The 347,338-nt window shown below is 71.5% G+C and carries 256 protein-coding genes, 1 tRNA gene and 13 pseudogenes; 159 read left to right on the top strand and 111 right to left on the bottom strand.

Going from position 1 to position 347,338, the window contains the following annotated elements; all coding sequences use genetic code 11:
• The first annotated feature begins 393 nt into the window (after window positions 1–393).
• From IE242_RS11565 to IE242_RS11530, 8 genes and pseudogenes are all read left to right on the top strand, one after another.
• On the top strand, window positions 394–1,038 hold the full coding sequence (locus IE242_RS11565) for a Crp/Fnr family transcriptional regulator (RefSeq protein ID WP_189858069.1): 645 nt from the start codon (window positions 394–396) through the stop codon (window positions 1,036–1,038).
• 277 nt (window positions 1,039–1,315) lie between these two features.
• A complete protein-coding gene (locus IE242_RS11560; RefSeq protein WP_189858068.1) occupies window positions 1,316–2,221 on the top strand; it encodes a hypothetical protein in 906 nt (301 codons plus the stop codon).
• The gene (locus IE242_RS11555; protein WP_189858066.1) at window positions 2,218–4,308 is read left to right on the top strand and encodes a hypothetical protein; all 2,091 of its coding nucleotides are present in this window, start codon (window positions 2,218–2,220) and stop codon (window positions 4,306–4,308) included. The genes IE242_RS11560 and IE242_RS11555 overlap by 4 nt, the downstream gene beginning before the upstream one ends.
• Entirely contained in the window at window positions 4,305–5,213 is a 909-nt protein-coding gene (locus tag IE242_RS11550) for a hypothetical protein (protein WP_189858064.1), read from the top strand. Before IE242_RS11555 ends, IE242_RS11550 begins: the two co-directional genes overlap by 4 nt.
• 59 nt (window positions 5,214–5,272) lie before the next feature.
• Window positions 5,273–5,737 carry a Pycsar system effector family protein gene (locus IE242_RS11545; protein ID WP_189858062.1) on the top strand — a complete coding sequence of 155 codons (465 nt, stop codon included), beginning with the start codon at window positions 5,273–5,275 and terminating at the stop codon, window positions 5,735–5,737.
• 70 nt (window positions 5,738–5,807) lie between these two features.
• A pseudogene (locus IE242_RS11540) lies at window positions 5,808–6,485 on the top strand (putative T7SS-secreted protein); the annotation flags it as partial.
• The gene (locus tag IE242_RS11535) at window positions 6,462–7,100 is read left to right on the top strand and encodes a DUF6531 domain-containing protein (protein WP_373299514.1); all 639 of its coding nucleotides are present in this window, start codon (window positions 6,462–6,464) and stop codon (window positions 7,098–7,100) included. The pseudogene IE242_RS11540 and the gene IE242_RS11535, both read left to right, overlap by 24 nt.
• A gap of 44 nt (window positions 7,101–7,144) precedes the next feature.
• Window positions 7,145–8,019, top strand: a pseudogene (locus IE242_RS11530) (IS5 family transposase).
• 29 nt (window positions 8,020–8,048) lie between these two features.
• On the opposite strand, the gene IE242_RS11525 reads toward IE242_RS11530, so the two are convergent.
• From IE242_RS11525 to IE242_RS37670, 3 genes are read right to left on the bottom strand one after another with little or no spacing between them, the layout of a single operon-like run.
• On the bottom strand, window positions 8,049–8,390 hold the full coding sequence (locus IE242_RS11525; protein WP_189858056.1) for a DUF5713 family protein: 342 nt from the start codon (window positions 8,388–8,390) through the stop codon (window positions 8,049–8,051).
• A gap of 47 nt (window positions 8,391–8,437) precedes the next feature.
• Window positions 8,438–8,821 carry a transposase gene (locus IE242_RS37675; protein ID WP_229858883.1) on the bottom strand — a complete coding sequence of 128 codons (384 nt, stop codon included), beginning with the start codon at window positions 8,819–8,821 and terminating at the stop codon, window positions 8,438–8,440.
• Between the two features lie 8 nt (window positions 8,822–8,829).
• Complete coding sequence (locus tag IE242_RS37670; RefSeq protein WP_229858801.1) at window positions 8,830–9,255, bottom strand: IS5 family transposase; 426 nt, start codon at window positions 9,253–9,255, stop codon at window positions 8,830–8,832.
• Window positions 9,256–9,472: 217 nt separating this feature from the next.
• Here IE242_RS37670 and IE242_RS11515 point away from each other — a divergent pair, with 217 nt between their 5' ends.
• Window positions 9,473–9,703: a DUF4190 domain-containing protein gene (locus tag IE242_RS11515; RefSeq protein ID WP_189858054.1), complete on the top strand. Its 231-nt coding sequence runs from the start codon at window positions 9,473–9,475 to the stop codon at window positions 9,701–9,703.
• A 15-nt stretch (window positions 9,704–9,718) separates the two neighbouring features.
• Here the strand turns inward: IE242_RS11515 and IE242_RS11510 are convergent, their stop codons facing one another.
• Window positions 9,719–10,297, bottom strand: coding sequence for a TetR/AcrR family transcriptional regulator (locus IE242_RS11510; protein ID WP_189858052.1), 579 nt, complete (start codon window positions 10,295–10,297; stop codon window positions 9,719–9,721).
• Between the two features lie 102 nt (window positions 10,298–10,399).
• On the opposite strand from IE242_RS11510, the gene IE242_RS11505 reads away from it, so the two are divergent.
• The 4 genes and pseudogenes from IE242_RS11505 to IE242_RS11490 all read left to right on the top strand — a co-directional run bounded on the left by IE242_RS11505 (window position 10,400) and on the right by IE242_RS11490 (window position 13,635).
• Entirely contained in the window at window positions 10,400–11,425 is a 1,026-nt protein-coding gene (locus IE242_RS11505) for an NAD(P)-dependent alcohol dehydrogenase (protein ID WP_189858050.1), read from the top strand.
• Window positions 11,422–12,672 carry an NADH:flavin oxidoreductase/NADH oxidase family protein gene (locus tag IE242_RS11500; protein ID WP_189858048.1) on the top strand — a complete coding sequence of 417 codons (1,251 nt, stop codon included), beginning with the start codon at window positions 11,422–11,424 and terminating at the stop codon, window positions 12,670–12,672. Before IE242_RS11505 ends, IE242_RS11500 begins: the two co-directional genes overlap by 4 nt.
• A 310-nt stretch (window positions 12,673–12,982) precedes the next feature.
• Window positions 12,983–13,178 (top strand): annotated as a pseudogene (locus IE242_RS11495) (IS630 family transposase); the annotation flags it as partial.
• 73 nt (window positions 13,179–13,251) lie between these two features.
• A complete protein-coding gene (locus IE242_RS11490; protein WP_229858874.1) occupies window positions 13,252–13,635 on the top strand; it encodes a response regulator in 384 nt (127 codons plus the stop codon).
• Here the strand turns inward: IE242_RS11490 and IE242_RS11485 are convergent.
• A complete protein-coding gene (locus IE242_RS11485) occupies window positions 13,625–14,284 on the bottom strand; it encodes a response regulator transcription factor (RefSeq protein WP_189858046.1) in 660 nt (219 codons plus the stop codon). The two genes, IE242_RS11490 and IE242_RS11485, sit on opposite strands and share 11 nt — an antisense overlap.
• A 205-nt stretch (window positions 14,285–14,489) precedes the next feature.
• Between IE242_RS11485 and IE242_RS37665 the strand changes: the two are divergent.
• The 6 genes and pseudogenes from IE242_RS37665 to IE242_RS11455 all read left to right on the top strand — a co-directional run.
• Window positions 14,490–14,627: pseudogene (locus tag IE242_RS37665) on the top strand (alpha/beta fold hydrolase); the annotation flags it as partial.
• 128 nt (window positions 14,628–14,755) lie between these two features.
• Window positions 14,756–14,911: a hypothetical protein gene (locus tag IE242_RS11475; protein WP_189858044.1), complete on the top strand. Its 156-nt coding sequence runs from the start codon at window positions 14,756–14,758 to the stop codon at window positions 14,909–14,911.
• Between the two features lie 313 nt (window positions 14,912–15,224).
• A complete protein-coding gene (locus tag IE242_RS11470; protein ID WP_189858042.1) occupies window positions 15,225–15,962 on the top strand; it encodes an SDR family oxidoreductase in 738 nt (245 codons plus the stop codon).
• Between the two features lie 89 nt (window positions 15,963–16,051).
• Entirely contained in the window at window positions 16,052–16,951 is a 900-nt protein-coding gene (locus IE242_RS11465) for an SDR family oxidoreductase (protein ID WP_189858040.1), read from the top strand.
• A gap of 426 nt (window positions 16,952–17,377) precedes the next feature.
• Window positions 17,378–18,271, top strand: coding sequence for an SDR family NAD(P)-dependent oxidoreductase (locus IE242_RS11460; RefSeq protein ID WP_189858038.1), 894 nt, complete (start codon window positions 17,378–17,380; stop codon window positions 18,269–18,271).
• Between the two features lie 95 nt (window positions 18,272–18,366).
• Complete coding sequence (locus IE242_RS11455) at window positions 18,367–19,380, top strand: aldo/keto reductase (protein WP_189858036.1); 1,014 nt, start codon at window positions 18,367–18,369, stop codon at window positions 19,378–19,380.
• Between the two features lie 350 nt (window positions 19,381–19,730).
• On the opposite strand, the gene IE242_RS11450 is transcribed toward IE242_RS11455, so the two are convergent.
• From IE242_RS11450 to IE242_RS11440, 3 genes are all read right to left on the bottom strand, one after another.
• Window positions 19,731–21,221, bottom strand: coding sequence for a CHASE3 domain-containing protein (locus tag IE242_RS11450; RefSeq protein WP_229858800.1), 1,491 nt, complete (start codon window positions 21,219–21,221; stop codon window positions 19,731–19,733).
• Window positions 21,222–21,583: 362 nt separating this feature from the next.
• On the bottom strand, window positions 21,584–24,319 hold the full coding sequence (locus tag IE242_RS11445; protein ID WP_189858034.1) for a helix-turn-helix transcriptional regulator: 2,736 nt from the start codon (window positions 24,317–24,319) through the stop codon (window positions 21,584–21,586).
• Between the two features lie 816 nt (window positions 24,320–25,135).
• Complete coding sequence (locus tag IE242_RS11440) at window positions 25,136–25,435, bottom strand: integrase core domain-containing protein (protein ID WP_229858796.1); 300 nt, start codon at window positions 25,433–25,435, stop codon at window positions 25,136–25,138.
• A gap of 212 nt (window positions 25,436–25,647) precedes the next feature.
• Between IE242_RS11440 and IE242_RS11435 the strand changes: the two genes are divergently transcribed.
• From IE242_RS11435 to IE242_RS11425, 3 genes are read left to right on the top strand one after another with little or no spacing between them, the layout of a single operon-like run.
• Window positions 25,648–26,487 (top strand): CPBP family intramembrane glutamic endopeptidase, encoded by an 840-nt coding sequence (locus IE242_RS11435; protein WP_189858032.1) that lies wholly within the window; start codon window positions 25,648–25,650, stop codon window positions 26,485–26,487.
• Complete coding sequence (locus IE242_RS11430; RefSeq protein WP_189858030.1) at window positions 26,484–27,650, top strand: sensor histidine kinase; 1,167 nt, start codon at window positions 26,484–26,486, stop codon at window positions 27,648–27,650. The genes IE242_RS11435 and IE242_RS11430 overlap by 4 nt, the downstream gene beginning before the upstream one ends.
• Window positions 27,647–28,306 (top strand): response regulator, encoded by a 660-nt coding sequence (locus IE242_RS11425; RefSeq protein ID WP_189858028.1) that lies wholly within the window; start codon window positions 27,647–27,649, stop codon window positions 28,304–28,306. Before IE242_RS11430 ends, IE242_RS11425 begins: the two co-directional genes overlap by 4 nt.
• A 116-nt stretch (window positions 28,307–28,422) precedes the next feature.
• Here the strand turns inward: IE242_RS11425 and IE242_RS11420 are convergent, their stop codons facing one another.
• Both IE242_RS11420 and IE242_RS11415 read right to left on the bottom strand, forming a co-directional pair.
• A complete protein-coding gene (locus IE242_RS11420) occupies window positions 28,423–28,647 on the bottom strand; it encodes a hypothetical protein (protein ID WP_189858026.1) in 225 nt (74 codons plus the stop codon).
• Between the two features lie 339 nt (window positions 28,648–28,986).
• The gene (locus IE242_RS11415; protein WP_189858024.1) at window positions 28,987–30,522 is read right to left on the bottom strand and encodes a glycoside hydrolase family 43 protein; all 1,536 of its coding nucleotides are present in this window, start codon (window positions 30,520–30,522) and stop codon (window positions 28,987–28,989) included.
• A gap of 356 nt (window positions 30,523–30,878) precedes the next feature.
• Here IE242_RS11415 and IE242_RS11410 point away from each other — a divergent pair, with 356 nt between their 5' ends.
• Together IE242_RS11410 and IE242_RS11405 are read left to right on the top strand one after the other, a co-directional pair.
• Window positions 30,879–31,559 (top strand): response regulator transcription factor, encoded by a 681-nt coding sequence (locus IE242_RS11410; protein ID WP_196941602.1) that lies wholly within the window; start codon window positions 30,879–30,881, stop codon window positions 31,557–31,559.
• A gap of 26 nt (window positions 31,560–31,585) precedes the next feature.
• Entirely contained in the window at window positions 31,586–32,821 is a 1,236-nt protein-coding gene (locus tag IE242_RS11405) for a sensor histidine kinase (RefSeq protein ID WP_229858793.1), read from the top strand.
• Here IE242_RS11405 and IE242_RS11400 read toward each other — a convergent pair.
• Complete coding sequence (locus tag IE242_RS11400; RefSeq protein WP_189858022.1) at window positions 32,799–34,328, bottom strand: aromatic amino acid ammonia-lyase; 1,530 nt, start codon at window positions 34,326–34,328, stop codon at window positions 32,799–32,801. The genes IE242_RS11405 and IE242_RS11400 overlap by 23 nt on opposite strands.
• Window positions 34,329–34,390: 62 nt before the next feature.
• Between IE242_RS11400 and IE242_RS11395 the strand changes: the two genes are divergently transcribed.
• From IE242_RS11395 to IE242_RS11380, 4 genes are read left to right on the top strand one after another with little or no spacing between them, the layout of a single operon-like run.
• On the top strand, window positions 34,391–36,007 hold the full coding sequence (locus IE242_RS11395; protein ID WP_189858020.1) for an NAD(P)-binding domain-containing protein: 1,617 nt from the start codon (window positions 34,391–34,393) through the stop codon (window positions 36,005–36,007).
• On the top strand, window positions 36,004–37,074 hold the full coding sequence (locus IE242_RS11390; protein WP_189858018.1) for an alpha-hydroxy acid oxidase: 1,071 nt from the start codon (window positions 36,004–36,006) through the stop codon (window positions 37,072–37,074). The genes IE242_RS11395 and IE242_RS11390 overlap by 4 nt, the downstream gene beginning before the upstream one ends.
• A 13-nt stretch (window positions 37,075–37,087) precedes the next feature.
• Window positions 37,088–38,464, top strand: coding sequence for a cytochrome P450 (locus IE242_RS11385; RefSeq protein ID WP_229858791.1), 1,377 nt, complete (start codon window positions 37,088–37,090; stop codon window positions 38,462–38,464).
• Window positions 38,461–39,741 carry a cation:proton antiporter gene (locus IE242_RS11380; protein ID WP_189858014.1) on the top strand — a complete coding sequence of 427 codons (1,281 nt, stop codon included), beginning with the start codon at window positions 38,461–38,463 and terminating at the stop codon, window positions 39,739–39,741. Before IE242_RS11385 ends, IE242_RS11380 begins: the two co-directional genes overlap by 4 nt.
• A gap of 128 nt (window positions 39,742–39,869) precedes the next feature.
• On the opposite strand, the gene IE242_RS11375 is transcribed toward IE242_RS11380, so the two are convergent.
• Complete coding sequence (locus IE242_RS11375; RefSeq protein ID WP_189858012.1) at window positions 39,870–41,348, bottom strand: class I adenylate-forming enzyme family protein; 1,479 nt, start codon at window positions 41,346–41,348, stop codon at window positions 39,870–39,872.
• On the bottom strand, window positions 41,341–42,903 hold the full coding sequence (locus tag IE242_RS11370) for an NAD(P)-binding domain-containing protein (RefSeq protein ID WP_189858010.1): 1,563 nt from the start codon (window positions 42,901–42,903) through the stop codon (window positions 41,341–41,343). The genes IE242_RS11375 and IE242_RS11370 overlap by 8 nt, the downstream gene beginning before the upstream one ends.
• A 157-nt stretch (window positions 42,904–43,060) precedes the next feature.
• Between IE242_RS11370 and IE242_RS11365 the strand changes: the two genes are divergently transcribed.
• The 18 genes from IE242_RS11365 to hypE all read left to right on the top strand — a co-directional run bounded on the left by IE242_RS11365 (window position 43,061) and on the right by hypE (window position 61,406).
• Complete coding sequence (locus IE242_RS11365) at window positions 43,061–43,390, top strand: hypothetical protein (protein WP_189858008.1); 330 nt, start codon at window positions 43,061–43,063, stop codon at window positions 43,388–43,390.
• A gap of 870 nt (window positions 43,391–44,260) precedes the next feature.
• Complete coding sequence (locus IE242_RS11360) at window positions 44,261–45,172, top strand: terpene synthase family protein (RefSeq protein WP_189858006.1); 912 nt, start codon at window positions 44,261–44,263, stop codon at window positions 45,170–45,172.
• Window positions 45,169–46,503: a cytochrome P450 gene (locus IE242_RS11355; protein WP_189858004.1), complete on the top strand. Its 1,335-nt coding sequence runs from the start codon at window positions 45,169–45,171 to the stop codon at window positions 46,501–46,503. The genes IE242_RS11360 and IE242_RS11355 overlap by 4 nt, the downstream gene beginning before the upstream one ends.
• 20 nt (window positions 46,504–46,523) lie before the next feature.
• On the top strand, window positions 46,524–47,867 hold the full coding sequence (locus IE242_RS11350; RefSeq protein WP_189858001.1) for a cytochrome P450: 1,344 nt from the start codon (window positions 46,524–46,526) through the stop codon (window positions 47,865–47,867).
• A gap of 1,062 nt (window positions 47,868–48,929) precedes the next feature.
• On the top strand, window positions 48,930–51,140 hold the full coding sequence (locus tag IE242_RS11345; protein ID WP_189857999.1) for a PP2C family protein-serine/threonine phosphatase: 2,211 nt from the start codon (window positions 48,930–48,932) through the stop codon (window positions 51,138–51,140).
• 38 nt (window positions 51,141–51,178) lie between these two features.
• Window positions 51,179–51,781: a D-sedoheptulose-7-phosphate isomerase gene (locus IE242_RS11340; RefSeq protein WP_189857997.1), complete on the top strand. Its 603-nt coding sequence runs from the start codon at window positions 51,179–51,181 to the stop codon at window positions 51,779–51,781.
• Window positions 51,782–51,852: 71 nt separating this feature from the next.
• The gene (locus IE242_RS37660) at window positions 51,853–52,098 is read left to right on the top strand and encodes a HypC/HybG/HupF family hydrogenase formation chaperone (protein WP_229858783.1); all 246 of its coding nucleotides are present in this window, start codon (window positions 51,853–51,855) and stop codon (window positions 52,096–52,098) included.
• A gap of 1 nt (window position 52,099) precedes the next feature.
• A complete protein-coding gene (locus IE242_RS11330) occupies window positions 52,100–52,774 on the top strand; it encodes a D-sedoheptulose-7-phosphate isomerase (RefSeq protein ID WP_189857995.1) in 675 nt (224 codons plus the stop codon).
• Window positions 52,771–53,862 carry an NADH-quinone oxidoreductase subunit B family protein gene (locus IE242_RS11325; protein ID WP_189857993.1) on the top strand — a complete coding sequence of 364 codons (1,092 nt, stop codon included), beginning with the start codon at window positions 52,771–52,773 and terminating at the stop codon, window positions 53,860–53,862. Before IE242_RS11330 ends, IE242_RS11325 begins: the two co-directional genes overlap by 4 nt.
• Window positions 53,855–55,624, top strand: a complete 1,770-nt coding sequence (locus IE242_RS11320) for a nickel-dependent hydrogenase large subunit (protein WP_189857991.1) — start codon at window positions 53,855–53,857, stop codon at window positions 55,622–55,624. The genes IE242_RS11325 and IE242_RS11320 overlap by 8 nt, the downstream gene beginning before the upstream one ends.
• A 4-nt stretch (window positions 55,625–55,628) precedes the next feature.
• Complete coding sequence (locus IE242_RS11315; RefSeq protein WP_189857990.1) at window positions 55,629–56,177, top strand: NifU family protein; 549 nt, start codon at window positions 55,629–55,631, stop codon at window positions 56,175–56,177.
• Complete coding sequence (locus tag IE242_RS11310; protein WP_229858781.1) at window positions 56,174–56,851, top strand: DUF5947 family protein; 678 nt, start codon at window positions 56,174–56,176, stop codon at window positions 56,849–56,851. The genes IE242_RS11315 and IE242_RS11310 overlap by 4 nt, the downstream gene beginning before the upstream one ends.
• Window positions 56,848–58,113: a hypothetical protein gene (locus IE242_RS11305; protein ID WP_189857988.1), complete on the top strand. Its 1,266-nt coding sequence runs from the start codon at window positions 56,848–56,850 to the stop codon at window positions 58,111–58,113. Before IE242_RS11310 ends, IE242_RS11305 begins: the two co-directional genes overlap by 4 nt.
• Before the next feature lie 5 nt (window positions 58,114–58,118).
• Window positions 58,119–58,640 carry a hydrogenase maturation protease gene (locus IE242_RS11300; RefSeq protein ID WP_189858466.1) on the top strand — a complete coding sequence of 174 codons (522 nt, stop codon included), beginning with the start codon at window positions 58,119–58,121 and terminating at the stop codon, window positions 58,638–58,640.
• A 31-nt stretch (window positions 58,641–58,671) separates the two neighbouring features.
• On the top strand, window positions 58,672–58,929 hold the full coding sequence (locus tag IE242_RS11295) for a hydrogenase maturation nickel metallochaperone HypA (RefSeq protein WP_189857986.1): 258 nt from the start codon (window positions 58,672–58,674) through the stop codon (window positions 58,927–58,929).
• Entirely contained in the window at window positions 58,907–59,179 is a 273-nt protein-coding gene (locus IE242_RS11290) for a HypC/HybG/HupF family hydrogenase formation chaperone (protein ID WP_189219882.1), read from the top strand. The genes IE242_RS11295 and IE242_RS11290 overlap by 23 nt, the downstream gene beginning before the upstream one ends.
• Window positions 59,179–60,306 (top strand): hydrogenase formation protein HypD, encoded by a 1,128-nt coding sequence (hypD, locus tag IE242_RS11285; RefSeq protein WP_189857984.1) that lies wholly within the window; start codon window positions 59,179–59,181, stop codon window positions 60,304–60,306. The genes IE242_RS11290 and hypD overlap by 1 nt, the downstream gene beginning before the upstream one ends.
• A complete protein-coding gene (gene hypE / locus IE242_RS11280) occupies window positions 60,303–61,406 on the top strand; it encodes a hydrogenase expression/formation protein HypE (protein ID WP_189857982.1) in 1,104 nt (367 codons plus the stop codon). The genes hypD and hypE overlap by 4 nt, the downstream gene beginning before the upstream one ends.
• A 21-nt stretch (window positions 61,407–61,427) precedes the next feature.
• Here the strand turns inward: hypE and hypF are convergent, their stop codons facing one another.
• Window positions 61,428–63,806: a carbamoyltransferase HypF gene (gene hypF / locus IE242_RS11275; protein ID WP_229858779.1), complete on the bottom strand. Its 2,379-nt coding sequence runs from the start codon at window positions 63,804–63,806 to the stop codon at window positions 61,428–61,430.
• 436 nt (window positions 63,807–64,242) lie between these two features.
• Between hypF and IE242_RS11270 the strand changes: the two genes are divergently transcribed.
• Entirely contained in the window at window positions 64,243–64,677 is a 435-nt protein-coding gene (locus IE242_RS11270; RefSeq protein ID WP_189857978.1) for an ATP-binding protein, read from the top strand.
• Window positions 64,678–64,947: 270 nt separating this feature from the next.
• Here the strand turns inward: IE242_RS11270 and IE242_RS37655 are convergent, their stop codons facing one another.
• Together IE242_RS37655 and IE242_RS11265 are read right to left on the bottom strand one after the other, a co-directional pair.
• Window positions 64,948–65,100 carry a hypothetical protein gene (locus IE242_RS37655; RefSeq protein ID WP_229858777.1) on the bottom strand — a complete coding sequence of 51 codons (153 nt, stop codon included), beginning with the start codon at window positions 65,098–65,100 and terminating at the stop codon, window positions 64,948–64,950.
• Between the two features lie 179 nt (window positions 65,101–65,279).
• On the bottom strand, window positions 65,280–65,930 hold the full coding sequence (locus tag IE242_RS11265) for a response regulator (protein WP_189857976.1): 651 nt from the start codon (window positions 65,928–65,930) through the stop codon (window positions 65,280–65,282).
• A gap of 222 nt (window positions 65,931–66,152) precedes the next feature.
• Between IE242_RS11265 and IE242_RS11260 the strand changes: the two are divergent.
• Window positions 66,153–67,156, top strand: a pseudogene (locus IE242_RS11260) (AMP-binding protein).
• Window positions 67,157–67,324: 168 nt separating this feature from the next.
• Window positions 67,325–68,452 (top strand): hypothetical protein, encoded by a 1,128-nt coding sequence (locus IE242_RS11255; RefSeq protein ID WP_229858773.1) that lies wholly within the window; start codon window positions 67,325–67,327, stop codon window positions 68,450–68,452.
• Between the two features lie 859 nt (window positions 68,453–69,311).
• Here IE242_RS11255 and IE242_RS11250 read toward each other — a convergent pair.
• Together IE242_RS11250 and IE242_RS11245 are read right to left on the bottom strand one after the other, a co-directional pair.
• Window positions 69,312–69,953 (bottom strand): DrrA family ABC transporter ATP-binding protein, encoded by a 642-nt coding sequence (locus IE242_RS11250; RefSeq protein WP_229858772.1) that lies wholly within the window; start codon window positions 69,951–69,953, stop codon window positions 69,312–69,314.
• 450 nt (window positions 69,954–70,403) lie between these two features.
• Window positions 70,404–71,621, bottom strand: coding sequence for a sensor histidine kinase (locus tag IE242_RS11245; protein WP_189857974.1), 1,218 nt, complete (start codon window positions 71,619–71,621; stop codon window positions 70,404–70,406).
• A 981-nt stretch (window positions 71,622–72,602) separates the two neighbouring features.
• Here IE242_RS11245 and IE242_RS11240 point away from each other — a divergent pair.
• From IE242_RS11240 to IE242_RS11230, 3 genes are all read left to right on the top strand, one after another.
• On the top strand, window positions 72,603–73,052 hold the full coding sequence (locus IE242_RS11240; RefSeq protein ID WP_189858464.1) for a DUF5707 domain-containing protein: 450 nt from the start codon (window positions 72,603–72,605) through the stop codon (window positions 73,050–73,052).
• Window positions 73,053–73,327: 275 nt separating this feature from the next.
• The gene (locus IE242_RS11235; RefSeq protein ID WP_189857972.1) at window positions 73,328–74,479 is read left to right on the top strand and encodes a serine hydrolase domain-containing protein; all 1,152 of its coding nucleotides are present in this window, start codon (window positions 73,328–73,330) and stop codon (window positions 74,477–74,479) included.
• 163 nt (window positions 74,480–74,642) lie between these two features.
• Window positions 74,643–75,476 carry an alpha/beta fold hydrolase gene (locus tag IE242_RS11230; protein ID WP_189857970.1) on the top strand — a complete coding sequence of 278 codons (834 nt, stop codon included), beginning with the start codon at window positions 74,643–74,645 and terminating at the stop codon, window positions 75,474–75,476.
• Window positions 75,477–75,527: 51 nt separating this feature from the next.
• Here the strand turns inward: IE242_RS11230 and IE242_RS39175 are convergent, their stop codons facing one another.
• From IE242_RS39175 to IE242_RS11200, 6 genes are all read right to left on the bottom strand, one after another.
• Window positions 75,528–75,944, bottom strand: a complete 417-nt coding sequence (locus tag IE242_RS39175) for a cytochrome P450 (protein WP_189857968.1) — start codon at window positions 75,942–75,944, stop codon at window positions 75,528–75,530.
• A gap of 27 nt (window positions 75,945–75,971) precedes the next feature.
• Window positions 75,972–76,328 (bottom strand): cytochrome P450 family protein, encoded by a 357-nt coding sequence (locus tag IE242_RS11220; protein WP_189857966.1) that lies wholly within the window; start codon window positions 76,326–76,328, stop codon window positions 75,972–75,974.
• Window positions 76,329–76,480: 152 nt separating this feature from the next.
• Window positions 76,481–77,539, bottom strand: coding sequence for an MDR family NADP-dependent oxidoreductase (locus tag IE242_RS11215; protein WP_189857964.1), 1,059 nt, complete (start codon window positions 77,537–77,539; stop codon window positions 76,481–76,483).
• The gene (locus tag IE242_RS11210) at window positions 77,536–79,248 is read right to left on the bottom strand and encodes a phytoene desaturase family protein (protein WP_189858462.1); all 1,713 of its coding nucleotides are present in this window, start codon (window positions 79,246–79,248) and stop codon (window positions 77,536–77,538) included. Before IE242_RS11210 ends, IE242_RS11215 begins: the two co-directional genes overlap by 4 nt.
• Before the next feature lie 102 nt (window positions 79,249–79,350).
• Window positions 79,351–80,541, bottom strand: a complete 1,191-nt coding sequence (locus IE242_RS11205) for a cytochrome P450 (protein ID WP_189857962.1) — start codon at window positions 80,539–80,541, stop codon at window positions 79,351–79,353.
• Between the two features lie 157 nt (window positions 80,542–80,698).
• Complete coding sequence (locus tag IE242_RS11200; protein WP_189857960.1) at window positions 80,699–90,433, bottom strand: non-ribosomal peptide synthetase/type I polyketide synthase; 9,735 nt, start codon at window positions 90,431–90,433, stop codon at window positions 80,699–80,701.
• Window positions 90,434–91,269: 836 nt separating this feature from the next.
• Between IE242_RS11200 and IE242_RS11195 the strand changes: the two genes are divergently transcribed.
• The 3 genes from IE242_RS11195 (at window position 91,270) to IE242_RS11185 (ending at window position 93,407) form a co-directional block, all read left to right on the top strand.
• Window positions 91,270–91,446 (top strand): hypothetical protein, encoded by a 177-nt coding sequence (locus IE242_RS11195; RefSeq protein ID WP_189857958.1) that lies wholly within the window; start codon window positions 91,270–91,272, stop codon window positions 91,444–91,446.
• A 194-nt stretch (window positions 91,447–91,640) separates the two neighbouring features.
• Window positions 91,641–92,204, top strand: coding sequence for a TetR/AcrR family transcriptional regulator (locus tag IE242_RS11190; protein ID WP_189857956.1), 564 nt, complete (start codon window positions 91,641–91,643; stop codon window positions 92,202–92,204).
• A gap of 138 nt (window positions 92,205–92,342) precedes the next feature.
• Complete coding sequence (locus IE242_RS11185; RefSeq protein ID WP_189857954.1) at window positions 92,343–93,407, top strand: medium chain dehydrogenase/reductase family protein; 1,065 nt, start codon at window positions 92,343–92,345, stop codon at window positions 93,405–93,407.
• A gap of 47 nt (window positions 93,408–93,454) precedes the next feature.
• Here the strand turns inward: IE242_RS11185 and IE242_RS11180 are convergent, their stop codons facing one another.
• From IE242_RS11180 to IE242_RS11150, 7 genes and pseudogenes are all read right to left on the bottom strand, one after another.
• A complete protein-coding gene (locus tag IE242_RS11180) occupies window positions 93,455–93,661 on the bottom strand; it encodes a hypothetical protein (protein ID WP_189857953.1) in 207 nt (68 codons plus the stop codon).
• A 651-nt stretch (window positions 93,662–94,312) separates the two neighbouring features.
• Window positions 94,313–94,714: a GerW family sporulation protein gene (locus IE242_RS11175; RefSeq protein WP_189857951.1), complete on the bottom strand. Its 402-nt coding sequence runs from the start codon at window positions 94,712–94,714 to the stop codon at window positions 94,313–94,315.
• Window positions 94,711–95,646, bottom strand: coding sequence for an AfsR/SARP family transcriptional regulator (locus IE242_RS39170; RefSeq protein ID WP_189857949.1), 936 nt, complete (start codon window positions 95,644–95,646; stop codon window positions 94,711–94,713). The genes IE242_RS11175 and IE242_RS39170 overlap by 4 nt, the downstream gene beginning before the upstream one ends.
• Before the next feature lie 214 nt (window positions 95,647–95,860).
• Window positions 95,861–96,148: pseudogene (locus IE242_RS11165) on the bottom strand (HAD domain-containing protein); the annotation flags it as partial.
• Between the two features lie 145 nt (window positions 96,149–96,293).
• Window positions 96,294–97,115: a hypothetical protein gene (locus IE242_RS11160; protein WP_189857947.1), complete on the bottom strand. Its 822-nt coding sequence runs from the start codon at window positions 97,113–97,115 to the stop codon at window positions 96,294–96,296.
• 104 nt (window positions 97,116–97,219) lie between these two features.
• The gene (locus IE242_RS11155) at window positions 97,220–98,974 is read right to left on the bottom strand and encodes a sulfite reductase subunit alpha (RefSeq protein ID WP_189858460.1); all 1,755 of its coding nucleotides are present in this window, start codon (window positions 98,972–98,974) and stop codon (window positions 97,220–97,222) included.
• A 5-nt stretch (window positions 98,975–98,979) separates the two neighbouring features.
• Window positions 98,980–104,478: a glutamate synthase-related protein gene (locus IE242_RS11150; RefSeq protein ID WP_189857944.1), complete on the bottom strand. Its 5,499-nt coding sequence runs from the start codon at window positions 104,476–104,478 to the stop codon at window positions 98,980–98,982.
• 957 nt (window positions 104,479–105,435) lie between these two features.
• Here IE242_RS11150 and IE242_RS11145 point away from each other — a divergent pair.
• From IE242_RS11145 to IE242_RS11125, 5 genes are all read left to right on the top strand, one after another.
• Complete coding sequence (locus tag IE242_RS11145; RefSeq protein ID WP_189857942.1) at window positions 105,436–106,041, top strand: sigma-70 family RNA polymerase sigma factor; 606 nt, start codon at window positions 105,436–105,438, stop codon at window positions 106,039–106,041.
• On the top strand, window positions 106,038–106,709 hold the full coding sequence (locus tag IE242_RS11140) for a hypothetical protein (protein ID WP_189857940.1): 672 nt from the start codon (window positions 106,038–106,040) through the stop codon (window positions 106,707–106,709). Before IE242_RS11145 ends, IE242_RS11140 begins: the two co-directional genes overlap by 4 nt.
• 278 nt (window positions 106,710–106,987) lie before the next feature.
• Window positions 106,988–107,185 (top strand): hypothetical protein, encoded by a 198-nt coding sequence (locus IE242_RS11135; RefSeq protein ID WP_189857938.1) that lies wholly within the window; start codon window positions 106,988–106,990, stop codon window positions 107,183–107,185.
• Window positions 107,186–107,738: 553 nt separating this feature from the next.
• Window positions 107,739–107,812 (top strand) — tRNA-Ala (locus IE242_RS11130).
• A gap of 889 nt (window positions 107,813–108,701) precedes the next feature.
• On the top strand, window positions 108,702–108,920 hold the full coding sequence (locus IE242_RS11125) for an EF-hand domain-containing protein (RefSeq protein WP_189857936.1): 219 nt from the start codon (window positions 108,702–108,704) through the stop codon (window positions 108,918–108,920).
• A 175-nt stretch (window positions 108,921–109,095) separates the two neighbouring features.
• Here IE242_RS11125 and IE242_RS11120 read toward each other — a convergent pair whose 3' ends face one another.
• A complete protein-coding gene (locus IE242_RS11120) occupies window positions 109,096–109,764 on the bottom strand; it encodes a MerR family transcriptional regulator (RefSeq protein ID WP_189857934.1) in 669 nt (222 codons plus the stop codon).
• Between the two features lie 86 nt (window positions 109,765–109,850).
• On the opposite strand from IE242_RS11120, the gene IE242_RS11115 reads away from it, so the two are divergent.
• From IE242_RS11115 to IE242_RS37635, 3 genes and pseudogenes are all read left to right on the top strand, one after another.
• Window positions 109,851–110,276 (top strand): DUF3291 domain-containing protein, encoded by a 426-nt coding sequence (locus IE242_RS11115; RefSeq protein ID WP_189857932.1) that lies wholly within the window; start codon window positions 109,851–109,853, stop codon window positions 110,274–110,276.
• A gap of 147 nt (window positions 110,277–110,423) precedes the next feature.
• Window positions 110,424–110,978: an MFS transporter gene (locus tag IE242_RS11110; RefSeq protein ID WP_229858771.1), complete on the top strand. Its 555-nt coding sequence runs from the start codon at window positions 110,424–110,426 to the stop codon at window positions 110,976–110,978.
• Window positions 110,979–111,019: 41 nt separating this feature from the next.
• A pseudogene (locus tag IE242_RS37635) lies at window positions 111,020–111,635 on the top strand (NADH-quinone oxidoreductase subunit B family protein); the annotation flags it as partial.
• Here the strand turns inward: IE242_RS37635 and IE242_RS37630 are convergent.
• From IE242_RS37630 to IE242_RS11055, 11 genes and pseudogenes are all read right to left on the bottom strand, one after another.
• Window positions 111,624–112,649 carry a hypothetical protein gene (locus IE242_RS37630; RefSeq protein WP_229858769.1) on the bottom strand — a complete coding sequence of 342 codons (1,026 nt, stop codon included), beginning with the start codon at window positions 112,647–112,649 and terminating at the stop codon, window positions 111,624–111,626. The pseudogene IE242_RS37635 and the gene IE242_RS37630 overlap by 12 nt on opposite strands.
• Window positions 112,650–112,938: 289 nt before the next feature.
• Complete coding sequence (locus IE242_RS11100) at window positions 112,939–114,192, bottom strand: LCP family protein (protein WP_189857930.1); 1,254 nt, start codon at window positions 114,190–114,192, stop codon at window positions 112,939–112,941.
• 17 nt (window positions 114,193–114,209) lie between these two features.
• Window positions 114,210–116,309 (bottom strand): bifunctional polysaccharide deacetylase/glycosyltransferase family 2 protein, encoded by a 2,100-nt coding sequence (locus IE242_RS11095; protein WP_189857928.1) that lies wholly within the window; start codon window positions 116,307–116,309, stop codon window positions 114,210–114,212.
• A 696-nt stretch (window positions 116,310–117,005) separates the two neighbouring features.
• Window positions 117,006–117,215: pseudogene (locus IE242_RS37625) on the bottom strand (integrase core domain-containing protein); the annotation flags it as partial.
• A gap of 30 nt (window positions 117,216–117,245) precedes the next feature.
• Window positions 117,246–118,499, bottom strand: a complete 1,254-nt coding sequence (locus IE242_RS11085; RefSeq protein ID WP_189857926.1) for an MFS transporter — start codon at window positions 118,497–118,499, stop codon at window positions 117,246–117,248.
• A complete protein-coding gene (locus IE242_RS11080; RefSeq protein ID WP_189857924.1) occupies window positions 118,496–119,737 on the bottom strand; it encodes an ATP-grasp domain-containing protein in 1,242 nt (413 codons plus the stop codon). The genes IE242_RS11085 and IE242_RS11080 overlap by 4 nt, the downstream gene beginning before the upstream one ends.
• Window positions 119,734–121,002, bottom strand: a complete 1,269-nt coding sequence (locus IE242_RS11075) for an ATP-grasp domain-containing protein (RefSeq protein ID WP_189857922.1) — start codon at window positions 121,000–121,002, stop codon at window positions 119,734–119,736. The genes IE242_RS11080 and IE242_RS11075 overlap by 4 nt, the downstream gene beginning before the upstream one ends.
• Before the next feature lie 7 nt (window positions 121,003–121,009).
• The gene (locus tag IE242_RS11070; RefSeq protein ID WP_189857920.1) at window positions 121,010–122,230 is read right to left on the bottom strand and encodes an aminotransferase class V-fold PLP-dependent enzyme; all 1,221 of its coding nucleotides are present in this window, start codon (window positions 122,228–122,230) and stop codon (window positions 121,010–121,012) included.
• A gap of 1 nt (window position 122,231) precedes the next feature.
• Window positions 122,232–123,545, bottom strand: a complete 1,314-nt coding sequence (locus IE242_RS11065) for a pyridoxal-phosphate dependent enzyme (RefSeq protein ID WP_189857918.1) — start codon at window positions 123,543–123,545, stop codon at window positions 122,232–122,234.
• Window positions 123,542–125,002, bottom strand: a complete 1,461-nt coding sequence (locus IE242_RS11060; protein WP_189857916.1) for a Y4yA family PLP-dependent enzyme — start codon at window positions 125,000–125,002, stop codon at window positions 123,542–123,544. Before IE242_RS11060 ends, IE242_RS11065 begins: the two co-directional genes overlap by 4 nt.
• Before the next feature lie 270 nt (window positions 125,003–125,272).
• Window positions 125,273–125,986 (bottom strand): calcium-binding protein, encoded by a 714-nt coding sequence (locus IE242_RS11055; RefSeq protein WP_189857914.1) that lies wholly within the window; start codon window positions 125,984–125,986, stop codon window positions 125,273–125,275.
• A gap of 1,639 nt (window positions 125,987–127,625) precedes the next feature.
• Here IE242_RS11055 and IE242_RS11050 point away from each other — a divergent pair.
• From IE242_RS11050 to IE242_RS39165, 4 genes and pseudogenes are all read left to right on the top strand, one after another.
• Window positions 127,626–133,694, top strand: coding sequence for a DNRLRE domain-containing protein (locus tag IE242_RS11050; RefSeq protein ID WP_308436764.1), 6,069 nt, complete (start codon window positions 127,626–127,628; stop codon window positions 133,692–133,694).
• Window positions 133,695–133,722: 28 nt separating this feature from the next.
• Window positions 133,723–133,932 (top strand): hypothetical protein, encoded by a 210-nt coding sequence (locus IE242_RS11045; RefSeq protein WP_189857912.1) that lies wholly within the window; start codon window positions 133,723–133,725, stop codon window positions 133,930–133,932.
• Window positions 133,933–134,002: 70 nt separating this feature from the next.
• A pseudogene (locus tag IE242_RS11040) lies at window positions 134,003–134,758 on the top strand (nSTAND1 domain-containing NTPase); the annotation flags it as partial.
• 73 nt (window positions 134,759–134,831) lie between these two features.
• On the top strand, window positions 134,832–135,302 hold the full coding sequence (locus tag IE242_RS39165) for a hypothetical protein (protein WP_373299502.1): 471 nt from the start codon (window positions 134,832–134,834) through the stop codon (window positions 135,300–135,302).
• On the opposite strand, the gene pgm is transcribed toward IE242_RS39165, so the two are convergent.
• Window positions 135,215–136,855, bottom strand: a complete 1,641-nt coding sequence (pgm, locus tag IE242_RS11035; protein WP_189857909.1) for a phosphoglucomutase (alpha-D-glucose-1,6-bisphosphate-dependent) — start codon at window positions 136,853–136,855, stop codon at window positions 135,215–135,217. The genes IE242_RS39165 and pgm overlap by 88 nt on opposite strands.
• 659 nt (window positions 136,856–137,514) lie before the next feature.
• Here pgm and IE242_RS11030 point away from each other — a divergent pair.
• The 5 genes from IE242_RS11030 (at window position 137,515) to IE242_RS11010 (ending at window position 153,953) form a co-directional block, all read left to right on the top strand.
• Window positions 137,515–140,664: a tetratricopeptide repeat protein gene (locus IE242_RS11030; protein ID WP_189857907.1), complete on the top strand. Its 3,150-nt coding sequence runs from the start codon at window positions 137,515–137,517 to the stop codon at window positions 140,662–140,664.
• 343 nt (window positions 140,665–141,007) lie between these two features.
• Window positions 141,008–141,223, top strand: coding sequence for a hypothetical protein (locus IE242_RS11025; protein WP_189857905.1), 216 nt, complete (start codon window positions 141,008–141,010; stop codon window positions 141,221–141,223).
• Between the two features lie 539 nt (window positions 141,224–141,762).
• Window positions 141,763–144,291, top strand: a complete 2,529-nt coding sequence (locus IE242_RS11020; RefSeq protein WP_189857903.1) for a Pls/PosA family non-ribosomal peptide synthetase — start codon at window positions 141,763–141,765, stop codon at window positions 144,289–144,291.
• 680 nt (window positions 144,292–144,971) lie between these two features.
• Window positions 144,972–153,611 (top strand): type I polyketide synthase, encoded by an 8,640-nt coding sequence (locus IE242_RS11015; protein WP_229858758.1) that lies wholly within the window; start codon window positions 144,972–144,974, stop codon window positions 153,609–153,611.
• A gap of 3 nt (window positions 153,612–153,614) precedes the next feature.
• The gene (locus IE242_RS11010; protein WP_229858749.1) at window positions 153,615–153,953 is read left to right on the top strand and encodes a hypothetical protein; all 339 of its coding nucleotides are present in this window, start codon (window positions 153,615–153,617) and stop codon (window positions 153,951–153,953) included.
• 137 nt (window positions 153,954–154,090) lie between these two features.
• Here the strand turns inward: IE242_RS11010 and IE242_RS11005 are convergent, their stop codons facing one another.
• Window positions 154,091–154,996 (bottom strand): oxidoreductase, encoded by a 906-nt coding sequence (locus IE242_RS11005; RefSeq protein ID WP_189857902.1) that lies wholly within the window; start codon window positions 154,994–154,996, stop codon window positions 154,091–154,093.
• Between the two features lie 132 nt (window positions 154,997–155,128).
• Between IE242_RS11005 and IE242_RS11000 the strand changes: the two genes are divergently transcribed.
• On the top strand, window positions 155,129–156,004 hold the full coding sequence (locus IE242_RS11000; RefSeq protein WP_189857900.1) for a helix-turn-helix transcriptional regulator: 876 nt from the start codon (window positions 155,129–155,131) through the stop codon (window positions 156,002–156,004).
• 44 nt (window positions 156,005–156,048) lie between these two features.
• On the opposite strand, the pseudogene IE242_RS37615 reads toward IE242_RS11000, so the two are convergent.
• Both IE242_RS37615 and IE242_RS10995 read right to left on the bottom strand, forming a co-directional pair.
• Window positions 156,049–156,732, bottom strand: a pseudogene (locus IE242_RS37615) (helix-turn-helix transcriptional regulator); the annotation flags it as partial.
• 486 nt (window positions 156,733–157,218) lie between these two features.
• Window positions 157,219–158,211: a helix-turn-helix domain-containing protein gene (locus IE242_RS10995; RefSeq protein ID WP_189857898.1), complete on the bottom strand. Its 993-nt coding sequence runs from the start codon at window positions 158,209–158,211 to the stop codon at window positions 157,219–157,221.
• A 300-nt stretch (window positions 158,212–158,511) separates the two neighbouring features.
• Between IE242_RS10995 and IE242_RS10990 the strand changes: the two genes are divergently transcribed.
• Complete coding sequence (locus IE242_RS10990; RefSeq protein WP_229858748.1) at window positions 158,512–159,447, top strand: alpha/beta hydrolase fold domain-containing protein; 936 nt, start codon at window positions 158,512–158,514, stop codon at window positions 159,445–159,447.
• A gap of 57 nt (window positions 159,448–159,504) precedes the next feature.
• On the opposite strand, the gene IE242_RS10985 is transcribed toward IE242_RS10990, so the two are convergent.
• A complete protein-coding gene (locus IE242_RS10985) occupies window positions 159,505–162,303 on the bottom strand; it encodes an AAA family ATPase (RefSeq protein ID WP_189857896.1) in 2,799 nt (932 codons plus the stop codon).
• Between the two features lie 163 nt (window positions 162,304–162,466).
• On the opposite strand from IE242_RS10985, the gene IE242_RS10980 reads away from it, so the two are divergent.
• A complete protein-coding gene (locus tag IE242_RS10980) occupies window positions 162,467–165,412 on the top strand; it encodes an AAA family ATPase (RefSeq protein WP_229858747.1) in 2,946 nt (981 codons plus the stop codon).
• A 60-nt stretch (window positions 165,413–165,472) separates the two neighbouring features.
• On the opposite strand, the gene IE242_RS10975 is transcribed toward IE242_RS10980, so the two are convergent.
• Together IE242_RS10975 and IE242_RS10970 are read right to left on the bottom strand one after the other, a co-directional pair.
• Window positions 165,473–166,387, bottom strand: coding sequence for a LysR family transcriptional regulator (locus IE242_RS10975; protein WP_229858746.1), 915 nt, complete (start codon window positions 166,385–166,387; stop codon window positions 165,473–165,475).
• A 60-nt stretch (window positions 166,388–166,447) separates the two neighbouring features.
• Entirely contained in the window at window positions 166,448–167,026 is a 579-nt protein-coding gene (locus tag IE242_RS10970; protein WP_189857895.1) for a Dps family protein, read from the bottom strand.
• A gap of 399 nt (window positions 167,027–167,425) precedes the next feature.
• Here IE242_RS10970 and IE242_RS10965 point away from each other — a divergent pair, with 399 nt between their 5' ends.
• The 5 genes from IE242_RS10965 to IE242_RS10945 all read left to right on the top strand — a co-directional run bounded on the left by IE242_RS10965 (window position 167,426) and on the right by IE242_RS10945 (window position 172,855).
• Window positions 167,426–168,565, top strand: coding sequence for a low temperature requirement protein A (locus tag IE242_RS10965; RefSeq protein WP_189857893.1), 1,140 nt, complete (start codon window positions 167,426–167,428; stop codon window positions 168,563–168,565).
• Between the two features lie 296 nt (window positions 168,566–168,861).
• The gene (locus IE242_RS10960; protein WP_229858861.1) at window positions 168,862–170,742 is read left to right on the top strand and encodes an amidohydrolase; all 1,881 of its coding nucleotides are present in this window, start codon (window positions 168,862–168,864) and stop codon (window positions 170,740–170,742) included.
• 132 nt (window positions 170,743–170,874) lie between these two features.
• Window positions 170,875–171,537: a hydrolase gene (locus tag IE242_RS10955; RefSeq protein WP_189857889.1), complete on the top strand. Its 663-nt coding sequence runs from the start codon at window positions 170,875–170,877 to the stop codon at window positions 171,535–171,537.
• A gap of 57 nt (window positions 171,538–171,594) precedes the next feature.
• Window positions 171,595–172,137 (top strand): DoxX family protein, encoded by a 543-nt coding sequence (locus IE242_RS10950; protein WP_189857887.1) that lies wholly within the window; start codon window positions 171,595–171,597, stop codon window positions 172,135–172,137.
• Complete coding sequence (locus IE242_RS10945; protein WP_189857884.1) at window positions 172,118–172,855, top strand: YoaK family protein; 738 nt, start codon at window positions 172,118–172,120, stop codon at window positions 172,853–172,855. Before IE242_RS10950 ends, IE242_RS10945 begins: the two co-directional genes overlap by 20 nt.
• Before the next feature lie 91 nt (window positions 172,856–172,946).
• On the opposite strand, the gene IE242_RS10940 is transcribed toward IE242_RS10945, so the two are convergent.
• Complete coding sequence (locus tag IE242_RS10940; protein WP_373299513.1) at window positions 172,947–174,116, bottom strand: MFS transporter; 1,170 nt, start codon at window positions 174,114–174,116, stop codon at window positions 172,947–172,949.
• 510 nt (window positions 174,117–174,626) lie between these two features.
• Here IE242_RS10940 and IE242_RS10935 point away from each other — a divergent pair.
• The 6 genes from IE242_RS10935 to IE242_RS10915 all read left to right on the top strand — a co-directional run bounded on the left by IE242_RS10935 (window position 174,627) and on the right by IE242_RS10915 (window position 179,200).
• The gene (locus IE242_RS10935) at window positions 174,627–175,352 is read left to right on the top strand and encodes an alpha/beta fold hydrolase (RefSeq protein ID WP_189857881.1); all 726 of its coding nucleotides are present in this window, start codon (window positions 174,627–174,629) and stop codon (window positions 175,350–175,352) included.
• 91 nt (window positions 175,353–175,443) lie between these two features.
• Window positions 175,444–176,301, top strand: a complete 858-nt coding sequence (locus tag IE242_RS10930) for an alpha/beta fold hydrolase (RefSeq protein ID WP_189857879.1) — start codon at window positions 175,444–175,446, stop codon at window positions 176,299–176,301.
• Between the two features lie 87 nt (window positions 176,302–176,388).
• Window positions 176,389–176,640 carry a hypothetical protein gene (locus tag IE242_RS10925; RefSeq protein WP_308436763.1) on the top strand — a complete coding sequence of 84 codons (252 nt, stop codon included), beginning with the start codon at window positions 176,389–176,391 and terminating at the stop codon, window positions 176,638–176,640.
• Between the two features lie 672 nt (window positions 176,641–177,312).
• Window positions 177,313–178,131 (top strand): aminoglycoside phosphotransferase family protein, encoded by an 819-nt coding sequence (locus tag IE242_RS10920; protein ID WP_189857877.1) that lies wholly within the window; start codon window positions 177,313–177,315, stop codon window positions 178,129–178,131.
• 342 nt (window positions 178,132–178,473) lie between these two features.
• Window positions 178,474–178,605 (top strand): hypothetical protein, encoded by a 132-nt coding sequence (locus IE242_RS38570; RefSeq protein WP_268249445.1) that lies wholly within the window; start codon window positions 178,474–178,476, stop codon window positions 178,603–178,605.
• Window positions 178,606–178,654: 49 nt separating this feature from the next.
• Window positions 178,655–179,200, top strand: coding sequence for an AAA family ATPase (locus tag IE242_RS10915; protein ID WP_189857875.1), 546 nt, complete (start codon window positions 178,655–178,657; stop codon window positions 179,198–179,200).
• Between the two features lie 255 nt (window positions 179,201–179,455).
• On the opposite strand, the gene IE242_RS10910 is transcribed toward IE242_RS10915, so the two are convergent.
• Window positions 179,456–179,890 carry a VOC family protein gene (locus IE242_RS10910; protein ID WP_189857873.1) on the bottom strand — a complete coding sequence of 145 codons (435 nt, stop codon included), beginning with the start codon at window positions 179,888–179,890 and terminating at the stop codon, window positions 179,456–179,458.
• Window positions 179,891–180,560: 670 nt separating this feature from the next.
• Here IE242_RS10910 and IE242_RS10905 point away from each other — a divergent pair.
• Window positions 180,561–181,544, top strand: a complete 984-nt coding sequence (locus IE242_RS10905) for a GNAT family N-acetyltransferase (protein WP_189857871.1) — start codon at window positions 180,561–180,563, stop codon at window positions 181,542–181,544.
• A 111-nt stretch (window positions 181,545–181,655) separates the two neighbouring features.
• Here IE242_RS10905 and IE242_RS10900 read toward each other — a convergent pair whose 3' ends face one another.
• From IE242_RS10900 to IE242_RS10885, 4 genes are all read right to left on the bottom strand, one after another.
• On the bottom strand, window positions 181,656–182,042 hold the full coding sequence (locus IE242_RS10900; protein ID WP_189857870.1) for a hypothetical protein: 387 nt from the start codon (window positions 182,040–182,042) through the stop codon (window positions 181,656–181,658).
• A 217-nt stretch (window positions 182,043–182,259) separates the two neighbouring features.
• Entirely contained in the window at window positions 182,260–182,577 is a 318-nt protein-coding gene (locus IE242_RS10895; RefSeq protein WP_189857868.1) for an SCO4225 family membrane protein, read from the bottom strand.
• Between the two features lie 80 nt (window positions 182,578–182,657).
• Window positions 182,658–183,341 (bottom strand): response regulator, encoded by a 684-nt coding sequence (locus tag IE242_RS10890; protein WP_189857866.1) that lies wholly within the window; start codon window positions 183,339–183,341, stop codon window positions 182,658–182,660.
• A complete protein-coding gene (locus IE242_RS10885) occupies window positions 183,338–185,791 on the bottom strand; it encodes a sensor histidine kinase (RefSeq protein ID WP_189857863.1) in 2,454 nt (817 codons plus the stop codon). Before IE242_RS10885 ends, IE242_RS10890 begins: the two co-directional genes overlap by 4 nt.
• A 256-nt stretch (window positions 185,792–186,047) precedes the next feature.
• Here IE242_RS10885 and IE242_RS10880 point away from each other — a divergent pair, with 256 nt between their 5' ends.
• From IE242_RS10880 to IE242_RS10870, 3 genes are all read left to right on the top strand, one after another.
• Complete coding sequence (locus IE242_RS10880; protein WP_189857861.1) at window positions 186,048–186,509, top strand: DUF5707 domain-containing protein; 462 nt, start codon at window positions 186,048–186,050, stop codon at window positions 186,507–186,509.
• Between the two features lie 461 nt (window positions 186,510–186,970).
• Window positions 186,971–187,165 (top strand): hypothetical protein, encoded by a 195-nt coding sequence (locus tag IE242_RS37610; protein WP_229858745.1) that lies wholly within the window; start codon window positions 186,971–186,973, stop codon window positions 187,163–187,165.
• A 329-nt stretch (window positions 187,166–187,494) separates the two neighbouring features.
• Entirely contained in the window at window positions 187,495–189,246 is a 1,752-nt protein-coding gene (locus IE242_RS10870) for a SpoIIE family protein phosphatase (RefSeq protein ID WP_189857859.1), read from the top strand.
• Between the two features lie 75 nt (window positions 189,247–189,321).
• Here IE242_RS10870 and IE242_RS10865 read toward each other — a convergent pair whose 3' ends face one another.
• On the bottom strand, window positions 189,322–193,113 hold the full coding sequence (locus tag IE242_RS10865; protein WP_373299501.1) for an nSTAND1 domain-containing NTPase: 3,792 nt from the start codon (window positions 193,111–193,113) through the stop codon (window positions 189,322–189,324).
• 320 nt (window positions 193,114–193,433) lie between these two features.
• Between IE242_RS10865 and IE242_RS10860 the strand changes: the two genes are divergently transcribed.
• From IE242_RS10860 to IE242_RS10850, 3 genes are all read left to right on the top strand, one after another.
• On the top strand, window positions 193,434–194,492 hold the full coding sequence (locus IE242_RS10860) for a hypothetical protein (protein ID WP_189857857.1): 1,059 nt from the start codon (window positions 193,434–193,436) through the stop codon (window positions 194,490–194,492).
• Window positions 194,493–194,606: 114 nt separating this feature from the next.
• The gene (locus IE242_RS10855; protein WP_189857855.1) at window positions 194,607–195,389 is read left to right on the top strand and encodes a hypothetical protein; all 783 of its coding nucleotides are present in this window, start codon (window positions 194,607–194,609) and stop codon (window positions 195,387–195,389) included.
• Between the two features lie 362 nt (window positions 195,390–195,751).
• The gene (locus IE242_RS10850; protein ID WP_189857853.1) at window positions 195,752–196,252 is read left to right on the top strand and encodes a hypothetical protein; all 501 of its coding nucleotides are present in this window, start codon (window positions 195,752–195,754) and stop codon (window positions 196,250–196,252) included.
• A 171-nt stretch (window positions 196,253–196,423) separates the two neighbouring features.
• On the opposite strand, the gene IE242_RS10845 is transcribed toward IE242_RS10850, so the two are convergent.
• Window positions 196,424–197,437 carry a LacI family DNA-binding transcriptional regulator gene (locus IE242_RS10845; RefSeq protein ID WP_189857851.1) on the bottom strand — a complete coding sequence of 338 codons (1,014 nt, stop codon included), beginning with the start codon at window positions 197,435–197,437 and terminating at the stop codon, window positions 196,424–196,426.
• Between the two features lie 323 nt (window positions 197,438–197,760).
• Here IE242_RS10845 and IE242_RS10840 point away from each other — a divergent pair, with 323 nt between their 5' ends.
• The 4 genes from IE242_RS10840 (at window position 197,761) to IE242_RS10825 (ending at window position 202,635) form a co-directional block, all read left to right on the top strand.
• Window positions 197,761–199,071 (top strand): ABC transporter substrate-binding protein, encoded by a 1,311-nt coding sequence (locus tag IE242_RS10840; protein ID WP_189857849.1) that lies wholly within the window; start codon window positions 197,761–197,763, stop codon window positions 199,069–199,071.
• A gap of 101 nt (window positions 199,072–199,172) precedes the next feature.
• Window positions 199,173–200,171 carry a carbohydrate ABC transporter permease gene (locus IE242_RS10835; RefSeq protein WP_189857847.1) on the top strand — a complete coding sequence of 333 codons (999 nt, stop codon included), beginning with the start codon at window positions 199,173–199,175 and terminating at the stop codon, window positions 200,169–200,171.
• A gap of 22 nt (window positions 200,172–200,193) precedes the next feature.
• Window positions 200,194–201,132, top strand: coding sequence for a carbohydrate ABC transporter permease (locus IE242_RS10830; RefSeq protein WP_189857845.1), 939 nt, complete (start codon window positions 200,194–200,196; stop codon window positions 201,130–201,132).
• A gap of 57 nt (window positions 201,133–201,189) precedes the next feature.
• On the top strand, window positions 201,190–202,635 hold the full coding sequence (locus tag IE242_RS10825; RefSeq protein WP_189857843.1) for a GH1 family beta-glucosidase: 1,446 nt from the start codon (window positions 201,190–201,192) through the stop codon (window positions 202,633–202,635).
• A gap of 388 nt (window positions 202,636–203,023) precedes the next feature.
• Here the strand turns inward: IE242_RS10825 and IE242_RS10820 are convergent, their stop codons facing one another.
• The 8 genes from IE242_RS10820 to IE242_RS10790 all read right to left on the bottom strand — a co-directional run bounded on the left by IE242_RS10820 (window position 203,024) and on the right by IE242_RS10790 (window position 211,740).
• On the bottom strand, window positions 203,024–204,145 hold the full coding sequence (locus tag IE242_RS10820) for a PP2C family protein-serine/threonine phosphatase (RefSeq protein ID WP_229858742.1): 1,122 nt from the start codon (window positions 204,143–204,145) through the stop codon (window positions 203,024–203,026).
• A gap of 1,071 nt (window positions 204,146–205,216) precedes the next feature.
• Window positions 205,217–206,167 (bottom strand): ABC transporter permease, encoded by a 951-nt coding sequence (locus IE242_RS10815; protein ID WP_189857839.1) that lies wholly within the window; start codon window positions 206,165–206,167, stop codon window positions 205,217–205,219.
• A complete protein-coding gene (locus IE242_RS10810; RefSeq protein WP_189857837.1) occupies window positions 206,154–206,978 on the bottom strand; it encodes an ABC transporter ATP-binding protein in 825 nt (274 codons plus the stop codon). Before IE242_RS10810 ends, IE242_RS10815 begins: the two co-directional genes overlap by 14 nt.
• A 29-nt stretch (window positions 206,979–207,007) precedes the next feature.
• A complete protein-coding gene (locus tag IE242_RS10805) occupies window positions 207,008–208,114 on the bottom strand; it encodes an ABC transporter substrate-binding protein (protein WP_189857835.1) in 1,107 nt (368 codons plus the stop codon).
• 248 nt (window positions 208,115–208,362) lie between these two features.
• The gene (locus IE242_RS39155) at window positions 208,363–208,464 is read right to left on the bottom strand and encodes a putative leader peptide (protein ID WP_373299500.1); all 102 of its coding nucleotides are present in this window, start codon (window positions 208,462–208,464) and stop codon (window positions 208,363–208,365) included.
• Between the two features lie 133 nt (window positions 208,465–208,597).
• Window positions 208,598–209,833, bottom strand: a complete 1,236-nt coding sequence (locus IE242_RS10800) for an acyl-CoA dehydrogenase family protein (protein ID WP_189857833.1) — start codon at window positions 209,831–209,833, stop codon at window positions 208,598–208,600.
• A 13-nt stretch (window positions 209,834–209,846) separates the two neighbouring features.
• A complete protein-coding gene (locus tag IE242_RS10795) occupies window positions 209,847–210,416 on the bottom strand; it encodes a winged helix-turn-helix domain-containing protein (RefSeq protein WP_189857830.1) in 570 nt (189 codons plus the stop codon).
• 286 nt (window positions 210,417–210,702) lie between these two features.
• Window positions 210,703–211,740 (bottom strand): amino acid ABC transporter permease, encoded by a 1,038-nt coding sequence (locus IE242_RS10790; RefSeq protein ID WP_189857828.1) that lies wholly within the window; start codon window positions 211,738–211,740, stop codon window positions 210,703–210,705.
• Between the two features lie 640 nt (window positions 211,741–212,380).
• On the opposite strand from IE242_RS10790, the gene IE242_RS10785 reads away from it, so the two are divergent.
• The 6 genes from IE242_RS10785 (at window position 212,381) to IE242_RS10760 (ending at window position 217,897) form a co-directional block, all read left to right on the top strand.
• Window positions 212,381–213,508 (top strand): LLM class flavin-dependent oxidoreductase, encoded by a 1,128-nt coding sequence (locus IE242_RS10785; RefSeq protein ID WP_189857826.1) that lies wholly within the window; start codon window positions 212,381–212,383, stop codon window positions 213,506–213,508.
• Window positions 213,505–214,014, top strand: a complete 510-nt coding sequence (locus IE242_RS10780; protein WP_189857824.1) for a GNAT family N-acetyltransferase — start codon at window positions 213,505–213,507, stop codon at window positions 214,012–214,014. The genes IE242_RS10785 and IE242_RS10780 overlap by 4 nt, the downstream gene beginning before the upstream one ends.
• Window positions 214,011–214,961: an ABC transporter substrate-binding protein gene (locus tag IE242_RS10775; protein WP_189857822.1), complete on the top strand. Its 951-nt coding sequence runs from the start codon at window positions 214,011–214,013 to the stop codon at window positions 214,959–214,961. The genes IE242_RS10780 and IE242_RS10775 overlap by 4 nt, the downstream gene beginning before the upstream one ends.
• Window positions 214,962–214,982: 21 nt before the next feature.
• Entirely contained in the window at window positions 214,983–216,017 is a 1,035-nt protein-coding gene (locus IE242_RS10770) for an amino acid ABC transporter permease (protein WP_189857820.1), read from the top strand.
• Window positions 216,014–216,841 (top strand): amino acid ABC transporter ATP-binding protein, encoded by an 828-nt coding sequence (locus tag IE242_RS10765; protein ID WP_271208696.1) that lies wholly within the window; start codon window positions 216,014–216,016, stop codon window positions 216,839–216,841. Before IE242_RS10770 ends, IE242_RS10765 begins: the two co-directional genes overlap by 4 nt.
• Before the next feature lie 78 nt (window positions 216,842–216,919).
• The gene (locus tag IE242_RS10760; RefSeq protein ID WP_373299512.1) at window positions 216,920–217,897 is read left to right on the top strand and encodes an ABC transporter substrate-binding protein; all 978 of its coding nucleotides are present in this window, start codon (window positions 216,920–216,922) and stop codon (window positions 217,895–217,897) included.
• Window positions 217,898–218,074: 177 nt separating this feature from the next.
• Here IE242_RS10760 and IE242_RS10755 read toward each other — a convergent pair whose 3' ends face one another.
• Window positions 218,075–219,403 carry a lipase family protein gene (locus IE242_RS10755; protein ID WP_189857816.1) on the bottom strand — a complete coding sequence of 443 codons (1,329 nt, stop codon included), beginning with the start codon at window positions 219,401–219,403 and terminating at the stop codon, window positions 218,075–218,077.
• A gap of 446 nt (window positions 219,404–219,849) precedes the next feature.
• Here IE242_RS10755 and IE242_RS10750 point away from each other — a divergent pair, with 446 nt between their 5' ends.
• Window positions 219,850–219,996: a hypothetical protein gene (locus tag IE242_RS10750; protein WP_189857814.1), complete on the top strand. Its 147-nt coding sequence runs from the start codon at window positions 219,850–219,852 to the stop codon at window positions 219,994–219,996.
• 478 nt (window positions 219,997–220,474) lie between these two features.
• Here IE242_RS10750 and IE242_RS10745 read toward each other — a convergent pair whose 3' ends face one another.
• Window positions 220,475–221,230, bottom strand: a complete 756-nt coding sequence (locus tag IE242_RS10745; RefSeq protein WP_189857812.1) for a TioE family transcriptional regulator — start codon at window positions 221,228–221,230, stop codon at window positions 220,475–220,477.
• Window positions 221,231–221,288: 58 nt separating this feature from the next.
• Here IE242_RS10745 and IE242_RS10740 point away from each other — a divergent pair, with 58 nt between their 5' ends.
• Window positions 221,289–222,533: an erythromycin esterase family protein gene (locus tag IE242_RS10740; RefSeq protein WP_189857811.1), complete on the top strand. Its 1,245-nt coding sequence runs from the start codon at window positions 221,289–221,291 to the stop codon at window positions 222,531–222,533.
• Between the two features lie 78 nt (window positions 222,534–222,611).
• Here IE242_RS10740 and IE242_RS10735 read toward each other — a convergent pair whose 3' ends face one another.
• Complete coding sequence (locus IE242_RS10735; protein WP_189857809.1) at window positions 222,612–223,412, bottom strand: SAM-dependent methyltransferase; 801 nt, start codon at window positions 223,410–223,412, stop codon at window positions 222,612–222,614.
• Window positions 223,413–223,526: 114 nt separating this feature from the next.
• Window positions 223,527–223,979 carry an Lrp/AsnC family transcriptional regulator gene (locus tag IE242_RS10730; RefSeq protein ID WP_189857807.1) on the bottom strand — a complete coding sequence of 151 codons (453 nt, stop codon included), beginning with the start codon at window positions 223,977–223,979 and terminating at the stop codon, window positions 223,527–223,529.
• Between the two features lie 140 nt (window positions 223,980–224,119).
• Between IE242_RS10730 and IE242_RS10725 the strand changes: the two genes are divergently transcribed.
• Both IE242_RS10725 and IE242_RS10720 read left to right on the top strand, forming a co-directional pair.
• Entirely contained in the window at window positions 224,120–225,124 is a 1,005-nt protein-coding gene (locus IE242_RS10725; RefSeq protein WP_189857805.1) for a DMT family transporter, read from the top strand.
• A gap of 37 nt (window positions 225,125–225,161) precedes the next feature.
• Window positions 225,162–226,679 carry a carboxylesterase/lipase family protein gene (locus IE242_RS10720; protein WP_189857803.1) on the top strand — a complete coding sequence of 506 codons (1,518 nt, stop codon included), beginning with the start codon at window positions 225,162–225,164 and terminating at the stop codon, window positions 226,677–226,679.
• 30 nt (window positions 226,680–226,709) lie between these two features.
• On the opposite strand, the gene IE242_RS10715 is transcribed toward IE242_RS10720, so the two are convergent.
• Complete coding sequence (locus IE242_RS10715; RefSeq protein ID WP_189857802.1) at window positions 226,710–227,792, bottom strand: S-methyl thiohydantoin desulfurase family protein; 1,083 nt, start codon at window positions 227,790–227,792, stop codon at window positions 226,710–226,712.
• Window positions 227,785–229,368, bottom strand: coding sequence for a hydantoinase/oxoprolinase N-terminal domain-containing protein (locus IE242_RS10710; protein ID WP_189857800.1), 1,584 nt, complete (start codon window positions 229,366–229,368; stop codon window positions 227,785–227,787). The genes IE242_RS10715 and IE242_RS10710 overlap by 8 nt, the downstream gene beginning before the upstream one ends.
• A 555-nt stretch (window positions 229,369–229,923) precedes the next feature.
• On the opposite strand from IE242_RS10710, the gene IE242_RS10705 reads away from it, so the two are divergent.
• Complete coding sequence (locus IE242_RS10705; protein ID WP_189857798.1) at window positions 229,924–230,682, top strand: aspartate/glutamate racemase family protein; 759 nt, start codon at window positions 229,924–229,926, stop codon at window positions 230,680–230,682.
• Between the two features lie 81 nt (window positions 230,683–230,763).
• On the opposite strand, the gene IE242_RS10700 is transcribed toward IE242_RS10705, so the two are convergent.
• Window positions 230,764–231,357 carry an isochorismatase family protein gene (locus tag IE242_RS10700; protein WP_189857796.1) on the bottom strand — a complete coding sequence of 198 codons (594 nt, stop codon included), beginning with the start codon at window positions 231,355–231,357 and terminating at the stop codon, window positions 230,764–230,766.
• A 173-nt stretch (window positions 231,358–231,530) separates the two neighbouring features.
• Here IE242_RS10700 and IE242_RS10695 point away from each other — a divergent pair, with 173 nt between their 5' ends.
• Both IE242_RS10695 and IE242_RS10690 read left to right on the top strand, forming a co-directional pair.
• On the top strand, window positions 231,531–232,523 hold the full coding sequence (locus IE242_RS10695) for a GlxA family transcriptional regulator (protein WP_189857794.1): 993 nt from the start codon (window positions 231,531–231,533) through the stop codon (window positions 232,521–232,523).
• Window positions 232,524–232,692: 169 nt separating this feature from the next.
• Window positions 232,693–233,157: a GNAT family N-acetyltransferase gene (locus tag IE242_RS10690; RefSeq protein WP_189857792.1), complete on the top strand. Its 465-nt coding sequence runs from the start codon at window positions 232,693–232,695 to the stop codon at window positions 233,155–233,157.
• A gap of 42 nt (window positions 233,158–233,199) precedes the next feature.
• Here the strand turns inward: IE242_RS10690 and IE242_RS10685 are convergent, their stop codons facing one another.
• Window positions 233,200–234,240 carry an ROK family protein gene (locus IE242_RS10685; RefSeq protein WP_189857790.1) on the bottom strand — a complete coding sequence of 347 codons (1,041 nt, stop codon included), beginning with the start codon at window positions 234,238–234,240 and terminating at the stop codon, window positions 233,200–233,202.
• A 335-nt stretch (window positions 234,241–234,575) separates the two neighbouring features.
• On the opposite strand from IE242_RS10685, the gene IE242_RS10680 reads away from it, so the two are divergent.
• The 7 genes from IE242_RS10680 to IE242_RS10650 all read left to right on the top strand — a co-directional run bounded on the left by IE242_RS10680 (window position 234,576) and on the right by IE242_RS10650 (window position 243,664).
• On the top strand, window positions 234,576–235,889 hold the full coding sequence (locus tag IE242_RS10680; RefSeq protein WP_189857788.1) for an ABC transporter substrate-binding protein: 1,314 nt from the start codon (window positions 234,576–234,578) through the stop codon (window positions 235,887–235,889).
• Window positions 235,890–236,108: 219 nt separating this feature from the next.
• Entirely contained in the window at window positions 236,109–237,074 is a 966-nt protein-coding gene (locus tag IE242_RS10675) for a carbohydrate ABC transporter permease (RefSeq protein ID WP_189857786.1), read from the top strand.
• A complete protein-coding gene (locus tag IE242_RS10670; RefSeq protein WP_189857784.1) occupies window positions 237,071–237,964 on the top strand; it encodes a carbohydrate ABC transporter permease in 894 nt (297 codons plus the stop codon). Before IE242_RS10675 ends, IE242_RS10670 begins: the two co-directional genes overlap by 4 nt.
• Window positions 237,965–238,062: 98 nt before the next feature.
• A complete protein-coding gene (locus IE242_RS10665; protein ID WP_189857782.1) occupies window positions 238,063–240,582 on the top strand; it encodes a glycoside hydrolase family 2 protein in 2,520 nt (839 codons plus the stop codon).
• The gene (locus IE242_RS10660; protein WP_189857780.1) at window positions 240,575–241,633 is read left to right on the top strand and encodes a LacI family DNA-binding transcriptional regulator; all 1,059 of its coding nucleotides are present in this window, start codon (window positions 240,575–240,577) and stop codon (window positions 241,631–241,633) included. Before IE242_RS10665 ends, IE242_RS10660 begins: the two co-directional genes overlap by 8 nt.
• Before the next feature lie 130 nt (window positions 241,634–241,763).
• Entirely contained in the window at window positions 241,764–242,972 is a 1,209-nt protein-coding gene (manA, locus tag IE242_RS10655; RefSeq protein ID WP_229858740.1) for a mannose-6-phosphate isomerase, class I, read from the top strand.
• On the top strand, window positions 242,969–243,664 hold the full coding sequence (locus IE242_RS10650) for an alpha/beta fold hydrolase (RefSeq protein WP_189857778.1): 696 nt from the start codon (window positions 242,969–242,971) through the stop codon (window positions 243,662–243,664). Before manA ends, IE242_RS10650 begins: the two co-directional genes overlap by 4 nt.
• A 20-nt stretch (window positions 243,665–243,684) precedes the next feature.
• Here IE242_RS10650 and IE242_RS10645 read toward each other — a convergent pair whose 3' ends face one another.
• The 4 genes and pseudogenes from IE242_RS10645 to IE242_RS10630 all read right to left on the bottom strand — a co-directional run bounded on the left by IE242_RS10645 (window position 243,685) and on the right by IE242_RS10630 (window position 246,767).
• A complete protein-coding gene (locus IE242_RS10645) occupies window positions 243,685–245,109 on the bottom strand; it encodes a glycosyl hydrolase (protein ID WP_268249443.1) in 1,425 nt (474 codons plus the stop codon).
• Window positions 245,110–245,339: 230 nt separating this feature from the next.
• The gene (locus IE242_RS10640; RefSeq protein WP_189857774.1) at window positions 245,340–245,552 is read right to left on the bottom strand and encodes a hypothetical protein; all 213 of its coding nucleotides are present in this window, start codon (window positions 245,550–245,552) and stop codon (window positions 245,340–245,342) included.
• A 135-nt stretch (window positions 245,553–245,687) separates the two neighbouring features.
• Window positions 245,688–245,899 (bottom strand): annotated as a pseudogene (locus IE242_RS10635) (NDP-hexose 2,3-dehydratase family protein); the annotation flags it as partial.
• A 130-nt stretch (window positions 245,900–246,029) separates the two neighbouring features.
• The gene (locus tag IE242_RS10630) at window positions 246,030–246,767 is read right to left on the bottom strand and encodes a TetR/AcrR family transcriptional regulator (RefSeq protein ID WP_189857772.1); all 738 of its coding nucleotides are present in this window, start codon (window positions 246,765–246,767) and stop codon (window positions 246,030–246,032) included.
• Window positions 246,768–246,919: 152 nt separating this feature from the next.
• Here IE242_RS10630 and IE242_RS10625 point away from each other — a divergent pair, with 152 nt between their 5' ends.
• The 6 genes from IE242_RS10625 (at window position 246,920) to IE242_RS10600 (ending at window position 254,322) form a co-directional block, all read left to right on the top strand.
• Window positions 246,920–247,519 carry an NADPH-dependent FMN reductase gene (locus tag IE242_RS10625; protein ID WP_189857770.1) on the top strand — a complete coding sequence of 200 codons (600 nt, stop codon included), beginning with the start codon at window positions 246,920–246,922 and terminating at the stop codon, window positions 247,517–247,519.
• Window positions 247,520–247,549: 30 nt separating this feature from the next.
• Window positions 247,550–249,133 (top strand): MDR family MFS transporter, encoded by a 1,584-nt coding sequence (locus IE242_RS10620; RefSeq protein WP_229858734.1) that lies wholly within the window; start codon window positions 247,550–247,552, stop codon window positions 249,131–249,133.
• 196 nt (window positions 249,134–249,329) lie between these two features.
• On the top strand, window positions 249,330–250,448 hold the full coding sequence (locus IE242_RS10615) for an NADH:flavin oxidoreductase (RefSeq protein ID WP_189857768.1): 1,119 nt from the start codon (window positions 249,330–249,332) through the stop codon (window positions 250,446–250,448).
• Window positions 250,449–250,706: 258 nt separating this feature from the next.
• The gene (locus IE242_RS10610) at window positions 250,707–252,128 is read left to right on the top strand and encodes a family 2B encapsulin nanocompartment shell protein (protein ID WP_189857766.1); all 1,422 of its coding nucleotides are present in this window, start codon (window positions 250,707–250,709) and stop codon (window positions 252,126–252,128) included.
• 5 nt (window positions 252,129–252,133) lie between these two features.
• A complete protein-coding gene (locus tag IE242_RS10605) occupies window positions 252,134–253,381 on the top strand; it encodes a family 2 encapsulin nanocompartment cargo protein terpene cyclase (RefSeq protein WP_189857764.1) in 1,248 nt (415 codons plus the stop codon).
• Between the two features lie 68 nt (window positions 253,382–253,449).
• On the top strand, window positions 253,450–254,322 hold the full coding sequence (locus IE242_RS10600) for a geranyl diphosphate 2-C-methyltransferase (protein WP_189857762.1): 873 nt from the start codon (window positions 253,450–253,452) through the stop codon (window positions 254,320–254,322).
• Between the two features lie 44 nt (window positions 254,323–254,366).
• On the opposite strand, the gene IE242_RS10595 is transcribed toward IE242_RS10600, so the two are convergent.
• Window positions 254,367–255,650, bottom strand: coding sequence for an amidohydrolase (locus tag IE242_RS10595; RefSeq protein ID WP_189857760.1), 1,284 nt, complete (start codon window positions 255,648–255,650; stop codon window positions 254,367–254,369).
• Complete coding sequence (locus IE242_RS10590) at window positions 255,647–256,453, bottom strand: trimeric intracellular cation channel family protein (RefSeq protein ID WP_189857758.1); 807 nt, start codon at window positions 256,451–256,453, stop codon at window positions 255,647–255,649. Before IE242_RS10590 ends, IE242_RS10595 begins: the two co-directional genes overlap by 4 nt.
• A 135-nt stretch (window positions 256,454–256,588) precedes the next feature.
• On the opposite strand from IE242_RS10590, the gene IE242_RS10585 reads away from it, so the two are divergent.
• The 6 genes from IE242_RS10585 to IE242_RS10560 all read left to right on the top strand — a co-directional run bounded on the left by IE242_RS10585 (window position 256,589) and on the right by IE242_RS10560 (window position 265,153).
• Window positions 256,589–257,317 carry an ATP-binding cassette domain-containing protein gene (locus IE242_RS10585; protein WP_229858732.1) on the top strand — a complete coding sequence of 243 codons (729 nt, stop codon included), beginning with the start codon at window positions 256,589–256,591 and terminating at the stop codon, window positions 257,315–257,317.
• A gap of 261 nt (window positions 257,318–257,578) precedes the next feature.
• A complete protein-coding gene (locus IE242_RS10580) occupies window positions 257,579–259,459 on the top strand; it encodes a CocE/NonD family hydrolase (RefSeq protein WP_189857755.1) in 1,881 nt (626 codons plus the stop codon).
• Window positions 259,460–260,588: 1,129 nt separating this feature from the next.
• Window positions 260,589–261,455, top strand: coding sequence for a thioesterase II family protein (locus IE242_RS10575; RefSeq protein ID WP_189857753.1), 867 nt, complete (start codon window positions 260,589–260,591; stop codon window positions 261,453–261,455).
• A gap of 492 nt (window positions 261,456–261,947) precedes the next feature.
• The gene (locus tag IE242_RS10570; RefSeq protein ID WP_189857751.1) at window positions 261,948–263,507 is read left to right on the top strand and encodes a pectate lyase family protein; all 1,560 of its coding nucleotides are present in this window, start codon (window positions 261,948–261,950) and stop codon (window positions 263,505–263,507) included.
• A 127-nt stretch (window positions 263,508–263,634) separates the two neighbouring features.
• Window positions 263,635–263,982 (top strand): IclR family transcriptional regulator domain-containing protein, encoded by a 348-nt coding sequence (locus tag IE242_RS37605; protein ID WP_229858730.1) that lies wholly within the window; start codon window positions 263,635–263,637, stop codon window positions 263,980–263,982.
• 85 nt (window positions 263,983–264,067) lie between these two features.
• Complete coding sequence (locus tag IE242_RS10560; RefSeq protein ID WP_189857750.1) at window positions 264,068–265,153, top strand: maleylacetate reductase; 1,086 nt, start codon at window positions 264,068–264,070, stop codon at window positions 265,151–265,153.
• Here IE242_RS10560 and IE242_RS37600 read toward each other — a convergent pair.
• Window positions 265,125–266,045: a helix-turn-helix transcriptional regulator gene (locus IE242_RS37600; RefSeq protein ID WP_229858728.1), complete on the bottom strand. Its 921-nt coding sequence runs from the start codon at window positions 266,043–266,045 to the stop codon at window positions 265,125–265,127. The two genes, IE242_RS10560 and IE242_RS37600, sit on opposite strands and share 29 nt — an antisense overlap.
• A 360-nt stretch (window positions 266,046–266,405) precedes the next feature.
• Here IE242_RS37600 and IE242_RS10550 point away from each other — a divergent pair, with 360 nt between their 5' ends.
• A complete protein-coding gene (locus tag IE242_RS10550) occupies window positions 266,406–267,383 on the top strand; it encodes an alpha/beta hydrolase (protein WP_229858726.1) in 978 nt (325 codons plus the stop codon).
• 22 nt (window positions 267,384–267,405) lie between these two features.
• Here the strand turns inward: IE242_RS10550 and IE242_RS10545 are convergent, their stop codons facing one another.
• Entirely contained in the window at window positions 267,406–268,386 is a 981-nt protein-coding gene (locus IE242_RS10545) for a helix-turn-helix transcriptional regulator (RefSeq protein WP_189857746.1), read from the bottom strand.
• Between the two features lie 291 nt (window positions 268,387–268,677).
• Here IE242_RS10545 and IE242_RS10540 point away from each other — a divergent pair, with 291 nt between their 5' ends.
• The 4 genes from IE242_RS10540 to IE242_RS10525 all read left to right on the top strand — a co-directional run bounded on the left by IE242_RS10540 (window position 268,678) and on the right by IE242_RS10525 (window position 272,322).
• A complete protein-coding gene (locus IE242_RS10540) occupies window positions 268,678–269,067 on the top strand; it encodes a hypothetical protein (RefSeq protein ID WP_189857744.1) in 390 nt (129 codons plus the stop codon).
• A gap of 121 nt (window positions 269,068–269,188) precedes the next feature.
• Entirely contained in the window at window positions 269,189–270,901 is a 1,713-nt protein-coding gene (gene ctaD, locus IE242_RS10535) for an aa3-type cytochrome oxidase subunit I (protein ID WP_444545823.1), read from the top strand.
• Window positions 270,898–271,305, top strand: a complete 408-nt coding sequence (gene ctaF / locus IE242_RS10530; RefSeq protein WP_189857742.1) for an aa3-type cytochrome oxidase subunit IV — start codon at window positions 270,898–270,900, stop codon at window positions 271,303–271,305. The genes ctaD and ctaF overlap by 4 nt, the downstream gene beginning before the upstream one ends.
• A gap of 9 nt (window positions 271,306–271,314) precedes the next feature.
• Window positions 271,315–272,322 (top strand): SDR family oxidoreductase, encoded by a 1,008-nt coding sequence (locus IE242_RS10525; RefSeq protein ID WP_189857740.1) that lies wholly within the window; start codon window positions 271,315–271,317, stop codon window positions 272,320–272,322.
• Here the strand turns inward: IE242_RS10525 and qcrB are convergent.
• Window positions 272,295–273,935, bottom strand: coding sequence for a cytochrome bc1 complex cytochrome b subunit (gene qcrB, locus IE242_RS10520; RefSeq protein WP_189857738.1), 1,641 nt, complete (start codon window positions 273,933–273,935; stop codon window positions 272,295–272,297). The genes IE242_RS10525 and qcrB overlap by 28 nt on opposite strands.
• A gap of 186 nt (window positions 273,936–274,121) precedes the next feature.
• Between qcrB and IE242_RS10515 the strand changes: the two genes are divergently transcribed.
• On the top strand, window positions 274,122–277,196 hold the full coding sequence (locus IE242_RS10515; protein ID WP_189857736.1) for an FAD-binding and (Fe-S)-binding domain-containing protein: 3,075 nt from the start codon (window positions 274,122–274,124) through the stop codon (window positions 277,194–277,196).
• On the opposite strand, the gene IE242_RS10510 is transcribed toward IE242_RS10515, so the two are convergent.
• The 4 genes from IE242_RS10510 to IE242_RS10495 form a co-directional block, all read right to left on the bottom strand.
• Window positions 277,179–278,957, bottom strand: coding sequence for a glycoside hydrolase family 15 protein (locus IE242_RS10510; protein ID WP_189857734.1), 1,779 nt, complete (start codon window positions 278,955–278,957; stop codon window positions 277,179–277,181). The two genes, IE242_RS10515 and IE242_RS10510, sit on opposite strands and share 18 nt — an antisense overlap.
• A complete protein-coding gene (locus tag IE242_RS10505; protein WP_189857731.1) occupies window positions 278,954–280,084 on the bottom strand; it encodes an enolase C-terminal domain-like protein in 1,131 nt (376 codons plus the stop codon). Before IE242_RS10505 ends, IE242_RS10510 begins: the two co-directional genes overlap by 4 nt.
• Window positions 280,081–281,925, bottom strand: a complete 1,845-nt coding sequence (locus tag IE242_RS10500) for a thiamine pyrophosphate-requiring protein (RefSeq protein WP_189857729.1) — start codon at window positions 281,923–281,925, stop codon at window positions 280,081–280,083. Before IE242_RS10500 ends, IE242_RS10505 begins: the two co-directional genes overlap by 4 nt.
• A gap of 112 nt (window positions 281,926–282,037) precedes the next feature.
• Entirely contained in the window at window positions 282,038–282,619 is a 582-nt protein-coding gene (locus tag IE242_RS10495) for a TetR/AcrR family transcriptional regulator (protein WP_189857727.1), read from the bottom strand.
• A 166-nt stretch (window positions 282,620–282,785) separates the two neighbouring features.
• Here IE242_RS10495 and IE242_RS10490 point away from each other — a divergent pair, with 166 nt between their 5' ends.
• Both IE242_RS10490 and IE242_RS10485 read left to right on the top strand, forming a co-directional pair.
• The gene (locus IE242_RS10490) at window positions 282,786–283,799 is read left to right on the top strand and encodes a zinc-binding dehydrogenase (protein WP_189857725.1); all 1,014 of its coding nucleotides are present in this window, start codon (window positions 282,786–282,788) and stop codon (window positions 283,797–283,799) included.
• Between the two features lie 111 nt (window positions 283,800–283,910).
• Window positions 283,911–284,333 (top strand): DUF350 domain-containing protein, encoded by a 423-nt coding sequence (locus IE242_RS10485; protein ID WP_189857723.1) that lies wholly within the window; start codon window positions 283,911–283,913, stop codon window positions 284,331–284,333.
• 22 nt (window positions 284,334–284,355) lie between these two features.
• On the opposite strand, the gene IE242_RS10480 is transcribed toward IE242_RS10485, so the two are convergent.
• The gene (locus tag IE242_RS10480; RefSeq protein ID WP_189857721.1) at window positions 284,356–285,801 is read right to left on the bottom strand and encodes a WGR domain-containing protein; all 1,446 of its coding nucleotides are present in this window, start codon (window positions 285,799–285,801) and stop codon (window positions 284,356–284,358) included.
• 264 nt (window positions 285,802–286,065) lie between these two features.
• On the opposite strand from IE242_RS10480, the gene IE242_RS10475 reads away from it, so the two are divergent.
• The 3 genes from IE242_RS10475 (at window position 286,066) to IE242_RS10465 (ending at window position 288,798) form a co-directional block, all read left to right on the top strand.
• A complete protein-coding gene (locus IE242_RS10475; RefSeq protein ID WP_189857719.1) occupies window positions 286,066–286,560 on the top strand; it encodes an SH3 domain-containing protein in 495 nt (164 codons plus the stop codon).
• Window positions 286,561–286,737: 177 nt separating this feature from the next.
• Entirely contained in the window at window positions 286,738–287,535 is a 798-nt protein-coding gene (locus IE242_RS10470) for an N-formylglutamate amidohydrolase (RefSeq protein WP_189857717.1), read from the top strand.
• Window positions 287,536–287,874: 339 nt separating this feature from the next.
• On the top strand, window positions 287,875–288,798 hold the full coding sequence (locus IE242_RS10465; protein WP_189857715.1) for a hypothetical protein: 924 nt from the start codon (window positions 287,875–287,877) through the stop codon (window positions 288,796–288,798).
• 30 nt (window positions 288,799–288,828) lie between these two features.
• On the opposite strand, the gene ligD is transcribed toward IE242_RS10465, so the two are convergent.
• From ligD to IE242_RS10445, 4 genes are all read right to left on the bottom strand, one after another.
• On the bottom strand, window positions 288,829–289,863 hold the full coding sequence (ligD, locus tag IE242_RS10460; RefSeq protein ID WP_189857713.1) for a non-homologous end-joining DNA ligase: 1,035 nt from the start codon (window positions 289,861–289,863) through the stop codon (window positions 288,829–288,831).
• Between the two features lie 7 nt (window positions 289,864–289,870).
• Window positions 289,871–290,542, bottom strand: coding sequence for a DNA polymerase ligase N-terminal domain-containing protein (locus IE242_RS10455; protein ID WP_189857711.1), 672 nt, complete (start codon window positions 290,540–290,542; stop codon window positions 289,871–289,873).
• Window positions 290,543–290,789: 247 nt separating this feature from the next.
• A complete protein-coding gene (locus IE242_RS10450) occupies window positions 290,790–294,563 on the bottom strand; it encodes a multicopper oxidase domain-containing protein (protein ID WP_189857709.1) in 3,774 nt (1,257 codons plus the stop codon).
• A gap of 279 nt (window positions 294,564–294,842) precedes the next feature.
• The gene (locus IE242_RS10445; protein WP_189857707.1) at window positions 294,843–295,592 is read right to left on the bottom strand and encodes a hypothetical protein; all 750 of its coding nucleotides are present in this window, start codon (window positions 295,590–295,592) and stop codon (window positions 294,843–294,845) included.
• 106 nt (window positions 295,593–295,698) lie between these two features.
• On the opposite strand from IE242_RS10445, the gene IE242_RS10440 reads away from it, so the two are divergent.
• Window positions 295,699–296,838, top strand: coding sequence for an ADP-ribosylglycohydrolase family protein (locus IE242_RS10440; RefSeq protein ID WP_229858725.1), 1,140 nt, complete (start codon window positions 295,699–295,701; stop codon window positions 296,836–296,838).
• 40 nt (window positions 296,839–296,878) lie between these two features.
• On the opposite strand, the gene IE242_RS10435 is transcribed toward IE242_RS10440, so the two are convergent.
• Window positions 296,879–297,427, bottom strand: coding sequence for a hypothetical protein (locus tag IE242_RS10435; protein WP_373299499.1), 549 nt, complete (start codon window positions 297,425–297,427; stop codon window positions 296,879–296,881).
• A 220-nt stretch (window positions 297,428–297,647) separates the two neighbouring features.
• On the opposite strand from IE242_RS10435, the gene IE242_RS10430 reads away from it, so the two are divergent.
• Window positions 297,648–299,315, top strand: a complete 1,668-nt coding sequence (locus tag IE242_RS10430) for an N-6 DNA methylase (protein WP_189857704.1) — start codon at window positions 297,648–297,650, stop codon at window positions 299,313–299,315.
• Window positions 299,316–299,432: 117 nt separating this feature from the next.
• On the opposite strand, the gene IE242_RS10425 is transcribed toward IE242_RS10430, so the two are convergent.
• Both IE242_RS10425 and IE242_RS10420 read right to left on the bottom strand, forming a co-directional pair.
• A complete protein-coding gene (locus IE242_RS10425; RefSeq protein WP_189857702.1) occupies window positions 299,433–300,671 on the bottom strand; it encodes an McrC family protein in 1,239 nt (412 codons plus the stop codon).
• Window positions 300,668–302,500, bottom strand: a complete 1,833-nt coding sequence (locus IE242_RS10420) for a DUF4357 domain-containing protein (RefSeq protein ID WP_189857700.1) — start codon at window positions 302,498–302,500, stop codon at window positions 300,668–300,670. Before IE242_RS10420 ends, IE242_RS10425 begins: the two co-directional genes overlap by 4 nt.
• A 650-nt stretch (window positions 302,501–303,150) precedes the next feature.
• Between IE242_RS10420 and IE242_RS10415 the strand changes: the two genes are divergently transcribed.
• The gene (locus IE242_RS10415; protein WP_229858716.1) at window positions 303,151–303,603 is read left to right on the top strand and encodes an EVE domain-containing protein; all 453 of its coding nucleotides are present in this window, start codon (window positions 303,151–303,153) and stop codon (window positions 303,601–303,603) included.
• Window positions 303,604–303,780: 177 nt separating this feature from the next.
• On the opposite strand, the gene IE242_RS10410 is transcribed toward IE242_RS10415, so the two are convergent.
• The 5 genes from IE242_RS10410 to IE242_RS10390 form a co-directional block, all read right to left on the bottom strand.
• Window positions 303,781–307,809, bottom strand: a complete 4,029-nt coding sequence (locus tag IE242_RS10410; RefSeq protein ID WP_189857698.1) for an Eco57I restriction-modification methylase domain-containing protein — start codon at window positions 307,807–307,809, stop codon at window positions 303,781–303,783.
• Window positions 307,809–310,757, bottom strand: a complete 2,949-nt coding sequence (locus IE242_RS10405; RefSeq protein ID WP_189857696.1) for a DEAD/DEAH box helicase — start codon at window positions 310,755–310,757, stop codon at window positions 307,809–307,811. The genes IE242_RS10410 and IE242_RS10405 overlap by 1 nt, the downstream gene beginning before the upstream one ends.
• A gap of 38 nt (window positions 310,758–310,795) precedes the next feature.
• Entirely contained in the window at window positions 310,796–317,131 is a 6,336-nt protein-coding gene (locus IE242_RS10400) for a protein kinase domain-containing protein (RefSeq protein ID WP_189857695.1), read from the bottom strand.
• A gap of 347 nt (window positions 317,132–317,478) precedes the next feature.
• Window positions 317,479–318,324 (bottom strand): SDR family oxidoreductase, encoded by an 846-nt coding sequence (locus IE242_RS10395; protein ID WP_189857693.1) that lies wholly within the window; start codon window positions 318,322–318,324, stop codon window positions 317,479–317,481.
• A gap of 15 nt (window positions 318,325–318,339) precedes the next feature.
• Window positions 318,340–319,521 (bottom strand): phytanoyl-CoA dioxygenase family protein, encoded by a 1,182-nt coding sequence (locus IE242_RS10390; protein ID WP_189857691.1) that lies wholly within the window; start codon window positions 319,519–319,521, stop codon window positions 318,340–318,342.
• A 324-nt stretch (window positions 319,522–319,845) separates the two neighbouring features.
• Between IE242_RS10390 and IE242_RS10385 the strand changes: the two genes are divergently transcribed.
• From IE242_RS10385 to IE242_RS10360, 5 genes are all read left to right on the top strand, one after another.
• A complete protein-coding gene (locus IE242_RS10385) occupies window positions 319,846–320,184 on the top strand; it encodes a hypothetical protein (RefSeq protein ID WP_189857689.1) in 339 nt (112 codons plus the stop codon).
• Window positions 320,185–320,273: 89 nt separating this feature from the next.
• Window positions 320,274–321,602, top strand: coding sequence for a hypothetical protein (locus IE242_RS37595; RefSeq protein WP_229858713.1), 1,329 nt, complete (start codon window positions 320,274–320,276; stop codon window positions 321,600–321,602).
• A gap of 47 nt (window positions 321,603–321,649) precedes the next feature.
• On the top strand, window positions 321,650–322,147 hold the full coding sequence (locus IE242_RS10370; RefSeq protein ID WP_189857687.1) for a hypothetical protein: 498 nt from the start codon (window positions 321,650–321,652) through the stop codon (window positions 322,145–322,147).
• A 60-nt stretch (window positions 322,148–322,207) separates the two neighbouring features.
• Window positions 322,208–322,723, top strand: a complete 516-nt coding sequence (locus IE242_RS10365; RefSeq protein WP_189857685.1) for a hotdog family protein — start codon at window positions 322,208–322,210, stop codon at window positions 322,721–322,723.
• A gap of 95 nt (window positions 322,724–322,818) precedes the next feature.
• Window positions 322,819–323,172 carry a DUF4333 domain-containing protein gene (locus IE242_RS10360; protein WP_189857683.1) on the top strand — a complete coding sequence of 118 codons (354 nt, stop codon included), beginning with the start codon at window positions 322,819–322,821 and terminating at the stop codon, window positions 323,170–323,172.
• Between the two features lie 107 nt (window positions 323,173–323,279).
• On the opposite strand, the gene IE242_RS10355 is transcribed toward IE242_RS10360, so the two are convergent.
• Window positions 323,280–324,146 (bottom strand): CDP-alcohol phosphatidyltransferase family protein, encoded by an 867-nt coding sequence (locus tag IE242_RS10355; protein WP_229858710.1) that lies wholly within the window; start codon window positions 324,144–324,146, stop codon window positions 323,280–323,282.
• A gap of 118 nt (window positions 324,147–324,264) precedes the next feature.
• On the opposite strand from IE242_RS10355, the gene IE242_RS10350 reads away from it, so the two are divergent.
• From IE242_RS10350 to IE242_RS37590, 6 genes and pseudogenes are all read left to right on the top strand, one after another.
• Window positions 324,265–325,242, top strand: coding sequence for a zinc-dependent alcohol dehydrogenase (locus IE242_RS10350; RefSeq protein WP_189857681.1), 978 nt, complete (start codon window positions 324,265–324,267; stop codon window positions 325,240–325,242).
• Between the two features lie 154 nt (window positions 325,243–325,396).
• Window positions 325,397–325,795 (top strand): 6-pyruvoyl trahydropterin synthase family protein, encoded by a 399-nt coding sequence (locus IE242_RS10345; RefSeq protein ID WP_189857679.1) that lies wholly within the window; start codon window positions 325,397–325,399, stop codon window positions 325,793–325,795.
• Window positions 325,796–325,833: 38 nt separating this feature from the next.
• The gene (locus tag IE242_RS10340) at window positions 325,834–326,958 is read left to right on the top strand and encodes a glycosyltransferase family 4 protein (protein ID WP_189857677.1); all 1,125 of its coding nucleotides are present in this window, start codon (window positions 325,834–325,836) and stop codon (window positions 326,956–326,958) included.
• A 36-nt stretch (window positions 326,959–326,994) separates the two neighbouring features.
• The gene (locus IE242_RS10335) at window positions 326,995–327,150 is read left to right on the top strand and encodes a hypothetical protein (protein ID WP_189857675.1); all 156 of its coding nucleotides are present in this window, start codon (window positions 326,995–326,997) and stop codon (window positions 327,148–327,150) included.
• Window positions 327,119–328,075 (top strand): methyltransferase domain-containing protein, encoded by a 957-nt coding sequence (locus tag IE242_RS10330; RefSeq protein ID WP_189857673.1) that lies wholly within the window; start codon window positions 327,119–327,121, stop codon window positions 328,073–328,075. The genes IE242_RS10335 and IE242_RS10330 overlap by 32 nt, the downstream gene beginning before the upstream one ends.
• A pseudogene (locus IE242_RS37590) lies at window positions 327,994–328,938 on the top strand (lysylphosphatidylglycerol synthase transmembrane domain-containing protein); the annotation flags it as partial. The gene IE242_RS10330 and the pseudogene IE242_RS37590, both read left to right, overlap by 82 nt.
• A gap of 116 nt (window positions 328,939–329,054) precedes the next feature.
• On the opposite strand, the gene IE242_RS10325 reads toward IE242_RS37590, so the two are convergent.
• The gene (locus IE242_RS10325; RefSeq protein WP_189857671.1) at window positions 329,055–329,855 is read right to left on the bottom strand and encodes a creatininase family protein; all 801 of its coding nucleotides are present in this window, start codon (window positions 329,853–329,855) and stop codon (window positions 329,055–329,057) included.
• A gap of 50 nt (window positions 329,856–329,905) precedes the next feature.
• Here IE242_RS10325 and ribA point away from each other — a divergent pair, with 50 nt between their 5' ends.
• Window positions 329,906–330,571 (top strand): GTP cyclohydrolase II, encoded by a 666-nt coding sequence (ribA, locus tag IE242_RS10320; protein WP_189857669.1) that lies wholly within the window; start codon window positions 329,906–329,908, stop codon window positions 330,569–330,571.
• Here ribA and IE242_RS10315 read toward each other — a convergent pair.
• Genes IE242_RS10315 through IE242_RS10305 form a run of 3 tightly spaced genes read right to left on the bottom strand, consistent with a single transcriptional unit; the run spans window position 330,558 to window position 333,951 of the window.
• Window positions 330,558–331,820: a serine hydrolase domain-containing protein gene (locus IE242_RS10315; protein ID WP_189857667.1), complete on the bottom strand. Its 1,263-nt coding sequence runs from the start codon at window positions 331,818–331,820 to the stop codon at window positions 330,558–330,560. The genes ribA and IE242_RS10315 overlap by 14 nt on opposite strands.
• A 50-nt stretch (window positions 331,821–331,870) precedes the next feature.
• Window positions 331,871–333,379 carry an MFS transporter gene (locus IE242_RS10310; RefSeq protein WP_189857665.1) on the bottom strand — a complete coding sequence of 503 codons (1,509 nt, stop codon included), beginning with the start codon at window positions 333,377–333,379 and terminating at the stop codon, window positions 331,871–331,873.
• Complete coding sequence (locus IE242_RS10305; RefSeq protein ID WP_189857663.1) at window positions 333,376–333,951, bottom strand: TetR/AcrR family transcriptional regulator; 576 nt, start codon at window positions 333,949–333,951, stop codon at window positions 333,376–333,378. The genes IE242_RS10310 and IE242_RS10305 overlap by 4 nt, the downstream gene beginning before the upstream one ends.
• 103 nt (window positions 333,952–334,054) lie before the next feature.
• On the opposite strand from IE242_RS10305, the gene IE242_RS10300 reads away from it, so the two are divergent.
• Complete coding sequence (locus IE242_RS10300; protein ID WP_189857661.1) at window positions 334,055–334,489, top strand: PPOX class F420-dependent oxidoreductase; 435 nt, start codon at window positions 334,055–334,057, stop codon at window positions 334,487–334,489.
• A gap of 91 nt (window positions 334,490–334,580) precedes the next feature.
• Here the strand turns inward: IE242_RS10300 and IE242_RS10295 are convergent, their stop codons facing one another.
• The gene (locus IE242_RS10295) at window positions 334,581–335,954 is read right to left on the bottom strand and encodes an MFS transporter (protein ID WP_189857659.1); all 1,374 of its coding nucleotides are present in this window, start codon (window positions 335,952–335,954) and stop codon (window positions 334,581–334,583) included.
• 211 nt (window positions 335,955–336,165) lie between these two features.
• Window positions 336,166–336,831: a TetR/AcrR family transcriptional regulator gene (locus IE242_RS10290; protein WP_189857657.1), complete on the bottom strand. Its 666-nt coding sequence runs from the start codon at window positions 336,829–336,831 to the stop codon at window positions 336,166–336,168.
• A gap of 160 nt (window positions 336,832–336,991) precedes the next feature.
• Between IE242_RS10290 and IE242_RS10285 the strand changes: the two genes are divergently transcribed.
• Both IE242_RS10285 and IE242_RS10280 read left to right on the top strand, forming a co-directional pair.
• A complete protein-coding gene (locus IE242_RS10285; protein ID WP_229858706.1) occupies window positions 336,992–337,876 on the top strand; it encodes a shikimate dehydrogenase in 885 nt (294 codons plus the stop codon).
• A gap of 71 nt (window positions 337,877–337,947) precedes the next feature.
• On the top strand, window positions 337,948–339,753 hold the full coding sequence (locus IE242_RS10280; RefSeq protein ID WP_189857655.1) for a bifunctional sugar phosphate isomerase/epimerase/4-hydroxyphenylpyruvate dioxygenase family protein: 1,806 nt from the start codon (window positions 337,948–337,950) through the stop codon (window positions 339,751–339,753).
• A gap of 24 nt (window positions 339,754–339,777) precedes the next feature.
• Here IE242_RS10280 and IE242_RS10275 read toward each other — a convergent pair whose 3' ends face one another.
• The 3 genes from IE242_RS10275 to IE242_RS10265 are packed head-to-tail and all read right to left on the bottom strand — an operon-like array spanning window position 339,778 to window position 345,581.
• On the bottom strand, window positions 339,778–341,241 hold the full coding sequence (locus tag IE242_RS10275; RefSeq protein WP_189857653.1) for a membrane-associated oxidoreductase: 1,464 nt from the start codon (window positions 341,239–341,241) through the stop codon (window positions 339,778–339,780).
• Between the two features lie 46 nt (window positions 341,242–341,287).
• Window positions 341,288–342,718 carry a hypothetical protein gene (locus tag IE242_RS10270; protein ID WP_189857651.1) on the bottom strand — a complete coding sequence of 477 codons (1,431 nt, stop codon included), beginning with the start codon at window positions 342,716–342,718 and terminating at the stop codon, window positions 341,288–341,290.
• Window positions 342,705–345,581 carry a peroxidase family protein gene (locus tag IE242_RS10265; RefSeq protein ID WP_189857649.1) on the bottom strand — a complete coding sequence of 959 codons (2,877 nt, stop codon included), beginning with the start codon at window positions 345,579–345,581 and terminating at the stop codon, window positions 342,705–342,707. Before IE242_RS10265 ends, IE242_RS10270 begins: the two co-directional genes overlap by 14 nt.
• A 299-nt stretch (window positions 345,582–345,880) precedes the next feature.
• On the opposite strand from IE242_RS10265, the gene IE242_RS10260 reads away from it, so the two are divergent.
• Window positions 345,881–347,179 carry a lipase family protein gene (locus IE242_RS10260; protein WP_189857647.1) on the top strand — a complete coding sequence of 433 codons (1,299 nt, stop codon included), beginning with the start codon at window positions 345,881–345,883 and terminating at the stop codon, window positions 347,177–347,179.
• A 79-nt stretch (window positions 347,180–347,258) separates the two neighbouring features.
• Here IE242_RS10260 and IE242_RS37585 read toward each other — a convergent pair.
• A pseudogene (locus IE242_RS37585) lies at window positions 347,259–347,338 on the bottom strand (6-phosphogluconate dehydrogenase); the annotation flags it as partial.

Raw genomic sequence — 347,338 nt, 5'->3', positions numbered from 1 at the left:
GACGACTCAGCGGTTCGTGGGCCGCCGGGTCGGGGCAGGTCGGTGACCAGGTGTCAGGTGTTCTTCTCGCAGAGGCCGCTATAGCGGTAGCGGCCACCGTGTCGGTTCAGCGCGTTGGGCCTCGGACACCCAGACTCGAGGTGGCATCTGCCGCCCACCAGGTGGCTGACGCAGAACGTTCCGGCGCTGCTACGGCATGCATGCCTGTGCGCGCTCAATGAGCCCCCCGTTCAGGGCGACAGTCTCCTTTCGGCCTGTTTGCATGGCGAACATGAGTTGATACCGGCCAATATCGGCTCATCGTCGGCGGCAACGGTCGGGTCGGCATAGACGCCACGGTGCTGGTCAAGGCTGGGGGAGTCATGCAGTGAACGGACGGGGAAGGCGACGCAGGTGTTGTCGGACGAGGCATGGCGCGAGCTGAAGGATTTGGGAGTGCCTCGCGTCTTTCGTGAGCGCAGCGTGATGCTGCGGCAGGGATCTGCGGGAACGCACCTTCTCGCTCTCACCGACGGTCTGGCCAAAGTGGTGCATCGGGAACCGGACGGAGACGTGACCTGGTTGGCCTTCCGAGGGCCGGGCGACTTGCTGGGTGAGGTGTCCGTCTTCAACGGCACTCCTCGCACGGCGGAGGTAGTCGCTCTCACTCCCTGCACGGCCCTGGTGCTGGAGGCGGAACGGTTCCGCCGGTTCGTCGAGCAGCGTGGGCTCGTGATGGAGCTCATGCGTCAGGCCCTGTCCCGGTTGCGGGAGTCCGACAGGCACCGTACCGAACTGGTGACCCTGCCGCTGATCGTCCGGCTGGCGCGTACGCTCCTGCGGTTGGCCGAACTCCAAGCGCGTGAAGCCGACATGGACGTTATACGGTTGGCCGGCCTGAGCCAGGAAGAGATCGCCCAGGCGACCGGAGTGACGCGCAACGCGGTCATGACCGGCTTGCACCGGCTGCGTGAGTCCGGTGCGGTGGAGACGGCCCGCAAGGTGATCGTCATCACGGACGTGCAGGCGCTGCGGGACTGGGCTACGACGTCCCGATAGAACGCAGAACGCAGAACGCAGAACGCAGAACGCAGAACGCAGAGCGCAGAACGCAGAACGCAGAACGCGCTGACGCGGCGTCTGCTCCTGAGCCTCGGCTGCATGGCTCCCGTACCGGCCCGGGGACGAGACCGTCGCCCTCGACATCCTCGGCCTGTGACACGGGACACGCGCGAAGTGCCCAGCACTGTGCAGTCGGACGGCGGGAAGCAGCGGAACCTCGAATCAGCCGATCACCGGCGCTGGAACCCTCACACCGTCCAAGAGGAGATGCCGCATGCCCGCACCCGTCCCCGTTCCGTATGTCGCAAGTCGGCCGCTTCCTCCCTACCGCGCTCTGTTCGCCGTCGACGCGAAAGACTTCACAGGTCTTCCCGCTGTGCAGCACGGTCCGGTGAGTCAGTTGATCCCCGAGCTCGTGGACCAAGCGCTGGAGCGAGCCGGTCTGCACGAGCTGCGCGACTCCAAGCGTTTCCCGGCCAATGCCGGGGACGGTGTGGTGTTCGGTTTCGAGCCGACGCTGCTGCCCTCGGTCCTCTGGCCGTTCCTGGGCGTGCTGGACGACGTCCTCGGTGCGTACAACCAGCAGAGCGTCGGCCCTCGGATCAGGCTTCGGGTCAGCGTTCACGTCGGACCGCTGCCGGACGGGGACAGCCCGGGTGACGGCAACGGCACCGCCCGCAACGACACGCACCGGCTGCTGGACTCCCGCCCGGTCAAGGCCATCCTCGCCGCGGCGAGCGAGCAGATCACCCACCTGGCGGCGATCATCTCGCAGCGCGTCTATGAAGACGTCGTCCTCGGCGGGTACACCGGACTGCACCCCGACCGCTGTGTGGAGGTGCCGGCCACCGTGGAGGGCAAGGTCTTCGCGCAGAGGGCCTGGCTCTACGTTCCGTCGCCGTCCGGGAACCTCGTACAGGCTGGTGTACGACCGCGCGGGGAGTCCGCGGACCAAGTCGAGACCGCCGGACAGGGGCGGGATGCGAAGGCGCGACACGACACTCACTACAGCGGTAACTCCCAGAGCGTGGGCGAGGGTGCCGCCGTCATGGGGAACGTCGGAAGGGACATCACGTACACCGGCGGCTCTACCTCCTACCGAGGCACCAATCAGCACTGGGGCAGCGGTGACAACGTGGCCGGCGACAAGCAGGCCGGTGGAGCCGGAGACCACCGGTGACCGCCGACGCGGACGCGGCCTTCGGACCGTACGACCCGGACGCAGACAGCCGACCGGATGCAGGGAACTTGTACCGCGACAATCAGCAACGGCTGGGCAAGGGTCTGGCGGTCATGGGTGTCGTGCGTGACATCAACATGACGTTCAACGAGGTATCGCCCGACGAGGATGCCACGAACAAGGTCGTCAAGCCCCGCCTGCGGGAGGGGCCGTATCCCGCGGAAGACGTGCACGCCCGCTTGCACGGGTTCGTCGAACCACCGTCGTATGCGGAGTGCCGCAAGGTACTGGACAACAGCGGCATCCTGTTGTTGAGGGCCGGCAGTGGCACGGGTGCGAGCACCACCGCGTTCGCACTGTTGGAGGAGCGGTACGGAACCGACGGCATTACTGGCCTCGACGCGCCGGACGACCTCTCGCGGTGGAGCCCTACGGGCCGACGAGGCTATCTGCTGCAAGGGCTGTCCCCGGCGGCTGCCGTTTCGCTCGGCGAAGTCGCGCTGAACGATCTGGCCGGGAAGCTGCGCCGAGCCGGGGCCCGTCTGGTGATCACCGTACGGGCGGAGGCGGTGCTCTCCGGAGAGACGGCGCCCTGGCAGGTCGTGCACCATCCGCCCTCGTCAGCCACGGTGGCCAAGAAGCGCCTGGACCTGATGACCACGGCCGGTGCTCTTACCTCTGAGCAGAGGGCCACCGTGCTGCGGCAGCTCGCCTCGGCCGACTTCGTCGCTCACCTGAACGATCATGGAATGCCGCAGGACGGTGTCGACGTAGTTGAGGCGCTGTGTGATCTCGTCGTGTCGGGAAGGTCCGCTGCCTCCGTACTGGGAGATTTACGGACCGGCAGTCCTGCCGCGGCTCATGAAGCGCTGGCGGAGGCGTGCGACCGAGCCGATCGGCTCGCCCTGATGGCGACGATCGCGCTGTTGCCCGGACTGGACCGCACCGTCATCGAGAAGTTCAGCGCGATCCTGCGCCCCCTCATTGATGAACGCGGCGGCCCGCCGGCATCCGCCGCGACCGTGCCACCGCAGCGTACCGGTACAGGCGAGACGGTTACCGAGCGGTCGCGGACGCGCCGTGATGTCCTTGGACCGGCCTTCGAGCACCGGCTGGAAGCCGTTGGCGCCCGCCTGCTGCCGCTCCGGCACGATGCAGCGCAGCCTTACCCGGTCCAACCGGTCGTCTTCTCCGGCCGGCACCGCTCGGACGCGCTGCTGCGATGTCTGTGGCTGTCCTACGAGGGCATGGCGGACCTGCTGTGGAAGACCCTGGACCAAGCTCCCCACTACTCCGGTGTCGAACTGGCGGCGGGACAGGCGATCGGAAAGACACTCATCCATGCGACGGGTCCGGACACGTTCCGCCAGCTGTATCCCTTCGCCGCGTCGGTCAGGCGCTGGCACCGCCGTCTGGTGGCCTACGCGCTGGGGGAAATGGCCGAGCACCCCGCTTTCAGTGGTCCGGTACGGGAGCAGTTGCGGCGCTGGAGCCGGGCCGCCTCCGTCCCTCTGCGCTGCACCGTGGCCGAGACTTGTGCCGGCAGCTTCGGCCTGGCCCGCCCCGGCGTCGCCCTGCAATTACTGGACACCGTGCTCGATCGGTCGGCCGGGGAACTGGATCCCGTACTGAGTTCCGCAGTGTCCTTCGCGCTCAGCACCCTTCTGTCGGAAAGCACCAACCGCAAGCCCGTCCTCGATCAGCTGCGGGAGTGGCAGGAAGCCGGTGCGGGTACAGCGCGCCACATTCTGGCAGTCCATGTCATCGAGTCGATGAGCCTTGCGGCGTTTCCCCGGCCCCCTGTGCCGAGTGCGGGGCGCACGCGTCTGGCCGACCTGCTTCCGGACCATTTCGGCGAGGTCTTCGCCCTCGTGGTCACAGCCCTGGACGACCCCGCCACCCACGAGTCGATGGCAGCGGGTCTGTCCCTGATCGAGAGCGATCCCGAACTACGGCAGCGCGCCGCCTTCCCGCACTTCCTTGCCGCACTGGCCGCCAGGGCCCGCGCCCACCGTGGCGTCCTGCGGTTCGTCCTGCGCCGTCACCGCACCCGTACGGCCTCCACAGCAGAAGGGCTCACCGCATGACCGACCCGCTCATCACACCGTTGCAGTCCTCGCCGGTCTGGCAGCTGGTCCGCCTCCGCTTCGGTGCCCCGGACGACCGGGCCCTGGTCTTCCTGGCGGACGACGGAGACGACGCGATGGTGCCACCGCGCAGTGGTGACTACTGGGGTTACCCGCGGCCGACGGCGCGCGAGGTCCGTCAGGGAACCTTCTCCGGCGCCATGTGGGTGTCACTCACGGAGCGGCGGATGTCCGTCGACATCCTGCGCAGACCGCCGAAGTCCCCCGCCCGCTACGGGATCGCCTGGAAGGTCAGCAATCCGGTCAACGTTGCAAGGAACCGGATCACTGAGGAGCACGCCCGGGATCTGATCGTCAGTCACATCAGCCGCTACGCCACCCTGCCCGGCGACGCCGACCCGCTACGCAAGCCACCACCCCACCTCGGCACGGCCGAGATCGCACCCCCCGACAGCCCTCAGGTGATCGGCGATACCGGTCTCACCTACTGGTTCCTGGACCCACCTGCCGCACTCCGCCCCACACCCGGCGCCGGCGCGGGACCCGTCCTGCCGTCAGGCTTCGGCGAAGCCCACCGCGAGGCGTACCGCTTCTACCGGGAGGTCGTCGCGGGCGGTCCCGTCGGTCTGGCAGCCCTCTGGCTGTTGCACCAGCCGGAGCAGGCAAGAGACGTGCTCGACTGGACGGTGACCCACCGCGACCTCCTCTCCGACCCCAACAGCTGGGAACACACCCTGGCGGCGACACTCCAGTCATTGACACCCGAAGACCGGGGCTTCGTCGGAGTCAACCTGGCGCGCGTGCTCAGCGACGTGGGCGTCCCGCAGGGCGACGAGGTGCTGCGCCGGATCGGTGGCACCGGCACCGCGGGGAACGGGGACGAACCGTACGGGAACCGACTGTGATCCCCCGCCGCCTGCTTCCCGCCCGCCGGTCACCGGACGGGACCGAGCCGCAGGACGTAGTGGCACTGTCACGTGAGCTGATCGCCCACAACCACGCCGAGATAGGCCGCGCCGACGGTAAGGCCGCCGTGCTGCTCGCCACCGGGGGATCGCTGCTCGGACTCCTCTTGGTACGCCACCCGCCCGACGCTCTCTGGGCCCAGTGGCTGCGGTGGACGGCAACAGCCACCACAGCCATGGCCCTCCTGCTTCTCCTGGCGGCGCTTCTGCCGCGTCACGGAGCAGGAGCCAAGAACAGCTCCCGGATCCTCGCCTACTACGAGGACGTGGTCCAGGCGGACAAGTGTGCCCAACTGTCCGCCGAACTCCTCGCTAGCACCTCCGACCCGTACGCCCGCCTCTTCCGCGCGCTGACCGGGACCAGTCGTATCGCCCGGACGAAGAACAGATGCGTGCACAGCGCTGTCCTCATGCTGCTGCCGGCGGTCGCCGTCGTGAGTGCGGTACCGCTCACTGGCGCATGATGCACTCCTGGGCCATTGCTCAGCCAGCAGCTGCCTGGCGTGAAGAACGAGGATCGCCCGGGTCGGTGAAGTGCTTCGGGGGATCGAGTGGGCCGGGGGCAAGGCCGCCGACGGTCTCGATGCGGTAGGGCTGGAGGGTGCGGCCGAGGGCGTACGGGACGGATCCGAGTGGACGGCGGACAAGCTCGGCGCGGACGTCGCCGAGCGGCAGCTCGGCCAGACCGAGGACCCGAAGGAGATCATCCACGGTGACGCGGAGAAGCTGACGGACCGGGCGGAGCATCTGCGGGACTTCTTCAAGGCGTTCGACCGGCTGGGCACCGGGATGAAGGGCCTCGATGTCCACGGCTGGGAGGGCGAGGCCGGGGGTGCGTTCCGGGCCGAGTTCGAGCCGCAGCCGAAGTTCTGGCTCTCCGCCGCCGACGCGTGCGAGGAGGCGGCGAAGGCACTGGTGCAGTACGCCTCCACGGTGCAGTGGGCTCAGGGGCAGGCCAAGGAGGCCGTCGCACTCTTCAAGCAGGCCAAGGCCGCGTCGGAGAAGGCGGTGGCCGACTACAACGCGACGGCGGACGAGTAAAACCGGAAGAACGAGGCCGGGCAGGATCCCGGCCCCCGGCCCGCTCCGTTCCAGGACCCGGGCAAGGCCGATCTAGAGCGGGCGCAGCACATGGTGGACGAGGCCCGCCACCAGCGGGACGACGCTGCCCGCCGGGCCAAGGACACCATGATGGGCCTGGTGCGGCTGGCGCCGGGGCCGCCGGGCGGCTGGGGCCTGGTGAAGTCCATGGGCCGGGACATGGCCGAGGGACTGGCCCTCAACAGCATGCACATGTCCATGGGCGCGCTGAAAGCCCTCGGTGAGACGGTCGGCCTGGTACGGATGCTCAATCCCACCGACCCGTACAACCTGACTCACCCCGGCCAGTACCTCCAGAACGCCAACGGTGTCCTCACCGGTCTCGCCTCCACCGTCGCCCACCCCGAACGCCTGGTGGGCATCGTGAAGAACCAGAACTGGCGCGACCCCGCGGAAGCCCTCGGCAGCATCGCCATCGACCTCCTCGGCGGCAAAGGCGCGGGCGGCGCCGCCAAGGGCGGCCTCAAAGGGGCGGTCAAGACTGGTGTGAAGGAGGCCGTCGAGCAGGGTGCGAAGGAGACCGCCCGCAAGTCCGTCAGGGAACGCCTCGGCGATCTGGCGCGGGACCTGAACTGCAAGGTCCTGCGGAACGAGCCGGTCGACATGGCCACCGGCCGCATGGTGCTGCCGCAGACCGACGTCACCCTCCCCGGCAGCTTCCCGCTGGAGTTCACCCGCACCTTCGAGTCCGCCTACCGCAACGGCGGCTGGTTCGGTCCCGCCTAGGGTCTGTTGCGAAAGTGGATCTTGGTCATAGATGATCAGGCCTTGTGGGGCGTGGTGATCTGACGAACGAGCAGTGGGCCCGGCTGGAGCCGTTGCTGCCGTGAGGCATCAAGCCGGGCCGTCCGCCGGTGTGGACGCGGCGGCAGCTGATCGACGGCATACGGTGGCGGACTCGGACCGGTGCTCCCTGGCGCGATGTGCCGGAACGCTATGGCCCGTGGGACCGGGTGTATGACCTGTTCCGGCGTTGGCAGCGGGACGGCACCTGGGCCCGGATCGTCACTCAGTTGCAGGTCGAGGCCGACGCGAAGGGCCTGATCACCTGGGACGTGAACGTCGACTCCACCGTCTGCCGGGCCCACCAGCACGCCGCCGGGGCGTCGAAAAAGGGGCCCTGCAGAAGGAGCCGCCCGGCGGCCTCGCTGTGGAGCCGGCCGACCACGGCCTCGGACGTTCCCGGGGCGGGCTGACGACCAAGATCCATCTCGCTGTCGAGCAGGGGCAGAAGCCGCTGTCCGTGCTGATCACCGCCGGGCAACGGGGCGATTCCCCGCAGTTCGAGCCCGTTCTGGAAGCGATCCGGGTCCCCCGGCTGGGACGCGGCCGGCCTCGCCGACGACCCGACCGGGTGCGGGCCGACAAGGCCTACGACTCCCGCCGTAACCGTTCCTACCTGCGACGACGCGGTATCAAGGCGACCATCCCGGTCCCCGCGGACCGTGTCCGCAACCGTCGCAAGCTCGGTTCGCGAGGCGGCCGGCCACCGAAGTTCGACAGGGCCGACTACCACGTGCGGCATGCCGTCGAGTGCGGGATCAACCGCCTCAAGCGCCACCGGGCCGTGGCCACGAGGTACGACAAGCTCGCCGTCCGCTACGAAGCGACCGTGCTGATCGCGGCCCTCAACGAATGGCTCTGACCAGCGGCTGGATCGCTTCCGAACGTTGCTCACCAGTCCCGGGTAGCGATCAGCTCCTCTACGTCCGCGTCCGTGAACCCGTAGGCGGACGCGACGAACCAGAAGTCCTCAGCGATCACTTCCCGCGCAACCGTCTCGATCTCACTCCCGGCTGCCTCGAACTCCGCCTCCAAGAGGTTGAACTCCTCCGTCGCGGCCTGGGTGAGTGCATACAGAGCCGACAGATCCGACGGCCGCTCAGCCTCAATCCGCTCACACAGCCGCAGCAAGATCACCCGGCCCTTGTCGACAACGTGATCGGGGAAGTACGAGTCCGCGTACAGCTGCCGCAAAAACGCATGCTCCGCCACCTGCTGGTCCGTGATCGGCATAGTGCCCCGCCCCCTGAGAAGAACTGACGCGCCGATCATGCCCGACGTCACTGACAACGCTGCTGCACCTGAGGACCAGACCGCTGTGACCAGATCCCGCACTCGACCGCGTGCCGCTGCTTGTAGTCGTCCTTGTCGAACTTTGGCGGCCGCCCGCCACGCGATCCGCGCTTGAGACGGTGGCGGACCCGATCCGCCGGAACCGGGATGGTGGCCTTGATTCCGCGTCTGCGCAGGTAGGAGCGATTGCTGCGCGAGTCGTACGCCTTGTCGGCCCGGACCCGGTCCGGGCGCTTGCGCGGCCTGCCGAGCCCCAGCCGGGGAACCCGGATGGCTTCCAAGACCGGCTCGAACTGCGGGGAGTCGCCCCGCTGCCCAGCCGTGATCACGACGGACAAGGGCTTCTGCCCCTGCTCGACCGCGAGGTGGATTTTGCTGGTCAGTCCGCCGCGGGAGCGTCCGAGGCCGTGGTCGGCCGGCTCGATGAGGATCCCGCCGGGTGGCTCCTTCTGGAGGTCCCCTTTTTCACCGCTCCGGCGGCGTGCCGGTGGGCCCGGCAGACGGTGGAGTCGACGTTGACATCCCAGGTGATCAGGCCCTTCGCGTCCGCCTCGGCCTGGAGCTGGGTGAGGATCCTCGCCCAGGTGCCGTCCCGCTGCCAGCGCCGGAACAGGTCATAGACCCGGTCCCACGGCCCATAACGTTCGGGCACGTCCCGCCAGGGAGCACCGGTCCGGGTCCGCCACCGTATGCCGTCTATCAGCTGCCGCCGCGTCCACACCTGCGGCCGACCCGGCTTGATGCCCGTCGGCAGCAGAGGCTCAAGACGGGCCCACTGGTCGTTCGTCAGATCTCCACGTCCCACAGGACGTGATCATCAACGAACAAGATCCACTTTCGCAACGGACCCTAGCCGACGACACGGTCACGGTCACCCCGTCCCCCCGCCGCCCATCGCCCCCGACGGACCCGGTCAGGTCCCCTACGGCTACCCCGGCGCCTACGCCTACCCGGGCGGCGGTCCGCAGCCCGGCGGCTACCCCGGCTGGCCGGGCATGGGCCCGGTGCCGCCGAGGAACGGCATGGGTACGGCCGGTCTCGTCCTCGGCATCATCGCGGCCGTCGGCTTCTGCATGTGGCCGCTCGCCATCGTGGTCGGTGTCCTCGGCGTCATCTTCGGCGTGGCCGGCCGCGCGAGGGCCCGCCGGGGCGAGGCCACCAACGCCGGCCAGGCCCTGGCCGGCATCATCTGCGGCGCCTTCGGCACGGCCCTGGGGCTGGGGCTCGCCGTCCTGGTCATCGCCACCGCCTGAGAACCGACGGCAGGTTCAGTGACCGGCCGTCGGCTCCACGCGGGCGAGGGCGCGGTCGATGATGTCCGTGATGAATTCGGAGGTCACCGCTTCACCCTCGTAGGTCGCCCGGACGAGAACCGCGCCGACGAGCATGGTGAGGCAGGGCTCGACGTCGTCGGGCCGGAGGCCGGCGGTGAGGACGCCGCGGACCCCGGTCGTGGCGGTCTCGTACAGACGGTCGCGGAGGTCGCGCGCCCCTTCGTCCTGGGCGGCGCGCTCGATGACGCCTGCCATCAGCCGGTCGTACCGGCCTTCCGACAGGGTCTGCGCAAGCGCGCTCAGGGCGGCGTGCAGGTCCTCGTGGAGGTTGCCGCCCGCCGGTGGAAGGGTCGCGTCCTCGCAGATCCGGGCGATCGCGTCCCGCATGAGATCGACAGTGGTGGGCCAGTGCGCGTACACGGTCGCCTTCGAGTAACCCGCCCTCCGGGCGACCTCGGCGTGTGTCGTCGCCCCCCAGCCTTCTTCCAGCAGTGACGCGGCGCTCGCCGCGATCACGTCGCGCCGCGTCCGCGCCACGCGCGGATCGACGGGATCACTCGACGACTTCGCCATTCCTCAAGACTAACCCCACCCGGCCCGACGACCCACTACTGAACTACTAGTACAGTACTTCTCTATGAGTCCAGTACTTCATTCAGCAGTCGGAGCGGCCCGATGACTCCCCGAGCGGTTCCGCGTACACAGCGGGCGATCGTGCAGAGCCGCTACGGCGCGGCCCGTGATGTGCTCGCCCTGTCCCGGGCGTTTCCCGTCCACGCTCCTGGAGCCCGGGAGGTGCAGGTGCAGGTCCGGGCGGCGGCGGTCAATCCCATCGACTGGCAGATGATCGAGGGGAATCGACGCCTCATCACCCGCCGGCGCTTCCCGTTCACGCCCCTGTTCGACCTCGCCGGCGTCGTCACCGCGGTCGGCGACGAGGTCACCTCGTTCCGGGTGGGCGACCGGGTGCACGCCGACAACGAGATCGACGCAGGCGGTGCCTCGGAGTACGTCAATGTGCGCGAGGATCTGCTCGCCCCCGTACCGGCTGGTCTGGCCTTCGCCGAGGCCGCCGCGATCCCGCTGGCCGCGCAGACCGCGCTGACCTGTCTGGACCGTGGCCGGGTCGGGCCCGGAACCCGTGTCGCGGTGATCGGGGCGTCCGGAGGCGTCGGTCACTTCGCGGTCCAGATGGCACACGCGGCCGGAGCCTTCGTGGCCGGCGTCGCCGGCGCGCGGAACCGGGAGTTCGTCCACGAGATGGGGGCGGACGCGGTCATCGACCGGCACCGGACCGATCTGCCGTCGAGCTTCGGCGCGGACTCGTTCGACGTGGTGATCGACTGCGTCGGTGGTCGCGAGCAGTGGATCGGGGCACGGCAGATACTGCGTCCGGGAGGGCGGTTCGTGACCATCGCGCGGGACGAGGACGGTGTGGTCACCCCCGCCTCCGCCGCCCGGCTCCTGTCGACGATCACCGCTCGCAGGCTACGAGGCGCGGGTGCGCGGGGCAGGAAGTACCATCCCGTCTTCCTCAAGGCCTCCGGTGCCCTTCTGCGGCGGGTGAACGAGAGGGTCGAGGCCGGCCAGGTCCGCGTACACCTATCCGGTTCCTTCCCGCTGACGCTGGAAGGCGTGCGGGCGGCGATCGAGGAGAGCCGCGCGGGACGGACCACCGGGAAGCTGGTGCTCCAGCGATGACATCAGGGTCCCGTTCCGAACAGCGGGCCACGGCCCCGCCCTTCGCCTCCCCGCTGCGACTGCCCTGCGGTATCACTCTTCCCAACCGCCTGGTGAAAGCGGCGATGGAGGAGCAGCTCGCGGGCAGCGGCGGCCATCCCGACGACCGGCTCGTGACGCTGTACCGCACCTGGGACAGAGGCGGTGCGGGAACGATGCTGACGGGACACGTCATGGTCGACCGTTCGGCCGTCGCGCAGCCGGCCGACGTGATCCTGGACGCCACCAGCGACCTCGAACCCTTCCGGGCCTGGGCGGCGGCAGCGGAGGCGAGCTCGTTCTGGATGCAGATCAACCACCCCGGGCGAGTCGTCCAGCGAGACACCGGCTCGCGCGCGCTGGCGCCCTCCGCGGTTCCCGTGAACGTCGGCTCGCTCTCGAAGCTCTTTCCGGTGCCGACGCCGATGACGGCGGAGGAGATCCACGACACCGTGGAACGGTTCGCGGTCACGGCGGCGCTCGCGGAGCGGGCCGGGTTCGCCGGTGTCCAGATCCACGCCGCGCACGGGTATCTGCTCGCCCAGTTCCTCTCGCCCCTGGTCAACAAGCGGACCGACCGGTGGGGTGGTTCCCTCCGCAACCGCGCCAGGATGTTGCTCGATGTCGTCGCCGCTGTCCGCGCGCGCGTGTCACCGGGTTTCGGTATCGCCGTCAAGCTCAACTCCGCGGACTTCCAGCGGGGCGGCTTCGACCTCGAAGACGCCCACCATGTCATCGAGTGGCTCAGCGACGGCGTCGACTTCGTCGAACTGTCGGGAGGGAGCGTCGAGTCACTCGCCACGGCCGGTTCGCCGGCGGACAACCGCACCTTGGAGCGCGAGGCCTACTTCCTCGAACTCGCCGGTGAACTCGTCGAGTCCGCCTCGGTCCCGCTCATGCTCACCGGCGGCATCCGCCGGGCACGGGTCGCGGAAGAGGTGATGGCGCGCGGGTTCTCGCTCGTCGGCGTCGCCACCGCGCTCGCGCAGCGGCCGGACGCCCCGCTCAGCTGGCTCGCGGGGGAGGATGGCGAGGTCACGGCGGTTCGCTCGGCGCTCCGCTCCAGGTCCCTGCGCGCCGCGGCCGTACAGGCGAGCGTCACCTCACGACTGCGTGACATCAGCCGCGGCCGTTCGGGACGACCACTTCCCCCGGTCGCCGCCCTGGTCGTCGACCAGTACCGGCGCTCCCGCGCGAGGCGCCGCTACCGCCGCGAAAGACCGGCCTGACACATAACCCCGCCCCACCGGCCATGTCGCGCATGCAGGCGAAGCGGGTGCGGTTGGGTCGATGTCTTGATTCGTCGATGACCGAGGAGAAGCTCGACGGCGGCAACGCCGGTGGCGCGGTCCGAGTGGGGGACCGGTCCGCAGGCCCGTGGGCCCTTGGACGCCGGCGGTGCACGCGCTTCTCACCCATCTGGCAGGCAAGGGGTTGCTGGGGTTCGACGAGGCGGGGCGCGAGGTCCTCACGCTCCTGGAGGGCGAGACGGTCGGCAGCGCCGAACCGTGGCCGGCCTGGACACACGCCCTCGGTGGGGCAAGAGGCCGCCCCCGCCTGCTCAGCTCCCACGATGAGGTCTTCGTCGTGCGGACGGCCACCACTCGCCCGACCGAGCTCGGCCGCGCCCTTCACTCGCTGGTCCATCCGTAAACTCGCCGCCTGCCTGCGGAAAGTCCACGGCCGTGTCATCCGGATCGGCCGCGAGGCGTTACGGTTCCTGCTCGCGCGCCGCGACCTTCCGGCGGTGAAGCAGTTCTGAAGCACTACGCGCATCGTAGGGCTGCCCCTATGGTCTACCGGTGACCATGCCGGGCATGCTGAGAGTCATGTCCGTCAATGTTGTGGTCGTCGACGACGACCCGGGGTTCCGCCGCATCGCCACAACCCTGTTGACGGCACGTGGTCTGCGTGTCGTCGGGGAGTCGGGGGACGGCGCATCGGCCCTGACAGCGGTGCGTGAACTCCGCCCGGACGGCCTGCTGCTCGATCTGCACCTTCCCGACCGGGACGGGGTGGAGGTCGCGCGCATGCTGCGGGAGGAGGAGCGGCCGCCGCGGATCGTATTGACCTCGACGGCGAAGTTCTTCTGGGCGGCGGAGGAGCTCGAGCAGGCAGGCATCGCATCGTTCGTCGCCAAGGACAAGCTGTTCGACGCCGATCTCGGCGGCCTCTTCGGCGCTACTGCTTGAGATAGCGCAGCACGGCGAGTACCCGCCGATGCTGGCTCGACGTGGCCTGGGCGAGACCGAGCTTGGTGAAGATGCCGGTCACGTGCCGTTCCACCGCGGGAACGGTCACGAAGAGCTTTCCCGCGATTCCCGTGTTGGAGTGTCCCTCCGCCATCAGAGCCAGAACGTCCCGCTCCCTGGGCGTCAACGCCGCCAGGGGATCGTTCCTGCGCTTCCGCCCCAGGAGCGTGGAGATCACGTCGGGATCGAGGGCCGACCCGCCGGCCACCACCCGTTCCACAGCGTCGGTGAGGACCTGCGGACTGGCGACCTTCTCCTTGAGGAGATATCCCACACCGCTCGGATCCTCCCCGACCAGGTCGAGGGCGTAGGAGGCGTCGAGAAACTGGGAGAGCACGATGACGGCTGTCTCCGGTCGGGCGGCGCGGATCTCCTGTGCCGCCAGCAGGCCGTCCGCTTCAAGCTTCGGCGGCATCCGGATGTCGGTGATCACGACATCGGGCTGCTGCTCCTCGGTCACGCGGACCAACTCGACCGCGTTGTCGACGGCCGCGACCACCGTGATGCCGGCCCGGCCGAGTATGGTCATGATGCCCTCGCGAGCGATGGTCTGATCTTCCCCGAGCACTGCCCGCAGAGATGAACTCATGTCGGCATGCTAGCCCAGGCCTTGATCGTCTCACGGGGGTTCAGCGCTGACAGGCGTCGGCCGTCAGGTCCTGTGTCCGTGCGGTCCGGAGACGAGGTGATGGGTCACTTCACGCATCCATGTGACGCGGGGGTGACTGCGCCTGGTGCACTGTTGCCGGCGAAAGCCCGACAGGGAAGTGTGCGCCGTGTCGCTCCGGCGGCGAGGACGTCCGGTGGTGCTGATTCACGGGTACCCGCTGAACGGTCGCTCGTGGGAGAAGCAGGAGCGTGTGCTGCCGGAGGCGGGGGACCGGGTCATCATCCACGACCGCCGCGGTTCCGGCCGGTCGAGCCGGCCGACCGGTACAAGTGCGCGGCGCGCGTGTCCAGGGCGGTCCTGCTCGGTGCTGTTTCCCGTTCCTGCCGGAGACCGCGGACAACCCGGAGAAGGCGGACGCCTCAGTGCTCGAGGACATCAAGGCGGGCAGAGTTGAAGGACCGCACCGCCTGCTTCAAGGACCGCACCGCCTGCTTCAAGGACCGCACCGTCTGCTGCACGGACCTCCTCGACGCTTTCTTCGACGTCGACATGTACGCCGGGACGCGCATCAGTGTTCAGGCGTGGCAGAACACTGGGTCCGGCTGAACATCGCCGCCTGACCGGCATCGGCCCATCCTGCCCGCCCCATGCCGTGGGGTCAGCCCTACGGCGCCGGCTGGGAGGCCACAGGGTGACCGTGCGGTCTGCTCGATGGTGACCGGTGAGTGCCGGCGGAAGACTGGGCACTGCGCCGCGAGGTACCGACGGAGAGGACAGGAGCCGCGTCGTCGGGGACTCCTCAGGCCGGACATCGCGCCCAAGCGCACTGTTCTGACTCAGCAACGCCAATCCTCGTTGTCGGCTGCCTTGTCCGAAGGCCGGCACAACGCTGTTCACTCACTTGAAGGACTGGTTCATCATGACGGACACCAACGCACGGGTCGCACTGGTCACCGGTGGTACCGGGGGCATCGGCCGGGCGGTGATCGAGCGTCTCGCCGAGGACGGCTACGCCCTCGCCGTGCACTACGCCGGCAACAAGACCAAGGCCGATGGGACCGTAGCGGCCCTCAAGGCCAAGGGCACCTCAGCGATGGCCGTGTGCGGTGACGTCGCCGACGAGAACGTCATGGCCGCCGCGTTCGACGCCGTGGAGGCGGAGTTCGGTGGCATCGACGTGGTCGTCCACACGGCCGGCATCATGGCGCTGTCGCCGATCGCCACGCTGAACCTCGACGACCTCGACCGCATGCACCGCATCAACATCCGCGGCGCCTTCGTCGTCGCCCAGCAGGCGGCCCGACGGGTGCGGACCGGAGGCGCGATCATCAACTTCTCCACGTCCGTGACCCGGCTCCAGTTCCCGAACTACGGCGCCTACGCGGCGAGCAAGGGCGCGGTCGAGGGGATGACCCTGGTCCTCGCCCGTGAACTGCGCGGCAAGGACATCACTGTCAACAACGTCGCCCCCGGTCCCACGGCCACGCCGCTGTTCCTGGAGGGCAAGGACCAGGCGGCGCTCGACAACCTCGCGAAGGCGGCTCCGCTCGAGCGCATCGGCACCCCCGAGGACATCGCGGAAGCCGTCGCCTTCCTGGCCGGCCCCGCGCGGTGGATCAACGGCCAGACGCTCTTCGCCAACGGCGGCATCGCCTGATCCCGGCGGCACCCATCGGCGCGGCCCCTCCATCCCTCACTTCCCGGCAACTGCCCGGCAGAGTCCCTCCCGGGCCCAGGAGATATTTCATGAACAAGATAGTCCTCATCACTGGCGCCTCCAGCGGTTTCGGCGCCCTCACCGCACGCGCCCTCGCCGACTCCGGCAACACCGTGTACGCGGGCATGCGCGAGTCCACCGGGCGCAACGCGCCGCAGGCGCAGGCTGCCGTCGACTACAGCAAGGAGCACGGGGTCGACCTGCGCGCCATCGAGATGGACGTGAACTCGGAGGAGTCCGTCGACGCCGCGGTCAAGCAGCTGATCGACGAGCACGGCCGGATCGACGTGCTGATCCACAACGCGGGACACATGGTCACGGGCCCCGCCGAGGCGTTCACACCGCAGCAGCTCGCCCAGCTCTTCGACATCAACGTCCTGTCCACTCAGCGCGTCAACCGCGCCGCCCTCCCGCATCTGCGCACGGCCGGCCGGGGCCTGGTCGTCTGGGTCTCCAGCTCCAGCGTCAAGGGCGGTACCCCGCCCTACCTCGCCCCCTACTTCGCCGCGAAGGCCGCCATGGACTCCTTGGCCGTCGGCTACGCCGGTGAGCTGGCCCGTTGGGGTGTGGAGACGTCGATCGTGGTTCCCGGGTCCTTCACCAGCGGCACGAACCACTTCGCCCACTCCGGTCGCCCGGCCGACGGTGCCGTCGAGGCGGAGTACGAGACGAAGTACGCCGGTCTGATGGAGCAGGTCTCCCAGAAGCTCGCGGCGCTGGCCCCCGGGGGAGCGGAGGCCTCGCTGGTCTCGGGCGAGATCGCCCGCATTGTGGCGCTGCCCGAGGGGAAGCGTCCCTATCGCGTGCACATCGACCCCGCGAACGACGGATCCGAGGAGGTCTCGAAGGTCGCGGACCGGATCCGCCGTGAGTTCCTGACCAGGATCGACCTGGGCGACCTGCTGACCGTCCACCCGGCCGGAACGTGAGGTTCCCGCATCCCTCGGCTCCCGGCGTGGAGCCGACCCGCCGAAAGGCGGGAGAACGTTCAGCCGGGTGGCGAGCGGCCGCTCGCCATGTCCTAAGGCACGGTGCAGGACGGCGTACCACGAGAGCGGGCATGCCCTGTCCGGCGCGACACCGGGGAACTGGCCGTCGCCGGCACTCATCGGGGAGGCGGCGGGTTCCACCGTCGATGCCGTGATGGTGCGTACCGGTTCGGCGCCCTGCTGCGACCTCGCCGGCTCCTGGGCCCGGAGCGGTGAGGAAGACCGTGTGCTCCTGGGCTCCCGGCGCCGGGTGGGAGCGACTTCGCGCCCGCCTCCGGCCGGGAGCTCCGCACATCTCAAGTGTGACCGCCGATGGTCCCCGAGAGGAGGGAACCGAGCGGCATGCGATCAAGGAGGAAGAAGAACATGACTACTTCGGGCACCGTGCTGGTGACCGGCGCGGGCACGGGCATGGGAGCACTGTCGTCCGTCTCACTGGCTCAGGCGGGACACCGCGTCTTCGCGTCGATGCGCGAACCCGAGGGGCGCAACGCGAGCAAGGCCCGAACGCTGCTGGCCCGGACGGAGGACGCTCCCGGTGAACTCTCCGTCGTCGAGCTCGACGTACAGTCCGAGGATTCGGCCCTGGCCGCCGTGGAGCACATCGTCCAGTCGGCCGGCGGCATCGACGCCGTCGTGCACAATGCCGCCCACCTGCTGGTCGGGGTGACCGAGGCGTTCAGCCCGGAGGAGGTGCTGCGCGCCTTCGACGTCAACGCCGTGGGCGCCCTGCGGGTCAACCGCGCCGTGTTGCCGGTGATGCGCCGACAGGAGTCGGGCCTGTTGCTGTGGATCGGTTCGGGGACGACCCGTGCCATCCCGCCCTTCCTCGCCCCGTACAGCGCCGCCAAGGCCGCCTTCGACGCGCTCGCCGAGTCCACCGCCTGGGACGTGGCCGTCTACGGCATCGAGACCACGATCCTGATGCCCGGCGTCTTCACCCACGGCACCGCGCACTTCGCGAACGCGGCCTTCCCGGCCGACACCGAGCGCACCGCGGCCTACGACAGGATCGCTCCCTACCTCGCCTCCATGGGAGAGGACACCGAACGGCTGATGGTGGACGGAGTGACCGCCGACCCGCAGATAGTGGCCGACGAGGTGGTCCGCGTCATCGGGCTGCCGACCGGACGGAGGCCGCGCCGCACCGTCGCCGACGGCTCCGACTACGGTGCCGAGATCCTCAACGGCGCCGCCGAGGAACTGCGGCTGCGCCTGGCCCGCCGTATGGGCGTCACCGGCCTGCTCGGCCGTCTGTGACCGCCGCCCTCCCGGGCTTCCCGGACGAGGACGGGGGCTCGTCCCACCACCTATGTGCATGCATGAGCTCGACACCGTAGAACAGGGGAGAAGCAATGTCTGTGAGTCGGCGCAGGCTGGGCCGGTCGGGCCCGGAGGTGTCCACGATCGGCCTGGGAGCCATGGGAATGTCGGACCTCTACGGTCCGGCGGACGACACGGAGAGCATCGCGACGCTGCACGCCGCGATGGACGCCGGAATCAATCTCATCGACACCGGTGACTTCTACGGCTCGGGCGCCAACGAGATGCTCATCGCCCGCGCCATGCGCGAGCGCAACCGCGAGGACGTGGTGCTGAGCGTCAAGTTCGGCTCGCGCCGCAGCCCCGACGGTGCCTTCCAGCCGGTGCCGTACGACGTGTCGCCGGAAGCGGTCAAGGACCGCCTGGCCTACTCGCTGCGCCGCCTGGAGACCGACTACATCGACATCTACCGCCCGGCGCGGCTGAACCCGGGGATTCCGGTCGAGGAGACGGTCGGCGCACTGGAGGAAATGCGGCAGGCCGGCTACATCCGGCACATCGGCCTGTCGGAACTGGGCCCCGACACGATCCGCCGCGCCGCCGCCGTGGCACCCATCAGCGATCTGCAGATCGAGTACTCGCTGCTCTCGCGCGGCCCGGAAGAGTCGATCATCCCGGTCCTCCGGGAGCTGGGCATCGGCCTGACGGCTTACGGCGTCCTCTCGCGCGGCCTGCTCAGCGGCCACTGGTCGGCCGAGCGCGAGCTGAGCCGAAGCGACTTCCGCGCTCATTCACCGCGCTTCCGGGGCGAGAACCTGGAGGCGAATCTGCGCCTGGTGGAGGCGCTGGGCCGGGTGGCGGAGCGGTTCGGAGCCACCACCGGCCAGGTGGCGATCGCCTGGGCGGCGGCTCAGGGCGAGGACATCGTCCCGCTGGTGGGAGCCCGCCGCCGGGAGCGGCTGACGGAGTCTCTGGGAGCCGTGGACCTGGCGCCGGCGCTCGACGAGGAGGCGCTGGCGGAGATCGAGGCCGCCGTTCCGTCAGGTGCGGCGTCCGGCGAGCGATACGCACCCGCGATGATGGCGACTCTCGACAGTGAGCGCTGACCGACGCTGACGCCGCGGCTCGGCCGACATGGCCGGACCTGGGGACGGTGGCCGTTCCCGACCCGTGAGTCGGGAACGGCCACCGCGCCGGCGCTCACTCTTCCGCCGCGCTTCCTCCGTCTGACTCACCCCGACCGACAGCGATCCGACGGTACGTGTCCGAGTGATGTCGGGTGCCGGCAGTGTGCCGGTCGGGACTGAACCACGATCTCTGCCTGAGTGGACCCAGTGCGGCCGGGAGGTGTGTGATGTGGCCTTCCTGGCAACCTCGTGCGGACATTGCCGGACCTTTGCCGAGGAGGACACGGGACACGGGAAGGCGCGGGGCGGGGCCTCCGTAGCCGGGTGTTTCATGCCGGTATCGGTATCCGCACCAGTATTGAGGTGCCCCCGCCAGGAGGTGACTCGATGGTCAGCGTTCCGTCGAAGGCGGCCACGCGATCGGCCAGTCCGCTCAGACCACTGCCTGCTGTGTTCTCGTTTACGCCACCGATGCCGTCGTCGACCACGCGTATGCGGATGACGTCCTCTATGTCGACGCAGATGTCGATCTTGGATGCCTGTGCATGCTTGATCGTGTTCGTCACGGCCTCGGCCACGACGAAATACGCATTGGACTCCACGGCCGAGGAAAGCCTGCGGCTGGACCTGCTCTCGACGACGGCGGGTATCGGGCATCGTGAGGCCAGCTCTTCCACCGCCACCACCAGGCCTTTCACCGTCAGTACGAGCGGATAGATGCCCGATGCGAGTTCCCTCAGCTCGTCGATCGCCGTCTGCGCGTTGGCGATCGACTGGTCCAGCAACTCGGCCGCGGCCGTCTCCGTCTCGGGAATCAGTTCTCGTGCGAGCCGAAGCCCGATCATCAAGCTGACGAGTCGTTGCTGTGCCCCGTCGTGCAGGTCCCGGGCCGTTCGCCGGTGCACCGCCTCCACACTCTCCATGATGCGTCTGCGGCTGTTCTGCAAAGAGGCCGCCATGGTGTTGAAGGACATGCCCAGCGACTGGATCTCCGCGACCCTGTGGGGGGTGATCCGCACCCCGAGGTCACCACTCGCGAGCTGCTTCGACGCGACCGCCGCCCCGCGCACGGGCCGCACGACGGCGCGGTGCTGAAGCACGGTGAACGCAGCCACCAGCGCGGTCGAGGCGGCCAGTCCCACGCCTGCCGCGATCACCGCCTGCCGCGAGTTGGCCCGCGCGGTGTCTTCGCGCGCTGCGAGCTCGTCGCGTGCAGCCGCGGAGTACTGGTCGAACTGGGTCCGCAAGGCGTCGGAGCGCCGCTTCCCCTCCTCCGCCATCGCCAGTCCGGACGCGGCGGCATCACCTCGCCGGACCGCCTCGACCAGCGGAACCGAGTAGTCGTTGAGGTAGGACTCGACGCCCTGTGAGATCCGCTCCGCGGTGCGCCGCTGTTCGAAGGAGGTCGCGGTGCCGGTGAACCGCCGTGCCGCCGAGGGCAGGGCTCTCCGTGCCGCCTGCCACGGCCGCAGGAACTCCTGCCGTTCAGTGATCACGAAGCCGCGCTGCCCCGACTCGAGGTCGAGGAGCAGTTGCTCCATGGTGCCGACTTCGACGAGTGCCTCCCGGGAGGCACGTCTCGCCGAGGTCGAACCGTTGGCGTCCTCGATCGCCCACAGCAGAACGGCGAACGCGACACTTATCAACAAGGCGAGCAAGCCGCTCGCCGCGACTGTGAGGGGTGTCAGCCCGAGTCGCCGACCCCTGAACCACCTACGCACCCTCATGCTCCACTCGGCGATGGAAATGGTGAAAGCCTGTGACAGGCTGTCGTCGGTCTGGTTCCGAACGTGGGCGACATCGACGCACGTGCCTTTCACCGCGCCGGTCCGGGGGCTCCACCGAGGACGACGGGGCAAGCATGGCGCTCCGGATGACCGGCCGGTATCCGTCATGTGACGTCATGATCGAGGCGCAGGCGCAGGCGCAGGCGCGGCACGGTCCTGACCGGTATACCTCTCGTCCGCCCAGCACTCTCCGCACTGGCAGTCCGGAACCTCTACCGGGCGACGCATACGAGAAGGGGCGCGGTGAGCTTTCCGTACGCCAGCCGGCTGTTCCTTCCCTCTACCGGACCATGCAGTTCCGTCTTCCGGAGAAGCGGACGCTGTTCACTGCCTGACCCGAACCGACGACGATACTCACCGGCTGACCGTCGGCTCGGCCATGAGGACCGCGGCCGTCAATCCCCACCGAGATCGGAGAGGTGCAGCTGGCCGCGGGACGTGATGCCGAGCTTCGGGAAGACCCGGCTGAGGTGTTGACCGACGGTTCGGTGCGAGATGAACAGCCGCGTGCCGATCTCACGGTTGGTCATCCCGCTGGCGGCCATTTTGGCTATCTGCAATTCCTGCGGGGTGAGTTTGTCCAGAGTGTCGGGTGTCGGCTGGCCGATCGCTTCGCCTGCCGCGCGAAGTTCGGACCGCGCGTCCTCACCGAAAGCCTTGATACCCAGTGCGTCGAAGCTCTCCATGGCCGCGTGCAGCGGGCGGCGTGCTTCGACGAGGCGGCGTTGACGTCTCAGCCACCGGCCGTAGGCCAGCAGGAGCCGTGCCCGGTGAAACGGCCAGTTCGACAGCCGGGGGTCGAGGGCCCGCTGGTAGAGGGACTCCGCCTCGTCTTCGGGAGCGACCAGGGGGTGGGCGTAGGCGGCCATCGCTGTCAGAAACGGTGCGGTGGTCTTCTCGGCCAGGGCGTTGAGTTGCGAGAAATAACGCCTTGCTTCGTCGGCGCGGCCCGTGTGAACAGCGGCCTCGATCAGGTCCGCGATTGCCCAATAGCCCACGAACGGGTGGTAGGTGATGTCCGAGGGATCCAGGACCCGCGCCAGTTGTTCGAACGCGTCATTGTACTTGTGATGGACTATCGCGTACCGTCCGCGAGCGAACTGGGCATACGCCAAGATGGATTGAGCTCCCAACGTGAGCAGTTCGGCCTCGGTCGTCCGGATGAGCTCGTTCGCGGCGTCGAATTCGCCGCGCTCACAGGCCAGGGTGGCCATGGCCAGGTCTGCGACAAAGGCCCAGCGGGGGCGGCCGGTGTCACGGGACAGCCGCCTGGCCTCGTCTGCCGCGGTTCTTGCCAGACGGTGCTTGCCGAGGAGTATCGCCGCCCAGGCCTGGGATGCCAGGGCCTCACCGAGCAATCCGAGACGGCCCTGCTGACGGAGGCCCTCGACGGCCGCGCAGAGGTAGGGCCAGGAGAGGTCGTACGCCCATATGGCGGTCAACGACGCTCCCAGCGCATGCTGCTCGGCGGCGTCGTTCACGGACCCCGGCGCGAGCCGGGCCGTCTCGCCGATGACCCATGCCGCCTCCTCCACCGGGTCCGCGCAAGCGGCGATGCAGAGAGTCATGAGTTCGCCGTCGCCGGTCTGCAGACGTCGTGCGGTCCTGACAACGGTGCCACGCGTTTCCGGCGCCGGGTTGCCGTACCAGCACCCTATGGCAAGGGGCCACAGTGCTCTCAGCGCGAGTGCCGCACCGTTGCTCTCGGCGCTGGCCAGCTGGTCCGCCACGTCGGCGAAGGCCCGGACCTGCTCCGGGCTGAACCAGCTCTCCTCGTTGAGGGCCTCCATCCACAGAGTGTGGCGAAGCCGTTCCGCTCTTTCGAGCTTCGCGAACTTCGCCTCGGCCAGCTGCCGGCGCGCGACAGTCACGCTGCCGAGCTCAAAGTTGATCTCGGCCGACCGCAACAGGAGACGGCCCCGGTGTGTGTTCGGGTCGCTGAGGAGGGCCGCCTGCTGCAGGGCCTCGGCCGCGGCACGCGGGGCTCCCCTGAGAAGTGCTTTGGCAGCGGCGACTTCGAGGTCGAGCGCGACGTCGTCATCCGGACCGGGGGCGGCGGCCGCCCGGTGCCATGCCCGGCGCTCCTGGTGTCGAGCCAGCACTGCAGCAAGCGCCGCGTGCCCGGCCAGCCGCCTCGACGGGGCAGCCGCGTGATAGATGGCAGAGCGGATCAAGGGGTGCCGGAAGCGTACTTTGTGCCCGCTCACCTCAAGCAGCCCTGCCTCGACGGCGGGTTCCAGGGATGCGACCGGCAGGGCGGTGCCGTCAAGGAGTTGCGCGGCCTCGAGGATCTCGGCGAGGTCGCCTTCGTCGTCGGCCGCGGTGATCAGCAGGACGGTCTGCGTCTCGTCGGGCAGTGTGGAGGCACGGGAAAGAAACGAACGCTCCAGGCGGCGGGTGGTCGGCAGCCATGGCATCAGCGTCTGCGCGACGCCTCCTTGACTGCTGAGCGCAGCCGGAAGCTCGCTCAGCGCCAGCGGATTGCCGGCAGCCTCGACCAGCAGCCGGTCGCGAAGGGACCGGTCGAGTTGTGGCGCATGCGCCTCGAGGAGCGCCTTCGCCGAGTCGTCATCGAGTCTCGGCAGATGAAGTTCGGGCAGGCCTGCGTCGTCCAGCACGGTGTCGTGTCCCTCGCGAACCGCCAGCAGCATGACGGCCCGCTCCGCATCCAGCCGCCGGGCGATGAAGGCGAGCACCTCACTGCTCGGTCCGTCGATCCACTGAGCGTCGTCGATCACCAGGATGACGGGGGACTCATCGGCCAGACCGCTGATCAGCTCAAGCGACGCCAGTCCGACGGAGAACATCTCCGGTGCGGCGTCATCGATCACGCCGAAAGCCGCCAGCAGAGCGTTCCGCTGACGGGGCATCAAATGGTCGAGGTGGTCATGGAGGACCGGATTGAGCAGCTGGTGCAGTCCCGCGAACGGCACCGACGCCTCCGACTGGACACCAAGAGCCGACAGGGCGCGACCCTCCTTAGCCACGGCGGCTTCCCGAGCCGCCTTGAGCAGGGCGGTCTTCCCGATGCCCGCCTCGCCGCGCAGCAGCAGAGCACCACCTGTCCCCGCGAAGCCGCGCGAGGTGATGTCCGACAGCAACCGCAGTTCGGCGTCACGCCCGTAGAGCATGTCCCCTTCGGATCCCCATCCTTCCAAGCGGTACGAGCACCCCGAACGGGAACCGCCTCTGGACCGTGGTCCTGATCGGGTTCCGGCGTGCGCCCTCCCTCTCGCTGCTTCCGGCTGAGAACCGACCGCGACACGGCGATCGAAAGCTAGCACGTTCCTGTTGCAATGTGTGATGCGAGGCAGGTCGCCTCGCTCTTGGGTGGGATGCCTCCGCCTGGAGGGATGGACGGGGTGCGCCAGGTGCCCGGGGCAGGCAGGTGGCCCGCAACTCGTGGCCGTGTCCCACACCCAGCGGGACATGATCCTGGACCGAGCACCGTCCGCACACGGCCGCCAGGCGAACTGAGACAGAGCAGGGCCTTGAGACGTTGGCGGCCTGGTCACAGCGCCTGGCTGCAGGGTGATTCATGCGGTAGGCCGGCGGCGTGCGGCACGTACGCGGAGGCGGCTGGAGGGCACTGGAGCGGTGGGTTCAGTTGTGGCGTATCTCGCGACTCACATCCGGCGGCTATCTGGTGCTGTCGGTGCGGACGCCGACAAAGGGGTTGAGCCGTCCTTGCGCGACCACGTCCGTATCGTCACTGGCCGACTCCGACCTCGGACACTCGCTGTAGCGATACGCGGATAAGGGCCTTGACCTGACGGTCGAGGCCCTATCTGCATGTTCGTACCGAATCTCAATACCGAGGGCTTCGTACAGCGGGCCTTTCTTTTCGGCATCGATGGCTTGCACACGCTGTGCGATGTCCCCGAGTTTCTCAACCTGTAGTGCTCCAGAATGCTCGCACAGCCTCTGACCTTGAATGCCTCCTGCGGTCAGCTGGCCTGACGGTACTCGCTGATGAGGCAGGCGACGGCTTGTCGGCGTTCGACCCGGGGCGCGGGCAGGGGGACGACGCCGGGGTCGTCGTGGGGCGCGTGCTGGTTCCGGCCTTGATGAGGCCGGTGGGCGTTGAAGTGCTCGGCGTAGTCACGGAGGATCCGCTCGGTGTGGCCGCGGTTGTACAGCAGGATGCGGTCGGTGCATTCTTCGCGGACCGAGCGGATGAAGCGTTCCGCGTGTGGGTTGCAGTTGGGGCTGCGGGGCGGAGTTGCGGTCGACAGGCCCTGCACCACCTGAGCACGGGTAGGCGGCCAGAGGTGAGGGCCCGGCGAAGTCGACGTCCGGAGCAGGATGTCGGCCGGTCCGGCGGGTCGGCGCAGGGGTTTGTCCCCCGTGCGAGCTACAGCCAGGTGTCCACTGTGAGGTGACGATCTCCGGCCGCCGGGTCCGTAGCGTCCGGTGCAGCCCGCGGCTCACCGGTCGCGGCCCGACAGAGGGGGTTCCCGTGAGGTTTGTCTGGCAGTTCCTGGCCGTAATGGTGGTGTACGCCCTGGGCAGCAGCGCCGTCAACGCGGTGAAGGAGAACGACTGGCTCACGCTCGTCCTCGGCGTCGTGGTCGCCGCACTGGTCGTGCTCGTGTACGGGTGGGTGGTGCGGCGCACCGAGCACCGGCCCGCCCTGGACGTGGCCCGGGAGGGCGCCGTGGCCCGGACCGGCTGGGGCGTCCTGATCGGCGGCGGGATGTTCACGGCCGTCATCGTGATCCTCTTCACCTCCGGGTACTACGACGTCGACGGCCTGGGCTCGGTGACCGGCGCACTGGGGCTGCTCGGCTTCATGGCCGCCGCCGCGGCGACCGAGGAAGTGGTGTACCGCGGCGTGCTGTTCCGGATCGTCGAGGAGCGCATCGGCACGTACGCAGCCCTGGTGTCGACAGGCCTCGTGTTCGGCCTCTCGCACCTGCTCAACGAGGACGCGACCCTGTGGGGCGGCCTCGCCATCGCGATCGAGGCCGGCTTCATGCTCGCCGCCGCGTACGCCGCCACCCGCAGCCTCTGGCTGACGATCGGCGTGCACTTCGGCTGGAACTTCGCCGCGGCCGGCGTCTTCAGCACGGAGGTCTCCGGCAACGGCGCCAGCCAGGGGCTCCTGGACGCCTCGACGTCGGGCCCGGAACTGCTCACCGGTGGTGCCTTCGGGCCGGAGGCCAGCGTGTACTCGGTGGGCTTCGGGGCGCTGCTGACCCTGGTGTTCCTGTGGCTGGCCCACCGGCGCGGGCACATCGTGCCCTTCGGTTCCCGGCGAGCCGCGGGCGTCGGCTCCGCCGCTACACTGCCCCGGTGATCGGTCGTCGACGTGTCCCGGAACTGTGGCACCGGCTCGATGTCACGGTCCGGGACCTCCCGCTCGGGATACTGCTCCTCGTGGCGTCGGCCATGCCGGCGTTCCACGGCAACGGCACGGAGATCGGCGGTCTGCCGACCCGTCCCGCCGACGCGCTGGCCGGTGTGGCGGCCGTCCTGCAGTGCGCCCCGCTCGCCGTGCGCCGGCGGTGGCCGCTCGTCTGCCTCACCCTGGTGTCGTGCGGCTTCGCCCTCGACCAGCTGTGCGGCTACCACCTCATGGCCGGCACCGCGCTGCCCATCGCGCTGCTGAGCGCCGGGTCGTATCTGGAGCGGTACCGGCACGCCACCGCGGTCGCCTTCTCCGTGGCGTTCGCTGCGCTGGCGGTCGCGCTCGACCAGCGCGGGCCCGGCAAACCGGTGGCCGAGTTCGTGACGTTCTACCTGGTGATGGCCCTCGCGTGGGGCGTCGGCGTGTGGATGCGCTCCGCCCGGGTCGCGGAGGCCGAACGCCGCAGCCGCGTCGCCGAGGACGCCCGCGCCGCCGAGCGCACCCGGATCGCCCGCGAGCTCCACGACGTCGTGACCCATCATGTGACGGCGATGGTCGTGCAGGCCGAGGCGGCCCGGTACCTGACCGCCTCGCCCGACCGCCTCGACCAGAGCCTGAGCGCCGTCAGTGACACCGGCCGGCGGGCCATCACGGATCTGCGGCACCTGCTCGACCTGCTCAACCCCGACCATGGCAGCGGCCACGGCGGCGAGGACAGGACACCGCCCGTCGGCCGGGTGCTCACGCTCGTCGAGCAGACGCGGCTGGCCGGACAGCCGGTGGAGTTCACCGAGGAGGGCACACCGCCGGCCTCGACCGGCAGCGCCGACCTCGTGGCCTACCGGGTCGTGCAGGAGGCCCTGACCAACGCGCTCAAATACGACCACGGCAGCCGGACCTCGGTCCTGGTGCGCCATGGTGAAAGGGAGATCATCGTGGAGGTCGGCACGGACGGTTCCGGTTCGCGGGCCGGTTCCCCCGGTGGCAGCGGGCGGGGACTGGAGGGCCTGCGGAGACGGGTCGACGTCCTGGGCGGCGACTTCAGCGCGGGCCACCGGAGCGGCGGCGGCTTTCTCGTCCGGGCGCGGATACCCGCGGGAAGCCCGGCATGAGCGCGCCCGTCCGGGTCCTGGTCTGCGACGACCAGGCACTGATCCGCACCGGGCTGTCGACCATCATCGACGCGCAGCCCGACCTGGCGGTGGCGGGCGAGTGCGGAGACGGGCGGACCGCCGTGGAGCTGGCCCGCCGACTGCGCCCGGACGTCGTGGTGATGGACGTGCGCATGCCGGTCCTCGACGGCATCGAGGCCACCCGGCTGCTGGCCGGTGCCGGGGGCGAGCACCCCGTGAAGGTGCTCGTGGTGACCACGTTCAACCTGGACGAGTACGTCTACGAGGCGCTGCGGGCCGGAGCGAGCGGGTTCCTGCTCAAGGACGCGCCGCCGGACCGGCTGCTGCACGGGATCCGGACCGTGGCCATGGGCTCGGCGCTGCTGGATCCCGAGGTGACGCGTCGGCTCGTGGGCCGTTACGCCGCCCGTATCCGGCCCGCCGAGCGCGGCGCGCAGGACATCCCGCTGACACCCCGCGAACTGGAGGTGCTCCGCCTCATCGCGGACGGAATGTCCAACAGTGAGATCGCCGCGGTGCTCGTCATCAGCCACGAGACCGTCAAGACCTTCGTGTCACGCATCCTCACCAAGCTCGACCTGCGCGACCGCGTCCAGGCCGTCGTCTACGCCTACCGGCACGGCCTGGTGACCTGAGACACCGGGCCGGCAACTGCCTGGATGGGGTGTGTCGAAGCAACGGCTGAGAGTGATGCCGTGCCCAACCGGGCGAGACCGAAGTGGTCGCTCCTGACGCCGCCGGAGCAGCCGGCTCACTGTCCATTGTTCTCCTCCTCGTCAGGCCAGGAACCGGGCCTCTCGTCGGTCGTGTCGTCTGCGGAAGCCGACGGCTCGCCGGCGTCCGGCCTGGTACTCGCGGAAGGCATGAATCTGCGCGGTATGTCCTCGGCCGTCTCGTGCTGGTCCTGTGTCTTGATGACATCGGCGATCTGTGCGGCCGGCATCGCCCGCTGCGCGTCCCCGTCAGTGAAGTCCATCCCGTTGAGGAACGCCTCGAAGTGGTCCGCGGCTGTCGGCTGCCGGGCGAAGCGAGTGGACGGTTCCTGCGGAAGAACCGGACCGGGCTGTTCGGCTGTTCGCCGTACGGCCGAGGTATGAGATCACGCAGCCGTTCGGGTACGTCGGTGTCGTTGGCGGCGGACGTCGGCGTGGTCAACAGGCCGAGATCCGCCACGGTCCTCTCCTCCTAGTCGGCCCAGCGGCTGAGCACGGCCACGCCGCTGACGTGGTGTCGGGGAGGCACCTCGGCCGGGGGCGGGTCAGTCGGCTGCGGACGGGTGCCCAGCAGGGTGTGGCACCCGCCCGCACGCCGGGCGTCACGCGGACGGCGCGGGGGTCGGGGTGTACTCGAACCAGTCGAAGGCGACCGCGCCCTCGGTGGCGTACATGCCGATCACTCGGCCGGTGAAGCCGCAGGCGACCTCGGTGGACAGGTAGCGTCCGTCCAGTTCGGCGAGCGGCCGGGCGTCCGGAGCGTCGGGATCGCCGAGCCAGAAGGCGATGGTGTCGGGGCCCGTGGTGCCGCCGTCGGTGAGTGCGGGTGACGCGGGCACGAGGGCTGACGTGCGGATCGTCACGGTGAGGGGCAGCGGCCCGGCCGGGGCCGGCCGGCGGGCCACGGTCTGGCGCAGTGGTCCGATGCGGGCGGCGACGCGGATCTCCCCGTTTCCGGCCTCGACCTCGTAATGGTGGGCCTCGTCCAGGCGTACGCACAGACCACCGCGTCCCGTGCCCGGGTCGGTCATGGCGGTGACGCGGCAGTCGTGGTGCTGCTGGCGGCGGCCGACGAAGGTGTATCCGGGGCGGTCGAGGGTGGGGCCGGTGGCGTTGAGGACCAGCCGGCCAGGGCGTTCGGTGAGCGACCAGGAGCTCTCCGGGCGGGCGAACGGTGAGATCCAGTGCGGCGCGAGAGCGGGCCGGTCGAAGTCGTCGCGGGCGGGCGGGGCCGCAACGGGGTGCCAGGCACCGCCCGGGGCCGCGTGGGTCTCGGGAACGGGCGCGACGACGGGCCAGCCGTCCTCGTCCCACTCCACGGGGGTCAGGAACGTCTCGCGGCCGAGCACGTGCACGTCGGGCGTGAAGCCGCGGGGGCGGACGCCGAGCAGTACCATCCACCAGCTGCCGTCGGGAGCCTCGACCAGGTCGGCGTGGCCGGTGTTCTGGATGGAGCGGGCGGTACCGCTGTGGGACAGCAGGGGGTTGGCGGGTGCGCCCTCCCAGGGGCCGCGCGGCGAGCGGCTGCGGGCCATGGACACGCTGTGGCCGCGTTCCGTGCCGCCTTCCGCGATCAGCAGGTACCACCAGTCGCCGATGCGGTAGAGGTGCGGCGCTTCGGGGTACTTGAGGCCGCTGCCCGACCACGTGGGGAAGGGCCCCTCCAGTACCTCGCCCTTGACCGGGTCGATCCGGGCCATGTTGATGCCGCCTTCGGGGCCGGAGAAGGCGCACCAGCAGGTGCCGTCCTCCTCCCACGCCAGGTCGGGGTCGATCCCGGACAGGTCGATCCACACGGGGTCGCTCCACGGCCCCTCGGGCCGCTCGGCCGAGACGACGAAGTTGCCGCCGCCATTGATATTGGTGTTGATGACCCAGTAGCGGCCGTCGTGATGGCGGATCGTGGGGGCGTAGAGGCCTCCGGACGCCTTGGCGCCGGGGAGGGGCAGCGGCAGTTGCCCGGGGCGGTCGAGCACGTTGCCGATCTGCTCCCAGTGCACGAGGTCCTTGCTGTGGAAGAGCGGCAGCCCGGGGAAGTACTCGAAGCTGGAGCACACCAGGTAGTAGTCGTCACCGACCCGGCACACGCTCGGATCGGGGTGGAACCCGCTGATCACAGGGTTGTCGTACATGTGCATGGAGATGTCGTCCCTTCGAGCCGCCGGGCGCCGGCAAGCGAGTCTAGGCGAGCGTTCGGTTCTCGGTTGTCCGTTTGGTTTGCGGTCCGGGCGCCGCGCCGGTTCGGGGCGGCATCGCGGGCGGGGCGGTACCGCGGGCGGGACGGCACCGTGGGCGGGGCGGCGGCCCATGACTTCCGGGCTCCGAGTGGTGCTCGCCCCGACGATCGTCGAGGCGCTTTCCAGGTCGCTACGGCGGAGGCCCACGCTAACGTGATCAAGCCGATCGAAGCCTCGTTCGGCCGCGCCCTTCATGGCGGAACTCCTGTGCCGTGCGCGGGCGTTGACAGGCAGCGGGGGGCGAGGGGAGTGCAAAGGTGTCACGTGAAGGTGCGCGAAGTCCGTGGCGGCTGCTGTTGGTCGAGGACGACCAGGAACTGGTCACCATGCTCTCCGGGATGCTGCGGGACGAGGGGTACGCGGTCGACGTCGCGACCGACGGCCAACGCGGTCTGCACCTCGGCCTCACCCGGCAGTACGACGTGCTCGTCGTCGACCGGCGGCTGCCGGTGCTGGACGGACTGGACCTGCTGACCCGGCTGCGGTCCCGCGCGGTGCGCACGCCGGTGTTGCTGCTGACCGCGATGGGCACCGTGCACGACCGGGTCGACGGCCTGGACGCCGGTGCCGACGACTACCTGGTCAAGCCGTTCGAGATCGACGAGCTCAGCGCCCGATTAAGGGCGTTGTGCAGACGGGCGCTCGACGGCACCGACGTGCTGCGGATCGGCTCGGGGCACCTGTACGTCGGTCACCGGGAGGTCGAGCTCGCCGACGGCGAGCGGGTCCCCCTCACCGCGCGGGAGTTCGCCCTGCTGTGGGTGCTCGCCTCGCGCCCCGACACCGTGTATCCGCGGGCGGAGCTGCGCCGGATGGTCTTCCAGGAGGCGCCCGCGTCGTCCATCGTCGACACCTACGTCTACTACCTGCGCCGCAAGCTCGGCCGGCGGGTGGTGCGCACGGTCCGCGGACTCGGCTACCGGCTGGGCGCGCTGTGAGGGCGTCGGTCCACGGGGAGTGGGCGGTGGTGCACCGGGCGCGGCTGCGGATCGCCGTGCTCACCGGCGTGATCATCACGCTGCTGGTCGTGATCGTCGGAAGCACCGCGAGCATGGTGATGACGCGGGCGCAGAACGAGCAGGTGTGGCGGGAGCTGCGCTACGGCGCTGCACGCGGCGACCTGTCGAGTCCGCCGGGATGCACCTGGCTGTACGCGCCCGGTGTGACGGCGCCCCGGAACGGCCCGGCCGGGTTCCCGGTGCGCGCCGACCTGGACCAGGTGCGCCGCACCCACGACGCCGTGGAGCGCACCGTACGGCGTGACGACACGGTCTACCTGGTGCGCACGCAGGCCAGGGCGGACGGGCACGTGGTGCAAGCGGTGTTCGACATGCGCTACCAACTGGCCGACCGCACCCACCTGTGGTACGCGCTGGGCGTCGCGGAGGCGGTCGGTCTCCTCGCCGCGGCCGTCACCGGAGTGGTCCTCGGCCGCCTGTCCGTGGCCCCGCTGGCCGAGGCGCTCGGCCGGCAGCGCCGGTTCGTCACGGACGCCAGTCACGAACTGCGCACCCCGGTCACCCAGGTGTACACGCGGGTGCAGGTGCTGTCGCGGCAGGCGGCCGCCGCAGACTTGCCGGCCCCGCACCGCGACGGTCTGGCCCGGCTGGTCGGTTCGGTCGGCCGGCTCGGCGAGGTGCTCGACGACCTGCTGCTGTCCGCGAGCCTCACGGCGGGCCCGGCGCGGCGGGCGGAACACCGGCCGGTCGATCTGGTGGCGCTGGCCCGGTCGGTGGTCGCCGAGGAGTCGGACCGGACGCGGGACGGCCGCCTCACTGTCGCCGTGGACGGTCCGCCGCACCCGCTGTTCGTCGACGGCGTCGAGTCCGCGCTGCGCCGCGCCGTCGGCGAGCTGCTGTCCAACGCGATCGGCCACACCCCGCCGGGCGGGCGGATCGAGGTGGCGCTCGTGCGCGTCGGCGGTGGCAGGGTCGAGCTGACCGTGACGGACACCGGGCCCGGTTTCGAAACCGCCGAGGCGGAGCGGCTGTTCGACCGGTTCCACCGGGGCGGCGACGGCGGCCGGTACGGACTGGGCCTCGCGCTGCTGCGGGAGGTGGTCACGCACCACGGCGGCACGGTCGCCGCCACCGGCCGCCCGGGGCACGGCGCCCGGTTCACCATCCGGCTCCCGGAGCACGGCCCCCCTCCCACGGCGCACGCGGCTCGTCGTCCGGTCAGGACCGGGCACGGGTGCTGAGCAGACGCGCCGCGGCACGGACGTCCGCGTCCAGGGGGCGGTCCGGGTCGACCGGGGGGACCGTGTCGGCGAGGGCGTCGAGGAGTTCGCCGCACCGGGGCGCGGTGGGGTGGCGGGCTCCGACGTGGACGGCCTGGCGCAGGCCGAGCGCGAGCGACCCGCACAGCAGGCCGAGCAGCTCCGCCATGTCGTAGGAGCGCAGGGCCGCCTGGGTGCCGAACGGGACGACGTCCTGGTTGTGCAGGTTGGTCGGCAGGCTCTGCATCCCGGCCGGGGCCGCGGCGCGGCGGATCTCCGCGACGAAGGAGGTGGTGGCCAGCTGCACGCCCTGCAGGCCGTGCTGGAGGCCCGGTGCGGTGGCGAGCATCGGCGGCAGTCCGCTGTTGCGCGCCGGGTCCACCAGCAGGTCGAGCTGGCGCTCGGCGAGGTTGCCGAGCTGGGCGGTGACAGTGGCGAGCAGGTCGGCGGCGAACGCGGCGGGCTGCCCGAAGAAGTTGCCGCCGTGCACCACCTTCCCCGTGCCGTCGCCCTCGGCGTCCTCGGCGCCCTCGGGGAAGAACAGCGGGTTGTCGCTGACCCCGCCGAGGTCCGCGGCGACCACGCCGTCGACGTAGCGCAGGGCGTCCTCCGCCGCGCCGAGCAGCTGTGGGGCGCAGCGGATGCTGTACGGCTCCTGCAGCGGCCGGGTGCCGGAGGGCGTGCTGCCGGTGAGCGTGTGCCGCATGCGCGCGCCGACGTCGACGGCGCCGGGGTGGCCGTAGGCGCGCAGCAGGTCCTCGTCGAGGAAGCCGGGGTCGCAGCCGAGGAGGTCGGCCAGCAGGCAGGTGAGCGCCGCGAGCGAGCGGTGCGCGGCGCGGACGGCGTCGTGGGCCAGGGCCAGGGCGGCGGTGGTGACGGAGGTGCCGTTGACGAGGGCGAGCGCGTCCCGGCCGTCCAGGGCGAGCGGGCGCAGCCCGGCGGCGGCCAGCGCCTCGGCGGCCGGCCTGCGGGCACCGTCCAGGTAGGCGTGTCCCCGGCCGCGCAGCGCCTGGGTGGCATAGGCGAGCGGGATCAGGTCACCGCTCGCACCGACGGAGCCGTAGCGGGGGACGGCGGGCGAGAACGTCGTGGCGAACATCGCGGCGAGCCGCTCGACGACCTCGGCGGACACCCCTGAGTACCCCTGGGCGAGGGACCAGGTGCGCAGCAGCAGCGCGCCGCGCACGATCTCGTGCGGCAGGTCCGGGCCCTGGCCGGCGCCGAGGTGGGCCAGGGTGTTGTCGCACTGGTCGGCCTCGTCGCTGCGGCCGGCGTAGCCGACGAGCGCGCCGAAGCCGGTGTCGGCGCCGTAGATCCGGCGCTCCTCGCCGCCGTCGCCGTGCCGCAGGGCGTGGAAGAAGCTCCGGCCGCGGTCGATACGCGCGCGGGCCTCGTCGTCCACGGTGACGGTGAGCGGTGCCGCCGCGCGGCGGAGGGCGGCGGGGTCCGGTGGGGCGGTGAGCTGGACGGTGTCCGTGGTGGTCAGCACGACCGGAACCGTAGACAGGCAATCTCAGAGCGCTCTGAAAACGGGTGGATAGCTTCCGGGCCATGACGCACGACTACCTGATCATCGGAGCGGGACCGGCGGGACTACAGCTCGCCGCCTTCCTGGAGCGTGACGGTGCGGACTACGTCGTACTGGAGCGCGGCAGCGGACCGGGCACCTTCTTCACCCGGTTCCCCCGGCACCGCACACTCATCTCGATCAACAAGGTGCACACCGGGTACGACGATCCGGAGCTGCGGCTGCGGATGGACTGGAACTCCCTGCTGAGCGACGACCCCGAGCTGCTGTTCACCCGGTACAGCCCGCGCTACTTCCCGCCGGCCGACGACATGGTCCGCTACCTGTCGGACTTCGCCACCCGGACCGGGGCGCGGGTGGAGTACGACACCGCCGTGGAGAAGGTGTCCCGCGACGGTGACGGCGACGGTGACGGATTCACCGTCACCGACCACACCGGGAAGACCTGGCGGGCACGGCGTCTGGTGATCGCCACCGGGGTGTCCCTGCCCAACCTGCCGTCCGTCCCGGGCATCGAACTCGCCGAACGCTACGACACGTTCGACCCCGACCCGGAGTCCTTCACCGGTCAGCGGGTGCTGATCATCGGGCGGGGCAACTCAGCCTTCGAGACGGCCGACAGCCTGATGGAGACCGCGTCGGTCATCCACGTCGTCGGCTCGGGCTCGCTGCGGCTGGCGTGGCAGTCCCACTACGTCGGGCATCTGCGCGCGGTGAACAACAACTTCCTGGACAGCTACCAGCTGAAGTCGCAGAACGCGCTCCTCGACGGGCGGGTGCTGGAGATCCGCCGGGACGCGGACGGCGGCTTCTCCGTGCCGGTCGCCTTCGAGCGGGTCGACGAGGTGGTCAAGGACATCCGCTACGACCGGGTGATCGTCGCGACCGGTTTCCGGTTCGACACCTCGGTCTTCGACGACAGCTGCGTACCGGATCTGATCGTCGACGGCCGTTTCCCGGCCCTCACACCCGTCGGCGAGTCGGTCAACGTGCCCGGCCTGTACTTCGCCGGGACGATCACCCAGGGACCCGACTTCAAGAAGTCCACGACCGGCTTCATCCACGGCTTCCGCTACATGGTCCGCGCACTGCACCGGGCGCTGCGCAAGCGCCATCACGGCGAGGACTGGCCGGCCGCGGAGCTCGGGGACGCCGTGGAGCGGGCCGTCGACGCGGTCGTCACCCGGGTCAACCGGTCCTCCGCGCTGTGGCAGCAGTTCGCCGTCCTCGGCGACGTCCTGCTCGTCGCCCCGGACGGCACGATGCGCTACGCCGAGGAGGTGCCCGTCCGCCATGTGCCGGACGCCGTGCGCGCCGGTGACTTCGGGGAGGTGGCCGCCCACGCGGTGATCACCCTGGAGTACGGGGCGGACCACGACCGGGTGGACCCCTTCGACGTAACCGCGGGCCGCAAGTCCCAGCAGGACGTGCAGGGTCTCGACGGCCGCTATCTGCACCCGGTCGTCCGCTGGTACCGGGGCGGCGAGTTCGTCTCCGAGCACCACCTCACGGAGAACCTGGAGAACGAGTGGGACAGCGAGGAGGTCCACCGCGCCCCGCTGCGCGCCTTCCTCACCGACCACCTCAACCCGGCCGCCCCGGCCGCCCCGGTGGCCCCGGTGGCTCCGGTGGCCCCGTGATGCTGCGCGCCCTGTACGACGCGGCACGCAAGACGCTGGACCCCGTCCACTACGACTACGTGGCGGGCGGGGCGGGCGAGGAACGCGTCGTCGCCGGGAACGAGGGGGCCTTCGACCGGTACGCCCTCCTGCCGAGGGTGCTGTGCGGCAGCGAGGTCCGGGACACCGCCGTCGACCTGCCGGGTGCCCGGCGGGCGGCGCCGGTGGTCGTCGCGCCGACCGCGTTCCACCGGCTGCTGCATCCCGGCGGCGAGCGGGCCACGGCCCGGGCCGCCGCGGCCGAGGGCGCTGTCCTGGTGACGGGGACGGCCGCGACCACGGCGGTCGCCGACGTCGTCGCGGCGGCCCGCGAGGCGGCCGCCGACCCGGCCGTGTGGTTCCAGCTGTACCTGCACCCCCGGCGGGAGGTCACCGAGGCGCTCGTGCGGCGCGCCGAGCGGGCGGGCTGCACGGCGCTGGTGGTCACCGTCGACTCGCCGGTGTTCGGCCGGCACACCAGGGACCTGCGCAACGGGTTCACCGACCTGCCGCCCGGCTACGCCGCGGAGAACATGCGCGGCCTGCCCGGCGCCCCGCCGGACGGTCTCACCGACATCCCCATGTCCCCGTCGCTCTCCTGGCGGGACCTCGGCGAACTGCTGCACATGACCTCACTGCCCGTACTGGTCAAGGGGGTGCTGCACCCGGCGGACGCGACGGTGGCCGTCGAGCACGGCGCGGCCGGGGTGATCGTGTCCAACCACGGGGGCCGCCAGAGCGACGCCGTACCGGCCGCCGTGGACTGCCTGCCCGCGGTCGCCCGCGCCGTCGCGGGCCGGGTGCCGGTGCTGCTGGACGGCGGGATACGCCGGGGCAGCGACGTCGCCGTCGCGCTGGCGCTCGGCGCGGCGGCCGTCGGTGTCGGACGCCCGGCGGTGTGGGGCCTGGCCGCCGAGGGAGAGGCCGGGGTCCGGGCCGTCCTGAGGACCCTGTGCGACGAGTACGACCACACGCTCGCGCTGTGCGGAGGGCGCCGGAACACGGATCTGGCGAGGGACATGGTCGTCCGGAAGGGGGAGACGTGGTGAGGAGCGAGACGTGGTGAGGAGCGGAACGAAGCCGGCCACGGCGGACACGTGGTGGCTGCCGCGCGGTGTCGTCGCACTGCGCGGGCGCATCTTCGAGAAGGTCAACGGCGACCGGACGGTGACCCTGCCCGACGCCGCGCACGGGCCGGATGTCTTCGAGCGCGTGTACGCGCACCCGGCCGCGAACGGGCGGAGCGCGGGGGCGGGGCTGTCCGACCTGTTCTGGTACTGGCTGTCGCCGGGGCCGGAAGTCCATCAGGAGCACCTGGAGCCCGGCGAGCGCTACGAGGACGTGGCGGCGGCGACGCGGCGCATGCTCGCCGGGAGTTCGGCGGAGCTCGCGGCGGCGGCCGGCCGCGCTGTCGCCCGGGTGCTCGACACGGTGCCGGACACCCGGATCAGCCTCGTCCGGCTGCGGGACCTGGTGATGCCCGCCTGGGCCGAGTTCTGCTACGAGATGGTGTTCAGGGAGCCGTGCCCGCCGCGCGCCCGGGAACTGATCACCGCGCACGCCGACGACGTGATCAACGCCCTGAAGTGCACCGGACTGCGGCACCCCGGGCGCCGGGCCCGGCTGACGGCGTACCTGCGCGAGCGGGTCGCCGCCGGTGACGTGCCCCACGAGCTGCCGGCCTCGCTGTCACCGCAGGAGCAGGTGCACTACCTGCAAGGGACGATGTTCAACACGGCCGTCGTACAGCTCTCCGAGGCCACCGCGCACGTCCTGCTCGCCCTGGCCCGCCACCCCGAGGTGCAGCAGCGTGTGTGGGCGCACCCCGACGACGACCGGTACCTCACGCACGTGCTCGACGAGACGATGCGGCTGTACCCGCTGTTCGGCATCGCGCACCGCATCACCACGGACGCGATACCGCTCGACGAGCACACCACGCTGCCGGCGGGCTCCGTGGTGTGCTTCAGCTACCCCGGCTACCACGCCACGGGATACGACCGGCCCGACGCGTTCGACCCGGACCGCTGGGACACCCTGTCTGCGAAGGACGCCCACTTCATCCCGTTCGGCGTGGCCGCGAACCGCCCCTGCCCGGCGTGGCGGCTCTCCCCGCTCGTGCTGCGGGCCGCGGTCCGGGAGGTGCTGCGCCGCTTCCGGCTGGACTCCACGGCCTCGCACACCCGGTCCAACCCGCACCGCGCGCCCTGTCTGCTGATCCCGCGCGGCCTGTCACCCCAGCCGCGCCGGACGGAGGCGCTGCGGCGGTTCGTGCGGGTGCGGGACGGGGTGGAGGACGTCACGCGGAGCGTACGGCAGTTGGTGCTCGGCACGGTCATGGTGCTGCACGCCCGTCGGCAGCGGCTGGCGGAACGTTATTTCGAGGAGTCTCCGGCCGGCCGCTGCCCGGTCGCCCACCAGGGAGGGAACAGAGGATGACCCCCGCGGAACTCGCCCCCAAGTTCTTCCTCGCCGTCGTGGTCATCCTGGTCGTCTGCCGGGCCGTCAGCCGACTGCTGCAGACGGTCGGGCAGCCGCCCGTCGTCGGCGAGATGATCGCCGGTGTGGTGCTGGGCCCGTCGGTGCTCGGCGCCCTGCTGCCCGGCGTCGAGTCGGGCCTCTTCCCGCAGGAACTGCGGCCGGTCCTCTACGTGGTGGGGCAGATCGGTCTCGTCGCGTTCATGTTCCGCGTCGGCTGGGACTTCCGAGTGGACCGGCTGCGCGGGGTCGCCCGGCCCGCCGGGCTGGTCTCCGCCGCGGGCGTGGTCGTACCGGTGCTGCTCGGCGTGCTGCTGATCTACGCCGTCGGCGAGCGGACCGGCGCCCTGGCCGAGGACGTGCCCCTGCTGGTGTCGGCCCTGTTCGTCGGGGTCGCGCTGGCGGTGACGGCGTTCCCCATGCTGGCCCGCATCATCGCCGAACGGGGCCTGACGGGCACCCGGTACGGGTCGCTCGCGCTCGGCGCCGGCTCCGTCGACGACGCGGTCGCGTGGATCCTGCTCGCCGGGGTGTTCAGCATCGCCGGCGGCAGTGCCGGGCTGGTGTCCCTGGCCGTCGCGGGCGGGTTCGGACTCGTCCTGGTCATGGTGGGCGTGGTGCGCCTGCACGGCCGTACCACGCTGCTCGCCGACCGGGTCACGCCGGACAGCCTGCTGCTGACGCTGGTCGGCGCGCTCTTCCTGGTGGCCTGGTACACGGACGAGACCGGACTGTACGCGGTGTTCGGCGCGTTCTGCCTCGGACTGGTCTTCCCGCGTTCGCAGCAGCTCGACCGCACGGTGGAGACGCTCAAGCCGGTCGGTACGGTGTTCCTGCCGCTGTTCTTCACCTACTCCGGGCTGAACACCGACTTCACCCTGCTGGGTTCCGGACCGGTGCTGCTGTTCACCGCGGGGTGCGTGCTGTTCGCGGTCGCCGGGAAGTTCGGCGCCTGCTGGCTCGCCGCCCGCGCCGCCGGCGAGCCGAACCAGGTGGCGCTGCGGGTCGGTGCGCTGATGAACGCGCGGGGCCTGATGCAGCTGATCGCGCTCAATCTCGGTCTGGCGGCGGGCATCGTCACCCAGGCGATGTTCAGCGCCCTGGTCGTGGTCGCCGTCGTCACCACCGTCATGGCGACACCGCTGCTGTCGTGGATCGACCGGCGGGAGCGGACGCGGACGGGGACACGGGGCGACGGTGCGCGCCCGGCCCCGGCCGTCGCGGTCGAGAGCCACTGAGACGCCGAACGGCCCGGAGCGACCCGGCCCCACCGTCACGTTCGGCATGACGGTGGGGCCGGGCCGTTGCAGGCGGATCGCCGTTTCGGGTGGATCGCCGTTGTGGGTTGATCGCTGGCCCGGCCGGATCAGGCCCCGGCGGCGAGCCGCCGCTTGTCGGGCTTGCCCGCGGGCGTGAGCGGTACCTCCTCGATGAGGGTGAGACGGGTCGGCGCGCACGCCTCGCCCAGGTCCGCCGCCACCAGCCTGCGCAGCTCACCGAGGGAGGGGACCCGACCGGCGGCGGGCACGACGAACGCGTGCACGGCCTCCCCGGTGCTGTCGTCGGGGACGGCGACGACGTACGCCTCGGCCACCGACGGGTGGGTGGCGAGCAGGCGCTCGACGGGGCCTGCGTAGTACACGTTGGCGTTGACGATGATCACGTCGCGGGCGCGTCCCGTGAGCCACAGCCGGCCCTCGCCGTCGAGCCGGCCGATGTCGCGGGTGCGCACCCAGCCGTCGACGAACACCTCGGCGGTCAGGGCCGGTTCCTGCCAGTAGCCGGTGCTCTGCCCCGGGGTGCGGACGAAGAGCTCGCCGTCGGTGCCGGGCAGTACGGGGCGGCCGTCGGCGTCCCGTACCGCCAGCTCGACCGGCGGCACGCCCAGCGAACCGGGCACGTCCTCGGGGGTGGCCATGGAGATCATGCCGGTCTCGGTCTGGCCGTACCCGTGGAAGACGACCGGGCCGAGCACCTCGGCGGCCTCGCGCAGCCGCCCCGGCCGCAGCGGGGACCCGGACACCATCAGCGCGCGCAGCGTGCCGAGGTCCACGGGTGACTCCCGTTGGCCCGCCACGAGTTTCGTCAGCCGGGCCACGGTGATGACGGACGCCGTCGCCCGGTGCCGCACGATGCTGCCGGGGAGGTCCGGCGGGTCGGCGGTGACCAGGGTGTCGCCCGCCGCGAGCGCGAGCAGCCCGTACTCCATCATCACCTGACTCGCCAGGGTGCCGAACACCAGGAACCGGTCCAGGCGCGCGGCGAGTTCACGGATGGCGGGCGGCCAGGCATCCGGCCGGAGCGCCCAGCCCGCGGTCATCGCCGCGTACGTCTGGGCACACGCCTTGGGAACGCCGGTGCTGCCGCTGGTGTGGATGAGCCGGGCGACGTCCCCCGGCCGTGCCGTGACCCGCGGCCGTATTCCGTCGTCCGCCGCCGACAGCAGGTCGTCGAGCCGGAGGACGACGGTCCCCGGCCGCCCGGTGCTCCGCTCGCCGCTCCGGTCGGTGACCTCGAAGGCGACGTCCGCGAGGAGATGCGCCTGCTGGGCCCGGGTCAGGCCCGGCCGTACGCCGACGACACGGGCGCCCACGACATGGGCCGCGAGGACGGCGGCGAACGCCTCGGGGCTGACGCCCAGCAGCAGGGCGACCCCGTCGCCGGGCCCGACACCGTGCTCCCGCAGCGCGCCGGTCACCCGCCGTACCGCCCCGAGCAGCTGGGCTCCGGACACCACCCGGTCGCCGTGCTCGAACACCGTCCGGCCGCCCGCCGCTTGGAGGAGCTCGAGTACCAGGCCCGGGAACTGCTCACCCGGCTCACCCCGCTCACCTGCCTCAGCCAAGGCACTCCTTCACGAACGCGGCGAGCGGCTGCTGGTGGACCGCCGGGACGTCCCACTCGTTCTCCAGGTTCTCCGCCAGATGGTGGGTGCCGGCGAGGACGCCGTCGCGGTAGTACCGGACGACGGGGTGGAGGTAGCTGGAGTCGCTCGCGTGCTCCACGTCGTTCTCGGTCACGCGCGGGACGGTGACGTCGAACGGGTCGACGCCGTCGTGGTCGGGCCCGTACTCCAGGTCGACGACGAACCGGTGCTCGGCGGGACCGAGACCACCGTCGGTGGCGTACGCGAGCGGCACCTCCTCCTGGTACAGGGCCTGGTCGCCCGCCACCCCGACCACGTCACCGAGGACCCCGAACTGCTGCCAGAGCCCGGACGAGCGGTTGACGCGGGCGACGACGGCGTCGGCGATCGCCTCGGGCGCCGCGGGCAGTGGCCGGGCGGGCCAGGGCGCGTCGTGGTAGCGGGCGTCCAGGATGCGGTGCAGGGCGCGCACCCCGTAACGGAAGCCGTGGATGAAGCCGTTGGTGCCCTTCTTGAAGTCGCGCTGCTGGGTCAGCGTGCCGGCGAAGTACAGGCCCGGCACGTTCACCGACTCGTAGGCGGAAGTCTGCTCGGGGAAGCGGTCGTCGATGACGAGTGCGGGGCGGCAGGTCCCGTCGAAGACGTCCGCGTCGAAGCGGAAGCCGGCGCACAGGATGATCCGGTCGTAGCGCAGCTCGCGGAGGCGTTCCGAGGTCCGGGCGTAGCGGAAGACCACCCGGAACCCGCCGTCGGCGGTCCTCTCGATGTTCTCCACGGTGCCGTCCAGGACGGCGTTCTGGGACTTGAGCTGGTAGCTGTCCAGGAAGTTGTTGTTCACCGCGCGCAGGTGGCCCACGAAGTGGGTCTTCCAGGCCATCCTGAGCGAGTGCGGGCCGGCGACGTGGATGACCGCGGCCTTCGCCATGAGGGCGTCGGCCGTCTCGAACGCGGAGTTGCCCTTGCCGATGATCAGCACCCGCTGGTTGGTGAAGGACACCGGGTCGGTGTCGAACTCGTCGTAGCGCTCGGCGAGTTCGATGCCGGGGATGGGCGGCTCGTTGAGCCGGGAGACGCCGGTCGCCACGACGAGCCGCCGCGCCCGCCACGTCCGTCCGGCGGCGTCGAGGACGGTGAAGACGCCGTCCGCGCCGTCCGCGCCGTTCTCACGGGAGACCCGCACGACATCGGTGCCGTACTCGACGCGGACGCCGGTGCGGTCCGCGAAGTCGGCCAGATAGCGCACGAGGTCGTCGGCGCGGGGGAAGTACTCCTCGCTGTACTTGGTGAACAGCAGTTCCGGGTCGTCGCTGAGCAGCGAGTTCCAGTCCATCCGGAGGTCGAGTTCCGGGTCGGTGTACCCGGTGTTCACCTTGTTGATCGAGATGAGCTGCCGATGTCTGGGGTACCTGGTGAAGAACGTGCCGGGTCCGCTTCCCCGCTCCAGGACGACGTAGTCCCGTCCGTCACGTTCCAGCGAAGCGGCGAGCTGAAGTCCGGCCGGTCCGGCCCCGATGATCAGGTAGTCGCGCACCATGGACTGGACGTTAGCGGCGTGACATCAGAGGGCTCTGAGATTGGGAAGCTCGGTTCGGCTCTGTCCGGCTCCGTCCGGCACGCCGCCTTCCCACGGCATGAAGCTCCTTCGTCACCGCTCGGGGCGACGGGCGTGTCAGCGTTGTCCGGAGCCGGTGATGCGGACGATGCCGCCGGTGACGCTGATCGCGACGCTCGCCACGACGGAGGCCAGCGACGCCCGCCGGACGCTGGGCGGCTCGAGTGACGCCGTCGCCCTGCACCTACACCACGAGATCGCCGTACGCAGAAGGCATGAGACCGCCCCGGTGTCGGCCGGTGTCGGACTCGACCTCGGCGACGACACCCCGCCCGCCTACCCGACCACGTCCACGCCCTGCTGTGATGTCGGCCCCGGACAGGGACGTTCAACGCGGGGCATCCGCTGGATCGACAGCGGCCGACCGTCGAAGCGAGAGCGGGCCGCGATGGGTGGTCCGCGGGAGTGAGCCAAGCCCAAGGAGGAGGCTGCCACTCGACACATCAAACCCATGGGACACGTCCCTATCACATGGAAGCGTGTGTTCCTGTTCGGGTGTTGTCGAGCGCCCTGTACCGGCACAGGCTCGCTCCCTTCCCGGCATGCCGCGTTCGCATCACCCTGTTATCGCCCTGGGCGGAGCGCGACTCATCGACCGCCGTCTGGGTCCCGGGGACATGGGAGGCGTCATGAGGACATTCCGTAGGCCGGTCCGGATCCGCACCGTCCTGGTTGCCGGGGCCGCCGCCTGTCGCGGTCGCACGGGCCGTCGTCCGACCGGTCCGGTCAGCTGCCGGAGCATCAGGGCGGTGGTGGCCCAGGCGATGCGGGTCTCGCCGTGCTGGTGCGGTCTCCCGTAGGCCTTCGGCAGCTTCCCTCACTCCCTCCGGATCGTGGGCGTGAGCCGCGTGGTCGACGGACCCGCCGAATGCCGCGAAGCCGACCTCGGTGTGCCGTGTGGCAACGGAATGGGCCGGATGTTTCCGCACGCGAGGCAAGTGATCGAGATCGTCACGGAATCCGGTGTGTCCTCTGCTCGACGAAACTCTCGGCCTCATCCCCGATGCAGCCGTAGCCGCGAAGGGAGGTTCCCGTTCAGCAGGAAGGCGTGGGCGTCGGCCGCGGCGCGGTCAGTGCGGCCAGGGCCCGGGAAGGTATGCCGCTCCGCGGCCGCAACCCGACCAAAGAACGAGAAAGGTGGTGTGAGGTGCCTGACGAAGTGAAGTCGGCAGCGTGTGATGTGTCACGACTCCTGCAGAGGATGGGGTCGTTCTACCTGCCGCCGCTCCCCATGCGCATTCCTGTCCGTATTCACCAGGACAAACCGCGACTCGAAGCCATGACATGGGATTGGTCGCGTGATTTCCTGCACTTCGGTGACGAGAAGACGGCAGAGCGTTACCTCGATGCCACGATGGAGTGGAGCGAGTACATAGCGGCGGACTGGGATTTCACAACCGCGCTGCTTGCCGCGGAGTGGACGTGCACTCTGTTCCTGTACGACGACCTGTCCCGCCGATCGACTCTGGCGCAGGCCTTCGTGGTGCCCGCTCCGCCGGGGCGGTTCGTCTCCGCGGAGGGATGGCTCGCCCAGGCGATAGAGGACCTGTGGAAGCGCTCGGCGCATGAGGCCTCGCCCATGGCGGCGCGGCGCCTGGAGCTGGCGCTGAGGGAGTTCTTCCTCGGCTGCCTCAAGGAACTCCCGTACCGCAGGGGAGTGGGAGCGCTGCGCTGGCAGGGCTGGGACACCTACCTGTGCATGCGCAGGGAGACCATCGGCATGCCCGTCTTCATGGCGCTGGCCCAGGTGGAGCGTGGCATGAACGTCACGGAGAAGGCGTTCCACGCCACACGGACGGCCGCCAACCTGGTCAATGACCACGTCACTCTGACCAATGACGTCTTCTCCGTCCGCAAGGAACTGTGCAGCGGTGACTGCGTCAACGGGGTCGTGGCCTGGGCCCTGCACAAGGGGACCGGGCTCCAGGAAGCCGTGGACGAGGCATGCGCCCTGATCGACGAGAAGGAACAGCAGTTCCTGGCCGAGCGTGACCGTCTCCTCTCCGCATTACCGGAACTGGAACCTTACTTGGACAGGCTCGGCCACATCATCAGCGGAAACCAGCACTGGAACTACCTCACCCCGCGCTACCACGGTGAGGGCTACATCTGGAACGGCCTCAAATCCGGATACGTGGAACTACGGCCGGACCGCACGGTCATCCGTTCTCGGCGGACGGAGAACCGATGAGCGGCACCGCGATTCCCCGGCTGCCAGGGGGAGTACCCGGGCTGGGGCACGCACTGGCCCTGCGGCGTGATCCCTTCGGCCTCCTGCTGCGGGCACGCGCCTGGGGTGACGTGGTGGAGATCGGCGTCGGCCCACGCCCCGTCTATGTGATCAACTCCCCACGCGTCATCCGGCAGATCCTGGTGTCCGACGCCGCGCACTACGACAAGGGCTCGCTCTTCGAGAAGGCTTCCGCAGTGCTGGGCAATGGTGTCGTCACCTCCAGCGGGGAGTTCCATCGACAGCAGCGGCGCCTGATCCACCCGGCGTTCCAGAGCACCCGCATCCCCTTGTACGCCGAGGTGATGACGGCTCTGGCCGAAGAACTCTCCCAGGCATGGCAGCCGGGCCGGCACCTGCGGATGGACGCGGAGATGCACCGTCTGACCATCACCACCGCGGCCCGGACACTGTTCTCCTCGCGCCTAGCGGATCACGCGGTCACGGAGATCCAGCACTCGCTCCCCGTCTTCCTGTCGACCATCACCGCCCGGGCACTGTCTCCGGTGCCCCTTCTCGAGAAGCTCCCCACGCCGGGGAACCGCCGTTTCGCCCGGGCGCGGCAGCGGATGCTCAGGGCAGTCCTGAGCGTCATCGACGACTACCGCGCCGTAGGCGGCGACCAGGGGGATCTGCTGTCCATGCTGCTCGCCGCACGCGACGCGGACAGCGGACGGGCCATGCCACGTGAGCAGGTCTACGACGAGGCGGTCACCTTCATGGTCGCCGCGTCCGAGAGCACGGCCACCGCACTGTCGTGGGCCTTCCACTATCTGGGGAACCACCGGGCCGTCGAAGAGCGGGTACGCCGCGAGGTGCGGGACTGCCTCGGTGAGCGGGCTGCTGCTCGCCATGGGGACCTGCCCCGGCTCGCCCGCCTTCGCCAGGTCCTGCACGAAGTACTGCGGCTGCATCCCCTGGCACTGCTGCCTCGCAGGGCGCTCCAGGACGTGGAAGTGGACGGCCGGCACTATCCGCGTGGCACGCAGTTCTTCATCAGCCCTCACGCCCTGCACCGCGACCGGCGTCACTACGCCGCTCCGGCCGACTTCGACCCCGACCGCTGGGCTCCCGACCGGGCCCCGCACATCGACCCGGAGACCTACCTTCCGTTCGGCGTGGGCCGGCACGGCTGTCTCGGCGAGAGTTTCGCCTGGTCCAGCATGACCATCACCTTGGCCACGCTCCTCAACCGATTCAGCTTCACCCCGGTGCCGGGCCATCGGATCCGGGAGGTCATGGCCGGCACGAGCAGGCCGTGCCACCTACCGATGATCGTCCATCCCTGCTGACCGCTCCGTTGGAGGCACGCATGACGCCGCTCTCACAGATCCCCGAAGCTCCCGGCGCTCTTCCGCTCCTCGGTCACGGGATGATGATCGCTCGCCGCCCGCTCGCCTTCATCTCCTCGCTCCCCGCCCACGGCGACCTCGTCCGCATCAAACTCGGGCCACGGCCCGCGTACGTCACCACCACTCCCGAACTCACCCACCGGGTGCTGGTCACGAACGCGCGTGACTTCGAACGCGGTTGGCTCTTCGAGAAGGCGTCCCGCTTCCTGGGATCGGGCCTGGGCACGTCCTCGGGGAACGCGCACCGGCGTCAGCGCCGCATGGTGCAGCCGTCCTTCCACCGCGACCGGCTGCCGGCCTACTCCGCGGTGATGAGGGACCAGGCGCGGGCCACCGCACTGCGTTGGCGGCCGGGCCAGGTCGTGGACATGAACCACGCGATGGACGAACTGTCCATGTCCATCGCGACCCGGGCACTGTTCTCCCCCGCGCTGGGCACCCACGTCGGCGACGTGATGCGCCGTGTGCTTCCCGTCCTGACCAACGGCGTGATCCGGCGCACTTCGCTCCCCGACTGGTGGGCAGCCGTGCCCACGCCCGGCAACCGCCGCTTCGAGCGGGCGGTGGCGGAGCTGCGTACGGCGATCGGGACGTCCATCGCCGCCTACCGGCGCAGCGGCACGGATCACGGCGACCTCATGTCGATGCTGCTGGCGAGCCGGGACGACACCGGCGCGGGGTTGACCGACGACGAGGTGTACGACCAGGTGGTCACCCTCATCTCCGCCGCGGTGGAGACGGTGGGAGCCGCCCTTGCCTGGGCGTTCTACGAGATCGCCGCCCGTCCGCCCGTACAGCGACGCCTCCACGGCGAGCTCGATCAGGTCCTGTCCGGCCGACCGCCCGGCTACGATCAGCTGCCCCGGCTCGTCTACACCCGGCGCATCGTGAACGAGGCGCTGCGGTTCTCCGCGGCCTGGCTGTTCATGCGCAGAAGCATCCGGCAGGTCCGGTTGGGGGACGTCGACCTGCCGGCGGGGACGGAGATCATCTACAGTCCCCATCTCCTGCACCACGATCCCCGCTGGTTCCGTGACCCGCATCGCTTCGATCCCGACCGTTGGGCCCCCGACGGCACCGCGCTGAAGTTCCCCAGGGCCTTCGTCCCCTACGCCGCCGGCCCCCATCAGTGCATGGGGAACACCTTCGCCCAACTCGAAATGGTCACAGCTGTCGCCGTGATCTGCGGGCGTTGGGTCCTGCGCGTCCCCCCGGGCGTCCGGGCGCGAGCCGTGGCCCGCATCGACGTCCATCCAGATCGGGCACCGGTGATCGTCGAGCACCGGAGCACGGATCATCCATGACACCACGGGAGCCCGGGGGCGGCTGTTCCGGTGCGTTGGACGGGGTGGGACGGCCCAGCCTGAGCCGTCGAGCGCACCGAGCGGCCTGCTCGGCGAGCCGTGCAGCGCATGGAACACAGTCAGCGTCTCGGTGATGCCGAGTGCCTGCCGGGGACCGGGAGCCCTCAGGGCGGGCTTCCACGGCGGCGCGGTACGCCTCGACGGCGCGGGGGCGCAGTCCGCACCGGCCATGCGGTGGGCGTCGCCGAGGCCACGGAGCAGCTCCGCCCGCGTCGCCGGGGGATCCGTCGCGTCCAGGGCCGCCAGGCAGCGCTGGTAGGCGGTCGCGGCGCGGGCCGCGTTGGCCGCCGGGGTCCGGCCTGCCTGCGGAGGTGGGCGTCCGCATCAAGCCCGCTCGGGCCGCCCTGGCCTCGCCCGATCCGGTCGCCGACCACCTTCCGGGCGGGCGGGACAGGCCGCTGCGAGGCTGTACTGGGTCATGGCCCACAGTCCGGGCTGGGCGGCCAACGTAGGCGGCGACGGCACGTTCGAGGTTGTCGCGCCGTCCCCCCGGGTGCGCGCGGTAGGCCTCGCCGAGGTTCCGCCGGGTGACGCCCCACGCGGGGGACAGAGGTCCGGGCTCGGGCAAGTGAGCCGACGACGCCGAGGTCAAGCCCCGCTGCACCCCGACCGGGGCCAGGACCGCGGTCGTCGTGGACAGCCCGCCCCCTCAGCTCGCAGACGTGCAGTACCCGGGCTCATCGCCCCGGCCCGTTCTGCCGGACGTAACCACTGTTTCCAGGGCCGATCAGGAACCGCCATAAATGGCGTAACGGATGTCCCTGTGACGCCACTCTCCAGGCTGCTCCGGACAATAGCCGTCATCACAGGCCGTGGCCGCGCCGATGCCAGTAGACAACACAGGTTGAGCGCTCCCGGTAACACCGATGGCACGCGATCTCCGTGAGCGTGGAAGGCACACCCTAGACCCGGGCGATGGAACCTGTGAGCGAAATGGGGAAGCGGCATGGTTCGGCACCGCGGGAGGCAGTCGGTCCACAGCCATGGACCGCGTCGTCACGCATGGACCGTCTGAACCGGGTCGCGGAGCTGTTCACGGAATGCCTCGGGTGTGATGAGGAGGCGGCGCGCACGTACACGCGGCGACTGCTCGAAGAGCCCGTCGCACCGTCGCACCCGGGTTCCTCCGGCGGCGGCCCGCAGCCGGCGGCCGCGGGCCGCCCGGTGGCGCAGGACGGTGCCGGCGGAGGCCGGCGGACGGCCGCGGGCGACGGCCCGGACGGCCGCGAGAGCCTCGCGGCGGTGAGCCGTGCGCCGAGTCCCGTCGGACTGGCGCGACTGCTGCACGATCAGGTCGGGCCGCACGGCGCCTCGGCGGTGCTGCTGGCGGCCATCGACCGGCAGGGGGAACTGCGCATGAGCGGTGTCGCCGGCACATCGGCACGGGAGGCCGACACCCGGTCGCGGATCCCCCTGCGGTGTGTGCTCCCCCTCGCCCGGACGGCCCCGGAGGACCAGCTGCTGTGGATCGACGACGACAGTGGCGACCGGATCCTGGCGTGGGTCTCGTCCAGGAGCGGCCCGTCGAGCCCGTACGGTGGCCGGGCCGACGGCCGGCACGGTCGCTCTCCGGGGGAGCGTCTCCTGTGTGTGGTGATCGTTGTCTGGCCGGCCGGCCCGCCGCTGGAACAGGCGGTCCGGCAACGCACGGAGGAACTGACGGGCTCCGCCGGACGGAGGCTGTGCGGCCTGGCCGACCGGGGGCTGCCCGAGGAGAACCTGCGTGCGCCGTGGCTCGCCGCGGTCCTCGATGTCATCCCCATCCCCGCCGCACTGCTCTTCCCGGTCCGGGACGCCCGTGGCCGGGTCGTCGCATTCAACATCGACCGCTGCAACGGGCACGCCACGGACCTCCTGGGGCGAACGCCCGGCCAGATCACCGGCGGCCGGCTCCTGGAGGCACTTCCCGGCCTGGCCCACGCCGGAATCTTCGACGCCTACGTGAAGGTGCTGGAGACCGGCAGGCCCCTGCACCGCGACCCCTTCTCCTGCGAGGAGCCGTTCCGCGGAGTGCGATACCCCGCCGTGCTGAGCGTGCGGGCTCAACGGATCGGCGGCGGGCTGCTGGTCAGCTGGCAGTTCCACGACGAACAGGCACGGATGGCGGCCCGGATCGACGACGCCGAGCGGCTGGTGGACCTCGCGTGGGCCGAGTGGAACCTGATCACCGGCGAGATCACGTGGTCACGGCGCATGTACGACATCTTCGACCTGGATCCGGCGCTGGGCCCGCTCTCCCTGGACCGGCTCTCCCAGCACATTGGGGAGAACGACCTCCCGGTCCTCACCCGGGCCGTACAGACACTCTGCGAACAGCGTGAACCGGTGACGTTCGAGGTCCGCACGCGCCATGCCGACCCCCCACGCCATGTGCGCGTCACCGCCGAACTGGTCCGGGACAGTCTCGGAAACCTGATCGCGGTGCACGGAGTCGTCCAGGACGTCTCCGCCGCCCGACGGATGGAGGCGGCGCTCGAAGCCTCGCGGTGCGAGGCGGAACGTCACCGGCTGCGCATGGCCGAGGAGCTGCAACTGGCGCTGCTGCCACGGCAGCACAACACGCTCCCCGGCCTGTCGATGGCGCTGCGCTACCAGCCGGCGGAGGACAGTGCGCGCATCGGCGGCGACTGGTTCGAAGCGACTCCGCTTCCCGACGGCCGGGTACTGATCGCCATCGGGGACGTCAGCGGGCACGGCCTGCTCGCGGCGGCGGGCATGGCGCAGCTGCGCCATGCCCTGCTGGGCATCGCGCATACGGGCGCCGACGCGGCCCGCATCCTCGACTGCCTCAATCTCGTCGCCTGTCACAGCCACGAGGAGACCGTGATGGCCACCGCGATCGTCGGGCACTTCCACCCGCACGACCGCACCCTGGCCTGGGCCCGGGGAGGCCACCCCCCTCCCGTCCTTGTCCGGGCGGGACAGGCTCGTGAGCTGCACAACGCCGACGGGATCTCACTGGGTGCCACCTTGGATCCCGGATACCGTCTCGAGACCGTCCGGCTTCAGCCCGGCGACCGGGTCATCCTCTACACCGACGGCCTGGTCGAACGCCGCGACGACCGGCGCGACGAGCGCTCGGCCCTGCTCCTGGACGCCGCCCGGCAAGGCGCCCGCGGCGGACCCGAGGAGCATCTCCAGACCCTGCTGTCCACGCTGGACACCAATCCGGAGGACGACACGTGCGTCATCGTCCTCCATGTGAGGAAGTGAGCGATGACGCCCGGGACCCCGTGCAAGGGAGCACGCCCATGAGTTCCTCCCCGGCCGGCGAGGCGGCCGTGCACCGCGCCTTCGCCCGCCGCGAGGCGGCCGTGCGGCACCTGGCGGACACCGCCGGGCAGGTGGCCGCCGTCTGCCGCGACATGGCCGCCCGATTCCGGTGCGGCGGCAAGCTGATCGTGTTCGGCAACGGCGAGTCGGCGGCCGACGCGAGCCACCTGGCGGTCGAGTTCATGCACCCCGTCATGGTGGGGAAACGGGCCCTGCCGGCCGTGGCGCTCGGCAATGACTCGGCGACCATGAGCGGAGTCGGCGCGCGGGAGGGGTTCGCCGGGGTCTTCGAGCACCAGCTGCGGGCGTTCGCCGACAGCGAGGACATCGCGCTCGGGGTCTCGCCGGACGGCCGCTGCCGGAACGTACACCGCGGCCTGGCGGCGGCCCGGCAACTCGGCCTGCTCACCGTCGTCCTCAGCGGTGGCCTGACGGAGGAGGCTCCCGCAGCCGACCATCTGCTGGTGGTGCCGGCCACCGATCCCCTGGTGGTCAAGGAGATACACATGACCACCTACCACATGCTGTGGGAACTGGTACAGGTTTTCCTCGAACAGTACGGGCCGGAGCCGGTCGCATGAGGTCATGGGACGGCCGGGACCGACCGGAATGCCCCGAGGACGTCTGCGTCACCTGCTCGGACGAAGCGCGCTTGCTGCGGGTCGTGAGGTCGTTGCCCGGCGACATGGCGTTGGCCGCCGCCGAGGGGTCGGCCGAGGAACCGGAGGAGATCAGCGTGGCGCTTGTCGTGGCGCCGGTCGGGACGACCGTTCTCGTCCACGCCGGAGAGGCCATCGCGGCCGTGCCGGATGCCGCGCCGGGAGACACGGAGACGGCAGACACGGAGACGGCAGACACGGGGACGGGGCACACAAGGGCGCGAGACACGGATGAGTGACATGCACGACGGAATGCGGGAGTTGTATCCGTTCCTCTACGAGCGGCAGGCCGATGCCGACACCGTGGTCGCCGAGGCGGCCGGTGCCGTCCGGGACAAGGCCGCCGAGATCACCGCACTCCGGCGGGAGATCGCGCGCGGCTGTGCGCCGCGGATCGCCGCGTGCGCCGAAGCCATGGCGGAGCGGCTCGCGGCCGGGGGACGTCTGTTCGTCTTCGGCAACGGCGGAAGCAGTACCGACGCCCAGGGCCTCGCCACCGTGTTCCTGCATCCGCCGGCCGGCTTCCGGGTCCTGCCCGCGCTGTCACTGACCAGCGACGCGGCCGTCGTGACCGCGCTGTCCAACGACGTCGGTTTCGAGGCCGTCTTCGCGCGCCAGCTGGCGGCCCTGGGACGGCCGGGAGACATCGCCGTGGGGCTGTCGACCAGCGGGGGTTCCCCGAACGTGGCGGCGGCCCTGAAGGTGGCGGCCGGGCGCGGCCTGCTCACCGTCGGCATGGCGGGCCACCACGGCGGACTGCTGGCCGAACTCGACGCCCTCGACCATCTCTTCGTCGTCCCGTCCGCTTCGGTCCACCGCATCCAGGAGGCGCAGACGACCGTGTACCACACCCTGTGGGAGCTGACTCAGCTGAGGCTGCGCGCGGCACGGCCGGCGTGCGGTGACGCACGATGAGCCGTCCTGCCGCGACCGCCGGGGAATCCCCGGACACCGACGACCTCGTGGTCCACCTGCTGTGGATCAACGCCGGGCTCAGCTGCGACGGCGACTCGGTCGCGCTCACGGCGGCCACCCAGCCGAGCATCGAGGAGATCGCGCTGGGTGCCCTGCCGGGACTGCCGAAGGTCGCCCTGCACTGGCCGCTGCTGGACTACGAGTGCGGACCGGACGGCGGTGCCGACGCCTTCATCGACTGGTTCCACCGGGCCGGCCGCGGCGAGCTGGAGCCGTTCATCCTGGTCGTCGAGGGCTCCGTACCGAACGAGGCGATCAAGCGGGAGGGGTACTGGAGCGGGTTCGGCATCGACCCGGCGACAGGCCAGCCCATCACCGTGTGCGAGTGGCTGGACCGGCTGGCGCCCAAGGCCACCGTGGTGCTCGCGGCGGGTACCTGCGCCGCGTACGGCGGCGTCCACGCGATGGCCGGCAATCCGACCGGCGCCATGGGGGTGCCCGACTATCTGGGCTGGGAGTGGCGGTCGAAGGCGGACGTCCCGATCGTGTGCGTGCCGGGCTGCCCGGTCCAGCCCGACAACCTCTCCGAGACCATCGTCCATCTGCTCTACCAGATCGCCGGCCAGGCCCCCGTGATCCCGCTGGACGAGAACCTCCGTCCCACCTGGCTGTTCGACCGGACCGTGCACGAGGGCTGCAGTCTGGCCGGCTACTACGAGCAGGGTGACTTCAGTGCCGCGTTCGGTCAGGACAGATGCCTGGTCAAGATCGGCTGCTGGGGCCCCGCGGTGAAGTGCAACGTGCCCAGACGCGGCTGGATCAACGGAGTCGGCGGCTGCCCCAATGTCGGGGGCATCTGCATCGCGTGCACCATGCCCGGCTTCCCCGACCGGTTCATGCCCTTCATGGACCAGCCGTCCGGCCTGCACACCCCGGCAACGGACGAGGGGCTGTACGGGATCCTCATCCGCACCCTCCGCGGCCTGACCCTGCACGACGTCGAGAAGGAACCGGAGTGGCGCCGCAGGGGCCACGAGCTGACCACGGGCTACGAGCCCCCCTGGGAAGGAAGGGACGGACATGGGTGACGGTCTGGTCGAGATGGCGTGGGACCCCATCACCCGCATCGTGGGGAGCCTGGGCATCCATACGAAGATCGACTTCGGGCGCGGCCGGGTGGCCGAGTGCTACAGCACCTCGTCGGTCTTCCGCGGCTACAGCGTCTTCATGCAGGGGAAGGACCCCCGGGACGCGCACTTCATCACCAGCCGCATCTGCGGCATCTGCGGGGACAACCACTCCACGTGCTCGGTGTACGCGCAGAACATGGCCTACGGTGTCCGGCCGCCGGCCCTGGGGGAGTGGATCCTCAACCTCGGCGAGGCCGCCGAGTACATGTTCGACCACAACCTCTTCCAGGAGAACCTGGTCGGCGTGGACTACTGCGAACGCATGGTCCGCGAGACGAACCCGGGTGTGTACGAACTCGCCGAACGCACCGAGGCCCCCCACGCGGCCGAGCACGGCCACCGGACCATCGCGTCCATCATGCGCTCGCTCAATCCGCTCCAGGGCGAGTTCTACCGGGAGGCGCTCCAGGTCAGCCGCTCCACGAGGGAGATGTTCTGCCTGATGGAGGGGCGGCATGTGCACCCGTCGACCGTGTATCCGGGCGGTGTCAGCACCGTCGCCACGGTGCAGCTGTTCACCGACTACCTCACCCGCCTGATGCGCTACGTCGAGTTCATGAAGAAGGTCGTGCCCCTGCACGACGACCTGTTCGACTTCATCTACCAGGCCATGCCCGGGTACGAGGAGGTCGGCCGGCGCAGGGTGCTGCTCGGCTGCTGGGGCGCCCTCAACGACCCCGCGCACTGCGACTTCCGCTACCCCACCATGGCGGACTGGGGGCGCAGGATGTTCGTGACCCCGGGCGTGGTGGTCGACGGCCGCCTGGTGACCAGCAACCTGGTGGACATCAACCTCGGCATCCGCATCCTGCTCGGCAGCTCCTTCTACCAGGACTGGGACGACGGGGAGCCGTTCGTCACCGAGGACCCGCTGGGCAACCCGGTCGACCAGCGGCACCCGTGGAACCAGCGCACGGTCCCGCGGCCGCAGAAGCGCGACTTCGCGGACAAGTACAGCTGGGTGATGTCCCCCCGGTGGTTCGACGGGACCGAGCACCTGGCGCTGGACACCGGCGGCGGCCCGCTGGCCCGGCTGTGGTCGACGGCACTGTCCGGTCTGGTCGACACCGGCCATCTCAAGGCCACGGGACACAGCGTCCTCATCCACCTGCCACGCACCGCCACCAAGCCCGAGGTCACCTTCGAGTGGAAGATCCCGGAGCACAACGGACAGCCGCTGAGCAACACCATCGAGCGCAACCGCGCCCGCACCTACTTCCAGGCGTACGCGGCCGCGGCGGCACTGCACTTCGCCGAACAGGCCCTGCTGGAGGTACGGGCCGGGCGGACCGAGACCTGGACGCCCTTCGACGTGCCCGACGAAGCCGTCAGCTGCGGATTCAGCGAGGCGGTCAGAGGCGGTCTCTCCCACCACATGGTGATCAGAGACGGCCTGATCGCCAACTACCACCCCTATCCGCCCACGCCGTGGAACGCCAGCGCGCGCGACGTCCACGGCACTCCGGGGCCCTACGAGGACGCGGTGCAGAACACACCGATCTTCGAGGAGAACCCGCCGGAGACCTTCAAAGGCATCGACATCATGCGCACCGTACGCAGCTTCGACCCGTGCATGCCCTGCGGCGTCCATATGCACCTCGGCGCGGGCCGGGTGCTGCAGAAGTCGCACTCGCCCACCGTCTACGGCGGCGGGAGCTGAACCAATGGACGCACTGCGGGAGACCGAAGCCCGAGTGGCACAGCTCGTCGCACAGCTCTCCGCGACGCCGCGGGTGGGTGAACGCGCCGAGGAACTCGTACGGCTGCTGATGCGGCTGTACGGGGCCGGTCTCGACCGGATCACCGGAATGCTGCCCCCCGACACGGTGGCACGGCTGGCCGCCGACGACCTCGTGGGCAGTCTGCTGATCCTCCACGATCTGCACCCGTGCTCCACCGCGGAGCGGATCGGGAAGGCCCTCGACCAGGCACGGCACCGACTGGCGATGCACGCGGCGGACCTCGAGCTGCTCGCTGTGGAGGCAGGCGACGAAGGGGATGTCGTACGGGTCCTGCTGCGCGGAGAGCGAAGCGGCTGCCCCTCCTCCTCCGTCGCCGCCGAGGAGGTGATCGAGCGCGCTGTCCTGACGGCGGCGCCCGAGATCGCCGCGGTCCGGGTGCAGCGCCCGCCCCGGGAGCCGGACCTGCTGCAGATCCTGCCCGGACCGCCGCGGGAGGATCCCGCGACGCCCCGCCGGGAGGCGCGGCGGTGACCGCGCGAGGCGGTCTGCGCCGGTACCTCGCACCGCCCGCCGACGGCAGCGGGCGCAGCGGGCGGACGGCGCGCTGCGAACTGTGTGACGCCGCCGTCGACGCCGGGCACGGCCACGCGGTGGACCTGGACGACCGGGGCCTGCTGTGCGTCTGCCGGGCGTGCCGGCTGCTGCTCGCCCGGCGAGGCGACAGGAGCGAGAGCACAGGCACGGCTCGCGGGCGGTACCGCACCGTTCCCGACCGGTACCACTTCGCTCCCGGACTACCTCTCACCACCGCACAGTGGGAGGAACTGCAGATCCCGGTCGGTATCTGCTTCCTCCTGCGCAACTCCCGTCTGGACCGTCTGGTGGCGTTCTTCCCCAGTCCCGCCGGGGCCACCGAGATGCCGCTGGCGGACGTCACCTGGCGACGGATCCTGGGGGCCGGACCGGACGTCGTCGCACCGGCCGACGACGTCGAGGCGCTGCTCCTGCGACGCCGGGGGACCGGTGTGGACTGCGCGCTGGTCCCCGTCGACGCCTGCTACCGGCTCGTGGGGAAGCTGCGGCTGCACTGGGCGGGGTTCGGCGGTGGCGCCCGGGTCCACAGCGAGCTGGACGCGTTCTTCGCGAGCCTGCGCGAGCGGGGCAGGCCTCCCTCCACGGAACTCCACGGAGAAGGAGACCGATGACCGGTGACAGTGGTGGCGCCTCGCCCGTCCGGCCGCCGACGGGGTTCGAGCGGGCCCGCGCCGTGGCGGACGCCGTCCTCTTCGAGGGATACGTCCTGTACCCCTACCGGGCGTCCGCGCCCAAGAACCGGCTGCGCTGGCAGTTCGGGGTGCTGGCCCCGCCGGGCGCGGACCCGTCGGAGACCTCCCACGCGCAGACCGAGTGCCTGCTCGTGTCGCGGAGCGCCGCGCCGGACGTCGTCGTGCGGGTCAGGTTCCTGCAGATCCAGCGGCGGTACGCACGCGCACCGGAGGAACGGCCCTGGGACGAGGGCGTGGTGCGGGAGATCGACGCGGGTGCGTCCCTCGTGCCCGGCGTCACCGTGACCGTTCCCTTCGAGGTTCCCGGAGGGGATGAGGAGGGGCGCCGTCGGTGGCAGCTGTCCGGCGTCCTGCGGATGCGTGCCGACCGCCTGCCGGGCCCGTACGACCTGCTCAAGGTACGGATCCGCGTGGAGAACCGCACCGTCGGCCCCGTGACGCCACGGCCGGAGATGCTGTGCCGCTCCCTCGTCGGCACGCACGCGCTCCTCGCGGCCGTCCAGGGACGCGTCCTCTCCCTGACCGATCCGCCGGCGTGGGCCGCGGCCGCGGCCACCGGATGCGACAACCAGCACGCCTGGCCGGTGCTGATCGACGACAGCACACTGCTGTCCGCACCGATCATCCTGGGCGACCGTCCGCGGATCGCTCCGGAGAGCCCCGTCGATCTGCACGACGGGACGGAGATCGACGAACTGCTGACGCTGCGCACGATGACCCTCACCGACGCGGAGAAGGACGAGGCCAGGAGGACCGATGAGCGAGCCGCGGCGATCATCGAGCACGCCGAGGCGGTCACGCCCGCCGTGCTGGAGCGGTTGCACGGCGTGCTGCGCGGTCCGCGCCGCCCGGAAGCCGACGCGGAGACCGACACAGGGACCGACACAGAGAGTGGGAGTCCCGCCACCGGTCGCCCCGTACGCCCGCCGGGCGATGCCGTGCGGGTGCCCGGCGGCTGGGCCGGTCCGGGTGCCCGGGTACGGCTGCGCCCCGGCGGGCGACGCGCCGACGCGCAGGACATGTTCCTGTGCGACCGCACCGCACGGGTGGCAGCGGTCCTCGAGGACGTCGACGGCGGAACGCACCTGGCCGTGACCCTGGACGACGACCCGGCCGCGGACCTGCATGAATCCGTCGGCCGTCACTGGTACTTCGCGCCCGACGAGGTGGAGCTGCTGTGAGGGTGATGGTCGCGGGCGTGGGCAACGTCCTCCGCCGGGACGACGGCTTCGGCGTGGAGGTCGCCCGGCGGCTGGCCGGGGTGCCGCTGCCGCGGGGGACGCGGGTGGCGGACTACGGCATCCGCGGCGTGCACCTCGCGTACGAACTGATGGCCGGCTATGACGGCCTGATCCTCGTCGACGCGATGCGGTGCGGAGGACCTCCGGGCACGGTGTGCGTCCTGGATCCCGAACGGCCCGACGGCACACGGGAGACCGCGGCGGTGGCCGCGGCGCCCATGGACGCGCACGACATGGGGCCCGAGGCAGTGCTCGCGCTCCTGGACCGGCTGGGCGTGCGCCTGCCGTGGGTGCTCGTCGTGGGCTGCGAACCCGCGGAGCTGGGCGAGGGGATGGGGCTCAGCGCCGCCGCTTCCGGAGCGGTGGAGGAGGCCGTGCGGCTCGTACGGCAACTGCTGGACGAGCGGGTGACAGAGGTGACGAAGGTGACAGAGGCGACGGAGAAGGGAACGGGGCACCGTGCATGAGGTCGGGTTGTGCGAAGAGATCCTCCGGGCGGTGGAACGCCGGGCGCGGGGACGCCGGGTCACCGGGGTCACGGTACGGATCGGAAGCCTGCACGCGGTGGTCGAAGGGGCCCTGACCCAGTCCTTCGAGCTGGTGGCGCGGGGCAGCGTCGCCGACGGCGCCGGCATCGAGCTCGTCACGGTGCCCGGCGACGAGTTCACCCTCCAGTCCATCACGCTCACGCGGCAGGCAGCGGACCAGGGAGCGGCAGACCAGGGAGCGGCGGATGTGCCTCGGCATCCCGGGTGAGGTCGTCGAACTCCTCACCGACCAGCCGGACCTGGCCCAGGTCGAGGTGAGCGGCGTGCGCCGGGCCATCAATATCGCGCTGCTCGAAGAGGAGGGCGTCGCGCCCGGCGACTGGATCCTCATCCATGTCGGGTTCGCCCTGTCCAAGATCGACGAAGCGGAGGCGCGGGCCGCCATGGAGTTCCTCGAGCAGATGGGCGCCGCCTACGACGACGAGATCGACGCACTGAAGGAGTCGGGAGACGGCTGATGCGCTATGTCGACGAGTACCGGGACGCCGGCAAGGCCCGCGCCCTCGCCGCCAGAATCGCCGAACTGTGCGATCCGGGCCGCACGTACACCTTCATGGAGGTGTGCGGCGGGCACACGCACACCATCTACAAGCACGGCATCGAGGACCATCTCCCGGACAACGTCCGCCTCGTGCACGGGCCGGGCTGTCCCGTCTGCGTGATCCCGATGGGCCGGGTCGACGACGCCCTTCACATCGCCGGGCAGCCGGACGTCATCATGACCTCGTTCGGGGACATGATGCGGGTCCCCGGGGGCAGCGCCTCGTTCCTCGACGCCAAGGCCGCGGGCGCGGACATCCGCATGGTCTACTCGCCGCTCGACGCGCTGAAGATCGCCCGGCGGAATCCCGGACGGCGGGTGGTCTTCATGGCCATCGGCTTCGAGACCACCACGCCCTCGACCGCGATGACCGTGCTGCGTGCCGCGGACGAAGGACTCGACAACTTCTCGGTCTTCTGCAACCACGTCACGATCATCCCGGCGATCAAGGCGATCCTCGACTCGCCCGATCTGCGTCTGGACGGGTTCATCGGCCCCGGCCACGTGTCCACGGTCATCGGCTGCCGGCCGTACGAGTTCATCGCGGCCGAGTACGGCCGACCGCTGGTCGTCGCCGGGTTCGAGCCCCTGGACATCCTTCAGTCGATCCATCTGCTCCTGACCCAGCTCGCGGAGAACCGCGTGGCCGTGGAGAACCAGTACGGCAGGGTCGTGCCCTGGGACGGCAACGGCAAGGCGCTGCGGGTCCTGAGCCAGGTGATGGAGGTGCGCCCGCACTTCGAGTGGCGCGGCCTCGGCTTCATCTCCCATTCCGCGCTGCGGCTGAGGGAGGCGTACGCCGCGTACGACGCGGAGCGGCTCTTCGACCTCCCGGGGGTCCGGGTCGCCGACCCGAAGTCGTGTCAGTGCGGCGAGGTGCTCAAGGGCGTGCTCAAGCCGTGGCAGTGCAAGGTCTTCGGTACCGCGTGCACTCCCGAGACACCGATCGGCACCTGCATGGTCTCCTCCGAGGGAGCGTGCGCGGCGTACTACAACTTCGGCCGGTTCGACCGGGCCGGGGTGCGGGAGGCGATCCGGTCATGACCACGGGACGCAAGGCGCCGCGGCCCGCACCCGGCGAGGAAGAGGTGCTGCGGCGCATCGAACGGGCACACCGTCGCAAGCCCCGGATGCGCGACGAGCGCATCACGCTCGCGCACGGCGCGGGCGGCAAGGCCACGCAGACGCTGATCGAGGCCGTCTTCCTCACGGCCTTCCACAACCCGGTGCTGGCACGTCTGGAGGACCAGGCGGTGCTCACGGTGGGAACGGCTCAACTGGCCTTCACCACCGACTCCTACGTGGTCTCCCCGCTCTTCTTCCCCGGTGGCGACATCGGTGACCTCGCCGTGAACGGGACGGTGAACGACCTGGCCATGGCCGGGGCGCGCCCGCTCCACCTCTCGGCCGGCTTCATCCTCGAAGAGGGGTTCCCGGTCGCGGACCTGACCCGCATCGCCGCCTCCATGGCCGAGGCGGCCGCCGCGGCGGAGGTCGACATCGTCACGGGCGACACCAAGGTCGTGGAGCGCGGCAAGGCCGACGGCTGCTACATCACCACCGCCGGAGTGGGCGTGGTGGAACACGGGTTCGCGCTCGGTGTCGGGCTGGCACGGCCCGGTGACGCCGTCCTGGTCTCCGGGCCGATCGGCGAACACGGCACCACCGTCCTGCTGGCCCGGGGCGACCTGGACATCGCAAGCGAACTCACGTCGGACACAGCGCCGTTGGCGGGCCTGGTGGCGGCGCTGCTCGACGCCTGCGGCGGCGGTGTACGGTGCCTGCGCGACGCCACCCGCGGCGGCGTGGCCACGGTGCTCAACGAGATCGCGCGCGCCTCCGAGGTCGCGGTCGTTCTCGACGAGGCCGCCGTACCGGTCCGGCCCGAGGTACGGGGGGCCGCGGAGCTGCTCGGCATCGATCCGCTCTACATCGCCTGCGAGGGCAGGATGGTCGCCGTAGTGGACGCCGCCGACGCCGAGGCGGCACTGGGCGCGTTGCGCGCGCACCCGCTCGGCGAACAGGCCGCGGTCATCGGCCATGTGGGCGCAGAACCGGCCCCGCTGGTGCTGTGCAGGACCGGGTTCGGCGGTACCCGCATCGTCGATGTGCTCATCGGCGACCCGCTGCCGCGTATCTGCTGAGGACCGGCCCGGGGATGGTGGTCAGGAAGACGCCGGCCCGAGGGCGCCCGCGGCGTCGAGCGCGGCGGCGACCGCGACCTGGCCCAGGCTGATGCCGCCGTCGTTCGGCGGCACCCGGCGGTGTGTGAGCACCTCGAAGCCGTGCCGTCGGAGCGCCGGAACGGTGCGGTCGACGAGCAGCGCGTTCTGGAAGACCCCACCGGAGAGGGCGACGACGGTGATACCGGTGGTCTCGCCCAGCCGGCGACTGACCTCGACGATGACATGGGCGAGGCTGTTGTGGAATCGGGCGGCGATGGTTCCCGCAGCAGTTCCCGCGCGCAGGTCGTCGACCACCGAACGGACCAGATCGGCGCCGTCGATCCGATCGCCGTCGATCCGGCCGCCGTCGATCCGTACGGAGTAGGCGTCCCGCACCGACGGGTCGGCGCACTGCTCCAGCTCGGCCGCCGCCTGCCCCTCGTGGTCCACGGTGTCGCGGATCCCCAGGATCGCGGCGACCGCGTCGAACAGCCGGCCCACACTGGAGGTGAGGGGCGAGTTCACCCCGGACCGGGCCACCGCCCGCACCTTCTCCCAGCGGTCACCGTGCCGGCGGCGTACGGGCAGACCGTCCTCGCGTCCGCCGTACTCCTCCCCGCACGCGTCCAGGTACGCGACGGCCATCCGCCACGGCTCCCTGATCGCGGCCGTCCCCCCGGGCAGCGGAACGGGAACGAAGTGGGCCGCGCGGCGGAAGCCGCACAGATCGGCGACCAGGAACTCACCGCCCCACAGCGTGCCGTCGGTGCCGTACCCCAGCCCGTCGAAGGCCACGCCGACGACCGGTCCGCGCATCCCGTTGTCGACCAGGCAGGAGGCGATGTGCGCGTGATGGTGCTGTACGCCGACCAACTCCGCACCGGTCTCCTCGGCGAGGTCGTACGCGTACTTCGAGGACAGGTACTCCGGATGCGGATCGTGGGCGATCAGCGCGGGCTCGATGCCGAAGAGCCGCCGGAAGTGGGCGACACCCTCGACGAACGACCGCAACGTCTCATGGTTCTCCAGATCCCCCAGATGCGGGGACAGCACGGCGGTGCGGTCCCCGGCGAGGCAGAAGGTGTTCTTCAGCTCCGCTCCGCAGCCCAGGACCGGGCGCGGCGCGGGTTCGGTGAGGGACAGCGGCTCAGGCGCATAGCCGCGCGCACGGCGCACGGGGATGGTCCGGCCCCCGCGCACGCGGACGACGGAGTCGTCGGTACGCGCATGGATCGGCCGGTCATGGGTGAGGAACGCGTCGGCGACCCCGGTGAGGCGCGCGAAGGCATCGTCATCGCGGAAAGCGAGGGGCTCGTCGCTCACGTTCCCACTGGTCAGGACGTACGGTCCGGTCAGCTCGGCGGACAGCAGCCGGTGCAGTGGGGTGTACGGGAGCAACAGCCCGAGATCGCGGCGGCCCGGGGCCACCGCCGCCGCGAGAGGAGCTTCCCCGGCTTCCTCCCGGCGGGGCAGCAGCACGATGGGACGGCGTACGCCCGTGAGCAGCTCCCGGCCGGCCGGGTCGACCTCGCACAGGCGCTCCGCCGCGGGCAGGTCGGGCACCATGACCGCGAAGGGCTTGCCGGCGCGGTGCTTGCGGGAGCGCAGCGCGCGGACGGCCGTCTCGTTCCCGGCGTCCACCGCGAGGTGGTATCCGCCGAGTCCCTTGACGGCGAGGATCCGGCCGGCACGCAGCAGATCGGCGGCCCCCGCCAGCGGGTCCCCGTGGAGCGCGGCGCCGGAGGAGTCGACGAGCCGAAGAGCCGGGCCACAGGCCGGACAGCACAGCGGCTGCGCGTGGAAACGCCGGTCGGACGGATCGTGGTATTCGTCCGCGCAGGCGGGGCACATCGTGAACTCCGCCATCGTCGTCCGGATCCGGTCGTAGGGCGTGCCCCGGACGACCGTGAAGCGCGGTCCGCAGTTGGTGCAGTTGATGAAGGGGTACCGAAAGCGACGGTCGGCCGGTGCGAAGAGCTCACGCGTGCAGTCGGCACAGGTGGCGATGTCCGGGCAGACCAGGGCCCCGCGCCCGCCCGCCACCCCCTCACCACCGGTACCGCACGCAGGGTCGCCGTCGACGGTGCCGCGACTGGCGGCAATGGTGAATCCGGCGTAGGGAAGCCCCTCCACGGGCACGGGCTCCGCGCTGACGCGCTCGATCACGGCCAGCGGCGGAGCCTCCTCCTCCAGCGTCCGCCGGAACCGCCGCACGGCATCCGCGGCACCCTCCACCTCGATGAGGACTCCGGCGTCGTCGTTGGCGACCAGACCGGAGAGCGCGTACCGACCGGCGGCCGCATGGACGAAGGGCCGGAACCCGACCCCTTGCACGATGCCTTCGACACGGAATCTGACCCGTGAGCGCTCGCTGTCCATGCCGCCCATCGTGGTACGCGGTCAGCCGTCGCACGGGCCATGTGCGCATTTCTCGAGAAGTATCACCAGTACTGCAACACCACCGATCCTTGGCGGACGGTGCGTACCGTATGCCGACCGAAGCGGCCTCCAACGCCTGCGCTCAGGAACGGCCAGTACCTTCGTGGTGAAGCCGAAGCCCCGGGCAGAGGCCGGCCGGCGTCGCACAAGCACACGGGCACCGATGCACTGCCATGACAGAAGCGCGCAGCACATTGGCCCGGATCGGTCAGTTCCGGTCCGCACCGCCAGATTTCGCCTCCCACAGGGCACAGGCCAGCAACTTCGGTACATCGCATCCGCATTGACCGGCAGCGCTGACACACTGCACTCAGCTCATCGGGGCTCCGCTCGATGTCTCCGGTTTGCATCCCTCAGGGAATGGAACGCCGTTGTGATGGTAGATCACCGCCACGCCTCCCTCAGCCTCCCGAGCGACTCCGCGTCGGTCCGCGGAGCGCGTACGTATGTCGCGGACGTGCTGTCCGAGTGGGGCCTGCCGGACGACGCCGAGACCATCCACGGCGTGCAGCTGATCGTCTCCGAACTCGCCTCCAACGCCGTGCAGCACACCTGTGGCCGGTCGCCCACCTTCACCGTGCACCTGCGGCTCGACGAGGACAGAGAGCTGCACATCGGCGTGACCGACAGCCATCCGCGCTGGCCGCAGCGGCTCCCCGCCGCCGTACAGCAGGACAACGGCCGCGGCATGCTCATCGTCCGCACGCTGACCGCGGAGTTCGCCGGCTCCGTGTCCGTCGTCCCCACCGAGGAAGGCGGCAAGACCGTGCGGGTCACTTTCCCCTGGCCCGCCCTGCCGCCCGACGAGTAACCACTCCTCGCCTCCCCTTCTCGCTCAACCACCCCGCTCCGGCGAGGAACACCGCACAGCGCTGGGCAGGGATCGAAACGCCCGGTGACTGCTCGCCGCGGCCTGGCGACGAACGGCAGGTGGCTCCCGTACAGGTGTCACCTGACGGTCCGCTCGGAGGCGCCTCGATCTGCACAACAGGGCCAGCCACGCGAAGATCCGCGTCGTGAACAGGTAGATCATGCGTGTCAGCACGGTCCTGATCCCGCCGGGTCGGCGTGTTGCCTCAGGTCAGCAGGGGTGAAGTGATGATGTGGCACTGCGGGGACGTTCGACGGCGGCCTGGAAGTCCTCGGGTTCCACGGGATCCGGCGCCGCGACGGGGGCGGTGACCTGCTCGAGGACGTCGTCGTACGCCTTGCCGTCATACAGCGCCAGCAGCACTTCACCGGTGAGCTGGACTCGACCGGCGCGAGACTCATCCGGGAGGGCCGCATGGTGCTGCCCTCGGCGCGGGCGGTACTCGCACTGATCGACAGTATGAAAGACGTCTGCACGCCGGCATGACCCGGCCGGCTCCGGCTCCGGCAGCGGGGGCCGGAGCCGGCCGGGCCATGCCGGTGTCATTCGGCCAGGCCGTTGCCCCACACCCAGGCGGCGATACCCACCCGGTTACGGACGTCCAGCTTCCGCTGGACGTTGGCGATGTGCGTCTTGGCCGTACCGGCCGAGATGAACAGCTCCGCGCCGATCTCCGCGTTCGTCAGCCCCTTGGCGACCAGCCGGGCGATCTCCGTCTCCCGCTCCGTCAGCGCCTCCAGCGGCTGCGCGGCCCTGGGCCGTCGCGCGCCCTGCACATGCTGCAGCAGGCTCACCGTCAGCGAGGGGCTGATGAGGGTGTCACCGGCCATCGCGGCGCGCACGGCCTCCACCAGGAGCGTGGGCCCGGACCGCTTCAGCAGGAACCCGCAGGCGCCGTTGTGCAGCGCGGTGTGCACGTACTCGTCCAGGCCGAACGTCGTCACCACCACCACGCGTACCGGGTGAGCGGCCTCGGGCCCGGCCAGCAGCCGGGTCACCTCCAGACCGTCCATGCGCGGCATACGGATGTCGGCGAGCACCACATCCGGCTTCAGCTGCTCGGCCAGCTCCACGGCCTGCCGTCCGTCCTCGGCCTCCCCGACGACCTCCATGTCCGGCTGTGAGTCCAGGATCAGGCGGAATCCGATGCGCACCGACTCCTGGTCGTCGGCGAGAAGAATGCGAATGGTCACGGGCAGCACCGTAGTTGCACGGTGCACCGGCCAGCCACCGCACCGTATTCGAAGATCCTCTGCGGACTGGGTCCCGGATCCGGCCACTGACAGGATCGCAACGGCCGTGGCCGAGCGCCGTCGCGCGCTGCCTGCCCATTCCTGACGCGTTTCTCCCACCTTTGGAGCGGTGATTGAGCATGGCTCACACCAACCTCCGGTTCGACCGGGCAGCCCAAGGGCATCGGGATCACCCACGCCAACGTGGTCGCGCTGGCCGCCGACACCCGCTGGCGAGACGGCCACGAGCCGGTGCTGATGCACTCGCCGCACGCCTTCGACGCCTCGACGTACGAGATCTGGGGACCCTGCTGGGGGGCGGACAGCTGATCGTGGCGCTGCTTGGGCAGCCTGACGCGGCCGCGCTGCACAGGCTCGCCGGGCGGGAGCGGCCGACCGCGGCCTTCATGACCACGGCGCTGTTCAACCTGCTCGCCGAGGAGGACCCGGCCTGCTTCGCCCCGCTCCGCGAGATCTGGACCGGCGGTGAGCAGGTGTCCCCGGCCGCCTTCCAGCGCGTCCTGGACGCCTGCCCCGACACCGCGGTGGTGCATGTGTACGGCCCGACCGAGACCACGGTGTTCGCCACCTGCCTGCCGCTGCGGGCCCCGTACCGCATCGCGCGCGGCGTCCCGATCGGCCGGCCGATGGACAACGTGCGGGCCCATGTCCTGGACGACCGGCTGCGGCCCGTCCCGGTCGGTGTGGCGGGCGAGCTGTACCTGTCCGGCGCCGGTACGGCCCGCGGCTACGTGGACCGCCCGGCCATGACCGCCGAACGCTTCGTCGCCGACCCGTTCGGACCGTCCGGCCGGCGGATGTACCGCACCGGTGACGTGGTGCGCTGGGACGCCGAGGGACGGATCGAGTTCGTCGGGCGTGCCGACCACCAGGTGAGGATCCGCGGCCTGCGCATCGAGCTCGGTGAGATCGGGACCGTCCCGCAGGACCAGCCGCAGATCTCCCGCAGCCTGGTGACGGTCCGCGAGGACCGGCCCGGGAGCAAGCAGCTGGTGGCGTACGTCGTGCCGGTGCCCGGCACGGACACCGCGGGCCTGCGCGAGCAGATGGCGCGACGGCTGCCGGACTACACGGTCCCGGTCGACTGCGAGCACCGGCAGCTGCTTCAGGCCGGTCCCGTCGCCGAGATCGGCCGGGTCCTGAACGACCGGCTCGGCGGGCGCTGACACCACCCCGCACCACCGGGCCCGGCTCCTCGCGCACCACCGGAGCCGAACCCGCGCCCTGCCGGCGCCACCTGAGAGGCACCGCGGGGATCTGCCGATCGGCAGATGTGGCGGCGGACCGCCGCGGGCCATGCTGAACACGCAACGACCGAAGGAGAGGCAGGCGCCATGACACGGGTGGAGAACGCGCCCTTACTGCAAGCGGTCCGCGCCGAGGACCGGGCGCACCGGCGGCACGAGCGGACGGGCCTGATCGGCTGGGCGGCCGTGGCCGTGCTGACGGCGTACGGGCTGGCCCAGGTGTACTGGGCCCTGGGCGGTTCGGGCTTCCCGTTCGGTGCCGACGACGCCAACCCGGAGTATTCGGCCTTCGAGCACATCGGGCGGGCCCAGCTCGCGCCCTGGCTGGCGGCGGGATTCCTGCTGAGCGCCGTGGTGGCCGTGCTGCTGGCGCTGCCGGGCCGGCACCGCGTCCCGACTCCGGTCCTGCTCGGGGCGACGGGGCTGTCCGTCGCCGGAGTCCTCGGGGCGATCGCGGACTTCCGTATCCTCGGCAATCTGGCCTACGTCTTCATGCTGAAGTTCAGCGCCATCAACTGGACGGTGATCAACCAGGTGTTCGCGGTCGTCGCCGTCGGCCTCATGGCGATGTCCGCGGTCACCTACCAGCGGCGCACCACCGGAGCCTGTGTCGCCTGCGGGCGGAACGACTCGGGGGCCGGCTGGACGTCGCCGCGGTCCGCCGCCCGCTGGGGGAGGCGTGCCGCCTACACCGCGGTCGCCGTGCCCCTCGTGTACGCCAGCACGCGGTGGGCCTGGGCCGTGGGCTATCCGCTCGGGCTCTCCGACGAGATGTGGGAGGAGGGCAAGGAGGACAACCTGTGGCTGTTCGGCGCCGCCCTCGCCACGATGGGCGCCCTCGGCTCCCTGCTCACCCTGGGCCTGGTGCAGCGCTGGGGCGAGGTGTTCCCGCGCTGGATCCCCGGACTGCGGGGGAGGCGGGTGCCGCCGGCCCTGGCGATCGTGCCCGCCTCCCTGGTCGCCGTCATGGTCACCACCGCCGGGATCATGTACATCCGGCTGCACTTCCAGGGTGCCTTCGACAACCCGGCGGAGAACTGGGGGGCCACCGTCCCCGAGACCATCTGGCCGGTGTGGGGCGTGGCCCTCGCGGCGGCCACGCTCGCCTACTACTTCCGGCGGCGCGGCGCCTGTAAACGCTGTGGGCGGGGTGCGGGCGGTACCGCGGCGGAGCCGGAGCCGCGACGCGCATCGAATTCGTCGATGAGCGCTTGAGAGCCCGCAGCGCGCCGGATTCAATGAGATGAACCCGCAGTGAGGAACGACCGCACTCCCGATTCCGCCCTTCGTTCCTTTCCCTTCCGTACCCGCTGATTCCCGAGACCGGCGGCTCCGAGCCCGTGTTCCCCCGCCGCGCCCGGAGCCGCCCTTTCGTGTCTCCATGCCTGTGCGCCGGCGGAATTCCCCGATATCTGCTGAACGGCGGATGTGCCGACGGGGCCCCGGCGGCAGCCTTGTTCCCACGTCGAGAGGAACCGCCCCGGCAGGGAGCGGGGAGCGGTGAGAGAAGGACAACCGTCATGGCCGACACAGCCGTCGAAGAACCGGACAGCCTGGAGGCGTGGAGGACCTCCACGCCTTCCGCGCCCCGTCGCCGCTGGTGGCACCGGTGGCCGGACTGGTCGGGCCGCCTGGTCGTGGTGTGGTCCGTCCTGTACGGCCTCGCGGGCCTGTACTGGGCCCTGGGCGGGGAGGGGTACCCCTTCGCCAGGGCCGTGGAGGACCGCTCGGCCTCGTCGATCCTCGAGCCGAGCAGTGCCGCGGTCGTCGCCCCCGTGATGGCAGCGTTCGGCGCGGTGGGCGCGGTCGTCGGGACGCTGATGGTGCGCGAACGGGGCGCCGGCCGCACCCGCCGGGCGCTGCTGGTGTTCGGCTGGACGGCCGACGGCCTGCTCACCTTCCTGATCCCCGACTACTCGCTGCTCGGACTGCTGGTGTTCTCGCCGGTGCTGCCGGTGTTCGTCTTCGCCGGGGTCCCCGGCCCGCAGGACTTCGGCGACATCCTGTACTGGCACCGCATCAACCTGATCGTCGTCTTCGTCGGCGGGCTGCTGTGGATCGCCGCCACGCTGGCCTACCAGCGGCGTACCGGCGGCAGCTGTGTGCGCTGCGGGCGTGGCGAGCGGGCGGCGGCGTCGTGGACCGGCCCGGCGGCCGCCCTGCGCCGGAGCCGCTGGGCGGTGTCCGGGCATCCCTGCCTAGCGTCGTCGGAATGGTTCAGTGCCATGTACACGCTATACAAGGAGGGCTCGGAGAGCGTGAGCCCGGCGAGGTCCACGCCCGCCTCGTCGGTGGCCCGGACGACATGGGCCACCGCGGTGGAGTCCTGGACGGGCATCGTCAGCACCAGACCGTCGTCCTCGTGCGCGGGCGCGAGACCGGCTCGGCGCAGCGCCGCCACCGCCCGCTCCCGGTCGTCGGCGCCGCGTACGGTGACCGACACCGAGCGGTGCCCGATCCGGCTCTTGAGCTCGTCGGCGGTGCCCGACGCCACGACCCGGCCGGCCGACAGCACCGTGACCGAGTCGGCGAGGACGTCGGCCTCCTCGAGGTACTGGGTGGTCAGCAGCACGGTGGTGCCCTGCCGGACCAGGCGCTGGACGACGTCCCACAGGGCCCGGCGGGCGGAGGGGTCGAGCCCCTTGGTGGGCTCGTCCAGGAAAATCACGTCGGGGTCCCCGACCGGGCTCGCCGCCAGGTCCAGGCGCCTGCGCATGCCGCCGTTCTTCGCGGCGCGATGGGCGGCGTCCGTGAGGGAGAACAGCTTCAGAAGCTCCTCCGCGCCCGAGCACCGTGCCGTGCGGCATGGTGAGGCCGATCCCGTCGAGCGCCTTGGTGGAGCCGAACGCCTTCGACACGTCGGTCAGTTCGATCATCGGGGTGCCCATGGAATGCCCTTCGCTCGATCCCGGAAGTCCGCTGCCGGTCTTCGGGCGTTTTCAGAGATGACCGAAAGGGGCCCCACCCATGGGCCGTCACCTACAGATGTACGGGAACCGCGCCGCGGCAATTCCTGGAGTGCGGATCAGAATCGTCGGATCAGAATCGTTGAAATGGAATTGCGGAATGCGCGGAGACCGCGGTCCGCGAAGCGCACCGGGCACGAAGGGAAGACGGGGAGAAAAAGCGGGTCGGGGAGACCGGCCGCCGCGGGCCGGTGGCGGAGTCAGCCCAGGGGCAGAACGGCGGTGACCCGCCAGCCGCCGTCGCCGTGACCGCCGTACTCCAGGCTGCCGCCCAGCGCACCGGCCCGCTCGGCGAGCCCGGCGAGCCCCGTACCCCCGCCGCGCCGTCCCCCGTCACCGAGCAGACCGCCGGTCTCGGTGATCGACGGGGGGCTGTTGGTCACCGACACGGTAAGCACCGGATCCGGGGCTGTGGGGCCGGGCCGCACCGACACCGACACCAGCGGCGTGGCCGCGGCGTGGCGGCGGATGTTCGTCAGCGCCTCGACCACGACCCGGTGCGCGGTGCTGGCCACTTCGCGCGGCACCCGCTCGACGTGGTCCGGCGTCAGGTCCAGGTCCAGACGCACCTCGGCCCGGCCGGCGTCCCGGAACCGGTCGACGACGTCGGCGATGTCCGGCAGCCCGTACGCCCGCGTCTTGCCCTCGCCGGCCGCCGGGACCGCGGTACCGGCGTCGTCGTCGAGCATCTGAACGGTACGGTCCATCGAACCGAGGGCCTGCAGACCGGCGGACTCGATCTGGCTCAGGAGCGGCAGCACCTTCTCCGGGTGGTCACCGCCGACCACCTGGGCGGCCTGTGCCAGCACCACGATGGCGGACACATCGTGGGCGACGAAGTCATGCAGGTCCCGGGCGAGCTGGAGGCGTTGATGACGGCGCGCCTCCTGCACCGAGCGCAGCCGGCGCCCCTCCAGTGCGCGCAGATAGCCGCCGACGGCGCCCGCGGCGACGGCTCCCAGGGCGAAGAACGCGCTCTGTGCGGCGGTCTCCAGCAGCGTCGGCGGTACCTGGAGACGCAGGATCACAACAGACGCCAGGACGCCCAGCACACCGCACAGCACGGCGGCGGCCCGGGCGGCGGCGTACCGGGCGACCAGGCAGACCAGCAGTACCGTGGCCCCGATCTCCAGCAGCGTCACGAGGCCCGTCGACTGCCGTTGCACCGGAGGGTCGCCGAGCACCGTGCCCAGCGCGGAAGCGGCCGCCACCACCACGGCCGTCGGCACGATCGGCACCCGGTCGCGCCAGCCGGTCACGGCCAGCGCCCCGAGCACCGCGATCGTCATGGGGACGACCGCGCGCCAGCCCGCCACGGGGCCCGCGAGCAGGCCGCCCGCCACCGCCGCGGTCGCGAGTACCGCACAGACCGGCCGCAGGAGGCGGCCGCGAACGTGATTCCCGGATTGCGTGGCCATCGCGCCGATCCTAGTGACGGATCATCAACTGGACCTCTGTTCGGGCGACATGCGGGCCCGAGCGGAGCCGGAGCCGCGGTGGCGTGCCGTGGGTCGACGCCACCGATCCGGACCGTTCTGTCGCCGTGCCGCGCGCGAGTCCGTGGACGGCTGCCCCATCATCGGTTCCACCCGCCGTTCGGCCGGTCCACCGGGCCCGCCGCTTCCGGGCCGGTGCGCGGCACGGTGTCTTCTCCTGTCAGCGCGCTGAAGGGCGGACGCGCCGGCCGGCGCGCACATGGGACGGAACCACCTGGCGAATGACATCAAACTGCCGGTGGACCGGCCGGGACGAGTCCGAGCAGTTGCAGAGCGGACAGAGGCCGGCTTCCGCCTGATCGACCACCCCCCGGAGGGGCACACCGAGCGGGCCAGCCGGCTGCGTCGGCACCCGCTGGCCCAGGCCGCCAAGTGCATCGTCGTGCGCGTCGCGAGGGGCCGCCGCTCCAGGCGGTACGTGTTGGCGGTGGTGCCCGGCGACCGGCGCGTGAAGCCGCCACGAGCAGGCGGACGCGGGCGGGACGGCCCCACGCACCACCGCCGCCCCGGGCCACACCGCGGCCTGGGCGCAGATCAGCAGGACCGGTAGGAATCGGTCATCGGTTCGGTGCATGGCGGGTCAAGGCTATGGCGACGGGCAGGCGGCCCGTCTTTCGGCTGTGGGCTGATCCGGCTCTCTTACCTGGGACGCAGACGCGACGGTGCGGCCGGAAGGCGGACGGCTCGGCAGCGTTCTCTAACCCAGGTTCAACACGGCGATCATCCGGCAGTCCGAGGACCGCGCACTGCCCCGGCCATAGGCTCGATCACATCGAGGAAACGACCGGCCGCCGGTTCCACCAGCGGGTCTTTCGGTTCCGTCCCGCGTGTCGCTTCCCGCTTCCGTCCGCAGGTGCACGGCACCTGCCTTCACACGAGCACTCAGGGGGATGTCCCATGTCCATGTCCAAGCGCGTTCTCGTCCCGTCGCTCATCGGCGCTGCGGTCCTCGGCGGAGTGGCCGCCGGCAGTTTCGCCATGGCTTCGACCGCCACGGAACCCGCCCTGGAGAACGGCTCGGCCCGTTATGTCGCTCCGTCCGGCGGCAGCACGGGTACGTTCACCTTCACCGCGGACGTGAGCGACGACTCGGGCATCCGGGGTCTGAAGGCCCTGGTGTGGCCCGCGAGTTCGAAGCTCGATCCGACCGCGGCGGAGCTCCGGCACGCGGACAGCGCCACCTGCCGGAGCACCACGGCCGAGACGTCCCGCTGCACCTACACGCTGAAGGTCACGGCAGAGGAGGCGGCCGGGCTGGACCGGGGCACCTGGTACGTCTCGGCCCTGGTGACGGCCAAGGACGGGGACACGACGTTCGTGTCCCGCGCCGCCACCTTCGACGTCACGCGCTGACCCGCCACCGTGGCCGGGCGCCCGGCGAGGCGCCCGGCCACGGTACGCGAGCCGGCTCCCCGCCCGGAACCGAGGTCCGGCTCGGGGGACGGCATCGGCACGTCCGCACAGCAGCACCCTTCAGCCGTCCGCCGTCCTGGGAGTCGCGGCGTCCCGCGTGCCCTCACGCGCCCGCCCCGGCAGCCGCCACCAACGCACCCCCGCGCGCCGTGATCACAGCGCGCGCCCATCGAGAAGGCCGGCCGGCACTGGACACGGCCGGAGCGGAGCACGTCATGGTCACCATCGAAGGAACGAGCACGGCCCGGTTCGAACCGGTCCGAGCAGCGCTGGCAGCACACATCGAGTCCGGCGACGAACTGGGCGCATCGATCGCAGTCGACGTCGACGGAGTCATGGAAGTCGACATATGGGGCGGACACGCCGACACCGCGCGAACCGTTCCGTGGAGCCGGGACACGCTGGTCAGCCTCTGGTCGACCACCAAGACCCTCAGCAGTCTCGCGGCCCTCGTCCTTGTCGACCGGGGAGAACTGGAGCTGCATCGTCCGGTCGCGGAGTACTGGCCCGCATTCGCCGCCCAGGGCAAGCAGGACATCGAAGTGCGGCACGTCCTGTCACACACCGCAGGGCTCCCGGGCTGGCAGCAGCCCTTCACCATGGAGGACCTCTGCCACTGGCCGACGGCGAGCGCCCGACTGGCCGGACAGGCGCCCTGGTGGGAACCGGGAACCGCCGCGGGCTACCACATGCAGACCCAGGGACAGCTGGTGGGAGAACTCGTCCGGCGGGTCAGTGGCCGTACCCTGACCGAGTTCGTCGACACCGAGATCGCCGGACCGCTGGGCGCCGATGTCCAGATCGGCGCGCGGGAGGCCGACTGGCCGCGCATCGCCCCGCTGGTGCCGCCCGCACAGCTGCCCGGAGTACTGGCCGATCCCGCCCCCGATGCCGTCTTCACCAGGACGTTGCTCGGAAGCCCCGCCCGGGACGAGCACGTCGACACCCCGCAATGGCGCCGCGCCGAACTGGGGGCCGTCAACGGACACGGCAACGCACGCGGCCTGGCCCGGGCCCTGTCGGTGATCTCACGACGCGGCACGGGGAACGGCCACCGGCTCCTCTCCCCGGACACCGTGGACGCGATCTTCGACGTGCAGGCCGACGGGGTCGACCTGTTCCTGGGCGTTCCCGTGCGCTGGGGCATCGGCTACGCGCTCGCCGACCCGAGGACGATGCCGCACATGCCCACCGGAACGATCTGCTTCTGGGTCGGCCGAGGCGGCTCCGTCGTCATGATGGACCTCGACCGGCGCATCACGTTCGCCTACACGATGAACCGGCTGGGTGACGGGATCCTCGGCTCGGAACGCACCCACAGCTACATCCGGCACGTCTACGAAAGTCTCGGCACCACCGCCGACTGAAGCCCGGCCGCCCTGCCCGCGGGCTTGTCCGTACCGGAGCGGCGGACAGGGAGAGACGACACTCATGTGCTCGCTCCGCGGCCACCAACACACCGCACTCATCGACTCATCGACTCACTGACTTACCCATTCACGCAGCACACACCGGAAGGCAGCGACCACCATGCCGTTCATCACCGTCGGCCGGGAGAACACCACCGACATCGAGCTGTACTACGAGGACCACGGCACCGGGCAGCCGGTCGTGCTGATCCACGGCTACCCGCTCGACGGCCACTCCTGGGAGAAGCAGGCCGCCGCCCTGCTGGAGGCCGGCTACCGCGTCATCACGTACGACCGGCGCGGCTTCGGCCGTTCCTCCCAGCCCACCACCGGCTACGACTACGACACCTTCGCCGCCGACCTCAACGCCGTCCTGGAAACCCTGGACCTGAACGACGCCGTCCTCGTCGGCTTCTCGATGGGCACCGGCGAGGTCGGCCGCTACCTGGGCACCTACGGCTCCGCCCGCATCGCCAAGGCCGCCTTCCTCGCCTCCCTCGAGCCGTACCTGCTCAAGACAGACGACAACCCCGGGGGTGTCGACGGCGCCGTCTTCGAGGACATCGAGCAGGCCGTCACCGCCGACCGCTACGCCTACTTCACCTCGTTCTACCAGGACTTCTACAACCTCGACGAGAACCTCGGCACCCGCATCAGCGAGGAGGCCGTCCGCAACAGCTGGAACGTCGCCGCCGGTGCCTCCTGGTACGCCTCCCTGGCTTGCGTGGCGACCTGGACCACCGACTTCCGCGCCGACATCGCCAAGATCGACGTACCGGCGCTGATCCTGCACGGCACCGCCGACCGCATCCTGCCCATCCAGTCCACCGGCGACCTCTTCCATCAGGCGTTGCCGCAGGCGGAGTACGTCGTCGTCGACGGAGCCCCGCACGGCCTGCTGTGGACCCACGCCCAGGAGGTCACCGACGCCCTGCTCGCCTTCCTGGCCAAGTGACCGACCACGGCGAGGCCCCGCTCGCCGGACGATGCACCCACACGCACCCCGTCACCGTTCCCGCGGTGGCGGGGTGCCGTCGTCCCCGCCGCAGACCCGAGGAAGCCGAGGAAGCCGTGGGAGAGGGACGTACCACGGCCTTCCGCAGTGGGCGGCACAGCGTGTCAAGACAGAGGACGGCAGCCGCCATGGACGGTGTGGACGAGGAACACCTCGTGCGGCTCGTCGCCGGTCAAGGACGAGATCATCGGCATCGGGGAAGGCCGCCGCGTCCCTGTCAGCGGCTGCCGGCGCGGTCACCACGGGCTCACCGGCACGGACCAGGACCCCGCCCAGTTCGATGTCCTCGACAGCGGAGCGAGCGACCGCGAAGCCGACGAGCTGGACGTAGCGCAGCAGCTCCGTCGCGGCGCCGTGAACCAGGTCCGGCCGCTCACGCAGCCGTGCCAGCTGCCGGGGGCGGATCACCAGGTGGTGGAGGGAGACCGCGATCCGTCAGGCGACGGTTCCGACTCCACCAACCGGTCGAGTACCCCCATCGGCGATCTGCCGTGCCCGGGCCCGCAGTCGCTCGATCCGGCGCGCGGTGAAGTCCATGGCCGGCACGGAGCGCAGCCTCGTGTGCTCGGGCGGGTCCAGCTCGATGAGCCTGCCGTGATCACCGGTCTCCGGCTCCATCCTCGGACAGTTCCGGCCCACGGATGCGGCGCGGCTGACGCGAGGGTCCGACAGTACGGTCCTCACGTCGGCGTGGCGGGTGGCCGGCCAGGCCTCGTCGCCGTACGGCATCCGCACCCGGGCGAGTGGTCGATCGCGCAGTTCCGCGTAGCGGGGGTGGTCGGAAGAGCGCACCAGGCGGCTGTTGCTCTCCGGGTGGCGGCGGGGGCCGGAGTGTCGGCGTGCGCGCCGGTGCCCTGAAAGGCTGTCACGTGTGGCGTCGACGAGCCGTGCCGGGTACCGGCCTGGCCGGCGGCCGCGCTCCTCGCCCGTGCGGTGACGCCGGGTCAGACCTCGACCAGCACCTTGCCCCGGTTCCCCTCCCGGCCCAGGTAGAGGCTCCGGTAGGCCGCGGGGATCCCGTCGAACCCCTTGTACACGGTCTGGTGGTAGCGGATCTCCCCCTTGCGGACCAGCCCGCCCAGCTCCTGGTGCATCCGCGAGAGCAGCGGCTCGGTGAACCACTCCTGGGCGAAGATCCCGCGGATGGTGGTGCGCGGGAACATGATGTACGGCAGCAGCCGGGGCCCGGTCAGCTCGCCGTTCACCGTGGTCGCCCACTGCCAGCAGACGGCCACCTGGCTGTCCACGTTGAGCATGGTGAACAGCGCGTCGGTGAGGGTGCCGCCCAGATTGTCGAAGTACCGGTCGACCCCGTCGGGGGCGGCCGCCAGCAGGGCCTGACGGGCCGACTCCGCGTCGTCGGACCGGTCGTAGAGCACCACCTCGTCGAAGCCCAGCTCCCTCAGGTGGCCGGCCTTGCCCGGCGAGGCGGTGGTGCCGACCAGCCTGCCCGCGCCCGCCCGCTTGGCCAGCTGGCCGACCAGGGTGCCGACCGCACCGGAGGCGCCGCTGATCACCACGGTGTCGCCGGGCCGGACGGTCATGAACCGGGTGAGCGTGCCCCAGGCGGTCATCCCGGGCGCGCCCATGATGCCGAGCGCGGTGGACAGCGGCAGCCGCTCGTCGTACCAAGCCGCATCGAGCCGCCGGTAGGCCGGGAAGACCATCGGGAAGGCACCGGTCCGCCAGAGTTCTTCGGCGCCGTTGTGCACCACGTGGCTGCGCCAGCCGCCGAACCCCTGCACCAGGTCGCCGACCCGGAACGCCGCCTCCGGGCCGGCTTCGACCACCTCCATGATCGAGTCCGCGCCCATGTGGTGACCGATCGGCGTCTCCAGAGCCAGCCCGTTCTGGTACGGGTCGACCGAGACGTACCGGGTCCGGAACAGCATCTCGTCCGGCCGGAGCCGGATGTCGACGTCCTCGGTGACCTTCTGGTAGATCCGCTCGACGTCGGGCACACCGGCCAGGTGCTCCCGGACGACCCACTTCTCGATCCTCATGTCAGGGCTCCTGTCCCCGTGCTCTCCACGGCGCCGGGGGCGGTGTCCCCGGCCGGGCGGGACCGCTGCGGTGGCCGGCCGACCGGGATGACCAGGTGCGTCGGCGGCGGTGCGCTGCGGTCGACCTCGGCGGTGAACTCGCGGCCGTCGTCCCGGCAGACGAACTGCACGACGTGCCGCCCGGCGGCGGCCGCCCGGATCAGGCCGCCGATGGTCGCCCAGACCCCGGAGAGGTAGAAGTCCGACAGCCCGGGCAGCATCGGGCCGCTCCGGTTGATCTCCTTCTCCATCGTCTCCGCGCCCTCCACGAACGGGTTCCAGCCGGGGAAGGCGCCGTTGCGGACGCCGGTGTAGCGGACCTGGGTGAGCGGGGTCGAGACATCGGCGACGGCCACCGCGTCCTTGAGGCCGGGGAAGCGCTCGTCCAGGAAGGAGACGATGCCGTCGCGCACCCGCCGCTTGGCCGCGATGTACTCCCGGCCGTGCCTGACCGGGAGGGTGTGCAGCTCCTCGCCGCGCCGTACCCGGGAGCGCTGCTCCGGACCCTCGTGCAGCGCCCGCCAGGGGGCGATGTCCGAGAAGTACGTCGCGAACACCACGGCGGACCCGGGCGGTGCGTGCTCCGGGTAGTGCCGGGTGCGGAAGTGCACGTTCATCGACGGGCAGCGCATCCCGGTCAGCGCGGCCGCCTGGTGCTCCGTCAGCAGGTAGGTGGTGCACGGGTCGCCCTCCGGGAAGGGTTTGCGCAGTCCCAGGAAGAGCGCGACGTAGCCGGGCGACAGCTGACCGGGCTGGTCGATCAGCGAGGTGTAGAGCCTCCGGTAGGTGTCGTTGAGGTACCGGCCCCCCAGCAGCTTCATCACCGTCGTGTGGCCGTCGGCAGCCGAGACCACCATGTCGGCGCGGAACTCCCGCCCGTCGCTGAGCCGCACACCCACCGCGTGGTCCCGCTCGACCAGGATCTCCTCGACCTTGGCGTTGTAGGTGATCTCTCCGCCGAGCCCCAGGTAGCGCCGCTCGATCGAGCGGGCCAGCCCGAGCGAGCCGCCCTCCGGCACCCCGGCCGACCGGTTGGCGTGCGAGGCCAGCTGGAAGTGGAACGGCAGCACCGGGAAGGCCGGGTGCTTCTCGTACAGGATGAAGGTGAACGCCTCGCGCAGCAGCGGATCGCTGAAGCGCTGTGCGTACTCCGTCATCAGCACCGCCATCGAGCGGCGGACGGTGGCGAAGTACGGGACGAACGAGGCCATCATCCGCCAGCGCTCGAGCCGGCCCATCAGCCCGACCGGTTTGAGGAACGGGTAGACGGCCAGCGCCTTGCGGAAGGTGCGGACGCCCGCGCAGAACTCCCGGATCGGCGCCGCGTCGGCCGGGGAGAGGTCCAGCAGGTGGGCCTCCAGACGGTCCGGGTCGGAGTAGAAGTACACCGCCCGGCCGTCCCGGCCGCGCACGATGTTGAACACGTCGAAGTGCCGCATCTCCTTGCCCTGGAGCGCGCCCAGTTCGAGCCAGATCCGGTACATCTCGTTGCCCGGCCCGTTGCCGAGCAGCCAGCTGACGCACCAGTCGAAGGTGAAGTCGCTGCGGTCCCAGCCGGTGCACGAGCCGCCGGGGATCTCGTGCATCTCGAAGATCCGGGTCCGGTAGCCGTTCATCCGGGCGTAGCACCCGGTGGAGAGGCCACCGAGGCCGCCACCGATGATGATCATCGTCTCGCGTCGGCGGTCCGTACCCGTTTTCCTCGTCGTCCTTCCCACTTCCCCGCCCTCCTCGTCCGTACGCTGCCTGTGCCACCGTGCTCGGAAGGGCGCTCACCAGGTGATCGGAAGCGCCTGCAGGCCGTTCACCATCGCGTCCTCCTTCCAGCGCAGTTCGTGCTCGGGGACGGCCGGCCGCAGTCCGGGCAGCCTGGCCGAGACCCGCTCGATGGCCACCTGGAGCTCCAGCCGGGCCAGATGGGCGCCGATGCAGTAGTGCACGCCGTGGCCGAAACCGATGTGCGGGTTGCCCGGCCGGTCCAGGTCGAGGCGCTCCGGGTCGGCGAAGACCCGCGGGTCGCGGTTTGCGGCGGCGGTCGCGATCATCACCGCCTCGCCGGCCCGGACGGTGACCCCGCCGAGCTCGACGTCGGCGGTCGCGTACCGGGGCAGGCTGAAGCCGGTGAGCAGCGGCACGTACCGCATCAGCTCCTCGACGGCCCTGGGGATCAGCTCCGGGTTCTCCCGCAGCCGGTTCAGCTCCCCGGGGGTCACCAGCAGGTGGTAGAAGAAGTTGCCGATCTGGTTGGTGGTGGAGACGAACCCGGCGATCAGCAGGTCACAGGCGATCGAGAGCAGCTCCTCCTCGCTGATCAGGCCCTGCTCCCGGCAGGCCCGGACCAGCGTGGTGAGCAGGTCGTCACCGGGCTCGCGGCCCCGCAGCTCCAGCACGCCGGTCATGTAGTCGATGAACGCCCGGCCCTCGGTCGCGAGCACATCGGCGGGGGTCACGGCGGAGAGCACCGTCTCGGCCCAGTGCCAGAGCATCCGGTGGTCCTCGGCCGGGATGCCGAGCACCTCACAGATGATGGTGGTCGGCATCGGGATGGCGAACTCCTCGACCAGGTCGGAGGGGGGACCGGCGGCGACGATGTCGTCGATCAGCGCGTCGGCCAGCTCCCGGGCCCGCACGCGCAGCGCCTCGACCCGGCGGGCACTGAACCCCCGGGCCATCAGGGACCGGAGCCGGGTGTGCTCGGGCGGTTCGGTGGAGAACAGGCCGGCGCCGGTGCGGGCGACCGACCGCATCCGCGGCTGGTCCCGGCCCATCGCTGCGGCCAGGCTGAACCGAGGGTCGGCGAGCACCGTACGGACGTCCTCGTACCGGGTGACGAGCCAGGCCTCGTCGCCGTACGGCATCCGGACCCGGGCCGGTGGCTGCTCGCGCAACTCGGCGTACCGGGGATCGAGGTCGAGCCCGCGCGGCTCGAAGGGGTAGGGCAGCGGCTGGTGCTGCGTGAGCATGAGCGGGTTCCTCTCTCGTACGACCGTGCCGCCTGGGAAGCCGGATGTGCCGGAGGTCCCAGGGGTGCCGGATGTGCGTGCCGGGGGCCCGAGGAGTGCCGGGGGTTCCGGGGCGCTGCTGGACGGCCGGTCCGGGGCGGGCGGGCCGACACCGGTCTCAGGAGCCATCGGGGCCGGCTCCGGTGAGGATCGACCGGGCCAGCCCGGCGTTGTGGGCGGCGTACTCGCGGTCGAGCATCTCGGCATGGGTGCCGAAGCCCGAGAGGACCGCCGTCCGTCCGGCCGAGCTGCCGTGCCAGGCGCCGTGCTGCCCGGCTTCGTGGAGCGCCGCCTTCTCGTCGTCGGCGATCACACTGACCGGCGCGGTGATCACCCCGTCGTTGGGCGTGCGGCTGCAGAACAGGAGGAAGTCCCGGGCCTGTTCGCGGGTCTCCTCGGCGACGATCGCCGAGCCGGTGTGCCGCTGGAGGTGCTCCGCCAGTTCCTGCTCGAAGGCCGCGACGTGCTCGTCGGAGAGGTCGAAGGGCTCCGGGATGCGGTGCGAGTCAATGATCACCACATGGGTCACCGAACGGCCGCGCCGCTCCAGCTCCTCCGCCACCTCGAAGGCGAGGTTCCCGCCGAGCGAGTAGCCGAGCAGGGCGCACGGCCCTTCCGGCCGCAGCGACTCGATCACATCCGCGTACCGGTCGACCTTGTCGTCCCCGGCGACGTAGTTGAAGGCGACGACCCGGTACTCCGGCAGGTGCGCCGCGAACTGCCGGTAGACCAGGCCGTGGCCGCCGGCCGGCGGGAAGCAGAAGAGCGTCTCCTGCTGCTCCTGGTTGAACGAGAGGTACGGCTGGGCACCCTCGATCCGGCCGTTGACGATGTGCTCGACCGTCCGCGCCATCCCGTGCAGGGTGGTGACCTTGAAGAACTCGCTGACCGGGATGCTGATGCCGAACTCGCTCTGCAGACCGTGGATCAGCTCGATCAGTCTGATCGAGGAGCCGCCCGACTCGAAGAAGTCGTGCTGGAGACCGGCCCCCTCGACGCCCAGCAGCGCCTGCCAGTGCGCGGCCATCCGCTGCTCGTAGAGGGTGACCGGAGGCTCGGCGGCCTGCTCCGCGGCGTCCGGCCGAGGGGCGGGCAGCGCGGCGACGTCCACCTTGCCGTTGGCGGTGAGCGGCAGTTCGGGCAGCTCGGTGAGGTACGTCGGGATCATGAAGGTCGGCAGGTAGCCGGCCAGGTGGCGGCGGAGCCCGCGCCGGTCGAGCGTCCGCCCGGGTGCCGGGACGCAGTACGCGCAGAGCACGTTCTCCCCGGCGTGGTCGGGCCGGACGGTGACCACCGCACGCTCCAGGCCGGGCCACTCGGCGAGCCGGGTCTCGATCTCGCCCGCCTCGATCCGGTGGCCGCGCACCTTGATCTGCGAGTCGGCCCGTCCCAGCAGGTGCACCCGGCCGTCCGCGTCCCAGCGGGCGAGGTCGCCGGTGCGGTAGACCCGGACCGGCTCGGTGCCGTCGGTACCGCCGAGCGGCAGGGCGACGAACCGGCGGGCGGTCTCCTCCTCGTCCCCCACGTAGCCGAGCGCCACGCCCGAGCCGCCGATCCACAGCTCACCCGTGACGCCGGGCGGGACGGGCCGGCCGTACGGGTCGAGAAGGTAGAGCGAGCTGTTCGGCAACGGCCGGCCGATCGGCACCATCCGGCCGGGCTCCAGCCCGTCCGTCGGTCCCTCGAAACAGGCGCTGTCGACGGTGGTCTCGGTGAGTCCGTAGGAGTTGACCAGCCTGGTCGCGGGGGAGCAGAGGGCGCGCAGCCGCTCGTGCTCCTCGACCTTCCAGACGTCCGAGCCGACCACCAGCAGCCGCATGAACTCCAGCCGCAGACCGGACCGCTCGCAGTGGCCGACGAGGGTACGGACCACCGCCGGGACGAACTCGGCGGCGTCCACCCGCTCGGTGCGCATCACCTCGTACAGCCGGGCGGTGTCGAACAGCAGCTCCCGTCCGGCCAGCACCAGGGCGCCGCCCGAGCAGAGCGCGCGGACCAGGTCCCCGGTGAAGACGTCGAAGGAGGGGCTCGCCATCTGGAGGTGGACCCTGGCGTCGGTGTCCAGCCGGTACTCGGCGCGCCACGCCCGGCAGGCCGAGGCGAGATTGCCGTGACCGACCCGTACGGCCTTGGGCCGGCCGGTGGAGCCGGAGGTGTAGATGACGTACGCGGGGTCGTCCGGGCCGACCGTCGCGTCGGCGAAGCCGGTGGAGCCGGCCACCGCACGGTCGAGTTCCGCGGTGGTGACCAGCCGGGCCGGCAGGTGCCCGAGCCGCTCCCGGTCGTCGCCGACCAGCAGCCCGGCCCCGGCGTGTCCGACCATGTACGCCAGCCGGTCGGGCGGATGTTCCGGGTCGAGCGGCAGGTACGCGGCGCCGGTACGGAGCACCGCGAGCAGGGCGACGATCAGCTCCGGCGACTTGTCCAGGCAGAGCGCCACCACCGCGCCGGGCCCCGCCCCCAGTTCCCGCAGCCGGGCGGCGGCCCGCCGGGAGCGCTCGGCCAGTTCGCCGTAGCCCATCCGGACGGCCGGACCGGAGCCGGCCGGGACCGCCACCGCGAGCGCCGCCGGGTCGGCCGCCGCCGCGCGCAGGATCAGCTCATGGACCGGCTCCTCACGGACCGGCTCCTCATGGACCACCCGGTCCGCGCCGCTCCACCGCCGCAGCACCAGGGCCCGCTCCTCGCGGCCGAGCAGCTCCAGCCCGGTGGCCACCCGCTCCGGTCCGGCCGTGGTCAGCCCCTCCAGCAGGTGGACGTAGTGCCCGGCCAGCCGGGCCATGGTCTCGGGCAGGAAGAGGTCGGTGTTGTACTTGAAGACGCAGTGGAACCGGCGCTCCGCCTCGTCCTCGTAGGCGGACAGGGTCAGGTCGAACTGGCCCTCCTCCTCCGGGAGTTCGATGTACTCCAGGCGGTAGCCGTACTTCTCGGTGGCCACCTTGTGGTGGAGCAGGATGAACATCACCTGGAAGACCGCCGAGCGGCTCGGGTCGTGCCGCAGCCCGAGCTTCTCCACCAGCAGCACGAACGGATACTCCTGGTTGTCCAGCCCGCCGAGCACGGTGGTCCGCACCCTCTCCAGCAGCTCGGCCACGGTCGGCTCGCCGGCCAGCGAGACGTGCAGGGGGAGAGGGTTGACGAAGTAGCCGTAGACGCCGGCGAACTCCTCGTCGGTGCGTCCGGTCACCGGGCTGCCGACGATGATGTCGTCCTGGCCCGCGTAGGCGTGCAGCAGCAGGTAGTAGGCGCTGAGCAGCACCATGAAGACGGTGACGTGGTGCTCCCGGGCCAGCGCGTGCACCCGGGCACTGAGCTCCTCGTCCAGCACGAAGAACTCCGAGGCGCCGTTGTGGGTCTGCACGGCCGGGCGCGGCTTGTCGGTGGGCAGACCGAGGACCGGCACCTCGGCGGGCAGGTGCGAGCGCCAGTACTCCAGCATCCGCGGCGCCTGCCGTCCGGCCAGGAACTCGTTCTGCCGGTTGAGGAAGTCCAGGTAGCGGGAGGTGACCGGGGGCAGCTCGGGCTCACGGCCCCGGCGCAGCCCCTCGTAGACGGCGAGCAGCTCCTCGATGAAGGTGAAGGTGGAGAGCGCGTCCGAGATGATGTGGTGGACCGCCTTCATGATCACCCACCGGTCCGGTCCGCGCCGGAACAGCCGGAACCGCACCAGCGGGTCGTGCTCCAGGTCGTACGGCCTCCGGTACTCGCGGACGATCATCGCGTGGATCTCGTCCCAGCCCAGGTGCTCGACGTCGAAGACCTCGAAGTCCGGGGCCGCCTCGGCGGAGATCCGCTGCACCGCACGGCCGCCGTCGAGCACGAAGTTGGCGCGCAGGCCGGGATGGCGTTCGACCATGGCCCGGAAGGCGGCGGCCATCGGCTCGGGCCGCAGCTCCACCCGGACCTCGACCGCGCCGCCGATGTTGTAGGCGAAACCGTCCGGGTTGAGCTGCTTGAGGAACCACAGCGCCTTCTGGTTCTGCGTCAGCGGGTACGCCGACTCGTCCTCGTACCGTTCGGTCTCGGCCGTGCCCGGCCCGGCGCGCTCCTCGTCGAGTACCTCGGCCACCGACTCGTGCAACCGGTCGACCAGTTCCGCCACCGGCGCGTCGCTCAGCAGCGCCACCACCGGGAGGGTGGTGCCGAGCTCGGTGGTGAGCCGGGCCCGCAGCTCCATGGCGAGCAGCGAGTCGAGGCCGAGGCCGCCGAGGCCGGTAGCGGGCTCGATCCGCTCGGCCGGCACCCTCAGCACGGTGGCGGCCAGCGCGGTGAACCGCTCGGTGAGCAACGCCGGCCGGTCCGCCTCGTCGGCCGCCCGCAGCGTCTGGAGCAGGCCGGAGCGCTCGTCGGCCGGGGCGGCCTCCTGGGCGGCCTCGGCCAGCTCGGCGACCAGCGGCGGCGGCGCCGGGTACCAGGAGAGGAAGACCGGCCAGTCCACCACGGTGGCGACCACCAGTTGGGCCCGGTCCTGGCCGAGTACCCGCTCCAGCACCGCCATCCCGGTCCCCGGGGCCAGCGAGCTCATCCCACGGCTGTTCCGGTAGTGGTCGATCAGGCCGAGCTCCTCGATCATGCCGGTGGCCCAGGGGCCCCAGTCGAGGCTCAGCGCGGGCAGGCCGTGGGCCCGGCGGTGGTGCGCCAGCGCGTCCAGGAAGGCGTTGCCGGCGGCGTAGTTGGCCTGCCCGGCGGTGGTCAGCAGCGAGGCGATCGAGGCGAAGAGTACGAAGTGGTCGAGCGGTTCGCCGGCCAGCTGCCGGTGCAACGCGAGGGCGCCGAGCGCCTTGGGCCCGTGGACGGCGTCGTAGGTCTCCCGGTCCAGCTCGCCCACCAAAGTGTCCCGGACCTGCCCGGCCAGGTGGAAGACGCCGCGGATCGGCGGCCGGTCCAGCCGCCGGTACCCGTCCAGCCAGGCGGCCACCCCGGACTCGTCGGTGACATCCAGCAGCGCCGGGACCGGCTCGGCGCCGAGCGTCTCCAACTCGCGCAGGAACGCGGCGCGCCGCCCGGCCGGGCTCGCCGGGTCGAGGGTGCGCCACTGCTCGCGCGGCGGCAGCGGGCTGCGGCCGACCAGGATCAGCCGACGGGCGCCGCGCCGGACCAGAGTGCGGCACAGCAGCCGGCCGAGCGCGCCGAACGCACCGGTCACCAGGTACGCGGCGTCCGGCCGCAGGCCGGCCGGCAACGGCCGGGTCAGCTCCTCGGCCGGGCGGAGCCGGCTGGTCAGCCGGCGGCCCGGGCGCAGCGCGATCTCGTCCTCGTCGGCCGACGCGAACTCGCGCAGCAGCGCGTCCGCCTCGGCCCCGGCTCCGGCGTTCCCGGCCGGGCCGGCCGGGCCGAGGTCGATCAGTTTGCCGGGGTGGCCGGGCAGCTCCTGGTGACGCAGTACCCGGCCGATTCCCCAGGCGGGGGCGCCGAGCGGTTCGACCGGCTCGCCGGGGGCGGTGGCCTGCGCGGACCGGGTGACGATGTGGAGCCGGCACCCCGGCAGTTCGGCCGGCAGCAGCGCGGCGAGCGCGATCAGGCTGTACCCGCCGGCACCGGTGTGGCCCGCCACGGCGGCGTGGCCGGCGGTGGCCAGCTCCGGCCGGTCGAGGTTCCAGAGGTGGACGACGGCGGCCGGGTCGGGCACGCCCGACGCCCGGCGGTCGGCCAGCAGCCGGGCTAGGTCGGCGGTGGAACCGGGCTCGACGGTGGTCGGGTGGTCGTTGGTGGGCGGGCCGTCGTTGGTGGGCGGGTGGTCGTCGGTGGGCGGACCGCCGTTGCTGGTCGGGGGGCCGTCGGTGGGCGGACCGCCGTCGGTGGTCGGCTGGTGTCCGGTGCCCGGCTGGTGTCCGGTGCCCGGTCGGTATCCGGTGCCTGCCCGCACCAGCTGGCAGCTGCCACCGCGTGCGGTGATCCGCTCGGCCAGTGCCTCGGCCACGCCCTGCCGGTCCGCGAACAGCAGCCAGTGGTCCGGGTGTTCGGCCGAGGCCGACGGAGCGGCGGTGTCGGGCGCGTCCGGCAGCTGTGTCCAGGCCGGTTCGACGAGCCAGCCGTCGATGGTGGCCAGTCCGACGGCGGTGGCGGCCTGCTCCACGTCGGCGGCCCGGAACCCGGCGATCCCGCCGAGCGGCACCCCCTGCTCGTCGTACACGTCGATGTCGCCGACCAGTTCGGTGCCGGCGTCCCGGGTGACGGTGGCGTGCACCCAGAGCGGCCGGTCACCGACCGCCTCCAGCCGGACCTCCCCGATGGCGACCGGTAGCCGGACCCGTGTGCCACCGGGGTCCGCCGTCGTCGGCCCGGTCGTCGGCCCGGTCGTCAGCTCGGTCGTCAGCAGGGTCTGGAAGAAGGCGTCCATCACCACCGGGTGCACCTGGTGGCCCGTTCCCTGCCCGGCCACCGCCGCCGTCGGCCGCACCTTGGCCAGCGCCTCGCCGGGGCCGGTCCAGACCTCGTCGATGCCCTGGAACGCCGGGCCGTAGTGGTAGCCGAGCGCGGCCAGTCCGGCGTAGCAGTCCGGCCGGGCGAGGTGACGGACGGCCCGGTCGCGGACCGCCGCGACGTCCAGCGGTCGGCCGGGCCGGCGGCGCTGGCCGGGCCGGACGGTGCCGACGGCGTGCACGGTCGGCTCGGCGCCCTCCCCGGCGGGGGTCGCGATGGTGAAGCCGCCGTGCTCGGCGGAGAGGACGAGCTGGACGGCGCGGCTCTCCTCGTCGGGCAGGAAGAGCGCCTTGCGCAGCTCGACACCGGTCAGCGCCGCGTCGGTGCCGCCGGTCAGCGCGCGGACGGCCTGGACGGCCATCTCCAGGTAGCCGGCGGCGGGGAAGACAACGTTGCCCTGGATCCGGTGGTCCTCCAGGTAGGGCAGCGCCTCGGTGTCCAGCCGGGCCTCCCAGGCCGGTTCGGCCCCGGCCAGCCGACGGCCGAGCAGTGGGTGGTCCAGCCGCCCCTGCCGGATCTGTGCGACCGGCGGGGGTTCGGCCCAGTGCCGGTCGCGCCGGAACGGGTAGCGCGGCAGCGGAACCGTGCGTCCGGTCGGCTGGAGCACGGACCAGTCGACCTCGACACCCAGGTTGTGCAGGGCGGCCAGCGAGGCGGTGAAGGTCGCTGCTTCGTCCTCCTGGCGGCGGATCGACGGCAGCGTGCACACCTCGGGCGGACCGGTGTCACCGCCACGCCCGGTGCCCGCGCGGGCCTTGACGGTCTCCTCGATCGAACGGCTGAGCACCGGGTGCGGACCGATCTCCAGAAAGAGGCTGTACCCGTCGTCGGCCAGCCGCTCGACCGCCTGCCGGAAGCGGACGCTGTCCCGGACGTTGTGCCACCAGTACCCGGCGTCCAGTTCGGTGCCGTGCGCGGTGCCCTCGCGCCCGGTGAGGTGGAGCGGGACCCGGGCCGGGCGGGCCTTGAGGTCGGCCAGCGACTCCAGCAGCTCGTCCTTGATCTCCTCCATCCGGGCGCTGTGGTACGGCACGTCGACGGTCAGCGGGCGGGCGAAGACCTGCTCGGCGGTGAGCGCACCGGCCAGCTCGGCAAGCACGTCGGCGTCCCCGGCGAGGGTCAGCGAAGTCGGGCTGTTGACGGCGGCCACCGAGACCGCGTCGCCGTAGGGGCGGAGTCGCCGGACCGCCTCGGCCTCGGTGAGCGAAACGGCGAGCATGCCGCCGGTGCCGGCCAGCCTCTGCTGGAGCCGGCTGCGGTGCACCACCACCTTGACCGCGTCGGCCAGGTCGTGGACGCCGGCCTCGTGGAAGGCGGCCACCTCACCGGTGGAGTGGCCGACGATCGCGTCCGGGCGGACGCCGCGACTGCGCCAGAGCGCGGCCAGGCCGACCTGGACGGCGAAGTTGGCGGGCTGGGCGAGCCATGTCTCGGTCATCCGGGAGTGCGCCTCGTCGGCGGCCAGCTCCTCGGTGAGCGACCAGCCGGTGAGCTCGGCCAGGTGCCCGGCGCAGGCCTCGACGGCCTCCCGGTAGACCGGCTCGGTGGCGAACAGCTGACGGCCCATGGCCCACCACTGCGGGCCCATGCCGGTGAACACCCAGACCAGTCGGCGGTGCCGGGGCTCGCGGCGCCGGTCGGTGAGCACCCGAGGATGCGGCTCGCCACGCAGGCAGGCGGCGAGCGCCTCGTCCAGCGAGGCGCGGGCGACCGGGTCCCGGGCGTCGTAGACCACCGAGAGCCGGGCGTCATGGTGCTGGCGGCGGTGGGCCAGGGTGTGGCCGAGGTCGGCCGGGCGGGCCGGGACGCTGCCCCGGACGCCGGCCAGCTCGGCCCGGATGCCGGCGGCCAGCTCGGGCAGCGCGGTGGCCTCCCGGGCGGTGAGCGGCAGCACCGTCCAGGCGGGATGCCCGGCGGGTTCGCCGCACTCGTCGCCGCACTCCTCTGCGGACTCCGGCTCGGGTTCCGGCTCCGGCTCCATCTCTGGTTCCGGCTGCGGTTCCGGTGCGGCCTCCAGCAGTACGTGTGCGTTGGTACCGCCGAAGCCGAAGGAGTTGACCCCGGCCCTGGCCGGCCCCTCGTGCGCCGGCCAGGGGGTCGGTTCGGTGGGGATCTCGTACGGCAGGGTGGCCGGGTCGATGGCTGGATTGAGCCGCTCCAGGTTGATGTGCGGCGGGATCAGCCGGTGCTCGAGCGCCAGCGCGGTTTTGATCAGCCCGGCCAGACCGGAGGCGGACTCGGTGTGCCCGATGTTGGTCTTGACCGAGCCGACGTAGCACCTGTCCCCGGGGCGGCGGCCGACCGCCAGCGCGCGGGCCAGCGCGTTCGCCTCGATCGGGTCTCCGACCGCGGTGGAGGTGCCGTGCGCCTCGACGTACTGCAGGCCGCCGGGGACGATCCCGGCCTCGGCGCACACCCGCTCGATCAGGGCGACCTGGGCGTCCGGGTTGGGCACCGTGATGCCGTTGGTACGGCCGTCCTGGTTGACGCCGCTGCCGATGACGACGGCGTGCACCGGGTCGCCGTCCCGGAGCGCGTCGGAGAGCCGCTTGAGCGCGACCACCGCGACCCCCTCGGCCCGGACGTAGCCGTCGGCCGCCGCGTCGAAGGTGCGGGAACGGCCCTGGGGGGAGAGGAAGCCGCCCTTGGTCTCGGCGATCGTGTACTGCGGGGCGATGTGCAGCAGGACGCCGCCGGCCAGGGCGAGGTCGGTCTCGCCGCGCAGCAGGCTCTGCACGGCGAGGTGGACGGCGACCAAGGAGGAGGAGCAGGCGGTGTCGACGGAGACGCTGGGGCCGCGGAAGTCGAAGCAGTGCGAGATGCGGTTCGACACCATCGTCATCATGGTGCCGGTGGCGGTGTGCGCGGCCAGCGTCTCGAAGGAGAGGTCCGAGAACTGGACGATCTTGTAGTCCAGGGTGAACGCGCCGACGTAGACGCCGACCTCACGGCCCGCCAGCTCGGCCGGCTTCTGTCCGCCGTCCTCCAGCGCCTCCCACGCCACCTCGAGCAGCTTCCGCTGCTGCGGGTCCATGTGGTCGGCCTCACGGCCGCTGATGCCGAAGAACGCCGGGTCGAACTCGTCGAAGCCGTCGATGTAGCCGCCCCGGCCGCCGACCAGCCGGCCCGGCTTGGCCTTGGACCGGCTGCCCAGAGTGGACACGTCGTACCGGCTGGGTGGGGTCGGTGTGATGCAGTCCTTGCCGTCGACCAGGTCCTGCCAGAACGACCGGTGGTCGCAGGCCCCGCCGGGCAGCCGGCATCCGATCCCGATGATCGCGATCTTCTCCCGGTCACCGGCAGGTCCGGTGGAGGCGGACGGAACGGATGGCCTGTCGATGGCCGGGGCACCGACGGTCTCGGTGGCGCTGGTGGAGGCGGCGGTGGCGGCGGATGGATCTCGGGACGTGACGATGTGTGAGTCCGGCATGGTCGACTCCTTGAATCGCTGCGTTCGCAACGTGGCGAGGGCACAGGAGAGCCACACGGGCTTTGGGGCAGCGGCCATGGCCCGGATCCGTGCAGGCGGAGGGCCGGGACGGCCGAGGAACGGGCCACAGGGGCCGGGGCGAGCGCGGACGGTCGGACGAGATCGGTCAACTCACCCCGGCCGTCCCGGCCGTGGAGTCGTCGGCGAGGGCGGGTCGGCGCCGGGCCTGGAGATGACCGGCGACAACCTCATCGATACCGATACCGATACCGGGGCCGGGGCCGGCCGGGACGGACGCCGGATCGGACAGTTGCCGCCGCGACCGGCCGTCGGCCCGGCCTCCAGGTGAAGCTGCCGAAGGCGCCGTCCGTACGACGAAGTCGGAGCCGTGGCGGCCGGCCTCCGCCGGATCGACGCTGTGGTGCTGTCTGTGCTGTCTGTGCTGTTCGAGGCTGTGAGGACGTGGCTGGGCGGGCCGAGCAGCAGCGCCGTGATCGGATATCGCCACGAGTGCTGCCGGCAGGGACGAGTGCGCGGCATGTGGCAGCAGGATAAGCAGCCGTTCACCCATGACACCCCCTCGGTGATTCGGTGCGGTGCGAACGTGGTGCGAACGAACACCATTATCACTTGTTTCGATACTATGGGCGTCAGTGCGGAAATGCGAGGCTTAATAAGAAAAAACCGCACGAAGGCTGATTCCTCCGATTAAATGTACGCAAGCCGCCGCCGGTAGGCGGCAGAATGCAACCGGCCAACGCGGCATTTCCAGCATCAGAGCATCACTTGGACGTGTCCGGTGCTTAGGCAATTGACCGTCGTGCGTTCTTGCCACGGTGGCTTTCGGGGCGTCGATCGCGTTCCGCATTCCGGGTCCGGTCGGCGCTGCGCGGCGGAATCTCGACGACGGTGATGTCCCCACTGGCGAAGACCGCGTCGAAGGCGGCGGTCGACTTTGGCAGCGCCACCTCGGCTACGGCGGCGGCATCCCCGGCGAGATCTCCCTGGCCTGACTCGGCGGCACGACCGGGCTGTTCACCGTGGTGGCCTGAACGCGGCACCGTCCGTTCCTGCCCACGCCGGGCGAGCCGACCGCGTTGCCCTCGCCACAGGCAGGACGCCCCGTCGTCGGTGAAGGCCCGGTGCGCCGTATCCGTCTCCTCGCGCCGTCTTGACGTCCCAGTGGAGTGAGTGATTGAGTACTCACATGAAGACGGATCGCCGACAGCTCTCCACCGCCGAGGAACGCAGGGAGACGGTGCTGCGCACGGCCATCGGTGCCTTCGCCGCCCGCGGGTACTTCGGCACGACCACCACGGAGGTCGCCAAGGCGGCCGGGATCTCGCAGGCGTACGTCTACCGCCTCTTCCCGAACAAGGAGGCGCTGTTCGCCGCGGTCGTCGCGCACTGCTTCACCCGGGTGCGCAGCGCGATGGAACGGGGTGCGGCTGCGGCCACGAGCAGCGAGCCTCAGGTGGTGCTCGATTCGATGGGCGATGCATACGCCCGCCTGATCAGCGACAATGACCTGCTCCTTGTGCAGTTGCACGCCCAGGCGGCGGCGGTGTCGGAGCCGGTGATCCAGGAGGCGGTGCGTGCCGGGTACGCCCGTATGGTCGAGTACGTGCGCGGGGCTTCGGGGGGCAGTGAGGAACAGGTCCAGCGGTTCTTCGCCACCGGCATGCTCTGCCATCTGATCGTCAGCCTGGACGTCACCTCCGTCGACGCCCCCTGGACCCGCACCCTCGGCGCGGGTATCGCGCATTACTGACGCGCCCGGCGCCGGGCGGCCGCCCGGTCCTTCGCGGGACTGGTGGCCGCCTTGTTTCGGCGCAGCAAGTGAGTGGTCAACCACACTCTTCGGCCGCTCTCATTCATGGATCCAGCACCCTCCAGTCAAGGAGAAGCCATGCACGCCACCGAGATCGTCCTGCCCGCCGTCGGAGAGCCCGAGATTCTGGAGGTCCGCGTCAGGACGCTGCCGGAGCCGGGCCCCGGGCAGGCGCTCGTGCGGGTCGAGGCCAGCGGGGTGAGCTTCGCCGAACAGCAGATGCGGCGCGGCAAGTACTACGACATGCCGGCCTTTCCCTTCGTACCCGGCTACGACCTCGTCGGCGTCGTCGAGGAACTGGGGCCGGCCACGGACGAACCGCGTGCCCTGGCTCCGGGGCAGCGGGTCGCGGCACTCACCAAGACCGGCGGCTGGGCGGACCACGTCCTGCTGGACGCCGCCGACCTCGTACCGGTGCCGGACGGGGTGGGGGCCGCGGAGGCCGAAACCCTGGTGACCAACGGCCTGACGGCCTGGCGGATGCTCTTCCGCACGGCGCGCGTCCGGTCGGGGGACACCGTCGTGGTGCACGGGGCGAACGGCGGTGTCGGCAGTGTGCTCGTCCAGTTCGCCCGCGCCCGGGGCATCCGCGTCATCGGCACCGCCTCGGCCCGCAACCGGCAGGCCGTCGCCGCACTGGGCGCCGTGCCCGTCGACTACCGCGACGACGTGCTCGCCCGCGTCCGGGAACTGGCCCCCGAGGGCGTCGCGGCGGTCTTCGACCACGTCGGCGGCAAGAGCGTGAAGAACTCCTGGCGCATGCTCGCTCCCGGCGGCACCCTCGTCTCCTACGGCAGCGCCTCCACCCGCGACCACGACGGCAACGGAACCCTCACGGTCCTGCGGCTCGTCGCCCGGCTCGCCCTCTGGAACGCCCTGCCCGACGGGCGGCACGCCCACTTCTTCAACCTGTGGGCCGGGAAGGCCCGCCACCCGCACCGTTACCGCGCAGAACTGCGCGAGGACCTCGCCGAGATCTTCGCCCTGCTGCGCGACGGCACCGTCGAGGCGCGCATCGACCGCGTCTTCCCCCTGCACCGGGCCGCCGAGGCCCTCCGGCACGCCGAGTCCGGGACGGTGGTCGGCAAGGTCGTCATCGCTCCGGGCGCGGACGGCGACAGGCCCGGCACTCACCGGGCCTGACACGCGCAAGGTCTGCCACTCGGGGCTGCCGGGACGCGGTGTGCCACCTACCGCGGATCGGGCGCCGCCGGGACGTCCGGCTCGTACGGCGTCGTCGTGGCGGCCAGCAGCCTCGCCAGGCCGCGCATCTCCTCGTGTTCCCGCCGGCAGCGCCCGCACCCGTCCAGATGGGCGAGGCGTGCCTCGCCCTCCGGCTCGGCCTCGCCCGTCAGCGCCTCGGCCGCCAGATCGACCTTCACCTGCTCGCATTCCATGCCCGCCTCCTGCCTCTGGGACCCCGTGTTCCACCTCCAGCAACGTGCCTGTACGCCTCCCGGTTCACCTCTTCCGTACTCTCGGCAGTCCGTCGCCACCGTCCACACGACCACACACCGTCCGCTCGCCCACGTCGACGGCCTCGTGCGAACGAACACCGTTATCACTTGTTTCGATACTATGAGCGTCAGTCCAGGAATATGAGGTTTAATAAGGGAAAACCGCAGGAAGACTAATTCCTCCGATTAAATGCAGCATCAGAGCGTCATTTGAACGTGTCCGATGCTTATGGCGCTTGGCCGTCGTGCGTTCTTACCACTGTGGCTTTCGGGAGCGTCGGTCGCGACAGTTCGTCCGGCGGCGAACGACAGTGCGCGTCGGTGTTCGTTCCGGGGCGTCGGCAGGGGTTGAGACCGGGGTCGCGTTCCGCTTGCGGGATGCGGTCGGTGCTGCGCGGCGGGATCTCGACGACGGTGATGTCCACACTGGCGAAGACCGCGTCGAAGGCGGCGGTCGACTTCGCGTCGCGATCCCGGGTCAGGCGGGTGAAGTCGGCGGAACTTCGGTGCGACGGCTCTCTCGACGTGTCATGTGTGCTGGTGCGCTGGATCCGGCTTGGTCTGGCTGAGGTCCATCGGTGGTGTGGGTGTTCAGCCGCGGCGCGCCCGACTCCCCCGCCGCGCCAGGTAGCACAGGAGCGCGGCCCCGGCCAGGCAGCCGCCCGCCAGTGGTACGAGGACGTTCACCCAGGGATCACGGATGGGCTTGTACGTGGTCTTGCCCTTTTTGAGCTCGATGAAGCCGAGCGGCCTTGCTTCGAACCCGCCGCCGGCCACGCCGTCCTTGCCGGCCTCCTGGCCGGCGTTGCCGCCGAAGCCGAACCCGATCCGCGCCACGGGGATCACGGTGACGTCCTGGCTCACGATGGGCTCGCCGAAGACGACAGTGCCCTGAGCCCGGCCACCGAGCTTGTCGGCCAGCTGTTGCAGCAGAACGGCAGAGACTTGGTCTGCCGCCCTCGCTTCCAGCGGTGCGTTCTCCGAGGCGGTCATCGGCGGCCGCCCTCAGCCGGGCGTTCGGCTGGGCTCAGAAGGTCGATGGCGGCCGGGGAGGACATTCGAATCTCGGCGAAGGCGAAGCAGTCCACCGCGGTGAGAATACACGCAGTTGTGGTTGGGGGCAGCGGGAACGCAAACCAGGACATGGCCCAGCAACGAAACCGGCTCCGCGCACCGAGACAGCCGCATGAAGAGCGCAACCCTGGCCGGTGTCGCAGAACACAGCGCCAGGGTTGGTCGAAGCTCGCTACTTGGGTTGAGTACCACGTCGAGCAGCGGTAGGCAGGTTCGTTCGGTCGGGTTCCCATGGGTGCCATGGCCGTTGAGTGTGGCTCCTTGCAGGACATGACGATACGACGTGCCATGTGCGTGCAGGCTTGTCGGCGTCTCTGACCAGGGCGAATGAAGTGATCACAAGCCGGTCTCTCGAACCGGTCTCGCTCGGCGTCCAGCAGCGGAGCGGCCAGGCCCTCGCAGAGCCGGCCCCGCAACATGTCCAGCGCCCTGTGCAGCGCCTCGGCCGCCGCAGGCAGGTCTCCGCCGGCCCGGGCTGCTCGCCCCCGCTGCACCTGCGCAGTAAACGTTTCCAGATCGAGCGCTCCGGCTGGCACCGTCAGTGTGTAGCCCGCCTCGGACCACACCAACAGCCGGGACGGAGCGCGCGCCGGCCGGCCTGGCTCGAGCACTCGGCGGAGCCCGGCGGCGTGCCGCTGCAGCAGATTGACCGCACGCCCTGGGGCCGCCTGGCCCCACACAGCGTCGATCAACTTCTCCCTTGGCACCGGCCGGTTGGCGTGCAGCAGCAGTACTGCGAGCACCACGCGTTGCTGCACCGGGCCGGCGTTCAGCTCCGCCCCATTCCGCCACACCCGCAGTGGACCGAGCACCGCAAAGCGCAGCTTGGGGGACGCCGTGTGATCGTCCATCACCGACTCCCTACCGGGGGCAGGGCCAACCTAACTCGCGCGGAGCCCTCCGAGCCCCCGTCGACGGGCGGCACTTCTCCGCGCCCGCTGCGAAGGCGCTGCAATCAGTACTGGTTACACCCCATTGCGGTCGATCTCCGTACGCGCGCTCTTCGCCGGGCATCGTTACGTCACGCCGGGGAGGCGGTCAGCCGGATGGAGCTGCAGCCAGCGGTGGCCGGTCCACCACGGGCAGCTCCGGCAGGCCGAGCCAGGGAGAGATGCAGTCGTTCGCATCGGCCCCCCACGTGGTGGCCCACACCAGCGTGCACGGCAGGGCCAGCAGGCGTGGCCCGAGTGCGGGATCGATCCTGGTGATGAGCGGGTTCGTGGCGGCCCCTCGTGGAGTGCGCGCGGCCTCATAGGTCGGGTAGTCCCCGGGCAGCTGTTGCTGCGTAGCCCCGAAGGGAATGAGAGGGCCGTCGACATCGAGGAAGAGCAGGGGCAGTCCAGAACGGAGCACGACGGCACCGTCGCGGTTCGGTAAGGCGCTGGTGCCGGGCGAGCAGGTGCGTGAGGGAACGCTCCGGTGGTGGTCTGTCGGCGCAATACCGCGGCCTCGTGGCGCAGGATGAGCACCTCGGCGTTCTTCGCTGCGGTTTGCCCTCTCAGGCATCGGGCAGTGACGTCGCGAGGTCCTCCCACGCCGTGTGTACGTCCTCCCCGACGATCCCGAACTGCGTGATGACCGCGACGCAGCGCCCGTCCGCGTCATCGAGCTCGATCGCCGAGGTCGGGCCGTGCGCCGCCGTGGAGCGGACCAGGTGGCACGCCCGGACGCCCGCGAGGTCGATCTCCACCGAGCCGTCCGCGAACGCCGCGAACACCCGCCCATCGATGGTCTGGTCGGTGACGTGGAGACGGCCGCTGCACGCCTGCATGGCCGCCGGGGCGAACACCGCGACGCCGATCGGCAGCCCGACGGAGCAGACGTGGTCCAGCACCGCGGGTACGACGCTGACGTCGATCGCCCGGTGCGTGCCGCGGTACCGGCCGGACGCCCGGCGCCGGGCGGCCCCGCCGTCCGTGAGGATGGCGTCGAGCTGGGCGAGCTGGTCGCCGTTCTCCCACGCCGGCACTTCGGGCGCCGCGGACGGCCCGGCGGCCGGTGCTCCGGCGTCGACCGTGCCGACGAGCCCGGCCAGCAGACGGTCTCCCTCGGAGAGCAGCCGCCCCTGGTGCACGGTGCGGCCGTCCGCGTCGAGCAGGCGCAGGGTGACCGAGTCGGTGCCCTTGTCGTGCTCGACCACGGCCGAGGCGACGCCGTCGGGATCGATGCGCAGGGCGATCGAGCCCGGCTGGACGGCGAACGCGTCGCCGCGCAGGCTCGGGACCGCGTAGCTGCCGGCCTGGTCGATGTGTGCGACCGGCCCTCCGGTGACCGCCTGGACGTACCGGAAGAGCGTCAGGCACCGTGCCAGCTCCGGCATTCGCGTATCGATCAGCCGCACGGCGCTGTTCCGCCGGCCGCAGCACCCTTCGAACGCGCACCCGCCGTCGGTGTCCCGCCGCCCGGGACGGTGGTCCGTCATGGTCAGTACACGTCCCGTACGTAGCGCTTCGACCGGCGCAGGTCCGCGAGGTACTCCGCGGCGTCGCCGCCGCCGCGTCCGCGCTGCTCGGCGATGACGCCCAGCAGGGCCGCCTCGACGTCCTTCGCCATGCGGGAGGCGTCGCCGCAGACGTAGACGTGCGCGCCGTCCTCGAGCCACGCGTACAGCTCGCGCGACCGCTCGCGCATCCGTGTCTGCACGTAGACCTTCTCGGCCTGGTCGCGCGAGAACGCGAGGTCGAGCTCGGTGAGGACGCCGCGCCCGCGCAGTTCGGTCAGCTCGTCCTCGTACACGAAGTCGGTGGCGCGGTGCTGGTCGCCGAAGAACAGCCAGTTGCGGCCGGAGGCGCCCCGCGCGGCGCGTTCGTGGAGGAAGCCACGGAAGGGTGCGATGCCCGTGCCCGGACCGATCATGATCATCGGGGCGTCGTCGTCCGAGGGGACGCCGAAGGAGGCGTTCGGCTGGGGGTAGATCCCGGCGGCCCCCTCCTCGCCGATGCGGTCGGCGAGGTAGGACGAGGTGACGCCCTCGTACCGGCGGTCCCGGCTGCCGTAGCGGACGGACGCGACGGTGAGGTGGATGCGGTCCGGGTGGGCGAGCGGGCTCGACGAGATCGAGTACTGGCGGGCCTGCAGCGGGCGCAGGAACGGGAGGAGGTCAGTGAGGCCCGGCGCGGCGGGGCCGGCGTCGCGGAGCAGGTCGAGCACGTCGCGGCCCCAGAGCCAGGAGTCGAGCTCGGCGCGGTCGCTGTGCGCGACGACCGAGGCGAGTTCGCTCGTCGGCGCCCGCTGCACGAGGTCGGCGATCAGCTCCTTGGACGGGGTGCGGATCTCGCGCTCCGTGCGCAACAGTTCCGCGAGCGGACGCCCGTCGGCCTCCTCGTCGCCGCTCGCGCCGAGGTGGGCGAGGAGCTCGCCGACCAGGGCGTCGTCGTTCACGGGGACGACGGCAAGCGCGTCACCTGCCGTGTACGTGATGCCGCTGTCGCCGAGGTCGAACTCGTAGTGCCGGATCTCCTTGGCGCTGCCCGGCGCGGACAGCAGCCGGTTGACGGCGAGCCGGGAGCGGTACGGGGTGCGCTTGTTCCACCGGGAGCGGGGCCGGGCGGCTGCCGGAGCCGGAGTGGCCTCCGCAGCCGCCGGGGTCGCCGGGGCGGCGCCTGTCTCGGCCGCGAGCCGCTCCAGCACCGCCCCCGTCCACGCCGCCGCGGGCTCCTCGAAGTCGACGTCGCAGTCGACGCGGTCGTGCAGCCGGGTCGCCCCGAGCTGTTCCAGGCGGGTGTCGATGAGCTTCGCCGCCTGGCAGAAGTCGTCGTACCCCCGGTCGCCGAGCCCGAGCACCGCGTACCGCAGCCCCTCCAGGCGCGGTGCCGTGGCGGCCTGCAGCGCCTCCCAGAACAGCCCGGCGTTGTCGGGCATCTCGCCCTCGCCGTACGTCGAGGTGACGACGAGCACGTGGGACATGGTGGCGAGCCGCTCGGGCGTGACGTCGTCGAGCGCGGTGGCCCTGCCGCCGAGGCCGTGGGCGCGGGCGCCGGCGACGAGCTCCCCGGCGAGGAGTTCGGCGTTGCCGGTCTGGGTGCCGAACAGCACGTCGACGGTGGTCGTGGGCGCGTCGGAGGCGGCGGTGCCCCGGCGTCCGGCGGCCGCGATGCCCGCGATGAACCCGGCGAGCCAGGCCTCCTGCGCGGCGGAGAACGGCGCGTCGGCCGGGATGAGGGACCCGGTGGGGGGCATGAGGGTCACGTGGTCACCGCCTCGGTGGGGGGCTGCGGAAGGTGGGCGTGGCGGGCGGCGATGTCGTCCAGGGCCGCGGTCGCGAGCAGTTCGTCGAACCGGGCGGCGCGCACCCGGCCGGCGTTCTTCGCGTTCTGGTGGACGATCCAGCCGTAGGTGCCGGGGGCGTCCACGCTCAGGTTGTTGCGCTGCTTCAGCGCCCGCTTGTAGTCGTCGAGGCGCTTGACCGCGATGAGCGTGGCGAGCTCGCCGTCGTCGAACCGGTCCAGTGTGGAGCGCAGGTACTTCACGACGCGCTGCTTGACGAAGAAGTCCTCGGTGAGCACGAGGTTGCGGACGGCGTCGGCGACCCGCGGATCGTCGGGTCCGGTCGCGCCGGGCACCCGCTGGAGAGCGAGGTCCTGCGCGGCGCCGAGCACGGTGTACGACGACAGCAGCGAGAACATGTCGTCGCCGCCCTGGTCGCCGAGGGCCGGGGCCCGGCCGCCGAGCACGGTGCGGCGGTCCCGGTAGTCGACCTTGAACGCGCGCAGCTTGTCCGTCGCGATCGAGGTCGCGAGCTCGTCCAGGAGCTGGGTCCGGGTCGCCGCGGCGAGGATCTCGGTGGCGTCCTGGTACAGCAGCAGCGCCCGGGGCATCCCGCAGTACACGTGCTGCCGCTCGTCGTCCCAGTCCTCCAGCAGCCGGGCCGCGAGCGGGGAGCCGGTGGCCTCCAGGTGCCAGGTCAGCAGCAGTCGTACGGCCGCCTCGTGGAAGGCGCCGTGCGCGGTGTCGGTCACCGGGAACACCAGCAGCGAGTCGGCGCTCACCCGCCGCGTCACCTCGCCCGACGGGTCGTACTGGTACAGGAACCCGCCGCTCATGCCGTTGCCCAGGCCCTTGCCGAAGCCGCCCAGGTTGAGCACGGTGCCGCCGGTCATGTACTCGCAGCCGAAGTCGCCGACGCCCTCGACCACCGCGGTGGCACCGGAGTTGCGCACGGCGAACCGGTCGCCGGCCTCGCCCTGCACGAGGGTCCGGCCGCCGGTCGCGCCGAACAGCGCGAAGTTCCCGATCAGCACGTTGCCGCCGCGTTCGGCGCTGCCGCCGCCGGGTGCCCGGACGATGATCCGGCCGCCGCTCTGGCTCTTGCCGACGCCGTCGTTGGCGGTGCCGGTGTGTTCGAGCGTGATGCCGTCGTTGCAGAAGACGCCGTAGGACTGGCCGGCGGACCCGGTCGTACGGACGCGGACGGCGTCCTCGACGAGGCGGCGGCGGCCCCGGTCGTCGGTCGTCACCGCGGGGAGGCCGGCGTCGGCCCTGTCCAGCTCATGGTTGAGGAGCCGCTCGACGTCGATGCCGAGCTGCCCGCCGACCGACTTGTCGCTGTTGCCGAGGCGGATGCCCTGGACCAGCAGGGACGGCTCGCGCCGGTCCACTAGGGCGGCCCGGACCCGCTCGATGAGCGCGTCGTCGGTGGCGTAGTCCTTCTCCAGGTACTCCGGGTCCGTGACGACCTTCTCGGGCACGCGCGCGAGCAGGCGGCGCACGTCGAGGCGGCCGACGCTCGCGGGATGGTCGAGGAGCTGCAGCAGGTCCGTGCGCCCCCGCGCCTCCCGCAGGGACCGCAGCCCCAGCCGGGCGAGGATCTGCCGGACGTCGTGCGCGATGTTGAGCAGGTACTGCGCCAGCGCGCGCGGGTCGCCCTCGAACGCCTCGGGGTTGGTGGTGAGCCCGGCGGGGCACTTCACGTTGCAGTTCTTCGCCATGACGCAGCCGAGCATCATCAGCGCGGTCGTGCCGAACTCGAAGCTGTCGGCTCCCAGGAGGGCCGAGGTGACCACGTCACCGCCGGTCTGGTGGGCTCCGGAGCAGCGCAGCACGACCTTCTGCCGCAGCCCGTTGGCGACGAGTGCCTGGTGCACCTCGGCGACGCCGATCTCCGCCGACCGTCCGGCGTACTTGAGGCTGGTGACGGCCGCGGCGCCGGTGCCGCCGGTGTTCCCGGCGACGTTGATGACGTCCGCGCCGGCCTTGGCGACGCCGACCGCGATGGTGCCGATGCCCTCCGAGGACACCAGCTTCACGATCACGCGGACCCGGGCGGCCTTGCAGTCGTGGATGAGCTGCGCGAGGTCCTCGATCGAGTACGTGTCGTGGTGCGGCGGCGGCGAGATCAGCTCGATGCCGGGGGTGCCGCCGCGCGCGGCGGCGATGTCGACGGTGACCTTCGGCGCGGGGAGCTGACCGCCCTCCCCGGGCTTCGCGCCCTGCCCGATCTTGATCTCCAGCTCCTCCAGCATCGGGTCGGCGAGATAGCCCGCCCAGATGCCGAACCGGCCGGACGCGAACTGCTTGATGCGGGAGCCGCGGATCGTGCCGTACCGGGAGTGGTGCTCGCCGCCCTCACCGCTGTTCGACATCGCGCCGACCATGTTCGTGCCGTGCGCGACGGCCTCATGAGCGGTCGCCACGAGCGCGCCGTGGCTCATCGCCCCGGAGGCCAGCGAGCGGGTGATCTCATGCGCGGGCTGCACCTCGTCGAGCGGGACGCTGTCGGGCGCGGCGTCGAGGAGGGCGAGCAGCCGCGCGGCCGCGCCGGTGGCGGCGAGGGTCTCGGCCTCGCCCAGCCGCGCGAGCCCTTCGCCGAGCGCGGCGTGCCGCTCGGGGCCGTCGGGCCCGGGGGAGGTGAGGCGGAGCCGGAAGGAGGAGTCGCCGAGGGCGGTGGCGACCACCCCGCGAACGGTGACGCTCGCGTTGCCCGCCGTCGAGAACCGCCCCAGCTCACGGGCGAAGTCCTCCGCCGTGCTCAGCCCCGTGACGTCCGCGGGCAGCGCGAGCACGTCACGCAGTGCGGACGGCCGGCGCGACCGTTCCTCGTGCGTGGTCCGCAGGAAGGCCCGGTACCCGGGCGTGATCCGGAAGGCGTCGATCTCGGCGTCGCTGAGCGCGTCGTACCCGGTGTTCCGGTACGCGGAGTCGCTGATGCCGAACGCGTCGTCGAGCTGCCCGAGCGTGAGCAGCCGCAGTGCGTCGGGGTCGCCCGGCCTGCCGAACTCCGCCGGCTCCTCGGTCATGTCCCCGAACCCGCGCACGGCGGACACCCCGAAGGAGTGCCCGGCCCCGTCCGACCGCTCCTTGAACAGCCCGAGCAGCGGGATCTGCTGCTCGTCCCGCACCGTACGGGCCCGCTCGTGCCACTCGGTCGCGGCCTGCGCGATCCGGGCGAACCCGACACCGCCGACCGGGGCCTCCATGTACGGGAAGATCCGCGCGAAGACGTCGTCGCGGGTGTCGAGGTAGTTCGGCTCGAAGAACGCGCCGCCGATGTAGCTCTCGGCGGTGCACAGCCCGACCCGCCCCATGGTCTTGGCCAGCGCCTTCTCGGCGGCCTTGCGGAACTTGGCGAGCGCCCGGTCGGTCTCGGTCTTCTCCCCGGCGGGCGCCGGGGCGCTCGGGTACTTCTCCTCGGCGCGCAGCCGGGCGCTGAGGCTGTAGACGGCGGAGGCGCCGAACCCGAGCGCGGTCGCGACATGGTGCGACGAGGGCAGCTGACCGCTCTCGGCGACGATCGAGACGCGCAGCCGCAGTCCGGTCTCGATGAGCCGCTGGTTGACGGCGGCGACGGCGAGGACGACGGGCAGCGGCGCCCGGGTGGAGGAGACCGCCCGGTCGCTGAGCAGCGCGATGCCGCCCCGCTCGGCGGCGAACCGCTCGACGTCGTCGCAGAGCCGTTCGACCGCCGACCGCAGCGCGTCGGCGTTGGCGGTCTCGTCGCCGGACACGGGCTCGTACAGCATGGCGAACCGCTCCAGCGGCACGATCCGCTGGTCGCGCAGCCGGACCATGTCGAGGTGGCCGAGCACGGGCGAGGACACCACGAGCTGACGGCCGCCGGTCTCCCCGGTGCCGTCGGGCTTCGGGCCGAGCGCGACCCGCATGCTCATGCCGTCGGCCTCGCGGATGCTGTCCAGCGGCGGGTTCGTGACCTGGGCGAAGCGCTGCGAGAAGTACTTCGCCATGCCGCCCTCGGTGTCGCTGAGCGCGTTGATGGCGTTGCCGTAGCCCATCGCGGAGATCCGCTCCGACCCGTCGGCGAGCATCGGGTCGAGCATGAACCGGAAGCTCTCCTGGTTCAGCGAGTACGCGACGTACCGCCCGGCGAGCGTGAGGTCGCCGTCGTACCCGAGCGTCGTCGTGCCGCGGTAGTAGTCGGGCGCGGGCAGGTCGTCCAGGTTCACCCGGGCCGCGTCGAGCAGTTCGCTGTACGGCCGCCGCGCGGCGAGGGCGTCGAGCACCTCGCGGGTGCGCATCCGCCGTCCGGTGCGGTGGTCGACGACGAGCATGCCGCCGGCCTCGATCCGCCCCCGGTGCACGACCTCGTCGTCCGGGAAGGCGACCTGCCCGGCCTCCGAGGCCACCATGAGGTACTCGGCGGTCTCGACGGTGCGCAGCGGACGCAGTCCGAGCCGGTCGAGCCGGGCGCCGATGACGTCCCCGTCACTGAAGATGACGGCGGCGGGCCCGTCGTTCTTCTCCTCGTAGAGGGAGAAGTACTCGAGCATGTCCCGGACGGCGGCCGGCAGGGAGCGGTCGTTCTCCCAGGCGGGCGGCATGAGCGACACGACGGCCTCGACGAGGTCGAGCCCGTCGTCGAAGACCCGGCTCTGCAGGGTCTGGTCGAGCCGGCTGGAGTCGGACTGCCCGGGCGGCCGCACGATGCTCCGGGTCCTGGCCCGGGCAAGAGCCTCATCACTCAGCCGGTTCTTGCGGTCGGTGTTCAGCTCACCGTTGTGCGCCATGAGCCGGAACGGCTGCGCCATGGTCGGATGCGGCTCGGTGTTCGTGGAGAACCGTGTGTGGAAGTACAGCGACCGTACGGAGTGCCGCGGATCGCGGAGATCCCGGAAGTACCCGATGACCTCGCCGGAGTTGAGCCGCCCCTTCAGCACCTGCGTCCGCGCGCTGAGCGACAGCGGGTACAGCCCGGCGTACGACGCCTCGTCGGCGTAGGCGACGGCCTCGACCGCGAGCAGGGCACGGTGGGCGGCGGCGTCGACCTCGGCGCGCTCCCAGCTCTCGGGCGCGCGGAAGACCCACTGCACGATGGGCAGCTGGTACTGCTCGGCGGCGGGCCGCGCGACGCTGTGGTCCACGGGCACGTCCCGGACCAGCAGCGTCTCGAAGCCCTGCTCCGCGATGCAGCGCCCGACGAGGTCGACGGCGGCGTCCCGGTGCCCGGCGTCGAGGGGCACGAAACAGTTGGCGACACCGAAGTGCCCGGCGCGCAGCTCCTCGCCGGTGATCGCGCCGAAGAACTCCACCGACAGGTCGACACTCACGCCCGCGCCGTCCCCGACACCCTCGGCGGACGTGCCGCCGCGGTGCGGAATGGCGCAGAGCGCTTCGTCGCCCTTGCGGATGACGTCGTGGCTCGGCGTTCCGTCGAGGCGGGTGAGGAAGCCGACGCCGCAGTCGCTGTGGTCGAGGGCAGGGTCGTACAGACCGAGGGGGAGGTGGTTCACGTGCGGGTCCTGTCGGCGATGCGGATTCCGGCAGCGGACGGCCAGGCTGCGTCGGTGAAGCGCTCGCCGCGGGCGGACCGGTGTGACGGCCGAGGCCCTGAGTGGTGCGATTGAGTACGGTAAGCCTTACCTAATTATCACGCAAGTGCATATCAATATTCGTTGACCGTTCCGCCGGGGATGCGGGTGCGTGAGCGTCTTCGGGTGTCGGGCTCTTGCCTGGGGGCGGGGAAGTACTGAGCGTCCGGCAGCCGTTGGGTCACGTCTTCTGGTGACGGCGGGGAGCGCGTCGAGCTTCGTCGTCGTCGCCCAGGTGGACGGTGCGGGGATGGGCGAGGCCGGGATACCGGCCCGCACCCACACCCCGTTCAGACCTCAGGGCCCGGCTCCGCCGCATCACATGCGGGCCTTCGGCCAACTGCCCCACACGGTCCGCACCGGCCTGCTCACGGCGGCCGTACGGCACACCGCCCCGAGCCGGACGGTGCCGCGGCGCCCACCACCCACCTCCCCCCTCCGAACGGGGACCGCGGCCCCGGACACCGCCCGGCAGGGCCATGCCCGTGTTCCTGCGGGGCGGCGGCGGATCGTCCCCGCGGCAGCTGGTTGTGGCCGGAGTGTGTCGTTTGGCGTTCGTCAGTGGCATTAAGCGTGTGACATATGCCACGACTGGGGCGATTGATGAGCGTTCGAACTGCTTGATTCCGCTTACGTTTCGCCAGCTCATGCGGCACTTCTCGAGTGCGCACGCACAAGCTGGTGATCACCTTCCGCTTACAGTGGCTGTCGCTGCGTAGCAGTTCTTGAAGGGCTGATGAGTTTCAAGCCCGCAAATTCGACAGGGTGGTGTTTGAGGGCCCAACCAACTGGGCGCTCGCGCGGGCGCATTGGCCCGCGCCTGGACATGCGCCGGTCCTCGACGAAGCGGGCCGGCCTTCGCACCGCCTGGAGGAACGCATGGGCAACGGCGACGTCAGCACTGACGTATCGCCCCAGGACGGCGGCCACGGCCGGCCCGTCCAGGCCCCTCCCGAGCTGCCCCTCGACTTCGAGGGTTTCTACCTCGGACACCAGGAGTTCTTTCACGACTTCGCGGAGATCCACCTCGGCAGCCGCCGGACCGCCGAAGACGTGGTCCACCTGGTCTTCCTGGAGATCCTCGGAGGCTGGGACGCACTGCTGCAACAGGGCGACCTCGAACAGCAGACGCTCGCCGTCCTGCACCGGGGGGTCACCCGGCGCCTGAAGCAGGACGGGCGTCCGCCGGCGTTCCTCATCAACGGCCCCATAGCGAAGGACCTCGCAGCGATCCGCAGCCGGCTGGAGATCACCGGCAGCGCCAACGGCCTGTACGAGGCCATCCTGGAACTGCCCACCCGCCAGTTCACCGTCATCGTCCTGCGCCACATGCTCGGCTACCCCACCAAGCGGATCGCCCGCTACATGGGCCTGGACCCCCGCACCGTCGACTACCACGGCCGCAAGGCCAAGGAACGCCTCCGCATCCGGCTGGGCCTGCCCGCCCGCCCGGGCAGGCCCAGCAGGAAGGGAGCGGGACAGTGACCGCCATCGACAAGCTCCTGGACGACGCACGCATCCCCACCACAGGCCGCACAGGATTCGACGTCGGCGCCGCGCTGCGCCGCCTCGCCGCGGACGCGGCCGCCGCCGGGACCAAGCCGAACCAGGACATGCTCCGGGCCGCGCAGGCCAGGCAGCGGCTGTCCGTCGTCTGCCGGTGGATCCTCAACAAGCCGGGCGCCGCCGACCACGTCGACCGCCTCGCCCAGGAGCCGGCCGCCCTCCAGGACGACCGCCACCTGGACGTCGACGGCGCCCTCGTCTTCGCCTGCCTGCTCCACCTCACCGACCACCGCGAAAGCGCCCAGTTCTGGTGGCAGCTCGCCGCCGGCGCCGGCCACCGCGCCGCCGCCTACTGCCTGCACCTGCACCACCTCGCCCTGGGTGAGACCCGCGAGGCGCGGCACTGGCTGCACGTCGTCACCGACGACGTCCTCGACTCCGAGGCCCCCGACAGCGCCTTCCTCGCCTTCCTGGAGAGCGTCGCGACGTACGTCCGCAAGACCGGCCTGAGCCATGCCCACCCGCCCACCGGCGGGCTGGAGATGGAAGTCGACCGCCTCGCCACCGCGAAGACCGACTCCTGCATCATCGTCCAGCGCCCGGACCAGCGCCTCGCCGACCTGCTCCACGACTTCACCCGCCGCTGAGCCCGCACACGCGCCGACCCGGTCATGCAGGGGCGCCTGTCGTCCGGCGGGCGGGCCGCGCCGACTTCTGCCTCACCGCCGGCTTCCGGCAGCCGGGCGCCGGCCGCCGCTGCCGGGTGACGTCGCGCAGCATCGCGTCACCGCAGAGGCCACCGGCCAGACGCACCCAAACGCACAGAAGGAGCCCTGAGTTCCCAACGGGTCGTCCAGGTCACTGAGTTGGGAGGGCTCCCTGCGCGATGTCCCCACACGCCGCGATCGACGAGAGGAACACTTGTATGGAGAGCAACGCCGGACGCGACCCCCAGCACCCGTCCCGCGGAACCCGGCAGTGCACCAAGAGCATCCGCCGCCTGCGGACATGGTTGGGCCGGCACGGGAGCCGCGTCCCGGGCGAGTTCCTGCAGGGCATGGCCTACAAACTGGGCAGTGGCGCCGTCACCCTGCTGCTTCTGTGGTGGCAAAGCAGGCACTGATGCCGACACGGCCCGTCTCCGCGCAGCAGTACCTCCCATCAGCGGCGGTGACGGGCCGACCGGGCCCGTCCCGGGCTGCGTGCGTCCGGCACGCGCGGATACGCGTGACGGACGGCACCTTCGCTGTCACGGCCCTGTCCACACCCGCCGGGAGGGCCCGCCGGCTGAGACGCCGACGGGTACGGCGTGACGGCGGCAGTCGGCTCCACCGGCGCAGCCGTCACGGGCGGACCGCCCCGGAGTGGGCACCGGCGTCCGCGGCACCGGCGCCGCCCGCATGGGTGCAGAACCGCCTGCCCCGCTGCCTCACCGGCCCAGACGACACCGCGGTGCCGTTGCCCGAGTGACGGGTGCTGAGCCGCTGGTTCTCGTCTTCACCGCTGGATGGTCACACAGGCCCGCCGGTGCGTGTACTCCTTCTCGGCGCGGGGTGCATGGCACTGGGGGCCTGGCTCAACCGTTGGTGGTGCCGTCAGGCTGAGCGATCCGTCGCTGTCTTCCACGGTTCAAGAGTGGCGGAGCACAGGGTGCCTCGTATGATCCCTGGCGGGACGGGGCTCGTAGCGCAGTGGTTGTCGCGCCTTCACGGCATGTGGGAGGACGCCGGTTCGAATCCGGCCAGCCCCGTTCCACCCACTGCCGGTTCTCACCGCTCAGGGCTGAGGCAATGAGTGCTCTGCTCACTTCCTCCGGCTGCCCGTGCCGGAAAATCTCCTCCGCCTCGACCGCCTGGGCCGCATCACGGAAATCACCGGACGGAACGGGACCGAGACCGATCAGCACCCGCACATGCTCCAGGGCCCCAGCGGCGTCCTCGACATCATCCGGAAGCATCGCGCCCCCGTGTCCCCGTTCGAAAAGCCGCTCCGACCGTAACGGCCGCACCACTGACCGCACTGCTGCTCCAGCAGCGCTTCGCTGTCTGGCCTGGTCATAGGCGTCGTCCGGAGTGCAGAGGGCTGATGGTCAGCCCGGGGCGGTCTTGCCGGGCCGCCCCTCCAACGAGTGCAGCAGCCGCCGGTAGTGGCAAGGTCGGCCACCGAGGTCTCCGGTGGGGCGTAGGCGAGGTGGTAGGCGATCTCGCCGGGCTTGCTGCGGCTGCGGCTGCGGCGGGCCAGGGCCCTGTGGGCGCCGAGACATCATCCGGCCTGGTCACACGGCGTGCTGGTACTCGCGTTGAACTCGCCAAGCGTGTGGAGCAGATGGTCCTGGTTCCAGATCAAGGCGCGGTCGAGCAGTTCGCGTCGGCAGGTCTGTATCCAGCGCTCCCTGCTGGAGTTCTTGCGCGGTGTCCGGACGCCGCTGGTGACGGACGGGCGACATGCGTCAGCCCCGCGAGACGGGTCGGCGACGCTCGGGGAGACACCGGGTGATGTTCCCCGTGGTTTCCCCGGTTTCCCCGCGGACGCATCCCGGGCCATGGGCGGCCGTCCGCGGACCAGGGGCAGCGCCCGCTTGCTTCCGGACGGACGGATAGGGTGACGCCGTCAGCGACAAGTGCGGAAGGACGACGAACATGGCGGACATCGTGGAGACGGCGGCGCGCAAGGTCTTCGAGCGCTACGACGTGGACGGGGACGGCCTGGTCACCGCAGACGAGTACCGGAAGGTCGTGGCGGAGCTGGAGGGCTCCGAGATCACCGAGTCCGAGGCCCGGGAACTGATCGATTCGCTGGACACCGACGGTGACAGCCAGATGTCCTTCGAGGAGTTCTGGGCAGCCATGAATCGCTGACGTCGCCGGCCCCGCAGGTGAGTGTGTCGGCCCGGCCGTGTCGCTCCTCGTGCCTGAGCGTGTCCCGGCCGATCCCGGGAGCTGGGCCCGGACCTGATCGGCTCCCACGAGGCCGCGTTCTCCGCCGTTGCGGACGCGGCTGCCCAGCTCCTGAGCGAGCTGGGCTGACGCATCCTCAGTCCGCTTCCTTCTCGTCCGGGCTGTCGCTGAACAGGCGGGCCGACTTGTCCTCCTGGGCGAGCTTGCGCAGGGCGAGCAGGGCGGGTTCCAGCAGCACCGACACCAGCACGGCACGTTCGGCCAGTTCCAGCAGGCCGGACGTGCCGTGCATCTTTTCCACGTCCAGTTCCGAGATGCGGTCGGCGAGCCGGGCGTACGGCAGCAGGGACTGCCAGTCGATGTCCGAGTCGAGGTCGTTCAGCGCGTCCAGGACGTCGCCGAGGGCGTAAAGGGCAGCGGTGGAGGGGGAGACGTCCCAGCCCATCTTGCTGATCAGCTTGTGCGCGTCGGTGACGCCGGGACTCTCCTCCCTCTGCGCGGCCGCTTCCTCCTGCTTCTGCTTGTCCTGCAGCTTGGCGGGCCGGGCCTCGATCACGATCCCGAAGATCTGGTGCAGGTCCCCTTCCTCGGTGATGGCGCTCAGGATCTCCTTGACCGCGCTGACCGACAGGCGCCGCACGCCGATCAGCGTGCGGATCAGCCGGAGACGGCGCAGGTGCTCCTCGCTGTAGTCGGCCTGGTTGGCGGCGGTGGCCTGGCCCTGAGGCAACAGGCCGTCCCGGAGGTAGTACTTGATCGTGGGGATGGACACCCCGCTGCGACGGCTGAGTTCAGAAATCTTCATCGAGCTCCACTTACCTACTGGATAACGGATCGCGCCACTATCTATTATGCTCGCAGTCGGTCGTCTTCAGAAAGGTGGGCGTCGCAATGCCAACTCTCGGCTGGATCACCCCTCACCCCGCACCGCCGCGGACACGCGTCTTCGTCATGGCCTCCCGCTTCGAGCTTAAGTCCCTGTCGAACGTGCCGCGGTTCCTGCTCAAGTCGCTGAGTTCGTGGAGCCAGGTGAAGACCGCGCGCGGCGCGTACGGCGCCTCGCTCATAGCGCAGCCGTTCAGTCGGGTCTTCTACACGCTCTCCGCCTGGGAGGACCGGTCCGCCCTGTACGCCTACGCCAAGGCGGACCCGCACGGCGACGCGATGCGGGCGATGCGCCCGGCCTGCCGGCGGTCGACCTTCGTCTTCTGGGAGGCCGACTCCTCCGAGCTGCCGATCGGCTGGGACGAGGCCAAGCGGCGACTGGCGGACAAGGCGGACGAGGACGCCGCCTCCGCGGGCGGCCGCGCAGCCTGACGCGCGTCCCCGGGGCGGCCCCCTCTCCCGCCCCCGCTCACCCCTTCGTCCTCTCGTTTCTCGTTTCCCGCGCCGGTCTCCGGCTTCTCCTTCCGCGCGCCGCCCGAACCGCCTCCGTGTGACCGCGGTGGCGCGCGTGTCTTCTGTTTGGCCGGGGCGCTGACCGACAAGGTGGGGGGCGGCCGGCTGATGGCCCTCGGTCTGCTGCTCCAGGGCATCGGGCTGGCCTGGACCGACCTCGTGGCCACCTCCGACACCCCGTACTCGCGGATGGTCGGTGCGATGGTCGTCGCCGGTATCGGCATGGGCCTCGTCTTCGCGCCGACCGCGGCGGTGGTCCTCGGCTCGGTCGGGCCCCAGTACCGGGGCAAGGCGTCCGGTGCCAACAACACCGTCCGGGAGATCGGCGGAGCGCTCGGAACGGCCGTGCTGAGCAGTGTGTTCGTGCACTGTGGCAACGACCGAACTGCTCAGGGGTTCGTCGACGGCATGCGCCCCGCGATCTGGATCGGAGTCGCCGTGGTCCTTGTGGGGGCCCTGTGTGCGCTGGCCATCCCGCGTCCTCGGCCCGAGGAGGCCGTGCCGGCCCCCGCGGCCGGGGACCGGAGGGCGGAGCGGACTCCGAGCTCGGCGACCTCGTTAACCCGGCCGTCGCTCCCTCGAGGGCGGCGGCCGAGTCCTGCCGTTACATGCAACTGCTGAGGACGAACGCTCCGAGACGGGAGCGACGGCGGGCGAGGGCGATGATCCACGATGAGCCGTCCTGCCGCGACCGCCGGGGAAGCCCGGACACCGACGACCTCGTGGTCCACCCGCACTGGATCGACGCCGGGCTCAGCTGCGACGGCGACTCGGTCGCGCTCACGGCGGCCACCCAGCCGGGCATCGAGGAGATCGCGCCGGGTGCCCTGCCGGGACTGCCGAAGGTCGCCCCGCACTGGCCGCTGCCGGACTACGAGTGCGGACCGGACGGCGGGGCCGACGCCTTCATCGACTGGTTCCACCGGGCCGGCCGCGGCGAGCTGGAGCCGTTCATCCTGGTCGTCGAGGGCTCCGTACCGAACGAGGCGATCAAGCGGGAGGGGTGAGGGGTACCGGAGCGGCTTCGGCATCGACCCCGCGACAGGCCGGCCCATCACCGTGTGCGAGTGGCCGGACCGGCCGGCACCCAAGGCCACCGTGGTACTCGCGGCGGGTACCTGTGCCGCGCACGGAGGCGTGCACGCGATGGCCGGCAACCTGACCGGTGCCATGGGGGTGCCCGGCTGTCCGGGCCGGGAGTGGCGGTCGAAGACGGACGTCCCGATCGTGTGTGTGCCGGCCTGCCCTGTCCAGCCCGACAATCTCTTAGAAGTCCTCCTCGCTGAAGCCCTCCTCGGCGAAGTCCTCCTCGGCGAAGTCCTCCTCGGCGAAGTCCTCCTCGCTCATCATCGAGGCGCCGAACCCGCCCAGCATGTCCTCGATGTTCAACTCGGTGGCGTCGGCCGGGGCCACTGGCGTCTGACCCTCGCTCAACCGCACCTGCAGGCCCAGCTTCTTCACCTTCGCGTTCTCGCCCAGCTCGGCCAGGTCGACGTAGACCTCGGTCAGCTCGCCGTTCTTGAGCGTGAAGTCGGCCGTGACCTTGGCGTTCGGGGCATCCTTCAGATCCTTGTCCGTGGGCAGTTCCGCGCCCAGCGGCAGGTTCTCCGCGAGCGGGCGGATCTCGCCGAGGAGCTCTGTGATCAGCGTACGGAACGGAGCGGTGGCGGTGATGTGCTCGGAGCCGTCCTCGGCGTCGGACGTCTTGAAGTCGACCTCGCGGGCGATGGTCGAGCGGACCGCCTCCAGCAGTTTCTTCTGCGTCTTGGCGTCGAGGGTGGGTTCCGGAGAGGGCTCGGAGCCGGACTCCGCCTCCAGCCCGGCGGTGCTCTCCTCGATCTCCTTGGCGTCGAGCTTCACCCACTCGCCCTCGAGTGCCTTCTTGAGGGCGCCCGCCTCCGGGGGGAGGTCCCTCGCCGACGGCACCGGGGCGCCCATCGCCTTGCCGAGCGCGGCGGCGTCGGACCGTATGTAGACGTAGTCGCCGATGATCCGGTACTCGACGAGATCGCTGTCCTTGGTGCTGACCTTCATGCTCATGCCGACGTAGTCCTTCTCGCCGGACTCGTCGATCGGCTTCTTCGACTGCACGGTGAAACTTATCTTCGCGCCACTGAGCAGGTCGGCGACCTCGTCGGGCAGTTCCTCGCCGGGCTCCGGGTTCGTCGAGGCGTCCAGCGCCCTCAGGCTCCGCTCGTCGGTGTCGAGGCTCAGCTCCAGGGAGAGCGTCTTCTCCTGACCGAGCTTCTCGAAGGCCTGATCGAGCTTCTTCCCGGCGGAGAGCTGCTGCACGGTGCCGCAGGCGGCCGAACCCGCCAGGACGGCGCCGACGACTGCGGTGGCGGTCAGGGTCTTGCGTATGGCGGTGATGATGGTCTCCTCGTCAGTGCGATCACGAGCATGATCAGTGGCAAGACCCGTGACGCCATGGAATGGTTGCCCCCTGTCTCCCTCCGCGTCTTCTCGGGCGGTGGTCACCTCCAGCCACGCCCATGGTCTTGCCGCCGCGCGCGTCACTGACCGTGAGGCAGCACGGAGCCCGGCTGCCGGTCGTGCCCCGTGTAACCCGTCTCAGTTCTTCTCAGTTCTTCCCCTCGATGCTCACCGGCTGGTCGTTCCGCAGCTCGGTGAAGAGCCTCTTCGCCTTCGCCTCGTTCCAAGTCAAGGCGCTGCCCTTGGAGGTGCGGAGGCCGAGGCCGTCCACGGGGACGTTGAGCTGTATGCCGTTGCCGCCCGAGACGCTTCTCATCGCCTGGAACAGCGACGCCAGAGTCGGCAGGTCCATGTCCTCGTCCACTACGAGGGTGTCCAGCGCGGCGCTCAGGGCCGGGTACGCACGGGACGGGTCGAGCGCGGTGCCCGGTTGTGCGGTTCTGTGGGCGAGGGCGGAGAGGAACTTGCGCTGGTTTCTGGAGCGTCCCAGGTCACCGTCCGCCTCCTGGTGCCTCTGGCGGACGAACGCCAGCGCCTGGGCGCCGTTCAGGTTGTGACAGCCTTTTTCCAGGTCGGCTCCCGACTTCGGATCCTTGATGTGCCGGTCCACGCACATCTCCACGCCGCCGACCGCGTCCACGACACCGACGAACCCCGCGAAGCCGATCTCCGCGTAATGGTCGACGCGCACGCCCGTGTTCAGTTCGACGGTACGGACGAGCAGCCGGGGCCCGCCCACGGAGTAGGCCGCGTTCAGTTTGTTCTTCGACGCCCGGTGGAGCTTGCCGGTGTCCGGGTCGACGTACGACGGGAGGGTCACCCAGGAGTCACGCGGCAGACTCACCAGCGTGGTGCCGTGGGCGCCGGTGTGCAGGAGCATCATCGAGTCGGTGCGACTGCCTCCGGCCGTGCCGGTGTGCAGCTGCTTCCTGGCCCGCTCGGACAGGCCGTTCCGGCCGTCGGAGCCCACGATGAGGTACGTCGTTCCCCTCCCTGACGGCGGACGGTGCGCGACCGCGCTCAGGTCGACGGACCTGTCGAGCCTGAAGTCGGCCCAGGCGTAGGTGCCCCCGCCGGTGACGGCCAGTGCGCAGAGCAGCACTCCCAGCAGGCGCGCGATGCGGCGGGGCCGGCTGGGGCGCACCCAGCGGGGTCTGGTGCTGGAGCTGCGGCCGCCGCCCTGGTGCCCGGGGTGGTCGCCGCCGCTCCGGTGCGGGGCGTGCTCGCCGGCAGTGCCGCTGCCGTACGGCGCGACGACGGGGCTGTCGTACGGGATGACGGGCGCCTGACGCGGGGAGGTGCTGCGGTGCCACACCTGCCCCGATATCACCCGAGGCTCCTGTGTCTCCCCGTTCCCGTTCCGTCGGCCGGTGGTGAGCCACCTGTCCGGTCCTTCGCTCATGGGGTGGACCATCCTCATCACCTCAAGGGCAGCTGTCGTGCGGCGATCGGTTGTCTGAGCTGCTCACTGGCGGCGGTGCCGGACCGCTGCATGCGGTGCCACCTCAGCCGTGTGCCGAGCAGGAGGGCGACCACGGACTGGATGACGACCAGGTACATCAGCTGCCGGTAGACGAAGAGCTGCAGCGGCAGCGACCACAGGGTCCGCAGGCGTTCGCCGTCGAGTCTCAGGGCGTAGCCGGCGCACAGCAGCTGGACGGTGAGGAAGCCGAGCCACACGCCGGTCGACCGCACGGGGTCGGTGAACAGCACCCCGTACACCGCGAAGAGGTCGACGACCGGTGCCAGCAGCGGCAGGATCACCTGGAAGAGGGTCAGATAGGTCAGTCCGCGGCGGGCGAATCGTCCGGCCGGGCCCACTTCGAGGACGGCCCCGCGGTGCTTTCCCATCGCCTGGAGGGTGCCGTAGCACCAGCGGTAGCGCTGCCGCCACAACTGGCGCAGCGAGGTGGGCACTTCCGTCCAGGCGACGGCCGACTCCTCGTAGACCACCCGCCAGCCGGCCCGCCACATGGTCATCGTGAGGTCGGTGTCCTCGGCGAGGGTGTCCTCACTGACCCCGCCGACGCCCATCAGCGCGTCCCGGCGGAAGGCGCCGATGGCTCCCGGCACCGTCGGCATGCACTCCAGCACCTCGAACATGCGCCGGTCGAGGTTGAAGCCGAAGACGTACTCCAGGTGCTGCCATCTGCCGAGCAGGCCGCGCCGGTTGCCGACCTTGGTGTTACCGCTGACGGCGCCGACGGCGGGATGGGCGAGCGGCTGGATGAGCCGGTGCAGGGCGTCGGCCTCGAAGACGGTGTCGGCGTCGACCATCACCACGATGCCGTACGAGGCGTTTGCCAGGCCGGTGTTGAGTGCGGCCGCCTTCCCCGAGTTGGGCTGCCGGATCACTCGCACCCGGGGGTCGTCGATGCGGGTGGCGAGGTCCGCCGTCCGGTCCGTCGAGCCGTCGTCGATCACGATGATCTCGAGGTGCGGGTGGGTGGAGGCGAGCAGCGAACGGACGGTGGACTCGATCCCGGCCTCCTCGTTGTAGGCGGGCACGAGGACCGTCACGGGTGCGCCGACCTCCCGCAGCCAGGGCGCTCCGGGGCGGAGGCGGGTAAGACGCCGGACATGGGCGCGGGCGAAGAAGGTCAGCATCAACAGCCGCAGCAGGCCGAGCGCTCCCGCCACGACCAGCACCCAGGTCATGACGTGCGTGAACGTGTTTCCGGCGGTCACCGTCCAGTTCAGCCCCCTGCCCTGCCACCGCTCGAAGGCGGTCACCCGGGTGTGGGCGGGCGGCATGCCGACCGCGTCCGTCACGGTGGTGAACCGGTCGGCGTGCGGGTCGTCGAGCAGCTTCTCCGTCTCCTGGTACGCCAGTTCCGTCTGGCTGAACTGCCGGATCAGGCCGCGTGCCGGATCACGGTCCGGCCGGTCGGCGGCGACCAGCACATGGCCGTCCGCGGCGGCGCTCCGGGCCGCCTTCCCCTCGGCGCCGCACAGCGTGTCCACCTGGCTGGTCAGCGGCATCCGCAGCAGGCTGGTGCGGATGCCGGCCGTGCCCGCGAGAGTCTTCCGGGTGAGGGCCAGTTCCATGGCGAAGCGGACGCGCGACGAGGAGCCGAGGTCGGCTCCGGTGTACGTGTTCGAGCCGATCTCGTGGCCCTCGTCGAGGATGCGCCGGATCAGGTCCGGATGGCGTGCCGCCTGGGCTCCGAACACGAAGAAGGTGGCGCGCGCGTGGTGCTTGCGGAGCAGGTCCAACAGGCGGGGGGTCCACTCGGGATCGGGACCGCCGTCGTAGGTGAGGGCGACGGTGCGTGGGGGCGCCGCGGCGGAGGACACCTTCTCCGCGCCGAGACGGCGCAGGACGGGGCCGCTCTCGTCCACGGCCCTCGGCACGGGCCTGGTGCACGGGCGCCGCGTCTTGGCGGCGTCCACCTCGTGGATGGTCCAGCCCTCGAAGAGCAGGGCGGCGAAGACCAAGGGCAGAGTCAGGGCCAGCAGCCGCCAGTGTCCGCGGGGATCGCGGGAACGGGCGTGCCGACGTCGCGCCGAACGGCTCACCCCACCGTCCCCGGATCGGCGTCGAGCACAGCCGGATCGAGGTTTGTCCGGCGGAAGCCGGTGGCCGGCGTGACCGCTCCCAGCCCGGTGTGAGGCGGCGCCGGCCGGTCACCGGCCGGGAGGGCCGCCCGGGCGGCGGGTCGCGTCGGCACCTGGGCGGGGCGGTCGGGGCGGTCGGTGCGTCCTCGCCGGCCGGCTGCCGCCCGGCATGTCCCCGGAGTGCATCCACCGCGCTGTCCACGTCCGTCCCCAGGAGCACACTCAGCGACGCACGCCTGGTCGGAAGGCGTCGATGCGGGGGTGCGGACGGCACGTCCGGCCGTGGGCCGCACCGTCCTCGCACGCCGGCCGACGGTGTCGGGACCCGATGAAGGGCAGGGTGATTTCTTCCGGTTTGTCTTCCGGTCGAACTCTTGCATGGGCGGCGAGTGTAGCCATCGCCGGTGCCGTGGGTGGCCGAAACGGGATGAGCGCTGCCGCGCCCCCTGGAGAGTGTCACACTGGCCCCACTGGTGCGCCGGACCGAGTCGTCACGGGAAAGTGAGCCCTCGCATCCCCCTTGCGCGTAAGCGAACTTCTGGGGTCACGCCCCCTCCTTGTCGTTGTTTTTCAGCCACCCCGTCGGCATAGGGTGCCGGGAGCCGAGGGAGGTGCACGTGCCGGGGCCGAGGGCACCAGGTCACCGCCCGTGGTGCTTCAGAATGGCTTCGCACCACCTGAGCTCGCATGTGGTCGAGTGATCAGCTCGCGCGGTGACACTCGTCGGTGAGGCCGGTGCGTGTTGAAGTGCTCCGCGTAGGCATGGAGAACTTTCCCGGCGTGGCCGCGGTCGAACAGCAGGGTGCGGTCGGTGCACTCCTCGCGGACCGAGCGTACGAAGCGTTCCGCACGCGGGTCGCAGTGGGGACTGCGTGGGGGTGACGGGCCCTATGGCGACTACGGTCGGGAGGGCTCCAGGGTGGCTGCGCCCGCCACCGTGGCCGCCGCTGCCGCGGCGCCGGCGGCGGCCAGGAATCCCCAGGTGTAGCCCAAGGGGCGGTCGACGACGACTCCGGTGACGGCAGAGCCCAGGGCGGCCATGGACAGGTTGACGGTGGTGAGCCATGTGTACGCTTCGTTCAGCAGATGCTCCGGTGTCGCCTCGGACACGAGCTCGGCCTCCACGGTGAGCGCGGGTGCGATGACGGCTCCTGAGACGAAGAGCAGGGCGCCGAGCGCGTATGAGTTCGGCATCAGTGACCATGCCGCGTATCCGCAGCAGAGGGCCACGAGGAGGAGCAGGAAGCGGCGGCTGAGCGATCCGGTGAACTTGCGGCTTCCGTACCAGAGCCCCGCTGCCGCGCTTCCCATGCTCCACACCGCGACGAGGATTCCGGTTGCGCTCTCAGCGGCGGCGCCGTCGTGGGCTTTGGTGTAGGCGGCGATGGCGACGGGAGCTCCGCCGAAGGAGAAGGCGATGCCCGCCGCGCACAGCAGCAGGTGCCGCAGGACGGGTTCCCGCAGAGGCCCGACGCCCCGCGTCGCAGCGCCGTTCGAGCGTAGGCCGCGCATGGCATGGCCGCGTGCCACCGCGAACGTACCGAACCCTGTGCACAGGCAGGCGAACACCAAGGCCGCCGCGGGCCCGGCCGTACCGGCGCTGGTCTCCAGTGCGTCGCCGAGCGGACTGCCGATGAGTATGAAGGCGGAGAAGATCAACGGCCCGACGACGAAGACCAGCTCGAACAGGGTGGATTCCGCTGCCATGGCCGCCTGCCGGAGATCCGAGTGGCCGCTGTCCGCGTTGGTGAGGGTGGTCCACGCTGCACGTAGCGCGGGGCTGATGGCCGGAAACGCCGCACCGGAGAGTCCCGCCACGCCGCAGAGGAGGATCAGCGGCATCCCGGCCAGGACCGCGATCAGCAGGAGCACCTGCAGCACCGCGTACGCCATCGCGTAGAGCGGCAGGACACCCGCAGCTCCGAAACGGTCGGCGAGGCGACCGGCCACGGGCGCGGTGGCCGCGGTGGCCAGGGAGATACTGGCGACCACGAGCCCGGCTTCGCCGAATCCGCCGGTCGTCTCCTTCACCAGCAACAGCCAGGCCAGGACGGTGACGCCCTGGCCGAGGCGGGCGACCACACCGCCTACGAGGAGCATCGGCGCCCCGGGTATCCGCCACAGACGTCGGTACTGCGTCAAGCCGGTCATCGTGCGTCTCCACAGGCCCGCCCGGTCACCCGGAAATCGCGTGCGGTGATCCTTATGGCCTCCTCGACAACCTCGCTGGTCGGGCCGCGGAACCGGAAGCGGCCGCCGACGTGCTCGTAGTAGGCGCCCGCGTCGGGGAGCACATCGCCGGGGCTGAGCAGTTCCTCCGAGTACGGTCCCGGCCGCCGACCGGTCATGGGGGTGATGCCGGTGACCACACACGGACGTGTCGCCGGGGCCGGGACGAGGAGCCATCCGGCGGTCTCCGTCGCCGGCCTCGGCCGGAAGGACGACGGCCGCTCGCCCAGCGCGATACGGAAGGCGGCTTCCATCAGGTCATAACCGTGCACGTCCTGCCACACATACGGAATCTCGGCGCCGCCGACGCGGGCGCCGACCTCCAGGAACGTGCAGAGGGGTTCGCCGGTACCGTTGGTCGTGTCGACGAACAGTTCGAGGTGGAAAGGGGTGGGGGCGGATGTCAGGGCCCTCAGGACCCGGACGGCGAACTGGCCGGTCGCCTCAGTGATGGAGGGCCGGTCCTCCTCCACGGAGCCGAGAGGGCTGCCGCCTCGGAACTCCAGGCAGGTGTTGAGGTAGCGCGAGGACTTCCAGCAGAGGAGGTCCCGTCCGTCGAAGACGCCGTCCACGTGGTACACGGGATGCGGATTGAGGCTCTGCACAATCTGCGGCTGCTCCCCGTCGAACGGCAGGGCGGCCAGTTGCTCGTCGCAGTCGATACGCACGACGCCCTCACTGCTGCTGCCGATCCGCGGTTTGAGGACGACCGGCCAGCCGTGGACGCGGGCGAAGGAACGGATCACCGATGGGTCGGGAGCTTCGGCCGTCGCAGGAACCGCGAGTCCCGCCCGGCTCACTGTCTGTACCATCGGGTACTTGTCCCGGAACGGACGCAGTTCTGCCGGGCTGCGCGCACCGCAGTTCCACTCGGCCGCGAGCTGTGCCGCGGTCACCAGGTCGTCCTCCTTCAGCGCGACGATCGCGTGGGGAGGGCCGTGGCGGACGGCGAGTCCTTTCAGTTCTTCGCGGACCCGGGCCAGGTCGTCGGTGGCCTGCACGATGACCAGTTCTGCGGCCTGTGCCGGAACGGACGCCATGCCGACCTCGGTGGTGAGGTAAGTGACGGCGTGAGCGTGGTGATCCAGGTACCGCTCGTACGTGGCGCACCGCGACCGCCACCGGTGCAGGATGACGATGTGCGGCCGGAGCCCGGTCATGCCGTGTCCCCCGTTTCCTCCAGTGCGTAGAACCCCACCCCGTCGAGGTACTGCACGGTGTTGAGATCACGGATCACGATGTGCTCGGAGGCGTGCGCCAGACCGATCATCATCGGCTCGGTGGTGTCGTTCACGGTCAGGGGCAGCCGGTCGCCCTTGCGTACGGCGATGTGCACGTTGTGAAAGCTCTCCAGTGCCGTCACTTGAGGCAGGAGAGGGTACGAGGCGAGGATTCCGGTGACCGGGGAGGTGAGATACGCCATGGCGACGTGCCGCTCCGTCCGGTGCGGCTCGCGCACCGTGGTGAGGAACCGGTCGGGGCGCAGATAGGCGTCAACGGTGCGTTCGATCTGTGACTCGCCGGCCGCGAGGTGCGCGAAGTACGCGGCGTCCGCTCCGCACAGCCGTATCCCCGCCTCGACCAGCCGTGGTCCGTCGGAGGTGAGCATGATCTCCAGATGGGCCGGACCGTACCGGACTTCGAGAGCGTCCAGCACCTCGAAACCGTACTCGATGAGACGGGCACGCTCCGGGGTGCCGTCGTGCACCGAGACGGCCGCGCTGATGCGGTCGGTGACACCGTTCGCGGAGATCTTCTGGTAGCGCCACACGTCGGTGGCCCTGTGCCGGCCGTCGCAGCTGACCGTGTTGACGACGTACTCGGTGCCTCCGAGGTGTTCCTGGACGACGACGCCTTCGTTGCGCAAGGAGAAGATGTTCGTGGCGGCGCTGATCTCTTCGTACGCGGCAGCGGTCTCGTCCGGGCTCGCACAAAAGGTGACACCGTCGTTGCCGGCGCTGCGGACGGGCTTGACGACCACACGGCCGCCCAGTGTGTGATGCCAGTCCGCGGCGTCGCGCGCCGACGTGGCAAGGTGCTGGCGTGTGCCGGGCAGCCCTGCGGCCTTGATGGTCTCGATCTGGGTGTACTTGTGGCGGCGCGCGGTGCTGAGGCGGGTTCCGTTGCTGGCCAGGCCGAGCATCTCGCTGATCCGGTCGGCGAGTTCGACTCCCAGTTCACCGCCGGTGATGACGGCGAGCGGATCGTGGGCGGCGACGGCCTTGGCGGTCTCCTCGAAGTCGCCGTGATGGACGATGTTGTCGGCGAAGTCGTGTAAGCCCAAGCCGCTTCCGTAGACCGGCGGTACCTCGGGTGTGCTTTGTACGCGCACCACGGAGCGGCACGTCTGCTGGAAGGCGCGGGCCAGTCGCATGGTCGGCGCGTACACGTCGACCATGACGATGCTGCCCTGACTGTTCGGCATACACTCCTCAGCTCTCGTGGTCGAGGTCGGTCAGGATTTGCAGCAGATGGTCGATGTCCTCGGGTGTGTTGTAGAGATGCAGGCTGACGCGGACGGAAGAGTCCTTCTCACCGGCTTGGGCCTGGCAGTGGCCGTCCGCGCGCACCATGAGCCCGTGACTGGCGAGGATGAATCCGAGGTCGTTCGAACCGATCCCGCGGTGGCGGAAGGTGACGATGCCCTGCCTGCGCTGCACAGCGGAGTCAGCGGTCAGGCTCAGGGGACAGCCGAGGATCTCGTACGAGCGGAGCTTGCTGAGGCCGTCGGTCAGCCTGAGCCCGAGGTCGACGGTCCAGTCCTCGATGCGCTCGAGCCCGGCCTCCTCCAGCCAGTCGAAGGCCGCGTGCAGGCTGACGACGCCGCTCGTGTTGGGGCTGCCGTTCCATCCGCCCGGCTCGAAGCGGTGGCCCCGCCTGCCGCGGGCCCACACCGCTCCGATACCGGGCAGCGCCATGGCCTTGTGGCCGGAGAACGCGACGAAGTCGACATCGAGGTCGCTCATGTCGACGGTCTTGTGCCCGATGCTCTGGGCGGCGTCGAGGCAGATGACGACCTCTGGACCCACCGTGGCCCGGATGCGGTGCACGTTCATGTCGGCGCCGTAGACATGGTGGACATGCGTTGCGGCCACGAAACGAGTGCGGTCATTGACCAGGCCGGCGAGGGCCTGCTGGTCGTAGTCGTGAGAATCCGCTTCGTACGGCATCTCCCGTATGACGACGCGCGTGCCGCGCTCGGCGAGCAGCCGCTGTGTCTCCAGCCACGGCTGGGCGTTGGCCTGGTGGTCGGCGAACGGAACGATCATCTCGTCGCCGTCCGTCAGGCAGGAGACGAGCCAGTCACGGGCGACGGTGCGCAGCCCCTCGGTCGTGCCGCTGGTGAAGTGGACCTGGGACTGCTCGGGTTCCGGGTCGTGCAGGAACGTCTTCACCCGGGTTTCGGCCTGGTCGATCAGGGCCGTGGTCCGATTGGCCCAGGTGTAGGTGCCGCGGCCCGCGTTGGCGTTGGAGGTGGTCAGGTACTGGTGGACCGCGTCGAGTACGGCCTGCGGCTTCTGGGAGGTGGCGCTGCTGTCCAGGTACCGCAGGGCCGGGTGCCCGGTGATGATGGGGAACTGGGACCGTAATGCGGCCTGCCACTCACTGAGATCGGATGTCTGATGCGGTGAACGGCCGAGTGGGCACGACATGTCAATCCCTTCCCAACGGAGCGCCGGCATCACGCCAGGCGATGATGCCGCCGGTCAGACTGCGGACGTCGGTGTGCCCCATGCGGGTCAACAATGCCGCGTACCTCGCCGACTGCTCGCCCACCGGGCAGGTCAGCAGGACGGGCTGGCTGCGCCCGAACGGCAGTCCGCCGTGGAGGAGCTCGGCGAAGATCTCGTCGACGATGTTGACGGAGCCCGGGATATGCAGGGCACCGAAGGCCATTGCGCCCCTCAGGTCGACTACGAGAGGACGGCACTCGGCCATCCACGTCCGGGCCGAGATGACGTCGATCGTGGGGGCTGCGGCAAGTTCGGCCTGGGTCAGGGTGGCGACGGAGTTGGTGCGAGGCGGCCGGCGCAGCAGTTCGGGGCGCCGCTTCCGTATGTAGCTCATGTAGCTCTCGACGCGGTCGCAGACGATGAACACCGCGGTCCTGCGATCGGTGAGCTGTTCGTCGATGGTCTGCAGGTGCTTGACCGCGCCGAAGTAGGCGGCGCCCCCGGTAGGACCGGCGAGCATGCCGCAGCGCCGTACGAGGGTCAGCGTGCCGTCGATGGCCTCGTCCGCGGAGACGGACTCGATCGTGTCGTAGGTGGCGGGGTCGAACAGGCCGACTTCGTGGACTTCGTCGATGTTGCGGATGCCCGGGATGAAGTCCGACTTGTGGGCGACCAGACCGATCACGCGCACGTTCGGATCGTGGGCGCGCAGCGCCTGGGCGGAACCGGTGGACGAACCGGCGGTGCCGACCGCGGCGATGAAGAAGTCCGGGGCGGCGCCGAGATCCGTGATGATCTCAGGCCCCGTGGAGGTTCGGTGCGCTTCGACGTTCAAGGGGTTGTAGTACTGGTCCGTGTGGACGTAGGCGGGTCCGTCGGCGGACAGCATCTGATGGATCTGGGTGAGCGGATCCTCGGTGTTGGTCGGGTCCAGGCACTCCGCCTGCCCGGGAAGTTCCTCGATCTCCGCTCCCAGCAGCAGGAGCAGGTCCTTGATCTCCGGGACCTTCATACGGTTGGTGACGCTCTTGAACGGCAGGCCGTGCATGCCCGCGATGACCGCGAGAGCCTTGGCGGTGTTGCCGCTGGAGAGCTCGACGACGGTGCGCTGCCCCTCGTCGGCAGCCAGATGCGGCCGTGCCATGTTCCAGGCGGCTCGGTCCTTCACGGAACCGAACGGGTTGAGCATCTCCAGCTTGGCGTACAGATCGATGTGCCGCAGGCCGTGCACCTGCGGTGCGATGCGCACGAGCGGAGTGTTGCCGATGACCTCGGTGATGGAGTCGTACCTCAACAGTCCTCACTTCCAGAGGTGATGGGCCAGTAGTTCTCGTCCAGACACCAGCGCCACCGGCCGCCGTCCTGATAGGCGGCGACCTTGCGGGCGATGGGCTGGTGCAGAGCGTGATCAGCGCTGAAGTCCATGAAGTAGCCCGCTGTGTTGGGGAACGTGAGCAGATCGCCGGGGCTGGGCCGGTGCGGCAGGAAGACCATGCGGCGGGTGATGAAGTCCGCTTCCAGGCACAGGTTGCCGATCAGGTACACCCCGACCGGGCCAGTGGACGGACAGGTCCGATCGGGCCGGGGAACGAGAACCGGGTCCATGAGGACGCCGTGTTCCTCCAGGCTGACGTCGGAGGCGTTCATCTCCAGGCGTACGAAGCACTCCCCGCCGGCATTGTCGCGGACCTCCAGCACCCGAGCGAGGACGACGCCGCACTGGTCGACCAGGGCCCGGCCCGGTTCGATATACAGCTCGTGAAGGTTCTCCAGCAGCAGCGTGGCCAGGGGACGGCTCAGCGACGGCGCTTGCAGTCCGAGCAGTTCATCCAGGTAGCGAGGGCCGGCGAGCGGCCGGTGCGCGGGGTAAAGACCAAGGGCGCCCCGCAGCGTACCGCCCTCATTGCGCAGTCCGTAACCGTGGTTCCGCCATGTCAGGGGAGGCCGACTGCCCAGCACCGCGTTGGACAGTTCGGATGTGAAGGTCTCCCATTGGGCGCTGTCTGCCAAGTAGTTCACACCGAAGCCGCCACCGATGTCGATGACGTGCGGGCTCAGTCCGCGGGCCGCGCACTCGTGCATCAACGCGATGCAGCTCTCGAGGGCGGTGGCCTTCTCGGTGAGCCCGATGGTGTCGAGGTGGTGGGCGATCCCTGTCAGCCTGACTGTGTCCCGGTGCCGTTCCAACGCGTCGAGGAGCCGTGAGAAGGCGTCGACAGGAGTGCCGAACCGGCTGCGCCGGCTCAGTACCGTGGCACCGGTGCTGTCGAACTCCGAGAGCCTCACCAGCACACGGGCGGGAGGCAGTTGATGCTTGGTGACGATCGCGACCAGCGTTTCCAGTTCGTCTGCGGAGTCCAGATTGACGGTCACGCCGGTGCGTGCGGCCAGCCACAGGAACTCCGGGCTCTTGGGGCCTGTGGCCATGATCCGGTCGGGAGAGAAGCCACTGCCCAGTGCATGCCGGAGCTCGCCCAGGGAGGCGATGTCGATGTGCGCGCAGGTGTCGGCGAGGCGCCGTACAAGGGCGCTGGAACGGTTCGCCTTGTGCGCGAAGTACACCTTGCCGCTCAAGTTGCGTCGCTCGTAGACCTCTTGGAAGCGCCTGAGGTTGTCGGCGATCTGGTCGGGCAGTACGACGTTCAGCGGCGAACCCAGCGCGCCGGCCAGCTGGTGCAGGAAGCCCTTCGTGCCAAGGAGGGACGTCAGGCGGTGCTCCAGTCGCGGAGCAAGATATAACGGTGCAGTCATGGTAGGCGGCTCACTTCTCGTCTCAAGACCTGAACACCATCGGCCCGGCTCTGCCGGGCAGGGTGGAGTGCGGTCGAAAAGCTCGTGACTCCATCGTGAGTGCCTGGTTGCAGGCAGCGCTGCACTAGCCACTGCAGCTCGGTCCGGGAGGCGGACCCGTCGGCGCCGGCCCGGGCACCGTCGCTGATCTCGCGAGGGTGCCCGGGCCGTGTGTTCCGCAGGCACGTGGCCTTCAGGTGAGCGCATCGCCCAAGCAGCGTGCGCAACTGATCACCTGGCGGGCTTGATCTCGCATCCGGGGAACTGGTCACCGTCGTCGCCGGTGCAGCGGTCCTTGCCGGCACCGCCGTTTGCGAGATCGTTGCCCTTCCCGTCACGTGCGTCCAGGTAGTCGTCCCCGTTGTAGCCGTACATCCGGTCGGGGAACTCGCCATCGCGGCCTACGACGAGCCGGTCCCTCCCCGAAGTGCCGTACGAGACGTCCCTGTCTGTCCCGCCGTCGAGGTAGTCGTTGCCCCAGCCCGAACCGAAGTCGTGACTGTCGCCCCCGTGCAGGACGTCCCCGCCTGCTCCGCCGCTTATCCGGTCATTGCCACCGAAGCCGCGCAGTCGGTCGTTGCCGCTGTCGCCGTTGATGGTGTCGTGCCCGCGGTTACCCGCGACCAGGTCTGCGCCGGAGCCACCTCGGATGGTGTCGTTGCCCTCGCCGCCGCAGATGATGTCGGCGCCGCCGTTGCCAGCGATGCGGTCGTTGCCGCCGAGTCCGGCGATGACGTCGCTACCCGAAGTGCCGCGAAGGCTGTTGGCGCCTCCGTCACCCCAGATGGTGGCCACCTTCCCATAGCAGTGCGGAGGTGCGGCCGTGGCCGCGTTCGCCGGCGCCATCGAACCGGCGAGGGGAGCCAGCATGGCGCCGGCGCCGATCAGCGCGCTGCACACCATGCGCATCGGACGGCCGGGCTGAGCGAGCGTTCGGTATTTCATCTTTGCTTCCTTCCGTGTTGGGGCGTCAGTCGTGAGGCGGAACTGGTCGTGCCGCCCTATGAGCGTGGTCCCTTCTGCGTGGTCCCGCCTGCGTGGGGGGATCTGCGTGGGTGTCGTCCTGGTGGTGGATGGGTGCGCCGTCGTCCCGGGCGGCGGTCGTCTGTGAGGTGCCCGGCCGTGCGCCGGTGCCTTGGCGGGCCGGACCCGCTCGCACGGCGAACGGGTCCGGTTCCGGGGTCCGGGGCCCTGGCCGGCGCGGATGGGCCGCGCGGACCGCTTGCAGGGCCCAGCGCATGCGGTCCACGGCCGTCTCCGGGCACTCGCCGTAGGCGACGGCGAGCGCCACGGCACAGCCGCGGATGCCGCCGTGGGCGCGGACGGACCGCCGCACGGCCGCGGCGATCTCCTCGGCGCCCGGTGCCGCGGACATCGGCACATCGCTGCTGAACAGCGCCTCCGCCCGGGCCACCGTCAGCGGGTCGGGCACGGGTCCGCCGGTGAGGGCGTGGCCCGGATACGGCCGACGAGACTGCCGGCGGTTGTCGTCCATGGCTCCTGCACACCTTCGCGTGGGTCCGAGGGTTCCTGCCGGGCCGGTCGCCGGCCCGGTGCCCGCGCCTTCCCACGGGCTGCGCCGTGTGCTTCTCGGCTGCCGGTCGCCGCCGTTCGCCCGGCGCCGGACAAGCCCGTGGAAGGAGCGTCCGGCAGGGGGGTGCCGAAGTCCGCGACGCCGGACCAACCTCGGAACGCAACGATGTAAGCCCTGGTCACAGGACGTGTCCGACGTTCTGGTACCGGACAGCACCGGACGCCGAGGAGGTGTCTCCGCGGTGATGCCCTCGCCGACGAAGACGGCGTCGAAGGCTGCGATGAATTCCGCGTCGCGGTCCCGGACCAGGTGGGTGAAGTCGGCAGCCCGGTCGCCGAAGTGCCGGAGCAGTGGGTGAGCCTGCTGGGTGTCCCATGCGGTGGTGGGATGAGGGGCCGGGAGTCCGATGGTGTCCACGTGGAAGAAGTCGGTGGCCGGCAGGACGCTTGCCTGAATTCTGAGGGAGCTGGCCCGCTCTCGGTGTGCCGGGTGGCGGCGCGGTGCGGGGCCGAGTCCTGCGGCGCGGACACCGCACTCGATCCCCGCTTCGTGCGCAGCCACCCGCTCCGGCCTGGTCGTTCGAGCGATCCGGCGCAAGCCCTTACCTGGCACCGCCTCAACAGACCGCCGTAACCGCTGCACGCGTCACTGGAGTGGCTCACGCCCGACACGGCCGTCACAAGCAAATAACTATTCCCATGACAGAAAGTTCACAGCTGAGTGCGGGCATTTATTCGCCGGGTCACCGATGTTCCGATTTGTGCGACAGGTAAGAGACGGGCCATGCACAGCAACTGGTGCGGTGATGGCCGTGGAGGGCGCTCGGTCAAGGGCAGAAAAGGGGGCGGTGTCCAACCTTGATCGGGTCGTGATCATCGCCGATGGATCCCCCCACAGGTTCTTGACCTTTCATCACGCCCACCCGTGACGCATAGGGCGGCCACGCGGTGATCACAGGAGTGATGCATGAGCTTGCAGCGAAGACGAACACACCCGGGATCGGGGTGGCGGGCGAGAAGTCCGCACGCTTCGAGGCGTACGGCGCTTGCGGTGTCCGTCGTGCTGGCGGCGGAAGCCGCGCTGATGTCACTGGAGACGGGGGCGGCCTTCGCGGCCGGGGACTCGGGCCCGACGGAGACGACGGCCACGAGCAGCGCCGAGTCGGCGGCCTCGTCGGCGGATTCCGTTGCGGCGGCCCTGCTCATGGCCCGCCTCCAGGACCGGAAGATCGAGGTGACGTCGGAGCGGACGGCGACCTCGACGACGTACGCGTTGCCGTCCGGCGAGTTGCAGACGGCCACCTATGCCGGGCCGATCCGGCAGGAGGTGGACGGCACGTGGCAGGACATCGACACGACGCTCAGCGATACCGGGGCAGCGCTGGAGCCGGAGGTGGCGGCCGCCGACATCGCGGTCTCCGACGGCGGCGACACCGCGCTGGCCTCCGTCGCCAAGGGGGCGACGTCCTTCGGGCTCGGCTGGGAGTCCAAGCTCCCCACGCCCACGGTCCGGGACGACACCGCCTCCTACGCCCTCGGTGACGGCCAGACCCTGACCGTCACGGCGCTGTCCCAGGGCTTCAGCCAGAACGTCGTCCTCGACTCGGCACCGGCCCAGGAGCCGACGTACCGCATCCCCCTCACCCTGAAGGGCCTGAAGCTGTCGGTGGCCGACTCGGGTCACCTTCTGCTGAAGGACGCCGACGGCAAGCTGGTCGCCGAGGCGCCCGCGCCGATGATGTGGGACTCCTCCCAGGACGACGCCTCAGGTGAGTCGCGATACCAGGCGAAGGTCGCCACAAAGGTGGAGACCGCCGATGACGGTGCGCAGACCCTCGTCCTCACCCCGGACGCGGACTACTTCGAACAGGACCTGACCTACCCGGTCACCGTGGATCCGACCTCCACCCTCGCCGCGACCACGGACACCTGGGTCGCCACCAACTACACCGACTCGCAGGTCTCCTCGACCGAGCTGAAGTCGGGCACGTACGACGCGGGGACGACCAAGGCCCGCTCGTACCTGAAGTTCGACGTGTCGGCGTTCAAGGGCAAGCACATCACCGACACCAACCTGGCGCTGTACTCGTACTACTCCTCGACCTGCGCCACTTCCGGGGCGGGCACGCAGATCCGCCGCATCACCTCGTCGTGGTCGTCGTCGGACATCACCTGGCCCGACCAGCCGTCCACCACCACGACGGGTGCGGTGACGAACACCGCGGCCAAGGGTTACTCGGACGCCGACTGCCCGGCCGGGACGATGAACTTCGACATCGACGCCATCGTGCAGGCGTGGGCGGACGGTTCGGCGAACCACGGTCTGCGGATCGCGAGCGCGGACGAGACCGACTCGCTGACCTGGCGCCGCTTCCGCTCGGCGAACCACGTCTCCGGGGACGGCTCCACCGAGCCGCACCTGACGGTGACCTACAACTCGTACCCCGCCGTGCCGAGTGCGCTCGCCGTCTCCCCGTCGCAGGTCAACACCTACAACGGCAAGCGGTACGTCACCTCGCTGACGCCGACCCTGTCCGCCAAGGTGACGGACGCCGACGGTGCCGACGTCCGGGCACAGTACGAGATCACGGCCGACCCGGACTACGCGGACACCACGTACTCCTACACCGCCTACGGCAGGACGGTCGCCTCCGGCAGCGCCTCCACGCTGACCGTCCCCTCGGCCTCCGCCCTCCCGGCCGGTGCCCATCTGCGCTACCGCGTCCGCGCCTACGACGGCACCGATCACGGCTCCTACAGCGGCTACACCCCGTTCGTGCTGAACACGGCCAAGCCCGCGGCGCCCACCGTGTCCTGCGACATCTACGCGGAGAACGGCTGGACGCCGACGGCCGACTCCGCCGTGAACTGCACGATCGACACCTCCTCGGCCGACGGCGCCGGCTACCACTGGGGCCTGGACGACTCGTCCCTGCCCGGCAAGAAGCTCGACACCACCAACGGCACCGGCGGTGACGCGGCGGCCGTCTCGATCGACCCGGCGAACGGCTGGCACACGCTGTACGCCCGCACGGTCGACTCCGGCGGGAACCTCTCCTCGGCCACCACCGCCTACAGCTTCGGTGTCGGCGCCGACGGTGCGGCGATCCTGTCTCCGCAGGACGGCGACGACACCGCCCGCCGGCTGACCCTCGCCGCCAGGGGACTGACCACCTACACCGGCGTGACCTGGCAGTACCGGCGCGGTGAAACCGACTCCTGGCACACCGTCCCGGTCGGTGACGTCACCGTCTCCGGCAGCTCGGTCGCCGCCTGGCCGGTCGCGGTCACCGACGGCAGCGCCGGCAAGCTGGTGTGGAACACCGTCGCCTCGCTGGACGAGGACGGCGTGATCGAGCTGCGGGCCGCCTTCACCGACGGCACCGCCACCGGTCACTCGCAGACCGTCGAGGTCACCCTGGACCGTGACGCGGGCACCGCGCCCACCGCGGCGGTGGGACCGGGCCAGGTCAACCAGCTGACCGGTGACTACACGCTGGAAGCCACCGACGCCTCGGCATTCGGGGCCGATGTGACACGTACCTTCTCGTCGCGTGCCAACGACACCGACACCGAGGGCCAGGCACAGATCTTCGGCTCGGGCTGGAGTTCCGCGGTCACCGGTGGAACGAGCGACTACACACAGATCCGCAGGACCTCCGGCACCTCCGTCGAACTGCTGAGCACCGACGGCTCGTCCGTGGCCTTCACCGCCGCCTCCGGCGGTGACTGGGAGCCGGAGAGCGGCGCGGAGTCCCTCACCCTCACGGGCGGTCTGCCGGGCTCGACGTTCACACTGACCGACACCGACGGCACGACCACGATCTTCGCCAAGGCGGTGGAGACGGCCACGACGTGGACGCTGTCCTCCTTCGCGACGGCGGTGGACGACAGCACCGTCACCACCGTCTCCGAAACGGTCACGGCCGACGGCGGCACGCTGGTCCGCCCGAAGTACGTGATCTCCCCGACCGGCGCGGTCAAGGCCGCCACCTGCCAGGCGACTCCCGCGACGAAGGGCTGCCGCGTCCTGGAGTTCGTGTACGCCGACTCCACCACCGCCACCGACAGCGCCGTCGGCGACTACCGGGGCCAGGTCGAGGCGATCAAGCTGTGGGCCACCGGCCCCGGCGCCTCCGCCGCCACCGCCGAGACCGTCGCCTCCTACGCCTACGGCGCCTCCGGCAGGCTCCGCCAGGTCTGGGACCCGCGCATCAGCCCCGCGCTGAAGACCGGATACGCCTATGACGCCGACGGCCGTGTCGCCACCCTCACCCCGCCCGGTGAGCTGCCCTGGACCTTCACCTACGGCAAGGCCGGTTCGGCCCTGACCGCGGGCGCGGGCATGCTGCTCAAGGCGTCCCGCCCGGCGCTGGCCGAGGGCTCGGACACCGGCACGTCGGGCACGGCAGCCACCACCGTGGTCTACGACGTACCGCTGTCCGGCACCACCGCGCCGCACCGGATGGACGCCACCACGGTCGCCACCTGGGCCCAGGAGGAGGCGCCCACCGACGCCACCGCCATCTTCCCGGCCGACAGCGTCCCCGCCTCCCACACCGGCGGCGACCTGACGTCGTCCTCGTACGACCGCGCCACCATCACCTACATCGACGCGAGCGGCGAAGAGACCAACACGGCCTCACCCGGTGGATCGATCACCACCACGGAGCACGACGAGTACGGCAACACCGTCGCCGAACTCACCGCCGCCAACCGCGCACTGGCCCTCGGCACCTCCTCCGGCGCCTCGGACGTGCTCGCACAGCTGGGCCTGAGCGACCTGCCGCCCGCCGACCGTGCGCAGCAACTGGCCACCGTGTCCGAGTACTCGGCGGACGGCCAGCGCCTCACCGACGAGTACGGCCCGCTGCACGAGGTCACTCTCACCGCCGAACTGGCCGGAACCACCGCCGAGTCCACTCTGGCGGCCGGCACGGTCGTTCCGGCACGCACGCACACCTCGTACGCCTACGACGAGCACAAGCCCGCCGACGCCACCGTCTCGGATCTCGTGACGACCGTCAGCACCGGCGCCGCGATTGCGGGGTACGCCACCGACGCCGACACGAAGGTGTCCACGGCGACGTACGACTGGTCCACCGGCGCTCAGCAGTCCACCACCGGCGCCGAGACCGGCACCACCGTGACGACCTACGACGACGCCGGCCGGGTGGCCACCACCCGCACCGTGGGCTCCTCGGGGTCGGACGCGGGCACCCTGTCCTACACCTACTACGACGCCGACGCCGTCGGTACGTGCGCCTCCGTGGAGTGGGACGGTCTGCTGTGCCGTACCGCGCCCGCGGCCGCGGTCACCGGCGGCGGCGACAACCCGGCCGAGGCGGTCACCACCGTCTACACCTACGACCGCCGGGGCCAGGTCGCCACCAAGGCCGAGACCGCGAACGGCGTGACGCGCACGACCACCACCATGGTCGACGCGGCGGGCCGCCCGGCCGGAACGGCCGTCACCGGCGGCACGGGCGAGGAGACCCCGAGCACCACGATCACCTACGACGAGGACAACGGGCGGATCGCCACCCAGTCCTCCGACGGCCGGACCATCGTCAACGGATACGACGACCTGGGCCGCCGGACCTCGTACGAGGACGGCGCGGGCAACACCGCCACCACGGCCTACGACGTCCTGGACCGACCGGTGAGGACCACCGACTCGGCCCCGTCCACCGTCACCTACGCCTACGGCACCGCAGGCAACCTCAAGACCATGACGGACTCGGTCGCGGGCACCTTCACCGCCTCCTACGACGCCGACGGCACCCTCGTCTCCGGGACACTGCCCGGAGACCACACCCTCACCGTCACCACCGACCCGGCCGGACAGCAGACAGACCGCACCTACACCGCCCCGGACGGCACCACCGTCCTCTCCGACACCGCCGGCCACACCGTCGACGGCCGCCAAGCCGGCCACACCCAGACCGACGGCTCCACCACCCGGACCGACTACACCTATGACACCGCCGGCCGCCTCACCCAGGCCACCGACACCCTCAGCACCGGCTGCACCACCCGTGCCTACACCTTCGACACGAACAGCAACCGCACAGCGCTGAAGACAGTCTCCGACGACTGTGACAGCAGCACCGACGACACCACCATGGCCACCACGTCGTACACCTACGACTCGGCCGACCGCCTGGTGAACTCCGGCTACGCCTACGACGCCTTCGGCCACACCACCACCAGCGGCAGCACGACGCTGACGTACCACACCAACGACCTGGTCGCCTCCGAGACCCTCGGCACCAGCCGCAACCTCTGGGCCCTGGACGCCGCCGGCCGCCTCGCCGTCCAGACCACCCAGACCCGGGCGACCGACGGCACATGGAGCACGAGCAGCACGTTCACCCAGCACTACAACGGCCCGGTGGGCAACCCAGCCTGGACCGGTACCGGCAGCACCGTCAGCCGTAACGTCACCGACCTCACGGGTGCTCTCGCCGCCGTCACCTCGGCGACCGGCGACATCGTCCTGCAGCTCGCCAACATCCACGGCGACATCGCGGTCCGGCAACCCCTGGACACCTCCGTGGCCGCCACCGTCCAGCACTACGACGAGTACGGCAACCCGTCCTCGGAGACCGCGGCCACCGCTTACGGTGCCCTGGGCAGCTACCAGAAGTCGACGCGCACCCTCAGCGGCATCACCCTCATGGGCCAGCGCCTGTACGACCCCACGACAGGACGCTTCCTGAGCGTCGACCCGGTGTACGGTGCCGGGCCGAACGCTTACGGATACCCCACGGACCCGGTGAACAAGTACGACCTCGATGGCCGTAAGCCCATCAAGAAGTACAACAAGACCGGTTTCTCCTGCGGTTGGACCACCTGCACGCTGAAGTTGAGCAGGAAGAAAACGGCGCGGTTGATCGACACGATCGAAGGCGCGAAGAAGGCCGGCGCCGTGGCCTCGGCGGTAGCGGCAGCGGTTCCGGGCGTCGGGTGGGCGGCCGCTGTTGCCATCGGAGCCGCCGTCTTCGCACTGGCCGATTTCTACCAGTGGTATCTCGGCTACCTCCTGAAGTGGTATCCGAGAAGGGGAACCAAGATAGTCCGCTACCACATCGGCCCCATTTATGCATGGCACCAGTAGTGAAGGAGGATCACCAGTGAGAGGGCTCGTGTCGACGAATGCGGGAAAAGCGTCACTGGGCTTCGCCGCATTGGCGTTGGTCCTGCTCGCCGCCGGTGCACTGTGGGGACTCGTCACCGACAGTGAGAAGCAGATCGACCTTGCCTCAGGTGTCCTGAGGCTGAGTTTTCTTCCCGCGATCATCGCGGGCGTTCTCGTCGTACCGCACCATGAAGAACTGCGGCGCCGCGGCAGATAACGAGGCAGGGCATCACAAATGAGGCCGGGGCCCACCGCATCACCAGCGGTGGGCCCTGACTGTCATCGGGATGCCGGGCGCTGCTACGAGGTGCCGACCGCTCCGCCGCCCCGCAGGGAGAGCGGCGGGACGTTCAGGTATCCGAGCCGACCGACGCGGGCCGGTACGCGGCTACTACGTGTCAGGCGCGAACGGGGCGAGAGGAGTTGTGGGGCCACCGGGTGCGGGCGTTCGGGCTCCCCGCCGGGCCGACGCGGCGCTCTTCCACGGCCGACGGGCGGAGAGCGACGAGGTGGCGCGGGCGCTGGCCGCCGAGCGCCGCGTCACCGTCGTCGGACCCTCGGGCTCCGGCAAGTCGTCGCTGGCCCTGGCCGGAGTGGCGCCCCGGCTGCGCGCCGAGGGCGCCCAGGTGGCGGTCCTGCGGCCGACACCCGGCAGCGCCCCGCTCAATGTCTTCGCCGCGGCGCTGCTGCCGCTGCTGGAACCCGGCCTGGTCGAGACCGAGCGTCCCGACCGGACCGCCGAACTCGCCGAGGTGCTCCGCCGCCACGGCCCGGCGGACATGGTGGCCCGGCTGCTCCACCTGCGGCGCGGCAGCCGACTGCTCGTCGTGGTCGACCAGTTCGAGGAGATCCTCGGCCTCGACCCGGCCGCCGTGGACGAGTTCGCCGACCTGCTCACGGGCGACACACTGCCCGACACCGTCCGCGTACTGATCACGCTGCGCGCCGACTTTCTGGAGCCGGTACTGGCCCATCCGCGGCTGGGCCCGGAGATCGGCGGGCACCTGCACGCCCTCGCCCCGCCGGACCCGCAACGCCTGCGCGAGATCGTGACCGTAACTCGGCCGTGTCAGCGGCGCCCTGGGCGAGCACGCCGACCGGGTCTGGGACACGTGCGTGCCGCCGGAGGACGAGGAGGCGGCCAGGCGGCTGTTCACCCGGCTCGTCCGGGTCCCGGCCGGCAGTCCCGCGCCCACCCGGCGGACGGAACCGCGCATCGAACTGGGCGCCGAGGAGTGGCGTGTCGCGCAACGCCTCGCCGGGACCCGGCTGCTGGTGACCTGCCGCCGAGCTGACCGGCCACGATCTCGACTCGCCTGCGTGGAGCCGGCTCCACGGACGAGCCGGATCCCACCTACTCCGCACGATGATCCTGCCCCAGTGACCTCACCTTGGTGTCGTTGGCCGTCTTCCAGCAAGGCGCCAAGGGCAGCCTCTCGGGCGCCGCCGATGGCGGCCCCGGTGGCGATCAGCGTCGTCACCAGGGTCTCGCGGCCACGTCAGGCGCCCAGCGCCGCCAGCACCACGGACCTGGCCTCCTCCTGGACCCGGCGCAGATGGTCCGGTCCGAGGAAGGACTCCGCATAGATCTTGTAGACGTCCTCCGTGCCCGAAGGGCGGGCCGCGAACCAGGCGTTGGCGGTGGCGACCTTGATGCCGCCGAGGGCGGCGCCGTTGCCGGGGGCCTCGGTGAGCACCGTGGTGACCGGCTCGCCGGCGAGGGTGTCGGCGGTGACCTGGCGCGGGGACAGCTTGGCGAGCAGCGCCTTCTCCTCGCGGGAGGCCGGGGCGTCGACGCGCGCGTAGGCGGGGGCGCCGAAGCGGTCGGTGAGCCGCGTGTAGTGCCGCGAGGGCGTCTGTCCGGTGACGGCCGTGATCTCGGAGGCGAGCAGGGCCAGGATGATGCCGTCCTTGTCGGTGGTCCACACCGAGCCGTCGCGGCGCAGGAAGGACGCACCCGCCGACTCCTCGCCACCGAAGCCGAGCGTTCCGTCGGACAGGCCGTCCACGAACCACTTGAATCCGACCGGGACTTCGACCAGCGGCCGGCCGACGTCCGCCGCGACCCGGTCGATCATGCTGGACGACACGAGGGTCTTGCCGATCCCGGCGTCCGTGGGCCACTGCTCGCGGTGCGAGAACAGGTACGAGATCGCCACGGCCAGGTAGTGGTTGGGGTTCATCAGGCCCCCGTCCGGCGTGACGATGCCGTGCCGGTCGGCGTCGGCGTCGTTGCCGGTGGCGATGTCGAACCGGTCGCGCTGCTCGATGAGCGAGGCCATGGCGTACGGCGAGGAGCAGTCCATGCGGATCTTGCCGTCCCAGTCCAGCGTCATGAAGCGCCAGGTGGGGTCGGTGAGCGGATTCACCACCGTCAGATCGAGCCCGTGCTGTTCGGCGATCCGGCCCCAGTAGGCGACGGAGGCACCGCCGAGCGGATCGGCGCCGATGCGTACGCCGGCGGCCCGGATCGCCTCCAGGTCCAGCACGTTCGGCAGGTCGGCCACGTAGGCGCCGAGGAAGTCGTGGCGGCCGGTGCCGGGTGCGGCCAGGGCCCGGGCGTAGGGGATGCGCCGTACGTCCTTCAGGCCGCCCGTGATGATCTCGTTGGCGCGGTCCTGGATCCAGGACGTCGCCTCGGAGCCGGCGGGGCCGCCGTGCGGCGGGTTGTACTTGAAGCCGCCGTCGGCGGGCGGGTTGTGGGAGGGGGTGACCACCACGCCGTCGGCGAGGCCGGACGTACGGCCGCGGTTGTGGGTGAGGATGGCGTGCGAGACGGCCGGGGTGGGCGTGTAGCCGTCGGCCTGGTCGATCAGGACGGTCACGTCGTTGGCGGCGAAGACCTCCAGCGCGGTGATCCGCGCGGGCTCCGACAGGGCGTGGGTGTCGGCGCCGAGGAAGAGGGGACCGTCGGTGCCCTGGGCGGCCCGGTACTCGCAGATGGCCTGGCTGGTGGCCGCGATGTGGTCCTCGTTGAACGCCGCCGCGAGGGACGAGCCGCGGTGTCCCGAGGTGCCGAACGCCACCCGCTGCCCCGGTTCGGCCGGGTCGGGGTGCAGCGCGTAGTACGCCGTGACCAGGCGGGCCACATCGACGAGGTCCTCGGGCCCGGCGACCTGTCCCGCTCGTGCGTCCTGCATTTACCCACTCCTCCGGAAGGGGCGACCGTTCGGGTACGGCCATCATTCTCCCCTGCCCGGCCGACCGGGACGCGCACCAGGCCGCCGTTGTGGCACGTGTCTCGCAGTAAGCCGGTCTCGCCTCCCCGGCCGACATGATCAGACCGAACGGCCGCCCGTACTACGGCTCCACCACGCTTCGTGACGTCGAACTGGTTGGCCATGCCGATGTCCGGAACACGAACGGTGGACACGAACGGTGGTGGCGGCTCCACGAGGCGTCGCTGACCGTGCTGACCGCGTCCCTGACCGCGTCCCTGAGCGCGTCATCCCGCGTCCAGGTGAACCGCCGGCCCGGCGCCGGACACCACATCAGCCTTGGCTGGGCGGCTCGCGCCCACCACCTGGGTGCCCTCGCGCTCCTTGCGCGATGCCTGGCGTCTACAGAGAGACAGCGTGTCGGTTCATACCCATCTGTCCCGTGGCGTCCAGCGCGTTTCGGATCGGGTGGATGGTATCGACGTCTCACAGACCCGAGCCCGGGCGGTGGCCCTGCCCGATCAGCGGGAACGACCGGGCTGTTCGGGCTCTGTTCGATGCAATACGGCCGATGGACCGTCTAGAGAGACGAGCGTGAGGCTTGCAGTGGGACTGTTCGCAGACAGTCGCGGGGGTGGAGGATGGATCCGCTGTCGATGGCCGCGGGGTCGGCACTGGTGCGCGTGATGGCGACCGATGAGTGGACGCTGGCCCGGGACGGTGTGGTCGCTCTGTGGCGACAGGCGCATCCGGAGCGGGCCGAAGAAGTCGGCCGTGACCTGGAAGTGCTGCGCGGGCAGGTCGTTCAGGCCCGTGAGGCCAAGGATCCCGACACGGAGCAGGCCCTGGAGGGGGCGTGGCGGGTGCAGCTGCAGCAGTTGTTGCAGTGGAACCCGCAGGCGGCCGATGAACTGCGGCGGCTGCTGGACGACCGGCTCGCTCCCGTCCTCGATCGGGAGCAGCGCGATGGAGCGTATTCCGTCATGCAGCACCAGACCGTTCGGGGTGGCTGGGGCGTCCAGGTCGGGCGCGACTACCACCAAGGCAATGCCCTGCCCTCCGAAAGCATGGCGCCTCCGGGCGTGTCGCCCGCAGTGTTCGTGAGGCAGGGCGTGCGACAGGCGGGCGGAACATCCCTGACGGCCGGGAGGGACTTCCATCAGAGCACCGTGCTGGAGGCGCCGGCCCCCGATCGCCCGGTGGTCACGCACGGCCTGCCCCCGGACATCGCGGCCTTCACCGGTCGGGAAAGTGAGCTGGAGTACCTGCTGGCCACGGCGGCGCCAGGACGGGTGGTCAACATCCATACCGTGGACGGGATGCCCGGCATCGGCAAGACCGCTCTGGTCACCCACGCTGCACATCGGCTCGCCCATCGGTTCCCGGACGGGCAGTTCTTCCACGACCTGCACGCCCACACACCCGGCCAGACCCCCGCCGAACCCATCGATGTCCTGGCTGTGCTACTGACCGACCTGGGCATCGACCCCCGCAATCTCCCCGCGACCCTGGAAGGGCGCTCCGCTCTGTGGCGGGACCGCCTCACCGACAAGAAAGTGCTGCTGGTCCTCGACGACGCCGCCGAACACGCCCAGATCCTCCCCCTCCTGCCGAGCAGCCCGGGCAGCCTGACCCTGATCACCAGTCGAGCCCGTCTGATGGCCCCGAGTGACGCAGCCCCCTTGTCCCTGGACCCCCTCGAACCGGGCGCCGCCGCCGCCCTGTTCACCCGTCTCGCCCACCGCACCCCGACCGGCAACGAGATACATGCGGTCAACGAGACGGTGCGGTTGTGCGGGTACCTGCCGCTGGCCATCGCCCTGCTCGCCGGACACCTGTGCCACAAACGCAAGTGGTCCATCGCCGAGTTCGCCGACGAGCTCGCCACCGCTCAGAACCGCCTGGGCGCATTCGTCGGCAGCGACCGCGCGGTCTACACCGCCTTCACCCTCTCCTACCAGGACCTCACCTCCGACCAGCAGCGCCTCTTCCGCCGCATCGGCCTCCATCCCGGCCCCGACATAGACGCCTATGCCGCGGCCGCTCTCGATGACGCCCTTCTTTCCGAGACCCGCCACCACCTGGAAGCCCTCTACATCCACCATCTCCTCGACGAGACCGCTCCCGGCCGCTACCAGCCTCACGACCTCCTGCGCGCCTACGCCCGCCTCCTCACCATCGACACCGACTCCGCCGACGACCGTGCCCAAGCCCTCTCCCGGCTCCTGGACTACTACCAGCACACCGCCCAGACCGCCGACGGCCACCTGCACATCACTCCCCGCCACGCCCCGCCCTCCATCCCTGGGCCGATGGCAGCACCGACCCTGTCCACCTGGGCCGATGCATTGAGGTGGATGCGCACTGAACGCACCAATCTCCTCGCCTGCCTTGACGCCCCGGCCCGCGACCAAGCCACCCGCAGTGTTCACCTGGTCGCGGCCATGGCCTCCTTCCTCCGGCGCGAAGGCCCCTGGCCTCAGGCCGCAACCCTGCACCAGCGCGCCGCCGTCACCGCCTCCGGTCAGCGTGACCGCCGAAGCCAGGCCGACGCCCTCAGCGAACGTGGCGTCGTGCGCCGGCTGACCGACGATTACGCGGAGGCGTCCGATCTCCAGCTGCAGGCCCTGCACCTGTACCTCGACATCGGTGACCGGCTCGGCCAGGCCAACACCCTCAACGAACTCGGCGTCGTGCGGTACCTGACCGATCACTACGCGGAGGCTTCCGTCCTCCTGCAGCGGTCCCTGTGCCTGTACGAGGACATCGGTGACCGGCTCGGCCAGGCCAACACCCTCAACGAACTCGGCGTCGTGCGCCGTCTGACCGATCACTACGCGGAGGCGTCCCAATTCCAGCAGCGGGCCCAGCACCTGTACGAGGATGTCGGTGACCGGCTCGGCCAGGCCAGTACCCTCAACGAACTCGGCGTCGTGCGCCGTCTGACCGATCACTACGCGGAGGCTTCCGACCTCCTGCAGCGCGCCCTGCGCCTGTACGAGGACATCGGCGACCGGCTCGGCCAGGCCAACACCCTCAACCGGCTCGGCGTCGTGCGGTACCTGATGGGCGACTGCAAGGAGGCATACGTTCTCTCACAGCAGGCCCGGATCCTCTACCAGGATCTGGGCAGCCCGCTCGGCCAGGCCAACGCCCTCAACCGGCTCGGCGTCGTGCGTCGCCTGATCGGCGACTATACGGAGGCGTCCTGTCTCCAGCAGCAGGCCCGGGAACTGTGCCAGGGTGTCGGCAGCCGAGTCGGCCAGGCCAACGCCCTCAACGAACTCGGCGTCGTGCGGTATCTGATGGGTGACTTCGAGAGGGCATCTCACCTTCTGCAGCAGGCTCGGAACATGTACCAAGGGCTCGGTGACCGGCTCGGTCAGGCCAGTACCCTCAACCATCTGGGCATCGTGCGCCGCCTGACGGGTGACCTCGAGGAGGCGTCCGTTCTCCTGCAGCAGGCCCAGGACCTGTACCAGGGCCTCGGCAGCCGGCTCGGCCAGGCCGAGGTGATGAACAGCCTGGGCAGGCTGTCCGCTGTGTCCCAGGAGCCGCACGAAGGGCGTGCGCGGCACCAACAGGCCCTGCGACTGGCCCGGGAGATACACAGCCCACTGGAGGAAGCCCGCGCCCTGGAAGGATCGGCACGCTGCCTGGCCCTCACCGGCGACCGAGCGGCCGCCGTGGAAGAGCTGGGCCAGGCCATCGACATCTACCGGCGCATCGACGCGGCCCGCACCAAGCCCGCCGCTGAACATCTGGCGCACCTGAAGGCGGAGGGTGCTTGACTGCGGCCTTCGGACACCCGGGACATTGAGCCGTTTCCGACCTGCCGCGCCGGTCGGCCGGTCGGCTCGACAGACATACGAGGTCGCCGCGCAGGTAGACGGTGCGGGTATGGGCGAGGCCGGGGCGGATCGTCTGCTCCTCCTCTCGGGCTTGTGACTGCCCATCACCGACTCCCTGCCGGGGCAGAGCCGGCCTGACCGGCGCAGTGCTCCACTGCCACCCGTCGGCGGGCGGTGCTTCCCGCGCCGCTGCAGAGGGTGCTGAAACCAGTACTGCAACCCCGCCCCGCACGATGGAGACCGGTGGCACCCACCGAAGCCGGACCACGGAGACAGGAAGAAGATGAAGGCACTCGCGCGCCCGACGTCACCGCACAAGGACTGCGGGGGTGTCCACCGCGATCAGGTCAGCCCGCACCTGGAGACCGCCCGGATCGCCCTCACCGCTCGGCCGGCCTGCCGGCGCCCCGGCGGCCTGGGGCAACTCGTCGGGCCGGAGATCACCGACGAGGTCCTGGAGGGGCAGCGAGCACTCGACCCGCGTCACGAACCGCCCTGACCCCCTCCCTCGACCATCTGCGTGACCTCCTCGTCCAGCCTCGCACCCACCGCCTCCACGACGCTGTGAACGGCGCGGCGTGGGCGCGTGCCGGCGTGCCGAGCGACGAGGTGACTGTCTCCGCCACGTGCGCCTCCCCGGAAGACCGAACCCAGGGGAGCAGCTCGTCCACGTCCGTGGTGTCGGGGAGGCCCGCTTCCTCTCCGCGCAGGGACGAGAGCCCGATCACCGGGCCGCTGCGGCCGCCCTTCCGCCCCGCGGTCCCGTTCCGGGTCAGCAGGTCCAGCGAGGGCACGAGCACGAGCATCCGGGTTGCCTGGAGCTCCCCAGCGCTCCGGGCGGCCACGAGGGTCTTCCCGGTCCCGGTCGTCGTGATCATCTGACTCCGGAGCCCTCGCCCGGCGCCCTTCATCACCGTCGCGCCCGCCGCGACGTGCAGTGACGCCCATGACTCGACGGCACTCCGGCGTCCGGCTTCGCCCGTCGACGGGCTTGCCACGTCCTCATCCACATGATCGTGACACACAGGGAGTCCAGCCATGACCAGTTCTCACCTTGCCTCGGTGGCCGAGGTGGGCGGGACCGCGCCCGCACCGGGCGCGCCTGCCGAACCCGAGGCCGGCATCGAGGGCCTTCTCGCCGAGGTGCTGGCCGAGGTGGTGCGCACCGAGCGAGTGGCGGCCGACAGCAACTTCTTCGCCGACCTGGGGGCCGACTCCCTGGTCATGGCGCACTTCTGCGCACGTACCAGAAAGCGCGACGACCTGCCGTCGGTGTCGATGAAGGACATCTACCGGCATCAGACGGTGCGCGATCTGGCGCAGGCACTCGCGGCCCCCGCGCCCGCCTCCGCGGCACCACCACCCCCGGCCCCGGTCGACCTCGTGCCCCACGTCAGGGCGAGCACCATGGGCTACCTCTTCTGCGGGGCGGTGCAGTTCCTGGCCTTCCTCGGTTACGTCTACATCAGCGCACTGGTCATCGGCCTGGGCTACGACTGGGTCACCGCCGGCTCGGGCTTCCTGGCGAGGTACCTGCGGGCGGTGCTGTTCGGCGGTGGTGTCTTCCTCGGAGTGTGCACCCTGCCGATCGCCGCCAAATGGATACTGATCGGCCGCTGGACACCCCGCCGGATCCGTATCTGGAGCCCGGGATATCTGCGCTTCTGGCTGGTGAAGACGCTGGTGCGGCTCAACCCACTGGTGCTGTTCGTCGGTTCCCCGCTCTACACGCTCTACCTGAGGGCGCTGGGCGCGAAGATCGGACGGGGCACGGCGGTCTTCTCCACGCACGTCCCGATCTGCACGGATCTGCTCAGCGTCGGCGACGGCACGGTCGTCCGCAAGAACGTCATGCTCTCCTGCTACCGGGCGCACGCCGGATGGATCCAGACCGGTCCGGTCACCCTGGGCAGGGACGTGTACGTCAGTGAGGCGACGGTGCTGGACATCCACACCTCGATGGGTGACGGGGCCCAGCTCGGCCATGCCTCCTCCCTGCACGCCGGGCAGTCCGTACCCGCGAACCAGGCCTGGCACGGCTCCCCGGCACAGCGCTGCGCGACCGAGTACAGGTCGGTCGCCCCGGTCCGCTGCACCACCTGGAACCGCGTCTCCTACAGCGCCGCGCAGCTCCTGGCCGCCCTGCTGCTGTACGTGCCGCTGTCGGTCGGCGGCGCCGGCCTGCTCACCGCCGAGATCCCGCAGCTCGGCGCGTTCACCAGCGCGGACACGCTGTCGGTGTCCAGCTGGACGTTCCTCGCGGACGCCCTGCTCGTGTCGTTCGTGATGTATTTCGGCTCCCTGATCGCCGTTCTCCTCCTGGCGGCCACGCTGCCCCGGCTGCTGCACCTCCCTCTGAAGGCGGACCGCACCTACCGGCTCTACGGGTTCCACTACTCGCTGCACCGGGCCATCGCGCGCCTGACCAATGCCAAGCAGCTCGTCTGGCTGTTCGGCGACAGCTCCGCGATCGTCCACTACCTGCGGGCGGTGGGCTGGAACCTCTCCGGCGTGGAGCAGACCGGCTCGAACTTCGGCAGCGAGATCAAGCAGGAGGACCCGTATCTGAGCAGTGCCGGCACCGGCACGATGGTCGCCGACGGGCTGTCGATGCTGAACGCTGACTACTCCGGCAGCTCGTTCCGTCTCTCCCGGGTCGAGATCGGGGCGGACAACTTCCTCGGCAACGACATCGCGTATCCCGCCCGTGGCCGGACCGGCGACAACGTCCTGCTGGCGACAAGGGTCATGGTGCCCGTCGACGGTCCCGTCCGGCGGAACACCGGGCTGCTCGGCTCGCCCAGCTTCGAGATCCCCCGGACCGTCGAGCGCGACACCGCCTTCGACCACCTCCGCAGCGGGGAGGAACTGCGCCGCAGCCTCGCGGCCAAGAACCGGCACAACGCGGTGACCCTGGCCTCGTTCCTGTTCGCCCGCTGGCTGCACACCTTAGTCGTGCTGGCGCTCTTCTGGGCCGCGGCCGATCTGTACGACTCCCTGGGCGCGGCCGCGATCGCCCTGGCCACCGTCCTCGCCCTGCTGTTCACCATCGGCTTCACCGTCGTGTCCGAGCGGGCCACCACCCGCTTCCGCCGGCAGCGCCCGCTGTACTGCTCGATCTACCACCCGGACTTCTGGCGGCACGAACGCTACTGGAAGCACGCGTTGCAGGACTACCGGCTGCTGAACGGCACTCCGTTCAAGAGCCTTTGGTGGCGTGCGCTGGGTGTGCGGGGCGGGCGGCGGCTCTTCGACGACGGCTGCCGGATGCCCGAACACACCCTCGTCACCCTCGGCGACGACTGCACCCTCAACCTCGGCACCATCCTCCAGTGCCACTCCCAGGAGGACGGCACCTTCAAGTCCGACCACATCACTCTCGGCGCCGGCTGCACCATCGGCGTCGGGGCCCTGGTCCACTACGGTTCGACCGTGGGCGACGGCGCCGTGGTGGCCGCCGACTCCTTCCTGATGAAGGGCGAGCAGGCGGGGCCCGGCACCCGCTGGGCGGGCAACCCCGCACGGGAACTCGCCCCCCGGCCGGCCGAGGTCACCGTCCCGGGGTGAGCCCCGCGTCATCCTGGCAGCACCACGAAGGCCCCGGCGGGACCCTGTCCGCCGGGGCCCAGGCCGGGACAAGGACGAGCGATCAGGCGGAATCCCGTGCCTGGGCGTGGCCGTCGCGCCACTCCGCCCACCGCGGGTCGTACCGGACACCTCCGGGGCCGGCGACGCCTGCGCCTTCGGGGAACATGGCCAAGTCGTGATCGCTGTAGGCGGTATCGAGGATCTCGTCCCGCCCGAGGCGGTGCACCGTCACCCTCCGGCGAGCCCTGCTCGCGGATCTACCGACCGCGCCGCCACCGCAAGCACCGCAGCAAGGGACGCAACAGCTCCGCCCGGCCGACGAACCGGGGCTTCGTCGACCGCGCCCGTATCCAGTTGGGCGGCCCCGTCATCCTGACCCGGGACGGCCTGAACCCCCGGCCCTCGCGCGCGGGCAGGCGATGGCGGCAACGCAGCAGTCGCCACATGCCGGTCGACCAGGAGGCAGCGATGCGTCAGGCCAATCTCACCGGGGATCCAACTTCGTCCCCCTGCCGCCGGAGCCCTGGACCGGACACCGAGCAGGTGACCACCACGACACGCTCCGGCCGTCCCGGTACCGTGCGGTGCCGCTGCCGCGGGGGAACCAGGCGACTCGCGCCACCATCCTCACCTAGGAGTCAAGGGGAGGGTTCGAACGGGTGAGTACAGACGCGGACATCATCAGGCCACTGCCGGAGTCGCTCCGGGAGCATGCCCGGCGCCTCGGGGAGAAGGTCGCCTTCCAGGACCGCCGTACGCGGCGGACCTACCGGGACCTGGAACGCAGGACCGGACGGCTGGCCGGCCATCTGGCGGGGCTCGGCCTGGCAAGGGGCGAGCGGGTGGCCGTCCTGCTCGGCAACCGCGTCGAGGCGGTCGAGAGTCTGCTCGCCGTCACCCGGGCGAGCGGGGTGGGAGTGCCGCTGGACCCCGGCAGCTCGGAGGCGGAGCTGGCCCGTCTGCTGGACGACTGCGGTGCGCGCGTACTCATCACCGACGAGGCCCGGCCGACGCGTAGTCGAGGACTGCTGTCCCGCCCCGGGCTGATCGTGGTGGTGGCCGAGGGCGGTGAGGATGCGGAGTGCGGGGACGCCCCGCCGTCCGGGAACTCCGAGGCGCCGGCGGACGGGGACGGGGCCGGGGCGGCGCGCGGCGTCCTGCGGTACGAGGAGGCGCTGCCGTACGAGGAGTTACTGCGGTACGAGGAGCTGGCGGGTACGGACCCGGGGTCGCCCGCCCGGGACGATCTCGGGCTGGACGAGACGGCGTGGCTGCTCTACACCTCCGGGTCCTCCGGCACCCCCAAGGGAGTGCTGTCCACCCAGCGCAACCGCCTCGCACCGGTCGCGGCGGGCCTCGTCGGTGTGCTCGGTCTGTCGGAACGGGACCGGGTGCTGTGGCCGTTGCCCCTCCACCACGCCATGAGCCAGGTGGTCTGCGTCCTCGGAGTGACCGCGACCGGGGCGAGCGCCATGCTCCCGCCCCGGTTCTCGGTGGCGGAGGTGCTCGGCGAACTGCGCCGTACGGACACCGCCTACACCCTCCTCGGCGGCGTGCCGACGACGTACTCGGCCCTGCTCGACGCGGTCCGGAGCGAGAGGGGTGAGGAGGGCGAGGAGAGTGACGGGAACGGCCGCGGGCTCGGTGCGCCCGCGCTGCGGGGCTGTATCAGCGCGGGCGCCTCGGCGGGACCTGAGTTCCGCAGGTCCTTCGAGGCGCTCTGCCGGGCCCCCTACCTGGAGCACTACGGCAGTACCGAGGCGGGTCCGGTCACCATGGCGGCACCGGGCAGTACATCGGCGGCCGGGTCGTGCGGCCCGGTGCTGCCCGGCACCCGGGTCCGGGTCGGCGGTGGCGCTGACGGACAGGACACCGGTGAGGGCGAGTTGTGGGTGAGCGGGCCCGGAGTCATGGCCGGCTACCACGGCAGGCCGGAGGCCACCGCCGAGGCGCTGCGCGACGGCTGGTTCCGCACCGGTGACCTGGCCCGGATCGATGCCTCCGGCGAACTCGTGATCACCGGCCGGGCGAGTGAGCTGATCATCCGGGGCGGGGCGAACATCCACCCCTCGGAGGTGGAGGCGGTACTGCGGCGGCTGCCCGGGGTGGCGGACGCCGCCGTGGCCGGACGCCCGCACCCCGTCTTCGGCGAGGTGCCGGTCGGCTATCTGGTACCCGCGGCGGGCAGCGGTGCACTGGACCGGGGGTCGATCCTCGCCGCCTGTCGTGCGGAACTGTCCGCGTTCAAGGTGCCCGCCGAACTGTACGAGGTGGAGGACATTCCCCGTACCGCCTCCGGGAAGGTGCGGCGGCACGCCCTCGCCGACCGGCCCGCGCGGACGCTGGGCACGGGAGCGGCCGGAGAGCCGACGGCGGACCTGCTGGCCCTGGTGCGGAACGAGGCGGCGGCCGTGCTCGGTTGTTCGGCTCAGGCGGTGGACGCCGGAACGGCGCTCCGCGATCTGGGCATGGACTCGCTGACGGCGACGGTGCTGAGGGAGCGGCTGTCGGCGGCGACCGGCCTCCCGCTCTCCGAGGCCGTCGCCTTCGACTTCCCCACGGCCGCCGCGCTCGCCGCCCACCTCGCCCACCTCCGTTCGCGGAGCGCCGCCGCGCCGTCGGGCACCGGGACCGTGCGCCGGGGCGTGGCCCGGCCGGACGACGACCCTGTGGTCATCGTGGGGATGGCCTGCCGCTACCCCGGGGGCGTGACCTCCCCCGAGGAGCTGTGGCGGCTGGTGGCCGACGGGACGGACGCCATCGGCCCGTTCCCCGCCGACCGGGGCTGGGACACGGAGGCGCTGTACGACCCGGACCCCGGGCGGTCCGGCCGGACGTACGTGCGTGAGGGCGGCTTCCTCTCCGGTGTGGACCGCTTCGACCCCGGCTTCTTCGGCATCTCCCCCCGCGAGGCCCTGGCCATGGACCCACAGCACCGGCTGCTGCTGGAAGTGGCGTGGGAGGCCTTCGAGCACGCCGGTCTCGTTCCCCGCACCCTGCGCGGCTCGTCGGCCGGGGTGTACGTCGGGCTGATGTACAGCGACTACGCCGGCCGCCTCACGGAGGTGCCCGAGCAGGTCGAGGGCTACCTGGGCCTCGGCAGCGCCGGAAGCGTCGCCTCGGGCCGTATCGCCTACACCTTCGGCCTCCAGGGCCCGGCCGTCACGGTGGACACGGCGTGCTCGTCGTCCCTGGTGGCCCTGCACCTGGCGGCCCAGGCGCTGCGCCGGGGCGAGTGTTCCTACGCGCTGGCCGGCGGGGTCACGGTGATGTCGGGGCCCTCGTCGTTCGTGGAGTTCAGCCGGCAGCGGGCGCTGTCCCCGGACGGCCGCTGCAAGGCGTTCGGCGCGTCCGCCGACGGCACGGGATGGGCCGAGGGCGCCGGCATGCTGCTGCTGAGCCGGTTGTCCGAGGCGCGCCGCGCCGGGCTGCCGGTGCTGGCCGTGGTGCGCGGCTCGGCGGTCAACCAGGACGGGGCGAGCAACGGGCTGACGGCACCGCACGGCCCGGCGCAGCAGCGGGTGATCCGGCAGGCCCTCGCGGACGCGGGGCTGGCCCCCGGGGACATCGACGCGGTGGAGGCCCACGGCACCGGCACCCGGCTGGGTGATGTCATCGAGGCGGAGGCCTTCTTGGCGACGTACGGGCGGGAGCCGCGGGAGCGTCCGCTCCGGCTGGGCTCGGTGAAGTCGAACATCGGCCATACCCAGGCCGCCGCCGGGGTGGCGGGCGTGATCAAGACGGTGCAGGCGATGGCGCACGGCGTGCTGCCGCGCACGCTGCACGCCGATGAACCGACCGGCCGGGTCGACTGGTCGTCGGGGCGGTTGGCACTGCTGACCCAGGAGGTGGAGTGGCCGAGGACGGACCGCCCGCGCCGGGCGGGGGTGTCCTCCTTCGGCATCAGCGGCACCAACGCCCATGTGGTGCTGGAGGAGGCGCCGGCCCCGGTGGATCGGGGCGCCCCGGTGGACCGGGATGCCCCGCCGCCGGGTTCCGTGGTGGACGAGGGAACCGGGAGCGGCCGCGCCGTTGGCGGGGCGACTCAGGCGTCTGCGGCTGGTCCCGTGCAGGCGTCCGTGGCTGTTCCGGTGTCGGCGAGGAGCGGGCCGGGGCTGCGGGCCCAGGCGCGGCGGCTGTACGACCGGGTGGCGACCGACCCGGACACGGCCCCGGTGGACATCGGCTACTCGCTCGCCACCACGCGCGCGGTCTTCGAGCACCGGGCCGTGGTGGTGGCCCGGGACCGTGCGGAACTGCTCACCTCCCTACAAGCGCTGGCAAAGGGCGGAAGCCGGTCCGGGGTGCGGACGGGCACGTCCCGCCGCCAGGGCCCGCTGGCCCTGCTCTTCACCGGCCAGGGCAGCCAGCGCGTGGGTATGGGACGTGAGTTGTACGAGTCCCGGGAACTGCACCCCGGCTTCGCCCGGTCGTTCGACGAGAGCTGCTCCCTGCTCGACCCGCTGCTGCCGGTGCCCTTGCGGGACGTCGTGTTCGCCGGCTCCGGCACGAAGGGTACGGAGACGGGTGCGCTCCTGCACACCACCCGGTACGCACAGCCGGCGCTCTTCGCCCTGGAGACGGCCCTTTTCCGGCAGTTCGAGGCCTGGGGTGTGCGCCCGGACCTGGTGGCCGGGCACTCGGTGGGCGAGGTGACCGCGGCGCATGTCGCCGGGGTGCTGTCCCTCGAGGACGCCTGCACCCTGGTGGCGGCCCGGGGCCGGCTGATGGACGCGCTGCCCGCGGGCGGTGCGATGGCCGCCGTGGCCGCCGCCGCGGACGAGGTGGCCGAAGCGGCCGCCCGACTCGCCAGGGCAGGGCGTGCGGTGGCGGGTGCGGTGGAGATCGCCGCCGTCAACGGGCCCGCCTCGGTGGTCGTCTCCGGGGACGAGGCCGCGGTGCGGGAGACCGTCGCGTACTTCCGGGAGCGGGGCCGGTCGACGACGCCACTGCGGGTGAGCCACGCCTTCCACTCCGCGCGGATGGAACCCATGCTGGCCGGCTTCGCGGACGTGGTGCGGCGCCTCTCCTTCGCCGCGCCGCGGATCCCCCTGGTCAGCGCCGTGTCCGGCCGGGCCGCCACCGAGGAGGAGCTGAGCTCGCCGGAGTTCTGGGTCAGCCATGTCCGCCGCCCGGTCCGCTTCGCCGACTCGGTGGCGTACCTCCGGGAGCGGGGCGCGGCCCACTACGTCGAGCTGGGGCCGGAGGGGGTGCTCACCGGCCTGGTCCGGAGCTGCCTCGCCGCGACCGGAGCGGCCCCGGAGGTCCCGGCCACGGACGGAACGCCCGCCGACGAGCGGACTCCGGCGTCGGCGCCGCTGGTCCTGCCGACCCTGCGCGGGGCGCGGCCGGAGGCGGACGCCCTGCTCGACACGGTGGCCGCGCTGCACACCCATGGCGTACCCGTCGACTGGCGGGCCGTCTTCGCCGGGCGCGGCGGGCGGCGCGTCGCCCTGCCCACGTACGCCTTCCAACGCCGCCGGTACTGGCTCGACGCCACCCAGACGCCTTCGCGGCATCCGGCCACTCCCTCGCCGGACACCCCGGCCCATCCGCTGCTGTCGTCCCGCACCGCGACGGCCGACGACGACGGGCTGTTGCTGAGCGGGCTGCTCTCGGTGCACGACCAGCCTTGGCTCGCCGACCATGTGGTGGCGGGGGAGGTACTGCTGCCGGCGGCCGCCTTCGTGGAGATGGCCCTGCACGCCGGTGAGCCGGCGGGCGCGCCCGTCCTGCACGAACTCGCCCTGACCGCACCGCTGTCGCTGCCCGCGGACGGCGCGGTCGAGCTGCAGGTGAAGGTGTCGGGACCGGACGGCGCGGGACGGCGGACCGTGCTCTTCCACGCCCGGCCGCACACGCCGGAGGGTGACCGGCCCTGGCATCGGCATGCCACCGGGACGCTCGTGCCGGAGCAGCAGCCGGCGGATCGTGGAGCGGCTGCGGCTGCGACCCGGGCCGGGGCCGGGGCCACGACATGGCCGCCGCCGGGTGCGGCGCCGCTGCACGCCGGCGATCCGCATGCGGACCCGTACGAGCAACTGGCCGGAAGCGGGCTGAGCTACGGCCCCGCCTTCCGGGGCCTGCGCGCCGCCTGGCGGCTCGGGGAGGAGCTGTACGCCGAGGTCGCGCTGCCCGAGGCCGCCGGGGCCCCGTTCCCGGACGCGGGTGGCCCGGGGTTCGCCCTGCATCCGGCGCTGCTGGACGCGGCGCTGCATGCTCTGGCGCTGGACGGGCGCACGGCGGACCGCGCCGGGACGCAAGGGGCGGACAGGGCGGACGGTGATGGGGTCTCCCTGCCGTTCGCCTTCGGTGAGGTGCGCCTGCACACGGCCGGCGCGCGGCGATTGCGGGTGCGGATCGCTCCCGGACCGGACGGGCGGGCCGAAGTGGAACTGACCGACGCGGCGGGCGCGCCGGTCGCCGCGGTACGTTCGCTGACGCTCCGGCCCCTTCCGCGTACCGGTGCCGGTACCGGACCGGGAACGGCGGATCCGGTCACCGTCACGGGGGCTCTCCACCGGATGGACTGGGTGCCGCTGCCCGAGCCGCCCGTACCTCCGGCGGTCCCCGCGTGGGGTGTCCTGGGCGCGGCGGGCACACGGCCGGTGGAGGTGCTCGCGCCCCGGGGCTCCGGCGTTCCGGTGTACACCGACCCGGCGGCGGTGGCGGACGGCGAGGCACCGGCCGTCCTCGTCGCACCGTGCCCGCCACCACCGGACACGGCCGGCGGTGCGCAGGACCCGGCGGCGCGGACACGGTGGGCGGCGGGCTGGGCACTGAAGCTGGTACGGGAGTGGCTCGCCGAACCTCGCCCGGCGGACTCCCGTCTCGTCCTCGTCACCTCCGGTGCCGTCACCCCGGACGACGACGGTCCGGTTGACGGTGGCGCCGGTTCCAAAGACTCCGGCGTATCCGGCGGACGCGCTTCCGTACCGGCCCACGCACCGGTGTGGGGGCTGGTCCGCTCGGCCCTGCGGGAGAATCCGGGCCGGTTCGCGCTGGTCGACATGGACGATCACCCCGACTCCGTGCGCCTCCTCCCCGCCCTGCTGGCCACCGCGGCGCCGGAGACGGCCGTACGACGGGGAACGGCGTACGTACCGAAGCTGGTCCGGGTGGTCGGGGCGACGGGGATGACGGGGGCGACGGGGGCGACGGAGGAACGGCGGTCCCGGCGGCGGCTCGACCCGGAGGGCACCGTCCTGGTCACCGGCGGCACCGGCTCCCTGGGCATGCTGGTGGCACGGCACCTGGTCACCGCCCACGGCGTCCGGCGTCTGCTGCTCGCCGGCCGACGCGGACCGGACGCACCAGGAGTGGACGAACTCGTCGCGGAACTGTGCGAGTCGGGCGCCGAGGTGACCGTCCGGGCGTGCGATGTCGCGGACCGGACGGCGCTCGCCGCCCTGCTCGGCTCGGTGCCGGCGGACCGTCCGCTGACCGGTGTGGTGCACACCGCGGGGGTGCTGGACGACGGCATCGTCCCGGCGCTCACCGCCGGCCGTCTGGAACGGGTGCTGCGGCCCAAGGCGGACGCGGCCCTCGCCCTGCACGAACTGACCCGGGGGCACGACCTGGCGATGTTCGCGCTGTTCTCCTCGGTGGCGGGCACCTTCGGCTCCGCCGGTCAGGCCAACTACGCGGCCGCCAACTGCGTGCTGGACGCCCTGGCACGGCACCGGAGACGGCTCGGTCTGCCCGGTACGTCGATCGCCTGGGGTCCCTGGCGGCAGGGCGAGGGCATGATGGCGCACCTCACCGACACGGACCTGCGGCGGATGGCCCGCTCGGGGTTCGGCCCGCTCGAGGCGGACGAGGGCCTGGCCCTCTTCGACGCCGCCGTGGCCGGTGACGACCCGGTGGTGGTGGCGGCCCGCCTCGCCCCGGCCGCCCTGAGCGGCGGCGCGCCGGCGGCGGGCCGGTCCCGGCCGCCCGTCCCCGGCGCGGCGGGCGCGGGCGGCGGGGGCGGGGCCCTGTTCGGCCGGCGGCTGGCGGCTGCTTCCCCGGGCGAGCGGAGCGGCTTGCTGCTCACGGAGGTGCGGGCTCTGGCGGCCTCGGTACTGGGTCACCCGGAGGGCACGGCCGCCATCGACGGGGACGACCCGCTGGCAGACCTGGGGCTCGACTCCCTGGCCGCGGTCGACCTGCGCAACCTGCTCGCGACGTCGACGGGACTGACGCTGCCGCCCACGCTGCTGTTCGACTTCCCGACCCCGCGCGCGGTCGCCGCCGAGCTGGCGGAGCGGTACGCGCGGGAGGCCGCTCCTCCCGGCAACCCCGGAGCTCCCGGCGCCCCCGAACGGGCGGATGCGATCGGCCACCCGGGCAGCTCCGACAGTTCCGGCCGAACGGCGGACAACGGCGTTCCCGGCGGCCCGGGGACGGCCGCTCCACCGCAAGCCCCGGGGCTGGCCGGGAACGCACCGGCCCCCCACTCCGCAGGTGCTCCGGACTCCCTGGGTGCGCTCTTCCGCACCGCCTGCGACCGGGGGCGGACCTGGGACGGCATGGTGCTGCTCACCGTCGCCGCACGCCTCCGCCCGGTCTTCGACAGCGCCGGGGCACCCGGTGCGGCGCTCGATCCCGTCCCGCTCGCACCGGGCGGCACGGGGCCCCGGCTGATCTGCTTCCCCGCCCTCAGCGCGCTCTCGGGACCCCAGGAGTACGCGCGCTTCGGCGCCGGACTGCGGGGCCTGCGGCCGGTCTCGGCGGTACGGCACCCGGGGTTCGGGCCCGGGGAGGCGCTCCCGGCCACGCTGGACGCCCTCGTCACCGCCCAGGCCGCCGCCGTCCGCACCGCCGCGGGTGACGGACCGCCGGTCCTGCTGGGCCGCTCGGCCGGTGGCTGGGTGGCCCAGGCTGTGGCCGAGCGACTGGAGGCCGAAGGCTCCGCCCCGCTCGCCGTCGTCCTGGTGGACACCTGTCCCAGCAGTGATGACGAGAGTGGGCAGACGCTCTCCGCGATGACATCGGACATGCTGCACCGGGCGGCGAGGTTCTCCCCGGCCGACCCGGACAGGCTCACCGCCATGGCCGGGTACTTCGACCTGTTCGCCGGCTGGAAGCCCTCGCGGCTCGCCTCGCCCACCCTCTTCGTACGGGCCCGGGACCCGCTGCCCGGCGCGGAGCCCACTCCGGTATGGGAACTCCCGCACACCGAAGTCACCGTGCCCGGGGACCACTTCACCGTACTGGAGGAGCACGCCCGTACCACCGCGCTCGCAGTCCACCACTGGCTGGCCGATCCGGACCGACGAGTACCTGATGCCTTGCACCGGTCACAGGGTGGTGCGTGAGTCGTGTGGTGGGTTCGGCTGATGGTGTGGGCGGGGCGGGATCCGCCGATCAGCCGCTGGTGTTCTGTCGGCAGCCTGATCGAGGACGGGCGGCAACGACACCGGCGACACCTGCTCAGCGAGGTGTTCCCGCACGGCCTCACCTTGCTCACCGAGGCGGTCCGCCGTCCCGTCACGGAGCGCATCGAACAGTCCCGACGAACCGGCACCGGCTCCGCCGGCATCGTGGCCGGAACGGTCCTGATCATCAACATGCGTAGGAGCGCTCTCGACGGAGGCGATCTCGTGGCCTGCCTCGGCATCCAGATCGGTGCACCGCCGGCCGCGACCCCGCCCATCTGATCACCCGAGCAAGATGGGTGCCGCCGACGAACGCGTCACCGGTCCTGCTGGAGCGTTCCGTGCCTGCTGCCCGGACTGACGGCTCGTCGTGCGGGGCGGCGACCGTCCCGTCGGATCGTTCATCTCCCCGGGTCCGCTCATGGATAGCTGATGCCGGTCAGTTCCTCTGCCGTCGTCCACAGCCGCCTGCCGACGGCCGGGTCCGCCGCCTCTTGGCTGAGCCGAGCCTCGGTGACCCGGCCCCGTGTCTCCCAGAGCCCGGACGGCCCGAAGAACTGGCCGCCGCGCACGCCGGGTTCGGTCGCGGCGCGCAACTGCGGCAGTGCGCCCTGCTCCACCGACTGGGTGGCCAGCAGGCCGAACCACGCGATCAACTGCCCGAACCGGCCGCGGTGCTCCCATGCGCGCGGAGTCAGATTGGTGCGGGTGAGACCGGGATGGGCCAGCGTGCTGACGATCGGCAGTCCGGCAGCGCGCAGGCGGCGGTCCAGCTCGACGCCGAAGACCGTCGTGGCGAGCTTGGAGCGGCCGTAGGCGGGAGCGGCCCGGTAGCCACGCTCGTACATCAGGTCGTCGAAGTCGAGGTGCGCGTTCTTGTGGGTGATCGAGCTGAGGCTGACCACCCGGGGCTCCCTCGCCGTGGCCAGTGCGCCGAGCAGCAGGCCGGTCAGCGCGAAGTGGCCCAGCATGTTGGTGCCGAGGTGCAGCTCGAAGCCGTCGGCGGTGGTACGGCGCGGGCCGAGCAACACCGCGCCGGCGTTGTTCACCAGAAGGTCGATCGCCGGGTGGTCGGCGGCCAGCTTCGCGGCGAACGCGCGTACGGAGTCGAGGGAGGCCAGGTCCAGCTCGCGCACCTCGACGTCGCCACGGATCCGGCGGGCGGCCTCGTCGCCGGCGGCGGTGTCGCGGACGGCGAGCACGACACGGGCGCCATGGCGGGCCAACTCGGTCGCGGTGACCAGGCCGAGGCCCGAGTTCGCGCCGGTCACGACGGCGATCCGGCCGTGCTGGTCGGGGATGCGGTCGGCGGTCCATCCGGTCATCCGCTGCTCCTCCAGGGTGTCGGTGGGCTGGACCGACGACGCTAGGAGCAACGCGAGCCGGTCCGGTCGTTCCCGGTTGCCTAGGTCTGCGGGACCTACCTCGGGTGCCCGGCCACGCGGCACACTTGCGGCATGACCCATCCGTACGCCCGTGAACTCGGAGACTTCCTGCGCGCCCGGCGCGGCCGGCTGCGTCCGCACGACGTCGGCCTGGAGCCGGGCGGCCGACGCAAGGTCACCGGGCTGCGGCGCGAGGAGCTGGCCCTGCTGGCCGGGCTGAGCACCGACTACTACCAGCGGATGGAGCAGGGCCGGGAGGTACGCCCGTCCGATGACGTCCTGGACGCGCTCGCCGGCGCGCTCGGTCTCGACGACGAGGAACGCCGGCACCTGTTCACGCTGGCCCGTGCCGCCCGCCGGCCCGTGCCCGCCCGGGTGGACCACGGTCCGGAACGGGTGCCGGACAGCACGCGGCGGCTGCTGCGGGTGATGGACACCCCGGCGGTCGTGCTCGGCCGCCACCTCGACCTGCTCGCCTGGAACCCGATGGCGGAGGCGCTGCTCGGCAGCCCGGGCGCCCACCCGCCGCACCGGCTCAACATGCTCCTGCTGATGTTCGACGACACGCTGACCGGCGAGCGGAGCTGCCCGGACTGGGAGCGGCAGGCCCTGGAGTACATCGGCATGATGCGGGCCGCCGTCGCCACCGATCCCACCCATCCGCGCGCCACCGCGATCGTCGGTGAACTGAGCATCCGCAGCGCCGAGTTCCGGCGGCTGTGGGCCCGGCACGACGTACGCGCGTCGGTCAGCGGCACCAAGACCTTCCGGGTTCCCGAGGTCGGCGACATCGTCCTGGACTGGGACACCTATCCGCTGCCCGGCAGACCCGGCCCGGTCATGCTGGTCTTCACCGCCGAGCCGGGCGGCGCCGACGCGGACCGGCTGCGACTGCTGGCGTCGTTGCACGCGACCCGCTCGGCACTCGCTGACAAGCGCTCCTCCTGACCGGGCGCAGGCGCGCCGGGGGCCGGCCGCCGCAGCCGCCACGTGCTGGGCGCACGCCCGTAGGTGGCCTTGAACACCCGGCTGAAGTGTGCGGGTGTCGTGAAACCCCAGCGGCGGGACACCGCTGCCACTGTGGCGGGCGGGCCGGGGCGGCTCAGTTCGCGGCGGGTCTCGGTGAGGCGGCGGGCGCGGACCCACGCGCCGAACGTGGTGCCGTCACGCGCGAACAACTGGTGCAGTCGCCGCACGGACAGGTAGTGCGCGGTGGCGACGGTCTCCGGGCTGAGGGAGGTGTCGCCCAGGCGGTCCTCGATCCACCAACGGATCGTGCTGAGCTGTGCTGCCGGGTCCGGGGGAGGAGCCGGGTGGGCGCGTTCGTGCACGAGCGTGTCGACGACGTCGTACAGGTGCGTGACCAGCCGGTGCTGCCGGGCGGCCGCGCCGGGTCCCGAAGCCCATGCCGGTGCCGACGCGGTCACCGTCGTCAGCAGTGCGGCCAGGACCGACGCGGTGCCGTGTGCGGTGGTGACCGGGTGCCGGGCGGCGGCCACCACCTCGGCCACGGGGGAGGACAGCGCGTGGAGCGGTATGTCGAACACGGTCACCTCTGCGGGCGCCACGGCCTCGGCCTCGATCGCCCCCGGCCGGCCGTCGCTGTCGTGCGTGACCAGGAGGAGGGTGCCGGATTCCGGCGTCGTGGCTCCCTCGACCGTCGTCCGCAGCAGCATCTGCCCGGTGGCGCCCAGGACGTACGCCGCCAGTCGTGCTTCCCCGGCAGGGCCGGGCACCGCCGACGGCAGCCGGGTCCCCGCGCCGAGCAGGAAGGTGGACAGGTTTCCCCAGGGCGTGCGCAGCGACCGGCCCACGTCGACGACCGGTGGCGGGGCCGGGCGTGCGGCGTGTGCGACGGTCGGCGGTGGGCTGGCGGGACAGGACATTCCGGGCTCCGTTGGGCTGGGACCAGCCGGCGGTGACGCTGCCGGCCTGCCCAGTGTCGGACGATGCGCGGTATGCGGTGTAAGTCGTTTGACGGGCGTCCTTCCGTCGACGCCGCCCGTGCCCGTACGGCGCAGGTCGCGCGGAACTCGGCAGCGCGGGCACGTCACCTGGTGCGCGGTGCGCGGTGTGCCGCGGCCGGACGGCACCCGCCGCACAGCGCCGGGCGCACCGCCCGGCTTCACCCGGCTCGTCCCGCCTCTGCCGCTGTGCCACCCCTACCGCTGTCGCGGCATCGAGATGTCGGCCGGAGCGCCGCCGGAGCGTGCGGCGGCTGCCCGCCACTCGCTGGGCGTAAGACCGTAGACAGTCTTGAAGGTCCGGGTGAAGTGGGCGGCGTTGGTGAATCCCCAGCGGTGGGCCACCGCGCTGACGGTGGGGGCGGCGCGACGGCGGCGGGCGAGTTCGCGGGCGCACTCCTCGACACGGCGGCGCTGGACGTACCGCATGAGCGTGGTCTGCTCCGTCTCGAAGACGCGGTGGAGGTAACGGACGGAGACACCGTGGGCGGCGGCGATGTTCTCGGGTGTGAGGCCGGGGTCACCGAGGTGCTGTTCGATGTAGCCGCGGACGGCGGCCCCGAGCGGATTGCCGTCGAGCGGTTCGTCAGGGGCGGCGGGCGGGGAGAGTTCGTCGACGAGGGCGGCCAGCAGGTCGGCGCCGACCCCGGCGAGACGCTCACCGGCCGGGGCGGGAAGGCGGTCACCGGTGGTGGCGAGCGTGTCGACGAACGCCGCCGCGAGTGCGGGCGCCCCCTGGTCCATCGGCACGGTGCGACCGGTGAGGGCGGCGAGCCGGGACCGGGGGACGCCGACGGCGCGCAGCGGCAGATGCAGGATCTGGATGGTGAACCGGCTGCGCAGATCCAGGGAGAACGGGAGGTCGGGGTCGATGAGGACGAGGTCCCCCGTCTCGAGCGCGGTGTGCCGGCCGCCCTGGACGAGAGCGCCGGATCCGGCGCGTTGCAGCGCGAGGCAGACACGCGGATGCGCCGCCGGGACGGCCGGCGGCCGGAGCCGGCTGATGCGGCACGCGTCGGCGGTGGCGGTGAGCGCGACGGCGTAGCCGAAGCGGGCCGCGCCGATCCCGGCGTCGAAGGACGAGGTGCTGCGTACGGTCACCCGGACCGGCACCCACCATGACCGCAGTGCGTCCTGCCAGGCGGTGAGCCGCTCCTCCACCGCGACCGGTGCTGTCCCGTGTTCCTCCATGGGCGCGTCAGTCTCCTCACATCTCCGCCGCGGGCACCCGCGCTGTCCCGTCGTGTCCAGCATCGGGGGGTGAGCCCGGGCGGAGGTAAGTCATCTGACGTGTGTTCGTGCCACGTTCTCCGGCGACCGCGCCCCAGGATGTGCGCGCTGCGTCATGAGAACATGCCGCATCGCCGCGGATACGCAGGTGACCGGTACGTAGGGTGTGAGTCGGCCGTGCGGGGCGCGCGGGCCGGTCGGGTGCGTGGAGCCGGTCGTGTGCTCCTCGTGGCAGGTACGTCGTCGCAAGGAGCCGCCACCGTGGAGTCAGACATGCAGCACTCCCCGCCGCTCGTCCTCGACCAGGCCGCCGAGGCGTTCGTCGCGCTCGGCCGGCCTCCGGCGGAGGCCCCGGTGCGGGCGCCCGCCGTGGTGGCCGAGGACGTGACGGAGGACTGGCTGGCGCTGCCCGGCGAGGACGGACAGCGGATCCGGGTGCGGGTGCTGCGTCCGGCGGGTACGACGGGGCCGCTGCCCGTCGTCCTGTACGCGCACACGCCGGGGTGGGGTTTCGACGATCCGGACGGGCACCGTGCGTGGTGGGAGGACCTGGCGCTGGGCGCGGACGCGGCGGTCGTGGTGCCGGAGTACGACACGGAGTCCCAGGCCCGGCATCCGTTCGCCGTACGCCGCTGTCACGCCGTGGCGCGGTGGCTGGCACGTGAGGGCGCCGCGTGGGGGCTCGACGGTGGCCGGACGGCGGTGTTCGGAGTGGCGGGCGGCGCGGGGATCGCCGCGGCGCTGACCCTGTCGGCGGCCGGGCGCGACGACATCTCCTTCGTACAGCAGGTGCTGGTCTGCCCGGCTGTCGATGCCGCGATGAGTACGGCCTCGCACCGGCAGTTCGCCGAGGGATACGGCCTGACGGGCGCCGACGCGGCGGCCTTCTGGCGGTGGTACGCCGACCCGGCCGACCACACGGAGCCCGCGGTGTCGCCGCTGCGGGCCGGTACGGAACTCCTGGCGGGACTGCCCCCGACCCTGGTGCTGACGGCGGAGGCGGACATCCTGCGCGACGAAGGCGAGGCATACGCGTCCGGACTCCGGGCGGCACGTGTGCCGGTGGTGTCGCTGCGCTGCCACGGCACCGTGCACGGCTTCACGGTGTTCGACGCGCTGCGCAACAGCGAGGTGGCGGCGGCGGCGCGCACCCACGCCCTCGACACGCTGCACAGCGCGCTGCACAGGTACGCGTGAGGCGCCCGGAGGGGTGAGCCCGGCACCTGGCGGGCGGCCCGGTGCCAGCCGGGCGGATCACCCGGAGTCCTCGCCGCCCCGGAGAGCGTGGGAGAGCGCGGCTCTCGACGTCACTCCCAGCTTGGGGAACGCCTTGTAGAGATGCGCCCCGACGGTACGGGGGGACAGACGCAGCCGGTTGCCGATCTCACGGTTGGTCAGCCCGGCGGCCGCCAGCTCCGTGATGCGGCGCTCCTGGGCGGTCAGGTGGTGCCAGGCGTCGGGCCGCGGGGTGGTCCGGTGCGGATCGTGTCCGACCGTCCGCAGCTCGCGGGCCGCTGCCGCCGCCCAGAGTGCGGCACCCAGAGCGGTGAAGGTCCGGTGCGCGACGAGCAGCGGGGCGGCGGCGGCCTTGCGGTGACCGCCGCGGCGCAGCTGCGCGCCGTACGCGAGGTGCAGCCGTGCCTTCTCCATCGGCCACCGGTCGGAGCCGGGGTGGGCGAGTGCCGCGCGGAAGCACGCCTCGTCCTGGGACTCGACGGCCCGGGCGACGGCCAGCACGAAGGAGTGGTGGGCGGAGATCAGGTGGATCTCGGCCGCGACGGCCGCGTCGACATGGGCCCGGGCCTGCGCATGGCGTCCCGTGTGGATCGCGGCCTGGACGAGGTCGAGGAAGGCGTGCTGGAACCAGGGCACCCGGGCGGGCAGACGACCGGCCGGCGTGACGGCCGCGGCGTGGGCGTAGGCCTCCTCGTAGTCCTGCGCACCCAGCGCGAGGAGCGAGCGGTGGGCGTGCATGCCGTCCGTCAGGAAGCGCAGTTCGCGCTTGCGGGCCCAGGGGCCGAGCCGTTCGTGCAGGGCGTCCAGTGCCGCCTCGTCCCCGCGCGCGGCCAGGATGAACCCGGTGTGCAGGTGATGGGTCATCTCATGCAGTTCGAAACCCCGGGCGACCGACTCCCGTGCACCGCGCTCGGCCGACCGCAGGGCGTTGTCCCAGCGGCCCGCCAGCACGTCGTCGCGGCAGGTGACCAGGTTGACGAAGGCCCGTGTCCCCCAGACGTCCTGCCGGCCCAGCCGCTCCAGCACCGCGGGGTGCTCGCCCACCGCGTTCAGGCCGACCGCCGTCCACAGGATCAGCCAGACGGACTGGGCCTCCTGCTCGGGTGTCAGACCCGCCAGCAGGTCACGGAGCCGGTCACCGGCCCCATGGGCGGTGCGGGCGGGGTCCTTCCAGACGTCGTGACAGAGCCGGGCCAGCGGTGAGGCGAGATGGATGTGCCGGTCGAGGGCGTCCCAGATGTCCTCGTCCCCGGTGTACACGGCCACCAGGATCAGCAGGCAGTACAGGTAGTCCCACAGGCCGGCCAGGGCCTCCTCCGGCCGGGGAGCGGCGTCGAGACCGTCGAGGATGCCCGCCATGAGGGAGGCCGGAGTACGGAGGTCGGAACCCTCGTGCAACTGGAAGAAGGCGATGGAGAACCGGTGGATCGGGGCCAGTTCGGCCGGGACGGGATGTCTCGCCACCTCGGCCATCAGATGGCGCAGGTGCTCCAGGGCGGCCGAGCCGCGACTGGCGAGCGACGCCGCCATGATGCGCCGGGTGGCAGCGGCGCCGGGATCCTCGCTGAGTGCCGCGGCACGGGCGTACAGACGGGCCGCCTCGATGTCGCCCCTCCGCAGGGCCATGGCCTGCGCGGCCCGTTCGAGGCGCAGTGCGACCGTCTCGTCGGCGCCGATGGTCCCGGCCGCCAGATGGAGGGCGTGCCGCGGGTGGTCCTCGGGGAGGGCCCCGGCGAGTTCCAGGTGGGCTTCGCGTACGGCGGAGGGCGGGGCGAGATGCACCGCGCAGGAGCCGATCAGGGGGTGACGCAGTCGCGGCCGTCCGGTGACCGGGTGTGTGTCGGCCAGACCGGACTCGACGAGCTCCCGTTGCGGGTGGCCGTCGCCCGCGGCATCCGCAGCCGGGTCGGGCTCACCCGCGAGGACGTGGTCATGACCGCTCTCGGTGCCCAGCGCGGTCAGCAGCAGCAGATGGCGTGCGGCACGGGAGAGCGTGTTGATCCGGCTGCCGAAGACGTCCGCCAGCCGCTCGCCGACCGGCAAGGGGGCACCCAGGGGCAGCAGACCCCGGTGGGAGACCCGGTCGAGCTGACGCGGCAGCTCGATCAGGGCCAGAGGGTTGCCCTGGGCCTCGCACAGGATGCGCTCCACGGCGCTCTCCTCCAGGCCGGGACGGTGCGCTTCCACCAGCAGGCGTGCCTGCTCGTCGGTCAGGCGCGGTACGTCGACGATGTCGCTGCCGACCGCGGCCTCGACGGGCATCCCCTCCGGGCGCGTCGCCGCCAGGAGGACGACCGGCAGCTCCGTCACACGGTCCTGCAGAGAACCGAACACCGTGGCGCTGGTCGTGTCGCAGCAGTGCAGATCGTCGAGGACGACCAGCAGCGGCCGGTGTGCGGCAGCCCGGGAGAGGAGCCCCAGCGTGGCGTCCCCGACCGCGAAGCCGTCGGGCTGGGCCCCCTCCCGCACGCCGAGTGCGCGTTCCAGGGCGTCGCGCTGGGCCGAGGGGAGGCCGGTGGTCCCGTCGAGCAGCGGCCACAGCACCTGGTGCAGCGCGGCGTAGGCCAGATCGGCTTCCGCCGGTGCCCCGGCCATGCGCAGCACGCGCATGCGTCTGACCTCGGCCCGGGCGACGGCCCACTCCAGCAGCGCGGTCTTTCCCATACCGGCCTGACCGCGCAGCAGCAGTGCGGATCCGGTCCCGGAGACGGCGTGGTCGAGCGCGTCCGACAGCAGGGCACACTCGCTCTCGCGCCCGACGAGCGCCCGCACGTCGGGCGTTCCGGGCACGGCGACTTCGAACCCGCTGCCGCCCATCGGTCCCTCCCTTTTGATGTAGTTTTCAAGTACACCGTATCCGCACACTTGGACGTGGTGATCCGCCGCCCAGGCGGTGGCCGACGACGGTCGACGACGGCCAGACCGGCGGGCGCGCCGGGTGCACCGGGTGCGCCGGGTGCGCCGGGAGCCGGCTCGCCTGGTGTCCGCCGGCACCGGCTGCGGCGGCCGGTGCCGGCGGGACGACCCGGTCCTCTTCGGCGATCCGGCCGGGGATCCGGCCGGGACATCTGACCAGGGTGAATGCCGGATATTCTGCGCTTGGTACGACGAACTGTGCGGTGTCAGGAAGGTGTTGGCCGACGGCGGCCGGGCCGGAGAGGTGGTCGGGTTGTCCGTGCCCGGTGGCGGCGGCTTCGTGGGGCGGCGGCGTGAGAGGGAGCTGCTCGCCCGTGTGCTGGAGAGCGCGCGGACCGGAGCGGGCGGATCGGCCGTACTGCTGCGCGGCGAGGCGGGCATCGGCAAGACGGCGCTGCTGGAGTGGACGGAGGCACGCGCCCGCGGCAGCGGCTTCCAGGTGCTGCGCGCGGTGGGTGCCGAGGCCGACGCGGAGGTGGCCTTCGCGGCGCTGCACGAGGTTCTCCTTCCGCTCCTCCCCGATCTCCATGTCCTGCCCACGCGCCAGCGTGAGGCTCTGGAGTGCGCTCTCCGGCTGCGGGAAGGGGCCCCGGCGGGTGGCTTCCTGGTCGGTGCGGCGGCGCTGACCCTGCTTGCGGAGGCGGCGCGCGACCGGCCGTTGCTGGTCGTCGTCGACGACCTGCACTGGGTGGACTCCTCCAGTGCGCAGGTCCTCGCCTTCCTGCACCGGCGTGTCGGCGACGTGCCCGTGGCCATGGTCGCGGCCTGCCGCCCCGGCGTCGGCGAGGCGGAGGGCTGGCCCGCACCCCTGCTGGAGGTGGGAGCGCTCGCACCCGAGGACGCCGGCACACTGCTGCGCAGCCGTCATCCCGGACTCGCGGCCGCGACGGCACACCGGTTGCTGTCGGAGGCGGCCGGCAATCCGCTCGCCCTCGTCGAACTGCCCGCCCAGCTGGACGAGAACGCGCTGCGGGGCATCGATCCGCTGCCGGACGGCCTGCCGCTCGGGCAGCGCCTGGAGCGGGTGTTCGCCGACCGGCTGGAGGCCCTGTCGCCCGACGCCGCCCGTGTGCTGCTGCTCGCCGCGCTCGGCGGCGGGGCGGCGGGCCTCACCGGCACCTGGCTGCAGAGGGTCGCCGGCGAGAAGACCGGGCAGGTACTGCGGCACATCGAGACCATCGGCCTGGCCCGGCTCGACTCCTCCGGCCGGCTCGTCTTCCGGCACCCGTTGATGCGCAGCGCCGTCCTCTCCCGTGCCACCGAGGCCGAGAAGCGCCGCGCGCACCGCACGCTGGCGGCCCAGAAGGCGGCCGACGACCCACGGCGGCTGGTGCACGAGGCGTCGGCGGCCACCGGGCCGGACGAGGACCTCGCGCGTGAACTCCAGCAGGCCGGGCAGCTGATCGCCGCACGTGGCGGGGACGCCGAGGGCGCGCTGCTGCTGGACCGGGCGGCCGCGCTGAGCGCCGGCCCGGCCGACCGTGCCAGCCGTCTGACCTGGGCGGCCGTGATGGCGGCCCGCGGCGGACGGCTCGCCTACACCGCCCGGCTCGTGCGGGAACTGCGCCGGTCCCCGGTTCCCGACGACATCGCGCCGCTCTTCGCCTACGCGGTCGTCTACGTCGACCAGAGTCACCGGATCGAGTTCGAGTCGTCGTTCACCCTGCTGCCCGCGGCACTGGACGCCTTGACGGAACCGGACGCCCAGTCGTTCGACGGGCTGGTCGAGCAGGTCTTCTTCAAGCTTCTCCTGGCCTCGGCCTACACCGGCGACCCGCGGGGATGGCGCGCCCTGGACAAGCACCTGCCCCACGTCTCCGAACTGGCCCGGCTCTGCCACCGCGCGTGGTCCGACACCCCGCGCACCGCGCACGGAGTCGGCCCCGAACTGGCCGCCCTGGCCGACCGGCTGAGCGAGGAGCAGGAGGCGGGCTCGGCCTGGCTGCTGCTGTGGACGGCCTCCGCCGTGGACGCCGTCGACCACCGGATGCTGCGGCGGTTCACCGGCCAGTACGCCTACGCCACCCAGGGCTCGCTGGCGAAGGCCAAGTGCCACCAGGACTACCTCCACGGACGCTGGGAGGCGGCGGACGACTGCCTGCGCGAGGCGGAGGCGGCAGCGGACCTCGGCTACCACTGCAACGCGCTGCTGTTCCGCCACTATCACGCCCATTTCCTCGCCGGACGGGGTGACGAGGAGGGCCTGCGGCAGACCGCCGCGTCGATCGAGCCCGTCGCCCGGGCCGCGGGGATGCGTTTCGTCACCGATCACCTCGAGCACCTGCGCGGCATGGCCGCACTCGCGCACGGCCGCCACGAGGAGGCGTACACACGGCTCGCCGAGCTCTCCCCGCCCGGCGTGCTGCCCACCGGGCTCGCCTGGTTCCAGCTGCCGTTCTTCGATTTCGTGGACGCGGCCGTGCACACGGGGCGATGGGCGGAGGCCCGGGCGCACGTCGCGGCGGGGCGGACGGCACGGATGGCCGAGCTCTCCGGCCACCACGCCTTCCTGCTGGCTGCCGCGGCGGCGTTCGCGGCACCCGACGAGGAGGCGGAGGCCTGCTACCGGGAGGCCTGCGCCGTGCCCGGTGCGGACCGCTGGGTCTTCCCCATGGCGCGGCTCCGGCTCGTGCACGGCGTGTGGCTGCGGCGCCACCACCGGGCCGGGGCACGGGATCTGCTGCGCGAGGCACACCAGGCGTTCGTCCGGCTGGGGGCCACTCCTTGGGCGGAGCGGTGTGCGCAGGAACTACGGGCGGCGGGCGACCGCGTGGGCACCGGCACGGGCGACGCGAGGCTGCTGACCGGCCAGGAGCTGCGCATCGCCACACTCGCCGCCACCGGACTGTCCAACAAGGAGATCGGACGGGAGCTCGGGCTCTCCCCGCGGACCGTCGCCACCCATCTGTACAAGGTGTTCCCCAAACTGGGCATCACCTCGCGGGCCGCCCTCGCGCAGGCGCTGCGCGAGGGCGGCCCGCCGGAACCGGACCCCGCGGCGGCCGTCTGACGTCTGCCCCAGGTGATGCCCCCAGGTGATGCCCCCAGGTGATGCCCTCGGGTGATGCCCTCAGGTGATGTGCCGCAACAGCGCGGCGACTGCCGGGGGCGCCTCGCCGGGAGGCCGTACCACCATGATCTGCCAGCTCGGTGCGTGCCGGCGGAACCGGTGCTGACGCAGATCGGGGAACCGGTCCGCGATCGAGGCGGGCATGACGCAGACCCCCAGGTCGTTGCGGACCAGTTCGGCCGCGGCGACGATGTCGTTCACCTCGAACGTCGTGGTGTGTTCGACGCCGGCGGCGCGGAAGGCCCGGTCGACCGCGTGGCGGACGGCCCAGCCCGGCGAGAAGTCCACCAGAGGCAACCGGGCGACCTCGGCGAGGTCGACGCCGTCCGGCGCCGTCCCGGGGAGGATCCGGCGGGGCGACGCCACCAGCAGCATGTCCTCGTGGGACAGCAGCCGGGTCGCCAGTCCGCGCTGCTGCTGCCGGTCGAGGGCCACGACCGCCAGGTCCACCGTGCCGTCACGCAGTGCCTGGCGGATGTCGGCGACCGCCGCCTGCCGCAGCCGGACCACCACGCCCGGATGCTCCGCCCGCAAGGCGGCCAGGGCGTGGTGGAGCCCCGCCCAGACGCCCTGCATGATGCCGACCGTGATCCTTCCGCGCAGCTGCCCTTTCACCGCGTCGACCGCTTCCCGGGCCAGTTCGGCAGCCCGCAGGGTCGCCCGGGCGGCGGGGACGAAGGCCTCGCCCGCCGGGGTCAGGGCGACGCGGTGCGTGGTGCGGTCGAAGAGGGAGGTGCCCAGTTCGCGTTCGAGGGCCCGGACCGTGCCGGACACCGCGGACTGGACCACGTGCAGCCGCCGCGCCGCCGCCGTGAAGCCCCCCGTGTCGGCCACCGCGACGACGACCTCCATCTGCCGCAGATCCATCATCCGCTCCTGCTCACGCAGTACTCCGCCCGATGCCGGGGCGACCACCACCGTGCATCGTAGGCGGGGGCGGGTGGGGACAGCGGCGCGGGCGTCGTCGCGGTCGCCTCAGGACCGGACGAGGGGCGTGTCGACCAGGTGCTCGGCCAGGAACCAGGACTGCAGTTCACCGGTCCTGATCACCTGCGAGACGAACAGGTCGTTGGTGCCGTCGTCGCCCAGCTCGGCGGTGCGCGCTGCGGCGTCATGGGCCTCGACGAGGATGGTCTCGTGGGCCTCCAGCAGCCGCGACAGCATCGCCGGCACCTCCTCCACACCGTCCGGGGGCCGCGGGATCGACGTGATCTCCGCGACGTGCCGGGGGTCGCCCACCGCGACGCCGCCGAGTGACTGGACGCGTTCGGCGATGGCGTCGATCAGTTCCAGCTGCTCGCCCGCGTGCTTGTCCAGCACCAGGTGCAGTTGGTAGAAGGTCGCGCCGCGCATCAGCCAGTGGTGCTTCTTGTAGAGGCCGTAGAGGATCTGCGTGTCGGCGAGGGCCTTGTTCAGGCGCTGGCAGGAGTACATCCGGGCCTCGTACGACAGGCCGAGCGGGAACTGCTTGACGGTCCCGAAGTCCTGGATCACCTCGCCCTTCTGGTGCAGCCACGGCTGGCTGCCGCTCACGTGCCGGGAACTGGTGGTCATGATCCGCCTCCTGCGGTGCCGTGCTGGGTGTACCCGGGTGACGCTAGGCGGGGCGGTGACATCACCTTGCTCCGGAGCGCATACGAAACCGCCCGCCGGCGCACGGATCCGGTGCCCGCCACGGCGTGCGTTCCTGGTCAAGCGTCCGTGCACCGGTGGACACCTGCAGTCCCGGAGTGGCCCTAACGTCGGTGGGCGACTACACCCGCTGAACGGGCGCAACGAGGAACGAGCGGCAATGAGCATGGACGAGCAGGCGGATGTGATGGTCGGTGGTGCGTGTCCCCGTCCCACTTCTCACCGGACGGTCGGGCCGACCCCGGGAGCCCTCCGTTGAGCCGTAGGAGCACCCTTCGGACGGCCCCGGTCCGGATTCCGGCCGTACGGAGGCGCCACCCCATGAAGGGCCGTGACCCCGGGGAGGCGCATCGCACCGCCACCCCGCTGGAACTCTTCTTCGATCTGTGCTTCGTCGTCGCCGTGGCGCAGGCGTCGGAGAGTCTGCACGAGGCGCTGTCGCACGGGGAGTACGCCTCCGGCGCCCTGCGCTTCGCGCTGGTCTTCTTCACCATCTGGTGGGCCTGGATGAATTTCACCTGGTTCGCCTCCGCCTACGACCCCGACGACACCCCCTACCGGCTGGCGGTACTGGTGCAGATCACGGGGTCCCTCGTCCTCGCCGCCGGCGTCGGCCGTGCCTTCCACGAGGGCGACCTGCTCGTCATCACGCTCGGATACGTGGTGCTGCGCACGGCACTGGCCACCCTGTGGCTCCGGGCCGGACTCGCCGACCCCACCCGACGGAAAACCACGTTCCGCTTCGCCGCAGGGGTGACGGTCTGTCAGCTCGGCTGGGTCACGCTGCTGTTCGCTCCGGAGCAGGCTCGGCTGCCCGGCATCGCCGTGCTGATCCTCGCGGAGGTCCTGGTCCCCGTGTGGGCGCAGTCCGCCGGAATGACTCCCTGGCATCCGCACCACATCGCCGAGCGCTATGAGCTGTTCACCCTCATCGTGCTCGGTGAGTCCGTCGCGGCCGCCACCGTCGCCGTCCGGGGAGCGTTCGACCGGCATCACGGCACCGGTGCGCTGTACACGCTGGCCGCCGGCGGTCTGCTGACGGCCTTCGCCATGTGGTGGCTGTACTTCACCAGGCCCGCGCACACCCTGCTCGCCACCACGCACCAGGCTCACCGCAGGCGCTTCCCCTGGGCCTACGGTCACTACCTGATCTTCGCTTCGGCCACGGCCGAGGGGGCGGGCCTGGCCGCGTACGCCGATCACCTCACGCGCCATCACGGCACCTCGTCAGCGGGTGCCGCGCTGGCGGTCACCGTCCCGGCCGCCGTCTTCCTGCTCACCGTGTGGGCTGTGCACCTGCGGCCGCACCAGAGGCGGGCGGCCGAAGGCGTCCCGTTCGTCGTCACCGCGGCCGGCGTACTGCTGGCCGCATGGTCCCCACAGCCCGCACTCGTCGCCGGTGTGCTCCTGGGGTGTCTGGTCACGGTGGTGGTCACCGTCACCTCGCGACAACGGGCCTGACAGCACCGCATGACGAAGCCGCGCGGACCACCCGGAGGGGAGTGTCCGCGCGGCTTCGGCGTTGGCTGCCGGCCCAGCACCGACCCCACCGTGCCGGGCCACCGTGCCGTGCACGGTGGGGCAATTGCCAGTGCGCTGACCAGAAACCGGACCGAAACGGCCCGGCATAGCGTCAGGGCGAAGCAGCCGCGGCACGGTCCTCGTGCACCTCGCCGACATCTCGTCCGGCCCGGACGCGGCGCAGACGGAAATCCCGTGCAGTACGCCCCGCAGGAGGTTGTCGCAAGGTGTCCACGATGCCGGTCGGCGGGCTGGTTCCCCGCGCCACCCACGACGCGGCGGACCTCGTCGTCCGCAACGCCAAGATCCACACCGGTGACCCCCGCCTTCCGCAGGCCGAGGCGATCGCCGTCCGCGACGGAGTCATCACCGCTGTCGGCGACGACAAGGACGTCGCCGACCAGGTCGGTCCCGCCACGAGAGTGGTCGACGCACTCGGCCGCAGGATGATCCCCGGCCTCAACGACGCCCACCTGCACGTGATCCGCGGTGGTCTCAACTACGTGCTGGAACTGCGCTGGGACGGCGTCCGCACGCTGCGCCAGGGCCTGGCCATGCTGCGCGAGCAGGCGGCCCGGACGCCCAAGGGCCAGTGGGTACGGGTGGTCGGCGGCTGGTCCGCCGAGCAGTTCGCCGAACGCCGGCTGCCCACGGTCGCCGAGCTGAACGCCGCCGCACCCGACACCCCGGTGTTCGTGCTGCACCTCTACCAGTCCGCGATCCTGAACCGCGCGGCACTCAAGGCGGTGGGCTACGGCAAGGACACCCCCGATCCCCGCGGCGGCCAGATCGTACGGGGGCGCGACGGTGAACCCACGGGCATGCTGCTGGCCGCCCCGAGCGCCCTGATCCTCTACTCCACCCTGGCCAAGGCACCGGCGCTGGACGCGGAACACAGGAAGACGTCCACCCGCCACTTCCTGCGGGAACTGAACCGGTTCGGACTCACCTCGGCGATCGACGCGGCGGGCGGGTTCCAGAACTTCCCCGACAACTACGAGACGGTCACGGAACTCGCCCGCGAGGGCGAGCTGTCCCTGCGCATCGCCTACCACCTCTTCCCCCAGACGGCCGGCCAGGAGATCGACGACCTCACCCGCTGGATCGGCATGGTCCGCCCCGAGGACGGCGACGAATGGCTGCGCCTCAACGGCGCCGGAGAGAACCTCACCTGGGCGGCGGCGGACTTCGAGAACTTCGCCCAGCCGCGCCCGGACCTCGCGTCCGACTACGAGGCGGAGTTCGAGAAGGCGGTCCGCCTGCTGATGGAGAACGGCTGGGGTTTCCGGCTCCACGCCACTTACGACGAGACCATCCGCCGCGACCTGGCCGTGTTCGAGAAGCTCGCCGCGGAGGGCCTCTTCCCGGGCGGGAACCGGTGGCTGTTCGACCACGCGGAGACCGTGTCCGCGGACAGCCTCGACCGCATCGGCGCACTCGGCGGCGCCCTGTCGGTGCAGAACCGGCTGTCCTTCCAGGGCGAGGCGTTCGTACGCCGCTACGGCCCCGGTGCCGCCGCCGACGCCCCGCCGGTCCGCGCGATGCTGGGCCGGGGCCTGACCGTCGCGGCCGGCACCGACGCCACCCGCGTTTCCTCGTACAACCCGTGGATCGCCCTGCACTGGCTGGTCACCGGCCGTACGGTCGGCGACCTGACCATTCATCCGCCGCACAACCGGGTCGACCGGGAAACGGCACTGGAGATGTTCACCACGGCCGGCGCCGCGCTCACCGGTGAGGAGGACCTCAAGGGCGTGCTGCGTCCGGGCTTCCTCGGTGACCTCACCGTGCTGTCGGAGGACTACTTCACGGTGTCCGATGCGGAGATCCCGCACATCGAGGCCCTGCTGACGGTCGTGGGCGGCCGCATCGTCCACGCCGCGGGTGAATACGAGGGCATCGACGAGGAGTTGCCTCCGGTGACCCCCGGGTGGAGCCCGGTGGCTCACTACGGCGGCTATCAGGCGACACCGGTCGCGGCCCGGTCGGGCGCCCGCCAGGCCGAGCTGCTCGGCGAGGCCGCCGCTGAGTCGGAACTGCACCGCCAGTGGCGCGCCCGCCGCGGCCTCGTCCCCGAGACGGGCAGCGCGGTCTTCGACCCCTGCTTCTCGCTCTGACTCACCTCCTGACCTTCCTTCTGACTTCCCTCCTGACTTCCCTCCTGACTTCCCTCCTGACTTCCCTCCTGACTTTTTCCCGGCCGCGGACGACCGTCCGCGGCCACCATCCCCATCCTGAAAGGCACACTCATGGTCAACATCGCCGAGGTCACCGCGTCCCCCAGCCCCGACCTGCTCACCCCGGACAACTGCGCGGTGCTCTTCGTGGACCACCAGCCGCAGATGTTCTTCGGCACGGGCAGCGGCGACCGCACCGCGATCATCAACGCGACCGTCGGCCTGGCCAAGGCGGCGCGGGCGTTCGACGTCCCGGTGGTACTCAGCACCGTGGCCGCCGAGTCCTTCTCGGGGCCGATCATGCCGCAGCTGGCGGACGTCTTCCCCGACCAGAAGATCATCGACCGGACCTCGATGAACGCCTGGGAGGACACCGCCTTCGTCGACGCGGTCAAGGCGACCGGCCGCAAGAAGCTCGTCCTCGCCGGCCTGTGGACCGAGGTCTGCGTCGTCCTGCCCACCCTCTCCGCGCTCGCCCAGGGCTACGAGGTGTACGTCGTCACCGACGCGTCCGGCGGTGTCAGCCCGCAGGCCCACGAGCACGCCGTCCAGCGCATGATCCAGGCCGGGGCCGTCCCGGTGACCTGGGTGCAGGTGCTCCTGGAGCTCCAGCGCGACTGGGCCCGTGAGGAGACGTACGCCGCCACGACGGGCGTGGTGAAGGAGCACGGCGGCACCTACGGCCTCGGCCTCGTCTACGCGCAGGCCTTCATCGGCGAGCACGCCGCCGGCTGACCCGCTCCCCACAGCCGAACGGTTGAGTACGGACGTCAGGAACAGGCAGACGACGCAATGGACAGCGGACTGTTGGTGCTCCGGCTGGTGGTGGGACTCCTCGTCGCCGGGCACGGAGTGCAGAAGGTCAGTTTCCGGCTGGGCGGCAACGGACTGGCGGGCGGGACCGAGGAGTTCCGCCGTGACGGCTTCCGCGGTGGTGCGCTCACCGCGCTCGCCGCGGGCGGCAGCCAGATCGGTGCCGGCCTGTTCCTGGCGGCCGGCCTCCTCACTCCCGCGGCGGCGATGGCCGCCATGGGGGTGATGACGGTGGCCGGCACCGTCAAGTGGCACAAGGGGCTCTGGGTACAGAACGACGGCTACGAGTATCCGCTCGTCCTCGTCGCCGTGTCCGCGGCCCTCGCGCTCACCGGCCCGGGCCGCTGGTCGCTCGACCACGCCCTCGGGCTGCCCGAGTGGCCGCTGTGGGTCTCCGCCGCGGCGATCGTGATCGGCCCGGCCGGCGGACTGCTCACCCGTGTGGTGCTGACGGCGCCCGCCCGCGGTGACCGCGAGAAGGGCGACAAGGGAGGGACACCGCATGCACAGGCTGCTGACTGACGCGGCCCACACCTTGGTACCTCCCAAGGAGGACCGCCACGGGCCCCTGCCGCCGCTGTTGCTGGTGCTGACGGTGGTCACCGGACTCATCGACGCCGTGAGCTACCTGGCGCTCGGGCGGGTCTTCGTCGCCAACATGACCGGCAACGTGGTCTTCCTGGGCTTCGCCCTGGCGGGCGCGCCGGGCCTGTCCGTGCCCGCGTCCCTCGTCTCGATGGCGTCGTTCCTGACCGGAGCACTCACCGGTGGGCGGTTCGGCACCCGGTTCGCGGCACACCGCGGCCGGCTGCTGGCCACGACGACGGCCGTCCAGGCCGTACTGGTCGCCGGGACCGTGATCGCGGCCGCGGTCGCGGACGGCGAGGTGACCGGCCCGGTCCGGTACACCCTCATCGTGCTCCTGGGCATCGCCATGGGCCTGCAGAACGCGGTCGCCCGGCGCCTCGGAGTGCCGGACCTGACCACGACCGTCCTGACCCTCACCCTGACGGGACTGGCCGCGGACTCCTCGCCGGCCGGCGGAGCGGCCCCGCGGCCCGGCCGGCGCATCCTCTCCGTCCTGGCCATGTTCCTCGGAGCCCTCGTCGGCGGCCTGCTGCTGCGGCATACCGAGCTCCTCCTCATCCTGGGGCTGGTCCTGCTGCTGCTGGTGGTGACGTCGGTGGTCACCCACCGCCTGTCGGCCCCCGAACCCGCCTGGATCAGACCACAGTCGTGAGTGGGTCCGGCCGACGACGATGCGGCCTGGGCGCCGTCCGCAGCACGCGTCTCCCCGCGCACGCTGCGGACGGCGCAGCCGTGTTCGGTGGTCACTCTCCTCCGACCACCGGCCGGGTCCGCCGCTCGAAGGCCCAGTAGAGGAGGGCGGCCAGGGGAAGAGCGGCGCCCAGGACGGTGAGGGCGCTCCAGCCCCCGGCGTGATAGACGACGGAGCCGAGCTGGGAGCCGGCCGCGCCGCCGACGAAGAACGTGGCGATGAAGACGCTGTTGAGGCGGGCCCGCGCGGCGGCGTCGAGCTGGTAGACGGTGTGCTGTCCGAGGACGAGCGTGGTCTGTACGGCCGTGTCGATCACGATCGCGGCCAGGGCGATCAGGACGATGCTGTGCGCGCCCAGCCCGGCGACCACGAAGGCCAGGGCCGTGACCAGGAAGGCGGCACCGGTCATGGGGCGTACGAGTCCCCGGTCGGCCCAGCGTCCGGCGATCGGGGCGACAGCGGCCCCAGCCGCCCCGACGAGGGCGAACACACCGACCCCGACCTGCGAGTAGCGGAAGTGCGGGCCGGTCAGCACGAAGGAGACCGTCGTCCAGAAAGCACTGAACGCGCCGAACATCGCCGCCTGGTAGAGGCCGCGGCGCATCAGGGCGGGATGGGTGCGCACCAGCCGGGCGGTGGAGCGCAGCACATGGTGGTACGGGAGGGACGTGGTGGGCGCGTGCCGCGGCAGGGCCTTGCGCAGGGCCACGGTGAGGACGGCCGTCAGGGCGGCGGAGCCGAGGAAGACGGCACGCCAGCCGGCGACATCGGAGACCAGGCTGCTCAACGTACGGGAGAGCAGTATTCCGGTGAGCAGACCGCTCATGACCCGGCCGACGACACGGCCCCGGGCATGGTCGGCGGCCAGGTTCGCGGCGAAGGGCACCAGGATCTGCGCGACGACCGAGGTGGCGCCACTGATCAGCGACGCGGCGAGCAGCATGGGGAAGTTCGTCGCGAGTCCGGCTGCGACGGAGGCGAGCGTCGTGACCACCAGGAGGACGGTGACGAGGTCGCGCTTCTCCACCCGGTCGCCGAGTGGGACCAGGAACAGCATGCCGAGGACGTAGCCGACCTGGGTGAGGGTGATCAGCGTTCCGGCGGTTGCCGTGCTGACGTGGAAGACGCCGCTCAGGGAGGACAACAGCGGCTGGGCGTAGTAGAGATTGGCGACCGTCATTCCGGAAGCCACGGCCAGGAGGACGACCAGTCCGCCCGGCACGCCGTGCGAGGGCTTTTCGGTTGCCGATGCGGACGGGAGCCGAGTACGGAAGTCACCTGTTGCGGACATGAGCACCTTCTTTTTCGTCACGCAAGGAGAACTTCCGGGCCGCCGCCGCCCTTCCTCACCCGTGGCGATGGTTCGCGATGTCAGTCATCGCGAAGAGAGATGAACGCCTGGGGTGCCTGATCACGCTGAGATCCGTCGACCGCGCACGGACAGAACAGAACCAGGGCACGGAGGGAGAGTTGTGCCGCGTAGGCGGCCCTTACTGTTCCTCATGTGCCCACGGCATTCCGCTCGATGTGCACCGCGTACGGCGTCCAGCGGAGGAATCGCCCAGTGGCGACGACCGTCGCCCGGCCGAGGACGATCGGGCGGCGCATCGGTGCCCCGTGGCCCGGAAAGCGAATGATCCGTCCGAGCCCCGGCCGACAGGCGGCCCCGCACCCGAACCCATGACACCCATGTCACCGGCGACACCCGTGACACCCACGAAGGAGCATCCCCATGTCCCGTTCCGACAAGCCGACCGTCGTCCTCGTCCACGGAGCTTTCGCCGACGCCTCCAGCTTTTCCGAGGTCACCGCGCGGCTGCTCGCCCGCGGTCTGGACGTGGTCGTCCCGGCCGTCCCCAATCGCAGCCTGATCGGTGACGCCGCCTACATCGCCTCGATCGTCCGGCAGATCCCCGGCCCGGTCGTCCTGGTGGGCCACTCCTACGGCGGTGCCGTCATCACGGTCGCCGGCACCGAGGACAATGTCACGGCACTGGTCTACCTGGCCGGTTACGCCCTGGAGAAGGGCGAGAGCCTCGGCGAACTGCAGGGCCGCTTCCCGGACTCCGACCTCGCCACCGCGCTGGTCTACACCCCCTTCCCCCTTGAGGGCTCGACCGAGACCGGCACCGACGTGTCGGTCGAGGCCGACAAGTTCCCGGCCATCTTCGCCGCCGACGTCGACCCCCGGCTCGCCGCCGTCCTCGCCGTCTCCCAGCGCCCGCTCGCCGCGCAGGCGTTCGCCGACGCGGCCCCGGCCGCCGCCTGGAAGACCAAGCCCTCCTGGGGCCTGGTCGCCTCGGCGGACCACACCATCAACCCCGACGTCGAACGCTACGGCTACCAGCGGGCCGGCATGACCACCGTCGAGGTCGACTCCTCGCACCTGGTGATGCTCTCCCACCCTGAGCGCGTCGTCGACCTGATCGAGGAAGCCGTCCGGGCCACCTCCGCCTGAACCACGGGCGGCTCGTCACGCCGCCCGTCCGGCCGTCGCACGCCGGTGTCACCCACCCTGCCGACTCCGCCGCCTTCATAGAGAGCGAACGATGAACTCACCGATCTCACGCCGTACCGTCACGGCATCTCTCCTGGCCGGCGCCGCCGCCCTGGGCACCGCGAGCGCCGGGTACGCCACACCGGCGGCCGCAGCCGGCCGTCACCCGGGCAGACCGTCCGGGCGGCCGGACACCCCCACCGTCGTCCTGATCCACGGCGCGTTCGCCGACGCCTCCAGCTGGAGCCAGGTGATCGAGCGCCTGCAGCGGCGGGGTCACCGCGTCCTGGCGCCGGCCCTGCCGCTGCGCGGACTGGCGAGCGACGCCGCCTACATCCGCAGCGTCCTCGACACGGTCACCGGACCGGTCGTGCTGGTGGGGCACTCCTACGGCGGAGCGGTCATCAGCCAGGCCGCCGACGACGCCCCGCAGGTCGAAGCCCTGGTCTACATCGCCGCCTTCGTCCCCGAGGTCGGCGAGAGCGCGCTCCAGCTGACCGACAGGTTCCCCGGCAGCACCCTGGGACAGGCCACCACCACCCAGTACTATCCGCTGCCCGACGGTGGGCAGGGGGAGGAGCTGGTCATCAAGAAGGAGCTGTTCCGCAAGCAGTTCGCGGCCGGAGTCCCCGTCCGGACCGCTCAGGTGATGGCGGCGGGACAGCGACCGATCACCCTGGCCGCGCTCCGGGAGACGGCGACCGCCGCCGCCTGGAAGAAGATCCCCAGCTGGTACCTCGTGGCCACCGAGGACCGCAACATCCCCCCGGCCGCCGAACGGTGGATGGCCGAGCGCGCCCGCGCCCGCACCGTGACCGTGCACGCGCCGCACGCGGTGTCCGTGAGCGATCCCGGACCCGTCACCGACCTGATCCTGCGCGCCGCCCGGTCCGTACGTTCCGCCCACTGACCCGGACCGGACCGGTCACCCGGCCCCGTCCCGCCCCCGACGACGTCCCACTCCGTGCGACCTGAAGCAAGAGAAGGAAGAGTCAGCATGACCAGAGTCCTGACAGGTGCGCGCACCGGCCTCCTGGCCTCGGCCGTGGCGGCAGCGCCGTCGTCACGAACATCGACGACTTCGCGTTCACCGGTCCACGGCGACACGCTCCTGGCCGCGATCAACGAGGACAACGAGATCGCGCTGGTGAAGCCGGGCGGCAGCCACAGGACCGTGCTGACCGGCGCCGACGGTCTGGAGGGCCCGACCTCCCTCGCCGTCCGCGGCAACACCGCCTACATCGCCTGACCACCCGGAACGACATGGGTTCCGGGAAGCGGCTGCGTCGCTTCGCCGACAGCCGCGGCCCACAGCACAGCGGTCCAGTACAGTCCGGCAGTCCCGCTCACCAGTCGAGGTCGAGCCTCAACGCAGCGTCCTCGTCCGCCATCCACCGGTCGCCGGTCGCCGGTCGAACTCCGCCTGGGTCACGAAGACACATGTCGTTCAGAGGGGGCGGGTGGCGGGTGGTGGATCGCCCCGTTCGGGAACGGAAGGCATGGGCGGTGCTGCTCGGTCTCCGTCCGCAGCGAGCGCTCCGGGGCGTCGGGGTCGTGGGCGAAGCAGCACAGGCCATGCGGCGAGGCTGTGGGGCACAGTCCCCACTTGCATTCGAGCAGGCAGGTCAGCGGCGCGCGCGGGCGGGCCCGGCGGCTCTGCATCCCAGGTGATGCGGCCTCCGGTCACAGGAGTACCGGCGCACAGAGAAGTGCCGGCGTGCCCACAGCCGAGCGGTGACCCGGTGGCACCCAACGGGCCTTTGGGCAGGATGCCCTGGGCGGGCCACGACGCGTTGGCGGGTCTGGATGCGCTGGTAGGTGCTGTGCAACAGCACAGCCTCGACCGTCCTGCACGCCACGGCAAGAAATGGTGTGGGAAGGGTGGGAGCACGAGCGTGTGCTCCTGACAGGATGCCTGCTCATGAGTTCTGGAAAATGGAGCACGCATGCGATCGAGTTGACCGGTGACAGGGTGATCAAACGGTTCCCGAACGGGGACGGCGGCCGTGCCGAGCGTGAGTGGCGGGCTCTGACGCTGCTGGCCAGGCATGCGCCCGGGCTGACGCCGGAGCCGCTGGAGGCCGACCTCGCAGCGTTCGAGCCGGTAGTGGTGATGTCCCGGCTCGACGGGGAGCCCTTGCGCGGCGGTGTGGTGGGAAGCGAGCAGATCAAGGCCCTGGCCGGGGCGGTGGCTACGCTGCATGCCGCGGTGCCGTCCAATGTCATGGACGACATCCCTCTGCGGCCTGGACATCAGGCTGAGCTCATCGGGCACCTTGACGTGTGGGCGGTGGCGGCGCGCCCCAGAGCCGAGGGTCTGGTGCGACAGGGCATGGACGCCGGTCTGGCCTGGCTCGCCGGATCCGGTCTGGACGCCGATGAGCCGTGGAAGGTGCCGTGGATCTTCGGGCCCGGCGATGGCAATCTCGCGAACTATCTGTGGGACGGCAACCGGGTTCAGGTCGTCGACTTCGAGGATTCCGGCCGCAGTGATCGCGCATTCGAGCTGGCGGAGATCACCGAACACGTGGGCAGCTGGGTGGCCGACCCCCTGGACGTCTCCGCGTTTCTGGACCATTTCGATCTCACTCCCGCGGAGACGGCACGGCTGCGGGAATGCCGCCGGCTGCTTGCTCTCGTCTGGCTGTTCCTGCTGGCGGGCGACGCCCCGGAGAATCCCAGGAATCCGCCGGGGACCGCCGAGCGGCAGGCCGACCGGTTGTTGGATCTGCTGGCCTGAGGATGAGTTCGGGTTCGGCGGCAGTTCCGCAGAGCCCGAGCCGAGCCCGAGCCGGCGCGGCCGCATCCGTCTCAGGGCGGGCCGCTGGGTCACGCGCAGTGGGGTCACGTCCGGTTCGCCGGGCATGGCGGGCCGGGCGGCTGCGGGGGTGGCCGTGGGCGACGATGGTGACCGGTTGTGGGCAGTGCGGGCAGTGCGGGCAGGGGGGAAGCGGGGGCAGTTGCTGACAGTGTGGGCAGTTGCGGGTCGCGGTGAGCTCCATCGACCGCCCTGCTCGCCGTCCCGCTACCATCTCAGCGGCGTCGGCAGCCGTCTACGCCCAGGCAGCCATCCGGAGCGGTCGTGCCCACTGAAGGCCCCGGCAAGTCGGCAGTGTGGGCGAAGGCCCTCGCTGCGTTCGTCCTCCTCGTACTCGTTCCCCTGGTGATCTGGGCCATGGTCTCCTTCCAGGGGTCGAGCGCATTTCCGTGGTGAGCTCGGTCGCCGACCTGACGGGGCAGGGCAATGGGTGGGGAGGCTTGTGTTGATCGTCTGGGTGAACGGTGCGTTCGGCAGCGGGAAGAGCACACTGGTGGATGAGCTGCGTGCGCGCTGGCCCGACGGGCTGGTCTATGACCCGGAGATGGTCGGCTATGTGCTGCGGGAGATCGTGGAGGTGCCGACCGGAGACTTCCAGGATCTCCGCCTGTGGCGACGCCAGGTCGCCAGCCTGGCGGTGGGGCTGGTCGAGGAGTACCGCCGCCCGGTCCTGGTGCCCATGACCCTGGTGAACTCCGACTATGTCGGTGAGATCTTCGGTGCGTTGAAGGATGCGGGCATCGACGTGCACCACTTCTTCCTCGAGGTCTCTCGGAAGGTCCTGGAGGAGCGGATCGACGGCCGGAGCTTCACGCCGGACAAGCCTGACCAGGACGAACGGGTCCGGCGCTGGTGCAAGGAGCGGATCGAACCGTGCATGGCCGCGGCCGGCACCCTGCCCAGCGACACGGTGTTCCTGAACGGCGAGCTGACCCCGCAGGAGTTGGCCGGTCAGGTGCTGGCCCGTGTCGGTACAGAAGCGGTCCGGTAGGCGACCGGTGTGCGTTTCGGCAGGGGCTGCCGCGGTCAGTCGTCGACGGTCCGCTGCCAGCTCCATCCGGCGCAGCCGGTCGGCGATGTCGAAGGCCCGTGGCTCGTGCGCGGTGGCGTCCACGTCCCGCTGCCGCCTGGCTGGCCGGGGAACACGTCGAACTCCTCACCCGGCCGGCCAAGCGCCGGGCTCAGCCCGCGGCAGTTGGCTCTGCCGTAGGAGGACGGCCCCCCACCTCGCCGTCTCGGAGGATGCTCAGTCGAGGCAGAATTCGTTGCCCTCGATGTCCTGCATCGAGATGCACGACTCATTGACGCCATCGGCACGCAGCAGTCGTACGCGCACCGCACCGAGTGCGACCAGTCGCGCGCACTCGGCCTCGAGTGTGGCGAGGCGCTCTTCACCCACGAGCCCGGTGCCGACCCGCACGTCAAGATGCACCCGATTCTTGACGACCTTGCCCTCCGGAACGCGCTGGAAGTACATTCGCGGGCCCACACCTGAGGGATCCATACAGACGAACGCCGAACCCCGACGCTCAGGCGGCAGCGAGCGATTGAAATCGTCCCAAGTGGCGAACCCCTCCGGGGGCGGCGGTACGACGTATCCCAACACCTCACACCAGAATCGAGCGACGCGCTCGGGCTCTGCGCAGTCGAAGGTGACTTGGAACTGCCTGATCGATGACATCGGCGCACCGTAGCAGGGGAACTTCGTTGCTCATCTCCCGGTGCCGATGCCTCCAAGCAACTGGTCGGTCATCGACTACATCGAGGCCCCCGGCCCCACCACCGTCATCGGGCTTTGACCCGGTCTCGACGGGGCCCCCGGGCTTCTTCTCCCGCCACCGGCCTCGTCGACATCCATGTCCGCTCCGCGATGTCGGTCAGCGTTGCGGAGTGGGCATCACCTCATGGCCGGACCGTGTGAGCGCGGCCGGGCTCGCCGTGAGGCGACGCCATGTCCCCGAAGGCTGAGGGCGTCGCCGTCATGTGGGTGCTGCGGGCTGAGCTCGGCATTGACCTGACGAGCGCCAGGGCTGTGATGTGCCGCGTACTGCACGGTGATTTCTCGCCCTTTGGTGTCTGATCCGGCAGCTCCGTGACGGTCCCGCCTGGGGTTGGGCCCTACTGCGGATCCCGGCGTGGACAGTCGGGGAAGTCGGGGAAGCCGGGGAAGTCGGGGAATCCGGGGAATCCGGGGTCCGCAGAACCACCGCCTGGCCACCCGGCATGACGTGGGACGCGTCCTCACCACCGGTGAGGCCCGCAGTCGCCCTGCCCACCACAACGACCGGCCGCAGACGACCGCGGCATGAATAGAGTGGCGGACCTGCCTCTAAGTCCGAGATCATCCGGGCATGTTGGATGGTGTGCCAGGACAGGGCCTTCCGGTCGGCTTCGGATTCCGGCCGTACCGCGGCGACGGAGACCACGATGCCATGGCCGCAGTGCGGCAGGGCTGTGCTGAGCGGGACCGGGTCGATGCCCATTCGGTTGTGGAAGGGCTACCGACAGCGGCCGAGATCGCCGAAGCCTCCGCCAAGCTGCCGGAGCCGTCCAAGGACCAGATCCTGGTGGTGCACGAGGGGAGTGCCGTCGGCTACTCGACGGTCCGATGGTGGCAGGAGCGGGACGACACGTGGCTGTACTTGCACCGCGGCTACCTGTTGCCCGAGCACCGCCGCCAGGGCATCGGCTCGGCCATGCTGAGCTGGGCCGAAGAACGGATCCGCCAGCTCGTCGAACAGCATGGAACGGCACGGACGGCCATGATCGGAGCGAACGCCACGGCCTCCGAGCAGGACGCCACCGAGCTTCTCCTCGCAGCCGGCTACCGACGTGTCTTCAGCCTGGTCGAGATGGAGCTGGGCGGTCTGCAGCAGTTGCCCGAGCAGGGCAGCGCACTACCAGCCGGAATACGTACGGGGCCGCTCACGACACGCCACTACCGTGCGGCCTGGAGGACGGTCGTCGATTCGTATGCGGACACCGGTTTCACTCAGAAATGGCCTTTTCAGGACTTCGTCGACACCGCCGACCCGGCGTGCTGGAGGGGTGCATGGAACGGGCAGGACATGGTCGGCGTCGCTCTCTGCTCCATCCGCCGCCACGACCGCACCGTGGGTGAGGTCGAAGAGTTGAGCGTCCGGACGGACCAGCGACGCCTCGGAATCGGCCGTGCCCTGCTCCTGGACGGGCTGCGAAGCCTCCGTGAGCACGGTGCGACGACCGCCCGGCTGTTCACGGGCGTGGCAAACCCGCACCGGTCCTACTCCCTTTACGAGAGTGTGGGGTTCCGGCGGCAGAACGAGTACGTCCGTTACCGCAAGCCACTTGCTTGATCGACCGGTCATTGGACTGGCCGGTCGGTCCACAGGACTGGACGGTTCCTCACCGCAGGTCGAGTATCAGGCAGGGCCGGCTGCGAGGTGCCGTGCCGTCTGAGCGCTTCCCTACGTTGTTCTGCGGGAGGACAGCCACCGCCAGCGCCGGCGTTCCGTGACGAGGGTGGCGGCGGCCAGCAGGGTCACGGGGCCCGCCGCCCAAGCAGGCCAGGCCAGCCATGACGAAGCCACGGCCGCGGCGAGCTGGAGAAGCACCAGAAGAATCGTGACCCAGCCCGGCACTGCGATGATCACGTGCGCCTTGTCACCCGGGGTGGAGAAGCACGTGGGAAGGCCGATCAGAAGCACCACGGACAAGGCGGCGAGCAGCCATGAGCGGTCGGCCAGGGCCCACGGGGTCGCCGCCCAGGCGATGAGTTCCACCGTGAAGCGCAGAACGGACGCGGTGCGGTCGTCCGGCCGTACCGGAATCGTTCCCCCAGCGATGTCGGTCACCCGCGCACCCTTTCACGGTTCATGCGCAACAGCCAGCGGCTCAGGCGCTGTTCAGTTCCCCCGCACTGTCCGGTTCCCGGGGAGGAGGCCGGCTGCCGGCCCTGGACCGATGGTCCCTGGGCAGGGCCTGGTCATGAGCCGACGCTATGAGCAGAGGGCCGTACAACAGGTTGCCGTCCTCGACGCGCAAGGACACGAAAGAGCTGGCCGCTTGCTGTCAGGATGCCGTGTCCGGGTTGCTCCCACGGCGCAGCGCACGGGCGCACCAGCCGATGATCATGGCGTTGATCAGTGCTCCGAGAATGATGGAGAGCAGGAACGCCATGCTGCCTTCCGGCAGGAACAGCAGCAGTACGAGGCTGGCCGGGACGGTGGCGAACAGTGGGATGACAGCTGCCATGGACGCGTCGGAGGTGGAGGAGGCCACGAGGGCCCATCCGAGCAGCAGCGCACAGGCCGTCAGGTAGACCCGGGCGGCGATGTGGCCGAGGGCGCGGCGTGCACCGCGAAGGACGGACAGACCTGGGCCGGTCATGGTGGTGGACTCCTGGATGGTGGTGGTCGGTGGGTGGTGGCCGAATGGGCGGTGGCCGGTGGCCGGTGGCCGGTGGCCGGTCAGGCAGGGGAGTGGGGTGGGTTGGGGTGGGCGAGGCCGAGGTCGTAGGCGAGGATCGTCGCCTGGACCCGGTCGCGCAGTTCGAGCTTGCGGAGCAGCGCGTTGATGTGGGACTTCACTGTGCCGACGGTGATGCCGAGGTGCTGGGCGATCTCCGTGTTGGTGAGTCCCGCGGCGATCAGGGTGAGGACGCCGCGCTCACGGTCGGTCAGGTTCTTCAGCTCGCGCGGGGTGTCGCCGCCCGGGATGCCGTTGCCCGGTCTGGACGCGTAGTGGCCGATGAGCCGGCGGGTGGCCGACGGGGCGAGGACGCTCTCACCGGCGGCCACCACCCGGATGCCGTGCAGCAGTTCGCCGGGGTGTACGTCCTTGAGGAGGAACCCGGAGGCGCCGGCGCGCAGCGCGTCGAACACGTATGCGTCGAGGTCGAAGGTGGTCAGCACCAGGACGCGGGGTGCGTCGGGACGGCCGGTGATGATCCGGGTGGCGGCGATGCCGTCCAGTTCGGGCATGCGGACGTCCATGAGGACCACGTCGGGTGCGAGTTCCCCGGCGAGCCGTACCGCCTCGGCGCCGTCGGCGGCCTCGCCGACGACCGTCATGTCCTCCTCGGCGTCGATCACGGCGGCGAACCCCGCCCGTACGATGCCCTGGTCGTCGACGACCAGCACCTTGAGGCTCATCGTTGTCTCTCCTCGTCGTCCTGCGATGTAGCAGGTGTAGCCGGTGCAATCGGCGCAGCCGGTGCCGCGGTGGTCAGCGGCAGCCGGACGCGCACCGCACCCGACGGGCCGGCGGTGACCGTCCCGCCGGCCATCGCGGTCCGCGCCGACACCTGCTGACACAGGGCGCGACGTACGGTGTCCGGGACCCCGATCGCCGTGATCGTCAACGCGGTGTCGTCCGCGTCGAGTTCCACGGTCATCGGCTCCTCGCCGCCGGCCGCGAGCACCGTCTCGCAGGCATGGTAGGCAGCCAGGTCCACGGTGGTGGGCAGCCGTCTCGGTATCCGGTCCGTCAGCCGTATCTCGACGTCGCGGCCGGTGGCCCGGATCTGATGGCCCAGGAGGTCGAGAGCCTGGAGGGTGGGCTGCGGCCGCAGCGCGGGCGTGGCCTCGGCTCCGGCTTCGGCCTCCCGGACCGTGTCGAGCAGGGCGCGCATCGCGGCGAGGGCCTCGCGGGCACGTTCGGCGACCTCGTCGAGCCGGCCCGCCTCGGCCTGCGCGACCATGTCGGCGGTGCGCGCCAGCACGGTCGTCTCCAGCCCGGTGGCGATCCGTCGGCGCTCGGCCCACGCGTCCCGTACCGCCTCCTCGGTGAAGGCCGCGAGATGTTCGGCCTGCGCACCGCGGGCGGCCCGGCGGCGACGCCCGCGCAGGGTTCCGCCCCACCACGCCGCGCCGATCACCAGGGTCGCCTGGGCCGTCGCCGCGGCGGCGAGTGCCCAGACGGGGAAGGACACGCTCCGGTGCACGAGGGCGGCGGTCGTGGCCGCCGCGTGCACCACCACGGCCACGACCGGACCGGCCCGCAGAGGCATCGGGCGTGGGCGTGGGCGCGGGCGCGAGCGGTCTGCGGTGCCGGACGGATCGGCGGCGGCCGTGCGGGCGGCGGCCGAGGCGACCACCGCGCAGGTGGCGGCCATGCTCAGCAGGGGAGGCAGGAGTACCCAGCCGGTGTACCGGCCCACGTCCATCGCCACCGGCCAGAGCAGAGCCAGACCGAGTACGAAGCCCTGGGCGGCGCCGGGCGCCCGGCGCCGCCACAGCAGCGCGAGGGCCTGTCCCGCGGCCAGCAGCGCGAAGAGCATGCCCGCCGAAGCCCCCGGACCGCTCGACACGGATTCGGATTCCGTCCGGATGATCAGCAGGGAGAGCATCGGTTGCACGGCGAGGCCGGTCGCGGCCGTCACCTGCGCCAGGCGGTACTGCCAGGGGACCGGCCGCCTCACCGAGGCGGCGGCATCCCGGCCGGGCAGGAGCGCGCTCACCTCCCAACCCCCCTCCGCCGTCGGGCCGCTGGTCAGGGTGCCGCCGGCCTCCCGCGCCCGCGACCGCAGAGAACCCTGGCCGCGCCCCGATCCGAGACCGGCGCCGTGCGCGGCCGAGCCGGCCGGAGGCGCGGCGCTCGTGACGACGACCTCCGTGCGGGCGTCGCCGTACCGGCAGGTCACGGTGGTGTGCGCACCGGGTGCGTGCCGTGCCACGTTGGTCAGCGCCTCGCGCACGATGCCGTACGCCGCGTCCGCGACGGCACCGTCCGGCAGCGCGTCGATCTCGCACTCCACGTCCTGGCCCAGTCGGGAGAACCCGGCGACCAGCCCCAGCAGCCGTTCCCTGGGCGACGGTTGCTGTTGTCGTGAGGGCGCCGGCGCCCGTACCGCGCCGAGCGCGCGGGTGACCTCACGGCCTGTCTCGGCGGCGAACCGGAGAGCCTCGCCGGCCAGTTCGGGGCGACGGTCGCGCAACCCGAGTGCCGCACCCGCCGTGACGACCACGGCCGTCAGATGGTGGGCGCTGACGTCGTGCAACTCGCGTTCCATCCGCTGCCGTTCGACCGCCGGGAGCCGGTGCCGCTCGAGCTCGGCCCGCTTCAGCCGCTGTTCGGCGGCCTGCCGTGTACGCCGGCTCCGCCGCACCAGCATTCCGGCGGCGGACGCGGCGGCGTACAGCACCGCCGTCAGAACGAGGTCGAGTCCGTTGCGGTCACTGAGCCCGTGCAGGCTGACGTTCTGCAGCAACTGCCAGGAGGCGAGCGCCAGCACGCACAGCAGGGCGGTGAAGGTGTCGCGTTCGTCGGCCACGGTGAACAGGGCCAGGGCCACGCCCGCTGTCCCCAGTACGGCCATGGCCCCGGTGGGCAGGGGACTGGCCCCCAGCGCACAGGCGGCGGCGACCGCGACGAGGGTGATCACCGGCTTCGCACGGCGCAGGCAGAGCGCCGCTGTCACCAGTCCGGCGACGAGGGCCGCCACGAAGAGGGCGGACCCTGCCGGAACGGTCCCGCCGGTCAGGTCCGCCCCCGGCCACACCACGGCCTGGGTGCCGAACAGTACGAGGGGCAGCAGCCGGTCGTCGGTCCTTTTCCCGTGGGCTCTTTTCTCGCCGGTTCTCTTCTCGCCGGTTCTCTTCATAAGGGATCAAGGTTATGACCGCGGGTGAGCGGCTGTCCTCGGGCTTGAGGCGGACCGCGCTCTCTTACCTGGGGTGCAGATGCTGCACCCGCGGTTCGACGCGGCGATCGTCCCACGGCCTGAGGATCGCGCCCTGCTCCCGGCCATAGGCTCGACCACGTCGGGAAAGCGGCGGACCACCGGTTCTTCCGGGCTTTCCCGCGCATCGACATCGACATCGACACTCCACTCGTATCGCGTATCAGGGGGATCCACCATGTCCAAGCGCGTTCTCGTCCCGTCCGTCATCGGCGTCGTCGCCCTCGGCGCCATCGCCGCCGGCGGATTCGCCATGGCTTCCACTGCCACGTCCACTGCCACGGAGCCGACCGTGGCGAACGGCTCGGCCACGTACATCGCTCCGTCCCAGCAGGGCGCGGGGAAGCTCTCGTACACCGCGGACGTGAGCGACGACTCGGGTGTCCGCGAGCTCAGGGTCATCGCGTGGCCGGTGAGTTCCGAGCTGGACCCGACCGAGGCGGAGCTGCGGTACGTGGACAAGGCCACGTGCCGCAGCACCTCGGAGGAGACGTCCCGCTGCACCTACACCCTGAAGGTGACGCAGCAGGACGCGGCCGACCTCGCGGAAGGCGCCTGGCAGGTGTCGGTGCTGGCGACGGCGAAGGACGGCGGCACGAAGTTCGTGCCCCGCGCGGCCACGTTCGAGGTCACCCGCTGACCCGTCACCAGGGCCGGATCGCCCCGGGCGGCCGGCCCTGGTGACACCATGCGACGCGGAGCCCTGCGCGCCGGTCCGAGTGACGACCTGGATGCCGCAACCGCAGGCGGCTCACCGGGGTACCACCACCCGGCTCCACCCGCGCCCGGGCCGGCCGGAGGTCGCGGACAGTTCCGTGGGCGGTCCGCTGCTGTGGCCGACGTACGAATCTGGCCGGTGTGTACCGAGCCGCACAGCCACGCGCGTGGCCGGCGCCCGGCGGACATCCACCGGCAGCGGCAGATCCTGGCTTCCGCACGGCTCCTCGAACCGGGCCCCGGTCGTCGAGGTGCAGGCCGCGCCGCCGCAGCCCGAGGCCGTCGGCTACGAAGGGTATGTGCCCGAGCCGTGCGTGCTGCACCCGGAGCAGGTGACCGCCCACCCGTTCGCCGGCCTCCTCCCGGAGGACCTGTGCGACACCGATGCGCCTGCTGCTGACCGTCGACAGCTCGGAATGGGGCGGCGGCAGCGGCAGCTGGAAGCCACCGGAAGAAGCGGACCTGCCCACGCACCGGTCCGCCACGCCGACCGAGGTGACCGTGGGCCGCTGGGGTGAACTCGACATCTTCGCCTGTCCTGAAGAACCCGGTCACCCGCACCGTTGGAGCATCCAGTAGGTCATCCGGCATCACCTGCGCAGACATGGCATCCGGGCAGTGATCCCGCAGCCCGCCGGCCAGTTCGCCCATCGCAAGCTCTGGGCCGCCCGCCACCGTCCGGGCGGCCCGGATGTCACTCGTACGGCCAAGCCGCCGGCCTCGGCAGATGAGTTCTCGGCAGGCGTACCGGCCAGGCATCCGCGGCCGAGAGCCGAGCGGCACCAAGCTGGACCAGGTGTTCAGGGCAGTGTGGACCTGAGGGCGGGCTGGACTCGATGGTGCTGGGCATGCGGGGAGAGAAATGCCGCCGAGCGGATGTGCCGCCGGGCGGTGGAGGAGATGAGGACATGGCAGGGCCGGAGCAGACGGAGACCGGCGGGGAACGGCCCTCGACGGCATCTGCCGCCGCGCTCACCGGGGCGCTGGCGGCCATCGGGACCGGAGCCTACGTCGTCGACGAGCAGGGCCGCGTGATCGCTGTCAACGACCGGGCCGAACAGCTGCTGGCCCTGTCGGCCGAGGATCTCCTCGGCCGGGACGCGCACGACCTGCTGCACCGGGACGCGCACGGCCAGCCCATGCCGAGGACGCAGTGCGGTATGCGGCAGGCTTTCCACGCCGGGCGCACCGCCCAGGGCGAGGAGGACTACTTCGCGTGCGGAGACGGCTCCCTGCTGCCCATCTCCTGGTTGATCACCCCGTACGACGTCGGTGACCACGCACGCGGCACGCTCGTCCTCTTCCACGCCCGGCGCCCGCAGGAAGCCGACCCGCACCCGGAGCCGGCGGCCGGGCCGCTGCCGGAACTCGAACGGCTCGCGCTGCTGGCCGAGACCACCACTCAGCTGACCTCCACCCTCGATGTCGAGGAGGCGCTGCACCGGCTGGTGACCCTGGTGGTGCCCCGGCTGGCGGACTGGGCGGTCATCGACCTGATCACCGAGCGCGACGAGGTGTGGCGCGCCGCCGTCGTCCACGCGGACGGTGACACCCTGGTGCACCACGAGGAACTCGAAGGACCGATGCCACCGGTCCCGGAGCTGTCCCCGATGCCCCTGTCCAGGGCCCTGCGCGGACTCGCTTCCACCCTGGCCGGCCCACAGACCTACCAGCGGGAACCGGATTCCGGCATCGCGGTCGAACAGCGCCGTCTGTTCGATGTCACCGGCATTCGTTCCGCGGCCATCGCCCCCCTCCGCAGCACGCGCGAAGTCCTGGGGGCGCTCACACTGGGCCGCGCCGAGAAACCGGGGGACTTCGCCACCGCCGATCTCCCCCTGCTCGAGGACATCGCCCGCCGGGCCGGACTCGCGCTGGACAACGCACGCCTCTACCAGCGTCAGCGCAAGGTCGCCGAGACCATGCAGAACCATCTGCTGCCCCAGATGCCGCACGTTCCCCGGCTGCAGATGACGGCCCGCTACCTGCCCGCACCCGACGCCTCACAGGTCGGCGGCGACTGGTACGACGCCTTCTCCCTGTGCGACCACGCCACCGCGGTGGCCGTCGGAGACGTCGTCGGCCACGATCTGGAGGCCGCGGCCGGCATGGCACAGGTGCGCAACATGCTCCGCGCCTACGCCTGGTCCCAGCAGGAACCCCCCAGCCGGATCGTCGAACGGCTCGACGAGGCGGTCCTGCACATCACCGACGTCACCATGGCCACCATGATCTTCGCCCGGGTCGAGGAGGCGAACGACGGCCACTGGGAACTGTCCTGGACCAACGCCGGCCACCCACCGCCCCTGCTGATCAGCCACGACGGCCTGGCCGACTACCTCACCGACGGCCACGGCCTCCTCCTCGGCACCGGAGCCCGCGCGCCCCGCGCCGACGCGACCGCCCTGCTGCCGCCCGGATCCACCCTCCTGCTGTACACCGACGGCCTGATCGAAGAACCCGGCCACTCCCTCGACGAGGGCCTGCACCGGCTCCGTCAGCACGCCGCGGCCCTCGCCCACCGCCCTCTGGCCTCCTTCACCGACCAGCTGCTGCGCCGGGTCCGCCCCGCCGCCAACGACGACGACGTCGCCCTCCTCGCCTTGCGCACACCGACCCGAACGAGCCCCGGACCGGCGACTCCCCGGCGCGGCCGGTGACCGGGCACGCCGAGCGACGTACCCGGGCGCGACGTGGGATCACCGACGGAGCCACCGCCAGGGGGCCTTCGTCCGTCAGTCGGCGTCGGCGCCTCGGAGGTGGTCAGGGCACGTTTCGCGGTACGGGCGCGGGGACAGGAACTCGTTCCATTCCTGTCGGGTCAGGTTGCGTCCGGCAAGACGGCACAGGTGCCGTTGCCAGGAGCGCAGACGCATGTCCCAGAGACGAACGGTGCGGTCCTGGCTGCCGGTGGCCAGGGTGCGGCCGTCGGGGGTGAAGGCGGCGGCCAGCACCCAGCCGGTGTGGCCGGTGAGGGTGGCCAGCGGCCGGTGGGCGGCGACGTCCCACAGGCGCACCGTACGGTCGTCGCTGCCGGTGACCAGGGTGCGGCCGTCGGGGCTGAAGGCGATGGCCCAGAGCCAGCCGGTATGACCGGTCAGAGTGGCGATCTGCTGTCGGTCGGCGACGTTCCAGAGGCGGGCGGAGGCGTCCGCGCTGCCGGTGGCCAGGGTGCGCCCGTCGGGGCTGAAGGCGACCGCGGACACCCAGTTGGTGTGGCCGGTGAGGGTGGCCAGCGGCCGGTGGGCGGCGACGTCCCACAGGCGCACCGTACGGTCGGCGCTGCCGGTGGCCAGGATGCGGCCGTCGGGGCTGAAGGCGACCGCGGACACCCAGTCGGTGTGGCCGGTGAGGGTGGCGAGCGGCCGACGGGCGGCGACGTCCCACAGCCGCACCGTATGGTCTTCGCTGGTACTGGCCAGAATGCGGCCGTCGGGACTGAACGCCACCCCACGCACCCTGGCGCGGTGCCCGGTCAGAGTGGCCACCACCCGCTGCTCGGACACGTTCCACAGCCGGGCCTTTCCGTCCAGGCTGCCGGTGGACAGGGTGCGGCCGTCGGGGCTGAAGGCGACCGCTGCGGCACTCCAGTCGGTGGCAGCGGTGCGGCTGGTACCGGTGACCACATTCAGCAGCCGAATGGTCGAATCCTCGCCGGAGGTGGCCAGGGTCCGGCCATCCGGGCCGAACGCGACACCGGTCACCATCCCGGCGTTGCCGGCGAGGACACGTACCGCGCGGCGGGCGCCCGTGTTCCACAGCCGTACGGTGTTGTCGTTGGCGCCGGTGGCGAGGGTGCGGCCGTCGGGGCTGAAGGCCAGACCCGATATCCAGTCGGTGTGGCCGGTGAGCACAGTCCGCTCACGGTGGGTGGTGACATCCCATATCCGCACGGTGTTGTCCTGACCGGCCGTGGCCAGGGTGCGTCCCTCGGGGTGGAAAGCCATGCTCGACACCACGTCGTCGTGGCCGACCAGGGTCGCCAGCAGTTGGTGTGTGCCGGTGTTCCAGAGCCGTACGCTCCGGTCGTCGCCGGCCGAGGCGAGGCTGCGCCCATCAGGGCTGAACGCCACCGCTCGGATCCTGTCGGTGTGGCCGGTCAGCGTGGCCACGGTCCGGCGGGTCGCCACAGTCCACAGCCGTATCGTGGCGTCGATGCCGCCGGTGGCCAGGGTACGGCCGTCGGGGCTGAAGACCACGCTGCGCACCCAGCCCTCGTGACCGGTCAGGACAGCCCGTTCGCGGCGGGTGGTGACATCCCAGAGGCGGACGGTGCCGGCCTTGTCGGCGGTGGCGAGGGTGCGGCCGTCGGGGCTGAAGACCACCCCCGACACCCTGTCCTGGTGGCCGGTCAGAACGGCCAGTTGCCGCGGCTGTGCCCCGAGGCCCCACAGACGGACGGTCCGGTCGTCGCTGACTGAGGCGAGGGTGTGGCCGTCAGGACTGAACGCCACGGCCAACACCCTGTCCGTGTGGCCGGTCAGAGTGGCCGCCGTCCGGCGGTCGGCCACGTTCCACAGCCGGATGGTGGCGTCGTTGCAGGCGGTGGCGAGGGAGTGGCCGTCAGGGCTGAAGGCCACCCCCGACACCCTGTCCTTGTGGCCGATCAGAAAGCCCTGCGTCTGCTGGTGTTCGAACACATGCCGCAGCAGGCTGCCTCGCGCCTCCGCCGTGTCCGCCTCGTTGAAGGCCTGCAGGCTCAGCAGGATCGACTGGATCGGCCGCTCGTCGATGGTGTCGTCGGCCTGTGAGGCGAGGGCGCGGGAGACGGCCTGCCGTTCCTGCACCGCGACCTGCCGGCGTTGTTGCTCGGCGCTGACACCGAGGGTGACGGCCAGGAGGAGAAGGGCGACCAGCGTCCCGGCGAGAACCTGCAGCCGGCGCACGGTTCTCCTCTGGAGCGCCTTGCTGGCGCGGATGAAGTCCTTCTCCGCGGGACCGATGTCCGCGTCGTGCCGGGGCAGCCGGTCCAAGGCCTCGACGAGGGAGGCCCCGCGCAGCAGGGACCCGCTGTCATGGCCGCCGGCCGCGTACTGTTCCATCGCGGTGCGCAGGCGTTCCTGCCAGGCGCGGAAGTCCCGGTCGGCGGCGACCCACTGCCGCAGGCGACCCCAGCACGAGATCAGCGCCTCGTGGGCGATCTCCACGGTCTCGGCTCCGGCCTCGTCGCGGCCGGTCACCACCAGCCGCGTGCTCGCCAGGCGCTGAGCGATCGGCCAGAGCGCCGGATCCAGTTCGCCGCGACGGGCCACCCGGCGGGTCGGCTCCGTTCCCTGTCCGGGCCGTACGAGCTGCACGCAGAGCCGGGCCGCCTCGGCCTCGGATGTCTCCAGCCGGTCGCGGTAGACCTCCTCGGCGTACTCGGTCACGGCGCCCTGCACCCCTCCGAGCTCGGTGTAGACGGCGTGCGTCAGGGTGTGTTCCCGCTGCCGTTCCCACAGCATGGTCAGGGTGAACTCCAGCAGTGCCAGCTGACCGGCCTCCTCGCCCACGTCGGCGAGGATGCGCTCCACCAGGCCCGCCTCGTAGGTGATCCGGTCGGGCAGTGGTCCTTCGATCGCGCGCCGCAGTTGCGCGGTGGTCATCCGGCCGATCATCAGCGTCGAGTCCTGCAGGGCCCCGGCCAGTCGGGCGTGCTCCAGCGCCGGGCCGAGGAAGTCGGCCCGCAAGGTCAGCGCGATGGTCAGGGAGCGCAGGCCGCCCTCCCGCACCGCGGCCGCCGGCTGGAGCAGCACATCGACGAACTGCTGGGCGACCGTGGGCCCCCGCGCGTACAGCTCCTCGAACTGGTCCACGACCAGCAGCAGATGACGCCTGCCCTGCCGCTGCAGGCTCCGGTCGACCACGTCGGTCAGCCCCGGGTCGATCAGCGCCTGTGCCAGTTTCGGCACCTCCAGCAGGCGCAGTGACTCGCTCATGTCCGGTTCGAGCAGGGGCAGCAGCGCCGCGGCCAGCGTACTCAGCGGGGAGGAGCCCACCGCGGGCCGTACGTCCACGACGGCCCAGCCCGCCTGCCGCAGCCGGGGGACGGCGCCCGCGAAGACCAGCGACGACTTGCCGCTGCCGGAGGGTCCGACCAGTCCCATCAGCGACGTGCTCCGGAGCCTGCTGACCAGGCGGTCGGTGAGCTCCTCACGGCCGTGGAACTGTGCCGCGTCCTCCTCCCGGAAGGCGGCCAGTCCCCGGTACGGGCAGGGCGGCAGCGCCCGCGGATGCCGCTCCTTCCCGCCCTGCCGGCGGGCCTGGCGTCCGAGGGCGGTGTACACCTCCACCATCACCTCGTGCCGCCGGCGCCACGTTCTGAGCGCGGCCGGGTCACCGCCCGTGCAGTGCTGGACCAGCGGCTCGACCAGCCGGTCCCATTCCGGCGGCCGGCTGATCCGGCCGTCCAGGATCTCGTACAGCTGTGAACGGCTGTACTGCACTCGGCGCGCCAGTGTCGCACGGTCCACTCCGGACTCCTGCTGGAGCCTTCGCAGGCCCGCACAGAACTCCGCGACCGGTCCCTCGTCCGCCCTTCCTCCCACCGGAGACACCTCCTCGGCGTCCGGTGCTGTCCGGTACCAGAACGTCGGACACGTCCTGTGACCAGGGCTTACATCGTTGCGTTCCGAGGTTAGTCCGGCGTCGCGGACTTCGGCACCCCCCTGCCGGACGCTCCTTCCACGGGCTTGTCCGGCGCCGGGCGAACGGCGGCGACCGGCAGCCGAGAAGCACACGGCGCAGCCCGCGGGAAGGCGCGGGCACCGGGCCGGCGACCGGGTCGGCAGGACCCCTCGGACCCACGCGAAGGTGTGCAGGAGCCATGGACGACAACCGCCGGCAGTCTTGCCGGCCGGAACCGCGCATGACACAGACGACCGCCGCCCGGGACGACGGCGCGCCCATCCACCACCAGGACGATCTCCCCACGCAGATCCCCCACGCAGAAGGGACCACGCTCATGCATGCGCATCCCCGTACGGCACCGGCCACCGCACCGACCACCACCCCGCGCGAGCCGGTCTCGGGGTCGCCGCGACGGGTCGGCCCGCTGACAGGCCAGGCCGGCCGGGCCGTGCTCGCCCTGGCCGGCCTGACGGGCTCCATGCTGGTGCTCGGCACCCCCACCGCCGACGCGGCCGTGCCGGGTCTGATGCGCGTCGAGAGGCACAGCGCGTTCGACTCGAGTTCCACCAAGAGGGCCACGGCGACCTGCCCCGCCGGCAAGCGGGTCGTGGGCGCCGGTACGCATGTGCACCAGGGAGCCGGAGAGGTGGCCGTGCAGGCCCTGCGCCCGGCGGCCGACCTGCGCAGCGTCACGGTGCGCGCCGTCGAGGCCGACTCCTATGCCGGCACCTGGCGGCTGACGGCGTACGCCATCTGCGCCGAATCGCTGCCCGGACTGCAGCTCGTCCACAAGAGCAGTACAAGCAGTTCGGCGGACAGCAAGGGAGTCACCGCGTCCTGTCCCGACCGGAAGAAGCTGGTGGGAACGGGCGCGGACATCACCGCCGGAAACGGCGCGGTCGTCCTCAACAGCCTGCGCCCCAACGGCAGCCTCACCAGTTCACCGACCCGGCACACGGCACACGCCTTCGAGGCGGACCCCTACGCCAGGAACTGGAGGCTCACGGCATACGCCATCTGCGCCACCGGGCTGCCCGGCCTGACCAGGGCCGAACGCAGCAGCAACAGCGCCTCGGCGGACAACGTGTCCGTCCCGGTGCAGTGCCGCGCGGGCAAGCGGACGACCGGCATGGGCGTCGAGATCCGCGGCGGCTCGGGGGAGGTGGTCCTCAACAGCCTGCGACCCGACGGCAGCACCACGCAGGCCCCCCGCACCACCACCGGCCAGGCCTTCGAGGAAGACCCCTACCCGGCCAAGTGGCGGCTGACCACCTACGCCATCTGCGCCAATCAGTGACCACCGCTCAGGCGTGCCACGGAGCGCGGCGGTGGGTCCCGAGGACGACCGTCCGGACCGGGACTCGCCGCCACGGTGACAACCGACGCTCACGCCACCCCGGAAGGAACACTCGTGAAACAGACACGCCCACCACAGCCCACGCGCAGGCAGGTCCTCACGGCCGCGGGACTCTCCGCAGCCGCCGTGACGGGCCTGCAGACCGCCGCACCGCCGGCGCGGGCCGCCACCTGGCGGCTGCACGCCGATACGGCGCTGTCCGGCCAGGGCAAGCTGTACTCCGGCTCCACCAACCGCAGCCAGCCCCGGTGCGACACCGCCGCCTCTTCCGACTGTCCCGGTCCGGGCGCGCTGTCGGTCTACTGGGGCGGCCTGTACGTGCATTCCACCGCGTCGAACATGCTGCGCACGGGTCCCTTCACCAGCTGCGCCGCGCCGTTCCCCGGGCAGGGAACGGCCGACCGGGTCCGGTGGGCGTCAGCCCGTGCCTGGCGGCCGGAGTACCGGTTCGCCGGACGGATCCTGGTGCGCGGCATCTCACCCCACCGGCCGGACCCGTGGACCGGGCTGGTCTTCCATCCGGTGCACATCACCAACTGCGACAACTACTGGATACGGATATGGGAGCGCGACCAACCGCGGCTGACCTTCGGGCGTGAGGTGGACGACCGGGAGACGGCCGTCCTCCGCACCCGCTTCCCTTGGCCCGCGCTGAACACGTGGCACACCTACCGCATCGACGTCCTGCCCGGCAGCCGTGTCCGCTTCCACTGGAACGGCACCCGGATCTTCGACACCACCGACCCCGCCCATGCCTTCTCCGGCGGCGGGCCGGTCGGGATGCGCCTGGACTACTTCGACACCGTGCTCCATGAGACGCGGGTGCACCGCCCGTGAGACGGCACAGGCGGCTAAGCGTTCAGGAACGCCGCGACCGACAAGTGCATCGATGTCCGCGGCGCCAGCACATCGAATCGTGCGCTGGTCCATCAGTACCACCTGTCACTACGGAGCCAATCAACGCTGGAAATACCGTCGGTAGGGGCGGCCTTCGCCTTCGTGCTCGTTTCGAAGAACAGTGACAAGTGCATTGGCATCAGGGACGAGAGCCGCGAAGAAAAGGCGCTGCTGCGGCAGCACTCGTGCCACGATGAGTGGAATCAGCGATTCTTTCTGAGCAACTGAGACAGCTAAAGGGGTGTCCATTCATCCCTTCCCATGCCGTTGTCGCGGCGCCGGACATGTGGGAAGGTCGCGGGATGTCGGATATCTCCCTTGGATTCATGAGGCGGGAGGCGGGCGTGACGCGACAAGAGATCCCCCGGCGGCTGTGCATACTGATCGCAATAGGCGGCGCGGTCCTTGTCTCCTGTGCGGACGGCCACCGGCCCGACGCGAACCGCTCTTCGTCCCCCTCGCCGCCGCCGTCCCGGTCCCCGATTCCACGGACTTCGTCGTCGACGTCTTCTGACGGACCCTCGACGCGACCACCCCGCGGGGTTGCGTACGCCAAGGCGAAAGCGGTTCTGGACAGCAACAGAGAGGAGATCTGGGAGCGCTACGCGTCGATTCAAGGATCGGGTATCGGAGCCGTCGAGGGAGCGTGGGACGAGAAGTCCGCCGACTCCGATCCAGAGATCTTCGTGATAGTCATCCACTTGACCGACTCCGCCGACGTGCCCGGATTTCCGCAAACGGTCGAGGGCGTGCCCCTGAGATTCGAGGTCGGCGGGCCGTTCACGGCGCAGCCGCTGACATGAGTGGCCGCACAGGCCGAAGCGGCACACGGGAACGTTCAGTTGTCGTGTGCCTGGAACTGGTCGCCTCCGGCCGGAAGACCGTAGAGGGGGCGACGCTGCTCGGCATCAGCGAGCGGACCGCCACGAGCGTGCGTGGGATGTGACCGGCTCGGTGGTGAGGTGCTCCACCCGTTACGACGACTCGCGCACCACCAGTTCCGTCGGCAGCGTCACCTGCTGCCGGTCCGCGCCGTGCTGGGTGATGTTGATCAGTATCCGGGTCATCGTCCGGCCCAGTTCCTCCACCGGCTGACGTACCGTGGTCAGTGGCGGGTTGGTGTGGCGGGCGAGAATGGAGTCCTCGAATCCGACGACGGCGACATCGTCCGGCACCTGCCGCTGCTGGCGACGCAGTTCGGTCAGGGCGCCGACGGCCATGAGGTCGGAGGCGGCGAAGACGGCGTCCAGTTCCGGTGCGCGTTCAAGTAGCGAACGCATTGCCCGGCGGCCCCCCTCCTCGGTGAAGTCCCCGGCCTCGACCAGGGATTCGTCGGGTCGCAGTCCGGCCGCGCGGTGGCCGTCGCGCCAGCCGGCGAGCCGGCTCCGGCCGACGTCCATGTCGAGCGCCCCCGTGATGGTGGCGATGCGGCGGCGGCCCCGGTCCAGCAGGTGCCGGACGGCCGCGGCGGCGCCCCCGGCGTTGTCGGAGTTGACGTAGCTGAGCTGCTCCCGCTCGTCGCGGCGGCCGGCCAGCACGGTGGGCAGCCCCATCTCCTCCAGCATCCCGGGCAGCTGGTCACGCTCGTGCACCGAGACCAGCAGCACACCGTCCACCCGGCGGGTCGCCACCGTCGCGGCCAGCTGGTCCCGCTCGAACCGGTCGCGCACGAGCGTCAGCTGCAGCTGGGTCCGCGTCTCGGCGAGCGCACCGCTCACGCCTCGGATCAGGGCGGCGAAGAACGGCTCCGAGCCGAGCCGGCTCTCGGACTCGGGGATCACCAGGGCCACCGCGTCGGTACGGCTGGTCTTCAGGCCGCGCGCCACGGAGTTGGGCACGTAGTTCAGCTCCCTGATCGCCGCGAGCACACGCGCGCGGGCATCGGCGCTGACGAGGTCCGAGCCGTTGATGACGCGGGACACCGTGGTCCGCCCCACCCCGGCGCGGGCGGCGACCGTTTTGATCGTGGGTTGGCCGTTCCCTGTCATGTGTCCCTCCCGCCGGCAACCGCGGCCGCACCGGCCGCGGACGTGACCAGCGGCAATTCTGGCAGACGCCCCGGCGGCGGCACCGCCCCGCCGGGGTCACTAAACGAACGCCGGATGCCCGGTCCGGCACCTAATCGTCTCCAAGTCATTGACATAGCCGTTCGCTGCCACGAGTCTTCCAACCGCCGGTGGGAACGTTCCCACCGGTTCGCTGGGCCCGTGCGCACCCTTCAGTGGGCACGTTCCCATCACCTGTCGTGTCCGCCATCGCCCTCGCACACCTCGCCCTTCCGGTGCGTCAGCGCCGCCGCTTGGAGGAAGACATGAGCATGCTTCACAGGTCATCACGCAGGAGAGCGGCCGCGGTCGTCGCGGCCGCGGGTGCGCTCGCGCTCGTCGCCGGGTGCGGCGGCAGCGACGAATCGGTGACGGGCGGCGGCAAGAAGGACGGCAAGGTCACCATCACGGTGGGCCTGTACGGGGTGATGGGCTTCAAGGAGACGGGCCTCTTCGAGAAGTACGAGAAGGAGAACCCGAACGTCGACGTCAAGGTCGAGGTGGCCGGCGACGAGCAGACCTACTACCCGGCCCTGCAGACCAGGCTGGCCGCGGGCAAGGGCCTGAAGGACATCCAGGGCATCGAGATCGGCCGCGCCAAGGAGATCGTCGAGACCCAGGCCGACAAGTTCGTGGACTTCTCCGATGTGAAGGGCGCCGACCACTTCCTGCCGTGGAAGCAGGGCCAGATCACCACGAAGGACGGCAAGGTGCTGGGTCTCGGCACCGACATCGGTCCGATGGCCGTCTGCTACCGCAGGGACTACTTCGAGAAGGCCGGACTGCCCACCGACCGCGAGGAGGTCGCCAAGCTGTGGGCGGGGGACTGGAAGAAGTACGTCGAGGTGGGCCGCACCTTCAAGGAGAACTTCAAGGGCGGTGACGTGGCCTTCATGGACGCGGCCAGCGGCCTGTTCAACGCCATGGTCTTCGGCTACCCCGAGCAGTACTACAACGCCGAGGGCGACCTGATCTACGACACCAACCCGGCCGTCAAGGAGGCCTGGAACCTCGCCGCGGACGCCGCCGAGGACGATCTGTCCGCCAAGCTCCGCCAGTTCCAGCCGGGCTGGGACCCGGGCCTGGCCAACGGCACGTTCGCCACGGCCGTCTGCCCGGCCTGGATGCTCGGCCACATCAGGGAGAAGGCCGGCGAGCCGAACAAGGGCAAGTGGGACATCGCCAAGGCCCCCAAGGGCGCCAACTGGGGCGGTTCCTTCCTCGGTGTGGTCGAGCAGAGCCCGGTGAAGGAGGAGGCCAAGAAGCTCGTCGCCTGGCTGACCGCGCCCGAGCAGCAGGCGCACATCTTCCAGCAGCAGGGCAGCGTTCCCTCCTCGCAGAAGGCCTTGGAACTGCCCGAGGTCAAGAAGGTCACGGACGAGTACTTCAACAACGCCCCGACCGGCCAGATCTTCGGCGAGGCCGCCCAGGAGATCCCGGACAACCAGATCCTCGGCCGCAAGGACGGCACGATCAAGGACACCATCTCCCAGGGCCTGGCCCTGGTCGAGCAGGGAACCTCGCGTGACGAGGCATGGAAGACCACCGGGGAGCGCATCAAGAAGGCGGTCCGCTGACCCGTCGCCCCGCCGGCCGCCCGGGCCCGCCCGCCGCACGTCGCGGGCCGGCCCGGGCCCCGGAACCGGCTCACACCTCAGCTCTTCAGGAAGGAAGTCCGGTGGCCACCTCCACCACCAAGGCCCAGGCCGGCGGCGCGGGCCGGCGCGGACCGTCCCGTACGCCGGGCGGCGACGGCACGGGCCGGCGGCGCGGCGCGCTGCTGCACCGGCTCGACGTCAAGGGCGCGCCGTACGCGTTCGTCGCGCCGTTCTTCGTCGTGTTCGCCGCGTTCAGCTTCTACCCGCTCCTCTACACCTCCTGGATCTCCCTGCACCGGGTGGAACTGGCCACCCTCGACGTCATGGAGTGGGTGGCGCTCGACAACTACATCGAGCTGTGGAACGACTCCCGGTTCTGGAACGCGCTCGGCAACACCATCACGATCGGCATCATCTCCACGGTGCCGCAGCTGCTGATGGCGCTCGGCCTCGCCCATCTGCTCAACTACCGGATGCGCGGCTCGCTCTTCTTCCGCGTCGCCTCGCTCGTGCCGTACGCCACCTCGGTCGGCGCCGCCGCCCTCGTGTTCACCATGATCTTCGAGCGCGACTTCGGCATGATCAACTGGGGGCTCGGTCTGGTCGGTATCGACCCGGTGGACTGGGAGGCCGACAAGTGGCCCGCCCAGCTCGCCATCTCGACCATCGTCATCTGGCGCTGGACCGGCTACAACGCGCTGCTCTACCTGGCCGCGATGCAGGCCGTGCCCGCCGACCGGTACGAGGCCGCCGCCATCGACGGCGCCTCCCGCTGGAAGCAGTTCACGCACGTCACCGTGCCGGGCATCCGCTCCACCATCGTCTTCACCATCGTGCTCTCCACCATCGGCGCCACCCAGCTGTTCGGTGAGCCGCTGATCTTCGGGCAGGGGCCCAACGGTGTGACGGGCGGCGCGGACAACCAGTACCAGACGCTGGGCCTGCTGCTGTACGAGGAGGGCTGGAAGAACTACCAGATGGGCCGCTCGGCGACCGTCGCCTGGGCGATGTTCCTGCTGCTCGTCCTCGTCTTCGTGGCGCAGCGCCTGATCAAGCGCCTGCGCTCCCGTACGTCCTGACCGGTCCCGACCAGGAGTCTCCATGACCACAGAAAGCCTCCCGGTCCGGACGGACGCGCCGGCCGGGACCGCCTCGAAGAAGACCGCCTCGAAGACGCCCTTCGCCCGCGGCGGCCGCCGGATGCTGAGTCAGGGCGCCGGCCGCCAGCACCACGCGGGCCCGCTCGCCTACGTCCTGCTCGCGATCACGGCGATCCTGTCGATCTTCCCGCTGTACTGGACGATGGTGGCGGCCTCGACCGACAACACCCGCGTCAGCCAGACGCCGCCGCCGTTCCTGCCCGGCCCGAACCTCTTCAGCAACCTCGCCCGCGCCTGGGACGAGGCGGCGATGGGCAAGGCAATGATCAACAGCACGATCGTGGCCGGTGTCATCGCCCTGTCCACCGTCATGTTCGCCACGCTGGCCGGGTTTGCCTTCGCCAAGCTGCGCTTCAAGGGCCGCAACGTACTGCTCATGCTGGTGATCGGCACCATGATGGTGCCGCCGCAGCTCGGCGTCGTACCGCTGTTCATGATGATGTCCGAGCTGGGCTGGTCGCAGGAGCTGCCCGCCGTCATCTTCCCCACCCTGGTGAGCGCGGTCGGCGTCTTCTTCATGCGGCAGTACCTGTCTGAGGCGCTGCCGGACGAACTGGTCGAGGCCGGCCGCATGGACGGCGCGCACTCACTGCGCATCTTCTGGAGCATCGTGCTGCCCGTGGCGCGCCCCGCGATGGCGGTCATCTTCATGATCACGTTCGTGCACGCGTGGAACGACTTCTTCTGGCCGTTCGTGGTGCTCGACATGACCAACCCGACGGTCCCCGTCGCCCTCACCCAGCTCAGCGCCGGCTACATCCGCGACCAGTCCCTGATCATGGCGGGCGCGCTCCTCGGCACGCTGCCGCTGCTGGTGATGTTCGTCGTCTTCGGCCGCCAGATCGTCAGCGGCATCATGGCGGGCGCCGTCAAGGGCTGACCCGCCGCACCGGCTCGACCCGGAAGTGCCGTCCCACCCCGACTCGGAAGGATCCACGTGGTCACCGCAGCACAGCAGCAGACCGCGTCCGCCCCGGACGCCTCCCGCACCTTCCCCGAAGGTTTCCTCTGGGGCTTCTCGACCGCCGCGTACCAGATCGAGGGAGCCGTCGCGGAGGACGGCCGTACGCCGTCCATCTGGGACACCTATGCCCGCACCCCCGGCCGGGTCCGCAACGGCGACACCGGCGACATCGCCACCGATCACTACCACCGCTGGCGCGAGGACGTGGCCCTCATGGCCGACCTCGGCATCGGCGCCTACCGCTTCTCCCTCGCCTGGCCGCGTATCCAGCCCACCGGACGCGGTCCCGCCGTGCAGAAGGGGCTGGACTTCTACCGGCGGCTCGTCGACGAGCTGCTGGAGAGGAACATCCAGCCCGTCGCCACCCTCTACCACTGGGACCTGCCGCAGGACCTGGAGGACGCCGGCGGCTGGCCGGAGCGCGTCACCGCCGAGCGGTTCGCCGAGTACGCGGCCCTGGCCGCCGACGCCCTCGGTGACCGGGTGAAGACCTGGACCACCCTCAACGAGCCCTGGTGCAGCGCCTTCCTCGGCTACGGCTCCGGCGTGCACGCCCCCGGCCGCACCGACCCGGTCGCCGCCCTGCGCGCCGCCCACCACCTCAACCTGGGCCACGGCCTGGCCGTCCGGGCGCTGCGCGACCGTATCCCCAAGGACGCCCGGTGCCTGGTCAGCCTCAACTTCCACCAGGTGCGCCCGCTCACCGGCAGCGACGCCGACGTCGACGCCGCCCGCCGTATCGACGCGCTGGCCAACCGGGTCTTCACCGGGCCGATGCTGCGCGGCGCCTACCCGGAGGACCTCCTCAAGGACACCGCCGCGCTGACCGACTGGTCGTACGTCAAGGACGGCGACCTGGAGCTGATCCACCAGCCGCTGGACCTCCTCGGCGTCAACTACTACACGCCCACCCTCGTCTCCCGGGCCGACGGCAGCGGCAGCCACTCCTCGGACGGGCACGGCAACAGCGCCCACAGCCCGTGGCCGGCCGCCGACGAGGTCGCCTTCCACCAGCCCCCGGGCGACACCACCCCGATGAAGGGCTGGGCCGTCGACCCGACCGGCCTGTACGACCTGCTGCGGCGGCTCGCGTCCGACTTCCCCGGGCTGCCCCTGGCCATCACCGAGAACGGCACCGCCTCCGACGACTACGTCAACCCCTCCGGCGAGGTCAACGACCCCGCCCGCATCGCCTACCTGCGCGGCCACCTGGCCGCCGTCCACCAGGCCGTCGCGGACGGAGCGGACGTACGCGGGTACTTCCTGTGGTCGCTGCTGGACAACTTCGAGTGGGGACACGGCTACAGCAAGCGCTTCGGCGCCGTCTACGTGGACTACCCGACCGGCACGCGGATCCCCAAGGCCAGTGCCCGCTGGTACTCCGAGCTGGCACGCACCGGCGTCCTGCCCGACGCCTGACCGGACCCGGTGCGGCATCACATCGCCGCCCCGCACGGTGCCGCACCGCGAGCCCGCCTCGGCGTGTCCTGGTTCCCCGGGCACGGTGAGGCGGGCTCGTCCCTCCTCGGCGCCGCTTCCCGCGAGAAGTCGCCATGGCGGCGCGCCGGGTGCCCATGTCCTCGCGGGAGCCGTGCCGTTCACGCCTCCGCCTTGATGGTTGCTCGAGGCAGCGACTGTTGTGTTCGCCGCAAGCTGGCACACGGGCCGGCCTGCGCGCCCGCGAGGACGCGAACCGGAGGCGCGGACGCGAGGGCGACGCGAGGCTGGGACCGAGGGCGGAGGCGGGACCGGAATCGGGGCTGGAAACGGAGCCCGGTGGCCGCGTACGCCCCGACCCGCCTGGGAATCACCCGCCGGCCGTGCGCCGGACGGTGAGGATCGCGATGTCGTCGTGCTGACCGTCGTCCTCGGCGAATGCGCGGGCGTCCTCGTACAGTGCTCGTGGTGTGCGGCCGAGCGGAGCCGGGGGCCGGCCGGCCAGGCGTTCCTCCAGCGGGTAGAAGGTGCCGTCGGGCGCGCGTGTCTCGGTGATGCCGTCCGTGGTCAGCAGCAGCGTCGCACCGGGGGGAAAGGGGAACCGGCTGACGGCGGCCGGCTCGTCGGTGAGCGCGGCAAGGCCCAGCGGGACGCCGGACTCGAGCACCGGTGTGGTGACCGCGCCGTCGTGCAGCAGGTAGGGCGGCACGTGTCCGCAGTTCACCGCCTCGGCCCCGCCCCCGTCGTCGACGGCGACGACGAGGGCCGTGACGAACCGCTCGTCCTGGCCGGTCCGTTCCGCGTACTGGTTGTGCAGGACGACCGACGAGTCCATGGCGGCGACGAGCGCGGTCAGCGTGGGCTCGCGGTGGGCGGCCTCGCGGAACGCCCCGATGACGGCGAACGCGGTGCCGACCGCGGCGAGCCCCTTGCCCTGGACGTCGCCGATGAGCAGCCGCGTACCCCAGAGCGTCTCGACGGCGTCGTAGACGTCACCGCCCACGAGCCGGTCCTCCTGCACGGGCTCGTAGACGCCGTCCACTCGCACGCCGGCGGTGCGGATCGGCAGCGGGCGAAGGATGTGCCGTTGCATGACGACGGCCGTGGAGCGCAGCCGGAGCAGGTCGTGCTCGCGCCTCAGACGCCGGTGGCAGGCGTACACGGAGGTCGCTCCCAGGGCAAGGGTGAGCAGCATCATCACGACGCTGTCGAGCCACCGTTGCCCGGCACGGTGTCCGGCCAGCACCGTGGCGGTGACCACGAGCGTGGTCCACACCGCGACGAATGCCGTCTGGCGCACCGTGCACAGTGCTGAGGCCGTGCCCGGCAGGAAGACCAGGAGTCCGAGCAGCCACACCGCGGACCCGGAGAGGGCACCCAGGATCACCACCAGCGCCGTCACTGCGATGACACCCAGGACCGTCTCGGCGCCGCTCGGGGGCTCGATGGCTTCGAAGGCACGGGCGGTACGTCGTTCGCGGTTACGGGGCACAGGTTCTCCCGGGCAGGCGTGGTGCTTCTCGTACCTTAGGCTCGCCCGGCCGACGGTTCCGGCGCCCCGCCGTGTCATGCCCCTTCACCACCATGCCGGCCACCACGTGGCCGTCGAGGTCGGCCGGTACCACCTCGGCCCGCTGACGCTCGTGGACGAACGAGCCAGGGCCGACGCGTCGGAAGCCCTCCGCACCCACGGCGTGGAGGGGGAGCCGCCTTCCCCCCGGATGGTCTCGAGGCATTCCCCGACGCCTGCGTCGTCGGCGCGCCGGTCGATCTCGACAAGCGGGGGAGTACAGGCTGTGCGGGCATTCCCGCCAGTCGGCTCTGCCCGGCCTCTCCTCCTGCCATCGGTGCTGCACGACGGCGCGGTCCGGTGTCCCCAGGGGCAACGGAGCGGACGGCCCGTGGACCGAGGCGGTCGTCTGCGCCATCCGGCGCCTGGCCGAGACCGAGTTCTCGGGCCTCGGTCGGTTCTCACGATCAGGGCGGCGGCCCGGCCGCGGTCCCGGCCGCCTGCCCGGTGCGGTTCCAGGGCCTGCCGGAGCCGGCTGACAGCGGTCCGGCCGCCCGGTGAGCGCGGAGGCATGGCAGCGCTGCCGGCCGGCCCGTGCCGCCAGGGCGAGCGCGAGGCTGAGCCGGCAGATGGCCTGGGCCCGCGGGTCACCGGCCGCTTCGGCGGCGGCGAGGCCGGCGGTGGCCGTGGCGGTCCGCCGCGAGGTGTTCCGGCGGGCGAGGCAGTGGCCGCGCAGGGCTTCGGCCAGCAGCCAGGCGGCTTCGGGAACTCCGCGCTCGGTGCGGTCAGGGTGGCGGTCACCGGATCGGGAGTTCGGCGGCGAGCCACTCTCCCGCCGCGGCCGGTGAGGGGCAGGCGTCGCCGGCGGCGTCCGGGTCGGTGAGCCGGACGAGCCGCGGGAACATGGCACGGGCGGCACTGCCGGCCCGGCGTGCGTACCAGAGGGAGGGGAGCGCGGCGGAGAGGGCGGCGGTCCGTTCGGCGGCGGAGTCCTCGGGGCGGGCCCGGCAGCGCCCCTTGCGGGGCGGTGCTCTCGCGCTCCGTCCCGTGCGTTCAGCGGGTCACCAGCAGGCCCCGGCCGCGCAGCACCCGCCGCTCCAGCGGGCTGAAGATCAGCAGGTCGATGGCGATCCCGACGAGCAGGATCAGGAGGATGGCCAGGAACACCTGCGCCATGCTGCTGTTGTTGCGCCCGTTCTCCAGCAACTGGCCGAGGCCGACGCCGAGATCGGGCGAGGAGGCGATGATCTCGGCGGCCATCAGCGACCGCCAGGAGAACGCCCAGCCCTGCTTCAGCCCCGCCAGATAACCGGGCAGCGCTCCCGGCATCACGATGTGCCAGGCCTCGCGCAGCCCGGTCGCGCCCAGTGTGCGCCCCGCGCGCAGGAACAGCGGCGGGATCTGGTCGATGCCCGCGACGAGGCCGTTGGCGACGGACGGGACCGCTCCGAGCAGGATCACGGCGTACATCATGGAGTCGTTCAGGCCCAGCCAGATCACGGCGGGCGGCACCCAGGCCACCGACGGCAGGGACTGGAGGCCGGACAGGATCGGGCCGATGGCCGCCCGGACGAACCCCACCCGGGCCACCAGCAGGCCGAGCGGCGTACCGATGGCCAGCGCCATCAGGAAGCCGAGCAGACCGCGGGAGACGGACGTCCAGATGTAGTCGAGCAGCGTCCCCTGGAACCAGGCCTCGCGCGCCTCGCCCCACACGTCGGACGGTGAGGCCAGCTTGTACTCGGGGGCGACCTCGGCCCACACCAGCAGTTGCCACAGCACCAGCACCAGCGCGACGGCGATGACGGGCGGCAGTGTCTTGCGGAGCAGGGTCTCGCGCAGGGACGTACGGGCGACGTGCACCGAGTCCAGTGCGTCGAGCCCTGCCTCCAGCCCCGCCAGGTCGTTCGCATCCTGTGGCTTCGCGACCGCAGGGGCGCTGTCCCCGGTGATGCCGGACTTGATGCCGGTCTCGACGTCGACGCCGTTGTCAGTGCCGGCCATGGCGGCGGATCTCCCCACGCAGTTCTTCGGTGATCTCTACGGACAGCTCGGCGACCGCGGTGTCCTCGAGGCGACGCGGATGTGGCAGGCCGACCGTCCACTGCCGGGCGATGCGGCCCGGGCGCGAGGACAGCAGGACGACGCGCTGGGCCAGCCGGACCGCCTCGCGCACGTTGTGCGTCACGAACAGCACCGACAGCCCCGTCTCCCGCCAGATGCGGGTCAGTTCGTCGTGCAGCACGTCCCGTGTGATCGCGTCCAGCGCGGCGAACGGCTCGTCCATCAGCAGCAGCCGGCTCTCCTGGGCCAGCGCCCGGGCCAGGGCGACGCGCTGCCGCATACCGCCCGACAGTTCGTGCACCCGCTTGCCGTACGCGCCCTGGAGGCGTACGAGGTCCAGCAGCCGTTCCGCCTCCTGCCGGCGCTCCGCCTTGGCCACCCCGCGCAGTCTCAGGGCGAGTTCGACGTTCTTGCCCGCGGTGAGCCACGGGAACAGCGCGTGCTCCTGGAACATCAGGGCGGGCCGGCCGTCCGTGCCGATCGAGCCGGCGGTCGGCCGGTCCAGTCCCGCGACCAGGTTGAGCAGGGTGGACTTGCCGCAGCCCGAGGCCCCCAGGAGGGTGACGAACTCGCCGGGTGCGACATCGAGTGTGATGTCGTCCAGTACGAGCTGCTGCCCGCCGGACGTGCCGGGTGCCGGGAAGGACTTCGAGACGTGCTCGACACGGGCGGCGTACGTCACCGCCGGGGTGTCCTCGGTGTTTCCGGCGACCTCGGCGGTCGTGGCCGTCTCAGTGGCCATGGTCGTCATCTCCTGGGGACTCGTCGGGTGCGGTCTCGTCACTCGGCGCCGAGACCGGCGTCGTCGACCTCGTCCTTGCCCTCGGCCTTGAGGACCTTGTTCAGCGGCGCGAGGTCGTAGATGCCCTTGAGGTCGGGCTTCTCCAGCAGTCCGGCCTTCACCGCGTGCTCCGCCTGGCTGTCGAGGGTGGCGGCCAGCGGGTCGTCCAGGAAGGTGATCGACTTCCAGGCCGGGTCGATGACGTCGGCGGGCAGGGCCTTGCCCGACAGCTCCTTCAGCGCTTCGTTGGCCGAGGTCTTGGCCTCGTCCGGGTTGGCGTTGATCCACTCGTTGGTCTTCACCGAACCGCGCAGCACGGCCTCGACGACGTCCGGGTGCTCCTTGAGGAACTTCTGCGACACGATGATGTTCGTGATCACGAACTTCTTGTCGGGCCACAGGTCGGCCTCGTCGAGCAGCACCTTCGCGCCCTCGGCGACCAGCTTGGACGCGGTCGGCTCCGGCACCCAGGCACCGTCGATCGAACCGGACTTGTAGGCGTCCGGCGTGATCTTGTTGTCGGTGCGGACCACGGAGACATCGCCGCTGCCGCTCTCCGCGTCGACCTGCCAGCCCTGTTCGGCGATCCAGTTGAGCAGGGCGACGTCCTGGGTGTTGCCGAGCTGCGGTGTGGCGATCTTCTTGCCCTTGACGTCCTTCAGGGACTTGATCTTGTCGGGGTCGACGACGAGCTTCACGCCGCCCGAGGCCGAACCCGCGATGATGCGCAGATTCTTCCCGGCCGCCTTGGTGTAGCCGTTGATGGAGGGGGAGGGACCGATCCAGCCGATGTCCAGGGAGCCGGAGTTGAGCGCCTCGATCTCGGAGGGGCCGGCGTTGAAGGTCGACGCCTTGATCTCGGTGCCGCCGAGCTCCTTCTGGAGCAGGCCCTCCTGGACGCCCACCAGAGCGGTGGCGTGCGTCAGGTTCGGGAAGTAGCCGATCTTCACCTCGTCGGCGGAGAGCTTCTCGGCGTCCGCCGCGACCTCGGCCTGCTTGCCGTCGTCGGTGGATTCGGAACCGTAACCGCAAGCGGTCAGCAGGAGGGGGAGCGCGGCCAGGACGGCGATGGTGCGCAGGGTGGTGCGCGGTCTTGCGGCAGACACGGAGGTGTCCTCTCAGGGAATGGGCCGATCAGGGAGATGCGGAGAGCGTGAGGCGCGAACCCATGGGCATCACACCGCCTCCGCCACTCGCCGGCCCCGGCGGCGGGAATGCTGTCGCGGGTCCGGGCGGTGAGGTACGCGGTGGTACGCGGTGATGCGCGGTGAGGCGTCGCGGTGATGCGGAGTGTTCCGCGGTGGCGGGGAGGCGCGAGTGGCGCTCCCGGCCGAAGGATGTCCTGCGGACGGTCTCAGACGGGCCGACAGATGGCGCTGGACGTACGGCCGAGGTCGATGTGCCGACGTGAGGTCAGGAGGGTGAACGGCCGGTCCGCGCGGTCGAGCGTTCTCATGGCCACCCCTCGGATCCCTAGTTTTCCTACCTGGTTGCTAGGGATCGTGGCAGAAGGTGGCGTGCACCCCAAGGGGGTGTTCACATGCTGGATACGGTCATCTCATATGCCGGTATTCGGTCATCGTCCCCGGTCAGGCGGGCAGGACGAACGGAGGGTGGGCGCCGTTGAGGAAGTAGTCCCCGACGTCGCGGAGCCGGTGGGCGACGGGCTCGTACAGGGTGTGGGTCCGGGCGTTGCGCCAGAAGCGGTCGAAGCCCAGCCGTGCGGAGGCGGCGCGGGCGCCGATGGTGTCGAGGGCGCGGGCGGTGGACTCCTGCGCGGCCCTGGAGGCGGCCGCTTCGGCCATGGCCACCTGGACGGAGATGTCCGCGTACTCGTCGTAGGTGAGGTCCTCGCCGCGGGCCAGCCCGTCGCGCACGGCGTCCATGGCCTGGCCGGTGAGGGCGGACGCGGAGCGGGTCAGGACGGTGAGTTCGCCGTAGGAGGCCAGCACATGCGGGTCGTGGGGAGCGCCGACCGGCCAGGCGGGATGCCAGGGCGTGTGACCCGTCCTGCTGTACTCACGGGCTTCGGCGAGCACGCCCTCGGCCAGGCCGAGCAGCAGCTGGACGGAGACGAGGCGCCCGACCGGGGCCGCCAGGGCGGTCAGGGGTGACAGCACGTCCTCGTCCGCGGACAGGGAGCCGAGTATGTCGTCGGCGTCGACCGGCACGGCGTCGAACTCCACGCTCCCGCCCGCCGCGAGCCGCTGGCCGAAGGTGTCGGCGTCGCCGTCGGTCCGCACACCGTGACGGGCGGGATCCACGACGACGGCGAGCGGTTCGCCGGTGCCGGCCCGCACGGCCCGTACGACGAGGCGGTCGGCGACCATGACCCCGGTGGCGTAGCTCTGCCGGCCGTCGAGCACCTGGCCACCGGCTGTCCTGGCCAGCGTCAGCGGCGGTTCCTGACGGGCGATGCCACCACCCCAGCACCACTGCTCCGCCGCGGACCGCTGCTCGATCCGCGCGGCGAGGACGGACTCGGGCCCGGCGAGGAACCGGGCGCTCCACGACAGGAAGTAGTGACAGCCGAGCAGCTGGCCGATCGCGCCGTCCGCCGCGGCGATCTCCCGGACAACGGCGTAGGCCGTGGGCCAGTCCGCACCGCCTCCGTCGGACGCGGCCGGTGTCAGGAGCGTGAGCAGTCCCGCCTCGCGCAGCCTGGACACCTCGTCGAACGGGGCCTTGCCGGCCTGTTCCCTGGCCACCGCGTCGGTGGCCAGATCGTCCGCCGCCTCGCGGGCCACGCGCAGCCAGTGCGCACGGCCGGGCCCGGTCCGGTCGGATTCCGCGGCGGGGCCGGACGGCGCGGTGGCAACGGCCATGGCGGTGGTCTCCTCAGGGTCGGCGGCAAGGGCCGGTGCGGGGGTTTTCCTGCTGGTCGGGCACGTACCTGTACCCCACCCGCCGTACGGTGACGATCCGGTGCCGGTGAGCCTTGCCCAGCTTGCGGCGCAGGCGGGCGATGTGGACATCCACGGTGCGGCCGTCGCCGATGTGGTCGTAGCCCCAGACGGCGGCCACCAGCCGATCGCGCGCATGCACGTGGTGGGGATACCGGACGAGATGCGCCAGCAGCTCGAACTCCAGGTACGTGAGGTCGAGTTCGCGTCCGTCCAGCTCGGCGACACGGCGCTCGGGATCGAGGCGGACGGCATCGTCTCCCACCCACGGGGCGGGGACCGAGGCGGCGGGGGTGAACGGCCGGATCTCGGGCCGTGGCCTGTCCTCGGCGAAGAGCTCGGCGGGGTCGGTGCCCGCGGGGACGAGCAGGAGGTAGCCGACGAGCGGCGCGGACGTGTCTGCTCCGGCGCCGCTGTGCGCGGTGTCGCCCACCAGGCGCAGGTGGCGCGTGTCGGGGAGCGGCGGATCGTGTGGGGCGGCCTGGGCCGGAAGTGCCGTGGTCATGGCGGTGGTTGTCCCTCTGGGGTGGGTCGGCGTGAGCGCTTGATCGCCTGGGCGAGCAGGAGCGGGGCGGCACGGGTGACCGTGTGGGTCAGGTGCCTTACGCGCGACAGCAGGCGGCGCTGACGACGTGACCGAAGTCGACATGCCGACGACGAACGAGTCGTTGCTGCGTACGGGACATGTGCATCATCCTGCGCATCCTTGTTCGATGCCGTCAAGGCTTCCCTAGTAATTCGGTAGGAAAAGTGGGGAAGGTGTCTCCGGACCCGTCACCCGAGCACGCGGGTCACCGGTCGCGACCGGTCACCGGGCGGACGTCGGCGGCTGTCGCCGCACGCAGCCGGGCGCGTGCGGCGGCCAGACGACCGCGCAGCCGCCGCAGCGGAGTGGGCGGCAGCGCGCGGGAGTCGCCGCGCGCGTAGTACCGCTCGACGTAGTACTGGCCCGTGCTGAGCACGCTGGTGACCGCGATGTACCACAGGGTGGCGACCATCAGCAGGGGGATGATCTGGTAGGTCTGGTTGTAGATCAGCTGCACCGAGTACAGCAGGTCGTGCACCGCCAGCACGCTGACGATGCTGGTGCCCTTGAGGGTGCCGATCAGCATGTTCCCGGCGGTCGGCACGATGGAGCGCATCGCCTGGGGGACGACGATCCGGCGCAGGGTGCGGCGCCTGCTCAGACCGAGTGCCTGGGCGGCCTCGGTCTGACCGGGGTCGACGGAGAGGATGCCGCCGCGCACCACCTCGGCCGCGTAGGCGGTCTCGTGCAGGGTCAGGCCGATGACGGCGGTGAGGGTGGGGCCGAGCAGGTTCACCGTCTCGACGGTGACGAACTGCGGGCCGAACGGGATGCCGAGGCCGAGCGTCGGGTACAGGGCGCCGATGTTGAACCAGAACAGCAGCTGCACCAGCAGCGGAGTGGACCGGAAGACCCACACGTAGCCCCAGCTCAGCGTGCGCAGCACCGGGTTGGCGGACAGCCGCATCACCGCCAGCACCGTGCCGAGCAGAAAGCCGAGCACCATGACGACGCCGGTCAGCCACAGGGTCAGCAGCAGTCCGTCGAGCACGGCGGCGGTGGTGAAGTACCGGCCCACCACGTCCCATTGGAAGGCTTCGTTGCGGATCACGGAGTTGAGCACCATCGCGAGGACCAGCAGCGCGGCGGCGGCGGTCGCCCAGCGACCGGGGTGCCGGCGCGGCACGATCCGCGGCAGGTCGGGACCGGGGGCGCCGTACGCCCGCGATGTGTCCACCGGGCCGACCGGGTTCGCTGAGTCTGTGGAGGCAAGGGCTACATCGACGTCAGAAGGCGTGGTCATGGGAGGCACTCCGGGGGAGAGGGACGGCAGATGTGAATGACCACCCGGTGGCACTCGTGGGGGAACGCAGCGACACGAGGGCTGCGCAGGTCTCCCTACGACTACGGTGCGGCCGGGGCCGGCGTCGTCACGATCGCCGCGTCCCTCAACGCGGCCGGAAGGGCTGCCGCGCGGGGCGGAGCCGGTCCGCCGTCGATCGTATGCGGGCACGGCGCGGACGTGTCAACACGGCGGGGACAGGGGGCGGTAGAGGATCGGCCCAGGCGGTCCGGCATCCGGGCGCCGCTTGACGGAGAGCGTGACGTCCTGCTCAATTGGTCGCATGAACGCCCAGCAGCGCTTGGTCTCGCGCGATCACATCGACTTCGGTCGGGTGTGGTCCGCCGCGTGTTGCGCCTGACTCGGCAGCGGGCCGTCTGATCGGCCCTTCCCTCCCTCGGTGAGCCCGTACCCGTCGCGGGCCGAGTTCTCTCTTCGTGCGCGCTGCCGCAGCACCGCATCTCCCGACGCCCGGCGTCGTCACACCCGCACCGACTCGTCCTTCTGACGAGCAGTCACTCCCGTCTCCAGGCCGCGGCGCACGGCCTTCCTGCCGTGTCCGCGTGCGGTCTCCTCCAAGAGGCTCCGAAAGGCCACTCCCATGCCAGTGGATTTCCTCGGCATCGCCGCCACCAACGACGGATCCGAAACCACCCCGCGCTCCGGCGCCGCCTTCGACAAGGAGTACACGCTCCGGCTCGCCCGGGCGCACGAGGACCACGGCTGGGACCGCGTGCTGTTCGCCTACGGGTCGGGGTCGCCGGATCCCGCGCCGGCGGCCGCGTACATCGCGAGCCGGCTGGAGCGCCTGCAGATCCTGCTGGCCCACCGGCCCAACGTCTCCTGCCCCACCTTCGCCGCCAAGACGTTCGCCACCCTCGACCAGATCAGCGAGGGGCGGCTGACCGTGCACTTCATCACCGGCGGCAACGACCACGAGCAGGGCCGCGAGGGCGACACCCTCACCAAGGACGAGCGCTACGCCCGCACCCGCGAGTACATCCGGATCGTCAAGAAGATCTGGACCACCCGCGAGCCCTTCGACCACGAGGGCGAGCACTACCGCTTCCACGACTTCGTCAGCGACGTCTTCCCCGTCCAGCAGCCCCGCCCGGACGTCTCGTTCGGCGGTTCGTCACCCGCCGCGTACGCCGCCGGGGGCGCCGAGGCCGACATCTACTGCCTGTGGGGCGAGCCCCTCGCGAAGACCGCCGAGCAGATCGAGCACGTCAAGGCCGCCGCGAAGGCCGCGGGCCGCACCGACGTCCCGCGCATCCAGGTGGCGTTCCGCCCGATCATCGCCCCGACCGAGGAACTGGCCTGGGAGAAGGCCCACCGCACGGTCGGTGCCATCCGCGAACGGCGCGAGGCCGGCCTCGTAGGGCACCACCGCAGCGGCGCCCCCGAGAACACCGGCTCCCAGCGGCTGATCGCCATCGCGGAGGCGGGGGAACGCTACGACCGCGCCCTGTGGACCCCGACCGCCGCCGCGACCGGCGGCGCCGGCAACTCCAACGCCCTGGTGGGCACCCCCGAGACGGTCGCCCAGGCGCTCCTCGACTACTACGACCTCGGCGTCGACATCCTCTCCGCCCGCGGCTACGACCTGCTCGGCGACGCCATCGACTTCGGCCGGTACGTCATCCCGATCGTCCGCGAGGAGGTCGCCAAGCGCGACGCCGAGCGGGCCGCGCGCGGAACGCGGGCCTTCGCGGCGGTGCACGGATGACGTCCGCCCCCGAACTGACGGTCGTCCACGTCCCGCCCTCCGACCCGCGCGTCAGACCCCTGCTGCACGAGCTGGGCCACGAGTACTCGACGAGGTACGGCAAGGACGCCCATGCCGAACTCGCCCGCTACCCCGACGAGGAGTTCACCGAACCGTACGGCGGTCTGCTGCTCCTGCTGCTGGAGCGCGGCGCACCCGTCGCGGGCGGTGCCTTCCGCCGTTACGACGCGACCACGGCCGAACTGAAGAGGATCTGGACGCACTCCACCGGCCGCCGCCGCGGCCTCGCCCGCCGGGTGATCGCCGAACTGGAACGCGAGGCGGGCGCCCGCGGCTACCGGCGGATCCACCTGACCACCGGGCCACGCCAGCCCGAGGCCCGCGGCCTGTACCTGGCCACCGGGTACACACCGCTGTTCGACACGACCGCCGACCCGGAGACCATCGGCCCGCTGGCGTTCGAGAAACACCTCAGCATCAGCACAGGAAAGGCCACCACCCCGTGAACCTCCCCAGGATCGGATCCCGCCTGCGCCCCGCCGCCCTCGCTCTGCTGCCGCTCCTCGCCCTGACCGCCTGCGGCTCCGGCGACACCGGCGCGACGGCGGCGGCGGGCGCCCAGGCCTCTCCCGCGCCGACCGACGACCCGGTCGCCGCCGTCCACAAGGTGGACTCCGTCGCCGCCCTGCTCCCCGCCGACGTACGCGAGGAGGGCACGCTGCGGGTCGGCAGCTCGGTCGGTTTCCCGCCCGGGGCCTACTACCCGAACGGTTCGGACAAGGCGCCCGAGGGCCAGGACATCGACCTCGCCGACGCGGTGGCCAAGGTCCTCGGCGTGAGGCTGGAGCGGCAGGACGCCTCCTTCGAGACGATCCTGCCCGCCCTCGGCAGCGGCAAGTACGACGTCGGCACCGGCAACTTCGGCGTCACCACCGAACGCCTGAAGACCATCGACTTCGTCACCTACATCAACGACGGCCAGGGCTTCGCGGTGAAGAAGGGCGACACCGCGCTCAAGAAGGTCACCGACCTCACCCAGCTGTGCGGGCTGACCGTCGGCACCGGCGCCGGCACCACCTTCGAGACCACCCTCGAAGCGCAGAAGGGCGTGTGCGCCGAGGCCGGCGAGAAACCGTACGACGTGAAGGTCTACTCGGAGAACGCGGCGACGCTCACCGCGCTCCAGCAGGGCCGCATCGACGTGATCATGTCGACGATCAACGGCCTCCGTCACCAGGCGTCCCAGCCCGCCTCCGGGACCGCCTTCCTCGGCGAGTACCACCGTCTCGACGTCGGCTTCGCCTTCAAGAAGGGCTCCCCGCTCACCAAGGCCTTCCAGGCCGCCGTCAACGAGCTGATCGAGGACGGCACCTACGCCCGGATCCTCGAGAAGTGGGGCACCTCCGCCTCCGCGATCGAGACGTCGCGGATCAACCCGCCCGAGCACAGATAAGACCTGAGCAGGAACACCACGATGACATCCACCACCGACGCCGCACCGCCCGGCGCCACCTCCTCGGGCACCGGCCCCGAACCCCCGCCCGCCCCGCACGATCCGGACCCGGCCTCCCTCAGGGTCGTCCCCGCCCGCCACTACGCCCGGTGGGCGGCGGCCGTCGCCGTGGTCGTGCTGGTCGCCCAGTTCGCGCACGGCCTGGCCACCAACCCGGTCTGGGAGTGGGGCGTCTTCCGCGACTACGTCCTGTCCGAGACCATCGTCGAGGCGGTGTGGGTCACCCTCCAGCTCACCGCCTACGCCACCGTGCTCGGCTTCCTCCTCGGCACCGTGCTGGCCTTCATGCGGCTGTCGCGCAGCCCGGTGCTGCAGACCGTCGCCTGGACCTACATCTGGATCTTCCGGTCCATCCCGATGATCGTCCAGCTGGTGTTCTGGTTCAACCTGAGCGCGCTCTACGAGGAGCTGGGCGTCGGCATCCCCTTCGGGCCGGTGTTCTGGTCCGTCGACAGCAACAGCCTCCTCGGCACCATCGGCGCGGCCGTCATCGGCCTGACCCTGCACCAGGCCGCCTACGCCGCCGAGATCGTCCGCGGCGGCGTCGTCTCCGTCGACCACGGGCAGCTGGAGGCCGCCGCGGCGCTGGGCATCCCCCGGCTGCGGCAGATCCGCCGGATCGTGCTGCCCCAGGCCATGCGCGCCATCCTGCCCACGGCCGGCAACGAGATCATCGGTCTGCTCAAGGGCACCTCGGTGGTCTACGTGATGGCCATCGGCGAGCTCTTCTACCAGGTCCAGGTCATCTACGGCCGCAACGGCCGGGTCATCCCGCTGCTGCTGGTCGCCACCGCCTGGTACGTCGTCCTCACCTCGCTGCTGTCGGCCGCCCAGTACTACGTGGAACGCCGCTACGCCCGGGGCGCCAACCGCACACCGCCGCCCACTCCGTTCCAGCGCGCCCGCCGCTTCCTGCGCGACCTGCGCGCGGCGGCGGCCCGGCGCACCGAACCCGTCGTACCCCGCAAGCCCCTGCCCCTGGGAGACAGCCGATGAGTGAGACGAGTGAGGTGATGGTGGACGTCCACGGCGTCCACAAGAGCTTCGGCCCGCTGGAGGTGCTGCGCGGAGTGGACCTCCAGGTCCGCGCCGGCGAGGTCACCGTGATCCTCGGCCCCTCCGGCTCCGGGAAGTCCACGCTGCTGCGCACCATCAACCACCTGGAGAAGGTCAGCCGCGGCTGGATCAGCATCGACGGCGAACTCATCGGCTACCGCCGCTCGGAGGACAGAAGGGCGGCCCGAAGGGCCTCGGCTGAGGGCGGTGGTGGGCGACGGGCGGGAAAGCTGCACGAGCTGAAGGAGAAGGACGTACTGAAGCAGCGCACCCACATCGGGTTCGTCTTCCAGAACTTCAACCTCTTCCCGCACCTGACCGTGCTGGAGAACCTGGTCGAGGCCCCGGTCTCCGCGCTGCGCCGGCCGCGTCGGGAGGCGGAGGAGACGGCCCGCCGGCTGCTGGACCGGGTCGGCCTCGCCGACAGGGCCGACGCCTACCCGCGGCAGCTGTCCGGCGGGCAGCAGCAGCGCGTGGCCATCGCCCGCGCGCTCGCCCTCGAACCGAAGGTGCTGCTCTTCGACGAGCCCACCTCGGCGCTCGACCCCGAACTGGTCGGCGAGGTCCTCGACGTCATCAAGGACCTGGCTCGCACCGGAACCACCATGATCGTCGTGACCCATGAGATCGGCTTCGCCCGCGAGGTCGCCGACACCGTGGTGTTCATGGACGGCGGAGTCGTCGTGGAACAGGGGCCGCCCGCGGCCGTCCTGGACGACCCACAGCAGGAACGCACCCGCGCCTTCCTCTCCAAGGTCCTCTGACCACCCTCCCCCTTCCCTTTTCCTTCCTTCCCTTCCCTTCCTCGCACAAGGCACCCAAGGAGAACGACCGTGACCACCCTGACCGCCCGCCGTCGCACCGCCACAGCCGCGCTCGGACTCGCCACCGCCCTCGTCCTGGCCGCCTGCGGCAACCCCGACGACGGCGGCACGACCGAGGTCGCGGCCACGTCGGGTGCCAAGACGAAGATCAACCTCAGTCCCGACCAGGACCGCGTCACCACGGACAAGGTCGACTCCATAGCCGCCGAGGTCCCGGAGGAGATCCGGGAGAGAGGCACCCTGGAGATCGTCGACTCGTCCGGCTCCGCCGCGCCGCTCACCTTCCACGCCACCGACAACAAGACCGTCATCGGCGTCGAGCCCGACATCGCCTCCCTGGTCGCCGACGTCCTCGGCCTGGAGCTGCACATCAACACCGTCTCCTGGGAGAACATCTTCGTCGGCCTGGACAGCGGCAAGTACGACGTCGGCTTCAGCAACATCACCGTCACCGAGGAGCGCAAGGAGAAGTACGACTTCGCCACCTACCGCGAGGACAACCTCGGCTTCGAGGCGAAGAAGGGCAGCGGCCTGAAGGTCACCGGGCCCGCGGACGTGGCGGGCAGGACGGTGGCGGTGAGCAGCGGCACCAACCAGGAGAAGCTGCTGATCGAATGGAGCGAGGAGAACGAGAAGGCCGGCCGCGAGCCGGTGGACATCAAGTACTACCAGGACGAGAGCGACACCTACCTCGCCCTCCGGTCCGGCCGCATCGACCTCTACCTCGGCCCCAACCCGACCGCCGCCTACCACGCGGCCACCACCGGCAGGACCGAGGTCGTCGGCACCTACTCCGGCGCCGGCGACACCCTCCAGGGCCTCATCGCGGCCACCACCAAGAAGGACAGCGGCCTGGTCGAGCCGCTCGCCGACGCACTGGACCACGTCATCGAGAACGGGACGTACGCCGAGGTGCTGAAGCGCTGGGGCCTGTCCGACGAGGCCGTGACCAAGTCCGAGATCAACCCGCCCGGCCTGCCCAGGACCGACGAGTAGCGGTGGTGAGCCGGCTGTCCACGGACCGCTCCGGCACCGACCTGCTGGAGACCTGCACCCCGAGGAGCGGATCACGTGTCACGTCGCCCTGAACAACGCCTCCCGGCAGTACCTCGCCGCCCTCACGACGAGAGAAGCCCATGTTGTCCGTGAGGGAGGTCGGGGTATCCCGCGGGGCTACTCGGTGAGTCGGGGCAGGATCCACTCGATGAGCGTCGGGGAGACGGAGCCGTGTGCGGAGTTCCTCCCGTCGCAGCGGAAGGCGTCCAGCGCGTACCGGCCGGGCGTCAGCCCGGTCAGGTCGGTGCACAGCTCGTCCGGCCAGGCCGTCGTGCCGCCCTCCAGCGCGATCGCGCTCACCGACGGGACGAAGCAGCTCACACGGTGCGTTCCGTCGATCGGGAGCCAGAGCCCGTCGGTGAGCGTCCCGAAGGTGGTCAGTGTGCCGCCCGGCGCCCCGTCGAACGGCGCGACGGCGCTGGTGTCGCTGTGCCACGCGCGCGCACCGAGGAACGTGTGTCCCACCGGCTGCCGGGTGCCCCGGTCCGGCTGGAACCGGACCTCCATGCCCGTCACACCCGGCAGGGTGTAGGTGACCGCCACTTCGCCGGGCGGCAGCGGACGGCCCCTCCCGTCACCCCGGCCGTTGGCCACGCCCAGCTTCTCCGGCAGGTGCGGGAAGCCGCCCATCCGGTCGAGTTCCGCCATGAGCTGCTCTCGCAACGGGTTGCCGGTCACCGGTCCCGAGGTGGTGGCGTCGGGCACCCAGCCCCACAGGAGCTGCTGTGCCGCCGGGCTGCGCAGCAGAGCGGCCCGCGGGGGTACGCCTTTCTCCGGGGGCAGCGACGCCTCGTAGATGTACGCGAGCTGCTGGAGGACCAGCGGAATCCAGGCGCCGTTGTGCGGAGTGTCGTAGGACAGGTATGTACGGGTGCGGTGGTCCATGTGCTGGTCCTCGAGCTCGGCCAGCGCGTACCGGGTGATCAGGCCGCCCGTGCTCACCCCGCCGACCGTCAGCGGCCGGCTGCCCGGCAGTTCGGCGATCGCCCGCTGGATGCACGCGATCGCCACCCCGGCGTTGACCTGGACGCGGGTGTGCCGGGCGGCGAAGCCGAGCAGGATGACGTCCGTGCCCGCCTCGAGCAATTGGTCCAGGAATCCGGGCGTCCCCTTCGCGTACGGCTTGTTCAGGTGCCGCCACAGGCCGGGCAGGTCGCTCGGACCGTGGCCGAACCCGTCGGCGAAGACGAACGGCCGCATGAGCCCGCGGTGGCGCGGGCTCAGATACACGTCGGCCCTCCCGGTCGCCCGCTGTCCCTGGTACGGACGGCCGGTCAGCTCCCAGCGCACCGGCGCCCGACGAGGCTGTGCGCCGCTCCTGTCCAGCCGCATCCCGAACCAGGGACCCTTCGGTATGTGCTTGGCCAGCTCCCTGCGCCAGCCGGCGGGCAGTTCCACCGGCGTTTCGGGCCCTGTCACTTCTATGTCGATCCTCGGTTCGGTCACGGTCGGCCCCTCTCCTTCTCACGGGAGGTGGTTCTTCCGCCAACAGCCCCACAACCGGAAGGCTCCGTCAAGCCCACCACTCCGTGTGGCCGCTCCTCACGGTGACAGGTGACAGCGTTGCTTCGGCGGCTGCCGTTCTCCGCCGGAGCAACGCCTGCTGTACGCGTTCCACTGTCAGCTGTGGGGCCGTGGCCGGCTCAGGTGGGGCACCGGTCTCATCGTGCGGGCCGCTGTTGCAGGGCTGATTGCAGCAGCCGCCGCAGTGGGAACCGGATGCCGCCGGGTGGATGCCCGCAGGGTGCTGTACCGGTTAGGTTGTGGACGACCGCTTCGCACGGGGGAGTCGGTGATGGGTGATCACACGACGTCCGGGACGCTGCGTTTCGAGGTGCTCGGCCCGCGAGCAGGCCCGAGCACACGCGGGAATCGCCGCCACCCACCACGCGATGCATGATCGCCACGGAGCCCGACGCCACTGGGAGGACGCCCTGCGCCTCTACACCGACCTCGGGGTCCCCGACGCCGACTCCGTCCGCGCCCAGCTGGCCGCGCTCTCTCCCGACCGCGGTTCCGTGCATCGTGCTCCGGCGTGACGTCAGCCGTTGCGCTGCCTTCCCGCGGTGAGCGGGCGGCACCGCCTCGCGGTCGCGTCTTCTGTGACCGCTGTGGCTGCTGGGCGAGGCAGGCCGGTACGAGGAGGCGCTCACCCATGCCGCGACCCTGCCCGCGGACCAATGCGGTCCGACCGGGGCCACCGCCCGGCTCCCGGAGAGGTCCGGGCGCGTCGAAGAGGCCATCGGCCCGCTCCGGGCAGGCGGCGGCGAGCGGTCTCTGGGGCTGGTCGACCTCCTGGCCGGGCGGGTCCGCGCCGCGTCAAGCGATCGCCGGCATGCCCTCGCTCTCCGCGCTCCACGAGGCGGCCCGGCGGCGTGACGCCGCCCACCAGGCCGCCCGTGGTCCTGGTGACCCCCGTTGCGGAACTCGTTCCGGGAGCGGGGCGGCACCGGCGGACGGGTACGCCGTGACGGCACCGTCGGTGACTGTTGTCCTCCTCGGCCGTCGACCGAGGTCTCATCCGCGCGCGCGGAGGTACGCCTCCAGCTCCGCGGCCCCGGTCAGCATCGCCCGCCCGCGGGCGGACAGCCGGCCGTGCCAGTCGCACAGTGCGGCCTCCAGCGGCTCCAGCCCGCCGGCCGCCCGTACCTGGGCGATCAGCGGGGCGATCTGCTCCAGCAGGTAGCCACCCCGTCGGAGCTGGTGGGCCAGCCGGGCGTCCCGTACGTCGGCCGCGGAGTAGACGCGGTACCCGGTCCGCCGGTCGCGGCGCGGGCGCACCAGCCCGGCACGCTCCCACTTGCGCAGCGTCGCGGGCCGGATCCCGAGGGTCCTGGCCAGCGGTCCGATGAAGGTGCCGTCCGGCCCGGACGTCACGGCCGGCCCGGCCCCCGCCGCGCCGGGCGGCTCGGGCGCCGTGGTGGGGTCCAGGTCGCGGAGGGCGCTCTCCACGGCCCGGAGGGTCCGCCGGTCGTCGAGGAGCTGGGCGTGGCTCTCGTCGATGAGGCGGAACGCCTCGTCGACGGCGTCCTCGTTCACGGCCCGCATGACCGACGTCGCCGTCCGGTGGCCGTGGCCGGGCACCAGGGCGAGGAACGCGCGCAGGGCCGCCGCGTGCAGCGAGGTGTAGACGCGGTAGCCGTGGGGTGTGCGGTCGGCGGCCGGGAGGATGCCGGCCTCCTCGTAGTTCCTGACCGCCTGCGTCGACAGACCGTGCCCGCGTGCCAGATCGACCGGTCGGAGCCGCTCACCGTTTTGAAGGTTTCGTCCCACGGAGGCGACGCTATCGCGGAAAAGTTTCCATCGTAAGTTCAACGATAGCGTTGACGGTATGGCTGATGACGTGAAGGACACCGCCCGTGCCGTCGAGGCTGCCGCCGTCATGGGGCTGCTCCCGGTCCGGCCCCGGCTGCTCGCCCTGGGCGAGCCCACCCATGGCGAGGAAACCCTGCTCGAGCTGCGCAACGAGCTCTTCCGGCAGCTCGTCGAGCAGGAGGGCTACCGGACCATCGCGATCGAGAGCGACTGCTTGGCGGGCCTGGTCGTGGACGATTACGTCACCTCGGGCACGGGCACCCTCGACGAGGTCGTGGAGCGCGGGATCAGCCACGGCTGGGGCGCCTTCGCGGCCAACCGTGAGCTGGTGCGCTGGATGCGTGCCCACAACGACGGCCGGCCCGCGTCCGAGCGGATCCGTTTCGCGGGTCTCGACGGCCCGCTGGAGATCACCGGCGCCGCGAGCCCCCGGCAGGCCCTCACCGCGCTCCACGGCTGTCTCGCGGCCCGGGTGGACGCGGACCTGCTCCCCTGCACCGCGGAGACACTCGACCGCCTGCTCGGCGCGGACGACCGGTGGACCGATCCCGCCGCGATGAGGGACCCGGCCCGGTCCGTGGGGCAGTCGGCCGAGGCCGGCCGGCTGCGGCTGCTCGCCGACGATCTGGTGGCGCTGCTCGACACACAGACGCCGCACCTGATCGCGGCCACCTCGCGGGACGACTGGGACCGGGCGCGCCTGTACGGGCGCACCGCCACCGGCCTGCTGCGCTACCACTACTGGACGGCCGACCCCTCACCGGCCCGCATGACGAGGCTGTGCGCGCTGCGGGACGGGATGATGGCCCACAACCTCCTCGCCGTCGCCGCTCGGGGCCCGGCACTCGTGCACGCCCACAACTCCCATCTCCAGCGGGTGAAGAGCTCGATGCGGATGTGGCAGGGGCCGGTGGAGTGGTGGAGTGCCGGTGCGCTGGTGAGCGCCCGGCTCGGCGACGAGTACGCCTTCCTGGCCACGGCCGTCGGCACGATCCGGCACCAGGGGGTGGACACGCCGCCGCCGGACACCGTCGAGGGAATCCTGTACGCCCTCCCGGAGGACCGGTGCGTCGTGGACGCCCCGCGGCTGGCCACCGCCCTCGGGGACACGCGGCCCGCGCCCCGCGAGTCCCCCTGGTTCGGCTACGCCCCGCTCGACCCGGCCCACCTGGCGGACAGCGACGGGATCCTGTTCGTCAAGGACGTCACGCAGAGCCAGGGCCCTGTCCGAGGTGTCCGAGGTGTCCGAGGGGGCAGGTGACAGACCGGTCGGCGGACCGGCCGTGAGCGCCAGGAAGGCCGCGAGCCACCGGACTTCCGGTGCTCCGGCAGCGGGCGCTCAGGGCTTGCGTGCGACGCCGCAGAACGCGACCTCGGCTGTGGTCTCCCGGGGCCGGCTGGGATCCGGACGCCAGGCGGTGCTGGACACGGCCCCGGGCGTCACGAGGTCCAGTCCGGCGAAGAAGGAAGCGATCTCCTGTGGGGACCGGAGGTGATAGGTGTGCACCGACTGCCGGTTGTACGCCTCGACCGCCCTGCTGAGCGCGTCATTGGTGTTCGTGCCGTCGCTCAGGGCCAGAAAGCTGCCCGAAGGCAGGCCCGACATCAGGGCGGCCACCAGCTCCGCGGGACGGTCGGCGTCGGCGAGCTGTCCCATGATTCCCAGCATGGTCAGAGCGACCGGCTTGTCGAGATCCAAGGTGGCGGCCGCTTCGGCGAGGATCCGCGCCGGGTCCCGCACATCAGCGTCTACGTAGGCGCAAGCTCCCTCGGCGCTCGTCGTCAGGAGCGCCTGCGCATGTGTCAGGACAAGGGGGTCGTTGTCGACGTAGACGATCCTGCTCTCCGGCGCGATGCGCTGGGCCAGTTCATGTGTGTTGTCCGCGGTGGGCAGCCCGGCGCCGATGTCGAGGAACTGACGGATGCCGGCCTCGCGCACCAGGAAGTCGACGGCCCGCGCCAGGAACCGCCGTTGCTGCCGCGCGACGGACGCGAACTCCGGGAAACTGGCGAGGATGACGTCGCCGAGCTCGCTGTCGACGGGGTAGTTGTCCTTGCCGCCCAGCAGGTAGTTCCACACCCGGGCGGAATGCGGGCGGTCGGTCCGCAGCCTGGCTCTCAACTCATCGGTCTGATCCATGGGGACAGCCTCACATGGAGTCAGGTGAAGCACCGGTGAAGCCCTGCGGAATCGGTGCGCACACCGATCACGCGGACACTCGCTGCCCCCGCGCACGAGGGATCACCGCTCGCGTCACGTCGGGCCGATGACCTTTCTGCGCATGTGCCCGTAGACCACCGACGTCCGCACGTCGGCCAGTTCCGGGCGCTTCGTCAGCTTGTCCAGGACCACCGCGTGCAGATGGTCGGTGTCGCGGACGGCGACGTGCACCAGGAAGTCGTCGTTCCCGGTGAGGACGAAGATCGAGATCACTTCGGGCATCCGCTCGAGGAAGGCCTGGAAGGCCTCGATCACCGCACGCGTCGGCGGGCGGACCCGTACGGCGATCACGGCCTGCAGCCCGCGGCCGATCGCCGCGAGGTCGGCCTCCGCGTGAAACCCCGTCAGAATGCCGCGCTGACGCAGTGATCGGATGCGTTCCAGACAGGTGGACGGGGCGATACCCAGTGCCTGGGCCATGTCCCGGTTGGTCCGCCGACCATCCTCCTGGAGCATCCGCACCAGCGCCGAATCTAGTTCGTCCACGCTTGCCTCACCTTGTCGATTTCCGAAGCTAGTTCGGATTCTAAGCACCGCCTTCGATGATCTGGCTAGCCTCACCCCCGGTCGGCTGACGTTCATTCGGCCATGGTGTGTCCGGTGCTGGTGGAGAGGGGTGACTTCAGATGCGTACACGAGGGCCCGGCATGGGGGCGGTGTGCGCGGTCGTGGCGGCCGCGCTGTTCTGGAGCAGTTCGTACGCGGTGACCAAGCGGGTGCTGGAGGACGCCGGCCCGCTCACCATCGGCGCCGTCAGGTTCACCCTCGCGGCCCTGCTGCTGGGCGTGATGGTACGGCTGCACCGGCACCGCCCGGCCCGGCCGGACGCACGGCAGCGGCGGCTGCTCTTCCTGAGCGGATTCCTCGGCATCACCGTCTACTTCATACTCGAGAACGTCGGCGTCGATCTGTCCACGGCGGCCGACGCGTCCCTGATCGTGGCCACGTACCCACTGATGACGATGCTGCTGGAACTGCTCGTCCTCCGCTCCCGGATGCCTCTGCCGCGGGTGACGGGCGTGCTGCTGGCCACCGTCGGCGCCTTCCTCGTCGTACGCAACGGAGCCGAGGTGGGCGGTGGTTCACGCTGGACGGGAGACATGCTCCTGCTGCTCGGCGGGCTGGCCTGGGCCGGCTACAACGTGCTCGGCAAGCGCGCGAGCGCCGGCCAGACCGCCATGGGCGTCACCTACTACCAGACCCTGGCGGGCGCGGCCGGTTTCCTCCTCGCCTCCCTGCTGGAGGCCGGTGACTGGCGCATACCGGACGCGACGGCCTCCGCGCTGCTCGTCTACCTGGCGGTGGCGTGCTCGGTCGGCGGCTTCCTGCTCTACAACCACGGTCTGCGCAGGATGGCGTCGAGCGTCGCCGTGAACATCCTCAACCTGGTCCCGGTCTTCGGTGTCATCGGCGCCGTCGTGATCAACGGAGAGCCGATCCGGCCGGCCCAGGCCACGGGCGGCATCGTCATCGTCGTCGGGGTGGCGCTGGGCATGTTCGAGCGGGGGCAGGGAGCCACCGCCACGGCGAGGCCGGACGCGGGTGGGGCCGAGCCTTCCGGGACCCCTCCCGGGACCGTGGACGCACAGGCCGGCGGCAGCCGGAACGATCACGTGACCGGGCGGGTGTGAGTGCGGGCCGCAGGAGGCTGTGGGAGGGTTGCGGCGCATGAGCGACAACTCGTGGGTGGGTACGGAGTTCGAGACGACGAGCGGCCGTGTGCGCGGCCGGCCGGTCGACGGTGTGACAGCCGTCCTCGGCGTCCCGTACGCCGCTGCTCCCTTCGGCCCCGGCCGTTTCCGTGCACCGCGGCCCGTACGCGGCTGGAGCGCACCGCGGGACTGCACGAGCTTCGGGCCCGTCGCGCCGCAGTCCGCGGAACTGCCCGGTGCGCCGGTGTGGCGCCCCGGGGACGAGGACGTCCTCACCGTCAACGTGTGGGTACGGCAGCAGCCGGCCGCCGGGCCGCTGCCGGTGCTGTTCTGGATCCACGGCGGCGCGTACACCTTCGGCTCCTCCGCGCAGCCGGACTACGACGGCACCGCGCTCGCCCGTACCGGAGTGGTCGTGGTCAGCTGCAACTACCGGGTCGGCTTCGAAGGCTTCGGCCATGTGCCGGGCTTCCCGGACAACCGCGGGCTGCTCGACCAGGTGGCCGCCCTGCGCTGGGTCCGGGAGAACATCGCGGCGTTCGGTGGCGACCCCGGCAATGTCACGGTCGCCGGGCACTCCGCCGGAGCGGGCTCGGTCGTCTGCCTGATGGCCATGGAACAGGCACGCGGGCTGTTCCGGAGGGCCATCGCCCACAGTGTGCCGGGCGCCTTCTTCACCGTCGAGGTCGCCGCGGCGATCGCCTCGAGGATCGCGGCCGAGGCCGGGGTGGCCCCGACGGGCGACGGCCTGCTCTCCGCCTCGCCGCAGGAGCTGGTGGCCGCCTCCGACAAGGTCGCCGGACAGTGCGCCGACGACCCCGTGACGCCGGCTCAGGCGTACGACCCGGTGGTGTTCCAGCCCGTCGTCGACGGCGACGTACTGCCCGTGGACCCGCTCTCCGCGCCGGCCGCCGGCACCTCCCGCGACGTGGACCTCCTGGTGTGCCACACCCTGGAGGAGTACTGGTTCCTGCACGAGGTCGGGGGCGTGCGGGAGGTGACCTCGGAGCCGGAACTCGCGGACTTCGCCGAGGCCCTCGGTCTCCCCGCCCGGCTGCTCACCGGATACGGTGCGCTGATGCCCGGCGCCCCGGTGCTCGACCGCTATCTCGCGCTCTTCGGCGACGCGCAGTTCGGCGAGTACGGCAGCCGGCTCGCCGAGTACCACACGAGAGCCGGCGGCCGCGCGTATCTCTCCCGGTTCGCCCGCAGGCGCGTCACTCCGGACGGCGAGGCCAGACCCTGGCACACCGCCGACATCCCGTTCGCGTTCGGCAACCTGGACGCGGACGGCGCCGCGTTCCTCATCGGAGGCGTCCCCGACGAACAGGACCGGGCCCTGTCCCGGCGCATGCTTCGCGCGTGGGCCGACTTCGCGGCCTGCGGCGACCCGGGCTGGCCCGCGGTCACCACCGACGCCACCCCGGTGAAGTCCTGGGCCGTCCCGGGCGACCACGTGGCCGACGACGACACCTCCGACGTGCGCGCGCTGTGGCGGGGAATCCCGCTCGGCCTCCTGCGGCTCCGGCCGTGATGCGGGAAGGGGCGCGAGGCCACACCGCGCTCACCCCACGTCGGTGACGGACAGCGGCACGTAGTCGTGCGCGTAGCCGAAGTAACCGGGCCCGGCCAGCGCCAGTCCCTCCGGGCTGCGCCAGCGGGGGTCGCAGGGCGCGCCCAGGACGCTCACCCGGAGGCCGTAGCGCAGGGTCTCGGTGGTGACCGGCTCACCGGTGTCGGTGTCGAGCACGCAGATCAGGTCGGGGACGCTGACCACGACCTCGCCGTCCCGGGCGGCGACCAGGTTCTCGTTCTGGAAGGACAGCTCCAGCGTCGCCCCGGTGTCGCCGGACAGCCCGGCGAGCCGGGCCGTGCCCCGGGCGAAACCGCCCCGGGTGCTGCGCAGCACATCACTGATCCGGCCGGTGAACACCAGCCGTCCGCGAAGGACGGCGGCGGCCGCCGCCACGGGGTCGCCGCGTTCCGTACGGGCCTCGCGGACGGCCCGTCCGACCCGCTCGCACAGCGACAGGGTGCCGGGGACCATGTGGTCCTTGACCTGGCGTCCGGTGAGCACATAGAGGCTGACGGCGGCGGTGCAGCCCATCTCGACGGTGGAGGCGCGGGCCAGCCGCTCGGCCCAGACGTTGTCGGCGGTGCGCAGGACGACGGCGTTGCCGCGTTCGTCGGCCAGCGCCATCGGGGAGGCCGGCACGCCGCCGAGGGTGGGGAGGAGCATCTGCAGTTCGGGGAAGGCGCGGCCCATGCCGTCGGCGTCGATGAGCGGCACCCCGGCCTCGGCGGCGGCCACGAACGGGGTCATGGAGTTCAGCCCGCCGGCCTCCAGCGACACGGTGTGGGTGGCCCGGCGGCCGAGGAGTTCCTCGACGGCGCGCAGCGCCGCCAGGAGCTCGTCACCGGCGGGCAGCTTCTCCAGTACGACGGTGGGCGCACCCATGAACGCGGTGGGGATCACCAGCGCCCCGTCGTCGATCTCGTCGACGCCGACCAGGGCGACCGGCCCGTGCCTGCCCAGCGCCCGCTGGGCCAGCAGCCGTCCGATGTACGGGTCGCCGCCGCCTCCGGCGCCCAGGACGGCGGCACCGCGGGCCAGATCGGGCAGGTGCTCGGCGGTGATCTCACGCATCGTGGCCTCCCGGGTACACCGCGCCGCCGTCCAGGTTCAGCTCCCCGACGGCCTTGACCCGTACGCGCGTCGCGTTGCCGGGCAGGTAGGCCAGCGGGACCTCCTCCACATCGACGATCTCGACCGACCCCGGCCGCGCACCGGCGGCCACGGCACGGTCGGCGGCCTCCTGGCGGGCCTCGTCCAGAACGGCGTCGCGCCGCTGCGCCACGATCGGGTAGACCCGGTCGACCTCGCCGCCGACCTGGGCGATCGCCGCGCCGATGGCGTTGGCGACGGCGAAGTGGTCCGGGCGGACGACGCGGGAGACGCCTGCGAGGTCCCCGGGCATGAGGATGCTGCCACCGCCGACGGCCACGACGGGCACCGGCTCGGCGGAGACCCGTACACGGTCGACGGCCTCGGCGAGCCGCTCGTCGATCTGCTTCAGGGCGGCGACGGCCACCGACCGGTCCAGGCGGGCCACCAGGGAGGCGTCGCCGACGTCGGCGCGTCCGCCGGCCACCGCGGCATCGGTGGCGGTCAGCCGGGTGCCGCCGAAGACCAGGGCCTGCCGGGTGAGCCGGTGGCCGATGCTGGCGGGGCCGACCGTGACACCGTTCCCCTCCCGGACGACATGGCTGCCGCCGCCGAGGCCGATGGACAGCACGTCCGGCATACGGAAGTTGGTCCGTACCCCGGCCACGCTGACGTCGGCGGACGCCTCGCGCGGGAATCCGTTGCGCAGGAGGCCGACGTCGCTGGTGGTGCCGCCGATGTCGACGACGGCGCAGGAGGACAGCCCGGACAGGAACGCGCCGCCGCGCATGGAGTTGGTGGGGCCGGAGGCGAAGGTCGCCACCGGGTGGCGGCGGGCGTGGTCGACGTCCATCAGCGTGCCGTCGTTCTGGCTGAGGAACACCGGGGCGCCGATGCCGGCATCGGCGACGGTCCGCCGCAGACCGGCCGTGACCTGGTCGGCGAGGTCGCGCAGGGCCGCGTTGACGACGGTGGCGTTCTCGCGGCCCAGCAGGCCCGTCCGGCCGATCTCGTGGGAGAGGCTGACGGGGGCGCCGGGCAGTCGCTCGGCGATGATCTGCGCGGCCCGGGTCTCGAACTCGGCGTTGACCGGGGAGAACACCGAGGACAGCGCGAAGGAGGTGGCGCCGGCCTCGACGGCCCGGTCCAGGACGGTGCGGAACTCCGTCTCGTCGAAGGCCGCGATGGGGCTGCCGTCGTACTCGTGGCCGCCCCGGCACAGGTAGCCGTGACCGTCGATGGCCGACACCAGCCGCTCGGGCCAGTCGACCAGCGGCGGCAGGGCGCGGGTGGCGGGCAGGCCGAACCGGATGGCGGCGGTCCGTGCCAGGCGCTCGCCCTCCACCAGCGCGTTGGTGAAGTGTGTGGTGCCGATCATCACCGCGGTCACGGTCGCCGGGTCGAAGCCCGTGGCCTGCCTGAGGTCGCCGATCGCGGTGACGATGCCGCCGGAGACGTCGGCCGTGGTGGCGGCCTTCGCGGCACCCAGCACCCGATCGCCGTCGATCAGGACGGCGTCCGTGTTGGTACCGCCCACGTCGATGCCCAGTCGGAGCATGGGGTGTCCTTTCCCGTGTTCTCCCGGCCGGTCGGCCGCCGGGGCGGGGCGGTGCCGACCCCGCCCACGGCGGCCGAACTGCGCGGCCACCAGGTACGGAACGAAGGCCGCGGCCACCAGGTCGACCGATGGCAGGCCCCCGGTCGACCGACGGCAGACCTTCAACGGCATGCCTGCCCACGAGCACGGCGGCCGCCCACACCACGAGCGAGACCGGCACCCGGGTGGGCGCGCTGCCGGGCAGGACGCCGGCGGCGCGGTGCGCGGGTCGCGAGGTGTGGGGCGCCTGTCGCGGATCGCGTCCAGGCCGGGGCGCCAGGTACGGGCCGGGAAGCACCCCGGGACGCGAGCGTGGGCGTCATGGCCTGCGGAGACCGCCATGGCAACTCCAACGGGAGAGAGGCTTCGAGGGCGGTTACGGGAAGGGTAGGGCGGGCGGTCCGGCCGGTCATCGTGCATCCGGCCCAACAGGACCGGGCAGCCGGGCACCTTGTGGCGGTGCGGTCTCCGCGCGCAGCCTGGAAGGAACGCCCTCCCCGGCATGCTGGAGGCGCTGTGAAGCTCACCGTTGTGGTGCCCGTCATCACCGACGCGTTGACGGATGAGGTCCGCGCGGACGCCGGTTCCTGGGTCTCCTCCGGTACCGAGGTGGAGGTCCGCCGTATCGCCCGGGGTACCGAGTCCATCGAGTCCGAATACGATATGGCGCTGGCCGGGCCCGGCGTCCTGGAGGCCGTCCGGGAGGCCTCGGACGGCGGCGCCGACGCCGTCTTCGTCAGCTGTTTCAGCGACCCGGCCGTGCACGCCGCCCGGGAGATCGTGGACATCCCGGTGGTCGGCGGCTTCGAGCCCGCCGTGCTCACCTCGCTGGCGCTGGGCGAGCGGACGGGCGTGATCACCGTGCTGCCCGACATGGTGCCCCTGCTGCACGGCCTCGTCCGCCGCTACGGGCTGGCCGGGCGGATCGGCACGATCCGCACCGTCGGCATCCCGGTCCTGCACCTGCGTGCCGGGGCGGTCGGCGCAGGTGCGGGACCGGGAGGGACGGGCGGGGCAGACCTGCTGGACGCCCTGACCGAGCAGGCCCGCGCCGCCGTCACCGCGCGGGAGGCCGACGTGATCGTGCTCGGCTGCACCGGCATGCTCGGCGTCGCCGCCGCCCTCCAGGAACGGCTGGCCCGGCAAGGCCCCTTCGTCCCTGTCGTCGATCCCACCGCTGCCGCGCTCACCTGGCTCGAGACGCAGGTGCGGCTGGGGCTACGGCCGAGCCGCACCACCTACCTGCCGCCCCGCCGGAAGAACCGCGTCAGCTGACCGAACCGCCGTCGGGCGGCGGGAGTTCCTGCCCTCTGCGGGCGCGTTCCCGGTGTCCCCCGCCCAGGAGGCGGGGGAGCGTCACCCGACGATGTCCTTCTCCGACGGGACGACGACCCCGTACAGGTCGGCGATGGTGGCGAGGGCGCTGTGGTGCACCTGGCCGGCGTCCAGTTCGACGCCCGTGACGGGCAGCGAACGGGTGGCACAGGCATCGGCCACGACAGTGGGGCGGTTGCCCCGCAGGAAGGCGCCCTGGGCGGTGAACGCCACACACATGTGCGTCATAAACCCGGCGATGACGAGGTCGTTCCTGCCCGCGGCGTCGACGTGCCGGTCCAGGTCCGTACCGAGGAAGGCGTTCGGGAACTGCTTGACGACGACGGGCTCGCCGTCGACCGGCGCGACACTCGGGTGGATGGCGCCGATCTCGGCCCGGATGTCGTAAGGGGTGCCCTCGCCGCCGTCGTTGACGACGTGGACGACCTTCGTGCCGGCCTGGCGGGCCCGTGCCAGCAGCCGGGCGGCGGCGTCGAGCGCGGCCTGCCAGCCGTCCAGTTCCATCACGCCGGTCGTGTAGGTGTTCTGGTAGTCGATGAGGACCAGCGTCGCATCGGAGAGCCGTGCGGGCGTGTCGTCGAGGCCGTTGAGCCGGCGCAAGGTCGTTCTGGGCATGGGGCACCGCCTGCGGGTCGGGTGTTGGGTGTTGGGTGTTGGAGAAGCAGCCCACCGGTGCGGTGACCTGCGCCTACGACGCTATGGCCCACCACAGTGTGTCGGCAATGTCGTCTAACATGCAGAAACCGACATCGCCGTCGGACATCGCTGTCGCCGACCGTGGGGGGTTTGTGAACGCCGTCCGACGACTGATCGTCATCGTCCTCTTCGCAGGCGTCGACCTGCTCGACGTCACCGGACCACCCGAAGTGTTCTCCCTCGCCCGGCGCGAGACGGACGAAGCGGCCGGCTACGACGTGGTCCTCGCCGCCGAGACCATGGACCCGGTCACCACCGCCGCCGGGGTCCGCATCCTCCCCGACACCACTTTCGAAGCTCTCTCCACGAAGAGCATCGACACCCTCGTCGTACCCGGCTCGGTCGAGGTCGACAGCCGGCGCCGCGTCCGTCCGCTCACCGATCCCGCCGTGGTGCGGCGGGTGAGGCAACTCGCCGGCCGTACGCGCAGGATCACGTCCGTCTGCGTCGGAGCGCACATCCTCGCGGCCGCCGGACTGCTCGACGGCAAGCGCGCCACCACCCATTGGTCGACCGCGCAGCAGCTCGCGGCCGACCATCCGGCGGTCGAGGTCGACGCCGATCCGATCTTCATCCGCGCAGGCGATGTGTGGACCGGCGCGGGGATCAGCGCCTGCCTCGATCTCTCACTCGCCCTCATCGCCGACGACCTCGGCGAGGCCGTCGCGCTGCGGGTCGCCCGGCAACTCGTGATGTATCTCAAACGGCCCGGTGGACAGAGCCAGTTCAGCGTTCCCCTCGCCCAGGTCTCCACGACACGGCGCATCGAGGACCTCCGCCACCACATCATGCGCTCCATCGGCGAACCGCTCACCGTCGCCGACCTCGCCGCACGCGCCCACGTCAGCGACCGGCAGCTGACCCGGATCTTCAAGACCGAACTCGGCATGACCCCGTATGCCTATGTCGAGTCGGTCCGCGTCGAGATGGCACGCAACCAGCTCGAATCCACCGATGCCACCCTCGAACGAGTGGCGTCCACGTGCGGATTCGGCACCGTCGACACCCTTGTCCGGGCTTTCCGCCGCAGGCTCGACACGACACCGACCGAGTACCGGCAGCGGTTCCGGACCGTCCCCGGCTGAGAAGACCGGCCCCGCAGGCCGGGGGAGGGGGCGGTCCTGACCGGCTGCACAGCGACTGCCGTGGCAGCCGGCCGTACAGCAACCGCCGTAGCAGGCTGGAGCCGTCCGGTCACCATGCCCGTCCCCGCCCGTCCGCTGCCGCGCTTCTCGTTCCTGTCAGACTGCCCGGATGATCGTCAGACTCGCGAAAGAGCAGGATTTCCCAGGCTTCCTCGGCCTGGCCGCCCAGGTCGAGCACTGGTTCGGCCCGATGGTCGAGGACACCGGCTTCCATGACGCGGTGCGCCGGCACATACGTCGCTCCACGGCGCTCGTCGCTGCTTCCGCGGAGCCGGATCTCCTCGGCGGGTTGCTGTTCGGGACGAAGGCGCCGACGTATCACGTCCACTGGCTCGTCGTGTCGGAGCAGGCGCGGGGTAGGGGCGTCGGCCGCGCGCTGATGGCGGAGGCGATGCGCAGGTGGGTGCGGAGCCCGGCCGGTATCGAGGTGGTCACCTTCGGGGCCGACCACCCCGGTGCTTCCGTCAGCGGCGCACGCGTGTTCTATGAGCGCCTCGGCTTCGTCCCCGCCGAGGTCGTCGGCCCGGGGCCGGAAGGCGGTTCCCGGCAGGTCTTCCGCCGGGCCGTCACCTGACGCACACGACGCCGGCCCGGATGGACTCCTTCCTCAGATGTCTCACCGGCTTCCGGCGACGGGTACGTGTACGGGCACGGGCACGGTGGCTGGTGCTGCCGTCTCCGCCGCCAGAACCGCTGCGCCGACCAGGCCGGCGTCGGGCCCCAACGCGGCCGGTACGACCCGTAGACGGCGCAGGAACGGCATGGCCGCGTAGCGCCGCAGGTGGTGGCCGAGCGGGCCGAAGAGCACCTCGCCGGACTGGGCGACACCGCCGCCGACCACGGCGACGTCGATCTCGACCAGCGCCGCCGTGGCGGCGATACCGGCGGCCAGGGCGCGGGCCGCGCGGTCGAACGCCGCGAGCGCCGCCGGGTCGCCGGACCGCGCCGCCGCGGCGACCGTCGCCGCGTCCGCCGCCGCGTCCGCCGTCCGGGGCGGCCGCCAGCCGAGGGCGAGCGCATGGCGGGTGATGGCCGTGCCGCTGGCGATGCCCTCCAGACAGCCGTCGGCGCCGCACGGGCAGGGTTCGCCGTCGAAGTCGACGCTGATGTGCCCGAGATGACCGGCGTTGCCCGTGATGCCGTGGTGCACCTTGCCGTTGAGTATCAGACCGGCTCCCACGCCCGTGGACACCACCAGGCAGAGCGCGTTCGCGTGGCCGCGTGCGGCACCGTGGCGGTGCTCGGCAGCGGCCATCGCCACGGCGTCGCCCGCCAGTACCACGTGCTTCTGCGCGACAGCGGCGACGGCGGCGACAGCAGGATGCGCGCCGACGGACTCGGTCAGTGGGAAGTCGCGCCAGGCAGGGATGTTGACGGGGCTGACGGTTCCGTGCGTCAGGTCGACCGGGCCGGCACTGCCGATGCCCAGCGCGCGGACGTGGTCCCACCGCGGGTGAGTGGCCAGGGCGTCCAGCACCTCGTGCACGGCGCCGAGGAGTGTGCCGGCGGATTCCCGCGCGGGGGTGGCGCGGCGCGTGTGGTGGACCAGGGTGCCGTCCGGGGCGACCAGCGCCCCCGCGATCTTCGTTCCGCCGATGTCGAGGGCGGCGGTCAGGACATCGCCCGGGCGCGGGGCAGCGACCTGGTGACTACTCATGGTGATGGTCCTTCGATGGATGGTGGGCGCGAACTCGGACAGGACGGCATCGCATCCGACCATCTCCCGACAACGTTGTCCAGGCTTTGTCGCCCTCAACTGGAACGACGCGCCGAACCTCGCTTCCATTTAGTCAATGTTTAGTAAAACGCCTGATCAGGGCCCTGAAAATGCGGGAAATCAAAGTGGACCGGTCTATGGACATGGCCGCGAAGTTACGTCTACGTTGAGCGCTCGTCAGGCCGGGAGGGCGGGAGCCGACGCGGCACCCCTCGGCTCGATATCGGCTTGACATCGGCTTGACACCGGAAGATGTGGAGCGAGAGGTGGCGGGGATGCGGAGAAAATGGGTGGTCCTCGTGGCCGCGACCATGGTTGCGGCCACGGCCTGTAGCGGGCAGAGCGAGGGCGAGCGTGGCGAGGTCGCCGCTCCGCCGAGCGACCCGGCGAAGGTGTCGGGCGAGATCACGGTGCTGACCAACCGGACGGACCAGATATCCGACGGCACGCTGAAGAAGTACGCCGATGAGTTCGGCAAGGTCTATCCGCGCGTGAAGGTCAAGTTCGAGGGCCTGACCGACTACGAGGGCGAGACCAAGATCCGGATGAACACCGAGAACTACGGTGACGTCCTGCTGATCCCCAACTCCCTCTCCATCGAGCAGTACCCGAACTTCTTCGCCCCGCTGGGCGAGGCCGGCGAACTGTCCAAGAAGTTCGACTACACCGACCACGCCACCGTGGACGGCAAGGTGTACGGCCTGTCCAACATCGGCGTGGCCAACGGGTTCGTCTACAACAAGGCGGTCTGGGCGAAGGCCGGCATCACCGACTGGCCCGCCACCCCCGAGGAGTTCGTCGCCGACCTGGAGACGATCAAGTCGAAGACCGACGCCGTTCCGTACTACACGAACTACAAGGACGGCTGGCCGCTCACCAACTGGACGAACGGCATCGGCTCGCCCGAGTGCGACCCCGGCGCCTACGACTCGCTGGCGACGACCGAGAAGCCCTGGAGCGAGGGCTCGGACCTGTACGCGATCGACAAGCTCCTGTACACGATCGTCGACAGGGAACTCGCCGAGCCGGACCCGACCACGACCAACTGGGAGGACTCCAAGTCGCAGATCGGGACCGGCAAGGTCGCCTCGATGTGGCTGGGCTCCTGGGCGATCTCCCAGACGCGGGCCGCGGCGGAGGCGGCCGGCGAGAACCCGGACGACCTCGGGTTCATGCCGTTCCCCGGTCAGAAGGACGGGAAGTTCTGCTCGGTGCTGCGGCCCGACTACCAGTACGCGGTCAATACCCACTCCGACAAGAAGGCCGCCGCCCGTGCGTGGATCGACTGGTACATCACCAAGTCCGGCCAGTCGGCGGCCGAGGGTTCCATCTCCTCGGTGAAGGGCGCCCCGCTGCCCGACACGCTCGAAGCGTTCTCCGACAACGATGTCACGCTGATCCCGCAGCACCAGAGGAACAAGGCCGAGATCGACGGCATCGACAAGGCGTCCGAGATCGGCATCACCTCGCAGCAGTACCGGCAGAAGCTGGTGGACGTCGCCCGCGGCGCGGCCGACGGGGACATGGACAGCTACTTCGCCGAGCTGAACGGCAAGTGGGCCGAGGCTCGGCAGACCCTCGGCGGCTGACGGCGCCGCGGCACGGTGCCGCTGTGATCAGGGTGCTCAGAGGTGCCGCCGCGAACAAGGTCGACGTGCCCACGGCCGCACCGTGACTGCGCACGGGTTGCGACCACTGCGCCCACCACAGCACCGACCACCGTGCCGCCGCTTCGCAGGGTGCCCTCCTGACGCCCGTCCTACGTCCGTCCGCCACCCGCCCGGGACCCCACTTCGAGGAACCATGAGATGACCTCTGCCCAGAAGACCCGCGCCGCACAGCCGGCCGCCGGCCGGCGAGGCGGCTCCCCTCCCGAGTCCGCCGCAGGCCGGCCGCCCGCCGGCAGGCGCCGCCGCACCGCCGCCCTGACCCCCTGGCTGTTCCTGGCCGCACCGCTGACGCTGCTGGTGATGTTCACGTACATCCCGGTGGCCGACATGATCGGCTACAGCCTCACCGACTGGGACGGCATCAGCCCCACCCGCTCCTACGTGGGCGGTGAGAACTACACCGACCTGGTGACGCGGCCCGCGCGGTTCGAGGTGTTCCTCGTCAGCGGCTTCTACCTGGCGGCCTCGTTCGTACAGATCGCGCTCGCCCTGTACTTCGCGACGGTCCTCAGCTTCAACACCCGGTTCCGCAACCTGTTCAAGGGCCTGCTGTTCTTCCCCTACCTGATCAACGGGGTGGCCGTCGGCTTCGTCTTCCTGTACTTCTTCCAGCCCGACGGCACCCTCGACACGCTGCTGCGCCTGTTCGGAGTGGAGGGCGAGCACCTGTGGCTGGGCGACCCGGACCTGGCCAACCCCTCCCTCGCGGGGGTGTCGGTGTGGCGCTTCATGGGCCTGAACATGGTGCTGTTCCTCGGCGCGATCCAGTCCATCCCGCCGCACCTGTACGAGGCCGCGGCGCTGGACGGGGCCAACCGCTGGCAGCAGTTCCGGCACATCATCGTGCCCGGCATCAAGCCCGTCATCAGCCTGAGCTTCATCCTCGCGGTGTCGGGATCGCTGGCCGTCTTCGAGATCCCGTACATCATGACCGGCGGCGCCAACGGCACCGAGACGTTCGTCATCCAGACGGTCAAACTCGCCTTCCAGTTCGACAAGGTCGGCCTGGCCTCGGCCTCCGCCGTCGTCCTGCTGATCCTGATCGTGCTGATCACCTGGGTGCAGCGCAGGCTGATCCCCGAGGAGAGGGTGGAGCTCTCGTGACCACGACCACCGACACCCACGTCCCCGTCCGGCCCCGGCCCCGGCTCCGCCGCGCCGACCGCGGCGTGCTCTCCCGGACCGCCGTCACCCTCAAGTACCTGTCCCTGCTGCTGGCCTCGGCCGTGGTCGTCGTACCCCTCGTCGTCGTCCTGCTGACCTCGCTCAAGACCGAGTCGGAGGTGGCGAACGGCGGACCGCTGTCCCTGCCCGGCGACTGGTTCAACTTCGCCAACTACGGCACCGCCTTCGAACAGGGCGCGATGCTGACGGCCTTCGGCAACACGATGCTGATCCTCGTGGTCTCCACCGCCGGGACCGTACTGATCGGCTCGATGAGCGCCTACGCCATCGACCGCTTCCGGTTCCGCGCCAAGAAGCTGGTGATGGGCGGCTTCCTGCTGGCGACCCTGGTGCCCAGCGTCACCACCCAGGTCGCCACGTTCCAGGTGATCGACGAACTGGGCGCCTTCAACACCCACTGGGCGCCGATCCTGCTCTACACGGGCACGGACATCGTCTCGATCTACATCTTCCTGCAGTTCATCCGGTCCATCCCGACCTCCCTGGACGAGGCGGCGCGCATCGACGGCGCCAACTCCTGGACGATCTACTGGAAGATCATCCTCCCGATGCTGCGGCCGGCCGTCGCCACCGTCGTCATCGTCAAGGGCATCGCCATCTACAACGACTTCTACGTGCCCTTCCTCTACATGCCCGACCCCGAACTCGGCACCATCTCCACCGCCCTGTTCCGGTTCAAGGGACCCTTCGGCGCCCACTGGGAGACCATCTGCGCCGGGACGATCCTGGTGATCGTGCCGACCCTGATCGTCTTCCTGGCGCTGCAGCGCTTCATCTACAGCGGTTTCGCGGCCGGTTCCACCAAGTGACAGGCCCGTTCCGGCGAACGACTCGCCCCTTTCCGCCGAGTGGCCCACCCGCCCACCGCGCCCCGCACCACGTGCACCACGTCTCACAAGGAGTCCGCATGAAGGTCCGCACCCCGCTCACCCAGGGTTGGACGCTGCGCCTGAACACCGACCGTCACACCCCCGAGGAGGCGCCCCCGCAGCTCACCGGGACCGCCGTCCCGGCCCAGGTGCCCGGCTGCGTCCACACCGACCTGATGACGGCGGGCCTGCTGGCCGACCCGTACCTCGACCGCAACGAGACAGAGGTCGCCTGGGTGGGCCGGGCCGACTGGACGTACGCGACCGAACTGCCCCGGCGGGACGGCGCCTTCGAGCGTGCCGAGCTCGTCTTCGACGGACTGGACACGGTCGCCGCCGTTCATGTCGCCGGGCGGCAGCTGGGCCGTACGCGCAACATGCACCGGTCCTACCGGTTCGACGTCACCGAACTCCTGACGGACGGACCGGCGTCGCTGGAGGTCGCCTTCACCTCCGCCTACACCGAGGCGGAGGCGGTCCGGGCGGCCCTGGGGGAGCGGCCCAACTCCTACCCCGAGCCCTTCAACTTCGTCCGCAAGACGGCCTGCTCGTTCGGCTGGGACTGGGGTCCGACGCTGGTGACGGCCGGTGTGTGGCGCGAGGCGCGGATCGAGCAGTGGTCCACCGCCCGGCTGGCCGGCGTCCGTCCCCAGGTCACCGTCGCCCCCGACGGGACCGGCCTCGTCGAGATCGCCGTCGACCTGGACCGTACGGTGACCGGCGAGGACCGGCCCCTGCGGCTGGTGGCCACCGTCGGTGACGCGTCCGCGGAGGTCACCGTCGCACCCGGGGCGGCCACCGCCACGACGACCGTCCGGGTCCCGGACGCGGAGCTGTGGTGGCCGCGCGGCTACGGCGACCAGCCGTTGTACGGGTGCACGGTCGTCCTGAGCGACGAGGAGGACGGCGGCCGGGTCCTCGACACCTGGGAGCGCCGCGTCGGTTTCCGCACGATCGAGCTCGACACCTCCGCCGACGAGCATGGCAGCGCGTTCACCCTCGTCGTCAACGGCACTCCCCTCTTCGCCCGGGGCGTGAACTGGATCCCCGACGACGTCTTCCCTGCCCGGGTCACCCCCGACCGCTACCGCGCCCGGCTCACCCAGGCCGCCGAGGCGGGCGTCGACCTGGTGCGGGTGTGGGGCGGCGGCATCTACGAGGACCGGGCCTTCTACGACGTCTGCGACGAACTGGGCCTGATGGTGTGGCAGGACTTCCTGTTCGCCTGCGCCGCCTACCCGGAGGAGCAGCCGCTGCGCTCGGAGATCGAGGCCGAGGCGCGGGAGAACGTGGCCCGGCTGATGCCCCACCCGTCGCTGGTCCTGTGGAACGGCAACAACGAGAACCTGTGGGGCTTCGCCGACTGGGACTGGGAGCAGGCCCTCGCAGGTGACTCCTGGGGCGAGGGCTACTACCTGGGCCTGCTGCCCCGCGTGGTCGCCCAGACGGACCCGACCCGCCCGTACTGGGCGGGCAGCCCGTGGTCCGGGTCCTGGGACCACACCCCGAACGACCCCGACCACGGCACCGCGCACTCCTGGGAGGTGTGGAACCGCCGCGACTACAGCGACTACCTCGCCACGGTGCCGCGCTTCGTCGCCGAGTTCGGCTGGCAGGCCCCGCCCGCGCTCGCCACCCTCGAACGAGCCCTGTCCGAGCGTCCGCTGACCGCCGACTCGCCCGGCATGCTGCACCACCAGAAGGCGGAGGACGGCAACGGCAAGCTGAACCGCGGTCTCGCCCCGCACTTCGCGGCGCCCGCCGACTTCGACACCTGGCACTACCTCACCCAGCTCAACCAGGCCCGTGCCGTGGCCACCGGCGTCGAGCACTGGCGCTCCCACTGGCCGCGCTGCGCCGGCACGGTGATCTGGCAGCTCAACGACTGCTGGCCAGTCACGTCCTGGGCGGCGATCGACGGCGACGCCCGGCTCAAGCCCCTCTACTTCGAGATGCGGCGTCTGTACGCCGACCGGCTGCTGACCCTTCAGGAGCGAGACGGCGACCTGGTGCTCGCGGGCTGCAACCAGTCCGCCGGGACCTGGGAGACCACCGTCACCGTCCGTCGGGTCGACGCGGACGGCACGGTGCTGGCCCGCGCCGAGGTGGCGCTCAAGGCCGAGGGGCGCAGTGTGGCACTGGAGCGGCTCCCGGACGCGGTCACGGCGTTCGGTGATGTGCGGCGGGAGTTCCTGGTGGCCGACGCGGAGGAACTGCGGGCCGTGCACTTCGCCTGCGCGGACCGTGAGTTCGCCTACCCGGCCGCCGCGTACGACGTCCGCGTGACCGGAAACGACGGCGAGGACGACGGTGAGGGCGGCGCGACGGTCACGGTCACCGCCACCGGCCTCGTACGCGACCTCCTCCTCCAGGCCGACCGCCTGGACGCGGACGCCCGCACCGACCACGGGCGCGTGACCCTGCTGCCCGGCGAGAGCGCCACCTGGCGGGTCACCGGCTGGGCCCGGCCCGACGCCGAGGCCGCCCGAGCGGCGCTGTTCTGCGTCGACGGCGGTGTCAACGGCGGCGTCAACGGCGGCGGAGCCGTGCGTGGGTGAGCCCCGCGCACGCCGGCCGGGGCGCGTCACGATCAAGGACGTGGCGGCCCTGGCCGGGGTGTCCCGAGGAGCGGTGTCCCTGGCCTTCAACAACCGCCCCGGTGTCTCGGAGGCCACGCGGGAACGCGTCATGGCGGCGGTCGCCGAGCTGGGCTGGGTGCCGAACCAGGCCGCGAAGAAGCTGTCCGGCTCGGCGACCGGCGCCGCGGACACCGTCGGCCTGGTCGTCGCCCGCCCCGCGCGGCAGCTCGGACTCGAGCCCTTCTACATGGAGTTCATCTCCGGGGTCGAGTCCGTCCTGGAGGAGCACGGGTGCTCGCTGCTGCTGCACCTCGTACGGGACACCGCGCAGGAGATCGCCGTCCACCGCGCGTGGTGGCAGGCCCGGCGGATCGCGGGTTCGATCCTGGTCGACATCCAGCGGGACGATCCCCGGGTCACCGAACTGGCGGCGATCGGGCTGCCGGCCGTCGCGGTCGGCCATCCGTCCCTGACCGGCGGGTTCACCTCCGTGTGGACCGACGACGAGGCCGCCGTGCACGAGGCGGTGCGCTATCTCGCCGCCCTCGGGCACCGGCGGATCGCCCGGGTGGGCGGCCACGCGGCGCTCGGCCACACCATGATCCGTACCGCCGCGCTCGACGCGATCGTGGCGGAACTCGGGCTGGACCAGGCCCGCAGCGTCACCACCGACTACTCCGGCGAGCAGGGCGCCCGGGCCACCCGCTCGCTGCTCGCCTCCCCGCAGCGTCCCACGGCGATCGTCTACGACAACGACATCATGGCGGTCGCGGGGCTGTCGGTCGCCGCCGAGATGGGGCTGAGCGTGCCGCGGGACGTCAGCCTGATCGCGTGGGACGACTCGCAGCTGTGCCAGCTCACACACCCGACGCTGTCCGCCATGAGTCATGACGTGTTCGGCTTCGGTGCGGATGTGACCCGGCGGCTGTTCGACGTCGTCCACCGCCGCAATCCCTCGTCCGGCCCGGTCGCGACCCCCGTGCTGACGCCCCGCGGCAGCAGCGCGCCCCCGCGGGACACCGCCGGCTGACGGCGAGCCACCGTCCCGTCGACCTGCGTCGCCTGCGCCGCCCTCGCCCGACGAGGGCGGCGCATCCCTTCCTCGCCCTACCTTGCCCTTCCTCCCGCTTCCTCACCCTCGCTCCCCGGAGTGCCGCCCGATGAACGCACCCTCTCTCATGACTCCCGCCCTACGCACCTACTCCTGGGGGTCACGCACCGCGCTGCCCGCCCTCCTCGGGCAGCGGCCCGACGGCGCACCGCAGGCCGAGCTGTGGTTCGGCGCGCACCGTGCCGCGCCGTCGGTCCTCTCCGGCCGGCCCGGCGCCCCGGACCTGGCCACCGTGATCGCCGCGGACCCCGCCGGTGAGCTGGGGACGGAGAGCCTGGCGGCCCACGGACCCGAACTCCCCTTCCTGCTCAAGCTGCTGGCGGCCGACCGGGCGCTGTCGGTGCAGGTGCATCCCACGCGTGAGCAGGCGCGGGCCGGCCACGACCGCGAGGAGGCGGCCGGGGTACCGCTCGACGCCCCGCACCGCACCTTCAAGGACCGCAACCACAAGCCGGAACTGCTCTGCGCCCTGGGTTCGTTCGAGGCGCTCTGCGGCTTCCGCGACCCGGCCCGCACAGCCGACCTGCTCGATGCCCTGTCGGTGCCCGAACTCCGGAACCGGGCCGCCCTGCTGCGCTCGCGGCCGCCGGTGGAAGCCCTCGGGCACACGCTCCGCGCGGCCCTCGACGCCCCGGAGCGCCTGGTGCACGCCGTGTCCACCGCCCTGCGCCGGCTGGCCGCGTCCCGGAACCCCTGGCGCACCACCGCCGCCGCGTACGCCGCGGTGGCGGACGACTTCCCCGGTGACCCCGGGCTGCTCGCGGCTCTGCTGCTCAACCATGTCCGCCTCGACGCGGGCGAGGCCCTGTACCTGGGGGCGGGTGTGCCGCACGCCTACCTGCGGGGGACAGGAGCGGAGATCATGGCCAACTCCGACAACGTGCTGCGCTGCGGCCTGACCGACAAACACGTCGACACCGCCCTGCTGGCCGACATCGTCGACCTCACCCCCGGGCGGCCGTCCGTGATACGGCCCACGCCCACCGGCGTACAGGGCGAGAGGCAGTACCGGTCACCCGCCGCGGAGTTCGCCCTCTCGCGCGTGGACGTGGAGGCGGGCGCCGAAGCCGTGCGCCTGACCGAACCCGGTCCCCAAGTGCTGCTCTGCCTCGCCGGCGAGGTGTGTCTGACGCCCGGTCCGGCCCTCCGTCCCGGCGCCGCCGCGTTCGTACCGGCCGGGTGCCCCTGCACAGTGGTGGCGACCGGTACGGGAGCGGTGCTCTATCGCGCCCGGGTGCCCCTCGGCGCCGCCTCATGAGGCTCGCGACGCGGGTCTGGGGCGACGGACCGCGCACGGCCGTCCTGGTGCACGGCATCATGACGGACTCCCGCACCTGGCGCCGTGTCGCCCCGGCCATCGCCGAGCACGGTTACCGGGTCGTCGCCGTCGACCTGCGCGGCCACGGCGCGAGCGGCGCCACCGACACGTACACCTCTGACCCGTACACCCCCGCCACGCTGGCCGCCGACCTGCTCGACACCCTGCCCCCGGCCCCCGACCTCGCCATCGCCCACTCGCTGGGATCGGCCGCCCTGCTGCTCGCCGTTCCCGGTCTGCGCTGCGCCCGCGCCGTCCACTGCGACCCCGCGTGGCTGCGCCGGCCCCGGGACCTGGACGCCCTGCGCGCCGTCAAGCACGCCACCTGGCGGGAGCTGCGTGCCGCACACCCCCGCTGGCACCACGACGACATCACGGACGAGCAGCGAGCCCTCGCCACCTGGGACCCGGAGTCCGTCGAGGCCCTCCTGCACTTGCCCGGCCTGCCGGACACCGCCCCGGCCGTCCCCTCGCTCGTCCTGCTCGCCGATCCGAGTGAGCGGGTACCGCCGGCCGAGGCCGCGACCCTGCGCCGCTGTGGCTGGCAGGTGCGCACGGTGGACGGTGCGGGGCACACCGTCCACCGTGACGACCCGGCCGGCTTCCTCGCCGGTCTACGCGGCTGGCTGTGACCGGGCGGGGACCGGCGGGATCAGGAGGGCAGCGACCACTGCTGGTTGGCACCGCCGGTGCAGTCCCAGATCTGGAGCCGGGTGCCGTCGGCGGACGTGTTGCCGGTGACGTCCAGGCAGCGACCCGACGCGGGGTTGCGCAGAGCCCGCGTGGAGCTGTCGTACTGCCACTGCTGGGCGCCGGACCCGTTGCAGTCCCAGATCTGGACGGGGGTGCCGTTCGCCGTGCCGGCGCCGGAGACATCCAGGCACCTTCCGGAGCCGGGGTTGCGCAGTGTGCCGTCGCCCGGCGCGGTCCAGGTCTGGGCGACACCGGTCGCGCACGTGTACAGCTGCACGGCGGTGCCGTTGGCGGTGCCGGAGGCCCGGACGTCCACGCACTTCGAGCCGAACCCGGTGATGGCTCCGGTGCTGGATCCGGTGCCTCCGCCGGAGGAGGAGGGAAGGGTGATCTCGCCCTGGTTCAGTACGCGGGAGTGGAAGTACGCCGCCTGGATCTCGGCGTTGGTGTTGTTCCCGCGCAACTGCTCGGACCACATCATGAACCAGGCCCACTGGGGCTGGCTCTCCAGCAGCGAAGCGGTCGGCATCTTGCCCATTTCCGCGAGGGCCATGGGCTTCGTCCCCGCGATGCTCCGCATCTGCTGGTAGTCGGCGGAACTGGGGTGATTCTTGTACCAGACGTCCAGCGAGACGACATCCACGTAATGGTCGCCGGGGTAGTAATTGCTCCAGCCGCCGGCCGGGTTGTCCTGTACGTTCCAGACCCAGATCAGATTGTCCAGCCCTTTGGTTCCGGCGAGGTAGTCCCGAGTGATCTGGTAGAGGCGCGCACTGCCGTTCGCTCCGGGCCGGTTTCCCCACCAGTTCCATGATTCGTTCATCTCATGGAGCGGGCGGAAGAGGACGGGAACGCCCGCGTTCTTCAATTGCTGGAGATAGGGGACGGCCTCGTCGAGGCGCCGCTTCCACGCGGTGTTCAGCGCAGTGCCGTCGGTGATGATCTGCGAGAACTGCGCAGCCGATATGTTCGACTTCACGCCGCCCTCGAACGCGCAGGTGCTACCGCCGGTCGGCGGGCAGACATGCCAGGTCAGGGCGACCAGCGAGCCGTTCGCCCACTCCGTCTTCGCCTGGTCCACCACCCGCTGGCGGTTGGCCACGTCGGCGGCGGCGAACATCAGGTCCCCGCCCCACAGACCGGGATACTGCCCGGTGACGTCCTTGACCTGCTGTGTGTACTGCCCGGGCGACGAGGCGGGCTCCTTGTTGTGCTGGCCGGAAATGATGTGGTTTCCGGAAACGGAGCGCAGATAGTTCAGCACAGTCTGCTTGGAAGACGCGGGGAACGCCTCCGCGGATTGTGTCGCCGACCAGGCGAACAGTGTCGCAAGGGCGGCCGCGGCGGCCAGGGCGGAAGTGAGTCGGTGCCGGATTTTTCGCATGGGCATCCCAGCTTTCGCGGTTCATCGAACGAGCTTCTTCTCGCGATGAAGATGGCTTCTTTCATGACGCTCGTCAATGGCCCGCGTGGCTTTCCGCAACCTCCCGGCGGTATTGTTTACTTAACTTTTCCTAAACCTCGTGGGGAATCTGGCCACTTGTCCCCGATATGGGTATCTCCTGGCCGCGTCCCTTTCGGGGGCCGACCGGCCCCGTCCCAGCGTGAGTTCCGTCATGCGGACCGGCGGCGGACGGCGTCCGGCAGGACGGCCTGCCGCAGGGTGTCCGTGCGGGGCGCGGACCCGGCGCGGACCGCGGTGACGAAGGCGCCGACCGTCGCCGCGACCTGGTCGGCGGGTTCCAGCCGGATCTCCTCCGTGGTGATGCCCGTGTGCAGACCGATCAGGGGCACGAAGCCGGCCGGCGGGGTGAACGCCCGGTCCACCGTGATCCGCCCTTCGCGTGCCGGGGATGATGGACGAACATCACGTTCTCCATCAGGGCCGTACGCGGAGCTGTTCGACGACGACGCGGTGCAGGCGGTCCGCACAGCCGAGCACCCCGATACGCACCGGCGCGCTCATCGGGCGGCCGCCCGGTCGGCGTCGAGGCAAGCCGGCGGCGTACGGGCCTGCACATTCAGGTAGTGGCCGTGCCGGACCAGCCAGGTCAGCTGGTCGGGGGTGACCCGGGCGGAGCCGGGCGGCGGGTCGAGCGGGCGTCCCGCTCGTCGGCCTCGACGAGCAGATACCGGCTCTCGGCGTCGAGGAACCGGCCGCCCTCCTCAGAGTGTTCCCCCACCGCCGTAGAAGTGAGGCGAACCTGTTTCGGAGTTCCGGAACGGACAAGCCAAGGCCCGCTACATGTACATCATCTGTAGCGGGCCTGCTGTTTTTCCGAGTGACCTGTTCGGGAGATGTCCTCAGATCTCCAGGCGGGCGGAGATGCCGTCGAGGACGCAGTCCAGGCCGGTCTCGAACTGCCACAGCAGGTCGTCCTTGCGGTCGGCCTCGCCGATGTAGCGCTCGTACATCGGGAAGCTGCCGGTGCTCAACAGCCAGGCCATCTGCGAGGCCAGTCCGGACCGGGCCTCCTCGCGGCTGGACCAGCCGCGCACCCGCAGCAGCTGGGTCAGGCCGACCTCCGAGTCGACCGCGCCGTGCACGTACGCGGTGACGGTGCTGTAGACCGCCATCGCCGTGTCCGCGTCCAGCCCGAGGCCGTCGAGCGCGGCCAGGGCGGACTCGGGTACGGCCAGCTGGCTCGGGGTCGGGGCGCACCAGGTGGCCCGGGTGACCCAGGAGTGCCGCAGGAGGACCTCCCTGATGCGCAGAGCGAGCGTGCGCATGGTGGTGCGCCAGCCCTCGGAGCCGTCCGGCAGCTCCAGCTCGCCGTAGACGAAGTCGACCATCAGCTCGATGAGTTCGTCCTTGCCCGTCACATAGCGGTACGCGGCCATGGGGGCGACGCCGAGTTCGGTGGCCAGGCGGCGCATGGTGACCGCGTCCAGCCCTTCGGCGTCGGCGATGCCGACCGCGGCTCGGGCGATCCGTCGGGGGGTGAGGGTGGTGCGGGGGGCGGGTGCCGGGCGTCCGAGGCGTTCCCACACGGAGACGTGCTCCTGGTCCTCGGTCCGTACCCGTCGCTCCTGGGAGGGCATCGCGTGGGTTCCTTCCTCCGGGCGGTGCTGTGTACAGCGTACCGGCCGCGTACGCCGTATAGAAGTGGTGGACGATGTACGCGACCGTGTGTACGTTGTACATCCAGAGTACGCCGTACACACACGGCGTCGCACACACGGAGGTGTTTCCCATGGCTGACGCGACCGGCGGCCCCCTGCGCATCGCGGTGATCATCGGCAGTACCCGGGACGGCCGGTTCGGCCCGGTCGTCGCCGACTGGATCACCGGCCACATCGCCGAACGCGAGGACATGACGGCCGACGTGGTCGACCTCGTCGAGACCCCGCTGCCCACCGTGTTCCCCGCCTTCGGGCAGACCCCCTCCGACGAGGTGGTGGCGCAGCTCGGCGCGGTGTCGCCGCGGCTGGCCGAGGCCGACGCCTTCGTGATCGTCACCCCGGAGTACAACCACAGCTTCCCGGCGCCGCTGAAGAACGCCATCGACTGGCACAACGAGCAGTGGCACGGCAAGCCGGTGGGCTTCGTCTCCTACGGCGGTCTGGCCGGCGGCCTGCGCGCCGTCGAGCAGCTCCGCGTGGTCCTGGCGGAACTGCACGCCGTCACCGTCCGCAACACCGTCAGCTTCCACAACTACGGCGAGGTCTTCAACGCCGACGGCAAGCCGAGCGACCCCGGCTGCGACGTCGCGGCCAAGGCCCTGCTCGACCAGCTCACCTGGTGGGGGCACGCCCTGCGCGAGGCCAGGCGTGCCCGCCCCTACGCCGTCTGACGTCCCACCACCTCTGCCTGGGGGGCAGCGATGAACGACCGCCCGACACCCACTCCCACCGCACCCGGCCGGGCCGCCCTGCCCCGCCTGGGCGTCTTCGGACTGATGCTCGGCATCTTCCTGGCGAACCTCGACGGGCAGATCGTCAGCACCGCGCTGCCCACGATCGTGGGCGACCTCGGCGGACTCGAGCACTTCTCCTGGTCGGTGACGGCGTATCTGCTCACCATGGCCGCCGCCACACCCCTGTGGGGCAAACTCGGCGACCTGTACGGCCGCAAGGGCGCCTACAGCAGCTCCGTGGTGGTCTTCCTGGTCGGCACGGTGCTGTGCGGCCTGGCCCAGAACATGGGCCAGCTCATCGCCTTCCGTGCTCTGCAGGGCATCGGCGCCGGCGGGCTGATGGTGGGGGCGCTGTCGGTGATCGGCGTCCTGGTGCCGCCGCAGGAGCGCGGCCGTATCCAGTCCATGGTGGGCGTCATGCTGCCGATCTCCTTCGTCGGCGGCCCCCTGCTCGGCGGATTCATCACCGACTGTCTGGACTGGCGCTGGACGTTCTACGTCAACGTTCCCATCGGCCTCGTCGCGCTGCTGGCCGTCGCCAAGGGCGTACGGCTGCCCGCGCAACGTGTCACGGGGCGCGTCGACTACCTGGGCGCCGCCCTGCTCACCAGCGGCATCCTGGCGCTCACCCTGCTCGCCGGCTGGGCCGGCAGCACCTACGCGTGGACGTCCTGGCAGATCGCCGCGCTCGCCGTCGTGGTCGTGGCGAGCCTCGCCTGGTTCGTCCGCGTGGAGCGGCGCGCCCCTGAACCGATCACCCCGCCGCGGCTGTTCACCAGCCGGGAGTTCACCCTTGCCCAGGTGCTCAGCTTCCTGGTCGGCGCCGTCCTCGTCTCCGTCATCAACTACCTCCCGCAGTACATGCAGTTCGTCCAGGGCGCCACGCCCACGGTCAGCGGCATGCTGATCCTGCCGCTGATGCTCGGGATGCTGGCGGCCCAGCTGACCACCGGGCGGCTGATGGACCGCGGCGGACTGGACCGGATCGTGCCGCTCACCGGCGGCGTCGTCACCGTCGTCGGCGCGCTGCTGCTGCTCCTGCTCGGCACGGACACCCCCGTCGCCGCGGCCTCGGCCCTGACCCTCGCCGTCGGGATCGGTGTCGGCATCCTGATGCAGAGCACCCTGCTCTCCACCATGAACAACGCCGCCCCCCGGGACATGGGCGCCGCCACCGGCACCGTCACCCTGGTGCGCACCATCGGCGGCTCCCTCGGTGTCGCCGTGCTCGGCGCCGTGCACAGCAGCCGCATGGGGGACGTCCTCGCCGAGCGGCTCGGCTCCGACGCGGAGCAACGGCTCACCAGCGGCGGCGAGCTGACCCCGGCCCTGCTGGAGGACCTGTCCGACCAAGTGCGGCACACCGTCGAGGACGCCGTCAGCAGCGGACTGCACGGGGTCGTGGTCGGCGCGGCCGTCCTGTCGGTGCTCACGTTCGCCACGGCGTGGTTCATCCGCCCGGCACCGGCCGCCGACCCGGCGGACGCCGCTCCGACGGCCCCGGGCGGCGCCCCGGGGAAGGACTCGGTCCGTACGTCACCGGCGGACTGAACACGGCCGTCCGCGCGGCGCACCGGGAGACCTGCGCGCCGTGCACGGCCCGAGCGGGCCCGGCCCACATCCCCGCGTCACCGCGGACCGGGTGGCCAGGCCGCACCAGTACCACCACTCACCCATCCCAGCCACTGACCGCACGGTGGAATCCCCCGCCGCCGTGCGGTCGGCTCCCTGTCGAAGGCGAAAACCGATGCTCACTAATGCGGTACAGCGTGCCCAGGACATCCTGGTCCGTCCCTTCTCCCTGGGCAGCCTCAGCCTGCCCAACCGTGTGGTCATGGCGCCCATGACGCGCGAGTTCTCCCCGGGCGGCGTACCGGGCGAGGACGTGGCGCGCTACTACGCCCGGCGGGCCGCGGGCGGCGTCGGACTGATCATCACCGAGGGCACCTACGTCGGCCACGCCTCGGCGGGCAACAGCGCCCGCGTGCCGCACTTCCACGGTGACGAGGCACTGGCCGGCTGGTCCGCGGTGGCCGAGGCGGTCCACCGGGAGGGCGGCCGGATCATGCCGCAGCTGTGGCACGTCGGCATGGACCGTACGGCCGGCAACCCGCCGGTGCCCGACGCCCCGCGGATCGGCCCTTCCGGCATCGCCCTGGACGGCTCGCACGCGGGCCAGGAGATGACCCGGGCCGACATCGACGACGTGGTCGCCGCCTATGCCTCCGCCGCGGCGTCGGCCGAGGCCCTGGGCTTCGACGGCGTGGAGATCCACGGTGGCCACGGCTACCTGGTCGACCAGTTCCTGTGGTCCCGCACCAACCGGCGTACCGACGGCTACGGCGGCGACGTCGCCCGGCGCACCCGGTTCGCCGCCGAGATCGTGGCGGCCTGCCGGGCGGCCGTGTCCGACGACTTCCCGATCTCCTTCCGGCTCTCCCAGTGGAAGGTGAACAACTACCAGGCGCGGATCGCCGAGACCCCGCAGGAGCTGGAGACCGTGCTCGGACTGCTGGCCGAGGCCGGGGCCGACATCTTCCACTGCTCCACCCGGCGCTTCCACCTGCCCGAGTTCGAGGGCTCCGACCTCAACCTCGCGGGCTGGGCGAAGAAGGTCTCCGGCAAGCCCGCCATCAGCGTGGGCTCGGTGGGCCTGAGCAACGAGTTCCTCCAGGTGTTCCAGGGGGAGCAGGCGCGCGTCACGGACATCGCGGACCTGCTCGACCGCATGGAGCGCGAGGAGTTCGACCTGGTCGCGGTGGGCCGCGCGCTCCTCGGCGATCCGGAGTGGCTGACGAAGATCCTCGCCGGCCGCGTCGACGAACTGACCCCGTTCCACGTGGGCCTGGTCGGCAGCCTCCACTGACCCGCACCGCCACCGGCCCCGCGGCGGAACGGTGGGCCGCGGCCTCGGGGGGAGTGTGTGACGTCCCCGGCGGGCCGCGGCCCCGGCGGCCCGTGGGCGCGTCCGACCGGAAAGGAATGGCCCATACCGGCCTTCTTAGTCATTTCCGTCATGACTATGAATTTCCTGGCGCAGCCGAAAGCCCGACCGCTCCGCGCTCCGCGCGCGTCGGCTCGGCCGGGCCGTTCACCCATGGTCGGAACGACGGAGAGGCAGTCGATGTCGGTCGAGACGGGTACGACCCGGGCACAGGACCCCGAGGAACGGGAACAGCAGAGTCTCAGCACGGCCGCGGCACGGAACCTGGCCACGACCACCAAGACCCGACCCCAGATGCAGGCGATCACCTCGCGTTGGCTGACGCGGATGCTGCCCTGGGTGAACGTGGCGGGGGGCACGTACCGGGTCAACCGCCGCCTGGCGTACGTCGTCGGTGACGGACGGGTGAGCTTCGTCCAGACCGGCGCGCAGGTCCAGGTCGTTCCCGCGGAGCTGACCGAACTGCCGCTGCTGCGGGGCTTCGACGACGCCGATGTGCTCAAGGCGCTGGCGGAGAGGTTCACACAGCGCGAGTTCGAACCCGGCCAGGCCATCGTGGAGTCGGGCGGCAGGGCGGACCACGTGTACCTGATCGCCCACGGCAAGGTGGAGAAGGTCGGTGCGGGGCCGTACGGCGGCGAGGCGGTCACGGGATTCCTCGCCGACGGGGACAGCCTCGGCGGCCGGGTGCTCGCCGGCGCGGAGGGCACCTGGGATTTCACCGCCCGCGCCCTGACCCCCACGACCGTGCTGGAGCTGCCGTACCCGGCGTACCAGGCCGTCGCCGGACAGCACGAGAAGCTGCGGGAGCACGTACGGCGGCGGCGTGCCGACGAGGACAAGTCCCTGAACAAGTCGGGTGAGGCCGACCTGGCGGTGACCTCCGGGCACACGGGGGAGCCGACACTGCCGGGCACCTTCGCCGACTACGAACTCCGGCCGCGCGAGTACGAACTGGGCGTGGCGCAGACGGTCCTGCGCGTGCACAGCCGGGTCGCCGACCTCTACAACGACCCCATGGACCAGACCGGGCAGCAACTGCGGCTGACCGTCGAGGCCCTGTACGAGCGCCGGGAGTACGAGCTCGTCAACAACCCCGACTTCGGGCTGCTGCACAACGCCGACTTCGACCAGCGGATCTCGACCCACTCCGGGCCGCCGACCCCGGACGACCTGGACGAGCTGCTGAGCATGAGGCGCGGCACCCGCTTCCTGTTCGCCCACCCGCGGGCGATCGCCGCCTTCGGCCGCGAGTGCAACAAACGCGGCATCTACTTCACCCCGGTCGAGCTGGACGGTCACCACCTCCCCGCCTGGCGGGGCGTGCCGCTGCTGCCGTGCAGCAAGATCCCGGTCTCGGCGGCGGGCGTGTCGTCCGTCCTCGCCCTGCGCACGGGCGAGGACGACGAGGGCGTGGTCGGCCTGCACCAGGTCGGCATCCCGGACGAGTACGAGCCGGGGCTGAACGTGCGGTTCATGGGCATCGACGACCAGGCCGTCATCTCCTACCTAGTCAGTACGTACTTCTCGGCGGCGGCCCTGGTGCCGGACGCGCTGGGCCTGCTGGAGAACGTCGAGACCGCCCGTGCGAACGGGAGCTGACGGGGATGTCGCTGATCTCCCGCTGCCTGGCGCCCGTGGCACGTCACGGGCTGGCGGAGTCGGTGGCCGCCCTCCTGCTCGACCCGAGGCGCCCCGGCCGCCGGGACGTCCTCACCCCCGTGCCGTCCACCGGGGTCCCGGCGACCGGGGCGGTGCCGGCCGGGCCGGCACCGGCCGGGCCGACGCCGGCCGCGCGGCCGTTCGCCGTCACCGGCCCCACGGGACTCGGCACCTCCGCGGCCCGCCTGTGGGCCCGGCGGCCGCCGGCGCAGCCGTCACGGGGCCAGGGAGAGCAGGGCGCAAGCCCGGTGCTGTACTGTCCGCCCGCCGTCCGTGACGACCCCGCCCTCGGCGAGGCGGTCAACGACCGGCTGGTCGCCTGGGCCGAGGAGACCGGCATCTACCCCGGCCGGCTCGACACGGTCCGCTCGGCGGACTTCGGGCGCCTCATCATGCTGGCCCATCCGGAGACCGACGACCCCGACCGGCTGCTGGCGGCGGCCAAGTGCGCGCTGTCCGAATGGGCCGTCGACGACCACTACCTCGACGGCGAGGCGGAGGAACCGCACCCGGAACTGCTCGGCCGGCGCCTGGCGATCGCCCACTCGGTCGTCGACCAGGCCCATCTGCCGCTGCGCTACGCACCCGAGCTCGAACGCGTGGTGCGGGACGACCCGGTCATGGTCGCCCTCAGGTCCGCCCTCGGGGGCCTCGCCACATATGTCACGACCACACAGGTGCAGCGGCTCCGCCACGAGCTGGCCATCATGTTCGTCGCCTACAACCAGGAGGCCGTCTGGGCCACGGCCGGACACACCCCGCCGGTCTGGGAGTTCCTGACGCACCGGCACGAGAACAGCTTCGTGCCGTGCATGGTGCTGGTCGACGCGGTGGCCGGCTACCAGCTGCCGCAGGCCGAGTTCGCCGATCCCCGGGTGCGCCGGGCGTTCACCATGGCCGGATCGGCGAGCGTCATCGTGAACGACCTGTACTCCATGGCCAAGGAGGACCCGACGGACTTCAGCCTGCCCCGGCTGATCGCCGCCGAGGAGCGGTGCTCACTGCGGGAAGCGGTCGACCGCACCGTGGAACTCCACGACGAACTGATGCACACCTACGAGACCGAGGCGGCCGCCCTGGCCCGCACGGGCAGCCCGGAGCTGCGTCGCTTCCTCGCCGGAGTGTGGGCCTGGCTCGGCGGCAGCCGCGAGTGGCACGCCGGAACGGCCCGCTACACGGCCACCGCCGCCTGACGTCCGCACCTGGTTCCCCGCCCCCGCCTCTGGATTCTCGCCCCACGCTCGGAGACAAGGAGTCCGCCATGCCCACTTCCCCCGCCAGGACGACCGCCACGGACAGCGTGCTGCGCACCGATTACCAGAGGTCGGTGGCGGAGTACTGGAACACCCACCGGCAGGACCCGGCCAACCTCCGCCTCGGCGAGGTGGACGGCCTCTACCACCACCACTACGGCGTCGGCGACTACGATCCCCTGGTCCTGGAGGGTCCCCAGGACACGAGGGACCGGCGTGTCATCGAGGAGCTGCACCGCCTGGAGACCGCCCAGGCGGACCTGCTCCTGGACCACCTAGGCCGGATCCTCCCCGGTGACAAACTGCTGGACGCCGGCTCGGGAAGGGGCGGCACCAGCTTCATGGCGCACGCCCGCTTCGGCTGCGAGGTCGACGGCGTGACGATCTCCGAGTACCAGGCCGGCTTCGCGAACGAGCAGGCCGTCCGGCGCGGTGTGGCCGACAAGGTGCGGTTCCACCTCCGCAACATGCTCGACACGGGGTTCGCCACCGGATCCCGGCGAGCGGTCTGGACCGACGAGAGCACCATGTACGTGGACCTGTCCGAGCTCTACACCGAGTTCTCCCGGCTTCTGGGGTACGGCGGCCGGTACGTGTGCGTCACCGGCTGCTCCAACGACGTCACCGGCATGCGGTCCAAGGCGGTCAGCCGCATCGACGAGCACTACACCTGCAACATCCATCCGCGCAGTGAGTACTTCCGGGCCCTGGCGGCCAACAACCTCGTCCCGATCCGCGTCGTCGACCTGACCGCCGCGACCATCCCGTACTGGGAGCTGCGGGCCAGGTCCTCGGTCGCCACCGGCATCGAGGAGGCGTTCCTGACCGCGTACAAGGAGAACAGTTTCCACTACCTGCTCATCGCGGCCGATCGCATCTGAACGGGTCCGGGCGGCGGGCCGGGGCCGAGGTCCTGGCGCTCGGATCAGGTGTTCTTCCCGCCGAGCCAGGCCAGGGCGGCGACCGTGAGCGCGCTGACACCGGTGTCGAGGGTGGGCTGGACGACGGGGGCGAAGGCGGGGGAGTGGTTGACCGGGATGTCCTGCTGGACGGTGCCGCGTCCGGCGGCGGTCCGGTACGTGCCGGGGTCCACGCAGCCGATGCCCCAGTAGGCGAACGGGATGCCGAAAGCGTCCGGGATCTTGCTGAAGTCCTCGCTCGCCGTCTGCAGTGCGATGGTCCCCGCGTCGTCGCCGAAGTGGGCGCGGAAGGCCCTGTCCAGCCGCTCGGCCACCCCCGCGTCGTTGACGGTCGGGGGGAACTCGCCGAGCCGCTCGATCAGGGGCTCCTTCGGCGCGCCCGAGGCGGCGGCCTCGGCGTCGACGCAGCGCCGGACCGCGTCGAGGACCGTTCTGCGGGTCGTGTCGTCGTAGGTGCGGATGTTGAGCTCGATCACCGCCGACTCGGGGATGACGTTGGGGCTGGTACCGGCGACGATGCTGCCCACGGTCAGCGCGGCCGGTGTGGTGGGGGCCAGTTCCCGGGAGACGATGGTCTGCAGGCGTACGACGCACATCGCGGCCATCACGACCGGGTCGATGCCCGCCTGTGGCATGGAGCCGTGGGCGCCCCGTCCGAAGAGGGTGATGCGCAGGTTGTCGGCGGCGGAGAGGAAGGGACCGGGCCGGACGCCCACGCAGCCGGCGGGGAGCGGCAGCACGTGCTGGGCGAAGGCGACGTCCGGCCGGGGGATGCGGTCCACGAGACCGTCGTCGAGCATGGCGTCGGCGCCGTCGCCCCGCTCCTCGGAGGGCTGGAAGAGAGCGACGACCGTGCCCTGCCAGACGTCCTTCGCTTCGGCCATGAGCGCGGCGAAGCCGAGGAGGCAGGTGATGTGCATGTCGTGGCCGCACGCGTGCATCACCGGCTGTGCGTGGCCCCCCGGCCCGGTCGTGGTCACCGTCGAGGCGTAGGGGAGGCCCGTGGCCTCCTGGACGGGCAGGGCGTCCATGTCGGCGCGGAACAGCACGGTGGGGCCTTCGCCGTTCGCCAGGACGCCGACGACCCCCGTCCCCCCGATGCCCTCGGTCACCCGGTAGCCCCAGTGGCGCAGACGCTCCGCCACCCGGCCCGCGGTGCGGTGCTCGTCGAGGCCGAGCTCGGGGTGGGCGTGCAGGTCCTTGTAGAACGCCTCGGCGGCGTCCCGGATCCCGGGCAGCCCGGCGAGCACCGTGCCGAGGGGTGAGGACGAGGTCGAGGACGAGGTCATGAAGTCGGCCCTTTCGTTCGGTTGTTCTTCCGGACCGTCCGGCTCTTGCGCAGGACGCGGTTGCGCGCGGCGCCGACCGTACGCCCGGCTGTGCCGGCGGTACGCCGCACGGTGCCGCCGGCACGCCGTGTCGAGCGGCGTACCGCGTGCACGGCGGTGCGAGGTTCCAGCGGCAGCCCGCCGGGCAGGTACCAGCCCCGCCGGTACGCCACCACGCGGAAGACCACGGCCAGCAGCACTCCGCAGACGACGGCCGCGCCGGGATGGCCCGTCCGGTGGAGGAGGACGTACGCGCCCGACACCGCCAGAGCCACGGTCGCGTACAGCCCGTTGCCGCCGAAGACCGCGGGGACGCGCCGGAGCAGCAGGTCGCGCACGGCGCCGCCGCCCACGGCCGTGATGGTGCCCAGCAGCACGGCGGGCAGCCACGCGAGCCCGGCCGCGAGGGTCTTCTGGGCGCCGGCGACCGACCAGAAACCGATCACCGCGGCGTCCAGCACGACGAACATCCTGTGCCACAGCTCCTCGCCGATGGAGAAGACGAAGGCCAGGAACGCTCCCGCGAAAGCGACGGGCAGATAGGCCGGATCGGTGAGCGCGACAGGCGTGCCGTGCTGGAGCAACGTGTCTCGGACGATTCCTCCGCCCAGGCCCGAGACGGTGCCCACCGCGAGGTAGCCGAAGAGGTCCAGCCCTTCGGCCCGGGCGACCACACCCCCCAGCAGAGCGCAGACGAGGACACCGGCCAGGTCCAGCCAGCGCGTCGCCGCGTCGAGGCCGTCCAGCGACAGCACGAGTGTCATCCGGTCACCTGCCGTCACCACCGTCACCTACCGGATCTGAGCACGAGCTGCCGGTCCGCGCAAACGGCACAAAACGGCGCCCTTTGCGGTGACAAGTGACCCAATGTCAAGAACAGGTAAAACGCGTGCGGCGGGGTGACCTCGCTGATCGGCCCCGACGGCGCGGGCAAGTCCATCCTGCTCACCCTGCTCGGGCGGCTGACCGATCCCACTTCGGGCACGGTGCCGCTGGACGGCGCCGACGTGCACCGGGCGTCCTCGACCGAGATCGTCCGCAAGCTCGCCGCCCTCCGCCAGGAGAACCACTCCACCGTCCGCGTCACCGTCCGCGACCTCGTCGCCCTCGGCCGGTTCCCGCACGGCCGCGGCCGCCTCACCCCCGAGGGCGTCGTCCACATCGACCGCGCCCTGGACTTCCTCGACCTCGCCGGACTGTCGGGCCGCCACCTCGACCAGCTCTCCGGCGGCCGGCGCCAGCGTGCCCACGTCGCCATGGTGCTCGCCCAGGACACCGACTACGTCCCGCTGGACGAACCACTGAACAACCTCGGCATCAAGCACGGCGTACGCATGACGGAACGGCTCCGGGCCGGCGCCGACGATCTCGGCAAGACCGTGGTCCTGGTCGTCCACGACATCGACATCGCCGCCGGTCACCCCGACCGCATCCTGGCCCTGCGCGACGGGGCACTCGCGGCCCACGGCACGCCCGCCGAGCTGATGGACCCGGAGATCCCGAGCGGCATCTTCGACACCCCGGGCCGGGTCCACGAGGTGGGACGGGCGGCCGCCGGCCGTCCATCACCGCTGAGGTGGCCGTCGGCGGGTCACATCGGTAACACGCTTTACACATCGCGCCGATGACGAATTCTCAGGTTGATCATAGGATCCCTCGTCGTCGGCCCGAGTCCGCTCGAGTTCGCGCCCGCACCCGCGCCCGCGGCACAACGTCCCGCGTGCGCGCGTGCGCCGCGTCCGTCCGTGCGCCCGCCCGTCGTCGCCTCGCCGAAGGCGGGCCGGGGCCGCTGCACCACCGGCACTACCGGCACTACCGGCACCAACGGCACTACCAGCACTACTGGAACCACCTGCACCACCCCGTACTCATCATTCCGGGAGGAGCACGTGAAAAGACGTCGCACGGCCGCCTGGGCCGCCTCGGCACTCGTCGCCACCCTCACATTCACCGGCACGCTCACCGTCCCCGCCGCCACGGCGCAGGAGCGTGCACAGGCGCGCCCGGGGTCGGTGGCCACCGCCACCGACCCCGTCACCCACGAGGAGAACGACCGCGTCCCGGAGGGCTCGGTCTGGACCCAGCACTACTTCCCGTCCTCGGACGGCTCCGGCACCGAACTGCACGCCGACGTCCTGCTGCCCGAGGGACTGCGCAAGGGCAAAAGGGTCCCCGTCATCCTGTCCGTGGGCCCGTACTTCGGGCACTCCGGGCAGACCGGCCCCGAAGGCTGGACGCACACCGGACCCTCGTCCCGCTTCCAGGACTTCATCGAGGGCGCCGACGTCTTCGACAACGGCTACGCCTTCGTCATGGTGGACCTGCGCGGCTTCGGCGGCTCCACCGGCTGCCTCGACTGGGCGGGCCCCGGCGAGCAGGCCGACGTGAAGGCCGCGATCGACTGGGCCGCGAAGCAGCCCTGGTCCACCGGCAAGGTGGGCATGTACGGCAAGTCGTACGACGCCGTCACGGGCCTTATCGGCAACAACCTGGACCAGCGCGCGCTCAAGGCGGTCGTCGCCCAGGAGCCCGTCTGGGACATGTACCAGTACATCTACTCGAACGGCGTGCCCCGCCCGAACGTCACCGGCACCGCCGGCGCGTACAACTCCATAGCCACCACCGCCCCGTTGGCGGACGACGACCCGCGCTACCAGGCCAACGCCCGGTACGAGGAGAGCCACCCGGAGTGCCTCACGGAGAACTCGGCCGGGTACCGCATAGCCGACCAGCGGGACCCGCACTGGAAGGCCCGCGACCTCGCGAAGCTGGCCGAGGGCAGTGACACCCCGCTGTTCGTCACCCAGGGCTTCATCGAGAACAACACCAAGCCCGAGGAGATGGAGGAGTACCTCGACAACCACCGGGGTGTCGAGCGCGGCTGGCTCGGCCAGTGGGACCACGTGCGCGGCGGCGACCGCGTCAGCGACGGGCGCCTGGCCATGGGCCGTGAGGGCTGGTACGAGGAGACGCTCTCCTTCTTCGATCAGTACCTCAAGGGTGTCAGGCCGGCGGTCCGCTACCCGGCCTACGTCGTCGAGGACAACACCGGCGCCTGGCGTGCGCAGAAGAAGTGGCCGGTCGTCGAACGGTCCGTCACCCTCCCGCTCGGCGGCGGCTCGTACGTGGACGACGGCGGCGCCTCCGCGAGCGCGGCCCTGGCCGAGTCCGGCGACGCGGCACCGCGGACGCTCGACAAGCCGTCACCGTACGGCGAGTGGGACATGGAGAACGCGCCCAGGACCGACCGGGTCGCCCCGAAGGGCCTGGCCGGGGAGCAGGCCGAGCGCCAGCAGGCCGGTGAGACCACGTCCAGCTTCTTCGTGTGGTCCAAGCCGCTGAAGCGGGACGTGCGCGTCACCGGCACCCCGCGGGTCTCCCTCACCGCGAGGGGCGAGGGCAACGTCATGCTCAAGCTGTACGACGTCGCCCCGGACGGCACCGCCGTCATGTTCGACGAGCAGGTCTCCCTGCTGGACTCGGGCCGCCTGGCCGTCGACCTCAAGGCGACCGACTGGACCCTGGCGGCCGGGCACGTGCTGGCCGTGGAGATCGGCTCCGTCCAGACCGGCTCGTGGCGCGACACGCCCTCCGGCGAGACGATCGAGGTCAGGGGCGCGCAGCTGAAACTGGCCCTGGACGACCCGGCCGACGACGTCGCCACCGCCGGTGACCGCTCGCCGTTCCTGGACACGTATCTGCGCCAGTACACGGTGAACCTGCCGGCCGGTCCCGGGACGTTCACGGTCGTTCCCGGGGGCCGCCTCTGATCTCCGTGATCTCCGGGGGCCGCCGCTGATGCCCGGCGGCCATCACTGATACTCCGGGCCGGCGCCGGCCACTACGGCGTTCCGGGCACCATGCGGAACGCCGGGCCGGCGCCGGTTCGTCGTCAGGACCGGGAAAGGTGAACCTCATCGATGACCGCGACCGTTCCAACCGCTGAGAAACCAAGACAGCATCGAAGCTGTCCGTCTCTGCGAACGGAGAGCGAATTGGTCGCAGGCGGAGCTGCAACGAGGCTGTGAAAGTCCAGCAACTGGCCGAGCGAATGCTCACACATTTCGGCTACGGCAAGGAAAGCGCCGAGGTCTGCCGCATCCGATCAGAGACGCGACGCGGAGTTCGCCGTGGCGGGCACCGTCGGCGACGGGTATCGAGCGGGCGGCTGAACTGGCCGATTCCCCGCAGTGGTGCGCCGCAGCGGGCGACACCGGAATAATTCTGTCCGCGACCATCCGCTGTTCAATGCGGAAGGATTGCTGCTGATTCACGCAAGCGTCGGTACAGGTGATGTGGCGAGAAACCCTGCTTGACCGGTGACACCTCCTCGACGAGGCTGGCACCCGGTTTCCGGATGCCTCTGCCGGGTGCCCGGCTACTTACTTTTCCGTGTCGACTGCTATGTCGACTGCTATGCCGACTGTTTCCATCACCTGGTTCGAATTCGATGTCACCTTTCTGGCCATGACCTCGTTCGAATACGCATCGGATCACGGCGGAGCGGAGGGGATGCGATATGGCCGCGAAACCACCCCGGACCGCTGCCGACGTACCCCGCGTCGGCACGTCCAGTGCATTGAGGCGGCACGGCTCCTTCTCGCGCCGGGAGACTGAGAACACGCACGACACGCTCACGGCCCTCAAGCAGTACGCCGCTGGGCCCGACCGGCATGGCCGTTGAGTCCGCGGTGGTCGAGTCCACGGCTGCCGAGCCCGCGATCCCTGAGCCCACGATCCGTCGAGCCCACGACCCCTGAAACCACGACGACCCCTGAGACCACGACGACTCCTGAATCCACGCCCCCTGAACCCAGGGCCACCGAACCCAGGGCCACCGAACCCAGGGCCACCGACCTGGGATCGCCAAGCCCGCGGCCCCGATCCGGAGGAGACCACATGACCGGCCGCCCCCGCGCCCACGAGCCCGTCCGGTCCGGGACAGCCGTCTCACGGTGGCTGCTGCGGCGCACGGTCCTGCCCGACCCGGCGCTGCGGATGATCTGCTTCCCCCACGCCGGAGGGGCCGCCACCTTCTTCCACGGCTGGCAGGACCGGGTGCCACCCGGCGTGGAGGTCGCCGCGGTCTGCTACCCGGGGCGCCAGAGCAGGATCGTCGAGCCTCCGCTCACCTCCATGGACGAGCTCGCCGACGGCATCCATGCCGTGCTGGGCGAAGTGCTGGACCGTCCGCTGGCGCTGTTCGGCCACTGTATGGGCGCCGTGGTCGCGTACGAGGTGGCCGTCCGGCTGGCGGAACGCGACGGCGTAGGCCCGGCGGCCCTCCTGGTGTCCGGGCACCCCGCGCCCCATCTCTGCGCGAGCGGTCCCCCACTGCCGACCGCCGTGGACGACACGGAGATCGTCGCGCTCGCCACCGCCGTGGACCCGCTCCTGCGGGCGTCACCCGAGTTGCTGGACCTGGCCCTGCCCGCCCTGCGTGCCGATCACACCCTGCTCCGCGCCTACCGTCCGGCACGCTGCCCCGTGATCCCCGTACCCGTGGTCGGTTACCGGGGTGTCGACGACCCCCGGACCACGGACGGTGACATGCGTGCGTGGAGCGCGCTGACCAGCTCCGGTTTCCGGCTGCGCACGCTGCCCGGGGACCACTTCTATCTGGTCGCCCGGCAGGCAGACCTGGTGGCCGACGCCATGGACACCGTGACCGCCGCTCAGAGGGGTGGGCACGGAAGCAACCGGCAAGCCAGGGATCAGCGAGTCACGGACCAGCGAACAAGCGTGCAGCACGGAAGGAACCAGTGACCGTGACGCGGAGACCGAACCCGCCGTACCCGCTGTTCGCCCGTCTCTCACGGACGGTCGCACGCTGCGCCGACGCCTGCCGGCGCCGGCGTCTGCGATGTTCTGTGGAGGAACTGAGTTTCACATTTCTGAACAGGGTCTACGGGGTCGCGTCCGTGCCCATCGTCTGATACTCGCTGACGGTACCGGCTTCGTCGACGGCGTCGAGCGCGGCGCCGGCCCGGCATGTGCACCCGGTCCTCGGACACGTACATGAAACGGCGGACCACATTCCGCAACCGTACGGAACCTTGTCAGTCGAGTGGGCGTCACCCTATTCTCGCGGCGGAAAGCGCTTTCTCCTCGCGCATGAGCCGCTGTCCACCCCGCGCGAGGCTCCCCGTCGAACGGCCTGCGGGTGCGGGCGTACCTATGACATGACATGAGCACGACATGCGCCCGGGCATGCCGCAGCAGCAGGACCCAGCACGAGAAGACCGAAGGGACACGAGGATGAGACGACCAGTCGCACTGAGACTCACCGCGGCGCTGGCCACCGCGGCCGCCGCGGCCGCGACCACCGCGGTGCTGTCGGCGCCCACGGCGTCGGCGGCGGTGACCGGCAGCGCCACCGGCTACGCGACCCAGAACGGCGGCACCACCGGCGGCGCGGGCGGCCAGACGGTACGGGCCACCACGGGCACCGCGATCCACCAGGCCCTGTGCAGCCGGGCCTCCAGCAGCACCCCGATCACCATCGAGGTCGAGGGGACCATCAACCACGGCAACACCGCCAAGGTGTCGGGCAGCAGCTGCAGCACCGCCGCCGGAGTGATCGAGCTCAAGCAGATAAGCAACGTCACGATCGTCGGGGTCGGCGGCGGAGCCGTCTTCGACCAGCTGGGCATCCACATCCGCGAGTCCAGCAACATCATCATCCAGAACGTGACCGTCAAGAACGTCAAGAAGTCGGGCTCGCCCACCTCCAACGGCGGTGACGCCATCGGCATGGAGAGCGGCGTCCGCAACGTCTGGGTCGACCACGTCAGCCTGGAGGCGTCGGGCGGGGAGTCGGAGGGCTTCGACGGCCTCTTCGACATGAAGGACGACACCAAGTACGTGACGCTGTCCTACAGCACCCTGCGCAACTCCGGCCGCGGCGGCCTCATCGGGTCCAGCGAGAGCGACACCTCCAACAGCTTCATCACCTTCCACCACAACAAGTACGAGAACATCGACTCCCGGGCGCCCCTGCTGCGCGGCGGCACGGCCCACATCTACAACAACCACTACGTGAGCCTGAACGAGTCCGGCATCAACTCCCGGGCCGGCGCCAAGGCCAAGGTGGACAACAACTACTTCGAGGACTCCAAGGACGTCCTCGGCACCTTCTACACCGACGCGGCCGGCTACTGGCAGGTCAGCGGCAACATCTTCGACAACGTGACCTGGTCCGAGCCCGGCGAGGACAACAACCCGGCCGGCCCGAACCCGCAGTCCAACACCAGCGTCAGCATCCCCTACGCCTACAGCCTCGACGCGGCCAACTGCGTGCCGAGTGTCGTGAGCCAGACGGCGGGCGCCAACAAGGGCCTGAAGGTCTCCGACGGCAGCTGCTCGCCGCAGAACCCGACGCCCACCCCGGACCCGACCGACCCCACGCCCGACCCCACCGACCCCACGCCGGACCCGACCGATCCCCCCACCGGCACCAACCTCAGCATCGGCGCCGGCTCCGACGGCTCCAGCAAGGCCGACGGGACGAGCTACGGCAACGTGCGGGACGGTGACCTGAGCACCTACTGGTCGCCGGCCGGCTCGACCGGTTCCGTCTCGGTCAAGTGGGGGTCCGCCACCACCGTCTCCAAGATCAACATTCGGGAGGCGTCGGGCTCGACGGGCGCCATCGGGGCGTACCGGGTCCTCAACGCAGACACCGGCGCCGTCCTGAAGTCCGGTAGCGGGGCGGGCGTCATCACCTTCCCCAGCACCTCGCTGAAGAAGATCACCTTCGAGATCACCAGCTCGTCCGGCACCCCGAAGGTCGCCGAGTTCGAGACCTACGCCGGCTAGCGGCGCGGTCCCGCGGTCCGTCCGGGACCGGGACAGAGACCGGCATGCCCCGGCCGCTGTCCGCCGGGGTCCCGGACGGCCTGCCGCACCCGGCGGCAGCCGCGTTTCCCGGCACCGTGTGCGACCGGTGACGCGGCGGGCCCGACACGTGGAGGGCGGCAGCGGCCCGGCGTTCCGTGACGGAGAGCCGTCCGGTGCCCGCCTGGCCCGCCCAGGCGGGGGTCCGTACCCTGCACGCCATGCTCGCGCCGAACTGGCCCGTGCCGCCCGCAGCGGCTTCGCCGTCCACCAGGACCGCTCCGAGCGGGGCCCGGTCGCGGTGGGCGTCCCGGTCCGCGGGGAGGACGGTTCGGCGGTGGCGGGCCTGTCGGTGTCCATGCCGGGCGTACGGTACGACCCACGCCGGCTCCGCTCCCTGGTCGCGACCCTCGACGCGGCGGCGCGGGCGCTGGAGGCGGACCTGGCCGCGGGCTGAGCGACCGCCGGGCCGGCCGACGGCGGGCACCCACCCCGGCGACCTGACCCGACACCCGACACGGACCCGACGGAGGCACACGCTCATGACCCGGCCGTCTCACCTGTCCCCGCCACCCCGGCCCACCGACCACGGGATCGTGGTCCACGAGACGCCCCCCGCCCGCGTCCTCCTCGGCCCCGGCGCCCGGCACCGGATCCCGGAGGAGGCCGAACGGCTCGGCGCCCGGCGGGTGCTGCTCGTCGCCACCGGCTCCGCGAAGGCCGCGGCCGACGCGCTCGCCGACGCACTCGGCGGGCGACTGGCGGCGCGCTTCGGCCGGCCCGTCGCGCACACCCCGGTGGGTGTGACGGCCGAAGCCATGGAGGTCGTACGGGAGGCCGCCGCCGACGCCGTCGTCGCGCTCGGCGGCGGCTCGGCCGTCGGCCTGGCCAAGGCGCTGTCGGCACGCACCGGCATGCCGCAGCTCGCGGTGCCCACCACTTACGCGGGCTCCGAGGTGACCCCCGTCCTCGGCGAGACGGAGAACGGTGTGAAGACCACGCGCCGCGACCCGGCCCTCACCCCCGGGACGGTCGTCTACGACCCCGAGCTGACCCTGACGCTGCCGGCCGGCCTCACCCGCACCAGCGCCCTCAACGCCCTGGCCCACGCGATCGAGGCACTGTGGGCGCCGGACGCGAGCGCCTTCACGGACGCACTCGCCACCGAGGCGGTGGACGGCATCCTCACCGCGCTCCCCGAGGTGCTCGCGGAACCGTCCGGCCCGGCGGGCCGCGTCCGGCTCCAGGAATCCGCGTGGCTGGCCGGGCTCTGCCTGGCCCGGACCCGGATGGGGCTCCACCACCAGCTGGCGCACGTCCTCGGCGGCACCTTCGACCTGCCGCACGCCGAGCTGCACGCGCTGCTCCTGCCGCATGTGCTCGCCTTCAACCTCCCCGCGGCTCCGGCGGCGGACGCCCGGCTGCGGCGGATCACCGGGGACGACGACCCGGTCGCGGTGGTCGGCCGGCTGGCCCGCGGGCACGACGGCCCGACCACGCTCGGCGCGCTCGGCGTCCCGCGCGACGGCCTGCGCGCCGTCGCCGAACGCGTCACCGAACGGCCGTACCCGAACCCGCGTGCCCCGGAGACCGGCGCACTCACCCGGCTGCTGGAGCGGGCCTGGTGACACCGGGGGCCCGTCGGCCGGCCCGTCCACCGCTGTCCGCCGCCCACGTCCAGGCCGGCGCTTCGCGCAGGGCCAGTTCCTGCCACTCCTTGGGAGACATGCCGTAGGTCTCCTTGAAGAGCCGGCTGAAATGGGAGGGGCTGGTGAATCCCCAGCTCTGCGCCACCGCGGCCACGGTACGTCTGCGGCCGGACGGCCTGCTCAGTTCCAGCCGGCAGACCTCGAGCCTGTGCTGCCGTATCCACGCGCCGACCGTGGTGCCGTCGCTCCGGAACAGCTTGTGCAGATAGCGGACGGAGATGTGATGGGCCCGGGCGATCGTCTCGGGCGACATCCCGGAGTCCCCCAGATGCTCGCCGATGTACTGCTGGACGCGCCCCAGCATCTCGTCGGCCGCGGTCGACACCACGGGACGGTGCTTGCTCAGGAGGTCCTGCACGAGAACGGTGATCAGGTCGAGGGCGTTGAGTGCGAGCCTCCCGCCCCCTGTCGCGCCGGTCCGTGCGGCGTGCGGCTCCGCTGCGGCGGCGAGTGCCGTGAGCAGCTGCGAGACGAGTGCGGCGATGCCGTCGCCGCCGCTCACATGACGGTCCGTCAGAGAGCGGACGTCGTCCGCGGGAACGCCCAGGTGGGAGCAGGGGACCTGGAAGAAGGTGAGCCGGTCGCCGTACCGGGTGAGACGGGGCGGCAGCGAGCCCGCCGCGAGGAGCAGGTCGCCGCGCTCCAGGGTGAGGTGCCGGCCGTCCAGTACGAGGGATTCCGGTCCGGCCGAGTGGAGACCGACGTACAGGCACTCCTCGTTCCCCGACTGCGGCAGCCACCGGAGGGACAGGAAGCGCGCGTGTGCCCGCTGTCCGGGGCCAGTGCCGTCCTGTGTCGTCGGTTGTCCCACGGTCTCTCCTCGCACGGTGTTCACCAGGAACAGGCGGACCGGGGTTCCGCACCGGTCCTCGCCTGCCTCGGGCAACCGTGTCACTGCCGCGCTGCCCCACCGCGCACGGCTCTTGTCCCTGCACGCAGGGAACACCGGGCCGTGTGCGGGTCCCCCGTGTCCGGGCGTGCGGGGGCGAACTGTGCACGCAGAGGCAAGGGCCGGTACGGCGGACACCACCCGGTTCCCGCCCCTCACCCCTAGGGTGAACACCTGTGCCGGCGCACCGCGTGCGGCACCGAGCGCCTGACTGCCCGGCCGCGCGGGTGCACCAGCCGCTCTTCCGAGCGGCACATGACCGGACCCCGCGCAGGAGTGCTCGTGGAAACAGACGTTCCGGCCCCCGGGGACAGGCCGGTGCTCGAGCGGCGGACGCGTGCCTTCGTCGAGAGCCACGCGTGGCCCGCCTCCGCGACCGCCGACGCCGCCGTCTCCAGGGCCCGCATGGCGGCTCTCTGGAACGGTGCGGGCCGTGCCGACCCCGATGTCGAGGAGGAGTGGCTGGCGCTGCCGGGCGGCGGCGGCCACCGCATCCGGGTGCGGATCCTCCGGCCCGCCGGCGCGGACGAGGCACTGCCGGTCGTGCTGTACCTGCACGGGATGGGCTGGCTGCTGACCGACGCCCACGCGCACCGCGCGCTGGTGGCCGACCTGGTCCTCGGCGCGGATGCCGCCGTGGTGGTCCCCGAGTACGACGTGCCGGGGGACGCCCGTCACCCGGATGCCGTCGAACGCGCGTACACCGTCGCCCGGTGGATCGCCCGGCACGGCGCGGAAGCCGGGCTGGACGGGACCAGGATCGCGGTGGTCGGCGCCAGCGCGGGCGCCCAGCACACGGCCGCGCTCACCCTCGTGGCGCGGGAGCGCGGCGGCCCGGGCTTCCGCCACCAGGTGCTGGTCTGCCCGGTGACCGACGCGGCGATGGACACCCCTTCCTACCGCCGGTTCGCGGACGGGTACTTCCTGACCCGCGCCGCCATGCGCGACTACTGGCAGCAGTACGCGCCGGACCCGCGGGTCCGCACCCACGGCACCGTCTCCCCGCTGCGTGCCCCCGCCCGCTGTCTGGCGGGCCTGCCGCCGGCGCTCGTCCTCACGGCCGAGGCCGACGTGCTCCGCGACGAGGGGGAGGCGTACGCGGCGCGGCTGCGGGAGGCGGACGTCCCGGTGGTGTCGATCCGCTACCACGGCACGATCCACGGCTTCGTCCTGTTCGACCTGCTCCGCGCCACGGACGCGTCGAAGGCGGCGCGTATTCAGGTGACGGACACCCTGCACACCGCCCTGCACACGGCCTGAGCCCGCGCGGGACCCCTCCCGGTCATACGGTCCCGTCCACGGTCATGACGCCGCGGAGCCGCCGCCACTCGCTCGGTGTCACCCCGTAGGCCGCCCGGAAGCGGCGGCTGAAGTGGCTCGGGCTGCTGAATCCGCACCGGGTGGCGACCGCCGCGACGGTGAGACGGTCGTAGCGCGCGGAGGCCAGCATCTGCCGCGCCTTCCCGAGCCGTTCCGTGATGAGCCACTGCTCCAGGCTGATCCCGGCCTCGTTGAGCAGGACGTAGAGACGGCGCACCGAGACGGCGTGCTCGGCGGCGATCCGCTCGGGCGTCAGGTCGCGGTCCGCGAGACGGCGCCGCGCGTACGCCATGATCCGCGTGAGCAGGGTGTCGTCCATGACCGACCTGACCTCGGCGGTCTCCTCGGCGTGCGCGGCCGAGAGCAGCAGGGCGCGGACGAGTTCCGTGGTGGCGGACGCCAGCGACCCCGCGCCGGGATCGGCCTCCAGACGAGCGGGATCGCGGAACACCTCCCGCAGATGGTTCAGGACCAGGCCGTGCAGCGGGCTGGCGCGCAGCCGCAGGGACGCCCTCACCACCGTGTCCACCGGCACGCCGAGCCGGTGCATGTCGAACATCACGGACTGCGACCCCCCGTCGCCCGACCAGCCGTACGCGCGGGCCGACAGCTCGTGGAAGACGCAGATGTCGTCGGAGCCCAGCAGCAGTTGCCGGCCCGACACCTCGGCCCGGTGGACACCGAGGGGCTGCAACGAGACGGAGACGACGGGACTGTTCCGGTGATGGCGTACGTGCCGGGCCGTCCGCCGTACCTCGAAGCCCGAGTTGCGGGTGGCGAAGAGTTCGAGGCCGCCCACCCGCCACAGTTCCATGCGCGCGTGTATGCCGGACCCGGGCTCCTCGTGACGGATGTCATTGGGCACCAGATCGTCCGTCAGCGCATGACGGAACGCCTCCACCCGCTCGCGCGGCGCCACGGTGGTGAGATCGAGCAGCAGCACAGAGCCTCCCCGGAAGAACCACCCCGGCATTCTTCAGCATTGCAGTATCCGCGCGTCTCCGTACCGCGGGCGTTTTTGGTCACTCCCGGGCATGCAGATCCGGTGAACACTGCCGGAAACCGGAAAGGCGCGGCGGACGTCCGGCCGTGCACCATGGCTGCGGGGAGCACTGCGGAAGGTCCCGGTGCCGGGTATCCGCCGGTGGCACCGGCGGATACCCGGCACCGGGACCGGAAGCCGCCGCGGCCGCCGCCCCGCCGAACACGCAACCGTGCACCGCCGGAGGGGGACATGCGGACGGTTCTCGTGGCCGCGACGGGCCTGCCCACCATCGTGCTGACCGCCGCCCTCGTGGTGGTCGTGTGCTTCTGGCTCCTGGTCGCCGCGGGGGCGACGACCGCCGGCAGCTTCGACGCGGACGCGGACCTCGCACCGTGGGGGATGGGCGGCGTACCGGTGACCGTCGCCTTCACCACGCTCATCGCGCTGGCCTGGGGCCTGAGCGTCGGCACTATCAGCCTGCTGGCCGGGCTCGCTCCGGCGGGACCCGCCGAGGGGTTGCTGCGCATGGCCGTACCGTTCGGCGCGCTGCTCGTCGCCTGGCGGCTGACCCGCCTGCTCGTCCGGCTGCTGCACCGCGCGCCCGTACGGCGCCGTCGTCTCCCGTCGTCCCCCGTGTGACCCACGCGAACAGCGCTGCCCGTACCGGCACCGCGAGTGACTTCGGGCGGGTGGTGCCGGTTTCCCGGCCGGTCAGGTGGTCAACTCAGGAGGAGGTGTCGGACCGTGGGAAGAGACGTGCATGACGGCAGTGGACACAGCGGACGCGGCGGACGCGGCGGAGGGCGGCGAGGCCGCCATGCCCGGCGCCACCGCGAGGCCGCTGCGGACGGGCAGGGCCGTGGTGCGGTGGCTGACGACCACGGACCACAAGGTCATCGCCCACCTGTACCTGGTCACGGCCTTCGGGTTCTTCGTGTTCGCCGGGATCCTGGCGATGCTGATGCGGGCCGAACTGGCCCGGCCGGGCATGCAGGTCGTCACCCAGGACCAGTACAACCAGCTCTTCACCGTCCACGGCACGGTGATGATGCTGCTGTTCGCCACCCCCACCTTCGTGGGCTTCGCCAACGCCGTGATGCCCCTCCAGATCGGGGCCCCCGACGTGGCCTTCCCCCGGCTGAACGCCTACACGTACTGGGTGTACCTGTTCGGCGGGCTGATGGTCGTGTCGGGCTTCCTCACCTCACGGGGCGCGGCGTCCTTCGGCTGGTTCGCCTACGCGCCGCTGAACGGCCCCGTCCACACCCCCGGTACGGGCGGTGACCTCTGGACGATGGGGCTGGTGGTGTCCGGGCTGAGCACCATCCTCGGCGCGGTGAACTTCATCGCGACGATCATCTGTCTGCGGGCACCCGGCATGACCCTGTTCCGCATGCCGATCTTCACCTGGAACGTGCTGTTCACCTCGATCCTGGTGCTCCTGGCCTTCCCGGTGCTCACCGCGGCCCTGCTCGCCCTGATGGCCGACCGGAAGTTCGGCGCCCACGTCTACGACCCGGCGAACGGCGGGGCACTGCTGTGGCAGCACCTCTTCTGGTTCTTCGGGCACCCGGAGGTGTACATCGTCGCCCTGCCGTTCTTCGGCATCGTCACCGAGGTCATCCCGGTGTTCAGCCGCAAGCCCGTCTTCGGGTACTTCGGGCTGATCGGTGCCACCGTCGCCATCACGGGCCTGTCCGCCATCGTGTGGGCGCACCACATGTTCGCCACGGGAGGGGTGCTGCTGCCGTTCTTCTCGGTGGCGTCCTTCCTGATCGCGGTGCCCACGGGGGTGAAGTTCTTCAACTGGATCGGCACCATGTGGAGGGGCTCGCTGTCCTTCGAGACGCCGATGCTGTGGGCGCTCGGTTTCCTCGTCACCTTCCTCTTCGGCGGGCTGACCGGTGTCCTCCTGGCCTCCCCGCCCCTGGACTTCCACACCACCGACAGCTACTTCGTCGTCGCCCACATGCACTACGTGCTGTTCGGGACCGTGGTGTTCGCCATGTTCGCCGGGTTCTACTTCTGGTGGCCCAAGTTCACCGGGCGGCTGCTCGGCGAACGGCTCGGGAAGATCCACTTCTGGACGCTCCTCGCCGGATTCCACCTCACCTTCCTGGTGCAGCACTGGCTGGGCGCGCAGGGCATGCCACGGCGGTACGCGGACCACCTGGCCGCCGACGGCTTCACGGCGCTGAACACGACGTCCACCATCGGCGCCTTCCTGCTCGGCACCTCGACACTCCCGTTCCTCTACAACGTGTTCAGGACGGCGCGGTACGGCCGGAAGGTCACCGTCGACGACCCGTGGGGCTACGGCCGCTCGCTGGAGTGGGCCACGTCCTGCCCGCCCCCGCCCCACAACTTCGCCGCCCTGCCCCGTATCCGTTCGGAGTCCCCCGCCTTCGACCTGCACCACCCCCAGCACGCCGAGAAGGCGCACTCCCACTCCCCGGCGGGAGGACGCCGATGACCGCCGAGGCGGCCCTCTTCGCCGGCGTCAGCGCCTTCTTCGCCGTCTGCGCCACGGTCTACGGCTGGTGGGCGGCGGAACCGGCGGGCACCGCCGCGCTGGTGGTCGCCTTCCTGATGGCGGCCCTCGTCTCCTTCTTCCTCCTCCGTCAGCACCGCAGGACGGGGACGCTGCCGCAGAGCCGGAAGGAGGCCGACGTCCACGAGGCCACGGGACCCGTGGCCTTCTTCCCGCCCCGGAGCGCCTTCCCGGTGCTGGCCGCCCTGGGCACGGCCCTCCTGGGGCTGGGCGTGGTCTACGGCCTGTGGCTGTTCCTGATCGGCGTGGGACTCGTCGTCCCGGGCGTGTACGGGTTCGTTTTCCAGTACGGCGACCGTGGTACCGGCACAGGCGCGTCTCAGTGAGGAGTTCCGATGGCACACAAGCAGCAGACCGTGGTGGTGACCGGAGCCAGCGCCGGTATCGGCCGGGCGACGGCCAGGGCGTTCGCCGCCCGCGGGGCGCGGGTCGCCCTGCTCGCCCGGGGCAGGGCGGGCCTGGACGCGGCGGCGGCCGAGGTACGGGAGGCGGGCGGGCAGGCCCTGCCCCTGGTCACCGACATGGCGGAGTGGGAGCAGGTGCGGGAGGCGGCCCGCCGTGCCGAGGAGGAGTTCGGCCCCGTGGACGTCTGGGTGAACAACGCCTTCACATCCGCGTTCGGCAAGTTCACCGACCTCGCGCCGGACGAGTTCCTGCAGACCACCCGGTCGACGTACATCGGTTACGTGCACGGCACCCGGGCCGCCCTCGACCAGATGCTGCCGCGCGACCGGGGCGTCATCGTGCAGGTCGGCTCCGCCCTCGCCTACCGCGGCATCCCCCTGCAGAGCGCCTACTGCGGCGCCAAGCACGCCATTCAGGGCTTCACCGAGTCCCTGCGCTGCGAACTGCTCCACGACAAGTCCCACGTACGCGTCACCATAGTCCAGATGCCGGCCGTCAACACCCCGCAGTTCAGCTGGCTGCGGACGCACCTGCCGCAGCACGCGCAGCCGGTGCCGCCCATCTACCAGCCGGAGGTCGCGGCCGGCGCGGTGCTGCACGCCGCCGACCACCCGCGGCGGCGCGAGTACTGGGTGGGCACCTCCACCGCGCTCACCCTCATGGCGAACGCCGTCGTGCCCGGACTGCTCGACCGGTACCTCGCCCGCACGGGCTTCGACTCGCAGCAGACGGACGCCTTCCCGCCGCCCGGGGGAGAGGGGAACCTCTACGAGCCGGCGGACGGGACCAAGGACTACGGCGCGCACGGCGTCTTCGACGAGCAGGCGCACGCGGTCGCCCCGCAGTGGTGGGCGAGCCGTCACGGCCTCGGCCGGGTGGCCGTCGCGGCCGGCGTGGCGGCGGCGGTCTCCTACGGAGTGCGCCGGCTCACCTCCTGACCCTCGGGACGGGACTCGCCCGTACCCGGAGGGGACTCGTCCGGGTACGGCACCTGATCACGGTAGTACCAGTCGCTCAGCACGGCCTTGAGCCGCTCCCTCTGCTGCGCCGAGGCCCCACGCTCCGCGGGAGGCGGCACAGGACGTACCGGGCGCCGGGCCAGCAGCACGAACCGCTCCTCCGCAGGAACGGGACGGTGGCCCTCCCGGTACGCCCCCTCGACCGACTGCCGCACCTCGCCGGTCTCGTCCCCCTCGCGCAGCCGCTCGCCGTCGCGTTCCTGCAGGGCGAGACACACACGCCGGGTCAGCCAGAACGCCGCCAGGGGACCGAGCAGGACCAGGACGCGCAGGATCCAGGTGAGCCGGTCGACGGACACGTCCAGCAGACGGGCGACGACGTCCTGCCCGCCCGCCAGCAGCAACAGGCCGTAGAACGTGAGGGCGGCGGCTCCCACGGCGGTGCGGACCGGGGCGTCGCGGGGCCGGTCGCACAGGTGCTGTTCGCTCCTGTCCCGGGTGATCCAGCGTTCCAGGAAGGGATACGCGTACAGAACGCCGAAGAACACCAGCGGGAACACCACGGCGGGCAGGAACGGGTTCCAGCTGACGGTGTGGCCCCACAGCCGGGTCTCGAAGCCGGGCAGCAGCCGCATCGCCCCCTCGATGAAGCCCAGGTACCAGTCGGGCTGGGCACCGGTGGACACCTGGTCCGGCCGGTAGGGGCCGTACGCCCAGACGGGGTTGACCTGCGCCACGGCCGCGAGGAGCAGCAGCACACCGGCGACCATGGCCAGCAGACCCGCCGACTGGGCGGTGAACTGCGGGAACATCGGCTTGCCCACCACATTGCGGTTGGTCCTCCCGGCCCCGGCCCACTGGGTGTGCTTCAGCCGGACCACCAGTTGCAGATGCAGGAGGACGGCCGCCAGCAGCGCCCCCGGCAGCAGCAGGATGTGGACCGCGTACAGCCGGGAGACGATCGCGTCCCCGGGGAACTCGCCGCCGAACAGGAACATGCTCAGATACGTGCCGGCGACCGGGACCGAGAGGATGAAGCCCAGCGCGGTGCGCAGCCCGGTCCCCGACAGCAGGTCGTCCGGGAGCGAGTAGCCCGCGAAGCCCTCCAGCACGGTCAGCAGGAAGAGTGTCGTGCCGATCACCCAGTTGACCTCGCGGGGCCGGCGGAAGGCCCCGGTGAAGAACACGCGCAGCATGTGGGCCCCGATCGCGGCGACCATCACCAGCGCGGCCCAGTGGTGCACCTGCCGGACGAGCAGGCCGCCGCGCACGTCGAAACTCACGTGCAGGGTCGAGGCGTACGCCGCGCTCACGCGCACCCCGCGCAACGGCACGTACGACCCCTCGTAGAGCACCTCGTCCATGCCCGGCTGGAAGAAGAGCGTCAGATACACCCCGGTCAGCAGCAGGACCGCGAAGCTGTACAGCGCCAGCTCGCCCAGCAGGAACGACCAGTGGTCGGGGAACGCCTTGCGCAGCAGCGGTCCCGCGGAGTCCACGAGCGGCAGCCGCCGGTCGAGGAAGACGACACCGTTCCCGGCGGCGTCCGGGGTCCTCCGCTTGATACGTGCCCCGCTTCTCGACAGCGGCACGAGCAACACCCCTCACGACGGCACGGTCCGATCACGGTCCGACGGCTCACGGCGAGACAGGACTACCCGCGCGCGTGGTGCGGCGGAGGAGTATCCGCCCGGGTTGCGCCGCATGGCCCAGCCGGCGGTGGGCCGAATGCCGGGCGCCGGTTTGTCGCCGACGGGTCGCGGATACCCGTCGTCTTCATGGATCAGGTCGATCTGCCCCTCCCTGCCGTCAGGCGTCCCCAGGAACACATCGACGTCGACGCCGAGGCCCTCCGGCGGGATCTGCGCGCCCGCGTGGACGGCGAGGTCCGCTTCGACGCGGGCACCCGTGCCGCGTACTCGACGGACGGCTCGAACTACCGGCAGGTGCCGATCGGCGTGGTGATCCCGCGGACCGTGGAGGCCGCCGAGGAAGCGGTGGCGGTGTGCCGCGCCCACGGGGCACCGCTGCTGTCCCGGGGCGGCGGCACCAGCCTGGCGGGGGAGTGCTGCAACACCGCGGTCGTCCTGGACTGGACCAAGTACTGCCACCGGCTGCTGTCGGTGGACCCGGAGAACCGGCGGTGCGTGGTCGAGCCCGGCATCGTCCTGGACGACCTGAACCGGCAGCTGGCCGAGTACGGCCTCCAGTACGGGCCCAAGCCCGCCACCCACCCGAACTGCACCCTCGGCGGGATGATCGGCAACAACTCGTGCGGGTCCACGGCCCAGGCGTACGGGAAGGTCGTCGACAACCTGCACCGCCTCCAGGTGCTGACCTACGACGGGACCCGGATGTGGGTGGGGCGGACCGACGACGCCGAGCTGGAGCGGCGATCCGCCGGCGACGGGCGGGAGGCGGAGCTGTACCGGGGCCTGACCGCCCTGCGGGACCGGTACGCCCGTCTCCTGCGCGAGCGCTACCCCGACATCCCCCGGCGCGTCTCCGGCTACAACCTCGACTCGCTGCTGCCCGAGCACGGCTTCGACGTGGCCGGACTGCTCACGGGGTCCGAATCCACGCTGGTCACCGTTCTGCGCGCGGAACTCGAACTCGTGCCCGTACCGAAGCACAGCGCCCTGGTCGTCCTCGGTTACCGGGACATCTGCGAGGCCGCCGACCACGTGCCGGCCGTCCTGGAGCACGAGCCTGCGGCGCTCGAGGGCGTCGACCACCAGCTGATCCACTTCCAGCAGGAGAAACACCTCAACACCGGGGCGCTGGAGGAACTGCCCGACGGCCACGCGTATCTGATGGTCCAGTTCAGCGGTGACACCCGCGAGCAGGCCGATGCCAAGGCCAGGGCGCTCGTCGACGCCAAGCCGGACGACGTCGACCACACCTGGTACGACGACGAACAGCACATCCGCGAACTGTGGCTGGTCCGCGAGTCCGGCCTGGGCGCCACCGCGCACGTCCCCGGACAGCCGGACACCTGGGAGGGCTGGGAGGACTCGGCCGTTCCCGTCGACCGCCTCGGCGACTACCTGCGCGACCTCAAGCGCCTCTACGAGGAGTTCGACTACGGCCACCCCTCGGTGTACGGCCACTTCGGGCACGGCTGCGTGCACACCCGCATCCCCTTCGACCTGGAGTCGGAGGCGGGTGTGGCCCACATGCGGGCGTTCGTGGAGCGGGCCGCCGACCTGGTCGTGGGCTACGGCGGGTCGCTGTCCGGCGAGCACGGGGACGGCCAGTCGCGGGGCGAGCTGCTGGTGAAGATGTTCGGGCCGGAGCTGATCGAGGGGTTCGAACGGCTCAAGGGCCTCTTCGACCCCGGCAACCGGATGAACCCCGGCAAGATCGTGCTGCCGTACCGTCTCGACGACAACCTCCGGCTGGGCGGGGACTACGTGCCCTGGGAGCCGGACACCGTCTTCGCCTTCCCGCACGACGGCGGGAAGTTCAGCCGGGCCGCCGCCCGCTGCGTGGGCGTCGGCAAGTGCCGCTCCTCCGAGGGCGGGGTGATGTGCCCCAGCTACCGCGCCACCCGCGAGGAGGAGCACTCCACCCGGGGCCGGGCACGCCTGCTGTTCGAGATGGTGCGCAACGACTCCCCGGTCCCGGACAGCTGGCGCTCCCGCGAGGTGCGCGACGCGCTCGACCTCTGTCTGGCCTGCAAGGGCTGCAAGACGGACTGCCCGGTCAACGTCGACATGGCCACCTACAAGGCGGAGTTCCTGCACCACCACTACGCCGGCCGGCCGCGGCCTCTCGCGCACTACTCGATGGGCTGGCTGCCCGCCGTCGCCCGGGTGGTCGCGCTCGCGCCCCGTACCGTCAACGCGCTGGCGGCCGTGCCGTGGGTGGCCCGCGCGGCCAAGGCGCTCGGCGGTGTCGCGCCCGAACGGGACGTGCCCGTCTTCGCGGAGCAGCGCTTCACCGACTGGTGGCGGGAGCGGGGCGGACCGCGCGGCGACGGGCACCGGGGCGAGGTCGTGGTGTGGCCCGACACCTTCACCGATCACTTCCACCCCGCCATCGGCCGGGCCGCCGTGGAGGTCCTGGAGGCGGCCGGTTTCCGGGTCAAGGTGCCGGACACGGCCGTGTGCTGCGGGCTGACCTGGATCTCCACCGGGCAGCTGAACATCGCCCGGCGGGTCCTCGGCCGCACGATCGACGTCCTGCGCGAGGACCTGCGCCGGGGCACACCGGTCGTGGGCCTCGAACCCAGCTGCACCGCCGTCTTCCGCTCCGACGGGCCCGAACTGCTGCCCAAGGACCCCGACGTGGAGCGGCTGCGCGCCCAGACCCGGACCCTGGCGGAACTGCTCGTCGAGCGCGCCGGGGACTGGCAGCCGCCGGCGGTCGACGCGCGGGCGGTGGTCCAGCGGCACTGCCACCAGTACGCCGTCATGGGCTTCGAGGCGGAACGGAAGCTGCTGGAGCGGGCCGGGGTCGACGCCGACGTCCTGGACGCGGGCTGCTGCGGGCTGGCCGGCAACTTCGGCTTCGAGAAGGGCCACTACGAGGTGTCCATGGCGTGCGCGGAAGCCGGGCTCCTGCCCGCCGTACGGGACGCCGACGACACCACGCTGGTCCTCGCGGACGGCTTCAGCTGCCGTACACAGGTCGAGCAGGCCGGCACCGGGCGCACCCCCCTGCACCTGGCTGAGGTGCTGGCGGCCGGGCTCCGCGGACAGGAGCCCGAGCCCGAGCGTCCCGCGCCGCCGGGACCGCGGGCCCTGCTGCCCCTGGGCGCCGCCGGTGCGGCCGCCGCGGGGCTGGCCGTGCTGGCCGCGGCGCGGCGCTCCGGCCGGGGGCGCGGGCGGGCGTCATCGCGCGGCCGGTGATCCGCCGAACCGCGCCGAGCACTCCAGCAGCAGGGCGTGGACGAACGCCTGCGGGAGGTTGCCGCGCAGCTGGCGCTGTGCGACGTCGTACTCCTCGGCGAACAGCCCCGCGGGCCCGCAGGCCGAGCGGGTCCGTTCGAACCACCGCACGGCCTCGGTGTCCAGGCCCTCCGCGTGGGCGGCCAGCGCCATCATGAAACCGCACAGCAGGAACGCCCCTTCCGCGTCGCCCAGCGGCTCCTTCCCGTGCCGGAACCGGTAGACGTAACCGTCGTCCGTCAGCCCGCGCACCACTTCCGCGCGCGTGCGGGCGAGGCTGGGGTCGGCGCGCGGCACGGCGCCGCGGGCCAGGGGCAGCAGCAGGGCCGCCTCGCAGTTCGGGTCGTCGGCGGCGCGCCGCCAGTACCCGCCGGGACGCAGGCAGCGCGCCCGGGTGGTGTCCAGGATGCGGTCCGCCAGCCGGTCCCAGCCGGCGGACGCGGAGGAGCGTACGGTCCGTGCCGCGTCGCGCAGCCCCACGACGCAGCACAGCCGGGAGTGCGTCCACCAGCGGCTGTCCAGCTCCCACAGTCCCGCGTCCGGTTCCGTCCAGCGCTCCGCGACGGCCTCGGCGGCGAGGCGGGCGGCCTTCGCGGCCCGGGCGTCCAGCCCGTCGTGCCGGGCGGCGGCCGCGAACAGCCGGAGCGCCTCCCCGAACACGTCGAGCTGGAACTGGTGGCCCGCGCGATTGCCCGTACGGTCCCCGCCACCGGGGTAGCCGACGAGCGGCAGCGCACGCTCCGGGGGCAGCGGTGCGCCGCTCACGGTGTAGGCGGGGCGCAGGCCGGTGCCGTCCTCCAGGACGCGTTCGGAGACGAAGCGCACCGCGCTCTCCAGCAGCGGGTGGGGGCCGTGCGCGGCGACCGCGATGCCCGCGTAGCACTGGTCGCGGACCCAGGCGTAGCGGTAGTCGTAGTCGCGGCCGGTGTCGGCCCGTTCGGGCAGGGAGGTGGTGGCGGCGGCGACCATGCCGCCGCCGGCGCTGGTCAGACCGTTCAGCACGGCGTACGCCATCCGGGTGTCCCGGGGCGCGGCGGTGTCGGCGCAGCCGGGGACGGCGGCCCGCCACCAGCGTTCGGTGGCGTCCCAGAGGGCCCGCGCGTCGAGCGGTGTGTCCCGCGGTGCCTCGGCGATCTCCAGGACGAGGTCGTGGGTGCCGCCCTCGGGCAGGTGGAGGTGTGTGCGCAGGGCGCCGTCCCGGCCGGGGCGCGCGTCACCGGCGCCGGTGAACCTCACCCGCAGCGGGCCGGACCGCGCCCGCCACAGGTCACCGTCGCGGTGGAGGTCCGACATGGGGTGCCGGCCGAAGCCGCCGCGCACATCGAGTGCGACGTCCGTGTGGGCGGCGCCGCGTACGGCACGGACCTGCCGGAGCAGTACGACGCGCCCCGGATCGGCGGGGACGGCCAGGGCCTGCCGGCAGGAGACGATCCCGTCGGCCGTGACCCACCGGCTGACGCGGATGAGGGTGCCGTCCTCGTAGTAGCCGCCCCACACGTTCCACGGGTCGGCCGGGGAGATCCGGTACCGGCCGGGGCCGCCGAGGAGCCCGGAGAAGACGGCACCGCTGTGCCAGACCGGCGCGCACAGCCAGGCGATCTCTCCGCGGGGGCCGATGAGCGCGCCGCGTTCCCCGTCGGCGATCAGGGCGTAGTCGCGCAGCACCCAGGGACTGTCGGCGGGCGACGCGCCCGTGGGCCGGGGCCCGGTGGGGCCGTTCATGGCACGCGGTAGCGCTCCGCGGCCTCCCGGTCGAGCGTGAGGCCGTGACCGGGCTGCCCGGACGCGCCGGGTGCGACGGTGCCGCCCCCGGGGTCGAGCGTGCCGTGGAACAGCATGTTCTCGATCCGGACGTGGTCGTGGAACCACTCCAGGTGGCGGGTGTTGGGCACGGCCGCGGCGGCGTGGGCGTGCAGGTGCGGGGCACAGTGGCCCGAGATGTGCAGGCCGAGGCCCTCGGCGACGGCGGCGGCGCGCAGCCACACCGTGACGCCGCCGCAGCGGGTGACGTCCGCCTGGAGGCAGTCGACGGCGCCCGAGGCAGCCATCCGGGCGAAGTACGGCAACTGGTAGCCGTACTCACCGGCCGCCACGTCCGCGGTGACGGCCTCGCGCACCTCGCGCAGCCCGTCGAGGTCGTCGGAGGAGACCGGCTCCTCCAGCCAGGTGACGCCGAGGTCCGCCAGGGCGGCGGCCACGCGTACGGCCTGCTTGCGGGTGTAGCCGCCGTTCGCGTCGACGTACAGTTCCGCCGCGTCGCCCACGACCCGGCGGGCCAGCCGGGCACGGGCCAGGTCGCGTGCCTCGCGGCGCCCCCAGGACTCACCGATCTTGATCTTCACCCGGTCGATGCCCTGGCCGGTCCACCCGCGCAGCTGCTGTTCGAGCCGGTCGTCGTCGTAGGTGGTGAACCCGCCGCTGCCGTACACCGCGACCTCGTCGCGGGCCGGGCCCAGCAGCCGCACCAGGGGCAGTCCGAGCAGGCGGGCCTTGAGGTCCCACAGCGCGATGTCGACGGCGGAGACGGCACCGGCCGCGATACCGGGCCTGCCGGTGTTCCGCACGGCCCGGCTCATGCGGTCGTTGGCCGCGGGGACGGCGAAGGCGTCGTGCCCGACGACCAGATCGGCCAGTTCGTCCGCGACGACATGGGCGGTGGCGGCCGATCCGTAAGTGAAGCCGATGCCCGTCTCGTCCGCCGCGCCGGCCTCCACGAGGACGAGGGTGGTGGAGTCCCAGGTCAGCGTGGCGTCACCGCCGGGCAGATCCGTGGGGACGCGGTACACGGACACGGACAGGCGCCGCACGGAGGGGCCGTGGCCGCCTCGGCGCCCCCCGGCCTCGGTCACTTGTTCTCTTCGGTGCTGTCGTGCGCGGCGGCACCGGGACGGTCGGACCGGTGCTTACCACCGGGCAGGAACTCCTGCACCTTCGCCTTGAACCCCTGCTTCACCACGGACCCGCGGTCGCTGTCGCCGTGCAGGATCGCGGAGGCCGCGGCCTCGATCTGGTCCAGCTCGGCGTGCGGCGGGATCGGCGGGACGGCCGGGTCGGTGCGGAAGTCGATGACGAAGGGCCGGTCGGCGGCGAGCGCCTGGTCCCACGCGGCCTCGACGTGCTCGGGCTTCTCCACCCGTACGCCGTCCAGGCCGATGCACCGGGCGATCTCCGCGTACGGCAGGTCCGGGATGTGCTGCGACTCCTCGAACTGCGGAGCCCCGGACATCGCCCGCATCTCCCAGGTGACCTGGTTGAGGTCGCGGTTGTTGAGCACGCCCACGACCAGCCGCGGATCGGACCACTCATGGTGGTACTTCGCGGCGGTCACCATCTCCATCATCCCGTTCATCTGCATGGCACCGTCGCCGACCAGGGCGATGGCCGGCCGGTCCGGGTGCGCGAACTTCGCGCCGATGGCGTACGGGACGCCGGGTCCCATGGTCGCGAGCGTCCCGGACAGCGAGCCGCGCATCCGGCCGCGGAAACGCAGATGGCGCGCGTACCAGTTGGCGGCGGAGCCGGAGTCGGCGGTGACGATGGCGTCGTCGGGCAGCTTGCCGTCGAGGGCGTGCACCACGTACTCGGGGTTGATCGGATCGGCGTCCACGGCGGCCCGCCGCTGCATGACCTCCCACCAGCGGGAGACGTTCTTCTCGATGCCCTCGCGCCACTTGCGGTTCTTCTTGCGGCGCAGGCGCGGCAGCAGCCGCAGCAGCGTCTCGCGGGCGTCACCGACGAGGTTCACCTCGAACGGGTACCGCAGGCCGATCATGTGTGGGTCGAGGTCGATCTGCACGCCCCGCGCCTGGTCCAGCTCCGGCAGGAACTGCGTGTACGGGAAGCTCGACCCGATCGTCAGCAGCGTGTCGCACTCCTGCATCAGCTCGTAGGAGGGGCGGGTGCCGAGCAGCCCGATGGAGCCCGTGACGTAGGGCAGGTCGTCCGGCAGCACGTCCTTGCCCAGCAGCGCCTTGGCCACGCCGGCACCGAGCAGGTCCGCCAGCTGCTCCACCTCGGCCCGTGCCCCGCGCGCACCCTGACCGATGAGCACGGCGACCTTCTCGCCGGCGTTCAGCACCTCGGCGGCGCGCTCCAGGTCCTGGTCGGCCGGGACCGGCGCGTAGTGCCCGAGGCCCAGGCTGGAGGGCACCATCTTGAAGGCGTGCCCCGGCGGGCTGTAGTCCAGCTCCTGCACGTCGGCGGGCAGGATGACGGCGGTGACGGTGCGCTTCGCGTACGCGGTGCGGACCGCCCGGTCGATGAGGTTCGGCAGCTGCTCGGGCACCATCGCCGTCTCGCAGAACTCCGAGGCGACGTCCTTGTACAGGTTCTGCAGATCCACTTCCTGCTGGTACGAGCCGCCCATGGCGCTGCGGTTGGTCTGCCCGACCAGCGCGACGACGGGGACGTGGTCCAGCTTGGCGTCGTACAGCCCGTTCAGCAGGTGGATCGCGCCCGGCCCGGACGTGGCCGCGCACACGCCCACCTTGCCGGAGAACTTGGCGTACCCCACCGCCTGGAAGGCCGCCATCTCCTCGTGCCGCGCCTGGACGAACTTGGGTTTGTTCCCGGCCCGCCCCCAGGCCGCCAGCAGACCGTTGATGCCGTCGCCGGCGTATGCGAAGACGTGGTCCACCTCCCAGTCCCGCAGCCGCTGGAGGATGTAGTCGGACACCTTCGTGCTGGCCATGGGTACTCCGTTCCTGTTGCCGTCCTGCTGTCACAGGCGTCCGCCGGGCATGCCGGGCATGACATTCCATGGGTAACCGTGCAGAACGGGGGAAAACGTCGCGGCCGCGCCGTCACCTCCGCGGCGCAGAACGCGCGCCGTCCAGTGCGAGGGCGACCAGCCCGCGCACGAGGGGCTCGTCCAGTGGTGCCCCGCTCAGCAGGGCACGGACGAAGAGCGGGCCGCTGACGGCCTCGATCAGCAGACCGGGATCCGTGTCCGCGGCCAGTTCGCCGCGGCCGACACCGCGCCGCACCATGACGGCGGCACGCCGCAGACGCTCGCTCCAGTAGAGGCCGCGGCGGTCGTCGAGCATGCCGTCGTCGGACTCGGCGTTCCCAGAGGTCCGGGCGTTGTCCTCGTACTCGACGCTCAGCCGCAGCAGGGCCCGACCCTGCGCCGTGCCGAGCAACCTGGCCAGCGAGCGGAAGTAGCGCACCAGGTCCTCGTCCACCCGCCCGGTGTCCGGTATCGGCAGCGCCGTGTCCACCTCGGCCGTCAGGGCGTCGAGGATCAGGTTCTCGCGCGTCTTCCACCGGCGGTAGACCGACGTCTCGTGCACCCCGGCCGAGCGCGCCACGGCGGCGACGGTCGTCCCGGCCAGGCCCTCGGCGGACAGGATCTCCACGGTGGCGGCGAGCACGGCTTGCCGCATGCGCTCTCCCCGGCGGCGGAGGGGCGGCGCGGCGGGCTGCGAGGAAGTCACCGACCCAGCCTAAAGCAGGTGGACTTGCGTTGGGTGTACGTTTAACGCAAGAAGACCTGCGTTAGTGGGGGATCGCAGGGATCGCAGAACCCGCCGCCGTACGAGGAGACACACCATGGAGCGGATGCTCGCCGCCCGCCTGCACATCCCTACCCGCACCCTCCGCCTCGACGAGGTGCCCCGCCCCCGGCCGGGTGAGGGCGAGGTCCTGGTGAAGGTCGAGGCGGCCGGGGTGTGCCTGTCCGACGTGCACCTGATCGACGGCACGCTCACACCGCTGTTCCTGCAGGGCGACACCGTCACCCTCGGCCACGAGGTGTCCGGCACGATCGCCGAGGTCGGCGCGGGCGTCACCGCCTGGACCGCCGGGCAGCGCGTCGTGCTGTACGCCGGCGAGGTGCGCGACGGGGTCACCTACACCCGTGGCGTCGACTACGACGGCGGCTGGGCCGAGTACGCCCTGTCGGCGGCGGACGCCCTGACCCCGCTGCCGGACTCCGTCTCCTTCGAGGAGGGCGCGATCATCCCCGACGCGGTGTCGACCCCCTGGGGCGCGATCACCGCGACGGGCGCCGTCCGGCCCGCCGAGGCCGTCGGCGTGTGGGGCGTGGGCGGACTGGGCGTGCACGCGGTGCAGTTGCTGCGCGCCGTGGGCGCCTGTCCGATCGTCGCGGTCGACCCCAGCCCCGTCGCCCGCGAGCGGGCCCTGGCCGCCGGGGCCGACCTGGCGCTGGACTCCGCCGACCCGGGGCTGCGCGAGGCCGTCGCCGCGGTGACCGGCGGCGCCGGGCTCGCCGCCGCGTTCGACTTCGCGGGCGTGCCGACCGTGCGCGAGCAGGCCCTGTCGGTCCTCGCCCCGAAGGGACGGCTGGTCCTGGTGGGCCTGACCGACAAGCCGCTCAGCGTCACGGACGGAACCCGCTTCAGCTACCTCCAGCAGCAGATCCTCGGCCACTACGGCTCCGACATGCCGGTGGCCCTGCCGCAGCTCCTCCGCCTGATCCAGGGCGGCCGGCTGGACTTCTCCGGTTCGGTCAGCGGCGTGCTGCCGCTCTCGGAGGCCGCCGAGGCGGTGGCGCGCCTGGAGAAGAAGGAGGGCAACCCCATCCGTCTCGTCCTGCGTCCGTGACCTGACTGATGCAGGGCCCCGAGCTCTTGAGTTTCTGAAGGTGCGCTACATTTTGCATCTCCTTGACCGCGATCACTCAAGACCTCTCACACTTACGGAGCCGGGAACCTCATGAGCGACATCGTCAACGGACTCGGCCGGGCCGGCGCCTACGGCGCCCTGGGCCTGGTCCTGCTGGTCCTCGGCATCTTCCTGGTCGACGTGCTGACGCCCGGAAAGCTCGGCCGGCAGATATGGCAGGAGCGCAACCGCAACGCCGCCACCGTGCTCAGCTCGGCGCTGCTCGGTATCGGCGGCATCGTGTTCACCTCCATCTGGACCACGTACGAGGACTTCGGCAAGGGGCTGGCGTCGACCGCGCTGTTCGGGCTGCTGGGGCTGGTGATGATGGCCGTGGCGTTCCTGGTGGTGGACCTGGTCACGCCGGGGCGTCTCGGCGCGACGCTGGTCGAGCCGGAGCCCCACCCCGCGGTCTGGGTGACGGCGTCCTGCAACCTCGCGGTGTCCGCCATCATTTCGGCGTCCATCGCCTGAGGAACCTCGCGGCAAGCGGCCGTCACAGCAGTCTCCGGATGTCACCGCGCACCCGGTAGAAGCCGCCCGACGCCGAGTGCAGCGCGTCGACGACGTACCGAGCGCCCGGTTCCCGTATCGCCCGCGGGAACTGGACGTTCCACGACGGGTCGTACCCCTCCGACACCACACGGATCCGCGTCCGGCCGCCCTCCTGGACACACTCCACGACCACCGATCCCGCGGGCGCCGCTGCGACGGCCGCCACGGAGGAGGCCGCGGTGACCGGCGCGTACGTCGGCACCGCGGCGGTGGCGGCGAGCTTGACGTCGCGGGCCACCGGCACCGACCCCTGCTGAGCGGCCGCCACCGCCGCCTCGCTCGCGTCCACGCACACCAGCGAGCCGTCGGTGGTGACCAGATAGAGCCGTTCGTCGCGGTACTGCATGGACAGCGCGGAACCGCCGCCCGTGCCCAGCTTCCACAGCCGTGTGCCGTCCCGGTCGAAGCAGTACACCGAGGAGGCGGAGTCCCCCGCGAACACGAACCGCCCGCCGGGTGAGGTGGCGCACGAGTACACCGGGCTGTCGCACGGGTACGTCACCTCGACGGCGCCGGTCGCCTTCGACAGCCGCTGCACCACACGGTGCGCCGTGCCGGCGTACACCGCGTCGTCCTCCTGCCAGCCGAAGAGCACGGCGCCCTTCGTGGGCGTGTGCCACAACTCGGCGGTGCCGTCGGGGGAGTGGGCCGTCACACCGTGCGTGTGCCCGTGGTAGACGGCCCGGTCGTCGGCCCGCACCAGCCAGGCGTGCTCACCGCGCCCGCCGCGCGCCCACTGGTGCTCGTCCTCGTGGTCGATGACGGTGAGCCGCCCGGCGCGGTCCGCGACGTTCAGCACCCCCTCATGGATGTCGAGCCAGAAGATGTCCACGTCGGCCGCGATGTCGTAGGCGGCGAACGGCAGCTTGGACGACAGGTCGTACACCCGGCCGTCGTCGCAGCCGGCGTAGATCCAGAAGTCGTCGGCGACCAGGCACTTGACGCCGTCCGGCAGTTGATAGCGGGCCAGCACCTCGCCCCCGTGCGCCAAGGTGTAGACGTCGCCCGCCTGGTTGCCCACCCAGCAGCGCTCGTCGTCGATGTGGATGCCGAACGCCGCGGAGCCCGTACGGAACCGCCACAGCACCGGGGCGACCGCGCGGGCCGTGGACGGCGCGGAGGTCACCTGACGACGGGTCACGGCACGGGGCGCGCGCTGCCCCTGCACAGCGGGCGCGTACCCCTTGCGCACCTTCTCGCCGATCTTCTTGGCGGCCGCCGCCTGCGCCTTCTCGACGCTGGGGAACGTCGACGTCTGCGTCTGCCCTGCGGCGCCGATCCGCCCGTACCGCACGGACACGACCTGCCCCTGCACGGTCACCTCATAGAACTTGTGCGCTCCCCCACCGTCCTGCGACAGCTCCAGATACGTCGTCGACGTCGACATGGCAGACCTCTCCCCAGGTCAGGGCCTGCGGCTTGTTCCGCGGATCCCACTGCCCGAACGTTAGGGCCGGCCACTGACAATGGCCCGCGCGGCGCCGCCTCGCCGTGTCCCGTATGTGATGTGTGGGGCCCGTGAGGAAGCTGTGAGTCACGGCAACCGGTCAACGTCCGCCGCTGTCATGTGTCATGGCAATCGCCGACGGCGGTCCCGAGCCGGTCCCCGGCCTTCCGCCGCCGCCACATGAACAAGGAGGACATCCCTACCGTGGTCAGACTTCGACAGGCTCTCACCGCGCTCTTCGCGACGATGGCAGCCATGGCCGCCGTGCTGGTCGCCGCGCCCACCGCCTCGGCATACGACGGCTACCCGTGCCACACGCCCACCCAGCGTCAGCTCATCAACCCGTACAACGGAACCGCATGGGACGAGACGGTCCGGTACTGCCCGCTCTGGCGGGGCAACGTGCCCGTCTACAACAGCAGGGACGTCAACAGCGGTGTCGTCGGCTACCTGACGTACGGCGGCTCCTCCAACTGGTTCGTCTACGAGAAGCAGGGTGCGTCGGTCACCGTCAGCGGCGGCACCAACAACTGGTGGGCGAGCACCCTCGCCGACAACGGCAAGTGGGGCTGGGTTCCCGAGGTCTACTTCACGGGCGGCGCCGACAACGAGGACGACGGGGGCCTGTTGATGCCGGGCTCGATCAGCTGTGTCTACCCGTGCAGCAACCTCTATCCGATGCCGCCGTGGCGCGTCTGACGCCGACGTGGTAACGCCCGCCGCGCGCGGCCGTGCTCGCTGCCCCGGCAGTCACGCTCGGCCTCGGGCCGTATGTCTATGATCGTCCGGGGCGCCCGCACTTCGGGGCGCCCCGACAGGTCGGCGGGCGCGCTAGCCCGCCGAAGCACGATCCACAAGGCCAGCGAGGCAACCCACATGAACGACGTTTCGCCCTCCTACCGGCTCGCTCCGGGCGCGCCCGACTCCCCGGTCATCCTGCACGTACCGCACTCCTCACGGGCGATACCGGCAGACGTACGGACCGGCATCGTGCTCGATGACGCCGCACTCGAGCGGGAGTTGGACCACATCACCGACGCGCACACCGCGGCGATCGCCGAGACGGCGGCTGCCCGGTCGGCCACGCGCCCCTGGCAGTTCGTCAACCGGCTCTCCCGGCTGGTGGTCGACCCCGAGCGGTTCCCCGACGAACGGGAGGAGATGCTCGCCGTCGGCATGGGCGCCGTGTACACGCGGACGACGCACCGGGAGGTCCTGCGCCCGGACGGCCACGACGGACAGCCACTCATCGAGCGGTACTTCGCGCCGTACGCCGCAGCCGTCACCGACGCCGTGACCGAGCGGCTGGAGACGGTCGGCCGGGCGGTCGTCATCGACGTCCACTCCTACCCGACCGAGCCCCTGCCGTACGAACTGCACGGTGACGGCCCTCGGCCGCCCGTCTGCCTCGGCCACGACGACTTCCACACCCCCGCCGACCTCCTGGAGCAAGCCCGGAAGGCCTTCGCCGGGTTCGGCGGCACCGGGGTCAACAGCCCCTTCGCGGGCACGTACGTGCCGCTCCGGTACTACGGGAACGACCCGCGCGTGAGCGCACTGATGATCGAGATCCGGCGCGACGTGTACATGAGCGAGCCGGGAGGACCGGCCGGTCCCGGCCTAGACGAGGTGGCCGGGGCGCTGGCCCAGCTGGTGGACGCGGTGACCGGCTGACGACCGGCCCCCTCTCCGGGTCACGTGTGGTCCGCGCCGCCCGCGCCGTCCATCTCGTGAGGCGATGGCTGACCCCCCGTCAGCCCGCCGGTCAGAAGCCTCGCCGTCTCCTCCGCCAGCAGGAGCGCCCGGCGCGCCTCGGCCCTCAGCTCGTGCGCGCGCCGGAAGGCCTTCCCGTACCGCCGGTGCACGACAACGAACGTGACCGGGTGACGGAGGGAATCGAACGCGGCGGGGGGCGGGTGCGTCCCAGGTACGGCGGCGGAAGCGACTTGGTCCGCCGCGGGGCAGGTACTCGTTCCCGCCCCGCCCGCGCCCGCGTCGACCCTGGGAGACCTCATGCGTACGCGTACGAGTACCACGCGCCCTGCCCCGTTGTTCCTCGCGCTGGTCCTGTCCGCGGTGGGCGCCGGTGCCGTCACCGCGTGCGGCACCGAGCAGGCCGGCGGCACCGGGGGCAGCGAGTCGTCACCGCGACGCGACGCCCGCGCCCGCCAGGTCGCGGCGGCCTGGGACGGCTCCGAGGCCGCCGAGAAGTGGCACGAGGGCTACCACCCGATGGGGGAGGTCGTCCAGCTGCCCGAGGGCGGCCTGCGCAGCGAAGCCGACCGCCGCGCCTACACCACCGGGAACTTCGACCTGCGCGGAGATCTGCCCGCAGCTCCGCGCAAGGACGGCAAGGTGACCTGGAAGACCGGGAGCTCCCTCACCATGCCTCTCAGGGGAGCGCAGGAGGCGTACAAGACCCTGGACCGCGCCGACGGCATGCCCGGAGCGCGCCTGACGGTGACCGGAGCGGAGCTCGGGGTGATGAGCGTGGCCACCAGCCGTGGCCCGGCGACGGTCCCGGCCTGGCTGTTCGCTCTCGAGGGGTACGACACTCCGCTCAGGCGCGCTGCCGCCATCCCCTCGAAGCTCCCCGAGCCGCCCGTCGAGCCTGTGCCGGACGGGGAGGTCGACGGTCTGACACCGCTCGCCGGCCTGGTGAAGGTGGCGGACGACGGCCGGTCCGTCACCGTGGTGGCCACTCATGGGTCCTGCGACGACGGTCCCGCCGTGGACGTGCTGGAGAGCGACGGCAGCGTGGTGCTGTCCGCATCGGTGGCCGGGAGGAGCGACGGTGTCTGCACGGCCGACCTGAACAGCCGGAAGGTGACGGTGACGACGGAGGAGCCGGTCGGCGACCGCCTGGTGCTGGACGCCTGCACGGGGCGGCCGGTGCCGTACGGTGACCGGCTCGGAACCTCGGAGAGCTGGAGCTGAAACGCCGGCGGACCGGGGCAACCCGGAGACTCACGCGGCTTTCCGCCCCTGCCCCTGCTCCCGCACCACCTCCTGTGGCTTCTTGTCCTCCCGCAACCCGAGGAACCGCGAGTGCCGCAGCATCCCGTCCCGCGTCCACTCGGTGAACGCGATCTGCGCGACCAGGCACGGCTCGACCCACCGGGCCGTGCCCTCACGGATGCGGTCCCGGTCGGCGAAGGGGGAGGCCGTGACGCGCAGTTCCTCCAGATACCGGCGCATGATCACCAGGGTGCGGTGGTCGAAGCCCGTGCCCACCTTGCCCGCGTAGTGCAGGGCGCCGGCGCCGACGTCGTAGTAACCGAGCAGCAGGGCACCGAAGCCGACACGGCTGCCGGCCGGCTCGGTGAAGCCCCCGATCACGAACTCCTGGCCCTGGGAGCACTTCAGCTTGAGCCAGTCCGGGGAGCGGCGCGGCTGGTAGCGGCTGTCGGCGCGCTTGGCGATCAGCCCCTCCCAGCCCCGGTCGCAGGCCTCGGCCAGCAGGTCGCCACCGCCCTGGTTGCGGTGGGTCGTGAACCGCAGCGGGGCCTGATAGGTGAGCGCGCGGCGCAGCAGTGACTTGCGGTCGCGCAAGGTGAGGGGCCTGGTGTCCGCGCCGTCCAGTCTCAGCAGGTCGAAGAGGCAGTACGTCACGACGACCGGGCTCGCCTCGACGTCACGGCGGCGGGTGAGCCCCATGCGCTGCTGCAGCAGGCCGAAGTCCGTGCGGTTGCCCGAGAACGCGACGATCTCGCCGTCCACGGTGAAGTCCTCGCACTCCTGCGCGGCGAGGGCCTCGACGATCTCCGGGTACGTGGCGTCGAGCCGGTTGCCGGTGCGGGAGTACAGGGCGACGCGGTCCCCTTCGAGTACTGCGAGCGCACGAATTCCGTCCAGCTTGCGCTCGAAGATCCAGTCGCCGGAGAAGTCGCGCCTGTCGGTCAGGGTGGCGGCCATGGGACGGGAGGCCAGTTCGGCCCCGGGGCGGGCAGGGGAGAGCAGTTGCTGCCGGTCGGCGGGCAGCGTCGCGAGCAGCTCCGACATCGGGCAGTCATCCCTTCCGGACGTCCGCGGCCACCTGGGCGAGAGTGCGGCCACTGCGTACGGAGCGGGCGCGGCGGGGGTCCGGCGTACCGCTCGCGTCCGCGGCGACACGCTGCTGGCCCTTCCGTACGAGGAGCCACGCCTCCTCGCCGTCGTCACCGCCGGACCCGCCGCCGCCGCGGAACCGGGTGAGGGCGTACTCGCCGTGCAGCTTCGCACCGCTCAGCCGGAACGTCGCGTGCCCGCGCTCCAGCGACTCCTCGAAGGGAACGGGCCGTCCCCTCCGGTCGTGGCTCAGCGGCCGGTACGTACCGTGGTCCCACACGATCACCGTGCCACCGCCGTACTCGCCCTCCGGGATCACGCCCTCGAAGTCCTCGTACGCCAGTGGATGGTCCTCCGTCGGTACGGCGAGCCGCTTGTCCTTCGGGTTCGTGGACGGGCCCTTCGGGACGGACCAGGACTTCAGGACGTCGTCCACCTGGAGCCGGAAGTCGAAGTGCATGGTGCTCGCGTCGTGGATCTGGACGACGAACCGAGGCTCCTCGGACGCGGGCCCGCCGGAACCATCGGGCCCGTACGGCTCAGTGGCGGCGGTGACGGTCGCGTCGCTGGGCTCCTCAGTCCGCCCGAAGTCGCGCCTGCTCCGGTACGTCCGCAGGCGGTCGGTCCGCCTCACGTTCGGCTCCTTCCGCGGTGGATCAGCTGCTGCACTCCAGTTGCCCGGCGCTCCGCCGGGTACCCCGCCGCCGACCGCGGCACACGGGCACCGTCAGTCCCGACCACCCTCACCGCTCCACTTCGCGCGGCATGGGACTGTCTCTCCCGACCCGGTCGAGGCGCGAGTGTTCGCGCGGCTCAGGGGCCAGCTGAGTGCCAGCTGGCCCCTGAGACCCTCCCGACCATCGCGACCGGACCGGGCCAGGTCAGTCACGGACCCGGATGAGACCCCACACCCCCTCCGAGAGCGCCCAGCGCAGCACGCCGGTGCGGTACGCGTAGTCGCCGGGCCCGCCGGCCGTCAGGTCCAGGGTGCGGACGCTGCCGGGGCTGAGCGCGCCGACGGAACCGACCCGCGGCTGCCGCAGGTGTTCCTCCATCGGCCAGGTCGCGCCGTGCACGAGGAAGCTGTGGTTGCGCGGCTTGTCCGTGCCGAACACGAGGTGCAGCCGGATGCGGTCACCCTTCCGGCACTCCAGCAGCGGTGTCGGTGGCCGCGGGTCGGCCAGGGACGGCCGGGACGGCACCAGGTGGGCGCTGCGGTAGTTGAGTCCCTTCTGGCCGGCGTCCTCCGGCTCGTCCTCCAGGTCGCGTACCGGCTGGTCGGGGTCGCCGTCGTGGTAGTGCCGCATGCCGTCCTGGACGAGCAGGACCAGTTCGTGCACCGGCGGCCCGTCCGGGCGGCGCAGCAGGCTTCGCGCCCCGGTCCAGCGGTCCGGCGTGACCTCGGCCGGCTCGACGATCAGCGCGCCGATCAGCCCGCGGTGCCGGTGGGTGCGCAGGTCGGCGCGGTCCTGGAGGAGGACGGCACCGGGGGTGTCGGCGTACCAGCGGTACACGATCTCGTCGCCCGGTCCCACCGTGCCGTCCGGGTTGTGCCCGATGTGCGCCCCGTCGCTGTCCCGTACGTCGTACCGGACCAGGCCGCCCGCGTGCAGCGACACCCGCTCGGAGATCTCACGGGACGCCGGGTCGTCCTTGGCGGGCAGCGGCGGGTCGAACGGGGTGGGCGTCAGCGGCACCGTCAGGTCGTTGCGGAGCCGGATCTCCACCCACTCGCCGGCGCGGCAGCGGATGATCAGCGGTTCGCCGTCCGGCTGGCCGTCGGTGCGGTACTCCACGCCGAACGGGTCCGATCGCCGGCCGCTGTAGTGGATCTCCCGGCTCCGTGCGCGTACCCGGTAGCGCCGGGCCCGCGCGGCGTGGAACGGCGGCAGCGGGTCACCGGTCCGGTGGCCGGGCAGCGGCGGCAGGTCCGGCTGCTCCTCCTCGTGCAGCCGGAACAGCCCCCAGCACCCCATCCAGGTGTCGTCACTCGCGGCGAAGTGCCACAGGTAGTCGCCCGGCCCGCGGTGCTCGTCCAGGTGGAAGCTGAACGCCTCGGAGATCCCGAGTGTCTGCTGGTCGCGCAGCGGGGATGGGGGTACCGCCCTGCTCGAGCGAAGCCGAGAGCTTGGGGGAGGGTCGTCGCGCCAGGCCCGCCAGCGCATGCCGTGCACCATCAGGCTGTGCTGCTCCTCGTGGGAGCCCTGGTAGAGCCGCAGCCGGACCGGTTCGCCGGGGTAGCCGCGCAGGAGGGGGGTACCGGGGTCGCCGTGCTTGTCGCTGGAGAACCAGTCGGCCGGTTCGTCCCCGCGCTCGTGCAGCGGTTCGCAGCGGTAGCCGACGGCCATCGCGCCGTGGTCCTCCAGCCGGCCGGGGAACTCCGGCGGGTTGACGGGGTCGTCGCGGCCGTCCTTGCGCTCGAAGAGCGGTACGAAGTCGGCGACGCCGAGGACCTGTTCGCGGAAGGCCGTGCCGTCCGGGAGCCGTACCACCGCCTGGTTCCCGTTGCGCACCTCGCGGCCGTGGTCGTGCGGGTCGACCCAGACCGCGCCCTCCGGTTCGGCGATCATGCTGCCGAACAGGCCGTGCCGCTGCCGCTCGTTGGCGAGGAGGTGGTCGTGGAAGAAGACGACGCCGAACTCCTCGTCGCAGTACCAGCGGTACATCCAGGAGTTGTACCGCGCGAAGTCCTCCGCGCCCTGGTCGGTGGTGGTGGTGCCGGAGAGGTAGTTCCAGCCCACGCTGGCGCCGTCCGCCACCAGCGGATCGAACTTGACCAGGTGGACGTGGAGGCCGCACTCGGGCTGGAAGGGCAGCACCGGGTCGAAGGCGGTCTCCTCCTGGCAGCCGACCGGCAGCGCGTTGGTCAGCGTGAACTCCAGCACCTCTCCCTTGCGCCCGCGGATCGCGATCGGCTCCACCTGCCGGTGGCCCTCGGCGAGCTGCCGCCGGAACTCCTCGACCCCGCCGGCCTCGTCGATCTCCTCCTTCAGCGCGAAGAGGTGGCCGCGCGGGTCGTACCACCGGCTGCCGTGCCCGGCTTCCCCACCCTCGTCCTCGTCCCCGTCTCCGTGGCCGTCGCCGCCGTCGAAGTACGTGACCGGCGCCTCCAGCACCACCAGGTGGTAGCGGCGCACCGGCGGGGTGACCCCCGGGGGCGTCACCCGGGTGAACGCCTCGCCCGGCTGCGGGTCGTCGACGAACGCCGCGCGCTCCAGGCCGGTGGGCTCGCGCCCCATGCCCTCCGGCATGTGCGGGGTGCGCGGCGGGCGGGGCGACTTCTGCGGGAACGCGGCGGGGATGAAGGCGGGGAAGCCCGGCCGCTCGGCGGTGGGCGGCTGCGGCCGGTCCGGGTTGCCGGGCAGCGGCCGCAGCGCCGCGACCGGCGTGCCGTCCGGATAGTGCCCCGAGCCGTCCTGCAGCCTGTCGAAGATCCGCCAGATGCCCCACATCCCGGAGTGGAAGTGCGGATACAGATGGCAGTGGAAGATCGCGTCGCCGTACGCGCGCTGGGCCGACCCGGCGGTCGTCTCGATGGTGAAGCCCTGCTGCGGGCCGATGGAGATGGAGTCGATCAGCGGCGAGTCGTCGTTGCCGGGGATCGCCCGCCACTGGTGCAGGTGGAGGTGGAAGACGTGGGTCTCCTTGACGCCGGCGTGCAGCAGCCGGATCCGCGCGTGGTCCCCGCGGTAGGCGCGCAGCACCGGGGTCGCCGGGTCGCCGAACAGCCAGGAGCTGTGGTGCTGCTCCTCGCCGATGACCTGGTCGCGCACCGGGTCCAGCTGCCCGTCGGCGAGCATCCGCTCGTAGGCGAAGGCGCGCCAGCCCATCGGCTCGGTGCGGTAGCTCATCAGCATCATCGAGGCGGCGTGCGCGTCGTCGCCCGTGTCCTCGTGTCCGCCGTGGCCCGGGTCCTCGTCGCCGAACAGGTCGGGCGCCAGCCGCTCCCCGCCCGCGGCTACGGAGTGCGTGTGCGGGCGCGGCAGGTCGCAGTGGTAGCGCGGGTGCGGCGGCAGGACGGGGTTGTGGTTGTGGGTCTCGTCGTGCATGAAGATCGCGTACTCGCGGAAGCTCGGCCGGCCGGGCACGTGGACGTCCGCGTAGAGACCGGACTCCAGCGGTCCGCCGGTCACCGGGTCGGTCCAGGTCGCGCCGCGCGGTTCGACGATCAGCGCGCCGAACAGGCCGTGCGCGTTCGAGCCGTGCTCGGCGCCGCGCAGGTCGGCGAGGTCGCCGAAGAAGAACGTGCCTTCGGTGTCGCACCGCCAGGCGTAGGTGCGGCGGCCGCCGTCCGGTGCGGCGGCGGAGTCCGGGTTCCTGCCGACCTTGCCGCCGTCCGCGTCGAGGACGTCGTAGCCGACGCCCTGGGCGTGGATGCCGGCGCGCTGCGGCAGCTCGTTGCGGAACCGCACCACGACCTGGTCGCCGACGGTGGCGCGCAGCACGAGCGGCCGGACGAGCGGATGGGGCTTCGGGAGCCGGTCCGGCTCCTCGACCGGATGGGGAAACGGATCGGGGAACTCCCGCCGGATCGCCCTGAGTTCGTCCTCGTCAGCGGCGAGCGCGTAGATCATTCCGTCCGGATCGTGGTCGCCCCATATGTCATAGACGATCGGGACTTGAAGCGCCACCACATCGTATGTGCGTTCTGCCATACAGCATCCCCCGTGAGGTGAAGTGTCCCTCAGAAGGTGACACGGAGTCAGGCACTCCTCACCGGCGCCGGTCGTCCCCGGCCGCATCACATCGAGCGCGCCGGAAGTGCGGCCACGCTCCGGCGCAGTCCGGCCGTTGGCCGATGCCCTCATGTGCGTCCGGCTGAGCGGTCCTCCGTTCCTTGAGGGAGCGGCTGGACGCGAAAGCGGGTCCTCTCGTCAGACGTACTGCCCGGTTTTGTCCCGCCGGCGCCGAAGGCGTGAACCAGCGCGGGGTAGTCAGTCCTGAGCCGGCTGGACCCAGACGCGCAGCGGACCGAGCGACTCGAATCCGTGGCGCATCGCGGCATCCAGGTCCTCACCGTGCTCATAACCGACCACCGGCAGGGTGGGGAACAGCCGGTGCACCGCACCCAGCACGCCCGGCCAGGCCGCGTCAGGGCCGCCGTCCGGCGCGAAGACGTTCGAGATCCCGACGACCTGCTCACCACGGCTCGCCACCGCTCCGGCGACCACCCGCCCACTCTCGTGCGCTCCGCCGCCGCGAGACCGTCCGGCGAGGACGAACGTCTCCGGATCGTCGAGCAGCTCGGACCGGAAGAGGGCCGCGTCGCCGTTCCCGTCGTCCCAGGCCAGTGCCCAGGCGCGCAACAGGTCCGGGTCGCTCACCACGGTCCAGGAGAGAGCCGGGGTGGGTGACGGCGGGGGAGTACGCGCCGGGCGGTGGATCCACCGCGCGTCGAACAGCACCCGGAAACCGGCCTCCGCGAGACCGTCGAGGTCGGCGAAGCTGTCCTTGACGGAGGCGCCGGGCACGGCGGTGTCGATCCGGGCCACCAGCGCGGCCGCATCGACACCAGGGACCAACGTCACCGCGTCGGGGTAGTACGGCGGTGTCCGGACCGGGGCGGTCCACGCCCGTTCCCCGAACTCGCCCGGTATACCGTGTGATCGGCTCATCGCCGCGCACCACTCGGCGTTGTTGCGGGCGGCGGCACGGACCAGGAGTTGCTTCGACGACGTTCTCATGATTGCGGATCATGGCCCGTCGTGGCCCGGCCGACGACCCGTTTTCCCGGTTCACGTACGGTCGACGAGCACACCACCTACCGAACTCGAAGAGAGACAGCCTGCTTTGGCCGACGAGAAGGACCGTGAGAAGGACCAGCGGAGAGAAGCCCTGAAGCTGCAGTCCCGGGTGCGAGGCATGATGCTCGGTCTGGCACTCGGGGACACGGTGGGAGCGGCCCGGGGCAGGCCACCGGCCGGCGGTCCGCTGCGGGCGGGAGTCAGTACGCAGCTGGCCTGCTTCACCGCCGAGGGGATCATCCGGGCGAGCGTGCGCGGCAACAAGAAGGGCATCTGCTATCCGCCAGGGGTCGTCATGCACGCCTACTGCCGGTGGGCCGCCCTCCAGGGCATCGAAGTGGACAGGATGCGGCGTCGCTGGGTCACCGTCGACGACAGGACGTGGCCGGACGGCTGGCTGGCAGGTGTCCCCGTGCTGGCCGAGCGGCGCGGCAGCGCACCGGCGACGGTGACGGCCCTGTCGACGATCGAGCCGGGCGGCTACGGCACACCGACCACGAGCCGGGGCTGCCACGCGTTGACCCGTGCCCTGCCGTTCGGGGCCGTCGGTCTCCCCGGGGCGAGGCAGGCCCGCGACGTCGCCGCGCTCACGCACGGCGACGCGGGAGCCCAGTCCGCCGCCTTCCATGCGACCGTGCTGGTCCACCACTGCCTGAGACAGCAAACCGCTCCGCACGGCGGACAGGGACCCGAGGCCGGTGAGCCGGTCCGGTCGGCACTGTCCGCAGGTATCGCCGCGCTGCGCGCTCGCGAGCGGTCCCGCGGCGGAGTCCTCACCGACGACGAGCACGACCGCCTTCTGACGGCACTCCGGTACGCCGCCGACGAGCCCGCGCACGCGGGAAGGCTGGCCCGGCTCGCCCCGGACCCCACCGCACCCTCGGCGCTCCTGGGCGGCCTGTACGTGGCCGCGTCCTTCCCGGGTCCGGGTGAGGTCCGTGCGGCTCTGGAGTTCGCGGCCGGCGCACCGGACGGTGACTCCGTGGCGTGCGTCACCGGCGCGTTGCTGGGCGCCGTGCACGGCGTCGAGGCACTGCCGGTCGACCTGGTGAGCCGGCACGAACTGGCCTGGGTGCTCGACACCTTGGCCCGTGACCTGCTGCTTCAGTGCGACGACTCGCCCAGTGGCAGCGAGTACCTCCGGGGTTGGGATCCGCACTGGTGGGAGCGTTATCCCGGCTGGTGAACCGCACCGGGCCGTATGCATCGCCGAGTCGTCGGACCCCTCACTCCCGTCGGCGGGGAGCCTGGTCGTCCGGAGTGCCCGGACTCGCGAAGTGGAAGGGCACCGAGAGATGGGCGGCCAAGGCTCGGCCCGCCCGGTCGGCGGCTGCCGCCGACGGGTGGAGCGGGCCGCGATCCTCGTCCTCTCCGAGATACCGCACAGCCGTGTCCCAGTAGATGGTGGCCAGCCGGTGTTCACCCGTGGGCTCGGCGGTGACGGCCAGTAGGTCCACGAACCAGTCGTGAACGGTGTCGCCGTCCCAGAGCGCCTCGACCGCCACGATACGGCCAGGGCAGTCGGCGGCGCGGGCGGCCAGCGACCGCAGATCGAGCGGGCAGTCCGGAGTATGGGCGATTCTGTCGGCATGGTGCAGGTATCGGTCGTGGACGACGAGTTGAGCTTGACGGAGACCCAGGCCGTGGGCGCGGCCGGCTTCGAGGACGACTCGTACCGCCTGCAGGCGGGCGTCCCGGAGGACGTGTGCGTCAGCCCGGTCGCGGATCTCCGCGGGCAGCGTTTCCCACCACTCGACCGTGGTCATGTCGGTCATCCGGAGCCTGCCTGTCTCTCCTGCGGCCCTCAGGGCAGGGCCCCGTCCGGCACTGTACGCACGCCGCTGCGGAGGGTCGGGCCGAGGACTCGCTCCAAGCCCTGGCGGCCGAACACCGAACGTACACGATCGATTCAGTTGAGCATGCGCGGTATTCGTGTACACTGTCAACATATCATTGTCATTGATGGAGCGGCGACGTCCGTGTACGGTACCCCGCATGACAGACAACGCCGCTCCATCGGCCGGGTCCTTGGTCACCGGCTCCGAGATCGCCCGACTGGCAGGCGTCACCCGGGCTGCGGTCTCCAACTGGAGGCGGCGTTACGACGACTTCCCCGCACCCGCCGGAGGCGGTGCGAACAGTCCGCTCTTCGTCCTCGCCGACGTACAGGCCTGGCTGGACAGGCAGCGCAAGGGACATGGTGTCTCGGAGGAAGTGCAGCTCTGGCAGGCCCTGCGAGGCGTCTACGGCGACGAGATGGTCAGCGGGATCGCCGATGTGGCTCAGCTCCTGGCCGGGGACGCCTCATGTGCGTCGGCCCAACTGCCGCGCGAGGCCGTCCGATTGGCGCGGTCCTTGGCCGAGGGCGGTTCCGCGGGCGACGTGGTCGACGCCCTGGCCGAGCGCTTCACCGACTCCGTGCGACGGGCGGGTTCGGACCAGGTCACCTCGCCACGCATCGCGCGAGCCGTCCGTCACCTCGCCGGTGAGGTGACGGACGACGCCACCCTCTTCGATCCGGCCTGCGGTATCGGAACGCTCCTGCTCACCATCGGGCCGGAACGGGGCCCCCGGCGGTACGGCCAGGAATCCGACGCCCGCAGCGCCCGCTTCGCGCAGCTGCGCGCGGACCTGACCGGACGCACCGGGGCCGACATCGTCGCGGGCGACTCCCTGCGTGCCGACCGGTGGCCGGACCTCAAGGCCGACCTGGTCGTCTGTGACCCACCCGTCAGCGACACCGACTGGGGCCGGGAGGAACTGCTCCTCGACTCACGGTGGGAGTTCGGCACCCCCTCACGCGCCGAGGGCGAACTCGCCTGGCTGCAGCACGCGTACGCGCACACGGCGCCCGGCGGCCGTGTCCTCATGGTCATGCCCGCGTCGGTGGCCTACCGCAAGGCCGGCCGGCGCATCCGCGCCGAGCTCGTACGGCGCGGCGTCCTCACCCAGGTGACCGCCCTGCCGCCGGGCACCGCGGCCTCGCACGCCCTCCCCGTACACGTATGGCAGTTGCGTCGCCCCGAGTCCGTGGGCGCCGCCGCCACCGGCGTCCGCATGGTCGACCTGACGGCGAACGACCCCGGCGGTTCCCTGGAGCCGGGCCCCGGCCAGGTGGCGGACGTACCGCTGATCGACCTGCTGGACGACACCGTGGACCTCACCCCCGGCCGTCACGTCGCGGAGTCCCATCGCGACTACGCCGCCGAATACCGGTCCCTGCGGCGCGAGTTGGCCGAGCAGGTGGGGATGCTGGCCGAGCTGCTGCCGGTGCTCACCGCGGGCGACGGCCCGGGCCTCCTCGAGGGCCCTTCGGTCGGCGTCGCCGAACTCGTGCGTGCCGGACTGGTCGAGTACGGCGACCACCCGGAACCCGTCTCGGTCAGCGACCAGCTCGACACCGACTTCCTCCAGGGGTTCCTGCGCAGCGCGGCGAACACCCGGCGCTCCACGAGCGCCAGCGGCACGTTCCGCCTCGACGGGAAGGGCGCTCGCATCCCGCAGCTGGACATCGCCGGCCAGCGACGGTACGGGGCCGCCTTCCGCGCGCTGCGGGAGTTCCAGGAGCGGGCGCGCAAGGTGGCGGAGCTGAGCCGGGAAGCGACCGAACTGGCCCGGGAAGGGCTCGGCAACGGAGCACTGACACCGGAAACCGAAACCTGACGCTTCAGGGCGTGTCATGGCGTGTCATGGCGTGCACGGTGGCGAGCCGGCTCCGCCCACCTCCCGCCCCGGGTTCTCCCGCACCCGGACCACCGGCCCCCCGGCCGTGGACAGCTGTCACCCGCCGGCGAGCTGCCCGGCCATGTGACGGGCGACCGCAGCGATGTCGGCGAGCAGCTCCGCCGGAGGCTGGTCCAGGTCGAGAGCGTGCTGGTGGATGACGATGCCCGCGTGCCGCACGCGATGGGCCGCGTGCGAGGCGTTGCCCTTCGCGTACACCAGATGCCCCTCGGCCAGCCCGAGCGCGGTGCAGTACGCCAGCATCTGGTACAGGTCGGCGTCCGGGTACCCACCTCGCTTCTCCGCCTTGTACTTGGCGTCCGCGACCGCGCACGGACGGGCGCCGCCGTCCGGCCCGTACAGCACGAAGTCCGGCTTCATGCGGATGGATGCGGCCTCGTCGAGGTGGTGGGTGTCTTGGAACCGTGAGGTGTATGCCGACGCCGACCCCGCCGGGCTGTGGAAGGCCTCGCGCAGGGCGACCGTCACGAAGTCCTCGAAGAGCTTGTTCATGTCGAACAGGAAGCCGTCGACGTGCAGCCCGCCGGGTGCGTGCTCGGCGGACGACTCCTCCAGGACGACACGGGCCAGGTGCAGAGCGTGGTGGTAACGGGCGTTGAGCCGGCTGGGCCGCCACCCGGGAAGCGGCTGCCCGCGCACGATCGCCGTGACGTCGGCCAGCCGGGCCCGCTGGTGCAGCAGCCTGCGGCGCACATCGCGCGGCACTCCGGGCAGCCGCAGCAGCCGCTCGACGGCGCTCCGCAGAATGCGGTTCTCGGCGATGTCCGTGGTGAACTCGTCGTACGCCACCTCGACCGGCAGCGTCGCCCCGAAGCGCCGCCGTATCTGCTCGGCCTCGCGGATCCGGCCGCGTACGACGAGGGCGGTCTCCTCCGTGGCCCGGTACCCCTGCAACAGCCCCTGCCGCAGCGCCCGGTCCACCTGCCGCTCCACGGCGTGCGCGAGCGCGGGCAGCAGATCGCGGTGCTCGCCCACCTCCACCTCGCCGTCCCGCCAGCCGCCCTTCGGATCGAGGCTGTAGCCGAGCAGGAAGAACAGCCGGGCGACCGGCACCTTGGGCACGATCCGCACAGTCACCGGCTGATCGCCGCCACCCGGCACGGCGACGGCCACCGCACCGACCTTGCTCCCCGCCCGCAGCGACCAGCGGCCCGGGACGTACGCATCCGGAGACGCGTCCACGATGCCGCCGGCGGCGAGCGCGCGGCCGACGGAGTCCGGGAGGGCGACGCTGACGGCCGGCGCGTGCTCGACGAGCTCGACGACCGGTGTCACGCCGAAGACTCCCGCGGCTGCTGCTGCAGGGACTGCCGCAGAGCGGCCAGCCCGTACCGCTTCTCGATGTCGACGCCCTCGCCGTAGTGATGCTCCTCGAGAAGCGGCAGGATCTTCGTCCGCCAGGTCCGCTCCAGCCCGCCCTCCCGGTACACGCCCTTCTTCATCAGGTAGGAGGGCCCGATCTGGAAGTCGGGATCGTCGATACGTGAGTTGAGCGCATCGAGCAGATCGGCGGGCTCCGGATCCCTCCCCTCCCCGGCCAGCCACCGACGCAGCAACCCGCTGGTCGGCTCCGTCCGCGGGGACAGCTCGACGAACGCGAAGCGCCGCCGCATCGCCGCGTCCACGAGCGCGATCGACCGGTCGGCGGTGTTCATCGTGCCGATGACGAAGAGGTTGGGCGGGAGTGCGAAATCGTCACCGGAGTAGGTCAGCCGCACGGACTTGTTGCGGTACTCCAGGAGGAAGTACAGCTCACCGAAGACCTTCGCCAGGTTGGCGCGGTTGATCTCGTCGATGATCAGGAAGTGGGGGATGTGGCGGTTGCCCTCGCGGGAGGCGAGGTCGGCGAGTTCGCGGAGGGGGCCGGCGGTGAGGCGGAAGGCGACCTCACGGGACTGCGGGTCCTCCTGCGGCCGGAAGCCCTCGAAGAAGTCCTCGTACGCGTACGAGGGGTGGAACTGCACGAGCTTGACCTGCTCGGGCCCGCCACCGAGGAACTCGGCGAGCTTGAGCGCGAGGTACGTCTTGCCGGTGCCGGGCGGTCCGTACAGGACCAACTGCCGTTCGTCCCAGAGGAGATCCCGCACTTCGCGCAACCAGGCTCGCTCATGCACCAGCAGCTCAGCGGCCAGCTCGTTCGTGGGCTCGGGCAGCTCCAACTCGCGACGGGCGGCGAGCGCCGGAATCACCACACTCGGGTCCCGTTCTATGGCCTCAGCTTCTTCGACCAGCTCCTGATCGCTGAGGCCGAGACCGTCGATGTGGGCCTGGACGGAGGAGAGGTCGACGACGTCGTGCTGGATCGACAGTTTCTGCTGGAGATCCTCAGGCAACTCGTCGTACGGGTATCCCGTCGGCTGCCAGTCCACTGGGCGCCGCAGATTGGACCGCCGGTCATCGGACTCCACCTGCTCCGCATCCCCGGTGATCTCGCCGACGTACAGCCGTCCGCCGGAGATGGTGCACACGGTGTCACCGGGTTTCATGCGGGAGAGGAAAGCGTGCACATCGTCGACCAGTTGCTGCTTCTGGCTGTACGTGGCTGTGGACTCGTAGTCCTCATGCACGAAGGTGCGCAGATCCACCTTGCTGATGCCCCGCTCCAGGCCTTGGCGGAGACGGGCGGCGGCGAGGGAGACAAGGCCTTCGGGGAGCCACAGGCGCTGGACCACATCGGTCCCGGTGACGTTTGATCCGCGGATCAGCCAAGGGCGGTTGGGGCCGGCTGACGCGCGACTGATGTGGGTCCCCAACGAATCACCATCGGGGGACTTCCACGCTCCCCATCCGTTGCTACTGCATCCCAGCACGACTTCGGCGGCGGGTGACGGGGAGGCGAACTCGATGTCCCGGGTGGTCTCGAGCCATCCCGGATGGCTGTCGGACTCTCGGATCGCCCCCTCCGCGATCAATTTCTGTCGAGTCCGATAGGAAGACGGCTTGCGCAGGGAGAAGGACGGGACGACCTCGGCCCGTACAGGTGATCCAGCGGACACGACAAATGTCCGGCGCCCCTTCGCGCCTGCCTTCTCCGACAACCGCCCACGGGCGAGAGGTCCGCCGTTCGGCAGCCGCAGCCGGAATTCCGGGTACTCATCGGTCATCGTCACCGCTCCCCCCAAGAACAGAAGATCCACCGGAAACAGTAGTGGGTGCCTCTGACAGTCGCCTCAGGCGGCCGATCTCCCCGCTGCGCGTGGGCGTCGGAGATCGACGGGAAGCAGCCGAAAGGCGGGCTGACCGGTGAGATGCCGCACCATGCGGCAGTGGTCGTCCGTCATGCAGATGCCGGATGTCTGAAGGCCGCAGCCAGAGTCACGTTCATGGCGGCGGTCAGGTCGACTCCTGCCCCGCCGTCCGTCTCGGCGTACCCCCGCATGACCGCCATCGTGCGCTTCAGGCGGGGTGCGATGCCGGGGATCTCTCACCTGCGGGCCCCCGTCTGCCGGGCGATGAAGTCCGGCGCGTTCACGGCCGCTCCCGCAGCGATGGACGGTGGCCTCGGTGCCCAGGCGCCGGACCACTGCCTCCCAGAGCGCGGGCATGGCCGGCAGGAGACCGTCTGCCGCGGTGCCCTGGCCGGTGAGCAGGTCGGTCACACCTCCGCCGCGCAGCAGTGGACCGGCCCATGTGCGGGCGGTGCGGTAGCGAACGTCGAGGCGTGTGCACTGGATGTGCCGGGCCCTGTGAAACGGGCTGTCCCGTGGGGCGGAGGAAAAGAATAGGGATGCGAACGGCATCCCCCACTGGCAGCATGGGTCGGCACGAGTGCCTGAGCCTGGGTGAGCACTGCGGTGAAGGGGGAACGGTGGAGGACTGGGTCTACATCCTCAACCCGAACAAGGACACACTGGACGGGGAGCCCTCCACCAAGGAGACCATGCTCCGGCTGGCCAAGGAGGAACCCGAACTGGCCCTCTGGCTCAGCCGACGCAACCGTATGAGCCGGGGCGACCGCCTGTGGGTCTTCTTCAGCCACCCGGAGTCGGCGGTCGCCGCGATGGCGGAGGTCGACGGGGAACCGTACGCGGATCCGGAAGATCCCGACTTCGGTTACTTGGTCGATGCGACATTGCTGCCTGAGGCGACGGACGCGTTGTACCGGAACCCGGTGGGACGTGACGAGCTGGGGCTCAGGCAGGTGCGCTCGGTGCAGAAGGTGAAGCCCGAGGCGTTGGAGGTTCTGCTGACGCGGGCCGGCCTGTGAGCCGACCAGTGGCGTCGACCTGCTTCGGTGAGGGCAGCTTCACCCGGAGACCGCCGCCCGCAGGTGTTCGAGGGCGGTCCCGGATGCGTCGGCCACAGCGCTGATGTCGGCGGCCAGTCAGCCGACCGGGCTGCGCTTCCTGTAGCGGAATGTCTTCATCGACAAGTGCCTCTCGAATCAACTCTCGGGGTGCCGCGGCCCGCGACCCGGGGGCGGGGTGAGGGTGGAGGTGTAGTTCCCGCCGTCCACGAGGGGGTTCTCCAGGGTGAGGCCGGCGGTGGCCATGTGGTCGTATTCGGCGAGGATCAGTTCCTTGGTGCGGTAGGTGCCGTACGTCGCCTCGTCCTTGCGTCTGACGATGGGGAAGGTGTCGAGAATGTGGGCCGCGTCGTCACGGGCGATCCCGTAGAGATGGAAGAAAAGAGCGTCCAGCTCGGCCCTGATCAGCTGACGGCGGGACTCGTCCCAGCGGAAGGGGGCGGCCATGTCGCTGACGTCATCTGCGAAGGACTTCATGTCATGGGACGTGTAGACGAGTTCTGAAACGCGCTGTGTGATGAAGTCGCGGTGGGGTGCGAGCTGGTCCGGTGTCAGAACAGGGAACTGGTTCACGTAGAAGAAATTGAAGTTGGTGCCGCCGATCTTCAGGCGGGCCACGTAGTCCAGGGCGTAGGACGACAGGTTCGCCAGCAGGCATGGCAGCAGGTGGTGGCGGCTGCCGAAACGCAGGACGGGGGCGCTGTTCCCGACAGCGACGCGCGGGAGGGCGTACGGCGTGAAGCTTCGTTCGTTGGTCGGCGCGGTGATGGAGGAGAACGCCATGAACCAGCCGTTGGGTGCCTGGGGAACCTCGTGTTCCGCGACCCAGGCGCCAGGCAGAGGCGCGAAGTCGGGGTTGCTGTGATCCGCCCGTGTGGACGGCTGAGGCTGGTTCAGCCGTTTCGCCGCTGTGCTGCTGCGCGTCACCGATGCCGCACGGTGGTCGAAGAACGAGGCCATCATGCCCTGGTACAGCGGCAGCATGCGCGCATCGTCCTTGCTGAAGATGTTGCCCTTCAGCAGCCAACCCGTGGCTTCGAGTTCCTCGCGGGTGTGGAAGAGATGCGAGTCGTTGGACATGTCGAACATCCTCATGAATGACACGTTCCATGGGTTCTCGCCGGTCTCCTCCTCGATGAGAACGGGGATTCGGCGGTAGATGCCCAGTGTTATCTCGGCGTCACGGCGGGAGCGGAAGACGGGACATGTCCCGGTGTTGGGGTTGAGGAGCGTTATCTCCTCCGGTGTCAGGGTGAAGGTCTTGTCGGTGTCGTCCAGGTCGGACGTGTCGTGCAGGAAGAAGGCGAACCGGGCCACCGGCTCGCGCTGAGCGTGGCCGACGAGGGACAGGACGCTGAACTTCATGCGGGAGTCCACGTCGGGGAAGAGGCCACCGCGGTTCTCGAAGTCGTACAGCGCCGACAGTGACCCGGTGCGTACCAGCTCCTTGAAGAAGAACTGGGTTGTCGCGTCGGTCGCGATACCCGTGGGCACGATCACGCCCATCCGTCCGTGGGGGCCGGTCAGCGTGCGGTTGGACTCCGAGAAGACCGCGTAGGTGTTGATGTCCCCCCGGCCCGTCAGCGGATAGCGCCCCCCGATGCGGAGGAAGTGGCTCTCGCCTTCGGCGTGCCGCTTCGCCGCGACGAACTCGGCGAACAGTTTATGGTCGGTCGTCGGCAGAGCCGCGATGAGCCTCTTGCGGGCGGCGGCGCTCGGAGCGTTGGCGATGGACCGGTCCCGCTGCGCGAAGAACTCCTGCTCCTGAAGCTTTATGCGCTCCCACGGCGGGTTCCCCAGCACGCAGGAGAATCCGCCGGCCCATCCCGCGGAGGGATCCGTGCCGGTGTCTGCCGCCGCCGAGACCCGGAAGACCTCGGGGAACTCCAGATGCCAGTGGAAGAACCCGTACTGTCCGGCCAGCCGGATGACCTCCTCGTTCGTGCCGGCAGGTATGCCGACGCCAGGGCTCTGGAGGTCTCGGAACACCCCTTCCGTCACCGGTGTGGGTGCCCCCTGCCACTTCGGCCACACGAACGCCGCGCACCAGGCGTCGGCGATCCGCACCGCGCGGAGGTAGTCCGCCGACTGCTCCAGCTCGCGGAACCGGCTGGACTGCAGGCGCACATCGCGGAGGGTGTCGGCGCGGGCCCCGGTGATCTCACGCACGCTCTCGGCGAAGGCGGCGTTCGACACCCAGATGCGTTCCTCGGTGTGGAAGCTCAACTGGCCGCCGCGCTCGGCGGCGTTCCGCTTCCTCAGCGCCGACGCGATCTTCTTGTCGTCGCCCTCGACCGGCTTGAAGGCGTCGTCCGGGATGCCACCCGCCAGCAGGGCAGGGGTCGCCCCGATGAGCGCGTTGCCGTGCTTGATGTGGGCGTCGAGGAAGCCCAGCGGCTTGCCCGGCTCCAGGGCCTCCAGCCACAGCGAGACCTTGGCCAGCTCGACCGCCATCGGGTTGAGGTCCACGCCGTAGACGCACCGGGCGACGACCTCGTGCAGGGCGTGGCGCACGGCGTCGATCGTCGGCTCGGGATTCTGCTCCCGTACCGCCGCCACCCGCTTGGCTATGCGGCGAGCCGCGGCCACCAGGAAGTGGCCGGACCCGCACGCCGGGTCGCAGACCGTCAGGTTCAGCAGTTCCTCGACGACGGCCGGTCCGGCGTCGGGCCGGCCGGAGCGCGTCGCGCGGATCTCGCCGCGCTTGACCGCGTCGTCGATCACCGGGTCGAGCGTCGCGTCGAGGAGGCACTCGATCAGCGAGGACGGCGTGTAGTACGACCCCGTGGTCCTGCGCGCGTTGCCCGCCAGCTCCACCAGCTCGAAGGTGCGGTCGGTGGCGTTGTGCCGGGGGACCAGCTCCAGCAGGGACTCGTAGATGGAGCCCAGTTCCTCGGCGTCCAGGTGGCGGTAGTCGATGACCCGGTTGCGCCGGGAGGCGGCGTCACGAACGATCGACAGGGCTCGCACCGCCTCCAGCAGCGGCTCGTTGGACAGCGACAGACCGCGCAGGACCTGGTCCGCCTCGGTGTCGTCGAAGATGCCGCCGAGACCGGGCAGGCCCAGCTCCGGGAGACCGTCGTCGCTGCCGAGACCCGACAGCACCAAGCACAGGGCCTGGTAGAGGTCGCCGTGGGCCGTACCCCGGCGCCGCCGGGCGTGACGGCGCAGACGTGCCGACGAGAAGTACGTGGCGTAACGCTTCCGCGCGGTCTCGTCCGCCGACGGGGACAGCAGTACCTCGCGGTCCTCGGCGACGAACAGGAACAGCAGGCGGTAGGCCAGACGCAGCAGCGCGTAGTGGAAGGCTCCGACGTCCAGCGTCTCGCGCAGCTCCCGGTTGCCGGGGTGCTTGAGGAAGCCCGTGCCGAGCGTGGTGATCGCCTTCTGCACGCCCTTGCGGAGCTGGTCCAGGGCCCGCGTCCCGGACGCGATCGCCTCGGTGCGCCACCTCTCCAGCCGGCACGCCGACGGCGCCGCGTCCTCCGCGACGGCGAACCGCGACTCGTGCAGCAGCCGGTACAGCAGCACGAACTCGCTGAACAGCTCACCGTCGAAGATCGCCTCAAGGTCGAACTCGACGTACGACGCCGTCGCCAGCGCGCTGGAGTCGCGCAGCAGACGTACCTGGCGGCCGTTGGTGAGGATGCCCCAGAGGTGGGCCTCCGTGCGGTTGAGGCACTCCTGGAGCATCGACTGGGGCGGGACCGTGCCCGCGCCGCCGGGACGCCTGTCCAGGTCGGCGTTCCACGCCGTCTGGTGGATGAGGACGTGGTGGTGGCGGTGCGACACCTGGAAGGTCCTGTCGGCGTCCGAGTCGGCCGTCACCCCCGTGGTGCCGAGTGCCGTCAGCCGGCCGAAGCCCAGCTCCCGCCAGAGCGGCGCCAGCCAGTCGGCGCCGGCGCGGCCGGTCGGGTCGGCGGCCGGGACGCCCGTCTCGGTGTCCTCGGGCAGGTGTTCGCGCAGGTCGCGCCAGAGCGGCTTGAGGTACTCCCAGCTGCGCTCCGCCTCGTCCCGTACCGAGCGCGACGACGGCAGGCCGTAGTCGGCGGGCTCGGAGCCGGGAACGTCCTTGCCCTCGGTGATGCGGACCAGCATGTCGGCCGGCAGCAGCCCGCCGACCGTGTGGACGGCGGTGAACACCCGGTTTCTGGTGGTGGCGGACATCAGGCGGACACTCCCGGGGCGGTCGCAGGGGTGGCGGGCAGGTAGACGTACGCGCCGAGGACGTCGGCGGGCCGCTGAGCGGTGACGGACAGACCGCGGACGATCTCGCCGGAGGCGGCGCGCACCCGGCGGTGGGAGGCGTCCAGCTCGGCGGCCAGCTCGTCGCCGTACGACTCCAGGTGGCCCGTCACCTCGCCCAGCCGGTCGAGGATCCGGGTCATCGTGCGCTCACCGGACGCCGGCGCGGTGTTCTCCGTCGCCCGTACGTCCAGCAGCTCGGCCGCGCGCTCCGGCGGCAGCCACACCGCGTTCTGCGGGGAGCCCTCGAAGGCCAGCAGACGGGCGTCCTCGGCGACCACCTGCTTCTCACCGCTCCGCGACGGCAGCGTCAGGTGGAAGCGGTAGCGGACCAGCAGCAGCGTCGTACGCGTGGCGACCGCGTCCGTCGTCACGACGCCGCAGCGGCGGGCCGGGCGGGCGCCGTCGGCCCGGACGTCCAGCGCGGAGTTCAGTACGTGCGCCGCCAGGGCTCCCACCACCGGGTCCGTCCGGACCAGTGCCGCCTCGCCGCGCGCCACGGCCGGGTCCGAGCGGAACGGGACCGGACGGTCCCGCTCGATCACCTCCGCGCCGACGACCGGGGCGAGCGCGTCCCGCAGGCCCGCCGGGGTACCGCCGACCTCGGCGGTGAAGTCCGAGCCCGGAACATCGCCGCCCCGCAGAACCGCGCCCAGGGCGTTCAGCGACTCCCGTACGAACGTGTGGATCTCGCCCGCGCCGCCCAGCGCCTCCCGGACGGCGGCCACCTCGCGGGCCACCTCCTCGGGGTGGACGGAGCGCTGCGCGAACCGCGACCGGGACGCCTTCTCGCGTTCGGCGGCCGAGCTCCAGTCCTTCTCCAGGTCCGCGGAGCCCTGCCGGAAGGCGTCCGAGGCGAACAGGGCCTCCTGCTCCCCCTGGCGGCCACGCAGCAGCAGCCATTCCACGATCGCGTCGGTGACGCCCGCGGACATCTCGTCGGGTACGGAGACGGAGATGCCGAGGTCCTTCTTGATCTGGCGGTGCTTCTTGATGAGGACCTCGAGGACCTTGCCGTCGATGCCGTTGTCCTCGCCGTAGAGCGTGATGACGCGGACTTCGTCCTTCTTCTGCCCGTACCGGTCGACGCGGCCCTCGCGCTGGTCGTGGCGGGTCGGGTTCCAGGCCAGGTCGTAGTGGACGACGGCGTCGAAGTGGTGCTGGAGGTTCACGCCCTCCGAGAGGCAGTCGGTGGCGATCAGGACGCGGCGGGCCGCGGCGTCCGGGCCGGCCTCGGTGGCGAGCTCCTCGATGCGCTCGATGCGCTGCTGCGGGGAGAGGGTGCCGGTGACCGCCTTGACCACCGTCCTCGCGCCGAGCGGGCCGCGCTTCTTGGCCGCCGGGTCGCCCGCGAGCTGCTCCGCCAGATACTCGGCGGTCGGGATGTAGCGGCAGAAGACGATCGGGTTGTGGCCGTCCGCCAGCAGGGCCTTCAGGTGCTTGATGAGCGCCTTCAGCTTCAGGTCCTGGTCCGGGCCCTCCAGCCGCGCCGCGCGGTCGGCGAGTTCGGCGAGCCGGGAGCCCGCGTTCTCCTCCGTCTCCGCGCCCGGCGCCACATCCATGCCCTCCAGGGCGTCGTTGTCGGCCGAGTCGCTGGTCAGCGGGGCGCCCAGGCGGTCAGCCTCCTCCGCCGACGCGGCGACCGCCGTCCGCGAGCGCGTGGTCAGGGTCTGCGCGGCGGCACGCGGGGACGACACCAGGGAGCGCAGCAGCGCGATCGCCGACCACCAGGCGATACGGGCCTCGCGCCTGCCCTGGCCGTCGGCCTCCTCCACGCGCTCACCCGCGTACGCGATGGCGTCGTCCAGCAGCGCCCGGTACTCCGGGGACAGCTTGTACGTCTCGTCCTTGAAGTAGCGGTCCGAGGGGAACGCGGTCCTCTCGGCGAGGCTGTCGTCGGCGAGGCCGTCCTCCTTGGTGAGGTACTGGCGCACGTCCGCCCGCTTGCGCGCCACGAAGTGCTGGGCGAGCAGCTTCCGGCCCTTGTCCGTCTCCAGGTCCACGTGCGCCAGATCCGGTCTGACCAGGCCCAGCAGGGTGCGGAACGCGGATTCCTTGCCGCTGTGCGGCGTGGCCGTGACCAGCAGCAGATGACGGTTCTCGTCCTCGGCCACGCGGCGCAGCAGCTCGTGGCGGAGCTGGTGCTGGGAGCCGGTCGAGGCGTCGTCGGCGGCCACGCATGTGTGGGCCTCGTCGACGATCACCAGGTCGGGGCAGTGGCGCACGAAGTCGTCGCGGTGGCGCGGGGACTTGATGAAGTCGGTGGAGACGACGACGTTCGGGTAGCGGTCGAAGAGGGACTGGCCCAGGTCCAGTCCCCGCTCGAGGCGGGAGACCGTCGAGGAGAGGACCAGCTCCGCGTCGATGCCGAACTTGCCGCGCAGCTCCTGCTGCCACTGCTCGGCGAGTGCGGGAGAGCACAGGATCGCCAGGCCCGTCGCCTCGCCCTGAGCGAGGAGTTCACTCGCGATCAGGCCCGCCTCCACCGTCTTGCCGATGCCCACGTCGTCCGAGATCAGCATGCGGACCGTCCTCTGCCGCAGCGCCATCAGCAGCGGTACGAGCTGGTAGGCGCGCGGCTCCACCGCGATGCCGGCGAGCGAGCGGAACGGGCCCGCGCCCGAGCGGAAGCCGACGCGCAGCGCGGTGCGCAGCAGACCCGCGGCACGCTGGTCACCGAGGTCGCTCGGCTCCGGAGGGGCGAACTCCGCGCCCTTGACCTCCTCGAAGGCGGGGAAGACGGCGGCGATGTCGTCGTCGGAGCCGCCGAGCGGGCGCAGCACCAGCAGATCGGGCTCGCTCTCGGGCAGCACGACCCATTCCCGGCCGCGTGCGGTCACCAGCGAGCCGGCGGAATACGTGAGTGGCATGTCTGTCGTCAGTTCCTCGGGAAGCCTGTGAAGTCGTGTCAGTGAGCGGCGGGGGAGCCGAAGCAGTCGGCGAAGGACTCGGCGATCGCGTCCCAGTCGGCACCGTGCGGGAAGCGCACGTACTCCCAGCCCGCGTCGAGGAGCCGCTCCTCGGCGTCCTCGTCGCGCAGGGTCGTCGTCTCCGTGTCCGGCAGGTCGACGAAGACGGCCAGGCGCATCCCCGGCACCCGGTACGCGAAGTCGGGCATCGCGTCCGCCTCGGCGAGGAACGGGCCCACCTCGTCCGGCAGGTTCAGTCCGCGCACCTTCGCCCAGCCGAGGAAGTCGCCCCGCGCCGCCAGTTCGGCGGCGGAGGCGTCCGCCGTGACCGTGATGGCCGGCGACTCGACCTCGGTGAGCGTGTCCGGGGCCTGGTCCAGCAGCCGCCGGTACTGCTCCGACCGCGACTCCCCGCGCGCCTCCCGCGTCGCCGTCGCCGACGCGAACCGCACCAGCAGGTCCCGCACCGAGTGGCGGTCGATCCGCGCGTGGCTGAGCTGGTTGCCGTACGTCAGCAGGCACTCGTAGCAGCCGCGTGCGCACGGCCGGTCGGGGTGCGGGCCGCCCAGGTCGTTGCCGTCCTCGTCGAAGTGGCAGATCGCCAGCGCGTACCGGGCGGCCTTCGCCAGGGCGCCCTGCTCGGCCTGGAGGCGGCGCAGCACGCCCGCGCCGCCCTCGGCGGCCTCCGTGAACAGGATGCGGTCGCGCGGGCCGTCGTCCGGCGGCAGCAGTTCGCTGGACAGCTCGGCGTCCTCCAGTTCGAACGCGGCCTCGACGCCCCGCTCCAGGGCGTACATGAGGGACAGCGCGATCGGCTCGGGGAGCGCCTCGTCGAGGGTGACGACGAGGATGTTGCGGCGGTCCTCGACGTACGGGATGACCCGCTTCCTGCGGCGTCGCTCGTTGCCGTCCGCGTCGACCAGGGGCAGCTCGCTGGAGTCGCCGGAGGCCTCGGCGGCGTCCTTGTCGTTCATCCAGCGGCCGTCCGCCAGGTCGAGCCAGTAGCCCGGCGGCTCGTCGCGCTTGGCGCGTACCCGGCCGGTGTTGGTGATGCGGACGGTCGCCGAGTCGCCGTACGCGAGCTCGGCGAGGGGGGCCTCCGTCGCGTCGGTCACCGAGGCGTTCAGGCGGCCCTTGCGGTTGCCGTGGTCCTGGAAGCGGTACGACGTCTCCAGCCTGTAGCCCGCGCGGCGCCGCTCCTCCTCGTCCGAGGAGATGCGCTCCCGGCGGGTGGTGTACACGGTGTGGAGCTGGAGCAGGCCGTGGGTGGGCGTGCCCAGTGGTTCGTCGCACATCGCGCAGCGGTCCTGGCGCTCCGCCGGGTCGTGGTGGTAGCCGCACCGCGCGCAGCGGCGCGCCTCGCTGGTGGCCAGGTCGCCGGAGGCGTCCGGCGGCAGCTGGATACGGGTGACCTGGTAGCGGGCGCCCTCGTGGTAGACGAGCGCGCCGGGGCCGAACTCGCGGATGGCGAGGAAGCGGGGGCGCTGGAGATAGTCGCCCTCGCCGCGTCGGCGGCCGACCGTCGGGATGTAGGCGGCCAGCGGCAGGCGCGGGAAGCTGTAGCCGGGGAGGAAGCCCTCCGAGGCCAGGTAGCGGTAGGGGCTGAAGTCGGAGAGGACCGACTTGCTGTCGACGCTCTCGTTCATCAGCAGGTTGAGCTGTGTCTCCGCCTCGCGGCGGCGGGCTTTGGCCCGGTTGCGGTCGGTCTCGGTGAGGCTGTAGTCGAGGCGCCGCTTGTTCTGGACGTACTGGTCGTCGAGTGCGGCCCGGTACAGCTGCCGCCAGCGGTCGAAGGCCCGGTCGAACCGTTCCGGCACCGTACGCACCCGGTCCTGTATCCAGTCGTCGTGCCACCAGGTGGTGTCGGCGAAGTCGGGCAGCAGCGGACCGAGGACGCGCAGCGCGGCGTCCACCGTGCGGTGCTGGGCGCTCTCGTCGAGGGAGGCCGCGAGGACGTCCGGCAGCAGGTCGAGCGCGGGGGCCGGGCGGTCGCCGGTGTCCGGGTACGACGCGTCGAGCACCTCGGGCACGGCGCGGCCCAGCTTCAGGCCGGCCTCCGCGATCCAGATGCCCTGGAGGTGGGAGAGGACGAGGTCCTCGTTGGCGAGGTCCAGGCGCGGCGGGGCCACCGCGCCCGCCACCATCCGCTCCGAGCGGCGGAAGTAGTACTGGTCGTGGCTGTTGCCGGTGGCGCAGTACGTCGTCACGAGGGCGGGCTGGCCGCTGCGGCCCGCGCGGCCCGAACGCTGGGCGTAGTTGGCCGGCGTGGGCGGCACGTTGCGCATCATGACCGCGTTGAGGGAGGAGATGTCGACGCCCAGCTCCATGGTGGGGGAGCAGTAGAGCAGCTTCAGCTCCGCCTTGCGGAAGGCCTCCTCGCGCTTCTCGCGCTCCTCCGGGGCCACCTGGGCGGTGTGCTCGCGGGCGAGGAGACCGGCCAGCGCGCTCGCCGCGTCCTTGTACAGGTCACGGAAGAACGTGTTCACGCGCGGGCCGTCGCCGCTCGGGTAGGTGCGGGTCAGCGGGTCGTGCGTGCCCGTCTCGCCCTTGCCCGCGCGCCAGATCAGCGCCTGCGCGGCCACCCGGTAGCCCGTCGCGGACGGTGTGTTCGGCCTGCGGCGGCGGCCGCCCGCGCGCTGCGGGGCGTCCGTCACCTCCTTCACGAGGCCCGCCGCGGTCAGGACCTTCAGCAGCTCCTCGATGATCAGCTGGAGGTCGTCGAGGGGGAGCTTCGTGAAGGAGGGGGCGGAGCGCTTCAGGTACTTGCCGAACTTGCCGCGTGCGGACAGGAACAGGGCCGAGCGGTCCAGACCGGGGCGGGAGGGGTGAGGGTAGGCGGTGCCTACGCGCGGGCGGTCGGAGGCGGCGAGGACCCACGGGTTCACCAGGCGCTCCTCGCTCGCGCGCTGCAACGCGTCGAAGTCCTCGCGGAAGTACGCCACGTCGATGGCGAGCGAGCGGCGCATCTCGTTGAGCAGCGCCTTCATCAGCTCGGCCCGCAGGGCCGGGTCGGCGTCCCGCAGTGCCGCGTGGGTGTGCGCCCAGCGGTCCTGCCGGTGCGCGACCCAGCTCAGGTCCGCGTAGTCGATCTCCAGCAGACCCGTCTGCTCCAGGTTCGGCATGGTGATGCGCCAGCCGCGCTCCAGGTCGAGGTAGAGCCGGAAGGCGATCACGTCGCGCAGCGTCTTGGCGGCGGCCTTGGCGAGCATCGGCGGCTGGTCCCCGTCGCCCGTGTAGTCGACCGGATCGAGGGCGAGCGCGTTCGTCACCGCCGAGGCCAGGTCCTCGTGCTGGACGCCGTCCTCGCCCGCGTCCAGGGCGGCCCGGTACAGCGCCCCGCGCAACTGGGTGATCTGCACGAAGTCGTTGAAGTGGCCCGCCTGGAGCGAGGCGTCCTGGCGGTTGTCCACGAACGTCAGGAGCTTGCGGGCCTCCTTGCTCAGCGCCTCCTCCGGCACCGACCTCAGGGAGCGCACCACCGACGCCGAGATGAGCGAGGTCGCCGACGACCGGCCCTCCTGGTCCAGCGTCGCCAGCTTCGCGAAGTCCCGGCCGCGTGTCTGCTCGTACGCCACCCCGCAGTGCAGGCAGAACAGGAACGGGGAGGGGATGAACGCCGCCTTCAGCTCGCCGCGGCCCTCGTAGCCGTGCGGGTCCACCGTGACGGCGCGCGGCACCCGGTCGCGGTACGCCTTCTTGAGGACCTCCTCGCCCTTGTCGTTCAGTTCGAGCCAGGACTCCGGCAGCCGACGGTCGTGGATGGCGTACTGGACGGCGACCGGCCACGCCCGCTCCGGGTGATCGATGTAGAGATAGCCGTCGCCCTGGCGGCCGCCCGTCGCGGAGGTGTCCCGGCGCGCCTCGTACCGGACCTCGCCGTCCTTCTCGTCGCGCCAGACCGTCAGGTACTCCTGGCCGCACTCGCGGCAGAAGGCGAGGGGCATCAGCAGCTTGCCGCCGCTGCCCGGCTGTTCCAGCTGGTAGGAGCGGGTGAGGTGGCGGGAAAGCTTGTCCTCCAGGGTGACGTACACGGTGTCGCCCTTGGAGAGGAACTGGTGCAGCCGGAACGCGAACAGGGGGCGGTCCGTGACCGGGTGCCGGGCCTGGGAGCCGGCCTCCAGGGTCGTCTCCATGGCCCGCGCGCACTCCTCCTTGGGGACGCCCGACCGCTCGGCCAGTTCACGCGCCGCGACCTCGATCTTCGCGGGCTGCCGGCGCACCAGCCGGCCCGTCGCCTCGTCCGTGGCCAGCCCGAAGCGCGTCTCGATCCAGCGGGCCAGCGGGTCACGCACCAGGTCGTCGTACGCGCGCGGAGCGGCGGGAGAGGTGAGGCGCTCGGCGGGGACGGTGTCCGGGGCCTCGTCGGTCGCGCGGACCAGCGTCTCGCCGATGACGTGTGCCGGGCTGACCTTCGTACCGAACAGCGTGGTCGCCACACCGGCGACGACTTTCTTCTGGTCCTCCAGTGTGCCTTCGGTCGACATGGTGGCCGAGGTGCCGATGCACTGCACGTCCGGTGCCTGGCAGGCCTCGCGGACGCGGCGGATCAGCAGGGCCACGTCGGCGCCCTGCCGGCCGCGGTAGGTGTGGAGCTCGTCGAAGACCAGGAACTGCAGGCCCGTCGCCATCTTGATGAGGCTGGCCCGGTCGGCGGGCCGGGTCAGCATCAGCTCCAGCATCACGTAGTTGGTGAGGAGGATGTCCGGGGGGTTGTCGCGGATCTGCCGGCGCTTCTCGTCGTCCTCCTGGCCCGTGTAGCGGGCGAAGGTGACCGGCTCGCGGCCCTCGCCGTAGCCGTCGCGGAGATACTTCTCCAGCTCCTTGAGCTGGCTGTTGGCCAGCGCGTTCATCGGGTACACGATGACGGCGCGCACCCGCTTCCGCCGCTTGGGCCCTTCGGCGTCCCGCTCGTGCAGCACCCGGTTGACGATCGGGACGATGTAGGAGAGCGACTTGCCGGAACCGGTGCCGGTCGTCAGCACGTACGAGGCCCCGCGGGCGGCGGCCTCGACGGCCTCGCGCTGGTGCCGGTGCAGGGTGAGCGGGCGGCCGTCCGGGGTGGTGCCGCCCTCCGTCTTGCCGGCCTGGAAGATACGGGCGCACTCCGGGTGCAGGACCGTTTCCCCGACGAGCTCCGCGACCGTCCCGCCGCCCTGGAAGAACGGGTTGAGCGACAGCCATGGGTCCGGCCACTGCGCCTTGTCGTCGAGGTCCTTCTCCACGAACGCGGCGATGCGGTCGTCGCGGATCACCGTGCCGCCCTCGGTGAAGGAGCGGTAGTCCTTGATGAGCGCCCGGTGCACGCCGAACACGTCCATGGCGGTGCCGGAGGCGGTGACCGGGGCCGGTCGGGGGGCGGGTGCCGGCTGGGGTGCGGCGGTGCGGGCGCCGGCGGGGCCGGCCGCGAGCAGGGGGCGCGTCGGGTCGAAGGCGCCCCAGGCGGGGAGCCGGGACGTGTCCCCGTCCTGGACGGCCAGCGGGAGGAGCGCGTCCCGGACTTCCCTCGCGTCCGCGGGACGGTCCGCCGGGTCCTTCGCCAGCAGCCGTCCCACGAGGCGGATCAGCTCGGCGGGTATCCCGCCGCGGATGACGCCGAGGGGTGTCGGCTCCTCCTTGAGGTGCTTGCCGGCGAGGTCGAAGGGGGACTCGCTGGTGAAGGGCGGTACGGCGACCAGCATCTCGTACAGGACGCAGCCGAGTGCGTACAGGTCGGCGGCCTGGGTGACCTGCCGGGAGGCCGTGAACTGCTCGGGCGCCATGTAGCGGGCGGTGCCGACGCTGACGCCCGTGCTGGTGAGCCGGGGGTCGAGCGGGTCGTCGACGATGCGGCCCATGCCGAAGTCGAGCACCTTGACGGTGCCGCCCCGCGTCAGCATCACGTTCGCCGGCTTCAGGTCGCGGTGCACCACGTCGGCGGCGTGCGCCGTGGCGAGGCCGTCGGCGATCTGGGCGCCGAGGGCGGCCACCCAGGAGACGGGCAGCTGGCGTTCCTCCGCGATGAGGTCGCGCAGCGTCTCGCCGTCCAGCAACTCCATCGCCAGGTACGGCAGTCCGCCGTCCTCCGTCACGCCACCGGCGATGAGCCGGGTCAGATTCCGGTGGTCGAGGCGGCGCATGATGCGGACCTCGCGGGCGAAGCGCTCCACCGCCTTGTTGTCCGCGCCGGTGTCGATCAGGGCGCCCGTACGGCTGCGCAGGATCGTCTTCACGGCGACCGCGCGTTCGGCGCTGCCCTCCGGAGCCTGGAGGTCCTCGGCCCGGTGGACCTCCCCCATGTTGCCCTTGCCGATGACCTGCCCGATGCGGAATCTGCCATCGATCAGCTCGTGGCCCACGGCCGCTCCTCTGCCCTCGTCCCGCCGTCCCGTCACGGGACGCGCCCCCAACGCGTGCCGCAGTTCCGTGGCTTCGTGCGAAGTGCGGACGTTGCGGATTGCACCACCGTACACGAGCAAGGTCAAACGCAACAGCCTGTCAGTGTGTTGACGATGTTAACGGGATGAGCCTCGGCTCTCGCGTTAAGTCGGGCCGGTCAGCGATGACATGGTGGCGCGTCAGGTGGTCGGCGGGTCGGGGTGCTTCCCTCACCGGTTCGCGCCGACCGAGCCAACCCAGTGGCGTATACACGCATCGGCCGTCCGGACGCGAGAACGGTTGTACGGAGCCAGGAGGACGCGCCCCGTCAGTCGAACGTCCCCACCACCCTCTGATCCCAGTCGATGACCGACCCCGTCACCACCCCACTGCGCTCCGACAGCAGGAAGACCACGAAGTCGGCGATCTCGTCGGCCTGGCCCAGCTTGCCCATCGGCAGGGTCGCGGCCGCCTTCTCGCGCCAGTCGTCGCCCGCGCCGTGGAACGCGCGCTGGACCCTGTCCTCTCCCTCGGTGTCCGTCCAGCCGATGTTGAGGCCGTTGACACGGACGCGGTCCCAGCGGTGGGCGTGGGCGGCGTTGCGGGTCAGGCCCACCAGGCCGGCCTTCGTCGCGGAGTAGGGGGCCAGGTGGGGCGGGCCGCCGTGGGAGCAGTTGGTGATGATGTTGACGATCGTGCCAGGGGAGCCGCGGTCCAGGAGGTGACGTACCGCCGCCTGCATCGCGAAGAAGGGGGCGCGCAGGTTCACCGCCACATGCGCGTCGAACAACTCCGGTGTCGTGTCCAGGAGTGAGCCGCGTGTGGTGAGGCCCGCCGAATTGACCAGGCAGTCCAGGCGGCCGTGGGCCGTTACGGTGCGTTCGACGGACGCGCTCGCCTGGTCCGCGTCCGCCAGGTCCGCGGGGAGGAACAGCGCGCCCGTCTCCTTCGCCAACTGCTCGGCCGGGTCCGGGCGCTCGGCGGTGAAGGCGACGGCGGCGCCCTCGCGCACCGCCGCCCGTACGATCGCCGCGCCCACGCCTTGGCTGCCGCCGTTGACCAGGAGGACCTTGTCCTTCAGAAGTTCCGTCAGAGGTCGCGTCAGAGGTTGCGTCAGAGGTCCCGTCAGGGGTCCTGTCACAGGTTCCGGGAGGGATTCCGTTCCGTTGTGCATGTGTCCGCGGTCCTCTCAGTCGTTGCGGCGTTCGGTGTGTGCCCGGAGTGCGGAGCGCAGGTGCTCGGGGGGCCATTCCTCCGCCACCGCCTGCCACAGCACGTCCGCCTGGGAGGGCGGGGCCAGGCCGTCCACCGGGGGGTCCAGGTCCAGATCGGTGGGGAAGGGGTAGCCCTCGGCGGTGGCGGCCACCACGTTCCGGAGCCAGTCGTCCGTGGCTCCCTCGCTCCTGCGGGCCAGCAGTACCGGGAACACCGCGTTCGCCATCGCCTCGCGGTCCACCGTCTCCATCGCCCGGCCGAAGGCCGAGGAGACCTGGAGCAGGTTCGCCATGCGTTTGATGTGCGGGGAGCGGTTGTGGCCCGCCGCGTGGAACAGCGCCGGGTTGAAGAAGGCCGCGTCGCCCTTCTCCAGGGGGAGCTGGACGTGGTGCTCGTCGAAGTACGCGATGAACTCCGGGCGGCGGAAGGCCAGATAGCCCGGCTCGTACTTCTGCGAGTGCGGCAGGTACAGGGTCGGGCCCGACTCCACCGGCATGTCGCAGTGCGCCACCGCGCCCTGGAGGGTGAGGACCGGGGAGAGGCGGTGCACGTGCGCCGGGTAGGCCGTTGCCTGCTGCTGGGAGAGGAAGCCGAGGTGGTAGTCGCGGTGGGCGCTCTGCGCGGCGCCGCCCGGGTTGACCACGTTGATCTGTGAGGTCATCTGGTAGGCGGGGCCGAGCCAGGCCTCCGACACCAGGGCCAGCATGTCGTTGGCGTAGTAGTCGGCGAAGATGTCGGGGAAGCGAGTGGCCGTTTTCTCCAGGGCGTTCCACACGCGGTCGTTGGCGCCCGGCTTGGCGAAGTGGTCGCCGCGTGCGGTGCCGGACGCGCGCTCCTCCTCGATCAGCGCGGTGAACGCCTCGGTGGCCCGGTCGATCACGGCCGGGTCGGTGAAGGCGCGCTTGAGGACGACGATGCCGGGGCCGTTCAGGAGGGCGTGCACCAGCTCGGCCTGTACCGTGCGGCGGCCCGCCGCCGCGCGCCGCCGTCGCAGCCGGTCGCTGTCGTACAGGGGGACGTTCTGCTCGACGGCGTCGGCGTACGGGTGGTCGGCCGGGTCCGTGCTCTGCTCGACCAGGGCACGGAACGCGTCCAGGTCGCAGTCGGCCTCGGTCAGCCAGGTGGCCTGGCGTCCCGCGGCAGCGGTGAGGGTCATGCCGGGTCCTCGCGGTCGTCTCGGGTGTTCGTCTCTGTCGCTCTCGGCGTCAGTCTTCGCAGACGTGAGCCATCGGACAACCCCCGTACGGCCATCAGGAAGTTGTCCTTCGACTCACCGTTCGTCTCGGCATTCACCTCCGGACGGTGAGCACGGGACATCCCTGTACGATCAAGGAGATCGCCCGTCGGTCAGGGGTGGGCGAGGCCACGGTCGGTGGGGCGGGCGGCTGTCCACCGTGCTCCACCATGACCTGGGGCAGCGCGTACCGATCGTGGATGCCCGCCGTTCCATCGGCACGAAGACAGACATGGGGGACATGGCATGCCGACCGGGACGGAGATCGAGGACCCGGCAGCGCTGAACCAGGCGGGTGCCGGCGCACAGGAGATGGCGGGGCGGACGCGGACCGCCGGCGCTCATCCGGTGGACGAGTCGCGCTCGGCCTCCCGGGATTTCGGCAGCGGCAAGTGGGACGGCGGACTGGGCGGTGCGCTGACCGACCTGGCGGAGACCTGGTCGAGCCAGGTCTCGGCGCTCGCATTCGACTGCACCGCCCTCGCCCGCCAGTGCGGCGGCTCGGGAATGCTCTACCAGCGCACCGAGGACGCGAACACACAGACCATGCGCTCCCTGTCGAGTGAGCCCTCGCCCTTCGGCTGAACCGGATCTCCCACGCACGGACACCGCCACCACTCCCGTTCCAACCCGACCAGACGCACGCACCACACAACGGGGAATCCACCGAGCTCATGCCGACGTACGAGCAGCTGTACCACCTCAACCTCGGCAACCTCGCGGCGGCCGCTGACCGCTGGGAGGAGACCGCCACCAAGTTCAAGGGGCTCCACACCGCCTACGGCGACCAGGTCGCCCGTCCCTTCCGGCAGGCCTGCTGGAGCCAGCCGGTGCTGACGGCGGCCAAGGCCGACAACGACGTACGCGCCGCCCAGGAGCAGTTCGAGAGCGCCCAGAAGCAGGCGCAAGGCATTGCCGGCGTCCTCACCTCGCTGCATGCCGAGCTGAAGAAGGCCAAGGAGGACCTCCGCCGCCTCGCCGACGTCGAGGCCGAGGAACAGGACCTGCACGTCGGCGCCGACGGCACTGTCACCCCGCGCTACGACCTGTCCCAGGACGCCGGCGCCCGACACGACCCCGACGGCCAGGCCGCCGCCCGCGAGCAGCAGCAGGCCTGCGAGGCATTCGCCCGCCGCATCGAAGGCGTCCTGCGGCAGGCCGCCGAAGCCGACGAGATCGCCTGCTGGGCCCTGCGTCGTGACCTCGGCTCCAGCAAGAGCGACTTCAACTCCAAGGTCGTCACCTCTCTCGACGCCGCCGGCGCCGCCCGCGCGGCCGAGCTGAAGAAGAAGGACGCCAGCACCAAGACCGACGGGTGGGTCGCCGAGGGCGAGACCGAGGTCTCCGGCCTCGGCGCCGGAACATCGGTCACCGGGCCCGACACCGGGTCCGGCAAGCTGGGCGAGGCCGCGGCCCATGCCGACCTCGGCCGCGCGAGCGCGGAGGGTTCGCTCACCAACGGCCCCATGAGACTCGAGGGGGCGGCCGAAGCCTATGCGGGCGCCAAGGCCTCCGCGTCCGGCGGCATCACCGACGAGGGCATCGCGGGCGAGGCCGGTGCCTTCGCGGGCGCCGAGGCCTCGGCCAACGGCCGCGCCGACGCCGGTCCCGTCGGGGTGTACGGACGGGCGGAGGGCATGGTGGGCGCCGAGGCCAACGTCACGGCCGGAGTCGGCGTCGACGGCGTGCAGTTGGGCGCCGAAGCGTTCGCAGGTGCGAAAGGCAGCGTCTCCGGGGGAGCGGACATCGGGGGCATCGGAGTGGGCGCCACGGCCGAGGGATGGGCCGGCCCCGGCGCGGAGGCGAGCCTGAACTTCAGCAAGGACGCCAACGGCGCATGGCACTGGGCCCCCAAAGTGGGTATCTCCCCCCTCCTCGGTGGTGCCGTGGGCTTCGAGGTCACCGTCGATCCGGGGAAGATCGCCGACACCGCGGGCTCCGCGGCCGACGCCGTGGGGGATGCGGCCGGGTGGTTCGCGGACGGGGTCGGCAGCCTGTTCTGATGGGACCCGCAGGCTCATTGCCGTTGCCGTAGTAAGGATGGCCCGAAATGCCTACGACTCTGCCCGTACCGATCCAGTTCGAACTGCCGGAAGGCTGGCGCGCCGAACCGCCGGACGCAGCCGGTGCGCCGGGCGCCGCGTTCGTCGCGCGGTACCCGCAATCGGATGCCGGGTTCACCGCGAACATCACGATCGACGGCGAGTACCGTCCGGACGCGGCGGCGCTGTCCGACATCGCTCACGAGTCCGTGGAGCGCCTGCGTAAGGCCGTCACGTCGGTGGAGGTCACCGGTGGTCACGAGATCGGCTCCGAGGGCGCGCCTGGTCTCACCCAGACACTGGCCGTGTCGGCCGTCGTCGGCGGCGTGTCCCGCGACCTCGTCCAGTCCCAGGTGTACCTGTCCATGCTGGACGTCGCCGATCCGCGCAAGCGCGCGGTGATCCGCCTGGTTCTCACAGCCACCACGTCCCAATTCCCGTACGTCCTGCGGGACTTCCAGGACTTCGTGCGCACGGTGCGCCCGGACACCGCTGCGGCGTCGTGACGCTTCCCGCGCCGACGGCGAATCTTGCACCTGCAACCCGCCCCCTCCTAGGTTGATCACATGGGACTCTTCGACAAGCTGACCGGAACCAAGCATCCCGACGACGGTGTCGTGCCGCGCTCGGCCGAGGAGGTGCGGACGGCTCTGCTCGGCGTCAACCGGGACGATGCCCCGTACGTCATCCGGGACGGCGCCGCCGAGGAGGAGTGCGACCTGGTGGCGGAGTGGCGGATGGCGGAGCCCGCCTGGCAAGCCGTCTTCGTCGCGTCACAACTGACCCGTGCCGTCCGTATCCGGATGCGCCTCGTTCCGGAGGACCACGAAGTGCGCGTCCTCGAAGAAAGCTGGGAGGTCACCCGGGTCGGGGATCCGCCGCAGCTCAAGATCTCGGGGGCGTACTCGCGCGGGCCCGACAGGACCGTCACCCGCCACTACACGGTCCAACGCGGCGACAGCGGAGGTCTCGAAGCGACGGAGACCTTCCGCTTCGACAGCTCGGAACTGCGCGACCCCCTGCGGAACGCCGCACTCAAGTCGGGCTGGACCTGGCGCAGCGTGATCTTCGGCAAGCTGTGAGACGCCGAGTCCTCCCGGCATGGCCGGAGGCCCCCACGAAGTATGCTTCCTGCCTCTTCTCACCAGCCCTCACCAGTACCCGACCGGAGTCCGCCATGACCACAATTCGGCTGTCCGCAGCACCTTCGATCCTCTCGGTCGTGGCCGCGGGCGTACTGCTCGCCGGCTGCTCCGCCTCGGTCACCGTCGGGTCGTCCACGCCGAAGATGTCCGCGGACAAGCTGGCCACGCTGGTCGCCGAGAAGCTCGCCGACACGACGGGCCGGCCGAAGCCGGACATCACCTGTCCCGAAGATCTCGTCGGCAAGGCCGGGACCACCACCCGGTGCACGCTCACAGCGGACGACGGCAGCACCTTGGGCGTGACGGTCGAAGTGACCTCTGTCGATGGAGACCAGATCAACTTCGACATCAAGGCCGACGACACGGCTTCCCCGGCTCCGAACTGATCACCTCGCCGATCTGTGCCGTTCTGCGCCGTACCGCCGGTCGTACCGCTCATCGGGAAAAGCGGCCGACCCGGCGGCCGACCCGGCAATGACCGCTTCACGCAGCCTCACACCGCGAGTTCCGCCTCCCGCCGAGGCACGGTGCCCGCGGCGCCGGGCACCGTCGGACCACCCTTGAGCCCGGCCGGGACGAGGGCGCAGCGCTCACCGACCGGCTGGGCGAGTGCGGTCCGTGTCCCCGCACGCTCCTCCCGCGTCCGCCACAGCCACGCCACGTCCCGCCCGAACGACCACACCAGCGATCCCAGCGCCACCGTGACCAGAGCGAGTGTCACGGCGTACGGCAGCCATCCCGAGGCCGCCGCCAGCAGCACCACCCCCTGGACCGCCGCCACCGTCTTGCGCGCCATGCTGTGCGGCAGCGAACCGTTCAGCCACGGCAGCACCCGGGCGGCGGCCACGAAGACGTACCGCATCAGGCCGATCGCGAGCACCCACGGGCCGAGCGACATCGACACGTACACGCTCAGCACCAGGATCAGGAACGCGTCGACCTCCATGTCGAAGCGCGCCCCGAGCGGTGTCGTCGTGCCGGTGCGGCGGGCCACCTTGCCGTCCACCCCGTCGAGGATCAGCGCCACCGCCGTCAGGCCGACGAACAGCGTCACCGGCGGTGAGCTGCGGAAGGAGTCGGCGACCAGGGCGGTGACACCGCCGACCAGGACCGCCCGGCCCAGCGTCACACGGTTGGCCGGGCCGAAGGAGGGGGGCCGGGTACGGCGCAGCGCCCGGGTGAGGACCGCCCAGGTGCCGAGCGCGAACGCCGAGCCCGTCAGCCAGCCCGCCGGGCCCAGCCCGATCGCGGTTCCCAGCAGCGCCAGCAGCAGGAGCTGGGCACCCGCGCCCACCGTCGTCTCCCGGAGCAACAGCCGTGCGTCGTAGGGGTGGTTCAGGGCAGAGTTGTGCAGGGCCACCGGATACCTTCCGAACGTGAGACAGGAGTGATCTTCGCCGCGTACCGAGTGCGCGACTGAGCGCGCGACGTCCACCGCTGCGTACGTGGAGAAGCACCCGACCGTTCAGGGAGAGCCCATGAACCACACCGCCCGCGCCTTCTGGCTCCGCACGCCCGGGGAGGGCGAGATCAGGGAGGCGGCGGTGACCGCGCCCGGCGCCGGAGAGGTACTCGTACGGGCCCTGTACTCCGGCGTCAGCCGCGGTACCGAGACGCTCGTGTTCCGCGGCGGGGTGCCCGGGAGCCAGTACGGGGCCATGCGCGCGCCGTACCAGGAGGGGGACTTCCCCGGGCCCGTGAAGTACGGCTACCTCAGTGTCGGGCGGGTGGAGGAGGGGCCGGCCGAGCTGGCCGGGCGGACCGTCTTCTGTCTCTATCCGCACCAGACGCGGTACGTCGTGCCCGCGAGCGCCGTCACCGTCGTACCGGACGGCGTGCCCGCCGGGCGCGCCGTGCTCGCCGGGACCGTGGAGACCGCGGTGAACGCGCTGTGGGACGCGGCACCCCTGGTCGGCGACCGGATCGCCGTGGTCGGCGGCGGCATGGTCGGGTGCTCGGTCGCGGCTCTCCTCGGCCGGTTCCCCGGGGTACGCGTCCAGCTCGTCGACGCGGATCCCGCGCGTGCCGCCGTCGCCCGCGCCCTCGGTGTCGGCTTCGCGCTGCCCGCCGACGCACTGGGGGAGTGCGATCTCGTCGTCCATGCCAGCGCCACCGAGCAGGGGCTCGCCCGGTCGCTCGAACTCCTCGCGCGCGAAGGGACGGTGATCGAGCTGAGCTGGTACGGCGACCGGCGGGTGAGCCTGCCGCTGGGCGAGGCGTTCCACTCGCGGCGGCTCACCGTGCGCAGCAGCCAGGTGGGCACCGTGTCGCCGGCGGGGCGCCCCGGCCGTACCTACGCCGACCGGCTCGCGCTCGCCCTCGACCTGCTCGCCGACCCCGCCTTCGACGCGCTCGTCACGGGCGAGTGCGCCTTCGAGGAGCTGCCCGACGTCATGCCGCGGCTCGTGTCCGGGGAGCTGTCGGGTCTGTGCCATCGGGTGCGGTACGAGGACTGACGGCCCCTGGACGATCAGCCGACCGGCTGACCGGCGCCGACCGGCCGACCACCGGAGAAACCCCGAGGACGGGCTGAACAACGGGTAGGGAGCAGCCGTACTACACGGCATGCCCCGGCCCGGGGCAGACGCACCGCATCTGGAGGGTCGTCCGTTGTTCAGCATCACCGTCCGCGATCACTTGATGATCGCCCACAGCTTCCGCGGCGAGGTCTTCGGCCCCGCGCAGCGCCTGCACGGGGCCACGTATCTCGTGGACGCCACCTTCCGCCGCGCCGAGCTGGACGACGACAACATCGTCGTCGACATCGGACTCGCCACGCGGGAACTCGGCGCCGTGGTCGGCGAGTTGAACTACCGGAACCTCGATGACGAGAGCGAGTTCCGGGGCACGAACACCTCTACGGAGTTCCTGGCCAAGGTGATCGCCGACCGGCTCGCCGAGCGGGTCCACAAGGGCGCGCTGGGCGAGGGCTCCAAGGGCCTCGCCGGTCTCACCGTCACCCTCCACGAGTCGCACATCGCCTGGGCGAGTTACGAGCGTGGCCTGTGAGGGTCGGTGAAGCCTCCCGGACCGCCGAGATCGTTCCCATGTCCCCGAACGCCGGCATCGTCCCCATGTCCCTGCGCTCCCTGCACTTCGTGATGCCGGGCGGTGTCGACGACCCGGCCCGCCCGAGCGGCGGCAACGCCTACGACCGCCGGATCTGCCTGGACCTGCCCGGCTTCGGCTGGCAGGTGCGGCGGCACACCGTCGACGGCGACTGGCCCCGGCCCGCCGCGGCCGCCCGCGCCGAACTCGCCCGCGTGCTGCGGGAACTGCCGGACGGGGCCGTGGTCCTGCTCGACGGGCTCGTCGCGTGCGGCGTTCCCGAGATCGTCGTCCCGGAGGCCGGGCGGCTCTCCCTCGCCGTACTGGTGCACCTGCCGCTCGGCGACGAGACCGGTCTCGCCCCCGGGGTGGCCGCCGGACTCGACGCCGCGGAGCGGACGGTGCTGCGCGCCGTGCCCGCCGTGATCGCGACCAGCGACTGGGCCGTACGGCGCCTCGTGTCCCACCACGGGCTCGCCCCCGAACGGGTCCACGTCGCCGCGCCGGGCGCCGACATCGCGCCCCTCGCCTCCGGCACCGACGGCGTCTCCCGGCTGCTGTGCGTGGCCGCGGTGACCCCGCGCAAGGGCCAGCACCGGCTGGTGAAGGCACTTGCCGCCGTCGCCGATCTGCCGTGGAGCTGCGCGCTGGTGGGCGGGCTCGGCCAGGACCCCGCGTACGTGGAGCACATCCGCTCCCTGATCGCGGAGTTCCGCCTGGAGGACCGGTTGCACCTGGCCGGCCCGCGGACCGGTGCCGACCTCGACGCCAGCTACGCCGCCGCCGACCTCATGGTCCTCACCTCCTACGCGGAGACGTACGGGATGGCGGTCACCGAGGCTCTCGCCCGCGGCATCCCCGTCCTCGCCACCGATGTCGGCGGGCTCCCCGAGGCCGTGGGGCGCGCACCGGACGGCGGGGTGCCCGGCATCCTCGTACCGCCGGAGGACCCCGCGGCGATCGCGGCGGAGCTGCGCGGCTGGTTCGGCGAGGCCGACGTGCGGCGCCGGCTCAAGGCCGCGGCCCGCGGCCGCCGGGCCGCGCTCGACGGCTGGGCGGCCACCGCCCGGAGTCTGGCCGGGGTGCTGGGGCGGCTGCGGCATGAACCACAGAAGGCGGCGTGAGGGGATGGGGATGCTCATGCGCATGCGAAGGCGGATGTGGATGGCTACGACGACCGCTACGACAACAGCTACGGCTACGACAACAGCTACGGCTACGACAACAGCTACGGCTACGACAACAGCTACGGCTACGGCTACGGCAACGGCTACGACGACATCCGTGACGGGCCCGAGCGCCGCCGGTCGCGGTGAGAGCACGGCGCCCCCGACAGCCGCACCCTCGACAGCCGCACCCTCGACAGCCGCGCCCTCGACAGCCGCACCCGCGGCGGACGCCGCCGAGGCACACCGCTACGCCCCCCAGTGGCTGGAGTTGCGCGAGAGCGCCGACGCCGACGCCCGTGCCGCCGACCTGCTCGACCCGTTGCGCATCCGGCTCGCGAACCTGCCGGGCAGGGCCGCCGGGGGCCTGGTCGTGCACGACCTGGGCTGCGGCACGGGGTCGATGGGCCGCTGGCTCGCGCCCCGTCTCGACGGCACCCAGCACTGGGTGCTGCACGACCACGACCCGGACCTGCTGCGGCTGGCCGCCGCCCGCGCGCCCCGCGCCGCGGCCGACGGCAGTCCCGTCACGGTCACCGCGCGGCGCGGCGAGATCGGCCGGCTGACCGCGGTGGAGCTGGCGGGCGCGGCGCTGGTCACCGCCTCCGCGCTGCTCGACGTGCTCACGCGCGAGGAGATCGACGCGCTCGCCGCCGCCTGTACGGGCGCCGGCTGCCCCGCCCTGCTCACCCTGTCCGTCGCCGGACGGGTGGAGCTGACCCCGTCGCATCCCCTGGACGCCGAGGTCGCCGACGCCTTCAACGCCCATCAGCGCCGGGGGAACCTGCTCGGTCCCGACGCGATCGACGTGACCTGCGACGCCTTCTCCCAGCGGGACGCGACCGTACGGCTGCATCCGAGCCCGTGGCGCCTCGGCCCCGGGCAGGCCGCCCTCACGGAGGAGTGGCTCCGCGGATGGGTGGGCGCGGCGTGCGAGCAGCGTCCGGATCTCGCGGAACGCGCGGAGGTGTACATGAGGGAGCGGCTGGCGGCGTGCAGGGCGGGGGAGTTGCGGGTGACGGTCCACCACACCGACCTCCTCGCGCTGCCCCGGCCCACGGGCGGAACCCCGTGAGCGCTCACGCCACGGCACCGCCCCGCACCCGTACCCTGCGCCCCCACCTCGGCAGTCTCGCCGGCGCCGCCATCCTGGGTGTGCTGCTGTGGCGGCTCGGTACGGGGGTGTTCCTCGACGGACTGCGGCGGATCGACGCCGGGACGCTGGTGGCGGCGGTCCTCGTCGGGGTGTTCACCACGGTGCTCAGCGCCTGGCGCTGGTGCCTGGTGGCGCGCGGACTGGGGCTCCGGCTGCCCCTGGTCCCGGCCGTCGCGGACTACTACCGGGCCCTGTTCCTCAACGCGGCCCTGCCCGGCGGCGTCCTCGGCGACGTGCACCGCGCGGTACGGCACGGGCGGAGCGCCGGAGCCCTGGGGCGCGGGGTACGGGCCGTCGTACTGGAGCGGACCGCGGGACAGGCCGTGCTCGCCGTGGCCGGAGTAACGGTCCTCCTGACCCTGCCGTCCCCGGTGCTGACCTCGGCCCGCCACACGGCCGCCGTGCTGGGACTCGGCACACTGGGCGGGCTCGCGATCGTGGCGGCGGTGCGCATGGGCCGGACGCCGGGCCGGACCCGGCGGGGCGGTGCGCTGCGCGCGTCCCTCGCCGCGTCCCTCGCCGAGGCCCGTGGCGCGCTCCTCGCCCGTGCGAGCTGGCCGGGCGTCCTGCTGTCGTCCGTGCTGGTCCTGGCCGGGCACGTCGCGCTGTTCCTGCTCGCCGCCCGGGCCGCCGGACCGGCCGCCTCGGGCGCGTCGGTGGCCGAACTGGTGCCGCTCGCCCTGCTGGCGCTGCTCGCGATGAGCCTGCCGCTGAACGTGGGCGGCTGGGGGCCCCGGGAGGGCGTCACGGCCTGGTCGTTCGGCGCGGCGGGCCTCGGCGCCGCCCAGGGGCTGACCGTCGCCGTGGTGTACGGCGTGCTCAGCTTCGTGGCCGCCCTGCCCGGGATCTGCGTGCTCGTGGTGCGCTGGTACGGCGCCCTGCGGACACGCCGGCGGGGTCAGGACGACGCGGATGACGCAACGGGACCCTCACCCGAGGTCACGGTGGCCTCCGAAGACACCGAGGCCACCGAGTTCCCGGAGGTCACCACGGACAGGTACGCGCCGAAGGCCTCCACCAGCCCCGCCAGCAGCTTCTCGCCCTTTTCGGCGGACGCGAGCGAAGGACGGCCGATGACACCGGAATCGGTGTAGGCCGACATACCGAGGGAGAGGAGATGACGGCGGTCGTCGGCAAGGAAATCAGTGGATTCATGACCGGGCCGTACCGATTCGGGATGGCAGTGCAGAAGTATGGAGGTCTCTATTTCCCCGGCGTGCATGTCACTGAGCAGCGAGGTCTCCACGCCCGCCCGTTCCCTCGCGGCCTCCCAGTCCTCGGCCGAGGGGAAAAGCGCCATGCGATGTCCTTCGGCGGTGGATTCCTGCACCACATTGCCCAGCACGTAATTGCCGCCGTGCCCGTTGACCACCACCAGCGCCTCGACGCCGGACCGGCGCAGCGAGGCCGCTATGTCCCGGACGACCGCGTGCAGGGTCATGGCGGAGATGCTGACCGTGCCCGGCCAGGCCGCGTGCTCGTGCGAACAGGAGACGGTCACCGGCGGCAGCAGCCGCACCGCCGGATACGCCGCGGCGATCTCCCGTGCGATGGCGCAGGCGACGAGCGTGTCGGTGGCGAGCGGCAGACACGGGCCGTGCTGCTCGAAGCTGCCGACGGGCAGGACGGCCACCAGCGGGCCCGCGCCGGCCGCCTGTGCCCGTACGTCCTCGGTGGTGTCCGCAGGTATCACGTGCATGTTCTCCGGCCTTTCGCGCTCACCAAGACAGCCAGGATAGGAACCAGATCATGACAGAAACCGTTGGCGTGCTCCGCGCGCATGCGCAGTCCTCCGGTGCCGTACGCGTGGTGAATGCCCCTCTGCCCACCGTGTACGGCGATTTCGAGGCCGTCGGCTACCTGGATCAGGACCGCGGTGAGGAACAAGTGGCGCTGGTGTACGGCGACATCGACGCCGTCGGCGGGGAGGACATACTCACCCGGCTGCATTCCGAGTGCCTGACCGGGGACGCGTTCGGGTCCCGGCACTGCGAGTGCGGCCCCCAACTGGCCGACGCGCTCGAGTCGATCGTGGCCGAGGGGCGTGGCGTCCTCGTGTATCTGCGGGGGCACGAGGGCCGCGGGATCGGGCTGCTCGCCAAGTTGCGGGCGATGAAGCTCCAGTCGGAGGGCCTCGACACGGTGGAGGCGAACCTCGCGCTCGGCCTGCCGGTGGACGCCCGTGACTACCGTGTCGCGGCGGAGATGCTGCACGACCTCGGCGTCCGCTCGGTGCGGCTGATGTCCAACAACCCGCGCAAGCGGGAGGCGCTGCTGCGGCACGGCATCAAGGTCTCCGAGCAGGTACCCCTGCTGATCCCGCCGTGCGCGGACAACATCACCTACCTGCGCACCAAACGCGAGCGCCTCGACCACTGCCTTCCCCACTTGGACGCGGTGGTCAGCTCTCCCTGACCGCCTCGTGCACCAGCCTCCGCAGCTCGGGGAAGACGGCGTTGGAGGACGTCGGCCGCACCTGCGTCATGAACTGGACCGTCAGGTCGTGGCGCGGGTCGACCCAGAAGGTCGTGGTGGCGACGCCGCTCCAGCCGTACGTCCCCGCGGTGGACGGCGTGTCCGTGATGCGGGGGTCGGTCACGACCGAGACGCCGAGGCCGAAGCCGACGCCCGCGTTGCCGGGGAAGCGGTGGGCGGGGCTGCCGTAGGTGCGCAGGTCGGCGTTGCCGGGGAGGTGGTTGGCGGTCATGGTGGCGAGGGACTCGCGGGAGAGCAGCCGGGTGCCGTCGAGTTCGCCGCCGCGGCGCAGGAACTCCATAAAGCGGTGGTAGTCGTGGGCCGTCGCCACCAGCCCGCCGCTGCCGGACAGCAGGCGCGGGCGGCCGTGCAGCGGCAGTCCGGGGATCGGGGTGATCCCGCTGCCGTCCTCCGTCTCCTCGTACAACTCGGCCAGGCGGCCCGCCTGTTCGCCGGTGACGTGGAAACCCGCGTCCGACATGCCCAGCGGGCGGAAGACCCGTTCCGTGAGGAACTCGTCGAGCGGCCGCCCGGAGGCGATCTCGATCACCCGGCCCAGGACATTGGAGGCCACGGAGTAGTTCCATTGCGTGCCCGGCTCGAACTGGAGTGGCAGGCGCGCGTACGCCTCGCACGTCGTGGCCAGGTCCGTACCCGGCAGGACCGAGCTCTCCAGGCCGGCACCGCGGTAGAGGGCGTCCACCGGATGGGAGTGGTAGAAGCCGAAGGTCAGCCCCGCGGTGTGGGTCATCAGGTGGTGGACGAGGACGGGCTGCTCGGCGGGGCGGGTACGGATGTCCGAGCCACCCGAGGCACCCGAGGCACCCGAGGCACCCGACCCGGACTCGTACACCCGCATCTCGCCGAAGGAGGGGATGTACCGCGACACCGGGTCCGAGAGGGCGAGACGGCCCTCCTCCACCAGCATCAACGCGGCCACCGACGTGACCGGCTTCGTCATCGAGTAGATCCGCCACACCGTGTCCGTCTCCACCGGGAGCCCGGCCTCGCGGTCGCGGTGGCCGTAGGCCGTCAGGTGGGCGACGCGGCCGGCCCGGGTCACGCCGACGAGGTAGCCGGGCAGGCGTCCCTCGTCCACCAGACGGGCGAAGTGCTGGTCCAGCCGGGCCAGGGCCTTCGGGTCGAGGCCGGCCTCGGCCGGCTCGATCTCCTGCCGCAGTCGTTCCATGGTTCCGGTTCTCCCGTTCCCGTGAGGTGTCGGATCTCGGCTCACGAACGTCACTCCCCCTCGATGTCCCCCGCGCAACGCGCCCCAGTCCCCGGCGAGCGGCCGTCCGCCCCCGGCAGCCGGACGCAGAAGAGGCCGCCCAGTGCCGCGGCGCACGCCAGTACGGTCAGCGCGGGGGCCGTCCCGGTGCCGTCCGACAGGGTCAGCACGGTCGTGGCCGCCGCGGTGCCCAGCGCCGGCCCGACGTTCAGCGCGGTCTGCTGCAGCCCGCCCGTCACCCCGGCCGACGCAACCGGGGCCTGCCGTACGAGGACGGCGGTAGCCGTGACCATCACCGCGCCGAACCCCGCGCCGAGGAGCAGGAAACCGCCGCTGATCACGGCGGTCGCCGTGCCCCCGTCCACCCGGGACAGCACCAGCACGCCCAGCGTGAGCAGCCCCGTACCGAGGAACGTGGTCTCCCGGGCGCCCCGTCGGCGCATCAGCACGGCGGAGGCGGGCGCGCCCAGCACCATGGCCACGGCCCCCGGCAGCGCGGTCAGGCTGGTCCGCAGCGGATCCAGGCCGAGGACGTCCTGCAGCACATGGCTGCCGACGAACATCGTGCCGAGCATCGCCGCCGACGCGGTCACCAGCAGTCCGAGCGCCGCGCGCACGGCCACCGGGCCGAACACGTCCGGCGGCAGCAGCGGATCGGCGGTGCGCCGCTCATGGCGTACGAACGCGCCCGCCGCGGCCGCTGCCGCGAGCAGTCCGGCCATCCCGTCGAGGGTCCAGCCCCGCTCGGGGACGCCGACGAGCGTGTGCACCAGACAGATCAGGGCTGTCGCGAGCAGCAGGGCACCGGGAAGATCGAGGCGGGCGACGGCGGAAGTCCGCTGCCCGGCCGGGACATACGGATGCGGCACATCCGGGTCCGGGACATCCGGGTCCGGAACATCCGGGGCCGGGGCACGGACCAGCAGGGCGAGTACGCCGAGCACGAGTGCCGGTACGACATTGAGGAGGAACACAGACCGCCAGCCGAAGTGGATCACAAGCACACCGCCCACCAGGGGTCCGGCCGCGACCGCGAGCCCGATCGCGCTCGTGCGCAACGCCACCGGCATGCCGAGCCGGTCCGGTGGGAACGCGGCGCGCAGCATGCCGAGGGTCGCCGGCTGCAACAGCGCGCCGAACACCCCTTGCACGACCCGCAGTCCGATCACCCAGCCCACGCCGGGGGCCGCCCAGAGTCCCGCCGAGGCCGCCCCGAAGCCCAGCATGCCGAGCGCGAACATCCGCTGGTGGCCGTACCGGTCGCCCAGCCGCCCGGCGAAGACCAGCAGACTCGCCACCGCGATGAGGTAGCCGGTGCCGGTCCACTGCACCTGGGCGAAGGAGGCGTGCAGATCGTGCCGGAGCGCCGGCTGCGCGATGGTGAGCACGGTTCCGTCCAGGGCGACGAGGACGGCGCCGAGCACGCTGCTCGTGAGGGTGAGGCGGCGGTGGGCCGCCGACGTCGCGGCCGGTGCCGGTGCCGGTGCCGATGCCGGATTCCGTACGGTCCCGCCCGTCACCGTTCCGTCCCGAGGTGCGCGTCCAGCGCGGTGCGCAGCAGGGGTTCGACGTCGTCGGCGCCCGTCGTGAGCTGGAGGCTGCCCCAGGTCCACAGCTGGGCGATGCCGTGGAGCTGGGCGAGGAGCGAGCCGGCGAGGAGGCGGGCGTCGGCGTCGGGGCGGACCCGGCCGACCAGGTCCGTCAGCAGCGCGAAGACCGGAAGGCTCGTCTCCCGCAGGCCCAGGCTGTCGCTGCGCAGCAGATCGTGACGGAACATCAGCTCGTGCATGCCGCGGTGCGTGAGCGCGAAGTCCAGGTACACGCGCGCCAGCGTCGCCAGCCGGTCGCGCGGGCTCGCCGTGTCGTCCCCTAGGGCCGCGGCGCCCAGGGCGGCGAGGTCCTCGAAACCCCGGCGTGCGATGGCGGACAGCAGTTCCAGATGGGTCGGGAAGTGGCGGCGCGGAGCCCCGTGCGAGACGCCCGCGCGTCGGGCGATCTCGCGCAGGGAGAGCGCCTGTACGCCCTCGGCGGTCACCAGATCGACACCGACGTCGATGAGACGGGCCCGCAGCCCGCCGTCGTGTTCGCTCATGGGCGTTGTCTACCAGGGTGAGTAGACAGTGTCTACTCACCCTGGTGGCGGAGGTGGGACGGTGTGTGGAATGCGCAGCCGGGCCGGGGTCGTTGGGCACGGCATGACCCAGGACACGCAGCACGCACTGCTCGCCCTGCTCTCCGAGTACGACGGCGGAGTGCTGGTGACGCTCAAGGCCGACGGCCGGCCCCAGCTCTCCAACGTCAACCACGCGTACTACCCCGGCGAGCGCGTCGTGCGCGTCTCCGTCACGGACGCGCGTGCCAAGACCCGCAACATGCGCCGGGATCCGCGCGTGTCGTACCACGTGACCAGCGCCGACCGCTGGGCCTACACCGTCGTCGAGGGCACGGCCGACCTGACGCCGGTGGCCGCCGACCCGCACGACGACACGGTCGAGGAACTGGTCCGGCTCTACCGCGACGTCCAGGGGGAGCACCCCGACTGGGACGACTTCCGCGCGGCCATGGTGCGCGACCGGCGGCTCGTGCTGCGGATCAGGGTGGAGCGTGCGTACGGGGTTCCCAGGGACTGAGCTCGCACACCGGCTCCCCGGGCGGCCGTGGTCGCCCGGGGAGCCGGTGGCAGGGGGAGCCGGTGGCAGGGGGAGTCGGCGGCGGGCCGGATCAGGCCGCGACGCTCTCCCGCCGCGCGGTCTCACGCGGTGCCCGCTCGCCGAGCAGCGCCGTCGGCACCTTGTGCGTCTCCCGGGCGGTGAGCGCCGCGAGCACCGGCGGCACGCACAGCGCGGCCGTGAACAGGGCGACGGCGAACCAGTCGTCGCCGTCCGGGCCGGCGAACTGCGCGGCGAAGGTGACGGCGAACCCGGAGACGGCGAAGCCGATCTGCGTGCCCACGGCCATGCCCGACAGCCGGACCTTGGTGGAGAACATCTCGCCGTAGAAGGAGGGCCAGATGCCGTTCGCGGCGGAGTAGACGACACCGAAGGCGAGGATGCCGAGGAGCAGGACCAGCGGGTACGAACCCGAGGAGATCGCCCAGAGGTAGCCGGACATCAGCACCGCGCTGCCGGCCGAGCCGATCAGGAAGACCGGGCGGCGGCCGATCCGGTCGGACAGGACGGCCCACAGGGGGATGGCGGCCAGCGCCACGAGGTTGGCGAGCGCGCCCACCCACAGCATCGACGAGCGGGACATGCCGACCGAGTCGCTCGTCGCGTACGCCAGCGCCCACACCGTGAAGATCGTGGAGACCGAGGCGACCAGCGCGCCCGCGATCACCCGCAGCACGTCCGCCCAGTGCTCGCGCGCCAGTACGGCCAGCGGCATCTTGGCGACGCCCTCGCCGGTGGCGGCCTGCTGGGTGAAGGCCGGCGTCTCGTCCAGGGTGCGGCGGACGACGTAGCCGGCGACGGCGACGGCGACGCTCAGCCAGAACGGCACCCGCCAGCCCCACGACATCAGGTGTTCCTCGGGCAGCGCGGCGATGGGGATGAAGACGAGGGTGGCCAGCAGCTGCCCGGCCTGCGTGCCGTTCAGGGTGAAGCTCGTGTAGTAGCCCCGGCGGTGCTCCGGCGCGTGTTCCAGCGTCATGGAGTTGGCGCTCGCCTGCTCGCCCGCCGCCGAGATGCCCTGCAGCACCCGGCAGAGCACGAGGAGGACGGGGGCGAGCGTGCCGATCTGGTCGCGCGTGGGCAGACAGCCGATGAGGAACGTCGACACGCCCATCAGGAGCAGCGTGAAGACCATGATCTTCTTGCGGCCGAGGCGGTCCCCGATGTGCCCGAGGAACAGCGCGCCGATGGGCCGGGCCGCGTACGCGACACCGAACGAGGCGAGCGACAGCAGGGTCGCCGTCGCCGGATCGGACTCGTCGAAGAAGATCTCGGGGAAGATCAGCGCGGCGGCGCTGCCGTAGATGAAGAAGTCGTAGTACTCCAGGGCGCTGCCGACCCAGGCGGCCAGTGCGGCTTTCTTGTGCTGGCCGGGCTGGCCGGGCTGGCCGGGAGACGCGTCGGCGGATGCGGCGGGGACAGACACGGCGTGCTCCTTCGGGGGACTCCACCGCAGGCGGAGTGGAGTGAGCTGAGGGAAGAGAGCCGGATCCCTGGGGGTGACGGGGCGGCCGGACCGGGTGCACGGGTGCGACCCGGTTAATTAACCCACTGGATAGTTAGTAGCGGATGGCCAGTGATGTTGCGCCCGCGTTTCCCGCCTGTCAAGGGGTCGTGTCGGTCCTGCTCGGTCCTGCTCAGTCCCGCGTACGGTCCGCCGTCAGATAGGCGATCACCATGTCGCCGAGCATGGTGCGGTAGTGCTCCCGCTGGTCGGCGGCGACCAGGTCACGTCCGAACAGGGCGCCGAACGTGTGCCGGTTGGACACCCGGAAGAAGCAGAACGAGCTGATCATCGCGTGCAGGTCCACGGCGTCCACGTCGGCCGTGAACAACCCCGACTCCCGGCCCGCCGCCAGGATGCGGCGGATCACCTCCAGGGCGGGCGAGCCGATCTCCGCCAGCTCCTCGGAGGCCGCGATGTGCTCCGCCTCGTGCATGTTCTCGACGCTCACCAGGCGGATGAAGTCCGGGTGCGCCTCGTGGTGGTCGAAGGTCAGCTCGGCGAGCCGGCGGATGGCCGCGACCGGGTCGAGGTGCTCGACGTCCAGCTCCTGCTCGGCCTGCCGGATCACGGAGTAGGCGCGCTCCAGGACGGCCGTGAACAGCTGTTCCTTGCCGCCGAAGTAGTAGTAGATCATCCGCTTCGTGGTGCGGGTGCGGGCCGCGATCTCGTCGACGCGCGCCCCGGCGTACCCGGCGCGGGCGAACTCCTTGGTCGCCACGTCGAGGATCTCGGCCCTGGTGCGGGCCGCGTCCCGCTGACGCCCGCCGGAACGGGCCGGCTCTTCGACAGTGGTCATCGCCATCCTCCTGACGTGCGTTGCCCGCGATTGTAGAAGCAGGGGCCTGCGGGGCTTCCCAGCGGGCGGAGGGGCTGGTATCACTAACGAACCAGTTCGTACATTAATCATAGGTCAGTTGTAGGTCAGCCGTTCGTCGGTCGTTCGCAGGAGGCGTGCCGTGCCCGTGTCCCCGTCCCAGGACTCGTATCTCGTCGGTCTCATCGGATCCGGCATCGGCCCCTCGCTCAGCCCCGCGCTGCACGAGGCGGAGGCCGGCCGGCAGGGCCTGCGGTGTCTGTACCGGCTGATCGACATCGACGCCCTGGGCGTCGGCCCGGAGGCGGTCGGTGATCTGCTGCGCGCCGCCCGGGACCTGGGTTTCGACGGACTGAACATCACGCATCCCTGCAAGCAGCTCGTGATCGAGCACCTCGACGGGCTCGCCCCGCAGGCCGAGGCGCTCGGCGCGGTCAACACCGTCGTCTTCGAGGACGGGCGGGCCATCGGCCACAACACGGACGTCACCGGCTTCGCGGCGTCCTTCGCGCGCGGCCTGCCCGACGCGCCCATGGAGCGCGTGGTGCAGCTGGGCGCAGGGGGAGCGGGCGCGGCCGTCGCCCACGCCACGCTCACCCTCGGCGCCGGGCACGTCACCGTCGTCGACGCCCTGCCCGACCGGGCCGCCGACCTCGCGGCCGCCCTCAACCAGCACTTCGGCGCCGGGCGCGCGGCCGACGCCGCCCTCGACGCGCTGCCCCGGCTGCTGACCGGCGCCGACGGCATCGTGCACGCCACCCCGACCGGCATGGCGGCCCACCCCGGCCTGCCGTTCCCGGCCGGGCTGCTGCGGCCGGACCTGTGGGTCGCCGAAGTCGTCTACCGGCCGCTGGAGACCGAGCTGCTCCGCACCGCGCGCGCCCTGGGCTGCGCCACCCTCGACGGCGGCGGCATGGCGGTCTTCCAGGCCGTGGACGCGTTCCGGCTGTTCACCGGCCGGGAACCCGACAGCGCGCGGATGCTCGCCCACTTCGCCGAACTGGCGGGCGCGCCCGCCCGCCGCTGAAGGGCACCGCGAACGGAACAGGAGACCCGGAGACCCGGAAACCCGGAAACCAGGAGACCAGGAGAACCGTCGTGCGTACGTCCATCGCCACCGTCTCGCTCGGTGGATCCCTGACCGAGAAGCTCACGGCAGCCGCCCGCGCGGGCTTCGACGGCGTGGAGATCTTCGAGAACGACCTGCTCGCCAGCCCGCTCACCCCCGAGGAGATCCGCACCCGCTGCGCGGACCTCGGCCTCACCATCGACCTCTACCAGCCGATGCGCGACATCGAGGCCGTGCCCGAGGAGGTGTTCGCGGGCAATCTGCGGCGCGCCCGCCACAAGTTCGAGCTGATGCGCCGCCTCGGCACCGACACCGTCCTCGTCTGCTCCAGCGTGTCCCCGCTCGCCGTGGACGACGACGCCCTCGCCACCGGCCAGCTCCGCAGGCTCGCCGACCTGGCCCAGGAGTTCGGCATCCGCGTCGCCTACGAGGCGCTCGCCTGGGGACGGCACGTCAACACGTACGACCACGCCTGGCGCATCGTCGAGGCGGCCGGCCACCCCGCGCTCGGCACCTGCCTGGACAGCTTCCACATCCTGGCCCGCGGCAGCGACCCGAAGGGCATCGAGGACATCCCCGGCGAGAAGATCTTCTTCCTCCAGCTCGCGGACGCCCCGCTGATGGCCATGGACGTGCTCCAGTGGAGCCGCCACTACCGCTGCTTCCCCGGACAGGGCGGCCTCGACGTCACCGGCCTGCTCCGGCACGTCGTCGCGGCCGGGTATCAAGGGCCGCTCTCCCTCGAAGTCTTCAACGACGTCTTCCGGCAGGCCGACGCGGGCCCCACCGCCGTCGACGCCCACCGCTCCCTGCTCGTCCTCCAGGAGGCGGCCGGGCTGGCCGAGCCTCCCGCACCCGTCGTCCCCACGGGCGTCGCCTTCGTCGAGCTCGTCACCCCCGACGCCGAACCGCCGGCGGCCCTCCTCGGCGCCCTCGGCTTCGCCCGTACGGCACGGCACCGCAGCAAACCCGTGGACCTGTGGGAACGGGGCGAGGCCCGCGTCCTCGTCAACACCGGCCCAGGGGCCCGGCGCGAAGGCACCTGCCTCGCCGCCGTCGGCCTGGAGTCACCCGACCCCACGGGTGCCGCCCGCCGGGCCGAGGCCCTCCTCGCGCCCGTACTGCCGCGCCGCCGCGCTCCCGAGGACGCGCCGCTCGACGCCGTAGCGGCCCCGGACGGCACGGAACTCTTCTTCGTCGCGACGGATCACCAGGCACTCCCCAACTGGCGAGCCGACTTCGAGGACCTGCCGCCGGGACGGACCACCCCCCGTGCCGCCGACACCGTCACCCGCATCGACCACCTCGCCCTCACCCAGCCCTGGCACGAGTTCGACGAGGCGGTCCTCTTCCACCGCAGTGTGCTCGGGCTGCACGCGCAGGACAGCGTCGACGTCGCCGACCCGTACGGCCTGCACCGCAGCCGCGCGGTCACCAACGCCGACGGCAGCGTCCGCATCGCCCTCGGTGTCGGGCCCGCCCCCACCGACGACACCGCCCGTGCCCAGCACATCGCGCTCGCCACGGACGACGTGGTCGCCGCGGCCCGCGCCTTCCGCGCGGCGGGCGGCCGGCTGCTGGCGGTGCCCGCGAACTACCACGACGACCTGGCCGCCCGGTACGGGTTCGGCGACGGCGAGCTGGAGACGTACCGCGACCTCGGCATCCTCTACGACCGCGACGAACAGGGCGGCGAGTTCCGCCACTGCTACACGGAGACCGTCGGCCGGGTCTTCTTCGAACTCGTCCAGCGGGACGCGGGCTACCGCGGCTACGGAGCCGCGAACGCACCGGTGCGCATGGCCGCCCAGCACATCGGGCGGACCGTGCGGTGAAGGCGGCTACGGGACCTGCGGAACCTACTGACGGCTGACCGTCCGTGTCACACCGGCGATGATCGCCGTGGCGAGGATCCAGCCGGCGACGACGAGCCCGTACGCCAGCCCCTGGTGCCAGCCGTCCGGCGCGTAGGCGCGCTCCTGGCCGAAGTCGATGACCGGCAGGAGCAGGTCCAGGGTGTAGAAGACGGGGTTGAAGTCGGGGGCCTCGTCGGCCTTGAGGGGGGCCGGGTGGTCCAGGCCGTACGCCACCGAGCCGACCGCCAGCAGGGACAGCAGCCAGACGGCCGCGCGCAGCGGACGGAACCCGTAGCCGACGGTCACGTCCTGCACCCGGCCCCACAGCCGCCCGTACCAGGGGAGCGTGGCGCGTCTGCGGCGCTGCTTGGCGAGCTGGACGAGACGGGCCGCGTCGTCGTCGCCGATCCTGCGGTACGCGGCCGTCAACTGCTCGTAGACGTACGGCTGGTAGACGCCGCCGTTCCGTTCCAGCATCGGCAGCCGGCGCCCGGCGGGCTCGTGCGGGATGAGGGCGGTGTAGGACAGGTCGCTGAGCTGCACCTCGTCCGGGAGCACCTCCGGTTCCAGGAGCAGTGTGTCGATCCGGGCGCGGCGGAGGTTGAGGGCGCCGTCGACGCGGTCGCCGCGCAGCAGCCAGAGCTCGCCGATGACGGAGCTGCTGGCCCGCAGCGCCGTGTCACCGGGGTTCGACAGCCGGGCGCCCATCAGGTCGAGCCGGCCCGTGATGCGTGAGCCGCGGAGCTCGAGCCGGCCCAGCGCGCACAGCTCCCGTGCCAGGACGTCGGAGTCCACCGTGAGGTTCGGTGCGTCGAGCGCCGGGCCGGCGGGGCCGGTGAGCTCGGCGCCCCGGACGTCGACCATCCCGGCGACGGACGCCCCGGTGAGCCGTACCGTCCCGTGCGCCCGCATACCCGGCGCCCACAGGTCGCCCCCGATCTCGGCCTGGTTGAGCCGGAGCACGGGCTCGGCGGGGTTCTCGGTGGTGAACTCGGCGCCGTCCAGGAACAGGGCCCGGGCGATCCGCACCCCGCCCAGCCCCACCGGACCCCGCACCCGGCAGTCCGTCATCCGCAGCACCCCGTCGATCTGGAGGGCTCCCGCGTCCATGCCGGGCAGTGCCGAGCCGCGCAGGTTGAGCCGGCGGAGCTGGGCGCCGTACAGCCGGGGCGGCTCCTCGAAGTGACAGTGGCTCAGCCGGACGGCGGCGTCGACGGTGGCGCTGTTCAGGTCGAGGAGGCCGGTGATCCGCGCCCCCGTGAGCTTGAGCGCCGCGATCTCGCGCTCCTCCTCCGGTCCGCCGAGCAGCAACGCCCGCAGCACGGCCGCCCGTACGGTCCGCTCCGGCCCCCAGCCGCCACCGGACGCGGCGTCCTCGTCGTCGGCCGTGCGGAAGTCCACGGACGCGCCTCGCGGGAAGGCCTCCCACACACGCCGCTCGGCCGGGGTCAGATCGTTGATCATCATCACTCGGGACTCTGACCGCCACCGCGCACCGCTGTCAACAGCCGTGTCAGCGGGCGCCGTTCATTCCGCGCCCCGCCCCGTGCCACACCTCGTCGTGCGCGCGGTGCGCGTCGGTCAGCCCGTCCGTGAAGTACCGCTCGTAGTACTCCGTCTCGACGTGATGGACCTGGAGCCACACGCCCGGCACATGGACGGCGTCCGTGTGCGCGGGGAAGCGGCGGTGCGTGCGCAGCACATACGCGCAGACGTCCCGCGCGCACTCGACCACCCGGTCGTCGTACTCGCTCGCCTCCGCCAGGAAGCGCTGCCCGTAGTCCCGCCGGTGGATGCGGGCGAAGACGTCCTGGTCGGCGTAACAGCCGCCGGGACCGAACTTCCGGCGGACGACCGCGTCCACGGCGTCCGACATCGACGCGTACGCGGGCGGGCACGCGGCCTCGATCAGCGGCTCGCCCTCCGGTGAGCGCAGTCCGACCGGGTGCGAGCGCAGCCTCGCGTACCACGGCAGCGGTACGTGCCAGCGCCACACGTCGGCGGGCCGCCAGCGCGGGGTGACATAGGTGAAGCCGAGCATCCTTCCGTAGGTCCTCGCGAACGCCGGGTGGCCGAGCGCGATCCCGGGGTGGAGCGAGGAGTGGAGGAAGGCGCCGAGGCCCATCGCCTCCGCCGCCAGCACCAGGTTCTGCAGCAGCAGGTCCGCCTCGATCTGGGTGCGGAGGGGGCCGAGCGCGCCGAGCGGCAGCCTGATGTCCTCGTTGAGGAAGCCGTTGCGCACCCACTTCTCCACCCCGGCCGGGCGGTGCAGGTTCCGGTCGTCCACGAGCACCGGCCGGGCCCCGTCGGGCTGGGTGAGCAGGTACATGAGCGCGTTGACGTACTGGTGGGACACGTCGACGACGGGGAACAGCAGGGTCGTGCCCGGGAGGTTGGACAGGAACCGGTTCGAGTCCAGGTACGCCGGGAAGTTCCGCTTGTCCCCGGGGACGTCCAGACGGTGGTCCAGGATCCGCACCTTCGTCGCGCGCGCCCGGGCGGTCAGCGTGTCCGCGTCGAACGGCTCGTGCGGCTCCGGCGGGGCGGGTGGATGGCGCAGGAAGTACGTGCCCGTGTCGTTGATCAGGAAGAAGTGGGTGGCCTGCGCGTTGTCCGGGCTGCCGGCGCTCCGGCCCGCCATGGTCGCCAGATTGGGCTTGGCCATGACGGGCGTGCCGTCCCGCGGGTCCTCGAAGGGCCGGTCGGGCATCGTGAAGCCGGTGGGCCCCGTCAGCGCGATCAGGACCGCCTCCTCCAGCTCCGTCAGCGGTGCCGGGGCGTGGGCGGAGGCGTGGCTCATCGAACCGGCGGCCACGGAGACACCCCGGGCGACCCGGTGGGTACGGCGCCGCCACAGGGTCCGCAGCAGCGGCTGCCGCAGCAGGTCGGCCAGCCCCGGGTGGACCGGTCCGCCGGTCGCCCGCCGACGGTCAGCCCTGCTCATGCGGGCCTCCGTCGCTCGCCTGACGGACCGTCCGCCAGGGCGCGAACGCGTTCCCGTTCCGCGGCAGCAGCGCGGCGAGCTCCGGGCAGTGGCGCAGGATCACGGAGTTGATGCCGCCCCGCTCCACCCAGTCGAGACCGAGCGGGGTGTAGACCTCGGGCCGGTAGTCGACGGTCAGGAAGCGATCGCTCTGCAGCCGCCTGCTGGCCATCAGGATGAAGACGCGGAACGCCGTGTCGCTGAAGCCGAAGCCCGTGGGCGGGTTCTCCGCGTACAGGCCCACCATGGTGTCGACCTCGTCGACCGAGCGGTAGACCTCCTTCAGCCGCGCCACGGTCTCCGGATACGGCGACAGCTCCTCGAAGGACGTGATGCGCCGCAGGCCGAGGCCCGCCCGGAAGTCGTCGTAGCGCGGCACACCGCGCCGGCGGGTGCGGACCAGGTCGACGACCGACAGGTCGATGATCTCGCCGTCCCGCTCGAAGTACTCCAGTGAGCGCGGGTAGTTGTGCAGGGTGATCGCGCCGGGATGCGCGATGCCGAAGGAGTACAGCGTGTTCGCGAGGCCCGTCTTACGGATCTGTGTCTCGGCCTGGGCGCCCTGGAGGTCGAGGAAGCCCACCGTCTCCAGCCGCTGCCCGAAGTGGTGCTCGAACAGCTCGAAGTCGTCCGGGAGCAGCGGGTGCATCCGGTAGACGGCGATGTAGTCCTCGGTCAGCGAGTACGGCACCCCGTGGTGGTTCGGCAGCGTCCGCGGGAAGCCGGTCAGCGCGTGTGCGTCGAACAGCCACAGCCCCAGCTGGGTCAGCCAGTTCCTGGGCGGGCCCTGCCAGTTGTTCCGCAGCGCGAGCCGGATGGCCTCGGTGGAGAGGATCGCCGGGGTCCACTCCAGCGTGTGGATCTTCGCGATCAGCGCGGACACCACCAGCCGCGCCGTGTGGAAGATCCGTTCCTCGCCCATCGCCGGGTACTCGGCGCGCAGCGCCTCGCACACGGCGTTGTGCTCGCGGGCGAACAGGGTGTGCATCGCGCTGAGCCCCATCCACCAGCTGTCGGTGAACCCCGTGTGCGGGATGCCGCTCGGCCCGCTCGGCAGATGCCCGTCCTCCAGCCGGAGCCCCGCGCCGCCGTCCGGCTCGCGCAGGAACCGCGCGGTGGCCTCGTCCGTGCCGTACACCTCGGAGCCGTCCCACCAGTGCGACACCTTGTTGCGGAAGAGGAGGGGAGGCCCGCCGCCGGGCTGTTCGACGGCCTCGTTCTCCGCGAACCGCATGACGTTCTCGACGGGCCCGCCCGGCGTGTTGTGCCAGGGGTCCGAGCCGGGCGGCAGCGGCACCTCCACGCTGCGGTCGCCCGGCTTGTGGCGGGGGTGGTCGACCCAGTCGTGCACCTGGAACTGGATCCACGCGGCGGCGAGGACGTTGAGCGAGGTGGCGGGCAGGAACGTCTCGCGGCGCAGCAGCCGGCGGCTGACCGTGACCGGGTTCGGCACGTCGAAGAGGTCGGGCCGGTACACGGGCCGCAGATTGCGCCCGAAGAGGGTGCCGGCCGATCCCATCCGCGGCTCGGACAGATCGTTGTACGACCCGTCGTACGACCGCTCCGTGCGCAGCGGCTCCGGCACGGGCTCCGGCACGCGCTGAGCCGTGGGCGGTGCCTCGTGCGGCTCGACGTCGATCAGGTTCCGCCGGCGCAGCGCCTTCCGCAGCAGCACCAGGTTCAGCAGGCTCAGCCGCGGCGGCAGCCGGTGCCAGGGCACCCACCGGTTGAGCCATGCGAACACGGCGCCCGCGGCGGGCGCGAGCAGCCGGTTGCGCAGCGGCTCCTCGGTGAGGAAGCGCGTCCCGAGCCGGTGCGCGCTGCCCGCCCGGTACGCGGCCTGCCGCGCCCGGTTGAGGTTGCCGAGCGGACGGAACTCCTCGGTGGTGTACCAGGGGTTGAAGGAGAGCTCCTCCACGCGCCGGGCGGCGGCCCGGGCCTCCGCGCTGTCGAGGTCGTGGGCGGGCAGGGTGAGCCGGGCGACCGGCAGCGCGGGCGCGACGGCGTCCCTCCACTCCACCGAGGCGTCCTCGACGGGGGTGCGCAGCTCGTCCACGTACCGCTGGACGCACAGCTCGAAGGCGACGTCCGCCCCCGCGAGCCGCTGGGCGAACTCGCGGTGCAGGAAGTCGGGGTCCCCGCGGTCGGGCACGGGCGCGGGCGGAGTGCCGGGCGCCGGGCGCAGCAGGTAGCGCACGGGGCCCGCGTCGCCCCACAGCAGGGCGCCGCGGCTCCAGTAGGTCTCCGTCGCGAGGGAACCGACGACCCGCCGGGTCGCGGCCGTGACGTTCTCGCGCATCCGTTTCGCGGTGCCCAGCCCCACCGCCAGCGGCAGCTTCACGAACAGCCCGAACGCCTTCCGCAGGGGGCCGCGGGCGCCCGCCGTCGCCTTGGCGAACGCCACGAACTCGCGTGCGTCACGGGCGTGCGAGACGGGATGGCTGCTCGCCAGCAGATCGTGGCTCTCGTTCTGGGACACCCGTACCCGTACGGCGATCCCGCGCAGATCGGGGGCGCCGTCCCGCTGCCGGACACCGCTCGCGTTGGACAGCCGTACGACCGCCGGGTACTCGGCGCCGGGCTGCGCGAAGCCGGCGCGCAGGGCCGCCGGCAGGTCGTCGTGGAACCGCAGCCGGGCGTTCTCCACGCCCACCGGCGCCTTGGCGTGGAGGGCGCGGGCGAGCCCGCCGTTCCCGGCACGCCGGTTCCTGAGCTGGATCCGCATCATGTCCCGCGCCAGCCGCTCGAACACGAGCCGCTCCGCCTCGGGACTGCCGCCTTCGTACCGTTCGTGACTCTGCTGGTGCCGCCCGGTGTCGGCCATCGTCGTTTCCTCCGTAGGTACGGACGTGAACGGCGCGGGGCCAGCACGCTACCGGCGGTCACGGACGGCCACAGCGGAGCTTCCCGCCATGTGCGCCGCACCGCACCACCGTGCAGCCAGTGGTACGGGTGCACCTCGCGGGCGGAACCGGCGCGGATGCGCGCCGGGCGCGTGTTCCGCTTCCCCAGCGGCCCCACGAGGTGGACGGGGGATTGGCCGGGGAACGACTGCCGATCGAAGCCGCCCCGGTGATGTGCTCGGGCTCCCGTTTGCTGCCACGACCCCGCAGGGAGGCGACCATGGGGGACGAACAGAGTGCGACGGGTCCGAGCTACGCCGAGATGCGGCCGCTCAAGTCCAAGACCGACACGGAGCCCGGCCTCACCGGCTTCCCGGTCTACCCCGACCTGGCGGAACGGCTCCTGGAGGACAAGGGGCAGCCCGACCCCGACGGAGTGATCCCGCACGTGATGGCGACCTGCTCGGCGTACGCGTACGCCGGGCACGGCAGGCGGACCGACCCCGACACCATGACCATGATCATGACGCGGCTCGGTCTGGAGCGCAGCGAGTGCTGGACGGTGGAGCAGCGCGTGGACGCCATGTACATCGCGTCCGGCGCGTACCTCGTCCAGGACCGGGACCGCCGGATCGTGATCCTCTGCTACCGGGGCACCCAGCCCGAGGACATCATCAGCATCCTCACGGACGCCGACGTACGCCCCGAGACGCTGTCCGTGGAACTGGACGGCAAGCGGTACGAGGTCCACGCGGGCTTCTACCGCAACGTGCGCGCGACCCGCCATCAGGTCGTCGAGGCGCTGGACCGGGCGCTGCGCGGGGAGTCCGTCGTCCCCGGTGTGTCCGGCACCCGCGGCGAGGGCATGCGGGCGCTCTACATCACCGGGCACAGCCACGGCGGCGCGATGGCGGCGCTGCTGGCGGTGATGCTCACGCACGAGCCCCGCTACCGGCGCATCGCCGAGAAGCTCAAGGGCGTCTACACCTTCGGGCAGCCCATGATCGGCGGACCGGACTTCGCGCGGGCCTGCGAGGAGACGGTCGGCCCGTCCGGCACCCCCGTGCTGCGCGAGCGCATGATCCGCTACATCTTCGACCGTGACCTCGTGCCGGCGCTGCCGCCGCGGCCGGTCGGCCCGTACGCCCCGTTCGGCCGGGAGTTCCACTACCGCAGGCCGCGCAACCTGGTGGACACGCTGCTGATGTCCGCGCTGGACTCGGTGCAGGAGGCGCTGACCGTGCCGGGCGACACCGCGCGCGCGATGCTGACGCGCCCGCTGGCGGGCTGGGGCGAGGCGACGGTCCGGATGACGGACGCGGCCCGCCGGATCCTGGATCCGCTGGTGCGCGCGCGTGCCTCCGGGTGGACCGAGAACACCGAGCCGGGGATGAGCTATCCGCAGATGGACAGCCTCACGGGCCTCGCCGTCGTCGCGCCGCTGGCGTTCTTCGCGACGCGCCTCGCCCTGACCCGCACGATCCCGTTCCGGTACTCCTTCGACGACCACGGCCCGAGCCACTACGTCAACGCGCTGGCCCCGGCCGGAGTGCTGAGCGAGTTCGGCGACGTGCTGTAGGAGACGCACCCGTCCGGTACGGGACCGCCCCGCCCGCCTGGAGCAGGCGGGCGGGGCGGGAACGGCGTACGGAGCGGGGCTACTTGCCCGCCGCCTCGACCGCGTGGCCGCCGAACTGGTTGCGCAGCGCGGCGATCATCTTCATCTGCGGGGAGTCGT

Origin of the sequence: Streptomyces poonensis (assembly GCF_014650915.1) — a bacterium.
Taxonomy (GTDB): domain Bacteria; phylum Actinomycetota; class Actinomycetes; order Streptomycetales; family Streptomycetaceae; genus Streptomyces; species Streptomyces poonensis.
The sequence above is the reverse complement of the archived record's forward strand: the minus strand, read 5'-3'. Positions and strand labels throughout refer to the sequence as shown.

Excerpts from the sequence above, each read along its gene's own strand:
- IE242_RS10485 (WP_189857723.1), top strand. The coding sequence starts at position 283,911 with ATGAGCGACATCGTCAACGGACTCGGCCGGGCCGGCGCCTACGGCGCC.
- IE242_RS10560 (WP_189857750.1), top strand. The coding sequence starts at position 264,068 with ATGACCCGGCCGTCTCACCTGTCCCCGCCACCCCGGCCCACCGACCAC.
- IE242_RS11000 (WP_189857900.1), top strand. The coding sequence starts at position 155,129 with ATGACCCATCCGTACGCCCGTGAACTCGGAGACTTCCTGCGCGCCCGG.
- IE242_RS11120 (WP_189857934.1), bottom strand. The coding sequence starts at position 109,764 with ATGAAGATTTCTGAACTCAGCCGTCGCAGCGGGGTGTCCATCCCCACG.
- IE242_RS10395 (WP_189857693.1), bottom strand. The coding sequence starts at position 318,324 with ATGCACAACGGAACGGAATCCCTCCCGGAACCTGTGACAGGACCCCTG.
- IE242_RS10810 (WP_189857837.1), bottom strand. The coding sequence starts at position 206,978 with ATGACGACCATGGCCACTGAGACGGCCACGACCGCCGAGGTCGCCGGA.
- IE242_RS39170 (WP_189857949.1), bottom strand. The coding sequence starts at position 95,646 with ATGGACGATCACACGGCGTCCCCCAAGCTGCGCTTTGCGGTGCTCGGT.
- IE242_RS11425 (WP_189858028.1), top strand. The coding sequence starts at position 27,647 with ATGAGCGCGCCCGTCCGGGTCCTGGTCTGCGACGACCAGGCACTGATC.
- IE242_RS10665 (WP_189857782.1), top strand. The coding sequence starts at position 238,063 with ATGAAGGTCCGCACCCCGCTCACCCAGGGTTGGACGCTGCGCCTGAAC.
- IE242_RS10960 (WP_229858861.1), top strand. The coding sequence starts at position 168,862 with ATGCCGGTCGGCGGGCTGGTTCCCCGCGCCACCCACGACGCGGCGGAC.
- IE242_RS11505 (WP_189858050.1), top strand. The coding sequence starts at position 10,400 with ATGACTCCCCGAGCGGTTCCGCGTACACAGCGGGCGATCGTGCAGAGC.
- IE242_RS10570 (WP_189857751.1), top strand. The coding sequence starts at position 261,948 with ATGAGACGACCAGTCGCACTGAGACTCACCGCGGCGCTGGCCACCGCG.
- IE242_RS11270 (WP_189857978.1), top strand. The coding sequence starts at position 64,243 with ATGGTAGATCACCGCCACGCCTCCCTCAGCCTCCCGAGCGACTCCGCG.
- IE242_RS10650 (WP_189857778.1), top strand. The coding sequence starts at position 242,969 with ATGAGGCTCGCGACGCGGGTCTGGGGCGACGGACCGCGCACGGCCGTC.
- IE242_RS11330 (WP_189857995.1), top strand. The coding sequence starts at position 52,100 with ATGCACGACGGAATGCGGGAGTTGTATCCGTTCCTCTACGAGCGGCAG.
- IE242_RS10515 (WP_189857736.1), top strand. The coding sequence starts at position 274,122 with ATGGATCAGGTCGATCTGCCCCTCCCTGCCGTCAGGCGTCCCCAGGAA.
- IE242_RS10815 (WP_189857839.1), bottom strand. The coding sequence starts at position 206,167 with ATGGCCGGCACTGACAACGGCGTCGACGTCGAGACCGGCATCAAGTCC.
- IE242_RS10305 (WP_189857663.1), bottom strand. The coding sequence starts at position 333,951 with ATGAGCGAACACGACGGCGGGCTGCGGGCCCGTCTCATCGACGTCGGT.
- IE242_RS11460 (WP_189858038.1), top strand. The coding sequence starts at position 17,378 with ATGACTACTTCGGGCACCGTGCTGGTGACCGGCGCGGGCACGGGCATG.
- IE242_RS11185 (WP_189857954.1), top strand. The coding sequence starts at position 92,343 with ATGCACGCCACCGAGATCGTCCTGCCCGCCGTCGGAGAGCCCGAGATT.
- IE242_RS11230 (WP_189857970.1), top strand. The coding sequence starts at position 74,643 with ATGCCGTTCATCACCGTCGGCCGGGAGAACACCACCGACATCGAGCTG.
- hypF (WP_229858779.1), bottom strand. The coding sequence starts at position 63,806 with ATGGACAGCGAGCGCTCACGGGTCAGATTCCGTGTCGAAGGCATCGTG.
- IE242_RS10625 (WP_189857770.1), top strand. The coding sequence starts at position 246,920 with ATGGCTGACGCGACCGGCGGCCCCCTGCGCATCGCGGTGATCATCGGC.
- IE242_RS10595 (WP_189857760.1), bottom strand. The coding sequence starts at position 255,650 with ATGACCTCGTCCTCGACCTCGTCCTCACCCCTCGGCACGGTGCTCGCC.
- IE242_RS11455 (WP_189858036.1), top strand. The coding sequence starts at position 18,367 with ATGTCTGTGAGTCGGCGCAGGCTGGGCCGGTCGGGCCCGGAGGTGTCC.
- IE242_RS10885 (WP_189857863.1), bottom strand. The coding sequence starts at position 185,791 with ATGAAGAGAACCGGCGAGAAGAGAACCGGCGAGAAAAGAGCCCACGGG.
- IE242_RS10935 (WP_189857881.1), top strand. The coding sequence starts at position 174,627 with ATGTCCCGTTCCGACAAGCCGACCGTCGTCCTCGTCCACGGAGCTTTC.
- IE242_RS11370 (WP_189858010.1), bottom strand. The coding sequence starts at position 42,903 with ATGGTGCGCGACTACCTGATCATCGGGGCCGGACCGGCCGGACTTCAG.
- IE242_RS11085 (WP_189857926.1), bottom strand. The coding sequence starts at position 118,499 with ATGACCGGCTTGACGCAGTACCGACGTCTGTGGCGGATACCCGGGGCG.
- IE242_RS10540 (WP_189857744.1), top strand. The coding sequence starts at position 268,678 with ATGCGGACGGTTCTCGTGGCCGCGACGGGCCTGCCCACCATCGTGCTG.
- IE242_RS11290 (WP_189219882.1), top strand. The coding sequence starts at position 58,907 with ATGTGCCTCGGCATCCCGGGTGAGGTCGTCGAACTCCTCACCGACCAG.
- IE242_RS11500 (WP_189858048.1), top strand. The coding sequence starts at position 11,422 with ATGACATCAGGGTCCCGTTCCGAACAGCGGGCCACGGCCCCGCCCTTC.
- IE242_RS10860 (WP_189857857.1), top strand. The coding sequence starts at position 193,434 with ATGACACAGACGACCGCCGCCCGGGACGACGGCGCGCCCATCCACCAC.
- IE242_RS11030 (WP_189857907.1), top strand. The coding sequence starts at position 137,515 with ATGGATCCGCTGTCGATGGCCGCGGGGTCGGCACTGGTGCGCGTGATG.
- IE242_RS11365 (WP_189858008.1), top strand. The coding sequence starts at position 43,061 with ATGCGGACGATGCCGCCGGTGACGCTGATCGCGACGCTCGCCACGACG.
- IE242_RS10340 (WP_189857677.1), top strand. The coding sequence starts at position 325,834 with ATGTCCCCGAACGCCGGCATCGTCCCCATGTCCCTGCGCTCCCTGCAC.
- IE242_RS10895 (WP_189857868.1), bottom strand. The coding sequence starts at position 182,577 with ATGACCGGCCCAGGTCTGTCCGTCCTTCGCGGTGCACGCCGCGCCCTC.
- IE242_RS10480 (WP_189857721.1), bottom strand. The coding sequence starts at position 285,801 with ATGTCGACGTCGACGACGTATCTGGAGCTGTCGCAGGACGGTGGGGGA.
- IE242_RS10965 (WP_189857893.1), top strand. The coding sequence starts at position 167,426 with ATGAAGGGCCGTGACCCCGGGGAGGCGCATCGCACCGCCACCCCGCTG.
- IE242_RS37595 (WP_229858713.1), top strand. The coding sequence starts at position 320,274 with ATGCCGACGTACGAGCAGCTGTACCACCTCAACCTCGGCAACCTCGCG.
- IE242_RS11080 (WP_189857924.1), bottom strand. The coding sequence starts at position 119,737 with ATGACCGGGCTCCGGCCGCACATCGTCATCCTGCACCGGTGGCGGTCG.
- IE242_RS10645 (WP_268249443.1), bottom strand. The coding sequence starts at position 245,109 with ATGCGAAAAATCCGGCACCGACTCACTTCCGCCCTGGCCGCCGCGGCC.
- IE242_RS11155 (WP_189858460.1), bottom strand. The coding sequence starts at position 98,974 with ATGCCCCCCACCGGGTCCCTCATCCCGGCCGACGCGCCGTTCTCCGCC.
- IE242_RS10720 (WP_189857803.1), top strand. The coding sequence starts at position 225,162 with ATGAGCGACAACTCGTGGGTGGGTACGGAGTTCGAGACGACGAGCGGC.
- IE242_RS10500 (WP_189857729.1), bottom strand. The coding sequence starts at position 281,925 with ATGGCCAGCACGAAGGTGTCCGACTACATCCTCCAGCGGCTGCGGGAC.
- IE242_RS37610 (WP_229858745.1), top strand. The coding sequence starts at position 186,971 with ATGCGCCTGCTGCTGACCGTCGACAGCTCGGAATGGGGCGGCGGCAGC.
- IE242_RS10970 (WP_189857895.1), bottom strand. The coding sequence starts at position 167,026 with ATGACCACCAGTTCCCGGCACGTGAGCGGCAGCCAGCCGTGGCTGCAC.
- IE242_RS10390 (WP_189857691.1), bottom strand. The coding sequence starts at position 319,521 with ATGACCCTCACCGCTGCCGCGGGACGCCAGGCCACCTGGCTGACCGAG.
- IE242_RS10370 (WP_189857687.1), top strand. The coding sequence starts at position 321,650 with ATGCCTACGACTCTGCCCGTACCGATCCAGTTCGAACTGCCGGAAGGC.
- IE242_RS11395 (WP_189858020.1), top strand. The coding sequence starts at position 34,391 with ATGACGCACGACTACCTGATCATCGGAGCGGGACCGGCGGGACTACAG.
- IE242_RS10385 (WP_189857689.1), top strand. The coding sequence starts at position 319,846 with ATGCCGACCGGGACGGAGATCGAGGACCCGGCAGCGCTGAACCAGGCG.
- IE242_RS11355 (WP_189858004.1), top strand. The coding sequence starts at position 45,169 with ATGAGCGGCACCGCGATTCCCCGGCTGCCAGGGGGAGTACCCGGGCTG.
- IE242_RS10265 (WP_189857649.1), bottom strand. The coding sequence starts at position 345,581 with ATGGCCGACACCGGGCGGCACCAGCAGAGTCACGAACGGTACGAAGGC.
- IE242_RS11245 (WP_189857974.1), bottom strand. The coding sequence starts at position 71,621 with ATGGCCACGCAATCCGGGAATCACGTTCGCGGCCGCCTCCTGCGGCCG.
- IE242_RS10995 (WP_189857898.1), bottom strand. The coding sequence starts at position 158,211 with ATGGAGGAACACGGGACAGCACCGGTCGCGGTGGAGGAGCGGCTCACC.
- IE242_RS10420 (WP_189857700.1), bottom strand. The coding sequence starts at position 302,500 with ATGACCGATGAGTACCCGGAATTCCGGCTGCGGCTGCCGAACGGCGGA.
- IE242_RS10920 (WP_189857877.1), top strand. The coding sequence starts at position 177,313 with ATGAGTTCTGGAAAATGGAGCACGCATGCGATCGAGTTGACCGGTGAC.
- IE242_RS10415 (WP_229858716.1), top strand. The coding sequence starts at position 303,151 with ATGGGTCGGCACGAGTGCCTGAGCCTGGGTGAGCACTGCGGTGAAGGG.
- IE242_RS10690 (WP_189857792.1), top strand. The coding sequence starts at position 232,693 with ATGATCGTCAGACTCGCGAAAGAGCAGGATTTCCCAGGCTTCCTCGGC.
- IE242_RS10680 (WP_189857788.1), top strand. The coding sequence starts at position 234,576 with ATGCGGAGAAAATGGGTGGTCCTCGTGGCCGCGACCATGGTTGCGGCC.
- IE242_RS10870 (WP_189857859.1), top strand. The coding sequence starts at position 187,495 with ATGGCAGGGCCGGAGCAGACGGAGACCGGCGGGGAACGGCCCTCGACG.
- ligD (WP_189857713.1), bottom strand. The coding sequence starts at position 289,863 with ATGTCGGAGCTGCTCGCGACGCTGCCCGCCGACCGGCAGCAACTGCTC.
- IE242_RS10270 (WP_189857651.1), bottom strand. The coding sequence starts at position 342,718 with ATGAGCAGGGCTGACCGTCGGCGGGCGACCGGCGGACCGGTCCACCCG.
- IE242_RS11020 (WP_189857903.1), top strand. The coding sequence starts at position 141,763 with ATGACCAGTTCTCACCTTGCCTCGGTGGCCGAGGTGGGCGGGACCGCG.
- IE242_RS11360 (WP_189858006.1), top strand. The coding sequence starts at position 44,261 with ATGACATGGGATTGGTCGCGTGATTTCCTGCACTTCGGTGACGAGAAG.
- IE242_RS10795 (WP_189857830.1), bottom strand. The coding sequence starts at position 210,416 with ATGACCACGGCACTTCCGGCCCAGGCCGCCCCACACGATCCGCCGCTC.
- IE242_RS10740 (WP_189857811.1), top strand. The coding sequence starts at position 221,289 with ATGGCTGATGACGTGAAGGACACCGCCCGTGCCGTCGAGGCTGCCGCC.
- IE242_RS11125 (WP_189857936.1), top strand. The coding sequence starts at position 108,702 with ATGGCGGACATCGTGGAGACGGCGGCGCGCAAGGTCTTCGAGCGCTAC.
- IE242_RS10435 (WP_373299499.1), bottom strand. The coding sequence starts at position 297,427 with ATGACCGACATGACCACGGTCGAGTGGTGGGAAACGCTGCCCGCGGAG.
- IE242_RS11465 (WP_189858040.1), top strand. The coding sequence starts at position 16,052 with ATGAACAAGATAGTCCTCATCACTGGCGCCTCCAGCGGTTTCGGCGCC.
- IE242_RS11300 (WP_189858466.1), top strand. The coding sequence starts at position 58,119 with ATGGTCGCGGGCGTGGGCAACGTCCTCCGCCGGGACGACGGCTTCGGC.
- IE242_RS10430 (WP_189857704.1), top strand. The coding sequence starts at position 297,648 with ATGACAGACAACGCCGCTCCATCGGCCGGGTCCTTGGTCACCGGCTCC.
- IE242_RS10905 (WP_189857871.1), top strand. The coding sequence starts at position 180,561 with ATGTTGGATGGTGTGCCAGGACAGGGCCTTCCGGTCGGCTTCGGATTC.
- IE242_RS10700 (WP_189857796.1), bottom strand. The coding sequence starts at position 231,357 with ATGCCCAGAACGACCTTGCGCCGGCTCAACGGCCTCGACGACACGCCC.
- IE242_RS10765 (WP_271208696.1), top strand. The coding sequence starts at position 216,014 with ATGAGTGAGACGAGTGAGGTGATGGTGGACGTCCACGGCGTCCACAAG.
- IE242_RS11340 (WP_189857997.1), top strand. The coding sequence starts at position 51,179 with ATGAGTTCCTCCCCGGCCGGCGAGGCGGCCGTGCACCGCGCCTTCGCC.
- ribA (WP_189857669.1), top strand. The coding sequence starts at position 329,906 with ATGACAGAAACCGTTGGCGTGCTCCGCGCGCATGCGCAGTCCTCCGGT.
- ctaD (WP_444545823.1), top strand. The coding sequence starts at position 269,189 with ATGACGGCAGTGGACACAGCGGACGCGGCGGACGCGGCGGAGGGCGGC.
- IE242_RS10675 (WP_189857786.1), top strand. The coding sequence starts at position 236,109 with ATGACCTCTGCCCAGAAGACCCGCGCCGCACAGCCGGCCGCCGGCCGG.
- IE242_RS10850 (WP_189857853.1), top strand. The coding sequence starts at position 195,752 with ATGTCGGATATCTCCCTTGGATTCATGAGGCGGGAGGCGGGCGTGACG.
- IE242_RS10490 (WP_189857725.1), top strand. The coding sequence starts at position 282,786 with ATGGAGCGGATGCTCGCCGCCCGCCTGCACATCCCTACCCGCACCCTC.
- IE242_RS10590 (WP_189857758.1), bottom strand. The coding sequence starts at position 256,453 with ATGACACTCGTGCTGTCGCTGGACGGCCTCGACGCGGCGACGCGCTGG.
- IE242_RS11160 (WP_189857947.1), bottom strand. The coding sequence starts at position 97,115 with ATGCCGGAGCTGGCACGGTGCCTGACGCTCTTCCGGTACGTCCAGGCG.
- IE242_RS11535 (WP_373299514.1), top strand. The coding sequence starts at position 6,462 with ATGATGGGCCTGGTGCGGCTGGCGCCGGGGCCGCCGGGCGGCTGGGGC.
- IE242_RS11420 (WP_189858026.1), bottom strand. The coding sequence starts at position 28,647 with ATGGACTTCACTGACGGGGACGCGCAGCGGGCGATGCCGGCCGCACAG.
- IE242_RS11415 (WP_189858024.1), bottom strand. The coding sequence starts at position 30,522 with ATGCACATGTACGACAACCCTGTGATCAGCGGGTTCCACCCCGATCCG.
- IE242_RS11205 (WP_189857962.1), bottom strand. The coding sequence starts at position 80,541 with ATGCTCACGCAGCACCAGCCGCTGCCCTACCCCTTCGAGCCGCGCGGG.
- hypD (WP_189857984.1), top strand. The coding sequence starts at position 59,179 with ATGCGCTATGTCGACGAGTACCGGGACGCCGGCAAGGCCCGCGCCCTC.
- IE242_RS10735 (WP_189857809.1), bottom strand. The coding sequence starts at position 223,412 with ATGGATCAGACCGATGAGTTGAGAGCCAGGCTGCGGACCGACCGCCCG.
- IE242_RS11005 (WP_189857902.1), bottom strand. The coding sequence starts at position 154,996 with ATGACCGGATGGACCGCCGACCGCATCCCCGACCAGCACGGCCGGATC.
- IE242_RS10470 (WP_189857717.1), top strand. The coding sequence starts at position 286,738 with ATGAACGACGTTTCGCCCTCCTACCGGCTCGCTCCGGGCGCGCCCGAC.
- IE242_RS10890 (WP_189857866.1), bottom strand. The coding sequence starts at position 183,341 with ATGAGCCTCAAGGTGCTGGTCGTCGACGACCAGGGCATCGTACGGGCG.
- IE242_RS11525 (WP_189858056.1), bottom strand. The coding sequence starts at position 8,390 with ATGCCGATCACGGACCAGCAGGTGGCGGAGCATGCGTTTTTGCGGCAG.
- hypE (WP_189857982.1), top strand. The coding sequence starts at position 60,303 with ATGACCACGGGACGCAAGGCGCCGCGGCCCGCACCCGGCGAGGAAGAG.
- IE242_RS10620 (WP_229858734.1), top strand. The coding sequence starts at position 247,550 with ATGAACGACCGCCCGACACCCACTCCCACCGCACCCGGCCGGGCCGCC.
- IE242_RS11470 (WP_189858042.1), top strand. The coding sequence starts at position 15,225 with ATGACGGACACCAACGCACGGGTCGCACTGGTCACCGGTGGTACCGGG.
- IE242_RS11200 (WP_189857960.1), bottom strand. The coding sequence starts at position 90,433 with ATGCCGGACTCACACATCGTCACGTCCCGAGATCCATCCGCCGCCACC.
- IE242_RS11025 (WP_189857905.1), top strand. The coding sequence starts at position 141,008 with ATGAAGGCACTCGCGCGCCCGACGTCACCGCACAAGGACTGCGGGGGT.
- IE242_RS10725 (WP_189857805.1), top strand. The coding sequence starts at position 224,120 with ATGCGTACACGAGGGCCCGGCATGGGGGCGGTGTGCGCGGTCGTGGCG.
- IE242_RS11235 (WP_189857972.1), top strand. The coding sequence starts at position 73,328 with ATGGTCACCATCGAAGGAACGAGCACGGCCCGGTTCGAACCGGTCCGA.
- IE242_RS10615 (WP_189857768.1), top strand. The coding sequence starts at position 249,330 with ATGCTCACTAATGCGGTACAGCGTGCCCAGGACATCCTGGTCCGTCCC.
- IE242_RS39155 (WP_373299500.1), bottom strand. The coding sequence starts at position 208,464 with ATGAGAACGCTCGACCGCGCGGACCGGCCGTTCACCCTCCTGACCTCA.
- IE242_RS10605 (WP_189857764.1), top strand. The coding sequence starts at position 252,134 with ATGTCGCTGATCTCCCGCTGCCTGGCGCCCGTGGCACGTCACGGGCTG.
- IE242_RS10610 (WP_189857766.1), top strand. The coding sequence starts at position 250,707 with ATGTCGGTCGAGACGGGTACGACCCGGGCACAGGACCCCGAGGAACGG.
- IE242_RS10830 (WP_189857845.1), top strand. The coding sequence starts at position 200,194 with ATGACCACAGAAAGCCTCCCGGTCCGGACGGACGCGCCGGCCGGGACC.
- IE242_RS11490 (WP_229858874.1), top strand. The coding sequence starts at position 13,252 with ATGCCGGGCATGCTGAGAGTCATGTCCGTCAATGTTGTGGTCGTCGAC.
- IE242_RS11445 (WP_189858034.1), bottom strand. The coding sequence starts at position 24,319 with ATGCTCTACGGGCGTGACGCCGAACTGCGGTTGCTGTCGGACATCACC.
- IE242_RS11515 (WP_189858054.1), top strand. The coding sequence starts at position 9,473 with ATGGGTACGGCCGGTCTCGTCCTCGGCATCATCGCGGCCGTCGGCTTC.
- IE242_RS10925 (WP_308436763.1), top strand. The coding sequence starts at position 176,389 with ATGACCAGAGTCCTGACAGGTGCGCGCACCGGCCTCCTGGCCTCGGCC.
- IE242_RS11070 (WP_189857920.1), bottom strand. The coding sequence starts at position 122,230 with ATGTCGTGCCCACTCGGCCGTTCACCGCATCAGACATCCGATCTCAGT.
- IE242_RS11175 (WP_189857951.1), bottom strand. The coding sequence starts at position 94,714 with ATGACCGCCTCGGAGAACGCACCGCTGGAAGCGAGGGCGGCAGACCAA.
- IE242_RS10365 (WP_189857685.1), top strand. The coding sequence starts at position 322,208 with ATGGGACTCTTCGACAAGCTGACCGGAACCAAGCATCCCGACGACGGT.
- IE242_RS11060 (WP_189857916.1), bottom strand. The coding sequence starts at position 125,002 with ATGACTGCACCGTTATATCTTGCTCCGCGACTGGAGCACCGCCTGACG.
- IE242_RS10405 (WP_189857696.1), bottom strand. The coding sequence starts at position 310,757 with ATGCCACTCACGTATTCCGCCGGCTCGCTGGTGACCGCACGCGGCCGG.
- manA (WP_229858740.1), top strand. The coding sequence starts at position 241,764 with ATGAACGCACCCTCTCTCATGACTCCCGCCCTACGCACCTACTCCTGG.
- IE242_RS11055 (WP_189857914.1), bottom strand. The coding sequence starts at position 125,986 with ATGAAATACCGAACGCTCGCTCAGCCCGGCCGTCCGATGCGCATGGTG.
- IE242_RS11240 (WP_189858464.1), top strand. The coding sequence starts at position 72,603 with ATGTCCAAGCGCGTTCTCGTCCCGTCGCTCATCGGCGCTGCGGTCCTC.
- IE242_RS10260 (WP_189857647.1), top strand. The coding sequence starts at position 345,881 with ATGGGGGACGAACAGAGTGCGACGGGTCCGAGCTACGCCGAGATGCGG.
- IE242_RS10985 (WP_189857896.1), bottom strand. The coding sequence starts at position 162,303 with ATGGGCGGCAGCGGGTTCGAAGTCGCCGTGCCCGGAACGCCCGACGTG.
- IE242_RS10275 (WP_189857653.1), bottom strand. The coding sequence starts at position 341,241 with ATGATGATCAACGATCTGACCCCGGCCGAGCGGCGTGTGTGGGAGGCC.
- IE242_RS11345 (WP_189857999.1), top strand. The coding sequence starts at position 48,930 with ATGGACCGTCTGAACCGGGTCGCGGAGCTGTTCACGGAATGCCTCGGG.
- IE242_RS11560 (WP_189858068.1), top strand. The coding sequence starts at position 1,316 with ATGCCCGCACCCGTCCCCGTTCCGTATGTCGCAAGTCGGCCGCTTCCT.
- IE242_RS11325 (WP_189857993.1), top strand. The coding sequence starts at position 52,771 with ATGAGCCGTCCTGCCGCGACCGCCGGGGAATCCCCGGACACCGACGAC.
- IE242_RS11250 (WP_229858772.1), bottom strand. The coding sequence starts at position 69,953 with ATGCGCAGGCGCCTGGACCTGGCGGCGAGCCCGGTCGGGGACCCCGAC.
- IE242_RS10770 (WP_189857820.1), top strand. The coding sequence starts at position 214,983 with ATGACATCCACCACCGACGCCGCACCGCCCGGCGCCACCTCCTCGGGC.
- IE242_RS11350 (WP_189858001.1), top strand. The coding sequence starts at position 46,524 with ATGACGCCGCTCTCACAGATCCCCGAAGCTCCCGGCGCTCTTCCGCTC.
- IE242_RS10350 (WP_189857681.1), top strand. The coding sequence starts at position 324,265 with ATGAACCACACCGCCCGCGCCTTCTGGCTCCGCACGCCCGGGGAGGGC.
- IE242_RS11190 (WP_189857956.1), top strand. The coding sequence starts at position 91,641 with ATGAAGACGGATCGCCGACAGCTCTCCACCGCCGAGGAACGCAGGGAG.
- IE242_RS11135 (WP_189857938.1), top strand. The coding sequence starts at position 106,988 with ATGGAGAGCAACGCCGGACGCGACCCCCAGCACCCGTCCCGCGGAACC.
- IE242_RS10410 (WP_189857698.1), bottom strand. The coding sequence starts at position 307,809 with ATGTCCGCCACCACCAGAAACCGGGTGTTCACCGCCGTCCACACGGTC.
- IE242_RS10525 (WP_189857740.1), top strand. The coding sequence starts at position 271,315 with ATGGCACACAAGCAGCAGACCGTGGTGGTGACCGGAGCCAGCGCCGGT.
- IE242_RS10600 (WP_189857762.1), top strand. The coding sequence starts at position 253,450 with ATGCCCACTTCCCCCGCCAGGACGACCGCCACGGACAGCGTGCTGCGC.
- IE242_RS10510 (WP_189857734.1), bottom strand. The coding sequence starts at position 278,957 with ATGAACGGCCCCACCGGGCCCCGGCCCACGGGCGCGTCGCCCGCCGAC.
- IE242_RS11550 (WP_189858064.1), top strand. The coding sequence starts at position 4,305 with ATGACCGACCCGCTCATCACACCGTTGCAGTCCTCGCCGGTCTGGCAG.
- IE242_RS10315 (WP_189857667.1), bottom strand. The coding sequence starts at position 331,820 with ATGGAACGACTGCGGCAGGAGATCGAGCCGGCCGAGGCCGGCCTCGAC.
- IE242_RS10360 (WP_189857683.1), top strand. The coding sequence starts at position 322,819 with ATGACCACAATTCGGCTGTCCGCAGCACCTTCGATCCTCTCGGTCGTG.
- IE242_RS11320 (WP_189857991.1), top strand. The coding sequence starts at position 53,855 with ATGGGTGACGGTCTGGTCGAGATGGCGTGGGACCCCATCACCCGCATC.
- IE242_RS10715 (WP_189857802.1), bottom strand. The coding sequence starts at position 227,792 with ATGCGTGAGATCACCGCCGAGCACCTGCCCGATCTGGCCCGCGGTGCC.
- IE242_RS11180 (WP_189857953.1), bottom strand. The coding sequence starts at position 93,661 with ATGGAATGCGAGCAGGTGAAGGTCGATCTGGCGGCCGAGGCGCTGACG.
- IE242_RS11210 (WP_189858462.1), bottom strand. The coding sequence starts at position 79,248 with ATGATCATCATCGGTGGCGGCCTCGGTGGCCTCTCCACCGGGTGCTAC.
- IE242_RS10290 (WP_189857657.1), bottom strand. The coding sequence starts at position 336,831 with ATGACCACTGTCGAAGAGCCGGCCCGTTCCGGCGGGCGTCAGCGGGAC.
- IE242_RS10955 (WP_189857889.1), top strand. The coding sequence starts at position 170,875 with ATGGTCAACATCGCCGAGGTCACCGCGTCCCCCAGCCCCGACCTGCTC.
- ctaF (WP_189857742.1), top strand. The coding sequence starts at position 270,898 with ATGACCGCCGAGGCGGCCCTCTTCGCCGGCGTCAGCGCCTTCTTCGCC.
- IE242_RS10630 (WP_189857772.1), bottom strand. The coding sequence starts at position 246,767 with ATGCCCTCCCAGGAGCGACGGGTACGGACCGAGGACCAGGAGCACGTC.
- IE242_RS10950 (WP_189857887.1), top strand. The coding sequence starts at position 171,595 with ATGGACAGCGGACTGTTGGTGCTCCGGCTGGTGGTGGGACTCCTCGTC.
- IE242_RS10880 (WP_189857861.1), top strand. The coding sequence starts at position 186,048 with ATGTCCAAGCGCGTTCTCGTCCCGTCCGTCATCGGCGTCGTCGCCCTC.
- IE242_RS11255 (WP_229858773.1), top strand. The coding sequence starts at position 67,325 with ATGACACGGGTGGAGAACGCGCCCTTACTGCAAGCGGTCCGCGCCGAG.
- pgm (WP_189857909.1), bottom strand. The coding sequence starts at position 136,855 with ATGCAGGACGCACGAGCGGGACAGGTCGCCGGGCCCGAGGACCTCGTC.
- IE242_RS11075 (WP_189857922.1), bottom strand. The coding sequence starts at position 121,002 with ATGCCGAACAGTCAGGGCAGCATCGTCATGGTCGACGTGTACGCGCCG.
- IE242_RS10495 (WP_189857727.1), bottom strand. The coding sequence starts at position 282,619 with ATGCGGCAAGCCGTGCTCGCCGCCACCGTGGAGATCCTGTCCGCCGAG.
- IE242_RS10945 (WP_189857884.1), top strand. The coding sequence starts at position 172,118 with ATGCACAGGCTGCTGACTGACGCGGCCCACACCTTGGTACCTCCCAAG.
- IE242_RS11305 (WP_189857988.1), top strand. The coding sequence starts at position 56,848 with ATGACCGGTGACAGTGGTGGCGCCTCGCCCGTCCGGCCGCCGACGGGG.
- IE242_RS11145 (WP_189857942.1), top strand. The coding sequence starts at position 105,436 with ATGGGCAACGGCGACGTCAGCACTGACGTATCGCCCCAGGACGGCGGC.
- IE242_RS10790 (WP_189857828.1), bottom strand. The coding sequence starts at position 211,740 with ATGACCACGCCTTCTGACGTCGATGTAGCCCTTGCCTCCACAGACTCA.
- IE242_RS11115 (WP_189857932.1), top strand. The coding sequence starts at position 109,851 with ATGCCAACTCTCGGCTGGATCACCCCTCACCCCGCACCGCCGCGGACA.
- IE242_RS11100 (WP_189857930.1), bottom strand. The coding sequence starts at position 114,192 with ATGAGCGAAGGACCGGACAGGTGGCTCACCACCGGCCGACGGAACGGG.
- IE242_RS10575 (WP_189857753.1), top strand. The coding sequence starts at position 260,589 with ATGACCGGCCGCCCCCGCGCCCACGAGCCCGTCCGGTCCGGGACAGCC.
- IE242_RS11510 (WP_189858052.1), bottom strand. The coding sequence starts at position 10,297 with ATGGCGAAGTCGTCGAGTGATCCCGTCGATCCGCGCGTGGCGCGGACG.
- IE242_RS10845 (WP_189857851.1), bottom strand. The coding sequence starts at position 197,437 with ATGACAGGGAACGGCCAACCCACGATCAAAACGGTCGCCGCCCGCGCC.
- IE242_RS10465 (WP_189857715.1), top strand. The coding sequence starts at position 287,875 with ATGCGTACGCGTACGAGTACCACGCGCCCTGCCCCGTTGTTCCTCGCG.
- IE242_RS10750 (WP_189857814.1), top strand. The coding sequence starts at position 219,850 with ATGCATGATCGCCACGGAGCCCGACGCCACTGGGAGGACGCCCTGCGC.
- IE242_RS10710 (WP_189857800.1), bottom strand. The coding sequence starts at position 229,368 with ATGCTCCGACTGGGCATCGACGTGGGCGGTACCAACACGGACGCCGTC.
- IE242_RS10325 (WP_189857671.1), bottom strand. The coding sequence starts at position 329,855 with ATGCACGTGATACCTGCGGACACCACCGAGGACGTACGGGCACAGGCG.
- IE242_RS10800 (WP_189857833.1), bottom strand. The coding sequence starts at position 209,833 with ATGGCCGTTGCCACCGCGCCGTCCGGCCCCGCCGCGGAATCCGACCGG.
- IE242_RS10780 (WP_189857824.1), top strand. The coding sequence starts at position 213,505 with ATGACGTCCGCCCCCGAACTGACGGTCGTCCACGTCCCGCCCTCCGAC.
- IE242_RS11315 (WP_189857990.1), top strand. The coding sequence starts at position 55,629 with ATGGACGCACTGCGGGAGACCGAAGCCCGAGTGGCACAGCTCGTCGCA.
- IE242_RS10785 (WP_189857826.1), top strand. The coding sequence starts at position 212,381 with ATGCCAGTGGATTTCCTCGGCATCGCCGCCACCAACGACGGATCCGAA.
- IE242_RS10450 (WP_189857709.1), bottom strand. The coding sequence starts at position 294,563 with ATGGCAGAACGCACATACGATGTGGTGGCGCTTCAAGTCCCGATCGTC.
- IE242_RS10910 (WP_189857873.1), bottom strand. The coding sequence starts at position 179,890 with ATGTCATCGATCAGGCAGTTCCAAGTCACCTTCGACTGCGCAGAGCCC.
- IE242_RS10840 (WP_189857849.1), top strand. The coding sequence starts at position 197,761 with ATGAGCATGCTTCACAGGTCATCACGCAGGAGAGCGGCCGCGGTCGTC.
- IE242_RS10300 (WP_189857661.1), top strand. The coding sequence starts at position 334,055 with ATGACCCAGGACACGCAGCACGCACTGCTCGCCCTGCTCTCCGAGTAC.
- IE242_RS10445 (WP_189857707.1), bottom strand. The coding sequence starts at position 295,592 with ATGAGAACGTCGTCGAAGCAACTCCTGGTCCGTGCCGCCGCCCGCAAC.
- IE242_RS11380 (WP_189858014.1), top strand. The coding sequence starts at position 38,461 with ATGACCCCCGCGGAACTCGCCCCCAAGTTCTTCCTCGCCGTCGTGGTC.
- IE242_RS10930 (WP_189857879.1), top strand. The coding sequence starts at position 175,444 with ATGAACTCACCGATCTCACGCCGTACCGTCACGGCATCTCTCCTGGCC.
- IE242_RS11485 (WP_189858046.1), bottom strand. The coding sequence starts at position 14,284 with ATGAGTTCATCTCTGCGGGCAGTGCTCGGGGAAGATCAGACCATCGCT.
- IE242_RS11215 (WP_189857964.1), bottom strand. The coding sequence starts at position 77,539 with ATGAGGATCGAGAAGTGGGTCGTCCGGGAGCACCTGGCCGGTGTGCCC.
- IE242_RS10685 (WP_189857790.1), bottom strand. The coding sequence starts at position 234,240 with ATGAGTAGTCACCAGGTCGCTGCCCCGCGCCCGGGCGATGTCCTGACC.